A 454,952-nucleotide genomic window follows, 5' to 3' on the forward strand; every position below is an offset into this window, starting at 1 on the left:
TCAACTACGGCATCGACCGCGATGAGATCATCGACATCGCGTTCGAAGGCAAGGGCGGTGCAGTCTCGCCCGCGCTGCTGCTGGTCGACAGCCAGGCCGACCAGATCGCCCCCGACCTGCCGGAGGAGACCCCCGCGAACGCCGACCAGGCGCGCGCGACCGAGATCCTCGAGGCCGCCGGCTGGGAACGGGGTTCGGACGGCTTCTACGCCAAGGACGGCGAGCGGTTGTCGGTGAAGGTGCAGGTGCCGCAGGAATGGACGAGCTACATCACCGCGATCCAGATCGCGCAGCAGCAGCTCGCCGAGGTCGGCATCGACCTGTCCGCCGAACAGCTGCCGGGGAACCAGTACAGCGAGAACCGCTTCACGGGTGACTTCCAGTTCACGATGGACGGGGTCTACCAGGGACCGGCTCCGGATCCGTACTACGTCTACAACACCTACCTCACGAGTGCGGGGACCGCGGACGTCGGGGAGACGGCCAACAGCAACTACTCGCGCTTCAGCGACCCGGAGGTCGACGAACTGGTCGAGAAGGCCCGCGTCTCCCTCGACGACGCAGAGAAGACCGCCATCTACGCACGGATCCAGACCATCGCCGCTTCTGCGATGCCCTACATCCCCGTGCTCGTCGTCCCGACGGTGACCTATTACCGCACAGAAGACGCCGTCGGGTGGCCCGAGGAGGGCAACCTGTACGCGTTCCCCGCATCCTGGTCGGTCTGGAACATGGGCGTCGTGGCGGCGAACCTGACTCCGGCGCAATGAGGTACTACCTTCGCAAGCTCGCGTTCTACCTCGTCGCCTTCTGGGCGGCGCTGACGCTGAACTTCTTCCTCCCCCGTCTCATGCCCGGCAACCCTGTCGACAATCTGTTGTTGAAGCTGTCGCAGAAGGGGCCCGTGAGTCCGGAGACGCGTCAGAGTGTGGAACTGATGCTCGGGCAGGACCCGTCGCAGAGCCTGTGGAGCGCGTACGTCGGTTACATCGGGCAGGTCTTCTCCGGTGACTTCGGTCCGTCCCTGGCGTACTTCCCGACGCCTGTGGCGGATGTCATCGGGCAGGCCCTGCCCTGGACCATCGCCCTGGTGGGGGTGTCGACGCTGCTGTCGTTCGTCTTCGGCATCATCCTCGGCACCCTCGCAGGGTGGAAGCGGGGGTCGTGGCTCGACTCCTTCATCCCCGTGACCACGATGTTCCAGGCGATCCCGTACTTCTGGCTGGCCATCATCCTGCTGTTCTTCCTGGCCGCCACCTGGCGGGTGTTCCCCACCTTTGGGGGCTACGACATCTACGCGACCCAGCCGGAGCTGTCGTGGACCTTCGTCTCGAGCGCGGTGTACTACGCGATCCTCCCCGCGTTGACGATCATCATCTCGTCCATCGGCGGGTGGATCCTCGGCATGCGCAACATGATGGTCGCGACGCTCTCGGAGGATTACATCGTCACGGCGGAGGCGAAGGGGCTGTCACCCGTCCGCATCCGTCAGAGCTACGCAGCCCGGAACGCCATGCTGCCGTCGGTGGCGGGATTCGCACTGTCGCTCGGCTTCGTGGTGTCGGGGTCGATCGTCACCGAGCAGGTGTTCTCGTACCCCGGCATCGGCTATGCGCTGCTGCAGGCGACGCAGAACAACGACTACTCCCTCATGCAGGGGCTCTTCCTCGTCATCACTCTCGCCGTCCTGGGCGCCAACCTCCTGGTCGACCTCTTCTACGGGCTGATCGACCCGCGCACCCGCTCGGCGCGCTGACCCTCGGAATCACCATGACCTCCAACGCCGTTACCGCCGACCTGGCACTCGAAGCCCCGCCCGACCGCAGTCCGGGAGGCGGCGGTCTTCGGGCCCTGCTCCCGCGCCGCCCCGGAAAGCTCCTCGTCGGCCTGTCCATCAGCGCCGTGATCGTCGTCTTCGCCGTGGTCGGGCCCCTGCTCGCCGACGACCCGCTGCGCATCCGTGACATCGGCTTCACCCCACCGGGGGCGGAGTTCTGGCTGGGGACCAATCAAAAAGGCCAGGACATCTTCGCCCAGGTCGCGCTGGCGACCGGGAACTCCCTCATCGTCGGAGTGCTCGTCGGTCTCCTGACCCTGCTGCTGTCCGCGCTGTTCGGCATCGTCGGCACGTTCCTGGGCGGCGTCGTCGACGAGGCGTTCTCCCTGCTGTCGAACATCATGCTCGTCATCCCCGGGCTGCCCCTCCTGATGATCCTGGCGGGATACATCGAGGAGCGCGGCATCCTCGTCATCGCGATCGTCCTCGCCATCACCGGCTGGGCCGGGTCGGCGCGGGTGCTGCGCGCCATCACGCTCAGTGTGCGCAGCCGCGACTACGTCGCCGCCTCCCGCGTGAGCGGTGAGCGCACGTGGCGCATCGTCGCCGTCGAGATCCTGCCGAATCTCCTTCCGATCCTCGCGTCGCAGTTCATCTTCGGCGTCATCGCCGCGATCCTCGCCGAGGCGGGGCTGTCCTACCTGGGCCTCGGAGTGGTCGACGACTACACCCTCGGGCGCATCCTCAATGAGGCCCAGATGGGAGGAGCGCTGCGCGCCGGGGCGTGGTGGTGGTTCATCCCGCCGGGGCTGATCATCGCCGCGCTGGGTGCGGCGCTGTCGCTCATCAACTTCGCCCTCGACGAGGTCGTCAACCCGAAGCTGCGTGTGCAGCCGGTGCACAAGACCGGACGCACTCGCACGCGCCGTCAGGCGGTGAGCGTCTCGTGAGCGCCCCCGTCCTGAAGATCCAGGGGCTGTCCGTCGACTACGCGGTCGAGCCGCGGGTGCACGCCCTCGCCGACGTCGACCTGGAACTCCATCGCGGAGAGGTCCTCGGGATCGCGGGGGAGTCGGGGTGCGGCAAGTCGACCCTCGCCTATGCGGTGACCCGCCTGCTCAAGCCTCCCGCGGAGGTCGTCTCCGGAGAGGTGCACTTCCTCGCCGACGGGGAGGACGTGCGGATCGATCAGCTCGAGGGCGAAGCCCTCCGTCGCTTCCGCTGGGACCGCATCTCCATGGTGTTCCAGGGGGCGATGAACGCCCTCAACCCGGTGCTGAGCATCGGAGCGCAACTGGGGGATGTGTTCACCACCCATCGTCCGGGCATGAAGGATGCCGAGCGCCGAGCTGCGTGCGCGCGACTCCTCGAGAAGGTGGGCGTGCCGGCCGATCGACTCACGGTCTATCCGCATCAGCTGTCGGGCGGGATGCGTCAGCGCGTCATGATCGCCATGGCCCTCGCGCTCGATCCGCCCGTCATGATCATGGACGAGCCGACGACGGCGCTCGACGTCGTCGTGCAGCGGGAGATCCTCGATGAGATCCTGCGGCTTCGTGACGAGTTCGGGTTCGCGGTGATCTTCATCACCCACGACCTGCCGCTGCTGCTGGAGATCAGCGACCGCATCGCCGTCATGAGGGAGGGCCGCATCACCGAGCTCGCGCCCACTCGACGGCTCTACGAAGCACCTGAACACCCCTACACCCGCGAGCTCCTGCGCTCGTTCCCGAGTCTCACCGGCGATCAGGGCGGGTTCGTGCGCACCGGTGCGGTGCGTGTCGTCGAGGAGGAACGATGACCGAACTGGACGTGCGGAACGTCACGAAGATCTACCACTCGGTGGGCCGAGCGCGCGCGGTGACGGCGGTGTCGGATGTCGACCTCACCCTCACGGCGGGGCGGACCGTCGCCCTCGTGGGCGAGTCGGGCAGCGGCAAGTCCACGATCGCGAAGATGCTGCTCCAGCTGGAACGGCCGACCTCTGGCGAGATCCTCCTCGACGGCGAGCCGATCGCGCGGCACGGGCGCGGGCTGGACCGGTACCGCGCGGCCGTGCAGATGGTGTTCCAGGACCCGTTCGCATCCCTCAATCCGTTCCACACCGTCGGTCACCACCTCGCTCGGCCGTTGCTCGTGTCGGGCCGGGCGCGCGGCGCGCGCGATACCGAGCACCGGGTCGCGGAGCTGCTCAGCCGCGTCCGACTGGATCCCGCGCTCGCCTCCCGTCGTCCGCACGAACTCTCAGGTGGTCAGCGACAGCGGGTCGCGATCGCTCGGGCGCTGGCACCCGAGCCGCGGGTGCTGATCGCCGACGAGCCGGTCTCGATGCTCGACGTGTCGATCCGACTGGGGGTCCTCAACCTCCTCGCGGACCTGCAGCGCGAACGCGACCTGGCGGTGCTCTACATCACCCACGATCTCGCCACGGCACGCCACTTCAGCGACGAGATCCTCGTCATGTACCGCGGTGAGATCGTCGAACGGGGGCGGAGCGATCAGGTGATCCTCCACCCGACGCACCCGTACACCCAGAGGCTCGCGGCCGCGGCGCCCGACCCGCGCCGCCGGTTCGCGGCTCAGCAGGGAACCGGCACCGCCTCGTGAACGTCGATATGCCCTACGACGCCCTCCGTGCCTACGAGTACCCCGGTGCGGAACCCGTGGACTTCGACGCCTTCTGGCAGACCTCGCTCGACGAGGCGGCGCAGCATCCGCTCGACCTGCGGGTCGAGCCGGTCTCGACGGAGTTCCCCGTGCTGTCCGTGTGGGACGTGACCTTCAGCGGGTTCGGCGGACATCCCATCAAGGCATGGCTGAAACGTCCCGTCGCGGCATCCGGTGATCTGCCGCTCGTCGTGGAGTACGTCGGGTACGGCAGCGGACGCGGCGACGTCCTCGACAACACCTTCTGGGCGCTGGCCGGCTTCGCCCACCTGGTGATGGACGTGCGGGGGCAGGGCGCGAACGGGATGCCCGGAGACACCCCCGATCCCGTGGGCAGTGGCCCGGCGTTCCCGGGTTCGATGACCCGCGGCATCCTCGACCCGCACGACTACTACTACCGGCGGGTCTACATCGATGCCGCGCGGGCCGTGGATGCGGCACGCCGCCTCCCGGGTGTCGACCCGACCCGCGTCGCCGTGGCCGGCGGCTCCCAGGGCGGCGCGCAGGCGCTGGCGGCAGCCGGTCTGTGCCGGGATCTCGCGGGGGTCGTCGCCTTCGTCCCGTTCCTCAGCGCCTTCGAGCGTGCCCTCGAGATCACCGACGTGCACCCGTACGCCGAGATCTCGCGCTACCTTCGCGTGCGGCGGGGCGACGTCGCGCAGGTGCATCGGACCCTCGCCTACGTGGACACGGTCCACCATGCGCGTCGCGCGACCGCGCCCGCTCTGTACAGCACGGCGCTCGCCGACTCCACGTGCCCACCCTCGACCGTGTTCGCATCGTTCCGGGCGTACGGGGGCGACAAGCGGATCGAGGTCTGGCCGTACAACGGTCACGAGGGCGGCGGCTACGACGATCTGCGCCTTGCGGCTCGCTTCCTCGCCCCGCTGCTGCGAGGCGAGCCCGTCGACGCGGGAGGTTCCGCAGAGGTCGTGCTCCGACGCGAACCACTCGAGGCGGCAGACTGAGATCCGACGGACCCATGCACGAACAGGAGGCCATCGGTGGCGAAGAGCAGCTCTAGCACGCGCGGACGGGTGCTGGATCTGATCCGGGCGCAGGGTCCGGTGAGCCGGATCGAGCTCGCGGAGCTGACAGCACTGACGCCGGCGGCGATGACCGGCATCGTCCGAGACCTCCTCGCCGCTGATCTCGTCACGGAGGTCGGCGCGGGAGCACCCACCGGCGGCAAGCGGCGGATGCTGCTGCAGCCCAACCCCACGGCGCAGTTCGCCGTGGGGATCGAGCTCGGCTTCGTGCGCGTCCATTGCGTCCTCGTCGATCTGCTCGGCCGCCCGATCTCGTCGGTCGAACTCCCCGGCGCGGGTGAGGCGGACCCCGAGTCGGTGGTGGAGCGGGTCGCGGCGGCCTTCGCCGACCTCGTCGCGGACGCCGGGGTCGACGCCGCGCGGCTGGTGGGGATCGGGCTCGTCGCCCCCGGGCCGATCGACCTCTCGCACGGCCGTGCGGTGCAGCTGCCGACCCATCAGCAGTGGCAGGAGTACCCGTTGCGCGACCGCCTCGCGGAGCTCACCGGCCTCCCGGTCTGGTTGGGGAACGATGCCAACGCTGCGGCGGTCGGCGAGCACTGGACGGGTGCCGCCGGATCGGCCCGTGCGTTCGCCACCGTGCACATGGGAGTGGGGATCGGTGCCGGCCTGATGGTCGGAGGCGAGCTGATCCTCGGCGCGAGTTCGAACGCGGGCGAGATCGGTCACATGTCCGTCGACGCCGATGGCCCACGCTGCCACTGCGGCGCACGGGGATGCGTCGAGCTGATCGCCGCCCCCTTCACCGTCGAGCGGCTGTACCGCATCGCGACCGGCGAGGCGGTGGACTCCGCCGAGATCGGTGCTCGTGCTCTCGCGGGCGAGGGTGACGCGCTCGTCATCATGGAGGCCGCGGCGGATGCGGTCGCGACGGCGCTCGTCAGCCTCGCGAACGTCCTCGACCTCGATCTCGTCGTCTTCACGGGTCCGGGTTTCGGGCCCGCCTTGGAGCTGTTCCGTCATCGCGCCGCGCACCACCTCGACCGGGCCTTCCTGTCGCGGCGTTCCCACGAGGTCGACGTCCGCGTTTCCGCGCACGCCGCCGATGCCGCCGCCCTCGGCGCGGCGTCCCTCGTTCTCAAACAGACACTGACGGCATAGGAGGCTCCGATGAGCACTCTCGGTACGATCGTCGCGACGTGCGGCGGGTGGTCACCTGCGGCATGGGGCGACGTGGAGCTCAGTCCGGTACAGCGGTACGCCATCGACCTCGCGGGTGTGGCGGGGCGACGTCCCCGGGTCGCCTTCGTCAACACGGCGTCGGGCGACCAGCGCGGTGATGAGGGCCGTGAACTCGCCGCGGCGGCCGCCGCGGGAGTGGATGCGGTCCACGTGCGCCTCTTCGGACGCAACCAGCCCGATCTCGACGAAGTCATCGGGGGATGCGACGTGGTGTGGGTGGGCGGAGGAAGCGTGACGAATCTCCTGGCGGTGTGGCACGCACACGGGCTGGATCGCGTGCTGCGCGGCGCGTGGCAGCGGGGTGTCGTGCTGGCCGGTACCTCCGCGGGGGCCATCTGCTGGCACGTCGGCGGTCCGACGACGTCGACGGGCGGGTTGACCGTGGAAACCAGCGGTCTCGGCCTGATCCCAGGTTCGGTCGGAGTGCATTACGACTCGCAGCCCGGGCGGCGCCCCGCGCTCCACGCGGCGGTCGCGGGGGGCGTGCTCCCCGACGGTTTCGGCCTCGATGAGGGTGCCGCCGTCGTGTATCGCGGCACCGAGCCTGTCGAGTACCTCAGCGAGAATCCCGCGGGAGCGGTCTACCGCGTGCGCCGGTCGCGCGAGCGCGCCACCGAAGAACGCCTGCCGACGCGCCTGCTCGTCTGACCGCTGCGCATGCGTGTCAGGCGGATGCCGCCCACGCTCGGATCTCTGCGATGAGAGCGGCCTTTCGCGCGGCATCCGCGAACGACGCCTCGATCGAGTTCTCGGCGAGCTGCGCCAGTTCGGTCGTGTCGAAGCCGAGCGAGGCGACGGCGGCGTAGTTGTCGCCGATGTACCCCCCGAAGTACGAGGGGTCGTCGGAGTTGATCGTGACGACGACGCCCGCCTCGACGAGGCGGCGCAGCGGATGCGCGGCGAGGTCGGGCACGGCCCGCAGCCGCACGTTCGACAGAGGGCACACGGTGAGCGGCACCCGGTGTTCGGCGAGGTGCGCGATCAGGTCGGGGTCGTCCACAGCTCGGATGCCGTGGTCGACCCGCTCGACCTCGAGCTCCCGCAGCGCCTCCCAGACGTACGCCGCGGGACCCTCCTCACCGGCGTGGGCGACGCGATGCAGCCCGAGCTCGGCGGCACGGCGGAACACGCCTTCGAAGAGCGACGGCGGGTAGCCGACCTCCGCCGAGTCCAGACCGATGCCGAGGATCTCGTGCGCACGGGGCGCGATCTCGTCGAGGAGCGCCTCTGCGGAGGCGACCGGCTGGTCACGGACGATGCAGACGATGAGTCCGCCGGTCATGTCGAAGTGGTCGGCTGCCGTCCGGAGACCGGCCAGCAGCCCGTCGATGACGACGTCGACCGGGACGCCGTTCGCGGCGTGGACCTGCGGGTCGAAGAACATCTCGACGTGCCGCACGCCCTCGGCCGCTGCCCGCTCGAGGTAGGCCACGGCGAGCTCCTCGAAATCCCGAGCGGTGCGCAGTGCGGTCATGCAGGAGTAGTAGAGGTCGAGGAACGACTGCAGGTCCGTGAAGTCGTAGCGGGCGCGGAGGTCGTCGATGTCGGCGAACGGCAGCAGGACGCCGTTGCGCCGCGCGAGGGAGAACGCGAGCTCCGGCTCGAGCGTCCCCTCGATGTGCAGGTGCAACTCGGCCTTCGGGAGGGTGCGCAGATCCGTCACGGGGAGCCATCGTACGCACCCTCCCGGATCGGCCGGGTGGGCGAGGTGCCGGATCAGGCGACGCGCGGCTCGTCCTGCTCGTCGGACTCGTCCTCGATGTGGACGTCGTGGATCTCGACGTTGACCTCGACGACTTCGAGCCCGGTGAGACGGTGCACGGAGCCGGCGACCGAGCTGCGGACCCCGTCGGCGACACGGCCGATCGGAGCCGGGTACTCCACGACGACCTTGAGGTCGATCGCCGCCTGCGTCTCGCCGACTTCGACCTTGACGCCCTGCGTCAGGTCGGTCGCGTTGATCGCGTCGCGGATCGCGCCGAGGGCGCGAGCGCCGCCGCCGCCCAGCGCGTAGACGCCGGTCACTTCGCGCGCGGAGATGCCGGCGACCTTGGCGACCACGCCGTCGGCGATCGTGATGGTGCCCGCGGTGGTCGGGGCGTCCGTCCCGCGTGCCCCGGGTGCACGGTCGACGCGAGCGGCAGGAGCCGCAGCGGACGGGGTGGTGGTCTTCTGGTCCTCGGCCATGTCACTGTCCTTCTCTGTGTCTGTGGGGGCGGGATGTTCCGCCGCTGTACATGAGAGGGATCCCGACCGGAAGTCGTCACAAAAAAGTGCGACATCCGCCACGATGGAGCCACGCAGTCGACGCGCTGGAGGAACACATGTCCTACGCCCCGCCCCCGCCGCCCTCCCCGTACGGCCGACCGACGCCCCCCGCTGCCGGTCCCGGCCAGCCGCCCCTCGAGTGGCCCCATTACGGGGCGACGTTCACCCAGGCGTTCGTGCGGTACTGGAAGAAGTACGCCACCTTCACCGGCCGCGCGAGTCTCAGCGAGTTCTGGTGGATGCGACTCGCGTACCTGCTCATCGTGATCGTGCTCGTCGTGATCATGATCGGCGGGGCACTCGTCGGTGTCTCGTACGACCCGATGACCGGGGAGAGCCAGCCGGGCCCGCTGATCGCGGTCGGCGGCATCCTCCTGGTCCTCTTCATCATCGCGACGATCATCCCGGATGCCGCTCTCACCTGGCGCCGGCTGCACGACGCGAACCTGCCTGGGCCGCTCTTCTTCCTCTCGTTCCTCCCGGGTGTCGGCGGCATCGTCCTCCTCGTGTTGACGCTGCTGCCGACCAATCCCGCCGGCCGTCGCTTCGGCTGAGGCACCGGTCGACGCCCGGCCCGCGCCGGTACGATGGGGGCATGACGATCACGGCCCGCTACCGCCTCGAGCGGGCGCTGCCGTCGGCGATCGGGATCCGCACCCTCACCGCTCCGCAGCACCCGGGCACGAACGGATGGGTGAGCGAGTGGGGCACCAACGCGCACGGTGAGATCGCCGGCTGCCCGCCGTCGGGGTTCTGACCCGCACCGCTTGTCGGTGCGCCCTTCAGCGACCCTCGATCACCGACGCGGAAAGCGATCCGTCATGTCCACTTCCCCCTCCTCCCGCACCGCCCCCCATGAGATCTGGCGCGGAATCCGGCAGACCGTGCAGACCGACACGTTCGGCGGCATCCTGCTGCTCGCCGCGACCGTCGCGGCCCTCGTCCTCGCCAACTCGCCCGCCGCGGCCTGGTACACCGGCCTGCGCGAGGCGTCCTTCGGGCCCGAGGCGCTCCACCTCCACCTGACCGTCGCGCACTGGGCGGCCGACGGACTGCTCGCGATCTTCTTCTTCGTCGTCGGGCTCGAACTGAAGGAGGAGATCGTCGCGGGGCGGCTGCGCTCGCCGCGCATCGCTGCGGTCCCCGTGATCGGCGCGCTCGGGGGTGTCATCGTCCCGGCACTCATCTTCACCGCGTTCACGGTGGCGGTGCCGGGCGACGCGGTGCGGGGATGGGCCATCCCGACGGCGACGGACATCGCCTTCGCGATCGCGGTCTTCGCCGTCGTCGCGAAGGGGCTGCCGCCCGCGCTGCGTGTCTTCCTGCTCACCCTCGCCGTCGTCGACGACCTGTTCGCCATCACGATCATCGCGACGGTCTACACCGACGACCTGCAGCCCGTGTGGCTCGCTGCAGCGATCATCCCGCTCGTCCTGTTCGGGCTGGCGGTGCGTCGCGGCATCCGGCACTGGTGGGTGCTGATGCCGCTCGCGATCGTCACGTGGGGGCTGGTCCACGCGTCGGGCGTGCACGCGACGATCGCCGGTGTGCTGCTGGCCTTCACGGTTCCCGCGACGGTGACGCCGCGCGCCCGGGTGCAGGTGGGGACGGATGCCGACGGCGCCCCGATCCACGATGCGTTCACCGCGCACTTCGCGGACCGCTTCGGTCCTATCTCCACGCTCGTCGCCATCCCCGTGTTCGCGTTCTTCTCCGCGGGGGTCACGGTCGGCGGCTGGGACGGCCTGGTCTCGGCGTTCGCAGACCCGGTGACCCTCGGCATCCTCGTCGGGCTCGTGCTGGGCAAGCCGATCGGCATCCTCCTCGCGGTGTTCCTCCTCACCCGGATCCCCTCGGTGCGGCGGACGTTCGAGCTGCGGTGGGGCGACATGCTGGGCGTGGGTCTTCTCGCCGGTATCGGGTTCACCGTCGCTCTGCTCGTGGGGGAACTGTCCTACGGCGTGGGCTCCCTCGAGGACGATCACGCGAAGATCGGCATCCTCACCGGATCGGTGATCGCCGCGATCGTCGGCGGAGCGGTGCTCGCCTGGCGCGCGCGACGTGTGCGGCAGACTGAGACGACATCCCCGTCCGGAGGAGCCCTGTGAGCCGCGCGCAGCCGACACCCGCGATGTATCAGCGGAACGCCCTCGCGCCGAGCCTGCTGGCCGCGGCGGTCCTTTTCGTCGCGCCGGCGCTGCTCGAGAGCGACTGGTTCCTCACCGTCCGGTTCGTCGCCACGATCTTCGCGCTCATCATCGGATGGTTCGCGGTGCAGGCGCGGCACTGGTGGTGGGTGCCGATCATGCTCGCTGTCGCGGTGATCTGGAACCCGATCTTCCCCTTCGCGTTCGCGGGTGCGATCTGGAGCGCCGCCCAGGTCGCGGCCGCGTTCGTCTTCCTCGCCGCCGGCGCGACGATCAAGATCCGGCGCCAGACGTGACTCAGCGGAGGTCGAGCGCGACCTGCGGGTGGGCGGCGAAGACGTCGAGCACCCGGTCGAAGTAGGTCGCGCCGGTCCCCGCGCGAAGGTCGTCGAGCTGATGCTGGATGGTCTCGGACCGGAACGTGCCCGGCTGCGCCAGCTTCCTCCGCAGCCATCGTTCGGTCTCGGCGAGGCCGAGGGTGCTCCGACTGCGCGACGCATCTCGCCAGACCACCTGTGCGGCGTCATCGTGCGCGAGCGACCCGTAGCCGCCGTACAGCAGGTCGTCCAGCGCGTCGAGGCTGGCGCCCAGCTGCCAGTCCTCCCCGGCCATGAAGACACGGTTCAGTTCGGCGTAGAGATCGGGGATGCCCCGGATGCGGCTTCCCTCGATGACGTAGTCAGCCACGCGGGTCAGGGCACCTTGTGGCCCGCGGCCGAGATGAGGCCGTACCACTCGGCGCGGGTGAGGGGGATGTCGGAACCGGCCGCGGCATCCGTCACCCGCTGCGGGTTCGTCGTGCCGAGCACGACCTGCATGTGCGCGGGATGCCGGGTGATCCAGGCCGTGGCGATCGCGAGCGGCGTCACGTCGTATTTCGTCGCGAGGCGGTTGAGAAGGGTGTTCAGCTCGGGCAGTTCGGGGGCGTCGAAGATGACCCCGTCGAAGAACCCCTTCTGGAACGGCGACCAGGCCTGCAGCGTGATGCCGTTGATGCGTGCATAGTCGACGAGCCCGCCGCCGTCCCGCGTGATGGAGTCGTCCTCGCCGGCCATGTTCGATGCGAGACCCTGGGCGACGATGGTCGAGTGCGTGATCGACAGCTGCACCTGATTCGCGACGATCGGCTGGGTCACGGCCGTCTTCAGCAGATCGATCTGCCGAGGCGTGTGGTTCGATACGCCGAAGGCGCGGACCTTCCCGGAAGACTCGAGGTGGTCGAAGGCGCGGGCGACCTCCTCGGGCTCGACGAGCGCGTCGGGGCGGTGGAGCAGGAGGATGTCGATCCGATCGGTGCCGAGCGCCTGCAGCGACTCTTCAGCCGAGGCGACGATGTGCTCGTACGAGTGGTCGAAGTGCCACTCGTCCGGCACGATGCCCGTCTTGGTCTGGAGCGTGATCTCGTCGCGTTCAGCCGGGCTGAGGCGCAGCGCCTCGGCGAAGCGGCGTTCGCAGCCATGGCGCGAGCTGCCGTACAGGTCGGCGTGGTCGAAGAAGTCGACACCGGCCGCGCGGCAGGCGTCGTAGAGCTCCCGGATCGCGGCATCCGACATCTCCTCGATCCGCATCATCCCGGCGACGATGTTCGGGACCGTGCGGTCGGTGGGTCCGAGGGGGACGAGGCGCATCATCGTGCTCCGTTTCTCCGCCGAGGCGGCGGGGTCGACTCCCCAGCATGGTCGACGGAGGCCCGCGCGTCGAGCAGGGTGCGCGCGAGCACAGTGGACCCGGCGACCGCGGCGGGCATCGTGATGACGGCGCCCAGAGGGATCAGGAAGCAGAGCTGGGTCGCGACACCGAAGCCCAGCACCCGCGCGCGCTGACCGCGACGCAGGTCGCGGCGGGCCGCGGCGTCCAGTCCTCGCGCGGCGAGGGCGCGGGAGGTGAGCTCGTCCGCGAGGAGCCAGCCGGTGAGGGAGGCGCCGACGATCGCGCCGAGGGCGGTGCCCACGACGGGGATCAGCCCGACGAGACCCGCGACGACCGCCGCGAGGAGCCCTCGGAGGATGAGTCCGATGCTGTCTCCGATCGACCGCCAGAACCCGTAGTCGGATTCCGGGGGAGCGTCGCCGAGGTGCCCCTCGACCGATCGCCAGATGCGTTCGTAGAACGGGTCGCCGACCAGCAGGGTGAGCGCGGTGAACGACACGACGGCGAGCACGATCGCGCCGCCGACGAGTGCCGCGCCCACACCGAACCGCACGAGCGAGGCGAAGAACTCCGACCACGTGTCGGCGAAATGCGTGAGCGCGGTCACGATGTCGCCCACGAAGACGATCAGGGTGACGATTCCCGCCAGGAGCACGATGCCGACGATCGCGGCCGGAATCAGCCCCAGTGCCATCGCACGGGGCAGTCGACCCCAGAACGCGAAGCCGCGACCGAGATCTCCGACCCCTCGGAAGAAGGAGGCGACCGGATGGCGCGCGGGCGGGGAAGTCGTCATGCCCCCATCCTGCCGTGCACAGGCCATGACGGGACCTGTGGCGCGAGCACCGTTTATCGACATAGAGTGATCGACAATCGATAGATGGGGTGCGCATGTTCGCTCTCGGCAAGGCGGGCGCCGGTTTCCTGTTCACGGTGATCGTCATCCTGCAGATCTGGGTCGTACCTGACCTCATCAACGGCGTGGTGCAGGTGATGCCGGAGGTCTCCGGGCTGCGGGACGCGGGGGCGGTGCTCCTCGCCATCCTGCTCCTCTGTGGGCAGCTCGCCCTGGTCTGCGTGTGGCGGCTGCTGACGCGCGCTGATCACGGGCGCATCTTCGAGGACGGAGCGATCCGCTGGGTCGACGCGATGATCGGGTGCGTCGCCGCGGCGATGCTCGTCGTGATCGTCGGGTGCGGGATTCTCGTCGGCGCGGGTGCCGGGAATCGGTTCGTCGTGTGGATGACGTTCCTCGCTCTCATCCTCGGTGTCGGCGTCGCGCTCCTCGTCGGGGCGCTGCGTGAGGTGCTGCGGAACGCGGTGAACCTGCAGGACCAGGTCGGCGCAGGCGGGTGATCGGTTCCTCATGCACGTCGCGCCCGGTCGCACCAGGGGTTGCTTCGCGCGCGGGGTTTCGGTTGGAGTGGTGCGATGACAAACGACACCACGGCTGCACCCGCCCAGGAGAAGCCCGGGCTGAAGCGCGCGGTCGGTACGTGGCTGCTCTTCGCCTTCATCGTCGGTGACACCCTCGGTGCAGGGATCTACACGCTCGTCGGCACGATGGCGACCGACGTGGGCGGCGTCATCTGGCTGCCCTTGCTCATCGCGCTCGTCGTCGCGCTGCTCACGGCCGGGACGTACGCGGAGCTGATCACCAAGTACCCCCACGCCGGCGGCGCGGCGCGTTACGTCGACAAGGCCTTCGGCATCCCGTTCCTGTCGTTCCTCGTCGGATTCCTCATGATGGCCTCGGGGATCACGACCGCCGCCGCCCTGGCCAACGCGTTCGCGGGCGACTACTTCGCGTCGCTCGTCGCCATCCCGCCGGTTCAGGTCGCCATCGCGTTCATCGCCGTGCTGACCCTCATCAACCTGCGGGGTGTGAGGGAGTCGCTCGCGACCAATATGGTCGCCTCGATGATCGAGGTGTCGGGTCTCGTGATCGTCATCGTGATCGCCGCCATCGTCTTCGGCAGCGGCGGCGGAGAGCCGTCCCGCGTCTTCGAGTTCGCCCCCGATGTCGCTCCTCTGCAGGGCGCATTCGCGGCATCCATCGTCGCGTTCTTCTCGTTCCTCGGTTTCGAAGCGGCTGCGAACATGGCCGAAGAGGTCAAGAACCCGTCGCGGTCGTATCCGCGGGCGCTGTTCGGGGCCATCATCACCGCCGCCGTCGTGTACCTGCTGATCGCGATCGGCGCCGTCATCGTCGTCGAGCCGTCGCAGCTGGCGACGTCGACCGGCCCGCTCCTCGAGGTGGTCACGGCCAGCGGCCTCGCGGTGCCGGGGTGGCTGTTCAGCCTCATCGCCCTCGTCGCGATCGCCAACGGCGCGCTGCTGTTCATGGTGATGGCGAGCCGCGTCGCCTATGGGCTGGCGGAATCGGGTCTCATGCCCCACGCCTTCGGCAAGGTCCTGCCCAAGCGGCGGACGCCGTGGGTCTCGATCCTCGTCGTCGCCGGCGCGACGATGCTCCTCACGGTGGTCGGCGACATCTCGACGCTCGCCGAGACGACGGTGCTCCTGCTTCTGCTCGTCTTCCTCACCGCGAACGTGAGTGTGCTCGTGTTGAAGAAGGACAAGGTCGAGCACGCGCACTTCTCGGTGCCGCGCGTCGTCCCGATCCTCGCCATCGTCGCGAGCATCGTGCTGCTCACGCAGCAGACCGGCCTGGTCTGGCTCGCGACCGCCGGCTATGTCATCGTCGGAGCGATCCTCTTCTTCGTGGCGCGATTCAGCCGTCGCCGGGGTGACCGCAAGATCGCCGAACGGACAGGCGCGATCCCGACGGTCCGGGGCCGCGAGTAGGCGTCACCGCGTCGAGGCGACGTGGGCGGTCGACGCTCGTGGGATGAGCGTCGGCATCGCCACTCGCATCGACGCGCCCGCATCCGCAGCGAGCAGCATCTCGACGGCGGTCGTCGCGATCTGATCGAACGGTGTCCGCACCGAGGTGAGTGGCACCGGGAGCTGGGCCACCAGCGGGATGTCGTTGTACCCCACGAGTGAGAGGTCCCGACCCGGGACCAGACCGCGGTTCTGCGCCACGGTGAGGATGCCGAGGGCGAGGTTGTCGTTGGCCGCGAAGACGGCCGTGGGTCGATCGGGGCCGTCGAGCAACCGGTGTCCGGCGTCGATGCCGTGGTCGAGCCCGTAACCGACGGCGAGGATGCGCTCCTCGGGGAGCTCGATACCGGCCTCGGCCGCGGCGCGCTCGGCACCGGCGCGGCGGTCGCGCCCGCTCGAGGTGAACCACGGGCCGGTGACGACACCGATGTCGTGGTGCCCCAGGTCGATGAGGTGTCGCATCGCCAGGTACCCGCCCGTCTCGTCGTCTCCCAACGACGAAGGGCTCACGCGATCGGTACGGAGTGCGAGCACGTGCGGGACGTTCCGCTCGCGCAGCGACGCCGGCAGTCCGTCGTCGATGCGGGCGGTCGCCAGCACGACGCCGTCCACCCCGCGGTCGAGGAGCGTCTCGGTCGCGCGGCGCTCCTCGTCGGGGTCATCGCCGCAGGTCGCGACGACCGCGAAGTGGCCTCGCTGGCGTGCGGCCCGCTCGACCGCCTCGAACATGAGCGCCATGACGGCATCCGTCAGCCGCGGCACGAGGACGCCGATCGTGCCGGTCGCTCCGCGGCGCAGATTCGATGCGAAGACGTTGCGCCGGTAGCCGAGGTCGTCGGCCACCGCACGAACGCGCTGCGCCGTCGCCGACTTCGACGGCGGCGTGCGTTCGTCGAGGATGCGGCTCACCGTCGAGATGCTCACGCCCGACGCCTCGGCCACGTCGCGCAAGGTCACGGGGCCGGCGGTGCCGCCCGGTTTCGAGGTGATCGCCATTGCTCCCCCTTGACACGATCTCTGTCCGTCAGCATACTTGCAATCGTTACTGCAAACGTTCCCGCCAACGTTTTCACTCGGCGGGTCTCAACGAAGAGAAGGAGCCAACCATGGTCCTCGACCTCCGTGGTCTCAACCCCGCACCCGTCACCCCCTTCACCGAGGACGGCGCCGTCGACTACGCCGCCATCCAGCGACTCGGCTCCTGGCTCGGTTCGATCGACGGCGTGAAGAGCCTCGTCGTCCTCGGCCACGCCGGTGAGGGAACGTTCCTCACCGAGGCCGAGCAGCTCGACGTCATCCGCGCCTTCCGCGACTCCGTCGACGACAAGCTGCCGATCATCGCCGGCATCACCAAGGAGGGCAACCTCACCGCCGCCCTCGAGGCCAAGGCCGCCGCGGATGCCGGGGCCCGGGGCGCACTCGTCTACCCGTCGCACGGCTGGCTCCGCTTCGGCTTCCAGCCAGGAGCCCCGCAGACCCGCTACCGCGCGATCTGGGAGGAATCGGGGCTCGAGGAGATCCTGTTCCAGTACCCCGACAACACGAAGGCCAGTTACGACCTCGACACGCAGCTGGAGATCGCGGGTCAGGAGGGCGTGAACCACACGAAGAACGGCGTCCGCAACATGCGCCGCTGGTACACCGAGATCCCGGCGCTGCGCGCGGCCTACCCCGAACTGCAGGTGCTCTCCTGCCACGACGAGTACCTGCTGCCGACGATGTTCGACGTCGACGGTCTGCTCGTCGGCTACGGCAACATCGCCCCCGAGCTCCTCGTCGACCTCATCGCCGCCGGCAAGGCCAAGGACTACGCCGCCGCGCACGCCATCCACGAACGCCTGCTGCCCGTCACCAAGGCGGTGTACCACCGCGGCTCGCACATGGAGGGCACGGTCGCTCTCAAGTGGGGGCTGGTGAACCGCGGCATCCTCGACCACGCGACGGTCCGCGAGCCGCTGCTCCCGCTCGAGCCCGGAGCGGATGCCGAGATCGCCGCCGCGTTCGCCTCCGCCGACCTCGGCAAGGTCGGCGTCTCCGTGTGACCCGGCTTCGGGGACCGGCCGCACGCCGGTCCCCGAAGGCATGGACGGCACCGCACCCGTCGATCTACCCTGCAGTGCGGCTCTTCAGTCAACGACGACTCGGCGGCAGGACCGCCCTCCCGAAGGAGCTCCCATGAGCATCGACCGCTCGCGCACCACTCGACCCCCCGCGACCCCCGGCACCGGACACGGTCGCATCTCGACCGAGACGGTGCGGACCATCGTCGAATCCAGCCACACCCGGCGTACGTTCTGGCGCCAGCTCGCCCTCATCGGCCCGGCCTTCGTCGCCGGCGCGTGGCAGTTCGGACCCGGCAACCTGACCACCGCCATGAACGCCGGTGCGGGCTACGGGTACACCCTCATCTGGGTGATCATCGTCTCGACGATCCTCATGATCTTCCTCACCGACATGAGCGTGCGTCTCGGCATCCGAACCCCTGTCTCCCTCATCGCGTCGGTCAAAGAGCGGCTCGGCGGCTGGGTCGGCGTCGTCGCCGGCTTCGGCGTCTTCCTCATCACGCTGTGCTTCTCCGTCGGCAACGCCGTCGGCTCCGGAGTCGGTCTGTCGATGCTCATCCCCGGCACGTCGCCCGTCATGTGGACGATCATCTGCACCGTGGCGGTCGCGTCGATCCTGTTCCTGAAGGGGATCTACCGCATCGTCGAGAAGATCCTCATCGCCATCGTCGCCCTGATGGCGGTCTGCTTCATCGTCTCGGCGTTCGCCGCGAACCCCGACTGGGCCGCGGCCGGCGCGGGCCTCATCCCCGTCGTCCCCGACAACGCCTGGCTGCTGATCATCGGCCTGGTCGGCACGAACTTCTCGATCAACGCGGCCTTCTACACCTCCTACGGCACGAAGGCACGGGCGCGCACGAAGGAGGACTACCGCGACATCACCATCGTCGACACGATCCCCGGCATCGTGGCCCCCGGCATCATGACGGCCCTCGTCATCGTGGTCGCTGCGGCGGTCCTGAACGCGACGGGCACCGACGCGCCCGGCGCCTTCGGCGGGCTTGCTCGCATCTTCGAGCCGATCGCGGGCCCGGTCGGGGCGTGGATCTTCGCACTCGGCTTCTTCGGTGCGGCGTTCTCGTCGATGATCCCGAACTGCGTCGCGGGCGGCACGATGCTCTCCGACGCACTCGGCAAGGGGGCTTCGGCCGAGACGAAGACCGCGCGGCTCGGCAGCGGCTTCATCCTGATCTTCGGCGTCGCGATCACCCTGATCTTCTCCGGCTCGTCGCCGGTCGAGCTGATCATCCTCGCGCAAGCCCTCACCGTGCTCTTCGCGCCGATCCTGGCGGTGCTGATCATCGTGATGTCGAACGACAAGCGCCTCATGGGGCCGCTGCGCAACACCTGGTGGCAGAACGTGATGGGGCTCATCGGCCTGGTGTCGGTCATCGCGCTCTCCGTGCGTCTCGTGGTCAGCCTGATCGGTTCCTGACCCACCAACAGTGAAGGCCGCGACCCGCGCGGGTCGCGGCCTTCACTGGCGTCACTCGGCTTCGACGACCTTCACCGCGTCGATGAAGCCCGTGTTGTCACCGTCCACGGTCGTCGCCACGAACGAGATCGTGTGCTCGCCCGCGTCGAGCGTCACGGCATCCGTCTGGTGGAACTCGTAGGAGCCGCCCGCCGGAGCGTAGTGACCGAGCAGTTCGTCGTCGATGAAGACATCGAACTCCTGCAGCCCGCCGAAGTCGGCGCGGTTGGCCGTGTAGAAGGTCAACGCGAAGGTGCCCTGCGGGAACACGACGGTCTGGTCGATGCGGCTCCCCAGCCCGGAGTCGGTCTTCAGATAGGCGGTGCGCTCACCCTCGGGCGCGTCCTCCGCGGGGTTGAAGACACTGTTGTTGTGCTGGATGCCGGCACGTGCGCTGAACGTCCATCCGTTCACCATCGGTCCGTTCGCCGTTCCGCCCGTGGCGGGACTCTCGAACCCCGCGTTGAAGATCGTGACGATCGGCTCTTCTGCCGGGATCTCGGGGTTGACGAAGCACCGGTTGTCGCCACCCGGGTTCGGGTTGGCTCCGAACGACGCGGCCGTGCACTCGACGCCATCAGTGAAGGTGCCGTACTCGAACAGTCCGTCGGAGCCGAATGCCACGCTCGCCTCGCCGGCGAAGGCGCAGGTCCCGCCGTCCTCGTACTGGCAGAACTCGTACCCGTCGGGGGCGTTCTGCACGTCGAGCACCTTGTAGAGCCGCGACGTGATGCCCGAGTCCTCCAGGCCCGGTGCGACGGCGATCGCCCTCAGATAGGTCGTCTGGAGCGGCTCGAGGAAGATCTGCCCGGTGTAGAGCGTCGAGTCAGCGGTGGGCTCACTGCCGTCGGTCGTGTAGCGGATCTCCGCGCCCGGTGTGCCGGACGTGATCGTGACCGCCTCGACCGACGGATACAGGCCGGGCTCGAGGCTGAACACCGGCGCGTCGACCACACCCGCCTTCGGAGCAGGCGTCACGGTGATCTGCGCGACGCCGTAGTCACCGCTGCGCGTCGTCGCGCGGACGGCGACGGTGCGCTCACTGGTCACGTCGGGCGAGGTGAAGACGCCGCGCTTGTCGACGGTGCCGTTGCCCTTGCCGACGACCGACCAGGTGACCTTGCCCTTGCCGTCGATGATGTCGGACGAGAGCGCGACCTTCGATCCGCCCGAGATCGTCGACTCCGTCGGCGTGACGGCGACCTGGGTGGCGGCCGGTTCGGTCGTGTAGATCACGAAGCCGTGCTGGTCGTTCACGTCGCGGTCGGTGAAGGCCGACTTCTGCGCGTGCAGCGTGCCGCTGGATGCGGGCAGGATCGCGTTCGCTTCGGGCTGCGCAAGGGAGTCGTCGAAGGCGATGCGCGTGAACTTATCGTTCACGCGGCCGCCCTCGAAGCGCACCGTGACGTCCTTGGCTTCGCCGCCCTTCGACTCGACCAGCACGGTGAGTTCACCGTCGGCGTCGCGGAACGCGGCCGCACGGATGTCGTCGTGCGACACCGTCGTGGCCAGCACGGTGCTGTGATCCGGGATGTAGCGCATGAGGAGCCCGGCTTCGTAGAAGGCCGCCGTCGGCTCGAGGCCGAGCACGAGGGAGTCCCACATGTTGAACGCGCCGTTGGTGTCGCCCGCGGGGTCGTGCGTCATCACGCCGTTGAGCTGCCACACGAGGTTCGAGTGGACGCCGTTGTTGGCGCTCCCGATGATGTAGTTCGCGTACCCGGTCTCCCAGACGCTCGTGCCGGGGTTCGTCCATCCCATCTCGGACAGATTCAGCGGGGCGTCGCCGATCGAGCTGCGACGCTGGTCGATCGCGTCGCCGAGGAAGTCGTACGACTCGCCGTAGAGGTGGAAGGAGTACTGGTCGAAGACGTCCGCGGCGTTGTCGGCCATGTACTGCGTCCAGTCGGGTGCGTTCACCTCTTCGGGGCCCCAGATCTGCACCTGGTCACGAAGTCCGTCCTCGACGAGCTGCTCGTGGACCTTCCGCGCCATCTCGGCGTAGTAGGCCTTCTGATCGGCCGGTCCCTCGAAGTCCCAGCTCCCGTTGGGCTCGTTGTAGAACGTCAGGTAGTCGATGTTGTCGTAGCCGCGGCTGTTGACGAGTTCATCGAGCAGGGCTGAGGCCGACCGTCCATAGGCATCGAGGTCGGCCGGGGCGCTCTCATAGGGCTTCTGCACGCCGGGGTAGAGGAACCAGTCATGGACGCGCTCGCCGACCTTCCACCCGAAGTTGAGCAGGACTTCCGTCCCGGCCTGCTCGAAGGCGTCGAGGTACCGGTACACGGCCTTCATCTCAGGGCTCTCGAAGTCGTACTGTCCCTTCTCGAGCTCCATCCAGTCGATCTGGAACCAGAGGCGTGCCACCTTCGGCTGCAGGGTGAGGATGCGCTCGACATCGACCTCCCAGTCGGCGTCGTCGTAGCCCAGGGAGGTGGTTCCCTCCATGAGACTCCACGGCATGACGTTGGCGCCGATGCCGAGGTAGTCCTCCTGGACGACGTCATCGAGGTCGACCGTCACCGTCCGCTGCGCGTCGGGGTCCGCGGCTGCCGCCGGGAGGGAGGGGAGGAGTGTGGCCGCGGACAGCGCTGCTGCTGCTGCGATCGCAGGCCCGATTCGTCGTTGCACGGGGGTGCCTTCCTATCTTCATCGATAGAACGCGGTGCGGCTGGTTCGGGAGTGTCGTCGGCGACACCAGGTAGTTGCACTACGCACTTTCCTTGTCCGAGTACGCTAACCGACGACTTTCCGGGGTTCAAGAGCCCTGGGAAAGGTAGTGTAGGTAGTACAACTACCCATGCGGGGACTCACAGGGCGGCGAGGGCGCGGCGTGACAGCTCTTCGATCCGTGTGAACTCGCCGGCCTCGAGGGCATCCGACGGCACCATCCATGAACCGCTGACGGCGAAGACCGCCGCGTGCGCGAGGTAGTCGCTCGCGTTGGCGGGGGAGACCCCGCCCGAGGGCATGAAGCACGCGTCGGGAAAGGGGCCGGCGAAGGCGCGGATCGCGTCGAGCCCGCCGATCTGCTTCGCGGGGAAGAGCTTGAGGTGCCGGAGCCCACGTCCGAGGGCCTGCTGGATCTCGGTGGCCGTCGCGACACCCGGCACGAGGGGAATCCCTCGCGCCAGGCAGCGCTCCAGCACGCGCGGATCGAAACCGGGCGAGACGGCGAATCGAGCCCCCGCGTCCGCGACGTCGTCGACCTGCTCGGGGCTCAGAACCGTGCCCGCCCCCACGACGATGTCCTGGCGGTCCCGCAGCGCGTCGATCGCATCGAGGCCCGCGGCCGTCCGCAGCGTGATCTCGGCGCATCGGATGCCGCCGGCGACGAGCGCGTCAGCCAGAGGGTGCGCCGATGCGGCGTCCTGCAGGACGACGACCGGGACGATGCGGGCGCCGCCGACCGGCGAGTCCATCAGGCGTCCTGGGAGGTGGGGGCGACCACGATCTCGCGATGGCTGATGTGCTGCGGCAGCCGGTAGGCGCCGAGGATCGCGTCGGCGATGTCCTCGGGGCGGAGTCCACCCCCGATGCTGTCCTTGTACTCGAGGTAGCCCTCGAGGACGGCGCCGTCGTCGGTGTTCGACAACAGCGCGGTGTTGACCATGCCGGGCGCGACCAGCAGCACGCGCACACCATGCGCGGCGTTCTCGCGCCGCATCCCCTCGGTCATGGCGTGGACGGCGTACTTCGTGCCGTTGTAGACCGTGTGGTCGGAGTACAGCTGCTTGCCTGCGATCGAGCCGATGTTGACGATCGTGCCGTGGCGGCGGTCCTGCATGCCGGGGAGCACGAGTCGGCTGTTGTTCACCAGCGCGACGCAGTTCACCTCGAACTGCTCGCGCACGAGCGCGGGGTCGGCTTCCGCGACCGGCGAGAGCGCCATCAGCCCGGCATTGTTCACCAGCAGATCGACGGGGCCGAATCGTTCCTCGGCGCGCGCGATCGCCTCGGCCACGGCCGTCGTATCCGTCACGTCCACGGCTGCGAGCTCGGCATCGGGCAGCCCCAGCGCCCGCATCGGCTCCAGGCGCCGGGCGATGAGCAGCAGAGGGTGGCCGGCGGCGGAGAAGGCGCGCGCCGTGGCGGCTCCGATACCGGAACTGGCGCCGGTGATGACGACGAGTGGGCGATCGGTCATGGGGAAACCTCCTGAGGGGCGAGCGCTGCGCTCACCGCATCGAATCGAGCCCGGGCCGCATCGTAGGACTCGGAATGCGTGGGGGTGATGGTCTCGAGGGCGCCGTGCGCGGCATCCGCTCGCGAGAAGTCCGCCCAGATGCCCGCGCCGACGAACGCGATCGTCGCTGCGCCGAGGGTCGCGGCCTGCTGGTCGACGGTGGAGCGCTGCAGCGCGGAGCCGAGGACGTCGGCGTAGATGCCGTTCCACAGGTCGGATCGCGCGCCGCCGCCCGAGACGAGGAGAGGCTCGGTCGAGCCGCTCAGCTCTCGGATGTGGCGCAGGCTGCGGTCGAGCGAGAAGGCGATGCCCTCGAGACATGCGCGGACGAGGTCGGCCGTACCGGTGCTCAGATGCAGGCCCGACAGGATGCCGCGCGCCGCGCTGCCTCCTTCGAGCGGAGTCCCGCCCGCGAGGGTCGGGACGAACGTGACGCCGCGGGCGCCGGCGGGGGATGCCGCAGCGGAGGCGATCACGTCAGCCGGATCCGCATCGGCCGCGATCAGTCGTCGCAGCCAGTCGAAGCTCGTGCCGCTGCTGAAGGTGGACAGCGCGCTGACGAACATCCCGGGAACAGCGTGGGCGAAGACGTATGGACGAGTGGCCTCGTCGAGGACCGGCCGCGAAGACGTGACCGTGATCCAGCTCGACGATCCGAGGGCGGCGTAGATGCGGCCCTCGGCCGTGCCGCGGGAGCCGAGCGCCATGGCGGCGTTGTCGACCGCCCCGGCGAAGACGGGGATGCCGGCGGGGAGGTTCAGGGCTGTCGCCGCATCGGCCGTCAGCGTCCCGACGCGATCGTGGGAGCGGACGATCGGGGCGAAGAGACCCCTGTCGAGACCCGCGGCGGCGAGGATGTCGTCGGCGTAGTCGGCCGCGCGCAGATCGTAGGCACCCGTACCGGACGCCATGGAGTGGTCGGTGGCGAGCTCACCGGTGAGTCGGAGATTCACCCAGTCCTTCGACCCGACCAGCCGCGCCGTGCGCGCCCATCGATCGGGATCCTCCGCCCGCAGCGTCGCTGCCTTGAAGATCGGGTACAGCGGTGCGCCGAAGCCGTTGCCCGTTCGGCGGTACCACTCGCCTTCCTCGAGATGGGCGAACACATGCTCGGTCAGGCCACGGGCGTCCGACCAGATCGGGGTCGTGTCGCTCAGGGGTTCGCCCCGGGGATCGAGGGCGATGACGCCGAGGCTCTGGCCCGACAGGGCGAGCCCCGCGATACGCGTCGCCGCACCAGGGACCCGGCCGAGGAGCGCGCGCGTCGAGGAGACGACGGCATCCCACCAGTCGGCGGGGCGCTGCTCATTGCGATCCGGCGATGGGTGCAGCGTCGGGTAGGGCATGACGACCTCGGCCACCTGTTGGGCGTCGGCATCCCACAGCGACGCCTTGCACCCCCCGGTGCCGAGGTCGTAGGCGAGGACGAGCTCGGTCATGGATCAGCGCGCCGAACGCGCCAGCCGGCCGAGGCGGTCGAACGAGGGGCCGGAGGTCGGGATGTCGATGTGGAACACCTCGGCGATGACCTGGGTCCACCCGTGCAGGAAGTAGATCCAGCCGTCCTCGATGTGCAACGCACGGGCCTCCTCCTGCGCCCGTGCCTGGTCGAGGAAGACGAGGTCGCCGCGGTAGTTGAGGTCCCATGCCACGCCGTGGCCCGGGAAGCGTGCCGCGTCCGTGAGGGGGGATCCGGGTGCGTCCTTGCCGAGCCCGGTCGCGTTGACGACGAGCGAGCCGGCCGCGAGGTCAGCCAGCACACGGTCGTTGTCGGCGGGCGTCGGTGTGAGGACGTACTCGAATGACGTATCGGTGTCGAGCTGCCGGTGGATCCCGCGGATGTGGTCGAGACGTTTCTCGGACCGATTCGTCACGACGATGCGCCGCGGTCGATCCGCGCCGCTCTCTCGTCGCGACAGGTACCAGCTGATGGCGATCGTCGATCCGCCGGCCCCCATGCACAGCGCATCCGCGCCACCGGCCCAGTGGCCGGCCGGAACGAACGCGTCCAGCGCCAGACCGCTCGAGATCGGATCCTTCGCGTGGCACACGAGGAGTCCGTCGCGCTTGGAGATGCAGCTCGTCTCGCCCATGAGGCGGGCGAACGGATCGATCTCGTCGAAGAGGTCGGCGCACGCCGTGTAGAGATCGATCTTGTGCGTCGTCACGAGGGCACCGAGGCTGAGCGGGTCGGCGGCGATGAACTCCACGACGCGTCGGTAATCCGCCGCCGGGGCATGCAGCGGCAGGTCGATGCCCTGCAGGACCGCGTCCGTGAGACCGAACTCCTCCGCCCAGCGCGGGAAGACCTGCTGGATCGAGGACCGGCCGGTCGTGACGCCGATGAAGTAGAGGGTCGGCGTCACCGCGGGGCGGAGGTCGGCCGAGGTCATGGTCTGGACGATCGTCATGCGTAGCTCCGGGATGCCGCGACGGCCGCGACGGCGGCGGTGGCGTTCATGCCGAACCGGGTGACGCCCAGCTCGGCCATGGTCGTGATGGTCTCGATGTCGCGGATGCCGCCCGCGGCCTTGAGCGCGGCGCGCCCGGCGGCCTGCTCCGCGATGACGCGGATGTGCTCGACCGTGGTAGGGATGCCGGACCAGCCCGTGCCCGTCTTGATCCAGGGCACGCCCGCTGCGATCGCGGCATCCACTCCGCGGCGGATCGTCGACTCGTCGAGGTGCCCGACCTCGAGGATCGCGCGGAGCGGCACTTCGCCGGCCACGATGTCGACCACCCGGCTGAGCTCATCGGTCACCGTGGCGGTGTCGCCGGAGCGCAGACGCCCGATCGAGACGACGACGTCCAGTTCTTGGGCCCCCAGGCCGAGCAGCTCGCGCGCCTCGGCCGCCTTCGTCGCCGGGGTCGCGCCCCCGCTGGGAAAGGAGACCGGCGAACCGGCGAGGACACTGCTCCCGGACAGGAGTTCCCGCAGCACGGGGAGCCAGGTGGGCAGGACGTGCGCGCTGACGAAACCGCCGTCGACGGCGCGGCGCGCGAGCTCCTCGACGTCGCGCCGCGTGTGCTGCGCCTGCACGCAGCTGATGTCGATGTGTGCGGCGAGGTCGGCGAGGACCGCGGATGCGTCAGACACGGTATCCCCCATGATCCGGGTTGAGGCGGGTCGTCCAGCCGTCGCCGTCGGCGACGATCAGCTGCTTCATTCCCCCTGCGCGTTCGATGATGCCGTAGTCCTGACCGGCTTCGGTCGCGTAGGCGAAGACGGTGACGAGCAGGTCGTCGCCGACGTTCACGCTGCGGTGGACCCAGCCGCCGGGCACATGCACGGCGACGCCGGGGGAGATGGGGATGGCTCGGGCCTCGCCGTCGACGCTCTCCAGGAGCATCACGCCGCTGCCGGAGACGCCGTAGTAGAGCTCCGCGAACTCGGCCTGCGCGTGCAGGTGGCCGCGGGTCATCGCGAACTCCTCGCCGATCCGTCCGGGACGGAGCACGCTGAGTCCGATCGTGAGGGCGCCTCGCCCGCTTTCGGGGGTGCTGCTGTCGACCCAGTACACCGGGCTGCCGTCATCGTCTCGGATCGCCGAGGCGAAGGCGTCCGAGTCCCGGTAGAGCCCGTCGAGATCGGGCAGGCGCTTCTCATACCGTTCGGCGGTGCCCGTGAGGCTGCCGGCGAGCGGATCGACGGTGAGGGCGGCCGGTTCGGCCGGTCGTGCAGCGGCGCACATGTCACGTCCATTCGTTTCCGATCCGGGTCTCGGATCGGTAGTAATACTACGCAGAGGCGGCCGAAAGCCGCAATCGACACCCCCAAGATGCGTCTGAGCGCGTCTTTGCGGTAGTTGTGCTACGTGAGACGGCTTGCTCCGGGACCGCGGCGGCGGATGCGCGTCAGATCCGCCAGGTGAGCCAGGTCGCCGGGTTGGTCCCGAGCACCGCAGCGATGAGCTCGGGCCCGCCCGCTGCGCGGACCCGAGGGACGAATCTGTCGCCCAGGTAGGCGAGCCCCGGCATTCCGCCGTAGGCGACGTACCGGCTGCGTCGCGCGACATCGCCGCCGAGCAGGATCCGCGTCGCGCCGCCGCGACGGGCGGTCTCGACGAGGCAGTCCACGAGTGCCGAGTCCGGCCACTCACGGGAGCGCGCCGGACCGTCGTACCCCAGGTAGGAGCCTCGCGCCGCGAGTTCGGCGTGCAGGCCCGGATCGGGATTGCGGTCGATGTGCGCGAGCGCGACCCGGTCGGCGCCCACTCCCGCCTCGTCGAGCGCGTCGAGCGCTTCATGCGCAGCGGAGCCGTGCTCCAGGTGCACCATCACGGGTGCCCCGGTCGCGCGGTGCGCCGACCCCACCGCCTCGATCGCCCGCCGCGCGGCCGCGTCGATGCGCCAGTACCCCAGGCCGACCTTGAGCACCCCCGCGCGGGGCCGACCAGCGGCCTCGGGCGTCGCGGCATCCAGTCCCTCCTCCGCACCGTCGCGCAGGTCCCGCAGGAAGGCGCGCGCGAGGACATCGACGTCCGCCGTGAGGAGGGGATCGTCCGACGCATAGTGCTCGCGGCGGTGCACCCCGGTGGTCATGACGACGGACACGCCCGACTCCTCCGCGATGCGGCGGATGGCATCGGGCCGCCGGCCGAGGCCGAGGGGTGTCGCGTCGACCATCGCCGTGAACCCGGACCTCCGCAGGAGGACCGCTTCGCGGAGGGAGGCCGCCTCGTCGTCCAGATCGTCGCCGGGAAGGAGGGGGGAGCGCTGGAAGAGATGCTCGTGGTAGTCGACCGGGCCCAGAGCGGCGGGTTCCACATCACCCGTCACGGTCCGGACGATGCCGGCAGGCGCAGCGGTTTCGATCACGCCGACACCGGATGCCGGGGGGCGCGCCCCTCGAGGACCGCGCGCAGGTCCGCCGTCGCCATACCGCCCATGCCGTCCACGCCCTCGCGCGTCTGCGCGCCGAGGTGCGGGGTGATGATGACGCGGTCGGCGAGGTCGTCAGCGAGCAGCGGCGACGCGAGGTCTCCGTGATTCTCCGTCGCGAGTGTGTCCGCGGCGTAGGCGACGACGCGGCCCGAGCGGATCGCGTCGGCGAGGGCGGGCTCGTCGACGAGGTCGGCGCGGGCCGTGTTGACGAGGATGACGGGTCGGTCGGAGGCGGCGAGCCAGTCGCGGTCGACGACCGTCCGGCCACCGGGCGCGTGGAGCGTGACGACGTCGCACGTCACCGCGAGCTCGGCTGCGTCGCAGCGCACGACGCGATCGAAGACGGGGTCGTCCTCGGGCACCCACGGATCCGCGCCGCGGACCGCACAGCCGAAGCCGTCGAGACGTTCGATCACGAGGCGTCCGATCCGCCCGAGCCCGAGCACCCCGACCGTCAGAGCCGACAGCTCGCGCGTCGACCAGCCCGACCAGTCGCCGCGGCGCACCCGTCGATCGGCGGCGGGGATCCCCCGCAGCGCGCTGAGCAGCAGGGCGAGGGCGTGCTCGGCGACGGCGGCCGAGTTGGCCCCCGGGGTGTTCGTGACGATCACACCGCGAGCACCCGCTGCCGCGACGTCGACGTTGTCCACCCCCACGCCGTAGCGCGACACCACGCGGAGCCTCGGGGCGAGATCCAGATGCCGGCCCGTCACCGGTCCGGTGCCGGCGATCCACCCGTCGACGGCCGGCAGGATGCGGGAGAGCTCCTCCAGGTCGTGCGAGGGGTCGGCGCGGACGATCTCGTAGCCCGCCGCGGTCAGTTCGCCCACCACGTCCCGGCCGCCGCCGCCGAAGGACCGGGAGGTGACGAGCACCCGACCGGTCACGACGGCGACTCCTCCGTGGTCGGGGATCCGCCCGAACGCATGGTGGCCAGCTCGCTCTTCATGCGGCGGATGGCCTCGGTGTGCTCCGGGCTCCGCCGCAGGGCGACGCCGGTGGCGAGGATGTCGATCACCACGAGGCCGGCGAGGCGGCTCGTGGACGGCGTGTAGACGTCGGTGTCCTCGAACGTGCGCGCGATGAGGGGAACCGTGGCGATGTCGGACAGGGGGCTCTGTCTGCCCGTGATCGAGATCACCGCAGCGCCGGCCTTGCGGGCCGCTTCGGCGACGATGAGCGTCTGCTCGGTGTGACCGGTGTTCGAGATCGCGACCGTGACCGACCGCGGGCCGCTCATCGTCGCCGCGATGAACTGCTGGTGGAAGTCCTCGGGCGACTGGCAGGGGACCCCGAAGAGCGGGAACTTCTGCTGTGCGTCCTGCGCGATGATCCCGCTCGCGCCGAATCCCACGAAGAGGATGTCGGATGCGTCGAGGAGGAGGGAGATGGCCTGCTCGACGGATGCGGCGGCGAGGGTGCGCCGGGCGCGGTCGAGGCTCGAGATGGTGTGGTCGAAGATCTTCTCGGCGAGGTCGGCGCTGGAGTCGTCCGTCGTGATGGACGAATGCGTGACCGGCAGCCCGAGGGCGAGGGTCTGGGCGAGTTGGATGCGGAAGTCCTGGAAGCCCTCGCAGCCGACGGACGCGCAGAAGCGCATGACGGTCGGCTCGCTGACCTCTGCCGCTTCGGCGAGGCCCGCCATCGTGAACTGCACTGCGCCGACGGGGTTGTCGAGGACGATCGCGGCGACCCGCTGTTCCGATCGACGAAGGCTCGGAAGTTGTCGGGTGATGCGTTCGAGGAGGGTGTCGGTGGAATCCTCCGACGGAGCGGCGGTGCTCTGTCCGGTGTCCGTGGTCACGGGTTTCCCCTTCCATGTAGTATCGCTACAAACCATAGCGCACCACCCGGGAAAGGCCCCTGATGTACCGCGAACGGCTCGAACTGGACGGCAAGGTCGCCGTCGTCACCGGCGGATCCCGAGGCATCGGGCTCGCCTGCGTTACGGCGTTGCGGGAGTTCGGCGCCACCGTCGTCATCGCGGACCTGCTCGACGAGCTCGGCACGGAAGCCGCGGCATCCTTCCCCGATCGCGTCGAGTACACGCACCTCGACGTGACCGACGCCGATGACGTCACCGCCGTCTTCGCGGACGTCGCGGCACGGCACGGACGCCTCGACATCCTCGTCACCTCCGCAGGGATCGCGAACCACCAGGCATCCGCCGACATCACCCGCGAGGCGTGGGACCGCGTCCTCGCCGTCAACGCGACGGGCACATTCTGGTGCGCGCGCGAGGCGGCGCGACACATGACGTCCGGCGGTTCCGTCGTGGCGATCGGATCGATGTCGGGCGAGCTCGCGAACGCACCGCAGCGGCAGGCGGCCTACAACGCCTCCAAGGGTGCGGTGCACCTCGCCGTGAGATCCCTCGCTGTCGAGTACGTCGAGGCCGGCATCCGCGTGAACGCGGTCGCGCCCGGTTACGTCGGCACCGACCTCACCCGCGAGGGAGTGCCCGACGACTGGTGGGACGACTGGCTCCGGCGAACCCCGATGCAGCGGGTGGGGACCCCCGAGGAGATCGCGTCGCTCGTCGCCTTCCTCGCCTCCGACGCAGCGTCCTACATGACCGGATCCGTGGTGCTCATCGACGGCGGCTACTCCACCTGGTGACGGAAGCGGTGCGTGCCGGCCCCGACGCCGACCCGCCCCGTCCCCAGCTCGACCTCGGCCGTGACGCCCACCGGGACCTCGCACGTCAATTCGACGACACCGTCCTCATCGCGTCGCCAGCGTGCGGACAACATCCCGTACGGGGTGCGGACGGCGGCGTCGGCGCTCTGCAGGGACGTGTCGAGCAGACCCGGTGACACGAGCGCTCGCCGCCATCCCGGGCTCAGAGGTCGAAGGCCGGCGACGTCGCCGTAGAGCCAGTCGTCCAGCGTGCCGAGGAAATAGTGACCGCGCGAGCGCGACTCCGGCTTCCAGTGCTCCCACAGCGAGGTCGCGCCCTGCGTCACCCAGTACCCCCACCCGGGGTAGGTCGTCTGCAGCGCGACCGCGAGGGCGACCTCGCCGTGACCGTGACGGGTGAGTACCGGCAGCAGGTGCGGGGTGGCGAGGGCTCCGGTCCACAGGTGATGGTCCCGCTCGACGACGTCCTCCGCGAGCCGCGCGGCGGCGCGGGCGCGGGCGGCCGGCGGCAGGAGGTCGTACGCCAACGCGAGCACCGCATGAGCCTGGCGGTAGCCGTCGTCGCCCTGCCCGCGGACCTCGGCCGCCCCGTCGTCCCAGAAGGCGTCGACGAAGGCCGCGCGACTGACGGATGCCGCGGCTCGCCACTCCTCCGCATCCTCACCCAGCGTCCCGGCGATGCGCGCCGCGGTGTCGCACATCGCGACCAGGAAGGCGGTGGCCGCGATGCGGGAGTCCTCGGGCGGGTTGCCGCCCCCGGCATCGGTGTCGGGTGCGACCCAGTCGCCGAGCGTCGTCGTCGCGATGCCGCCCGGGCAGCGGTCGAGTTCGAAGCGGAGGTAGTCCCGGGCGTCGGGCCAGATCGACCGCAGGACCTCGGTGTCGCCCGTCTGCATGTGGATCTCCCAGGGGACGAGCAGCAGCGCGGCGTGCCACGTCGGAGCCGGGGACCAGTCCATGGACCAGCCGCCGTGCGGTGCGATGACCTGCGGCGCACCGCGGCCGTGACGGGACTGCGCGATGTCGTCCGACCACTTCGCGAGCAGCGCGTGGGTGTCGAGATTCTGCAGCATCATCCGGGCGCCCACCATCCCGTCCCCGGTCCATCCGTTCTTCTCGTACTTCGGGGTGTCGGTCGGGATGCCGTGGAGATTGTTGAGGATCGTGCGGACCGTCAGCTCGTGGACCGTGTCCAGCAGCGGCTCCGAGCTCGAGAACCGTCCCGTGCGCGGCGCCTCCGTATGGACGACGGCCGCGCGCAGCCGCGGGAGGCGTGCGGCGCGCACCTCCACGTACCGGAAGCCGTGCCAGGTGAATCGCGGATGCCAGTGCACCGGCCCATCCGCGAGCGTCACCCTGTCCGTCTGGAACCGCCCGTCGAAATAGCCTTTCTCGTCGACGCAGTTCGGCGCGCCGTCCGCCTGCAGCGTCTCGCCGAATCGGAGCTCGATCGTCTCGCCGCCCCCACCGTCGGCTTCGACCTCCACCCACCCGGCGATGACGCGCTCGAAGGCGACGACCCATCGACCCGGCGACAGCTGCGTGACCTCGGTCGGGTCCAGCCGCTCGGCGACCACGATGGGTGGTTGGCGCTGCGGTTCGGGAACGCCGCGGGGCCCCGCGGCGATGCGGACGCGCGACCAGCCCGTGTCGTCGAACGCGGCGTCCGCGCTCCCGGCGACGACGAGTCTCGCGTCGAAGTCCTCGCCCGCATAGAGGTCATCGCTGCGGGTCGGGCCGTCCGTCACCCGCCAGCTCTCGTCGCTGCCGATCACCTGCATCCCGCGCTCCGTGCGCACCGCGACGAGCAGCCGGACGCAGGGGTCGTCGTGCCACGGTGCCCGCTCCCAGTTCCAGGTGTTGCGTCCGCGCATCCCGTAGAAGCCGCGGCCGAGTTCGGCGGTCAGGACGTGGCGACCGGGCGTGAGCCGCGACGTGACATCCGTGACCGTGTACTGGCTCACGATGTCGTAGTCCGTGAAGCCGGGACCGAGGACGGATCCGTCGAGCGGGTCCCCGTCGAGCTCGACCACGGCGAGACCGCCGGCTGCGACGACGGCATACGCCTCGAGCACGGGCGCGTCGACGTCGAAGACGCCGCGGACGATCGGCGCCGCGGCGGACGGATGCGGGGCGCCGACCCACTGCGTGCCGTGCCACCGCCCGTCGACGACACCCGTGACGAAGGTGCCCGATCCGGTGGTCTCGCCGTCGGAGGTGCGCACGTCCACGCGCCAGGAGTAGCGCCGGAGCGACTCGAGAGGTGAGCCGCCGTAGGCGATGTCGACGCAGGTGTCGTCGTCCGCCGAGGTGGCCCAGACGACAGCGCCCGACCCGTCGGCGACGGAGATCCGCCAGCCCTGCTGCGTCGCCCCCGGGCCGGCGCCGGTGACCTGCCAGCCGAACCGCGGGCGTGCCCCGACGCCGACGGGATCATGGCGATGGTCGACCGTCAGAGCGGTGAGTCCGATCACGCGAGCGCTCGCAGAGCGCGCAACTCGGGTGCGTCGCCGTACGCGTCGTCGAGGGCGGCATCGAGGTCGGGATGGGCGGCGAGGAACGTCGCGATCGGCTGCGGGCGGTCCTGCGGTCGGGTGCCCTTCTGGTTGATCTCACCGAGCAGGCTCCACCGGCGATCCCCGCTCCCGCCCGGCTCGGTCTCGGTCCCTGTGTAGGCGGTGTAGTCGAAGACCCGCACCCCTTCCTCATCCTCGAGGACCCCCAGCCGGTAGTCGGCCGTCATGAACCAGGTCACCGTCTCGCCTGCCCGGGAAGCCTGCACGCCGCTCCCGGACTGCTGCAGCAGATAGGCGAGGCCCTCGTTGTCGCGATGCCGCGACCGCCACTCCTCACCGAACTCGCCGATCGTGGGGATGCGCATGTCCGGCCAGCGATCCCGGAGTCCGCTGATCCACCCCGTCCATGCGTCGAGCATGTGCGGGTCCACTGCGAGTCCTCGTGCGACCTCGCTGATCTCGTAGTTCACGGTGAGCCATCCGAGGCCGTTGCGCTCGACGTTCCGCGCATCGAAGTGCGCTTCGCTGGTCGCTTCCAGCTCCCGCAGTGCCTCGGCGCGGGGCAGCCGGTGCAGCGTCTCGATCGGGCCGAGACCGAGGCGGGAGTTGTGATCGGGCGACATCCCGGCCGCGCGCGCAGCGACCAGGTCGACCGTCCACCCGTCCAGCTGCACGGCGTCGATGCGCTCGTCTCCCCGTCCGGGAACCAGGAAGTGGGACCGGGACGGATAGTAGGGGTACGCGATCGACCCGTCGCCGTCTTGCAGGTCGATGTCGAACTGGCTCCAGATGTTCCCCTGGACGGTCCGCATCCCGCGTTCCCGGGCAGCAGCGATGTTGGCGGCGGCGAGGAAGCCGGCCACGAGCGAGCGGGGATCGCGTCCGAAGTGGTCCGAGATGAGATCGGCGGCATCGAGGATATCCCGGCTGACCTCGTCACGGGATCCGTAGAGATTGGCGAAGAAGCCGCCGGGAACGAACGCGACGTCGTCGCCGTGGTCCCGCGTGATGCGGGCGAGCGTCGTGCGGATGTCCCGGTAGCGCGGCGAGTCATCGGTCAGCGCGCCCCACGACAGCGCCCACGTGATCCTCGCGTCGGGGACGGCCGACCGGACGGCGTCCGAGAAGCGCTCGACGAGTGCCGCGGAGTGGAGCTCCGTCTCGTCTTCCCAGAGGGAGCGGGTGCGGGTCGCTTCGATCTGGTGACGGCGGATGACGGTGTTGAGCGTCAGGCGACGCCCGATCGGCTGGGAGGATTCCATGACCAGACACCCTAACGAGATTCGACGGTGCAGAAGTAGTACCACTAGCCAAAATGGGCACAAACGGATCACGTTCTGATAAAAATCCCGCAAAACGTGGATCAATGTGTAGTATCGCTACCAACACCTCAGCGTCACACGGATACCCGACCGTGACCATCAATGAAGACAGGGAGTGGCCATGAAGAAGTGGCTCAAGGGGGCGACACTCGCCGGAGTCGCCATGGCGACAGTCGGAACTCTGGCGGGATGCGCGGGCTCGGCGGGCGGTACGTCCGACGGCCCCGTCGAGATCAGTTTCATGATGTGGGGCGACGGTGGTGACACCCAGACCGCCTATGAAGACGTCATCGATGCCTTCGAGGAGGCGAACGACGGCATCACGGTCAACGCCGAGTTCTTCAACACCAACGACTACGACAACCTGCTGAAGACGCGCCTGTCCGGTGGGGCGGGCCCGGACGTCTACGGCTTCGACCTCGGCAACATCGAGAGCTTCGTCGCGGACGGATTCGCTGCCGACCTCTCCGAGGGAGGCGAGAGCTATCTCTCGAAGCTGACCCCGGAGGCGCGCGAGGACTCCGAACGCGAGGGCGGCACGTACAACCTGCCCATCTCGCTCTCGGGCAACGGCATCATCTACAACAAGGCGCTCTTCGACAAGGCAGGCGTCACCGACGAGCCGACCACGTATTCCGAGCTGAAGGATGCCGCCAAGAAGCTGTCCGACGCCGGCATCGTCCCGTTCGCCATGAGTGCTCAGGACAACTGGTGGCCTCAGTTCATCGTCTACTACCCGCTCGCGGAGCACGGTGCGAACGAAGAGCTCGGGGCCGAGATGGCCGCCGGCGAGACCACCTTCTCGGACAGCGACGCGTGGCGGGACTCTCTCGACATCGTTCGTGAACTGACGCCGTACTACATGCCGAACCCCGTCGGGACGAGCCAGACCGCCGCGCAGTCGGCGTTCCTCGCCGGCGATGCGGCCATGTTCCCGGCCACCTGGATCCTCTCCGACGCGCGGGCAGCCGACCTCGATGTGGACTACATGAACTTCCCGACCACCGACACGGAGTCCGACGCGCTGTGGGGCACGTACCAGGTGCGGTTCGGCCTGAACCCCAACAACGGTGACGCGAAGCTCGCCGCGGGTCAGAAGTTCCTCGACTTCTTCATGCAGGACGACGTCTATTCAGAGTTCCTCGCCAAGGTGAAGCTCTTCCCGACGACCGAGGGTGTGCAGATCGGCGAGGATGTGGACCCGCTGTTCCCCGACATGCAGGCCTCCTGGGAGGGGAAGCAGTTCGTCGCCGCCTTCTCGCCGACCGATCCGAGCATCCAGGACGCCCTGCTGGTGGGGCTCCAGGACATCATCAGCGGGTCGAAGTCGACCGATGACGTGCTCGCCGACCTCGACACCGCCCTCGAGCAGTACGTGGCCAACAACAACTGACCCCGGGAATGCCCGGCCGCTCCCCGAGCGGCCGGGCATTCGCCTGTCCAATGGGCACGTTTCGGTAGTTCAGCTACCGGATACGTGCCCATTTCGGCGTCGAGCGAGGATGCGGCGCACGAAAACGCGAGATCTGTGTAGTATGGCTACACCACGACCCGAGGAAGCACGTGATGACCATCCACACGATCGAGGCCGATCGGCTCCGCGTCCGCTTTGATCCGCGTACCGGCGGCCTCGTCGCTATAGATGATGGCAGGCTCGGTGCCTGGCTGGAAGGGACGCTCGCGGGTTCCCTGTTCGTCGTGGAGATCCCCCGCGGCGGCGACCGCACGGTGGTCGTGCAGACCACGGATCAGACGCTGTCGTCCGCCCATCAGGAGGAGCCCGCCGCGATCGAGTTGCGCTGGGATGAGCCGGTGTCCTCCACCGGTGAGCGCCTGGACGGCCGGATCGTCGTGCGCGCTGCAGTGACGTCCGGTCGGCTGTCGTTGTCGATGGAGCTCTCGCTCGCCGAGGGCGGTGTCGAGGCGGTCCGATTCCCGTCCATCCGCGGGCTCCGGGGCCCCGGCGAGCTCGAGTTGCGCGGTGTCGACTACTCGACCGGCACGCGGGTGTCGTTGCTGCCGACCTTCGACAGCAACGCCCCGTACTGGGGCACGATCTTCCCCGACTACGCCAGCGGCAACCTCCGTCCGGAACTGGTCGGAAACCCGACATCCCCCTTCATCGCGGTGACCGCAGAGCAGGGTGGGCTCACGATCATGCCGGCCGAGCCCTCGCTGGATTTCATCGGCTGGCGAGCATCGCTCGAGCCGGGGTACGACGACAGCCTGGCCCGCACAGCACCGGGCGACGGGGCGGTGACGATCGACGCGATCCACTTCCCGGTCGAGGGACGGGACACCGTCGTGCTCCCCACCATGGTGATCGCACCCTACGAGGGGTCGTGGACGGCCTCGTTGGACGTCCCCCGCGAGAACCAGCGCCCGACGCGACGCAGCGCGGCCGCCTGGCTGCAGGAGCCGCGCTCTTGGCTGCAGGTGCAGCTCATGTCGACCGAGGGCGAACCGCGTTACGACTTCGACGACCTGGTCGACATCATCGAGGAGTGCGCCCGGGCGGGCATCCGCGCCGTGCAGATCGTCGGCTGGAACGAGGGGGGTCAAGACGGCAGGGTTCCCTGGCACGTGCCCGCGGAGAAGCTCGGCGGCCTCGACGGGCTGCTGCGCGCGCTGCAGCGGGCGAAGGAGCTCGACGTCGCCACGGTGCTGTATGTCAAGTACGTCTGGGTCGAGAAGCCCGGGCCGCACTGGGACGACCTCGCCGCCTGGGTGTCGCGGGATCCGAACGGCCAGCCGTACGCACAGCCCGGACCGGTGTACCACACCGCCCGGAAGCGGTACGGCATCAGCACCCCTTGGTACGTTCCGCTCTGCTTCGGCGTCGCGGAACTGCGGCGTCGGATCGCCGACGAGGTCGCGCTGATGGCGGAGTGGGGCGCCGACGGTGTCCTCGCCGACGAGTCGCTGTACCACGGACGTGCGCTGCTGTGCTTCGCGGACGACCACGGCCACGAGCCGGGCGTCAGTGCGTTCACCTGGGATGCGGAGTGGATCGCCGACATCCGCTCCCGACTCGGCGACCGGGCGGACACCTTCGTCATCGCTGCCGAAGGTGCCTACGACGCGCAGTTCGAGGACTACGACGTGTCGTACTTCCGCAGCGCCTCGGCGCAGCATCGCCCGGTCGGCAGGATGCTGCGGCCAGACGCTCGGATCGTGACGGCGCTGACCGGATTCGACGACCGCAGCATGGTCGCCCAGAGCGTGCTCTACGGCTACGGGATGAGTCTCGAGCCCTACAACTTCAAGGGCCGTCCGGCCGACATGCCGCTGACGGTCGCACGGGCCGTGGCTGCCGACGGCCTGCGGGCGCGGCTCGCCGATTGGCTGTGGAACGGGCACCTCGTCGTCGACGGTCGCGCGCAGCTGCGCGTGGTCGAAGGGGCCGCGGACCTCGTCAGCCACACCGAGTGGCGGGATGCCGACGACTCCGCGCGCGTCGTCGTCGTCGGCAACGTGGGTGCCCACCCGGTCGACGTCATCCTGTCCGGACTGCACCGGGACTGCGCCGCGCTGGATCTGCGCGGAACGCCCACCCGACTCCACGAGGGACGCGTGACCGTCCCCGCTCACGACGCGGTCGTCGTGGCGCCGTCGCCTCTGATTGGAACACCATGAGCAGCACACGCGTCGAGGACCCCCGCGTCCTCGCCCTCGACGAGCCCGAGACGACCAGGGCGCTTCGCGCCCGCCGCCCGCTGTCGCAGCGGCTGTGGACCGGGCGGAGCTCGACCGGCAAGTTCTGGATCGCGGTGTCCCCGGCGCTGATCCTGTACCTCGTCTTCACCGTCTACCCGATGGGTCAGGTCGTCGTCGCGAGCTTCACGGACGCACGCGGGTTCAACCGTGCCTGGGAGGTCGTCGGGCTCGACAACTTCGTCCGCATTTTCTCGGGTGATCCGGTTCTGATGGAGGCGGTCGGCAACACCGCCATCTACGCGTTCTTCAAGATCGTCGTGCAGACGATCCTCGCGTTCCTCATCGCAGTGCTGCTTCACCGACAGCTCATGCTCGGCAACATCTACCGCGCCATCTTCTTCGCTCCGATGGTGATCTCGCCGGTCGCGATCGTGTTCACGTGGAGCTTCATGTACGACCCCACGTCCGGGACGTTCAACACGCTGTTGCGCAGCGTCGGGCTCGGCGGGCTCGCGCAGGACTGGCTCGGCAACTACGACCTCGCCCTCTACAGCGTCATCCTCGTCGACCTCTGGAGCGGGCTCGGCTTCAACATCGTGATCTTCCTGGCCGGATTGTCGACCATCCCGAGCGAGATCCTCGAGGCCGCCCGCGTCGACGGGGCTCGCGGATGGAAGTCCCTCCGGTACATCACGCTCCCGTTGATGATCCCCTCGATCGGCCTCGTCCTGGTGCTCTCCATCAACGGTGCGCTCCGTGCCTTCGACACCGTCTATCTCATGACCCGAGGCGGTCCCGGCAACTCGACCCAGCTCTACATGACGCAGGTCTTCCAAGAGGGCATGGTCAACAACAACTTCGGGTACGCCTCAGCGATGGCGGTGCTGGTGATCATCGTCCTGATCGCCATCGCCGCCGCGCAGAACAGACTCAACAACCGCGTCGCCGCCGAGGAGGGCAACCGATGAGCACCAGGACCGCGACGCGTCTGCTTCGGCGGGTGCCGGTGAACGTCCTTCTCATCGCGCTGAGCGTGATGATGATCTACCCGATCGTGATCATCGTGATCACGGCCTTCAAGCCGAACCTCGAGGTGCTGACGAACCCGACCGGGCTTCCCATCAACCCGACCTTTGACAATTTCGTCACCTCCTGGCGCGAGGCGGATTTCACGAACCTGTTCGCGAACTCGATCCTGCTGACCCTGGCGAGCATGACGGTCGCGACGTTCGTGGCGGCCTTGGCGTCGTACGCTATCGTGCGGCACGCGACCCGTGTGGGCTCCGGCGTCTACCTCCTGCTGGCCGCGGGCATCTTCCTGCCGATGCAGCTCGCGCTCGTCCCCCAGTTCCGTGTCGTGCGCGACCTCGGACTCATCAACAACTACGTCGGCGTCATCCTGCTGTACATCGCGGGCGCCCTGCCGTTCGGCGTGTTCCTCATGGCGGCGTTCATGCGCCAGGTCCCGAAGGAGATCGTCGAGGCCGCCACGATCGACGGGGCGGGGTACTTCCAGCTGTTCTGGCGAATCTTCCTGCCGCTGTCCAGGCCCGCCGTCGCGACCTTCTGGGTGCTGCAGGGCGTCGGTATCTGGAACGACTATCTCGTGCCTCAGCTCCTGCTGACCGATCCGGGCAAGCGCACACTGACCACCGGCGTGCTCTACTTCAAGGCGCAGTACCTCGCGGACTGGGGCAACATCATGGCGGCCGTGCTGATCATGAGTCTCCCGATCCTCCTGCTGTTCGTGTTCGCTCAGCGGTACTTCGTGAGCGGGCTCTACGCCGGTGCCGTGAAGTGAGCGACGCGTCCCTCGATGAGGTCGAACGCCGGCGGTGGCGTCAGTCGCCGCTCTGGGGGGACCGGTGGGTCGAGGCGCACGCCGCGCTGACCTCGCACCCCGCGACGGCCGTCGAGCTCGGGGCATCCGCCGTACCCGAGGCGGCGGACGAGGTCCTGTCGCTCGACGGCGAATGGCTGATGGCCGGAGCATCGCCGGGGCGGGAGTTCTCGATCGACCGGTGGGCGGGTGATCGATCGAATGCCGCGCAGCGTCGGCCGGTGTCGTGGCATCGCGAGGACACGGACCGATCGTCCTGGGTGCGCGCCACGGTGCCGGGTACGGTCCAGTCCGCCCTCGTCGACGCAGGCGTCACCCCCGATCCGTTGACCGACGACCACACCTTCAGCGAGCTCACCGCGCACGGCGAACCCTCCGAGTGGCCGTGGTTCTTCCGGCGTACCCGCATCGAGCAGCAGGAGTGGTGGTACGCGCGCCGCTTCGAGGCTCCGGCGCACTGGCTCGGCCGCCGCGTGAGACTCAGCTTCGACGGGATCGACTACGCGGCATCCGTCTACGTCAACGGTCAGCCCGTCGCGCGCCACACCGGCATGTTCGGCGGACCGGATGTCGAGGTGGGCGCGCTTCTGCGCCCGGGCGACACGAACGAGGTGGTCGTCCGTATCGACCCGCCGCCGCGCGACTGGCACGGGGTCATGAAGCCGTCGCCCGGGTGGGGCTGGCACTACGGGCACCTCATCTCGATGGGGATCTGGCGCGGCGTCACCCTGACGCCGGTGCCCGACATCGAGCTGACGGACCTCGCGGTCACGGTGCACGACGCGTCGGAGGATGTGGCGCGGCTGCGGATCAGCTGGGACGCGGTCAACCCGACGGCCGAGCGCGCGGCCCGCTCCGCGCGACTGGTCGTGCGGGATCCCGGAGGCCGCTCGCTCCACACCCTCGATGCGTCCTTCGAGGCGCCCGCCGGTGTTAGCCGACATCACATCGAGATGACGGTCGACCGGCCACAGCTGTGGTGGCCCTTCGGGTACGGCGCGCAGCCCCTCTACCGCGCCGAGGTCGGCGACGGCGACGGCGACACGACTCTGCAGACGAGCTTCGGCATCCGCACCGTACGGATGGCGGCGCTGCCCCGGCGGCACGGCCCGGACACCTACGACTGGCAGTTCGTCGTCAACGGGCGGCCGGTGTTCCTCAAGGGGGCGAACTGGTGCTGGACGGATCCGATGGCCCGCCGAGGGTTCGAGGTGGACCGCCACATCCTGGACCTCGTCGTCCGCGCGAACCTGCAGATGCTGCGCGCGTGGGGCGGAGGCACGGTCGAGAGCGACGAGTTCTACGAGGAGTGCGATCGTCGCGGCATCCTGGTGCTGCAGGAGTTCCCCCTGACCTTCGGACTGGATGCCACCGGCGCCGACCTCGCGACCATCGACGAGCAGGCTTCTCGCATCGTCCGGCGGCTCCGCAACCACCCCTCGTTGATCATGTGGGGCGGAGGGAACGAGAACCCGGCGACCTCGACGTCGGACGACCTCCTCACCGTCATCGGCAAGCGCGTGACGCAGTACGACCCGTCCCGGCCCTTCCACCGGACGGACCCCTGGGGCGGCAGTGAGCACTTCTACGGCGTCTATCACGAGGGCATGCCGATCGAGGCGTACGCAGATCTCCTGCCGGCCGTCTTCGGCGAGTACGGCCTGTCGAGTCAGTGCTCTCTGGAGAGCATGGGTCGGTTCCTCGATCCGACTCTGCTCGAGCAGTGGCCGCCGCACCCGCACGGTGCTCTCCTGCAGCACCAGTCGCAGTTCTCGCTGTTCGACCTGTTCAAGCAGGCGCGCTATGCCGCCTACGGGCCGATCACCGACTGGCGGACCTTCATCGAGTACTCGCAGATCGCGCAGGGGGATGCGCTGCGGTTCGCGTCCGAGCGCATCCGCGCGCACAGCGGCGCCGAGACGGCCGGCTACTGGTTCTACAAGGTCGGGGAGGCGTTCCCTGGTGCGTCCTGGGCTGTGATCGACTACTACGGCGTGCCGAAGCTCTCCTACTACCGCGCGAAGCAGTTCAGCGCGCCTCGGTCCGCCTTCGCCGTCTACGACCGCACGGAGTGGGCGGCCGACGACGTCTTCGAGGCCGGCGTCCACGTCGCGAACGACACGCCTGTCGCGCTGCAGGCGGCGCGAGTGCGGGCGACGCTCTTCGATGCGCAGTGGAGCGTGCTTTTCGATCAGGAGCGGACCGTCGACGTCGAACCCGACGGGCGGCTCGACGTGTTCCGCCTGACCGCCCCCCTGACGGACGCCCGACTGTCGCCGCTGATCCTGGCGATCGAGCTGCGCGGAGCCGACGGCGGCCTCATCTCGTCACAGTGGTACCCGTTCAACCACCAGCCGAAGGACGAGGCGCTGCGCGCGCTCGAGTCGCGTCCTCTCGACGAACTGGCCGAGACACCCATAGCCGAGCTGTTGGAGCCCTACGGGCGACTGTCGTCGCCGCTCTCCTCTCAGCCTCGAACGGTGCTCCGTGCCCGCGTGGAAGCCGACGCGATCGTGATCGAGAATGCGGGTGAGCATCCCGCTCCGGTGGTCCTGATCGATGGCTTCCCCCACGACGTCGGCGACGTGCTCGAGGACAACGCGTTCGGGCTGCGCGCCGGGGAGAGCCGGCGAGTGGCGTACGTCGCATCCTCGGCGCTCCGGATCCGGGTGCGGGCATGGAACGCGGATGAGGTCGAAGCCGGCTGACGACGCCCGTCCCGCGCCTAGGCTGGCACGCATGAGCGACGACGCCGGCCTGAACTGGTCCCGCAACATCCGCTACTCGGCAGAGCGCACGGTCGCTCCGACGACGGTCGACGAGCTGCGCGAGGTGGTCGCGGCATCCGGATCCGTGAAAGCCCTGGGTTCGCGTCACTCCTTCACCCGCATCGCCGACACCGCCGGCACGCTCGTCTCGACCGCCGAGCTCGACCTGCCGATCCAGGTGGATGCCGCGCAGCGCCGTGTGCGCGTCGGCGGCGGCGTCCGGTACGGCGAACTCGCGCAGGAGCTCGACCGGCAGGGCTGGGCGCTCGCGAACCTCGCGTCGCTGCCGCACATCTCCGTCGCGGGCGCGGTGAGCACGGGCACGCACGGGTCCGGCGTGGCGAACCGCTCGCTCGCGGCGGCGGTCACGGGGCTGGAACTCGTCACCTCGACCGGTGACCTCGTCCGGTTGAGCGAGACCGACGAGACGTTCTACGGCGCGGTCGTGGGACTCGGTGCGCTCGGCATCGTGACGACGATCGAGCTCGCGATCGAGCCGACCTTCGAGGTCGCTCAGACGGTCTACGAGAACGTGCCGGTCGAGGCGGTCCGCGAGGCGTTCGATGTCATCGCCGCCTCGGCCTACAGCGTGTCGTTCTTCACCACCTTCCGCGAGGACATGTACGTCGACCAGGTGTGGCGCAAGGAGCGGACGGATGCCGCGGCCACACCGATCCCCGCCGCGCTGCGCGATCGCGAGGCGGCCGGAGCGCGGCATCCGCTCCCCGGCGTGTCCGCCGCGTCGTGCACGGTGCAGGGCGGCAAGCCGGGACGGTGGCTCGACCGGCTGCCGCACTTCCGCCTCGAGTTCACGCCGTCGAACGGCGAGGAGCTGCAGTCCGAGTTCCTGCTGCCGATCGCGGACGCCGTCGCCGCCTTCGACGCGGTGCGCGAGCTCGCCGACCGGCTGAAGCCCGTGCTGCAGGTGTGCGAGGTGCGCACGATCGCCGGCGACGAGCTGTGGCTCTCCCCGAGCACGGGCCGGGACTCGGTCGCGTTCCACTTCACCTGGACAGCCGACGAGGCGGGCGTCGCCGAGGTGCTCCCCGAGCTCGAGGCGGCGCTCGCGCCCTTCGACGCCCGCCCGCACTGGGGCAAGGTCTTCACGCCGCGTGATCCCGCCGAGCGCTACCCGCGATGGTCGGACTTCGTCGCCCTGCAGCGCTCGCTCGACCCGCGCGGAGCCTTCGTCAACGACTACATGTGCGCGCTCGGGCTCTGACGCGTCACGCCGGATCGGTCTCGATCTCGCCGTTCGCGATGGCATCCGCGTAGGTGCGGATGTCGGGGCCGGGCTCCCAGTCGATGAACTTGTCCTTCAGTGCCCCCGTGAGGGCGGCGTAGGCGTCGTCCGAGGACATCTCGTCCCCGGAGCCGGCGAGGTCGACCACGGCCTCCCGCAGCACCCGATCGGCATCGTCGAGGATCTTGCCGCGGGCTTCGTCGTTCCAGCGGATCTCTGAGCTCTTCATGCCGCGAGGCTAACCCCGTGAGCGGATGCCGCATCGCGGCTTGCTTTCTCGACCTCGATGCGCTTGGCCCCGTACCTCATCCCCGCGGCGCTGGCAACGGCATCCCGCCCCTTCGCCGGAGCACGAAGGATGGTGGCAGCGGCTGAGGCCCGCCTCATACGGGTCCCCCGCCCGGTCGGGCTCCCGCGGAGGAGCAGGTCGTGAGCAGCAGCACATCCCGAGGCGTCGCCGTCGTCACCGGCGGGAGCGCCGGACTCGGCCGGGCGATCGTCCGCGAGCTCGCCTCCCGTGGCTGGGATGTCGCCGTCCTCGCCCGCGGCTTCGAGGGAGTGGATGCCGCGGCCACCGAGGTCCGCGCCAAGGGCCGCCGCGCGCACGGCATCACGGTCGACGTCGCCGACCACGCCGCTCTCGAGATCGCCGCGGCAGAGGTCGAGGCGGAGCTCGGCGAGATCGACCTGTGGGTCAACAACGTCATGTCCGGCTCGATCGCGCCGTTCCTCGACACCACCCCCGAGGACTACGAGCGCGCGACGCAGGTCACGTACCTCGGCACCGTCAACGGCACACGATCGGCTCTCCGGCGCATGCGGGAGCGCGACCGCGGTCACATCATCCAGATCGGCTCGGCGCTCGCGCACCGCGGCATCCCTCTGCAGGCGGCGTACTGCGGGTCGAAGCATGCGATCCACGGCTTCACCGACTCCGTCGTCTCGGAGCTCACGCACGAGGGCAGTGCCGTCGCCGTGTCGATCGTGGACATGCCGGCTCTCAACACGACGCAGTTCGGGTGGGTGAAGTCGCCGTTCTCGAAGCACCCGCAGCCGGTACCGCCCATCTACCAGCCCGAGGTGGGTGCCCGCGCGGTCGCCGATGTCGCCGACAAGCCGCGCCGCCGGACCTGGGTGGGGGAGTCCACCGTCGGCCTGGTCCTCGGCACCCGCGTCGCCGGGCGCTTCATGGACTGGTACCTCGCGAAGAACGCGTGGGAGGGGCAGTTCGCCGACGACAAGGGGCCGTCGACCACTCCGCCGAACCTCTACGAGCCCGTCGGGGGCGATCACGGAGCGCACGGCGCGTTCGACGACCGGGCCCGGGGCGAGAGCCTGCAGACCCGAGCACTGCGGCACCGGCGCGGGCTGTACTCGGCGGCATCCGTCGCGGGAGCGGCGGCGCTCGCCGGGGTCGTGAAGCTCCTGCGTCGCTGACGTCCGAACCGCGGGCCGGCCGCGGGTAGCATCCCATCTCGTGCCCGCCTACTTCGAACGCCTCGCTTCTGAAGGTACGAACGCGACCCGGTTCCAGCCCACCTCGTTCACCGGCGGCGCGTGGAACGTGACCGAGCAGCACGTCGCCCCGCCGATCGGCCTGCTCGCCCACGCGATCGAGGTCGATCACGCCGCACGCAGTCCACAGCCCATGCAGCTGTCGCGTCTGTCCGTCGACATCCTCGGGGTCATCCCGATCGACGAGGTCGAGGTCACCTGTCGCGTGCTGCGCCCCGGGCGCAGCATCGAGCTCGTCGAGGCGACACTCGCGCAGGGCGGCCGACCGGCGCTCAGCGCGCGGGCCTGGCTCATGCACACCCGTGACACCGAGGCGCTCGCCGGATCCGTCCACCCCGCGATGCCGCCGAGGGATGCGGTCCAGCGCGTCGACCCGTCGTCGGCGTGGCCCGGCGAGTTCATCGCGACCGTCGGAGAGGTGCGCCGGCGGCAGCAGGAAGCCGGTCGCGCGCAGACGTGGATCCTGCCCGCCGTGCCCCTGCTCGACGGTGAGCCGGTCTCGACGACGGCCCGTCTGGTGTCGCTCATCGACATCGCCAACGGGGTGACCCCCCGCGTCGACCCGCGCGAGGTCGCCTTCCCCAATCTCGACCTCACGCTCCACCTCGTCCGGACCCCCGAGGACGGCTGGATCGGGTTCGACACGACCGTCACCTTCGGGGCGACGGGGCTCGGCATGACGCAGACGATCCTGCACGACGAGCGAGGCGTCCTCGGCTCGGTCGTTCAGTCCCTCACCGTGAGGCCGCACCGATGACCGCGCCTCTGAGCGGAAAGACGGCACTCGTCACCGGTGTCTCGCGCCGGCGCGGGATCGGGTACGCCGTCGCCGTGCGCCTCGCGCAGCTGGGCGCGAGCGTGTTCATCCAGCACTGGCGCCCGCACGACCTCGACCGGCCGTGGGGCGGCGACGATCTCGACGCGGTGCGCACCGGCATCCGCTCGGCTCTCGTCGGTGACGCGCGCGTCGGCGACGCCGAGGCGGATCTGACGGATGCCGCGGCGATCCCGGGTCTCATCGCCGACGCCGCTGCTCTCACCGGACGCCTCGACATCCTCGTCTGCAACCACGCGAAGAGCGGCGATGACGGCAGCATCCTCGACATGACCGCCGACCGGCTCGACGCGTTCTGGGACACCAACACGCGCTCGACGCTCCTGCTGACGGCGGAGTTCGCCCGGCGACTCGCGCCCCCGCAGTCCGGGCAGCGCCGCCCCGGCGATGCGGTCGAGGGTGCGAAGCCGTACGCCGAGCCCACCGGGCGCGTCTTCTGGATGACGTCCGGGCAGGGGCACGGCGCGATGCGAGGCGAGGTCGCGTATGCGACGAGCAAGGCCGCGCTGGCCGGGGTCACCCGCACGGTCGCGGCCGACCTCCTCGATCTCGGCATCGTCCTCAACACGATCAACCCCGGGCCCGTGAACACCGGGTACATGGACCCCGACAGCGCCGACCGCGACACGTCGGGACTCGACGAGTGGCTGCGGACGACCGCGTTCGGCCGCGTCGGCGTGCCCGCCGACCCCGCCGCTCTCATCGGGTGGCTCTCGACCGCCGAGGGCGCCTGGATCGTCGGCCAGGTGCTCACCAGCGACGGCGGTTTCAGCCTCTAGCGGTGTCGTGCATTCGTGCACGCGACTCTGGTGTCGACACGCCCGATGTGGTCAGATCGCCTCATGGAAGCGGGGTCGCCGGCGCGCGCGGTGCTGTGGGGCGCCGCCGCGCTGCTCCTCGCGACGGTCGTCCTCGCCCCGGTCATCGGTGTCGGGCGATGCCTCGACTCGTTCGATCCGGAGAAGTCGTTCTGCGAGTCGTACACGCAGTCGCTCGCAGGCTTCCCGGTGACCGTCTGGCCATGGGCTGTCGTCGCCGCGATCATCGTGGTGGTGACGACGGTCGCCGCCGTCGCCCGTCACCGCCACGCATCCGCCTAGAGTCTCCTCAGCACCCGTCGCCGCCGACGGGCACGTCGAAGGGGACGCACGCATGACAACGGATGCCGCAGACGCGATCGTCGTCGGGGCGGGACTGGCCGGGCTGGTCGCCGCCGCCGAGCTCCTGGACGCCGGCAAGCGCGTGCTGATCGTCGAGCAGGAGCCCGAGACGAGCCTCGGCGGGCAGGCGTGGTGGTCGTTCGGCGGGTTGTTCCTGGTCGATTCGCCCGAGCAGCGCCGGCTCGGCGTGAAGGACTCGCTCGAACTCGCGCGGCAGGACTGGTTCGGCTCCGCCGGCTTCGACCGCCCCGAGGATCGCTGGCCGCGAGCGTGGGCCGAGGCGTACCTCGAGTTCGCTGCGGGGGAGAAGCGCGCGTGGCTGCGGGAGCGCGGCATCCGCTTCTTCCCCGTCGTGGGGTGGGCCGAGCGCGGCGGCGACCGCGCCACGGCGCACGGCAACTCGGTGCCGCGATTCCACATCACGTGGGGCACCGGGCCGGGTGTGCTGGATCCGTTCGTCCGCCGCGTGCTCGAGGGGGTCGCGTCGGGCCGCGCCCGCATCGCGTTCCGCCACCGCGTCGACCGCCTCGAGGTCGAGGGAGGCGCGGTCGTCGGGGTCAGCGGCGCCGTGCTCGCCCCCGACGCGGCCGAGCGCGGCGCGCCGAGCAACCGCGACGAGACGGGCGGGTTCTCGTTCCGTGCAGGCGCCGTCCTCGTCTCGAGCGGCGGGATCGGCGGCAATCACGACCTCGTCCGCGCGCAGTGGCCGGCCCGCATGGGACGCGCGCCCGAGACGATGCTCTCGGGCGTCCCCGCCCACGTCGACGGACGGATGCTGGGCGTCGCCGAGTCCACCGGCGCGCACCTCATCAACGGCGACCGCATGTGGCACTACGTCGAGGGCATCCAGAACCACACTCCCGTGTGGCCGCGCCACGGCATCCGGATCCTCCCCGGTCCCTCGTCGCTGTGGCTGGATGCCACCGGTCACCGCCTCCCCACCCCGCTGTTCCCCGGGTTCGACACGATCGGCACGCTCGAGCACATCGTCGCCACGGGGCACGGCCACAGCTGGTTCGTGCTCAACCAGGCGATCCTCAAGAAGGAGTTCGCCCTCTCCGGGAGCGAGCAGAACCCCGACCTCACCGGCAAGGACCTGAAGCTCCTCGCGGGGCGGCTGAAGGGCGGTCGGGCCACGCCTCCGGTGGAGGCGTTCACGGAGCGCGGCGCGGACTTCATCGTCGCCGACACCGTGCCGCAGCTGCTCGAGCGGATGCGGGCGGCATCCGCTCTGCTCGACATCGACCGCGTGCGAATCGAGCTCGAGGCACGCGACCGCGAGATGACGAACCCGTTCACGAAGGACGCCCAGGTGACGGCCGTGCGTCAGGCGCGACGCTACCGGGGCGACAAGCTGCTGCGCGTCGCGACGCCGGGACCGATCGCCGACCCGAAGGCGGGACCGCTGATCGCGGTGAAGCTGCACGTCATCACACGCAAGAGTCTCGGCGGCATCGAGACCGACCTGTCGGGCCGTGCGCTGGCCGCAGGGGGCGAACCGATCGCAGGGCTGTACGCCGCCGGCGAGGCGAGCGGATTCGGCGGCGGTGGGGTGCACGGCTACCGCGCACTCGAGGGCACCTTCCTCGGCGGCTGCATCTTCTCGGGACGCGCGGCGGGTCGGGCGATGGCCGCCGCCGTCTGAGCGAGGTCGTTACGCGATGACGCCGGTCGCCCGGGGGAGCGCGACGGGCGACGTCACCACGCGCGTCGCCGCGTGCAGCTGGTCGAGGGCGCCACGGGTGAGTGAGCGCACGGCGCTGAGGGTCTCGCCGGTCAATGCGGCGATCTCGGTCTGGCTGTACCCGCCGAAGTAGGCGAGCGCGATGACGCGCTGCTGCTCGATGCTCATGTCGCCGAGCCGCTCGCGCGAGACGGCCTCGGCCTGCGCGTCGGACCGGCGCCGGAGCGCGATGGCGTGGCGGTGGGTGAGCAGCAGGACCCAGGCCCGCGGATGCCGCGCCTCGGCCTGCGCGGCGTGCTCCCACACGTGGACGTACACCTGTTGGAGCACGCGCTGCGCCGGCTGCTCGCTGCGCAGGATGTGCGTCGCGAGCGTGTAGGCGGACGCGCAGGTCGCGTCGTACAGCTGCGCGAAGGCTTCCGCGTCGCCGAGCGCCGTCCGGGCCAGCAGGCCCGACAGGTCGGCGTCCGTGAGCGGAGCGGGAGCGGTCATGGCTTCATGGTGCGCCCCGAGGACCGTTCGTTCGAGCTATTGCCGCGGAAGAGAGATGGTGCTAGCCGAATTCCAGTCATCTGAATGGACAAAAGCGCGGGAGGAATATCCTGTCCGCGGACCGGTCGGCGACGCGCGCACTGAGCGGATGCCGCATCCGCAACGTTTCGTCAACCCGTGCCGATGACGCTCCCGGCGGTGGAAAGGTGGACCCATGACCGTTCCCACTCTCACACTCAACGACGGACACACCATCCCCCAGCTGGGCTTCGGCGTCTTCCAGGTCGACCCGGCCGAGGCCGAGCGCATCGTCAGCGTCGCCCTCGAAGCCGGCTACCGCCACATCGACACGGCTGCCGTGTACGGCAACGAAGAGGGCGTCGGCCGTGCCATCGCCTCCTCCGGCGTCCCCCGCGACGAGCTCTTCATCACCACGAAGCTGTGGAACTCCGAGCAGGGTCGCGACACCTCGCGACCGGCGATCGAGGCGAGCCTCGAGAAGCTCGGGCTCGACCATGTCGACCTCTACCTGATCCACTGGCCGCGCCCCGACAAGGACCGCTACGTCGAGACGTGGCAGGAGCTCGAGAAGTTCCGGTCCGAAGGCCTGACGCGTTCGATCGGTGTCTCGAACTTCCACCAGCCGCACCTGCAGCGCCTCTTCGACGAGACCGAGACGGTTCCGGCGGTCAACCAGATCGAGCTGCACCCCGCCTTCGCGCAGCGCGAGCTCCGAGAGTTCCAGGAGCCGAAGGGCATTCACACCGAATCGTGGGGCCCGCTCGGACAGGGCAAGTACGACCTGTTCGGCGAGAAGGCCGTGGCGGATGCCGCCGAGGCCCACGGCGTGAGCCCCGCTCAGGTCGTCATCCGGTGGCACCTGCAGGAGGGCCTCATCGTCTTCCCGAAGTCGTCGACGCCCGAGCGCATCCGCTCGAACTTCGATGTCTTCGGCTTCGAGCTGACCTCGGCCGAGGTCGACGCCATCAACGCGCTCGACCGCGGCCAGCGCGTCGGAGCCGACCCCGACACCGCCACGTTCTGATCCATCCACCGAGAAGGGGCGCCGAGAGATCGGCGCCCCTTTTTCGCGGACCCCCCTTACGCCTCCCAGGGAGCGCTCGGTACAATCGAGGGACCTCGAATCGATTCGAACTCCCCGAAAGCCCTCATGGCCACCTTCCTCACCACGGGCCGCCCTTGGCGTGTCATCCTGCTGTTCACCCTGCCGCTCATGATCGGCAACGTGGTGCAGCAGCTGTACCACTTCGCCGACACGATCGTCGTCGGTCGGTTGCTGGGCGTCGACGCGCTCGCCGCCGTGGGGGCGACGGGAAGTCTCCTGTTCCTGCTGCTCGGATTCGCGTGGGGATTGACCTCCGGGTTCGCCATCCCGACTGCGCAGGCCTATGGGGCGATGGATGCCGCAGGGGTCCGTCGCTCCGTCGCGACCGGCGCATTCCTGAGCGGCATCACGACGGTGATCCTCACCGTCGGCGCACCGCTCATCGCCGAGCCTGCGCTCGTGGCCCTGCAGACCCCGCCCGAGCTGCTCGCGGATGCGACGGTCTTCACGCAGGTGAGCTTCCTCGGTGCCGGCGCGCTGATGTTCTTCAACTTCCTGTCCGCCGTCATCCGCGCCATCGGCGACTCGCGGACGCCTCTCATCTTCCTGATCGTCGCGTGCGCACTGAACGTCGTGCTCGTGATCGCGGCCATCGCGTGGCTCGGCCTCGGTGTCGCCGGCGCGGCTCTGGCGACCGTCGTCGCGCAGGCCGTCTCGGTGCTCCTGTGCCTCGAGTTCGTGCGGCGCCGCATCCCTGAGCTGCACCTGAAGCGGGAGGACTGGCGCATCACACGCGCCGACATCGGGGCGCACCTGCGGCTCGGCCTGCCGATGGGCTTCCAGGCGTCGATCATCGCGATCGGCGCGTTGACCGTGCAGGTCGCGCTCAACACGCTCGGTGGCGAGGCGATCGCCGCCTACACCGCGGCTTCGCGTGTCGACGGGCTGGCTGTCGCCCTGCTGCAGTCGATGTCGCTGGCGGTCTCGATGTACGTCGCCCAGAACTACGGCGCCGGCCGCCCCGACCGCATCCGACGTGGCGTCGTCCAGGCGACGTGGATCGCCGTCGGAGCGGCGGTGGCCCTCGGCATCCTGCTCATCTCCCTCGGCGGCCCGATCGTCCGCATCTTCGTGGGCGACGGGGCCGACGGCGTCGTGCACCTCGCGGTCTCGATGCTCATCATCAACGGGTTCAGTTACACCGCGCTCGGCGTCCTGTTCGTCACGCGGGGTGCGCTGCAGGGGCTCGGCAACGCCGTGATCCCGACGGTGACCGGTGTCGTGGAGCTGGTCGCGCGGGCGGCGGCGGCGATCCTGCTGGGAGCCCTGTTCGGGTTCATCGGCGTGGCGTGGTCGAACCCGCTGGCGTGGATCTCGGCCGCTGTCATCCTCATCCCCGCCTACATCCGGGCACACCGGACGCTGGCGTCGATGCCGATGGCGCCGATGACCATCACGCCGACGACGCCGATAGCGGTCATCGGACCGGTCGACGGCTCGATGACGGTCGAGACGGTCGTGACGCAGCCGGTGCCGCTCCCGCAGCCGACGTCTCGGATGCGGCGCGCCCTGCGTCGTCGCCCGGGCACGCCTCGGCGGCTGGCGCGCAGGCGCTGACCCGCCTCAGACCGTCGCCCCGTCGTCGAGACGGGCGCGAGCCCGGTCGTGGCGACGGCCGATCTCGACGAGTCCCGTCGCCGCACCGAGGCCCATGGCGGGTGTGTCCACGTAGATCGACTCCGCCGCGGCGACGCGGTAGGTCTCGTGCCACACCCCGATCGCGCCGGGGTGCGAGCGGGCGAGTCGGTTGAAGCGTGTCCACGCCGGGCGGTGGGCCTGCTCGGGAGCCGACGCGTAGGCGTAGAGCTTGTCGATCGACGACCAGTACTGGACGAGGTACGGTCCGCGTCGACCGAGGAGCATGGTCGAGCCGAGCAGACCCGACTCGGGGTCGCCGAGCAGTTCGGCCATCATGCGGGGCATGGCAGCGGACACCGGCATCCACAGATCGGGCCGCCACCACTTCCGGATCGTCATGCCGAGGTGGAAGACGACGAGCTCGCCCTCGTGCGTGTGGGTCATACGGGTCATGGCGATCCTCTCGATAGCGACACTATCCAGAATGGATAGCATTACTATCGAAGTCAAGGGGGAATCGATGCGGATCTCGGAGCTCTCCGCCGAGACGGGCGTCCCGGTGGCGACGATCAAGTACTACCTGCGCGAGAAGCTGCTGCCCGAAGGTGAGCGGACATCGGCGACGCAGGCCGTCTACGGCCGGACGCACGTCGAGCGGTTGCGGTTGATCCGTGCCCTCGTCGACTCCGGGGTCGGCATCGCCTCGGCACGTCAGGTGATCGGGGCGCTCGACGATCCCCCCGAGGATCCGGGTCACCTCCTCGGCGTCGCGCACGCGGCGGTCTCGCCTCCCGCGGACGAGGATCTCGACCTGACCGCCGCGCGGAACCTGATCCGGCGGTGGGGGTGGGAGCCGGAGGCGTGTGCGCCGCAGCAGGTCGCCGGCGTCGCCCGCGCCCTCGACAGCATCGAGCGGGGCGGCTTCGCGGTCCCCGAGGCCACCATGGACGCCTACCTCGCCGGCATCCGTCGGATGGTCGAGGCCGAGATCGACGCGATCCCGACCACGTCCGCGGAGGATGCCGTGCGCTACGTCGTGCTCGGGACGGTGCTCGTGGAACCCCTGCTGCTCGCGCTCCGCCGGGTCGCGGAGGAGCTCGTGTCGAGCGGGCGCTTCGGCGGGGGCGACACCTGAGCGGAGCCTGCGGGGTGCACAATCGTGGGGTGACCACCGTCTTCCCCGCCCTGACCGAGACGCCCGATCCGCAGTTCGTCATGGTGGGCGACGGATACCGCATCGCCACCTACGAGTGGGGACCGGCGGACGCCCCGACGGTCATCCTCGTGCACGGTTTCGCGTCGAGCGCGCGCGACAACTGGGTGAACACGGGCTGGGTGCGCGACCTGCTGCGGGCCGGATACCGGGTGCTCGCGGTCGACCAGCGCGGACACGGCGCGAGCGACAAGCCGCACGATTCGCACGCCTACGCCCTGCGCACCATGGTCACCGACCTCGAGGCCGTCCTCGACACCTACCTGGTCGACGAGGCGCTGTACGTCGGCTATTCCCTCGGCGCCCGGGTCGGCTGGGAGGTCGCCCGCGACCTGGAACCCCGCATCCCTCGCGTCGTCCTCGGCGGCGTCCCCGACGGGGTGCCGCTCGGACGGCTCGACCTCGATCAGGTGCAGGCGTACCTCGACGAGGGCGAGCCGGTGACGGATGCCGTGACCCACAACTACATCACCCTCACCGAGCGCGTCCCCGGCAACGACCTGCGGGCGCTCCTCGCGATCGCGCGCGGCATGCGGGCGACGGGCACCGTCGACCCCGACCCCGGCACGGCGCCCGGGCAGCCGGTGCTGTTCGCGACCGGCACGAAGGACGGCATCATCGAGGGCTCGAAGTCCCTCGCCGCCGCGACGCCCCAGGGCCGGTTCATCGAGATCCCCGACCGGCACCACTTCAACGCACCCGGCTCCCGCGTCTTCCGCGAAGCCGCTCTCGCCTTCCTGGCCGAGTAGGCGCGCCGCGCGGACTACGCTCGCGCCATGACCGACCTTCCGTCCTGGGGCGTCGCGGCGGACTCACCGACGGCGGAGCACTATCGGATCTTCGGCGCGCGCGAAGCCGCCGGGTCCTCGGCCACGTACGAGGAGTGGGCGCTCGGGGTCGCCGACGACCCCGAGATGCTCACCCTGATCGACGAGCTGCCGCGAGCCAAGCGGCAGGCGAACCTGGTCTTCGCGGCCATGCGCGTCGCCGGCGTGCCGATCGCGCCGTGGCGAAATGCCCGTCGCATCGCCGTCGACCGGTGGCCGGACATCCGCGACATCGCCCTCACCCACGCCACCCAGACGAACGAGGCCGCCCGCTGCGCCGTCCTGCTTCCCCAGCTGGCCCGCCTCCCCGGACCGCTCGCTCTGCTCGAGGTCGGCGCGTCCGCCGGGCTCTGCCTGCATCCCGATCGATACGCGTACCGCTACACCGCGGACGACGGAACCGTCACCAGCCTCGACCCACCGACCCCGACCGACGTCGTCATCGACTGCCGCATCGAGAACACGGCGCCTCCGACACATCTTCCCGAGGTGGTCTGGCGCGGCGGCATCGACCTGAACCCGCTCGACCCCGCCGACCCCGACACCCTCGCCTGGCTCGACGCCCTCGTGTGGCCCGAGCACGACGACCGGCGTGCCCGCCTCGCGGCCGCCGCGCGCATCGCGGCATCCGATCCCGCGCCGATCCGCGGCGGCGACCTGAATGACCTGATCACGGATGCCGCGGCATCCGCTCCCCGCGACGCAACGCTCGTCGTCTTCCACACCGCCGTCCTGGCATACCTGACCCCTGACGACCGAGAGCGGTTCCGGCGCACGATGGCCGAGACGGATGCGGTCTGGCTCTCGAACGAGGGGCTCGGCGTCTTCCCGGAATTCGAGCGGCTCGTGCCGTCAGGAGAGCGGCATCGATTCATCCTCACCGTCGACGGCGAACCCGTCGCCCTCACCCACCCGCACGGCCGAAGCTACCGCGCGCTCTGACCTCTCCGGCTGGCAGGATCAGGTCATGACCGACGTCGCGACTCTCGTGCTGTTGCGCCGCGTCCGCGACCGCATGGACCGCGACTACGCGGAGCCGCTCGATGTCGAATCGCTCGCCCGCGACGTCCACATGTCCGCCGGCCACCTGAGCCGGCAGTTCCGGCTCGCCTACGGTGAATCGCCCTACTCCTACCTGATGACGCGCCGGATCGAGCGTGCGATGGCACTGCTCCGGCGAGGCGATCTGAGCGTCACCGAGGTGTGCTTCGCCGTCGGTTCCCAGTCGCTCGGCACCTTCAGCACCCGCTTCGCCGAGCTCGTCGGCGCCCCTCCCAGCGTGTACCGCGAGCGGGGCGCCGAGCTGAGGCCAGGCATGCTGCCGTGCATCGCGAAGCAGGTCACGCGACCGGTCAGGAATAGAGAAGCGACCGCCGCAGCACCCTCCTAACCTGGCGTCATGACGATCACCATCCACTCGAGCTTCCTGCCCCACACGGATGCCGAAGAGTCGCTCGCGTTCTACCGTGACGCTCTCGGGTTCGAGGTCCGTCTCGATGTCGGCTACGAGAACATGCGCTGGATCACCGTCGGGCCGGTGGACCAGCCGGACACGGCGATCGTGCTGCACCCCGTCGGTGTCGGCCGCGACGTGACCGACGCCGAACGCCGGACACTCGAGGAGCTCCTCGCGAAGGGTTCCGTCTTCGGGATCAACCTGGCGACCGACGACCTCGATGCGACGTTCGCGCAGCTCGAGGCTGCGGGCGCCGACATCGTGCAGGAGCCGATCGAGCAGGATTACGGCGTGCGCGACTGCGCCGTCCGTGACCCCGCCGGCAACCTGCTCCGCATCCAGCAGTCCTGAGACTCAGTCATACAGACCGAAAGGGAACGACCATGGCAGGAAAGACCAGCGAGGGCGCCGGCTTCACCGACGCCGAGAAGGCCGCGATGAAGCAGCGGGCCGAGGAGCTGAAGGCGATGAAGGGGCTCAAGGGCCTCGCGAAGATCGAGAAGGAGAACCAGGCCTGCCTCGACGCGATCGACGCGCTCGAGGGCACCGACCGCGTCGTCGCCGAACGCCTGCACGTCATCGTGCTCGAAGAGGCCCCGCACCTGAACCCGAAGACGTTCTACGGCTTCCCCGCATACGCCAAGGACGGCAAGGTCGTGGTCTTCTGGCAGCCGGCGTCCAAGTTCAAGACCCGCTACGGCACGGTCAGCTTCGACGAGACCGCGCAGCTCGATGACGGCGTCATGTGGCCGGTCTCGTTCGCGGTGATCGAGATGACGGATGCCGTGGAGCAGCGCATCCGCGACCTGGTCAGAGCTGCGGCACCGCGAGACTGACGATCCGGTCGTCGCCCTCTGCGGGTGACCCGCGCCCGTCCGTGTTGTTCGTGAGGACGAACAGCGTGCCGTCGGGACCGACCGTCACGTCACGGAGTCGGCCGTACTCGCCGGTGAGCTCGGTGGACGTCGACGGGTCCGCCACGGGAACCGCACGGAGCACGCGGCCGCGCAGGTTCGCGATGACGATCGTGTCGTTCACGATGGCGATGCCGCTGGGGCTGGCGGCATCCGTCGGCCACGTCTGCACCGGGTCGATGAAGCCGTCCGCCTCGCCGCCGGTGCCCTCGACGTAGGGCCACCCGTAGTTGCCGCCGGGCTCGATGACGTTCAGCTCGTCGCGGTAGTTGCGGCCGAATTCGCTCGCGAACATCGTCCCGTCCTCCGCCCACGCGAAGCCCTGCACGTTGCGGTGACCGAGACTGTAGACGGGGGAGTCGGGGTCCGGGTTGTCGGAGGGGACCGAGCCGTTCGGCGCGATCCGCAGGATCTTGCCTGCGAGCGAATCGGGATCCTGCGAGGCGGGCTCGTCGCTCGTGTCGCCGTTCGCGATGTAGAGCATGCCGTCGGAGCCGAACGCGATGCGACCGCCGTTGTGGTGGGTGCCCGCCGGCATCCCGTCGATGACGGTCTCGGGCTCACCGAGCCGGAACGCGCCGGGTGAGCCCGAGATCGCGTAGCGCTGCACGCGGTTGCCGTCGCGGGCCGTCGAGTAGACGAAGAGGTCGTCGCCGTCGATCGCGAGGCCGAGGAGCCCTCCCTCGTCGCTGTGGACCACTCCCGCCACGGTGCCGACCTCGCGCGTCGTGCCGTCCGACGCGACCTCGAGGATGCGGGCGGTGTCGCGCTCGCTCACGAACACGGTCTGGTCGCGCACCGCCATCGACCAGGGTGCATCGAGACCGGACGCCACGGTGCGCGGCGTCACCGGCGGCGGTGTCGGGGTGGGGGTCGGTGTCGGGGTGGGGGTCGGCGTCGGGACGGAGCTGACCGACGGGGTCGGTGACTCGGCCGTCGGCTGCTCGGGCGCAGCGCATCCCGCGAGCGTCAGGGCCGCGGCGAGACCGAGCCCGGCGGTCGAGGCGGCGGAGCGTCGGCGCGAGGACATGCGCTCAGTCAACCGCATCCTGCCGCTCCGGAGGCCGGAACCGGGTGGACGACCTAAACTGGGGGCATCCCGTCCCCTTCCTGAGAGACCGCCTGTGCCTGACGCCGCCCCCCGTGCCTTCGAGGTGCGCCACCTGCAGATGGGGCGCGCCCTGTTCGCGGCGATCGCGGCGGTCATGATCACCTTCTCGGGCGACCACTCGGCGCAGGTCGGCGGCGCGGTCTTCAGCGGCTTCGCCGTCGCGACCGGGCTGATCCTGCTGCTGTCCGCATGGCTCGTGTTCCGGACGGGCGAGCGGTCGCAGGCGCTGCTCCTCGGCATCCTCACCCTCGTCGCCGGCATGATCGCGACCCTCCCCGCGGCGCGCACGGTGGACGGGTTCTTCACGGTCGTCCTCGTCTGGGCGCTCGTCGCTGGTGCGGCCGAGCTCGTGACCGGCATCATCGGCCGGCGACGCGACACCCCCGCGGCCGGCGAGTCGGTCTTCGTGGGCGCGCTCACGATCGTCCTGGGGCTGGCGCTGCTGTTCGTCCCGCGCGGCTACACGCTCGACTACTACATCGACCAGGCGCAGCAGTCCTTCACGTTGACCGGGATCACGATCGGTGTGGGTGTGTTCGGCGGCTACGCCGCGATCGTCGCGGTCTACCTCGGGATCGCCGCGTTCTCTCCTCGTCCTGCTGCGGTCCCCGCAGTGGAGACGGCCGACACGGATGCCGCTGGAGGCCGCACATGACCGACAAGAACCCCACCCGCCGTGACCTGATGCGTCCGGTTCAGCTGCTCGGTTTCGCCCTGCTGGCGGCGGTGTTCGCCGGCATCGTCACGCTGGTCTCGATGGGTGTGCTGCAGGATCAGCGCCCGAACAGCGACGTCGACCAGCACCTGCGGGCCTGGGGCGTCGCCGCGATCGTCGCCGGCGTGACCTTCATCGCGACGCTCGTGATCATGGCGCTCTCACTGCTGGTCGTCGACCCGGCTCAGGTCGGCAAGCAGGTCGACCGCGGTCTGCTCCTCGACCCCGAGGACAGCGGCGAGCCGGGTTCCGCCGAGGGCGAGACCGGTCGCGGCCGCACACCGCCCTCCCCGCACTGACCCGCGGTCCGGCGGCGGCTCAGCGCAGCAGGTCGACGAGTCGGTCGGCCAGACCCGCGTACGTCGCAGGGGTGAGCGCGAGCAGACGCTGCTTCGCGGCATCGCCGATGTCGAGGCCGTTCACGAACTCGGCGAGTTCGGGCGCGCCGACGCGGCGGCCTCGCGTGAGGTCCTTGAGCAGCGCGTACGGGTCGGTGATCTGCGACCGACCGGCCACGATCTCGGCGCGCACGACCGTCTGGATCGCCTCCGCGAGGACCTCCCAGTTCGCGTCGAGGTCGGCCAGCAGGACGTCACGCGAGAGCGAGATCTCGGTCAGCCCGCGCTGCAGGTTGTCCAGCGCGAGCAGCGAGTGACCGAAGGCGACGCCGATGTTGCGCTGCGTGGTCGAATCCGTGAGGTCGCGCTGCATCCGCGACGTGACGAGGGTCTGCGCGAGGGTGCCGAACAGCCCGCCCGAGATCTCGAGGTTGGCCTCGGCGTTCTCGAAGCGGATCGGGTTGATCTTGTGCGGCATCGTCGACGAACCGGTCGCCCCCGCGACGGGGATCTGGGCGAAGAAGCCCATCGAGATGTAGGTCCACACGTCGGTGGCGAGGTTGTGGAGGATGCCGCCGGCGTGCCGCACCCGGTCGTACAGCTCGACCTGCCAGTCGTGCGACTCGATCTGCGTGGTCAGCTCGTTGAAGCCGATCCCGAGACCCTCGATGAAGCCGCGCGAGAGCGCGGGCCAGTCGGTGTCGGGCTCCGCGGCCAGGTGCGCCGACCAAGTGCCGGTCGCGCCCGAGAACTTCGCGAGGTACTCGCCGCCTGCGATCTGGTCGGCGACGCGCTGCAGGCGCCAGGCGAAGACGGCGAGCTCCTTGCCCATGGTCGAGGGCGTCGCGGGCTGTCCGTGCGTGCGCGAGAGCATGACGGCATCCCGGTGCTCCTCAGCCAGCGCCGTCAGTGAGGCGATGACCGCACGCAGCTTCGGCAGCCAGACCCGCTCGACGGCGCGCTGGACGGTGAGGGCGTAGGAAGCAGAGTTGATGTCCTCGCTCGTGCAGGCGAAGTGGGTGAGCTCGGCGATCGCGTCGAGTCCGAGCGACGACAGCCGGTCGCGGACGAGGTACTCGATCGCTTTGACGTCGTGACGGGTGACCGCTTCCTTCTCGGCGAGCCAGGCGATGTCGTCGTCGCCGAAGTCCCGGTAGAGGCCGCGCAGCGAGTCCTTCTGCTCATCGCTGAGCGCCGACGACCCGAACAGGCCGCGGTCGGTCAGCGTGATGATCCACTCGACCTCGACCTCGACGCGAGCCCGGTTGAGACCCGCCTCCGAGAGGTACTCGGCGAGGGGGGCGACCGCCGCGGCGTAGCGACCGTCGAGCGGGCTGAGGGACATCGAGGGCAGGGAGGACACGCGACTCCGTTCGGTGGGGGTGCGCTCACCGGCGAAGCGCGGGTTCGAGCTGCCGGAACAGCGCCCGGCTCGCGCTCTCGATCATACCGAGCACCTCGTCGAACATGGCGGGGCCCCCGTAGTAGGGGTCGGGGACGTCGAGCGCTCCGTCCGCCCGAGCATCGAAGCTGAGCAGGAGGGCGAGCTTGTCGACGTCGGCGGGGCTGCGCGCCCACTCCGACAGGATCCGTTCATGCGATCTGTCGAGGGCGATCACGAGGTCGTTGCGATCGAAATCGTCGCGCGTGAACTGTCGTGCGCGATGCCGGGTACCGTCGAAGCCGCGGCGTGCGAGGGCCTCGAGGGTGCGGCTGTCGGCCCGCTCGCCGACGTGCCATTCCCCGGTCCCGGCACTGCTCGAGGCGACCCGCTCGCCGAGGCCGGCCTGATCGGCGAACCATCGGAACACGACGTCCGCCATGGGGGAACGGCAGATGTTGCCCGTGCAGACGAACAGCACGCGGAAGACATCGTCGGGCTCGGGCACCCCTCCATTGTGCTGATCGAGAGGGCTCCTGCACAGAGCGCATCCACAGTGCGGCATCCACCGTGCGTCTGCGACGCCCCCTGGAGAGAGCATGCCGCGGCCAGGGTCGACCTATGTCGGATGTCCTCGCGCCCTTTCCGTACCTGTGGGGTGCTCCGCTGCCGGAGCGCCTCGCCGCCCTCGATGACGCCCTCGCCCTGCTCCGACAGGCGGACGAGCAGGTGGTCCGACTCCTCGGGGATGTGCGCCGGGTCGCCCATCTCGTCGACTGGCGTGCCGAGGCCGCCGATGCGTTCCGGGAGGCGGCCGCCGCCTGGGAAGGGGACGTCGCCCGCCTGTCGGCATCGATCCAGACGGCGATCGACGACACGCGCCGCGACCGGAGTTGGGTGGAGGCGACGGGCTGATGGGCGAGATCGAGATCCGCGGCGGTCGTGTCGTCGCCGTCGACACCGAGACTCTCCGTCACGCCGCCGCGCAGGCGGCGCTGTCCGTCGCCGACGCGGACGGCCTACGGGCGACGCTGGCACACGCTGAGCAGCTCGCGCGCGCCGCGGTGATCGGCGGGGGTGCGCCGCACCTCGCCGCCGCCGCCGGTGCGGTCGTCGCCTCGGGCACCCGCCTCACGACGGCGCTCCGCGACGCCGCCACCGCGTATGAGCTCGTCGAACTCCGGGCCCACGCCGCACTGGCGGGGGGAGGCGATGAGCACGACCGCCGAGACGCCGTGCTCATCACCCGGCGGGCGGAGGCTCTCGAGGCATCCTCGCCCGCGGCTGCAGCGGTCGCGCGGCAGGTGATCGCCGACGCCCCCGACCCGTTCACGACGATCGCCGGAGAGCTGTGGTGGGCGACCCTGGCCGCCGGGCTCGCACCGACCGTGCGGGGCACCCTCCGACGCGGGGAGTCGGAGATCCGCGCGTGGGGGAGGGGCGCGCCGGCGGAGAGCAGTCGGCTGGTCGGCGCTCCGGTCCGCCCGATCGTCGTGCCGGTGAGGTCTCAGAGGGGCACGGCGCCCGCCACAGTGGCCGACGTGGCCCGACGTGTGCCGGGTGACGGGCCCGGCAGCATCCGGGTCGAGCGCTACACGATGCCGGACGGGGGTCGACGGTTCGCGCTGTACCTCTCCGGCACGCGGTTCGGGAGGGATGCCGGGACGTTCGGTCTGTCGTCCACCCTTCCGCTCTACGCGGGGATGACGTCGTCGTCCTACGAGGCCAGTCGCATCGCGCTGCAGCAGGCGGGAGCGGAACCCGGCGACTCCGTCGTGGTCAGCGGTCATTCGCAGGGCGCGATGATCGCAAGCCGGATCGCCCTGGAGGACGAATACGACGTTCCGCTGATCGTGGGTTTCGGCAACCCGGTGCAGGCCGACGTGGGCGCTGACACCCTCCAGGTCGATCTGCGCCACCGCGATGACCCGGTGCCGCTTCTCGCAGCGGGCGGCCACGACACCGAGATCGGCGCGCCGGGCAGCATGATCGTCGAGCGCACGATCGACCCGGTGCCGTGGCTGAACTCCCACCAGATGGACCAGTACACCGCGACATCCGAGATGCTCGACACGTCGACCGACCCCCGGATGGACGGAGTACGCGAGCGGCTGGAGGAGTTCGCGCAGGCGGAGTCCGTGGAGGTGTTCCTCTACGCGACCGCCGAAGGGGTCAGCGCTTCGTCTGCGGACGGAGGATGATCCCGAAGAGGAAGTTGATGATCGAGATGATGAGGGCGGCGACGACGCCGAGCCAGAAAGACTCGACCGACAGACCCCAGCCCCACCACTCGGTGAACCATCCGGTCAGCCAGAAGAGGAATCCGTTGATGACCAGCGAGATCAGACCCAGCGTCAGGATGTAGAGCGGGAACGCGAGGATCTTGAGGACCGTGCCGATCACGGTGTTGACGATCGCGAAGACGGCCGCGACGGCGAGGAGCGAAAGCACGAGCTGCAGGGTCTCGCCGGGGGCGAACGGCGTCACCTCGACGCGCAGCGGCTCGATGAGCGTGACGACCCAGATCGCGAAGGCGTTGATCACGACGCGGACGATGAAACGCATGTCCGCAGTCTGGCACGCGCGAGCACAGCCGGGCCAGGAGCGGGGCGGCGCGCCCGCTCGTAGACTCATCGCGTGACCGACATCCCCGTCCGGGTTCGTCCCGAGATCGCCGCCCTCCCCTCGTACACGCAGGGCAAGCAGGCCGGCGCCGCCGCGTACAAGCTCTCCAGCAACGAGAACCCGTTCGACCCGCTCCCCGGTGTCGTGTCGGCGGTGCGCGACGCGGTCGCGTTCAACCGGTACCCCGACGCGCTCGCCGGTCGGCTGCGCGCTCGGCTCGCCGAGCGGTTCGGCGTCACTGACGACCGCATCCACATCGCCGCCGGGTCGGTCTCGATCCTCTACCAGCTCGCCCAGGCCGCGGCGTCCGTCGGCGACGAGATCGTGCTGCCGTGGCGCTCCTTCGAGGCGTACCCGGGCATCGTGACGGTCACCGGCGCCACCCCCGTGATGGTGCCCCTGACGGATGCCGCCGCGAACGACCTCCCCGCCCTCGCCGCCGCCGTCACCGACCGCACGCGGGCCGTCTTCGTCTGCACGCCGAACAACCCGACCGGCGCGGTCGTGACGCAGGCCGACTTCGACGCGTTCGTCGCCGCCGTCCCGAAGGACGTGCTGATCGTCCTCGACGAGGCGTACGTCGAGTTCGTAACGGATGCCGCCGCCGTCAAGGGCGAGCGCGTGATCGCCGCCGGGCACGACAACGTCGTGATCCTGCGCACCTTCTCGAAGGCGTACGGGCTCGCGGGCCTGCGGATCGGCTACGCCGTCGGACATCCCCGCATCCTCGACGCCGCCCGCAGCGCCGGCATCCCGCTGTCGGTCACGGCGCAGGCCGAGGCCGCCGCGCTGGCGAGCCTGGACGCCGAGGACGAACTGCGCGAACGCGTGTCCGTCGTCGCCCAGCGCCGCGACCTGCTCGTGGACCGCCTGCGCGAGATCGGATGGGACGTCCCGACCGCGCAGGGCAACTTCGTCTGGCTTCCGACCGGTGACCGCTCGCTCGAGGTCGCGGCGGCGTTCGAGGCCGCCGACCTCGTCGTCCGGCCTTTCGCCGGAGACGGCGTGCGGGTCTCGGTGGGCGAGGAGGAGTCGCTCGACCGCGTCGTCGAGGTCGCGGCATCCGTTCGTCCCTGACGACGAACGACGCGTCCCCGGTGCCCTGCGCGGGCGTTCCGGGGACGCGTCGTGTCGGTTGCGGAGCTGCCGGGCGACGAACGGCGTCCCGCGAGGCGGCTCAGCTCTTCGCGTGCTCCTTCGCCTTCTTCACGAAGAGCGTCTCGGTCTGCTCGAGCTCCATGCCCTTCGTCTCGGGCACCCGCCAGGCGACGTAGACGAACGACAGCGCCGCGAAGAGCGCGTACATGCCGTAGGTGAGGGGCAGCGACCAGCTCGACATCGCCGGGAACGACACCGTGATGAGGAAGTTCGCGATCCACTGGGCGCCGGCGGCGACACCCAGGGCCTTGCCGCGGATGCGGCTGGGGAAGATCTCGCCGAGCAGCACCCACACGAGCGGGCCCCACGAGGCGCCGAAGCCGACGACGAACAGGTTCGCCGCGACCAACGCGATCGGGCCCCAGGCGCCCGGCAGCGAGACCTCGCCGTCGACGGTCACGGCGAACGCGAAGGCGATCGCCATGGCGGCGAGCGACAGCGTCATGAGCACCGACCCGGTCAGCAGGATCGGCTTGCGACCGACGCGGTCGACGAGCCAGATCGCGATGAGGGTGACGACGACGTTCGTGACCGAGGTGATCACGCTGATGAGCAGCGAGTTGCTCTCGTCGAATCCGACCGCCTTCCAGAGGGTGGTCGAGTAGTAGAAGATCACGTTGATGCCGACGAACTGCTGGAACGTCGACAGGATGATGCCGACCCAGACGATGCCCTGGAGGCCGAGCACGGGACCCCGCAGCGAGGCGCCCTTGGTCTTTCGGTCCTCGTCGATGGCGTTGCGGATCTCGTTGACGGACTTGTCGAGGTCGGCTGCGGGCACGAGCCGGGCGAAGATCTCACGGGCCTCGTCGTTACGCCCCTTCGCGAGGAGGTAGCGCGGGGACTCGGGCATGGTGAAGGCGAGGATGCCGTAGACGGCGGCCGGGACGATGCCGACGAGGAACATCCAGCGCCAGGCCTCGAGTCCGAGCCACAGCTGCTCCGAGGCGCCGCCGGCCGAGTTCGCCAGGACGGCGTCGGAGAGGAGAGCGGCGAAGATGCCGAGTGTGATCGCGAGCTGCTGCAGCGAGGCGAGGCTGCCGCGGATCTGCCGCGGCGCGATCTCGGCGATGTAGGCGGGGGCGACGACCGAGGCGATGCCGATGCCGATGCCGCCGATGACGCGCCAGACGATGAGGTCGGGGACGCTGAAGGTGAGGCCGGATCCGATCGACGACACGAGGAACATGACGGCGCCGAGCATCATCGTCTTCAGGCGTCCCCAGCGGTCGGAGAGACCGCCCGCGAGCACCGCGCCGACGGCGCAGCCGAGCAGGGCGACGGCGACGACGAAGCCGGTGAGGACGCTGTTCAGGTCGAAATTCGACTCGATCGAGTCGACGGCGCCGTTGATGACCGACGAGTCGAAGCCGAAGAGGAAACCGCCGACCGCGGCTGCCACCGACAGACCGATGGCGCGTCGCCCGTACGGGCTTTTCAACGAGAAGGCGTCGGCAGGGATCGTCCCGGTAGTGCTCATGAGGTTCGAGGGTACGCCGGTGCCCGCGGGTCGCGCCCGCCCTTGCGCGCGCGACGAAATCCGATACGGCTGACGCTCAGGCCTCGGTGAAGCCCAGCTTCTCCGCACCGCGCGCGATCCACGGATGCCGCGAGAAGGCATCCCACACGAGGGTCGACCCGAGCGCCGCGGCGCCGAGCAGCGCCGTCGCTCCCTTGTTCAGGCCGTAGCGGGGAGGCGCGTACCAGGGCTCAGCGCCCTCGAGGTTGACGCCGTCGGTCGCGCCCCACTCGTTCCACGCGCCCGGGTGCTCGTCGCGGAGAACGCGGAGCGCGGGGGTGACCTCCTCGGGCGCGAGCGGCAGCGCGCCGAAGAGCGAGACCGGCGGGATCGTGCCGTCGTTCCGCGGCTCGTGCGCCGCGGGTCGCGCACCGTTCACGACGTATCCGCCGGGACCGAGCCCGGCGGCCGGACCCCACAGGCCCGCGGCGAAGGTGCGCCACGTGCCGGACTGGTCGGCACACCACGCCTTCGAGGCCAGCGACGCCTCGCGCGAGTTCGCCCACCAGTCCCGCCCGTCCTTGTCGCGCACCCGCTGGAACGGATAGAACGCGAGCGGGAAGTGGTACGTGAACAGCGTCCCGCCCGGCTCGTAGACGCACTCGTGTCCGCCGTACGATCCGACGGGCTTGTCGAACCCGTCCCACAGCGCCTGTGCGTGCCGGCGACTGACCCCCGGGTGTCCCGCGGCGAGCAGGTACATCGTCAGCTGCTCCGCGGTCATGCTCCATGCGCTCACGAACCCGGAGGCGTCCGCGCCCTCGGCATAGTCGTCCTCAGCCGAGCCGACCCACGCCATCCGCAGCACGGTGCGCCCGTCCGGCCCGGTCGCCGACAGCCAGTTCCAGTCGATCCGCGCCAGCATCCGATCCACCGCCGCCGACACCTCGGCGTCGTCGAAGAAGGATGCCGCGACCACCGCACCGCACAGGGCGAGCGTCGTGTCGATCGTGGAGTACTCCGATCGTCCCTGCCGCTCGCCGGTAGCGGCGTCGACGAAGTGCGCGAGGAAGCCGTTCTTCTGCGGCACCGTGTGCTCGAGGGTCCGCATCGTCCCGCGCACGCGCTCGAGGACCTCGTCGCGGTCGAGGACGCCGCGCTCGACGCCCACGCACCACGCGGCGAGCGCGAACCCGGTCGCCGCGACGGTGGCGACGTCCGGGAGGTCGTCGCGGTCGAGCACGAGTCCGCATCCCGGCCCCGACGGCGTCGAGAACCGCCAGAGCCAGCGGATCGAGGCATCCACCTCCGTCTCGGTGAGTTCGCGGATGTCGGCGGGCAGGGTCTCCACGGCGGAGAGCGTCATGCGGCGGACCTCTTCTCGAAGGGGTTGGGGATCGCGTCGAGCAGCTGGCGCGTGTAGGCGGCCTGCGGGTTCTCGATCACCTGCTCGGCGGGTCCGGACTCGATGAGCTCGCCGTCCTTGAGGACGAGCGCATGGTTCGCGAGGCTCTTCGCCGAGAGCAGGTCGTGGGTGATGTACAGCATCCCCACGCCGTGGTCGGCGACGAGGGACTGCAGCACCTCGAGGATCTCGGCCCGGATCGACACGTCGAGGCTCGCGATCGGCTCGTCGGCGATGACCAGCCGCGGTTCGGCCGCGAGCGCGCGGGCGATGACGACGCGCTGCCGCTGTCCGCCCGAGAGCTCGTGCGGGAGGCGCCCGATGAAGCGGCCCGCCGGTGTGAGGCCGACGGTCTCGAGCAGGCTCGCGGAGCGTTCGATCGCCTCACGACGGCCGACGTGCAGGAAGTTCACGAGCGGCCGCGCCAGGGAGTATCCGACGGTGAGCGTCGGGTTGAGGGCGGCGTACGGGTCCTGGAAGACGTACTGGACATTGCGGCGGTACTCCCGCGCGATCTTCCCGCGGAGGGACGCGATGTCGTGCATCTGCCCGTCGCCCTTGGCCGAATACCGCACCGACCCCGACGTGGGGACGTCGATGCGGGTGAGGATCCGCGCGATCGTCGACTTGCCCGAGCCGGACTGGCCCACGAGCGCGGTGACCTCCCCCTCGCGCAGCGTGAAGGACACGTCCTTGACGGCGTCGACGTACTCGGTCTTCAGCCCCTGCCGCTTCGCGAAGCGGCGGCCGAGGTCCGCGATTTCCAGCACCGTGCGTCCCTGGACGGGCGCCTCCTCCGACACCTCGTCGGGCTCCTCCAGTTCGGCGCCCGTGTAGCCGGGCACGTCCTCGCCGAGGAGTTCGGCGTACGAGCCGACGAGGTGGATGGAGTACGGATGCCGCGGGCCGGGCCTAACGGCATCCGTCGCCGCGATGTCCTCGACGATCTCCCCTTCGTACATGACCGCGACGCGGTCCGAGAAGTCGAGCAGCGTGCCCATGTCGTGCGTGATGAGCACGGCGCCGAAGCGCTCGCGCTCCTGTAGCTCGCGGATCTTGTCGAGGATCGACTTCTGCACGACGACGTCGAGGCCGGTCGTCGGCTCGTCGAACAGCACGAGCTGTGGCTGGAGGGCGAGCGCGAGGGCGAGGTTGACGCGCTGGCGCATGCCACCCGACAGTTCGTGCGGATACATCCCGAGGAAACGGGTGTCGACGCTGACGAGGTCGAACAGCTCCTCGCACCGCTCGCGGATCTTCTCGTCGCTCAGGTCGGTGTGCTCGTGCATCACGTCCTCGAACATGCGGCGGACCCGGACCACCGGATTCAGCGAGTTCATGCTCGACTGGAAGACCGTCGACACGTACGACCAGCGGTACGGGCGCAGGTCGTCGCCCGACAGGTCGGTGACGTCCTGGTCGCCCCAGCGGATCGTGCCGCCGGTGATGCGACCGGGGCTGCGCAGCAGCTTCAGCACCGCCTGCGCGAAGGTCGTCTTGCCCGAGCCCGACTCGCCGGCGAGGCCGACGAACTCACCCGGCGCGACCTGGAGCGACGCGTTCTTGACCGCGTCGACGGCGGCACCGACCTTGGGGCGGTACTGCACCGACAGGTTCTCGACCGAGAGAACGGATGCCGCGGTGGTCATCACTTCTCCTCCTCTTCGCGTAGGTGCGGGTTGCTCAGCATGTCGACGCCGAAGTTCACGAACGTCAGCGACGTCATGAGGAGCGCGAGCATGACGCCGGGGGCGACGAGCCAGACCCACAGGCCCTGCACGAGGGCGCCGTTGGCGTTGGCCTGAGCGAGCATCTGTCCCCAGCTCACGGTGTTCGGGTCGCCGAAGCCCATGAACGACAAGCCGGCTTCGGCGGCGATGGCTGCGGTGGCCGCCCCGATGAACCCCGAGACGATCAGGGACGACATGTTCGGCATGATCTCGCGGAACACGATGCGCAGCATCCCGTCTCCGCCGAAGCGGGCGGCGGTCACGTAGTCGCGGTTGCGCATCGAGATGATGAGCGATCGCATCTCGCGCGAGGCGCCGGCCCAGCTCGTGATGGCCACGACGAAGACGAGCAGCGCGAGCCCGCGCGTCTCGCTGTAGGCGACGATCACCATCATCAGCGGGAGGACCGGGATGACGAGGGCCAGGTTCGTCGCGAACGAGAGCACGTCGTCCAGCGCGCTGCCCTCGCGGTACCCGGCGAGCAGGCCGACGACGATCGCGATCGCGATCGTGGCGAGCCCGCCCAGCACGCCGATCGCGAATGACAGCCGCGTCCCGTGCACGAGCTGCGTCCCGATGTCGTAGCCGAGGGTGTTGGTGCCCATCCAGTGCGCCCAGCTCGGGTCCTGCGACGGGGCGAAGGACGCATCGGTCGGGCTGTACGGGGTCAGCACGTCGGCGAGGATCGCCATGAGCGCGAACACCGCCAGCATGACGATGCCCACACGGGCCTTCCGGCTCGACCAGATGACCTGGTACCAGCGCGGCGGCCGGACGACGGCGACGACCTCTTTGGTCGAGGCGTCCGCTTCGGTGACGCGCCGCCGGAACGTCCGCACCGGCTCGGTGCGGTCGGGCAGCACGCCGCCCGCCGGCTGCGGCATCGCGGCCGGCTGGGGGAGGGGGGTTTCTTCAGGAGCCATGTTCGTCACCCGGCTTTCAGACCGACGCCCGGCGGGCGCGCGGGTCGATGAGCGGATAGATGAGGTCGACGATGAAGTTCGCCGTCAGGACGATGACGATCGTCGCGAGCAGGATCGCCTGCATGAGCGGGAAGTCGCGGTTGCTGGTCGCCTCGCCCATGAGCCGGCCCATGCCGGGGTAGTCGAAGACGGTCTCGATGAGGATCGACCCGCCCATGAGCACACCGAGCGAGAGAGCGAAGCCCGTGATCACCGGCAGCAGCGCGTTGCGCGCGGCGTAGCCGAGGGCGAGGGTGCGCTCCTTCAGCCCGGCCGCCGATGCGAGGCGGATGTAGTCCTCGCCCAGCACCTGAACCATCGTGTTGCGCATCGAGAGGATGAATCCGATCGGTGCCGTGACCATGAGCGTCAGAGCCGGCAGGAAGCCGTGGGCGACGACGTCGGCGATGTGCTCGGGGGTTCCGGGATCGGTGTAGCCGTACCCGCCCGTCGCGGGGAACCAGCCCAGTGTGTAGGCGAAGAGGAACACGATGATCAGGGCGATCCACACCGACTGCAGGTTGCCGACGAAGGTGGACCCAACCGAGATCGTGGCGTCGAACCGGCTGTTGCGGCGCCACGCCGCAATAGCGCCGAGCAGGGTCCCGACGAAGAACGACAGGATCTGCGTCAGCCCGACGAGCACCAGTGTCCACGGCAGCGCCTTGCCGAGCACTTCGATCACCGGCGCCGGGAAGTACGTGAACGAGATGCCCAGGTCACCCGCGGCGAGCTGCTGCAGGTACTGCCAGTACGCCACGAACACGTTGTCGTCGCCGTAGCCGAGCATCGTCTTGATCGCGGCCACCTGCGCCGGGTCGACCTCGCCGCGACCGGTGAGCTGGGTCACCATAATCTCGGCGGGATCCCCCGGCTGCAGCCGCGGGATGATGAAGTTCAGCGTGATCGCCGCCCACAGGGTGAGCAGGAAGTAGCCCGTCTTCCGCGCGTAGTACACCATCGGTCAGTCCTCCCCCGAGGAGTCCGATGCCGCGGCGTCCCCCGGCGGGCGCAGCTCGGTCGCGATGCGGATGAGCTGATCGACGGGGTAGGGGTTCTCCTCGCTGGGCCAGCCGACCGCGTTCTCGGTGCGGTAGATCAGGCGGTTCGGTGCGTACTGCAGTGCGATGTAGGGGAACTCCGTCATGAAGACGTCGATGACCTCGCCCTCGATCTCCTTCGCGCGGGCAGCGTCCGTCGTGTTCGCCCACTCGTCGATGAGCGCGTCCATCTCGGGGTCCGAGTAGCGCGCGCGGTTGAGGAGCAGCTCCTTGTCCTTCGAGATCTGCGACGACTGCAGTCGCGCACCGAGGTCCCTCGAGCGCTGGCATCCGCCGCCGACGAAGTCGACGACCATGTCGAAGTCCCCGGAGCGCTGCATCCCGTCGACCGCGTTCGGGTCGGTGGTGATCATCTTGATCTGCACACCGACGTCCTTCGCGTTGCGCACGATCACGTCGGCCATCGCGATGATGTCCATCCAGCCCGCCTGCACGCTGAAGACGAACGAGAGCGGCTCGCCCTGCTCATCGACGCGCCAGCCGTCGGCGCCCCGCTCGTATCCGGCCGCGTCGAGCAGTTCGTTGGCCTTGTCGGGGTCGTACGGGATGTACGCCTTGTCGCCCTGCCACTTCTCGGGGATGTCCTGCTCCTGGAAGGGCAGCAGAAGCATGGTCTGGCTCGCGGGCTCCATGATCCCGAAGGTCGCGCGCTCGGTGATCGCCTGGCGATCGATCGCGTACGCCAGACCCTCGCGGAACTTCGGGTCGTTCAGCACGGGGCGCTCGTTGTTGATGGCCAGCACGGTGGTCGCGTCCGGCGGGTAGAAGAAGTGCGCGTCCTCCGGGTCGGGTGCGACGACCGAACGGTTCGGGTTCGGGATGTCGCCGCGGTAGAGGTCGAGCGCACCGCCGCGCAGCTTCAGTGCGCCGGAGTTGGCGTCGTACTGCCCCTCCATCGAGAGCTGCTGGATCTTCACCTCGTCGGCGTTCCAGTAGTCCGGGTTGCGCTCGAGGACGAGCCGCCGACCGTTGTAGTCCTTCGGCACGAACGGCCCGGTCGCCACACCGACGGTGTCCACGAAGAGGGTCGGGTCGCCCTGCTCGGCGTAGATGTGCTCGGGCAGGATCTTCATCGTCGAGAGGATGCCGTCGGTCTTCGGCACGGCCGCGCCGGCGAACTGGATCTCGACCGTGTGGTCGTCCAGCGCGGTGACGCTCTCCGCCGGGGCGCCGAAGTACTCGCCCCACAGACCCGCGCGATCGGCGGCGGGGAACTCCTTGCCGACCATGAACGTGTAGACGACGTCATCAGCCGTGAACGGCTCGCCGTCGCTCCACTGCACGCCCTCGCGGAGTGTCAGGACCATGCGGTCGGGTGTCGGCCACTCGTAGGAGGTGGCGAGCCAGGGGATCGCCTCGCAGGTGAACCGGTCGCGGATCATGAGTGGCTCGAACAGCCACGTCTGCACCGTCGCGTTCGGGGAGAGCCAGTTGTAGTTCAGGATGCCCTGCACGGAGCCGGACGCCTCGGACGGCATCCGGATCTCCGCGATCATGCCCTCTGCCGCCGGCGGCGCCGGCTCGAGCCCGATGTTCGCGCAGGCGGACGTCGCCAACAGCGCGGACACCAGGGCGGCGCTCGCCGCGGCTCTTGTGCGCTTTCTCATCGGAACCTCCTCGTTCCTCGGGTGTGGGGCGCCGCGCGCCCGGGTCTCAGTCGGCGGTCGCCTCGGGATCGGCGGCGCATCCGCACGACTCGCGGATCACGAGTCGTGTCGCCAGCACCGTGCGTGCGTCGAGGGTCTCGCCCAGGGCGCCCGCCGCGGCACGGGCGCCGAGCTCGGCGACCGGCTGGTGGACGGTGGTCAGGCGGGGGGAGGCGATCTCGGCGAGAGACTGGTCGTCGAACCCGGTGATCGCGACGTCCTGCGGGATCCGGTGACCGAGCCCGGGGAGGGTCGCCAGCAGCCCGATGGCGAGCTCGTCGTTCGCGCACACGAGGGCGTCAGGGAGACCGGTCTCGTGCACCTGGCGGGCGGCGAGGGCGCCGCTGCGGACGTCGAGTCCGTACCGCAGCGGCTCGCCCGCCTCGCCGAGACCTGCCGAGCGCAGCGCATCCAGGAAGCCGGCGTACCGCAGGGTCGTGTCGGGCGAGCCGGCGGGCTCGCCGACGAACGAGAGCCGTCGGTGACCGTGCACCTCGATGAGGTGGCGGGTCAGTTCGGCAGCGGCGGCGCGCCCGTCGGTCAGGACGGCGGGGGCGTCCTCGCTCTCACCGGCGACGACCACGACGCGGCCGACGGTGGCGAGTCGGGCGATCTCGGCATCCGGCACCGTCCCGCCCGCGACGATGAGGCCGTCGGTGCGTTCTGCCAGCTGACGCACGGATGCCACGGCGTCGGGGCGCAGGTGCGTTCCGAGCACGTTGATCGCGACACCGCGCTCGACCGCGACCGACTCCGCGCCCTCGATGAGGGCGGCGAAGTAGGGGCCACCGAGGCCCGGGAGCACGATGCCCAGGGTGTTCGTGCGCCGGTACGAGAGGGCTCGGCCCAGCGAGGAGGGGGTGTACCCGAGACGGTCGATCGCCTCGCGGACGCGTTCCTTCGTCGCCCCGGCGACACGGGGGTCGTCGTGGGTCACCCGCGACACCGTCGCCACCGAGACGCCGGCCGCGCGAGCGATGTCGCGAATGGTGGGCCGGGGGCTGCCGCCGGGCGAGCGGGTGTGGGATCGGCGGGTGCGCGCGTCCGAGTCCGTCATGTCCCTCCGTCACCTCCTCGTGAGATCGGGTCCGGCGATGTAACCGGATACATCGAGCGACTGTAGCGCTGGTAACCGGTTACATCAACCCCTCATCCCCGCAGAATGGAGGGATGAGCACGCTGATCGTCTCTGCCCACCCCGACCCGGCGTCCTTCACCCATCGCGTTGTCGAACGTCTCCGCGCGGCGCTCCCGCCCGGCGAGGTCGAGGTCGCCGATCTCGCGGCGGAGGACTTCGACCCACGTTTCACCCTCGCCGATCGGCACTCCTACCTCGTCGCCGGGGACTACCCGACGGACGTCGCCGCAGAGATGGCTCGCATCGACCGAGCGGACCACCTCGTGCTGGTCTTCCCGGTGTTCTGGTGGTCGATGCCCGCACTGCTGAAGGGGTGGATCGACCGGGTGTTCGCGAACGGGTGGGCGTTCGGTGTCGGCGAGGGTGGCGGCATCCGACCCGGTCTGGGTCGGCTCACCGCCCACCTGGTCCCCGTCGCGGGGTCGGACGCCGCCCTCTACGAGCGGCGCGGATACGACCGCTCGTTCGAGACGCAGATCGGGACGGGGATCCTGGACTACTGCGGCGTGGGCCGCGGGCTCACGGAATTCCTGTACGACGCGGATGCCGGCGCGGCAGCTGACGACCTCGACCGGGTCGTCGCGAGAGTCGCTGCCGCGACCCGCGTCTGAGGTCGCGGGAAGATCCCCGGGTCGGAGCCGCGGGGGGAGTCGGCTCGACGACCCGAGGCTCCCGGACGTCTCACCGTGACAGGGGAGACGCGATCCCGCGCGGACAACCCGGGGCTGGGTTGCGGGCGACGATACGCCCGGCGACGACGAAAGGGAAGACCGACAGCAAGACCCGGCTGGAGGGGGTCTCCCCCGAACCCCAGCCGGGTCATTGTGTGCTGCAGTGGGGCCCGCACGCGGAACGCCGTTGTCCCCCAGTGACCGATCCGAGTGCGGGTCTCAACCAGCTCCCCAAGTGATGGTCCTACAGCACCTCAGAATGTACCGACGCAGGACGAACGACTTGTCCCCCTTTCGGGGGACAAGTCGTCTGTGATACAACTTTTCGCCGTCTCATGAGGACAGTCGCCGGAACGCCTCACCCAGCCACCGGTCGTATGCCGCCCACGGCTCGCCGATCCGTGTCCGGAGGCCGTCGATGTGGGTCGCGAGGAGACCGGTCAGGGTGAACCATTCGCCGCCCTCCCGCAGGTCGGCGAACTGCTGGTGGCGCTCCCGCTCGAGGCGACGGTCGCCGGGCTCGAACGCGAGCAGTTCGTCGTGCATGATCGCCGCCAGGCGCCGGCGGGGGCTGGCGGATGTGCCGATCTTCACCCGGTCCCGGTAGCGCAGGTAATAGACGACGTCGATGCGGGGCGGTGGGATGTCCGCGTCAGGAGCGTCGCCGAGACGCCACCCGCATCGTGCGCAGAACCAGGTGTCGTCGTGACGCTCGCCGACCTCGCCGCCGCAGACGCGGCAGCGCGAGGGGAGTGGATCGGGCACGGGCCCATCCTGACGGCGTCCACCGACACTGCGGGTGCGCAGAGGCGTCGATGTCGGGCCGGGCCTGGATGTAACCGGATACATCGAGTACAGTCCCCGAGGTAACCGGTTACATGGGCTGCAACGACGCAGAGAGGAACGAGGCATGTCGTCATCGCCACTCGCCGATCGCCTGGATCGTATCGTCCTGTATCAGGCCTATCCGCAGAGCTTCGCGGATGCCGATGGCGACGGCGTCGGTGACCTCGACGGGCTGGCGGGTCGGCTCGACCACCTCTCCTGGCTCGGCGTCGACGCCGTGTGGATCAACCCGTGCTTCGTCTCCCCGATGCGCGACGCGGGGTACGACGTCGCCGACTTCGACCACGTCGATCCGCGGTACGGCGGTGACGCCGCCCTCGACCGACTCGTCGCCGAGGCGGACCGTCGCGGCATCGCGGTGCTCCTCGACCTGGTCGCCGGGCACACCTCCGACCAGCACCCCTGGTTCCAGGCCGCCGTCGCCGCCGACGGCGACCACCGTTACGTCTTCTCCGATCGCCCAGCCGAGGATTTCGAACCTGTGCCCGGTCCGCGCGGCGGCTTCTACAAGCCGAACTTCTTCGCCTTCCAGCCCGCGCTGAATTTCGGCTACGCGCGCGCCGCCGCGGATGAGCCGTGGCGGCAGCGCGTCGACGCCGACGGGCCTCGGCAGAACCGCGACGCGCTCGTCGACATCATCCGTCGCTGGTACGACCGTGGGGTGCAGGGCTTCCGCGTCGACATGGCCGCCTCGCTCGTCAAGGACGATCCGGGACACGTCGAGACCGCGAAGCTCTGGGACGAGATCCGATCCCGGCTCGACGCGAGCCACCCCGGACGGGTGCTCATCTCGGAGTGGGGCGATCCCGCGCGGGCGATCCCGGCCGGATTCCACAGCGACTTCTTCCTCCAGTTCGGGGGCGACAGCGACGGCTGGCCGCTCAAGTCCCTCTTCAACGACAACGCCGGCACGGTCCACGAGGCGTGGGATCAGACGGAGGTCTGGGCCGGAGCCGAGGGGACCGGGGACGCCGCCGACTTCGTCTCGGCGTGGCGGGAGGCTGCGGACGCGATCGCCCGCGACGGTCGCGGCGGGGTGGTCGGGCTCCCGACCGCGAACCACGACTTCACCCGGCTGGTCAGCGGTCCGCGTGACGCCGAACAGGCGCGCGCCGCGCTGATGCTCGTACTCACCTGGCCGGCGATGCCCTCCGTCTACTACGGCGACGAGATCGGCATGCGGTACGTCCCCGGCCTCGCGTCGCACGAGGGATCGTCGCTCGGGCCGCGGTACGAGCGCGCCGGCTCGCGCACACCCATGCAGTGGGGCGAGCTGGGCGACGGCATCCACCCCTCGCGGTACCTCCCCGAGGACCCGGACCCGGACCGCCCGACGGTCGCCGACCAGCGCGACGATCCTCACTCGCTGCTCACCTTCGTCCGCGAGGCCATCGCGCTGCGACGCGGCGATCCGCGGCTCTCGGCGCACGCTCCCGTCGAGGTGCGCACGACGACCTACCCCTTCACCTACGTCCGCGGCGGCTCGCTGCTCGTGGCAGTGAACCCTTCGCGCACTCCGCGCACGGTTCCGGATGCCGCGGGTCGGATCTGCCACGGATACGCCGCGCGCCTGGACGGCGACACCCTCCATCTCGACGCGTTCGGCTGTGCCGTCGTCGAGCTCGACCAGAACCCGGCCGCGGCACCCGCGGCATCCGATGAAAGGAACCCCGCATGACGACGCACACCGGACCCACGACCTCCGCGCCCGAGGGCTTCCTCTGGGGCGCAGCCACGGCCGCCCACCAGATCGAGGGCGGCAACGTCAACACCGCGCACTGGGAGTTCGAGCACGCGCCCGACACGACGGTCGAGGAGCCCTCGGGCGACGCGTGCGACTCGTACCACCGCTTCCCCGAGGACATCCGGCTCCTCGCCGAGTCGGGTCTCGACACCTACCGCTTCTCGATCGAGTGGGCGCGGATCGAGCCTGAGAAGGGCATCGTCTCGCGCGCGCAGCTCGACCATTACCGCCGCATGATCGACACGTGCCGGGATGCCGGCATCACGCCGTTCGTGACCCTCCACCACTTCACCGTGCCGCGTTGGCAGGGCCACGACGGCGGCTGGTACGCCGACGACGTCGTCGACCGGTTCCGCCGCTACACCGAGACGGCGACCCGCATCCTCGACGACGTCGAGTTCGTGGTGACGATCAACGAGCCGAACATGATGGTCAACCAGACCGAGGCGAAGATCGACACCGAGCAGGGCGTCAACTTCCCCGGACCCTCGCCGCACGTCGCGCAGGTCATCGCGCAGGCCCACCACGCCTCCCGCGAGGTGCTGTCGGGTCTCGGGCACGTGAAGAGCGGCTGGTCCGTCGCGAACCAGGTGTACCAGGCGGTTCCCGGATACGAGAAGGAGCGCGACGAGTGGGGCTACTGGCGCGAGGACTACTACCTCGAGCAGGCCCGCGACGACGACTTCATCGGAGTGCAGTCCTACCTCCGCACGATCATCGGGCCCGACGGGCCGGTGCCGTTCGCCGACGACGTCGAGCGCACGTTGACCGGCTGGGAGTACTACCCCGAGGCCCTCGGACACGCGCTCCGCCACACCCACGAGGTGACGGGCGGCATCCCGATGATCGTCACCGAGAACGGCATGGCGACGGCCGACGACAGTCGACGCATCGACTACACGACCGGCGCGCTCGAGGGTCTGTCGGCCGCCCTGCGCGACGGTCTGGACGTGCGCGGCTACCTGCACTGGTCGCTGCTCGACAACTACGAGTGGGGCTCCTACCGTCCGACGTTCGGTCTGATCCACGTCGACCACGAGACCTTCGCCCGCACGCCGAAGCCGAGCCTCGCGTGGCTGGGCGACCTCGCGAAGCGCGGGGTGATTCCCGCCGCCTGACCCGTCGGGCGGTCGCTGCACTCGGTCGGCTCGCGCGATCGCCGACGGGCTGGGAGGATCGTCGGATGTCCGAGAGCCTCTCCTCCGCCGCCTTACCGCTCGATCGCGCCGCCGCGGACGGGATGTGGGCCGACTACCGCGCCGCCCATCCGGCAGCCGCTGCCGCGGGGTCCGAGTACACCGTCGAGCACTTCGGTGACAGCCCGCGGCTCGCCGACCAGCTGCTCGACGCCGTGCTGAACGGTCCGAAACGCGCGACCGCCGAACTCGTCGCCGAGTTCACCACCCGCGGCGATGAGCTGCCGCGGATCGGGGGTCACTGGATCGCCTGTGACGGCACCGGCGCGCCGCGGATCATCATCCGCAGCACCGAGCTGAGGGTCGGCCCCTTCACGAGCGTCGACGCGGCGTTCGCCTTCGACGAGGGCGAGGACGACCGCACCCTGGAGAGCTGGCAGCGCGAGCATCGCAGGTACTTCACCCGAGTGGCCGCGGCTCGGGGTACGCAGTGGTCCGAGGAGGACGAGATCGTCTTCGAGCGCTTCGCCGTGGTGTGGCCGCCCGAGCACGCCGACTGACCGCGGGCTTGTCCCGAAGGGACGGCGAATCGCGGCATCCGTTGTCGACCTCATGCAGAACGGCTCATGCGTCGGGGTCTAGCGTGGGAGGGTGACCCCCTCGTTCGAGGCTCCGGCCGAAGCATCCGACGTCGTCCGCGTCCTCGCCGCCGACGGTTCGTACGCCCCTTCCGACGCGGCTGAGCGCTACCTGCCGCTGATCGATCAGCTCACCGACACCGAGCTCGAGACGTTCTACCGCGACATGGTCGTGGTGCGCGCCTTCGACCGCCAGGCGACCAACCTGCAGCGTCAGGGGCAGCTCGCGCTGTGGCCGCCGTCCCTCGGACAGGAGGCCGCGCAGGTCGGATCGGTGCGAGCGACCCGCGCCCACGACCACGTGTTCCCCTCGTACCGTGAGCACGTCGTCGTCACGACGCGCGGGGTCGACCCGATCGACATCATCCGCCTGATGCGCGGTCTCACGCACGGCGGATGGAACCCGGCCGAGCACCAGAACACGCACATCTACACGCTCGTCCTCGGCGCGCAGACCTTGCACGCGACCGGCCTCGGCATGGGTCTCGTCTTCGACGGCCGCACGGGCACCGGCGACCCCGAGAAGGACGAGGCGGTCATCGTCTACTACGGCGACGGCGCCTCGAGCCAGGGCGATGTGCACGAGGCGATGGTCTTCGCCGCGAGCTATCAGACGCCGCAGGTCTTCTTCCTGCAGAACAACCACTGGGCGATCTCGGTGCCCGTCTCCACCCAGTCCCGGGTGCCGCTCGCCCGCCGCGGCGACGGCTACGGCATCCCCGCCGTCCGTGTCGACGGCAACGATGTCCTCGCCAGCTACGCGGTCAGCAAGGTCGCGCTCGACGAGGCGCGTGCCGGCGGCGGACCGCGCGCCGTCGAGGCGCTGACCTACCGGATGGGCGCTCACACGACCAGCGACGACCCGACGAAGTACCGCACGAGCGACGAGGAGCAGTCGTGGATGCGGCGCGACCCGATCGCGCGCATGCGGGCGTTCCTGCAGAACCGTGGTGCCTCGGCATCCTTCTTCGACGAGGTGGATGCTGCTGCCGCCGCATATGCCGACGACGTGCGCGTGCGCACCAACGCGCTCGGCGACATCCCCGCCGGTGTCATGTTCGACCACGTCTACGGCGAGGTCCACCCGCTCGTGCAGGAGCAGCAGCGCTGGCTCGCCGAGTACGAGGCATCCTTCGAGGAGGGGAACGCGTGAGCGACATCCAGACCCTGCCCTTCGCGAAGGCGCTCAACGCGGGCCTGCGCGCCGCGATGACCGCCGACGACCACGTACTGCTCATGGGCGAGGACATCGGCCCCCTCGGCGGCGTCTTCCGCGTCACCGAAGGTCTGCACGCCGAGTTCGGACCGCAGCGCGTGCTCGACACGCCGCTGGCCGAGTCGGGGATCGTCGGCACCGCGATCGGCCTCGCGATGGCCGGGTTCCGTCCCGTCATCGAGATCCAGTTCGACGGCTTCGTCTTCCCCGCCTTCGACCAGATCACGACCCAGCTCGCCAAGCTCACGAACCGTCACGAGGGCCACGCGAACTTCCCCCTCGTCATCCGCATCCCCTACGGCGGGCACATCGGCGCGGTCGAACACCACCAGGAGAGCCCCGAGGCGTACTTCGCCCACACCCCCGGCCTGCGGGTCGTGTCGCCGTCGACACCGAACGACGCGTACTGGATGATCCAGGACGCGATCGCCTCGCCCGACCCGGTCATCTTCCTCGAGCCGAAGGCGAAGTACTGGATGAAGGGCGAGGTGGATGTCGCGGAGCGGGCGCTCCCGCTCCACGCCTCGCGCGTCGTCCGCCGCGGCACCGACATCACCCTCGTCGGTCACGGCGCGATGGTGACGACGCTGCTGCAGGCGGCCGCCCTCGCCGAGGGCGAGGGCACGTCGTGCGAGGTCATCGACGTCCGTTCGCTCTCGCCGATCGACTACGAGCCGATCCTCGAGTCGGTGCGTCGAACCGGCCGCATGGTCTACGCGCAGGAGGCGCCCGGCAACGTGTCCGTCGGCTCCGAGGTGGCCGCGACCGTCATGGAGAAGGCCTTCTACGCCCTCGAGGCCCCGGTCCTCCGGGTGTCGGGCTTCGACGTGCCCTTCCCGCCCGCCAAGCTCGAGGGCCAGTACCTCCCCGACGCCGACCGCATCCTCGAGGCCGTCGACCGCGCCCTCGCCTACTGACCCCTCCGACGATGCCCCCCTACCCGCGACCCCCACACGTCCGCGAGACTGCACGTGTGCATCGAGACTGCGGCGTCAGCCCGCTGTCTCGGCGCGCGTCTGCAGTCTCGCGGGGATGGAGATGACATGAGCACGCAGACCTTCCACCTGCCGGACGTCGGCGAAGGACTCACCGAGGCCGAGATCGTGCAGTGGCGCGTCGCGCCGGGCGACGCGGTCGACGTGAACGACGTCCTCGTCGAGATCGAGACCGCCAAGTCCCTCGTCGAACTGCCGTCGCCGTTCAGCGGCACGGTGGGCGACATCCTCGCCGCCGAGGGCACGACGGTCGAGGTCGGCGCCGCGATCATCACGATCGCCGGTGGCGAGGGACAGCCGGATGCCGACATCGGCCGCTCCGAGCACGGCGAGAAGCCCGCCGAAGAGCCCGGCGGTTCGGTGCTCGTCGGCTACGGCACGGGCGGCGAGGTGAAATCCCGCCGACGCAAGCCGGCCGAGAAGCCGGTGACGACGGCGATCGGCGTCGTCGCGAAGCCCCCGATCCGCAAGCTCGCGCGCGATCTGGGCGTCGACCTGTCGGATGTGACGCCCAGCGGCGCGGCCGGCGAGGTGACCCGCGAGGACGTCGTCCGTCACGCCGAGCAGGCCTCCGTCTTCCGCAACATCGCGACCCCGGAGCTGCCCGAGGAGCGCGAGCTCTCGATCCCCGTCGCGGCACCCGCGGCATCCGTCCCCGCCCCGGCCGCCCCTCCGTCGGACGCCCGCGAAGAGGCGATCACCGTCAAGGGCGTGCGCAAGGCGACCGCCAACGCGATGACCTCGAGCGCGTACACGGCGCCGCACGTGTCGGTGTGGACCGACGTCGATGCGACCCGCACGATGGAGCTCGTCAAGCGGCTGAAGGCGTCGCCCGACTTCGCCGATGTGAAGATCTCGCCGCTGCTGATCTTCTCGCGCGCCGTCATCTGGGCGCTGCGCCGCACGCCCATGATCAACGCCGCGTGGGTCGAGACCGAGAACGGCGCCGAGATCCGCGTGCGTCACTACGTCAATCTCGGCATCGCCGCGGCGACGCCGCGCGGTCTGCTCGTCCCCAACATCAAGGACGCGCAGGACCTCAACATGCGCGGGCTCGCGAGGGCGCTCGAGAAGCTGACTGTCACGGCACGCGACGGCAAGACGACGCCCGCCGACCAGCAGGGCGGCACGTTCACGATCACGAACATCGGTGTCTTCGGGATGGATGCCGGGACCCCGATCATCAATCCGGGGGAGTCCGGCATCATCGCCATGGGCACGATCCGGCAGAAGCCGTGGGTCGTCGACGGCGAGGTGCGCCCCCGCTTCGTGACGACGGTGTCGGGCTCGTTCGACCACCGCGTCATCGACGGCGACGGCATCAGCCGCTTCATCGCCGACGTCGCCTCGGTGCTCGAGGAGCCGGCGCTGCTGCTCGACTGACGCGGCGGCGCGCCCCGTCGTTGACGGAACCACGGCGGACGCGGTAGGCATCTCCCATGGCGGTCATCAATCGCGGGTTCGGCGGTCGGCGAGGTACGAGCGATCCCCGGCTCCCCCCGGGTCAGACGCTCGTCGACGACTGGCCCGTCCTCACGGCCGGCCCCACCCCCGACATCCCTACCGACGAGTGGTCGTTCACGATCACGACCGAGACGGGTGCTCAGCATCGCTGGGACTGGGGCACCCTCCACGACCTGGGGGTGGAGGACGTGGTCACCGACATCCACTGCGTCACCCACTGGTCACGCCTCGGGATGCCGTGGCGCGGTGTCTCGGTGGATCGGCTCTTCGAGGAGGTCGAGACCTCCTACGACTTCGTGATGGTGCGCACCCACGACGGGTACACCACCAACGTGCCCCTCGACGATCTGCTCGAAGGACAGGCGTGGATCGCGACGGAGGCGGACGGCGAGCCCCTGACCGCCGAGCACGGCGGTCCGGCGCGACTGCTCGTCCCGCACCTCTACTTCTGGAAGAGCGCGAAGTGGGTCGCCGAGATGCGGATGATGCCCACCGACGAACCGGGGTTCTGGGAGCAGAACGGCTACCACCTGCGCGGCGATCCGTGGCGCGAGGAACGCTACTGGTGACGGAGCGGTTCCGCGCGGGATGGCACGTAGGTCGCGTGGTCTCCCGCCGCCGCGAGACCGCCTCCGCGGTCCGTCTCGAGATCGAGGTCCCCACCTGGCCGGGGAACCACGCGGGCTCCCATCTCGACATCCGCCTGACCGCACCCGACGGGTATCAGGCGTCGCGGTCCTACTCGATCGCGTCGTCGGGCCGGAGCACCCGGGTCGTCCTCGCAGTCGACGAGGTGCCCTCGGGCGAGGTCTCGCCCTACCTGGTCCACGACCTCGTCGAGGGCGACGAGCTGGAGGTGCACGGGCCGCTGGGGCGCTATTTCGTCTGGATCCCGGACGACCCGGACCCCGCGCCGGTGCAGCTCATCGCGGGCGGCTCCGGTGTGGTCCCCCTGTTCGCGATGGCCGCCGCACGGGAACTCGACCCGCAGGGACCGGACTTCCGACTGCTCTACTCGGTCCGGACTCCCGACGACGTCTTCTTCGCCGATGAGATCGCCGCACTGACCAGGACGGGCGTCGACATCGTGCACACGCGTCGAGCGCCCGCCGCAGCGGCGCATCCTCCCGGGCGGCTGACCGCGGAGGCCCTCTCCGCGTCGATCTTCTCCGCAGCGGCGACGCCGAGGATCTATGTCTGCGGACCGACCCCGTTCGTCGAGGCGGTCGCCGGCTGGCTCTCGCAGCTCGGCCACGACCCCGTCCGCATACGCACCGAACGCTTCGGAGGGAACGGATGACGCACCTCGACGGGAACGCTCTCGCCGGCACCTTCGCCGACGCCCTCGGTTCCGAGTTCATCGACGCACTCGGACAGTGCGCGGGATGCCGACATCGCGCCGTCCTCGCGAGAGCCCACGCCTACGTGACCGAAATGGGCGCCGTTGCCCGCTGCGAGGAGTGCAACGGGGTCCTCGCGGTCATCATGCAGACGGAGACGGAGGTGCTCGTCAACCTGTCCGGGCTGGCGAACATGTCGATCGCCCGCGGTGAGTGAGCCCGGTCAGTCCGCGGCTTGGGTCGCCTTGCCGTGGAACCAGCCGCCGAGGGCGTCCGCCGACTCGCGGGTCGAGGCGTCGCCGTCCGCAGCCTGGAGGGCGTCGACGGCGCCGTCTGATCCGTCGCCGGGCGCCGTCGGCTCATAGCCCATCGACCACGCCGCGTACTTGCGCTCGCTCGTCTGCTCCTCGAGCAGCACACGCACGTCGGTGTGGCGCGGATCGCGGCCGATGCGTTCGAGGAGCGCGCGGACGGAGGCATCCGGTCCTTCGAGGATCTGGATGAAATCGAGGTCACGGTAGACCAGCATCCCCGTGATGCCGTCGCGCGCGTTGTTCGCGCGGCTCTCGGTGAGCAGCTCGACGAGGCGATCGTGGTCGAACGGCTCGACGGCACGGCTCGCGTAGACGATGAAGGTCAGCTGGTCGGTCATGCTCGAGCTCTCCGGGGCGGTGACGGGTAGGCGGATGCGGTGCCGCCGGGTCCGATGACAGTAACACCCGGTGAGGGCTGGATCCGCCTCTTGCGCAAGCCCTTGCTGATGCGCCAAGGGGTGCGGAGACTCCCGACATGAGCGATGACGAACAGCAGCAGATCCAGAAGGACTTCGACGATGCCGTGAACATGACCGCGGCGGAGATCGAGAAATGGCTCGACACCGACGAGTCGAAGAGCGTGGGGCAGAAGTCGGGCGGTGGCGAGTCGACTGGTCACGCCTCGGGCCGGCGCATCGTGACGATCCTCCGGAAGAAGAAGGACGACCGCACAGACGCGGACTACGCGCACATGAAGAAGGTGCACGGATACATCGCCCGCCACTCCAAGCAGCGTCCGAAGGGAAATGTCGAGGACACCGACTGGCGTTACTCGCTCATGAACTGGGGTCACGACCCGCTCAAGTGACGACGATTTGAGAACGATTATCAACACCGCGTAGACTGCGGGACATGACCTCTCGTGTGCCCGCACTGCTCGCCCTCTCCGCCGGATCGGTCCTCGTCCTCGCGGGGTGCGCGACGTCGGCGGCACCGGCGGCGGGTGAGAGCGACCGCCTCACCGTCGTCGCATCCACCAACGTCTACGGCTCGCTCGCGGCGGCGGTCGGCGGCGACGACGTCGAAGTGACCTCGATCATCGACTCGCTGTCCCAGGACCCGCACTCCTACGAGGCCTCGGCCCGCGATCAGCTCACCGTGTCGCAGGCCGACCTCGTCATCGAGAACGGCGGCGGGTACGACGCGTTCCTGGACGGGTTGATCGAGGCGACCGGCACGAAGGCGCCCGTGATCACCGCCGTCGAGTACTCGCACGACTACCCCGGCAACGAGGGTCACTCCGACGAGGCGCACGCCGAGGATGACCATGCCGAGGGAGAGGGGCACGACCACGCCGAGGACGACGACCACGCGGGTCACGATCACATCGAGGGCTTCAACGAGCACGTCTGGTACGACCTGCACACGATGGAGCACGTCGTCGAGGACATCGCCCATGAACTGGGTGAACTGGATGCCGCGAAGGCCGACACCTTCGAGGCGAACGCGAAGACGCTCATCGACGGTATCGCCGGTCTGGAAGGCTCCCTCGAGGCGATCAAGACCGACCACGCGGGTGAGAAGGTGTTCGTGACCGAGCCCGTTCCGCTGTACCTCGCGGCAGCGGCCGGCCTCGAGAACGCGACTCCGGAGGCCTTCAGCGAGGCCGTCGAAGAGGGGCAGGATGTCCCGCCGGCGACCATGCTCGAGGCCACGGACATCCTCGACTCGGGCGAGGTGCGCACCGTCATCGTCAACGCGCAGACCGGCGGCGCCGAGACCACCGAGGTCGAGAACCTCGCGGCGAAGAACGACATCCCCGTGCTGGAGTTCACCGAGCTGCTGCCCGAGGGGCTGACCTACGTCGAGTGGATGCAGCAGAACATCGACGAGCTGGCCGGTAGCCTGACTCGGTGACCCGGCCCCATGACATCCCCCTCCGCATCCGGGGCGCCGCGCTCCGCCGCGGCGGGCGGGAGCTCTGGAGCGGCCTCGACCTCGACGTCCAACCCGGCGAGCTGATCGCCGTACTCGGACCGAGCGGCTCGGGCAAGACGACTCTGCTTCGCGCGATCCTCGGGCTCGAGGACCTCAGCGAGGGAACCGTCGAGGTCGACGGCACACGCGTCCACCGCGCCGGCAACCGGGGGATCGGCTACCTGCCGCAGACCCGTCCGCTTCCGCGCGACACGGCGCTGCGCGGTCGCGATCTCGTCGCCCTCGGCGTCAACGGCCATCGCTTCGGCCCGCCGATCCCGCGCCGCAGAGATCGGCAGCGGGTGGATCAGCTCCTCGCCGAGGTCGGGGCGACCGAGTTCGCCGACCGTCCCGTCGGCATCCTCTCCGGCGGGGAGCAGCAGCGACTGCGCGTGGGGCAGGCGCTCGCCGACGACCCGCGACTGCTGCTGTGCGACGAGCCCCTGACGAGTCTCGACCTCGCCAACCAGCAGGCCGTCGTCGGGCTCATCGATCGACACCGCCGCGGCGGCGCCGCCGTCCTGCTCGTCACCCACGACATCAACCCGCTGCTGGGCAAGGTCGACCGCATCCTCTACATCGCGAACGGTCGCTTCACGCTCGGGAAGCCGAAGGACGTCCTCACGTCGCCGGTGCTCACCGACCTCTACGGGGCGCCTGTCGTCGTGCTGCGGGCCGGCGACCGCCTGGTCGTCGTCGGCGCGCCCGACGCCGAGGCGTCCCACCACCATCACGAGGACCACGCATGAACTGGGACGACATCTCGGACGCCATGTTCGGCGGTCTGCCGGTGTACGGACAGATCCTCGCGCTCGTCCAGAACTCGGTGTGGGCGGGGGCGGTGCTCGGCCTCGTCGGCGGACTGATCGGCGTCTTCGTCCTGCAGCGCGACATGGCCTTCGCGGTGCACGGCATCAGCGAGCTCTCGTTCGCGGGGGCCGCCGCAGCCCTGCTGATCGGGGCCGACGTGGTCACCGGGTCGATCGTCGGCTCGATGATCGCCGCCGCCCTCATCGGGTGGCTCGGCGCGCGGGCGCGCGACCGCAACTCGATCATCGGGGTGCTCATGCCGTTCGGCCTGGGCCTCGGCATCCTCTTCCTCGCCCTCTACGACGGTCGCAGCGCGAACCGCTTCAGCCTGCTTACCGGCCAGATCGTCTCGGTGCAGTCCGATCAGCTGACCTGGCTGATCGTCATCTCGGCGGTCGTGCTCGTCGCGCTGCTGATGATCTGGCGGCCGCTGCGCTTCGATTCGCTCGACCCGCAGTCCGCGGCCGCGCGCGGCGTCCCGACCGGCCTCATCTCCCTCGCCTTCATGCTGCTGCTCGGCCTCGCCGTAGCGGTCGCGGTGCACATCATCGGTGCGCTCCTCGTCCTCGCGCTCCTCGTGACGCCGGCGGCGGCAGCCTCTCGCATCGCGCATGGGCCCGTCGCGGTGCCGCTGCTCGCCGCCCTCTTCGGTGTGGTCTCGGCTGTCGGCGGCATCCTGCTCGCCGTCGCGGGTACCCTTCCCGTGAGCCCGTACATCACGACGATCTCGTTCCTCATCTATCTCGTCTGCCGCGTCGTCGGCGATCGTCAGGGGCGAGTCCAGCGGATCGATGCCGCCCGCGGCACCCAGGCCGCCGCCAGGACGCGGGCGTAGAATCCGGCCATGGCCCAGCGCAACACCTGGCAGCGCGAGCGCGTGCGCTCGGCGCTGTCCGACGCCCCGGGGTTCGTCAGCGCCCAGGACCTGCACGCCGCACTGCGCGACGAGAACACGGGCATCGGGCTGGCGACCGTCTACCGCGCGCTCGCCACACTCGCCGCCAGCGGCGAGGCCGACCAGCTGCAGTCGCCCGACGGCGAGGCGATCTATCGCGCCTGCGCCAGCACCGGGCACCACCACCACCTCATCTGCCGGGTCTGCGGCAAGGCGGTCGAGATCCAGGCGGACGAGGTCGAGACCTGGGCCAAGCGCATCGCCGCCGCGAACGGGTTCACCGACGCCGAGCACGTGGTCGACATCTTCGGCACCTGCGCGGACTGCGCGCGCCGGGCGGCATCCGAGGACCGTGCGGACTGAGGCCCGCCCCGCGGCCCCGCGTGCGACGTCGACCTCCCGTGCAGGGTCGGCCGGTCGCGGCGCGCTGTGGCTGGGGCTCGGATTCCTCGCCGTCCTCGCACTGATCGGGGTCGCCCTCTGGAGCCCGTCACCCGAGCTTCCGACCCGGGCTCAGGACGGCCTCACCCTCGCGCTCAGCGTGCTCATCGAGTCGCTGCCGTTCGTCGTGCTCGGCGTCATCCTGTCGATCGTCGTGCAGGTGTGGGTCCCGCCGGGCGTGATCGAGCGGTGGATGCCGCGCAATCCCTGGGGCCGGCGGGCCGTGCTGTCGCTGCTGGGCATGCTGATCCCGGTCTGCGAGTGCGGCAACGTCCCCTTCGCCCGCGGTCTCATGATGCGGGGCTTCTCGGTGGCCGAGACGCTGACGTTCCTCGTCGCCGCCCCCATCGTCAACCCGATCGTCATCATCACGACGCACCAGGCCTTCGGGTTCGACGACGGCATCCTCGTTGCCCGGCTGCTCGGCGGCTACCTCATCGCGAACGTGATCGGATGGCTGTACAGCCGGCATCCCGATCAGGACGCCCTCGTCACCGATCGCTTCCGCGACGCGTGCCTCGCGGAGCAGGGCGCGTCGGGTGACAGGGGTCGACGCAGCCTCGCACAATTCGTCGTCGAGCTGCGCGCCGTCATGCCCGCGCTCGTCATCGGGTCGGCGGTCGCGGGGGCCGTGCAGGTCGTCGTTCCGCGCGACGTCCTGCTGTCGATCGGCTCGAACCCGGCACTGTCGATCGCCGCGATGATCCTGCTCGCGATGATCGTGTCGATCTGCTCGAACGTCGACTCGTTCTTCGCGCTGTCGTTCGCCTCGACCTTCACCCCGGGTGCCATCGTCGCGTTCCTGCTGGTGGGACCGCTCGTCGACGTGAAGATGCTGGCGCTCCTGCGCACGACCTTCCGCACCCGCGTGCTCGGTGTGCTCGTGGCGGCCGTCGTCCTCGCGGCCGCCGCGATCGGAGGGGTGGTGAACCTCCTTGCGTGACACGATCTGGTTCCGGATGCTGGGCGTCGGCGCCGTGGCATCCATCTCCGCTCTGACCATCGCGCTCGCGGTCACCGGTCGACTCGCGCTCTACATCAACCCGGAGTCGTCCTGGTTCGCCGTGTCGATGGCGGTGCTCGCCCTCGTCGGTGTCGTCCTGAGTTTCCTGCTGCCGCTCGGTGCGGCCGAGGATCACGGTCACGACCACGGCGACGAGTCGGCGCACGACCATGACCACGAGACGCCCTCTCCGCGGCGGATCGCAGGCACCGTCGCGACGACCGCGGGTGGCGTGCTCGCGCTCGGCGTCGCGGGCACCATGCTCGTCGTCCCGCCGGCGACCCTCTCCGCCGAGCTCGCCGCCTCGCGCGACACCGGCGCCGCGCCCCTGTTCCAGGGCGCCGACACCGTCGCGCTCGCGATCACGGGCGACACCGCGTCGTTCGGCATCGGGGACTGGGCGAGCGTGTTCGCCACGGCGACCGATCCGGAGGTGTTCGACGGCACGGAGATCTCGCTCACCGGCTTCGCCGCGCCCGGCGACGGCGGCTTCGACCTGACCCGCCTCATCATCACGCACTGCGTCATCGACGCTCAGCCGGCGAGCCTGCCGGTCGCGACGGGCGAGATCCCGAGCGACGGCCAGTGGGTCACCGTCACCGGCACCATCCGCGACGTGGACGGGCAGCTGCGGGTGGATGCGGCATCCGTCGAACCGATCGACGAGCCCGAGGACCCGTATGAGTTCTGACGGCCGCCGCGCCCAGCGCCGTCGACGCCTAGCCCGCGGGTTCTCGCTGCGCGTCCTGGCGGTCGTCGCGGTGCTCGGTGTCGTCGCGGTGGCTGCGGGCGTCGTGACCACGCTGCAGGGACCGCGGGTCACCTCGGTGCAGTCCGACGCGGCGGCCGCGGTCTCGTCGGCGGGTTCGCGCCTGATCTTCGAGACCACGCAGTCGCTGCAGCAGGTGGATGCCGCTCAGGTCACCGTGACCCCGGCCGCCGCGTTCACGGTCGACACCTCGGGCCGCAGCGTGGGCCTCCGCTTCACCGATCCGCTCTGGGACGAGACCACGTATTCGATCCGGATCGACGGGCTCGCAGGCGTGGGCGGCGGGCCCACCTCGACGATCGAGGAGTCGTTCACGACGCCGAAGCTGAACGCGTTCGTCCTGCAGCGGGGCGAGGCGGCCGACAAGATCTACCGCGTCGACCTCGCGGGCGACGCGACCGAGGTGTTCGCGTCCGACCACATCGAGGACTTCCGCGCGACGGCGGGTCACCTCGTCGTCTCGACGCTCGAGGACGGGGTCTCGCGCCTCATCGTCACCCGGGCAGACGGCTCGCACCCGCAGGAGCTCGCCCTGCCCGGGGCGGGGATCGTGACCAATCTGCAGAGTGCGGAGCGCGGCAACACGATCGGCTACACCTTCACGGATGCCGACATCTCGGCATCCGGCGGACGCGAGAGCCTCCTGTTCACCGGGTCCACGGCGGACCCGACCGCGAAGCCCGCCGAGATCGCGGTGACCGGCGCGGATCCCCGGGTCGAGGACTGGCGGTTCGTGCCCGGGACCGACAGCATCCTCATGCTCACCTTCGACGGTGCGCTGAGCCTCGTCTCACCGTCAGGCGGCGCTCCCGTCGAGCTCGGGAACGCGATCGGGATCGACGACATCGCCGGGACGACCGCCTACATCGAGCGGGTCGACGGCCCTGCCGTGGTCGATCTGACCACGGCAGACGAGAAGGCGCTCCCCCCGACCTCCGCGAAGCTCGGGCAGACCGGATCGGTGACCGCGCTCGCCGACGGCTCCACGCTGCGCGCCCTGACCCCCTTCGACGGGATGACGCCGCTGGCGACGACGATCACGCGAGTGGATGCCGACGGTGCCGCCACCCCGGTGGCCGAGGTCGCCCCGACCGACGGCCTGCTGCAGACCTGCGTGGCGCCGAGCGGTCGGTACGCAGCCCTCGTCGTGGCGCCCGACGTCGTCGACAACACCTACGACGGGTACACGCTGCCGCTGCCCACGACGCTCGAGACCCGGATCTACACGCTCGACGGCGCGCAGGTCGTGGTGCTGCGCGGGTTCGACGTGTCGTGGTGTCGCAAGGCGCCGTCGCTGTGAGCGGCCTCGTCCCCGCGACGCGCGAGGCGTTGCAGGCCCTCCCGGCCGAGGTGGCCCCGACTCTGCTGGGCGGGGAGCTGCAGGTGACGACGGCGACCGGCGCCGTGACCGTCCGGATCACCGAGGTCGAGGCGTACCACGGCCGGGGGACCGGCGCGTTCGCCGACCCCGGCTCGCATGCCCGAATGGGGCCGACCGCCCGCAATGCGACGATGTGGGGCGAACCCGGTCATCTGTACGTGTACCTGAGCCACGGCATCCACTCGTGCGTCAACGTCGTCTGCGGACCCGAGGGTGTCGCCGGCGGAATCCTGCTGCGCGCGGGCGAGGTCGTCGAGGGTGCGGACGTCGCGCATGTCCGCCGGCCCGCCGCGCGCCTCGCGCGGGACCTCGCCCGCGGGCCCGGCCGGCTCGGCGATGCGGTGGGACTGCGGCATCCGGCGCACGACGGCATGGACGCCGTCACGGGGGCGGACCGGGCCGGTGCACGAGCGCGGCTCTTCCTGCGCGCCGAGCCGCTCGACCAGATCGCGACCGGACCGCGGGTCGGGGTCGCGGGTGTCGCGGGGACGGACGCCTTCCCCTGGCGCTTCTGGATCCCGGGCGACCCGACCGTGTCGGCGTTCCGCTGGGGACGCGGCGCGCGGGAGGCCGCCGGCGGCTGACGGGGCGACCTACGCCGACTGTTTCGCGACGATGGCGTCGAGCAGCGCGCGCACATGCGGGCGCCGCGCCGCGCTGCGCCCCGCGGTGAGCGAGACGGTCCACGGCGGCACGGGGTCCGACAGCGGCACCGTGACGCAGCCCGCGGTGTCGACGACGTCGGGGACGACGGCGACACCGAGGCCTGCCGCGACGTAGCGCGGCACATCGGGCAGTTCGCCGAGCTCGGCCGAGACGCGCCTACTGATGCCGCGGCGCGCGAGCTCGGTCTCGAGCTGCACGCGGTTGCCGTACCCGGGAAGCACATCGACCCAGTCGTCGCCCGCCAGATCGGCAAGGGCGATTGCGCGGTCTGCGGCGCGCTGGTGATCCGGCGGCAGCAGGGCGACGTACGGGTACGCGCCGAGCTCCCAGGCGCTCATCCCGGGCGGGGGAGTGACGGCCGTCAGCGCGAGATCGAGCCGGTCGCGCTGCAGGTCGTCGAGCAGACCGACCGACCCTGTCGGCGATACGCTCAGCCGGATGTCGACGAGCGGATGCGACCGGCGGAAGTCGCCGAGCAGGCCCGGGAGGTCGATGATCCGCAGTCCCGCGAACGTCCCGATGCGGATGCGGCCGCGCAGCCCCGTTCCGGACTCGCCGGCCACGAGGCGCACGGCGGCGAGGTCGTCGAGCACCGTCCGTGCGAGGGGCAGCAGCGTCTCGCCGGCCGGCGTCAGCTGCACCGCCTTCGTCGTGCGGTCGAGCAGCCGCACGCCCAGGTCGCGCTCGAGGCTCTGCAGTCCCGCCGACACCGTGGATTGCGCCGCGAAGAGCCGAGCGGATGCCGCGGTCACACTCCGCTCGTCGGCGACGGTCACGAAGTACTCGAGCAGACGGGTCTCCATTCCGCGATCATAGAGCGCGTCGATGATCACCTTCGAGAAGATTCGTTAGACTCGATGCGACGGTGCGGCGCATCATCGACGCATGACCAGCACGATCGACATCCGTTCCCTCGCGACCCCGCCCCTCACGGCGCAGCGACCCCGCCGGCTGTCGCACCGGACGGGCTTCTGGGTCACCGCCGCGACCTTCTTCGCACTGATGGCGTTCAACACCGTTCCGACCCCGCTGTACGCGGTGTATCAAGAGCGCGACGGCTTCCCGACCTTCCTCATCACCGTGATGTTCGCGGCGTACTCGGTCGGCGTGATGATCTCCCTGTACCTCGCCGGGCACCTCAGCGACCGCATCGGACGCCGACCGCTGATCCTCGCGGCCACCGGGATCGAGATCGTCGCGGCCGTCATGTTCGTGCTGTGGCAGGACACCGCGGGCATCATCGCCTCTCGCCTGGTCGCCGGACTCGGCATCGGCATCCTCACGGCGTCGGCAACCGCCCACCTCGCCGACCTGCGCCGCGCGCACCGACCCGACAGCACCGCGTTCGCGGCGACGGTGGCGGGCATCGCCAACATGGGCGGTCTCGCGGTCGGGCCGCTCATCGGCGGCGCCTTCGCCGAGTTCGCGCCGGCACCGCTCGTCCTGCCGTACGTCGTCTTCCTCATCGCCTTCCTCGGTCTGGGGCTCGCCTATGTGCTCGTGCCCGAGACGGTCGAGCGGCCTGACGAACGATTCCGCTACCGGCCGCAGCGGGTGCGCATCCCGGCCGATGGCCGCCGCGCATACTGGGCCGCGGGCATCGCCGCGTTCGCCGCATTCGCGGTGACAGGTCTGTTCGGCTCTGTCGCGCCGACATTCCTCGCCCGCATCCTGGGGCAGACCGATCGTCTCGTCGCCGGTGCGGTCACGTTCTCGGTCTTCGGAGCGGCGGCGCTCGCGCAGGTCGTGTTCGCACGCTTCGCGATGCGCGATCAGCTGCGCATCGGCGTCGGCGCCATGGTCGCGGGACTGATGCTGCTCGGCGCCGCCGACCTCATCGGGTCGGGTGTGCTCTTCGTCGCCGGCGGTGTCGTCGCCGGGGCCGGCGTCGGCCTGCTCTTCCGCGGCGCACTGGCGATCGCCGGCTCCCTCGCCGATCCGCGCACGCGCAGCGAGATCACCTCGGGCATCTTCCTGCTCGCCTTCGCGGGCATGACCGTCCCTCCGCTCGCGGTGGGCGCGGCGCTGCTCGTCGTTCCGCTGGTCCCGGTGTTCCTCACGTTCGTCGTGCTCGTCCTGGCGCTGACCGCGTGGGCGGGGGCGGTCGTGCTGCGCGAGAGCGCCGCGCGCTGACCCGGTCGCCCGACCGGCGAGGGAACACGCGCACGCGCCTCGCCGTTAGGGAGATGGTGGGATGCCGCATCCCGCCCGACCCCGTGAGGTGATCCCCCATGACCGACGCTCCGATCGACGCCGCCGCCCGGCTCGAGGCCGCCCTCGCGTCTCTCGATCCGTCGTCGCGCGTGCAGGCCGCGATGACGGCGGGGACTCACCCGCGGTCGGAGTACATCCCGGTCCTGGTGGCGCAGTGCCGCACCGAGCCGCAGTTCCTCGTGCGCGAGATGCTCACGTGGGCCCTGACCCGGCACGACGCCGACGAGGTGCTCGACCGCCTGATCGGCGAGCTCGGCTCCCGCGGCGCGCAGGTGCGCGCGCAGGCGCTGCACACGATGTCGAAGATCGGCGGCCCGCGGGTGTGGCCCGCCGTCACGACCGAACTGCTGACGGATGCCGACGACACCGTCGCGCGCACCGCGTGGCGGACCGCGGCGCGGCACGTGCCGGCAGCCGAGGCATCCGCTCTGGCCGATGTGCTGGCGACGCAGTTCGCCCGCGGCGAGGACGACACCCGCCGGAGCCTCAGCGAGGCATTCGCGACGATCGGGGAGCCCGCGCGTCCGCAGGTGGACTGGGCGCTCGCGACCGGCGGTCCGTACACGCGGGCACACGCCGCGGTAACCGCCCGGCTCATGGACGACCCCGAGGTGACGTTCGCCGAGGCCGTCGTCGCGGTGGCCGAATCCGCCTGAGTCAAGGCGACACGCCCGGCCGTGCTAGACTGACTCTTCGTCTGCGCGCACTCCAGCACGCAGTTCGCATCCCACCTCCAGAAGACGGCTCTACAGCCGTGTCCGGGAGTGGGGTGCAGACAAGGGATCTTGGGTGAGGCCGTCCGGCCTCACGGTACTAAGGAGACATCACTATGGCAGCAGTGTGCCAGGTGACTGGAGCAGTTCCCGGCTTCGGTCACAACATCTCGCACTCGCACCGCCGGACGAAGCGCCGCTTCGACCCGAACGTGCAGAAGAAGACCTATTTCGTTCCTTCGCTTGGTCGCAAGATCACGCTGAACGTCTCGGCCAAGGGCATCAAGGTCATCGACGCCCGCGGCATCGAGTCGGTCGTGAAGGACCTCCTCGCGAAGGGTGTGAAGCTCTAATGGCGAAGAAGGCTCAGGACGTCCGTCCGATCATCAAGCTGCGTTCGACCGCCGGCACGGGGTACACCTACGTGACGCGCAAGAACCGCCGCAACAACCCCGACCGCATCGTGCTCAAGAAGTACGACCCGGTGATCCGCAAGCACGTCGAATTCCGAGAGGAGCGCTGATCTCATGGCCAAGAAGAGCAAGATCGCGCGCAACAAGCAGCGTGAGGTCGTCGTCGCTCGCTACGCCGAGAAGCGTGCCGAGCTGAAGAAGACCCTCGTCGACCCGAACGCGACCGACGAGGCCCGCGAGGCCGCCCGCGTCGGCCTGCAGAAGCTCCCCCGCAACGCGTCGCCCGTGCGCCTGCGCAACCGCGACGCCATCGACGGACGCCCCCGCGGCCACCTGTCGAAGTTCGGCATCTCGCGTGTCCGCTTCCGCGAGATGGCGCACCGTGGCGAGCTGCCCGGTGTCACCAAGTCGAGCTGGTAAGCGACAGCATCCGTATGAAGCCCCCGTCCTCGGACGGGGGCTTCGTCGTTTCCGGGGCTACGCTCGAACGGTCGAGGGGAGCACCATGCCGCTGGATCCGTTCTTCCGCGAGCGGCTGCGCACACACCGCCGCTACCTCGCCAAGAAGGCGTGGACCGACCTGACCGCACGGTTCCGCGCCGAGCCCGCGGCATCGGCCGCATCCGGCGCGGCGAAGCCGGCGCAGAAGCCGCTCACGCCGCGCGAACGGCACCGGCGTGCGGCGCTGAACTGGGACCGCATGGAACTGCGCACGGCCGGGATCGCCGGCCCCGACATGGAGACGACCGAGCACACCGTGCCGGTCGAGGGGTACCCGGACGTCCGCATCCGCGTCTACCGCCCTTCCACCGCCGACCGGAACGCACCCGCGTGCCTCGTCATCGGCGGCGGCGCGTTCCGCATCGGCGGCATCGACTATCCGACGGCGGATGCCGCGTGTCGCCGTCGGGCAGATCGCTCCGGTGTCGTGCTCGTCGCCGTCGGGTACTCGCTCGCCCCCGAGCACCGCTACCCGACGCAGATCGAGCAGGTCCACGCGGCGTGGGCGTGGCTCCACACGCACGCGGAGCAGCTCGGCCTCGATCCGGACCGCATCGGCCTGAACGGTGCGTCGGCCGGGGGATGCCTCGCAGCATCCCTCACCCTCCTCAACCGCGACCGCGGAACGCGGCAGGCGACGCTGCAGATCCTCGAGGTGCCGGTCACCGACCTGACCGGCCGGTGGATCGACCTGCGCGCGACGTACGCCCTCGGCATCCCGGCGCTCATCGCGCTGCGCGAACTGCGCTCGGTCGCCCGCACCTACCTCGGCGACCGGTCGCGGGCGCACGAGCAGTACGCGTCGCCCATGCGGGCGGCGTCGCACGCGGGACTCCCGCCCGCCGTCATCCTCACCGCCGAGTACGACCCGCTGCGCCGAGACGGCGCGACATACGCGGCGAAGCTCCGCGACGCCGGGGTCGACGCGAGCGCCACGCGCTACCTGGGCGTGACGCACGACACCCCTCTGTACGTCGGCGCCCTCCCCGCCGCCCGCCGCTGGGAGGACGACGTCGTCGCGGCTCTCCGCCGCATCTGACCCGCCTGGTAGCGTGCCCGACGTGCACCCGCCGATCGAGCCCCACACCTCCGCGATGCTCGAGCGACCCGATGGCGCTCGCCTCCACTACGAGATCTCCGGCTCCGACTCCGGACGCGCAGCTCTCTACCTGCACGGCGGTCCCGGGGGCAGCCTCGGCAAGGGCGGCTACCGTCGCGTGTTCGACCCTGAGCGGTACCGCATCGTCGGCCTCGATCAACGCGGATGCGGCGCCAGCACGCCCTGGGCCATCGACGACCTCGCGAACCTCGACACCAACACCACCCCCGCGCTGATCGCCGACATCGAGGCACTCCGCGAGCACCTCGGGATCGATCGCTGGCTGATCTACGGCGTCTCGTGGGGGTCGACCCTCGCCCTCGCCTACGCGCAGCACCATCCCGAGCGGGTCAGCGAGATCATCCTGCTCGCCATCACCGCGGGTGCGCGCGACGAGATCGAATGGATCAGCGACGGCGTCGGACGCATCTTCCCCGAGGCCCGCGCGAGACTGGGTGAGCTCGTCCCGCCCGGGGAGCGGGTCGTCGACGCCTACGCACGGATGCTGCGCGACCCCGACCCGGCGGTCCGCACCCGCGCCGCCGACGCCTGGGACGACTGGGAGGTGGCGCACATCGGCCTCTCGCCCTGGGCCGGACCCGGCCCCCTGCACGACGACCCGCGCATGCGGGAGAACTTCGCCACCCTGGCGACTCATTACTGGTCCCAGGACTGCTTCCTCGACATCCCGATCCTCGAACGGATGGACCGGCTCGCCGGCATCCCGGGCGTCCTCATCCACGGTCGTCTCGACGTCAGCGGCCCCGCCATCACGCCGTGGCTGCTCCACCGCGCGTGGCCCGGCAGCAGACTTCACATCCTCGAGGAAGAGGGACACGGCGGAACCGCGTCCGCGCAGATCGCCTGCGATGCCGCGGATGAGTTCGCGCGCGGCTGATCTCGGGATGCGATGACGGATGCCGTCCGCACGACGGCGTCGACATGCAACCCCCTCCGCGGAAATCCGCGGAATCACGCCGAATCGGCAACATCAGCCTCAAAAACCCCTCCTGACACGCGACACGCCGGTCGATTACGGCCGAGATGACCGAAGATCCGCGGAATTCCGGGGTTCGTGGGTATATTCGGGACCGGTCGCAACGACCAACCGGCGGAATCCCGTCGGTCCGAGTAACTGAAGACGGCGATCCGCCGTCTGGAGGAGCACCATGGCCATCACCAAGACCGAACTCGTCGCCAGCATCGCCAGCGCCACCGGCGAGAGCCAGGCCACCGTCTCGCGCGTCGTCGACGGCCTGTTCTCGTCCGTCTCCGAGGCTGTCGCCAAGGGCGAGAAGGTCTCGATCCCGGGCTGGATCGCGTTCGAGCAGGTCGAGACCTCGGCTCGCACCGGCCGCAACCCGCAGACGGGTGCCGAGATCAACATCCCCGCCGGCAAGCGCGTTAAGGTCAGCGCCGGCTCGAAGCTCAAGGCTGCCGTCAAGTAAGACGCTGCAGACGAACGAAGGGGGATGCCGCGAGGCATCCCCCTTCGGCGTTCCCCCACCCGCCCGCGCGTAGGCTTGACGGGTGAACCCCCGCGCTCTTCGCCTCGCCGGCCCGGCGATCCTTGCGGGCGCCGGTCTGGTGGCGCTCCTGCTGGGGCTCGCCTACGGAGGCGGGGCCGCTCCGCTCGTCATCGCCGACCCGGGACCCGTTGTGCGCTGGGGCCTTCCGGTGGCGGAACTGGTCGTCAACCTCTCGGCGGCCCTCCTCGTCGGCTCGCTGGTGCTCGCGGTGTTCGCGTTCGCAGCGGGCACGAGGGAGTTCGATCTGGCGCTGGATGCCGCCTCCGCAGGCGCCGCGATCCTCACCGTCTCGGCGGGCACGACCGCCTACCTCACCTTCCTCAAGGTGATCCCGGCGCGGCCGAGCGCGGACGCGGCCTTCGGCGAGCAGCTCGGCCGCTTCCTCGTCGACACCGACCCAGGCCGCGCGTGGCTCATGACCACGGTGGCGGCCGCGGCGCTGACCGTCCTCGCCTTCGCCGTGCGCGGATGGCTCGCGACGCTGCTCGTCACGATCCTGGCGATCGCGGCGATGGTGCCCATGGCGACCGCCGGCCACACCGGCAGTGAGGCCAACCACAACTCGGCTGTGACGTCGCTCTCACTCCACATCGTCGCGGCCGCCGCCTGGCTCGGCGGGCTGTTGCTGATCGTGCTGCTGCGCCCGATGCTGTCGCGCGAGAAGCTCGTCGTCGTGCTGCAGCGCTACTCGAGCATCGCGCTCGCCGCCTTCGTCGTCGTCACCCTCTCCGGCGTCGCTCGCGCCCTCATCGGCCTGGTCACCCCCGCCAACGTCTTCTCGCCCTACGGCGCGCTCGTCATGGTCAAGGTCGGTGCTCTGCTCGCCCTCGGCGTGCTCGGTGCGATCTATCGACGCCGGCTCATCGCCGGCATCCGCGACACCGCCGTCGCCGCCCGGTTCTGGACCCTCGTCGCCGTCGAGGTCGCCTTCATGGGCATCGCCTCGGGCGCCGCGGTCGCGCTCTCGCTCACCCCGCCGCCGGTCGACACCACGATCCCGACCGACGCGACTCCTGCCGAGGTGCTCACCGGCTCGCCGCTGCCTCCCGAGCTCACCCCGCTCCGCTTCCTCACGACGTGGGACGTCGACCTCCTATGGGCCTTCGCCGTCGGCTTCGGCCTCTTCTTCTACCTGGCGGGTGTTCGCCGCCTCCGGGCCCGCGGCGACAAGTGGCCGATCGGTCGCACCGTCCTGTGGGTGACGGGCCTGCTGCTCCTGCTGTACGTGACCTGTGGCCCGGTGAACGCCTACCAGGACTACCTGTTCAGCATGCACATGGTGGGCCACATGCTGCTGTCGATGGCGATCCCGATGTGCCTCGTCTTCGGCGCCCCCGTGACGCTCGCCTCGCGCGCGATCCGCAGGCGTGACGACGGCACCCGCGGCGGTCGGGAGTGGATCCTCTGGGCCGTGCACAGCCCGTACGCGAAGATCATCACGCATCCGCTCGTGGCGGCGGCGCTGTTCATCGTGTCGCTGTGGGCGTTCTACTACACCGACATCTTCCGGTGGACGCTCTACGACCACCTCGGCCACGAGTGGATGGTCCTCCACTTCCTCACGGTGGGGTACCTGTTCGTGCTCTCGCTCGTCGGCATCGATCCCGTGCCCTACCGGCTGCCCCACCCCGGCCGGCTGCTGACCCTCATCGGTGTCATGGCCATGCACGCGTTCTTCGGCATCTCGATCATGATGTCGTCGGGCCTGTTCGTCGCGGAATGGTTCGGCTCGATGGGACGCACGTGGGGTCTCGATCCGCTCGCCGATCAGTACACCGGCGGCGGCATCGCCTGGTCGATCGGCGAGATCCCGACCCTCATCCTCGCGATCGTCGTGGCCGTGCAGTGGAGTCGGTCCGATGAGCGGCGGCAGCGCAGCAGCGATCGCCACGCCGACCGCAGCGGTGACGCCGAGCTCGAGGCCTACAACGCCAAGCTCGCTGAGATCGCGGCGCGCGACGAGCGGAACTCCCGGCGCGAAGCGGCGCGCTGAGCCCGGTCAGTCCGCGGCCGACACCGCGATCGAGGCGGTGCCGTCGGGCAGGATCGTGATCTTGCCCGTCAGGAAGAACGGGACCAGTTCGGTGACGTCGTAGATCGAGCCGTCGAAGATCGACTGGATCTGCACGTCGATCTTCGCGACCGCCTGGGTGCGGGTGATGGCCCAGCCCGCACCGTCGGGTTCGAGGGTGACGACGGGATTCTCCTCCATCGACCAGGTGGGCGGTTCGACGATGCGGTTGCGCACGTAGTAGCCGAACGGACATCCCGTCGGCTGCAGCACCTTCTGCGTCGCGCACTCCGCGAGGAACGCGTCGACCTCGCGCTGCACGACACCGACGAACTCGTCGGTCGGTTCCGCCTGGAACGAGACCGGGATCTCGGCGAGCGGGGTGTCGGAGAGCACCGCGACCCCCGGGCTCGTCGTCGCCGCGGTGTCGACGGTGATCGAGTACAGGCCGGGTGAGAAGGCGAGCATCGGGATCGGCTCGAGCGGATCGGTGTCCTCTCCGCTCGGCGAGACCTGACGCTTGTCGATCTCGAAGCCGTTCACCTCGAACTGCATCGACCCGCGCACGCCGAGTTCGATGACGGCGAGAGGGCTCTGCGCGAACCGCCAGCGGGGGAGGATGCCGTCCTCGTCCTCATCGCGCTCGACCTCGAACGTCGTCTCGCCGGCGTGACCACCCGCTCGGTAGGTGACGGTGACGGCGACGGTGCCGTCGGCATCCGCTTCTTCCGAGACCGGCTCGACCTCGGACAGCGGCGTCAGCGTGCTGCCGCGCAGGAGTGCGGCGCTGGCGTCGGCCGGGAGCCCCGCGGCGGCGAGGTCCTTCGACGTCGCCGAGACGCCGGGCACGAGCAGGGCGTCGGTGGCGCGGCCGTCGGCGAGCAGGTGCAGGTAGTCGAGCACGAATGCGGTCGGACTGTAGAGCTGACGGTAGAGGACGGCGGATGTCGCGCCTACGGCGCCGAGGAAAAGGACGCCGACCACGCCCAGCACGGTCAGATCGAACGCGAGCTTGCGGCGTCGACGGGCGCCGGCGACGGTGGCGGTGCGTGTCGTGGCTGCGGGGGCATCCGGTGCGGGGGCGGGCGCGGCGGCGTCCGTCACCGCGTCATCCCCCGCCTGTTCCACAGGCTCAGTCTAGGAAAGCCCGGCTGGTAGCTAGCATTGTTCCGGTGAGCACGCCGCCCCTGTCTCCCGAACAGGATGCGCTCTTCCGCCTCATCGAGGACACCCGCGAGCACGTGTTCGTCACCGGTCGCGCCGGCACCGGCAAGTCGACCCTGCTGCAGCACCTCGCCTGGAACACGGACAAGCAGATCGCCGTCTGCGCGCCGACGGGCGTCGCGGCACTGAACGTCGAGGGTCAGACGATCCACTCGCTCTTCAAACTTCCGATCGGCCTCATCGCCGACAGCGAGATCGAGCAGACCGACGCGACCCGCAAGATCCTCAACGCGATCGACACTCTCATCATCGACGAGGTGTCGATGGTCAATGCCGACGTGATGGACGCGATCGACCGGTCGCTGCGCCAGGCCCGTCGCCGTCGCGCCGAGGCCTTCGGAGGCGTGCAGGTCGTCATGTTCGGCGACCCGTATCAGCTGTCGCCGGTGCCGCCCCGCGGCGACGAACTCCGCTACATCCAGGACCACTACCGCTCGTTCTGGTTCTTCGACGCCCAGGTGTGGGCAGGTCCCCGAGCGGATGCCGGGGCGATCCGCTCGGACGGGCTGCTCGACCTCGGCCGGGTCGGCGCCCCGCTGCACATCGCCGAACTGCGCGACATCCACCGTCAATCCGACGACGCGTTCAAGACGATGCTCAACGCCGTGCGCCACGGGATCGTGACGGCCGACATCGCGGGTGCGCTCAATGCCGCCGGGGCCCGCAAGCCGCCGGAGCCTGCCGCCGGCGAGGTGCCGATCATCACCCTCGCGACCCGCAACGACATCGTCTCGCGCATCAATCAGCGGCACCTCGACGCGCTGCCGGGGCCCGCCCAGACCGCTCGCGCCGAGATCAGCGGCGACTTCGGACGCGGAGACGCGTACCCCGCCGACCAGGAGCTGCAGCTGAAGGTGGGCGCACAGGTGATGTTCCTGCGCAACGACATCGGCGGGTTCGGTGGCGATGGCCCCCGGTGGGTGAATGGATCGATCGGCACCGTGACGCGGATCGCCGGCGGCACGGTGCGCGTCGAACTCGACGGCGAGGAGCACGACGTCGAACCGACCGTGTGGGAGAAGTTCCGGTACGCCTACGACCCCGGCACCCGCAAGCTCACCCGCGAGATCGTCGCCGAGTACACGCAGTTCCCGCTGCGTCTGGCGTGGGCGGTCACCATCCACAAGTCGCAGGGCAAGACGTACGACCGGGCGATCGTCGACCTGGGCAACGGCGCCTTCGCGCCCGGACAGACGTATGTCGCGCTGTCGCGGCTGACCTCGCTCGAGGGGCTCTACCTGTCGCGACCGCTGCGCCCGGCCGACATCCTCGTCGACCGTGACGTCCGGCGGTTCATGGCCGGCGTCCGGGCGGCGCAGAACGCGGGGTGAGCGGCGGCATCCGTCCGTCGGATCAGGCGACCGACGCCTTCTTCGCGGCGGCGAGATCGACGAACAGCTCCGTGTTGAAGCGGTAGGCGAGCAGGACCTCGTCGATCACGCGCTCGCGCTCGGCGGCATCCCACGGCACCGCGTCGAGCTGCTCGCGGTAGACGTCCTTGAAGGCAGCGGGGTCGGCGATGTCGTCGAAGACGTAGAAGCCGATCCCGTTCGTCTCGAAGCCGAACCGGCGGGACATCACCCGCGCGATGAACTGACCCCCCGACAGGTCGCCGAGGTAGCGCGTGTAGTGGTGCGCCACGAAGCCGCCGGGCCAGGTCGCGCCGACCTCGGCGATGCGCGCGATGTAGCGCGCGGTGGTCGGCAGCGGGGCGATGCGATCGCGCCAGTCCTCGCCGATGAGGAACTCGAGATCCGCCTCGAGCGCGGGCAGGCGGGTCAGCTTGTCGCTGAGGAAGCGGGATGCCACGGGGTCGCCGCTCATGCGGGCGGCCGCCGACTCCAGCGCTTCGTAGATGAACCAGTGCTGCGCGACGAGGGCGACGTAGTCCTCGCGGGAACCCCCGCCTCGCATGAGGTCCGACATGAAGTCGGCCCCCTCGCTCGACGAGTGGGCGCCGGCGGAACGGGCGCGGACGGCGGCGGAGAAGGGAACGGGCTCGGACATGCGCCCGAGCGTACAGTAAGGCTCAGCTAACCTGAAGGTCGAAGCATTCAGGAGTGTGGGCGTGGCTCGACGCCGAGCCGTGCGCAGGCCGCGTCGTAGAGCGCGACGATCTCGCGACGCACCTCGGCACGCTCGGTGATGGTGCCACCGGGCCATGGGATGCGGATGACCTCCTCGCCCCCCTCCGCCGTGACGACGTGCCACTGGCCAGCTTCGCCGTCGAAGGTCGTCATCGTCGCGGCGATGACGTCGGGGATCGGCGAGAACGCCCGGGCGATGAGCACGTTGTCCCCGGTGTGGTCGGAGTTCATGTGCCGGAGAACGGCCTGCAGCACGGAGTCGTCGAAGACGGCGGTCATGCGCACAGCCTAGGAGGGCGCGCCCGGGCGCGACGGCCGCGGTCGGCGGGTGTGCTGTAATCATGGGACGGGAAAAACGGGGGTGATCTGCGCGTGGCAGGACGAGTGTCGAGGCGAGTGGTCGCAGCGGTGACGGCGCTCGGTCTCGCGATCGGTCTCGGCGCGTGCGCACCGGAGCCGGAGCGCATCGACATCGGCGTGGACCAGGTCGACCGGGCGCTTCCGGCGGATCTGACCGATCAGATGCAGGCTCTCACCGAGACGGCGATGACCGCCGTCGGCGCGAGCGGGGCGATCGTCTCGGTCTCGGTGCCCTGGTCGGGTGAATGGGTGGCGGGCGTCGGCACATCGGGCGCGGGCGGACCCGCAGTGGACCCCGCCATGACCTTCAAGGCCGTCAACGTCACGCGCGCGATGACCTGCGACGTGCTCTACGCCCTCGTCGACAAGGGCACCGTCGCCCTCGACGACAGCATCACCGAGTACCTCGACTCGTACCCGGGCGAGAGCGACATCACGCTCGGCGAGCTGTGCGACAGCACGAGCGGTCTGCACGGCTACCTCGGTGCGATCTTCGACCGGGTCCTGGCCACGCCCGAGCGCACCTGGAACCCTCGCGAGCTCATCGCCTACGGTCTCGGTCAGCCGCGCGTGTTCGAGCCCGGTGCGCGTTTCGCGGAGTCGGACACGGGCTATGTGCTGCTCGGCGTCGTGCTCGAGCGCGCCGCGAACACTCCGCTGAACGAGCTCTTCGACGAGTACGTCTTCCAGCCTCTCGGGATGAGCTCGAGCGCCCTGCCGATCGGCGTCGGTGGCGGCGACCGCCTGAAGGGGTCCTACCTCGCGTCCGGCGAGGACGGCAAGGCCGACTGCAGCGCCCCGACCGACATGACCGACCTCACCTCGAGTGTGGGCGCGGCCGCGGCCGGTGCCGTGTCGACCGTCGCAGACCTCTCGACCTACGTCCGCGCGCTGGCCGTCGGCGCCCGCCCCTACGACGTCGAGCAGCGCCTCGCGGACGCGCGCCCGGTCGCCGACTCGCAGCCGACCTGGTTCGCGGCGAAGGGCGGCACGTATCAGGGCGACAGCCTCGTCGGGCAGTACGGCTCCCTTCCGGGCTACATGGTCGCGGCCTTCGCCGATCGTGAGACGGGGGTGTCGGTCGTCGTCGTGCTCAACGACTCCCGTGCCTCGTCCAACGTCGCCCGCCTGCTGGCGTGGCAGCTCGCGGCCCTGGCCTCGAAGGCGCCCGCCGCCGATGGCCGCACGGCTCCCGAGACGGGCCTGCCGTGGACGGTCGAGAGCCTGGGCGAGGAGCTCGCCGGCTACGCCATCTGCGGGGAGTGACCACTCGCAGCGCTCCCACGACCGCCGTCGTCCTGGTGGTCGTGGGCCTGTGCTGCCAGGAGGTCGGTGCCTCTGTCGCGGTCCTCCTGTTCCCGCAAGTCGGTCCGCTCGGCATGGTGATGCTGCGACTGGTGTTCTCGGCGATGATCCTCTGCCTGATCGCGCGTCCGTCCCTCCGCGGACACTCCCGGAGCGCCTGGATCGCGGTCGTGCAGCTCGGTCTCGCGCTCGCCGTCATGAACGGGTTCTTCTACCTCGCGCTCGAACGGCTCGCGCTCGGGGTCACCGTGACGATCGAGATCCTGGGGCCCCTCGCCCTGTCGATCATCGCCAGTCGTCGCGCGTCCGCGTGGCTGTGGGCGGGTCTCGCGCTCGTCGGGGTCCTCGCGCTCGGCGGGGGCGGCTTCGACCGCCTCGATCCCCTGGGTGTCGTCTTCGCCCTCGGTGCGGCGGTCAGCTGGGCGTTCTACATCCTGGCCTCCGCCAAGGTGGGCGCCGCCATCCCGAAACTCGACGGTCTCGCGCTCGCGATGGCGGTCGGCGCCGTCCTCTCGCTGCCTTTCGGGATCGCGGACGCCGGAGGGTCCCTGCTGCGGCTGGATCTGGTCGCGCTCGGCGCCGCCGTCGCGGTCCTGTCGTCGACCATCCCGTACGCGCTGGAACTCATCGCGCTGCGGCGCCTGCCGGCTGCGGCGTTCTCGATCCTCATGGCGCTCGCCCCCGCGACCGCATCGCTTGCGGGTTTCCTGCTGCTCGGTCAGCACCTGTCCGTACTCGAGGTCGCGGGCATCGCGCTCGTGATCATCGCGTCGATCGGCGCTGTCCGCGCCGCGGGCCGTCGCGCACGCGACGTAGCCGAGCCCGTCGGCTGAGCGCGGCGCCCCCGCGAGAGCGTGCGTTGCTGCCGAGCGCGCCGGTTCGCGACTGTGCCGTGGGCGCGCCCTCGGCACGGAGGGGCGCTTTCGCGAGAGGCGCGGACGCGCGGTCGGACCCGTCAGGCGGCGCGGCGGAGGGCTCCCGCGGCAGACAGGTAGCGCTCCACGACGACCTCCGCGACGAGGGCGTCGGGGGCGAGCGGGGCGGTGACCACGTCGGCGCCGGCACGCGCGATGACGTCGGCGAAGAAGCCGGGCGCGAGGACGTAGCTCGCGGCCACGACGCGGGTCGCACCGGCATCCCGCGCCGCGGCGACGGCGGCATCGATCCGGGTGCCGGCGCCCGCCGCGTAGCCCACCGACACAGGGTGCTCGACGCGCTCCCGCAGCAGGTCGGCGATGGCGGCGACGTCGACGGATGCCGCCGGGTCGGTCGATCCGGCCGCTGCGAGCACCACCGCGTCGCCTGCTGCCAGTCCCGCCTCGTGCAGTCGCGCGGCGAGGAGATCGGCGAGAAGCGGATGCGGGCCGAGCGGCGCCGTGGCGGCAGCACGGGCTCCGGCATCCGTCACCGCGCGCGCGATGTCGACCTTCGTGTGGAACCCGGTCGACAGCAGGAGCGGCACCACGACGGCGAGGCGCGGTGCGCTCGCACGGACGACGTCGTCGATCTCGGGCTGCTGCACGTCGACGAAGGCTTCCTCCACCGCCACGTGCGGCAGGAGCAGGCGCACCTTCTCGACGAGAGCGGAGATCGCGGCGCGGCCGGCGTGCGAGCTGGTCCCGTGCGAGCAGGCGATGAGGACGGGCGTCACGGTGTTCCTTCCGGGGCGAGGACGTCGAGACGGTAGCCGCGCTTGACGACGGTGCGGATGAGGGTCGGGATGCCGAGGGCTTCGCGTGTGCGTGCGATGGCCACGTCGACGGCATGGGCGTTGTCCGCGCCCGAGCGGGGCAGGGCGGCGGCGAGTTCGGCCCGGCTGACGACACCGCCACGCGCCGCGAACAGCATCGCCAGGATCGCGGCGGACGTGCGCGACAACGGGATGACGTCGCCGGAGAGGACGGCGGCGCCGCTACGCAGTTCGAGTCGTCCGGCGGGTGTCGCGACCGAGGGTGCGCCCCCGCCACCGAAGTGGGTGACGACGGCGCGGACCAGGGAGCCGAGGCGTCCGCGCTCGGCGACGAGGGGCGCGGCACCGGCGGCGACGAGCGGGCCGGCCGTGATCGGACCGACCGCCGCGAGGAGGACGGTGCCGTCGCCGGTTCGCGCCACGATCGCGTCCAGCACCCCCTCGCGGCGCGCCGTCTCGATCCACTCGGCGGCACCGGGCGCGGAGGTGAACAGGACGGCATCGACCTCGCCCTGCGCCGTCTGGACGACCGACCGGGCCACCGCTGCGGCGTCGGGCGGCGGACCCCAGCGATAGACGGTGAGGCTGACGACATCGGCACCTGCCGCGGTGAAGAGCTCATCGAGACCGTCCGCGCCCGAGCCGTGGTGCTGCACGGCCACTCGGCGCCCCTCGACTCCTTCGGCGAGCAGGAAGGCGCCGAGCTCCTCCGAGGTCTCGGACTCGGCGACCCAGTCCGCGGTCAGCCCCGCCTGCTGGATCGCGCCGCGGGCCTTCGGGCCACGGGCGACGATCTGCGCATCGTCCAAAGCGGCATGGAGGTCACCCTGCAGGCCCGCCTCGTCGGCCGCCTCCATCCATCCGCGGAACCCGACTCCGGTCGTCGCGACGACGACGTCCGGCGGGCTGTCGATGAGCGCCTGCGTCGCCGCGATGAGAGCTTCGTCGTCGATGTGCGACACGATCGTCAGGGCCGGGGCGTGGCGGACGGTCGCTCCGTGCCGCTCCAGTGCCGACGCGAGCTCGGCCGACCGACGATCGACGGCGATGACGATCGTGCAGCCGCCGAGCGCGGCGGAGAGGGCGGGACGGGGCGCGGTCACCGGGCGGGGTCACCTCCGCCCGTCGAGACCGCGGCGGCGTCCGGAAGGAGCAGGCCCGCGGCGGCGACGTCGCCGATCACGATGACGGCCGGATTGCTCACGCCGGCAGCCGCGGCATCCGTCACCGCGGATGCCAGTGTCGTGCGGGTGGTCCGCTGGGTGGGGGTGTGACCCCGCTCGACGATCGCGACGGGTCGATGTGCGGGAGCGCCGGCGGCGATGGCTGCGGCGACCAGCTTCGGCAGCGCGGCGACCCCCATCAGCACGACGGTGGTGACGGTGTCGTCGGCGAGGGCGGCGCGGGTCGCGGCCGACACCGGACCCTGGCCCATCGTGACGTGCAGCCCCGCAGCGGTGCCGCGGTGGGTGACGGGGATGCCGGCCGCTTGCGGCACCGAGACGACGCTCGTCAGCCCGGGCACCACCTCGACGGGGACTCCCGCCGCGAGGCACGCGGCGACCTCCTCGCCGCCGCGACCGTAGACGAACGGGTCGCCGCCCTTGAGTCGGACGACCCGTCTGCCGGCCTTCGCCTGTGCGACGAGGATCGCGTTGATCTCCTCCTGCGGCACGGGGTGGTGGCCGGGAGCCTTGCCGACGTCGATGATCTCGACGTCGGGGTCGAGTTCCGCCAGCACGTCGGTCGGTCCGAGCCGATCGGCGACCACCACGTCGGCCTCGGCGAGCAGGCGGCGCCCGCGCACCGTCATGAGGTCGGCCGGCCCGGGGCCTCCGCCCACCAGGTCGACCCGCCCCGCCGCCCTGCGGCGGCGGCGCAGCGGCAGCATCCCGTCGCGCAGCGCCGCCGCGATCGCGTCGCGCAGACGTGCGGAACGGCGCGGGTCGACCCCGGCATCGGAGGCGACTGCGACGAGCACATCGCCCGAGCGGGTCTCGGCGGTCAGGCGTGCCGATCCGTGCGCGCCGTCGGAGGCGTTCACGCAGAAGACGCGGACCGCCTCGCACCACGACGCGACCGCCGCGTCGACCGATGCGTCGCCCGTCGCCGCGTGGACGAGCCAGGCATCCGCCACATCGTCCGCGCGGACGGGACGGGCGACCCAGGTCACGCGTGCCGCGTCGACGAGGTCGCGCAGCCGGTCGCCGAGCGCCGGGGCGACGACCGTCACGAGCGCGCCCTCGTTCAGGAAGCGCTCGACGCGTCGTCCCGCGACCGCACCGCCGCCGACGAAGACGACACGGCGCCCGGTGAGGGAGAGCCCCAGCATCGTGGTCATCGCTGCTCCTCGCGGACGTAGACGACCCCGCCCTCGACGGCGGCGGGCCACACCCGCAGGGTCTTCGGGTCCTTGCCCTGCGTCTCGAGGCAGACGCCCGTGCGCAGGTCGAAGACCTGCTTGAACATCGGCGACGCGACGGTCGGAACCTCGCCTCGGGTGCCGACGATCCCTCGCGAGATCACGTTCGCCCCGCTGTACGGGTCGAGGTTCTGCACCGCGTGCACGCGTCCGGCGTGCGTCACGAACAGGGCGATCTGGTCGTCGCCGAGCAGCGCGGCACGTCCGCGTTCGACCTCGAGGTCGGCGACCGCGCAGATCGCCGTCCAGCCGATCGGCACCGCGGCATCCGTCTCGTGCGCGATCATCGTCATCGCCGCACCTCCAGGGTGGTCCCGGCGATGAGGACGCGCCCGTCGCCGCGCTCCTCGGCCGTCGCGGGACGTGCCTGGCCCCGTTCCACCGTGTAGGCGAGCGACGGGTCGGGAGTCGTGGGTGCGTTGACGAACGAGGCGAAGCGGCGGAGCTTCTCGGGGTCCTCGAGGGTCGCTTTCCACTCGTCTTCGTAGTTGTCGAGGTGGCGGGCCATCGCGGCATCGAGGTCGGCGCAGATCCCCAGCGAGTCGTCGAAGATCACGCGGCGCAGCTCGTCGATCCCGCCCTCGAGATCCTCGAACCAGGGCGCCGTGCGCTGCAGGCGGTCGGCGGTGAACACGTAGTACATGAGGAACCGGTCGATCGCCTGCAAGAGCCCTGCGTCGTCGAGTCCTTCCGCCAGGAGCACCGCGTGGCGCGGCGTGAAGCCGCCGTTGCCGCCGACGTACATGTTCCAGCCCGCCTCGGTCGCGATGACGCCGACGTCCTTGCCGCGCGCCTCGGCGCACTCGCGGGCGCAGCCCGAGACGCCGAGCTTGATCTTGTGCGGCGACCGCAGGCCGCGGTAGCGCAGCTCGAGCTGCACCGCCATGCCGACCGAATCCTGCACGCCGTAGCGGCACCAGGTCGAGCCGACGCAGGACTTCACGGTCCGCAGCGATTTGCCGTAGGCGTGGCCCGACTCGAATCCCGCGTCGACGAGGCGCTTCCAGATCTCCGGCAGCTGCTCGAGGCGTGCGCCGAACATGTCGATGCGCTGTCCGCCGGTGATCTTCGTGTAGAGCCCGAAGTCCTGGGCGACCTGACCGATCACGAGCAGTCCTTCGGGTGTGATCTCACCGCCCGGGATGCGGGGGACGACGGAGTAGCTGCCGTCCTTCTGCATGTTCGCCATGACGTGGTCGTTCGTGTCCTGCAGCGTCGCGTTCTCGCCGTCGAGCACGTGCCGGCCGGTGAGGGTGGACAGGATGCTGGCGAGAACGGGCTTGCAGATGTCACAGCCGCGGCCGGTGCCGAACCGCTCGATGACGGCGCTGAAGGTCGACAGCCCCGACACGCGCACCGCGTCGAAGAGCTGCCGCCGCGACATCGGGAAGTGCTCGCACAGCGCGGTGCTGAGCGCGGCGCCGGTCTTCGCGAGCTCGCTGCCGAGCAGCTTGGTGATCATGCCGACGCACGATCCGCAGGCCGCGCCCGCCTTCGTGCAGGCCTTGATGGCCTTCACGTCCGTGCAGCCCTCGTCGTGGACGGCCGAGCGGATGCCGCCGGCCGTGACGCTGTTGCAGGAGCACACGAGCGCCTCGTCCGGCAGGTCACCCGTCGGAGCGGCGACACCGTCCTGCGGCATCAGGTAGGCGACGGGGTCGCCGCCGAGGCCGCCGCCCACGAGGGGGCGGAGCGACCCGTAGGCCGAGGCATCGCCGACCAGGATGCCGCCGAGCAGGGTCTTCGCGTCGTCCGAGACGACGAGTTTCTTGTAGACGCCCGCGATCGGATCGGCGTAGACGACGTCCAGCGCCCCCGGAGTCTCGGCGAAGGCGTCTCCGAAGCTCGCGACGTCGACCCCCGAGAGCTTGAGCTTGGTCGAGACATCGAAGCCGCTGAAGGATGCCTCGAAGCCCAGCAGCCGCGCCGCGGCCACCTCGGCCATCGCGTACCCCGGCGCGACGAGGCCGACGCATTGACCATCGAAACTTGCGACCTCGCCGATCGCCATGACGGCCGGATCCGAGGTGTCGCAGCCGGAGTCGATGACGACGCCGCCGCGCGGATCGACGACCAGTCCCGCGGCGCGGGCGAGCTCGTCGCGCGGTCGAACGCCGACGGTGAAGACGACGACGTCGGTCCGCTCCCACGATCCGTCACGGAACTCGAGGCCCATGACCTGCCCGCTTCGGTCGGCGTCGAGGCGCGTCGTGAGCGCCGACGTCTTCACGGCGATCCCGCGCGCCTCTATGAGCCGGCGGAGCGCGTCGCCCGCGGGGAGGTCGAGCTGCGCCGACATGAGGCGGTCCGAGGACTGCACGACCGTGCAGTCGACGTCGAGGCCCTGCAGGGCGCCCGCCGCCTCGAGGCCCAGCAGCCCGCCGCCGATGACGGTGCCGACCAGGCGCCGGCCGAGCTCGGCCGACCGTCGCTGCACGAAACGCTCGAGCGCCTCGACGTCGTCGAGTGTGCGGTAGACGAAGCAGCCGTCGTGGTCGTACCCGTCCACCGCGAGCCGGGCGGCATACGAGCCGGTCGCGAGGACGAGCCGGTCGTAGCCGATGCGCTCGCCGCGGTCGGTGACGACGTCGGACCGGCCGCGATCGATCCGGGTGACGCTGACACCGCGCACGAACCGCACGCGCTCGTCGCCGAGGGGCGCCGCGTCCAGTTCCAGGTCGTCGGCGGATGCGCCCGCGAAGAAGGACGTGAGGCCGACCCGGTCGTACGGATGCCGCGGCTCCTCGCCGATCACGGTGATCCGCCACGGTTCATCGGTGCGGCTGAGGAGGCTCTCGACGAAGCGATGGGCGACCATCCCGGCCCCGACCACGACGACGTGCGGCGAGGTGGGGCGGGTGGAGCTCATGTCGCGACCGTATGCGGGCGAGGTTGCCTGCGCGGTCTCGTCGTGTTGCGGTCTCTTTACGATGCGGGCCACGTCGATCACCGGGTGGGGACGGAGGCGTCCGCGGCGACGGCGCGGGCAGCGGCCGCCTCGCGGCGGGAGGCACGGACTCGACGGGGAGCGGCGGGGCGCCCGTAGGTGACGTACAGCGGGATGCCGACGAAGAGCAGGCCGCCGACGAGGTTGCCGATGACCGTCGGGATCTCGTTCCAGATCAGGTAGTCGCCGATCGTGAAGTCGCCGCCGAGGAGCAGGCCCGAGGGGAACAGGAACATGTTCACGATGGAGTGCTCGAAACCCATGAAGAAGAACAGCATGATCGGCATCCACATCGCGACGATCTTGCCGATGACGTCCTTCGACACCATCGCGAGGACGACACCGGTCGCGACCATCGCGTTGCAGAGGACCGCCCGGACGAAGAGAGTGAGCATGCCGTTCGCCCCGTGCTCGGCGTAGCCGACCGTGCGGCCCTCGCCGATGTGGCCGATCGCCTGGCCGACCTCGTTGGGCGGCGTCGAGAAGCCGTTCGTGAAGACGATCGCCATGAGGACGGCGATCGAGAAGGCGCCGATGAAGTTACCGAGGAAGACCAGACCCCAGTTGCGGAGGATGCCGCCGAGTGTGACCCCGGGTCGCTTGTCGAGCCAAGCGAGCGGTGCGAGGACGAAGACGCCGGTCAGCAGGTCGTAGCCGAGCAGGTAGAGCATGACGAAGCCGATCGGGAACAGCACGGCGCCGAGCAGCGGCATGCCGGTGGTGACGCTGACCGTCACGGCGAAGGCCGCCGCGAGGGTGAGCAGCGCGCCGCCCATGATCGACCGGACGAGGGTGTCGCGGGTGGAGAGCATGACCTTCGACGCACCGGCGTCGATCACGGTCTGGACGAGCTCGGTGGGCTTGACGTACGTCATCGCATATCCCTTTCAGTCGTGGAGCCGGGTGTGAGGCTCGACGCTAAAGGGCCGGTGTTTCCCCCGATCGCACCGGGATCGACCGCTTTGGTTACCTCTTCCTCTCTTCGGCGGAAGGGACGATGTGAGAACGGATGCCGCCGCTCAGTCGCCGGCGGACTCCTCGTGTCCCACGGAGCGGGCTTCGAGGTAGGCGCAGAGCTCCGCCGCGACGGAGAGTTCGACGGCCATGCCGTGCAGCTGGTGGCTGTTGAGGACCGTGGTGTCGGGCTGCGGCTCGAAGGTGACGCGCCAGGCAGCCGCACCGACCTCGACCGGCTCCATGGAGATCGTGACGGTGGCGTTCTCGAGCGGCACGATGACCAGTCCCGTGTCGGATCCGTCCGAACCGTCCTGCACGATGACCTTGATGAGCTCGCCCGCGCCGCGAGCCGCGTGGAACTCGTCGACCCAGCGCTCGAGGGTCTCTTTGCTTCGGAACGGCATGGGCTTCCCCTCTCGCGGTTGCGGGAGAGTAGCGGATCCGGGGACACGTGGCTACTGGCGGCTGTCCGCCCGCTCCCATCACCTATTCTCGATGACGTGGCCGTATTTCGGCGCGACCAGCGGGGAGTGAATGTGGCGGACGGCGAGGACAAGGCCGGCTACTGGTATGACGAGGCCCCCGGCGAGCGGGATCGTGCACGTCGTGTCCTGGAGGCCCTGCGCACCTATCGTGCCGCCGAGGCCGCCATGCGTCGCCGCACCCGCGACTCGATGGCGATGGGTGAGAACGAGCTTCTCGCGCTTCGCTACCTTCTGCGTCAGCCCGACCACTCCGCCCGTCCCGCCGAGCTCGTGAAGTACCTCGGGGTCACGTCGGCGTCGATCACGACGATGCTCGACCGGCTCGAGAAGACCGGACGCGTCCAGCGGATCGCGAACCCGACCGATCGGCGCAGCATCTTCGTGCGGGCGACGCCGCACGCGAACGAAGAGGTCCGCGAGACCCTCGGGCGCATGCACGGGCTCATGTACGACGTGGCCGTCAAGATGAGTCCCGAGGAGCAGGAGCACGTCGTCGCTTTCCTGCAGCAGATGACCGATGCCGTCGACGGTGTCGAGCCGGTCGCCGTGCAGGCCTGACCGCGGCATCCGCTGTACTCGTCGGGGAGCGGGAACGCAAGCATTCCCAGGATTCTGTTCCCGCGTCACATAGTGGAGGCATGAGATGCATCACGTACGCCGGCGAGACCGTGGTCACGACCGATGACGTCGCGGAGGCTCTCGTCACGTTGACGGCCGCCGTCGCCGAACTCGGCCGGGCCGATGCCGTCACGATCCCGATCGTGTTCGAGAAGAACGGGGAGATCGGCGAGGCATCCCTCGTCATCGGCGTCGGCAACGACGTGCTCTCGGTCGCAACGGACTGGGATCGTCCCGAGCCGGACTTCTCGTTCGCCGCCGCTCAACTGCGCCGGCACCCGCACTTCCCCCGCGAAGACGCCGGCTCGGGGGACAGCGTGTACGACGAGGGGCCGGAGGCCTACTGGGACCCCGATCTCGACGGATTCGGCCGCGCCTGACGCGAGCGTTCAGTCCTCGACGCCCGGCGGGGGTGTGCCGAGCGACTCGACCGCCTCGAAGAACGCGTCGGGGACGTCAGCGTCGATGAGGGGACCGAGGGCGTCGAGCCGCGCGGTCGAGGTGATGCCCACGACGGTCGCATCGACGAGCGGGCTGCGCAGCGAGAAGTGGAGCGCGGCAGCGGCGAGGTCGACACCGTGCAGGTCGGCGAGGTCGCGGACCCTCTCGACGTGGGCGGCGAAGTCGGCGGGCATCGGCCGATAGCCGAACGAGCCGTCGCCGTTGGCGAGCGTGCCGCCCCCGAACGGCGCCGCGTTGAGCACGGTCATGCCCAGCGCATGAGCGGCCTCGAAGAGGGGTTCGGCGGTGCGGGTCACGAGCGTGTAGCGGTTGTGGGACAGGACGACGTCGAAGGCGCCGGTGTCGACGTACTCGCGGACCTGCGCAAGGGTACCCGAGGCGATGCCGATCGCGCCGATGACACCCTGGTCGCGCAGGTCGATCAGGGCCGGAACGGCGCCGCCCGGACCCATGGCCTCGGCGACGGTCAGACCGTAAGGGTCGTGCAGTTGATAGAGCGGAAGGCTGTCGAGTCCGAGCCGACTCAGCGACTCGTCGAGCGAACGCTTCACCCGCTCGCCGTCGAACGCGTCGGTCTCCGGGTCGCTGTCGGCCTTCGAGTAGATCCGCGTGTGGCCGGGCAGCCCGCCGGCGCGGCGGACGGCGTCGCCGAGGGCCTGCTCGCTGCGCCCGCCGGCGTAGTTGTTGCTCGTGTCGACATAGCCGAGCCGAGAGCTGATTAGGGCATCCGCCAGGTCGTCGGCGCCGGGCCGCTCACCCAGGCGCGAGGCGCCGAGGATGACGGGTGTGGGGGACAGGGTCTTCATCGGGGCCTCCCGGCGTCGGTGCGCGGTCTCGTCTTCGACGATACCCATCGCCGGGGACGAGACCGCGTCGCGTCAGTGCGCGGAGTAGCCGCCGTCGACGAGGTGGTAGCTGCCGGAGATGAAGGATGCCGCGTCGCTCAGCAGGAAGAGCGTGAGCGCCGCCACCTCGGCATCCGTTCCCAGGCGACCCGCCGCGTGCTCCTTCTCCAGCGCCGCGAGGGCATCTCCGGAGAGGCTCGCGCGCACGAGGGGCGTGTCGATGAAGCCGGGACCGACCGCGTTCGTGCGGACGCCCTGCGCGGTGTACTCGAGCGCGGCGACCTTCGTCAGCCCGACGAGGGCGTGCTTGCTGGCCACGTAAGCCGCGTTCTGGGCGATGCCGACCGAGCCGAGGACCGACGCCATGTTGACGACGGCCCCGCCGCCGGCAGCGACGATGGCGGGCAGCTGGAACTTCAGCCCATAGAAGACGCCGTCGAGATCCACCGCGCGCACGCGATCCCAGGCTTCGACGTCGTAGTCGCCGATGCTCTGCGGCGGGGCGCCGATGCCGGCGTTGTTCACGGCGAGGTGGAGACCACCGTAGGTCTCCTGGGCGAAGTGCACGGCCGCCTCGGCGTCCTGCCACTTCGCGGTGTTCTGCACGAAAGCGGATGCCGCGCCCCCGGCATCCGTGATCTGCCGCACGACCGCCTCGGCGGCCTCCTGCTTGATGTCCGTCACGACCACCGACGCGCCTTCTGCGGCGAGCTCCCGGGCGATCGCCGCGCCGATGCCGCTGCCTGCTCCCGTGACGAGAGCGGTCTTCCCATCGAACCGAGCCATGGATTCCTCCTTCGCGCGCGTCACCGTGACCTTCGCGGCGAGAGGTGCGCCTCTTGATGCAACGACCTCCGCGTGAGGACATTCCGCATCGCGACGCGCGTAGCGTGTGAATGGACGGATGCCTCGACCCGCGGCATCCGTCTGTCGAGCAGCAAGGAGAATCCATGCCCACCGTCGCCGCGTACGCCGCCCCCTCCGCGACCGATCCGCTCGTCCGCACGACGATCGAGCGCCGCGAGACCGGGCCGCGTGACATCCTCATCGCGATCCGCTACGCCGGGATCTGCCATTCGGACATCCACACCGTCCGGGGCGACTGGGGTCCGATCACGTATCCGCAGGTCGTGGGTCACGAGATCGCGGGCGACGTCGTCGAGGTCGGGAGCGAGGTGACCGATTTCGCGGTCGGTGACAGGGTCGGTGTCGGCTGCATGGTGAACTCGTGCCGCGAGTGCGAGAACTGCCGCGCCGGCATGGAGAACTACTGCCTGGAGGGCAACACGCAGACGTACGCCTCGGTCGACCGGGACGGTACGATCACGCAGGGCGGCTACTCGACGCACGTCGTCGTCGACCAGGACTTCGTGCTCCGCATCCCCGAGGGTCTCCCCTACGAGTCGGTCGCACCGCTGCTGTGCGCCGGCATCACCACGTACTCGCCGCTCGCGCACTGGAAGGTCGGGCCCGGCTCGAAGGTCGCCGTCGTCGGCATGGGCGGGCTCGGGCACCTGGGTGTGAAGCTCGCGGCCGCGTTGGGCGCCGAGGTGACGGTCCTCTCGCAGACCCTGTCGAAGCAGGAGGACGGCCTCCGGTTCGGCGCCGCTCACTACTTCGCCACGGGCGACGACGCCACCTTCCGCACCCTGGCCAACACGTTCGACCTCATCCTCAACACGGTGAGTGCGCCGCTGAAGCTTGATTCCTACCTGCGGATGCTGCGCCTGGACGGCACCATGGTGAACGTCGGTGCTCCGCCCGAGCCGCTGCCGCTGCGCGTGTTCACCCTGTTCGGCAACCGTCGGTCGTTCGCCGGATCGAGCATCGGGTCGATCGCCGAGACGCAGGAGATGCTCGACTTCTGCGCCGAGCACGGCATCGTCCCCGAGACCGAGCTGATCGGCGTCGACGAGGTCAACGAAGCCTACGAGCGGGTGCTGAATTCGGACGTGCGGTACCGCTTCGTCATCGACATCGAGACGCTGAAGGACTGAGTCCGGAAACTCCCGGTATCAGGTCACCTGAGGGTGTTACGCTCGCGCTAGTGCGCGACCTCCCCCGCCGGGTCTACCGGTACCGTCGCCCACGGAGAGACGGAGACATGCCGTACCGCAGTCGCGCCACCCTGCAGCAGTGGCTCGAGGATTTCGTGTCCGCGCGCGAGGACGGCGACCTGATCAAGGTCGTCATCCAGGACGACTCGTGGGGGGACGACGGTGGGCTGGTCGTCGTGCCCTTGCGGAACGCGTCGACGACCGTCTACGTGCGTCCGCCGATGGGCGAGGATCCACGCTGGCGCGTGGTGTTCGAGCCGCAGCTCGACGAGGTCGCCCTCACCGCCGAGGAGACGGCCGCTCTCGTGGCGGAGCTCGGGACCGCCGCCGAGCTCTGCGGGTACCTCGAGGTGCGGTCGGTCGCGCACAACGAGGCGACCCCGACGGCCTGAGGGGACCATGCGTCCGACCCGGGTCAGATGGTGGATGTCGGCCAGCTGGCGGCGGCGATCGGGTCGACCTCCGCGGCAGGGTCCGGTTCGGGGACGATCCGCAACCCGGTGGGGGAGTTCGCCGACGACATCAGCGCCTCGACCCACGCCGGGTTGATCGTCGTCCGCGCACGGGTGTCGAACCGGAAGTCGATGTCGGCAGCCGAGTGCACCCACTTCGATTCGCGCCCGCCGCCGAGGCTCACGTCGTGACTCCACGTGAAGATGAACGGCTCACCCCGGCGCAGCTTCGTGACGATCACCAGTTCGAGGTGAGCGATCACCCGATCCTCGAGTTTCACTGATGCGTTGCCGATCGTTATGCGTCCCACCTCGGCAGGCTCGGCGACACGGTGCCCCGCGCAGCAGGGGGTTGACTTCGTCTCACATCAGCCGCGCTTCTACGCATCGTCGACGTGCATGCCGCTCATCCGATCCCATTCGAGCGACTTGAACTGCAGGAACAGGCAGAGGTCGCTGGCGACAGCCACCTCCGCCGCGATCGCCGCCAACTTCATCGGCGACAGGGTCAGATCGCCCGGGCGGGAGGTGAGCGTCGTCTCCCACCGCGTGTTGTCGAGGCTGGCGGGCTGCATGTAGACCTCTGCGCCGCCATTGCCGAGATCGACGACGACCAATCCTGTGTCACGACCCTCCGAGCCGTCCTGAACAGCGACCTTGATCGTCACCCCGTGCGCCGCGCTCTCTGCGAGGAACTCCCTCACCCATGCTTCCAGAAGGGCCTTCGACCGCGCGGGCACCGGTGCAGGACGTTCTTCCACGAGTGCATCATGCCATTCGGGGGAGCCGTTCGGTCATTCCCATTCCCACGGCGTGGCCGGCATCGGCTCCCAGCTCGCGGCCGTCTGCTGCGTGGCGATACTCACCGTGCTGATCGAGGTGATGAGCAGCCGCACGTCGACGGCTTCCGGTGTCTGAAAGGTGACGAACTCCGCTCCGGATCTGGCAGCCGCGGCGACACTCCTCGCCAATTCGTCCACATCGGTGTCGTCCGCGAGCCGGAAGACGGCGCCGTCGACGGCGATCGTCGTCTGGGGCTTCTCCGGCTCGGTCACCCCGGCGACGATACCCTCATTTCGCTAGACGCCCTAGCGAAACTATCGCTGAAGCATTCTTCCTGCCGTCGGGAATCGCGGCGAGGGCGGCGGACCTTCAACTTCTGGCGTAAGACGCGGTAACGGCTCGTCACGGAACGTCCCGCACCGGACGGGCCGGTGCCCCGCGGGTTAGGAATGTGTCTCAGCCACACACCCACAGCTCGCACGAAGGAACGCCGCACCATGTCCGACCAGCCCCAGCACCCACAGAACGACCTCCGAACGGCGGTCGCCGGAGAGAAGAAGCGCACTCGCGTCGTGCTCTCCGTCGCCATCGGAGTGGTCGCCGTCGCCGCCATCGTGGGCGGCGTCGTGTTCGCCACCACCGCGTTCCGCGCTCCGGCTGCCGGCGCAGCCGGTGAGCCCGCAGCTGCGGCGGAGCCCATCAGCGTCAAGATGGCCGTGTCCGAGGACAGCCCGTTCCAGGACACGATCAAGGAGGTCGCGGCCGAGAAGGGCCTCGACATCGAATGGGTCAACGTGCAGGACTGGGTGCTTCCGAACACCGAGCTCGCGGCCGGTACGGTCGACGCCAACGCCTTCCAGCACATCCTCTACCTGAGCGCGTTCAACGCCGAGAACAACGAGGACCTGACTCCTGTCTTCTCCACCCTCATCACGCAGTGGGGCATCTTCTCGGCCTCCCTGGACGCGGTCGAGGACGTGCCCGACGGCGCGAAGATCGCCATTCCGGACGACCCGTCCAACGGCGGTCGCGCGCTGAACATCCTCGAAGCAGCGGGCCTGATCGAGCTCTCGGACGACAAGGGCGACTTCCCCTCGACCGACGACGTGACCGGGAACCCGAAGAACCTCCAGTTCGTGGAGATCGCCGCCACGTCGATCGCGCAGCAGTTCGACGACCCGAGCCTTGCGGCGGTGGTCGTGGGCACCTCGTACTTCGACCCCAGCCAGGGCATCACGACCGATGACGCACTGTTCCTCGACGACTCGCTCTCCGAGCAGAACCTCCCCTACGTGAACGTAATTGCCACCCGCGACGACAACAAGGACGACCCGGCGTGGGCGATCCTCAAGGAGGTCTACGCGGACGACCGCGTCGCCGAGGCGAATGTGGCGGAGAACGCCGATACGACGGTCCTGGTCGACGTACCCGTCGAGAAGCTCCGCGCGAAGCTGGCCGATCTCGAGGAGCAGGCAGGCTCCGAATAGGCCTGCCGCCCGCGACATCCCTCTCGGGGTCGTGGTGGACACTCGTCCGCCACGACCCCCTTCGACCGGAGAAGAGCACCCATGAGCACCGCCATATCGTTCGAGAACGTCTCCAAGTCCTTCACGGTGAAGGGCCGCACCTTCACCGCCCTGAACGACGTCAGCCTGACTGTGGAGAAGGGCGAGATCTTCGGCATCGTCGGATTCTCCGGCGCCGGCAAGTCCACCCTTCTGCGTACCGTCAATGCGCTCGAGCGACCCACCAGCGGCCGCGTCGTCGTCGACGGGCGGGAGATCTCCGCCCTGCAGGGCAAGGCGCTGTACGCCGCGCGCCAGAGCATCGGCATGGTGTTCCAGCAGTTCAACCTGCTGGAATCGCGGAACGTCTACAAGAACATCGCCTACCCCTTGCGGCTCGCGGGCCTCTCCGCGGACGAGACGCTGGACCGCGTCGAGGAGCTCCTGCGCTTCGTCGGGCTCACGGACAAAGCGCTGTCCTACCCGTCGCAGCTCTCCGGCGGACAGAAGCAGCGCGTCGGCATCGCCCGTGCTCTCGCCACCCGTCCCGACGTCCTCATCTCCGACGAGGCGACCAGTGCCCTGGACCCCCAGACCACCGGTGAGGTCCTCGACCTCCTCCGCAGAGTCAACGAGGAGTACGGCGTCACGATCCTGCTCGTGACCCACGAGATCGACGTGATCCGCGAGATCGCCGACAAGGTGGCCGTCATGGAGGACGGTGAGGTCGTGGAGCACGGCAGCGTCTACGACGTCTTCTCCGCGCCGCAGCATCCGACGACTCGACGATTCGTCTCATCCGTCCTGCACCACATCCCGTCGCCCGACGCGCTCGAGAAGATCCGCGCCGTCCACCACGGCCGACTCGTGCAGCTGGACGTCGAGGACCGGGACACCAATCATCCTTTCCTTTCCCAGGTGGCCCGCGACCACGGCGTCGACTTCAACGTCGTCTTCGGAGGCGTCGACGAGCTGCAAGGGCGCCTGTTCGGCAGTCTGACCGTCGAGCTGATCGGCGCCGATGAGGCGGTGGATGCCGCGATCGTCGGACTGCGGCGGACCACTTCCGTCACCGCGCTCGACGCACGCGTACCGGAGGTGTCTCATGCGTGACTTCGACCCCGATGCCTTCTTCCCGCGGCTGTGGAATGCCATCGGCGAGACCGGCCTCATGGTGACTGTCGCCTTCGCCGGCGCTGCCGTCATCGGAGTCCTGTTGGGACTCCTGCTCTATGCGAGCCGTCCGGGCAATCTGCTGCAGAACCGGTTCGTCTTCGGTGTGCTCAACTTCGTGATCAACGTCGTCCGTCCGATCCCGTTCCTCATCGTCGCCATCGCGGTCATCCCGCTCACGCGCGTCATCTTCGGAACGGGGCTGGGTCCGCTGCCGCAGACGATCCCGCTCATCATCGTGGCGTGCGTCGCCATCGCCCGCGTCTCGGAGTCGAACCTGGTCGCGGTCAGCCCCGGGTCGATCGAGGCCGGCGCGGCGATGGGGGCGAGCCCTGCGCGCGTGCTGTTCTCCATCGTCGTGCCGGAGGCGCTCGGCCCTCTGACGCTGGGACTGACCTACATCCTCGTCGCGCTCGTCGACGCGACGGCGGTGGCAGGCGTCCTCGGGGGAGGCGGGCTCGGGTCGCTCGCGATGAACTACGGGTACCAGCGCTTCGACTGGATCTCCGTGGCGATCGTCGTCCTCGTCCTCATCGCCCTCGTCCAGGCGGCGCAAATTCTCGGCAATGCGGTGGCTCGGAAGGTGATGCACCGATGACCCTGGACTTCGACGAGTTCGTGGCCCGCGTCGCCCCTGACGCCGCACGCCGGGAGCGCGAGCGCTGTCTGCTGACGGCAGAACTCGCCGAGCTGCGCGAGATCGGCTTCGGCGCGTGGAGGGTGCCGGAGGCCTTCGGCGGGTCGCCCCTGCGCCTCGAGGAGCTGTTCGCCCGCCTCATCCGTCTCGCCAGCGCCGACGCGAGTCTGGGCCATGTCTGGCGCGGTCACATCGCCTTCGTGGAGTCGCTTCGACAGCAGCCTGCGGCCGTCGCGGCACCGTGGTTCGCGCGTGTCCTCGCGGGCGACTTCGTCGGCAACGCCCAGTCGGAGCGTCACGACACCGCTCGGCTCGAAACCCGCATCGACCGGTCCGCTGGATCGCCCGTCCTGTCGGGCACGAAGTACTACACGACCGGCAGCATCTATGCCGACTGGATCCATCTGGCGGCGCTGGACGGCGACGAGCGGGTCGCCGTCACGGTGTCGGCGCACCACGACGGAGTGCGCTCGACCGATGATTGGGACGGTTTCGGTCAGGTGCTCACCGGCAGCGGCACCACCGTCTTCGACCGGGTACCGGTCGGCGAGGACGGCATCGTTCCGCCCTCCGGTGATCCCGCCGGTGCGCGGTGGCATCACCTCGGGTCGGTTCTCCAGCTGGCGCTCATCGCCGTCATCGCAGGAATCGCGCAGCGCGCTCTCGACGACACCGTCGCCTTCGTGACGCCGCGCCGTCGCACCTTCGGGTTCGCCGGCGAGACCCTGCCCCGGGAGGATCCGCTGGTCCAGCTCGTGGTGGGCGAACTCAGCGTCGCCGCAGCGACCGCGCGACGACTGGTGCTGTCGGTCGCCGCCGACCTCGAGGACGCCTCGGAGTCGCGCGCCAGCGTCGAGCGCATGCGCGACATCCACTTCGACGTGTTCCGACTGCAAGAGCTCGTCCCTCGGCTCGTGCTGGATGCGACGACCCGGCTGTTCGAGGTCGGCGGAGCCTCGGCGGTGGGCAACGCCTACGCCCTTGATCGGCACTGGCGCAACGTCCGCACGATCGCGTCCCACAACCCGGTCATCCAGCGGACCCGTGCGCTCGGGCAGTTCGCTCTGACCGGCGACCTCCCCGACTGGCGGGCGCCCGCCGCGGACCGCTCGGAGGCATCCCGATGACCCTTCCCTCGATCACGCTCGGCGATGGGCTCATCGTTCCTGCCCAGGGCTTCGGGACGATGTCGCTCACACACGCCTACGGGCCGGCGGATGAACAGGAGTCGATCGCCACCCTTCACGCCGCCATCGACGCAGGAGCATCCCTCATCGACACCGCCGACATCTACGGCAGCGGCGCGAACGAAGAACTGGTCGGACGTGTGGTCCGTGCCCGGCGGGACGAAGTCGTCCTCGCGTCGAAGTTCGGGTTCCTTGCCGACCCGGATGCCGACGGTCTGCGGGTCCGCGGAGACAAGCCCTACGTCCGTGCGGCCGCGCGCCGGAGCCTCCGGAGGCTCGGTGTGGAACGCATCGACCTGTACTACTACCACCGGGTCGACCCCCGGGTGCCGATCGAGGACACCGTGGGCGCGATGGCAGAGCTCGTCGATGACGGACTGATCGGCCACATCGGCCTGAGTGAGGCGACGGCTGCGGAGCTCGCGCGTGCTCACACCGTGCACCCCATCGCGGCCGTGCAGAGTGAATGGTCGATCTGGAGCCGGGATGTCGAGGATCACGTCATCCCTACGGCGGTGGACAGGGGAGTGGGCTTCGTGGCGTACTCGCCGCTCGGGCGAGGTTTCCTGACCGGGGCCGTCAGCGCGGATGCCCCGCCGGATCCGACCGACAGTCGTCGCAACTTCCCGCGGTTCGACGCGGAACGTCTCCGCTCGAACGAGGTGATCGCTGATGCGGTGCGTCGACTCGCGGACGACGAGGGAGTGAGCCCCGCCCGGCTTGCATTGGCCTGGCTCTACGACCGGGCGGATGCGCTCGGTGTGGCGCTCGCGGCGATTCCCGGCACGCGTCGCGCCGACCGGGTCCGGGAGAACATCTCCGCGCTCGGGTACCGCCCGTCCACCGACACGGTCGTAGAGCTCGATCGCCTCGCGGCGCTGGTGCAAGGGGATCGGGCGCGCGATCCGCTCACGATCTCGCAGGGGCGCGAGCGGACCGCTGGCGCATGAGTCGCACCAGCGATGCCGTCCGGAGGTTCAGCGCCGTCTTCGACGAGGTGGGCCGGGAGGCCGTCACCCGCGAACGCGACCGGCGGCTTCCGCACGCCGAGGTGTCAGCGCTGCGCGAGGCCGGCTTCACGAAAGTGACGCTTCCCGAGGAGTACGGCGGTGGAGGTGAGCCGCCGTCCGTTCTCTTCGAGCTCCTCGCCGAGCTCGCCCGTCGGGACCCGAACCTCGCGCAGCTGTTCCGTTCGCACTTCTCCTTCGTCGATCGCACCGTCCTCGCGGCGCCGTCACCGCAGCGCACCCGCCGCCTCGAACTGATCTCGTCGGGCGCGATCGTCGGCAACGCCAGTCATGAACGGTCGGCCGCGAAGGTGGGGACTCTGGCCACGACGCTCAGCGACTCGCCGGACGGACTCGTGCTGGACGGCACGAAGTACTACAGCACCGGCACCCTGTTCGCGGACCTCGTCTCCGTCGCCGCCCAAGATGACGACGGGGCTCTCGTGTCGGCTCTGGTCCCCACGAACGCCGCGGGCGTCGAGGTCATCGACGATTGGACAGGCTTCGGTCAGCGCATGACCGGCAGCGGTACGACGGTCTTCCGTGCTGTCACGGTGACGGAGGATGCCGTCTCGCGCCGACTCTCGGGCGGACCGTCACACGGCGGAGCCTTCGTGCAACTGGTCCTGCTCGCGACGGTCGCGGGCATCGGTCGGGCGATCGTCGACGACGCCGTCCAGTTCGTGCAGACCCGCACCCGGACCTTCAGCCACGGCTCGGCGGCCACGGCCCGCGAAGACCCGATCGTGCAGGAAACCGTCGGCAGACTGTCCGCTCTCGCATTCGCCGCCGACTCGGCGCTCGCCGCCGCCGCCGCGGGCCTGGACGAGTCGACGACGGCGCAGCGGAGCGGGGTCTCGGGGGAGCCGCTCCGTGCGATCATCGAGCCTGTGGAGGCATCCACCACTCGTGCACAGCTCGTCGTCCTTCCGTCGGTCCTCGAAGCCGCCACCCTCCTCTTCGAGGTGGGTGGCGCGAGCGCGGTCGATACGCGGCTCGCCCTCGACAGGCACTGGCGCAATGCCCGAACGATCGCGTCCCACAATCCCGCGCCCTTCAAAGCCCGAGCCCTCGGCGATCTGCTCCTCAACGACGTTCCCGTCCCGGGATGGTGGAGCACAGGTGAGGCGTGACGACGACCCCGAAAGGCATCGAATGACCGAGCCCAAGAAGCTCATCCTGAACCTGTTCGAGATGAACACGGTGAGCCACATCACCCATGGACTGTGGACCTTGCCGGGCAACAATCGGCATCGTTTCAACGACATCTCCTACTGGCTCGAGCTGGCCCAGATCCTCGAGCACGGCGGGTTCGACGGCATCTTCCTGGCTGACGTCGTCGGTGCGTACGACGTCTTCCGCGGTGGCCCGGAGACGGCCATCCGCGAAGGGCTGCAGATCCCGTCGAACGACCCGCTCCTCGTCATCCCCGCCATGGCCGCGGTCACCGAGCGGCTCGGCTTCGGAGTCACGTTCTCGACGAGCTACGAGCCGCCGTTCGCCTTCGCACGTCGCATGTCGACCCTCGATCACCTCACCAACGGGCGCGTCGGGTGGAACATCGTCACGTCCTACCTCCCGAACGCGGCGCGCAACTTCGGCCTCGCCGAGGAGATCCCGCACGACCGTCGCTACGCCATCGCCGACGAGTTCCTCGACGTCGTGTACAAGCTCTGGGAGGGCTCGTGGGATGACGGCGCGGTCATCGCCGACGCGGCGGGGAAGACATACACCGATCCCTCGAAGGTCCGCTACATCGACCATGTCGGCGAGAACTTCCGTGTCGCCGGTCCCCACCTCAGTCAGCCTTCCCCGCAGCGCACACCCGTCCTCTACCAGGCCACGGGGTCGCCGGCCGGGATCGCATTCGCCGGTCGCCACGCTGAGCTGGTCTTCACCGGGGGAAGGACGACCGCGGACTTCGTCCAGAACGCCGAGCGGATGACGGATGCCGCCGCGCGTCACGGGCGCACGGCGGACGACCTCAAGTTCATCGTTCAGGCGGGTGTCGTCGTGGGACGCACGGAGGAGGAGGCGTCGGGCAAGTGGCGCACCTATCGCGAGCAGACCAGCCTCGACGGCATCCTCGCCCACTCCGGATTCCCCTTCGATCCGACGGTGTTCCCCAGGGAGACCCTCGTTCGTGACGCCCTCGCGCAGGCCGGGATCCCCGAGAAGGCGGTACCGACCGCCGCCCCCGACACCACGATCGGTCAGCTCATCGACGGGATCGCCGGTGGACGGGAAGGCCGGTTCTTCGTCGCCGGGACGCCGCGCGTCGTCGCCGACGAGATCGAACGGTGGCTGGACGAGGACGGCATCGACGGGATCAACCTGCGCCAGTACCACTCCTTCGACACGGCTCGCGACTTCGCCGAGCTCGTCGTCCCCGAGCTGCGCGCGCGGGGGCGGTTGCTCGAGGGCGGACCGACGCTGCGGGAGCGGCTGTTCGGTCGGGGACCACGGCTGCCCGAGAATCACATCGCCACGCGCTATCGCGGTGGGGCGAACCTGACCGTCCCGGTGCCGCCTCTCTTCGGCTGAGAAAGCGCGCGAAGACCTCGGTCGGCCGCGCGTGTGAATGAATGTGACGAACCTCTACCTCGTGTTTCACACGCCCGTTCCGGGTCAGCGCGACGCCTGGACGATGGGGGGATGTCGCACCTGGTCACTGTCGAGGAACTCGCCACCGAGCTGGCCTCCGGTGCGCCCCCGCGTCTGCTGGACGTGCGGTGGCGTCTGAACGAGCCCGAGGGTCGTCCGGCGTACTTGAGCAGCCACATCCCTGGCGCCGTGTACGTGGATCTCGAGCGCGAGCTCTCGCGACTCGGACACCCGGAGGAGGGCCGCTACCCGCTCCCGGACACCGCGCAGCTCGAGCAGACGGCACGTCGCTGGGGTCTCAACGACGGTGACCGCGTGGTCGTCTACGACGACAACGACGGAGTGGCAGCCGCGCGTGCGTGGTGGCTTCTCCGAGGTCACGGAGTGCTCGTCCGGCTCCTCGACGGCGGTTTTCCGGCATGGCTGTACTCGGGGAATCGCCTCGCACGCGGTGATCACAGCTCGGCTCCGGGGGGTGTGAGCCTGGGTGCGTCGCACCTCCACACCGTCTCGATCGACGAGGTCGCGAGCGCCGACCGGCCGGGATCGCTCGTCGACGTCCGCGCGCCGCAGCAGTATCGAGGTCAGGTCAGCGGCCTCGAGGCCGACGCCGGTCACATTCCGGGTGCCATCAACATCCCCACAGTGACCCACATCGACTCGCGCGGGCGCCTCCTGCCACCGGACCGCATCCGTGAGACCCTGAGGTCCCACGGTCTGGAGCCGGGTGTCCCCGTCACTGTCTACTGCAACAACGGGATCGCTTCTGCCCATTCGGCGCTCGCGTTCGAGTCGGCGGGCTATCGGCCGCAGCTCTATCCCGGCGGGTGGAGCCAGTGGAGCAGGTCACCGGGGCGTCCGATCGCCATCGGGCGAACCCCCGCCGACGTCATCGTGGCGGCGTGACCGCGGAAGCCGTGGTCTGACCGGGACGGAGACGCGAAACCTCCCGCCGTCAAGGGGCTCCGCACGCCTCTCACGCCGCTGTCAGGGTCCGAGCCTGTCGTGTTCGGAACTGCTGAGGAGCGCTCATGTCACACATCGCTGTCAAGGCCGCTGCGTCAGCTGGTGCGGGAGCGGCGATGTCCGTCATTCCCCTCTCCGCGGGAGCGCCTGAGCTCGCTCCGCTGATCGGATGGGCGGTGGCGGCCACCAGCTTCCTCGTCTGGTCGTGGACGGCCGCGTGGCCGGCCGGGCCCTGACCGCTCCGCGCACGGAACGGACCGCCCCTCGCGACGGTCCGTTCCGTGCGTCGGACCGTCGGATAGCAGAGAGGCGATCGGGGAGGTAGGGCACACGCAGGATCTCGGGCTCTGCGTACGGTCGATGTATGCACCGCGAACGGGAATGGGCTGACTCGGCGATGTGGTGGCACGTGTATCCGCTGGGGTTCACGGGCGCACCGATCCGCGAGCGCAGGGGGGAGCAGGCGACAGCGCATCGCCTCACCCGCATCGAGGCATGGCTCGACCACGTCGTGGAGCTCGGGCTCAATGGAGTCGTCCTCGGGCCCATCTTCGCCAGCAGCACCCACGGATACGACACCATCGACTACTTCCGCATCGACCCGCGGCTGGGTGACGACGCCGACGTCGATCGGCTTCTCGCCGCGGCACACGAGCGCGGCATCCGCGTGGTGCTCGACGGTGTCTTCAACCACGTCGGCCGTGAGCACCCTGCGTTCCACGAAGCGCTCACGACCGGCTCGTCTGACCTGTTCCGTGTCGGCGCGAACGGTTCGGTGGAAGTCTTCGAGGGGCACGAGGCCCTCGTCACGCTGGACCACTCGTCCGACGCGGTCGTCGCCCTCGTCGTCGACGTGATGGATCACTGGCTCGAGCGCGGCATCGATGGCTGGCGCTTGGACGCCGCCTACAGCGTGCCGAGGGCGTTCTGGGCGCGGGTGCTTCCTGCCGTCCGTGAGCGGCATCCGCATGCCTGGTTCCTCGGCGAGGTCATCCACGGCGACTATGCGCACATCGTGACCGAGTCGACGATGGATACGGTGACGCAGTACGAGTTGTGGCAGGGCATCTGGCACGGCATCGCGGACGACAACCTCTTCGAACTGCAGCACGCGATAGGCCGGAACAACGACCTTCTCGCCGGTTTCGTGCCGTACACCTTCGTCGGTAACCACGACGTCACCCGCATCGCCTCAGCCGTGGGGCCCGGTTTTGTGCCCCACGCTCTCGCGGTGCTCTTCACCGTCGCGGGCACGCCGGCTGTCTACGCAGGAGACGAGTACGGCGCGACGGGGATCAAGGAGGCGCGACTGGGCGGTGACGACGCCGTGCGACCCGAGATGCCCGAGGCGCCGACGCCACGCGAGCAGCTCGATCCGGCTACGGAGCGGATGCTGTCTCTCACACAACGGCTCATCGCACTCCGGCGGCGCCATCCATGGCTCACCCGCGCGCACACCGATACCGTCCACATCGCGAACGGCACGATCGTGCTGAGAACCGCCACATCGGCGGAGGCGATCGTGACCGCGTTGAACATCACCGACGAGGACGTGATCCTCCCGGCGGCGGATGCGTCCGCGGTGCTCGCCGGGGAGGGCGCCGCACTGCATGGCGCGACTCTCTCGCTGTCTCCGCGCGGGTGGGCCGTCCTCGGCAGGTGACCTTCACGCTCCTGCCCGGGTCTCGGCTCGAGCCGCCGCCCTGCGCGGTGAGCCGGGTGCGGTCGTCAGATCACGTCCATCGTGGTGACCGAAGCCTGCCCGTCCTCGGGCGGTTCCGACACCAGGTACAGCCCCGTCGTCCCGTTCGCGAGCTGGGCGAGCTTCTCCAGCCACATCCGATTTATGTGTGGTGCGCGGCTGCCGAAGTACTTGAAGTCGAGGTCCGCGGCGGGGTGGATCCACACCGCCCGCCGACCATCGCCGACGCTCGGGTCCTCCCGCCAGGTGAAGAAGAACGACTCTCCTCGCCTCAGCTTGTTGCCCATGACGATCTGAAGATGGGCGAGCGGCCGGTCCTCGACATCAACCCGAACGTGACTGTTGAAGCTGAAACGACCCATCTTCGGCCTCCGGCCCTGAGCGCGACAGGGCGAACACACCGCCGAACGATGTTGTGGATCCAGCTTGTCAACGTCTCCTCATAGACGGTCGACCTGCACACAGCGCCGGCCGAGGGGGTTGTGGATGAGCAACGCGTGTGCATTCCCGTTCGTCCGGTGGTCTGCTCCTGATTCGCGGTACCGCCGTGGCCCAGACGGACACCTGCGCGGGCAGCTTTCACCTCTATCGGGCGGCCCCCTTCGCCACATCGACGATCTGCGCGCGCCCGACGACGACCGCCGCGAGGATCATGAGAATCGCGCCGAGCCAGTACGGGGCGGAGGGCGCCACGGCGGCGTACAGAACGCCGGCGAGCAGTGGCGCGACCGTGCTCATCGCAGCGGTGAGCGACTGCGTGGCGCCACCGAGCCAGCCCTGCTCGTCGTCCCCGACCGCATTCGACATGGCTCCGTCCATCGCGGCCTGCGACGCGCCCTGACCGGCGGCGAGCAGCAGCGCTCCCATCACGAAGATCCACGGTTGGGCGACAAGGGAAGCAACTACTGCCAGTGCCACCAGGCCGAACATCTGCGCAGCGATCCCGCTGATGATCACTGCGCGCTCGCCGAGTCGCGGCAGGAGAACGCCGAGCAGGGCGCCCTGGATGACGATGTCGAGGATGCCGACGGCCGCGATGAGCAGGCCGATGGCCGTCGGACCCCAATGGATGGCGTCGAAGGCGAGCACGCTGAAGTTGTTCACGAAGAATCCGAAGGGCAGGGCGAGCACACCGAAACCGATCAGCAGACCGCGCAGTTCCGGACGGCGGAAAGCGTCGCGGAACACCGCGAAGGGGTGCAGATCGCGGAGGGCGATCGCGGTGATCCGGTTCGCGGGTCGCAGGCTCTCGGGAAGCAAGGAGAAGGCGAGGACGGCGATGACCAGGGAGATGGCGGCGGTGACGAGGACCGGCAGGTGGACGTCGATACCTGCGAGGAGACCACCCACAGCAGGACCGACCATGGTCCCGATGCCCGAGAGGGCGCCGAGGATCCCGAAGCGCCGTGCGCGTCTCTCCGGCGGGGTGATATCGGCGAGATAGGCGAAGAGAGCCGGAAGGTCGCCCGCGGTCGCGCCCTGGATCATCCGCGCCAGCAGGAGAAGCCAGATCGACCCGCCGACGCCGAACAATGTCATGCCGGCCGCCGCGCCGAAGGCAGCCACGATGATCACCGGGCGGCGTCCGAATCGGTCCGACAGGCGCCCGAGGAGTGGAGCGGCCAGAAAAGCGCAGAGCCCGTTGACGGCTTCGAGCACTCCCACCCACATGGCGAGGTCGCTTTCGTTCGACACGTGGTCGAGCACCACGAACGGGAGGACGGGGAGAACCACCGTCATGCCGGCGGTGGTGAGCATCGTGAGGGCGATGAGCATCGCCCACGCCCGACGGCTGTCGTCAGCGGCGGTGGCCCGCTCGACACCATGGAAAACTGAGGTCATACCGACACTGTACCGATACCACTTTCGGTGTCAATACAGATATGGATCGGTTTCGGTAGGGTGGGTCCATGGAGAACCCGCCCCTCGGTCGTCGCGAGCGGAAGAAAGCTGCGACGCGGAAGAACATCTCCGATGTGGCGACCCGGATGTTCCTCGAGCGCGGCTTCGACGCGGTGAGCGTCCGAGAAGTCGCGGAGGCCGCCGACGTGTCGCCGACGACTGTTTTCGCTCACTTCCCCCAGAAGGAGGCACTCGTCTTCGACGAGGACGATGAGCAACGCGCGCGGCTCGTGGCGGCAGTTCGCGAGCGGCTTCCCGGGGTATCCATCCATCGCGCCCTCTATGACTTCTACGCGGAGGAGATCCGGGTCAACGCGTCAGAGCATGGCGATGGCGTCGCCCGGCGATTCATGCAGTTCCTCAACGACACCCCCGCGCTTCGCGACTACGGGGCGCGGATGTGGCTGCGTCACGAAGTGTCCCTGGCGGACGCGATCGCTGGCGAGCTGGGCATGTCTGCTCCCGATCACGAGGTGCGCGTGTACGCACGCTTCGTCCTTCAGATACAGATCCTGGTGAGCCAGAGTGAGGACGCCCGCGCGGTGCTCGACGCGGGGTTCGGACTGCTCGAGCCCGGATGGACGGCTGTCGAAGCGTCGGCTTCGTGAGCGGTGGCCGATGACCACGCTGGACGAGCGACAAGTGGAGGGGCTGACGGGAATCGAACCCGCGCTGTCTGCTTGGGAAGCAGAAGTTCTGCCATTGAACTACAGCCCCGTGCGCCCGGAGGCACCCGGCAAGCCTAGCAAGACCGGGAGCCTTCCGTTCGACGGCGCGGGTGCTCAGTCCGTCGACGGAGGCGGGTTGCCCGGTCCCTGCGGGGGAGCGGGCGGCTGCCCGGGGTGCGGTGGCTGGCCGCCGGGGTACCCGCCGCCCGGGTAGGGCGGTCCGGGCCGCGGGGCGAAGGTCATGCCGCTCTCCTGCATCGCCCGCAGCATCCCGTTCTTCACCGCCGTCCGCTGGATGAGGTAACCCACCCAGATCAGGAGGGCCAAGAAGCCCACGTACAGCACGATCATGAGGATGACCAGGCCGACACCGAGTCCTGCGAATTCCCCGTATCTGTTCATGCCCCGCACCCTATCGGCGCCGTCCGCGTCAGTCACGCACGGCGAGCGATGAGATCGCCACGAGCACGCCCAGGACCGCGACGAGACCCGCCAGCGCGAGCCACCCGCCCGCCGTCCAGGCCACGGCCCCGACGGTGCCGAGCACGCTCGACCCCACGTAGTAGGCGACGCTGTAGAGCGCGACCGCGTGCTGCCGACCCGATCCGCCTGCCCGCGCCGTCGCCGCGTTGGCGGTCGCGTGAGCGAGGAACATCCCGGCCGTGATGAGCAGGATGCCGCCGACGATGACCGGCACAGGCGGCGCGATCGTGACCGCGGCGCCGACGGCCATCAGCACGCCCCCGGCGACGAGCGGCATCCGCGTGCCCCACCGGTGGACGAGGGCGCCCGACAGGCGCGAGGTCACCGTGCCCGACAGGTAGGTCAGGAACACGAGCGAGACCGCCGTCGCGCTGAGGAAGTACGGCGCCGCCTCGAGTCGGAAGCCGATCGCGTTGAATACGGCGACCATCGCCCCGACGACCATCGCCCCGATCCCGTAGAGCGGGAGCGCCCGCACATTGATCGCCTGACGCAGCAGCGTCCGCAGGCTCGTCCGCAGCGGTATGCCACGGTGGGGGGCGGTCGGGGGCAGCAGTATCGCGAAGAGGATCGTGAGCGCTGCAGCGAGCACGCCCAGCAGCTCGAGCGACAGACGCCAGCCGACGAGCTCACCGAAGGGAGCCGCCACGAGTCGTCCCGCGAGACCGCCGACGCTCGTCGCCGCCACGTACGCTCCCGCGGCGACCCCGGCGCGGTGCGGGCCGGCGGCTTCGTGCAGATACGCGATCGCGAGGGCGGGGATGCCGCCGAGCGCCGCCCCGAGCAGGAACCGGCCCGCGAGCAGCCCGGCGAACCCCGGCAGCAGCGGCGACGTCACCGCGATGGCGGCCGCAGCCACCGCCGCAACCTGCAGCATCCGTCGACGGCCGAAGCGGTCGGCGGCGAGCGCCCACGGCACGATCGCGAGCGCGAGCCCCAGCGTGGCGGAGGACACGACCCACGACGCGTCCGCGGCCGTCAGACCGTAGGTCTCGGCGATTCCGGTCAGCAGGCCCTGCGGGGCGTAGAGCACCCCGAACGTCGCGATCCCCGTCGTCCACATCGCCGTGCCCAGCCTGCGGGGTGCGGCGGTCGCGGTCGGGATGTCGAGGGTCGTCACTCACTCAACGGTAGGCATCCTTCTCATTCACTTCCAATACCGATACAGGTGCAGCGATAACATCAGCGCATGGATTCGGACCGCCTCCTCGCGCTGCTCCCGCATCTGCCTCTGCTCGACGCCCTCGGACGCGACGAGCACGTCACCCGCGCGGCGCAGGCCTTGGGCGTTGCGCAGCCGAGCGTGAGCCGCGCGCTCCGTCACCTCGAGGCTGAGCTCGGCGTCGCACTCGTCGCCCCCGAGGGCCGCGGCATCCGGCTCACTGCGGCAGCCAGGCGCATGCTGCCCGGCGTCCGGGTCGCGCTCCGCGCGGCGCAGGATGCGATCGACTCGCTCGACGAGGCGCGCGCCACCGTGTCGCTCGCCTTCCAGAACTCACTCGGCGAGAATCTGGTGCCCCGACTCGTGCGGCGCCTCCGCGAAAAACGCCCCGACATCCGCATCCGGCTCTGGCAGGGCGCGCGCGACGGGTGTCTCGCCGAGCTCGCCTCGGGGCGCACCGACCTCGCCATCGTCTCGGGGGCGGCCGCCGGTGGTAACGCATCCGTACACCTCTACGACGAGCCGCTCGTCGCCGTCGTGCCGGCCGGTCACCGCCTCGCGAGCGCCCGGCGGGTCACGCTCGCCGACGTCGTCGCCGAGACCCACGTCACCCTCAAGCCGGGCTACGGACTGCGCCGCACGCTGGAGCAGCTCTTCGCGGCCGAGGACGCCGAGCTGCGGATCGCGTTCGAGGGCGACGACCTGCGCACCCTGCATGGCCTCGTCGCGGCGGGCCTCGGCATCGCGGTGGGACCGGAGCTGCCGCATCCGCTCGACGGCTGCGTCCAGCGCCCGATCGACGACCCGCGCGCCGTCCGCGACATGGGCGCCGTCTTCCATCCGGCGACCCGTCCGCCGGCCGTCGACGACGTGCTGCAGGTGCTCATCGAGATCTCGCGCGCATGAGCGCACCGCCCGCGGCGGCACAATCGAAGGAGCGGATGCGACGGAGGACAGAGTGCGCGCGATGATCATGGACCGGATCGCCGGCCCCCTCACCGTGACCGAGGTGCCCGACCCGGTCGCCCCCGCCGGCGGTGCGGTCATCGAGGTGCACGCCACGGGCCTGTGCCGCAGCGACTGGCACGCGTGGGTCGGCCACGACGACATCTCGCTGCCGCACGTGCCCGGCCACGAGTTCGCGGGCGTGGTCGCGTCCGTCGGGCCCGGCGTCGACCGGTGGAACGTCGGCGACCGCGTGACAGTCCCCTTCGTCTGCGGATGCGGCCGGTGCGAATGGTGCCTCGCCGGCGACGCCCAGGTGTGCCCGAACCAGCAGCAGCCGGGCTTCACCCACTGGGGGTCGTTCGCCGAGCGCGTCGCGATCCACGCCGCCGACCGCAACCTCGTCACCGTGCCGGAGCAGATCTCCCTCGAGTCCGCCGCGGCGCTCGGATGCCGCTTCGCCACCGCCTACCGTGCCCTCACCGCCCGGGCGCACCTGCGCGCGGAGCAGTGGGTCGTCATCGTCGGCGCCGGTGGTGTCGGCCTGAGTGCCGTCATGATCGCGACCGCCCTCGGCGCGCGCGTCATCGCCGTCGACCGGTCCGCCGGCGCGCTCGAGGTGGCCCGCACGCTCGGCGCCGAGCATGTCGTCCTCGCGGACGGGGCCGACGTCCCCGCCGCGGTCCACGGCCTCACCGGAGGCGGCGCGCACGTGTCGATCGACGCGGTCGGCAGCGAGCAGACCTGCGCGGACGCCGTCCTCAGCCTGCGGCGCCGGGGGCGGCACGTCCAGATCGGGCTGCTGCCCTCGGCATCCGGTCTCTCCGCAGTGCCCATGGCGCGCGCTATCGCGTGGGAGCTCGACCTGCTCGGCAGCCACGGGATGGCGGCCGAGGACTACGCCGGGATGCTGGAGCTCATCACGCGCGGTGCGCTGAGCCCCCAGGAACTCATCGGACGCACGGTCTCGCTCGCGGAGGCGGCCGCGATGCTGCCCGACATGGACTCCGCATCGCCGGCCGGGATGACGATCATCGATCCGCGACGCTGACGGACGCCGGCAGGAGCAGCGCGTCGAGCGCGACGCGCATCGCTGCGACGGGGTCGGTGTCATCGGCGAGCCAGCGCACCTGGATGCCCTCCCACACCCCGATGACGAGGTCGGCGAGCATCGTGGCATCCGTCGTCGTCGTCAGTCTGCCGAGGGACCGGTCGTGCTCGATCGCGGCAGCGTACTCGGGGATGACGTCGGCGTACCGCGCCCGCAGCCACTCGTGCGCCTCGTGGTCGACGTGCGTGGCTTCGGCCTGCACCACCGTGAACATGCGCACCAGCTCGCGCCGGCGGAGGTTGCGCTCGACGATCGCGAGCACCGTCGGGATGAAGCCGTCACGTGCGGCGCGCTTGGAGAAGTCGGTGTCGGCGGCGTCCTCCTGCGACAGGACCGCCGCCAGCAGGGACACCTTCGTCGGGAAGTGGTGCATGACCGTGGTGAGGCTGAGATCGAGCTGCTTCGCGATCTGGCGGAGCGACCCGCCGCGGTAGCCGTGCGTGCCGAAGACGGCCGTCGCGCTCGCGATGATCTCGCTGCGCCGTGCGGCGGACTTCGCGTAGGGGCCCCGGGCGGGCGCTTCGGTCATGAGGGCAGTGTAGATCGATCGAAACCGTGCAGATGCACGTTTTTGGGACTAACGTGGTCGCGTGCAGAACTACTGCTGGGTGAAGGACGGCTCGCAGGAGCCCGGGACGATGCGCTACGGCGCCGATTACAACCCGGAGCAGTGGCCGCGCGAGGTGTGGGACGACGACGTGCGGCTGATGCGCGAGGCGGGGGTCAACATCGTCTCGCTCGGGATCTTCTCGTGGGGTCTGCTCGAACCGCGCCCCGGCGAGTACGACTTCTCGTGGCTCGACGAGATCATCGACCTGCTGCACGCGAACGGCATCGACGTGGACCTCGCCACCGCGACCGCGTCACCGCCGTCCTGGATGGCGCGGCGGCACCCCGAGATCCTGCCTCAGACCGTCGACGGCACGATCCTGTGGCCCGGCGCGCGCCAGCACTGGCGGCCCACCTCGCCGATCTTCCGCGAGTACGCGCTGCGTCTCGTGCGCGCGCTCGCCGAGCGCTACGGCGATCACCCGGCCGTCGTCGCGTGGCACATCTCCAACGAGCTCGGCTGCCACAATCTCTACGACTACAGCGACGACGCGGCGCGCGCGTTCCGTGTCTGGCTCGAAGCGCGCTACGGCACGGTCGAGGCGCTCAACGACGCGTGGGGGACCGCTTTCTGGTCGCAGCACTACGAGGAGTGGGACGAGATCCTGCCGCCACGGTCGGCGCCGACGATCCGCAACCCCGGGCAGCAGCTCGACTTCGAACGCTTCTCGTCGGATGCCGTCCGCGAGCACCTGCGAGCCGAGGCGGCCGTGCTCGCCGAGGTGACCCCCGGCATCCCGCGGACGACGAACTTCATGGTCGCGCAGAACGTGCGCGACATCGACTATCCGTCCTGGGTGGGGGACGTCGACTTCGTCTCGAACGACCACTACCTGCGTCCGGGCGAGCTCGGCCGCGACGACCTGTCCTTCTGGGCGAACCTCACCGGCAACATCGCGGGCGGTCTGCCCTGGTTCCTCATGGAGCATGCGACGAGCGCCGTGAACTGGCGAGAGGTCAACCCGCCCAAGCGCGAGGGCGAACTCCTGCGCGACGCCCTGACCCACGTCGGGCACGGCGCCGACGCGGTCTGCTACTTCCAGTGGCGGCAGTCGCGGGCGGGCGGCGAGCGGTACCACTCGGGCATGGTGCCGCACGCGGGTGAGAACAGCCGGGTGTTCCGCGACGTGGTCGCGCTCGGCGGAGCGCTGCGGGATCTGTCGCCGGTGCACGGCTCACGGCGCGAGCGAGCGCGCGTCGCGATCGTCTTCGATTACGAGTCGTGGTGGGTCAGCGGGCGCGACGCCCACCCGACCGACGCGCTCGCCTACGACGCCGAGGCGCTCGCCTGGTACCGGGCGCTGCTCGACCTCGGCGTCCGCGCCGACGTGATCCCCGTCGATTCGGCGTTCGACGGATACGAGGTGCTCATCGCGCCGATGCTGCACGCGATGCCGGACGACCTGCGTGCCCGCCTGACGTCCTACACGGATGCCGGTGGCCACCTCGTGACGACGTACTTCTCGGGCATCGTCGACGGCAACGACCGCGTCTGGCTCGGCGGATACCCCGGCGCCCTGCGCGACCTGCTCGGCGTCGTCGTCGAGGAGTTCGTGCCCCTGCTGCCCGGCGAGCGGGTCGTGTTCGCCTCGGGCGCCGCAGCGACGGCGTGGACCGAGCGGATCGTCCACGTCGCGGACGACGTCGAGGTGCTCGACACCTACGCCGACGGCGACCTCGCGGGCGCTCCCGCCGTGACGCGTCGTCGCCTGGCCGGGGGCGGCTCGGCGACGTACGTCTCGGCCGACATCGGTCGCGACGGCGTGCGCTCGGTGCTCATGGGGCTCGGACTCGATGCACTGGCCGGCGACCCGCGGTCCGCCGACGGTCGGCTCGACGTCATCGAGCGCGGCGACGCGGACGCGCGATTCGTCTTCCTCTCGAACCGCACCGACGTGGCGGTGGAGTCGCCGACGGTCGGCGGCGTGCTCGTCGGCGAGGCCGCGGCATCCGGTGTCGTCGTGCCGCCGCGGGGCGTGGTGGTGGTGCGCGTCGCGCGGTGACCCGCGGCGCGCCAGTAGGCTGGCCGCGTGCTGCTCAGCGACCGCGACATCCGACTCGAGATCGACGGAGGCCGCATCGGCCTCGACCCCTGGGATCCGGCGATGGTCCAGCCCTCGAGTGTCGACGTTCGGCTCGATCGCTACTTCCGGCTGTTCGACAACCACAAGTACCCGTTCATCGACCCGGCCGAGGATCAGCCTGAGCTGACGCGGCTGATCGAGGTGGCCGCCGACGAGCCGTTCATCCTGCACCCCGGCGAGTTCGCGCTCGGCGCGACGTTCGAGCAGATCACGCTGCCCGACGATGTCGCCGCACGGCTGGAGGGCAAGAGCTCGCTGGGTCGCCTCGGACTCATCACGCACTCCACGGCCGGGTTCATCGACCCCGGCTTCTCGGGGCACGTCACGCTCGAGCTGGCGAACGTCGCGACCCTGCCGATCAAGCTGTGGCCGGGGATGAAGATCGGGCAGTTCTGCTTCTTCCGCCTGAGCTCGCCGGCCGAGAACCCGTACGGCACCGGCCCCTACAAAAACCGGTACCAGGGGCAGCGGGGGCCGACGGCATCCCGCTCATTCCAGAACTTCCACCGCACCGACGTCGGGACGACCGACGCCGGTGCGAAGGGGAACTGACCGGGCTCAGTCCTGCTGCGCCTGCGCGTAGCCGCGGCTGAAGCCCCGCTCGTACGCCTCGGCGACCGCCGGATGCGGGGCGAAGCCGGTGCGCTCGCCGCAGCCGTGGCCGTGGTGGCCGTGCCGCTCGTGGTGTCCGAAGCGGCCGGGCTCGCCGTGGGCGAATCCGGGGTGCGGGAACCGGCCGCCGAAGCCCGGACCGAAGCCGCGACCGAAACGGCGACCGAACGGGCCGCGCGGGCCGCGGTGCTCCCGACCGGGACGAGGCGGCATCGGCTGGGACTCGTCCCAGCCGAGTTCTCGGGCGATCGCGTCGAGCGAGCGGACCATCGCGTCGAGGTCGTCCTGCGGGACGGCGGCGGTGATCCGGTCCTGCACGCCGGCGACGACCTCGTCGCGACGAGCGGATGCCTCGGGCCCGGCCTCGTCCAGCTGTCGGCGCACCTCGCGGGCGAGCAGACGGTGGACGAGCTTGAGGCGGAAGCCGAGGGGCAGGGTGTGGTTGTCATGTGGGGTGTTCATGGGGTGTCCTTCCGGGACGTCGTGTCACCGGCGGGCTTTCCGCGATGACCATTGCATGTCAATGTGCAAGTACATGCAGTGTGACATGCATGCGTGACGCATGTCAAGTGACATGTATGCCTCAGCGGGCGGTATCGTCGGAGGGTGACCGATCCGACCGGAGACCTCGACGCGCTCCTCGCGGCGTTCGCGCAGATGCGCCCCCGCGGCGGTCCACACCGGGCGCACGGTCCGCACGGCCGAGGCCCGCACGAGGGGCCTCCGCCCTGGATGCGCGGCGGACCGGGCTTCGGTCCGGGCATGCGGATGGCGGGCGCGCCCGCCCGCATCCGCCTCCTCGACGCCCTCGTCCACGCGGAGCACCCGCTGTCGGTGAGCGAGATCGCCGACGCCATCGGTGTCGACCAGCCGCGCGCCTCGCGACTGGTCCAGCAGGCGGTCGAGATGGGGTTGGCCGCTCGGGAGGCGGATCCCGACGACGCCCGCCGCACCCGCATCGCACTGACATCCGAGGGCCGGCGCCGCGCGGGGGACTTCCGCGGTGAGCGGCGCGAGCGGCTGACCCGCGCGCTCGCCGACTTCACCAACGACGAGCGCGCAGAGCTCGTCCGCCTGCTCGGCAAGCTCGCGGCATCCTGGCCCCGCGACTGACCCGGTAACCCGGAGACCGGCGCCGGCGCAAGAAGGTGAGCGGATGCCGGGGCCTCAGTAACCTGGCGGGATGTCCGACAGCGCCCCTGTGTCAGAGACCGCCACGACCGCGACGGGAGTGCGGGCGAAGCCGAGCATCTGGGTGATCGCCCCCGCGGCGATCGTCGCGGTCGTCTTCAGCGCCTTCGCCATCGCGTTCCCCGCGCAGGCGGAGGCGTTCTTCGGGACGATCCAGGGCGCCATCATCGACACCTTCAGCTGGTACTACGTCCTCATCACGGCGTTCTTCGTCGCCTTCTGCCTCTTTCTCGGGTTCAGCCGCTTCGGCGACATCCGTCTGGGCAAGGACGACGACAAGCCCGAGTTCTCGACCGGGGCCTGGTTCTCCCTCCTGTTCGCCGCGGGGATGGGCATCGGACTCGTCTTCTACGGGGTGAGCGAGCCGCTCAGCCACTTCGTCGACCCGAAGCCGGGTGTCGAGGGCACCCCCGCGCAGCTCGCGCAGTCGGCGCTGACCCAGACGTACCTCCACTGGGGTGTGCAGGCCTGGGCCGTCTACGTCGTGGTGGGCATCGCGCTCGCCTACGCCATCCACCGCCGCGGGCGCCCGCTGTCGATCCGCTGGGCGCTGGAGCCCATCCTCGGTCGCCGTGTGCGGGGCGGATGGGGCAACGCGATCGATGCGATCGCCCTCGTCGGCACGCTGTTCGGTGTCGCCACGAGCCTCGGCCTCGGGGTGCTCCAGATCAGTTCCGGTCTCGACAGCGCAGGCATCATCGCCAACCCCAGCCTGCTCGTGCAGGTCATCATCATCGCGGTCATCACGACCGCGGTGCTTTTCTCGGTGCTGTCGGGGGTGACCAAGGGCATGAAGTGGCTGTCGTCGCTCAACCTGATCCTCGCCGGATTGCTCCTGCTGTTCGTCCTGTTCACGAACGACACGTTCTACCTGCTCCGCGAGTGGGTGCAGTCCATCGGCTCGTATCTGCAGGATTTCGTCGGCCTGAGCTTCAGCGTCAGCGCGTTCCAGGGCGCCGAAGGGCAGGCCTGGCAGGCGACCTGGACCTCGTTCTACTGGGGCTGGTGGATCTCGTGGGCGCCGTTCGTGGGAATCTTCATCGCGCGGGTGAGCCGCGGTCGCACGGTCCGGGAGTTCGTGATGGGGGTGCTCATCGTGCCCACCCTCGTCGGCGTGCTCTGGTTCGCGGTGCTCGGCGGCTCGGCCATCAAGCTCGAACTCGACCAGCCGGGGACGATGACCCAGGGCGATGGCTCTGTCAACGTCGAGGGCGCCCTCTTCCAGCTGTTCGAGAGCCTCCCGGCGCCGCTCCTGCTGACCGTCGGAGCGCTCATCCTCATCGCGCTCTTCTTCGTCACCTCGGCGGACTCGGGCGCCCTCGTCATGGGCATGATCGCCACCGGCGGCGACCCCGAGCCCAGCAAGCCGGTGCGCACCCTGTTCACCCTCATCACCGCCCTGCTGGCCATCGCCCTCCTCATCGCGGGCGGCCTCACCGCCCTGCAGACGGCGGCGATCATCATCGCCTTGCCGTTCAGCGTCGTCATGCTGCTCATCTGCTGGGCGACGGTCGTCGCGTTCCAGCGCGAGAGGCGCATCTACGAGAAGGCCGAGCGCGCCCAGCTGCTGGAGCACGTCGGCGAGCACTACGGACTCGAGGTCGAGTCCGAGAACGAGCGCGGCATCCGCATCCCGTGGATCCGGAAGCGGGGCGACTGAGCCCCGCCCCCGGACTCAGACGGTCTCGAACAGCAGCGCGAACGACGCGTCGCGCGCGGGCAGTCGGTACCGCGGCAGGACGCCCGGACCGCAGGTCGCCGTCCCCACCCCGGACTGTGCGATGTCGATCGAGACGTGCGTCGCGGTCGACTCGGGCAGCAGCGACGCGTGCGAGGTCGAGCTGAGCGTCGTGCGGTCCCACGGTGACACCGTGAGGGCGACGCCGGCGTCCAGCGCCTCGCCGCCGACAACGCTCACCCGCACGGCACCCTGCGTGGTGCGGATGACAGCCGTGCGCACACCGCGTCGCGACCCGCTCTCCTGCGGGCGGACGTGGGGTGTCACGAGATCGTCGGCGCCCGCTTCGAACCAGCCGAAGTGCACGCCGGAGTCGGTGTCGGGGTAGCTGGGTCCGGGACCGAGGCCCGCGAAGTCCATGCCGAGCGGCGCGCCGGCGAGGGCGACGTCGACGCCCAGGCGCGCCCAGTCGACGGTCCACGAGAACGGCGCCTTCTCGATCCACGAGTTGTCCCACGAGCCGATGCTGCGCAGGTCCAGCTCGAGCAGCAGCCCTTCGGGCACACGCGACCAGCGCCAGAGCGCATCGACGCCGCTGTCGAACGACGGCGCGCCGACGCGGGTGTCGACGGTCAGGGCCGCGGCATCCGCGTCGATGCCGCGCACCCGGGTCTGCATCCGGTCGATCCGCGCCAGCGCCCAGCGCTCCGCCATGGGCGGGAGAGTCGGCTCGTCCCAGCCGGGGAACAGGTCGTTGTCGGTCGGCGCGCGCCAGATCCCGATGCCGGGGCCCTCGACGACGTCGAGGGAGCCGAGGCGCAGCGGCCGGCCACGCCGGTCGAACTCGTCGGCGCGCGGAGAGGTGCCGGGGCCGACCCGCGGGACGCCGGCCGCAACGTGCTGACCGGTCGCGACGACGTGTCCGGCGGGGGCCCACTCGGTCTCGTCGCGGAGGCGGGCGGCGACGGTCAGCACATCGGCGACGCGCGACCCGGACACCGACCGGGCCTCGACGGGCAGTGCGACCTCGCCGCGCTCTCGCGGTCCGACGGCCGGGACCGCCAGCTCGCCCTGGGCCACGACCTCTCCGTCGAGCTCGCGCCGCCAGGTGAAGGCCAGGCGGTCGGTGTCGACGTGGTCGTAGCGGTTCTGCAGCCGGATGCGGCGACGGTCGGCATCCACCCCGATCACGACGGGCGCGATGATCGCGGCGTAGTCGACGAGCCCCGGACGGGGTTCGCGGTCGGCGCTGATGAGTCCGTCGATGACGAAGTTGTGGTCGTGCACCGACTCGCCGAAGTCCCCGCCGTAGCGGAACGCGCGTCGGCCATGCTCGTCCTCGATCGCGATCGCGTGCTCCACCCACTCCCAGATGAAGCCGCCGGCCAGCCTCGGGAACCGTTCGTACAGGTCCCAGTACTCCTTCACCCCGCCGGGGCTGTTGCCCATCGCGTGACCGAACTCGCAGTGCACGAACGGCAGCGAGCGGCGGCGGAGCTCGGCGGCGCCGATGTCGGCGGGCGGGATCGCCTCGGCCTCCTCGCCGATCTCGCGGACCTCGTCGTGCGACGCGTACATCCGCGAATACACGTCGGTGTCGCGGCTCGAGCGGTCGCCCTCGTAGTGGAGGAGGCGGGTCGTGTCGTTCTCGCGCACCCACCGCGCCATCGCCCGGATGTTGCAGCCGGCGCCGGACTCGTTGCCGAGCGACCACATGATGACGCTGGGGTGGGTGCGGTCGCGCGTGACGGTGCGGCGGATGCGGTCGACGAAGGATGCCTCCCACGCCGGGTCGTCGCTCGGGTTGCCGCGCCACGAGACGTACTCGTACTCGTGAGTCTCGAGGTCGCACTCGTCGATGACGTAGAGGCCGAGCTCGTCGGTCAGGTCGAGGAACTCCGGATGCGGCGGGTAGTGCGAGGTGCGCACGGCGTTGATGTTGTGCTGCTTCATCAGCACGAGGTCGCGTCGGGCGAGCTCGGTGGTGTGCACGCGGCCGCGTTCGGGGTCGTGCTCGTGGCGGTTCACCCCGCGCAGCATGATCGGTCGTCCGTTGAGCGTCAGCACGCCGCCCTCGGCGCGGACGCGGCGGAAGCCGACACGCACCGACACGGTCTCGGATGCCGTGCGGAGGGTCGCGTCGTAGAGGCGCGGCGTCTCGGCGGACCAGGGCTCGACGGCCCCCGCGTCGACGGTGCTGCGGCCCGCCGCGACATCCGTGCGGATCCCCAGCTCGGGAATCTCGAGCACAGCGTCGGCGGACGTCGTCACCTCGACCGTGCCGTGCCCGGTCTCGTGGTCGAAGTCGCCGGTCAGGACGGCGTCGTCGATGCCGCCGGCGGGGCGGGCGAGCAGGGCGACGCTGCGGAAGACACCCGGCAGCCACCACATGTCCTGGTTCTCGAGGTACGTGCCGTCCGAGAACTGGGCCACGCGCACCGCGACGACGTCGCCCTCGCCGGTGAGCGCGTCGGTGACGTCGAACTCGTGCGTGAGCCGACTGCCGCGGGTCGAGCCCAGGCGGTTGCCGTTGACGAACACGTCGGCGGCGGACTCGATGCCGTCGAAGCGCAGGACGACGCGGCCCCCGGCATCCGTCACCCGTCGGATCGCGTCGTCGACGTCGATGCGGCGCACGTAGTCACCGACCGGGTTCTCATCGGGCGGGTAAGGCGGGTCGATGGGGAACGGGAACTGCACGTTCGAGTAGGCAGGGGTGCCGAACCCGCTCATGTTCCAGTGCGACGGGACGCTGATCTCGTCCCAGCCGTCGGTCGCGCCGGACGTCCAGTCGTCCTGCGGGGCCAGGGCGGGGGAGGGCGACAGGCGGAACCGCCAGGGTCCGTCGAGCGACTGCGTGGGCGCGTCGGAGCGCAGGCGCGTGCGCGGCGCGAGCGAGCCCTCGCCGGGGCCGATGCGGGCGACGTCGAACGTCGTCACGGGGCGACCTCGGCGGACAGCGATGCGGGGCTCAGTCGCGACGCGGCGGCTGCGTCGAGGACGAGGGTGACGCGGTCGTGCCGCTGGAGGAAGGATGCCGGCAGGTCGACCGTCTGCGGGCCCTCGACGGCGCGGGCGACGGCGTCGGCCTTCGACTCGCCCCACGCGATGAGGACGATCTCGCGGGCATCGAGGATGGTTCCGATCCCCTGCGTGAGGGCGTGGGTGGGGACCTGGCCGGCGTCGCCGTCGAAGAAGCGGCTGTTGTCCGCGACCGTGCGCGGTGCCAGCTCGACGACACGCGTGCGCGAGTCAGGAGCGGAGCCCGGCTCGTTGAAGCCGATGTGGCCGTTGGCCCCGATGCCGAGGATCTGCAGATGCACCCCGCCGGCTTCGGCGATCGCCGCCTCATAGCGCGCGGCGGCCTCGGCGGGGTCGGCGGCGGCGCCCTCGGGGACGTGCACACGCGAGGGGTCGAGGCGCAGGGGCTCCGTGACCTCGCGCGCGATCACGGAGTGGTAGCTCTCGGGGTGGTCCACCGGCAGTCCGACGTACTCGTCGAGCGCGAATGCCGCGGCGCGCGACAGGTCGAGGCCGTTCTGCACACGCGCGGTGAGGGCGCGGTACAGCGGCTGCGGGCTCGACCCGGTCGCGACGCCGAGGACGGGGGCGGGCCGGTCGGCGGTCGAGGTGGCGACGATCGCCGCAGCGATCTCGCCGGCGCCGGCGGCATCGGGGGAGAGCAGGATCCTCACGAGAGCACCTTTCGGGGGGAGAGCTGGTCGCGGCGGGCGGCCGCAAGGGCGAGGGCGCCGACGACGGGTGGTTCGTCGAGCACATGCAGGCGGAGCGCACCGTCTCGGGTCCTCAGCTCGGTGCGCAGGAGGTCGGCGAGCAGCGGTTGCGCCGTCATGACGCCGCCCGCCGCGATGACGTCTGAGCCACGCGCCCCGCGACGACGCACGGCGACGACCGCCTCGGCGAGGTGGACCGCCGAGGCGGCGATGACCTCGCGGGCGATCGTCGAGCCGTCCGCGACGGCCGCGAACACCTGCGGCGCGAAGTTGCCCCAGGACGCCTCGCTCGCTCCGGCCTGGAAGCGCAGCGCGAGGTCGACGTGGTCGACCGCCTCGAACGCGGCGAGGAATCGAGCCCCGAGCGGGTCGGTCATCGCCGCCGCTCCGCGCTGGTCGACGGCGCGCAGCAGACCGACGGCCGCGCGCCGCGAGATGCCGGGTGCGCTCGCATCGTCCGCGATGAGCCAGCCGTAGCCGTCTGCGGTCACCGGCGCGCCGTCGGCGTCGAAGCCGACGATCACCGATCCGGTGCCGGCGATGACGCACACGGCGGACTCGAGTCCCATCGCCGGGGCGAGGAGGACGCCGTCGTTCAGCATCTCGACGTGCCCCGGCATCCGTTCCCCGAGCAGGGCCGTCGCCTGCAGGCTCTGCCGCGTGCTGTCGATGCCGTGTGCGCCGACGATCGTCACCTCGGGGACGGCGCCGACCGTGTCGAGGACGAGCCGCGCGAGCCGATCGAAGTTCGCGAGGTCGTCGAAGATCGCGCCGTCGCGCCAGAGCTCGCTCGGCACGATGCGATCGACGGTCTCGCCGGCGACGCGTGCGCGCAGGTGCGTCTTCGTCCCCCCGACGTCGACACCCACGAGCGTTCCGGTGGTCTCGGTGAGGTCAGGCAAGGTACACCGCCCCTTTCACGTGGTCGATGATGAGCTGCCCGATGCCGACGAGGGCGGCGTCCTCGCCGAGCGCCCCGACGACCAGGGCGGGCGGCCGGGGGATGCGTCCGTCGAGGCGCCGGGTGACACCGTCCACGAGCAGATCGGTGCGCCGCGGCAGACGGCCCGCAAGGATCACCACGCGGCAGTCGAGGATCACCGACAGGGCGGCGACGGACATCGCGATGTGATCGAGCAGTCGCTCGGCCCGCTCGCCGCCGGCGGCGCTCTCGTCGTCGAGGACGGCCATGGTGGATGCCTCGCCGCGGGCGGCCCCGAGGCTGAGGACAAGCGTCTCGAGGTCGCCGCCGGCCGCCCGGGGTACGGCGAAGGCCTGCGGATCGGTGATGAGGTAGCCGATCTCGCCGGCTGCGGCGCCCGCACCGCGGACGAGGCGATCGCCCGAGACGATCCCCGCACCGACGCCGATCCCGAAGACGAGGGCGGCGAGGTCGCCGGTGCCCTGCCCGGCGCCGCGGGTCCATTCGCCGATCGTCACGGCGTTCGCGTCGTTCTCGACCACGACCGGGAGTCCCGTGCGCGCCTGGAGCAGATCGCGGGCGGCGAGCCCGTTCCACTCGAGCTCGACCGAATCGCTCACGGAGCCGTCGGCCCCGACGACGCCGGGGACGGACAGGCCGACCCCCTGGGCGGGGCTGCCGAGGTCCGCGGCGGCGCGGACGAGGCGCTCGGCGAGCATGCCGACCCCCTCGAGGCGGGAGGAGGCCGTGAGATGCCCGTCGGCATCCTGCAGCGACCGGACATCGGTGTGCCGGATCTCACCGTTCAGGTCGATGAGCGCCCCGCGCGCGACGGCGGAGGTGACGTCGACCGCGACGACCGTGCGCGCCTCGCCGAGGTGCCGGTAGCGGTGGGTCGGGCGACCGATGCCGCCGTTGTCGCGCTCGACGCCGAGGAGGCCCTCGTCGACCATGCGGGCGCAGAGGCGGTGCACGGTCGCCGACGCGAGTCCGGTGGCCGCGACGAGCTCGGCGCGGCCCAGGGGGCCGGCCGCGAGGGCGTCGAGGATCGCGGTGCGGTTGATGCGGGTGACGTCGGCGTTGGTCGCCGTGCCCCTGCTCGCCGCTGCCCGATCGCCGCTCACGGATTCCCTTCCCCGCCTTTTCGTCTTACTCTGAGATAAAAGCAGACGGATGCCGGGGGCGCAAGGCCGGCCGCGGCACCGTCTATCGTCGGAACGGTGCCCTCGCCGGCGCGCATCCCGCGCGCGAGGGCCGATGCCCGTCGCGGCCCCGCATCCCCCCGCTGCGGCATCCGGCCGTCACCGGCCGAGAGGAAACCCCATGACCGAGCACGTGCTGTGGTACCGCCGTCCCGCCGAGACCTGGAACGAGGCGCTGCCTCTGGGCAACGGAGCTCTCGGCGCGATGTGCTTCGGCGGCGTCGCCGACGCCCTGCTGCGCCTGAACGATGAGACCGCGTGGTCGGGCAGTCCGGCCAGTGAGCTCGCGGCGCCGCTCGTCACAGCGGAACAGGCCCGAGACGCGCTCGCTGCCGCCCGCGAGGCCGTCGCGGACGGCAGGGAGGACGAGGCGGACGTGCTCGTGCGCCGCCTGCAGCACCGTCACGCCCAGTCGTTCCTGCCGTTCGCCGATCTGCGCCTGCGCATCGACGGGGCGGATGCCGCCGAGCTCACCGGGTACCGGCGAGAACTCGATCTGGCCACCGCGACGCACTCGGCCGACGGCGGCCTCGACGGCAACCGCGTGCATCACCGCACGTGGATCAGCGCGCCCCATCAGGTGCTCGTCCACGAGCTCGAGAGCGATGACCCGATCGACGTGCGCGTCGAGCTCGAGACCCCCCTGCGCGAACTCGGACGCGTCGAGAACGACGCCGCCACGACGCTGCTCGTCCAGGTCCCGTCGGATGTGACGCCGCCGCACGACGAGGTCGACCAGCCGATCGTCTACGACGAGGATGCGCCCTCGGTCCGCGGAGCGCTGCACCTGCGGATCCTCACCGATGGCACCCTCGTCCGCGGCGGTCGGGTCCTGCGCGCTACGCGGGTGACCATCGTCCTCGCGACCGCGACGACCTTCACCGGGATGGGACGGATGCCCGAGGGCACCGAGCGCGCCGCGGCGCGACGTGCGACCGAGCTCGTGAACGCGGCCCTCTCGGACGGTCTCGACGAGGTGCGCACCGCGCAGCTGCGCGACCACGCCCGCCTCTACGACCGTGCTGAGCTGACGCTCGCGCCCGCGCCCGAGGCGGATGACCTCGACACCGCCGAACGGCTCCGGGCGCTGGGCGAGGGCGGCGCCGTCGACGTGGCGCGCGACCCCGGCATGGCGGCGCTGCTGTTCCACTACGGCCGGTACCTGCTCGTCTGCTCCTCGAGGCCGGGTGGCCTGCCGGCGACGCTGCAGGGCATCTGGAACCAGGACGTCCGCCCCGAGTGGAGCTCGAACTACACGACGAACATCAACGTCGAGATGAACTACTGGGCGGCGCACACGACCAACCTCAGCGAGACGGAGGAGCCGCTCCTCGGGCTGCTCGACGCGCTGGCCGACAGCGGCGGGGAGACCGCGCGCCGGCTGTACGACGCCCCCGGCTGGGTCGCGCACCACAACACGGATGCCTGGGGTTACACCCAGCCCGTCGGCGACGGCCGGCACGACGCCGCGTGGGCCTTCTGGCCGATGGCGGGTCTCTGGCTCGGCCTGCACCTCGCCGAGCGCGAGGCGTTCGGTGTGACCGACCGCGCGGAGCGCCTGCGCGCGTTCCGGCTGCTGCGGGGAGCGACGGCCTTCGCCCTCGCCTGGACGACGGTGTCGGAGGAGGGCCTGCGCGGCACTGCGCTGTCGACCTCGCCCGAGAACGTCTTCCGCACCGCGAGCGGCGGCTCGGCGGCCGTCTCGGAGTCGGCGACTCTCGACGTCGTCCTGCTGCGCGCCCACCTCGACTCCTTCGTCCGTGCCGCGCATCTCGTGGGCCAGGAGGACGATCCGCTCGTCGCCCAGGCGATCGAGGCCCGCGCACAGCTCCCCGAGATCCCCGTCGTGGACGGGACGATCGCCGAATGGCCGGGCGGGCGCGAGGCGGTCGACCCGCGCCACCGTCACCTCTCGCCCCTCGTGTTCGTCTACCCCGGGACCGAGCCGCTGACGGACGAGCTCGCGGCCGCGGCATCCCGCTTCCTCGACCTGCGCGAGGACGAGTCCACCGGCTGGTCGCTCGCATGGAAGATCGCCCTCCGCGCCCGGCTCGGCCAGCCCGAACGCGTCGCCGCGCTGCTCGAGCTGGTCTTCCGCGACATGTCCGTTGATCGCGGTGACCAGTCCGGCGGTCTGTACGACAACATGCTCGCCGCGCACCCGCCCTTCCAGATCGACGGCAACCTCGGCTACACGGCGGGGCTCGCCGAGTGCCTGCTCCAGTCGCACGGCGACACGATCGACCTGCTCCCGGCGCTGCCCGCGGCTCTCGGCGGCGGCTCGGTGCGGGGCCTCGTCGCGCGCCCCGGCATCGAGATCGACCTCGCCTGGGACGCCGACGGCGTCGTCACCTCCGCGCGGGCGAGGGCCCGCTCGACGGATGCCGAGGGGGCCCGCACGTTCCGCAGCGGCGACCAGCGGATCGAGGCCGTGGTCGGCTCGACGTGGAGCGTGCTCATCGGGGAGTGATCGGCATCCCCAGTCCCCGTTCGGGAATGCCCACGGTGTCGTGGCGTTTCCTCGACACATGACACACGTAGGAATCATCGGCGCAGGAAACATCGGCTCGGCCATCGCACGGGTGCTGGTCGCGCAGGGCCATCAGGTCGCGATCGCCAACTCTCGCGGCCCTGAGACCCTCGCGGAACTCGTGGCCGAGTTCGGCGAGAACGCGCAGGCGATGACCGCCGCGGAGGCCGCCGCCTTCGGCGAGTGGGTCGTCGTGACGGTGCCGCTGAAGGCGATCGACGACCTGCCCGTGGCGGAGCTCGCCGGGAAGATCGTCGTCGACACGAACAACTACTACTGGGAGCGCGACGGGCACATCGCCGAGCTCGACGAGAAGAAGACCACGACGTCGCGCATGCTGCAGGAGCGTCTGCCGCAGTCGACCGTCGTCAAGGGCTTCAACCACATCCCGGCCGCCGACATCGCCACGACAGGCGCGCCGGCCGGCTCGCCGAACCGCCGCGCCCTCGCCACCGCGAGCGAATCGCAGGACGGCGTGACCTTCATCACCCGGCTCTACGACGACTTCGGCTTCGACACCGTCAACGTCGGCGGGCTGGACGAGAGCTGGCGCGTCGAGCGCGACCAGCCGGCCTACGTCGTGCGGCAGAACGCCGACGAGCTGCGCGAGAACCTCGCTCGCGCCGAGCGCTGACCCCCGGCATCCGCTCGCGAGCCGACGCGAACGGCGCTCATCCGCTGCGGATGGATGCCGAATGCGTCGGCTCGCGGTCGTTCAGCGCAGGTGAGCGGGGCGGGGCAGCTTGACGAAGAGCATGAGGACGAGTCCGAGCACCAGGACGATCGCGATGCCCAGGATGCCCCAGTAGGTCGCCCCGAAGGCGGCGATGAAGAGCGTCCACATCGCGGGGGCGAGGAAGCTCACGACGCGGCCCGTCGTCGCGTACAGCCCGAACACCTCGCCCTGCATGTGCTCGGGCGTGACCCGTGCGAGGAGCGACCGGGTCGATGCCTGGGCGGGGCCGACGAAGGCGCACAGGAGCAGCCCGAGGATCCAGAACGGCAGCTTGCCGGCGTCGTGCAGCAGGAACACGGCCAGGGCGGTGACGACGAGGCCGCTGAGCGAGACCAGGATGATCGCGCGGGCGCCGTACCGGTCGTCGAGGCGTCCGGCGACGACGGTCGAGATCCCGGCGACCAGGTTGGCGGCTATGCCGAAGAGGATCACCTCGTTCGGCGAGAACCCGAAGGCGACGGCGGCGAGGACACCGCCGAAGGCGAAGACGCCGCCGAGGCCGTCGCGGTAGACGGCGCTCGCCAGAAGGAACCATGCCGTGGGGCGGTGCGAGCGGAACAGGTCCCTGATGGAACGGAAGAACTCGCGGAACCACGCCGTGAACCCGAGCGGAGGCGTGCCGGCGGGGGCAGGAGGTTCCGGAACGTTGCGGAACAGCGGGATCGCGAAGGCGACCGTCCACACGGCGCAGCCGACCGCGATGAGGCGGTAGGCGAGCCCGTTCGACGTGTCCAGCCCGAACCACTCGGCCGCGTTCAGCACGACGACCGCGACGAGGGCGAGGATGCCGCCGATGTAGCCGAGTCCCCAGCCGAGCCCCGACACCTTGCCGACCGTCCGCGGCGTCGAGACGCTCACCAGCAGTGCGTTGTAGTTCACGCCGGCGATCTCGGACGCGACGGCTCCGAGGGAGACGAGGATCGCGCCGACCCAGAAGAACGACGGTTCGGCGAACACGAAGAAGAGGCCGAACTGCAGGAGCGCGAGGACGGCGGTCGCGATCAGCAACCAGCGCTTCTTGCGGCCCTTGCGGTCGGCGACCTGCCCGAGGATGGGCGCCAGCAGCAGGATCGCGAGCCCCGCGAGGGTCGAGACGAGGCCATATCCGCTCGAGAGCTCGGCGAGGGCGGACTCCTTGATCGGGTCGTCATCGGCGAGCCGGGCGACGTCCTCGGGCAGGAACGTGTCGGACACGAGGTACAGCGACACGAAGACGAAGGTCAGGATGACCGAGTTGAAGGGCTGCGTCGCCCAGTCCCACATCGCCCACGACACGACGCTCTTCCGGGCGACGGGGCGCTCCTTGAGGTCCTGGAACATCACGGGCAGAGCGCCGCTGTCGGCGGTGGCGGGGATTTCGGGCGTCCCGCCGGTGGAACGCGTCATGAGGCGCACACTACCCCGCGCACCGGTCCTCCTGGTGACGCGGACGTCACCCGGCGGTTCCCCACCACTCAGCCGGCCGCGGCCTGCACCAGGACCGTGCTCGCTACGCCGAGGGGCGCCAGCCGGTAGCCGAATCCGCGGACGGTCTCGATGCACTGCGGCGCACGCGGGTCGTCGGCGAGCTTGCGGCGCAGGTTCATGATGTGGACCTCGACGGCGTGCCGATCATGAGCGGTGATGTGGTGACCACTCTGGCCCTGGCTCTCACGCAGCATGAGCGCGAGCGACGACTTGCTGAACACCTGATCCTTGGCCCGCAGGAACGTGTGGAGCAGATCGAACTCGGAGCGCGTCAGCTCGCACTCGACGCCGGCGATGTCCACTCGTCGTGACCCCGGGAACAGGCGCAGAGCACCGTGCTCGATGACGGTCGGGTCGGACAGCACAGCCGTCGTCGGAAGGAGGGAGCGGGAGCGCCGCATCAACGCGTCGATTCGCGCTCGGAGCGCGTAGGGCCCGTACGGCTTGACGACGTAGTCGTCCGCGCCGGAGCGGAAGGCTTCGACTGCCGCCGACTCGGAATCGTCGTCGGCGAGGACGAGGACGAAGCCGTCGGAGAACTCGCGCAGCCGGCGTACGGTCTCGAAGCCGTCGATGCCGGGGAGGTCGGTGCATACGACGACCAGATTGGGTCGCTGACGCTGGGCGACGACGATCCCGCTGTAGCCGTCGCCAGACTCCTGCGTGACGAAACCCTGCTGACGCAGCGTGGTGACGAGTGCATTCCGGAGGGAGGCATCGGGATCGATCACGAGGGCGGTCCGTGCGTGGGGGTCCGACAACGGATGAGCGGCAATGGGTCGCATGCGGGAGTGTCTTTCGGCGCTGGGGGGCGAACGTCGATCGCCGGCTTCGCCGACGACGCACTCTATGAACATGAGTAGATTCTCATTTTTCTCAGACGACTCATAACTCCCACCAGCCCCGCCGGTAACGACTTCCTCAGCTTTTGCTCAAGTCGAGCAGTTCTTGCTCAGATTGGTGGGCCCGGAGGGCGGTGATCGCGGGGGCCGACCTAACGTTGAGGAGTCGTCCGGAGGTGGATCGTGAGGGGAATTGCGCAGACTCTGGTCCTGACCGGAGCCGTCCGGGCCTCGGAACTGGGTGATCTGCTCGCGACCCATGGCGAGACGGACGAGTTCATGCGCCAGCTGGTCGATCGCGGGCTGGTCACCTCCCGCCAGCTCGGGGAGGCGGTCGCGCGCCACACCGGCCACCGATTCCTGGACATCGGCGCAGCTCAGCTCGACCCGGCCGTGGTCGCGCTGCTCCCGGGAACCCTCAGTCGCAAGTATCGGGTCCTTCCGGTGGAACGGACCGGCGACCGCGTCGTCCTTGCGATGGTCAACCCGACGGACATCATCGCGCTCGACGACGTCGCGACGCTGACCGATCTCCGCGTCGAGCCCGTGGTCGTGGCCGAAGACGCCCTGCACTCCGCCTTCCAGCGGTACGTCCGCTCGGACGAGGAACTGTCCGACCTCTCGGCGACCCTCGAGGAGACCGCCGCGACGCACGCCGCCGCGACGGAGGACATCGAGGATCAGGACAGCGACGCGCCGATCGTCCGGTTCGTCAACCTCCTGATCACGCAGGCCATCGACGACCGGGCGAGCGACATCCATGTCGAGCCCGGCGAAGCCCACCTCACCGTCCGGTACCGCATCGACGGCGTCCTGCACGAGATGCAGCGCGCGGACCGGAACATCCAGGACGGTGTGATCTCGCGACTGAAGATCATGGCGGCCATCGACATCGCCGAGCGTCGCCGCCCCCAGGACGGTCGGCTGTCGGTCACCCACAGCGGACGCAAGATCGACCTCCGGGTCGCCACCCTCCCGACGGTGTGGGGCGAGAAGATCGTCATGCGGATCCTCGACAACACCGGCGTCAGTCTGTCGCTCGCCGATCTGCGGATGGGCCGCGCGAACCTCCACAGGTTCCGCAGCGCGATCACCCGGCCCCACGGCATGGTGCTCGTGACCGGCCCCACCGGCTCCGGCAAGTCCACGACGCTGTACACGGCGCTGCGCGAGGTCTCGAACCCCGCTGTCAACGTGATCACCGTCGAGGACCCGGTCGAGTACCGCATCCCCGGCATCAACCAAGTGCAGGTCAATGCGAAAGCGGGCCTCACCTTCCAGGCGGCGCTGCGCAGCATCCTCAGGTCCGACCCCGACATCGTGCTGGTCGGCGAGATCCGCGACACCGAGACCGCGATCATCTCGATCGAGGCGGCGCTCACCGGCCACCTCGTGCTCTCGACGCTGCACACCAACGACGCGCCGGGAGCGGTCGCCCGCCTCACCGAGATCGGCGCGGAGCCCTACCTCGTCGCGACGGCGCTGTCGGCGGTCGTCGCGCAGCGGCTCGCGCGTCGCCTGTGCGCATCGTGCCGCCAGCCCTACCGAGAGGACTCGGCCGTCCTCGCCCGTCTGGGCGTACCGCACGACCCCGCCGACCCGCCGGTGCTCCACCGGGCCGCCGGGTGCCCGGCGTGTTCGGGCACGGGGTATCGGGGGCGCGTCGGCGTGCACGAGGTCATGGCGATGACGGACGAGATGGAGGCGCTCGTCGTCACGCAGGCCGCGGGGTCCGACATGCGCGAGCTCGCGCTGGCGCAGGGCATGACGACGCTGCGAGAGGACGGGTGGGCGAAGGTGCTCGAAGGATTGACGACGATCGAGGAGGTTCTGCGTGTCACAGTCTGAACTGAGGCTACGAGGCGGCGCGCCGTCGACCGGAGCGGATGCCGTGGCCGGCGGGAGCCTGCTCGACGGCATCCTCCGCGCGACCGCCGCGGCCGGGGCGTCCGACACGCACTTCTCGGCCGACGCTCCGGCGCTGCAACGCCTGGACGGGGATCTCACGTCCGTCCGCGGCTTCACCGACGCCATCCCGGCGGCTGTGCTCCTGGACGAGCTGCTCGCCACGATGGGTCCGTCGCACCGCGAGGACTACCGGGCCACCGGCGAGGTCGACCTGTCGTACACCGTCCCGGGCGTCGGGCGCTTCCGCGTGAACGTCTTCCGGCAGCTCGGGCAGGTGGCGGCGGCCTTCCGCCTCATCGCTTCGCGGGCGTTCAGCCTCGACGAGCTCGGCGCTCCCGCTGTGGCGCGCGACCTGGCACTCCGGCCACGAGGCCTGGTCCTCGTGACGGGTCCGACCGGGTCGGGGAAGTCCACGACGCTCACGGCCATGATCGACGTCATCAACTCTACGAAGCCCGATCACATCGTGACCGTCGAGGATCCGATCGAGTTCGTGCACACCAGTCGTCGTTCGCTGGTCCACCAGCGAGAGGTCGGCTCCGACACCCGGTCCTTCGCCGAGGCGCTGCGGCGCGTCCTGCGACAGGACCCCGATGTCATCCTCATCGGCGAGCTCCGGGACCCCGAATCGATCTCGACGGCGCTGACGGCCGCCGAGACGGGCCACCTCGTCCTGTCGACCCTTCACACGCAGGGCGCGGCGAAGAGCATCAACCGCATCGTCGACGCCTTCCCCGCCCATCAGCAGAATCAGGTGCGCAGCCAACTCGGGGACACGCTCCAGGGTGTCATCAGCCAGACCCTGCTTCCCAAGGCTCAGGGCGGAGGGCGGGTGATCGCGACCGAAGTGCTCGTGTCGACACCCGCCGTCGCCAACCTCATCCGGGAGAACCAGATCTCGCAGCTGTACAACGCCATGCAGGCCGGCGAGGGGCACGGGATGCACACGCTCGACCAGTCGCTGAAGCGACTCGTCGAAGAGGGAGAGGTCGCGGCATCCGTCGCACGCCACTACCTCACCGACGCGCATGCGCTCGACGACGTGCGCGTCCGACCTCGCGACTACGACGCCGAAGCGTGGCTCGCCGCCGCCTCCCCGAGCGCAGCGCGCCCGGCAGAGGACGACTGGGGGATGTGACGTGCCCCTCGAGGAGTATCAGTGGCGCGCGGTGAGCGCCGCCGGCGGCGAGGCCAAAGGCGCGCTCGAAGCGGCGAGCCAGAGTGCCGTCATCGCGAAGCTGAAGGCGCAGGGGCTGACGCCCCTCAGCGTCGTGCCGCTGTCGAAGACCGGGCTGAACCGCGAGATCTCGCTACCCGGGTTCGAGCGTCGCGTCGCGACGAAGGACTTGGCCGTCTTCGCCAAGCAGTTCGCCGGCCTCATCCACGCCGGCCTGCCGCTCATGCGCGCCCTGTCGATCATCGCCGACCAGACGGAGAACAAGCGGCTCGCCTCGGCTCTGGTCGCCGTGCAGAGCGACATCGAGTCCGGACGGTCGTTCTCGGCGGCGCTCGCCGCGCAGCCCGCGGTCTTCCCGCCCCTGCTGGTCAGCCTCGTCAGCGTCGGAGAGACCGGCGGATTCCTCGCGGAGTCGCTCGACGCGATCGCCCGTTCTTATCGCTCCGACGTCGATCTGCAGCAGAAGATCAAGTCCGCGATGACCTATCCGCTCATCGTCCTCGTCATCGCCGTCATCGGGGTCATCGCGATGATCACCTTCGTCGTGCCCATCTTCGAGGGCATGTTCGCCAGCATGGGCGGCGAGCTCCCGGTGCCGACGCAGATCCTCGTCGTGCTCTCTCGGAACATGGCCTGGATCCTCCCCGTGCTGATCGTCCTGTCCATCGCCGGGGCTGTCGGATCTCAGCGGGTCAAGAACACCGATCGGTTCCGCGGCATCGTCGACCCTTTCCTGCTCCGGATGCCGGTGTTCGGCTCCCTGGTGACGAAGATCGCCGTCGCCCGCTTCGCGCGGAACCTCTCGATGATGCTGAAGGCCGGCGTACCGCTCATGCAGGCGCTCGATCTCGTCGGGAGGGCGGCGAACAACAAAGCCGTCGAAGACGCGCTGCAGAGCGTGCGCGAGTCCATCCGACTCGGGCGGTCGTTCTCGGCGCCGCTCGCCAAGGCGGCGGTCTTCCCGCCTCTTGTCGCGCAGATGGTCTCGGTGGGCGAGGAGTCGGGATCGCTGCCCGACATGCTCGAGAGCATCGCGGACTTCTACGAGACCGAGGTCAACGCGGCCTCCGAACAGCTGACCAGCATGATCGAGCCGATCATGATGACGATCCTCGGCCTGCTGATCGGCGGCATGGTCGTCGCGCTCTACATGCCGATGTTCACCATGTACGACCAGCTGGGCGCCCAGTAGTCAGGGACTCGAGAACGCGAGCACCGTCGCCGTCAGCGTCACGCCGTCCTCCGTTGCCTGCGTCACGCTCGCCTGCGTGACGGCGACGGCGCGGGGCCCTGCCCGGAGGGCGTCGAGCACGCGGGTCGCGGCGTCGACGTCGGCCGCCTCGATCACGACGGTGACCGCGATCTGGATGGGAGCGGACGGGTCCGATGCGGCCCCGGCTGCCGTCGCCTCCGGCGTCTCTGCCGCCGTCTGCCCGCCCGGCTCGGCACCGCCCGCCTCCGCGGGGGCGTCAGCTGCGCTCGCCGCCCCGGCCGGATCCGTCGCCTCCTCGGACCGGATCGCGAAGGGCTCCGCCGTCGCCGGCGTGAGGGTGGTGACACGGCCCCCGTGCGCCTCCGCCGCGCTGAGGGCCAGGTAGAGGACGTCGTCGAGATGGGGCGCCGCGGGTATCGCCGCCCGCAGACCCTCGACATCCGCATCGAGCGCCGCCATGTCGGCCGACTGGGAGCGGAGCGTGTCGAGGAGGATCTCCTGCGTGCGGTTCTGCTGCGCCACGTCGTCGGCGGCGGAGGCCGTCGTTCCCGCCGCCGACAGCAGGGGCAGTGCGCACACGACTATTCCCAGGACGAGCACGGCGACGGCCGCGGCGGCGCCGATCAGGTTCACGAGCTGCTTGGTCATCGCGCGGCCTCCTCGTCGTAGTCGCCCGAATACACCGTCTGATCGAGGTCCACGCGGATGGAGTAGGTGAAGAGGTCCTCCGCCGAGGTCAGCGCCTCCACGTCGGCGGCCCGCATCCCGGTCGACGACCGGACGTCACGGGTCACCTGCACGAAGTCGATGGGGGCGGGGCTCGTGAAGGTGATCGTGCCCGAGACGCCCGTCGCCGTCGCCGGGTCGCCGTCCGGGACGGGAGCGGGTCCGGCGTCGAGGCTGTAGCCGGTGATGCTGACGCCGGGGGGCAGTCGGTCGGCGACGAGCTCGACGACACGACGCCACTCGAGGTCGCCCGCCATGGCGTCCCGCCGCATCCCCTGCAGCGCGGTGCGGTCGGCGAGGGCCTCGCTGACGTCGGAGAGCTCCGCGATGCCGCTGAGCAGAGCGGCGGTGCGGGACTGCTCGGTCGCCAGTCGGAGGTCCGCGGTCATCTTGTAGGCGAAGGCTCCGGCGATGGCCAGCACGGCGACGCCCGTGCACGCGAGGCCGACGAGCAACCAGAGGCGTGCGCGGGCGAGGGTGTCGCGCCGTCGTATCTCGGAGGGGGGAAGGAGGTCGACGCGAGGCAGTGACCCGACCCGGAGGCTGGGGGTGCGCGAGGCGAAAAGGGTCACCGGATGCCTCCCAGGAGCAGCGACGCCGTGCCGGCCATCCGCGTGGCGAGCTCGGGTGCGAGGGCGAAGGTCCGCGAGGTCGCGATGAGGTCGGTCGCGACGACGGGTGCGACCGGCGTCTCGGTGACGCGGGCCACGGCGTCGACCAGGCGCTCGTGGTCGGCGTGGAGTCCGGCGATCCAGGCACGGTCGATGGGCACGGCGTCGGGGCGGTCGCGGTAGAAGTTCACGGTCCCCCGAAGGCGGCCCACCAGCTCGATGAGCGCCGCCTGGACGTCCGGGTCGAGTGCTCGCGGTCCGACGGCAGCGGCCCGCCTCGTCCGGCGCAGCGCGGGTTCGGCGTCGGGAGTCGGGGGTCCGTGGGGGGTGTCCGCGTCGGGGTCCCCGGCGGGCACGATGTCGAGGGGCACCACGCGGACGAACCTGGGCACCCCGTCCGTCGCCACCACGATGTGGGTCGTGTGCTCGCCGATCCCGAGGAACAGCCCGGTCTCGCCCGGCGCCCCGAGAGCCGCCAGGGCGCGGGCGTAGCCGAAGGCGAGGAGGTCGATCGACGTCGCGCGCAGCTTGGCGTGCGCGAGCGCGCCCACGAGCTCCTCCATGTGCTCCGCGACCGCTGCGACGAGCAGGCCGTGGACGCCCTCTGCATCCTGCCGCGTCGGCACGAAATCCAGTACGGCCTGATCGACGGGGACGGGCAGACGGTCCTGGACCTCGAACGGCAGCGCCTGCCGGATGTGATCGGGATTGCTCAGCTGGGTGGAGTGCTCCCGCACGAGGATGCGGCGATTGCCGACACCGAGCACCACCTCGCGGCTCGAGATGCGGGCATCCGCCCACAGGCGCTGGAGTGCCACGGCCACGGCGTCCCGATCGAGGATCTCGGAGTCCTTCGCCGCGCCGGGCGGCAGCGCCACTTCGCCGGCGGTGATGATCACCGGCGCACGGCCGATCGTCGTCTCGACGGCGCGGACACCCGCCTCCGTGATCTCCAGCGCCACCTGCGTCTTCGCCATCATGCTCCTCCGTACAGCGAGCTGTAGGCCGTGCTCAGGGTGTCCCCGGCGAAGACCCCGATCCACGCGCCGACGACGATCCACGGTCCGAAGGCGATCGCGGTCCGCCGACCGGCGCGCCCGCGGGCCATCAGGGCGATGCCGACGGTTCCACCGACGACGAACGCGGCGAATGCGCCGACGAGCAGTGGTCCCCAGCCGAGCCAGCCGAGCATGAGGCCGACGACCGCGGCGAGGCGGACGTCTCCGCCTCCCATTCCGTCCGGACGGATGAACCTCAGCGCGGCGTAGAACCCCCACAGCGAGACCGCGCCGAGGCCCGCTCTCAGCAGGGCTCCCCAGTCGGCTCCCGCGAGGCACGCCGCGAGGAGGAGTATCGCGCCGACGAGCAGTGCCGGTCCCGTCACGGCGTGAGGCAGCCGCCGGGTGTCCAGGTCGATGAGCGTCAGGACGATGCCGCACGCGGCGAACCACAGGAACGCGGCGAGCACGAGCAGTCGGGCGGGCAGGGGTGCCGGCGCCGCGGCTGTCGTCGCCGACCACCACAGGGCGACCGCGGCGAACGCGAGGCCGGTCGTCAGTTCGACCAGCGGATAGCGCACCGAGATGGTGCCGCCGCACGAGGCGCAGCGGGCGCGCAGCAGCATCCACGACAGCACCGGGACGTTCTGCCACCACAGCACCCGCGCTCCGCAGCCCGGGCAGCGGCTCGGGCGCAGCAGGGAGTGGCCGGCGGGGAGCCGGTACGCGACGACGTTGAGGAACGACCCGACGACGAGGCCCAGGACGCCGATGGATGCGACGAACGGCACGAGAAGGTAGAGCGGCGTCATCGTGCCCCCACGTCCCGCCGTGAGACGACGGTGCCGAGCGCGTAGTCCCCGGTCTCCACGACGACGGGCGTCCCGCCGTACCCGCCGTCGGGAGGGGCCATGCCCGGCAGGCCCATGAGCTCGCCCTTGATGGTGATCTGCCCGCCCGAGTTGAAGCCGTTCGTGTACAGCGACCCGAGCAGCACGCCGCCGCCCGAGACCGACAGCCGGCAGGGGGTGTAGACCAGTGAGCGGACGCCCTCGAGGTTGGCGCCGTTGGTGTCGAAGTTGGTCGCCGTCGCCCCGAGCGGGCACGAGGGCTTGCCGTCGGCCACCGTGTCCTCGGTGACGAAGAACACCTTCGGCGCGGCGCCCGCGGCGGATCGCATCGTCAGGCCGGTGGTGTTGAACTTCTTGGCGAGGAGCACGACGTTCGACGCTTTGATCGTCGGCGCGGGGCTGCCCCCGGCGTTCGAGGTCAACTGACTGCAGGCACGGCCGTCCACGACGACCGTGCCGGTGTAGTTGGCGAGGTCCTTCCATCCCTGGTTGGCGAAGGTGCCGTTGTTCTCGTTGAAGTAGCGGCACGAATCCGTCGACATCGTCGAGACGTCACGGAGGGTGATGACGGCAGCGCCCGGCCAGTCGGATGCCCGGTAGACGTAGTCGAACCAGCCGGGCAGGCCCGGAGCTGGGACGGGGCTGATCGAATCGCTCTTCACGACACCGCCGTCGATGCGGCCGCCGTTGATCGACGGCGAGTGCGCCGTCGGCAGCGTGACGCGGCCCTCGATCACGCGGTCGTTGACGGTCACCTCCCCTCGCGCGGTCGCGTCGGCGCGGAACGGCGCGCCGCTCCACAGGAGGTCCAGGGCGCCGTTGACCCGCACGCTCGAGCGCGGGCCTCCCGCCCGCCCCACCGTGCTGTTGATCTTGGACGTCCCGGTGCCGGCCGCCAGGATGTCGCCCAGCACCGTGGTCGCTCCGCCGTTGAAGGTGACGTTGCCCGCGGCGTAGAGGTCGCCCGTGATGTTGCAGCCGTCCGACGACGTGACATCGCCGCCGACGATGAGGTTGCCCGGGATCGTGAGCCGGCAGCCGAATGGTCCTTTCACCGACACGATCTGCGGCTCGTTGCCGCCGTGGGCGAGCAGGGTGACCTGCCCCATGGTCGAGCCCTCGTAGAGCACCAGACCGACGGGCGTGAGCGACGGATCGACGACCTCGGTCGTCTCGGGGACGAGGCTGTACACGGTGCGGACGGTCGCGGACGAACCGTCCGCCGTGCCGATGGCGGTGAGGGTGACCGAGCTCCGGGTCTCGTCGCAGACGACGGTCGCGGTGTAGGACGCGCCGCCGCCGCTGCCGGGGATGTCGCCCGGAGGCACCTCGGTCGCGCAGACCTCGTCCGCTTTGGCCGCTGCGACGGCGGCCGCCATGCCGGCGTCTGCGGCCGACTGGGCCTGCAGACTGCCGCGGACGCCGACGGCCGTGGCCGTCGTGTTGACGACCGCGGCGGACAGCGTCACCACGATGAGGCCGAGCACGAGCGCGACGATGATCACCGTGATGAGGGCTGCGCCGTCGTCGTCGGCCCGCGTGCGGCTCACCAGCATCGCGCGGTCCCCTCGTGGCGGGCACGGACGACGGCCGAACCCGCGACGGATGCCGAGTCGCCGGAACTCAGGCGAGGTTGCTGCGACGTCGACACGGCCAGATTCCACGACGCGCGACCCGCGGCGACGGTGAAGTAGGCCGCTCCCGGAGCCGCAGGTCTCACGCTCTCGGCGAGCGCGCCCCACGCTGCGGTCGGCTGCGGCGGCGACGCGGCGGCCGACAGAGGAGCGTAGGAGCGGGTGCGGAGCTCGAAGAGACCGTCCGCGCCGGAGCGGCGGCCACCGGCATCCGTTGTCTCGAGGTCGGTGACCGCCCAGGCGCGGCACGTCCAACCCGACTCGCCCGTGGCCACGAGGGCGCGCAGCACCGCACCGCCCGCAGCGGGCGATTCGACCGTGACCGAGGCGGCGGTGCGGAGGCTGGTGGTCAGCGAGGTGCTGATCGCCTGCACCCGCCCGGTGGCGAGGTCGCGGTCACGGGTCGCCGCGGTCGCCTGAAGCGTGGTGGCCAGGATGGTCGCGACGAGTGCGAGCAGGACCGACCCGACGAAGACGGCGATCATCAGCTCGACGAGCGTCATGCCCGCGTCGTCCTCCGCCGGCTCGCCCGTCACGGGGCGGTCACCACGATCTTGGTCGCCATCGTGACGAGGGCGGCGGCGGGGTCGGATGCCGCAGGGTCCCGCACGTCGACGGTGACGGTGAGGGCGGCGGGGTAGGCGGTCGGGCAGCTCGCCGCCGAGGAGCGGGCGACGAGGCCGGTGTCGGCGGGATCGACGGTCGTCGTCGCCGCCGCGCGGACGGCGGCGCAGGAGTTGGCGGCCTCGTCGGGGAACCGGGCCCGCATCGCGGCCAGTTCGGACGAGGCGAACGCGTTCGCGGCGACGCGGTCGCGGTTGCCGGCGCTCAGCGTGGTCGCCTGCACGGCGAGAGGGAGGATTGCCATCGCGATCACGGCGAACAGCAGCATCGCGACGACCACCTCGACGAGGCCGAAGCCCTCGTCGGAGTCGGGGGTGCGCGTGCCGGTCATGGGTGACCTTCGGGGGAGGAGAAGGCGGAGGCCGGGCCGACGCTGGGGGACGTCGACCCGGCCGGGGGTGGTTCGGTCAGCAGCCGGGGCCGGCCGAAGCTGTGTCAGTAGTTCCAGCGCGGGTGGCGGTCACGCAGAAGTCACCGACGGATGAGCCCGTGGTGGCGAACGTGAACTCCCCATCGTTTCCGAGACTCGTGAGCGCCGAGTTCGCGGCCGTAACGGTGTCGCCCTGAGCGACATCAGACGCAACCTGAGACGCGGCGTTTCCCGCAACCGACTCGAGCGCGCTGGTTTCAGCCTGATCCTGCAATCCGAGGAATACGGGCACGGCGATCGCAGCGAGGATGCCGAGGATGACGACGACGACGATGAGCTCGATGAGCGAGAAGCCGGACTCGCCGGTCTCCTCCTTGCGACGCTTCAGGGCGTCCAGGTAGTTCTTCATGCTTTCTCCGATGCGGTGGGGGCCGACGCGGGTGCGGGGGAGCGCATCCGCCAGGGAATCCACTGTCGCGAGGCCACCTCAGATCGCCATTACTGCGGCGGTCAGCGCTTCCTCAGCCTTTGCTCAGGTCGCGGCGGGTCACCGGAGAGTCGGGGTCAGCCGCCCGTCGGGAGATCCCAAACGACCGGGGTGACGGTGCCGTCGCGCCAGTCGCGGCGCAGGATGCTGTACGCGACGGATGCCACGAGCCGCCCGTCGTCCACGGGCCAGCCTTCGCGGTAGTAGGCCTCCTGGACCCACCCGCACCGGAGGAACACGCGCCGCATCGCGATGTTGTCCTCCCGCGTCTGCCCTTCGAACCTGTTGACCTCGGGCATCGTCGTGAACACATGGTCGCTCGCGGCGCGCAGCACCTCCGCGGCCAGCCCGCGCCCGCGATGCGCGGTGTCGAGGCGCAGGTCGAACAGAGGTGCATCGTCACTCAGGTCCTCGAGGCGGAAGAAGCCGAGGCGGCCGTGCTCGTCGGAGTCGATCCAGAACGACGCGTGGTCCTCGTCCGCGTACGCGCCGTCGTCGATCGCCCGTGCGATCTGCTCCGCCGTGGGATTCGTCCGCACGTGGAACGGAAAGGACTGCGAGCTCATGAAGGCGATGAGCTCGTCGCGGTCGGAGCCCGTGGGGTCGAGGGGTGTGAAGCGGATCGACATCCGTCCACGCTAACCGGCATCCAGCCTGCAAACTTGATATGGGTGGACTCAAGTTGCTTTGACACCGGGAGACCGTCGGAGTAGCCTTGAGTCATCGCGGCTCAGGTTGTGGCCAGGGCCGCGGAGAGACTTCAGATCTACGCAACGCCACACGAAGGAGAATCACATGGCACGTGCAGTGGGAATCGACCTCGGAACGACCAACTCGGTCGTCGCCGTCCTCGAAGGTGGCGAGCCGAAGGTCATCGCCAACGCCGAGGGTCTGCGCACGACCCCCTCGGTCGTCGCATTCACGAAGGATGGCGAGGTGCTCGTCGGTGAGACCGCCAAGCGCCAGGCCGTCACGAACGTCGACCGCACCCTGACCTCCGTCAAGCGCCACATGGGCACCGACTGGAAGACCCAGGCGATCGACGGCAAGAACTACACGCCGCAGGAGATCTCGGCGCGCATCCTCCAGAAGCTGAAGCGCGACGCCGAGCAGTACCTGGGCGACACGGTGACGGATGCCGTCATCACCGTCCCCGCCTACTTCAACGACGCCGAGCGGCAGGCCACCAAGGAGGCCGGTGAGATCGCGGGCCTCAACGTGCTCCGCATCATCAACGAGCCCACCGCCGCTGCGCTCGCCTACGGTCTCGACAAGGGCAAGGAGGACGAGCTCATCCTCGTCTTCGACCTCGGTGGTGGAACCTTCGACGTCTCCCTCCTCGAGGTGGGCAAGGATGACGACTTCTCGACCATCCAGGTGCGGGCCACCGCCGGTGACAACCGCCTCGGTGGTGACGACTGGGACCAGCGCATCGTCGACTACCTGATCAAGCAGTTCAAGGACACCAGCGGCGTCGACGTCTCGAACGACAAGATCGCCCTGCAGCGTCTGAAGGAGGCTGCGGAGCAGGCGAAGAAGGAGCTCTCCAGCTCGCAGTCGACCTCGATCAACCTGCCCTACCTCTCGCTGACCGACTCCGGCCCCGTGTCGCTGTCCGAGACGCTGAGCCGCGCCAAGTTCGAGGACCTCACCAAGGACCTGCTCGACCGCACCAAGAAGCCGTTCGAGGACGTCATCCGCGAGGCCGGCATCAAGGTCGCCGACATCGACCACGTCGTGCTCGTCGGTGGATCGACGCGTATGCCCGCCGTGAGCGAGCTCGTGAAGAAGGAAGCCGGCAAGGAGCCCAACAAGGGCGTCAACCCGGACGAGGTCGTCGCCGTCGGCGCCGCCCTGCAGGCCGGTGTCCTCAAGGGTGAGCGCAAGGACGTGCTGCTCATCGACGTCACCCCGCTGAGCCTCGGTATCGAGACCAAGGGCGGCATCATGACGAAGCTCATCGAGCGCAACACGGCGATCCCGACCAAGCGCAGCGAGACCTTCACGACCGCCGACGACAACCAGCCGTCGGTCGCCATCCAGGTCTTCCAGGGCGAGCGCGACTTCACCCGCGACAACAAGCCGCTCGGGACGTTCGAGCTCACCGGCATCGCGCCGGCACCCCGCGGCATCCCGCAGATCGAGGTCACCTTCGACATCGACGCGAACGGCATCGTGCACGTGTCCGCCAAGGACAAGGGCACGGGCAAGGAGCAGTCGATGACGATCACCGGCGGCTCGTCGCTGCCGAAGGACGACATCGAGCGCATGGTCCGCGAGGCCGAGGAGCACGCGGCCGAGGACAAGAAGCGCCGCGAGGCCGCCGAGGTCCGCAACCAGGCCGAGACGCTCTCGTACTCGATCGAGAAGCTGCTGAGCGAGAACGCCGACAAGCTGCCCGAGGACGTCAAGACCGAGGTCCAGGGCGACGTCGACGCACTCAAGACCGCGCTCGCCGGCGACGACGACGACGCGGTCAAGAACGCGTACGACAAGCTCAACTCGTCGCAGACCAAGATCGGCGAGGCGATCTACGCCGCGAGCCAGGCCGAGGCCGCGCAGGCCCCGACCGACGCGCCGGCCGGCGAGCAGGCGGCATCCGATGAGGACGTCGTGGACGCTGAGGTCGTCGACGACGAGGACGAGAAGAAGTAAGCATGGCGGACAAGGACTTCGACAAGCCGGACGACGGCGACGAGGTCGCGGACTCCGGGGCTGCCGACCAGGCGGCCCCGGAGGGCGCCGCCGAGGGTCCCGACACGCAGCCCGAGCAGTTGACGGTCGACGACATCCTCGGGGCCGCCCAGTCCGACGAGGCCGCCGTCGCCGATGCTCCCGCCGACGAGCACGACCTCGTGCTCGACCTCAAGCGCGTCCAGGCCGAATACGCCAATTACCGCCGCCGCACCGAGGAGCAGCGCGAGGTGGAGATCGCGCGCGCCAAGGGCTCGGTCGCCAAGGGGATGCTGCCGGTCCTCGACGACCTCGACCGCGCCGAGAAGCACGGTGACCTCCAGGAGGGGACTCCGCTCGCCGCGATCGCCGACAAGATCCGCGCCGTCGTCGCCCGTCTGGGCGTGGAGCGCTACGGAGCAGCCGGTGAGGCCTTCGACCCCCAGCAGCACGAGGCGATCTTCCAGGCGCCGACCCCCGGCACCACCGAGGCGACGATCCTCGAGGTCGTCGAGGTCGGCTACCGCCTGGGAGACCTCGAGCTGCGTCCTGCCAAGGTCGTCGTCGCCGTCCCGGCCGAGTAAGGGAAGGGAGGGGCAATGGCCAGTCAGGACTGGTTCGACAAGGACTTCTACAAGGTCCTCGGTGTGTCGAAGGACGTCTCGGATGCCGAGTTGAAGAAGACGTACCGCAAGCTGGCGCGCACCTACCACCCCGACTCGAATGCGGGGGATGCCGCGGCCGAGGCGAAGTTCAAGGAGATCAGCGAGGCGTACTCGGTGCTCAGCGACAAGGAGCAGCGCGCCGAGTACGACCAGCTGCGCGCCATGGGCTCGGGAGCACGCTTCCAGCCCGGCGCCAGCGGCGGCGGGTTCGAGGACGTCTTCAGCCGGTTCTCGACCGGCGGCGGTCAGCAGGCCGACTTCGACGACCTGTTCGCGATGTTCGGTCAGCAGGGCGGCGGCCGGTTCGGCTCGGGCCGCTTCGGGCAGTCCAGCGGTGGGTTCCGCGGTTTCGGCGGCCCGCAGCGCGGTTCGGACGTGACCGCCCGCACGACGCTGGACTTCACGACCGCCGTGAAGGGCGACACGATCACCCTGCAGGGTGAGGACGGCAAGCCGATCAAGGTCAAGATCCCCGCGGGGGTCTCGGACGGCCAGAAGATCAAGCTCCGCGGTCGTGGCCGCCCCTCGCCGGACGGCGGGGAGGCCGGTGACATCGTGCTGACGGTCGGCGTGCGCCCGCATCCGGTCTTCACGCGCGAAGGACTGAACCTCCGCATCCACGTCCCCGTCACGTTCACCGAGGCGGCCCTCGGCGCGACGATCGAGGTGCCCACGCTCGGTGGCGATGTCGTCAAGCTGCGCGTCGCTCCCGGGACCCCGTCGGGGCGCGTGCTGCGCGTCAAGGGGCGCGGAGTGCAGACCACGAAGGGCACCGGCGACCTCCTCGCCGAGGTGCAGGTCGCGGTTCCCACGCACCTCGACGGACCGGCGCGCGAGGCGTTGGAACGCTTCCACGAGCTGGAACCCAAGGAGAATCCCCGCGCCGATCTGATGGCCAAGGCGCGCGAGTGAGGTGAGAGGCATGGCGAACGAGCAGGTCGACGAAGAAGCGCCGATCCTCGCGATCGCGGTGGCTGCCGAACTCGCCGGCATGCACCCGCAGACGCTGCGCCAGTACGACCGGCTGGGACTCGTGGTACCGGCGCGCACCCGGGGCGGGTCGCGCCGGTACTCCCTCCGGCACGTCGCGCAGCTGCGCGAGGTGGCGCAGATGTCGGCCGACGGCGTGAGCCTGCCCGCCATCTCACGCATCATCGAGCTGGAGAACGAGGTGCGGATGCTGCGCCGCGAGGTGACGGGGCTGCAGGCGCGCCTGCGCGACGAGGTCGCCGCCCGCCGGGGCGCCCGGGTCTTCGCAGCGGGCGCGACCGGCTCGGTCGTCACGCTCCGCCAGGGCACCCGCGTGCGCCGCGCGACGGACGTCGTGCTGTGGCGCCCGCATCCGCCCCCGTCCGACGACTGACGTCGGGTCGGCGACCGCCGGCGGATGCCGGGGGTCAGGCGGGGTCGATGCGCAGGGTGCCGGGGCCCTCGCCGACCGTCAGGTCGTCGACCAGGCGCAGGGAGCGGGCCAAGGCGTCGACGGCGGGGATGACGGTGCCGAACCGCTCGCGGTCGGAGACGACCGCGGTCAGCGTGACCAGGTGCGTGCCGGTGTCCCAGGTGTAGGACGCGAACGGCGTCTGCCGGGGGTTCGGCGGCAGCGGCATCTCGAGCTTCTCGCCCACGCCGAGCGGCGAGCCCGTGAACGTGACGGTGTCGTCGTACTCGATCGGCATGCTCGCGCGCATCGTGCGCAGCTGCGGCGTGAGCTCCTGGACCTGGGCCATCGCGACGAGGAGCTCCGGGTCCTCCTTCCACACCCAGGCGAGCAGTCGTCCGTCGGCTCGGCGCATCAGCGCGGGGATCGCCTGGCTCATCGCCCACGCGGCGACCCTGCTGCCGGGCTGCTCGCGCCCGAAGGCGGCGTTGGCCTGGGCGAGCAGCATCCCGATCGCCTTCTTGCGGGCGCGTCGTCCACGGAACCCGAAGGACCCGGTGATCGGGACCCATCGCGCCGGGTCCGCCTGGGCAGAGATTCGCGTCATGCCGACCAGCGTAGGTTGCTATCATCCGCCTATGCTGCGCGTCCCCCACGCTCGCGGCGCCGTCGCAGTGGTCGTCGCGATCGCGCTCGCCCTCGCCCTCCCCGTCTCCCCCGCCTCCGCCGCGGCCGTCGTGCCCGCCAAGCCCGGGCTGGTGAATTACGTCGGAGCCTCGACGACGTCACTGACTGTCGACTGGGCGGACATCCCGGGCGCCACGAGCTACTACGTCTACGCGAACACCAGTCACGACCTGGTCACCCGGCCCGCCCAGCCGATCAACCAGAAGGTCACGTCCTCGAAGGCGACCGTGACCGGACTGAAGCCAGGGGTGGCCTACTTCATCCAGGTCCGCGGCGTCTCGTCGGCCGGGATGGGTCCGCGCTCGTCCCCCGTCGCGCACGAGACGATCACGGCGCAGGCGAGCCTGCCGTCGACGTGGCCGAGCTACCACGCGGTGAGCTGGAACGTCTGCTCCAACGTCTGCTCGGGCTTCTCGTCGCGCAAGACCGTCATCGACAAGAGGATCGCGGAGCTCGCCCCGGACATCGTCGGACTCCAAGAGGCGTCGAAGTACACCGCCGCGCCGTCGGGCTACCGCTTCGCCTACAACGGGCAGAACGACATCCTCATCCGCAACGGCCGCTTCACCCCCGTCGCGGCGAAGTCCGGCGGCGCGACCTCCGGCGCAGCGGTCTTCGCGTCGACCTACGCACCCGCCGGCAAGGGGATGTCGTGGGCCGCCGTCCGCCACAGTTCGGGTGCCTACCTGCTCGTCGTGGACACGCACCTCGTGGTCGGCACCTCGGCATCCCTCGTCCGTCAGCGCGAGTACGAGGCCGGCAAGCTGGCGGATGCGATCTCGGCGACGCTCACGAAGCTCAACAAGACCCACCGGTCGCTCACCGACTGGACGAAGGCGCCGGTCATCGTCATGGGCGATTTCAACACGCACAAGTCCCGCACGGGCGACAAGACCATGACGATCCTCGAGCAGCGCGGATGGCACGACGCGTACGACCAGGCGCGCGTGCTCAGCCTGCAGCACTACAACACCGCGAACCCGTCCATGTCGCTCACCCCGTTCGTCAGCGTCACGTGGGGCGACCACATCGACAAGGTGCTCGTCCGGCCGTCGCGGTCGGTCGTGTTCCGGTGGGCGAACGCGGGCAAGACGGCGAACGGCAAGTGGATCGGGCCCCTCGGGTCGGACCACCACCCGCTCTCGGTGCGCCTCGGTCTGCGCTGACCCGGGGCGAGGCGCGCCGGGACCCCGGCGGGTGACTGCCCGGTCCCGGGCTAGAATCGAGCCCCGGCGCCCCCGCATCCCTGCGCCCCACCGGCGGGAAGAGACAGTCCCGCCATCGACGCACAGATTGGCCCGTACCCCGTGACCATGACGCCCCCGGACGATCCCGCTTCTGCGCGCGGACCCCTCACCATCGCGATCGCCGCCGACACGTTCGCGCCCGACGTCAACGGCGGCGCACGCTTCACCGAGCGCCTCGCGGCCGGGCTGGCGGAGCGCGGTCACGACGTGCACGTCGTGACGCCGAGCGTCGGCCACCGCAACCACGGCGTGTTCACCGAGGACATCGAGGGGCAGTCGCTCACCGTCCACCGTCTGCCCGGCTGGCGCTACCGGCCCCACGACTGGCTGCGCTTCGTGCTGCCGTGGCGCGGCAAGCACTACGCGCGGCAGATCCTCGACACGGTGGACGTCGACGTTGTGCACAGCCAGTCGCACATCGTCATCGGTCGTGCGCTGACACGCATCGCGAACCAGCGCGGCATCCCGGTCGTGGCGACGAACCACATCATGGCCGACAACATCCTCGACTTCACGCTGCTGCCGAAGTTCCTCTACGACATCTTCCTCAAGATCGCGTGGGCCGACGCGGAGCGCACCTTCAAGATGTCGCGCGCGGTCACGACCCCGACGCGCAAGGCCGCGGAGTTCCTCGAGAGCACGATCGACATCCAGGGTGTCATCCCGATCAGCTGCGGCATCCGCAAGAGCAACTACACACCGGACCTCGCGCCGCGTGAGAAGCGCCGGCGCGTCCTGTTCGTCGGACGCCTCACGACCGAGAAGCACGTCGAGGTCACCCTCGAGGCGATCGCGAAGCTGCCCGACCTCGACATCGAGTTCGAGATCGTCGGGGGCGGCGACCAGCGCAAGAACCTCGGACAGGTCACGCAGCGCCTCGGCCTCGAGGACAGGGTCACGTTCCGCGGACGGGTGTCGGAGGACGAGCTGCGCGCGGCGTACACCCGTGCCGACGTCTTCGTCATCGCCTCCGTCGCCGAGCTGCAGTCGATCGCGACGATGGAGGCGATGGCCTCCGGCCTTCCCGTCGTCGCGGCGAACGCCGTCGCCCTGCCGCACCTCGTGCACGACGGCGAGAACGGCTACCTCTTCGAGCCCGGGAACGTCGAGGAGCTCGCGGCGAAGATCCGCACCGTGCTGACCGCCGATCAGGCCGAGTACTCGCGCATGCAGCGGGCGTCGCTCGACCGCGTCGACATGCACGACATCGAGCGCACCCTCGACACGTTCGAGAAGCTCTACCGCGGTGAGCCGCTCGACGCCTGACATGCGGCTGTTCTTCGACGCGCGCTACATCCGCACCGACTTCCACGACGGCATCAGTCGCTACTCCGCGGAGCTCGCGCAGGCGGTGTGGGATGCCGCATCCGCCCACCGCACCGAGGTCACCTACCTCATCCACGACGAGCGCCAGCGCGCGTTCCTGCCGGAGGGTGCCGTCACGCTGACGATCCACTCGCCGACGTCGGCCAAGGAACCGCTCGCCGCGCTGCTGCTGAACCGCCATCGACCGGACGTGCTGTTCTCGCCGATGCAGACGATCGGGTCCGCGGGACGGCGGTTCCGCCTGATCCTGACGCTCCACGACACGATCTACTACCGGCACCGCACACCGCCGCGCGCATTGCCCTGGTACGTCCGGCTCGGATGGCGGCTGTTCCACCTGTCGTACTGGCCGCAGCGTTGGACCCTCAACGCCGCAGACCTCGTCGCGACGGTGAGTGAGACGAGCGCACGCCAGTTCGCGCGGGTGCGGCTGACGAAGCGACCGGTCGTGGTGATCCCGAACGCGCCGCAACGGCTCGCCGGACTCCTGCCCGAGGGGACGGCGGTGGGCGCGGGTCCGGTGCGGAACCTCGTCTACATGGGGTCGTTCATGCCGTACAAGAACGTCGAGACGCTCGTGACGGCGATGCGTCAGCTGCCCGAGCACACGCTGCATCTGCTCTCGCGCATCGCGCCCGAGCGTCGTGCCGAGCTGACCGCCCTCGCGGACGGGGCGTCGGTCGTGTTCCACAACGGGGTGACGGATGCCGCCTACGCGGCGGTCCTCGCCGATGACGCCGCCCTCGTCACGACGAGCCTCGACGAGGGCTACGGTCTGCCGGTCGCCGAGGCGCTGGAACTCGGGGTGCCCGCGGTCGTGACGGACATGGAGATCTTCCGCGAGGTGGCGGGCGACGGTGCGCTGTACGTCGATCCCCTCGATCCGGATGCGGTGGCGAGGGCTGTGCGATCGCTCGACGAGCCCGGCGTGCGCGAGCGGCTCATCGAGGCGGGGACCGCCCACATCCGCACGTTCGACTGGGGTCGGTCGGCGCACATCCTGCTCGCGGCCGCGCGCGACCTCGTCACGCGCTGATCAGATCGGGCCTCCGGCGTTGTGGCGACCGTCGACGTAGACCGCGGTCCCCTTCGCGAGGCGCGCCTGCGACTCGGCTTCGCGCCGCGCGGCCGCGCCCGGTCCCTCGGCGTCGATGACAGCGCGGTCGCGTCGTGAGCGACGCGCCGCCACGAACAGGCTCGTGGCGATGACGGCGGCGACAGCGACGGCGAATCCGATCTCCATGGCCGGATCCTAACCGACCCGGGGTCAGTAGAGGGCGGAGCCGATCGTGGATGAGGCGAAGCTCAGCACGGTGCCGACGATCTGCGCGGCGGCGAGGCCGATCGCGATCCCGCCCAGGAGGCGGTTGCCGACGTTCCGTCGCGCGGCGAGGATGCCGAGGACGAGCGCGACGGCCGCGACCAGGCAGGTGAACAGCGCGAAGGCGGCGTTGGCGACACCGGCGAGGGTGTAGTTCGACGACGTGTAGAGCGAGATCGAGATCGCGGGCCACAGCCCGCCGAGGAGGATCGGCACAGCGCCGACGATGACGGCCGCGACGGCGAGGCCCCGAGCAGGCGCCGGCGGTGCCGTGCGGTAGGGCTGCTGCGGATAGGGCGGTTGCGACGGCGGGATGGGGACGCTCATGGGGATCCTCTCGCGAGGACCCGAGTCTAGGGGAGCCGGGGAGCCCGGGGGCAGGTCGGCTGGCGACGGTAGCCGTCGACGGCGACGAGGCGGATCGCGCCGATGACGGCGGCCACGATGACGAACAGGAGGGCGATGAGGAGGAGTGCGGCGGTCATGGCAGAAACGCTATGATTGGCGGTATCCTGCCACGAGTGGCCGTGGAGACATCGGTCGCAGGAATCCTGCCAACGCCTGTCCCGGAGGTCCGTCGTGATCCGCACCGTCGCCTGCATCGTTCAGCCGGGCTTCGCGCCCTTCGAGTTCGGGCTCGCCTGCGAGGCCTTCGGGCTCGACCGCAGCGACGACGGCATCCCGAACTTCGACTTCCGGATCGTGACCCCCGCACCCGGGGCCGTGCCGAGCAACCTGGCGTTCTCGATCAACGTCGACCAGAACCTCGCGTTCGCCGATGAGGCGGACGTCGTGGTCGTGACCCCCATCCCGCGCGAGGCGTGGGCGAGCGTCGACGAGCGAGTGCTCGATGTCATCCGGCGTGCGGTGGACCGCGGCGCGTGGGTGCTGACGGTGTGCAGCGGGGCGTTCGCGGTCGCGGCATCCGGCGTGCTCTCGGGGCGCCGCGCGACGACGCACTGGCGATACGCCGAGACGATGGCCCGCATGTACCCCGACATCGAGGTCGACCCGAACGTGCTCTACGTCCAGACGGATCGCATCATCACGAGCGCCGGGACCGCTGCCGGTCTCGACGCGTGCCTGCACCTGCTGCGCATCGAGCTCGGCGCCGAGGCGGCGAACACCATTGCACGCCGCATGGTCGTGCCCCCGCAGCGCGACGGCGGGCAGGCGCAGTTCATCGCAGCGCCCCTGCCGGTGTCGACGTCGCTCTCGCTCACGCCGGTGACCGATTGGATGCTGCAGAACCTGAGGCTCGATCTGTCGGTCGATCAGCTGGCGGCCAAGGCGCACATGTCGCCGCGGACCTTCGCGCGCCGCTTCAAGGCCGACTACGGCACGACACCGGGCGCATGGCTGGGACGGCAGCGGATCCTGCACGCACAGCGGCTGCTGGAGCAGACCGATCTCGGGCTCGATGCGATCGCCTACGAATGCGGGTTCGGATCCGCAGCCGTGCTGCGCCAGAACTTCGCGCGGGTGCTGGGGACGACGCCGACGGCCTATCGCGCCCGATTCGCCTGCGCAACGGAACTCGTCGGCGCCGGTGAGATGGCGTCGTGATAAACTTGAGTCAGATAGGCTCAAGTTTGAAGCGACTTCCAGGAGCAGATGATGAACGCACAACCGGCCCCCGGGCAGGGTGAGCAGGGCAGCGCCCTCGAACAGTTCGGCATCAACCTCACCGACCGCGCCCGGCAGGGCAAGCTCGACCCCGTCATCGGTCGGGACGGCGAGATCCGCCGGGTCAGTCAGGTGCTCACGCGGCGTACGAAGAACAACCCCGTCCTCATCGGTGATCCGGGCGTCGGCAAGACCGCCGTCGTCGAAGGCCTCGCGCAGCGGATCGTCGCCGGCGACGTCGCCGAATCGCTCAAGGGCAAGGAGCTCATCGCGCTCGACATCTCCGCTCTGGTCGCCGGGGCGATGTACCGCGGCCAGTTCGAGGAGCGCTTGAAGAGCGTCCTGAAGGAGATCACCGAATCCGAGGGCCGCGTCATCACCTTCATCGACGAGCTGCACACCCTCATGGGCGCCGGCGGCGGCGAGGGGTCGGTCGCGGCATCCAACATGCTCAAGCCCATGCTCGCGCGCGGCGAGCTGCGCTTGATCGGCGCGACGACCCTCGACGAGTACCGCGAGTTCATCGAGAAGGACGCCGCGCTGGAGCGACGCTTCCAGCAGGTGTACGTCGGCGAGCCGAGCGTCGAGGACACGATCGCGATCCTCCGCGGTCTCAAGGAGCGCTACGAGGCGCACCACAAGGTCGCCATCTCGGATGGCGCGCTCGTGGCCGCTGCCGCGCTCTCGAACCGGTACATCCCGGCGCGGCAGCTGCCCGACAAGGCGATCGACCTGATCGACGAGGCGGCGTCGCGGCTGCGGATGGAGATCGACTCCGCGCCACTCGAGATCGACGAGCTGCGGCGGCACGCCGACCGGCTGAAGCTCGAGGAACTCGCGCTGAAGAAGGAGAAGGACGACGCCTCGAAGGAGCGTCTCGCGGCGCTGCGGGATCAGCTCGTCAAGGTGCAGCAGGAGCTCGACGACCTGCAGGCGCGGTGGGAGCGCGAGCGCGCGTCTCTGAACGCTGTCGGCGATTACAAGACGCGGCTGGACGCGCTCCGCGTCGAGGCCGAGCGCGCACAGCGCGAGGGCGATCTCGAAAGGGCGTCACGGCTGCTCTATGCCGAGATCCCGGCGCTCGAGCGCAAGCTGGCCGAGGCCGAGAAGGCCGAGGGTGCCGTCGGCGACGGCGCCGAGCGGATGGTGGGCGACCGGGTGACCGAGGAGGACATCGCGGAGGTCATCGCGGCGTGGACCGGCATCCCGGTCGGAAAGCTGCTGCAGAGCGAGAGCGCTCGGCTCGTGCACCTGGAGTCGGAGCTCGGCAAGCGCCTCATCGGGCAGAAGCCGGCCGTGAAGACGGTGTCGGATGCGGTGCGCCGTTCCCGCGCGGGCATCAGCGACCCGAACCGGCCGACGGGGTCGTTCCTGTTCCTGGGGCCGACGGGTGTCGGCAAGACCGAGCTCGCAAAGGCCCTGGCGGAGTTCCTGTTCGACGACGAGCGCGCGATGGTGCGCATCGACATGAGCGAGTACGGCGAGAAGCACGCCGTGGCGCGGCTGGTCGGTGCCCCTCCGGGGTACGTCGGGTATGAGCAGGGCGGTCAGCTGACCGAGGCGGTGCGGCGCCGGCCGTACTCCGTCGTGCTGCTCGACGAGGTCGAGAAGGCCCACCCCGAGGTGTTCGATGTGCTGCTGCAGGTGCTCGACGACGGTCGGCTGACCGACGGTCAGGGCCGCACGGTGGACTTCACGAACACGATCCTCGTGCTGACGAGCAACATCGGCTCGCCCGTGCTGATCGACCCGACGCTGACCGACGAGACCAAGCGCGAGCAGGTCATGACGATGGTGCGGCAGGTGTTCCGCCCGGAGTTCCTGAACCGTCTCGACGACGTCGTCATGTTCTCGCCGCTGACCGAGTCCGATCTCGCGCAGATCGTCGAGCTCGCGGTGTATGCGCTGCAGCGTCGTCTGCGAGAGCGTCGCCTGACGCTCGCGGTGACGCCGGACGCGCGGGCCTGGCTCGCGGAGCGGGGATACGACCCGCTGTTCGGCGCGCGGCCGCTGCGGCGGCTCATCCAGTCGGAGATCCAGGACCGGCTGGCGATGGCGCTGCTGTCCGGTGGCGTGCACAATGGCGACGTCGTGCGCGTGGATGTGGCGGTCGACGGGTCGCAGCTCGTGCTGACGAGCAGCGGGCCGTCGCCGGCGGACCCGACCGACGACGACGTGATCGACGCGGAGCTGCTCGACGGATGACCTCGCTCGGTGCGGGGGTGCTGCTGCGTGAGCCGGCGGTGGCGGATGCCGCCGCCCTCGCAGAGGCGTACCGCCGCAACCGCGAGCGCCTCGCGCCCTGGGAGCCGGTGCGCGCCGAGTCGTTCTTCACCGAAGCGGGGCAGCGAGCCGAGCTCGAGGCGGTGCTGCGGGATCGGACCGCCGGGGTCGCGGCGCCGTTCCTGCTCGTGGCGGGGGAGCGCGTCGTCGGGCGGGTGAACCTGTCCGGCATCGTGCGGGGCGCCGCGCAGAGCGCCAACCTCGGGTACTGGATCGACGCGGAGTTCGCCGGCCGCGGCGTCATGACGGCGGCGGTGGATGCGGTGGTGCGCGCCGCCGCAGGCGAGTGGGGTCTGCATCGGGTGCAGGCCGGCACGCTGCTGCACAACGCGCCGTCGCAGGCGGTGCTGCGCCGGTGCGGGTTCACCGAGATCGGCGTCGCCCCGCGGTACCTGAAGATCGCCGGACGCTGGCAGGATCACCTGCTGTTCCAGCGGATCCTCGAGGACTGAGGCGGGCGCGGGCTGTCAGCCATGCGGCATCCGGCCGACCCGCGGCGTGAAAGGATCGAGCATGCGAACCGCCCGGGCCCTGTGGGGTGCCACCCACCCCGGTCCCTCGATCGTGGTCACGGTCCTCTCGCTCGCGCTCGGCCTCGCGGCGGGACTCGAGCCGTGGCGCCTCGTGATCCTCGTCGTCGCGGTGTTCGCCGGTCAGATCTCGGTCGGGCTGTCCAACGACGCGATCGACCTGTTCCGCGACGCGACGGTCGGCCGGTCGGACAAGCCCCTCGTCCGCGGCGACACCCGCCTCCGCACCGCCTGGATCGCGGCGTTCGTGTCGCTGGCCGTCGCCATCGTCCTGTCCGCCGTCCTCGGATGGGGGATGCTGCTGGCGCACGTCGTCGCGCTCGTCTCGGCGTGGGGCTACAACGCCGGGCTGAAGGCGACGCCCGCCTCTCTCCTCCCGTTCCTCGTCAGCTTCGGCATCTTCCCCTCTCTCGCCACCCTCTCGGCCGCCGATCCGCAGCCGGCCGCGGTCTGGGCCACCCTCGCGGGCGCCGTCCTCGGTGCCGCCGTCCACCTCACCAACGTCCTGCCCGACCTCGACGACGACCACCGCACGGGCGTCCGCGGCCTGCCGCACCGGATCGGGGCCGCGGCATCCGTCCTCCTCGCGGTCGTCGCCATCGTGGCTGCGGCGATCGCGGTTTTCGTCGGCAGCCTCGCCGACGGCGCGCCGGTCGCCGCGATGATCCCGTTCGCCGTCGGCGTCGCGCTCATCGCCGCCGCGGTCGTGGTCCGGATGCGGCGGCGCGGGCCGGACCGCGTGGGATTCCGGCTCGTGATGGCCGCTGCGCTCGTCCTCGCGGTGCAGCTCGTCACGGCATCCGCTCTGTCCTGACTCGCGCTCGCGTCACCGTCCCGCTCGGTCGAGTCCCATCGCGTAGGCGTTCGGCACGAGCGCGCCGGTCGCGGCGAGCACTGACCCGAGCACTCGCGAGCGCGCGGCGTGCACCGCTCCGGAGACCGGACGGCCGAGCGCCATGTTCACTGCCGCCAGCCGGCCGGCGATCCGCGCCGACCTCAGCCGGTCGCCCTCCCACTCGGCGAGGTCGGCGTCGGGCGCCGATCCGAGCCGGATCCACGCGGCAAGGAGTGGTGCGAGGGTCGCGGCATCCAGCAGCCCGAGGTTCATGCCCTGACCGCCGATCGGACTGATCTCGTGAGCGGCGTCCCCGATCACGAAGAGTCGGTCGCGGCGCATCGCGCGTCCCAGCACGCGCCGGACGCCGAACGCGGTCGCCTCACCCACCGCGTCGGCCGCCGCCGCCTCACCGCGCTCCTGCAGTGCACGCACCAGCCTGGCCGTCCGCGTCTCGACACTGCCACCGGCGTCCCACGCGACGAAACGCCGCTGTCCGCCCGGCAACGGGAACGACTCCAGGACTCCGCCGGGAGCGAGGTGCACGAGGGCGGTCTCGGCGTCCTCGCGCGGTGGGACGGCGGCATCCGTCATCAGATACCGATCCGCGTATGCCGTCCGCCGCAGCGCTGCCGGGCGATACACGAGATCCCTGGCGCCGACCCCGCCGGCGACGACGACGATCGGCGCGCGGCGCTCTCCGTGATCCGTCTCGACGCGCATCCCGCCCCGCTCCGGCCGCACGCCTGTGACCGTCACCGCGCGCTCGGGCTCGGGACCGTCGCCCCGCAGCGCGCGCTCGGTCTCCGCCTGCGGGAGGGTCGCGACATACGGATGCCGTGCGTCCAGTCGCCCGAAGTCGACCACGCCGATCGTGCGCCCGTCGCTGCGGGCCTCGCCGCGTCGCACCCGCACGGCTGCGCTCAGGATGCGATCGGTCGCCCCGCCCGCCTCCAACGCGGCGAGCACCAGGGCGTGCAATCCGATCGCCCGGGACCCGCCACCCGCCGTCGGGCGTCGCTCGAGGACGTCGACCTCGACGCCGAACCGCGTCAGCTCGGCGGCGAGCAGCGTGCCCACCGGGCCCGCGCCGACGACGAGGACCTCAGCCATCGCCGTCCGCCACGGCGAGCAGCCGGAACGGCGCCGGTGACGCCACGCGCCAGGGGTCGCCCAGCGCCGACGCGAGCTCGTCGGCTCGGTAGCTGCGTCGGATCGAGCGCAGACCGTCCGTCCGCAAGAACGTGCCGCGCTCGAGCGCCATGACGCCTATGCCGTACAACGCATACGCCATCGCGCTGCGCTCGATGTCGGCGTGCAGGACCGTTCCCGTGGCGACCGCGCGCGTGTCCGCCGCGAACCCGACGAGCTCGTCGTCGGTCAGATGGTGCAGGACATGATTCGACAGCACGAGATCGAACCGCTCTCCGGCCGCGCGGAGACCCGCGGCATCCGTCGCAGCGAACGACACCCGCGCGCTCTCGCGCTGGCGCGCCACCTCGAGCGCCCGCGGGTCGGGGTCGATCCCGAGCCACTGCACGTCGAGCCCGTCCCGCTCCGCCCACCCCGCCAGGCGGGCCAGGACGTCGCCGCCTCCGCTGCCGACGTCGAGCACGCGGGCAGGACGCCCCAGCTGCTGCAGTCGGGGACGGATGCCGCGTCGCCACACCCGGCCCCATCCGCCGATCGCGCGGTTCACGAGGTCGAACCGACGCAGGGTCTCGGCGAGCAGGACGGGGTCGCAGTCGGGGTCGTCCATCAGCTCGAGCAGCGCGGTGTCGCGCACGGCGAGGGTCATGCCGGCCCCCGCCGGAACGTCAGCCGCGCCGCTTCCAGCGTGAGGCCCGGACCGAAGGCCAGTGTCGCCACGCGGTCGCCGTCGTCGAGACCCGACGCGAGGAGGGAGCCGAGGATGAAGAGGATCGTCGCGCTCGACATGTTCCCGTAGTCGCGCAGCACGTCGCGCGAGACGGTCAGCGCGTCGGCCGACAGCCCGAGCCCTGCTTCGACCCGGTCGAGCACGCTCCGCCCACCGGGGTGCACCGCCCAGGTGTCGACGCTCTCGTCCCCCAGGAACGACTCGACCGCCGCGCGGATCTCACGCCCGATGATGCGCGGCACCTCCGCCGACAGGATCATCTCGAACCCGGTGTCGCCGATCGTCCAGGCCATGTCCTTCTCGCCGTCGTCGGTCAGCACGGTCGCGAAGCCGTCCAGCTCGAACGAGCTGCCGCGCGCCCGCGACGGATCGGCGCTCACGACGGCGGCGGCCGCGCCGTCGGCGAAGACGGAGGCGGCGACGATCTCGTCGTGGTCGGCGGGTGTCCGGACGTGCAACGAGCACAGCTCGGCGCACACGACGAGCACGACGGCCGCGGGGTCCGCCGCGCACGTCTGCGCCGCGGTGCGCAGCGCCGGTACCGCTGCCGCGCACCCCATGAACCCGAGGTGGGCGCGCGCGACCGTGGTGGGGAGGTCGAGGTCGCGCACGAGCCGGTAGTCCGGTCCGGGCGCGAACATGCCCGTGCACGAGACGGTGATGACGTGCGTCACCTCGGCGGCGTCGACGGATGCCGCAGCGAGCGCCTTCCGCGCGGCCTCGGCGAACAGGGGCGGAGCGAGCCGGATGTAGGCGTCGTTGCGCGCGCCGGTCGACGGAGCCAGCAGCGCGCCCGCATCGGTGACCGTCGGCATCCGCTCATCGCCCTCCGGTGCGGAGGCCGCGGCCGCGGCGGCTGCCAGGTCGCTCAGGACGGTGTGGCGGGTGTCGATCGCCGACGCGTCGAACGCGGCGCCGATGAGACGGCGGGTCAACCGGTCGGCGCCGGGCTGAGCGGCGAACAGATCGCGCACCTGGTCCTGTCGCAGACGGGCCTCGGGCACGGCGGTGCCGATCGACAGGATGCGGGTGGTCATGCCTCACCGTAACCGCCGGACGGACATGGGGGGCCGAGGGTTGACCATCCCGGTCGTGTCTGAGCGGCGCACGGGCGTGCGGGCGGGTGCTCCGCGCTCAGCGTTCTGCGACCCAGACCTCGACCCCGGCGTTCGTGAGGGTGAAGTTGATGACGGTGCCGGAGCGGTACGAGGTGCGCGCGGCATCCGGACTCTGCTCGCTGACCACCGTGGTCACGGTGACCGGGAACGGCGCGGCGCCGCACGTGGACAGGGATTCGTCCGCCGACTCCTGCGGGCTCACGATGCTCATGCACTCGGCGTTCGGCCGGTCGGGGCTCGTCGCCGTGAAGGCGAACACCGAGTAGCCGCGGAAGTCAGCGTACCGGCGCCCGGCCGAGGCGTTCGCCTGCGCGCCTCCGCCGTCGATGACGGCGAGTGTCGTGACCCGCTCGGCGCCGGGGTAGCGCGTCTTCTCCTCGGGAACCGCCCGCGTGATCGCGACCGTCGCCGCGATAAGCACCACCGCCGCGACCGTGGCTCCGACGAGGAGCACCCACCGCGGCGCTCGCCGAGGCGGCTCGACCGGAAGCGCCGTCGCCACCTCGGAATCCTCGACGGTCGCATCCTCGACGGGGAGCGCAGGGTCGTCGACGACCTGTTCCATCGTCGCGCCCCGCAGGGCACGCTCCTCGAGCTCGCGCAGGCGCGCCAGCGCGGCGGTGTCGCCCGCGATGTCGGGGGTGCGCCCGTAGGCGCGCTCGCGCAGTCGGGCGAGCTCGGCGGCCTCGTCGTCGTCCATCGGGATCACTCAACCAACAAACGGAGGGATGCGGGCCGAATCGACGTCCGCCGCGCCGGATCAGTCGTCGACGAGCAGCGACTCGGCGATCGGGCGACGCTCCCGGGGGGCGTCCTCTCGGGCGCGCAGCTCTTCCGATGCCGCGTCGGGGTCGCCCAACGGGCCGACCGCCATGACGGTCAGCGCGCGCTGGTCGCCGCCGAGCCCGAACGACTCCGCGATGCGGTCCGCGTGGAAGCCGCCCATCTGGTGCGTCCCGAGGCCGTCGGCGTGCGCCTGCACGGTGAAGTGCGCGGCGGCCTGACCGACATCGTAGGCGGCCCAGCGCAGCGCCTTCCCGTCCTGCTCGGTGGTCGCGACGAAGACGACGAGCGCCGCGGCGTCCGCCGCCCAGGAGCGGTTGAACCCCATGAGGCTGTCGACGACGGCAGTGTGGGATGCCGACCCCCGCCGCGCCACGATGAACCGCCACGGCTGCGTGTTCGACGCCGACGGCGACCACCGCGCGGCCTCGAGGGCGGACTGCAGTGCCTCCTCGTCGATCGGCGCGGACGCGTCGAAGATGCGCGTGCTCCAGCGCTCGGTGAGCACGTCGAGGATGGGGGCGTCGGTGGCGGCGGTGCGGCTCGGCATCCCTCTATTCCACCACCGCCCGCACCGGGTCGGCGTCGCCCGCGTCAGGAGGTCGGCCAGTCCACCGGCCCGGACGTGCCGGCCGCGTAGTCGTCGAGCGGTACGCGGCCGTCCCGCCACGCGTCGATCACGGGCTGCACGATGTGCCAGCAGTCGACGGCCGCGTCGCCGCGCACCGAGAGCATCGCGTCGCCGTCGAGGATGCCCGAGAGCACCTCGGCATACGCCTTCAGCGCTCCCGCGCCGAGGTGGGCTTCGAGCGTCGCCCGCTCGAGCTCGAGGGGGTCCGCCTCGCCGTTGACGTTGAGCTCGAGCGAGATCGAGTCGGGGCCGAGCGAGAAGCAGAGCACCGTGGGTCCGGGGTCGCCGGTGAACCCGCGGGGGAGGTGGCGCACCGGATGGAAGCGCACCTCGACCTTCGCCTCGGCGTGCCCCAGGGCCTTGCCCGAGCGCAAATTGATCGGCACTCCCTGCCACCGCGCGTTGCGCACCTCGACCGTCATCTCGGCGAGCGTCTCGGTCTCGCGCGCCGGGTCGACTCCGGGCTCATCGACGTAGGACGGGAACTCGCGACCGTCGACCGAGCCCGCGGTGTATCGCGCCCGTCGCGATGAGGCGACCGGGTCGTCTCCCCACACCGCCGTCGCACGCAGAGCGGCGCCGGTCGCGTCGCGGAGATCGCGTTCGTCGAGGGATGCCGGGGGCTCCATCGTCACGAACGCCATCACCTGGAGCAGGTGGCTCTGGATCATGTCGGTGAGCGCCCCCGCTTTGTCGTAGTAGCCGGCGCGGCCCTCGAGCCCCAGCGGCTCGTCGAACTGCACGAGGATCGAGGCGATGTGATCGGCCGACCACGCCGGTTCGATGAGGCGGTTCGCGAAACGCACGCCGAGCAGGTTGAGGACGGTCGACCGGCCGAGAAAGTGGTCGACGCGGAACACCTGTCCCTCGGGGACGAGGTCGGCGAGGGTCGCGTTGAGTCGTTCGGCGCTCGCGGCATCCGACCCGAACGGCTTCTCGAGCGCGAGGATCGTGCCCTCGGGGATCGTGACCGACCGCAGTGCCTCGCACGCCTTCGCGGCGACGGCGGGAGGGACGGCGAAATACAGTGCGGGGCGACCCTCGGCCGCATCCAGCAGCTCCTGCAGCTGCGCGGTGTCGGTGATGTCCGCCTGCGTGTAGGTCGTGTCGGAGAGGCGGTCGAACGCGGACTCGGAATCGGTCGTCGCGAACGCCTTCCGGACGGTCTCGCGCCACGCGTCGTCGGTCCACTCCTCGACGCCCGCACCCGCGAGGCGGACGCTGCGGTCGGGCTCGCGCGCGAGCAGCTGCCCGAGCGCCGGCAGGAGCAGGCGCGAGGTCAGGTCGCCCGAGGCGCCGAGGATGAGCAGGGTCGTGTCCGCCGTCATGCGCGTCACCCTAGCCCGAGGATGGATGCCGATCCGAGGCGGGAGCTATCTCTTGCCCCAGCCCGACGGCGGGGCCACAATGACGACGATGCCTGCCCCGATCGAGTCCTATGCCCTGCTCAGCAACTGTCGGACGGCGGCGCTGGTGTCGGATGCCGGGAGCATCGACTGGCTCTGCCTGCCTCGGTACGACGCGGCGTCGATCTTCGGTGCGTTGCTCGGTGACGAGGATCACGGCCGGTGGAGCGTTCGACCCACGGACCCCGACGCGACCGCGACGCGGCGGTACGACGGCGACACCTTCGTGCTCGTCACCACGTGGAAGACGTCGACCGGCGTCGCCGAGGTGATCGAGTTCATGCCCATGGACGAGGACGCCGTGGTGCGCCGGGTCGTCGGGGTCGAGGGCTCCGTCGGCTTCGAGAGTGAGCTGCGCCTGCGCTTCGACTACGCGCGGGCCCTGCCGTGGGTGCGTCAGATCGGTGACGACGACGCCGCTGCGGTGCTCCTTGCGGTCGCCGGCCCCGACGCCGTCGTCGTCCGCGGGCCGCGACTGCGCCCCGACGGGACGACGCACCGGGGAGTGTTCACGGTCGCGGCGGGTGCGACGGTCGACTCGGTGCTCGCGTGGGACCGGTCGTACCACCCCCATCCGGTCGCCCGGGACGTCGATGCCGTGCTGGCACGCACGCGCGGCTGGTGGACCGACTGGGCGTCTGGGGTCGAGGGGCACGGCCGGTGGGCGGAGCACGTGATGCGCTCGATGCTCGTGCTGCGCGCCCTCACGCATCCCGACACCGGCGGGATCGTCGCGGCCGCGACGACCTCGCTCCCCGAGGACCCCGGCGGGTCGCGCAACTGGGACTACCGCTTCGTGTGGCTTCGCGACGCCGCACTCACACTCGAGGCCTATCTGGCCCACGGGTACACCCGCGCGGCCGAACGCTGGCGCGGATGGCTGCTGCGCGCGGTCGCCGGGGACCCCGCCGACGTGCAGATCATGTACGGCCTCGGTGGCGAGCGCGACCTGCCCGAACGCGAGCTGATGAGCCTGCCCGGGTACGACGGCTCCGCCCCCGTCCGCATCGGCAACGGCGCGGTGGACCAGTATCAGGGCGACGTGATCGGCGAGGTGCTCGTCGCTCTCGAGGCGGCGCGCCTGGCGGGCGTCGCCGAGACGCCGTCGTCCTGGTCGCTGCAGCGGGCGTTGCTCGCGCAGGTGGTGGAGTGGGTCGACCGTCCCGATCACGGCATCTGGGAGATGCGCGGCGACCTGCACCACTTCACCCATTCGCGGGCCATGGTGTGGGCCGCGCTCGATCGCGGCGTCCGGGCGGTCCGCGAGCAGGGCCTCGACGGCGACGCGGACACCTGGGCACGGCTGCGCGACCGCGTCCGCGCCGAGATCGACAGCACCGGAGTGGATGCCGCGGACGGCCACTTCACGCAGCACGACACCACCGACGAGGTCGACGCCTCCCTGCTGCTCCTGCCGCTCGTCGGGTTCTGCGCGGCCGACGACCCGCACATGCTCGCGACCGTCGCCCGGATCGAGCGCGACCTGCTCCGCGACGGCTTCGTCATGCGCTACCGGACCGACGCCGGCACCGACGGGCTGCCGGGCGACGAGCACCCCTTCCTCGCGTGCTCGTTCTGGCTCGTCGAGCAGTACGCGGCGACCGGGCGCCTCGACGACGCGACGCGTCTCATGGACCGGCTGTGCGCTGTCGCCAACGACGTCGGCCTGCTCTCGGAGGAGTACGACCCCGCCACCGGGCGTCACATCGGCAACACCCCTCAGGCGCTCTCGCATCTCGCCCTCGTCGGTGCCGCCGACGCGCTCGCCGGGCACGTCGGACGAGCCGCGCACCGGACCTAGTCACCTCGTCAAGTGCCCTGCACCGAGTGGGTGCCCGGGGTAACGTCGTGGACGACGCCGCCGACCCGGGCGGAGGAGGAGACGATGACGGACGCACCCGAGCCGCTCGTCGGCGACACGCTGGCGGAGCGATACCGACTGACCGCGCAGGTCGGTCAGGGCGGCATGGCGCGCGTCTTCCGCGCCGATGACACCGCACTCGGACGCACCGTCGCCGTCAAGGTGCTGCGACCCGGCGTCGAAGGAGCCGCGGGCATGCCCGAGCGGGCGCGGAGCGAAGTGACGCTGCTCGCCTCGCTGAACCACCCCTCCCTCGTCACGCTCTTCGACGCCCACCTGACCGGCTCGCCCGAGTACCTCGTGATGGAGTTCGTCGACGGGCCGACGCTGAGCGCCCGCATCGCCGAGGGGCCGATGCCCCCGGCCGAGGTCGCCGCGCTCGCTGCGGAACTGGCCGAGGCTCTTCACATCGTCCACGCCTCGGGCGTCGTGCACCGCGACATGAAGCCCTCGAACGTGCTGCTCGCCCCGCCGCACCTCCCCGGCGGGCGGTCGCGGGCCAAGCTCGCCGACTTCGGCATCGCGCTGCTCCTCGACAGCGCTCGGCTGACGACGCCCGGCACGATCATCGGCACGGCCGCGTACCTCGCGCCCGAGCAGGTCCAGGGCGGCGACCCGGCGCCTCCGGCCGACATCTACGCACTCGGGCTCGTGCTGCTCGAAGCGCTGACCGGCGAGCGCGCCTACCCGCACACCGACGGGGTGGGCGCGGCGCTCGCGCGCCTGACGACGCCGCCCGCCATCCCCGACGCGCTCGGCCCGGGATGGACGTCCCTCCTGTCGCGGATGACCGCCACGACGCCGCAGGAACGGCCGACCGCGCTGGAGGTCGTCGAGGCGGCCGAGCGACTGCGCACCGCCCCGGTCGACGGCGCCCCGCCGCTCCCGCCGGTGCGTGCGGCGGTGGCCGCGGGCATCCCGATCATCGCCGCCGGCGATCCGGAGGTGACGCGAGCCGACACACCGGTGGAGGACGACGCCCCGACACTGCTCGAGCCCGCGGCCGCCCGCGCGGACGGTGACGCCCCGACGCGCCGCTATCCGACCGCGGCGACGGTCGCCTTCGCCTCGGCGGCGCCGGCATCCGCCCAGGAAGAGCGTCCTCGACGGTCGCGGCGTCCGCTCGTCATCGGGCTGGCGGTCGCCGCGGTCGCGCTCATCGCCGGTGCCAGCATCTGGGCCGCGTCGCTCGTCGGCGGGCAGCAGTCGGGCACGACCGATCCCGCGCAGACCGAGCCGACGCCGGCGAGCACCGTTCAGGTGAGTCCGACCGAGCAGGCACCGACCCCCACCCCTACGGTCACGACTGTCGACGACCCGGTCACGGACGACCCGGTCACGGACGACACGCCCGCGGACGACAAGGGACCCGGCAAGCAGGACAAGCCCGAGAAGCCGGGCAAGCCCGACAAGCCGGGCAAGGGGAACTCAGGAAAGAACTGAACCGCCCCGCCGCGTATGCGGACGGAGCGGTTCAGCGGATGCTGCGGCTCAGCGCGACAGGGCCTCGCGCAGCTTGACGCGCGCCCCCATGCGCAGGAGCGAGTTCTCGTAGATCTTCGCGCCCACCAGGATCGCCCCGACGCACGCGGCGAGCATCACCACGAGGGCCAGCAGCGGCTCCCACCACTGCGCCTCGCCGACGAAGATGCGCACCGGCATCCCGACCGGGGCCGAGAACGGCACGTACGACATGATCGTCAGCACGACGGGGTTGTCGTTGAAGAAGATCACGAGGAAGTACGGCGCCATCACGATGTAGGTCAGCGGCGTGATCGAGGGGCCGATGTCCTCCTGCCGCGAGACCATCGCCCCTGCCGCCGCGAACAGTGCGGCCAGCAGCACGAAGCCGAACAGGAAGAACACCGCGAACCACGCGATCGGGCCGCCGAGCCCCGCGATCAGGAAGTCCTGACCCGTCACCGTGAGTCCGATGATCGCGACCGCGGCGATCCCGACGATCTGCCCCATCGCGAGCACGGTGTTGCCGAGCACCTTCCCCGCCAGGAGAGCGCGGGTCGGGATCGCCGAGATCAGCAGCTCGACCACGCGGGTCTGCTTCTCCTCGACGACGCTCGTGGCGATCGTCGTCCCGAAGGTGAGGGCCGCGGCGAAGAACACACCGCCGAAGGCGATGGCGATGATGTAGCGAAGGAAGCCGTCGGTGCCCGCCGGCTCCAGGATCTCGACCTCGGGCGCGATGCTGAGCTGCTGCAGCAGGCTGTTCGACACCTGCTCGTCGAAGACGACCGTGTACCCGAGCGGCTCGGCGCCACCGGGGACGACGGCCGCGTCGACCGTGCCGTCGCGGACGAGGTCGCGCGCCTCGTCGGCGGTCGCGGCATCCGTCACATCGAAGGCGTCGGGATCGGCGATGACGGACGCGGTGTCGGCGGTCACCGCGATCGGGGTGCGGTTGTCGCTCTGCGCAGTGAAGCCCGCCCACAGGACGGCGGCGAGCACGATGACGAACATGACGACGGTGGAGATGATGAACGACTTCGAGCGCAGCTTCGAGCCGATCTCGCGCTCGGTGACGAGCCAGACGCTCTGGCCGAAGGACGGTGACGTGTTCACTGGATGACCTCCGTGAAGATCTGGGCGAGGGTGGGGCGACGGGGGGCGAAGCTCGTGACGGCGCCGGCCGCGACCGCGCGCTGCAGAACCCGCTGCACGGTCTCGTCCGAGTCGGCTTCGAACACCGCGTACCCGCCGTCGAAGTCGACGACTTCGATGCCGGGCTCGTCGCGGAGCCAGCCCGCGTCGGTCGCGGAGACGAGCTCGAAGCGCCGCGAGGCGTGCTCGGCGCGCAGACCCTCGCGGGTGCCGGCGGCGCGGATCGTGCCCCCGGCGATGATGACGAGGTCGTCGCACAGCCGCTCGACGACGTCGAGCTGATGCGACGAGAAGAGCACCGACACACCGCGGGCCGCGCGGACCTGCAGGACGTCGGCGACGACGTCGACCGCGAGCGGGTCGAGTCCGGAGAACGGTTCGTCGAGGATCAGCACCTCCGGGTCGTGCACGAGGGCCGCCGCGATCTGCGCGCGCTGCTGATTGCCGAGCGACAGCGTCTCGACGTTGTCCTCGAGGCGTTCACCGAGCCCGAGTTCCTCGAGCAGAGCCGTCGCGCGGGTCGTGGCATCCGCCTTCGAGAACCCGTGCAGCCGCGCGAGGTAGACGATGTGCTCGAGCACCTTCATCTTCGGATACAGGCCTCGCTCCTCGGGCATGTAGCCGAAGCGACGGCGGTCGGCGGTCGTGACGGGCGCGCCGTTCAGCGTGACCTCGCCGCTGTCGCGACCGAGCACGCCGAGCATGATGCGCATCGTGGTGGTCTTGCCGGCACCGTTCCCGCCGACGAACCCGGTCAGGCGGCCGGGCGCGACGTCGAACGCGACGTCGTCGAGCACCCGCCGCGAGCCGTAGCTCTTGGTGATCCCGCGTAGCTGCAGCATCCGTTCCTCCTGTGATCCATGCGCCACCGGCGGTGGCACGTGTCCCACGTTAGGAAGATCGGATGCCGCAGACCTCCCCCGGGCGGGTGATCCCGCAGGCCCACCGCAAGGGGGACCGTGACGTCAGATTGCATTCACAGGAATAGGAACCCCGGACGGCTCGTTGACTCACACGGTGCCGAACGGCATCCGTTTCGACTTTTTCTGGAGGACCCATGACGAACCGCACCATCGGCTACATCGTCGGCAGCATCTCGTCGACGTCGATCAACCGCCGCCTCGCCAAGGCGCTCGAGCGTCTCGCTCCCGAAGGCACCACGTTGGTCGAGATCCCGATCAAGGACCTGCCGTTCTACTCGGTCGACCACGACGCGGACTTCCCGCAGGCGGCCGTCGACTTCAAGCAGGCGATCGCGGACGTCGATGGCGTCATCATCGTGACCCCCGAGTACAGCCGCTCGATCCCCGGCGTGCTGAAGAACGCGCTGGACTGGGCCGCTCGTCCCTATGGTCACAACGCCTTCAACCTCAAGCCCACCGCCGTGATCGGCACGTCGGGCAGCGGTATCGGCACCGCCGCCGCCCAGCAGCACCTGAAGGCCATCCTCAGCCACTTCAACGCCCCGACGCTCGGACAGCCCGAAGGCTACGTGCAGAGCACGCCCGGCCTGTTCGGCGAGGACGGCGAGGTCACGAGCGACGAGACCGCGGGCTTCCTCACCGGCTACCTGGAGGCCTTCGGCGACCTCATCGACCGCTACGCGAAGGTGCCCGCGGGCGTCTGACCCGCGCTTCGACGGGAACGGCCCCGCCCCGACTCGGGCGGGGCCGTTTCGCGTCTGCGCGTCAGGCCAGGCCGTGCCGATAGGCCCAGACCACGGCGGCCACGCGATCGCGGGCGCCGAGCTTCTGGAGCACGTTCGACACGTGGGTCTTGACCGTCGCCTCGCCGATGAAGAGGTGCTGCGCGATCTCGCCGTTGCTCATCGCCCGCGCGAGCAGACGCAGCACTTCGGCCTCGCGCTCGGTGAGCTCGACCGGCAGGGCGGGCGCGGCATCCGTCTCACGGGGGAGCGGCTCCCTCTCCGTCTGCGCGAACCGCTCGATCACGCGGCGGGTGACGGACGGCGCGAGCAGCGCGTCGCCGGAGTGGGCGACCCGCACGGCGTTCGTGAGCTCCTCGGGCCCGGCGTTCTTGAGCAGGAACCCGCTCGCGCCCGCGGACAGCGCCTGGAAGAGATAGTCGTCGCGGTCGAAGGTCGTCACGATGACGACGGATGCCGGGGTCCCCGCATCCGCCACGATCTGCCGCGTCGCCTCGAGTCCGTCCATCCCGGGCATCTGCACGTCCATGCAGATCACATCCGGGCGCAACTCGCGGGCTGCGACCACCGCGGCATCGCCGTCGCCCGCCTCACCCACGACCTCGATGTCGCCCGCGGCCTCGAGGATCATGCGGAACCCCGCCCGCATCACGGCGTGATCGTCGACCAGCAGCACGCGGATCATGCGGGCACCGCCTGCGTCAGCGGCACGCGTGCGCGCACGAGGAAGCCGCCGCGGTCGCGCGCGCGTGCCTCGAGCGTTCCTCCGGAGGATGCGGCCCGTTCGCGCATGCCGACGAGCCCGAGGCCGGCCCGTCCCGAGATCGGTGCGCGGCCCGTGTTCGAGACCTCGAGCTCGACCGCGTCGTCGGCGTAGCGCAGGCGCACGTCCGCGGTCGCGCCGGGGCCGCCGTGGCGCCGAGCGTTGGTCAGCGCCTCCTGCGCGATGCGGTACAGGTTCACCTGCACGAGATTCGACGTCGGCGTCGCCGCGCCCACGACCGACAGCGTCGTCGGCAGGCCGTTCTCGTTCGCGTGCGCGACGAGGGCGGGCAGGGCATCGAGGCGCAGCGTCGACCCGCCGAGCGCGTCGGCGTCAGGGGCGTCGGTGTCGGGCGTGCGGAGCGTCTCGAGCAGCTGCCGCAGTTCGGTCAGGGCCTCCCGGGCGGAGGACTCGATACCGGTCAGGGCGGTGCGAGCGGCATCCGGGTTCTGCTCGAACACCGTGCGCGCCGCGCCCGCCTGCACCCCCATCGCCGACACGTGGTGGGCGACGACGTCGTGCAGCTCGCGCGCGATGCGCACCCGGTCGAGGGCGACCGCCTGTGCGGCCGTGCGCTCGCGCTCGACCTCGAGTTCCGCGGTGCGCTCCTCGAGGGCGGCGCGCTCCATCGCCCCGGTGTAGGCGCGCTCGCCGAAGAGGTAGGCGCCCCCGAAGAAGGCGACGTTCACGAGGAACTGGATGAGCGCGAACGCCGCGAACGGCGAGAAGGGGCCCTCCTGCGAGAATCCGTCATCGGATGCCGCCGACTGGAACATCGTGACCAGCAACCACACGAACATCGCGACGATGAGCAGGATCCGCACGAGCGCTGCGCGCCGGCGGTCGGCGACCCAGGCCCCGACCGTGTACATCGCGATGAAGAGCGCGACGTTGCCGACGTACACCTCGGGGATGCCCGCCGACATCCCGACGAAGAAGGCCACCGAGACGCCGATGAGCACCGTGTTCGGAAACCGGCGCCGGAGCGCGAGGGGCGCGGTGATCGCGACGGCGTAGAGCAGCGCCCAGTGCAGAGCCGGCGGGTTGCCCCCGTAGATGTTCGAGACCGTGCCGAGCGCGGTGCTGATCAGGCCGGCGACCAGCATCCCGGCGGCGAGCCAGGCGTCGTGACGCCGTTCGGTCGCGGTGACGGCGCGGCGGAGCGTCGAATCGGGCATGCTCCCCACGCTAGAGGGGCGGATGCGGCGCGGCATCCGTCGTGCGGGGGAGACCGACGACCGTTCGCCGCGTCGTCAGAAGATCATCGGACGGTCGTCGTCCTCGTCCTCGCCCCCGAGCTCGAGGTCGACGACGACGGGGACGTGGTCGCTCGGGATCTCGCCCTTGCGCTCGTCGCGGTGGATGGAGGCCCCGACCACTCCGTCGGCGAAGGCCGCCGAGCCCAGGATGAAGTCGATGCGCAGCCCCTCGTTGCGCGGGAAGCGCAGCTGCTTGTAGTCCCAGTAGGTGTAGCCCGTCGGGACGAGCGGACGGACCGTGTCGGTCAGACCCGCGTCGAGCAGGGACTGGAACGCGGCGCGCTCCTCGGGGGAGACGTGTGTCGTCACTCCCTCGACCACCGTCGGGTCGCCGTTGTCGGCATCCGTCGGAGCGATGTTGAAGTCGCCCACGAGCGCCAGCGGCAGGTCGGGCTGCGCGGCGAGCGAAGACTGGGCGTAGGCGCGGAGCGCCTCGAGCCAGTGCAGCTTGTACTGGAAGTGGGGGTCGTCGAGGCCGCGGCCGTTGGGGACGTAGAGGCTCCAGACCTTGACCCCGTCGATCGTCGCGCCCAGTGCCCGCGCCTCCTGCGGGGCATCCGGGCCCTCGTGTCCCTTCAGGAACCCGGGCATGTCGGGGAAGGCGTACTCGACCTCGGTGAGGGGCTCTCGGCTCGCGATCGCGACGCCGTTCCACTGGTTCAGACCGTGCGCCTCGACGTGGTACCCGGCCTCTTCGAACGCCTCATAGGGGAACTGCTCGGGCTTGCACTTGATCTCCTGCATCGCGAGCACGTCGATGTTCTCGCGTACGGCGAAGTCGACGGTGCGCACGACGCGCGCGCGGATCGAGTTGACGTTCCAGGTGGCAAGCCGCATGGTTCCCAGCCTAGATCGGGCGTCGGACGCCGCCGGTCGTAGACTCGGTGCCGTGACCGTCGCCTCCACGCCCGAACTCGAAGCCGACCGCCAGCGCCTCATCTCGCTCATCCAGGAGGAGGCCGTCTTCCACGGCGACTTCACCCTGTCGAGCGGCAAGAAGGCGTCGTACTACGTCGACATGCGCAAGCTGACGCTCGACCACCGTGCGGCCCCCGCGATCGGACGCATCATGCTCGACCTCATCCGCGACGTCGACGGCATCGTCGCCGTCGGCGGACTCACCCTCGGCGCCGACCCGATCGCCAACGCCGTCATGCATGAGTCGGCGCGCACCGACGCCCCGCTCGACGCGTTCGTCGTCCGCAAGGAGCCCAAGGACCACGGCCGCGGCCGCCAGGTCGAGGGAGCGGATGTCGCGGGCAAGCGCGTGATCGTCGTCGAGGACACCTCGACCACCGGACAGTCGGCGCTGAAGGCCGTCGAGGCGCTGCGCCGCGAGGGTGCGGAGCCGGTCGCCGTCGCCGTCATCGTCGACCGCAAGACCGGCGCTCAGGCCGCGGTCGAGGCCGAGGGTCTCACCTGGCTCGCCGCGATCGACCTCGACGATCTGGGACTGGCGCCGCAGTAGTCACCCGAGCGGGCGGCTCACTTGGGCTCGAGGTCGTCCCACGGCTTGCGGTCGCGCCGGTCGTCGCCGCGCCGCCGGAAGGCGCGGACGATGATGATCACGAGCGAGGTCAGCATCGTCAGCCCGACGACGCTGTACAGCAGGTTCTGCTCGAGGTCGTTCATGCGTCCACTCTTGCACGACAGGTCCCGTGGGGGCTCGCGCAAGAGGATGTCGCTCACAGACGCCCGCGCGTAGGGTCGAGGATGTGGCGCGCGATGACTGGGACCCGGACGATCTGCCCGATCTGAGCGGCCGTCGCTACCTCGTCACCGGGTCGAACACGGGCGTCGGATTCTTCTGCTGCCTGCAGCTCGCCGCCGCCGGCGCTCACGTCGTCATGACGGCCCGTAACCCCTCTCGGCTGTCCCGTGCCCGGGCCGCGGTCCTCGCCCAGGTGCCGGATGCCGACCTCGAGACCCTCGCCCTCGACACGAGCAATCTCGGCTCGGTCCGTGCCGCGGCCGCGACCGTCCGCGGACGAGTCGGACTGCATGGTGCCCTCTTCAACGCGGGCATCGTCCATCCCCCGAAGGAGCGCGAGGTGACCCGTGACGGGCACGAGCTCGTCATCGCCACGAACGCCCTCGGGCACTACGCGCTCGCCGGGGCGCTGCTGCCCGCGCTCGCCGCCGCGCGCGGTCGCATGGTGTGGCTCGGATCTGTCGCGACGACGCTCTTCCCATGGGATCCCATCGACCCGGAGCTCGTCCACGACTACACGCCGTGGCGGGCGTACGTGCAGTCCAAGGTGGCGACCGCCGCACTCGGGTTCGAAGCGGACCGTCGGCTGCGCGCGGCATCCGTCCCCGTCCAGAGCCTCGTCGCGCACCCCGGCTACTCGCTCGGCGGACGAACCCGGAGGATCGCGGGCGTCAGCGCACCGTCCCGCCGTAAGCGTCTGCTCGGCGGGCTGCAGGCGGCGGTCGCGCAGTCGAAGGAGCGCGGCGCGTGGGCTCCCGTGCGGGCGCTCGTCGACCCGGATGCGGACGGCGGCCAGTACTGGGGTCCGGCGCGCACCTACACCGGGGCGCCGGTGCGCCAGCGCGGGCCGCGCATCGCGATCGATCCCGACGTCGGAGCCCGCATGTGGCACTACGCCGAGCACGCGACGCGCACCGAGTGGCCGTATCTGAAGGGCCGCCGGCTGCGCCTGCGCTGAGCCGCGTCGCCGGTGCGGCCGTGCTTGCTCTGCCGGGCTCGGGGCGGTAGGGATGGCACATGGCTGACACGGCGCGGGCGAGGCCCGAGGTGCGCGAGGTCCTCGACGAGGCGCGCGCCATCATCGGGGACCGCGCCGTGCGTGAGATCGCGATGTTCGGGGCCGTCGCGCTCATGGTCGACGACTCCATGGCCGTCGCGGTCTTCACGGGCGAGTCACTGCTCGTACGGGTGCGCGATGACGAGGATGCCGCGCTGCTGGCAGAACCCGATGCGTCACGCGCGCACATGGGCGAGCGGTCCATGGGGCTGAGCTGGCTGCGGATCGCGCTCGACGCCGAGCACTCCCGCCTGGAGTTCTGGGTCCGGGCGGCGCTGCGGCGCCCCGGCAAGAGCGCGAACTGACCTCAGGCGGTCAGCCAGACCGCCTGAGCCGCGGCGGGCGGCAGTTCGATCGTCGCACCGCCGTCGAGCTGCACGGCATCCCGGCCCGTGATCTTCACGGTGTGGCCGACGTCGATGCGGAGCTCCTCGAGCGAGCGCAGCAGTGCGGGGTCGCGGTCCGAGACGCGCAGCACCCGCCCGGTGTGCCCGATCGTCGCCTCGGCGAGGAGGACGAACGGCTCCCGTTCGACGCTGCCGTCCGGACCGGGGATGGCGTCGCCGTGCGGGTCGAAGCGCGGGTGGCCGAGGCGGGCGTCGATGCCGGCGAGGAGGCGGTCGCTGATCGTGTGCTCGAGCACCTCGGCCTCGTCGTGCACCTCGTCCCACGCGTAGCCGAACTCGCGCACCAGCCACGTCTCGATGAGGCGGTGCCGGCGGATCACCGCGGTCGCGCGGGAGGTCCCGGCATCCGTCAGCGAGATCGGGCCGTAGGGACGGTGCGACACGAGGCCCTGCGCGGCGAGCTTCTTGATCATCTCCGTGACGGATGACGGCGCGAGTCCGAGTTCGGCGGCGAGCACGGAGGGGGTCACGGGATCGGTCTGCCACTCGGTGTGGTGGTAGATCGTCTTCAGGTAGTCGTCGACCGTGGACGCGGAGGCGGGCACGGTCCTCAGGCTATCCGCCGGAAAGGGTCAGCCCGAGCAGCAGACCATTGAGCGTCACGAGGAAGATCGAGGCGAGGATGCCGGCGATCGTCGTCCACACGCGGTTCCGGTAGCTGCCGAGCAGGTCGCGCTTCGCGGTGAGCGCGACGAGCGGGATGAGGGCGAACGGGATGCCGAAGCTCAGGATGACCTGGCTGAGGATCAGCGCGAACGTCGGGTCGACGCCGAGGGCCAGCACCGCGAGCGCCGGCACCAGTGTCACGAGGCGGCGCGCGAGGAGGGGGATGCGCACGCGCAGCAGTCCGTGCATGATCTCGGCGCCGGCGTACGCGCCGACGGCGCTGCTGGCGAGTCCGCTCGCGAGCAAGCCGACGGCGAACAGGGTCGCGACGACCGGCCCGATGCCGTTCTGCAGGGCCGCGTAGGCGCCCTCGAGACTGTCGGTGCCGGGCACGCCGGAGAGGTTCGCCGCCGCCAGCAGCAGGATGCAGAGGTTCACCGAGCCGGCGATCGCGAGGGCGATCGTGACGTCCCAGCGCGTGGCGCGCAGCACCCGGCGGGTGTCGATGGACGCGTCGGCGGCCGCGGCATCCGTCTTGGTGCGGTCCTCGGTGGGCCGGAACCGGTCGCGGGCGAGCGAGCTGTGCGCGTAGATCGCGTGCGGCATGATCGTTGCGCCGAGGATGGATGCCGCCAGCAGCACCGAGTCCGTGCCGTCGAAGCGGGGGATCAGTCCTTCCACGACGCCGGTGGCCTCGGGTGGTCCGACGAAGACGCCGTAGGTGAAGCCGAGGGCGATGATCGCCATCAGGCCGATGATGACGAACTCGAAGCTGCGCGCGCCGCGACGCGACTGGATGAGCAGGAGCGCGATCGAGACCGCGCCGGTGATGAGGCCGCCCCACACGAGCGGGACGCCGAACAGCAGCCAGAGGGCGACGGCGCCGCCGATGATCTCGGCGACGTCGGTCGCCATGGCGACGAGCTCGGCCTGCAGCCAGTAGGCGCGGCGCGCGGTGTTGCTGCGGATGCGGGTGCCGAGCACCTCGGGCAGGCTCTGCCCGGTGACGATGCCGAGCTTGGCCGAGAGGTATTGGATCAGCCAGGCCATGACGTTGCCGAGAACGACGACCCAGACGAGCAGGTAGCCGTAGCGAGCGCCGGCGGTCATGTTGCTCGCGACGTTGCCGGGGTCCAGGTACGCGACGCCCGCGACGAGCGCTGGTCCCAGCAGCCACGCCGCGCGGGTGCGTGCACGTGCGGGGGTCGGGGCGACGGCGGTTTTCGGCATACCGAAAACGCTAGCAGGATCTTTCGGCGTACCGAAAGATTGACGACCTCGTGAGGGTCGCCGTCCGGACTAGCCTGGACCGGTGCCCGATCCGACCGACGCCGCCGACGCGGAGCCGCAGCTCCCGGTGGGCGTCGGGCCCTGGCCGGGCGGTCCGGACGCCTGGCCAGACGATCCGCGCTACGACCGCGACCTCCTCGAGCACGGCGATCGCCGCAACGTGATCGACCGATATCGCTACTGGACGATGACGGCGATCGTGGCGGACCTCGACGAGAAGCGGCATCCGTTCCACGTCGCGATCGAGAACTGGCAGCACGACATGAACATCGGCTCGATCGTCCGCAGCGCGAACGCGTTCGGCGCGGCCGAGGTGCACATCATCGGCAAACGGCGCTGGAACCGGCGCGGCGCGATGGTGACCGACCGGTACCAGCACGTCCGTCACCACGAGGACGTCGCGGCTTTCGCCGCATGGGCGGATGCCGCCGGGCTCCCGATCCTCGCCATCGACAACGTCGACGGGTCGGAGCCGGTCGACCGTGCGGACCTGCCGGAGCGCTGCGTGCTGCTGTTCGGGCAGGAGGGTCCCGGGCTGTCGCCCGAGGCGCTGGCCGCGGCATCCGGCGTCGTGGAGATCACCCAGTACGGGTCGACCCGGTCGATCAACGCCTCGGCCGCGGCGGCGGTCGTCATGTACGAGTGGTGCCGCCGCTACGCCTGATACTCGGCCGGGTCGGTCCTCGATCGTGAGGTCGACGGTGTAGGTGGCGTCGGTTCGACCGACGACCAGCAGGGCGGATCCGGGTCGTGCATCCGTCGGGAGGCTGGGGGGCGGGGGGTGACGTCACACCGCGACGGTCAGCCACTCGGCGCGGCGCACCCGCCAGCCGAGCGTCGCGAGGCGCGCGAGCATGTAGACGCCGAAGAAGCACGCGGCGAGCCAGGCGAGCCCGCCCGCCCCGGCCGGGTGTACGGCGATGAGGATGAGCAGCACCGGCAGGTACGGCACGAGGTTGAGGCCGCCGGCGATCGCGAGATACTTCGCGTCGCCGGCCCCCATGAGCACACCGTCGAGGACGAAGACGACACCGCAGATCGGCTGGGCGATCGCGAGCACGAGGAGCGCCGGCTGGATCAGTGCGGCCAGTTCCGGATCGCCGGTGAAGGCGAGTCCGATCACCCCCGACAGACCCGCGATGAGGGCGCCGACGATGACGCCGAACCAGGCGCCCCACGCGACCGTCCGGCCGAGCACGCGCCGCACGAACAGTTCGTCCCCGGCGCCGAGACCGCGTCCGATCAGGGCCTGTGCGGCGATCGCGAGCGCGTCGAGGGCGAACGCCGCCGTCGAGAAGATCGTGAACGCGACCTGCCACCCGGCGAGCTCGTCGGTGCCGAGTCCCGTGGCGACGCCGACGGTCGCGAGCAGCGCGGCGCGGAGGGAGACCGTCCGCAGGAACAGCCACCCGCCCGACCGTGCCGATCCGCGCACGCCCTCGCGCTGGGGCAGGACGGATGCCGAGTGCCGCCGCGCGAGCCGTCCGATCATGACGGCGTAGGCGGCGACCATGCCCCACTGCGCGGCGACCGTGCCGGCGGCGGAACCGGCGATGCCCCACCCGAACCCGTAGATGAACAGCCAGTTCAACAGGGCGTTCGCACCGAAGCCGAGGCCCGCGATCCACAGCGGGGTGACCGTGTCCTGCATGCCGCGGAGAAGTCCAGTCGCGGCGAAGACGATGAGCATGGCGGGCAAGCCCCACATCGACAGCGCGAGGTAGGTGACGGCCTGCTCGGCCACCTCTCTGCTGGGCCCGAAGAGGTCGACGAGCCAGGGCGTCGCGAGTGTGCCGGCCAGGGCGAGGAGTGCGCCGAGGCCGAGCGCCAGCCACAAGCCGTCGATGCCCACGCTGACCGCGCTCTTGCTGTCGCCGGCGCCGAACCGGCGGGCCACGGCGGGGGTGGTCGAATAAGCCAGGAAGATCATGAGGCCGACGATCGTCTGCAGCACGGCGCTCGCGATCCCGAGCCCCGCGAGCGGCACGACGCCGAGGTGGCCGATGAGTGCGGCATCCACGATCAAGAACATCGGCTCGGCCACCAGCGCGCCCAGCGCGGGCACGGCCAGGCGCAGGATCTCGCGGTTCAAGGTCTGCGCGGCCATGGTTTTCAGCCTAGGGGCGGGCGGCGACAGAGCCGCTGCGCCGTGTGCACTGGCGCGGGTCGCGGCGGCTCAGCCGCCGCGCGGCTCGTACCGGCGGGGTCTGTGAGTGCGGGCGACGAGGTCGCGGAGCGCCTCGAGAGAGCCGGTCACGAGGCCGGCGGCCCGAGCCTGCACGAGGATGTTCCCGAGCGCTGTCGCCTCGACCGGCCCGGCCAGCACGGGAACCCCCGCACGGTCGGCGGTGCGTTGGCACAGCAACTCGTTGAGCGCCCCGCCGCCGACCACATGGATCACCCGCACATCGACCCCGCCGACGCGTCCGGCCTCGTGCGCCACGTCGGCGAACGCCTGCGCGAGCGACTCGATGATGCTGCGGGTGATCTCGGCGCGGCTATGCGGAGCGGCGACGCCGTGCTCGGCGCACCAGGCGGCGATGCGGGCGGGCATGTCGCCCGGGGGGAGGAAGCGGGGGTCGTCGACGTCGAACACCGAGACCGGCCCCGTCACCGAGGCCGCGGCGTCGAGCAGGTCGCCGAGGTCGATCGTCTCGCCCTCGCGCTGCCAGCCGCGGACCGTCTCGCTGAGGATCCACAGCCCCATGACGTTGCGCAGCAGGCGGATGCGGCCGTCCACACCGCCCTCGTTCGTGAACTTCGCCTCGCGCGCCGCATCGGTCAGCACGGGGCGCGGGGCCTCGACCCCGACTAGACCCCACGTGCCGCAGGAGATGTAGGCCGCATCGCCGGAGGACATCGGCACCGCGACGACGGCGGATGCCGTGTCGTGCGACCCGACGGCAGTGACCGAGGCCTGGGTGCCCAGGGTCGCGGCGACATGCGCCGACAGCTCGCCGATCGTCTCGCCGGGGGAGACCAGCGGCGCGAGGAGGCTCGGCGACAGGCCCAGCGCGGCGATCAGATCGGCATCCCACTCGCCCGTGTCGGCGCGGAGGAGCCCCGTCGTCGACGCGTTCGTGCGCTCCGTGCGCGCCTGTCCCGTGAGCCAGAACCCGATGAGGTCGGGGATGAGCAGGGCGTGATCGGCGAGGTCGAGGAGGTCGCGGTCTTCGGCGGCGAGCTGGTAGAGCGTGTTGAACGGCAGGAACTGCAGACCGTTCCGGGCGAACAGGGCCGCGTGCGGGTGGCTCGCGTGGACCGCCTCGACACCCCGCACGGTCCGCTCGTCGCGGTAGTGGAAGGGCTCGCCGAGCAGGCGGGCCTTCGCGACGAGGCCGTAGTCGACGGCCCACGAGTCCACGCCGATGCTGGTGACGCCCGCGTCGCCGCGCAGGGCTTCGCGCAACCCGTCCAGAACCGATCCGTACAGACCGAGCAGGTTCCAGTGCAGCCCGTCGGGCAGGCGAACCGGATCGTTGGCGAAGCGCGCCACCGTCGTCGTCTCGAGCGTGTCGGCGCCGACGCGGCCGACGATGACGCGACCGCTCGTGGCCCCCAGGTCGACGGCGGCGATCGCTGCCGCGCGGCTCACGAACCCAGCGCCGCGAGGCGCGCGGCGAAGCGGGCGAGGGTGAGGGATGCGGCATCCCCCTCCTCCGGACGGTTCAGGTGGCCGTGCCCGGTGCCCGGCTCGATGACGTGCTCGACCTCGCGGCCGGCGGCGGCCAGCGTGCGGGCGAAGTGCTCGCTCGAGACGCGCAGCTCGTCGATGTCGCCCGCGACGATGAGCGTCGGCGGGAACTCGGCGAGCTCGTCCGCCGTCGCGAGGCCCGGGACTGCCGCCGTGGGCGCGCCCACGATGGATCCGCCGAGATAGTTCTCGTACATGCCGAGCACGACCGCAGGGCCGAACCGGTCCGCGTCCGGGTCCGCATCGAGCGCCGCACGCAGCGCGGCGTCGGGCGACGGCTGCTCGGCGAGGAGCGTCGGGTACGCGAGCAGCACGAGCGCCGGGAGTGCCCGGTCGTTCGCGATGAGACGCAGCACGGCGCCGGTCGCGATGTTCGCTCCTGCGCTGGCCCCGCCGATCGCGAGTCGCGCGGGGTCCACCCCGAGGGTGGCCGCCTCGGCGTGGAGCCAGTCCCACACCGCGAGCGTGTCGTCGGATGCCGCGGGGAACCCCGCGCGCTCGCGCCCGGGCTCGGCGAGAGGGGGCTCCCACCCGTCCGGCAGGGGCGCGAGGCGGTAGTCGACGGAGATGACCGTGGTCCCGGCATCCGCCAACGTCCGTGCGACATGGTCGGCCTCGGGCATGTCGATGTCGCCGGCGGCGAACCCGCCGCCGTGCAGCCAGACGAGTCCGGGGGTCGGCCGCTCGAGGACGCGCGCGGGGTAGACGCGGACGAGTCCGCCGGCCGCTCCGTAGGGGGGAGGGGTGTCGCTCATCGGTCGATCATGCACCCCAGCCGGCCTGCGTGCCGCCGACGCGCTCGTCGGCGATCCTCTGCAGGTGACCGGATGCCGCGTAGGCGGCCATCGGGTCGGCGGGGAGGCCGCGCGACTCGCGCCACTGGGCGAGCGCGGGGCGCACGTCGGTGTAGAAGGCGTCCATGAGGATGCCGTTGGCACCGAGGACGTCGTTGGCCTGCTGCGCCGCATCGAGCGCCGAGCGGTCGACGAGCAGCGCGCGGGCCGTCATCTCCTGCACGTTGAGGACCGAGCGGATCTGGCCGGGGATCTTGTCCTCGATGTTGTGGCACTGGTCGAGCATGAACGCGACGTCGGGGTTGTTCAGTCCGCCGCCGCGCACGACCTCGACGAGGATGCGGAACAGCTGGAACGGGTCGGCGGCGCCCACGATGAGGTCGTCGTCGGCGTAGAAGCGCGAGTTGAAGTCGAACGAGCCGAGCTTGCCGAGCCGCAGCAGCTGCATCACGATGAACTCGATGTTCGTTCCGGGTGCGTGGTGACCCGTGTCGAGGCAGACCATCGCCTTGTCGCCGAGGGCGGCCACCTGCGCGTAGGACGTCCCCCAGTCGGGAACGTCGGTGTGGTAGAACGACGGCTCGAAGAACTTGTACTCGAGCACGAGGCGCTGCTCCTCGCCCAGGCGGGCGTAGATCTGCTGCAGCGAGTCCTGCAGGCGGTCCTGGCGGCCGCGCATGTCGTTCTGGCCGGGGTAGTTCGACCCTTCGGCGAGCCAGATCTTGAGGTCGCGCGAGCCCGTCTCGTGCATGATGTCGATGCACTCGAGGTGGTGGTCGATGGCCTTGCGGCGGATGCGCTCGTCGTGGTGGGTGAGCGCCCCGAACTTGTAGTCCTCGTCCTGGAAGGTGTTCGAGTTGATCGTGCCGAGCTGCACGCCGAGATCCTCGGCGTGACGGCGCAGCGCCGCGTAGTCGTCGACCTTGTCCCATGGGATGTGCAGCGCGACGCTCGGGGCCAGCGCGGTGTAGCGGTTGACCTCGGCGGCATCCGCGATCTTCTCGAAGGGGTCGCGCGGGGTGCCCGCCGTCGCGAAGACGCGGAAGCGCGTGCCGGAGTTGCCGAACGCCCAGCTGGGCAGCTCGATGCCCTGGCCTTCGAGCTGGGTGAGGATCTCGGGGGAGAGCGTGGTCATGACGGGTCGCTTTCTGAAGGGGCGTCGGCGGCGGCCGCCGACTGGTCGTGCAGGTTGAAGACTTCGACGAGAGGGGTCGCCGCCTGATCGGGGCGGCCCTCGAGGCCGACGAAGAAGCGGCTCATCTCGGCCTCCCATCGGGCGGCGATGGGCGAGGCTGCAAGGTAGGCCTGGGCGGCCGTGTCGTCGTCGACCTCGTAGTAGCCGAAGAGCCGGCCGCCGTCGCCGAGGAAGAGGGAGTAGTTGCGTCGCCCGGCGGCGGCGATCTCGGCGAGCATCTCGGGCCAGACCGGAGAGTGGCGGGCGACGTACTCGTCGATGAGCGCAGGGTCGATCTGCAACTGGAAGGCGACGCGGGGCATGTCACTCCTTCGTGAGCGCGGGTCGTTGATCGGGGAATCGTTCTATGAAACGATTCAAGAATCAGAACAGTAACGTGGGTGCGAAGCATCCGTCAAGGCAGGTCACGTGGCAGTCAGTGTGAAGGACGTCGCTCGCACCGCGGGCGTCTCGGTGGGGACCGTTTCGAACGTCCTCAACCGGCCTGCGAAGGTCGCCCCGGCGACCGTCGAACGCGTGCACGCCGCCATCTCGGCGCTCGGGTTCGTCCGCAACGACGCCGCCCGCCAGCTGCGCGCCGGTCGTAGCCGCACCATCGGCCTCGTCGTGCTCGACTCGGCCAACCCCTTCTTCGCCGAGGTCGCGCGGGGGGCCGAGGAGCGGGCCGCCGAGCACGGCGTGATCGTGCTGTTCGGCAGCAGCGGGCAGGATGCCGCCCGCGAGAACACCTATCTCGACCTCTTCCGGGAGCAGCGGGTCAACGGCGTGCTGCTCACCCCGATCGCCCTCGACGACACCCGGGCCGCGATTCTCGAGACCGCCGGGGTGCCCGTCGTGCTTCTCGACGCCGAGGCCGACGGCGACCTGCCCTCCGTGGCCGTCGACGATGTCGAAGGCGGCTACCTGGCCGTGCAGCACCTGTTGCAGCAGGGGCGCCGACGCATCCTGTTCGCCGGGGGACCGGCATCCGTCCGCCAGGTGGCGGACCGCCTCGAGGGCGCGAAGCGCGCGCTCGCCGAGGTGCCCGGGACCACGCTCGAGGTCGCCTCGACAGACGAGCTCACCGTCCTCGCGGGCCGGCTCGTCGGTGAGCAGCTCGCCCATCGCGACGCGACCGACCGGCCCGACGGCGTGTTCTGCGCCAACGACCTGGTCGCGGTCGGGGTCCTGCAGGGTGCCGGCATCCTCGGATCCCTCCGCGTTCCGGAGGACCTGGCCCTGATCGGCTACGACGACATCGCCTTCGCGCAGTCCACGGTCGTACCGCTCAGCTCGATCCGGCAGCCCGCGCGGGAGATCGGCGCCGCCGCCGTCGACGCGCTGTTCGCCGCACTGGAGGACCCGGATGCCGCGCCGCAGCGCATCCGCTTCCGTCCCGAGCTCGTCGTCCGCGCCTCGACCGGGGGCTGACCGACCCGGCACCCGAGCGCGCCTCGGGCGTGAACGGGTGAGGTGGCCACATCATGTGCTCCGGACGACAACACCCGCTGTGAACGCGCCACAACGTGTGTCCTCGTCGAGAGCACATGATGTGGGCGGGAGGGCCGGCACGCCGCCGGCTCAGGTGAGGAGGGCGCGCTCGGCCCAGCCGCGCCAGCGCGGGCGGAAGAGGTAAAGACACGCGAGGCGCAGGCGGGTCGAGGCGCGGTAGGCGGCCATGCGCTCGGGGTCGGCGCCGACGGCGTACGCGGTCCGGTCGATCCAGGCGCGGGCGACATCGGCCCGGGCGGGCGTCCAGAGACCCTGCTCGGCACGCAGATCGACGTGCTCCTGCAGGTTCGCGAGGTCGAGCTCGGGCTCGGCGGCGCTGACGGTGTCGACGTCGAGAAGACCCAGTCGATCGCCGTCCCACAGCAGCTGCTTGTCGTGCAGGTCCCGGTGAGCCAGCGCAAGACGCGACGACGGATGCCGCAGCAGCCGCGCCTGCACCGCATCGGCCCTCCGGCGGATGGCGTCGCCGCCGGCGGGCAACGCGCGTGCGGCGTGCCCCGCCCACTCCCCGACGACCGCGACTTCGGCAGCGGCGTCGTGCGGGGTCGCGGCGGCCGCATCCGTGCCGGCGAGGGCGATCCAGGCGTCGTGCCAGGCGGCCCACGGGGCGTGCGGATCGCCGTGGTCGCTCGCGCCCCACGCGTGGAGCGTCGACCCCGGCAGCGCCGAGAACCGCACGACGCCGCGGCCCTCGGCGTCGGTGTCGCGCTCGAGCGCGGGCACCGCGAAGGCCGTGCCGAAGGGCGCCGCGCGCTCGGCCGCGGCGATCACGGCGGCCGCCTTCTTCGGGCGGACGATCTTCAGGTACGCCGTGCCGTCGGGAGCGCGGACGACGGCGCGCTTGCCGGGCCGGTGCGAGACCACGTCGCCGGTGATCCCGTGGAGCCCCGGAAGGGCGGGGTCCTCGCCGGCGGGAGCGACGGCGAGGCGTCCCGACGACCACCACGCTCCGCGCACGCGGTCGCCCGCGCGGAGCTCGACGGGCACGGGCCCCTCGGCGACCGGCCACGCCCGCGACACCGTCCACTCCAGCCCGCGATGACGGACGCGCTCCGGCAGACCGATCATCGGACCGCCTCCTCGGCGACGTCGACGGCGGCGTGGAGACCCTCGAGCCAATCGGGTCGGCCGCTGCGGAACGGTTCGACCGCCCGCTGCAGGGCCGCTGTCGCCGTCCATCGCGCCACGGCGCGCTCGTCGACCGGAACCTCGTAGCCCGAGCGGAGGGCATCGGTCAGGGTGCGCCCGGCCAGCAGCTCGCCGGCGGCGAAGGATCCGAGGTCCCGCTCGGGCTCGCCCCATCCGGCGCGGTCGAAGTCGATGAGGCGCACATCATCACGGTCGCGCAGCACCTGGTCAGCGGTGAAGTCGCCGTGGACGAGCGCACGTCGGTCGCCCGAGGGCAGTGCGCGGATGCGTCCAGCGACCGCGGTCGCGCGGGTCCCGGCATCCGCGTCGAGCAGGCGGATCGCGGCCACCGCCGTCGCCAGGTCACCCTCGGCGGAGGACGCGGAGGGCGCATCGCCCGCGCTTGCGGCGTGGACCGCCGCGAGCGCGCGGCCTGCGGCGGCGGCCGCGGGCGGCGAGGGCGATACGGCGAGATCGCCCGACCCCCACCACGGGGTGCGCTGCACACCGGCATGCACCTGATGCGCGGGCAGCACGGCGAGCCCGGCGGCGGCGAGGCGCTGCGTGAGGGCGGGGCGCCCGGCATCCGTCGCCGCGACCTTCACCACGTCGTCCCCGGCGCGCAGCACGACGCGGCGGTGCGGGTTGTAGCGCAGCACGGTCGCGTCGTCGCCCAGCACACGACGGGCACGGCGCAGGGTCTTCGCGAGCACGCGGTCGGCGGTGAGCGGACCGGCGACACCGCCCGGCACCTGGGTCAGCCGCGCGCCCGTGGCGGCGGCGCGATCGTGCAGCTTGGCGATCTTGGCGACGTCGACATAGGCGGCGACCCAGCCGTGCTCGCCCCGGGAGACCACTCCGAGCACGATGCTCGTCGCCGGCTTGTACCGCACTCGGGTGATCCGCACGTCGCGTCCGAGCACCTCCGAGAGCCGCGTCGCGTCGAGCAGGACGTCGAGCGCGAGGGCCGGATCGCGCAGCATCGTCGTGGCGCTCACGAGGCGACCTCCTCGGCCCGCATCGCCGTCCGCGCGGTGCGGAACCACTGCGACAGGCGCGTACCCGGATCGGCGAGAAGGGCGGCCGGATCTCCGTCCTCGACGATGCGGCCGTCCTCGAGCCACAGCACACGGTCGGCGCCCGTGACGGCGGCGGGGTCGTGGGTGATCGTGAGGGTCGTCCGGCCCGCGGTGAGCTCGTCGAGCGAGCGCTGCACGGCGTGCTTGGACTCGGGGTCGAGGCCCGTCGTCGCCTCGTCGAGGATCACGATCGGGGCATCGCGCAGCAGTGCACGGGCGATGGCGACGCGCTGCCGCTGCCCGCCCGAGAGCGTGTTGCCGCGTCCGCCCAGAACGGTGTCGTAGCCGTCGGGCAGGGCGGCGATGAACTCGTGCGCCCGAGCCCGGCGCGCGGCGGCCTCGACCTCGGCGTCGGTCGCGCCGAGGCGGCCGTGCCGGATGTTCTCGCGCACCGTCGTGGCGAACAGCACCGTCTCCTGCAGCACGACCGATACGGCACCGCGGACGCTGTCGAGCGTCGCCGCGCGCAGGTCGACGCCGTCGATCGTGACGCGACCCCACGCGGGGTCCATCGAGCGGCCCACGAGTGCGGCGAGCGTCGACTTGCCTGCGCCCGAGGGACCCAGCAGGCACACCGACTCGCCCGCGCGCAGGTCGATCGACAGTCCCCGGAACAGCGGCGTCCCGCGCCCGTCGGCGAGCGTCACGTTCTCGAACGACACGGCGCCGGCGTGCGGGCGGAGCGGTACGGCATCGGGGGATTCGACGACCTCGACGGGCGTCTCGAGCAGGTCGGCGACGCGCTCACCGGATGCCGCGGCCCGGGCGATGCGCCCGGTGTACTTCGCGAGGTCCTTGAGCGGGCGCATCGCGAGCTTGAGGTACGCGGTGAACACGACCAGGTCACCGGGCGACATGCGGTTCTCGAGCACCTGCCACCCGCCGCCGACGAGGACGAGCGCGAGGGCGAGACCCACGATGACGTCCGTGCGACGCTCGAGCGCGGCGGCGAGGCGTCGCGCCTTGACGCCCTCGCGCAGAGCGACGGCGTTGCCTCGGGCGAACACGCTGCCGCGCTCGCGCTCGAGACCGAAGGCCTGCACGACGCGGATCGCGTCGAGCGTCTCGGCCGCCGACTCCGCGAGGCGGCCCTCGCCCTTGCGGGTGGTCCGCGACGCGGCGGTGATCGCCGTGCCCGACCGGCGCGAGAGCAGCCAGTAGGCCAGAGCGGATGCCGCGACCACCACCGTCAGCATCGGGTCGAGCCACATCATGACGGCCGCCAGGGTCACGAGCGTGATGACGTTGCCGATCAGCGGCAGGCCGGCGCTCACCGCGACCTCCTGGAGCCGCCCGACGTCGCCGACGAGCCGCTGCACGATGTCACCCGACGGCGCCGTCGCATGGAAGCGGATCGACAGTGCCTGCAGGTGGTCGAAGACCCGAGCCCGCAGGGCCGTCGCGACACGCGAGCCGACGAGGGCGAACGCGATCGTGCTCAGGTACGAGCTCAGCGCGCGCAGGCAGACGATCACGAGCAGTGCGACGCCGCACCCGACGAGCAGGTCGACGGTGGCCGGAGGGATGCCGGTCGTCGCCGCCCCCGTCGCGCCCAGGCTCACCGCGAGGGAGTCGACGACGAGTTTGAGGGGCCAGGGCTCGAGGACGCGGAACGCGACCTCGAGGAGGAGGACGAGGAGCCCGGCGATCAGGAGCAGCGCATGCGGACGCAGCAGCGGCCGGACGATCGCGAGGGTCCGATGGATCGGTCCGGCGGCCCGGGTCTCGGCCCGGGCGACACGGGCCGCTGCGCGGTCGGGGCGGGCGGTGCGGAAGCGGCTCATGCGGGGACCTCCTCACGGGGGGTGCGGTCGGGGAGCGCGGTCAGGATGCGGTCGAGGACACGGGTCCAGTCGTGGTGGGCGACGGCATCCGCTCGTCCTTCGGCGCCGAGGCGGCCGGTGAGGCCTCGGTCGTCGACGAGGCGGGCCAGCGCCGCGGCCAGGGCGTCGGCTGAGCCCGGCTCGACCAGCAGACCGGTGCGGCCGTGGTCGATGATCGCCGGCACTTGGCCGATGGCCGAGGCGACGACGGCGAGCCCGGCCGCCAGGTATTCGTAGACCTTGAGCGGCGAGAAGTAGCCGGCTCCGGGCGGGTACGGCGCGACGCCGACGTCGAGCGCTGCGAGCGCGGCGGGCACGTCGGCGGGGCGGAGTGCGCCCGTGGAGTGGACGGCGACGCCGCGCTCCGCGGCGCGGGCCAGCAGGGCGGGTCCCTCGGGTCCGTCGCCGACGAGGGTCAGCGTCGCGCGGTCATCGAGGGAGGCGACCGCATCGATGAGCACCTCGACGCCGTGCCAGGGCTTCAGGGTCCCGACGAAACCGATGCGCAGCGGGCCGTCGGTGCCGCGGTCACGGGGACGGATGCGGGCGGTGTTGACGCCGTTGGGGACGACCAGGGGGGAGCACCCTCCGTGCGCTGCGGCCCACGCCGCGACCGGCTCGGACACGCACGCGACGACATCGGCGGTCGCCAGGGCGTCGTGCGCTGCGGCGACGGCTCCGGTCTCGTCGACGAGGTCGCGGTGCTGCTTCTGCTCCTCGATGAGGGGTGCGTTCACCTCGAGCACGAACGCGGCGCCCGTCGCGCCGGCGACGACCGCACCGACGCGGCTGAACAGCGAGAACCGCTCGTAGACGAGGTCGCAGCCGTCCGTCACGATGCGGGCGGCGAGCTGCCGGGACGCCTCGGCGACCGACCGCTCGCGCTCTGCGGGCTCACCCTTGCCGACGGCGATCTCGACGACCGGGACGTCGCCGAGGTCGCCCGGGACGTGGTCGCCGCGACGTGTGCAGTAGAGGGTGACCTCGTCGCCGCGGGCGCGGAAGGCGCGGACGATCTCCTGCACGTGCACCGACGCGCCCTTCGTGCCGAACACCGGGATGCCCGGGTCGACGCAGACATAGGCGATGCGCATCACGCCACCTCCGCGAGCACGCGGCGACCCGCAGTGAGCGCGGCGAGCTCCGACGCCTGCCGCCGCGAGTCGAAACGCTCCTCCACGAGGCGACGGGCACGGGAGGCGAGGCCCGCGGCATCCGTCGTCCCGTCCGCGAAGCCGCGGAGCGCGGCGACGAGGTCGTCGACCGAGCCGGCGCGGCAGAGGACCCCGGTGTCGCCGTCGCGGACGATCTCGGGAATCCCGGTGACGTCGGTCGAGATGCAGGGGATGCCGGTGGCCATCGCCTCGAGCAGGACCGTGGGCAGACCGTCGGCGTTGCCGTCGTCCGAGACGACGCACGGCGCGACGAAGACGTCGGACTCGCCGAGCAGCCGCGCGACGTCGTGCTGGGGGAGCGGACCGAGCAGGCGGACCCGGTCACCGACGCCCGCGCACTCGATGCGGGCGGCGAGATCGCCGGCGAGTTCGCCCGTTCCGGCGATCTCGGCCGAGACGTCGACACCGGCGTCACGCAGGCGCACGACCGCGTCGACGAGGACGTCGAACCCCTTCTTCGCGACGAGCCGGCCCACCGCCGCGATGCGGAGCGGACCGCGACGCACAGGGCGGGGGCGGAAGCGGAACCGGTCGAGTTCGAGCCCGTTGTAGAGGCGGTGCACATCGCCCGTCGCGGGGAGCGTCTTGCGCAGGAAGGCGAGGTTGTAGTCGCTGACCGTGACGGTGAACGCCGCGTCCTGGAGCTTCTGTGCGAGGGCTGCGCGGTCGACGCTCTCGTGGAACAGGTCCTTCGCGTGTGCCGTGAACGAGTAGGGGATGCCGGTGAGCCGCGACGCGAGCCGTGCCACGGTCGTCGCGACCGAGCCGAAGTGCGCGTGCAGGTGGGTGATCCGCTCGCGACGGGCCGCGGCGGCGAGCAGCACCGCCTGCACGGCGTCGTCGACCTCGGCGGCGAGGAGATCGCCGAGGTGGGCGGCGATCGCGTCGGCCAGTGCCGGGTCGGCCGCGGCATCCCGCAGGACGGACCAGAGCGCGGACGGCTTCGTCGGGCGTCCCAGGTGGAACACCGGAGCCTGCACCCGGGCCAACTCGGGGTGGAAGCGGGTGTCGTCGGTGGGGCGCAGGGCGAAGACGGCGAGGTCCTCGCCGAGCGCCTCGCGGGCGAGGATCTCGGTGACGACGAACGTCTCGGAGAACCGTGGGTAGACCTTGACGACGTAACCGATGCGCGGTGCGGTCTCAGACGGCATGCTCCATCAGCTCCTTCCGGGTGCGGGCCGCGGCGACGAGCTCGGCGGCGTGGTCGGCGACGGTCGCGAGACCGTCGAGATCGATTCCGGCCCGCGCGACGCGGGAGCCGACGGCGCGGGCGAAGAAGGCCGACAGCGCCTCGGGGGTGGCATCCGCCGACGAGAGGGTCTCGACCGCGCCGAGCGAGGCGAGCGCCGCGGCCCGCAGCGGCTGCTCGACGCGACGGTTGTCGCGAGGCACGATCAGCGCGGGGGTCGACGTGCTCATGATCTCGGCGACCGCGTTGTACCCGCCCATGCTGACGACCGCGTCCGCGCGGCGGATGAGGGCCAGCGCGTCGGGCACTGATCGGGTCACGGTCGTCAGAGGCCCCGCCGCAGCGCGGATCGCTCGGCGGTCCTCGGCGGGCATCTCGGGCCCGGTGACGATGACGTGACGGATGCCGGCGGGCACGGTGGCCCGCGCTGCCGCCGTCGCGATCGCGCCGCCGTCCGAGCCGCCGCCGACGGTGGTCAGCACGAACGGCTCCTCGGCGACGGGGTGGCCGCGGCCGGGGCGACCGTGGCTGAGGTATCCGGTGTGGCGGACGAGGGGGACGAGGCCCGCCGGGATCTCGCCGGTGCGGGTGAGGTCGTGGACACCGGGGTCGCCGTACACCCAGATCTCGTCGAAGGACCGGCGCACGGCATCCGCTCCACCGATCGCAGCCCATTCGGCGTGCGTCGCGGACGGCTCGTCCAGGACGTCCCGCAGGCCGAGGACGGTCGTGCACGACGGGCGGTGGTGGCGGAGCCAGTGCAGCGTCGGTGCGAGTTCCTGCTCGACACCGAAGGCGTGCCGGTCGACGACGAACAGGTCGGGGCGGAAGGCGGCCATCGCCGCGTGCACGCTGCCACCGCGGATGCCGGTGACCCGCTGGAGTCCCGCGGTGAGGTGCTGCGAGGAGTAGCCGCCGGGGCCGGTCGTGATGCTGGGAAGGATGAGCCAATCCCACCCGGGCGGGGTGGGGAAGGTCGTCGCGGCGGACTGTCCGCTGATGAGCAGGCCGGTCACCTCGTCGCCCAGCAGCGCGGGGAGGCGTTCGCTGAGTGCGTGGGCGATGGCCAGGTTGCGGCGGACGTGGCCGAGGCCGACGGAGTCGTGCGAGTAGAGCGCGATACGGATCACCATGGTGAAGCCTCCGGGGCCGAGGGGTGGACGTCGATGTGTCCACCGTGCCGACGGCCGCTAAGCCGGATGTGAGCCGTGTGTGAGAGCCCACTTATGTCGGGTGTGTTTCATGCGGCATCCGCCCCTCGCGAGAGTGCGCGCTCGAGCCGAACGGCGCGCGCAGCCCGGCCACATCATGTGCTCCGGACGAGAACACACGTCGTGGAGGGCTCACATCGTGTGGTCTCGTCGCGAGCACATGATGTGGACGTAGGAGGGGATGCCGGGACGCAGCGCCCGTTGACACGATTCAACCCCGCACGTAGGCTCGCGGTGCGACTGGGGAAAGCGCATTCCATCACGAGTTCGAAGGTGAACAGCATGAGAAGACCCGTCCGCACGTCCGTCGTCGCCGCGCTCGCCGCAGCGGCACTGCTGGTCCCGGCTCAGGCCGCGATCGCCCACCCGGGTCACGGTCCGGGAAAACCGAAGCCCGGTGCGTCGCCACAGCTCGAGACGCTCGACCGCGGCCTCGTCGCCCTCCCCGGCGAGGACGGGATCCACCTCACGTGGCGCCTGTTCCGCAGCGAGGCGACGGGAGCGACCGAGACCGGCCTCACCGGCACCGACTTCGTCGTGAAGCGCGACGGAAGGCGCATCGCGACCGTTACCGACTCGACGACCTACGTCGACCCGGACGGCACCGACCGGTCGCGCTACACCGTCTCGCCGCTGCAGGGGAAGCGCGAGGGCAAGCCGTCCGAGAAGGTGGCGGTGCAGGGTTCGCCCTTCCTCGACATCCCGCTCACGAAGCCCGCGGACGGCATCACGCCCGCCGGCGAGGCGTACACCTACTCGGCGAACGACGTCTCGGTAGGCGACGTGGACGGCGACGGAGCGTATGAGTACGTCGTCAAGTGGGACCCGTCGAACTCGAAGGACGTCTCGCAGGTCGGCTACACCGGCCCGGTCTACATCGACACCTACGAGCTCGACGGCACGCTGCTGAACCGCATCGACCTCGGTGTGAACATCCGCGCCGGAGCGCACTACACGCAGTTCCTCGTCTACGACTTCGACGGCGACGGCAAAGCCGAGATCATGATGAAGACGGCCCCGGGAACCAAGAGCACGGAGTACAAGAAGGGCAAGGCGAAGAAGTCCGCGTTCGTGACGATGCCGAAAGCCGACCGCAAGGCCGGCTACTCGCACAGCGACGACTACCGGCTGAGCGCCGAGGGCTACGCCGCCCACCTCGCCGACGTGTTCCAGGGCTGGTCGGAGCGCGACGAGGTCGTGTCGGGCCAGTGGCCCGCCACGATCGAGGAGGCGCTCGGCACCGAGCCGACGCACGACTACCCGCTGTCGCGCGCCGACGCCGAAGAGCTCGTCGACTACTTCATCGACGTCTACGCCCCGTCGCGCTCGGCTCGGAACGTCCTGCGGAACTTCGAGGGCTTCATCGTCGACGGTCCGGAGTACCTCACGGTGTTCGAGGGCAAGACCGGCAAGGAGCTTGAGACCGTCCGCTACGAGCCGAGCCGCGGCGACGACGGCCTGCTGTGGGGCGACTACGCCATGTCGCGCATCGAGCCGGGCAACCGCGTCGACCGCTTCCTCTCGGGAGTGGCCTACCTCGACGGGCAGCATCCGTCAGCGGTGTTCGCGCGGGGCTACTACACGCGCTCGACCGTCGCGACCTACGACTGGAACGGCAAGCACCTCACGAAGCGCTGGTTCGTCGACAGCGGCCATGTCCCGATGACCAACCCGTTCAACGACGGCCCGCACGGCCGCGACGGCACCGACCCCGAGTACGGCACGCTCACGACGCAGGGCTTCCACAGCCTGAGCGCGTCGGACGTCGACGGCGACGGCAAGCAGGAGATCGTCTACGGCTCGGCGACGCTCGACGACGACGGCAGCCTGCTCTACTCGTCCTTCGACACGATGCCCGAGGGCAGCGCGACGCCGGGTGAGAACGTGCGGCTCGGTCACGGCGACGCGATGCACGTCGGCGACTTCGACCCGAACCGTCCCGGCAAGGAGATCTTCACGGTCCACGAGGGCGGCGCGTACGCCCCGTACGGGACGGCGATGCGGAATGCCGCGACGGGCGAGGTGCTCTTCGGCGCCTACTCCGGCCGCGACACCGGCCGTGGGATGGTCGGCGACGTCCGCTCCGACATCCCGGGCATAGAGGTGTGGTCGAGTATGCCCGCAGGGACGGATGCCTCGGGCCTCCTCTCCGCCGAGGGTGACATCCTGCAGCCCACCAACCCCGGCACGAACATGTCGATCCGGTGGGCCGGTGACCTCACGACGCAGATCGTGAACGGGGCGCAGACCGTGACCCCGACGATCGACGACTGGACGCGCGGGACGCTGCTCACGGCATCCGGCACCCTCACGAACAACGGCACGAAGGGCAATCCGTCACTCGTCGCCGATGTCCTGGGGGACTGGCGCGAGGAGCTGCTCGTGCGGACGGCCGACTCGTCGGCGCTGCGCATCTACGTGTCGACCGAGCCGACCGAGCACAAGCTCTACACGCTCATGCACGACCCGCAGTACCGGGTCGAGATCGCGCGTCAGCAGACGACGTACAACCAGCCCGCGTACACGGACTTCTACCTGGCGTCCGACATGTCCTTCGCGGACGTGCCGCTGCGCTGACCGGTGGACTGAGAAGGGGCGGATGCCGGTGGCATCCGCCCCTTCGTCGTGCAGTGCATGGAGGCGAGCGGGTGTCCACCTGTTGCGTGCATGCGGACGCGCGCGGGCGGGCGGGCGGGCGGGTGTCCACATCATGTGTTGCGGACCACCACACACGATCCGTGCAGTCCAGGACGGGTGTTCTCGTCCTGAGCACATGATGTGGACACCGGGGAGCCGGGCGGCGCACTCGCGTCAGTCGGCCTTGCGGCGGCGCGCGCTCGCGGAGCGCGGCGGGGCGGCGCGCATGTGGTCGCGGACCCGCCCGAGGACGTCGGCGAGCATGCGGGCCTCGCCGGCGGCGAGAGGGGAGAGGAAGTAGCCCCGGAGGATCTCGAGGTGCCCGGGAAAGACCGTCGCGAGCAGCTCTCGACCGGCATCCGTGATCGTCACCGTCACGCTCCGCTCGTCGTCGACCGACGGGGTTCGGGCGACGAGGCCGCGCGATTCCAGGAGCTGTGCCTGGTAGGTCAGACCGCTCCGGCTGTACACGACTCCGTCGGCGAGGTCCGTCATGCGCGCGCTGCCGTCGGGTGAACCGCCCAGGGTCGCCAGGACGTGGAACTGCACGTAGCTGAGGCCACCGGCATCCTTCAGCTGCCGTTCGACGGTGTGCCGCAGGAGGTTGCCCACCTCGGTCACGGCGAAGTACGCCGCCAGGTCGGCATCGCTGATCTCGCTCATGCCTCGACGATACCAATGTTTCGAGTTCGAATCACTTGCTTCGAAATCGAAACAACGCTACGGTCGTGTCATTGCTTCAGATTCGAAGCACATTGAGAAAGGGAAGATCATGAAGACGATGCGATTCTTCGAGACCGGCGACCCGTCCGTGCTGACATTCGACGACGTCGAGGCGCCGGCACCGGCGGCTGACCAGGTGCTGCTGCGCGTGGCGGGGGCGGGGGTCAACCCCGCCGACAACGGCATCCGGTTCGGCCGGTTGCCGATCCCGATCACCCTGCCGCACACTCCGGGATACGACGTGTCCGGAACCGTGGTCTCGCTCGGCGACGGTGTCACCGGTCTCGCTGTCGGCGACGCCGTGGTCGGGTTCCTGCCGATGACCGAGGACGGCGCAGCGGCGGAGTACGTCGTCGCCCCCGCCGAGGCGCTGGTGCCGGCTCCGACCTCCGTCGCGTTGACGGATGCCGCCGGCCTCCCCTCCGTGGCTCTCACCGCGTGGCAGGCCCTGTTCGAGTACGCCGACCTGAAGGCGGGCCAGCGCATCGTGATCACGGGTGCCGGGGGTGTCGTCGGCCTGCACGCCGTGCGCCTCGCGAAGCGTGCCGGTGCCGAGGTGATCGCGACGGCGAGTCCGCGCACCCGCTCCGCTGTGACGGATGCCGGGGCCGACCGCGTGATCGATCACACAGCGGCATCCGCGGCATCCGTGATCGACGAACCGGTCGACGTCGTGCTCAATCTCGCCCCGATCGGCGCGGAGGAGTTCGTCGCGCTCGCCGCGCGGGTCCGCGACGGCGGTGTGGTGGTCTCGACGACCGCGTGGATGCAGACGCCGTCTGATGAGACACGCGGCGTCCGGGGGCTGACGGTGTTCGTCCGCAGCGACCGGGATCAGCTCGCCGAGCTCGTCCGCCTGGTCGACGCCGGCGAGCTGCGCGTCGAGATCGCCGAGCGCGTTCCGCTCGCCGAGCTGCCCGAGGTCCACGCCCGCCTCGAGGCAGGGCAGGTGCACGGGAAGATCGTCGTCACGCCGGGTGCGTGAGTCGGCACGAATCGGCCTGCGTGATCGTCAGCTTTCGCGCACGAGCGCGGTCATCTCCCGCTGCCAGTCCCGCAGCTGCCACATCGGGTGGTGCGGGGCGGCGTTCGAGCAGAGGACGACGCCCCAGATGCCGCGGTCCAGGGCCGTGCGGATGCCGTGTTCGGCCAGTTCGCGACCGGTCTCGGATTCCTCGAACCCGCCGTGCAGCGGGGTGTATCCGACCCATCCCTCGCCGACGATCGCCGGCACGCCGTGCCACCGCGCCCACTCGGCGATCGCGATGACGCGGGACTCGATCTCGCGTCGCATCACCTCGGCGTAGCGCGGATACTCGGCGGCGAGCCACGCGTCCCACGCAGCGGCATCCACCCAGTCGTAGCCGTAGATCATCTGGTCGGTGACGACCGTGGCGCGCAGCTTCCACTCCGCCGGGCGGCCGTAGTCCTCGGGGGTCGGGGCGTCGGCGCGCAGCAGGGCGCGCAGCTCGGCGTTCGGGAAGTCGTCGCTTCCCTCCGAACGGATGTCGACGCGCTGCTGCAGGGCGTCGAGCACGCCGTAGCTGTACACGTGGAACTGCGCAGCTCCCAGCCCGTCCGGCACCCGGTGCATGGCCAGGTGCGGCGGCTTGCCGTAGCTGGCGGTGACGAGCAGATCGGGATGCCGCGCTCGCAGCCGCTGGACCTCCGCCGCCCCGCCATCGCGAAGCGCGGGGAGGATCGAGAAGTCCACCTCGTTGTGCAGCTCCACGAGAGCGATGAGGTCGCGGAATCCGCGTTCGTCGATCCACGCCAGCATCCGGTCCCACGCGGCGCCGAGAACGGCGTACCGGCGGTCGAGCGGCACGGCGTCGATCGCCTCGAACCACCGAGGGGAGCGCGCGAACGCGGGTGACTGCTGGTACTCCCAGCTCGCGAGGATCAGTACGATCCCGTGACGCCGCGCGGCGGCGAACAGCGCCTCGAGGTGTGCATACAGGTCGAGCACGTAGCCGCCGGGGGTGTCGTACCAGCGCGTGCGCTGACCGTAGTAGCCGTCGGATGTCGCCGGTCCGAGCCCCTCGATCCCGAGATCCCGGGCGAGCTCGTCGAGGCCCAGCCCGCCGAACAGCAGCAGCGGCGCGGCGCAGATGCGGATCGCGTTGTAGCCGAGCGCGGCCGCGTCGGCGCAGGCGGCATCCAGGTCGGCGAAGACGTCGGCCTCGCCCGCGCGGGTGTACCAGGAGAAGTCCCAGAGGGTGATGGCGAGGCGGTCGGGCAGGTGTGCGGGCACCGGGCCGGTCGGTCCGTGAGGTTCCTCGGCGACGGTGCCCGAGCCCAGGTAGCGGTCGGTCATGCGTCCATCCTCTCGAGGGAGAGCGCGCGCCCGTCTGCGGCGAGCGTGCGCAGTCGGCCGGCGAGGGCGCGTCGACGTTCGGCCGTGTCGAGATCGAACACGAGCAGTTCCGGCAGCGACGTGGCGAAGTAGTCGACGTCGTCGGGCGCGGCCTCGATGCGGGCGGCGCGGGCGTCGAGGTCGTCCCAGACGGCGGTCGAGGCCGCCGTCTCGCCGAGCCGCGCGTGCGCGACACCGATCCAGAACGTCGCCTCGTCGGCGGGCCGCGGCGCGACCGCGAGCGGCGTCGTCTCGCGCGCCCGCTCCCATGCGGATCGGGCGGCCGCCTCGTCTCCGGCGAGCCGGTGAGCGTCGCCGAGCGCGACGTAGCGCTCTGCCTGGGGGGCCGCGGGATGCCGCCCTTCTCCGAGGTTCGCGGGGGCGTCGATCCCCTCGGTCAACAGGGCGATGGCGGCATCCGTTCGTCCGTCGGCGCAGGCGCGGCGTGCGAGCAGGCACGCGGCGCGGTCGTATGCCGCGATCACGACGCCCTCGCCGCCTTCGAAGGGGCGGAACGTCCGCGTCGTGAGGGTCCGCCAGGCGTCGTCGAGCCTGCCCGAGTCGAGCAGCAGTCCGATGTGGGTGACCGCGAGGTCGTCCCGCGCGTCGAGCGCGGCGGAATGGCGTTCGAGCAGCGCGAGGCGGGTGGCGGCATCCGTCCCCGTCAGCTGGGCGAGGAGGTCGCGCTCCAGTACGAGCCGAGCGTCGGCACGACGAGCGAGTGCATCCTCGTAGAGCTCCACGGCGTCGCCGGGACGGCCGCCCGCTCGGACGGTCGCGAGGGCGAGATTGCGCAGGACCACGGGATCCGCGCCGCCGAGGTCCCGCGCCCGCCGCAGCATCGCCCGGGCATCCGCGTCCCGCCCGGCGTCGAGAAGCCAGGCGCCGAGCATCCCGGCCGCGGCGGCCGACCCGGCGGCAGCCCCCGCGACGAGCGCATCGTGCTGGTCGAGCCCGGCGGGGAAGGCGCCGTCGAGGCTCAGGGTGTCAGCCGCTGCGCGCTCCGCCGCGGCGAGGTCGGTCACGCCCGCGGCATCCGCCCACGCGGCGCGGACGGCTCGACGGATCGGCTCGATGCTGCCGAACCCGGCGGTTCCGACCGCGGCGGTGCCGGTCGCCGCGAGCGCGGCGTCGAACTCGCCGTAACGCGCGAACTCGGCACCCGCATCCAGCGCCGCGCGCGGATCGGAGGGCGTCTCACCCCCGGCGAGGAATGTCGTGATGGGGTCGAGCGGATCGGCGGCGACGAGCGCCTGCAGCAACGCCGCGGCCTCATCCTCGCGCCCGAGTCGGCGCAGAGCGAGCACCGTGAGTCGACGTGCCTCGGGGATCCCCGGGGCGGCGTCCGCGAGGCGGATCGCGTCCGCCGGTCGCCCGTCGCCCAGCGCGAGCCGAGCGCGGGCGAGGGATGCCGGGGCCGCCCATGCCGCGTTCCACGCCGCGCGTGCGAAGCGCCGATCGGCCTCCGCGCGCTCGCCGAGACGCTCCAGCGCGAGGCCGAGGAGGTAGTGCGCCTCACCGTCACGCGGGTTGAGGTTGCGGCCGGTCTCTCGCGCGACGGCGGCGTCGAGGTGGTCGCGCGCCGCCTCGTAGTCCGCCCGCGACAGGTGCCACGATCCGCGCATCGTGTGTGCGCGCGCGTCGCCCGGATCGCGCCGCAGCGCCTCTTCGAGGTAGGGAAGGGGTGACCGGGTGGGATGCCGGTACTGCAGCAGATGCGTCGCGGTGAGCAGCAGCTCGTCGATGCCCGTGATGCGCGCGGGCGGCTCGGGCGCCGTGGCGACCCAGGGTTCGCCCGCGTGGGCGTCGCGGCGGACCCAGCGCACGAGCTCCGTCTGACCGGCGGACACCGCGATCGCCCGCGCGGTGCCGGCGATCTCGAGCACCGCTGGGGCCGCCGGCCCGACGGCGACGTCGATGCTCTCGCGTCCACCTCCCTCGAGATCCACCTCGACGCGAGCCGTTCGGTGCGCGCGCGTGGCGAGGACGCCGATGCGCGACCTGGAGCCGTCGCACGTGACCGAGACCGCGGCATCCGTCGTCGCCTGCCGCACCGGCCCGATGGTGTGGATCGGGTACCAGTGCTGGGTGAACGTCTTCGTCTCGCCCGGCAGGAGCCACGCGAAGTCGGGCTGGTTGTCGGTGTAGACGCCGGCCATGAGTTCGACGTACGGGCCGTCGGTGTCGGTGAGCTGGTCGTCCCAGGCGCGGCCGATGGGACCGTCTCCCCAGGTCCATTGCTTCTTGCCCGGTGAGATCGCCGGGTCCGCCCAGTGCACGAACCCGGCGTCGGCGGTGTGATCGTAGCCGCCGAAGAAGCCGTCCTCGGTGTCGGTGATCATGTACGAGGTCGGCACCGGGATGTTGCTGTAGACGTCGATGCGGTCGGCGTCGGGGTGCTCGGCGGCGAGCGCCGGGTAGTCGACGCCGTAGTAGGGCCGGTCCGCGCGGGGGAACGCGGTGATCGCACGTCGGGCGTGGTCGGCGACGTAGCGGACGTCGTCGGGGAAGAACGACTGGTAATGGTCGTGCGACCGGGCGGCGACGTTCGCCCACCACAGGAAGGTCTGCGGGACATCGACGCGATTGTGCAGGCGCACGTCGAGCTCGATGAGCGATGACCCCGGGCGGAGCCGGACGCCGTGGACGCCTCGCATCCGCTGCAGCGGGTCGAGGTCGCTGTGCCAGACGACCGCCGCACCGTCGTCCTCGCGCTCGATACGGCTGTCGACCGGGAGGAAGGTCGCCGGTCGGTGATGCTGCGGCCAGTTGAACTCCACGCCGCCCGAGATCCAGGGTCCTGCGAGACCGACGAGCGCGGGCTTGACGACGTTGTTCCGGTAGAAGAAGTCGTAACCGGCGACCTTGTCGTACCCGATGTGGATCCGGCCCCCGAGCTCAGGCAAGAGCATGAGGCGGACGTAGGCGTTCTCGAGGTGGATCGCCTGCCACGTGCGAGGCCGCTTCTCGTGCGAGATCGACTCGATCATGGGGAGCGGATAGACCCGCCCGCTCGAGCCCTGGTAGACCCGTCGGTCGAGGAACGCCGGGTAGGGATCGGGGTCACCGGGCTCGTACGTGTCGATCACGACGTCTTCGCTCCAGCACGCGACGCCGCCGGCCTCGAGGAGCTCTCGCTGGTCGGCGGGGGCGTCGGGCAGGCGGATGCGGCTGGGCGCGTCGTCGGTCACGGTGCGAATCTACGGGGCCGACGCGGCGCGACCCATGGCCGATCACGGCTCGAGCATGGATGATCCGATGATGGCGTGCGCCATGATGGGGGCATGGAGCGCGCGGACGGTTTCGAGCATCAGCGTCTCAGTGTCGTGCCGCGCCCGCTGGTCGAGGCGGCACTGACCCGGCCGGTGACCCGACGCATCGTCGTGACCGACGCCGGGTACTTCCCGCGCGCGGTGGATCATGGTCGTCACCGTCCGGCAGGGGCGCCCGAGACGATCGTGATCGTCTGCGTCGCGGGATCGGGTTGGGTCGAGACGCACGGGCAGCGGATGCGGGTGGGCACGGCCACGGCCATCGTGCTGCCCGGCGGCATCCCGCATTCGTACGGTGCCGACGCGGAGGATCCCTGGACGATCTGGTGGTGCCACGTCCGCGGCACCGACGTCGGCGACCTGCTGGAGGTGGCCGGGGTGACACCGGAGAAGGTGACCCTCTCGCTCCGCGGTGTGGAGCGGGTCACCGCGCTGTTGGATGAGATCTCGACGTCGCTCGCGCGCGACACCACGCCGGCGAGGCTCATCGCGGCATCCGGAATGGTCTGGCGGCTGTTCACCCAGCTCGCCGTCGATCGCCTTCTCCCCGAGCACGGCACCCCTCTCGAGCGCGCCCTGCGCTACCTCGAGGAGCGCGTCGACGGGAACGTCCATGTCGGGGAACTCGCCGCGATGGTCGGCGTCTCGCCGTCACACCTCGCCGCCCTCTTCCGCGACGCGACCGGCGGCGGCGTCATCGCACACCATCTCGCACTGAAGATGGCGCGCGCCCGCCACCTGCTCGACACGACCGACCTGCCGGTCGGCGAGGTCGGTCGCCGGGTGGGAATCGACGACCCGTTCTATTTCTCGAGGCGTTTCCGCATCACGCACGGCGTCGCACCGACGGCGTATCGCGACCAGCGGAAGGGGTGAGCGGGTCAGCCCTTCGTGGCGCCGGCGGTGAGATCAGCCCGCCAGAAGCGCTGGAGGGCGATCATGAGCCCGACCAGGATGACCGCCGACACCGCCGACCCCATGACGACGAGGGAGTAGAAGGCAGGGTCTCGCTGCGTCTGCGAGTTCCACAGCGTGAGGCCGAGGGTCACGGGGAACGTCTTCGTGTCGTTGAGCATGACCAGCGGCAACAGGTAGTTGTTCCAGATCGTGACGAACTGGAACAGGAAGATCGTCACCAACGCCGGCGCCATCATCCGGGTCGCGATCGTGCCGAAGATGCGCAGGTCCCCGGCGCCGTCGAGGCGGGCGGCCTCGATGATCTCATCGGGCACGCTGGCGTTCGCGTGGATGCGCGCCAGGTACACGCCGAACGGGCTCACCATGCTCGGTAGCAGGACCGCCCAGTACGAGCCGGTGAGGCCCACGGTGTTCAACAGGAAGTACAGCGGCAGGGCGATGACGGTGGCAGGAACCAGGACGCCGCCGAGGATGACCGAGAAGAGGGCCTCCTTGCCGCGGAAGCGGTACTTGGCGATCGCATACCCGGCCGCAGCCGACAGGATCATCGCCACGAGCGCGCCGACCCCCGAGTACAGGATGCTGTTGCCGACCCAGCGGGTGAACACGCCTCCGCTCTGCGTGAAGAGAGACGTGAGGTTGTCCCAGGCACGCGGGGAGTCGCTGAACCACAGACCGAACGAGCCGAAAAGGTCGCCCGGGGACTTGGTCGCGGCCACCACGACCCAGACGAGCGGGAGCAGGAAGTAGATCCCGGCGACGGCGAGCACGACGTTGACCGCCAGAGTGCTCGGGACGCCGGTGCGCTGTGCGGGTGCGCGGTTCACCATGCGCGGGACCCCTTCCGGTTGACGAGTCGGAGGAATCCGAACGAGAAGACGAACCCGAGGGCGGCGACCAGAACCGCCATGGCGGCTGCGAGGTTCGGGTTGCCCTGGGCGAACGCCTGGTTGTAGGCGGCGAGATTCGGCGTGAAGGTCGTGCTGATGGCTGAGGTGAGCGGCTGCAGGACCAGGGGCTCGACGAACAGCTGGAGGGTGCCGATGATCGTGAAGACGGTGACGAGGACGATCGAGGGACGCACGAGCGGCAGCTTGATGTGCCACGTCGTCGACCAGGTCGAGGCGCCGTCTACCCGCGCGGCCTCGTAGAGCTCGGAGGGGATCGCTTCGAGCGCGGCCATCAGGATCACCATGTTGTAGCCGGCGAACCCCCACAGTGCGATGTTCGCGATCGCGAACAGGACTCCCGCACTCGTCAGCGGGTTCACGTCAATGCCTGCGCCGCTGAGCACCTGGAGAACGGGGCTCGTCGCGGGGATGTAGAGGAAGCCCCACAGGAGGGTGGCGATCACCCCCGGCACCCCGTAGGGCGCGAAGTAGAGAACGCGGAAGAAGCGCGGGAATCGAGCCTTGCCCGAGTCGAGCAGAAGGGCGAGGCCCAATGCCGTGGCAACCATCAGCGGGACCTCGATCGCGGCGAACGCGACCAGTCTCCCCACGCTCTCGATGAACGCGGGGTCGGCGAGAGCGCGCGCGTAGTTGTCGAACAGGACGAACGTCGTCTCGGGGCGTCCGAGACCCAGCCCCGAACTCTTCGTCGCGAACATGCTCTGCACGATCGCGTAGACGATCGGGGCGACGAAGAAGAGCGTGAACATCACCACGAACGGCAGCAGGAGCACCCATTTCGCGGGGTGGCGCATGCGGCGGGGGGAGGGGGCAGTGCTCACTCAGAGGCTCCGGTCGATGTCGAGAGGGATGAGGGTGGGAGGGCGCCTCGCGCCCTCCCACCGGTGGGTCACTGGACGTTGATGCCACGCTCCGTCAGCGCGGACACCACGTCCTCCTGCGTCTGGCGGTAGGCGTCGACGAGGGGCGTGCCGTTCTCCACGGCGGCCGACACGTTGTCGCTGAGTGAGGCGAACAGGGTCGAGGACAGCGGCGGCCACTTCCACGAGGTGTCGACGGCGGCATCCGATTCTGCGAACAGGTCCCAGATGTCCTGCCCGCCGTAGAAGTCGAACACCTCCGGGTCGTCCTGGAGGGACGCGATGGCGCTGGTGTCGGCCACGGCCGGCCAGCCGGCACCGATGCTCGTCAGGATCGACACCGACTCCGGATCGGAGTTGAGCCACACCGCGAACTCGGTCGCTTCGGCCGGGTGGTCCGTGCCGCGGAGGACGACGCTCGCCGAGCCGCCTGCCCACGTCGCCGACACGTTCTGGCCGGCCTCCCACTGCGGAACCGCGCTGACCGCCCAGGATCCCGCCGTCTCGGGCGCGGTACCGCGCACGATCGCGTCGGCCCACGAACCGGAGATCCAGCTCAGGATGTTCCCGTTCTGGATGTCGGCGTTCCATTCGTTCGACATGTCGGCGACGACCTTGACGAGGTCCTCGTCGACGAGCTTCTGCCAGTACTCGGCGACCTTGAGGGTCTCCGCGCCGTCGATGTCGACGGTCCAGGCATCGCCTTCGGTGCCGAACCAGTTCGCGCCGCCCTGCTGCGCGAGGCCGATCATCCACGGGGCCTGGTTGAACGCGAACGCGGCGATGTACCGGTCCGGGTCCGAGGCGCGGATCACCTTCGCGGCCTCGTAGTACTCGTCCCACGTGGTGGGCGCCTCGAGTCCGAGCTCCTCGAAGATGTCGGCACGGTAGAACTGTCCGAGCGGACCCGATGCCTGCGGGATCGAATACACCGCACCGTCGAAGACGCCGGTCTCCCACTGCCACGGCACGAAGAGGTCCGCGGAGTCCGCCGCGTACTCGGTGATGTCCTCCAGGCTGTCGTTGATGAGGAAGTCGGGGATGGAGTCGTAGCCGACCTGTGCGACATCCGCCGCGTTCCCGGCCTGCACCGCCGAGAGCATCGTGGCGTAACCGCCGTCAGGACCTGCGGTGATCGTCTCGAGGGTGACCTGGATGTCGTCGTGCGAGGCGTTGAACGCGTCGACGGCCCGATCGATGTTCGGCACCCAGGATTGGAAGGTGATCTTGACGGGCTCGCCGTCGGCAGGGGATTCGCCACCGCCACCGGAGCACCCGGCGAGGGTCACGGCGGCAGCGGTGATCGCGGCCAAGGCCACGAGGGGCCGACGGAGTCGGACAGTGAGGGTCATGATGCTCCTTTGCATGGAACGAGGCGAGGACTCGTACCGCCGATGCCTCAGGTGGCGGTATGCGGGTGGATCGCGCCGTGTCGCTCTGCTCGGGCATGGACGGCTCGTCGCGGTGCGGACTGAGGCTATTCGCCCCGGCGGCACCCGCGGCATGGCGGATGCGGCGGCAAGCCTGGACGATCCGATGGCGCGGCGTCAGTCGTCGCCCTCGTCGTCCATCTCGTACTGCCTCCACCGGCGCCGGCTGACGGGTGTGTTCGCCGCCGCCAGGATCACGACCGACGAGATGAGCAGGATGCCCGTCGGCACGCGCGCTCTGGCGAAGGGATGACGTCGCGCAGACGCATCGGCGGCCGCCGGCCGCCGGTCACTCGAACTCGAAGGGCACGTCCACCGGCGGCTCCCAGACGAGCGGCGCGGTCTGCGTGGCGATGTTCACCGTGCTGATCGAGGTGACGAGCACCCGGACGTCACCGGCATCCCGGGTGCGAAAGGTCACGAAGGCGGCTCCGGTCCGCGCAGCGGCGAGGATGTCGTCGGCGAGTCGATCGATGTCCGTCCGTTCCGCGAGCCGGAAGACGGCGCCGTCGATGGCGATCGTCGTGGTGGGTGTGTCTGCGGTGTCCATCATGTCGCCTTGCTGTGTATCGGTCATCGCCCTGAGGCGAACGTGATCGTGGCTTTGAGACCGCGCTCGGTCGCGCGCTGGAGGTCCACTGCTGCGTCGTTCCGGCGCAGGAGCTCTCGAGCGATGCCGAGACCGAGCCCGGTTCCGGGTGTGCTCATCCGCGCGGCGTCCGGGGCGCGGAAGAATCTGTCGAATGCGTGAGCCAGGGCGTGATCGTCCATGCCGGGCCCGGTGTCCTCGATGTGCAGGAGGGCTCGCTCGTCCGCGCGCTCTGCGCTCACCGTGATCCTCCCGCCGTGGGGGGTGAAGTTCGTCGCGTTGCTGAGCAGGTTCGCGACGGCTCGGTGTGCATCGTCGTCGCGGCATGCCACCGTGATGCGGGGAACGGAGACCTGCACGTCGAGTCCCTTCCGGTCGATGAGCGGACCGAGGGTCGAGAGCACGTCGCTCACAACATCGGCCAGGTCGACGCTCGGCCGGTCATGGGTGATCGGCTCCTGCGCCTCCCCGAAGGTGAGGAGGTCCTCGATGATGCCGAGGAGGCGCTTGGCGTTGCGGTCGACCACCCTCAGCCAGCCTCGCTCCCGGTCGCCGATGGCCGAGGCGCCGAGGAGGAGTTCGAGATATCCCACGATGCTCGTGACCGGCGTTCTCAGCTCGTGGCTGGTCGTCGACACGAAGTCCTCCCGCTGGCGGTCGAGGTCGGCCTGCGCGGCGAGCGCGTCTGCTCTCGCGCGCTCGGCGCCGACGAGAGCCTGCTGTGCCCGGACGATGGACGTGACGTCCATGATCTGCACCGCGAAGGTGTGTTCGTGGTCGCTCATCGGGTTGGCTGCCACGGTGAGGACGCGGTCGTCCACCTCTACCGTGGCCGGCTGCCCCGTCTCGAGTGCATCGGCAGCACTGTCCGCGACGGCGCCTGCCCAGAAGCCGGTGTCACCGAGCTCCGCTCCCAACAGGTCGCGAGCGGCGGTGTTGCGCCACAGCACCGCGTATCCGCCCGGCGACGGCCGCGCGGTGGCGAGTCCGACCTGGGCATCGATGATGCCGCCGGAGAGCAGGCGCGTCGACACGCTGAGGCTGCGGGTCGTCTCACGAAGTTGGTGTTGGGCGCTCGCGAGGACGACGGCGAAGCCCGCGAAGGTGACGAGGAAGGCCTCCGCGAGCGCTGCTCCGGTGAGGACGTCGATTCGGGGCGCCGAGAACGGTCCGCCACCGTTGAGGGTGAGGAGCAGGATGGCGATGGAGGCGACCAGTTGCTGCACGACGACGACCCGCAGGGGGAATCGGAAAGCAGCCCACGCCAGCAAGGGGTACGGCAGGAACGCCAGGGGGAGGGTCGCTCCCGGTGCGAAGACGATTCCGATCGTCACGGCGAGGATCAGCGTCTGGACGGAGATCTCGATCGGCGCGAGGCGGCGCAGGGGTGAATGCGGCAGGATGCCGAGAGGGGCGATGATCAGAACCGCCGCCGCATGGGAGGCGGACACGAAGATGATCGTCCGTCCGAAGTCGCCGATGCCGAGGGTGCTGACGGTGATCGCAGCCAGTGACCCCGCCGTGACCGCGCCGGCCCCCGCGGCGGCGGCGAACCGGACCGCGTCGCTGAGCCCGCGCAGCCTCATCCGCCGGCGGAAGGCGCCGCAGACCCACAGGACGACGAGGACTTCGGCGGCATTTGCGAGACCGAAGGCCACTGTGACGAGAAGGGGGCGCCCGCCCACTGCATTGGCGAGGATCGTGACGCCCAGAACCATCAGGATCGACGCAACGGCGGATCGAGGCGACGCCAGCAGGCCCACCAAGACGGAGACGCCGGCGGCCGGCCACCAGATGGCGACGGGGCTCCCCGGCGGCGCAAAGAAGATGCCGCCCAGCGCCAGCGCGAAGATGGAGACGGCGCTTACCATCCACGCCCACCAGGGGAAACCCCGTCCCCGCCGGGCGGGAGCCGTGGGAGTAAAGAGGCTGGTGAGCGCCTCGTCGCCGAACATATTCAAGAAGGTACTAAATAGTACCGTTCTCGTCCAGAAGGGATTCCTATGCGCCGCATCCTCCTCATCGAAGACGACCCGGATGTCGCGGCCCTCGTGGACGTCAGCCTCGAGGCCGCCGGCTTGGAGTTCACGACCGTTGCGGACGGCGACAGTGGTCTTCGTGCGGCCCTCGAGAGTCAGCCGGACCTGATCATCCTCGACTGGATGCTGCCCGGATTGAGCGGGCTGGATATCTGTCTGGCTGTCCGGTCGGATCCTCGGCTCGATGCGACTCCGATCCTCATGTTGACCGCGAAGGCGCGGCCCGCCGACGTCGAACGTGCGCGGCAGGCGGGGGCGGACGACTACCTCTTCAAGCCGTTCTCCCCGAAAGAACTCGCTTCGCGCGTGCAGGCGCTGCTGCGCGATCCGAACGCTGCGCCCGCCTGATTTAGAGAAAGGTACTAAAAAGTACCGTTTGCGGTGTAGGGTCATCCTCGGAAGCAGTCGAGAATGGACGCAGCCTCCTGCGATGCCCCCACATCGCGGCACATGGCCCGACGCTCAGCTTCGGCTTCGAGCGCCGTCTCGATCTCGGCAGCTTTCAACGGTCGCGTGTACGCGGCCGACGACGTGTGAAATAAGGAGTCTCATGGCCCCAGACATCGCTCGTCGCGGGGAGCCGGCCGCTGCAACCCCCCATCGCGGCGGCTGGCTCCCCGTCCGTCCGCCCGAGAGGCTGCGGGACGCCGCAGATCGCCTGTTCACGGCCCAGGGCATCCGGGCCGTCAGCATCGATGCGCTCGCGTCGGCGGCCAACGTTCCCAAATCGGGCTTCTACCGGCACTTCACCAGCAAGGACGACCTCGTCCTCGACTACCTGACGCGCGCGTCCACCCGGTTCCGTGAATCCCTCGTCACGATCGAAGCCGGCCACTCGGCTGCCGCGGCGCGACTGACCGCGCTCCTCGACACCGCTCCGGACAATGCGATCATGCTGAACGCGATCGCCGAGTACCGCGGCTCTCACCCGGACATGACTCTGCTGCTCTCCCGGCATCGCCAGTGGATCCGGCAGTGGATCCACAATCAGGTGGTCGATCACGCGCCGGACGAGGCATCATTCGTCGCTCTTGAGCTCGCGGCGATCTTCGATGCGTTCACCCTCGAGGCGGGCGACGGTGTCGAAGCAGAACAGGTGCGCCGCGTCTTCGACGCCGTCGTGGACCGGACGGTGGGGCGGGGCGAGCCGTGAGCGACTCGATCCCGCTCTGAAGCGGGGTGGTTCCTGGCGGATGCCGCGGCATGCCTGGACGATCCGACGGCCTCGCCTGTGGCGCGACGCCCCCGCTTCTAGGCTCGAACTTATTCCCCGCCCCGTTGGAGTCCCGATGACGCGCGTCCACGCCCTCACCGTCCGTCCGCCCGTCCCGGCTGAGCCCGCGGACGTCCGACCGTCGGCGGGTGAGGACTCCGGCGTCGACGTCACCGCGCAGTCGGTGCGCCGCGACGGCGCTCCGGTGTTCCCGATCTCGGGCGAGATCCACTATTCCCGCATCCCTCGCGAGGCGTGGATGCCGGTGCTCACCGCCGCCCGCGCCGGCGGCCTGACCCACGTGTCGACCTACGTCCTCTGGAACCACCACGAGCCGGAGCGCGGACGGCCGGACTTCACCGGCGGACTCGACGTGCGCGCCTTCCTCGAGGCGGCGCGCGAGGTCGAGCTCGGGCTCATCCTGCGGATCGGCCCGTACGCCCACGCCGAGGCGCGGCACGGCGGGCTGCCCGACTGGCTCGCCGACTCGGGACTTCCTCTCCGCACGAACGATGCGGCCTATCTCGCCGAGGTCGAGCGGTGGTACACCGAGCTCGCCGAGCAGGTGCGCGGCATCCCTTTCTTCTCGATCCAGGTCGACAACGAGCTGTACGACGGGGCCGAACATCTCACCCGGCTGCGCGAGATGGCGGAGGGGCTGGGCCTCCGCGCGCCCATGTGGACCGCGACCGGCTGGGGCGGCGCGCAGCTGCCCGCGGGCTTCCTGCCGGTCTACGGCGGATACCCCGAATCGTTCTGGGTCGACGCCGACGTCGAGCCCGACCTGCGCAGTCACGCCAACTTCTACCCGTCGCCGCGCCGCGACGACGATTCGATCGGCGCGGATCACCGGGCCGGCGAGCCCGTGGCCGAGGCGGTGCGGCCGCCGCATCCGTTCACGACCTGCGAGCTGGGCGCCGGCATGACCTCGGCGTACCACCGGCGGCTCGACGTGCCCGCGGGCGACGTCGCCGCTGTCGCACTGGCCAAGCTCGCGTCCGGCAGCGTGTGGCAGGGCTACTACATGTACGCCGACGGCCGGAACCCGCGGCCAGGGCTGCAGGAATCCCACGTCGCGGGCGGACCGAACGACTTCCCCGACATCGCCTACGACTTCGGGGCGCCCCTGCAGATCGACGGCGCTCCGCGGGCGAGCTGGGCGGCGCTCCGCCGGCAGCACCTGATGCTCGCGCGCTGGGGATCGGCCCTCGCCGCCATGCCGGCATCCTTCCCCGACGGTGCCGCCGATTCGCCCGATCTGACGCGACTGCGCTGGTCCGTCCGGTCGGACGGGCACCGAGGATTCGTGTTCGTCGTGAACCGGCACCCGGGCGTCGACCTGCCGCGGCACGAGGGCGTGCGGTTCGAGGTCGGCGGGACCGTCTTCCCGGAGGTGGACATCCCGAGCGGTGCGGTGTTCGCGTGGCCGTTCGAGATGCGGCTCGGTGAGGCGACCGTGCACTGGGTCACCGCTCAACCGGTGACCGAGGTGACGTTGCGGGGAGCGCCGCTGCTCGTCGCGGCGGCGACCGACGGCATCCCGCCGCAGCTCTCGGCCGACGCGGACGTCGCGGAGGTCGCCGCGGACCGCGGGCGGATGTGGGAGCTGTCCCGCGACGGCGGTGTCGTCGCTCGGGTGCTCGTGCTCGATGAGGCGGATGCCGATGCGGTCGCGGTGGTCGATGCGCGAATCGTGTGGGCGCCGGGCGGTGTCGTCGCCACGGACGGCGAGGTGATGTTCGCGGGGGATGCTGCGGTGGCACCCCGCGTGGGGGTGCTGGGTGAGGACGGCTGGTCGGCGGTCGACGTCGCGCCCGGGGAGGCGTCCGAGGTGAAGGTCACGCTCGAACGGCCCGCCGGAGCTCCGCCGGTCGGTGCCGAGCAGGGCGGTCGCGCGTCGATCCCGACGGAGTGGGATGCCGCGGCGGTCGTGACGATCGCCCTCGAGCCCGGCGACGACCGCACCCTGCGTCTGGAGTGGACCGGAAATGCCGCCCGCGCCTGGGCCGGCGGCATGCTCGTCTTCGATGCGCTGTGGACCGGGCGTCCCTGGCGCATCCCGGCCGACGCGCGCGGCGACGCGACCGAGCTGCGGATCGAGATCCTGCCCGCGCCTCCGGCGGGGAGCGTGCGGTTCCCGGGCGCCGCGCCCGTCGGAGCCGGGATCACGCGTGCGGAGTTCGAGCCGCGCGCGAGTGTGCGCATCTGACGCGCGGGCGCACTCGGCAGAGAGTAGCGCTCTCGGGCCTCGGGCCCACCGCTGCGTCTCGTGCTCACCTCTGCGTCGCCCGCCCGATAGCGTGACGACATGGACTTCTCGGCCCTCACCGATCCGGTGGATCGCGCGGTGGTGAAGGCCTTCAACAAAAAGCACGTGCCGCGGTGGTCGGTCGGACGCGGGACGCCGGCCCTGACGGCCGCCTGGATCCTGTTGCTGCTCGCGACCTTGGTGGCGGTGATCTTCGTCCCCGCCCTCATCCTCGGCCACCTCGGCATGTGGACATGGCCGGAGCCATGGGAGGTCCTGCTCCTCGCGCTCGTGATCATGGTGGTTCCGGTGACGTGGCGTTATGTGAACACCGCCTGGGACCCGCGGGTGGAGTCGCCCTACCGCGTCGCGGAGTTCACGAAGGCGAACGGGCTCATCTACGCGGGCCGCGAGTACGAGCCGCGGTATCCCGGCATCCTCTTCACGAAGTGGAGATCCACGGCGGCCGATCCGACGATCCACCTCCCGGGCGACCGCTTCGTGGAGATCGGGAACTACTCCGGACGCGGATACGTCGCCATCAAGCTCGACGCCCCACTGCCGCACATCGTGCTCGACGGCCTCGCCGAGCGCGGTGTGGTCGGCGGCCGTGAATCGATGTACGTCCCCGACCCCGACCAGCGATTGCGTCTGGAGGGCGAGTTCGATCGGCACTTCGCCCTGTACTGTCCGTCAGGCTACGAGAAGGACGCGCTGTACCTGTTCGCGCCCGACATCATGGCCCGCTTCATCGACACCGCGGCGCGGCTGGATGCCGAGATCGTCGACGACTGGCTGTTCCTGTACGCGAAGGGGCCGCTCGTCACCATCGACCCCGACACGTGGACCTGGTTGCTGGTCACGGTCCGCGCCCTCAGCAGGAAAGTCGATCAGTGGGCGCGATGGCGCGACGACACTCTGCGGGGATCTGCGGAGCAGACGACCTCGGAGATCCTCACCCCGCCGCCCGGCGTCGGTGATGACGGCCGCCGACTGCGGCAGGTGACCTCGCCGCGAACAGCCGTCACTCTGGTTTTGGGCTTCTGCTACCTGGTCGTGGCGCCCGTCCTGATCCTCGTCTTCGCCTTCCGGTAGCGAGGACGCCGCCGATCACCGCCCCGCGACCACCGCGTTGTCGATCGCGTCGAGGTCGACGCCGCGGCGCGAGACGGCGTTCGTCAGCAGCACCCAGGCGAGACCGGCGCTCGGGTGCACCCAGAACTCGGTGCCGGCCCAGCCGCCGTGCCCGTAGACGTCCCGGTCGATGAGCCCGGGCGCGCGCGTGCGGAGGTTCCAGGTGAAGCCCCAATCCTGTCCGCTCTCGGCGGGGTAGGGCTCGAGCCGCGGGATGTCGCCCGTCAGCGAGCGTCGCATCATCGCGAGCGTCGCCGGCTGCAGGATTCCGCCGGTCGCCCCGCCCTCGACGCGCAGCAACTCGGATCCCAGCCGCAGCAGGTCCTCCGCCCGCCCGACCATGCCCGCGCCCGGATGCCGGATCGCGGCGAACCGGGCCATGTCGACACCCGAGCGGGCCGCGTCCACCACCTCGACCGAGCCCGCGTGGTCGAGGCTGAGCCCGTCGGCTCCGATCTCGCCGGCCCACTGACCGACAGCATCCGCCCAATCCTGTCCGGTCGCGTGCTCGACGAGTGCGGCGATGCCCTCGAACGCGAGCGACGAGTACCGCGACGCGCTTCCCGCGACGAAGTCCCGTCCGCGCGTGACGAGCTCGGTCCGCAGCGGCGTCAGGGGGTCGAGCGGCGGCTCGGCGATGCCGGCGGTGTGCGACACGAGGTGGCGCAGCCGCACCACGTCTTCGCGCGCCGAGCCGAATTCCGGCACGGCCGCGGTCAGCGGCGTCTCGGTCGTCAGCAGACCGCGCTCGATCACTCGAGCCGCCGCTATCCCGAGCAGCGGCTTCGTGATCGAGAAGAGCGGGTACCGAGCGGATGCCGCGGCTCCGTACCCCTCGAGGGCGACCGTGCCGTCGGCCGTAGCCACGCCGAGCACGGCCGACGGCAGCCGGCCCGCCTCGACGTGCCCGCGGACGAGGTCGAACGCGGCGCTCACGCGGTCGGCACCTGCAGCACGCCGTTGCGACGGTGCGGCAGTTGCGCCAGAGACGCGTCGCGGAGCGGCTCGGGCAGCAGCGCGTCGGGGGCGTCCTGGAAGGTGACCGGGCGCAGGAAGCGGCGGATAGCGGTGGCCCCGACCGAGGTGTGCAGCGACGTCGTCGCGGGCCACGGACCGCCGTGCTGCTGCGACCACGTCACGGCGACGCCGGTCGGCCAGCCGGCGAACAGCACGCGCCCGGCGCGCAGCTGCAACAGCTCGAGCACCTCGGCGACGTCCTCGCCCGCCTCGCTGTGCAGGGTCGCCGTGAGGCTTCCCGGCACGGCGCGCAGCGCGCGCAGCAGCTCGGCCTCGTCGCCGTAGCGGACGAGCAGGGTCACGGGGCCGAAGACCTCGGCGATCAGGGTCTCGGCGCGTTCGGCGACTGATGCGGCATCCGTCGTCAGGACGACCGGCCGGGCGCCGTCGGGCGTTTCGGCACCGTGCGCGAGCACCTCGACCGACGGGTCGGCCTCGAGGTCGCGGATGCCGTCGGGGAACGCGGTCGTGATGCGGTCCGTCAGCAGCGGCCCACCGGCCGCACCGGCGACGGCGTCGGCCACGAGCTGCTCGACACCGCCGCCCTGCGGGATGAAGACGACGCCCGGCTTGGTGCAGAACTGTCCGGCGCCGAGAGTGAACGAGCCGACGAGACCCGTCGCGAGCGCCGCGCCGCGCGCGGCAGCAGCACCCGTCGTGACCACGACCGGGTTGACGCTGCCGAGCTCGCCGTAGAAGGGTATCGGGTCCGGCCGCCCGCTCGCGAGGTCGAACAGCGCGCGGCCGCCCGAGAGCGAGCCCGTGAACCCGGCGGCCTGGATGACCGGGTGCTGCACGAGCGCGTTGCCCGCCTCGCGGCCCTCGATGAGCGCGAGCGACCCGTCGGGTGCGCCGACGGCCGCGAGCGCCTCGATCGCGATGGCGGCGGTGCGCTCCGAGAGTTCGGGGTGGCCGGAGTGCGCCTTCACGATGACGGGGTTGCCCGCAGCCCACGCCGAGGCGGTGTCGCCGCCGCAGACCGAGAACGCGAAGGGGAAGTTCGAGGCCGAGAACACCGCGACCGGGCCGACGCCGACCAGCAGGCGACGCAGCTCCGGGCGGGGCGGGGTCGCCGCGGCATCCGCGTGGTCGACCGTCAGCTCGAGGTACGAGCCCTCGCGGACGACCGAGGCGAACAGACGAAGCTGACCGGTCGTGCGACCGACCTCGCCGCGCAGGCGCACGGCGCCCAGTCGGGTCTCGCGGTCGGCGATCGCGACGAGTTCGTCGGCGTGCGCGTCGAGCGCGTCGGCGACCGCCGTCAGCCAGCGGGCGCGGTCGTCGGCCGACGACGTGCGCCAGATCGGCGCGGCCGCCGCGGCGGCATCGGTGAGACGGGTGAGCTCTTCGGGTGACGTGGTCATCACGGTCCTTCCGGGTGGGTGAAGCGCAGCCCGAGGCCCTCGTGGGGCACCTCGGTCAGGGTTCCGTCGACGATCGCGACGGGGGAGGGGCCCTCGAGCGCACCGAGCGCGCCGAATGCGGCGTCCTCGATGTCCTCGACGAGGACCTCCTGCGGCAGGACCAGCGCGAGCTGGCCCGACAGTTCGGGCAACAGGTGGGGGTGGAGGTCGGCGCCCGCGGTGACGGCGTCGCCCGCGATCTCGAGGAACGGGGTGATCCCGCCGACACGCACGATGTTGGGCTGCACGACCTGCGCGGCGCCCGAGCGGATGAAATCGTCGAAGCGGTAGCGGGTGTGCACGTTCTCGCCGAGGGCGATCGGGACGGCCGATCCGCTCCGCAGCCGCCGGGCCAGTTCGATGTGGCCTGCGAGATCGTCGGCGCGCAGTGGCTCCTCGACCCAGGCGATGCCGTACGCCGCGAGCGCCTCGACGGCGGTGGTCGCGCGGTCGAGGTCCCACCGCTGGTTCGCGTCGACCATGAGGGCGCGGTCCGGTCCCACGACCTCGCGCACCGCGGCGACGCGTTCCACGTCACGGGCGAGATCGGGGCTGCCGACCTTCATCTTCGCGGCACCGAATCCTGCGTCCACCCAGCGCCGGGCCTGCGCGAGCAGGTCGTCGAGCTCGTAGTGCAGGTTGATGCCGCTGCCGTACGACCGCACCGACTCGCGGCGGCGACCGATCGTCGTTGAGACGGAGGCGCCGGCCGATCGGGCCGCGGCATCCCACAGCGCGAGGTCGAGACCCGCGATCGCGATCGTCGTCAGACCGCCGCCGCCCGCCTCGTGCAGGTGGCGCCACAGCTCAGGCCAGAGCTCCGCCGGCGCGGCCGAGCGGCCGACGGCGAAGGCCGGGATGTCGTGCTGCAGCAGCGCGAGCACCGCCTCCGCGCCGATCTGCGGGGTCCACGAGAAGCCCCACCCCTCAGTGCCGTCGGAGCGCACCACGTGGGTCGCGACGACGCCGACCGAGGTGACGTCCGCCGCCCACGGGCGCGTCAGCGGCACCCGGGTCAGCCGGGCGTCGAAGGAGGCGATCGTGGTCACAGCAGCGCGCGACCCGCCGCGAGGATCTCGGCCAGGCGGGCCTCCTGCGCCGGCGTCGGGTCGACCAGCGGCGCGCGGACGGATCCGACCGGAAGGCCCTCGAGGCGAAGCCCCGCCTTGATGAGCGAGACGCCGAAGCCGGGGGTCTCGTCACGGAGCGCGACGAGCGGCGCGTAGAAGCCGTCGAGGATCGCCAGCCGTCGTGCCTCGTCGCCGTCGACGTACGCGCGGTAGTAGGCATTGGCGACGTCGGGGATCATCGCGAAGGCCGCCGACGAGTACAGCGGCACGCCGATGCCGCGGTACGCGCCCTGCGTCAGCTCGGCGGTCAGCAGACCGTTGAAGAACGCGAAGTCGTCGCGCCCGGCATCCGCCACGGCACGGACGATCAGCTGCGTCGCGCCGATGTCGCCGACGCCGTCCTTGAAGCCGACGACCTTCGGGTTCGCGGCGAGCGTGCGGATCGAGTCCGCGGTGAACGCTGCGGAGCCGCGGTGGTAGACGACGACGGGCAGATCGGATGCCGCAGCGATCGCCTCGACGTAGGAGATGAGTCCGCGCTGCGGGGCGCCCACGAGGTACGGCGGCAGCACGAGCAGGGCGTCGGCGCCGGCATCCGCGGCGGAGCGCGCGACCTCGATCGCGTGGCCGAGGGGACCGCCGGCTCCGGCGACGACGGGGACGCGGCCGGCGACGGCCTCGACCGCCGTCCGGACCACGAGGGCCGACTCGGCGGCGGACAGGGCGTGGAACTCGCCCGTGCCGCACGCGGGGAAGACACCGCCGGCACCGGCATCCACCCCTGCGGTGACGTGCTGGGTCAGGAGGTCGGTCTCGACGCGGTCCGCGGAGTCGAACGGGGTGACGGGGAAGAAGAGGATGCCGTCGAAGTTCATACCGGCACGTCCTTTCGATCGATGGCGGCGTGCGGGAGCGGGATCGTGAGGGCGTCGCGCCAGGAGTGCTGCGGACGCCAGCCCAGCACCCGCGCCGCCTTGGCGTTCGAGAACGCGGGCGAGGTGCCCGTCAGCGCCCGGGCGAGGTCTTCGGTGCCGGGCACGAAGCGCGGCAGGAGGTCCGCCAGGGGCGCGTCGGCGAGGGCGTCGTCGGCGCCGACGAAGAAGAGCTCCGCGTTCGGGATGTCGGGGAGCGCGGTCAGCAGCAGATCGGTGAACGACGCCACGTCGCGCGCGTCGACGTAGTTGAACAGCGCCGGCGCCGACAGCGCCGGATCAGCGATGCGCTCGGCGACCGTGTGGCCCTGCTGAGTCGGGGCGCCCGCCCATTCCTCCGGGGCGATGACGTAGCAGGGGCGGAACGTCGCGTAGCGGACGTCGTCGCCCGTGCGCCGGTGCAGCATCGTCACGGTCTGCTCGATCATGAGCTTCGACAGCGCGTACGCGTTCCAGGGCCGCGGCGTCGAGGTCTCGTCGAGCGGCAGGGACTCGGGCAGCCAGCCGGACGGGTTGCCGTAGCCGAGGACGGTCGGGCTGGATGCCGCCACGATCCGTCGGATGCCGGCATCCACCGCTCCGCCGAGGACGGAGACGGCGAGCCCGGTGTTGGTGCGCATGATGACGTCTTCGGGTGCACTGAAGGGCACGGCGATCGCCGCGAGGTGGACGATCGAGTCCGCCATGGCCCCGGCGAGCACGTCGCGGGTCGCGGCGGCGTCGAGGAGGTCGATCGAGATCTGCTCGACCCCGTCGATGCGCAGGTCGTCGGAGGGCGCGCGGTCGAGGGAGACGACCTCGTGCCCGCGGGCGGCGAGCCCGGCGACGAGGTTGCGTCCGAGCCGGCCGGAACCGCCGGTGACGACGACGCGGCTCATCGCACGTCCCTGCTCGTCGGCTCGCGCAGGATGGCGACACCCAGGTCGGCGACCTGCACGGGCATGCCGGTCTCGAGCGAGCGGTTGCCGGCGATGCCGACCGCGATCGAGCGCACGCCGTCGGTCCAGTCCGCGGGGCGACCCAGCGGGTCGTCCACCGGGCCGGCGAAGACGTCGGCGAGAAGGAGGGCGTCGCCGCCGCCGTGGGCGGACTCGCCTGAGACGATCGGAACCTCGACGGCCTCCTCCCAGTGACGCTGCACGAGCAGGCGCTCACCCATGGGTCGCAGGCTCGAGTGAGCGGCATCCTGCACAGCACTCGGATCGACGACCGGGTGCAGGCCGTCGCCGACGAGGACGGCGCCCCGCTCGACGACCTCGAGCTCGGCGCGCCCCTCAGTGCCGTTGACCGCGACGCGGTAGCCCTCCCACGGGGCGTGCGCGTTCAGCGAGTACGACAGGGTCGCGCCGTCCGAGTAGTCGACGACGAGGGCGAGGTTGTCCTCGATCGTGATGCCCGGGCCGAACACGTCGCGGTCGCGGACGTAGCCGTCGTGCTGCTCGGCGTCGAGGTACAGCGCTCGCAGGCGGTCGTCGCCGCGCAGGTCGAGCTCGAACGGGTCGCGGTCGCCGTCGTGCGTGCCGCGCTCCGGACGGTCGCCGAGGCCGCGGGCGGCGGCGTTCTCGGCGCCGTAGAAGCGGAGCGCTCCCGAGGCGAACACGCGGCGAGGGCGCTGGGCGATCCACCAGTTGACGAGGTCGAAGTGGTGGCTCGACTTGTGGACGAGGAGCCCGCCGGAGTGCTCCTTCTCGCGGTGCCAGCGGCGGAAGTAGTCGGCCCCGTGCTGGGTGTCGAGCATCCAGGAGAAATCGATCGAGGTGACGCGGCCGATCCGGCCCTCGGCGATGACCTGGCGGAGGGCGGTGTTGCGGGGCGCGTAGCGGTAGTTGAACGTGAGGACGACCGTGCGGCCGGTCCGCTCGGCGGCGGCCTCGATGGCGGCGGCGCTGGCCGCGTCGACGGTGAGGGGCTTCTCGACGACGACGTCGGCCCCGGCATCCATCGATCGGACGATGAGCTCGGCGTGCAGGTCGTCGCGGGCGGTCACGATGACCCGCTCGATGCGCTCGGTGCGGATCATCTCCTCGAGCTGGTCGGGCTGCCAGGTGGTGGGCGCGGCGAGGCCGTGGCCCGCGAGGCGGTCGACGTAGAACTGCGCGCGGGTCGGGTTCGGCTCGCAGATCGCGACGAGTTCGGCGCGGTCGCGGTAGTCGTCGGCGATGGCGTCCACGTACATCTGCGCGCGGTGGCCTGCGCCGACGAGGGCGTACCGGGTGGTCATGGCTCTCCTTCGTGCCGGACTCCTCCGAGCCGCGAAACCGGCCCAGGAAACGTTTTCTCGACGGTAGCACGGATACAGCCGGGACCGCGAGGAGGGATCTCGGCGCCGGTCAGGGAGCGGGCGGAGCGGTCGTGCCGCGGAGGATGACCTCCGGCACGACGGTGTGCGTCGCCTCGGGAGACTCACCCTGCAGGAGGGCGCGGAGGGCGCGCCAGGCGAGGGCGCCGAGTTCCGCCGTCGGGACGGCGGCCGTCGTCAGGGCGGGGGAGGTGTAGCGCGCGAAGGGGATGTCGTCGAACCCCGCGATCGACAGGTCGCCGGGGACGCTCAGTCCGCGCTCGGTCGCGGCGCTCAGCAGGCCCATCGCAGACAGATCGTTGAAGGCGAGCACGCCGGTGGCGCCGGTCTCGAGCACGGCGTCGAGCGAGTCCGCGCCCGCGGCGAAGTCGACACCCGCGGGGATCTCGACGATCTCGCAGCCGTCGAGCGTCGCGCGGGCGTCGTCGAGGGCGGCGAGGCGCTGCGCGTTGGAGGCGCTGCGCTTGGCGCCGGCGAGATAGGCGATGCGGCGGTGCCCGAGTCGGTACAGGTGGTCGATGACCTCGCGCAGCGGCGTGCGGTAATCGGCGGCGACACTCGGAGCGTCGCCGGCGCGATTGACGAGCACGACGGGGGCGACTTCGGCGAGCACCTCGGCGAGGGCGGCATCCGACATACGCGGCGCGCAGAGCACGAGGCCGTCGGACCGGCGACGGGACTCGAGGGCCAGCAGGCGTTCCTGCTCCTCGTGCTCGTCGGAGTCGGCGACGAGCACGTGATAGCCGTCGGCGACGGCGGCGCGGCTGAGGCCGCGGAGCATGCCCTGGAAGGTCGGGTTGGAGAGGTCGGGCACGACGACGGAGATCGTCTGCGTCTTGCCGAGGACGAGGCTGCGGGCGAGGGGGTTGGCGGAGTAGCCGAGCTCGGTGGCCGAGGCGCGGACCCGCTCGGCGAGGGCGGGGTCGACGGTCGCGTTGCCGTTCATGACCCGTGAGACGGTCGCCAGTGAGACGCCGGCGTGCTTGGCGACGTCGGTGATCGTCGTCTGCTTGGCCCCTGCCATCGGCTCCCCCTCGCGCCTTCCGGCGTGCGCGTCGCGCCTGTCGGTGTGGCCATACTATGCGAGGAAACGTTTTATGACGGGAGACGACGATGTCCGGATCTGCTGCCGACCGCGCCGCGAAGCAGGAGCGGCTGGAGGCGGTGCGGCGGGATGCCGGCGGTCACCCGCTCGTGCTCTCGTCCCACGAGGCGCTCGCCTGGTATCTCGAGGGTGCACGTACGCACGTCTCTCTGGCAGGCCCGCCCGTCCTCGCGGTGCGGGTCGACGACGGCGGTGACACGCTGTTCGTGGGCGCGAACGAAGCCGACCGGCTCATCGCCGAGGAGCTGCTGCCGGAGGATGCCGAGCGAGTCGTGCGCGTGCCGTGGCATCGATCCGTGGTCGAGGCGGCGGGGGCGGGGCTCGTCGAGGCCGAGGTCGCTCCCGCGTTGCGCGCCGCGCGGGCGTCGCTGCTGCCCGCCGAGGCGGATCGTTATCGCGCTCTCGGGCGCGAGACGGCAGAGGTGCTGACGGCGGTCGCCCGCGAGTTGAACGCGTCGTCGACCGAGCGGTCGGCCGCGGCCGCGCTCGCCTCGGGTCTGGCTGCACGGGGGATCGATCCGCTCGTGATCCTGGTCGCGGGGGAGGAGCGGCTGCCCCACCGGCACCCGCTCCCCGCGGACGGTGTGCTCGGAAGCCGCGCGATGCTCGTGGTCTGCGGCCGGCGTCACGGGCTCATCGCCAACGCCACGCGGTGGGTGGGGGAGGCGGGAGCCGACGACGACAGGATCCTCGCGGTCGAGGCGGCGTTCCTCGCCGCGACCCGACCGGGTGCTCGGCTGAACGACGTCTTCGCCGCCGGGACGGCCGGGTATGCGGCATCCGGCTTCGACGCGGACGAGTGGACGAAGCACCACCAGGGCGGGCCGACCGGGTACGCCGGCCGCGACCCCCGCGCGACGACGCTGACGACGGATGCCGTGGTGTCGTCGCACGCCTTCGCCTGGAACCCGAGCGCGCCCGGCGCGAAGGTCGAGGACACGGTCCTCGTGACGGAGTCGGGCATCGAGGTGCTGACGGTCGACCCGGCATGGCCGACCGTGGAGTTCGCCGGGCTGCAGCGGCCGATGGCGCGCGCGTTCGGGTGAGGCGGCGCCCGCGGCGAGTGCAGCGGATTCGGAGACATGCGTCGATTTCGGGTGTGACTCGGATCGGGTGACGGTGGAGCCAGCGGCCGCCCTTGCGGGGTGAGAGGACTCTCATCTTCGGGGTGTGCATAACGGGTGTTCTCGGCCCGTTTTCCGGCCGTGGATGTCGGTGGCGGGTGGCAGAGTGCAGGTATGACGGATGCGGCGGAAACCCCCGGTGGCGAGGACTATCTCGCTACCCTGGCGGGCATCGTCGCGGAGGCCGGCGGGCTGGCGCGTGAGCTTGCCGCGGTCCAGATCCGAGAGCTCCGAATGCTCGCCGCGGCGGGGCGGTTGGCGGAAGCGCAGACCGCGCAGCGCAACGCGCGCGTGCAGGTGCACGACATGGCCCTTAGGTCGATCGCGGCGGAAGTCGGCGGGGTGATGCGGGTCACCGACCGGACCGTGCAACGCCGCATCGGGGAGGCGCGGACGCTGATCGAAGGGTTCCCCGCGACCGTCGAGGCGTGGGAGCAGGGACGCATCGTGCGTGGTCATGCGACCGCCATCGTGGAAGCCGGGATGAGCCTCCCCGCCGAGCTGTGGGTGGAGTTCGAGGCAACTGCGATCACCCGGTGCGAGCGGGACACTCCGAACCGTGTCCGTGCTGAGTTGGAGATCATCGCCCATCGGATGCATCCGCGCTCGTTCGCCGAGCGGCACGAGGAGGCGGCCGCGGGCCGCTGTGTGCGGCTCGTCCCCGGGCGGGACGGGATGTCGGATGTGATCGCGACCCTGCCGACGGTGATCGCCGAGGGGATCCACGACCGGTTGACGCAGCAGGCGCGAGCGATCATCGACACCCGCGACGAGCGCGTTGCCGCGCACGCCGGCCCGGGCGACGACACCGCCAGCGTGATCGCGTCCGACACCCGGTCGACGGATCAGGTACGTGCGGACGTGTTCGCGGACCTGCTCCTCGCCGGCACCCCGGCGTTGGACGACACGCGTGACACCACCGCAGGGCCCCTCGGCGCGATCCGCGCACGCGTGCAGATCCTCGTCCCGGCCGCGACACTCACGGGAGACGACGACGGACCCTGCCATCTCGCGGGCCGCTCCCCGATCGACCCGGCGTCCGCGCGCTGCCTCGCGGGCGGCACCGGGGTCTGGGAGCGCCTTTTTCACGATTCGACCACCGGGGTTACCGCCGCGACCGACTCGTACCGGGTGCCGTCGGGTATGCGACGGTTCCTCCAGGCCCGCGACCAGCACTGCCGGTTCCCCGGATGCCGCACCGCCGCGATCCGCTGCGAGATCGATCACACCCACGATCACGCCCTCGGCGGGAAGACAGAGCTCGGGAACCTCGCGCACCTGTGTCAACGGCACCACTCGATGAAGCAGTTCACCGCCTGGAGAGTCCGACAACTCAAGGGTGGCGTCCTCGAATGGACTTCACCCCTGGGCAGAACGTATCGCCAAGACGCACCCACCCCGGCCGTCGCGTTCACTCCTGCCGCACCACCAGCACCGCACGCGGGACCCGCACCGTTCTGAGCGCTCGTCTCCACCCGGCCGATCACCATGGCAGTCGATACCTTCCGAGGGTCGATCGATCCCTGCGCCCTCCGTGCCCGCCCAGCCGCGACGCGGGCGCGGCTCTCCACCTCACTCTCGAAATGCCCGCGCCGAGCCGACCTGCCCGCGAACGAGCAACCAGCCCCCGCGCTACAGCGCGCGTGCCACGACGATCATCACGCGCGACGTTCCGTCGAAGGGCGCGCCGTCCCACTCGCCGGTGACGCGGTCCACCGAGAAACCCGCTGCTGCCAGATCAGACGTGATCTCGGCTCGGTCGCGGAACACGAGCGACTGCTCCTCGATGACCGTTTCGCCCGTCGCGAAGCGGTTGTGAGCGCGGAACCGCACGATGCGCTCGTCGACCACCTCGACATCCATCCATTCGGTCAGCGTCCCATGCGGAGTTTCTCGGTGCGAAGGCGCCGCCGACCACGACTCCCACTCGCGGAACGCGGGATTGCGGCTCTCGAACGACAGCGTCCCGCCCGGCCGCATCCGCGCACGCAGGTCGTGGAGGGTGCGCGCCCACTCAGCGTCGGGGAGGTGCTGCACCACATTGCCGGTCATCAGGACGAGATCGAACGGCCCCGACGGCGCCATGCGGCTGTCGCCCAGGACCCACTCGACGTCGTCCCCGCCGTCGCGGCGGCGCGCGAATTCGAGCATCGCGCGAGAGGGATCGACCCCCACCACCCGCCGTCCGTCGCGCGCCAAGGTGACGGTCAGCATCCCGGTCCCGCATCCGAGATCGAGGACGCTTCGCGCCCCGCACTCGTCGGCCAGCGAACGGTAGAAGTCGTGATCCGGACCGTCGGGGTTGTCGACGTCATAGAGGCCGACGATTCGGGGGTCGTAATCCGTCACGTCCTCAGCGTAGGCAGCCCGCCTCACGCCGTGAGCGTCGACCCCTTCGCCGGCTGATCCCCGTCGCGCCGCTCGATCGCACGCAGGCTCGCCGCGATGAAGCGCGCGATGCGCCGCGCACCTTCGAGCCGGAAGTGCGTGTCGTCGACCAGCCCTTCCGGCCACGCGGCAGTCTCGCCGGGCGCGTAGTGCGACAACAGACGAGCGGATGCCGCGTCCCCGAGATCCTCGTAGAGCCAGGTCGTGAACGCGGTCAGGTCGATGAGGTCGACCCCCTCCGCAGCGGCCAGATCGCGGACCGCGTTCGGGTAATCGCCATGCGTCGGCGTGACGCGATCCCCGTCGAACCAGCGCCGCTCGCACGACGTGCACAGCACCGGCCGTGCGCCGTGCTCCCGCACCTCGCCCACCATCTGTCGCAGCCGCTCGGTGTATCCGCCGCGAGAGCCGAGGAGATCGGGCTGCTTCTGATCGTTGTGTCCGAATTGGATCACCACGATGTCGCCCTCCACGACCCCCTCGAGCAGCCGGGCCCACACGCCGCTCGCGAGGAACGACTCGGTCGTCGCCCCGCCGAACGCGTGGTTCCGCACCGGACCCGCGACGAACTCGTCGAGGCACTCGCCCCAGCCCGCCATCGGCTCCTCGCCGGCCTTCATCGGCGCGACGGTCGAGTCCCCGGCCAGGTGATAGGTCATCCGCATCCTTCCGATGATCCCGGACATGGCGATGCGGCGGCCGGGACATCCCGACCGCCGCATCCGTCTGTCAGCTCGCGGCCAGCGCCGTGTCGACCTGCGAGACGAGCTCCTTGGCGGCATCCGCCGGAGTCGTCTTGCCGAACGTGACGTCGTCGAGCAGCTTCGTGATGATCGGGCCGAGCTGCGAGGTCGGCAGCGCGATCGGGTTCTGCGGCGTGCCACCGGCCTGCGACAGTCGGTCGATGAAGGCCACCTGCTCCTTCTCCGACTCGGTCAGGTCGGGGGTGATCGCCTCGAGCACCGTCGGGTCGGCGGGGATGCCGAGGGTCAGCTTGTTGAGCGGGCCCGCCTCTTCGCTGTTCAGCAGGAAGTCGATCAGCATGGCGGCTTCCTTGGGGTGCTTGGACTTCGAGTACACCGCGTACTGCACGGTCGGCTGGATGACGAGACCCACCTTGCCTGCGCTGTCCCCGGGGACGTTGAGGATCTTCAGCTCCTGGCCCGATGCGCCCGCGTAGATGCCGATGAAGTTCAACGGCGCGAACGTCATGCCGATCTTGCCCTGGCCCATGAGGCTCTGCTCGAGCGATGCCGAGGCGTCCTCCGCCGCGGTCGAGGCGTCGGGCGACCCGCCCGAGTCCTGCAGGTCCTTCGAGAACTCGAAGAACTCCTGCGCCGTCGCCTCACTCACGCCGAACTTCCCGTCGGCCGTGTAGAGGTCCTCGCCGTTCTGGCGCGCGAACGCCATGAGCGACTGGTCGTTCGAGATCGCGGACGACCCGTAGACGCCGTCGCCGGCCTTGTCGGAGATCTCCTTGGCGATCTCGATGTAGTCGTCCCACGTCCAGGACGTGTCATCGGGGAGCTCGACACCCGCGGCCTCGAAGACGGCCGGGTTGACGATGATGCCGCGCGAGCCGACACCCGTCGGCAGAGCGTAGAGCTTGCCGTCGATGATGCCCGCGTCGAGCGAACCGGCCTGGAACTTCTCCTGGTCGACGTCGGCGCTGATGTCGGCGATCGCGTTCTTGCTCACGTAGAGCGGCAGTGCGTCGTATGTGATCTGCAGCGCGTCGGGCGCGCCGCCGCCGGCGACCTGCGTGGCGAGCTTGTCGTAGTAGCCGTTGTACTCGCTCGGTTCGCCCTCGACGGTGATGTTCGGGTGCGCCTTCTCGAACAGCGCGATCTGCTCGTCCTTGATGGCGTTCAGCTCATCACTGCCCCACCAGGCGAAGCGGAGCGTGATCTTCTCGTCGCCGTTCCCGGCTCCGGATCCACCGCCGCAACCGGTCAGTGTGACGGCCAGCGCCACGCCGGCGGCGGCGATGGCGAGGAGGCGTCGATTCTTCATGGGGTTCCTCTCAGACGGTGCGGCGGCGGAAGGCGCGCAGCAGGACAGGGGTGATCCGAGCGGAGCGGAGGGTCGATCGGTGGGCGGCCGTGCGGTCGTGTCGGGTCGGGCCGGTGGTGATCGTGGTCATGCCGCTCCTTCGCGGATCAAACGTTTTCTCAGCGGCGAGAAAACGCTTACTGACGGACGGTAGCGTCGTCCCCGCAGGGTTGTCAACGACCGTTGTGTCTCGCTTGGGTCACGCCGTGAGAGTGTCCGCGAAGAAGGCCCGCGCCTCCTCCTGCATCCCGACGCTCGACACGTGACCTTCGTCGAAGAACGTTCCGCGGTACCCGGGCGTGCCCGCGAGCGCCGCGTCGGCATCTCGCATCCCCTCAAGAGGGAACAGCGGATCGCGCTCGCCGTACTGGACGAGCAGCTCCCGCGGCGCAGCGGACGCCGCGATCTCCGGCAGGTCGCCGGCGGTACGGATGCCGGGGCTGTTCAGCAGCCACGAGTGGGTGTCGAGCTCCGCAGGGACGATCGACGCGAAGGTCGCCATCATGCAGGTGACGACGGTCGCGCGGACGCGATCGTCGAGGGCGCGCAGGAGGACGGCGCGCCCGCCGCCGCCCGAGAGTCCGAAGGTGCCCAGACGGGTGGCATCCACTCCGTCGACGGAGGCGAGCACGTCGAGCGCGGCGAGATCGTCGGTCGCGACGGCGCCGGCGAGCGATGTGCCCAGCATCCCCGCCGCCTTCGCCAGCGAGTCCTCGTGCAGCGAGGCGACGGCATCGAACCGCTCCGCCTCGGTCGGGACGATGCCCTCTTCGCGCCACAGCGCCTCGCGCGCGGCGATGAGGCCGGCCAGGCGCGGCGTCGGATGCGAGAGGTCGAACGCCCGGCTGCCCCACGAGAACGCGTCGTGCGCGAGCACCACGAAGCCGTCGCGCGCGAGGTCGTTCGCCGGGGAGCGGCCGCCATAGACGCTCGCGCGCAGAATCGCGGCGGACGGGTGCGCCTCGGCATCCGTGTCGACGAGCTGCTCGCCGCCGACGGAGCGGATGCCTCCGTGGCAGTGGAGCCCGAGCAGGCCGGGCAGCGGGCGTCCGTCGTCGTCCGGTCGCAGCAGCCAGGCGCGGGTGCGCGGCCCGTAGGGCAGTTGCCAGGTGAGCTCGCGACCGTGGATGCCGTCCGCCCGCCACTCCCGCTCGATCCGCAGATCGGTCGCTGCCGTCCGCCGCACACCGAGGGCGCGGGCGAGGGCGGATCGCAGTCCGGGGCCGTCGGTCGCGGTCGGTTCGTGCGCGAGGAAGGCCGGCCATTCGGGGTATCCGGCGATCGGTCCGAGGCTCGCGGACGACTCGTCGGTGCGGGCGGAATCGGCCATGGCGGCTCCTCATCGTCGTCGATCGCTTGTGCGTTCCGCTCGATAGTGTATCGTCACAGAAAGCGCTTTCTGAGCGTGGATACGGCGGTCGCAGACGACCGTCGGAAGTGTCGAGGAGGACCCGGATGAGCGCGATCAGCGAGCTGTCCCAGCTGCGCCGCGGCGGTGGAAAACGTGGACAGCGCGAGCGACCGAAGGACACGAAGGCGGCGCTCGTCTTCCTGGCACCGTGGCTGCTCGGCCTCATCCTCGTGACCGTTCTGCCGATCCTGGCGTCCCTCTACCTCTCGTTCACGAAGTACGACCTGTTCAACGCCCCCGAGTGGATCGGGCTCGACAACTACGTGCGCATGGCGCAGGACCCGCGCCTCGCGGCATCCCTCGGTGTCACCTTCGTCTACGTCCTCGTCGGCGTCCCCCTCGCGATGGCCGCCGCGCTCGGTGTCGCGCTCCTGCTCGACAAGGGACTGCGCGGGCTCGCGTTCTACCGCTCGATGTTCTATCTGCCGTCGCTGCTCGGCTCGTCGGTCGCCGTCGCGATCCTGTGGAAGCAGATCTTCGGTGTCGACGGCATCGTCAACCAGTTCCTGGCGATCTTCGGCATCGAGGGTCCCGGCTGGATCTCGAATCCCGACACCGCGCTGTCGACCATCATCCTGCTGAGCGTCTGGGGCTTCGGAGCCCCGATGGTGATCTTCCTCGCCGGCCTCCGGCAGATCCCGGTCATGTACTACGAGGCGGCATCCGTCGACGGCGCCGGTCCCGTGCGGCAGTTCTTCTCGATCACGCTGCCGCTGCTCAGCCCCATCGTCTTCTTCAACCTCGTGCTGTCGATGATCGGTGCGTTCCAGGCGTTCACGCAGGCGTTCATCATCTCGGGCGGATCGGGCGGCCCGTCCGACTCGACGCTCTTCTACACGCTGTACCTCTACCAGAAGGGGTTCACGGCCTTCGACATGGGCTACGCCTCGGCGATGGCCTGGCTGCTCGTCGCCATCATCGCGGGCTTCACCGCCGTGAACTTCGCTCTCTCCAAGCTGTGGGTGTTCTATGACGACTGAACTGATCACGACCCGCGACCGGCGCTTCGCCCAGGAGCGGCAACGCATCCGTCGCCGGCAGTCAGCCGCGCTCGGCGGCCGCTCGAAGGTGAGCGTCGTCGCCCGGCACATCTTCCTCATCGCGACGTCGGCGCTCATGCTCTACCCGCTGCTGTGGATGGTCGTCAGCTCGCTGCGACCCAACGACGAGATCTTCCGCCTGCCCGGCCTCTGGCCGCTCTCGTTCGAGATCTCGAACTACACCGAGGGCTGGAACGCCCTGTCGCCGTCGTTCGGCACATACCTCTGGAACTCGATCGTCGTGGTCGCCGGCTCGATCGTCGGCAACCTCATCTCGTGCTCGATGGCGGCCTACGCGTTCGCGCGACTGAACTTCCACTTCAAGCGCACGATGTTCGCGATCATGCTCGTCACGATCATGCTGCCCGTGCACATCGTGATCGTGCCGCAGTACATCATGTTCAGCCAGCTCGGCCTGGTGAACACGTTCTGGCCGCTCATCCTCCCGAAGGCCCTCGCGACCGACGCGTTCTTCATCTTCCTGATGGTGCAGTTCATCCGCGGCATCCCCCGCGACCTCGACGAGGCGGCGCGCATCGACGGCGCGGGGCACGCCCGCATCTTCCTGCAGATCCTGCTGCCGATGATGACCCCGGCCCTCGCGACGACGGCGATCTTCACCTTCGTGTGGGTGTGGAACGACTTCTTCGGCGCCCTCATCTACCTGAACAACCCCGACCTGTTCACCGTGCCCCTGGCACTCCGCCAGTTCATGTCGGCCCAGGGTGCGTCGAATTTCGGCGGCATGTTCGCGATGTCCGTCGTGTCCCTCGTCCCGGTGTTCCTCGCGTTCCTGTTCGGTCAGCGCTTCCTCATCCGCGGCATCGCCACGACCGGAATCAAGTAAGACGCCGCACGGGAAGGCTGCGGCCCCCGCATCCCTCGCGTGTCCACATCATGTGCTCGGCACGAGAGCATACGTTCCGGCCCGTTCGGAACGTATGCGCTCGATCGGTGCACATGATGTGGCCCTCATGGTCGCGCGACCGCGACCGCGCGACCGCGACCGCGCGAGAGCGACCGCGACCGCGCGACCGCGACCGCGCGAGAGCGACCGCGACCGCGCGACCGCGACCGCGCCGCCGCGCGTCAATTCAGACGCAGGGCGGCGACGACCTCGGCGTCCGGCAGGCGGCCGTCGGCGACGAGCAGGCGGTAGGAGCGTGACACGGGGATGCCGGGGGTGAGGGTGACCGCGCGGTCCCAGGCGAGGGCGGCCCCGATCCCGGGGTACCCCGCGACGCGCACGAACCACGGATCAGCGGCTGAGGCCTCGTCGAGCGGAGCCATCGCGACCGTTGCGGCGCCCTCGGCGAACTCGGCCGACCAGGCGAGCCAGGGTGCGACGGTGCCGTGCACCGCGTCCTCTCCGCGCGCCGACGCGGTGCGCACGTCGACGTCCGTCGCGGCCGGCAGGCGCCACGAGAGTCCGCCGTAGCCACCGCCGACCCGGCCGTTGCTGCCCGGGCCGCCGAGGTGGAGCGTGCCCGCCCGCGTGGTGAGCTCGAACGTCAGGTCGACGGTGGTCGCGCCGGAGCCGGCCTCGGCGACGGTCATCCGCCGGCATTCGGTGAGCATGTGCGCGCCGTCGCGACCGATCCAGGCGAACTCGGCTTCGAGAGCGGATGCCGACCCCTCCACGCGCGTCGCGACGATCCGCCCGTGGTCGTCCCGCCAGACGTAGTCGCGGCCGGGCGTGTAGGTGCGTCCGCCCCAGAAGTTCACGCCCGAGACGTCCTGCAGCGTGACGCTGATGCCCAGGTGCCAGTCGTGATCGGCGGGATGCGTGTCCGAGACGACGACACCGGCGGGCGTCCTGACGGGGTGCAGGTAGGGCCGCGGGCTCGAGGAGCGGGTCGCGTCGGCGCCGTCGACGAGGACGGCGACCGGATGCGGCGCGTCGTCCGACGCGGAGAGGTCGGCCAGCACGGCGGGCTCGGTCTTCGCCGCCCAGGGCAGATGCAGCTCGGCGAACGTGGCCTCCGCGTCGACCGCTCGTTCGACCGCGTCGCGGACGCCGGCCAGCACGATCCGCGGGGAGGGGCCGCTCTCGTTCCAGCTGACGTGCGCCGCATCGATCTCGACGGGGTCGGTGTCGGCGACGGCATCCATCACCCGGACGAACGCCCCGGTCTCGTGCAGGGGAGCGAGCAGAGGCGTGCCGTGGTCGCGGTGGTCGAGCAGGTTCTCGACGAGGTCGATGCGGCCGAACTCGATGCGGCGGTCGGCCGTCTCGACGACATCCTCGGTGTAGAAGAACTTCGCCGACCCGCGGGTGCCGCGGATGAGGACGTAAGGGTCCTCGTCCTGCTCGGCGCACAGCGTGAGCGCGGAGGTGACGCGGATGCCGCGGCCGGTCGACAGGCGGATGACGCTCGTGTCGTCGCCCTCGATGGCGTTGGCGCGGTAGAGGTCTGCGGTGACCTGGTTCACGTCGAACGCGGACGTCGACTGCGCGACGGCGAGGGCGGTGGCCGTCGCGTGGGCGAGCGGGTTCGCGACGACGCCGTCGAGGACGGGGAACCCGTCGAGGATGCGGTGGCCCGCCCAGCGGCTGCGCGACCAGTACGCCTGGTCGCGGCACCAGAGGCCGACGGCGCCGATCGCCTGAATCGGTCCGAGATCGAACTCGTCGGCGATGAGGGCGGGGATCGCGAGGGATCCGAGGCTCTGGAATCCGACCTGGATGCGCGAGCCGGATGCCGCGGCGGCATCGGCGAGGACGGCGAAGTCGGCGGACGACAGGACCGGCGGCTTCTCAAGGTACAGATCGATACCGCGCGCGACGACGAGGCCGGCGAGAGCGGCGTGTGTGTGCAGCGGCGTCGCCACGATGACGACGTCGACGTCGACGACGGCGTCGAGGGCATCCGCCAGCGACGCGAACGCCTGCGTGCCGTAGGGCAGGTTCTCGGGCGGTACGGGGGTCGGGTCGGCGACGGCGACGAGGTCGACGCGCTCGCCGAGGCGGCGCAGGTTCTCGAGGTGGACGGTGCCGAAGCCCTGGGCTCCGGCGAGGACGATGCGGGTTCGTCGGGGGACAGTCACGGGGACTCCTTCGTCGGCTCCTTCGAGTATGCCAGCAAGCGCTTTCCCTGAGTCGTTCCGCGGCGAAATCCGCGGTCTTCAGCCGATGAGGAGTCGGCCGAGCGCGATGCCGAGCAGCCCCGCTGCGACAGCGGCCACCAGCATCCCGATCGCGTTCGCTGCGCCGAGCGCGTACCGGCGCTCCTGCACGAGGCGGACCGTCTCGAAGCTCGCGGTGCTGAAGGTGGTGAATCCGCCGCACAGGCCGGTGCCGATGACGAGTCGCCACGCGTCGTCGACGACCCCGGCCAGCGCGAGCTCGGTCACGAAGCCGAGCACGAGCGAGCCCGCAACGTTGATGAGGAGCGTGCCGACCGGCAGCGCCGTGCGCACACGCGCCTTCACGGCGCCGTCGACCGCGAGACGCAGGGCCGCGCCGACGCCCCCCGCGAGCGACAGGACGAGGAACAGCCCCGGTGTCACCGGGTCACCGCCCTGCGGTGCCGGGCCGCGGCGAGCGCGATGCCTGCCACGGTCGCGAGCGCGCCGACGATGACGGTGCCGACCGCGTACAGGATGCCGGCCGCCGGATCGCCGCCCCTCAGCAGCATCCCGCTGTCGACGGCGAGCGCGCTGTACGTCGTGAACCCGCCCGCGAATCCCGTGCCGAGCAGCAGGCGCAGCGCACGGCGGCGACCGAGGTCGGGCCCGCGTCGGGCGAGGGTCTCGAGGAGTGCGCCGAGGAAGAGCGCGCCGACGATGTTGATCGCGAAGATGGCGACGGGGATGCCGCCGACCGAGGGGATCGCGAGCGACAGCCCCTCGCGCGCCGCCGTGCCGACCGTGCCGCCGATGAGCACGAGGAGGATCGACGTCCACGACAGGTGCACCGGCCGCGCGTCCTCGGCGATGTCGCCGTCGATCGGGAGTTCGCCGTGCGGGTCGTGCGCGGGGGCGGGCGTGGTCATCGCGTCCACGATAGACCCGAGGACTCGAATCGGAGCCCAGGGGGTTCCGACCCCGAAGCGCCGCCCGTACGATGGATCCCATGACGCGGAAAACGCTTTCCGATCTGGCCAACCTCATCGACGGAGCCCGGCCGGCACGGTCGGTGATGCGCCTGCTCGCCCGCCGGCCGGGGCGCATGGTCGTGGCCGTCCTGGCCTTCGCGGCGAAGGAGATCCCGCTGTGGTTCCTCCCGGTGATCACGGCCGCCGTCATCGACATCGTCGCGGGGCGCGGCCAGGTCTCCGAAGTCATCTGGTGGTTCGTCGTGGCCGCCGTCCTGCTCCTGCAGAACTACCCGAACCACATCCTCTACACGCGCAGCTTCATGACCGTCGTCCGCGACACCGGCGCCGATCTCCGCAACGCCCTCGCCGAACGGCTGCAGACCCTGTCGATCGGCTACCACACGCGCATCAGCTCCTCGATCGTGCAGACCAAGGTGGTCCGCGACGTCGAGAACGTCGAGCTCATGCTGCAGCAGGTGACGCATCCGCTCCTCTCCGCGACCATGGTCATGATCGGTGCCGTCACGATGACCGCGATCGCCGTCCCGCAGTTCCTGCCGGTCTACGCCCTCGCCGTGCCGATCGCCATCGGCATCCGCTATGCCATGCGCCAGCGCTCCCACGCCCGCAACGCGGTGTTCCGGCGCGAGGTCGAGACGTTGTCGGCGCGCGTGGGCGAGATGGCCTCGCTCATCCCCGTCACGCGTGCGCACGGGCTCGAGCAGACCGCCGTCACGCGAGTCGCGACGGGCGCGGACGGCGTGCGTCGAGCCGGCCTGCACCTGGACATGCTCAACGGCCACGTCGCGTCCGTGTCGTGGGTCGCGATGCAGCTGCTCGGGGTGGGGTGCCTCGTGCTCGCCGCGATCTTCTCGCTCACCGGCCTCCTGCCGATCACCCCGGGTGAGGTCGTCCTCCTGTCGACGTATTTCACGCTGCTGACGCAGGGCCTCACGCAGCTGCTCATGCTGATCCCGGTCGGCGCCCGCGGTCTCGAGTCGGTGCGTTCGATCGCAGAGGTCCTGCAGGAGCCCGACCTGGAGCAGAACGCCGGCAAGCGCCGGGTCGACGCGGTCGTCGGTGAGCTCACCCTCGCGCACGTGTCGCATCGCTATCCCGGCGCGCACGAGGACGCGGTGCACGCCGTCGACCTCCGCATCGCCGCCGGGGCGACCGTTGCCTTCGTGGGATCATCCGGTTCGGGCAAGTCGACGATGCTGAACCTCATCCTCGGCTTCCTCCGGCCGACCGCGGGCAGCATCCTCGTCGACGGGCAGGACATGCAGGAGCTCGACCTGCGCACCGTCCGCCGGTTCGTCTCGGTCGTTCCGCAGGAGTCCGTCCTGTTCGAGGGGACGATCCGCGAGAACGTCGCCTACGGGCTCGGCGACGTCGACGATCAGCGCATCGAGCGCGCGCTCCGCGACGCGAACGCGTGGAGCTTCGTCCAGGATCAACCGCAGGGCTGGGACACCGTCGTCGGCGAGCGCGGCGCCCGGCTGTCGGGTGGTCAGCGACAGCGGCTCGCGATCGCTCGCGCGCTCATCCGCGATCCGCGCATCCTGCTGCTCGATGAGGCCACCAGCGCACTCGACCCCGAGTCGGAAGAGCTCGTGAAGGATGCCCTCGGTCGCCTCATGACGGGACGCACCACCCTGGTCGTCGCCCACCGCCTGTCGACCGTGCGGCAGGCCGACGTCATCGTCGTGCTGGAACGGGGCGAGATCGTCGAGCGCGGCTCGCACGACGAGCTCCTCGAACGCGGCGGTCGCTACGCGCAGCTGCACCTGACCCAGGCGGGTCTCGCGTGAGGGAGGTCTACCGGGATCCGGTCTACGACGGGGCGACCGATCCGCTCGTCGTGATCGACGACGCCGGTCGTTGGTGGATGTTCTACACTCAGCGCCGCGCGACGCACCCCGACCCCGGCGCCGGTGTCGCCTGGGTGCACGGCAGCCGCATCGGCGTCGCACGTTCGACCGACGGCATCCGCTGGTCGTACGCCGGAACCCTCGAGCCGACCACCGACGGGCTGGGCATGGATGCCGAGGGCCCGCCCCCGAGCACGGATCGCACCCATTGGGCGCCCGAGGTCGCGCACGACGGCATCGGCTGGCGGATGTACCTCACCGAGATCGACGGGGTTCCCGACCAGTGGCCGGGGTACGCCCGTCACATCGTCGAGTACCGATCCGCTGACCTCGCCCGCTGGCATCGGATAGGCCCGATCAGCCTCGACAGCGACCGCGTCATCGATGCTGCGGTCGCGCGGACTCCCGACGGCCGGTGGCGGCTCTGGTACAAGGACGAGGCCGCCGATTCGGTGACGAAGGTCGCGGTCTCCGCCGACCTCGCTACGTGGCGGTCGGAGGGCACCGCGATCGGTGGTCGGCCCCACGAGGGGCCGACGGTGTTCGAGCTCGACGGCTCCTGGTGGATGATCGTCGACGAGTGGCGCGGCATGGGGGTGTACCGCTCGACCGATGCCGTCGCTTGGCAGCGGCAGGGTGGGGCGGATGCCGTCATTCTCGGCGCGGGGGCCGTGCCGGGCTCGGGCTTCGGCCATCACGGGGCGCCGGTCCGCGAGAACGGCAGGATGTGGTTCTACTTCTTCACGCACCCGGGGGTCCCCGACGAGCGGCGCAGCGTCGTCCTCCGGGCGGAGCTCGTGGTGCGCGACGGGGAATTGTTCGTCATCTAGTCCGGCAGACGGTCCCCGATCCGTACGCCGGACCGCTGACGGGTAGCCTGGGACCGGTCACAGCATTGCTCTTGAAAAACGTTTCAACCCCGACTACAGTGCAAGGCAAGCGCTTTCCCGCGGACTCAGGTCCGCCGCACCAGGAATGCCAGATCACGGACCATGACGTCCACCAGCACTCGCAACACGGACGTTCGAGAGAGGACAAAGATGTTCATCAGCAAACGCGCGCTCGCCGCCGTCGCCCTCGCGACCGGCTCGGCCATCGCCCTCGCAGGCTGCGCCGGTTCGCCGGAACCCGCAGGCACCTACGACCCCGACGAGAAGGTCTCGATCGATCTCGCGTTCTGGGGCAACGACGTCCGCGCCGATCTGTACAACAAGGCGATCGAGGCGTTCAACGAGAAGTACCCCAACATCACGGTCAACACGAGCTTCCTCGCCTTCCCCGAGTTCTGGGAGAAGCGGCAGACCGAAGCGGCGGGCAAGAACCTCCCCGACGTCATGCAGTTCGACTACTCCTACCTGCGTCAGTACTCCGAGAACGGTCTCCTTCTCGACCTCGACCCGTACCTGGGCGGCATCATCGAGACAGATCCTCTGCCGCAGAACATCCTCGACATCGGCGTCGTGAACGACACGACGTACGGCATCGCGACATCCACGAACGCGTGGGGCCTGTTCACCAACCCCGTCCTGCTCGAGCAGGCCGGCGTCGACGAGTTCGCCGGTGGTTCCTGGGACGACTACACCGCCTGGATGAGCGAGATCACCAACGCCAGCGGTGGCGAGTTCTGGGGCGGCAGCGACTACACCGGCCGCATCCAGAACTTCGAGCTGCAGCTGCGCTCGGAGGGAGGCGAGCTCTTCACCGAGGAGGGCGAGCCCGGCTTCGACGAGGCACGGCTGAAGGCGTTCTGGGAAGAGGGTCAGTCGATCCGCGACGGCATCGGCGTCCCGCAGCAGACCGTCGAGGAGGCCCTCCCGCTGGGCGGGTTCGACACGGCGCTGACCGCGAGCGAGCTCACCTGGGACAACTTCGGCGCCGGCTACCTCGGCAACCTCGGCGCGGACTACACCGAGCTCGGTCTCGTCGCTCCGCCGGTCACGGAGGAGGGCGCGAAGGATCTGTACCTCAAGCCTTCGATGCTGCACTCGATCGCCGCGAACACCGATGAGCCCGAGGCGGCTGCGACGCTCGTGAACTTCCTCGTCAACTCGCCCGAGTCGGGCGAGATCTTCGGAACCAACCGAGGCCTCCCCGCCTCCGAGACGGCCCTCGCCGCCGCGGAGCTCGACCCGCTCAGCCAGCAGGTCAAGGACTACGAGGCGTCCATCGCCGACCGTCTCGGCGACGCCCCTCCCGTTCCGATCGTGGGGTATGGCACCCTCGAGGAGAAGTTCCGTCAGCTCGGAGTGGAGCTGAACTTCGGCACCACGACCGTCGATGACGCCGTCTCGCAGTTCTTCACCGAGATGGACGTCGTCCTCAACCAGTGACCGACCGGGGTCCGGATGCCGCGGCATCCGGACCCCGCATCGTCCGACCGTCCCGATACCTGGAGCAGCCCGTGAGCACCACCGCGACGAGGGTCATCGTCACCGGCGAGAAGCGACGTCGCACCCTCGCGAACAGCCGCCGACCCGAGGACCTCGACCGTCCCACCCAGCGTTCGCGCGCCCGACGCGAGACTCTCGCCGGCTACGGCTTCTTGATCCCGTGGCTCGTCGGATTCTTCGGACTGACGATCCTGCCGATGGCGTACTCGCTCTACCTGTCGTTCACGCGATACAACATCTTCCAGCCGCCGCGCTGGATCGGATTCGACAACTACGTCCGGCTGTTCACGAATGACCCGCAGTTCATCCAGTCCGCGCAGATCACGCTGGTCTACGTCCTGGTCGGCACGCCGATCACCCTGCTCGCTGCCCTGCTCGTGGCGATGCTGCTGAACTTTCGCGACAAGGGTGCCGGATTCTTCCGTTCCGCTTTCTACGCTCCCTCGCTCATCGGCGGATCGGTCTCGGTCGCGATCGTCTGGCGGGCGATGTTCGGCTCCGACGGCCCCGTCGACTCATCGCTGTCGTTCCTCGGTATCGACCTCGGCGGCTGGATCGGCAACCCGAGCCTCGTCCTCCCCGCGATGATCATCCTGTCGATCTGGCAGTTCGGCGCGACGATGGTCATCTTCCTGGCCGGACTGAAGCAGATCCCCAAGGAGCTGTACGAGGCCGCGGAGATGGACGGCGCCGGTGCCTGGCACCGGTTCCGCGCCGTGACGCTGCCGATGCTGTCGCCGGTCATCTTCTTCAACCTGCTGCTCGGTCTGATCGGGGCGTTCCAGGTGTTCGCGTCGGCATACATCATCTCCAACGGCTCGGGCGGCCCCGCGGGCATGACGAACTTCGTCACGCTCTATCTCTACAAGCGCGGCTTCGCCGACGGTCAGATGGGCTACGCGGCCGCCATCGCGTGGGTCCTGCTCGTCGTCGTCGCGATCATCGCCTTCATCCTCTTCCGCACCCAGCGTTCCTGGGTGCACTACGCCGGAGACAACCGATGAGCACCTCCAACGTCACCACGACCTCCGGCGCGGCATCGACGCCCGTCTTCGCCGCGCAGCAGGTCATCGCGAACCCGCCGCGTCGCCGCGTGAAGCGCAAGACGTGGCAGACGGTCATTTGGCTCGTCGTGCTCGTCGCGCTGACGGCTCTCGTCCTCTACCCGCTCGTCTGGCTGGCGGTCTCGACGCTCAAGCCGAACTCGGAGTTCGGGCAGAATTCGGGACTCATCCCGAACTCACCGTCGTTCGACAACTACACGAAGGTCTTCGAGGGCATCGCGGGTGTGCCGCTGCTCCAGTTCTTCTGGAACTCGCTCATCCTCGCCGTCGCGGCGGTCGTCGGCACGGTTCTCTCCAGCGCCCTGGCCGCCTACGCGTTCGCCCGCATCCAGTTCAAGGGGCTCGGCATCCTGTTCGCGGCGATGATCGGCACGCTGCTGCTGCCGTTCCACGTCGTGATCATCCCCCAGTACATCCTGTTCAACAACCTGGGGCTCGTCGACACGTTCTGGCCGCTGATCCTGCCGAAGTTCCTCGCCACCGAGGCGTTCTTCGTCTTCCTCCTCGTCCAGTTCATGCGGCAGATGCCGAGGGACATGGATGAGGCGGCGCGCATCGACGGCGCCGGCCACGTCCGCATCTTCTGGGCGATCATCCTGCCGCTGGTCAAGCCCGCGCTGATCACGTGCGCGATCTTCGCGTTCATCTGGTCGTGGAACGACTTCCTCGGGCCGCTGCTGTACCTCACGAGCCCCGAGAACTACCCGCTGCCGATCGCGCTGCGCCTCTACAACGACCAGTCCTCGACGAGCGACTTCGGTGCGACCGTGACGGCCTCGTTCCTCGCACTGGTCCCAGTGCTGCTGTTCTTCCTCGTGTTCCAGCGCTTCCTCGTCGACGGCGTCGCGACCCAGGGTCTCAAGGGCTGATCACCGTGGCGGGGATTCGTGCAGAGCGGCGCGCCGAGCGCGCGGCGGTGCGCGCCGACCGCTCGGGGAGCGGCCCCGTCCTCGAGGAGCGTCCTGCGGCGACGTTCCCCGGTGCCGCGGCGAAGTTCGCGCTGTTCGGCGAGGTGCTCCTGGTCGGACTGCTCGTCCTGCTCGTGGGCGCGCTCGTCGTGACCCTCCCGGTGGCCTTGGCCGCCGGCATCCGTCACCTCGGTCGGTTCGTCGCGGCGGAGGACTCCCGACTCGGCCTGTTCTGGCGCGACGTGCGCGCCGGGATCACGGGCGGGAGCCTCGTCGGGCTGGTCTCCGTCGTGATCGCCGCCGTTCTGGCTGTCGACATCCTGCTCGCCCGCACCGGCATGCTCCCGGGCGGGGTCGTGGTCGAGGCCGTCGGATGGGCGGGACTCGCCGGCCTGTCCGTCGCCCTGCTCGTCGCCGCGGGCGCCTGGGCCCCCGCGTCCGGCTGGCGAGAAGCGGTCCGGAGCGTCCCGGTGATCGTCCGGGATGACGTGCGGGGGCTCGCCTTCTACGTCGCGGCCGTCGCGTTGGCCGTCATCCTGACGTGGATGCTGCCGCCGCTGCTGCCCGCTGCCTTGGGGTGCGCGGTGCTCGCCGTCGTCGCGGTGCCGCACCGGCGCCGCTGACTCAGCGCAGGCGGCGGACCGTGACGGTCGCTCGGCCGGGTGTCGTGCCGGTCAGATAGAGACGGGGTCCGCCGAGTGCATCGGTGCCGCCCAGGTAGTCGTAATCCTCGCCGGGAAGGTATCCCGCGGCCGCGGACGCTCCCGTACCCGGCCCGACCTCGATCGCGTCCGCCCCGACGCGGTACCGCGCGGATCCCGAGGCGAGGACGACGGTGTCGCCAGCGGTAGGGGTGACCCCCTCGAAGGCGCCGCCCGCGCGGAACGCGAACTCGAGGTTCCACGCGCAGATCGGACCGTCCGTCTCGATCGTCAGCCGGGCGCCGTCCTCGGTCGGGGCGATCTCGATCCGGGTGTCGAGCGGCACCTCGTGCCGCGGGCGCTCGTCGAACGACATCGCGGCGGAGAAGCGCCCCTCGTCGACGACGCGGTAGTCCCCGTCCGGGCGGCGGCGCGCGGCATCCAGCGGCCCGAAGTACGCAGGCGACAGGTGCTCCTCGAGCACGATCCGGTCGTCGGCGATCGTCATCCGGTCGGCGCGGAACGGTCCCAACCCGAAGAAGTGACGTGACAGGCGCACGGACTCGAGCACGGCGTCGCCTGCGAACATGCGGAGGAACGTGGGGTTGCTCGCCAGCCCCGACCGGATGCGCCGGGCGACGGCGTAGTCGGACCCGCCGAAGACGGTCAGCGTGCGGTCGGGTGTGCGGTCGACGACGAGCCCGGACACCGGCCATGCGTGTCGCGCCCGCGTGGGGGGCGCGACCGAGGAGGGCAGCGGCTCGCGCAGCGCCGGGTGCAGCAGCATGTCGGCGAGCGCGGTCTGCGGATCGATGACCGGAGCGGATGCCGCGACCCGTGCCGCCCACGCGAAATCTTCGCGCCCCGTCTCGAGGGCGAGCCGGCGGTAGTGCAGCGCGTATGGCGCGAGCGGGAAGGCCGGCTCGCGCTGATCCTGCCGCCGGGAATGCACGGTCTCGACCGACCCGTCGGGGTGGATCAGTCCGAGCGTCGCCTCGAGATTCCGCGCGACGACCTCGCGGAGCTCGGGGAGGTCGAGGACGTCGGCGATGACGAGCAGCGAGGGGTTCGAGACGTACACGGCGTAGTTGGCGCTGCGCTCGGAGTACAGGCCGTCGGCGTCGATGTCGACGCCCTCGGCCAGCCACTCCCGGGCACGCGCTTCGAGCCGTTCGTCCGGACGGTGCCGATGCAGTCGGACGAGGGCGGCGCTGAGCTCCCACCGGTGGTTCGGGGTGTGGACGCCGCCCGCGAGCATCGCGGGAGCCGCTCGATCGGCGATGCCGCCGAGGATCTCGGCGACCCGGTCGAGTCGGGTATCGCCCGAGCGGCGCGCGAGCTCGAGGATGTCGCCGAGGTCGTTGATCGTGAAGCCCGTGTCGGGCGGCGATTCGACGTTGTCGCCGCCGAGGAACAGGCCCGTCGGCGACTGCAGGTCGTGCAGAACCCGCGCGTACGTCTCGGCGAGCCCAACCACGGCGGGGGAGCCGGCGAACGCCGATGCCGGCTCGAGGAAGACCGCCACGAGCAGTTTCGCGCGGCGCATCGATTCGCGGTGCGGGCCGAGCCCGGCACCGGACACGTCCGTCGACGCCTGCAGGAGCGACGCCGTCTCGGCATCCGCCGCGGCGATCACATCGGCGACGAACGTGTCGGTCTGGTCGGGGGTCATGACATCTCCGGTCGGTGCAGGCGGGCGCGCAGGGTGACGACCTCGAAGGCGCGCAGATCGAGATTCACGATGGTCTCGTCCTCGAGTCGCGCCGCCTCCGCACGGCCGCGCCCAGGGGTCTCGACGAGGTCGCACACCTCGAGCGACGCGACGGGCAGATCGAACCGGAGGATGCCGCCGGTGCGGGCTCCCCGCTGCTCGAACACCCGCACGATGAGGTCGCCGCTGCCGTCGGCGGCGAGCTTGACGGCCGAGACGACCAGACCCGCCACGGTGCTCGTGACGAGCGGGGGGACGGCCTCGGCGCCGGTGACCGCGCGCAGGGGGGAGCCGACGAGCGAGCCCCAGCGGGCGGCATCCGTCGTCGTCTCGGCGGGCGCGAAGACCGAGGTGAACTCGTGCACGCCCTGATCGGCGTCGGGGTCGGGGAACATCGGGGCGCGCAGCAGCGACTGGCGCACCGTCGTGACGGTGCCGTGCTCGTCGGTCGTCCGCGTCGCGTCGTGGCCGTACACCCCGTCGTTGACGATCGCGGCGCCGGTTCCCGGCTCGCCGACGTGGACCCAGCGATGGGCGCAGACCTCGTAACGCGCCTCGTCCCACGAGGTGTTGGTGTGGAGCGGACGCCGGACGTGACCGAATTGGGTCTCGTAGGCGGCATCCGGCGCATGCACCGCGACGGGGAAAGCGATCTTGAGCAGCCGGTGCCGCTCGTGCCACTCGACACGGGTGCGGATCCGGACGGCGCCGCCCTCGGGGTGGATGTCGATCCACTGCTCGGCGGTGCCGTTGGGCAGGGGGTGCGCGACATGCACGACACCCTCGTCCGTCAGGGTCGCCGTGCCGCCGTCGACGTCGGTGGTCGACAGCCGGTAGGCGGCGTCGAGCTCCCACGCATCCCACTTCGACGGGGCGTCCACGTGCAGCTGCAGCAGACCGCCGCGCCGACCGGCGGGGATCAGCTCCCGGCCGGTCGCGAGCTCGCGCACGCTGCGCAGCGTTCCGTCGGGTCCGACGAGGACGTCGACCACGTCCGAGCGCAGCCGGAAGCCGCCGTCGACCGCCTCGGCGGAAACGACGGCGGGCTGCGGTGCCGGTCCCGCAGCGCCTGCCGCGGTCCCGCCCACGGTGACGGCGGCGGGGTTGAGCACGAGGCGCGTGGAACCGTCGCCCACGAGGGCGGCGACGGCATCCGCGATGATGCGCTCGAGCCGCTCCGTGGTCTCGGCGTGCGAGCGCTCGGCCTCGCGATGCACCCACGCGATCGCGCTGCCCGGGAGGATGTCGTGGAACTGCAGCAGCAGCACCTCGCGCCAGAGCTCGTCGAGCTCGGCGGAGGGGTACGGGAGGCCGCGGCGCAGGGTGGCCGCCGCACTCCAGTGCTCCGCCTCGACGAGGAGCGCCTCGTTGCGACGGTTGCCCCGCTTCGTACGCATCTGAGACGTGTAGATGCCGCGGTGGAACTGCAGGTACATCTCGCCCGACCAGACGGGCGGGTCCACCGGCTCGGCGGCCGCCTCGAGGAAGAACTCGCGCGGTGTGCCGAACGAGACGGTGGGCGAGCCCTCCAGGTCCGCCTGGAGGCGCGCGTCGGTCATCATCTCCCGCGTCGGCCCGCCGCCGCCGTCGCCGAAGCCGAAGGGCATCAGCGACCGGCTGCTGCCCGCGTGGTCGGCGAAGTTGCGGACGCTGCGGGCCAGCTCGGTCGGACGCATGTCGCCGCTGTAGGTGTTGTTCGGCGGGAAGTGCGTGAAGATCCGGGAGCCGTCGAGACCCTCCCACACGAAGGAGTGATGCGGCATCGTGTCGACGTCGTTCCAGCACATCTTCTGCGTGAAGAACCACTCCAGCCCGGCGCCGCGCAGCAGCTGCGGGAGCCCGGCGGGGAAGCCGAAGGAGTCCGGCAGCCAGCCGACGTCGCTGCGGGCGCCGAAGTGCTCCTCGAAGAAACGGGTGCCGGCGAGCAGCTGACGAGCGAGCGACTCGCCCGACGGCATGTTGACGTCGGACTCGACCCACATGTTGCCGACCGGGATGAACCGTCCCTCGGCGACGCGGGCTTTCACGCGCTCGAACAGCTCGGGGTCGCTGCGACGTACCCACTCGAAGTGCTGCGCCGACGAGCTGACGAAGACGGCGTCGGGGTCGGCGTCCATGAGCTCGAGCACGTTGGCGAACGTGCGGGTGACCTTGCGCACCGTCTCGCGGCTCGGCCAGAGCCACGCCGAGTCGATGTGCGCGTGCCCCGTGGCCGTGATGCGATGAGCGGATGCCGCAGCCGGCGCCGCGAGCAGGGGAGCGAGGATGCCGCGGGCGGCGGCCGCGCCCGCCGTCGGGGCGTCGGGATCGACCGCGTAGAGCGCGCGCTCGAGACCGTCGAGGATGCGCGCCCGGCGCGGGTCGGAGTCGGTGAGCTCCCGGGCGAGACCGGCGAGGACGATGACCTCGCGGCGGAGGCGCTCGACGGTCTCGTCGACGAGGCGCACCTCCATGCGACCGAGGCGGTACAGCGGCTCGGGCCCGGCGGTTGCGGGGTCGCCGAGGGGCGTCGGGGCGAAGGCGAGAGGGCTCTTGAAGTCGTCGCCACCCGAGAGATCGGGGTTGGCGGCGGCCTCGACCGTGAATGCGAGGCGCTCGCCGGGAGCGCTCGTGACGGGCACGTGGTGGTTGCGGGGCTCCAGACCCTTCACGACGACGCCGCCGTGGGTGCGGACGAGGCCTTCGCACTGGAAGCCCGGCTTGGCCTGCGAGAAGCCGAGATCGAGTGACAGCTCGATGCGTCCGTCCCGAGCGGCCCACTCCGCAGGGACCTCGCCCTCGACCCTGAACCACGTCGTGCCCCAGGCGCGGCCCCAGCGGTGTGCGGTCTCGACGGGGGTGAAGATGGCGTCCCGCTGCATCCGTTCGACGGACACGGGCTCGCCTGGCAGGTCCCCGCGGTCGGGGACCTGCCAGGCCGACACCGCGAGGGGACGGCGGTCAGCGACGACCGCTTCATCGAGGTATTCCCCGATGAAGCGGTCGACGCGTTCCAGGACGAGGTGATCCCGCGAGGGCATCAGTCCTTCAGTCCCGCGTTGATGTTCGACGAGATCACGTACTTCTGGAACACCAGGTAGAGAGCGACCAGCGGGAGCATCGACAGGACGGATGCCGACAGGAGGATCGTCCACTCGATGTTCTCGGCTCCCACCAGCGCACGCAGGGCGATCTGCAGCGTGAATTGGTCGGGGTCGCCGAGGATGATGAGCGGGAAGATGTAGTCGTTCCAGCGCCACTGGAAGGACATGATGCCGAGCGTCAGAGCGATCGGACGCGCGAGCGGCAGCATGATGCGGAAGAAGATGCCGTACTCGCTGGCGCCGTCGATGCGCGCTGCCTGCATGAGCTCGTCCGGGACGGTGAGGAAGAACTGCCGGAACATGAACACACCGGTCGGGGTGACGATCGAGGGGATGATCACACCGGCGAGCTGGTTGTAGAGCCCGAGGTCGCGGACGACGGTGAACATCGGGTTCAGGATGACCTCGCCCGGGAGCATCGTCATCGAGAGGATGAACAGCCCCAGCACGCTCAGCCACGGGTTCTTGTACTTCGCGAGCGCGTAGCCGGTCGTGGCGCAGAGGAACACGGTGAGCACCGTCGACACCGTGGCGACGATCGCGGTGTTGACGAAGTATCGCGCGAAGTCGATGCGGTCGAGCGCGGCGGAGTACCCGTCGAGCGTCCACTCCTTCGGGAAGAAGGAGAGCGGGTAGCTGAACAGCTCGCTTCCGGGCTTGAACGAGGACAGCAGGAACCACGCCAGCGGGAACAGCATGAGCAGGGCCAGCACCCACAGGAGGGTCGTGGGCACCACCGCGCGACGGCGCAGGTTCTTGGCCCGCCGGCGTCGCTCGTAGCGCTGGGTCTGCTTCTCGTCGGGCACCGTGACGGCGTAGGTGGTCACCATGTGTTGCTCCTCCGGCTGATGCGCAGCTGGATGAGCGCGATGATCATGAGGATCACCAGCAGGATCATCGACGCCGCACTGGCGTAGCCGATCTCGGATCGGGCGAAGCCGGTCTCGTAGATGTATTGGACGATCAGTCGGTTCTGTGTGCCGGGGCCGCCGCCGTTGAGCGACTGGATGAGCGCGAACTCCTTCATGTGCCCGAGCGTGGACAGCAGGACCACGAGCACGGAGGTCGGCGCGATGGACGGCAGGGTGATGTGCACGAAGCGCTGCCAGCCGTTCGCCCCGTCGAGCTCCGCGGCCTCGTAGTAGGACTGCGGCACGTTGTTGAGCGCGGCGACGAACAGGAGCATGTTGAAGGCGGCGCCTCCCCAGGACGAGGCGACGATCACGACCAGGAGCGACAGGTCGGCGCTGGACGACCAGGGCAGGCGCTCGCCGCCGAGCGTGCTGATGATGAAGTTGACGAACCCGAAGTTCTCGCCGAACATCCACCGCCAGATCACACCGGTGACGATGGGCGAGACGAGCCAGGGCAGGAAGAAGATGATGCGTGCGGCGGTCTTGCCGCGGGCGTGGGTCGCGTTGATCGCGACGGCCATCGCGAGCGAGAGCGCGTAGCTCAGCGGGACCGAGAAGAGCGCGAAGACGAAGGTGCGCCCGAGAGCCCCGTAGAAGTCCGGGTCGCCGAGGAGCTCGCTGTAGTTGTCGAGGCCGACGAAGGTGAAGTCGCCCCAGCCTCGGTAGTCCGTGAGCGAGTACGACAGCCCGAGGACGCCGGGCCAGAGGAAGAACAGGGCGAACAGCGCGGCCGTGACGATGGTGAACAGGAACGGCGCCATCCGGTACCGGCCGAAGACACGCTTGCGGCGGGGGCGGAGGGGCGCGCCGGGCGCCCCCGCCGTGGGGGCGGAGGCGTCCGGCGTGATGGTTGCAGTCATGCTGTTTTCCCTTGGGGGGGATCAGTTCATCTGATCGGTGGAGATCGTGTTGATGTTCTCGACGGTCTGCTCGAGCGTCTGCTCGCCGTTGAGGTACTTCACCGTCTCATCCTTCAGCGGCTCGCTGTCGATGGCGATGCCCGTGTAGCTGTTCTTCAGGGCGTCGACGGTCTGGCGCGCCGCGATCTCGGGCGACTCGGCGATCTCACCGTTGTACATGTCGAAGGCGTACGCGTCGTCCTTGTACTCGATGTCGAGGCCCTCGAGGGCGGGCAGGCAGCCCGAGATCTCGCAGTACTCGGTGTAGTTCTCCGGCTGGTACATCCACTTCACGAAGTCGAGCGTCTCCTGCTCGACGCCCGTGCCGTCGTAGGCGACGATCCAGCTGGCGGCACCGTAGTTCGTCGACCGGACGGGCTGCTGCGGAAGCGGCACGGAGACCCACTCGAAGTCCTTGATGTTGGCCTGGAAGTCGGCGATCTGCCAGACGCCCGACATGTAGCCGGCCACGCGGCCGCTCTTGAAGGTGGCGCTGGGGTCGTCGCCGGCGGCCCAGACGGCCTTCGGCAGGAAGCCGTCGTCGTTCAGCTTCTTGAAGTACTCGAGCGCCTCCGCACCCTCGTCGTCCAGCGCCCAGGTGCCGTCGGACTGCTCGGTGACGCCCTGGCTGCCGAACTCGAAGAGGAATGCGCGGAGGCGGTGCGCGGAGCCGTCGATGACGCCGCCGAACTCGGCATCCGTCTTGTCGACGACCTCGGAGGCCTTCTCGACGTACTCGTCCCACGTCCACTGCTGGTCGAGCGAGGTCGGGTACTCGACGCCCGCCTCGTCCCAGAGGGTCTTGTTGAGGAACATGCCGACTCCGGTGAGGGTGGTCGGAAGCGCCTTGACCTTGCCGTCCTCGGGGTCCTCGACACGCAGGGCGGGGATGACCTGCGCCTCTTCGGCGATGTCGGTGAGGTCGAGCATGCGGGCGGTCCACGCCGGGTCGGCGTCGGGCGCCGCGGCGAGCGCAGGGAGGTCGTTGGCCTGCGACGCGGTGCGGAGGCGGGTGCGGAGGTCGTCGCCGGGAACCTCGACGACCTTGACCTTGACGCCGGTCTCCTCCTCGTACTTCTTCGCGAGCATGGCGTAGCCGCCACCCTGCGCGGCGTCGCCCGACTGGACGAACTCGAGGGTGACGTCCTCGCCGTCACCGCTGCCGCCGCCGTTCGACGACGAGCAGCCGGCGAGCACGAGAGCGCCCACCGCTGCGGCGATGACTGTGGCGGTACGGATGGTGCGGGAACTCTTCACTGCTTCTCCTTCGCATGCGCTCGTCGGTGAGCGCGGGGTGAGTCATGAGCGGGTCAACCGGGCATTTGTCGGCATGTCATGACAAGGGGTGCTCATAAGGTAACCCCGAGAGTGTTTCGCGGCAAGCGCTTACCTGTGTCGGATATGTAACGTCTTAGCGACAACCCCCTCCATCCTCTCCCGAGAGGTGCCGCCGCACCGCATCCGAGCGTCCTTGCGCAAACGACGACCCGATGACACACTGAGGGGAAAGCGCTTACCCGCATTCGGGCGGGCCCACGCCGCGCGGAGAACCAGACGAAGGACCACACCGTGTCAGAGACGACCATCACCGCACCCGCCCCGGCGGCTGCTCCCGCCGCCCCCGCCGTCCGCGAGATCGGCATCATCATGAACGGCGTCTCGGGCCGCATGGGGTATCGCCAGCACCTCGTGCGCTCGATCCTCGCCATCCGCGAGCAGGGCGGCATCGAACTGCCCGACGGGTCGAAGGTCACGGTGAAGCCGCTTCTCGTGGGCCGCAGCGAGGCGAAGCTCGCCGAGCTCGCCGCCAAGCACGGCATCGAGGACTACACGACCGACCTCGACGCCGCCCTCGCCGACCCGCGCTGGGAGATCTACGCCGACTTCCTCGTCACGAAGGCGCGCGCCACGGCGCTGCGCAAGGCCATCGCCGCCGGCAAGACCATCTACACCGAGAAGCCGACCGCCGAGTCCCTCGAAGAAGCACTCGAGCTCGCGAAGCTCGCCGCCGAGGCGGGTGTCAAGACGGGCGTCGTGCACGACAAGCTCTACCTGCCCGGCCTGCAGAAGCTGAAGCGCCTCATCGACTCCGGCTTCTTCGGCCGCATCCTCTCCGTCCGCGGCGAGTTCGGCTACTGGGTCTTCGAGGGCGACTGGCAGCCCGCGCAGCGCCCCTCGTGGAACTACCGGGCCGAGGACGGCGGCGGCATCATCGTCGACATGTTCCCGCACTGGAACTACGTCCTCGAGAACCTCTTCGGCAAGGTCGACTCGGTCTACGCCCAGGCTGCGGTGCACATCGCCGACCGCTGGGACGAGAAGGGCGAGCACTACACCGCGACGGCCGAGGACGCCGCCTACGGCGTGTTCGAGCTCGAGGGCGGCGTCGTCGCACAGATCAACTCGTCGTGGACCGTGCGCGTCAACCGCGACGAGCTCGTCGAGTTCCACGTCGACGGCACGCACGGCTCCGCCGTGGTCGGCCTGTTCGGTGCCAAGATCCAGCCGCGCAACGCGACGCCGAAGCCGGTGTGGAACCCCGACCTGGAGGACACGCACGACTACGACGCCGACTGGCAGGCCGTGCCGACCAACGACGTCTTCCTGAACGGCTTCCGTCAGCAGTGGGAGGAGTTCCTCGTCTCGTACGTCGAGGGCACCGACTACGAGTTCGACCTCCTCGCCGGCGCCCGCGGCGTGCAGCTCGCCGAGGCGGGCCTGCGCTCCAGCCGCGAGGGTCGCAAGATCGAGCTCGACGCGCTGTCGCTGGACTGATCGATGACCGATCTCACCCTGCTCTCGGGCGACGGCGCCCTCCGCCGCGTCCCGCTCGTCGACACGTCGGGGTACACGCGTCCCGAGGGGCCGCTGCGCAGCCGCGTCGCCTACGCGGCCGCCCACGTCGTTCCGAAGACGCACGCGGACAACACCCCCGGCCAGCCGGCCGACATCGACTGGGACGCGACCCTCGACTTCCGGCGCAACGTCTACTCGTGGGGTCTCGGCGTCGCCGACGCCATGGACACCGCCCAGCGGAACATGGGGCTGGATGCCGCGGCCACCCGCGAGCTGATCTCGCGCTCCGCCGAGGTCGCACGGGAGGAAGGCGGATCCGTCGCCGTCGGCGTGAACACCGATCACATCGACGAGGAGCGGATCACGCTCGACGAGGTCATCTCGGCGTACCTCGAGCAGCTGCACTTCACCGAGGAGCAGGGGGCGGGCCCGGTGCTCATGGCCTCGCGTCACCTCGCCCGCGTCGCGGAGAGCGCCGACGACTACCGCCGCGTCTACGACGCCGTGCTCTCGCGCGCGGCCGGCCCCGTCGTGCTGCACTGGCTGGGCACCGCGTTCGATCCGCAGCTGGCCGGCTACTTCGGCGCGGCCGACTGGCAGACCGCATCCGCCGTCCTGCTCGAGGTCATTGAGGCGAACGTCGACAAGGTCGCCGGGGTGAAGATGAGCCTGCTCGACGCGGCCTCCGAAGTCTCGGTGCGCGAGCGCCTGCCCGAGTCCGTCCGCATGTTCACGGGCGACGACTTCAACTACGTCGGCCTCATCGGCGGCGCCGACGTGCCGGACGCCCCGCAGCCGCCCCGGGATCCGGCATCCGCTCGGCAGCACTCGGACGCCCTGCTCGGTGCGTTCGCCGCGCTGACGCCGGTCGCGTCGGCCGCGATCCAGGCTCTCGATGCGAACGACCCGGCGCGCTATCTCGAGGTGCTCGGGCCCACGGAGGCGCTCTCGCGACAGATCTTCGCCGCGCCGACCTTCTATTACAAGACGGGCGTCGCCTTCCTCGCCTGGCTGAACGGTCACCAGCCCGCGTTCCAGATGGTCGGCGGTCTGCACTCCGCGCGCAGCCTTCCGCACCTGTCTCGGATCGTCGAGCTCGCGAACGAGGCGAAGGCGTTCGAACGTCCCGAGCTGGCCGCCCAGCGGTGGAACGGGATGCTGCGACTGAACGGTCTCGACGCGTGAGCGCTGTCGACCCGCGCCTGTCGATCAACCAGGGCACGATCAAGCACGCCGACCTCGCCACCGCGCTGCGTGTGACGGTCGAGGCGGGTGTGCAGTCCATCGGGCTCTGGCGCGAGCCGGTGCAGGAGGTCGGACTCGCGACGGCCGCGTCGATGCTGACCGATTCGGGCCTGCGGTTCTCGACGCACTGCCGATCGGGCTTCTTCACGATGCCCGAGGGGCCCGCGCGACGCGCGTCGATCGACGACAACCTGGTCGCCATCGACGAGGCCGCGACGCTCGCCGCCGCTGGCGCACCCGGCTCGGAGGCCGTGCTCGTGCTCGTGGCCGGCGGGCTTCCGGAAGGGTCCCGCGACCTCGTCGGCGCCCGCGAGCGGGTGCGCGACGCGCTCGGCGAGCTGGCGCCGCACGCCGCCGAGGCCGGGGTCACCCTCGCGATCGAGCCGCTGCATCCGATGTACGCGACCGACCGGTGCGTCGTCTCGACGCTCGGACAGGCGCTCGATCTGGCGGCGGACTTCGACCCGTCAGTCGTGGGTGTCGCCGTCGACACGTTCCACATCTTCTGGGATCCGGATGTCCTCGACTCGATCGCGCGCGCCGGCCGCGAGGGCCGGATCGCGACGTACCAGGTGTGCGACTGGAAGACCCCGCTCCCGGCGGACGTCCTGCTGGGCCGCCACTACCCCGGCGACGGCGTCATCGATCTGGCGGGCCTCACCCGTGCGGTCATCGACACCGGATACCGGGGCGACGTCGAGGTCGAGATCTTCAATGCGGACGTGTGGGCGACCGAGCCGCTCGAGGCGGTCCGACGGACGGCCGAGGGGTTCGCGGCATCCGTGTCGCCGTACCTCGGCGGTCGATGACGGGTCGCGACGGGCACGCCGACGGCCGCCCGTAGACTTCGCACCATGACGGACCGAACCTTGCGTCGACCGGGCCCTTCGGGCGCGGTGACCCTCGACGACGTCGCGCGCGAGGCGGGCGTCTCGCTCGCGACCGCATCACGCGCTCTCAACGGCTCGACGCGCAAGGTCGCGGACTCCTACCGCGTGCGCGTTGAGGCGGCCGCGGCACGTCTCGGCTACACCGCCAATCTCTCGGCGCAGGCCACCGCGCGCGGGACCTCGGCGATCATCGCGCTGCTCGTGGCCGACATCGCCGACCCCTATTTCGGGCTCATCGCCTCGGGTGTCGCCCGGGGAGCGGATGAGGCGGGCCTCGTCGTCACGGTCGCGATCACCGAACGCGACCCGGAACGCGAGGTGCGCCTCGTCCGCGCACTGCGCGGCCAGCGACCGCGCGGGCTCATCCTCGCCGCGTCGCGCACGTCGGCCGGCCCGACCCCCGAGCTGACCCGGGAACTGGACCTGCTCGGCGCGATGGGCGGTCAGGTCGTCGCCCTCGGGCCCGGCGCGGGAGGCGTCCGCTCGCTCGTGCTCGACAACCGCGCGGGAGCCGAGGCGCTCGGACGGGCGCTCGTCGACCGCGGCTACCGACGGGCGGTCGTCCTCGCCGCCGAGGAGGGGACCGCGACGAGCGACACCCGACTCGACGGCTTCCGCGACGGATTCACGGGCGGCGGGGGAGAGGAGCCCCGCGTCTATCGCGGCGGTTTCACCCGAGAAGCCGGGTACGAGACGATGACCCGCGCACTCGAGGACGGCGTCGAGGCCGGCACGGTCGTGTTCGGCATCAGCGACGTCGTGGCCATCGGCGCCCTCACGGCGATCCGCGCGGCGGGACGCACCGCGGGTGCCGACATCGCCCTGGCGGGCTTCGACGACATCCCCACGGGTCGCGACGTGACGCCCGCGCTCACCACCGTGCACGTTCCGCTCGAAGAGGTCGGATACCAGGCGTTCCGCGCAGCGATCGACGCCGAGTGGGAGCCGCATCCCGACGACCTCCGGCTCGACGTCCTGCTGCGCGAGAGCACCCCGCCGCGCGCATGAGTGTCGTCGTCGCCCTCGACAGTCTCAAGGGTTCGCTGCCTGCCGCCGCGGCATCCGTCGCGTTCGCGGCGGGATGGCGCGAGATCGACGCGGCGTCCGACGTCGTCCTGCGACCGATGGCGGACGGCGGCGAGGGGACGCTCGACGCCTTCGCTGCGGCCGTCCCGGGAGCGGAGCGCCGGCCGGTGCGGGTGCGCGGCCCTCGCGGCTCCCTCGTCGACGCCGCCTGGCTGCTCCTGCCCGACGGGACGGGTGTCGTCGAGCTCGCGTCGACGAGCGGCATCGAGCTCCTCGGGGAGGACCGGCTGCCGTGGGACGCCGACACGACCGGCTTCGGTCAGACCATCGCCGCGGCGCTGGACGCGGGCGTCGACCGCCTCGTCCTCGGCATCGGGTCGTCCGCCTCGACCGACGGCGGGAGCGGGATGCTGCGCGCCCTCGGTGCGCGCATGGTCGACGCCGATGGGCGCGACGTCCCCGCCGGTGCGCGCGGGCTGGCCGCCGTCTCGGCCATCGACTTCTCGCACCTGCGCACCCCGCCGCCCGGTGGCGTGACGGTGCTCAGCGACGTGACGAACCCGCTCACGGGACCCGCCGGTGCGGCCGCCGTGTTCGGTCCGCAGAAGGGCCTGACGGCCGCTGACGTCAAAGTGGTCGACGGCGTTCTCGAGCGTTACGCCGCCCGCATCGCCCGACGTGTCCCCGCCGCCGATCCGCTCCTTCCGGGTGCAGGAGCAGCGGGTGGGACCGGCTTCGCGCTCGCCGCCTGGGGCGCTGAGCTGGTGCCGGGCGCGCAGCGGATCGCCGACCTCGTCGATCTGGCGGGGGCGGTGGCCGCGGCCTCCCTCGTCGTCACGGGGGAGGGGTCGTTCGACGGACAGTCCGCCGCAGGCAAGGTCCCCGGCTTCGTGCACGGACTCGCCGCCGCCCACGGTGTGCCCGTCGCCGTCGTCGCGGGTCGCATCGGAACGGATGCCGACACGTCCGGCTTCGTAGGCGCGATCTCGCTGACGGAGCTCGCGGGCAGCGCGGCCGCGTCGATGGCCGATCCGGCACGCTGGCTGACGGAGGCCGGACGCCTGCTGGCGGCACGGAGCACCTGACCGGAGGTCGTCCATGGCAGCCGACACGCGACCGGAACGACGGGCATGGTCCCGCGAGGACTGGGTCGCGTACGCCGACCGGCTGCTGGATGCCGCGCAGAGACACGCGTCGGCGGGTGGAGGTCGCATCCACTTCCCGGGTGCCGAAGGCGGCTACGGCCACGACATCGACGGCCTCGAGGGGTTCGCCCGCACGCTGCTGCTCGCCGGCTTCCGGATCGCGGGTGCGCGGGGTGAGGGCGTCGACGAGCTGCTCGATTTCGTGAGGAGGGGTGTCGCCGCCGGCGTCGATCCGGAGGCGCCCGACCGCTGGGTGCGCCCCGACGAGCACGGGCAGGCGAAGGTCGAAGCGGCATCCATCGCGCTCGTCCTGGACCTCACCCGGCCCTGGGTGTGGGACACGCTCGGCGCCGTCACGCAGCAGCGGGCGATCGCCTGGTTCGCGTCGGTCGTGGGCGACGACGGCTACCCCCGCAACAACTGGGTGTGGTTCCGGGTCGTCGTGCAGACCTTCTTGCGATCGGTGGGCGGACCGTGGTCACCGGACGACATCGCGGCCGATCTCGCTTGCCACGACTCCTTCGTCCGCGAGGACGGCTGGCTCTCCGACGGCGACGACCGCTCGTACGACCACTACGTCGGGTGGGCGCTGCACACCTACCCGATCCTGTGGTCGCGGATGTCGGGGGCCGCGGACCTCGCCGCCGGCAGGACGGCCGGCGACATCGCCCGCCTCGACCGCTTCCTCGACGATGCGCTCGCTCTCGTCGGTGCCGACGGCTCGCCGCTCATCCAGGGGCGCAGCCTCATCTACCGCTTCGCGGCGGCCGCCGTCTTCTGGGTCGGGGTCATCGCGGAGGTGCCTTCCCACACGCCCGGCAGGCTGCGGCACGCCGCTGAGACCGTCGTCCGCCACTTCGCCGACCGAGGCGTCCCTGGTGTAGACGGCGTGCTGACGATGGGCTGGCACGGCCCGTGGCGCACAATGGCGCAGTCCTACTCGGGGCCCGGTTCGCCGTACTGGGCGGTCAAGGGGCTCATGGGTCTGATGCTGCCCGCCGACCATCCGGTGTGGACCGCCGATCCGCGGCCGCTGCCCGTCGCGGCGAGCGACGTCCTCCGTGCGATGGCGTCGCCGGGGTGGGTCGTCTCTGCCACCCGCGATGACGGGATCGTCCGCGTCGTCAACCACGGCACCGACCACGCACAGCCGGGCACCGTGTCGACCGACTCGCCGCTGTACACCCGCATCGGATACTCGACAGCGACCGCCCCGCTGCTCGACGTCCGGGCGTGGGCGGAGCCGCTCGAGCAGTCGGTCGTGCTGCGGGCACCCGACGGGCGGGTCACGCACCGCGCCGGGATGCTCCTGCGGGGCGTCCGGGTCGACGGCGTTCCGGGCGAGGAGGTGGGCGTGGCCTCGGCGGTCTGGGAGGCCCACTGGATCACGGCCGACTTCGCGACCCGCAATCACGGTCCGGGATTCGCGGGCACCTCCCGCCGTGCCGGGCGTCTGCGGGTGGACTCGCTCGTGCGGCGCGGCCTCGAGGTCCGCCTCGTCCGCGTCGAGGAACTCGCCACCGGCGTCGCCCCGGAGGACGTACGCCTGCGCGTCGGCGGCTGGGCCGTGGCCGGTGACGATCCCGCGGCGCGGATCGGTGCGGCCGAGGCCGCCGCCGTCGCCGGTGCGCTGCGCAGCGGCATCCGCTCGCTCTCAGGAGGCACAGCGGAGGTGGTGACGCGGGCGGATGCCGGGCCGCTCGGCGCGCGCAGCGCGGTGCCCGTCGTCGACCTCGACGTGGCCGTCGGAGAGGTGGCGGCCGTCGTGGTGGACCTCCGGGGCGCGGGCCTGCCCGTCCGAACCGGGGTGTCCCTCCGATGCGTCGACGACGCGGTGGACGTCGTCTGGCCGGACGGCACCCGCACGCGGACGTCGCTCGCGCCCCCCGCAGGGGACTCATAGCATTCGTCCAGCTTCGTCACAACCCCGGGATATCGGGACGCACCCCTCTCTACAGTCGGCGACGACGCTTCGAGCGCAATCCGTTCGGGGCGTCGCACCGAATGTCATGCAGCACCACTTGTCTGCAGGGCCCGCGGCATCCGCCGCATCACACGGAGGGACAATCCCATGACCAGCTCACCCAACCGCCTCGTCGCCGTCATCTTCGGCGCCGTCTACATCCTCGTCGGGCTGCTCGGCTTCGCCGTCACGGGTGGCGTGGACTTCCTCGCCACCGATGGCGAGCTGCTGCTCGGCATCTTCATGGTCAACCCGCTGCACAACGTGGCGCACCTCCTCATCGGTGCAGCGCTGCTCATCGGCGGTCTGTCGAACGTCCGCGCCGCGAAGGGCGTCAACATTGTCGTCGGTGCCGCGTACCTGCTGCTCGGTGTCGTCGGCTTCTTCCTCGTGGGGACCGCCGCGAACATCCTGGCGCTGAACACGGCCGACCACTTCCTGCACCTGGCCAGCGCTCTCGTCCTGCTCGGCGTCGGCATCGCCGCCGACAAGCAGGTCTCGGCTCGCGCGGCCGTCTGATGTCGCCGTCCGTCCTGGTCCGTTCCTGGCCCGCGCTCGCCGCGTGGGGCGCGGGACTGCTTCACCTCGGACTGGGTGCGGGCGCGATCGTGAAGGGCGCCGATGCTGCAGACCGCGGCATCGGCGTCCTTCTCGCCAGCATCGGGGCCGGCACCGTCGCGTGGGGCGTCGTCGCGCTCCTGCGCGGGCGCGTGGTCGCTCCGCGCGCAGGAGTCGGAGTCTCGCTCGCGGGTCTCGTCGCGGTGACCGTGCTGCTGGTGGTCGGTCCGCCGCAGACCAGCATCTATCCCGTCGTCGTCTCCGCGGGGCTGGGCCTCGCGGTCGGCGTCGTGTCAGCGGTCACGCTCCGGCGGGCAGAGCGTTCGCGCTCGTCGCGCGCGGCCGCTCGCACCGCCGCCCGCACGAGCGTCGGCGGCCTGATCGTCGGGGCGTTCCTGCTGGCAGGCCTGGTGACCCCGGCACTCGCCGCGACACCCATCGGCAGCGATGCGCCCGGCGCCGAGGTCAACGAGGTCTTCATGCCCGGACACGGCGGGCACTGACGCCAGCCCTGGCGTCAGCGGATGCAACGGATCCGCCGCGACTCGCCGGTACGCGAGCGGATGCAGCGGCGTGTCATCCGGCATCCATTGCATCGAGTGGCACCCGCCACCCGGGCGGCCGCACGCCGCCCCGCATCCCCCCGCGTCGGCGGATGCAACGGATCCGCCGCGACTCGCCGGTACCCGAGCGGATGCCGCGGCGCGCCGTCCGGCATCCGTTGCATCGCGTGACACCCGCCACGTCCCGAACACGACGACGCCCCGACATCCTCGAGGATGCCGGGGCGTTCCGTGCGCGCCTTACAGTCCGCGCGCGAGGCGGTAGTACGCCTGGTTCCAGCGGAGCTCCTTCTGGAACCCGCGCACGGTCGTGTCCTCGTCGATGACGAGCAGCTCGGTGCCGGCGATCTCCGCGAAGTCGCGGAAGACCTCGATGCCGACGGCGGTCGTCATGACGGTGTGGTGCGCGGCGCCGGCCGCGAGCCAGCAGGATGCCGAGGTCGCGAAGTCGGGCGACGGCTTCCACACGGCGCGGCCGACCGGCAGCTTCGGCAGATCGGGGGCGTCGACGTTCTCGACGACGTTCGCGACGAGGCGGAACCGGTCGCGCATGTCGCTCATCGCGACCACGAGGGCGGGACCCGCGTCCGCCGTGAAGACCAGGCGCACGGGGTCGGCCTTGCCGCCGATGCCGAGCTCGTGCACCTCGAGGCGCGGCTTCGACGTCGTGAGCGACGGCGAGACCTCCAGCATGTGCGCGCCGAGGATCCTCTCGTTGCCGGGCACGAGGTCGTAGGTGTAGTCCTCCATGAGGCTCGCGCCGCCGGACAGGCCGGAACCCATGACGTTCGCGACGCGCACGAGGATCGCGGTCTTCCAGTCGCCCTCGGCGCCGAAGCCGTAGCCCTCGGCCATCAGGCGCTGCACGGCGAGGCCGGGCAGCTGCGTCAGTGCGCCCAGGTCCTCGAACGACGTCGTGAACGCTCCGAAGCCCCCCGCCTCGAGGAACGAGCGCAGCCCGATCTCGATCGCGGCGCCGTCGCGCAGCGACTGGTGCCGCTCGGCTCCCGGCAGCAGCTCGTCGGCGACGTCGTACGAGGCGACGTACTCCTCGACGAGGGCGTCGATCTGCGCCTCGGACGCCTGGGCCACGGCATCCGCCAGCTCGTTCACGCTCCACGTGTTGACCTGCACGCCGAACTGCAGCTCGGCCTCGGTCTTGTCGCCCTCGGTGACGGCGACGTAGCGCATGTTGTCACCGAAACGGGCGAGCTTGAGAGTCTTGACGGCCTGCCAGCCCGCGGCGGCGCGCTCCCAGTCCTCGATCTGCTGCACGACGACGGGGTTCGAGACGTGCCCGACGACAGTCTTGCGCGGCACGCCGAGGCGCGTCTGGATGTACCCGAACTCGCGGTCGCCGTGCGCGGCCTGGTTGAGGTTCATGAAGTCGAAATCGATGTCGTTCCACGGCAGCTCGACGTTCGCCTGCGTGTGCAGGTGCAGCAGCGGCTTGCGCAGCGCGTCGAGGCCCGAGATCCACATCTTCGCGGGGCTGAAGGTGTGCATCCACGCGATGACGCCGATGACCGAGTCGTCGGCGTTCGCGTCGAGGGCGAGCCGCTTGATCGACTCCGAGTCCTTGAGGACCGGCTTCCACTCGACCTTCACCGGCAGACCGGCGAGTCCCTCGGCGACGGCCTGCGACTGCTCCGCGACCTGGCGCAGCGTCTCCTCGCCGTAGAGGTTCTGGCTGCCGGTGACGAACCAGACGGTGTACTGCTCGAGGCTGGTGGAGAGGGTCATGCTGTTCCTTCGTTCGATGAGCGGATGCCGCGCAGCGGCAGTGCGGTGACGGCGGCGGCCTCGGCGGCGAGACCGGCGCGGTAGCGGGTGAGGTACTCGGCGAATCCGGCGACGTCCGCCGGATCCGGGTCGGCGGTGACGGATGCCGCACCGGCGAACACGTGGTCGTCCAGGTAGGTGGCGAGGTCGGTCCCGCGCTGCGCCGCGGTGAACGCGGCGAGCACGGCCATGCCCCACGCGCCGCCCTCGGCCGCGGTGTCGCCGACCGTGACGGGAGCGTCGAGCGCCCCGGCGAGGAACCGCTGCGCGACGCCGGCGGTGCGGAAGACCCCGCCGTGCGCGAACATCTGGTCCAGCCCGACACCCTCCTCGGCGAGGGTCTGCATGCCGATCGCGAGCGTCGCGAACACGCCGTAGACCTGCGCGCGCATGACGTTCGCGAGCGAGAAGTCCGCGTCCGGGGTGCGCACCACGAGCGGGCGACCCTCGGCGAGCCCGGCGATCGGCTCGCCGCTCAGGTGGTTGTAAGCGAGGACACCACCGGCATCCGCGGCGCCCTTGAGGGCCTCGCGCAGGAGCGTCTCGAAGACGGCATCCGTCGTCAGCGACTGACCGGATGCCGCGGCGAACCGCGCGAACAGAGACACGAACGACGCCAGCTCGCTCGCGCCGTTGTTGCAGTGCACCATCGCGACGGGGTCGCCGGCGGGGGTCGTGACGAGGTCGATCTCGGTGTGGACCCGCTCCAGCGGGCGTTCGAGGACGACCATCGCGAAGATGCTCGTCCCGGCGCTGACGTTGCCGGTGCGCGGCGAGACCGCGTTGGTCGCGACCATGCCGGTGCCCGCGTCGCCCTCGGCGGGAGCCGCGACGGCACCCGGGCGAAGTGTTCCGGTCGGGTCGAGCAGGGCGGCGCCCTCCGCCGTGAGAGTCCCGGCATCCGCTCCCGCGGGGAGCACCTCGGGGAGCAGGTCCGTGAGGCTGCGACCGGCGAGGAAGGCGGCGGCGTGCGCGTCGTATGCGGCGACGCGCTCGCGGTCGTACCGGCCGTCGATGCCGATCGGGAACATGCCCGACGCGTCGCCGACGCCCAGAGCGAAGCGGCCGGTGAGCTTCTCGTGCACCCAGCCGGCGAGGGTGTTGATCTTGGCGATCAACGCGACGTGCGCCTCGTCGTCCAGGACGGCCTGGTGGAGGTGCGCGATCGACCAGCGCAGCGGGATGTTGACGCCGAGCAGGTCGGTCAGCTCGGCCGCGGCGGCGCCCGTCGAGGTGTTGCGCCAGGTGCGGAACGGGACGAGGAGGTTCCCGTCCGCGTCGAATGCGAGGTAGCCGTGCATCATCGCCGAGACGCCGATGCCCGCGAGGCCGGTGAGCTCGGCGCCCTGACGGCGGACGTCGGTCACGAGGTCGGCGTAGGCCGCCTGCAGACCTGACCAGATCGCGTCCTCGGCGTAGGTCCACACGCCGTCCTCGAGCGCGTTCTCCCACTCATGGCTGCCGACGGCGAGCACCGTGGTGGGATCGGTGGCGTCGACGAGGCAGGCCTTGATGCGGGTCGAGCCGAGCTCGATGCCCAGCGCTGCGGCGCCGGTGGTGATGACGGAGGCCGCGCTCATCGGCGGTCGTCCGAGCTCTGGCCGTACACGTTCTGGTAGCGGTTGTAGAGGGCGTCGATCTTGTCCTGCGGGATGGGGATCAGCTCGCCGCCCTGGCGGGCGAAGTGCACCGTGCGGGCGGCGTCCTCGCACATGACGGCGGCCTTGACGGCATCCTTCGCGCTCACACCGATCGTGAACGGGCCGTGGTTCTGCATGAGCACGGCGCGGGAGCGGTGCCCGCGCAGGGTCTCGACGATGCCGCGGCCGATCGAGTCGTCGCCGATGATCGCGAACGGTCCGACCGGGATCGGGCCGCCGAACTCGTCGGCCATCCCGGTGATGACGCAGGGGATCTCCTCGCCGCGCGCGGCCCACGCGACCGCGTAGGGGGAGTGGGTGTGCACGACGCCGCCGACGTCGGGCATGTTCCGGTAGACGTAGGCGTGCGCAGCGGTGTCGCTCGAGGGCGAGCGGTCGCTGCCCGGGCTGCCGGGCACCACGTTGCCGTCGAGGTCGCAGAGGATCATGTTCTCGGGTGCGAGGTCGTCGTACGAGACGCCGGACGGCTTGATGACGAAGAGGTCGGCGCCGGGAACGCGACCCGAGACGTTGCCCCCGGTCCAGATGACGAGGCCGTAGCGGACGAGTTCGGCGTGGAGGGCGGCCACGTCCGCGCGGACGGCGGCGATCGCCTCATCGAGATCGGTCATGCGCTCGATGTTATCGGTAACATCTCGCCTTCGCCAGGTCGGAACACCACTGCGCTCCGACCTGGCCTGCCCTAGCTCCTCGAGAATCGCGAGCTCGACGCATCGCAGCATCCATCCGGCGCCCGGCGACGGTGAATCTGCGGAGCCGGCGCACCCCCGCTTCTCACCCGCGCGGCGCGGCGGTCGACGCACGGGCGACGAGCACCGGGTCGGCGACCTCGCCCGGCGCCGGCAGGCCCAGCGCCTCGGCGACGACGCGGCGGGCTTCACCGGCCGTGTCGACGCGCACTGTGGTGAGCGCGGGTGTGTAGAAGGCGGCATCCGCGTTGTCGTCGAACCCGGTGACCGAGACGTCCTCGGGCACGCGCAGCCCCGCTGCGACGAGGCCCGCGATGAGCCCCAGTGCCATCTGGTCGTTGGCTGCGGCGACCGCCGTCGGGCCGTCCGAACGTCGGACGGCCGCAGCCACCTCGCGCGCGACCGCGGCTCCCGCGGCCGCGCTCCAGTCCCCCCGCCAGACCGTGGCGGGACGGATGCCGGCGGCCGCCGCCGCTGCCGAGGCACCCTCGTCGCGGGCCGTCGCCTCGAGCCAGTCCGCCGGTCCGGCGAGCAGGGCGATGCGGCGGTGCCCGAGGGCGAGGAGGTGCTCTATCGCGAGCGCGGCGCCCGCCCGCTGACGCTCGGCGCCCGCGCCGGTGTGCAGCGCGGCGATCGGCGTCTCGCCGGCCACCTGCCGCAGCGCGGGCAGCGTCGCCGTGTGCGCCGCGACGACGATCAGCGCATCGACCCCCTGTGACAGCAGTCGCTGGGCGGCATCGGTGACGGATGCCGGGTCCGCGGCATCCGCGTAGGCCGTCGCCAACCAGCGGTCGGCCTCACGGGCGGCCGCGTCGAGCGCGGCGATGCCGGCGCCGGGGCCCCACAGGGTCGCGTCGGAGGCGACGACGCCGACGGTGCGGGTCGTCGAGGTGCCGAGGGCGCGCGCGGCGTTGTTGATGCGGTAGCCGAGCTCGGCCATCGCGGCCTCGACGCGAGCGCGGGTCTCGGGCCGCAGGTTCGGGCTGTCGTTGATGACGCGCGAGACCGTCTGCGTCGACACCCCCGCGCGCGCGGCGACGTCGCGCACGCCGGCGCGTGTCGTCCCGGCCCGTCCCATGGCGCTCACTGTAGCGGTCGCCATCTCACGCCGATGCGCCCCCTGTCGAGCGTCCGGACGCATCTCGCACCCGCGGTTACCGTGGAAGATCCACCCCGACGCACGGAGGAGGGACCGGATGCGGCTGCTGCAGCGCCTTGCGCTCGGACGCCTCTACGCGCGCCTGCCCGAGTGGGTGCGGCTGGTCGTCGCCGCGGCGGCCGTCGTGCTGGGCGTGGTCATCGTCATCCGGCCGACGACCGCCCTCGGCGTGCTCGCGTGGCTGATCGGCGGCGGCATGGTCCTCACGGGGGTCATCGAGCTGACGGGGCGCGACACCGAGGCCGCGCGTCCCCGCTGGCGGACGCTGACCGGTGGCGCGTGGCTGATCGGCGGGCTCATCGTCCTGCTGACCCCTGGCCTGACCGTGCGCGTCGTGGCGACCCTCGTCGGCGTCCTGCTGCTCGTGGCGGGTGCGCTCGGGGTGATCGCCGTGTTCGCGAAGGGGCGCTCGATCGACGCGCGTATCGCGGATGCCGCCTTCTCGGTGTCCGGCGTGATCTTCGGCGTCCTCGCACTGTTCTGGCCCGACATCACACTGCTCGTCGTCGCGGTCGTCTTCGGCGCGCGGCTCATCATGAGCGGTGTCGTCGATCTGTGGACGCGGGTGCGTCGCCGCCGCGACACCGAGCGGGAGCGTCGCCACCAGCCGCAGCGCCTGCGCCGATGGGGACGGACGGTCACCGCGCTGGTCTCGGTGGCGCTCGCCGTCACGACCGCGCTCGTCACTGTGCCTCTCCGCGAGGGGTCCACCGTCGTCGACGACTTCTACGCCGCGCCCCGAGACATGCCGGGGGAGCCCGGGCGCCTCATCCGGGCGGAGCCGTTCACCAACGGCATCCCGGTGTCGGCGACGGCGTGGCGCATCCTCTACACGACAACGGGCGTCGACGGCGAGGTGCGCGTCGCGAGCGGTGTCGTGGCTGTGCCGAAGGAGGGCGACGGCCAGTGGCCGATCATCGACTGGAACCACGGCACGACGGGGTACTCGGAGCACTGCGCGCCCTCGCTGCAGCCGCGCGGACTCTGGTCGGGAGCGCTCTACAACCTGCCGACGATCATCCGGCAGGGGTGGGCGGTCGTCGCGACGGACTACATCGGGCTGGGCACGGTGGGGCCGCATCCGTATCTCATCGGCCCGCCGAGCGCGACGGCGTCGCTCGACGCCGTGCGCGCCGCCCGCGAGCTGCAGGATGCCGACCTCGGCACCCGCACGGTGATCTGGGGTCACTCGCAGGGCGGCGGTGCCGCGCTGTGGGCCGGTGCCATGGCGCGCGAGTACGCGCCCGAGCTCTACGTGCAGGGGGTCGCGGCGCTCGCACCGGCCAGCGACCCGCCTGCGCTCGTCCAGAACATCTCGAGTGTGACCGGTGGCAGTATCTTCGCGTCGTACGCCTTCGCCTCGTTCTCGTCGATCTACGACGACGTCTCGTACGACGACTATGTCCGACCCGGTGCCGACACCGTGCTGCGACAGATGTCCGAGCGGTGTCTGTCCGACCCGGCGATCGTCGTGTCCGTCGCGGCGGCGCTCGGGATGAGCGGCGACCCCCGTCTTTTCTCGACGCCGCCGGCCACCGGTCCCCTCGGCATCCATCTGCGGGCCAACGCGGCGCCGCTGCGGCAGAACGCGCCGCTGCTCGTCGCACACGGCGGGGCCGACAGCGTCATCCCGGTGACGACGCAGACGGCGTACGTCGAGAGGATGTGCATGGCCGGTCAGATCGTCGACTACCGGATCTACGACGGGTATGAGCACGCGGCGGTCGTCGAGCGTCCGTCGCCGCTCCTCGAGGAGCTCATCGACTGGACGGCCGCGCGCTTCGCGGGTGAGCCGGCACCCGAGGAATGCTCGACCACCCGGGAATGAGACGGTGGTCGGAGTGCGCCCATAGGGTGGACGCATGACCGAGAACACGCTTCCCTCCGGCATCCAGCTCGATGAGCTGAGCGCCGACATCCGGCCTCAGGACGACCTGTTCCGCCACGTCAACGGCGCGTGGCTGGAGCGCACCGAGATCCCCGAGGACAAGGCGCGCTGGGGGTCGTTCCACCTCATCGCCGAGCAGGCCGAGAAGGACGTCAAGACGATCATCGAGGAGTCGACGGATGCCGAGCCCGGCACCGAGACCCGCAAGATCGGCGACCTGTACGCGAGCTTCATGGACACCGCCGCGATCGAGGCGAAGGGCGCCGAGGCGATCGCTCCGCAGCTGACGTACGTCGACCAGGTCACCGGCATCCCGAGCCTGCTGCAGACCTCCGGAACCCTGGAGCGCGAGGGCGTCGCCGGCGTGTTCAGCACCTACATCGAGCCGGACCCCGGCAACCCGCAGCGGTACGTCCTCTTCCTCGTGCAGGGCGGCCTCTCGCTGCCCGACGAGAGCTACTACCGCCTCGACAACTTCGAGAAGACCCGTGCGGCCTTCCGCGCGTACGTCGCGACGGTCTTCGGTCTCGCCGGTGTCGCCGACGCCGAGGCGCAGGCGGACCGCGTGCTCGCTCTCGAGACCGAGATCGCCTCGCACCACTGGGACAACGTCCGCAGCCGTGACGCCGTCGCGACCTACAACCTGATGAGCTGGGATGCCGCGGTGCAGCTCACCGGCGTCGACCTGGCGCCCTGGCGCGACGCCGTCGCCCCCGGCAAGGCGGGCGTCATCGACGAGGTCGACGTCAACCAGCCGAGCTTCTTCGAAGGACTCGGCACCCTGCTGGTCGAGGACCGGCTCGAGGACTGGAAGGCGTGGCTGCGCCTGCAGGTCATCCGCGCGTCGGCGCCGTTCCTGTCGCAGGCGTTCGTCGACGCGAACTTCGCGTTCTACGGCACCGAGATGACCGGTGTGCCCGTCAACCGCGAACGCTGGAAGCGCGGTGTCTCGCTCGTCGAGGCCGCCCTCGGCGAGGCGGTGGGCAAGGTCTACGTCGAGCGTCACTTCCCGCCGCGCGCGAAGGAGGAGATGGACGTCCTCGTCGACAACCTCATCGAGGCGTACCGGCAGTCGATCTCGTCGCTCGAGTGGATGACGCCCGCCACGCGCGAGCGCGCGCTCGAGAAGCTCGAGGCGTTCACGCCGAAGGTGGGCTACCCGGTGAAGTGGAAGGACTACTCGGATCTCGAGATCGAGGCATCCGACCTCATCGGCAACGTGCGCCGCTCGAACGCGTGGCAGCACGACCAGCAGCTGGCGAAGCTCGGCGCTCCCATCGACCGTGACGAGTGGTTCATGACGCCGCAGACGGTCAACGCGTACTACAACCCGCTGATGAACGAGATCGTCTTCCCCGCCGCGATCCTGCAGCACCCGTTCTTCGACATGGAGCGCGATCCGGCCGCGAACTACGGCGGCATCGGTGCGGTCATCGGCCACGAGATCGGTCACGGCTTCGACGACCAGGGGAGCGCCTTCGACGGCACCGGTGCGCTCAACGACTGGTGGACGGACGAGGACCGCGCGTCCTTCACGGAGCGCACCAAGACGCTCATCGAGCAGTACAACGCGCTTGTACCGCAGGGGCTGTCGTCCGATCACACGGTCAACGGGGCGCTGACGATCGGCGAGAACATCGGCGACCTCGGCGGTCTCGGCATCGCGATCAAGGCGTACCGGCTGCACCTGCAGGCCACCGGATCGACGGACGCCGACGGTCCCGTCATCGACGGGCTCACCGGCATCCAGCGTCTGCTGCTGAGCTGGGGCCAGATCTGGCAGCAGAAGGGGCGGGATGCCGAGACGATCCGTCTGCTGACGATCGACCCGCACTCGCCGAACGAGTTCCGCTGCAACCAGATCGTCCGCAACATCGACGAGTTCTACGCCGCGTTCGACGTGACCCCGTCGGACGAGCTCTGGCTCGACGAGGACAAGCGCGTCACCATCTGGTGACCGTCATGCGCGGCGCGCCGGTCGTCAGCATCGAGCTGGAGTTCGATGCCGCGACCGAGCGCGCCGTGCGCACGGAGTGGCAGGCGCTCGCCGACGCCGGGCTGTCGAGCCTCGCCGCGCACACCTCGCCGTCGAACGCGCCGCACGTGACGCTGCTGGTGCGGGAGGCCGTGACGCTGGCCTCGGTGCCGCTGCCTGCGGCGTTCCCGATGACGCTCGGTGCCGTGGTGCTCTTCGGCGCGGGGGAGCGGCGGGTGCTCGCACGATCGGTCGTACCGTCGCCGGACCTGCTCGCGCTGCACGCCGCCGTGCACGAGGCCGCCGGCCCCGGTGAGGACGCTCCGTACACCGCGCCGGGCGAATGGATGCCGCACGTCACCCTCGCGCGTCGGCTCAAGGTCTCGGACCTGGAGCAGGCGCTGCCGCTACTCGGTGAGCCGATCACCGGGACGGCGCGGGGGCTGCGGCGGTGGGATGCGGCATCCGCGACCGTCACCGAGCTGGGGGTGTTCGGGGGCTGATCCCGGATCGGACTGAGCACGATCTCCGGTCGCATCGCATCGTGTCGATCGAGGGCGCCGACGGTGACGAACTCGGTCAGCCAGGGCTCGAGGAGGGCACTACAGCGGTATGGCATCGGCGCGGGCTCCTCGATACAGGGGTTTCCGCGCCGATCGTCACGACCGGTGAGTACAACACCGTTTCGCTGGTTGGCAAGGCCTCACCGTTCGCGCCGGCGGGGTGGTTACATTCTTCCCGCGACGCGAGTGGAGCAGCATGGACAGCAGCAATCGGTCCGGCCGGGTTGCCGGCGACGAGGTTCGGCGAGTCCTTGATCTGTTGCAGAAGTACCGTGTCGCGGAGCGGGACATGCAGGCTCGTGCGAGGCGGTTGCTGTCGGTGAGTGAGAACGAGCTCGCCGCGATGCGTTTCCTGCTTCGTCAGCCCGATCGCGCGGCTCGCCCGCAGGACCTGCTTCGTCATCTGGCCATTTCTTCGGCGGCTGTGACGACGATGATCGACAAGTTGGAGAGTGCCGGCCGTGTGAAGCGTCGGACGGTCGAGGGGGATCGCCGTGCGGTCGCGATCGTCGCGACGACTCTCGCTGAGGAGGAATTGCGCGGGGTGCTCGGGGACGCGGACACGCTGATGGAAGCCGCCGCTAGCGGGTTCACCCCGTCGGAGCTGCGCCAGGTGGAGACGTTCCTGATTGCGGTGACGAAGACCGTCGACGGCATCGCTGCGTGAGCCGCGCCGTTTCATGACGGCGGTCTGCGTCAGTCCGTGGCGGAGGCCGAGGATTCGGGTGTGGCCTCGGGTTCGTAGTGTCCCAGCGACCTCTCTTGAAGGTAGGCGCACAGTTCCGCGGCGATCTGCAGCTCGTGTGTGAGGCCATTGAGTTCGAAGCTCGTCAGTTCGAGCGTCTGCTCGGCGGGTTCGATGAAGACGTGCCAGCTCAGCTCCTCGCCGACGGCGCGAGGTTCGATCCACACGGAGTTCGGTGCAGCCATCAGCGGAATGAGGACGAGGCCGGTGTCCTCCCCGCCGGAGCCGTCCTGGACGGCGACACGGATCTCTTCACCGCCGCTTCGCGCGTCGATGAACTCCGCTACCCAGTGTTCGAGCGTTTCCTTGCTGTGGAAGACCATGCGCCTTGTCTTTCTCGTGCTGACCCCAGTGAAGGCGCGTGCGCCCGTACTGATTATGAATGGCTCAGTATGCGAAAGCGGAACGCGCTTATGGTCTCTCCATGGGACGCATCATGGTGGAGCAGATCATCACCGCCGACGGATTCGTGCAGGACGCGGAAGGCGGGATGAAGTTCATGAGCGCCGCTCCGATCGACAGCACCGATTCCGACCAGATCCGGCTCCTCGAGCAGACCGGCGCGATCGTCCTCGGGCGGAAGACGTACGAGATGTTCGCTGGCTACTGGCCGACGGTCGACCCGGCCGACGAACCCGTTGCAACACTGATCAACTTCCTTCCCAAGCATGTCGTGAGCAACACGATCGACGTCGCCCCGTGGGGTCCGCATCGCGAAGCGACCGTCGAGCCGGGGGACCCCGTGGCCACTCTCACTCGACTACGGGCCGATGTCGACGGAAACGTACTGGTGTGGGGCAGTCTGCAGCTCACGGACGCGCTTTTCCACGCGGGGCTCGTCGACGTGCTGCGACTTCGCCAGATCCCGAGCCTCATCGGGGACGGTCGCGGTCCGACCCCTCGCGACCTCGATCAGGCCGTCGTCCACCAGGTGGGTCTTCACGCCGGATCCAACTGGGTCACCACCGAGTACGAGGTCACACCCCATCCCGCACCCGACGTTCGTTGACGGTCGACGGACCCGACGCGCGCTGGATCGTCGAGCTGCAGCAGCCCGTCGCCTGACCGGCCGCTCCGGGAACGTGTCGCGCCGCTTCCGCGCCGCGAGGAGGTCGCATCGCGTTCCCGGAACAGCCTGCGCTCGCGGTCAGGCCTTCACCGGGTTCCAGCCCGGCTCATCGCCCAGCCCCGTCAGCACGCGCGCGGTGATCGACCGCAGCTGCTTCTGCTGCGCGGGGGTGAGCCGGTCGAGCACGATCCGGTGGACCAGGTCGACGTGACCGGGACCCGCCGCACGCCGCGCCTCGGCGCCGGCTGCGGTGAGGATCGCGAGGGTGTAGCGACCGTCCGCGGGGTCCATCTCACGGCGCAGATATCCGCGCGATTCGAGGCGGGTCGCCGCGCGGGACAGGCGCGACAGTGAGCTGTGCGCGTAACCGGCGAGCGTGCTCATCCGCAGGCGGCCGTCGTCGGCGCGGGAGAGCGCGAAGAGGATGCCGTACTCGAAGTGCGTGAGCCCGGCATCCCGCTGCAACTGGGCGTCGAGTGCAGCAGGGAGCCACTCCAAGAGCGTCGCCAGCGACGACCAGGTCTCGAGGTCGTCGGAAGAGAAATCATCGCGCTCGGGCACGCTCCGATCATAAGTCATGACTTGCTCAGTCAAGTCATCCGAGATACCGTCACTTGCTCAGTCAAGTGAAAGGCCTTCACCATGGACCTCCAACTCCGCGGAAAGCGCGCGTTCGTCACCGGTTCGACCCAGGGCATCGGTTTCGCCATTGCCCATGCCCTCGCCGCCGAGGGCGCGGCCGTTCTCCTCAACGGTCGCGATGCCGCCCGGACGCACGCAGCAGCCGACCGACTGCGCGCACTCGTCCTCGGGGCCGACATCGACGTCGCCCCCGGTGACGTCACCGACCCGGGGGCGTTCGCCGACCTCCCCGAGATCGACATCCTCGTCCACAACGCCGGCGCGTTCGGTCTGAACGAGTTCGCCGGCACGGATGACGCCGAGTGGCAGCGATACCTCGACGTGAACCTCATGGCGGGTGCCCGGCTTTCGCGGCGCGTCCTGGCCGGGATGCGCGAGCGACGGTGGGGCCGCATCATGTTCATCGCGAGCGAGTCCGGCGTGAACGTCCCCGCCGACATGATCCCGTACGGCGTCTCGAAGGCCGCAACGATCGCCCTCGGCAACGGTCTCGCCAAGCTCACGCGCGGGACCGAGGTCACGGTCAACACGGTGCTCGGCGGCCCGACCTACTCGGACGGCGTCGCGTCGGTCGTCGAGTCGATCGCGGCCGCCCAGGGCGTGCCGGCGGATGCCGTCGCGGCATCCGTCATCGGTCAGAACAGGACCACGCTGCTGGAGCGCTTCATCCGCCCGGAGGAGATCGCGGCGCTCGTGGCCTTCCTCGCGAGCCCTCGCGCCTCGGCGATCAACGGCGCGGCTCTCCGCGCCGACGGCGGGGTGCTGACCGGGATGCTCTGACGCCCGCCTCAGAAGACGATCGTGTGGTTCCCGTGCCGGATGACGCGGTCCTCGGCGTGCCAGCGCACCGCGCGAGAGAGCACCTGACGCTCCACGTCGGCGCCGCGGCGGACGAGCTCGGCAGTCGTGTCGGCGTGGGTGACGCGGATCGTGTCCTGCTCGATGATCGGACCCTCGTCGAGGTCGCCGGTGACGTAATGGCTCGTTGCACCGATGAGCTTCACGCCGCGCTCCTTCGCCTTGCGGTACGGCTCGGCGCCGATGAAGGCCGGGAGGAACGAATGGTGGATGTTGATGACCGGCACCGCGAGCTCCTCGAGGAACTCGGGCGAGAGGATCTGCATGTACCGCGCCAGGACGACGAAGTCGACGTTGCCCTTCAGCAGCTCGAGGATCTTCGCCTCGGACGCCGACTTGTCGGGGCCGGGCGTCGACGGCACGTGGAAGAAAGGCACCCCGAACGAACGGACGTCCTCCGCCGACGATGTGTGGTTCGAGATGACCATCGGGATGCTGGTGGGCAGCTCGCCGCGACGGTTGCGCCACAGCAGGTCGAGCAGGCAGTGGTCCTGCTTCGACGACAGGATCGCCATGCGTTTGGGCACCGACTGGTCCGTCAGCGACCACTCCAGCTCGAAGGGGGCGAGGGTCTCGGCGATCTCCGCCTCGATCGCGGGGCGCTGCGCACCGAAGCCGGGTCGGTGGAACACGACGCGCTGGAAGTACGCGCCGCCGCGGGGGTCGTCGGAGTACTGGTCGAACTGCACGATGTTCCCGTCGATCCGTGTGATCATCGCCGAGACGGCGGCGATGATCCCCGGAGTGTCCTTGCCGTGCACGATGAGGCAGGCGTGGTCGGCGTGGAGCTGCGGGGCGGGCGACGTCATCCCTCGATTCTGCCCTGTGACGACGGATGCCGCGGACCGCGGCACGAGCGCATACCTCGTTCGCGGGCCGGCGCAAGTCGTGGCGAGGACGGATGCCGGTTGAAAGGCTCGCGGAATGGCAGAACACGAGCTCGACCCGCATGACGCCCACCACGCGGAGTTCTGGGGTGAGCCGCGAGAGGGGTATGGCGTCGTCGTCGGAAACTGCCAAGCCGAGTCGGTCCGACTCGTCCTCGACTCGGATGAGGTGCCTCTCGTGCGCGTCCCTCCCGTGTACCTGCTGGATGCGGCGGCGACCCGCCGCCTGCACGACCTCCTCTCCGGAGCATCGATGCTCATCGCGCAGCCGGTGAAGGACGACTACCACGGCCTCCCGCTCGGGACCCGCCAGCTGGCGGCATCCCTCCCGCGGTCGAGTCGAGCGGTCACCTTCCCGATCGTCCGGTTCACCGGGCTGTACCCGTTCCAGGCGGCGCTGCACGTCCCGGGGGTGGAGGAGACGCCGCCGATCGTCGCGTATCACGACGTCCGCACGCTCGCCGAGGCCGCCGGTGCGCCGGTGCGCTCACAACTCGACCGTGACGCGGTGCACGCGGAGGCCGACGCGTCGCTCGCCGAGCTCCGGCGTCGCGAGGCGTCGCTCGACGTCGCGATCTCGGACGTGTTCGCCGACCCGGAGTTCGATCTGGTGCGCACCGTCAACCACCCCGGCAACACAGTTCTCCTCGCCCTCGGCGACCGGATCCTGCGCGCCCTCGGCCGTTCCGGCGAGGCGACCGATCCGGGTCGTCCCCTCTTGAACTCCGTCCACGCGCCTCGCGAGGACTGGGTGATCGACGCGTGGGACCTGGGCGCCGAACCCGACTCCGACTGGACCGTCGACGGGCGTCGGGTCGCACCTGCCGAGGTCCGCGAGGCGCACCTGGAGTGGTACCGCCGGCATCCGCAGTTCGTGCGCGGCGCCCTCGAGCGGCTGCGGCCCACGCTCGAGCGCTGGCGCCGCTGACGGGCGTAGCGTGGCGGCATGACCGACGCGCTCGACATCCGCGAACTGCACACGATCGACGAGATGGTCGCCGCCAGCGGCGTGTTCGAGGCGGTCTGGGGTTCGCCCGACGGGGGGATGCCGCCGAACCTGCTGCGCGCGCTGGAGCACTCCGGCAACTACGTCGTCGGGGTGTACGACGGTGGCCGTATGGTCGCCGCGTCGGCCGCGTTCTTCGGGCCTCCGGCATCCCGCAGCATGCACTCGCACGTCACGGGTGTCCTCCCTGACGCACAGGCGCAAGGCATCGGGCGGGCGCTGAAGGCGCATCAGCGGGAGTGGGCCTTCGGCCGCGATGTCGGCACGATCACCTGGACCTTCGACCCGCTCATCGCGCGCAACGCCCACTTCAACCTCGCGGTCCTCGGCGCCCGGGTCACCGACTACCTCGTCGACCACTACGGCGACATGGGCGACGCGATCAACAGCGGCGACGAGAGCGACCGGCTCCATGTCGCCTGGCACCTCGCCTCCCCCGTGCCGACGCCGGCACCCGGGGACGTCGTCGGGACCGTCGCGATCCCGACCGACATCGAGACCCTGCGTCGGACCGATCCGGATGCCGCGGCCCGGGCACGTCACGAGGTGCGGGATGCGTTCCGGGCGCAGCTCGACGCGGGGCTCGTGGTCGGCGGCTTCCGCACTGGCGAGGGCTACCTGTTCGTCCCCCGCGTACCCTGAGCCCATGCCGCCCGCTCAGCCCGCCGCATCCGTCCGCCTCGACGAGATGGAGCTGCGGGTGCTGCACCTCCCGCTCGTCTCACCGTTCACGACATCTTTCGGCACCGAGACCGTGCGCGAGGTCATCCTCGTCCGCGCGCGCACCGAGACGGGGGAAGGCTGGGGTGAGATCGTCACCCAGAACGCGCCCCTCTACTCGAGCGAGTACACGCACGGTGCGTGGGATGTCGCCACTCGATGGCTCGGGCCGGCTCTGCTCGGCCGCCGCGACCTCGCTCCCGAGGATGTGGCCCCGACGCTCGAGCCCTTCGTCGGTCACCGGATGGCGAAGGCGGGTCTCGAGCTCGCCGTCGTCGACGCGGCACTCCGAGCCGAGGGGCGATCGTTCGCCTCGTACCTCGGTGCGGCGGCGGCCACGATCCCATCGGGGGTGAGCGTCGGCATCCAACCCGACCCGACGGCGCTGGTCGAGACCGTCCGCGGCTACCTCGACGAGGGCTACGTGCGCATCAAGATCAAGATCAAGCCCGGTCGCGACATCGCTGAGACGGATGCCGTGCGTTCCGCCTTCCCCGACATCCCCCTGCAGGTCGACGCGAACTCCGCCTACACGCTCGCCGATGCGGACACGCTCGCGCAGCTCGACCGCTTCGGCCTCCTGCTCATCGAGCAGCCGCTGCAGGAGGACGACATCGTCGACCACGCCGCGCTCGCCCAGCACCTGAAGACCCCGATCTGCCTCGACGAGTCGATCACGTCGGCGAAGGCCGCCCGCGACGCGCTCGCCCTCGGTGCCACGACGGTCATCAACGTGAAGGCCGGTCGGGTCGGCGGCTACCTCGAGGCGCTCCGCATCGCCGACCTGTGCGAGGCGGCGGGGATCCCGGTGTGGTGCGGCGGCATGCTCGAGACCGGTATCGGGCGCGCGGCCAACGCGGCGCTCGCCGCGCACCCCGCGTTCACCCTGCCAGGCGACGTCTCGGCATCCGCTCGGTTCTACCGGGACGACATCGTGACCGAGCCCGCGGTCCTCGAAGACGGGCACGTCCGCGTCCCGACCGGCCCGGGGCTCGGAGTCGAGGTCGACGAGGCGGCGCTCGAGCGGTTCACGGTCGCGCGCGAGACGCTGCGGCGCTGAGCGCGCTCAGGCCGGCGTCACCAGACGATGCCGCCGCCGACGGAGATGCCGCCCCACGTGAGCAGGACGAAGATGCCGGCGAAGACGACGGGGGCGATGCCCTTTCCGCTTCGCGCGAGTCCCTTCAGGAGCGCGATCACGACGAGGACAGCGGCGACGATGGAGAGCCCGCCGCCGAGGAAGAGGCCGATGAACAGCGGGATCGGCATGAGGATGAGACCGAGCAGACCGACCCAGAAGGCGGCCCAGGCGGTCGGGTTCGAGCGGCGTTCGGTGGCATAGGTCATGCGACCATCCTCGCGGGGCGAGCGCGATGCCGCGATGGGGCTGTCCGGAACCGTGCGACGTGCTAGTGCGCCAGCAGATCGGCGTGGGGGGACCTGCCGAGATACATCGCGACCGCGTCGCGGCTCTTGGTGAGGCAGGCGAGCCGATCGTCGAGCGCCTGCAGCTCCGCGGCGAGCTCCTCGGCCAGGGCTCGCGTGCACGACGGCGGCTGCGTCGCCCGGCAGTCCGCCTCGAGGTCGAGCACGACCTTGACCATGCGGGTGGACAGTCCCGCCTGGATCAGACCGCGCACCCGCTGGGCCCGCTCGACGGCGTCGTCGTCTACTCGCGGTAGCCGTTGCCGGCGCGCGCCGAGGTGAGCAGCCCCTGCTCCTCGTAGTACCGGAGCATGCGCTGAGGGATGCCGGTGCGCGCCGTCACCTCGCCGATCTTCATCGTGTCCCCGATCCCCGCTTGACCTTCACATTGATGTGAGACTCTACGCTCGAGGCATGAGCACGTCCACCGCTTCCGTCCCCACCACGGCGACCTCCGCGCCGCGGTTCCCGCTCGGAGCGCTGCTGCTGCTCAGCCTCGCCGTCTTCGTGACCGTCACGGCCGAGTCGCTGCCCGCAGGTCTCCTGCCCGAGATGGTCGAGGGTCTGCAGACCGACCCGCTCGGCGTGGGCTTGCTCATCTCGGTGTGGGCGCTGACGGTCATCGTCACGAGCATCCCGCTCGCCCGACTCACCGCACGGTTCGACCGGCGCCTCGTGGCCGCCGGTGCACTCGCCGCCTTCGCGGTCGCGAACGCGTCGACCGCACTCGCGCCGACGTATGAGGTCGCCGTCGCGACCCGCGTCGCCGCCGGCGTCGCCCACGGCCTCTTCTGGGCGATCGTCATCGTCTATGCGACCTCGCTCCTCGCCCCGTCGCACCTCGGACGTGGACTCGCCCTCGTGACCGCCGGCGGAACCGTCGCCACCCTCGCGGGCCTGCCGGCCGGCGCCCTCATCGCGCAGCTGCTCTCGTGGCGCTGGTCGTTCGGCGTGCTCGCGATCGTCGCCTTCGCGCTCGCCGCCGCGATCGCGGTCCGGCTGCCGCGCCGCACTCCCGAGCCCGCCCTGCCGCGGGCCGAGCGTCCCGCGGGGACGGATGCCTCGCTCGTGCCGATCGCGCTCTTCGCAGCGGCGGCACTGGTCTTCGCGCTCGCGCAGTTCGCGACGTTCACCTACGTGCGTCCCCTGCTCGAGGTGTCGGCCGGCGCCCCCGAGGCTCAGGTCCCGGTGCTCCTGTTCGGCTACGGGGCGGCGGGGCTCGTCGGTGTCGTCGCAGCCGGGCCGCTCGCCGACCGGTGGCCGCGCGGTTCGCTCGTCGTCGCCCTCGCGAGCCTGGTGGTGGCCTTCGGCATCCTGAGCTTCGCGGCCGACACCCCGCTCATGTACGTCGCCCTCGTGGTGTGGGGCCTCACGATCGGCGCCTACTTCCCGCTGCAGCAGTCCATGCTCATGCGCATCGCGACAGATCGCACCCGCACGCTCGCCAGCGCAGGGACGGTCGTCACCTTCAACGTCGGCATCGCCGCGGGCCCGTGGCTCGGCGACCTCGTCGGCGGCGCCGCGCACCCGGCCGGCGCCACCACTCTCTCGGCCGGCGCCGTCCTCATCGCCCTCGCGCTCGTCATCGCCGCCCTCCTCACCGGCCGCCGCCGCCCCTGAGCCCCGCCCGCGTCAGCGGATGCGATGGATCCGCCGCGACACACCGTCGTGGGAACGGATGCCGCGGCGCGGCGCCCGGCATCCGTTGCATCGCGTGACGCCCGACGCGCCGGGGTGGCTGCGTCAGCCGATGCGATGGATCAGCCGCGACACACCGTCGTGCAAGCGGATGCCGCGGCGCGGCGCCCGGCATCCGTCGCATCGCGTGACGCCCCGCTCAACCCCCGGCGTCAGCGCGGCAGCGACGGGTGCGCCTCGTGCGGGTCGCGGCGCTGCGGGATGAACAGGGCGACGCCGAGTGCGATGACGGCGGCCCCGAGGCCGAGGGCGAACGAGACCTGGAACGCCGCAGGCGTCGGCACCGCGACGCCGCCCTGCATCGTCGACAGCCCGGCGAGCACCGCGCCGACGACCGCCGCGGCGATCGAGGTGCCGAGCGAGCGGAACAGCGCGTTGAGCCCGTTCGAGGCGCCGGTCTCGCTCTGCGGCACCGAGCGCATGATGAGCATCGGCATCCCCGCGTAGCCGAAGCCGATCCCCACGCCGATGAGGAGGTTGGCGACGAGGATGTGCCACACCTCCGACGCCCACAGCAACGAGTAGCCGTACGCGACGATGAGGGCGCTCGCGCCCATGATCAGCAGCACGCGCGGGCCGATCGTGCGAGCGAGGCGCCCCGAGAACGGTGAGAGCACCATCATCACGAGCCCCGCGGGCATGACGATGAGGCTGGCCTGGAAGAGGGTGAGTCCGAACCCGCCGACGGATGTCGGCAGCTCGAGCATCTGCGGATACGACACGTTCGAGCCGAACAGCGAGAAGCCCATCGCCACCGAGGCGAGGTTCGTGAGCAGGACGGCCGGCCGGGCTGCGACCCGCAGGTCGAGGAGCGGTTCGCGGATGCGGAGTTCGAACCAGCCCCACAGCAGCAGCACGACGAGCCCCCCGAGCCCGAGAGCGAGGGTCGCGGGCGAGGTCCAGCCCCATTCGTTGCCGCGTGACACGGCGAGCAGCACCCCGGTGAGACCGACCGCGAGCCCGGCAGCACCGGCGAAGTCGAAGCGGCCCGCCGTGCGCAGCACGCTCGGCGGCACGACGAGGACGACGAGGATGAACACGACGGCGCCGAGTCCTGCCGCCATCCAGAACAGGACGTGCCAGTCGCTCGTCTCGGTGATGATGGCGCTGACCGGCATGCCGACCGCGCCGCCGACACCCAGGGTCGCCGACATGAGGGCGATCGCGGCATCCACCCGGTCCTCGTGAAGGACATCGCGCATGATCGAGATCCCGAGCGGCACGACACCCGTCACGGCTCCCTGAAGCGCACGGCCGACGATGACGCCGCCGATCCCCGGCGACAGTGCCGCGATCACCGACCCGACGATCAGCAGCCCCAGGAGCACGAGGACGATGCGGCGTTTGCCGTACATGTCGCCCAGCCGCCCCGCGATCGGGGTGAAGACGGCTGCCGCGAGCAGCGTCGCCGTCACGACCCAGGCGGTGTCCTCGCGACTCGCGTTCAGCAGCTCGGGCAGCTTCGACTGGATCGGCACCACGAGGGTGAACATGAACGACGACGCGAGCCCCGCGATCGCCAAGACGGCGACGATCCCGCCCTGTCGTGGCATCCGGGTGAGTCTGCGTCTGTCGTCCGGAGCCATCCCTCCAGGCTATCCGCGGCCGGCGACGTCGGTCGCCGTCAGCCCGCGTCGCGCCAGGCGTCGGACTCCATGTGCGAGCCCGCCTGCGGACCCATCTGCAGCATCCCGCCGTCGACGACCCACGTCGCACCGGTCACGTAGGACGATGCGGGCGAGGCGAGGAAGGCGATGACGTCGGCGATCTCCTCGGGCTTGCCCGGACGGGGGATCGGGATGCCGGGGCGGTGAGTGTTCTCCGCGTCCTCGGCGTCCATGTCGTTGATGGGTGTCGCGATCTCACCGGGCGCGACCGAGTTGACCGTGATGCCCTTCGCGCCGAGCTCCTGCGCCATCGTCTTCACGAGCCCCTCGAGGCCGTGCTTCGAGGCGACGTAGGCCGCAGAACCGACCCGGGGCTGCGAGCCGTGGACGCTCGTGACCGCGATGATCCGGCCCTCTTGACCGGCCTCCGCCATGAGGGTCGCGGCCGTGTGCATCCCGACGAACGCCCCGTCGAGGTTCAGACCGACGACCTTTCGCCAGCCCTCGACGTCCATCTCGAGGAAGGGGCCGCCCGTCCCGCCGCCGGCGTTGTTCACGAAGACGTCGAGTCCGCCCAGCTCCTCCGCCAGACCGCGCACGATGCCGGGGACCGCGTCCAGGTCGGTCGCATCGAACTGGGCGACGACCGCCTTCCGGCCACGACGGCGGACCTCGTCGGCGGTCTCGTTCGCGCCGTCTTCGTCGGAGTGCCAGGTGACCCCGACGTCCATCCCCGCGTCGGCGAGGGCGAGGGCGGTCGCCCGGCCGATGCCGGAGTCGGAGGCGGTCACGATGGCGCGGCGAGGAGTGAAGGTCATGCCGCGACGCTACGGACCGCGACGGTGACAGGGGGCGGGGTTGACAGCGCTGCGCAGCCGCCCTAACTCCTCGGATTCCGTCGCTCCGCCGTGCGTGCTCGGCGCTACGGGGACCCGAGTCAGCCGGAACGGAGGGGTTGCGGCAGAACGCGAACCGGCCACCCGTCGACGGGTGGCCGGCTTCGTGCGGTGGGTGTCAGACGGCGTCCGGGGACGGCGCGTCGCCGGCTGCCGGCGCAGTCGGCTCAGCCGTCGGCACGGTCGGTCCGGCAGCGCGGCGGCGCAGGGGAGCGGCGTCCTGCTCGTTCGGCAGACCCTACTCGTTCTGCAGACCCTGCTCGTTCTGCAGACCCTGGGCGATGCCACGACCGGTGGCCTGGCCCTGGATGATGCCGCGCAGGTCGATGCCGGTCGCTGCCTGGACCGCGTCGAAGGTGGCGCGCATGCTCGATGCGCTCTCGCCGGCGATGTGGCTCGACGCGCCTTCGCCGCCGAGGACCGTGATCGAGCCGACCTTGTCGAAGCCGCGGGCGAACTCGGTCATGAGCGGCACCAGCGCCTCGATCGCACGCTGCGCGAGCAGAGCCTCCTGGTTCTGCGCGATGGCCGCGGCCTCCGCCTTGATCGCCTCGGCGCGCGCCTCGCCCTCGAGGCGGATCGCGTCGGCCTCGGCCTGGGCGCGCAGGCGCGTCGCCTCGGCCTCCTGCGCCGCGATCTGCGCGCGGGCCTCGGCCGCCTTGACCTGGGTGTACGCGTCGGCGTCCGCGGAACGCTGACGTTCGTAGAGCGACGCGTCGGCGACCTTCTTGACGTCGGCATCGAGCTGCGCCTGCCGGTTCTCGGCCTGCTGCAGGAGGACGGCCTGCTCGCGCTCGGCGCGGGCGAGGGCCTCGGCCTGCTCGGCCTCGGCGCGGGCACGGCCGACCTCGGCCGACGCCTGGGCGGTGTTGCGGTCGTACGCGGTCTGCTCGACGAGGTTCGCCTCGTCCGTGGCGATCTGCCGCGCCTTCACCTCGCGGGCCGCGTTGATGCGGGCGACCTCGGCCTCGCGACGGACGCGCTCGACCTCGGTCGCGCCGAGGGCGTCGATGTAGCCGTTCTTGTCGGTGACGCCCTGGATCTGGAACGAGTCGAGGATGAGGCCCTGGGCGAGCAGGTCGCTCTTGATGCCCTCGGCGATCTGGTCCGACAGCTTCTGCCGGTCCTTCATGAGCTGCTCGACGGTCAGTGTCGCGACGACACCGCGGAGCGCACCCTCGAGCTGCTCGGTGGTGAACTGCTCGATCGCGCCGTCCTGCGAGAGGAAGCGCTCGGCCGCGCGACGGACGAACTCGGGGTCGGAGCCGATCTTGACGAGAGCGACACCGCTGACGTTCACGGTGACGCCGTTGGATGCCTGAGCCGTCGGCTCCATCTTTATCTGGCGCGCGCGCAGCGAGATCATCTCGGCGCGCTGGGTGAGCGGGTTGACCAGGGCGCCGCCGCCGGTGATCACCGAGATGCGGGACGAGTCACCCGCCGCGTTCTTCTGGTTGCGGCCGACGATGACGAGCGCCTGGTCGGCCTTGGCGACCTTGTACCAGGCTCGCAGCACCACCATGAAGATGATGATGAAGACGATGACGGCGACGACGATGATGCCGCCGACGACGACCGCCCCTCCGGCGATGAGTGCGTCCATGTGTGGAATCCCCCTGAGTCTCGATGTCCTTCGTGCGGCCCCGCGAAGGCGCCCACTTCGAACGTATCGGTTAGTCCAGCCGCGTGACGAGGTTCGCCGCGTTCCGACGTCTGCCCGTACGCTGACGCCATGACGACCCCGCCGCCTCCGCCTCCCGCGCAGCCCTACCCGTACGCTCCGCCGATGCGCCCCGAGGACGAGAAGACCTGGGCGTCGCTCACCCACGTCAGCGGCATCCTCTTCGCGTTCCTCGGTCCGCTGATCGTCTACCTGGTCCTGCGCGATCGCGGACCCTTCATCCGGGCCCACAGCGCCGCGGCCCTGAACTTCCAGCTCACGATCCTGATCATCGCGCTCGTCTCCATCCCGCTGGCGTTCATCGGCATCGGATTCCTCCTGCTGTTCGCGGCCGGCATCTTCGCCCTGGTGATCGAGATCGTGGCGGCCGTGAAGGCCAGCCAGGGGCAGTGGTACACACCGCCCCTCAGCATCCGCTTCGTCTCCTGACCCCCGTCGTCGGCCGGAACCGGCGCGGATAGACTGGAGGATGCCGTGTCTCGCGGCATCCGCGCTGTCGCGCACCCCCCTCACGACGACCATTGGAGCCACCGTGGCCGAGCAGTCCCGTCTCGACAAAGTCATCGCCCTCGCACGTCACCGCGGGTTCGTCTTCCAGGCGGGCGAGATCTACGGCGGGTCGCGGTCGGCGTGGGACTACGGTCCCCTCGGCACGGAGCTGAAGGAGAACATCCGGCAGCAGTGGTGGCAGACCTTCGTCCGCGGTCGCGGCGACATGGTCGGGCTCGACTCGTCGATCATCCTCCCCAAGCGCGTGTGGGAGGCCTCGGGTCACGTCGCGACCTTCACGGACCCGCTCGTCGAGTGCCTGCAATGCCACAAGCGCTTCCGCGAGGACACGCTCATCGAGGACTTCGAGGCGCGCAAGGGGCGCAAGGCCGAGAACGGCCTGGGCGATGTGCCCTGCCCCAACTGCGGCACGAAGGGGCAGTACACCGAGCCCAAGTCGTTCTCGGGTCTCGTGAAGACCTACCTCGGTGTTGTCGACGATGAGAGCGGCCTGTACTTCCTGCGTCCCGAGACGGCGCAGGGCATCTTCGTGAACTTCTCCAACGTGCTCACCGCGAGCCGCAAGAAGCCGCCGTTCGGCATCGGCCAGGTCGGCAAGGCGTTCCGCAACGAGATCACTCCCGGCAACTTCATCTTCCGCACGCGCGAGTTCGAGCAGATGGAGATCGAGTTCTTCACCCCGCCCGCCGAGGCGGGCGAGTGGTTCGACCACTGGGTGCAGGCCTGCTGGAACTGGTTCATCGACCTCGGCATCGACCCCGAGAACATGCGTCAGTTCGACGTGCCCGAAGAGGACCGCGCGCACTACTCCGCCGGCACGATCGACGTGGAGTACCGCTTCGGGTTCGCCGGCAAGGAGTGGGGCGAGCTCATGGGTGTCGCCAACCGCACCGACTACGACCTCTCGAGCCACATCGAGGCGTCGGGGCAGAAGCTCACCTACTTCGACCAGGCATCCGGGGAGACCTACGTCCCCTACGTCATCGAGCCGTCGTTCGGTCTGACGCGCGCCATGATGGCGTTCCTCGTCGACGCGTACCGCGAGGAGGAGGTGCCGAACGCGAAGGGCGGCACCGACACGCGCACGGTGCTCGGCCTCGACCCGCGCCTCGCACCGGTGAAGGTCGCGGTGCTGCCGCTGAGCCGCAACGAGCGCCTGTCGCCGCTGGCCCGCAAGGTCGCCGACGATCTGCGCGCGAACGGCTGGAACGTCGACTTCGACGACGCCGGCGCGATCGGTCGTCGCTACCGCCGGCAGGACGAGATCGGCACGCCGTTCTGCGTCACCGTCGACTTCGACTCGCTGGACGACGACGCCGTGACCGTCCGCGACCGCGACTCGATGGCTCAGGAGCGCATCGCGCTCGCCGAGCTGCACGCCTACCTCGCCCCGCGCCTGCGCGGCGCCTGACCCCGCGGCGGCTCAGCCTTTCGCGGCCTTCGCCGCCGCCTTCGCGGCGCGCTTGTGCTCGCGGACCTTCGCGAGCGACTCGGGGGAGACGATGTCGGCGACGGAGCGGAACGAGCCCTCTTCGCCGTAGGCGCCGGCAGCCTCGCGCCAGCCCGCGCCGGTGAAGCCGTACTGCTTGCCGAGCAGTGCGAGGAAGATGCGCGCCTTCTGGTCGCCAAACCCGGGCAGGGCCTTGAGGCGCCTCAGCACCGTCGCGCCGTCGGGGTCGCCCTCGGTCCACAGCGCCGACGCGTCGCCACCCCACTCGTCGACGAGCGCCTGGCACAGCGACTGGACTCGACCGGCCATCGAACCGGGGAACCGGTGCACGGCGGGGGTCTCGCTGAACGCGGCAGCGAACTCCTCGGGGTCGGCGGCGGCGATCCCGGCGGCATCGAGTCCGCCGGTGCGCTCACGGATCTTCAGCGGCCCGGCGAAGGCGGTCTCCATGGCGATCTGCTGGTCGAGCAGCATTCCGATGAGGAGCGCGAGGGGTTCGTCGGTGAGGAGCGCGTCGGCTGCCTCGTCGCCGGTGATGTGGAGAGCCATAGGCCTATGTTCGCACTCCGCGCCGCCGCGGGGTGGGGGAGGATGGACACCATGGATCCCTCGGCCGCACCCGATCTGATCTCTCAGGCGCGCCACGCTCGTGTCGCCGTGGTGGGCGGGGGTGTCGCGGGTCTTGTCGCCGCGCTCGAGTGCGCGAAGCTCGGCATCCGGGTCACCCTCTTCGAGGCCGCCGACCGGCTCGGCGGGATCGTGGCCTCCGCCGAACTCGACGGCCATCGGATCGACGTCGCCGCCGACGGTTTCCGGGTGGCTCCCGGCGCCCTGAACGAGCTCATCGACGAGCTCGGACTGACCGACGCCGTCGTCACGGCACGCGAGGCGGAGACATGGGTGGCGGGCGGCCACGGGGTCGCGCCCCTCCCCGACGCGTCGATCCTCGGCATCCCCGCCAATCCTTTCGACGCGCGGGTCCGGCGCATCATCGGCTGGTCCGGCGCCTGGCGCGCCTACATCGACCGCCTGCGTCCGCCGCTGACGATCGGTGCGCAGCGCAACCTCGCCGCGCTCGTTGAGAGCCGGATGGGGTCGCGCGTGCTCGAGCGGATGGTCGCGCCGCTGACCTTCGGCATTCATGGCGTCCCGCCCGAGCAGGTCGACGTCGACCGGGCCGCCCGCGGGCTGAATGCCGCCCTCACGCGCACCGGATCGCTGTCGGGTGCGGTGGCGCAGCAGTTGCCGGATGGGGATGCCGGTCCATCCCGGGCCACCCTCGACGGCGGCATGTCCGTGTTCATCGACGCGCTCGGGCAGCGCCTCAGCGAGCTCGAGGTCGACATCCGCACCGAGACGGAGGTCACGAGTGTGGAGCGGACGGCGGCGGGCTGGTCGCTCACGACCGTGGCCGAGGACGGTCTCGACGTCGACGCGGTGATCGTCGCGACGCCGGAGCGCCCTGCGCGCCGGCTGCTCGTACCGCACCTGCCCGGTCTTGAGGGGGGCATGCTCTCACCCGACGATGTCGACGTCGTCACCCTCGTACTCGACGCGCCCGCGCTCGATGCCCGACCGCGCGGACACGCCGTCTACGCGGTGCCCGGCACCGCCCCCGCGATCGCGGTCGTCCACGCGACCGCGACGTGGCCGCGCACAGAGGGCGACCCGCACGTCGTGCGGGTCACGACGGCGGCGAGCGATCTCCGCGACGGTGATGCGATCGCGGTGTCCACCGGAGCGGCCGCGCAACTTCTCGGGGTCGATCTCGGCACGGTACGCGGCACGCATCGCGCGCGCTGGCCGCGGTCGCTGCCCTCGTCGGCGCTGTCGCCCGAGCGTGACGAGCTCCGCCGAGCCGCTCGTCGGGACGACCGGCTCGGCGTCGTCGGCGCGTGGATCGACGGTACGGGGATCACTCGGGTCGTGGCTGATGCGAAAGACGAGGCGGAGCGCATCCGCTCGGCCCTGCTGTGGCACGCAGACGGCACCTCTGCACCGACCTGAGCCGGCTGTCAAGGGTGGATGCCGCGAACGGAATGCGCCGTTACTCTGGGGTCTCGGCATCACATCGCCACGAACGTGAGGAATCGCCATGAAGGGCAAGATCGGAATCGTCGTCGGACTCACCGCCGGCTACGTCCTCGGGGCCCGCGCGGGCCGTCAGCGCTACGAGCAGATCAAGGACGCCTACCTGCGGGTCTACAACACCCCGGCCGTGCAGAAGCAGGTCGACAAGGTGAGCGAATTCGGCAAGTCGGCGGCGTTCGCCCTGCCGAGCGTGCTCTGGAGCAGTGCCGTGAAGATCACCCGCGCCGCGACCACGAAGGGCACCCCGGGTGACAAGCTCGATGCCGCCCTCGACGCGTCGAAGGACGCCGCCGACGACGTGAAGGATGCCGCCGAGACGACCGCCGACGCCGTGTCGGGCTCGAGCACCTCGGAGAGTTCGACCGGGTCGGGAACCGCGAAGCGTTCGACCTCCACCAAGAAGAGTTCGTCCGCCTCATGAGCACGCCCCGCGGATTCCGCGATCGGGGTGACGACAGCCTCCTCGGTCTGGTCGGTGAGCTTCCCGAGCTCGTCAAGAACCTCATCGTCGCCGAGATCAACGCCGCGAAGGCGTGGGCGACACGGACCGGGAAGGATGCCGGCGTCGTCGGCCTCTGGTTCGTCCTGGCCCTGTTCGTGCTGTTCTGGACCCTGCCCGCGATCGGTGCGTTCACCGTCATCGGGTTGTCCTCGTGGATGGCGCCCTGGCTTGCAGCACTGATCCTCGTCGTGCTCGGCCTGCTGCTGGTCGTCGTCTTCGCCCTGCTGGGCATGCTGCGCATCAAGCGGATGAAGAACCGAGAGAACCCCGCGAAGGCCCTGTCGACCGACGCCCGAATCGTGAAGGAAGTGGCCGATGAGTTCTGACGTCCCCCGCACTGCCGTCCCCCTCGGCATCTCGGACCCCGTCGAACGCGCTCGGGCGGAGCTGAAGGCTGCGCTCGCCGCCATCGAGGAGAAGGCCAACGTGCCCAAGCGGGCGGCGCGGGCCACCCGCCGCGCGCAGGTGTCGGCTCGCGAGTTCGCGGACCGCAACCCGACCGGAGCCGTTGTCGCGGCCGTCGGTGCCGCCGCCGCCATCGGGCTCGTCGTCTGGGGTGCCGTCCGGCTCTACACGCGCTGACCGACGCGAGGCACACCGGCGGACGAGTCACCGCTGGCGACCCGGGGTATGCTCGGAACAGGCAGCGGCGAAGGCGCAGATGCTGCCGACGACAGGGTCCCGAACGTTCGCACGTCGTGCATCGTTCCGCTGAGCGTCGGCCGTCTCGCTCTGGGGCGGCCACCGCCTATACGAGAGTCGAACCATGAACACACCTGCTGCGGCAGCACCGAAACCCCTCAAGGGGTGGCGTGTGCTCGTGCCTCGTGGGGGTCCGTGGGGCGACAGCGTGGCTGCCGCTCTGCGCACACAGGGGGCGACGCCGGTCATCGCACCGCTCATCAACTTCGCGCCGTCCGAGGACCCGACCGACCTCGAGTCGGCGCTCCAGGACCTCGCCGCGGGGGCTTTCGACTGGGTGACCCTCACGAGCTCGACGACCGTCGACGTGCTCCACGCCTACCGGGCGGTCATTCCCCCCAGCACACGAGTCGCCGCCGTGGGTGAGACCACCGCGGCCGCTCTGGGCGCGGTGGGCTACCGCGTCGACCTCGTCCCAGACGACGACAACTCCGCCGCCGGGATGGCCGCGCAGCTCATCGCACTCGAGCCGGAGCCGATGCGGGTCCTCACCCTCCGGAGCGAGCTCGCGAAGCCGGTGCTGACGCGTCTGCTCAACGAGGCGGGGCACGACGTCCGCAGCGTCGTCGCCTACCGGACCGTCGGCGTGCCCGTCACCGAGAAGGTCGCCACCGACGTCCGCTCCGGGCGCATCAACGCCATCCTCGTCACCAGTGGATCCGTCGCCGAGCAGGTCTACGAGCAGTTCCCCGACATCCCCTCCGGCACCGTGATCGCCGCCATCGGCCCGCGGACGGCGAAGGACGCCCGACGTGCCGGACTGGGCGTCAGCGTGATCGCGAAGGAGCAGACGGTCGCGGGCCTGATCGCCGCGGTGGCCCAGTTCCCCCTGCCGCACGCGATCGACGAGTTCGCCCCTCCGACCGGTTCTTTTCCCCGCATCCAGGGCTGACGTCCGTGGTCGAGACCGGATCGTTGCGCGGGCGGCATCCGTCGCGCATGACGTGTTTGGCAGACTGATCCCATGGTGACGCTGCTGCTCGATTCGTCGCGACTGGAGGTCGCCCTCTCGGCCACCGAGCGCGCCCTGTCGTTCCGCAAGGAGGCTGTCCGCGTGGAGCGGACGCACATCGCGAAGGTGCAGCTCGTCGACGATCCGTGGACGTGGCTGCGCGGCGTTCCGACACCCGGCACCGTCATCCCGCGGACCGTCGCGATGGGGCGGTGGCGTTCCGCCGGCGGCGACGATTTCGTCCTCGTCCGGCGGCGGCGACCGTCGGTCGTGATCGACCTCGAGGGGGACCCCGAGTTCCAGCGGCTCGTCATCACGACGCGTCACGGCCTGGCGCTCGTCCAAGCGCTGCGTCTCGAAGCCGAGGATGAGCCCGTCGACGTCGTCGAGCTCGTGACGACCGAGATCCCGGTGCAGCGGCCGGATGCCGAGACCGCCGCACCTTCGCGGGCGCCGCGCCGGCGGGCGCCGCGACCCGCGCAGGCCTGACGGCGCACGGCTCGCGCCGAGGATCGGGCCGGTAACGTTGCCGGGGTGAGTGAACCCGCGGCATCCCGTCTGCTCGTCCGTGCGGAGGGGAGCGTCGGACGCATCACGCTCAACCGGCCCGGGGCGATCAACGCCGTCGACCACGGAATGATCCGTGGGATCGCCGAGGCGCTCGACGCGTGGGAGCATCACCCGGACATCCGTCTCGTGCTGCTCGACGGTGCCGGTGGCCGTGGGTTCTGTGCCGGCGGCGACGTGCGGGCGCTGCGCGAGCAGATCCTCGCGGGCGACGCCGAGGCCGCGATGGCCTTCTTCCGCGACGAGTACGCGCTGAACGCGAGGATCGCCGAGTACCCGAAGCAGGTCGTCGCCTTCGCCGACGGCGTCACGATGGGCGGCGGCATCGGGCTGGCGGGCCACGCCGCCGTGCGGATCGTCACCGAACGATCGCGCCTCGCCATGCCCGAGACCCGCATCGGCTTCACCCCTGACGTGGGCGGCTCGTGGCTGCTCGCCCACGCCCCCGGCCGCCTGGGCGAGTACCTCGCTCTCACCGGCGGGACGATGGATGCCGCCGACGCGATCCACGCCGGATTCGCCGACCACTTCGTGCCCGCCGACCGCCTCGACGACGTGCGCCACGCGCTCGTGACGCGGGCCGACCCCGACACGCCCACCGAGATCGCGATGCTCTTCGACGAGACTCCCGAACCGTCCCGCCTCGCGGCGTCGCAGGACTGGATCGACGACGCGTTCGCCGCCGACACCGTCGCGGGCATCATCGCGCGTCTGCGCGACCGGCCCGAACCGGATGCCGCGGCCACCGCCGACCTGCTCGAGACCCAGGCCCCGACGGCGCTCACGGTCACGCTCGCCGCCGTGCGTTCGGCGCGGACCCTGCCGGGGCTGCGCGCCGCGCTGGCGCAGGAGTACGCGCTCGTCGAGTGGTTCGGACGGACCCAGCCCGATCTCGTCGAGGGCATCCGCGCTCAACTCGTCGACAAGGACCGCACGCCGCGCTGGCAGCCCGGCCGTCTCGAAGACGTCCCCGCCGATCTTGCCCACACGGCGCTCGCGTTCCGCCCGAGCGCCCCACTCTGGAGCTGACGTGTTCGACAGCCCTCTGTCCGCCTCCGCATACGAGGTCCTCGGCGTGGCCGCGGACGCGAGCGAGGACGACCTCCGCAAGGCGTACCGCCTGCGTCTGCGTCAGACGCACCCCGACACCGGCGGGGACGCCGCGCAGTTCGTGCAGGTGCAGCGCGCCTGGGAGCTCGTCGGGACGGCCGACGCGCGGTCCGCCTACGACCGGGGGCACGGGTTCGGGCAGGCGGTGTCCTACGGCCCCGACACGCAGGCCCCGATGTGGCGTCCTCAGACGCGGCAGGCCGACACCCGCCCGCGCGCCCGGTCGTTCGGCCAGCCGGGCGGCTGGCGCCGCGAGCGCTACCTCGATCTCATCCGCGAGTGGGCCGGCCGCGGCGTCGACCTCGCGGACCCGTACGACCCCGCTCTGGTCCGCAGCGCCCCGCACGAGGTGCGGCGCCTGCTCGCCGACGCGCTCGCCGAGGAGGCGACGGCACGGATCGTCGCCGAGCTCGGCATGGGCTACACCGTCTGGCACGACGTCGCCGCGGATCGGCGGGACCCCGACGTGAAGCTCGATCACATCGTGCTGGGCCCGAGCGGGCTCTACGCCGTGCTGTCCGAGGACTTCGGCGCGCCGGTGCGCAGCCGGCGCGGCGAGCTGGAGGGCGACACCGTCGTGGGGGCACCGGTCGCACAGCTCGTGCTCGCGGCGCGTGCGCTCGGCCGCGCGGCGAAGGTGCGCTTCAGCGCGGCTCTCGTCGTGCTGCCGGACGACGACGTCGCGACCGCAGTGGAGGAGCTCGGAAAGGTGAAGGGGCTGCCCGTCGCCGTCGTCGCCCGGAGCGTCCTTGCGACCGTGCTGCGCCGCGGTGTCAGCGGCGCCCGCGACATCGGCGGCAACGAGCTCTTCGACGTGCGGACGCGGCTGCAGCAGACGGTCCGCTTCGCTTGAGTCTCAGTCGCCTGCGCCGACGAGCTCCATCGGGTGGGTGAGTCGCCACCACGGGTCGGGTCCGTCGAGTGCCGTCGTCACGCTCACCGGCACGTCGACCTCGTCTGCGGGGCCGGCGAGGGTGATCGTTCCGGCATCCGCTCCGGCTGCGGCATCCGCGTCGATGTCGAAGGCGGGTTCAGCCGTGGCCGTCGCGCCGTTCCACAGATGAAGCTCGGCGTCCTCGTCGGTGACGACCGTGGTCGTCGCACCCCAGGCCGTGGTGACCTCGCCGACGACGGTCCCCGCCGGAAGGGTCGTCGTGACGGATGCCTCCTGAGCGACGGCGTCGAGCAGGGCCTCGGTCTCGTCGACGCGAGCTGCATCGGTCGGTGCCTCGGCGACGGACGCGAACAGCGTCGTGGGGCCGCCGCCCAGGTCCAGCGACCGTGCGGCGACGAGGTTGTAGGAGCCTGCGTAGCTGCCGGTCTTCAGGCCGATCACGCCGTCGGTGCCGAGGAGGGCGTTCGTGTTCTCGAACTCGCCGGCGCCGGGGAGCTCCGCGGACTCCGTGGCGACGATCTCCGCGATGACGGGGTTCGCCATGGCCTTCTCCGCGAGGGCGACCATGGCCGCCGGCGTCGCGACGTTGCCGCGGTCGTAGCCCGAGGCATCCGTCACCGTGATCCCGTCGAGCTCGTTCTCGACGAGCCACGCGTTCGCGGCGGTGACGTAGTCCTGGACGGATCCGAAGGCATCGGTGGCGAGGCGGTCGGCGTAGTTGCTGGCCGACGCGATGAGCATGCCCTGAAGTATCTGGTACTCGGTCAGCGACCCGTCGTCGGGGACGTTGAGGGCGGACTGGTTCTGCGCGACGTATCGCCAGTACTCCTGGCGATCGGCGTAGGTGAACTCGTAAGCGGGTCCCTGCTCGCCTGCGGCGAGGGGCGCCTGATCCAGGATCACGAGCGCGGTCACCAGCTTGGTCGTGCTGGCCATCTGCGCGGGTGTCGTGGACGAGGCCGCGGGAGCGAATCCGGCGACGCCCACGGCGGACTCGGCGTCGGTCGGCCACGCGATCGCGGACGGCGCGCCGGTCAGGGCGGCGGCATCGGTCGCGCTCGCCGCAGGGGTCACGTTGTTGAGCGGCCAGAGCAGCATCGCGGTCGTGTAGGCCGTCGCGACCGCGAGGACGGCGAGGGCGGGGATGCCGAAGAACGCCAGGGGGATGCCGCGACGCCGGCCCGCGGGGGGCAGCAGGTCGTAGGAGGCCGGCCGCGGCTGGGCGGCGCTCACCGGACGCCCCTCGTCATCGACCCAGCCGAGCGCCGTGTGGTCGGCGGAGGGGGAGGCAGGCTTCGCGTCGCGCCGTCGCCGGCGGATTCGGGGATCAGCGTCGTCCACGGTCACCGGACCACGGTAGCGCGGTCTGCCTGTGGCTATACTCGACGCACAACCACGGGAGTCCGGTGAGCCGGGCTGAGAGGAAGCGATCCACGCTTCGACCGTCGAACCTGATCCGGATCATGCCGGCGCAGGGAGGAGAGAGAAATGCACGCTGTCGCGTCCACATCCGAGACCCGCACCACCTCATCGCCGGGCCGCTTCCGCTGGCGGGTCATCGACATCGTCGTGGCCTCCGTCCTCGGCGTCGCATCGGGTCTCATCTTCCTGTTGTGGAACATCGGCTACCTCGGCCCGAAGACACTCCTCGAGCCGCTCCTGCCCGGTCTGCAGGGCCTGCTCGACGGACCGTGGCTGTTCGCCGGGGTCCTCGGCGCCCTGATCATCCGCAAGCCCGGTGCCGCCGTCTACACCGAGACCCTGGCGGCCGTCGTGTCGGCCCTCGTGGGGAACAGCTGGGGCGGCTTCCTGACCATCGAGGCGGGACTCGTGCAGGGACTCGGTGCGGAGTTGATCGTGCTCCTCTTCCTCTACCGGCGGTTCACCCTGCCCGTCGCGGTCCTCGCCGGTGCGGGCGCGGCGCTCGCCGGCGGCATCAACAACCTCATCCTCTGGTACGCGGGCGCGGACGTCGCCTTCACGGGTGTCTACCTCGTCTCCACCGTTCTCTCGGGGGCCGTCATCGCAGGCGCGCTCTCGTGGTTCCTGGCTCGCGGGCTCGCCGCCACGGGTGCGCTCGACCGATTCGCCATCGGACGCGAAGCGCGCAGTCGTGTCTGACGCATGACCCGTCCCGCACGCGTCGACGTCCGAGGGTGGGGGTGGCGCCACGCGTCACGGAACGCCTGGGCCGTGCGCGGGGTCGACCTGACGATCGCGCCGGGGGAGCGCGTGCTCCTCCTCGGCGCGTCCGGTGCCGGCAAGTCCACGCTGCTCCATGGTCTCGCGGGGGTCCTCGGCGGCGCCGACGAGGGCGAGATGGAGGGGGACATCCTCCTCGACGGAGGCCGCGCCGCAGCGCAGCGCGGCCGAGCCGGTCTCGTTCTGCAGGATCCGGACTCGCAGGTCATCCTCGCCCGCGTCGGTGACGACGTCGCGTTCGGCTGCGAGAACCTCGGTGTGCCGCGAGAGCAGATCTGGCCGCGGGTCGAAGCGGCACTGACGGCGGTCGGTCTCGACATCCCGCGGGACCGCCCGACGAAGGCGCTCTCGGGTGGCCAGAAACAGCGACTCGCGCTCGCGGGTGTCGTCGCGATGCAGCCGGGACTGGTGCTGCTCGACGAGCCGACCGCGAACCTCGACCCGGACGGCGTCGCCGAGGTCCGCGACGCGGTCGCGGCGATGCTGCAGACACATCCCGCGACCCTCGTCGTGGTCGAGCACCGCGTCGACGTCTGGTTGCCGCTCGTGGACCGGGTCATCGTGCTGGGTGGTGCCGATGCGCCGGGAGTGATCGCCGACGGCACCCCCGAGCAGGTGCTGGGATCGCTCGGCGAAAGCCTTGCGAAGGCGGGCGTGTGGGTGCCGGGGCATCCGCCCGCCGCGCCCGCCCCGCCCGTCGCCGCACCGGGCGAGACACTGCTGACCGCGCGCGGTCTGTCGGTCCAGCGGGTCGCCGGCCACCCCGTCGCGACCGGCATCGACCTGGACGTGCGGGCGGGCGAGGTCCTCGCGGTGACGGGGCCCAACGGCGCCGGCAAGTCGACGCTCGGGCTCACCCTGGCCGGGCTCCTGCCCCCGGCGGCGGGCGAGGTCGTGGCGACGAGCGCCCTTGCGGACGGCATCGGACCGCATCCGATCCGCTGGTCGTCCCGCGAGCTCCTCACCCGCATCGGGACGGTCTTCCAGGATCCCGAGCACCAGTTCCTCGCGCGCACGGTGCGTGACGAACTGGAGATCGGCCCGACCGCGCTCGGGCTCGCCGAGCCGGAGGTGGCGGCGATCGTCGACGGCCTCCTGGAGCGGATGCGGCTGACGCGGCTCGCCGGGGCGAACCCCTACACGCTCTCGGGCGGAGAGAAGCGCCGCCTCACGGTCGCGTCCATGCTGGCGACAGCGCCGCGGGTGCTCGTCCTCGATGAACCGACCTTCGGGCAGGACGCGACGACGTGGTCCAGCCTGATCGCGTTCCTCGCCGAGCTCCGCGATGCGGGGTCGGCGGTCGTCGTCATCACCCACGATCTCCACGCGGTCGACGCACTCCATGCGCGCGAGGTCCGTCTGGGGGTCGAGCAGTGACGCTCCTCGACGGGCAGGCCAGGACCGGCGTCGTCGCCCGCATCAATCCGGTCGCGAAGCTGGCGGCGAGCGGTCTCGTCGCGGTCCCGCTGGTGTTCACCCTCGACTGGGTGTCGGCGGCGGTGGCGCTCCTCCTCGAGTGCCTCTTGATCCCGTTCGCCGGTTTGCGCTGGGCGGAGTTCTGGCGGCGGACCTGGCCCGTCTGGATCGCAGCGCCGCTGACGGCGGTCACGATCGCCTTGTACGGCGAAGCCGACGGGCGCGTCTACGTCGAATGGCTGCTCATCCGCGTCAGCGACGGCTCGCTCGAACTGGCTGCGGCGACGCTCCTCCGCGTGCTCGCCGTCGCGCTGCCCTCGGTCGTCCTGTTCATCACCGTCGACCCGACCGATCTCGCCGACGGTCTGGCGCAGATCGTCCGGCTGCCGGCGCGGTTCGTCCTCGGCGCGCTCGCCGGCCTGCGGATGATCGGTCTGTTCATCGACGACTGGCGCTCTCTCGAGCTCGCCCGTCGTGCGCGCGGGGTGGCCGACCGCGGGCGGCTGCGGCGGTTCGCGGGGATGGCCTTCGCGCTGCTCGTGCTGTCGATCCGACGCGGGTCCAAGCTCGCGACGGCGATGGAGGCCCGGGGGTTCGGAGCCCCCGGTCCTCGAACCTGGGCGCGCACATCGACGTTCGGGGGTCGCGAGTGGGGGCTGATCGCGATCGGCGCGGGCATAGCCGGAGCGGCGGTCGTCGCCGCCGTCGCGGCCGGCACCTGGAACTTCATCCTCGGCCCGTCCTGATCCGCCCGATGGTGCGACGTCGGCACGATCGGTGGTGCGGGTGTCGAGTCGCCGCCGTTTCCGGGTGGCTCCCGCACCCCGGGTCGTGCATCCGTCCCGGGGTGACGCTCAGAACCGGTAGGCGAAGCACACCGAGCGCGGCATCGTCTCGATGTAGGGCGCGTAGACCGGGATGCGGGTGAACCCGAGCGACTCGTACAGCGCGATGGACTCCGGCTGGGGGATGCCGGTCTGCAGGATGACCCGATCGGCGCCGCCCGCGCGTGCCCGGTCGAGAGCCGCCGTCATCAACGCCCGAGCCAGTCCGCGACCCCGCGCCGCCGCGGTGACGACGAGGCGTTTGATCTCCCATTCGGCGCCGAGTCGGCGGAGGATGACGTGCCCGGTGGGGATGCCGTCCTCGTCCACCGTGACGAGGGTCGCGACGATCTCCTCCGGGTGCATGGCGAGCGCCCGCGAGCGGGCGACCTTGCGCTCGGCCGGTTCGTCGCCGTGGAACCCGTCGTAGCGGGCGCCGAGGTCGGCATCCAACTCGTCGCGCAGGGCCGCTGCGCGCGGGTCGTCCCACGCGACCTCGAGGATGCGGGACCCGGTGCTCGTCCGTTCGCTCACCGGACGAGCCTATGCGTCCGCGAGCCCGTCGAGGCGGCGGACGAGGCGCGCGGGCGCGGTCCGGCGGTACGAGGCGTCGAGCAGCTCGGCGAGTTCGGTCTCGTCGGTTGCGGCGAGGTCGATTCCCAGCCACCCGGAGGGTCCGAGGTAGGCCGGCGACCAGAACCGCGGGTCTTGGCGCAGCGCCGGCTCGTCGTCCCGATCCGGCAGGATCATCACCGCCGCGTCGTGGCGCTCGAAGTCGCCGGGACTCCGTCGTACCGAGCCGCTGAAGTACGCGAACACCTTCGTCGTGAAGAACGCGGGCCGGCCGTGACTCACCTTCTCGTGTGCGTCGGGCAGTGCGAGGGCGTGACGCCGGATGAGGGCGAGCAGGGGATCGTCGTCGTGGAACATCTGCGGGTGCGCGGGCATCGCTCCATCCTGGCCCTGCCCGAGGCGGGGCGCACCTGGTAGCGTCCGCCGCATGACCGTCGCCGTTCCCCCGCGCCTGCGGTGGAGTGGTGCTGGCGCCGTCCTCGCCGTCGCCGTCCTCCAGGTGGTCGCCGTCGTCGTCACCGGGGCGTCGTGGTTTCTGCGAACCGTCTTCGCCGGCGGCGCGTGCGCACCCGACTGCGACTGGGCGGCGGCGGATGCCGCGGGCGTGCTCTTCGTCGCGGCGGTCCTCGCAAGCGTCGCCGTCACGGCGGCCGCGGCGGTCCTCGCGGGGCGAACGGGGCGCGACCTCGCCTGGGTCCCGCTGTTCTCGACCTCTCTGGTGGTCGCGGGCTATCTCGCGGCCGCTGCGCTCTTCGACGGCGCGATGCGGTGATCGGTCAGGTCGCGTTCCACAGGCTCCGGTAGTACGCCATCCGCTCCTCATCGGGTTCGACCCCGTAGGCCTCGAGCAGCAGACCGTCCCAGCCCGGCCCGTAGTTCCAGCCCGTGCTCATCGCAGCGACGGCGATGTCTCCCCAACGGTCGCCGAGGCCCAGCTGCCCGAGGTCGACGTGTCCGCTCCAGCGTCCGTCGTCGCCGATGAGGGTGTTCGGCGCGCAGGCGTCGCCGTGGCAGACGACGAGGTGCTCGATCGGGGGCGGCTCGCGCAGAAGGCCGGGCAGGACCACACCTCGCGCGGCGGCATTCGCGACCCGCGACGGTACGGTCCAGTCGAAGGGGCAGGATGCCACGGGCAGGCTCTCGTGCAGGGCCCGCAAGCCCTCGCCGATCGCCCGAACCGCCGTCTCGGGACGCGCCACCCACTCGGGGTCGACGGCGGAAGATCCCGCGATCGCGCGGGTCACGAGCCACTCCGTTTCGCCGTCGTCGCCCTGTTCGACCACCGTCGGCACGCGCAGGTAGGGGGCCGCCCAGGCCATCCGCTCCGCCTCATCCGCCATCGAGGTCTCGAGATGGACCGGACCGATCTTGATGAATCGGTCGTCGTCGGTGCGGAATGTCCGCCCGCCGAGCGTGTTCTGCCACACCGGCACGAGTGCCGCACCCCGCGCGAGGCGACGCACGATCGGGGGGACGGGCGCGTCGGCGAGGGGGATGGACATCCCCCCATCCTGTCGCCGGCTGCCGCGGACGGCTACCCTGGAGGCATCCTGCGGTCGTGGCACCCAGTCGCGCGTAGAGTGAAACTCGATCCCGTTCGAAGGAGAGCGCATGGACATCGCCGGAGCATCCGCCCTCATCACCGGGGGTGCCAGCGGGCTGGGCCTCGGGACCGCCCGCCGTCTGGCCGCGCAGGGCGCCCATGTCGTCATCGTCGACCTGCCGTCGTCCTCCGGCGCCGACGTCGCGGCGGAGCTCGACGGCACCTTCGCACCCGCCGATGTGACGGATGCCGCACAGGTCGAGGCCGCGGCGGCCGCGGCATCCGCCGTCGCACCACTGCGGATCGCGGTCAACTGCGCCGGCATCGCGCCACCCGCGAAGGTCCTCTCCCGTGACGGGTCGCCCAACCCGATCGCCGACTTCGAGCGCATCGTCCGGATCAACCTCATCGGCACCTACACCGTGATCGCCCACGCGGCGGCGGCGATGGCGGCGACCGAGCCCACGGCGTCCGGCGATCGGGGTGTCATCGTCAACACGGCGTCGGTCGCCGCGTTCGACGGTCAGATCGGTCAGCCCGCGTACTCCGCGAGCAAGGGCGGCGTGCACGCCATGACGCTGCCGATCGCCCGCGAACTGGCGCGGTCGGCGATCCGCGTGTGCACGATCGCCCCCGGCATCATGGAGACCCCCATGCTCGCGGGGCTCCCCGAGGCGGCGCAGGAGTCGCTCGGCCAGCAGGTGCCCTACCCCGCGCGGCTCGGCAAACCTGACGAGTACGCCGCCCTCGTGCAGCACATCGTCGAGAACGGCTACCTAAACGGTGAGACGATCCGCCTCGACGGCTCGATCCGCATGGCCCCGAAGTGAGTGGAGACCGATGAGCGACACGATCCTGCTGCGCCGCGAGGGCGCGCTCGCGCGGCTGACCTTCAACCGCCCGGCGTCCCTCAACGCCATGGACTTCGAGATGGGCACGCGCTGGCGCGACCTCGCGCACGAGGTGACGAGCGACCCCACGGTCGGGGCGATCGTGCTGGATGCCGCGGGCCCGGCGTTCTGCGCCGGCGGCGATGTCGTGCAGATGGCGACCTCCGGGGGTGACGGCGGGGCCATCACCGAGATGGCCGGGGTGATCCACGACGGCATCCGCACCTTCGTGGAGTCGTCGATCCCGATGGTCGCGGCGGTGCAGGGTGCGGTCGCCGGCGGTGGGCTGGGACTGATGCTGACGGCGGACCACATCGTCGCCTCGCCGCGCGCCGTGTTCGTCAGCAAGTACGCCAACATCGGCCTGACGCCCGACCTCGGCGTCTCGACGCTGCTGCCCGCCGCGATCGGGGAGCGGCGGGCGCTGCAGCTGCTGCTGACCGACACGACGATCGACGCGCCCACCGCACTCGAGTGGGGGCTCGTCACCGAGGTCGTCGAGCAGCCCGGTGCCCGTGCAGAGCAGGTCGCCCGGGCCTGGCTCGACGGCGCGACCGGCGCGTTCGGAGAGGCCAAGCGCCTCGTCCGCACCGGTGCCGGCCGCTCGTTCGCCGAGAACCTCGACGACGAGGCGCGCACGATCGGCGCCGCCTTCGACACCGACGACTCGAGGACCCGTGTCGCCGCCTTCGCTGCGGCATCCCGGTCCCGTCGATCCTGATCCTCCTGGAGAACCCATGACCCTCGCCGGCAAGACCATCCTCATGTCGGGCGGCAGCCGCGGCATCGGCCTCGCGATCGCCCTGCGCGCCGCCCGCGACGGCGCGAACATCGCGCTGCTCGCGAAGACCGACACCCCGCATCCCAAGCTCGAAGGGACGGTGCACTCGGCGGCCGATCAGATTCGCGCGGCCGGTGGCCAGGCGTTGCCGATCGTGGGCGACGTCCGCGACGACGGCGACATCACCGAGGCCGTCATGAAGACGCAGGGCGAGTTCGGCGGCATCGACATCGTCGTCAACAACGCGTCGGTCATCGACCTGTCGGGTTCGCTCGAGCTCGCGGCGAAGAAGTACGACCTCATGCAGGACGTCAATGTGCGCGGCACCTTCATGCTGTCGCGGGCAGCGCTGCCGATCCTGAAGGACGCCGAGAACCCCCACATCCTCTCCCTGTCGCCCCCGCTCAACATCTCGCCGAAGTGGCTCGGCGCGCACACCGGCTACACCCTCGCGAAGTACGGCATGACGATGGCGACGCTCGGGCTTGCCGCGGAGTTCGCGAAGGACGGCGTCGCCGCCAACACGCTGTGGCCGCAGACGACGATCGCCACGGCGGCGGTGCAGTTCGCCCTCGGCGGCGACCGCATGATGAAGGTCAGCCGCACGCCGGAGATCTACGCCGACGCCGCCTACGAGGTGCTTTGCCGGCCGTCGCGCGAGGTCACCGGGCACACGCTCATCGTCGAAGACGTGCTGCGCGATGCCGGCGTCACCGACTTCTCGCGCTATGCCGCGACACCCGGCACCCCCGACACCGAGCTGTTCCCCGACATCTTCCTCGACTGACCCGCTCGCGGATGCAATGGATTCGGGCCGACACGCCGCGCGAGCACGAGCGGATGCTGGGGTGTCGCGCACGATCCATTGCATCCGCGCACGCGGCCCCGCGCACGCAGCGCGGCGCGCGTCAGACGAGCCCGAGCTTCACGAAGGCGTTCCACACGCCATCGTCGAGGACGTCGGTCGTGACGTTGCCCGCCCGCTCCTTCAGAGCCGGGTCGGCGTTGCCCATGGCGACGGGGGAGCCGACGACGTCGAACATCTCGGCATCGTTCCAGCTGTCGCCGATGCCGATCGCGTCGGCGGCATCCAGCCCGAGGATGTCGAGCACCCGGAGGATCGCTGATCCCTTCGTCGTCCCGCGCAGGCCGATCTCGCCGTTGGAGCCGCCAGGGAGGGGGATGCTGCCGGGGATGACGTGGAACCGCTCGCCGAGGTCGGCCTGGGCCTTGTCGACGCTGTCGGAGCGCTTGCTGATGAACGTCGTCTTCGCGATCGCGTCCAGGTCCGCCTCGTGCACAGGACGGTAGGTGACGATGGGCTTCGGCTCGACGACGTCGGTCTGCCCGAGGCGGCGGGCGTCCTCGAGGTGGCGCTTGCGGCGCTCGGCGAAGTACTCGTCGAGCATGGCGCCCACACCCTCGCTCGCGTAGACCGCCTCGTCGGACTGCAGGAAGTAGTCGATGTCCTCCGCCTCGAAGTAGGAGATGAGCCGGTCGGTGTCCTCGCGCGGCATCGGGTCGGCGAAGAGCCGCTCGTCGCCGCGGACGGCGTAGGCGCCGCCGTTCGTGATCGCGCCGTCGTAGCCGATCTCGCGGACCTTGGGGTGGATGTCGCCTGCCGCGCGGCCCGTGCAGAGGTACACGAGGTGGCCGTTCTCGCGCGCCGTCCGGATGGCGGTGATCGTCGAGTCGGCGATGGCCGTCCCGTGCTCGAGGATGGTTCCGTCCACGTCCAGGAAAGCGATGCGCGTCATGCGTCCATTCTTCCGGATGCGGACGGACGCGCGCTCCGCGGGAGGGTCAGAGCCGCTTGCGCAGGAAGACCTGCTCGGTGCCGTCGTCCCCCGGGACCCGCTCGCTCTCCTCGTACCCCTCGCGCTCGTACAGGCGCAGGTTCGCCTCGCTGAGAGAGCCGGTGAACAGCTCCGCCGTCGTGGCGCCGGCCTCGCGGCCGCGCTCCTCGACCGCCGACAGCAGTGCCGTGCCGAGACCCGAGCCCTGCTGGTCGGGGGCGATCGCGATGCGGCCGATGAGCAGCAGGTCGCCGTCCACACGGGCGCGCACGCAGCCGACCATGCGCTCGCCGTCGAGGGCGACGCATCCGAGGTTCTCCTCGAGCTCGCCGCGCACCTCGTCCAGGGTCTGCGTGAGCGGCGGCATGTCGACGGCGTCGTAGATGAGCGCCTCCTGCACGAAGGCCGCCCGCTGCAGGGTGAGCACCTCGCCCGCGTCGTCGACGGAGATGGGGCGGATGCGGGCGGTGCTCATTCGTTCAGCGTAATCCGCGCGCGGGTGGCGGCGGCCGCCCGCCTAGAGTGACCGCATGCCCGATGTGCGCTCCGCGATCGCCGCCCGTCCCCTCGTGCTCGACGGCGGACTCGGCACGATGCTCGAAGCCCGCGGCCACGACCTCAGCGGCGTGCTGTGGTCGGCCGGTGTGCTCATCGACGCCCCGGGCGACGTGCGCGACGTGCACGCCGCCTTCGTCGACGCCGGCGCCGACATCGTGACGACGGCGTCGTACCAGCTGGGCTACGACAATCTGGCGGAGGCGGGGAAGGATGCCGCCGAGGTCGACGCCCTGCTCGGGGCCTCGGTGCGACTCGCGCGCGAGGCGACCGACGGTCGTGCGTGGGTCGCCGCATCCGTCGGTCCGTTCGGCGCCGTGCGCGCGGACGGGAGCGAGTACACCGGTGCCTACGGCATGTCGGTGGGCGAACTGGCCGAGTGGCATCGGCGACGGTTGCACGTGCTCTCCGAGGCCGGGCCCGATCTGCTCGCGGTCGAGACGATCGCCTCGCCCGCCGAGGCCGAGGCGGTGGCGATCGCGCTCGAGGGCGTCGGGATCCCGGCGTGGGTCTCGCTCTCGGGTTCCAGCACCGCGTTCGCGGACGACGGCGCGCTCGCAGCAGGGCTCGCGACGGCCGCGTCGCCCGCCGAGGTGGTCGCCGTCGGCGCGAACTGCTGCCCGCCGCGCGAGATCGCCCGTGTTCTGACCGCCATGCCGAGCGCGACGTCCGCCGTCGTCTATCCGAACAGCGGTGAAGTCTGGGACGCCGTCTCGCGCTCGTGGCACGGCGACGCGACGGCGACCTTCGCGGACGTCGACGCGTGGCTGGATGCCGGAGCGCGGCTCATCGGCGGATGCTGCCGCACGACGCCCAAGGACATCGCCGGGCTCGCGCGACGCCTGAAGGACTGATCGGGGCCGGTGCGGCCGCGGGTTCGGGTCACCGCGGCCGCACCGGTCGCCTCAACGCGTGAGCGACGCGCCGTTGGTGCGGATGACCTCCGCGTACCAGTCGAACGACTTCTTCTTGTAGCGCTCGAGCGATCCGGTGCCGTCGTCGTTCCGGTCGACGTAGATGAACCCGTACCGCTTGCTCAGCTGCGCGCTCGAGGCGCTGACGACGTCGATGCAGCCCCACGAGGTGTAGCCGAGGACGGTGGCGCCGTCCTCGATCGCCTCGCCGACCTGGACGAGGTGATCGTTGAGGTAGGCGATCCTGTAGTCGTCGAGGACGGTCTTCACGCCGTCGACCTCGACGAGCTGGTCCTTCGCGCCCAGACCGTTCTCGACGACGAACAGCGGCTTCTGCCAGCGGTCCCAGAACTGGTTGATCACCAGTCGGAGGCCGACGGGATCGATCTGCCAGCCCCACTCGCTCGCTTCGAGCGTGGGGTTCGGAACGCCGCCCATGATGTTTCCCTCACCCGTGACCTTCTTGGCGGGGTCGGCGGTCGCGGCGACCGACATGTAGTAGCTGAACGAGACGAAGTCGACCGTGTTGGTGAGGTCCTCGCGGTCCTCGTCGGTGATCTCGAGCTCGATGCCCTTCTCTCGCAGGGTGCGAAGGAAGTAGCCCGGGTACTCGCCGCGGGTGTGGACGTCGCCGTAGACGAGGTTCGAGTGGTCGAACTGCAGCACCTCGAGGGCGTCGGCGGGCGAGGGGCTCAGCGGGTACACCGGCATGGACAGCACCATGCAGCCGATCTGCGCGCTCGGCGCGACCTCGCGGGCGATGTGAGTGGCCCGGGCGGAGGCGACCAGCTCGTGGTGCATCGCCTGGTACAGCGCCTGCTCGCCGAGTTCGTCCTTCGGTGTGTTGATGCCGCCCGACATGAAGGGCGCGTGCAGCAGCGAGTTGATCTCGTTGAACGTGAGCCAGTACTTCACGCGCGCGCCGTATCGCTCGAAGAGCGTCCGGGCGTAGCGCTCGTAGAAGCCGATGAGGCGGCGATCGGTCCAGCCGTCGTAGGTCTCGGCGAGGTGGAGCGGTGTCTCGTAGTGCGAGATCGTCACGAGCGGTTCGATGCCGTGCTTCTCGAGTTCGTCGAGCACCCGGTCGTAGAAGGCGAGGCCCTCCTCATTGGGCTCGGCGTCGTCACCGTTCGGGAAGATCCGGCTCCAGGCGATCGAGAACCGGTAGACGCCGAAGCCCATCTCGGCGAACAGCGCGATGTCCTCGGCGTAGCGGTGGTAGAAGTCGATCGCCTCGAGCTTGAGGTTGTCGGGGGTGGGCGCGGCCGTGCGCGGACCGAAGATGCCGCGCGGCATGACGTCCTGGACCGAGAGTCCCTTCCCGCCCTGGTCGTATCCACCCTCGATCTGGTTCGCGGCGGTCGCGCCGCCCCAGAGGAAGCTGTCGGGGAAGGAGGTGGTGCTCATGTGTCTCTCGTTTCGTATCGGGGGTTCGGAGTGTTCAAGAGGAAGCGGATGCCGGGTGTCGCCGCGCGGAGCGGGCGACACCCGGCATCCGCTGGGAATCAGGCCGAGACGGCCGCGGACTCGACCGAGACGGCCGTGAAGAGCGGCTCGCCGTGCGCGATGGGGCCGGACGCCCGACCGGTGATCGCCGGGTAGAGCTCGCCGTTGGTCACGACGATCGGGGTGGTCAGGTCGTACCCGGCCCGCTCGATGGCGTCGCCGTCGAACTCGACGAGGAGATCGCCGGCCTTCACCTGCTGCCCCGTCGTGACCTTGACATCGAAGTGGGTGCCGCCGAGCTTGACCGTGTCGATGCCGATGTGGATGAGCACCTCGGCGCCGTCGGCGTGCCGCAGGCCGATCGCGTGGCCGGTCGGGAACGCGGCGGCGATCGTCGCGTCGAACGGTGCGTACAGGGCGCCGCTGCGGGGGAGGATCGCGACACCGTCGCCGAGGGCGCCTTCGGCGAACGCGGCATCGGGGGTCTCGGACAGCGGCACGACCGTGCCGTCGAGGGGGCTGAGGACCTCGAGGTCGGTGGCGGCCGGCGCAGCCGCTGGGGCGGCTTCCTCGGTCGGCTCGACGAAGCCGATGAGGACCGTCAGCAGGAACGGCACGGCGATCGCGACGAGGAGTCCGATGCCGAGGAACACCATGTTCCCGTTGCCGAGCAGGGCCGGGAGAGCGAGACCGGAGGGGACTACGAATGCGGTCGCGAACACCCCGCCGATCGCGATGATCGCGCCGCCGATCGCGCCGCCGACGATGCCGAACGCGAAGGGGCGCTTGAGCGGCAGGTTGATGCCGTAGATCGCGGGCTCGGTGATGCCGGCGAGGAAGCCGGACAGCGTCGCGGGGGCGGCGAGCGACTTGAGGTTCTTGTTGCGCGCACGCACCCAGACACCGGCCACGGCAGCGGCCTGCGCGAGCACGGCGGCGAAGACGGGCCCGACGAGCGAGATCTGACCGGTCGTCTGGAACTCGAGGGTGAACAGCGGAACGAGACCCCAGTGCAGGCCGAAGATGACGAAGACCTGCCACAGCCCACCCATGATGGCGCCGCCCGCCCACGGGGCGTTCTCGAAGACCCAGCCGATGCCCTTGCCGAGTCCGCCGCCGACGAGGTCGGAGATCGGACCGATCACGACGAAGATGAGCGGAACGGCGATGAGCACGACGATCATCGGGGTCATGAAGCGCTTCACGGCCCCGGGGAGCACGCGGTAGAGGACCTTCTCAGCGTGGCTCTGCAGCCAGACGATCACGATGATCGGGATGACGCTCGAGACGTAGCTGACCATCGTGAAGGGGATGCCGAAGAAGGTGAGCCCCGGCTGACCGACGAGTCCCGCCATCGTGGGGTAGACGAGGGCGCCGGCGATCGCCAGCGACGTCCACTCGTTTGCCTTGAAGTAGCGCGCGGCGGTGATCGACAGGGCGATCGGCAGGAAGTTGATGAACGCGTCGGACAGCGCGTTGAGGACGGCGTAGGTCGTCGTGTCGGTGGCGATCCACCCGAATGTGACCGCTGCGGCGAGGAACGCCTTGAGCAGACCAGTGCCGGCGAGGGCCCACAAGACGGGGGTGAAGATGGCCGAGATCATCGAGATGAAACGGTTGAACAGGTTGCCCTTGGGGGCATCCGAGGTCGCTCCGTCGGCCGATGCGGCACCGAGCTTCGAGATCCTGCCGATCTCGGCGAAGACGTCGGGGACGTCGTTGCCGATGACCACCTGGTACTGCCCGCCGGCCTGGGCCACGGTCACGACACCGGGGGTCGCCTTCACGGCGGCGGTGTCGGCTTTCGACTCGTCCTTCAGCACGAAGCGCAGGCGGGTGGCGCAGTGCACGAGCGAACTGACGTTCTCTTCTCCGCCGACGCCCTTCAGGACGCCGGCCGCGGTCTTCGAGTAGTCCATCGGGACACGCTCTTTCTTGCCGCATCGGCGCGGCATTCTCGGGTGGATCACGCGCCGGGCCCGTTTCCGGGCAACAAAAAAACCTGAACTCGTTCACCGCTCGTGAGAGCGATGTGAGTTCAGGTTTTGCCTGCTGCCGCAGTAACAATCCGTCGCGTCGCAGGTCTGCATCGGCCTGCGATCCGAGACATTAGCATGCATCCGAATAGGACGCCAGTGTCATCCTCCCGGAGCGGAAGCCGGCGGTGCCCCGACCTGTGACGCGAGCCGCTCGACGTGCACGATGACGTACAGGAGCTCCTCGTCGGTGAGCTCGGACTCGGTCGCGGCTTTGACGTACGCCTTCACCTCCTGTGCGATGGCGAACGAGCGCGGGTAGCTGTGCTTGGCGAACTCGAAGAACGAGCTGTCGGCGCTGCGAAGCATCGACCTCGACACGAGGCGCTGCAGGAGGAACTGGATGTGGAGCACGAACCGGGCGTAGTCGGGGCTCTCGACGTCGAGTTTCACGCCGAGCCCGTTCTCGACCGTCAGGACGACGTGCTGGACGCGGCGAAAGAGCAGTGCGGCGGTGCCGTTGGGTTCGTCCCGGGTCGCGTTCAGCACGTGCATCGTGAGGAAGACGGCCTCCTCGGCGGGCAGCTCGGTCTCGAGGGCGGCCGAGATCGACTCGGCCATCGTCTTCGCCGCGGCGAACTCGGCGGGGTGCAGCACGCGCAGCTCGGGCATGTTCGCGGCGGGGATCCGGATCCCCTTCTCCAGGCGCTCGAGCACGAACTGCACGTGGTCGATGACGGCGATCGTGAGGCGGCGTCCGAGGTGATGGCCGAGCGAGCGCTCCGCGTGGTCGACGGCGCGCGAGACGGCCTCGACGATGGCGTAGGGGGTGTCGGTCAGCATCCGCCGTTCGCGCTCGCCGTCCTCGCCCGTCTCGAGGATGAAGGTCTTCTCGACTTTCGCGGGGTCGATCGTGTCGGTGGGCCTCAGCTGGAATCCGAGCCCGCGGCCCATCAGCACGCGCTCGCGGCCCTGCTCGTCGAGTGAGATGACGACGTTGTTGTTGAGCACCTTGTGCACGACCGTGCCGCGCCGCTGCGGAGCCCCTTCCGTCATGGCGACGAGTCTAGAGCCGCCCGGCATCCGCCCAGCCCGCCATCGACAGCAGGGCGAGTCAGTCGGCTCGTTGACGCAGGCTCTCGATGCGGTCCATCTGGTGCAACGACTTCTCGCCGAGGCGGGCGGCAAGAGCCGGTACAAGTGATTCGACGAGCGCGAACGCGGGCGTGAGGCTGTCGAGGAAACTCGCCTCGACGTCGAGAGGGAGCACGATGTCGGCGATCCGGGCGACCGGTGAGAGCCACGCATCGGTCACGAGGATGACGGACGCTCCGCGCTCACGCGCCCGCTCAGCCAGGCGCATCGAGCGGGGCTCGTAGCGGCGGAAGTCGAACAGCACGACGATGTCACGACGCCGGAGGTCGAGGACGGTCCCGACATCGGACTGGTCGGGATCGGCGAGGTGGAGAACCCGGGGGCGCACGTGCCGCAGCTGCAGCTGCAGGTATCTCGCCGCGAGCTGGGAGAGCGTGCCACCTGCCGTCATGACGGTTCGCGCCGTGTCGGACAGGAGGGTGAGGACGCGATCGATCTCGTTCGCGGGCACCGACGACATGACGGTCCGGACGAGTTCCGCGCGATGCTCGAGTTCGCGGTCGAGCGCCGTGTCGGGCCGGAGGGTGCGAGCGCGGGCGACGGGACTGTTCGCGGTGCGCGATACCTCGGTGCGGACGCGTTCGCCGAGGTCCGTGAAGCCGGCGAACCCGATGCGTCGGCAGAACCGCACGACGCTGGCTGCTGACACTTCGGCACGCGCCGCCAGCTCGCTTGCGGTTCCGAGTGCACCGCGAGGGAGGTCGGCCAGGAGGATGTGCGCGATGCGACGGTCGGTGGTCGACATGCGCGGCATCGCGTCGTGGATCAACTCGACCACGGAGACCTGCTCATCGGAGGGTGCGGGCACGGCGGAAGGTTCGGGCACACCCCGAACGTAGCGTGCATCGATAAACGAGATGTGAAATGCATGTTACAGATTGCGCCTCGGGTTGGACATGTGAATCGTTCGTGTCAGCTTGGATGTGGCGGCCCCGAACCCGTCGCTCCCCCGATCCGAGAGTTCCTCCCTATGCTCACGACCCTGCGCGCGGACGTCAGTGACGGTCCCGCCCTCGCTATCCACGGCGGCGCTGGAGCCCGACCCTCCCTGCTCGTCGATGATGAGAAGGCCGAGTACCACGCCGCGCTCGCGAAGGCGGTGCGAGCAGGCAAAGTCGTGCTGGACGCCGGTGGCGCTGCCCTCGACGCCGTCTGCGCGGCCGTGCTCGTCCTCGAGGACTCGCCCTTGTTCAACGCGGCGCACGGCGCCGCGTTGAACGCCGACGGATACGCCGAGCTCGACGCGGCTGTCATGGTGGGTGCCGGCGACGCCGGTGGCGTCGCCGGCGTGCGGGCCGTTCGCAACCCCGTGCTGGCGGCGCGTGCGGTGATGGAGCAGACCTCGCACGTGCTTCTCGTCGACCCTTCGCTGTCGATGGTCGAGGCGTGGGGGCTCGACCTTGTCCCGCCCGAGTACTTCATCACCCCCGCCCGTGTCGCCCAGCTCGAGAAGCTGCGTGCGAAGGAGCTCACCGGTCCGCGTCACGGCACGGTCGGCGCTGTCGCCCGTGATGCGTCCGGGGCGCTCGCTGCGGCGACCTCGACCGGCGGCACAGCCAACCAGCTGCCCGGACGGGTCGGGGACAGCCCGATCATCGGCGCCGGCACCTGGGCCGCGAACGACACGGTCGCGATCTCATGCACCGGCGTCGGTGAGGAGTTCATGCGCCAGGCGCTCGCGCACTCCGTGCACGCCCACCTGAAACACACCGACGCGACGCTCGGTGACGCCGTCCACGCTGCCATGGCTGATCTCGGTGACGCCGACGGCCGCGGCGGGCTCATCGCCGTCGACGCGCGCGGCGGCATCCACCTGACCTACAACACGGAGGGCATGTTCTCCGGCTGGCTCGACCGAGGAGAGATCCACACGCATGTCTGACACCACCATCACCCACGCCGTCGTCACCGGCGGTGCCGGCGGCATCGGCATCGGCATCGCGACCGTGCTCGCCCGGGCCGGCGCGGCCGTCACGCTCGTCGACTACCGCGCGGACGCACTGCGCGACGCGGCCGGGCAGATCGCGGCATCCGTCGCAGGCGCCACCGTCGGCCACATCGTCGCCGACCTCACGAGCGAGACCGACCCCGGTGCCGCGATCGACACCGCGTGGGAGCGCACCGGCCCGGTCGACCTCGTCGTCAACGGAGCGGGCATCTACCCCTCTACGCCGCTGCTCGAGCTCACCGCGAAGGTGTGGGACGCGATCCAAGACGTCAACGTCCGCTCCGCCGTCCTCACGACCGTCGCGTTCGCGAAGCGCGCGAAGGCCGAAGGTCGCATCGGCAGCGTTGTGAACATCACCTCCGGTGCCGCGCTCCGTGCCCGTACGGCGGCGGCGCCGTACTCCACCTCGAAGGCCGCCCTCGAGATGTGGACGAAGGCGTCGGCGCTCGAGCTCGGCCCCCTCGGCATCCGCGTCAACGCGGTGTCGCCCGGCTTCGTTGCGGTGCAAAGCCCGGTGAACCCGTATGAGGAGAAGTACCGTCAGGGCGCCGACCAGAACCCGCTCGGCCGCGACGGCACGCCTGAAGACATCGGCGAAGCCGTGCTCTGGGTCGCCTCCAACGCGGCCAACTGGGTGACCGGGACGATCATCCGCGTGGACGGTGGCTCCAGCACCGGCAACGCCGGCCTGCCCCGCTCGTGGCCGGTCATGTCGCTCGGTATCCACGGAGAGGTCTCCACGACGGATGCCTGAGCTCGGCTACGCGACGGGAGGCGACGCGGCGACCGCCCCCACAGTCCCGCTCGACGCCGCCGGTGAGGCGCGCGCACGCGCGCTCCTCGCCGGTCCCGTCGCGTCGCTGCATGAGCACCCCGTCCGCCTGCCCGAGCCGCTCACCGCGGACACGTGGGCGGCCCACATGCGGGGTGCGGTCGACGTGCTCGCGGGCGACGAGCTCGCGGCATCCGCCCTCGACCTCGTCGTCGCGACCTGCTTCTCGCAGCCCGACCCGGCGTTCGTCGCCTCGTGGGCCGCATCGATGTCTGGGCAGATCGCCGCGCAGTCCGGCCTCCGCCCGGTGCGCACCCGGACCGACCTCGACGGCCCCGGAGTCGGCGTCGCGCTCGGGCTCGAAGACCTCGGCACGGTCCGAACGCTCGGCGACCTCGACGAATTGCAGCGCCTCGGGATCGTCATGGCGGGCGTCGCCTACAACCACGGCTCGCCGCTCGGCTGCGGGCTGGCTCAGCACGACACCGGACTCACCAACTTCGGGCACGAGGCGATCGCCCGCATGAACGCCCTCGGCATGGTCGTCGACGTGTCGCACGCCGGTGACCGCACCTCGCTCGAGGCGATCGAGGCGTCCACCGCCCCGGTCGCGATCAACCACGCCGGCGCGCAGTCGCTGTGGGGGTCGACCCGGATGGTCCCCGACAGGGTGATCCGCGCCGCCGCCGAGCGGGGCGGGGTCATCGGCATCGAGGCGGCGCCCGGTTCGACCCGGACCGACGCGAATGCCGCGGGCCACACCGTCCACGATGTCGTGCGCCACATCGAGTACTGCGCCGAGTCGTTCGGCGTCGACGCGGTCGCCCTCGGCGGCGACACGTTCTACGGCGACCACGTCGGGCTGTACCGTGCCCTCGACTCGCGCGGCAGCGAGCCGCCCGCCGGTGCCGTGCCGTTCGATCTCGAGCCGGTCGCGGGCGCCGACAATCCGTCAGAGCTGCCCGTGCAGGTCTGCCGTGCGCTCATCACCCGAGGCTGGGCCGACGTCGACATCGCCGCCGTGCTCGGCGGTAATGCCCGCCGCCTGCTCACCGCCGTCCTCCCGGAGCGTGCCGCATGACCACCTTCGACGCCGTCGCGCTCCGCCGCGACCTGCACGCCGACCCCGAGATCGGACTGCGCCTCCCGCGCACCGTCCGCCGCGTGCGCACGGCGCTGGCGCCCCTCGGGCTCGAGATCCTCGACTCGCGCGAGACCAGCTCCTTCATCGCGGTCATCCGCGGCGCCACCACCTCCGAGGGCGCTCGCCGTGCCGTGCTGCTGCGCGCCGACATGGACGCGCTGCCCGTCGTCGAGGCGTCCGGTGAACCTTTCGCCAGCGCGACCGAGGCGATGCACGCCTGCGGCCACGACCTCCACACCGCAGCCCTGGTCGGCGCCGCCCATGCGCTCGCCGCCCGCCGCGCTGACCTCGCGGGCGATGTCGCACTGCTGTTCCAGGCCGGCGAAGAAGCCCTCGACGGTGCCCGCCTGCTCGTCGAGGAGGGGCTGCTCGACCTCGTCGGTGCCGAGTGGGTCGCCGGCTTCGCCCTGCACGTGCTCTCGGACCGTCCCCGAGGTGAGATCCGCTCGCGGGCCGGTGCCGTCACCGGCAGTGGCACGTCCGTGCACGCGGTGTTCCGCGGCGTCGGAGGACACGGCGCCACGCCGCACCTCGCCGTCGACCCGATCCCTGCGCTGGTGGGTGCGCTCGGCCACATCCCGGTGGCGCTCAGTCGTGGCATCGACGCGCACGAGGCCGTCGTCTTCACGCCTGGGTACGTCCACGCCGGCACGCGCCGCAACGTCATCCCCGAGAGCGCCGAGTTCGACGCCACCCTGCGCACGTTCGACCCCACAGTGCGCGAGCGTGCGGTCGCGATCATCGAGCGCGTCTGCGAGGGCCTTGCGGCGGCACACGGCGCAGCCGTAGACATCGCGATCACGCAGGGCTACCCATCGGTGATCGTGGATGCCGCCGAGCACCGGTTCGCGAGCGCTGTCGCCGCGGATGTCTTCGGCGCGGATCTCGTCGGCGACGCACCCCGACCCGCCGCGATGACCGAGGACTTCTCCCGTATCGCGGCGCTCATGCCCTCGTGGTTCGCCTTCCTCGGTGCCCGTCCCGACGGCGTGGCCGACCCCGCAGCCAACCACGCCGCGACCGCCCGCTTCGACGACGCCGTCCTCGGCGACGCGATCGAGCTCGAGACTCGCTGGGCGATCGGGCGCTTGCGCCGTGCCGTCGAGCGCCCGCGCGCGGCAACCGACCCGAACACCTCTCTGGAGACCCGATGAGCACCATCCGCACGACCCGCCCGTTCACCGTCGTCGGCGGTGGCGCGATCGGCGGCAGCCTCGCGGTCGCCCTGCTCGAGGCGGGCCGTCCGGTGCAGATCATCGACGCGGATGCTGCGCACGTCACCGCGATCCGCGAGCGCGGCTTGCGCGTCACCGGGGCCGCGGGCGACCGCGTCGGGTGGGTGCCCGCGTTCGGGCTCGACGATGCGCCGGCCGAATTAGGTGCGGTACTGCTCGCCGTCAAGGGGCAGGCGACCGGCGCGGCGATGGCGTGGATCGCGCCGCGGCTGGCTGAGGACGGCTTCGTCGTGTCGATGCAGAACGGTCTCAACGAGAGCGAGATCGCCGAGGCCATAGGCGCCGAGCGCACCGTTGCGGCCTTCGTCGATCTGTTCGCCGACGTGGTGGAGCCGGGCGTCGTGAAGGACGGCGGCCCCGGTGCGATGTCGCTCGGGGAGTGCGCCGGCGTGCCTGGCAGCCCCCGCGTGCGCGACCTCGCCCACGCGCTGAGGGGGATCGGCGAGCCGGTCATCTCCGACAACGTGCAGGGCTACCTGTGGGCGAAGCTCGCGTTCGGTTCATGGTCGTCGGTGACGGCGCTCGCCGACGCCGAGATGTGGGACCTCGTCGACCGCTACCGCGACACTATGCGCCTGCTGGCAGGCGAAGTGAGCGCTGTCGCGCTCGCCGAGGGCATCCGTCTCGAGGACTTCGACGCCTACCGGGCGATGGCGTTCGCGCCGACGGGCACGCGGGCCGAGCAGGACGCCGTCTTCGACGACGTCGTCGCGTGGCTGCAGACGCAACCGAAGACCCGCTCGGGCGTCTGGCGCGACATCGCCGTGCGTCGCCGCGCCACCGAAGTGCCGTCGCACTTCCTGCCCGTGATTGCCGCAGCCGAGCGTCACGGCATCGAGGTGCCCGCGCTCCGTACGCTGCTGGAGCTCATCGGCCGGATCGAGCGCGACGAGATCGGTCACGACGAGGCGCATATCGCGTCGTTCGTGCCGAACGAGACCGAGTAGTGACCACCGCGTCATACATCGGAAACGAATCTTGGGTAGACATAAGACATGCAGATTGTAAACAACCAGTCAATCGGGACTCTCCCCGAGGCGGAGAGCGCGCGCGTCAAGCGCATGCACATCCCCGCCCGTGCAGCCGTCCTCGGCAGCACGGTGCGCGAGGCCGACCGTGAGCTGAAGCTCAACGGCGGCGGCGACGGTCTGCTCGACACCACGCACTTCGACACAGTCCGCTTCCCCGCTCCCGACTGGGCCGCTGGTGTCATGGCCGAGGTGATGGCCGACGGCGCCACCGCGTACACGCCCTACCGCGGTGCCCCCGACGTCATCGCGAGCGTCGCCGAGACCCTCACCGGCTTCATGGGCGTGCCCGTCACCCCCGAGAACATCGCGTTCACCCCCGGCACGCAGGGCGGGCTCTTCGCGACGCTCTCCGCCATCGTGAACCCCGGCGACGTCGTCATGCTCGCCGATCCCGAGTACCTCTTCACCGAGCGCATGCTCGAGTTCGTCGGTGCCACCGTCGTGCGCATCCCGATCGATGTGGATGCCGCCGAACCGACGCTCGACCTCGCCGCGATCGAGGCGGCGCTGCCGCAGCAGCCGACGCTCCTCGTGTTCTCGCACCCGAACAACCCGAGCGGCGCGATCTTCCCGCGCGCATCGCTCGAGAAGATCGCCGCGCTGTCCGTCGAGCACGGCTTCCGCATCCTCGCCGACGAGCTGTACTCGCGCCTGGTCTATTCGGGAGCCGAGTTCACCCACATGCGCACGCTCCCCGGTATGGCCGAGCGCTGCGTCACGATGCTCGGCCCGAGCAAGACGGAATCGCTCTCGGGCTTCCGCCTCGGCGTCGTCGTCGGCCCCGAGGACGTGATGGCCGCGGTCGAGCAGACCCTCGCAGTGACCGCCCTGCGCGCTCCCGCCTACGCGCAGCGCCTCCTCGCGCATTGGATCGCAGACGACGCGGACTTCGTCGCCCAGCGCATCACCGAGCTCGCCGCCCTCCGCGAGATGACGGTCACCGCGCTCCGCCGGGTGCCAGGCCTCCGGGTGACCCCGCATGAAGGCACCGCGTATCTCTACTGCGACGTGAGCGCGCTCGGCGCCACGGATGTCGAGGTCGCCCACGTTCTCCAGGTCGAGGCAGGTGTCGTCGTCTCGCCCGGCTACCAGTTCGGGCCCAGCGGCATCGGACGCTTCCGTGTCTGCTACGCCCGCGACGAGGCCGAGTGGGCGGCCGCGCTCGAGCGCATGGTCACCGCCCTCACCGCACTCGGCGCACGGAACACCGCGGAGGCAGCCCATGCGTGAGCCGATCTCGACGACCGACGCGCCCGATCCGGCCGGGTCGTACAGCGCGGGCATCCGTGCGGGGGAATTCGTCTTCCTCGCCGGGCAGACGCCGCGACGCCCGGACGGCGTGCGCCTGCTCGACCAGCCCTTCGAGGTGCAGGCCCGTCAGGCACTCGACAACCTGGCGGCCGTCGCGCATGCCGCGGGCGGCAGCCTCGCCGACGCCGTCAAGGTCAGCGTCTTCGTCCGCCCGGGCATCGACGTGAAGGCCTTCGACGCGATCTACCGCGACTACGTCTCCGCGCCGTACCCCGCGCGGACCCTCACCGTCTCAGACCTCGCGATCGGCGAGGTCGAAGTCGATGCGATCCTCCATCTCCCCGTCAGCCGGGCGGGAGCCGATCGCCCCTGATCGGACGCCGTGCGCGCGCGCGGACCGGCACCGAGCACCACCCGACCTCCCGATATCTCTCACCGTAGGAGCACTCATCCCATGAAAACCAGGATCCTGGTCACGGGCGTCGCCCTCGCAGCCATGCTCGGCCTCGCCGCGTGCGCCCCGACCGCCACCTCCGGCGACTCGGCGGAGCCCGCGCAGGGCGGCACGCTCGAATACGCCATCAACGCCCAGCCCGGCACCGGCGGCCTCGACCCCATCCTCGCGTCCAACCAGGCCAGCGCTGTCTTCCAGGCCCAGATCTACGAAGGCCTGCTGACCCGCGACGAGAGCGGCGAGATCCAGCCGTCGCTCGCCACGGACTACGAGATCGTCGACGAGCTGACCTACGACTTCACGATCCGCGAGGGTGTGAAGTTCAGCGACGGCACCGATCTCACCGTCGACGACGTCGTGTTCAGCTTCAACACCTGGAACGCGTCCACAAGCTCGCGCAAGGCCCTCATCCGCGGTCTCGCGACTGTCGAGGCGACCGATGAGTCGACCGTCCGTTTCACGTTCACCGAGCCCAACGGTTCGTTCCTGAACGGCACCGCAGGCAACAACGTCTTCTACGTCTTCAGCCGGGCCTGGTACGAGTCGACCTCCGAAGAGGATCGTCAGAGGTCGGCCCTCGGCACCGGCCCGTTCGCGCTCTCGGAGTGGAACGACGGCGTGAACCTCACGCTCGACCGCAACGAGCACTACTGGGGCGAGGACCAGCCCGTCGTCGACGCGATCAACTTCCAGATCGTCCCCGACGAGTCCGCTCGCCTCGCGCTCGTCCAGCAGGGCTCGGTCGACATCGCCTCGTTCACGGATGCCGCTGTCGCCCAGCAGGCCGAGGACGCCGGCTACACCATCGGTGACGCCGCCTATACGCGCAAGCTCTCGGTCTACCTGAACCCGGCCGAGGACTCCCCGCTCGCGGACGTCCGCATCCGCCAGGCCCTGTCGCTGTCGCTCGACCGCGAGCAGATCGTCGAACTCGCCACCGGCGGCTTCGGCGCCGTCTCGCTGCACGTCGCGGCGGGCGACCCGGCAGCCCCGGAGATCGACCAGAGCACGCCGATGTACACGCGTGACCTCGATGCTGCGAAGGCTCTCCTCGAGGACGCGGGTTACGACGGCGAGCCGATCGAGCTCTCGTACCCGAGCGATTACACCACCGACGACATCCCCGTCTTCGAGGTCCTGCAGCAGCAGGCCGCCGACGCGGGCATCAACGTCGAGCTGGTCGCGACCCCGTGGGCCGATATCTCGCGCATCTTCACCTACGGCGAGAGCTGGACCGACATGGTCGCCATCTGGAACCGCTGGAACCCCGACATGGGCGGCTACTTCACGCAGCTGCTCGTCGACGACCAGGCGATGGCGTACTTCGACGGTCTACCAGACGCCGACCGTGCCCGTGAGCTGTACGCCGAGCTGATGAGCGAGACCGACCCGGCCGCACGCCAGGAACTCTCGGACGAGCTCAACTACGAAGTCGCGGAGCAGGTCCTCGTCCTGATCCCGGCGGCCAAGGCCGAGGCCATCGAGGTCTGGGACGACACCGCCGTCGGCGGCTACGAGTCCGACCCGTACACCTGGCGCATGCACCTGAAGGACGCGTTCCTCAAGTGATCACGCCGCCACCCGGGCGCCGCGTTCCCGCGTGATCGCGGCGCCCGGGCGGCATCCGTCCGCAGCCCGGCGGACCACCCGAACAATCCCCACCCACAGACAGGAGTCACCGTGCTGAAGTACCTCGCACGCCGTGTCGGCGAAGCGGCGCTCGTGCTCGTCGTGCTGTCGATCCTCGTCTTCCTCATGGTCCGGATCATGCCCGGCGACCCCGCCGCGGCCTTCATGGACCCCGGCAACCCCGACCCGTCAGTGCGCGAGCGCATCCACGAGCAGCTCGGGCTCAACGAGCCCTGGGTGACCCAGTACTTCACCTGGCTCGGCGGCATCCTCACGGGTGACTTCGGCCGCTCGCTGACCCAGCCCTACACGGTCGCCGAGCAGCTCGCCCTCCGGCTGCCGGTCAGCCTCGAACTCGGCATCCTCGCCACGCTCATGGGTGTCACGCTCGGCATCCCCCTCGGCATCGCCGCGGCTCGTCGCCGCGGTCGCATCTTCGACCAGGTGAGCCGCGCGCTCACTTTCTTCCTCATCTCGGCGCCGCCGTTCTTGCTCGGCACCGTGCTCCTGCTGCTCAACTCGCGGACACTGAAGCTGCGCCTGCTCGGCTTCGTCGAGTTCTCCGAGGACCCGCTCCAGCACCTCCTGAAGCTCCTGCTGCCGGCTCTGCTGCTCAGCCTCGGCACACTGGCACTCGTCGCCCGATACACACGAGGGATGCTGCTGGACACCTTCGGGTCCGACTACATCCGCACCGCGCGCGCCAAAGGGGTCAGCCCCGACCGCATCGTGCGGCGACACGCGCTCCGGAATGCGCTCGCGCCCGTCGTCACCATCGTCGGCGTTCAGCTCGCGACGCTCGTCGGCGGCACGATCATCATGGAGAACGTCTTCGCCCTCCCCGGGATGGGATCGATGCTCATCCAGGCCGTCAACACGAGCGACTACACCACGATCCAGGCGTGCGTGCTCATCATCGGTGCGATGTACGTCGGCATCAGCCTCGTGGTCGACCTTCTCTACCCGCTCATCGACCCCCGAATCCGGATGGTGCGCGCATGACCCTCACCGACCCCGCCCGCCTCGCCGGTCGAACCCACCGGCGCGCCCGGCTCGCCCCCGAGCTGATCGTCGGCCTGTCGATCCTCGGTGCGATCGCGCTCGCCTCGCTCGTGGTGACCGTGTTCCCGACCTACTCCGTGGGCGGCATCAGCGACGCGCCGTTCGCCCCGCCCGGCGGCGACCACCTGCTCGGCACCGACAACCTCGGGCGCGACACGTTCACCCGCCTGTTCGTCGCCGCCGGTACGAGTCTCATGATCGCCGCCGCCGCCACCGGAATCTCGATGGTGCTGGGCACGACGCTCGGCATGGTCGCCGCCTATCGCGGCGGCATCGCGGACGCGATCATCATGCGCGCCTGCGACGTGGTCATGACCATCCCCGCGATCCTCATGGCGCTGCTCGTCCGCGTCATCATCGGTCCTGGCGTCGTCCCGCTCATCATCGCCATGGCGATCATCTACACGCCGACCTTCACGAAGATCATGCGTGCGCCGGTGCTCGCCATGCGGAACCGCGACTTCGTCGTGGCCGCGCAGCTCTCCGGCATCCCGGGCCCGCTCATCGCGCTGCGCCACCTGCTCCCGAACGCGACTACGCCGCTCATGGTCCAGGCCGCAGTCACCGCCAGCGAGGCGGTACTGCTCGAAGCCGGTCTGAGTTACCTGGGGCAGGGCGTTCAGCCGCCGAACCCTTCGGTCGGCATGATGATCAGCGAGTTCCAGAAGTACGCGCAAGAGGCGCCGCTGCTGATCCTCCTCCCCGGCCTCGTCATCATCCTCATGGCGGCCGGATGGAACCTCGTCGCCGACGGTCTGCAAGCGACCTTCGCCCCGCGCGGCGACGGCAGCTACGCCTTCCTCGCGCCGATCTCGCTCGCGTCGCGGTTCGCGTCACTCGTCGTGCCCGCCCGCCGCACGTACAAGGAGATCCGATGACAACCGCACCGGTCCTGCACCTCCGCGACCTGACGATCGACTACGGCCGCGGCCCGGCCGTCCGGGGCGTGTCGATCGACGTCGCCCCCGGCGAGATCGTCGGCGTCATCGGCGAGTCCGGCTCCGGCAAGTCCACGATCGCGATGGCCTCGCTGGGACTCCTCCCGGAGACCGCCAGCGTCACCGCCGAGTCGTTCACCGTCGCCGGCCACGACGCGGTGTCCCTCGATGAACGCGGCTGGCGGAAGATCCGCGGTGCCGACGCCTCAATGATCTTCCAGGAGCCGATGACGGCGCTCAGTCCGTCGATGACGGTCGGTGCGCAGCTCGTCGAGGCGCTCACCGTCCACGCGCCGGCGGCCGCGAGAGACGCCCATGTCCGCGCCCTCGAACTGCTCGAGCTCGTGCGCCTGCCGCAGCCCCGCACCCGGCTGGGGCAGTACCCGTTCCAGCTCTCGGGCGGGCAGCGTCAGCGCGTCATGATCGCCATGGCGATGGCGGCTTCGCCCAAGCTGCTCATCGCCGACGAGCCGACGACGGCCCTCGACGTCACCGTGCAGGCGCAGATCCTCGATCTGCTCGTCGAGCTGCGCGATCGCACCGGCATGGGCGTGTTGCTCATCTCGCACGACCTCGGCGTCATCGGGCGCCTCTGCGACCGCGTGAACGTCATGTACCGGGGTCAGATCGTCGAGCACGGCGTGACCGCGCAGGTGCTCACCGCCCCGCGGCATCCGTACACCCAGGCCCTCTTGGACAGCGTCCTCACCGGGCAGCAGGAGCCGCGCACGCGACTGCGCACGATCGACGGCGATTTCGTCGACGCGGACGGGATGCCGCTCGTGTCGGCGGACCGCATCGAGATCGTCGAACCGGCGGCATTCCCCGAGCCCGTCCGCGTGCCGCGCGCCGACGACGTGATCTTGCGATTCGACGACGTCACGAAGGTCTACCGCACGCGCCGCGAGGACATCCACGCCCTGGCGGGCGTCTCACTGCAGGTTCGCCGCGGCGAGACTTTCGGCGTCGTGGGCGAGTCGGGCTCGGGCAAGTCGACGCTGTCGCGCCTCGGCACGCTGATCGAGCGGCCGACGACCGGAGCCGTCGTCTTCGACGGTGTGGATGTGACCCGTGCGAAGGGCCGCGCGATCCGCGACTTCCGCGCGAAGATCCAGGTCGTCTTTCAAGACCCGAACGACTCGCTCGACCCCCGCTACACGGTCGGTCGTTCGGTCGCGGAGCCGCTGCACAATCTGCGACTCTCACGCGACGAGGCCCGAGCCAAGGTCGCCACCGCGCTCGAGGATGTCGGTCTTCCCGAGGATGCCGCGACCCGTCGCCCGCACGAGTTCTCGGGTGGCCAGCGCCAGCGCATCGCGATCGCACGTGCCATGGTCACCGACCCCGAGTTCGTCGTGCTCGACGAGGCGACGAGCGCGCTCGACGTTTCGGTGCAGGCGCAGATCCTGAACCTGCTCACCGAGATCCAGAACCGCACCGGCGTGACCTACCTGTTCATCTCGCACAACCTCGCGGTGGTCCGCCACCTCGCGCAGCGCATGGCCGTCATGCGCGCCGGTGAGCTCGTCGAGGTCGGGGAGTCCGACCGCATCTTCTCCGACCCGCAGGACGAGTACACGCAGCGACTGCTCGCGTCGATCCCGCAGCTCGCCTCGAAGGGAACCGCATGACCGAGGACCTCACCGTCGTCATCGCCTCGCCGCTCGAGGCCGAGTACGTCGCGCGTATCGCCGCTGTCCCGGGCGTCCGCGTGCTGCACGACCCGGCGCTCATCCCGTCGCCCACGTATGTCGCCGATCACAAGGGCGTCCACCCGGCGCTCGACGACGAGCAGCTCGCGCGCTGGCGCGGCATGCTCGCCGAGGCCGACGTGCTCTGGGACTTCGACTGGCAGGACGCGAATCATCTCGCCGACCATGCGCCGAAGCTGCGCTGGGTGCAGGCGACGAGCTCCGGCGTCGGGCAGGTGCTGGTGCGCTTCGGCATCACGGAGACGCCCGCCTATACCATCACGACCGCAGCCGGCGTGCACGCCGTGCCGCTCGCGGAGTTCGCGCTCACCGGCATCCTGCACGTCGTGAAAGGCCTGCCGATGCTGCGCCGTTTACAGGCGGAGCGCACGTGGCAGCGGTACACGACTCGGCAGGTGCAGGGCTTGCACACCGTCGTCGTGGGCCTCGGCACCGTCGGGCGCGAGTCCGTGCGGCTGCTCGCCGCTGCCGGCCTCGAGGTCACTGCGGTCGGCCGCGACGGGCGCTCGTACGACGTCCCCGGCGCGACGCGCGTCATCGGGATGTCGCAGCTCGACGAGCTGCTGCCGGCCACCGACGCGCTCGTCTTGTGCTGCCCGCTCACCGACGAGACGCGCGGACTGATGGACGAGCATCGTTTCGGTCTGCTCCAGCACGGCGCCGCGCTCGTGAACATCGCCCGCGGCGGTGTCGTCGACGAACCCGCCATGCTCGCCGCACTCGAGTCGGGCCGTCTCGGCGGCGCGGCGCTCGACGTGTTCGCGGCCGAGCCGCTGCCGACGGACTCGCCCCTCTGGGCGCGAGACGACGTGCTCGTCTCGCCGCACTCCGCGTCGACTGTCGACCAGGAGAACGGCCGCATCCTCGAGATCTTCCTCGACAACCTCGAGCGGTTCCGCTCGGGGCGCGAGATGCGCAACGTGTACGACCCCGCCCGCGGCTACTGAAGGACCCGATGACCGTCTCGCTCGCCTCACGCTTCCCTACCTGGTCGGCCCTCGAGATCGCCGCGGCCGTCGCCGCGGGCGAGGTCTCGGCGACCGACGTGCTCACCGAGACGCGTCGTCGCGTCGAAGCCGACACCGTCACGAACGCGTGGGTCTGCTTCGCGTGGGATGCCGCGGCCGAGCACGCCGCCGACATCGACCGTCGCGTGGCCGCGGGGCTCCGGGTCGGTGCGCTCGCGGGCGTCCCGTTCGGAGTCAAGGACACGCAGGACCTCGCCGGGCTCCCCACGCGTTGGGGCTCGCTACTGAAGGCCGATGCCGTGCCTGCGGCATCCGACGATCCCTACATCTCCCGGTTGCGGGCGGCCGACGCCGTCGCGATCGGCAAGACGACGACGCCGGAATTCGCGAGCGGGCTGCTCTGCGAGAGCCGCGCGACGGGGACGACCCGCAACCCCTGGAACCCCGAGCTCACGCCCGGCGGATCGAGCGGCGGGTCGGCCGCGGCGGTCGCCGCGGGGCACGTCCCGTTCGCGACGGGGTCGGACGGTGGCGGGTCGATCCGTATCCCGGCCGGCATCACTGGCCTCGTCGGCCATAAGACGACCTTCGGGCTCGTCCCCGAGCTCGACCGTGCCGTGTCCGAGACCTCGACCGTCGGCGTACTGACCTGGGACGTCGCCGACACGGTCGCGATTCTCGACGTCATGGCGGGACCGCTGCGCGGTGACGCGCACTCCGCGGCCGTCGCTGCACCGCCCGTGGTCTCGCGCATCGACGATGTCGACCTGAACGGTCTCCGCATCGCCTACGTCCCAGAGCTCGACCGCGCGGGCGCGACCGATGAGGTGCGGGCCGCGTGCCGCGACGCGGTCGACGCCCTGCGCGCGCAGTTCGGCCTGCGCGACGTCGAGGGTGTCGTCGAGTTGGATGCCGGTGCGAATGAGGTCTTCGTCGCCGCGGGCAGCGTCGACCCGTGGTCGCTGAACGACTTCGGCGACCTGGAGCAGACGATGCCGCTTTTCTCCGACTACTTCGCGACGCGACTCGAGCGCACCGGTGCGGTGACCATCCAGCAGCTCGGGCTCGCGCTGCAGCACCGCCGCCGTCTCCGCCGCAAGATCCACGCGTGGTTCGACGAGGTGGATCTCATCATCATGCCGACGCTCTCGACCGCCGACATCCCGGCCGAAGGCCCGCCGCCGGAGGTGGTGCCGGGCCAGGAGTACCAAGGCGTCGCCGCAGTTGCGCCGCTCACCCGCATCGCCAACCTGGGTGGCGTTCCCGCGACGAGCGTGCCTGTCGGCGTGGGCGCCGGCGGGGGACCGATCGGCCTGCAGATCCTCGCCGGTCCGGGCCGCGACGACCTGGCGCTCGCCGCCGCTCGAGCCATCGAGGCGCAGGGCCGGGTGCCTGTGGCATCCCGCCCCTACAACCGCTGAGCAGCGAGCGCGCCCCGAGGGAACGGTCTGCGCGTACCTGCGGGCGCCAGATGTTCTCTCGCGAGCGGATGCCGCGCCACCGGGCGCCGGCGTCAGCGGGCGACGAGCTTGCCGGCGCGCAGCACGCCGCGCACACGGCCGAGTGCAGTGATGTCGCGAGTCGGGTTGCCGTCGATGAGGACCAGGTCGGCGGGCGCGCCGGCGCGTACGCGGCCGTGGCCGGTCATGCCGAAGTGCTCGGCGGTCGCCGACGTCGCGCTGCGGAAGGCCGCGGCGGCGCCGGGGCCGCACTCCGCGATGCAGGCGATCTCGGTCGCGAGGGAGTCGAACGGCGACCGGTGCCAGCCCGCGTCGGTGCCGGCCGCGTAGCGGACGCCGGCGGCGGCGAGCTTCGCGAACTGCGACATCCCGTTGTCGAAGCGTCGCTGCCAGGCGTCGACCGTCGCGGCATCCGCGCCGAGCGCGATCTGGTGGTCGCGCATGTACAGCCGCACCGACAGAGTGGGCGTGACGACGACACCAGCTTCGGCCATGGCGTCCGCGAGCTCGGCGTCGAAGGCGCTCCCGCCGGCACCGTCGGTCGCGAAGCCGGCGTGCTCGATGTGGTCGGCCCCGGCGCGGACGGCGCGCCGCATCCCCTCCGCGCTCAGGCAGTGCATCGTCACCTTCACGCCTCGAGCATGTGCCGCGCCCACGATCGAAGCGAGCTCCGCTTCGGAGTACGAAGGCTCCCACGGGATCGTCCCAGGGGTCCCGCCGCCTGTCGCCATGACCTTGATCCAGTCGGCGCCGGCGTCGATCTGCAGGTCGACGCGGTCCCGCACACCCGCTTCGCCGTCGGCGACGCCGCCGAAGAACCAGCCGTGCCCCGCGGTCGTCGTGATGGGTGGGCCCGCAAGGAGGAGATGGGGGAGGGATGCCGCGTCGCCCGCGCGCCGTGCAGCGAAGCCGGTGTCGGTCTTCGAGCCGACGTCGCGGACGGTCGTGATGCCGCCACGCAGCGCGACGCGCGCATTCGCGAGCGTGGTCTCCACCAGTTCGTCGTCGGACGGCTTCGCGATGTTCGCCATCATCTCGCCGTCGGCGCGGAGGTTCAGGTGCACGTGCGCGTCGATGAGTCCGGGAACGAGTGTCGCGTCGCGATGATCGAGCACAGTTGCGTCCTCCGGTGCGTCATGACCGGGGACGATGGCGGTGACGGTGCCGTTGTCGACGAAGACGGCCGACGGGCCGGAGGTGCCGTCTTCGGGATCGACGACGGCACCGACGAGCAGAGCGAGGGTCATCCGGATGTCCCGTCCGCAGCATCCGTCATCGTCGCGCGCAGTCGGTCGTATGCGCCTTGCACGTGCGTCGTGATCATCTCGCGTGCGATGGCCGCATCCCGGCGTCGGATGACTTCGACGAGATCGCGGTGCTCGGTGAGTGAGATCGCGAGGTAGTCGTGATTGGCGTTGGCCCGGGTGAGGAGGAAGAGCAGCATCTGTGAACGGATGGTGTGCCACGCGGTGGTGAGGCGCTCGTGTCGCGCGGCGGCATAGATGGCGTCGTGAAAGCGGATGTCCATCTGGCTGAGTTGATGGAGGTCACCGTTCGCGATCGCGGCTTCCATCTCGACGGTGACGGCGTGCATCGCCTTCAGATCCTCCTCGGTGGCGAGCTCGGTCGCGCGTTCGATCGCGAACGCCTCCAGCGTCGTTCGCAGGCTTGTGAGCTCGGCGATGTCGTCGATGCCGAGGCGGACGACGGAAGCACCGCGATGCAGCTCTATGGTGACCAGACCCTCGTTCCGGAGTTGCATGAGCGCTTCTCGTACCGGTCCGCGGCTCACGTCGAGTTGATGCGCGATCTCCACCTCGCCGAGCCGATCGCCGACGGCGAAGACGCCATCGAAGATTGCTTGACGAATGCTCGAGGTGACCTCGTCCGCGAGTCCGGTCCGTTTCGCCGGACGGATGCCTTCGATACTGCCGCTCATATTGCCCCCGGATCGTATGATTGTCGACAACTTGCAATTTAACAGGTGGCGGTCCGTGGAGCCGCCCGGCATCCGCCCAGCCCGCCGCCGGTAGCCTGGAAGGCATGACCGAGTCCACTCCCGCGCGCCCCGAGGGCATGTCCGCCGTGCGCACGACGACGGCCAAGCAGGTCCGTCCCGCGACCGAGGGGTGGACGCAGGCGAAGGATGCCGAGGGTCGCCCGCTCCTGCAGTTCGCGAGCCCCAAGCGCGGCAAGCCGCCCGTGCACCTCGCAGACCTCGATCACGATGCGCGCGTCGAGAAGCTGAAGGAGCTCGGGATGCCGGGGTTCCGCGCCGCTCAGCTCGAGAAGCACTACTTCCAGCACTACACCTCCGACCCCCTCCACATGACCGACCTTCCGGCGGCGAGCCGCGAAGAGCTCGTCGGCGGTCTGCTGCCGAACCTCATGACCGAGGTGCGCCGCCTCGAGACCGACGGCGGCGACACGATCAAATTCCTGTGGCGCCTGCACGACGGCGCGCTCGTCGAGTCCGTGCTCATGCGGTACACCGGGCGCATCACGCTGTGCGTGTCGAGCCAGGCCGGGTGCGGCATGAACTGCCCGTTCTGCGCCACCGGGCAGGCGGGCCTGACGCGCAACATGTCGGCGGCCGAGATCGTCGACCAGGTCGTCCGCGCCAACCGCCTCATCGCCGACGGAGGCCTCGGTGACCCCCGCAAGGTCGGGCACAAGGACGAGCGCGTCACCAACATCGTCTTCATGGGCATGGGTGAGCCTCTCGCCAACTACGCCCGCGTCATGCAGGCCGTCCGCACGATGGTCGACAAGAAGCACGGCCTCGGGATGAGCGCGCGCGGCATCACGGTCTCGACCGTCGGCCTCGTGCCCGCGATCCGCAAGCTGAGCGCGGAAGAGATCCCGGTCACGTTCGCGCTGTCGCTGCATGCCCCCGACGACCACCTGCGCGACGAGCTCATCCCGGTCAACTCCCGCTGGAAGGTCGATGAGGCCCTCGACGCCGCCCGCGAGTACTTCGACAAGACCGGCCGTCGCGTCTCGATCGAGTACGCCCTCATCAAGGACATGAACGACCACGCCTGGCGCGCCGATCTCCTCGCCGAGAAGCTCAACGCCCGCGGCCGCGGCTGGGTGCACGTGAATCCCATCCCGCTCAACCCGACGCCCGGCTCGATCTGGACGTCGTCCGACGTCGACGTGCAGAACGAGTTCGTCCGGCGCCTCAACGATGCGGGCATCCCGACGACACTCCGCGACACGCGCGGCAAGGAGATCGACGGGGCCTGCGGTCAGCTCGTCGCGACCGAGGAGGACCAGGCCGCGGCAGCATCGGTCTGACCGGGTCAGGCCTGGCTTACCCGTCTGGTTCGAGGGGTGATTCCGCCGGCGGCGTAACCCTGTCAAGGGCTGCGGAGTCGACCGCGGCGCGAGAGTAGCGTCGGATCCATGGTCAACTATCGATTCCTGGGCAACAGCGGCCTGAAGATCACCGAACTCACCTACGGCAACTGGCTCACCCACGGCTCGCAGGTCGAGAACGACGCGGCGATCGCGACGGTTCACAAGGCCCTCGATCTCGGCATCACCTCGTTCGACACTGCGGATGCGTACGCGAACACCGCCGCCGAGTCCGTCCTCGCCGAAGCGCTGGGAGGTCAGCGCCGCGAGTCACTCGAGATCTTCACGAAGGTCTACTGGCCGACCGGTCCCAAGGGGCCGAACGACCACGGTCTGTCCCGCAAGCACCTGCTCGAGGGCATCAACGGCTCGCTGAAGCGCCTGGGCACTGACTACGTCGACCTCTATCAGGCGCACCGCTACGACTACGAGACCCCGCTCGAAGAGACGATGCAGGCGTTCGCCGACATCGTCCGTCAGGGCAAGGCGCTCTACATCGGTGTCAGCGAGTGGACCGCGGAGCAGCTGCGGGCCGGCCACGCGCTCGCGAAGGAGCTCGGCTTCCAGCTGATCTCGAACCAGCCGCAGTACTCCGCGCTGTGGCGGGTCATCGAGGGCAAGGTCGTCCCCACCTCCGAGGAGCTCGGCATCTCGCAGATCGTCTGGTCGCCGCTCGCGCAGGGCGTCCTGACGGGCAAGTACCAGCCCGGTCAGCCGGCGCCCGAGGGTTCGCGCGCGACGGATGAGAAGGGCGGGTCCGACATGATCAAGCGCTTCATGAAGGATGAGACCCTCACCGCGGTGCAGAAGCTGCAGCCGATCGCCGAGGGGGCGGGCATCACGATGCCGCAGCTCGCCCTCGCGTGGGTGCTGCACAACCCGAACATCGCCGCCGCCATCATCGGGGCGTCGCGTCCCGAGCAGCTCGAGGACACCGTGAAGGCGTCGGGTATCGAGCTCGACGACGACACGTACGCGGCGATCAACGACGCGCTCGCGCCCGCCGCGGTGACCGACCCGGAGGAGACGTACTCCGTCTCGCCGAAGTCCCGTCTGATCTGACGAGCGCCGCACGTCCGTGGCCTCGCACAGCGCCGGCATCCTGCTCTACCGTCTCGACGGTCAGGGCAGGGTGTCGGCGTTCGTCGCTCACATGGGCGGACCGTACTGGGCGAGCAAGGACGAGGGTGCCTGGTCGATCCCCAAGGGGGAGCTCGAGGACGGCGAGGATGCGCTGGATGCCGCGAAACGGGAGTTCCGCGAAGAGCTCGGTGTCCCCGCGCCCGACGCCGATTACGCCGAACTCGGCACGTTCTCGTACTCATCGGGCAAGCGCGTGACGGTGTTCGTCGCGGACGGTGCCGGCTTCGACGCCGAAGAGTTCACCTTCGGCGAGTTCGAGATGGAGTGGCCGCCGCGCTCAGGCAAGAGCGACGCATTCCCCGAGGTCGACCGTGCCGAGTGGATGCCGCTGGCCCGGGCGCGCGAACGGGTCGTGAAGGGGCAGCAGCCCGCGTTCGACCGGTTGGCGGAACTGCTGTCTCAGGCTCGCTGAGTCAGCGCTTCTTCTTCGGCGCTTCGGACACGTCGAGCTTCTCGTGCAAGCCTCCGAGCGATGACCACGCCGATTCCTTGCCGGATGCCGCGTGTTCCGCCCCGCGCACCGCGCGCTCGTCGGCCCACTCGTTGAGGATGTGGCCGCGGTGCCCTCGGACGTGCTCGAGGACGACGTCGGGGAGGCCCGCCGCGCGTCGCGCGTCGCGCGCGGAGATGAGCTTCTCGAGGAGGTCGACGTTCTTGGTGGGCGCGCCGGTCGAGGTCTTCCAGCCGCGACGGCGGTGGCCGTCCATCCATTTCTCGTAGGTGTCGATGGCGTACTTCGAGTCGGCCTGCACGACGAGGTCACGCACGTCGGTGTGGTCCTCGATCGCCTTCAGCAGTCCCATCAGCTCGCCCACGTTGTTCGTCCCCTGGATGATCGAGCCTGCGGCCCAGTGGCCGTCCTCACCGACCCACGCCCAGCCCGTCGGTCCGGGATTGCCCTTGCAGGCGCCGTCGGTGGCCACGACATAGCGGGAGGATTCGGTCACCCGACAACGCTACCCGCGCGCGGCGCGGCGGCCGCGCGCGGGAGGGTGTCACGGGCGCAGCAGAACCTTGCCGACGCGGCCGGCGGTCAGGCTCGCCCGGGCGGCGTCGCGCGCCTGCTCGAGGGGGAACGTGGCCGACACCGGGAGGGTGAGGACACCGGAGGAAAGGTGCTGAGCGAGCTCGCCGAAGAGTCGGCCCCGCTTGGCGGCATCCATCTCGGTGCTCACCTTGCTGCCCCAGAATCCCTTGATCGTGATGTGGCGGAAGATGACAGGGCCCGAGGTGAGCTGCATGACGGGGGCGTCCATCGCGCCGAAGACGACGAGCGTCGCGTTCTCTCCGAGGAGCGAGAGGACGTGGCCGCTCGACTCGCCGCCCACCGAGTCGACGCCGGCGATGATGGAGGCGCCACCGGTGATCTCGGCGACCTCGTCCTGCCAGTCGTCGGTGTCGACGGCGACGACGCGATCGATGCCCTGCTCGGCGAGTTCGGCGACGGCGGCGCTCCGACGGACGAGGCCGACGACGTTGAGCCCGCGTGCGCGGCCGATCTGGGCGACCATGCGCCCGACCGCGCCGTTGGCGGCGTTCTGGACGAGCCAGTCACCGGGCTTCAGATCGAGGAAGTCGATGAGGCTGATGGCGCTGAACGGCATCGACACGAGCTGGGCCGCCTGCTCGTCGGGGAGGTCCTCGGGAACCGGGATGAGGGTCGCGGCGCGGGCGATGAACTGCTCGGCCCACACGCCGAAAGTGCCGCCGGTGGCCACGCGCTGCCCGACCTGAAGATTCTCGACGCCCTCGCCGAGCTCTTCGACGACACCGACAGCCTCGGTGCCGGAGCGGGCAGGAAGCTCGGGCTTGTAGCCGTAGGTCCCGCGGACCGTCCACAGGTCGTGGTTGTGGATCGGTGAGGCGAGCAGTCGCACGCGAACCTCTCCCGAATCCGGCGTCGGGTCGGGGGTCTCGGTGATCTCGAGGACGTCGGCCGGTTCGCCGAAGACGGGGTGGGTGACTGCGCGCATGTTTCCTCCAGGCGTCATTTTGTAACGATCGGTCTAATATAGTACGGACGGCCGAGAGGAGCATCCATGGGGCGCACGGCGACATTCGATCGCGGGGACGTCGTCCGCGCCGCGCGCGACGTGTTCTGGTCGCGCGGCTACGCGGAGGCGGGCATCGGCGAGCTCGAGGAGGCCACGGGGCTCAATCGCTCGAGCCTGTACCACGCGTTCGGCAGCAAGAAGGGCCTCTTCGAGGCGGTAGTCGCGGCCTACCTCGAGGAGATCGTCCGTAGGCGCCTCGCACCGCTGCAGCGATCGGATGCCGCGGCCACGGCGCTCGCCGACTACGTCGCCGAGATGCGCGAGGCCATCGCCGGCGGATCACCGCGTGCACGGTCGGGCTGTCTGCTGATCAACGCCGCCTGCGGCCCCCTCGTGGACGACGAGCCGGAGCTGCGAGCGATCGTCACTCGCTATGCGGACGAGCTTCGGGAGGGCGTCGCCCGCGGAGTGGCCGCGGCTCGGCCCGGCCTGTCCGAGGCAGCCCGGGCGCCGCTCGCCGAGGCCGTCGCGTCTCTGGTCATCGCCGCGTTGGCGATCGCCCGGACCGATCCGGACGCCGCGGTCCGCAGTCTCGATGCGGTCGCCCCGCTCGTCGCGGGCTGGGGAGCCTGACTCCGCCACTCGGCCGTACGCGAAGGCAATGTGTACATTGATCGCTTGGTAGGAGGAGACTAGTCCAAGGTTCTCAGGCGGTGCATACAATGGCGAAGTGAGCCCCGGGAACCGCGCCAGCGACCGGGCCTACGCGACCCTCCTCGACGAGATCCAGTCGGGCACACTCGCCCCGGGAACCGTCATCAGCGAGACGGAGCAGGCGGCCCGCCTCGGCGTCAGTCGCACACCACTGCGCGAGGCGCTCGCGCGACTTGCGGCGCACAGCCTCGTCACACAGGTCTCGCCGCGGGTCACCGTCGTCAGTGGCGTCGAGGCCGACGACATCCGCGCTCTCTTCGACGTGCGCCGCGCGCTCGAGGAGACGGCGGCGCGGCTCGCTGCCCGCACGCCCGACCGCTCGGCATTCGCGGCCCTCGCCGCAGCCTTCGCCGACATCCAGGCGGCGGGCGGTCCCGCCGGGGACGCCGACGGGTACTACGCCCTCATCGCCCGCTTCGACGCCGAACTCGACGCCGCAGTCCGCAACGACTACCTCACGTCTGCGCTGCACACCGTCCGCACGCACCTCGTCCGGGTGCGCCGACTCGCGCGCGACAATCCGGAACGGCTCACCGCCTCGGTCGCCGAGCACCGCCTCATCGCGAGCGCGATCGTCGCCGGCGACGGCGACCTGGCGGCCCACGCCACGCACGTCCATCTGCACAACGCGCTCGCCTCGATCCTCGACTCCCTGTCCGCCATCCCGGAGGAAACGCCATGACCGTCACCCACCACGTCCGTGTGTACCGCAGCGACGAGCCGCTGCCCCGCGAGGAGCAGCTCGCCTACAAGATCGCGCAGGTCGCGGTCGACCCCGTGGCCGTCGAGGACGACGTCGTCGACATGATCGTGAACCGCATCATCGACAACGCGGCGGTGGCCGCCGCATCCCTCACCCGCCGCCCCGTCAGCTCCGCACGCACCCAGGCGCTCTCGCACCCCGTCTCGACCGGCGGGCACGGCGGCACGGTGTTCGGCGTCCCGAACGAGACCCGCACCAGCCCCGAGTGGGCGGCGTGGGCGAACGGCGTCGCCGTCCGTGAGCTCGACTACCACGACACGTTCCTGGCGGCGGAGTACTCGCACCCGGGCGACAACATCCCCGCGATCCTCGCCGTCGCCCAGCACGTCGGGGCCGACGGCGCCGCGCTCGTCCGAGGGCTCGCGACCGGCTACGAGGTCCAGGTCGACCTCGTCCGCGCCATCAGCCTGCACAAACACAAGATCGACCACGTCGCCCACCTCGGCCCGTCGGCCGCCGCGGGGATCGGAACGCTGCTGGGGCTGGACGTCGACACGATCTATCAGGCCGTCGGGCAGGCGCTCCACACCACGACCGCGACGCGTCAGTCGCGCAAGGGCGAGATCTCGACGTGGAAGGCGCACGCGCCGGCCTTCGCCGGGAAGATGGCCGTCGAGGCGGTCGACCGTGCGATGCGCGGCGAGACCTCGCCGTCCCCGATCTACGAGGGCGAGGACGGCGTCATCGCGTGGCTCCTCGACGGCAAGGACGCCGCGTACGAGGTTCCGCTCCCCGCTGCGGGGGAGCCGAAGCGGGGCATCCTCGACACATACACCAAGGAGCACTCGGCCGAGTATCAGGCGCAGGCGTGGATCGACCTCGCCCGCAAGCTCGGCACCCAGCGGCCCGAGCTGCGGGACCCGGCGAACGTCGCGCAGATCGTCCTGCACACGAGCCACCACACGCACTACGTGATCGGCTCGGGCGCCGGGGATCCGCAGAAGTACGACCCGACGGCGTCCCGCGAGACCCTCGACCACTCGATCCCGTACATCTTCGCCGTCGCGTTGCAGGACGGCGGCTGGCACCACGTCGACTCGTACACGCCCGAGCGCGCCGGCCGCCCCGACACGGTGGCCCTGTGGCACAAGGTGACGACCGCTGAGGATGCCGAGTGGACGCGGCGCTATCACTCCGAGGATCCCGACGAGAAGGCGTTCGGCGGGCGTGTGGAGATCACGCTCACCGACGGGTCGACGGTCATCGACGAGATCGCCGTGGCCGACGCGCACCCGCTGGGGGCGAGGCCGTTCGCGCGGGGGGACTACATCCGCAAATTCCGCCTCCTGGCCGAGCCGGTGCTCGAGGCCGCCGAGATCGAGCGGTTCCTCGCACTTGTGCAGCGCCTGCCCGAACTCACCGCGGACGAAGTCCGTCAGCTGGACTTCGTGGCCGCGCCCGGCGTCCTCGCGGCCGCCCCCGCCCCGAAGGGACTTTTCTGATGGAGAGCGTGGTCGGCCGCGCGTTCGGCATCCAGTCCCTGCTCTCGGGAGCCGATCGTCGTCCGGCCGCGGAAACCCGCGATTCCGGGACGCACGGTGAGATGCGGCATCCGTCGGGACTGAATTCGGAACGCGGTCGCATCGAGAGAGGGACCCGCTGATGCTGTACGCACAGATCCCGGCGCACGAGAAGCGCCGCCTGTTCCGCGAGCGGCTCGCCTCGGGGGAGCTGCTGCGATTCCCCGGAGCGTTCAACCCGCTGTCGGCCCGCCTCATCGAGCGGAAGGGGTTCGAGGGCGTCTACATCTCGGGCGCCGTCCTGTCCGCCGATCTCGGGCTCCCCGACATCGGGCTGACGACGCTGACCGAGGTCGCGGCGCGCGGTCAGCAGATCGCCCGCACGACCGAGCTGCCCGCGATCATCGACGCCGACACCGGCTTCGGCGAGCCGATGAACGTCGCCCGTACGATCCAGACGCTCGAGGACGCCGGCATCGCCGGGGCCCACATCGAGGACCAGGTGAACCCCAAGCGGTGCGGCCACCTCGACGGAAAGGCGGTCGTCGATGAGGGCACAGCGCTCAAGCGGATCCGCGCCGCCGTCGACGCGCGTCGCGAACCGAACTTCCTCGTGATCGCGCGCACCGACATCCGTGCGGTCGAGGGACTGGATGCCGCGACCGACCGTGCTCGCAAGCTGGTGGACGCCGGCGCCGACGCGATCTTCCCCGAGGCGATGCGCACGCTCGAGGAGTTCGCGGCCGTGCGCGCCGCCGTCGACGTGCCGATCCTCGCCAACATGACCGAGTTCGGCAAGAGCGACCTGTTCACGGTCGACCAGCTGCGGGACGTCGGGGTGAACATCGTCATCTGGCCGGTGTCGCTGCTGCGGATGGCGATGGGCGCCGCCGAGCGTGCGCTCGATACGCTGATCGACGAAGGGCACCTCACGTCGCGTCTCGATGAGATGCAGCACCGCGCCGATCTTTACGACCTCATCGACTACGAGTCGTACAACCACTTCGACACGAACGTCTTCACCTTCCGGATCGACCGATGACGGTCGAGGAAAAGGAGCGAGCATGACCGACCCCGACATCAAGAAGGGTCTCGCGGGCGTCTACGCCGACACGACCTCGATCAGCAAGGTCAACCCCGAGACGAACTCGCTGCTCTATCGCGGGTACCCCGTCCAGGAACTCGCCGCGACGCGGTCCTTCGAGGCCGTCGCCTACCTGCTGTGGCACGGCGAACTTCCGACCGATGATCAGCTCGCGGAACTCCACGCGGTGGAGCGGGCGAACCGCGCACTCCCCGAGGACGTGCGGTCCTTCATCGACGCCATGCCCGTCTCGGCCCATCCGATGGACGAGGCCCGCACCGTCGTCAGCCTGCTCGGAGCATTCGAGACGGCCGGGATCGACAACGTGCTCGACGCCGCGGGGACACCGGCAGAGAATCTGGACCGCAGCATCCGTCTGTTCGCGATCCTTCCCGCTGTCGTCGCCTATGGGCAGCGTCGTCGTCGCGGTCAGGACCTCGTCGAACCGCGCGAAGAGCTCGGCTACGCCGCGAACTTCCTGTGGATGACCTTCGGCGAGGATCCGGACGAGGTCGTCGTCGACGCGTTCAACCGCTCGATGATCCTCTACGCGGAGCACTCGTTCAACGCCTCGACCTTCACGGCCCGCGTGATCGCCTCGACGCTCAGCGATCTGTACTCGTCGGTCGTCGGCGCGGTCGGCGCCCTCAAGGGACCGCTGCACGGCGGTGCGAACGAGGCCGTCATGCACATCTTCGACGAGATCGGCGCGGCCGACGCGGTCGTCCCGTGGCTCGACGAAGCGCTCGCCGCCAAGCGGAAGATCATGGGGTTCGGCCACCGCGTCTACAAGCGCGGCGACTCCCGCGTGCCCACGATGAAGGCCGCGCTCGACGCGCTCGTCGCCCACTACGACCGCCCGGATGTCGCCGAGCTGTACGAGACGCTGGAGTCCGAGTTCGTCTCACGCAAGGGCATCTACCCGAACCTCGACTACCCCTCCGGTCCCGCCTACAGCCTGATCGGCTTCGACACGCTCACCTTCACGCCGCTGTTCATCGCGGCGCGGATCACCGGGTGGACGGCGCACATCATGGAGCAGCAGGCATCCAACGCCCTCATCCGGCCCCTGTCCGCTTACGACGGTGCCGACGAGCGCCACGTCGACGGGTACGTTCCGGATGCCGCCGAGGTCGAGGCGCTGGAGCGGCCGGAGGAAGCGGCGGGCTGATCGTCCCCACGGCGGACGCCCGGACGTGGTATCCAGGAGTCCTGTGTGACCGGGGTCGAGCCCATTTCTCCCCGGCGCGTGACCCTGGGGGGAATCCATGACCGTACGTCCTGCGCGGACGCGGGGGGCGGCGCGCATCGCGCTTGCCGCCGCCGTGACCGCCGTCCTCATCGGCTCGCTGACCGCGGCGCCGGCTAACGCCGTCTCCAAGGACCCGGGGCTGTTCTGCGATCTGCCCGGGCAGCGTCTCGCGATCTCGCCGATCAGCGGTTTGAAGGACGGCGAGAAGATCACCTGGCGCTCTACGACGAAGGGCACGACGCCCACGACCTTCACCGGTGAGTACGTCGGCAAGCTCGACAACGGGCTCGGAACGGACGCGAACGGCAAGCCCCGCGACCTGCTGCTCGTGAAGCTCGACGGTGACGTCGTCAACGGCACTGACGGATCGCTTGCCGCAGGAGTGTGGGCGGGCGCCTCTGGGTCACCGGTCTACGACGCGAACGGCGCCCTCATCGGTGCCGTCTCGTACGGGTTCAGCGCGCTCCCCGACAATGTCGCCGGTGTGACCCCCGCAGCGTACATGAAGACGCTCGGCACCCTGCCGACGACGAAGAAGCTCAGCGCCTCCCAGACGCAGACGGTCGAGCGCCTCGCCGACGCGGCGCCGTCGGCGCGCCGCAGCGCCCCCGCCAGCAGCACCCTGAACCGGTTCGAACCGGTCCGCGTGACGATCGGCGCCTCCGCCGCCCAGCTCGACGAGGAGACGGACGCGCTCGCCGATCGCGTGACGGGGTTCCGCGGGGTCACCGCGACCGGCCGTGCCGTCCCCGGCGGAGAGAGGCGGGCATCCGACTACTCGATCGTCGCGGGCGGCAACATCGCCGTCTCCTACGGGTACGGCGCGGTGACCGAGGCGAGTGTCGGCACGGTCACCGCCGTCTGCGGCAACGAGGTGTTCGCGTACGGCCACCCCAACATGGGCAACTCGAAGCTCGTCGCCAACATCCACGGGGCGTCCGCCGCGCGCATCGTGCCCGACCTGATGGGGTCGTACAAGCTGATCAGCGCCATCGGCAAGGTGAAGGGGAAGCTCGTCGACGACCGGCTCGCGGGAGTCCGCGGTGTGCTCGGTGCGGGTGCGACGACGATCCCGGTTCGGACGTCGAGCGCCGTCGGCGACATCCGCACCGCGGTGACCACCCACGTCTCCGAGCCCGGTTTCATCGCCGCTGCCGCGTACGCGCAGCTCGCTGCGGAAGCCGTCCGCATGCTCGACAATGAGCAGGCCGGGTCTGCTCGCATCGAGTGGACCATCCAGTATCGACGGGCCGACGGCGCGACAGCGACCTTGAAGAACACCAACCGGTACGCCAGCCTGGCTGAACTGCCCTACCTGGTGGGCGATGATGTCGCCAACGACGTCGCTTCGCTTCAGGGGAATCCGTTCGAGGATGTCCGCATCCTGTCCGTCAACGTCCTGAGTCGATTCGAGGCTGACTATCGTGCCGCGTCCTTCAGTGGCGTGCAGATCCTCAGGAGCGGCAAGTGGGTGAACGTCGCTCCGACCGGTGTCGTCTCCAACGTCGAGCGCGGCAAGTCCTACTCATTCCGCGCGGTCCTCAAGCCCGCCCCCGGCGCGACGAGGGTGACCGAGTACGGCACGTTCACTGTCAGGGTGCCCAAGGATGTACGCACGGCCTACCAGTTCGAGCTGTTCGCTCCGGACCCGGACGACTACTTCGAGCGACCGCAGCCGCGGAGTTTCGCCCAGCTCGTGTCCCAGCTCGACGCGAATTACCGCTCTGACGTCATCACGCGGCAGACGGCTTACACCGCCATGTCGGGAAAGCGGAAGACGAGTCAATCGACGATCGTCACGCCCACCCTGCTCGTCGCTGACGAAGCCTCCGCCTTCGTCAGACTGGAAGTCTCCGCCAAGCGCTGACCAGTCAGACCGGTCGTCGCCCTGTCCGGGCGGCGGCCGGTCTGCGAGCATGAGGGGATGACGGATACCTCATCCGAGCGCATCGCCATCGTCGCCGGTGCTCGCACCCCCGTCGGACGTTTCGACGGTGCGTTCCGCGACACCCCCGCGCACGAACTCGGCGCGCAGGCGGTGACGGCGGCACTGGGCCGATCAGGCGTCGACCCGGCGCGTGTCGGCGAGGTCGTGGTCGGCACGATCGGCCAGGTGGCAGGTGATGCCTACATTGCCCGTCGCATCGCGCTGGCGGCGGGTCTCGCCGACGACACTCCGGCGTTCACGGTGAACCGGCTGTGCGGATCGGGCCTGCAGTCCATCTGGTCGGCGGCGCAGGAATTGCGCTGGGGTGGCATCGACGTCGCCGTGGCGGGTGGCGCCGAGAACATGACGCGGATGCCGTTCTACGACATGGACGCCCGGTCCGGGGCGACCCTCGGTCACCGCCGACTGCTCGACGGCACCCTCGCCATGCTCACCGACCCGTTCAGCGGGAAGCACATGGGGACGACGGCCGAGACGGTCGCGGAGCGATTCGGGGTCACCCGCGGGGAGCAGGATGCCTACGCCCTCGAATCGCAGCGACGTGCATCGACGGATGCCGCCCGCTCGGCGTTCGCGGAGGAGATCGCGCCGACGACGACCACGGGCCGTCGGCCGGTCGAGGTGACGGTCGACGAGCATCCCCGACCCGACACGACCCTCGAAGCGTTGGCCCGTCTGCGTCCTGCGTTCACTCCGGGCGGGACCGTCACCGCCGGGAACGCCTCGGGCATCAACGACGGCGCCGCGGCGACCGTGCTGATGCGCGAGTCCGACGTCCGGGCAGAGGGCCTCACCGCCCTCGCGACGATCGAGGCCGTGACGACCGCTGCGCTCGACCCCGCGATCATGGGGTACGCCCCCACGCTCGCCCTCAAGAAGCTGTTCGCGCAGACAGGCCTCACGCCCGCCGACGTCGCGACGGTCGAGCTCAACGAGGCGTTCGCGTCGCAGGTCATCGCTGTCATACGCGACACCGGGCTCGACCCGCAACGGACGAACCCGTACGGCGGCGCGATCGCACTGGGTCACCCCGTCGGAGCGACCGGGACGATCCTGACGGTTCGCGCCGCGTTGACCCTGCAGCGGACGGGGGCGGAGTACGCGATCGTCACGATGTGCATCGGCGGCGGCCAGGCGCTCGCCGCGCTGCTGCGTCGCTGGGACGGCTGAGCACGGCGAGCGCCTGACCGGGGTCAGGTCCGCTGGCGGCGCCGGCGCACGAGCACCGCGCCCAGCACGAGCAGGATGCCCGCGCCGCCGAGGAGCGTCACAAGCGGCCCGGCGTCCCCGCCCGTGCTCGCGAGGCTCCCGGCCAGGACGACCGTGATCGGAACGCGGATGTCATCCTCGCCATCGGTGCTCAACACGAGGGTGTGCGCGCCGGTCGCGAAGTCGCCCGGGATCGTGACCGTGAACGCCGTGCGGCCGTCGGCATCCGCGGCGGGAATCCCGTCGATCACGAGCGGCCCGCTGGACAGCGTCGCGCTGACCTGCTGGCCCGGTGTGAGGCCCGACAGTTCCACGCGGAACGAGTCGCCCTGCTCGATGGTCGTCGCGCTCAGCGTGACGGTCGCCCAGGGGGCGGTCTCCCCGGGCTCTGTCGGCTCACCGGGCTCGGTCGGCTCACCGGGCTCGACCGGCTCACCGGGCTCGGTCGGCTCGGTGACCTTGACCGCGCGACCGAGCGGGGCCGGGTCGACGATGTCACGCGAGGCGAAGTAGTCGACCGTGGCGGCGAGGTCGATCTGACCCGTGTCGGTTCGCGTGGTGCCCTCGGCGAAGGCCGAGAAGCCGTCTCCACCAGCCGCGAGGAACGAGTTCGTGACGACCGTGAAGACGTCGTCCGGCTGGATCTCCTCGCCCCGGTATGTCATCGATGTGACCTCACCCGCGCGTCCGACGGTCTCCCCCGGCAGCGGCGCGACCTCGGTGTACTCGTACGAGAAGCCGTCCGAGACGCCGAGGTGCAGCTTCGGGCGCTCACCCTCCGCCTTCCACTGCTGCTCGAGGATGGCCTTCAGCTGCGCACCCGTCAGCGGCACCGTCACGAGCGTGTTCGCGAACGGCTGCACGTCGGCGGCCTCGCGGTAGCTGACGACACCGTCCTCGCCGTACAGCAGGTCGGCACGCAGACCACCCGGGTTCATGAGGGCGATCTGCGCGGGCGTGCCGCTGTAGTCGTCGTTCGACGTCGCCCACAGGTACACGTCGGCGACCCAGTTGCCGAGCGTCGACTCCACGCCGCGGTCGGAGCCTTCGGTACCCCCGCGCAGGATGTCGTCGCTGATGCGACCGACCTCCTTCGACCCCTCCTCGTCGGCGAATGCCGTCGCGTCGGCGACGATCTCGGCGACCTCGGGATCGGCGGTGTAGCCGCCGTCGGCGAGGACCTCGGTCGCGCCGGTGATCGACAGGAGCTCCTTGCTGGACCGGTCGACCTCGAGAGCGAGGCGGCCCATCGCCGTGCCGTACTGCGCGGCCTGGATCACCGGTCGCGTCTCGCCCTCCGGTCCGGCGACCTCACACGCGTAGGTCTGGTGCGTGTGGGCGGACACGATCGCGTCGATCTCGCCGGATGCGCCGCGGACCAGCTTGCCGAAGTCCGACGGGTCGGATGCCACGACGTCGCAGTCGTTCGACGTCGCCGTCCCCGAATGGGTCAGCAGCACCGTCACGTCGGCGAGGTCCTCGTCGGCGATCCGGCCGGCGACGCGGTTCGCGGCCTCGAGCTGGTCGCCGAACTCGATGTCGGCGATGCCGTCGGGGCTGACCATCGTGGCGGTGTCCGTCGTGACCGTCCCGATGAAGGCCACGCGCACGCCGTCGACGGTCTTCACCGTGTACTCGCGGAGTGCCGGCGTCGTCGTGCCCTTCTCGTAGACGTTCGCTCCGAGGGCGAGCTCGTCGCTGCCGTACCGAGGGATGACGCGGCCGGTGAGGTCGGCGAAGCCGCGGTCGAACTCGTGGTTGCCGACCGCGGAGACATCGAGTCCCGCCGCGACCAGAGCGTCGATCGTGGGCACGTCGTCCTGGATGAACGACGTGAATGTCGAGGCGCCGATGTTGTCGCCCGCGGAGACGAACAGCGTGTTCGGGTTCTCCGCCTCGGCGGCGTCGACCGCGCCGGCGAGGACGGCGGCGCCGACCTCGCTGCCGTTCGCCTCGATGCGACCGTGGAAGTCGTTGATCGTGAGGATGTCGATGTCGATCGGGTCGAGAGCGTCCTCGATCGCGAACAGCGTCGTCGTGCCCGACACCTCGTTGCCGACGGCGAGCATCGGGATGCCGGTGGGCGAGGCGTCGGCAGGGATGAACGCGATGCTCTCGGGTCCCAGATCGCCCGCGGTCGCGAGGTCCCCGCCGTCGTCGACCGACTGCGAGAAGTCGCGGTTGTTGATGTAGGTGACGAAGTCAGGGGTGGTCGGTTCGGTGATGTCGTAGGCGGCGATCCCGCCGACACGTTCGAAGCCGATGAACGCGTACATGCGCCCGCTCAGCTCGCCGACGACGACGCTCTCGGGCTCGGGGCCCTTGTCATCGCTGCGCCCTTCGAGGTTCGACTCGGAGTGGTTCGAGTTGAAGAACTCCGGCGCCGCGGCGGCAGTGACCTCCTCGAAGCCAGAGCCAGAATCCCAGACGAGCTCGCCGTCCGTGGTCCAGATGGCGAACGATCGCCCGCCGAAGGAGTACAGCTCTTCGTAGCAGTCGCGTGCCTCGTCGAGGCCGTTCTCGATCGTGACGTTGAGACGGCCCAGGTCGGCGTCGCCGAGGAACGCGGCGGCCGGGCTGTCGTCGCAGACGGGGGACAGACCGTCGTCCCCGAGGTCCTTCACCCGGGCGGCTTCGACGTAGTCGCCCCATTCGCGGGCGTCGCCCTCGTTCGCCGTCACCAGGTACGTGGTGCCACTCGCGGTGTAGGAGTCGATCGCGTCGGGCTGGTAGATGCCCTTGAGTCCTTCGTATGTGCGGAGCTCGATGGCGTCGTCGCGATCGCTCGGATCGAGTGCGTTCTCGGGGAGGCCGTGGTCCTTGAACCCGAGGGCGTGAATGTCGGTGACGGCCGCCGAGGCGAGGTCGACGACGGCGATCGCGTTCGCCTCCTGCAGGGTGACGTAGGCGGTGCCGCCGTCGACGGTGATGTACTCGGGTTCGAGATTGCGGCTGACAGGCAAGTCGGCCTCCGGGGTGGGGCCGAACACGCGCACGTCGGGGTCGAGCGCGCCCTCAGCCTCGAAGGCGTGGAAGTCCGCGATGCGGACGGCGCTCTGCGCGGGGGCGACCTTGCCGGCGGGAAGAGCGACGACGCCGACGGATCCCTCGGGGTCGCTGCTGAAGTCGTCGGCGGGTTCGCCCTCGTTGGCGACGACGGCGTAGGCGCCGTCGGTCGAGATGGTGACCATGTCGGGCAGGGAGCCGACCTGGACGGTGCCGAGCACGGCGGTGTCGGCGGTGGGGGCATCCGCATCGAAGAACACGAGGTGACCCGGCGCGGTCTTGTCGGTCGCCTCGATGGCGACGACACCCAGCCCGTCCTCACGGATCGCGACGGAGTTCGCCACGCCGTCCGAGGCGATCGAGAACAGCTTGGTGGGCGCGGCAGGGTCGGCGGCGTCGAGGACGTCGACAACACCCGCCTGCGCGTTCACGACGAACAGGCGATCCCCGTGGGCCGCGACGATCTCGGCGGCGGAGGAGTCGAAGCTGCCGGTCTCGAAAGAGCCGACCGGGGTGAGGGTCAGGGCGGCGCCCTCGGCGGAGGTGGTGACGGGGTCGGGCACGACGGCGGCGCTCGCCGAGGTGGCGGCGGTGACGGCGATGGTGCAGGTGAGGGCGGTGATGGTGCCGAGCGCGAAGGCGCGTCGGGCGGTGCTGCGGAAGGCGTGCGAAGGCATCGGATTCCTCGGTGTCGGGGTGCTGCGCAAGGTGCGCCCCACCGTCTTATCGGCGGTGGGTGTCCGGGGCGTGTCGCCCGGTGACCGGAGGGTGAACGGAGCGTGTCGGGCGGGGGAGGCATCCGTCTGCGAGCATGTCGGCATGACGGATTACGAAACCATCGTCACCGAGACGCGCGGGCGCGTCGGGTGGATCACGCTCAACCGGCCCGAGGCGCTGAACGCCCTGAATGCGCAGGTCATGCACGATGTGGTGGATGCCGCGGAGGCCTACGACGCGGATGCCGGGATCGGCGCCATCGTCGTGACCGGCAATGAGCGGGCGTTCGCGGCGGGTGCGGACATCAAGGAGATGGAGGCTCTCACCGGGAGCGAGATGCTGCTCGCAAACCACTTCGGGAAGTGGTCGAGGTTCGCGGCGGTGCGGACGCCGACCATCGCCGCGGTGGCGGGTTATGCGCTCGGCGGAGGGTGCGAGTTGGCGATGATGTGCGACATCATCCTCGCGGCCGACTCCGCACGGTTCGGGCAGCCGGAGATCAACCTCGGTGTCATCCCGGGCCTCGGTGGCACGCAGCGTCTCGTGCGGGCGATCGGATCGTTCAAGGCGGCGGAGCTGGTGCTGACGGGTCGCCAGATCACGGCGGAGGAAGCCGACCGGGCGGGGCTCGTGTCTCGCGTGGTCGCCGCGGCTGACCTGCGCGAGGAGGCGCAGCGGATGGCGGAGACGATCGCGTCCAAGCCGCTGCCGGCGCTGTACGCGGCAACGGCGGCGCTGGATGTCGCCCTGGAGTCGACGCTCGCGGAGGGGTTGCGGTTCGAGCGGCAGGCGTTCGCGGGCCTGTTCGACACCGCCGACCAGAAGGAGGGCATGGCGGCCTTCCGGGAGAAGCGGGCGCCGGAGTTCGGGCACCGGTGAGCGCGGTGCGACTGGTGCGTTCGGACGGCCTCGCCGCGGCGCCGTACGCGTATGCGTCGCGAGTCGAATCGGGAACGGAGCTGATTTTCCTCGCGGGGGCGTGTCCGCTCGCGGATGACGGGTCGACGGTCGCCGTCGGTGATGTGGCGGGTCAAGCGCGACGGTGCGTCGCGAACATGCTCGTCGCGTTGGATGCCGCCGGTGCGGACCTGGAGGACGTCGCCTCGACGCGGATCCTCGTCGCTTCGTCGGAGCGTCGGGATCTCGTGGCGGCCTGGGACGTCGTGAGCACTGCGTTCGGAGAGCACGATGTGCCGAGCACGCTGATGGGTGTCACCGTCCTGGGCTATGAGGACCAGTTGGTGGAAGTCGAGGTCGTCGCGGCGGTGCGTCGTGGGTGATCGGCGGGTTCTGGTGGTCGATCACGAGCCGCCGAGCCGGCCGCCGTTGCAGGTGGTCGTGGGCGAGCGGGTGCAGGACCGCCAGGGTCGCTAGATAGTCCTCCGCGACGTCCTCCCCGCGCGCCGGCGGACGCGCGTCTGCCGCGTCGTTCTCCACAGCCCTCATCTGCTCGGTCCGGCGTCGGTACCGTCGTGCGGCATGACTCCGCTTCCTCTTCCGATCCGTCTCACGATCTTCGTGATCGTCGGCGCGGAGGCGGGCTTCATCGCCTCCCTTCAGGCCGCGAAGACCTGGCTGTCCGTCGGGTTCTCCCTCCAGGTGATGATCATCGGCGGACCCATCGGCGTGCTGATGGGCGTCGGCCTCTCCGCGGCGATCTTCGTTGCGGTCCACGCCATCCTCGGAGGGCCACGTGCTCGGAGCCGCACCGCCGCAGCTGGTGCCATCCTGCTGGCGGTTCTGGTGTCCGCGGGGTCCTGGCGCGTCCCGCATGTCGACGAGTGGGACCTGCCGCTGCAGCTGTCCCTCGCGTTCCTCGGTCTCCTCGGTTCGTCCATCGAAGTCGCCTTCACCCGGGCGGAAAGCAGGCGTGCGGACGTGCGGCATCCGCCTCGGGCCCGACCGTAGACTCGAGAGCGATGCCGAGGAGGAGTCAATGAAGATCGTCGTCCTGCTGAAAGAAGTGCCGGACACCTGGGGTGATCGCACGCTCGACCTCGAGACCGGGCTCGCGGCGCGCGACGCCTCCGAGCGCGTCCTGGATGAGATCGGGGAGCGTGCCCTCGAGGCTGCTCTCACCTACTCCGAGGCCCACGAGGGCACCGAGGTCGTCGTCATGACGATGGCGTCCGATGCGGCTGCCGCCTCCCTTCGCAAGGGACTCGCGATGGGCGCCCACTCCGCGGTGCAGATCACCGACGACGCGCTGCGCGGCGCCGACCTCGGTGTCACGGCCCGTGTCCTCGCCGCGGCGCTGCGCCGCACGGGGTTCGACCTCGTCATCACCGGCAACCTCTCCACCGACGGTGCCGGCGGGGTCCTCCCCGCGATGATCGCCGAGCACCTCGGTGTCCCGCAGGCGACAGCGCTCTCAGCCGTCGAGATCGGCGGGGATGCCGTGAGCGGCACACGCGCCACCGACTTCGGCACCGCCTCGGTGACCGCACCGCTCCCGGCCGTCATCTCCATCACCGAAGCGCTCCCCGACGCCCGCTTCGCGAACTTCAAGGGGATCATGGCGGCGAAGAAGAAGCCCTTCGAGACGCTCTCGCTCGCCGATCTCGATGTCGACGTGGACCCGGCATCCGCTCCCCAGTCGATCATGACGGCGGTCACGCAGAAGCCGCCCCGCCAGGCGGGCACGAAGATCGTCGACGAGGGGGATGCCGGTGAGAAGCTCGCCGCGTTCCTCATCGAGAACCGGCTGGCATGAGGACCGAGGAGAACATCGTGACCGACTTCGCCCCCGACGCCATCCTCGTCTGGCTGGACGTGACCCCCGCCGGTGAGCTCGCGGCCTCGGCCGCCGGACTCCTCGGCGCCGCCGCATCGATCGGCACCCCCGTCGCCGTCATCGTCGCCGACGAATCCCGCCACGCCGACCTCGCAGCGGCGGCGGGTGCCCTCGGCGCGCCGACCGTCCTCACGGCGGGCCTGGGTGGTGCCGACACCGCGCTGACCGTGCCCGTCGTCGATGCGGTGGCTGCGGCATCCGCCCTCGTGCAGCCCGACGCCGTCCTCGTCTCGAACTCGATCGAAGGACGGGATGTCGCGGGTCGGCTCGCGGCGCGCACCTCGGCAGCGCTCTGCGCCGACGTCGTCGGCGTCTCGCGCGACGACGAGGGTGTGCTCGCGCATCACTCCGTCTACGGAGGTGCCTACAACGTCACCGCTGCCGCGACCTACGGCCCGCTCGTCGTGGCCGTGCGCCAGGGAGCGATCGACGCGCGCGCGATCGCCGTCGACGCCCCCGCCGTCGTACCCCTCGAGGTCACCGCGTCGGGTGCTCCCGCCGCCACCATCACCGCGTTCGATGAGGCGGTCGCGGCGTCGAGCCGACCGGAACTCCGCGGAGCGGCCAAGGTCGTCTCGGGCGGACGAGGCCTCGGCTCCGCTGACCAGTTTGCCCTCGTCGAGCAGCTCGCCGATGTACTCGGCGCGGCCGTGGGAGCTTCGCGGACCGCGGTCGACGCGGGCTACGTGCCCTACTCGTACCAGGTCGGACAGACCGGAGTCTCGGTGTCGCCGCAGCTGTATGTCGCTCTCGGCATCTCGGGAGCGATCCAGCACAAGGCGGGCATGCAGACGGCGAAGACGATCGTCGCGGTGAACAAAGATGGAGACGCACCGATCTTCGACATCGCCGACTTCGGTGTCGTCGGGGACCTGTTCACCGTCGTGCCGCAGCTGATCGCGGCGCTCGAGGCGGGGAAGAAGTAGGAGCGGATGGCGACATACGCGCGTTCCGTGCGTCGGGGACTCCCGCGCGCCTCCGGCGGCGACCCCTGGCCACCTGCGGGGGCGGCTTCGGTCGCCGACGCAGCCGCGGCACCGGTCGCCGACGAGGCCGCGGAGACTCCGACCGCCGACGTGGTGACGCCGCGCACCGAGCCCGCCGCGACACCGTCGGCCGAGTCCGCGACGCCCGCTCCCGCCTCGACGACGGCGGGGGATGCCGTGGCCTCGCACCCCGCCTCCACCCCCGCGCCCGCGACACGACGCGGACTGCCGCGAACCCCCGGCGGCGAGCCCTGGCCCCCCGCATCCACCGGTCCGGCGCGGGCCGAGAGCGCGGCGTCGGCGGAGCATCGCCCGGACCCGGAGGTGGCGACCCCGGCGGCGGCATCAGTGCCCCAGTCCGCCGACCCGGGGGCACCGACCCGCGTCAGCGCGCCCGTCGCCGCATCCATCCCCCCGACCGGCGCGGTCCGCCGAGGCCTTCCGCGCGCCGCCGGCGGAGACGCCTGGCCCCCCGCCGAGACCACGCCCGCCCCGCGTGCCGCGCCCCCTCTTCGCGAGACTGCACGTGTCGGCCCAGACGACGATCTCGCGCCGCAGTCTCGGGGTGGGAGTGCAGTCTCGGCGTCCTCGGAGCCCGAGCCCACGCCCGCGTCGGCGCCCGCCACCCCGGCCCCGGCGGCGACCGCCGCCACTCCGGAGGCCTCGCGGCCACCGCTGGCCGAGCGTCCGCTCGCTCACGCCGGTGTCGCTCGTCGCCCGGCGCCTCGCCCCGAGCCTGCACGCATCGGCCCGTTCACGAAGCTCCAATGGGCAGGCGTCGTGGTCCTGGGTGGCGGCGCCCTGCTCTACGCCGCCGCGATGGCGGTGCTCGCCGTGCGCTGGATCCTCAGTCTCGACCCGCTGCAGGACTTCCTCGCGACCTACCCCGGCGAGTACCACCTGCCCGAGGGGGCGCCCGTGGGCTTCCCCGCCTGGTTGAACTGGTCGCACTTCCTCAACGCGTTCTTCATGGTGCTGATCATCCGGACCGGACTGCAGGTCCGGTCCGAGAAGCGCCCGGCCGCGATGTGGATCTCGAAGAAGGACCGCAAGCGCCGCATGAGCCTCACGCTCTGGCTGCACCAGGCCCTCGACATCCTGTGGCTCGCCAACGGCCTGATCTTCGTGGTCCTGCTCTTCGTGAGCGGACAGTGGGTGCGGGTGATCCCGACCTCCTGGGAGGTGTTCCCGAACGCGCTGTCAGCCGCCCTGCAGTACGTGTCGCTGGACTGGCCGACCGAGAACGGCTGGGTGAACTACAACGCGCTTCAGCAGCTCGCCTACTTCACGACCATCTTCATCGCCGCTCCCGTCGCCGCGATCACCGGCTACCGGATGAGTGCGATGTGGCCGAAGCAGGCGGCGAGGCTCAACCAGCTGTACCCCGTCGAGTGGGCCCGCAAGCTGCACTTCCCGACGATGCTCTTCTTCGTGGCCTTCATCGTCGTCCACGTCGCCCTCGTGCTGTCGACCGGGGCGCTCCGCAACCTAAACCACATGTACGCGGCGCAGGGATCGACCGACCCCGACGCCTACGCCGACAACTGGACCGGGTTCTGGCTCTTCACCCTGTCCACCGCGGTGATCGTCGCCGCGTACGTCGCGATGCGTCCTCTCGTCGTTGCTCCCGTCGCCCGCCTGTTCGGCGAGGTCAAGAGCCGCTAGGAAAAGTCCGACGGCGCGGCATCCGAAACGGGATGCCGCGCCGTCGAGTCTCGCGCTCGTGCGTCAGCGCACGAAGCGGACTTCCGTCAGCGTTTCGCCGAGGAAGGGTTCGGTGTGGCTCGCCCCGTCGAGGGTGAACCCGTTGCGGGTGTAGAACCGGTGCGCGCGGGGGTTGTCCTCGGCGACCCACAGGTACAGCTCGGTCTCGTCCTCCGGGACGACCGCATCGAACAGGCGCTGGCCGATGCCGGTGCCGTGCCATGCGTCGAGCAGGTAGATGAAGTAGAGCTCCCGGGTGCGCGGAGCGTCGCGGTCACGCGCCGGACCGGACCCGGCGAAGCCCACGATCTCGCCGTTCACGAGAGCGGCGACCATGCGGAAGTCGGGCCCCTGCTGCGCCCAGTGGGTCCACAGCTCGGCGAGGCGGCGGGCGGACACCTTCTCGAGCGCGGCCTTGCTGATGAGGTGGTCGTAGGTCTCGTGCCAGCACGTCGCGTGCACGCGACCGAGCGCCTCGGCATCCACATCGCGAACGGGACGGACGACGGTGTCGGTCTGCAGTTCGGGGTCCATGGCGAGACTCTACGCACGGGCCGTCGGATCGTGAAATCGACAGGGGAGGGCCTGCTCCGGCCGCGCCGCGACTGTCGGAGTGCGACAACGGATGCCGCACTGTGCGCGTGACCATGACTAGGCTCGCCGCTCGTGAACGTATGGTGGCGGACCCTTCTGACTCTGATGCGCGCGCGGGTCCTGTACCGCCGCCGCGGCCCCCTCCCGCCCGACACCGTGGGCCGGATCCGACTGCGGACCCTGCCGACCGACATCGATCTGCTCGGACACATGAACAACGGCCGATACGCCTCGCTGTTCGACCTCGGGCGCTTCGACCTCCTCACCCGGACCGGCATCTGGCAGACGATGAACGAGCGCGGCTGGTACGGCGTGGTCGCCAGTGAGACGGTGACGTTCCGGAAGTCCTTGCAGCTGTGGCAGCGGTTCACCGTCGAGACCCGCATCATCGGTCACGACGACAAGTCGGTCTTCCAGATGCACCGCGCGGTCGTGAAGGGCGAGGTCTACGCCGAGATGGTCCTGCGCGTCCGCTTCCTGCGCAAGACCGGCGGCATCGTGCCGCTCGAGGAGCTGTTCGACGCCCTTCACCGGCCCGACACCCTGCCCGAGATCCCGCAGTGGATCCACGACTGGGCTGCCGCATCCGCCCTTCCCTCGACCCGCGCCGAGGCACCCAGCATCTGGCCCTAGCGTGTCCCGCCCCGGCGGCCGGAGGCGCGCATAGGCTGAGCGTCATGTCGGACAGCTCTGTCGCGCCACAAGCGCCCTCCTCCGACCTCGCCGAGCGGGCCATCGCCCTCGCGGAGCGCTGGGTCGCCGAATCCGCCGAGGTCACCGTCGACCCGTCGGCCGAGCGTCTTGCGGGGGTGTTGAAAGACCCGAACGGCCTGCCGTTCACCCTCGGCTTCGTCGACGGCGTGATGCGGCCGGAATCGCTCACGGCCGCCGCCACCAACCTGCAGCGCGTCGCACCGCTCGCCCCGGCGTTCCTGCCGTGGTACTTGCGTGCGGCCGTCCGCACCGGCGGCGTCGTCGCGCCCGTGCTCCCGAGCCCGGTCGTCCCCATCGCCCGGCGCGTCCTGCGGGAGATGGTGGGCCATCTCATCGTCGACGCCCGACCCGACAAGCTCGGACCCGCGCTGCAGACACTCCGCGAATCGGGTGCCCGGCTCAACCTCAACCTGCTCGGCGAAGCGGTGCTCGGTGAGGCCGAAGCCCTCCGGCGGCTGGAGGGCATTCACGAACTCGTCCGTCGCGACGACGTCGATTACGTCTCGGTCAAGGTCTCCGCGATCGCGAGTCACCTCTCGATGTGGGCGTTCGACGAGATCGTCGACCGAGTCGTCGAACGACTGCGGCCGCTGTACCTGTCGGCGGCGGAGGACGGCACCTTCCTCAACCTCGACATGGAGGAGTACCGCGACCTCGACCTGACGATGGCCGTCTTCATGCGGGTTCTCGACGACCCGCGGCTCAAGAACCTCGAGGCCGGCATCGTCCTCCAGGCCTACCTGCCCGACGCGCTTCCGGCGCTGCAGACCCTGACCGCGTGGGCGCGCGACCGGGTGGCGGCCGGCGGCGCCCGCATCAAGATCCGTCTCGTCAAGGGCGCCAACCTCGCGATGGAGCACGTCGACGCGGTCATGCACGACTGGGCCGCCGCGCCGTACGACACCAAGCTCGACACCGACGCGAACTACGTGCGCTGTCTCGAGGAGGCACTGCGCCCCGAGAACACCGAGGCCGTGCGGATCGGAGTCGCCGGCCACAACCTCTTCCACATCGCCTACGCCTGGCTGCTGGCGGGCGAGCGCGGAGTGCAGCGCGACGTCGAAGTCGAGATGCTGCTCGGCATGGCGCAGGGACAGGTGCAGGCGGTCGCCCGCGAAGTGGGTCACGTCCTGCTCTACGTGCCCGTCGTCCGTCCCGACGAGTTCGACGTCGCCATCAGCTACCTCGTGCGCCGCCTCGAAGAGAACGCGTCGAGCGAGAATTTCCTCTCCGCCGCGTTCGATCTCGCGTACGACCGGGCCATGTTCGTGCGGGAACGCGACCGGTTCGCCGCTTCCGTCGCGCGCGCAGCGGATCGCTCCCTCCTGTCCGGGCCGCGTCGCCGCCAGGACAGGACGGCAGCCGAGGTCGAGGCGAGCGCGGTGACGACGGATGCCGCCTCGCTGCACACCGCGCAGCCCCCCGTCTCGGACGACACCGCCCTCACGCAGGTCGTCCTCGGGATCGCGGCGAAGGACGCGCGCCCGGACGAGACGCAGCCGGCGGATCTGCCGCGGCGCTTCGGCGGTGACGCGTTCGTCGAGACCGCCGTGTTCTCGCCGCGCGAGAGCGTCGCTGCCACCGGCGCCCCCGGCTTCCACAACACCGCCGACACCGACCCCGCGCTGCCCGCGAACCGCGCGTGGGCCCGCGAGATCCTCGGCCGCGTCGCTTCGTCGACGGCGGGGGATGCCGCGATCGCGGCGGCCCGTATCAGCACCGAGCCCGAGCTCGACGCCGTGCTCGCCCGGGTCGGAGCCGCCGCCGATGCGTGGGGGTCGCTGCCCGCTGCCGACCGCGCCGACGTCCTTCTGCGGGCGGCGGGCGCGCTCGAGCGGCGCCGGGGCGAACTCATCGAGGTCGCGGCATCCGAGACGGGCAAGACGCTCGCCGAGGCGGACGTCGAGGTGAGCGAGGCGGTCGACTTCGCGCGCTACTACGCCGCGACCGCCCGCGAGCTCGACCGCGTGAGCGGTGCCGTCTTCGTGCCCGACCGCGTGACTGTCGTCACCCCGCCGTGGAACTTCCCGGTCGCGATCCCCGCCGGTGGAGCGCTCGCGGCCCTCGCCGCAGGGTCGGGGGTCGTCTTCAAGCCCGCACCGCAGGCGCGACGGTGCGCCGCGGTCGTCGCCGAGGCGATCTGGGAAGGGCTCGACGGCGCAGGTGTCGACCGCGACATCCTCTCCCTCGTCGACCTCGACGAAGGCGGCCTCGGCAAGCAGCTCATCACGCACCCCACCGTGGACCGTGTGGTCCTCACGGGGTCGTTCGAAACGGCAGCACTGTTCCGTTCGTGGCGTCCGGACCTCGCGATGCAGGCCGAGACCAGCGGCAAGAACGCGATGATCGTCATGCCCTCGGCCGACCTCGACCTCGCGGCATCCGATCTCGTCCGTTCGGCGTTCGGCCACGCGGGGCAGAAGTGCTCCGCCGCATCCCTCGCCATCCTGGTCGGTCCCGTCGCCCGCTCGCAGCGGTTCTCACGGCAGTTGATGGATGCTGCGACCTCGCTGCGCGTGGGAGCGCCCGAGGATCCGCTGACCGAGGTCGGCCCGCTCGTCGAGTCGCCGTCCGGCAAGCTCGCCTGGGCGCTGACGACCCTCGATGAGGACGAGCGATGGCTCGTCGAGCCCAGGGAGTTGCCGCACCAGCGCTACGGCGGCCGGCTGTGGACCCCCGGCATCCGCACCGGGGTGAAGCCCGGCTCGCGGATGCACCTCGAGGAATTCTTCGGTCCCGTCCTGGGGGTCATGCACGCGCGGTCGCTCGAGCATGCGATCGAGCTGCAGAACGCCGTGGACTACGGCCTCACCGCAGGGCTGTACACGCAGAACCCCGACGACCTCGCGCTGTGGCTCGACCGCGTCGAGGCGGGCAACCTCTACGTCAATCGCGGCACGACCGGGGCCATCGTGCAGCGGCAGCCGTTCGGCGGCTGGAAGCGGTCCTCCGTCGGTGGCGGGGCGAAGGCGGGCGGGCCGAACCACCTCATCGGGCTCGGATCCTGGCGGCCCACGTCGGGGGCAGCTGCATCGTCGACCCTCCACCTGAAGGGGCTCGACTCCGGGATCGCGGACGTCATCGAGGCGGCTCAGCCCGCGCTCGGATACGAGGCCTTCGAGTGGCTGCGCCGCGCCGCGCTGTCGGACGCCGTCGCGTGGGACCGCACGTTCGGCAGGGTCGTGGACGTCTCGCACCTGGGGGTCGAGCGGAACCTGTTCCGTTACCGTCCGGCGAGTGTCGAGATCCGATCGACGACGGATGCCGCGCCGCAGGCGCTCGTGCGCGCGATCATCGCCGCCGTCCGCGCTCGGTCGACGTTCACGGTGAGCACGCCGGCGGGCCTTCCCGCCTCGGTACGGCAGGCGCTCGGCGCCCTCGAGGTGCCGGTGTTCGTCGAGTCGGACGAGGACTGGGTCGCGCGGATGTCGGCGCCGCGCACCGAGGACGTGCCGGCGCGTGCCGACCGCGTGCGGCTGGTCGGGCCCCCTTCGCGGGCACGCGAGGTGCGCACCGCGCTCACCGCGGCGATCTCGGGCGACCCTGACCTCGCCGTCTACGCCGACGAGGTGACACAGGCGGGTCGGATCGAGCTCCTGCCGTTCCTGCGCGAACAGTCCATCACCATCACGGCGCATCGCTTCGGCAACCCCGATCCTTGGAGCGAATCGATCATCTGACCGCGCAGTGGAGCGGTCGATGCCGAGCGTATTTATCCATCCGGCGAAGAAAACAACTTATCTTTCTAGCGCGAAGGTGCCGGCGGTTGGTCTAATTGCTGAGCGTGCTTCTGGGGAGCGCGCAAGAGAACACTTCGGGGGGAGTGTCGCCCCGGATCGAGGACGTGCGTCCTCGGCCCGGGGCATCTCGCTGTCCGGAGCCGGTCAGGCGTACCGGGGCAGGCGGAGCGGGGCGTCCGGGTCGGCGTCGTCCCGGGGGATCATGAAGGCGTTCACGAGTGCTCGCACCGTGAGACCGAGCAGCGTCCATTCGCCCTCGGGCGCACCGTCCCGTCCCGACAACCGATAGGTCGGGTGCGGGATGCGCTCGAGTGAACGGATCGCGAAGCCCTCGGCCATCGCCGCCATCGCCTCGGCGAAGTCCTCGATCGTCAGTCCGTCGCGCACCCGCATGCCGTACGCGTCGATGACGTGCTGATACAGCTCCGTGAAGGCCTCGATGGACTCGCGGTGGCGGTCATGGCTGGCATCGGTAAGTTCGGGCCACGAATCGGCCGCCGTCCGGAGCGCGAGCGCCACCCGGAACGACTGGGCCTCGAGCAGGTCGGTCGGATCTTCGGTGGACAGCTCGGCGGCTCGCATGTGCTGCAGGGCCGCCTGCCGGATGATCTCCTCGCCGGACGCCCCCTCGCCGATCAGCTCCTCGACCTGGGCCCGCATCGCGTCGGCGGGGCCGGCCACCCGCATCCGCATCATGGCGACGGCGAGCTCGCGGTGATAGTCGGCCTGGTCGCTCCAGAGTCGGTACGCCGCCCCGGTCGTGAGTCCCGCGCGACGGAGGACGTCCTGCAGTCGGATGTGCTGGACGCCTGCGCTGACCCCACGCTCGAGGAGCATCTGCATGCCGGTGCGCAGCAGGAGGGTCTTCGTCTGTTCACCCGTGCGTCTGGCCATGCTCTGCATCCTGTCATTCATCGGCATCGTCCTGCGGCGCCTGTCCACCGTCATCCAGAGGGATCGACCTGGCATGATGGATGCCGGCGTGCCCGATTCGTCGGCTTCTGCAAGCTCCGTCGGGCCTCTGGACAGCGTCCGCCGCCCCGGGGACGAGGAGCGAGAATGACGACGCAGAACGACACGGCGCCCACGCGGATCGCTCAGCGCCGCCGCTACCTGATGTGCCGACCGGACTACTTCACGGTGTCGTACAGCATCAATCCGTGGATGGAGCCGGCGAACCCCACCGACACGGCGAAGGCCGTGCGTCAGTGGCAGACGCTGTACGACGCGTACATCGCCCTCGGACACGAGGTGCAACTCATCGAGCCCGTGCCCGGGCTGCCCGACATGGTCTACACCGCGAACGGCGGATTCATCGTGGACGGGCGGGCGCTGGGCGTCCGCTTCCGTGTCGACGAGCGTCGCGGCGAGGAGCGGCCGTTCATGGACTGGTTCGCCGCTCACGGCTTCGAGGTCGTCGAGCCCGTCGAGGTGCAGGAGGGTGAAGGCGATTTCCTCCTGGTCGGCGACACGATCCTCGCGGGCACCGGATTCCGGTCGGTCGGGGACAGCCACCGCGAGCTCGGCGAGGTCTTCGGGCGCGAGGTGGTGTCCCTCCGCCTCGTCGATCCGCGGTTCTACCACCTGGACACGGCCATCACCGTCCTGGATCCGGTCGAAGGCCCCGCTGGGGTCGAGCGGGCGAACATCGCCTATCTGCCGTCCGCCTTCGACGAGGCGTCGCAGCGGGTGCTGGCCGAGCGCTACCCCGACGCCATCCACGTGTCGGATGCCGACGGTGCCGTGTTCGGGCTGAACGCGGCCAGCGACGGGCTCCATGTCTTCGTCTCGCCCCGGGCGGCCGGCTTCGCCGCGCAGCTCGAGGAGCGCGGCTACGTCCCCGTGCCCATCGACCTGTCCGAGCTGCTGCTCGGCGGCGGTGGCATCAAGTGCTGCACGCTCGAACTGCGCGGAGGTGCGCGATGACCGATGTCCGTCCCCAGGCTCCGTCAGCGGATCTGATCGCCGCCGAAGAGGCGCACGTGGCGCACAACTATCATCCGCTTCCCGTGGTGGTCGCCGAGGGCGAGGGATCGTGGGTGACCGACGTCGAGGGGCGCCGCTACCTCGACCTGCTGTCGGCGTACTCGGCCCTGAACTTCGGGCACCGGCATCCGGCCCTCATCGCTGCGGCGACCGAGCAGCTGGGGCGCCTGACCCTCACCAGCCGCGCGTTCCACAACGACCGGCTCGGAGCCTTCGCCGACGCGCTCGCCGGGTTGGCCGGCAAGGACATGGTCCTCCCGATGAACACGGGTGCGGAAGCGGTCGAGACGGGGATCAAGCTCGCGCGGGCGTGGGCGTACCGCGTGAAGGGGGTGCCCGAGGGCGCCGCGAAGATCGTCGTCGCGGCCGGCAACTTCCACGGCCGGACGACGACGATCGTAGGCTTCAGCGACGACCCGCAGGCCCGCGACGGGTTCGGCCCGTTCGCCCCCGGTTTCGAGATCGTGCCGTACGGGGATGCCGCGGCTTTGACTGCCGCGATCGACGAGAGCACCGCCGCGGTGCTGATCGAGCCCATCCAGGGCGAGGCAGGCGTCGTCATCCCGCCGGACGGCTACCTCCGTGCCGTCCGGGAGGCCTGCACGGCGGCGAACGTGCTGTTCATCGCGGACGAGATCCAATCCGGCCTCGGGCGGGTCGGGACGACGTTCGCGTGCGAGCGGGAAGGGGTCGTGCCCGATCTGTACCTGCTCGGCAAGGCGCTCGGCGGCGGCATCCTGCCGGTGTCGGCCGTCGTCGGGGATCGTGAGGTGCTCGGCGTCATCCACCCGGGCGAGCACGGCTCGACCTTCGGCGGCAACCCGCTCGCAGCGGCCGTGGGACTCGCGGTCGTCGAGCTGCTCGAGTCGGGCGACCTTCAGCGGCGAGCGCTGTCGCTCGGCGACCACCTGCGCTCGCGGCTCGAACCCCTGATCGGGGTCGGAGTCACGGCGATCCGGGTGGCGGGCCTCTGGGCCGGCGTCGACATCGACCCGGCGGTCGGCACCGGCCGGGAGGTCGCTGAGCGCCTGCTCGCGCGGGGCGTCCTGGTCAAGGACACGCACGGCCAGACCATCCGGATGGCACCGCCCCTCGTCATCCGCGCCACCGAGATCGACTGGGCCGTCGAGCAGTTGCGCCTGGCACTGCGGGACTGACCCGCGGGGCGAAACACTCCGGCAACACCGCCCGGATTAGGCTCATCGCATGGGTGACTTGTTCGACGGATACGGCTCCACGCTGGCGCCGCGCAAGACGCCCTCCGGCGTCCCCGCGTTCGACGAGATGTTCGCGGCGGTGGCGCATCCGGGCGAGGCTGCGCAGTCCCGCGGGACGTACCGCGAGCTGTACCAGGCGCTCGCGCAGATGACGCAGGAGGAGCTGCGCGGACGCACCGAATCGCTGGCGAGCTCCTACCTCGCGCAGGGTGTCACATTCGACTTCGCGGGCGAGGAACGACCCTTCCCGCTCGACGCCGTCCCCCGCGTGATCGCCTACGACGAGTGGTCGCGCATCGAGAAGGGCGTCCAGCAGCGCGTCCGTGCGCTCGAGGCGTTCCTCGACGACGCGTACGGCCACCAGCACGTCGTCCGCGACGGGGTGCTGCCGGCCAAGCTGATCGCGTCGTCGCAGTACTTCTACCGGCAGGCCGCCGGCATCCGCTCGGCCAACGGCGTCCGCATCCAGGTGGCCGGCATCGACCTCATCCGCGACGAGCACGGCGAGATGCGCGTCCTCGAGGACAACGTCCGCGTGCCCTCGGGCGTGAGCTACGTCATCTCCAACCGGCGCGTGATGGCGCAGACCCTCCCGGAGCTCTTCGTCTCGATGCGGGTCCGGCCCGTCGGCGATTACCCGAACAAGCTGCTGCAGGCGCTGCGCAACTCCGCGCCTCCGGGGGTCGACGACCCGAACGTGGTCGTCCTCACCCCCGGCGTCTACAACTCCGCCTACTTCGAGCACACGCTGCTCGCGCGACTCATGGGTGTCGAGCTCGTCGAAGGTCGCGACCTCGTCTGTCAGGGCGGCAAGGTCTTCATGCGCACGACGCGCGGTCCCCGTCGGGTCGACGTCATCTACCGCCGCGTCGACGACGACTTCCTCGACCCGCTGCAGTTCCGTGCCGACTCGATGCTCGGCGCTCCCGGGCTCATGCTGGCCGCGCGCCTCGGCAACGTCACGATCGCCAACGCGGTCGGCAACGGGGTCGCCGACGACAAGCTGCTCTACACGTACGTCCCCGACCTCATCCGGTACTACCTCGCCGAGGAGCCCATCCTCAAGAACGTCGACACGTGGCGACTCGAGGACCCGGGGGCCCTCGAGGAGGTGCTCGACCGGCTCGACGAACTCGTCGTCAAGCCGGTCGACGGCTCGGGCGGCAAGGGCCTCGTCGTCGGTCCCGACGCGAGCCCCGTCGAGCTCGACGCACTGCGCACCAAGCTCCTCGCCGACCCGCGCGGCTGGATCGCGCAGCCCGTCGTGATGCTGTCGACCATCCCGACCCTGGTGGACGACGGGATGCGGCCGCGCCACGCAGACCTGCGTCCCTTCGCCGTCAACAACGGGGACGAGGTGTGGGTGCTGCCCGGCGGCCTCACGCGCGTGGCCCTTCCGGAGGGGCAGCTCGTCGTCAACTCCAGCCAGGGCGGCGGCTCGAAGGACACCTGGATCGTCGGCGGCGACGCGCCGAACCGCGGCGAGTACGGGCAGTCGACCTCGCTCGCCGGGCTCGTCGCCGAGCAGGCCACGGCGACCTCCGCGATCCCGATCATCTACGACGCACAGGACGAGCCGACCCACTCGCCGCAGGACCGGCCGCGCACCACGGCCGAGCAGCAGGAACAGCAGCAGCAGGGGCGCGACACGGCGGGAGGCGAGGGCGCATGCTGAGCCGCATCGCCGAGAGTCTGTTCTGGATCGGACGCTACATCGAACGGTCGGACGGCACCGCCCGCATCCTCGACGTCCACCTGCAGCTCCTGCTCGAGGACCCCTGGATCGACGAGGACACCGCCTGCCGGTCGCTCATGGGCGTCATGGGCACCACGCCGCCCGCCGGCGCCGAGGTCGTCACCCGCGGCGACGTGCTCACGCACCTCGCCGTCGACCGCACCAACCCGTCCTCCATCGCCTACTCCCTCCAGGCGGCGCGCGAGAACGCCCGTCGCGCGCGCGAGATCGTCTCGACGGAGCTGTGGGAGACCCTCAACACCACGTACTCGCGGATGCCGCGCCGCCTCAACGACGAGAAGACCCACGAGTTCTTCCAGTGGGTCCGGGAGCGCGCCGCCCTCGCCGTCGGTGTGACGGACAACTCCACGAGCCACGACGAGTCCTGGCAGTTCTTCACCCTCGGGCGCGCGATCGAGCGGACCGACATGACGGCGCGGATGCTGGCGACGAGGTCCCTGACCGAGGCATCCGGTCCGTCCTGGACCACCATCCTGCGTTCGTGCGGCGCCTACGAGGCCTACCTGCGCACCTACCGGGGGATGCCGAGCTCTCAGAACGCGGCGGAGTTCCTCCTGCTCGACCGGCTGTTCCCTCGGTCGATCATCCACTCGATCCGCACCGCCGAGCAGTGCATGAGCGCGATCGACCCCGTCGCCGACCGGGTGGGGCACTCGAACTCCGTGCTGCGGGCACTCGGACGCATCCGCAACGAACTCGAGTACCGCCCCATCGAAGAGGTGCTCGCCGAGCTCCCCGCGCACATGCAGAGCGTGCAGTCGGTCACCCGCGAGGCGTCCGAGGCCATCCGGGCGCGCTTCTTCCCCACCCAGGCCGAACCCAGCTGGATCGGAGAGACCTCATGAAGCGGCTGCGCATCGAGCACACGACGGGCTTCGACTACCCGGGCGAGGTCGGAGCGTCGTACAACGAGGCGCGGATGCTGCCGACGACCAGCGACAGCCAGTTCGTCCTCAGCGCGCAGCTCGACATCGATCCCTCGACGAACGTGAACTACTACGTCGACTACTTCGGCACCCGGGTCGCGGCCTTCGACGTGCTCGCGAAGCACTCCGCGCTGCACATCACCGCGCGCTCGCTCGTGGAGGTGCGGGCACGGCCTTTGACCCACCCCGACGTGTCGTGGGAGGCGCTCTCGCGGGACGCGCAGCGGTCGATCGGCACGGTCGAGATGCTGTCGCAGACCCGGCGGACCGACCCTCATCCCGAGGTCGCCGCCCTCGCCTCGGGCATCGCCGCGCAGCACGACAATCCCTCGCTCGCCGCCCTCGCGATCGCGACGGCGGTCGGCGAGGCCGTCGAGTACGTGCCCGGGGCGACCGAGGTCCAGTCGACCGGCGCCGAGGCGTGGGTCGAGCGCAAGGGCGTCTGCCAGGACATGGCCCACATCGCCCTCGGTGCGCTGCGCTCGGTCGGCATCCCCGCGCGGTACGTCTCGGGCTACCTGCACCCGAATCCCACCGCCGAGGTGGGTGTGCCGGTCGTGGGTGAATCGCACGCGTGGATCGAGTGGTACGCCGGGTCGTGGCACGGCTTCGACCCGACCAACGACGCCGAGATCGGCGACCGGCACGTGACGGTGGGGCGTGGCCGCGACTACAACGACGTTCCGCCGCTGCGGGGCGTCTACGCGGGCCCGTTCAAGAGCCGGCTCGAGGTCCAGGTCCTCATCACGCGCGAGGCCTGACGTCCGGAGCGCGGATCAGGCCGGGGAGTCGTCGGGGTCGAGCGTCTTGAGGGTGTCCTCTTCGACGGCGTTGTCGGCGTCGAGCTGCTGCTCTGTCGTCTCGTCGCCGCCGGTGGGGTCGTCCTGCTCGGGAGTGGAGGATGCATCGCTCATGGCCGCGACGGTACGCGCGGCGAGCGGCGGCATCCGACCCCTTGACATCACCGCGCACCGGGGTGGTGGGGGAGTCGGGGCCCGGACTTCCCCCGAAGCCACCGGGCCCCGAGCCGACGAGTCGAAGCCTGACCCGTCGGTTCCCCCACACGTCAATCTATGGGGCCGCCGCCGGGTGCAACGGCGTGCCCCGGAGGTCGTCGGGGGCGTCCGTACCGGGAAGTGCCTGGCTGTGCCGGGCCAAGAGGGGCGGGCGCCGCTGAGTGCACAGGTCGGATCGCCGTGGGGCTTTCATCCGAATGAGTGACTGATTCGAGGCCGCCGCACCGGACGGCCACGCGCGGCGTCGATCCGTGACAGGCTCGATGGGCCTACGAACCCGGAAAGCAGCCCTCCGATGACCCTCTCGACGCGCCACGATCCGTCTGCGCCAGCCTCGGTGCGGGCGCCTCTCCTCCTGCTCGGGACGACGCGGGCATCGCTCGTGTTCGTCATCACCGTCTTCGTCGCGACGGTCATCCAGGTGCTCGCGACCCCCACCATCGCGCTGTGGGAAGCCCCCGACCTGGAATGGCCGCTGCCGACGTCCATACCGGTGACCTACGGCCTCCTGATCGCCGGGTGCGCTCTGCAGGCGGCATCGCTGACGATGTTCTCGCGTCGGCCGGGCACGACCGTCACGGTCGTCGTCGCCCTGCATCTCGCGCTCGCGGCGGGTCTCGGCGTGCCGACGTGGGTCGTGGGGATGCACATCGTCATCGCCGGTGCGCTCTTCCTCGTCGCCACCCGCGTCTCGACGGCACGCGTGGCCGCGTTGTGCTCAGCCGTCGTGGTCGTGGAGTCGGCGGTGCTGCTCTGGTTCGCGCTCGGCTCGGGCGAATCGGTCACGGTCGGGATCGGCTGGGTCGCCGCGCACGTCGTCTCCCTCGCCGCGCCTGCCGTCGCGGGCACGGCCCTGGGCGTCTGGTGGGCGACGAAGACCCGCCGGATGCAGCAGGCGCGCGAGGAGGCGGAGCTCGCGACCCAGGAGCACGCGGAGCGTGTGGCCGCGGCGCAGGAGCGGGAGCGGGCTCGCATCGCGCAGGAACTGCACGACGTCGCCGGGCAGCACCTCGCCGGGCTCATCACCCTGACCGACGCCGCCCTGAGTGTCGCGCCGACCCGTGCGGACGAGGCGCTCGCGCTGCTCCAGGACGTCCGCGACGAGGGCCGGTTCGCTGCCGCGGGTCTGGCCGGGGCGCTTGCCGATCTGCGTGCGGGCGGTGTGGCCCCGTCCGGCACGACGCGGGACGTGCGCAGACTCGCCGAGCTCGTCGAGTTCTGGCGCGAACGGGGTGCGAGCGTCGAGGCCACGGTCCGCGGTGACGTCGACTCGCTGCCCGCCGTGGTCTCGACCACCGCTTTCCGGTGCGTGCAGGAGGCCCTGACGAACGCGGCCAAGCATGCTCCTCGGGCTCCCGTCCGCATCGAGATCATCCGCGACACGAGGCGCCTCAGCGGGACGGTCGCGAACGCGGCGCCGGGTGCCCTCGAGCAGCGGCGTGCGGTCGGCCTGGGATGGGGTCTGAGCGGCATGCGCGAGCGCGTCGAGATCCTCGGCGGGACGTTCACGGCCGGAGCGGATGCCGGCGGTGGCTGGACGCTCGGATTCGAGATCCCCGTCGCCTCGACCGGGACGGAGCGACCGTGAGCGAGGTCAGGACTCCCATCCGAGTGCTCATCGCGGACGACAACCGGTCGGTCCGCAAGGGGCTGCGCCTCCAGTTGGAGGCGGCCGGCGGCATCCGTGTCGTCGGGGAGGTCGCGAACGGCGTGGATGCGGTGCGAGTGGCGCGCACCGAGGCGGTGGACGTCGTGCTGATGGACATGCAGATGCCCGGTCTGAACGGCGCGGATGCGACACGGGAGCTGCTGCAGGACGGCGGCCCTGCTCCGGCGGTGATCGTGATGACGAGCTTCGCCGTAGACGGGTACATCACGGACGCGATCGACGCCGGCGCCGTCGGGTACCTGTTGAAGAGCTACGACGCGGACCAGCTCGTCGGCGCCGTCTTCGCCGCCGCGCGCGGTGAAGCCGTCGTGTCCACTCGCGCGATCACCCCGGTGCTGCGCGAGTTCGTCCGCCGCCGCGGACCGAAGCCCGACCTCGACGTGCTCGGGTCCCTCAGCCCCGCGGAGCGGCGGGTCGTCGCGATGCTCGCGTCGGGGGTCACCGCGAACGAGGCGATCGCGGCCGCGCTGCACGTCTCGGTCCACACCGTCCGGACGCAGCTCCAGTCGGCGCTGCGCAAGACCGGCCTCGCGGACCGGACGCAGCTCGCGCTCTGGGGTGCCCGCCACCGCCTCGACGAGGAGGCGGCCCGCCCCGTCTCGTGACCGGTGGGCCGCCTCAGACGGCGCGGAACGACCCCGGGTCGAGGTGCACGCGGCGGGGCTGCCCGTCAGCGTCGATCGTGACGGATCGCGCACGGCGGTCGAGGTTCGCGGCGAGGATCGTGGTCTTCGACCCGCGCCGGCCGAGCGCCCACACGAGTCCGTCCGGGCTCTCCCCCCACAGCAGCTCGCCGCCCGTCTCGGCGGCCAGCGCGCGGACGGCCGCCGCGACCGGCAGGTCGCCGCCGTCGGACGAGCGGATGCCGCGGGGCCCCCACTCCTCGAAGTAGGCGAGCGATGCGACCCCGGGCACGGCGAGGGCCGCGGCGCTCGCGACGGTCCAGGCGGCGAGTTCGGGCGCGCTCTGCCGCTCGTCGGGGGCTCCGGTCAGGTGCGCTCCGTACCCCTCGGACAGGTCGGTCGCAGGCGAGGTCGGTGCGGGTCGCGTCGCGACGTTGTTGAACCGCGGCCGCAGCGAGACCGGGCCGAAGTGCACGGGCAGAGAACCCGCCGACGCGACGGTCTGCAACGCGATGAGCCGCTGAATCGCGACCGACTCGACGAGCTGCTCGGTGCCGGTCGCGTGGAACAGCGGGGTGACGGTCGTCGCCACGCCGTCGAGGTCGGTCGGCAGGCGGTGGCGCTCCCGATTCAGTTCGGTGAAGTGCGACCGGGAGCCGCCGATCACCGGCGCTGTCACACCGACACGGTCGAGCGCGGCGCGCAGCGCGGCGATGGTCGCGGCATCCGACACGTGGGCCGCGGCACCGGATGCGGCGAAGGCGCCCACCCGTCGAACGTCGAGCCCTCGCAGGGCGGCGGCTGCGGCATCACGTTCTGCGGTGTGCTCGATCCCGACGAACCGGACGTCCACGGGCGCGCCCGACGTCGTCGCGCGGGCGAGGGCAGCCCGCCAGGACGGTGCGCGCAGGTCGAGCTCGACGAGCACGCCGTCTGCGAGGGGCTCGACCACTGGGGCGGGATCGGGTGCCGTCGCCGCCCCGAGGACGATCTCGGGGAACGCACCCCCGGGTCGGAGGGTGATGGTGTCGGATGCCGGCGGTGCGGGCGCGAGCTCGCCGGCGACGGACACCGTGACGGACTGCCGCACCCGCTCGCCCCTGCTCATGCGGTACGGGAACGGCAGGTCGAGCGGACGGCTGTAGGTCTTGAACGAGGCGTCCGTCCAGTTGCGCTGGTCCTCCATCTCGAACACGTCGCCCTCGAAGGCGAGGTCGAGCGTCGCGCCGTCGATCGGCCAGGTCAGGCCCATGATGTCGCGCACCGGCTGGTGCGGACTGATCTTGCGAGGGAACACACCTCGTGTGAGGGCGCCGTTCGGATGCCGCACCTCGACCGTCGTCCCGGCGAGGGTGGGCGGGTGCAGGACGACGAGACCGGTCCGGTTCGTCGCGAACTCCGCCGCCGATTCCAGGTCGAGCAGGACGCGCAGCTGCGACGGACGCGCCTCGACCCGCACGACGCCCGCGAACGCGGATCCGAGGCCGACCGAGCGCACGTGCAGCATCAGGGACTCGTCGCGCGCGTGCACCCGGTCCACGACGAGGTCCGCCGTCTCCCAGTCGGCATCGCGGACGACGGCGCGGATGCTGCGCAGCACCACCCGGCCGTCGACGGCGATGTCGGCGAACTCGTCCCCGCGCAGCTCGAGCGACCAGCGGCCGCTGCGCCACTGCATCCCCTCGGTCCACCAGGTCATGACGGGTCCCGCGTCAGAGCGAGGTCATTCCGCCGTCGACCTGGAAGGTCGCCCCGGTCGCGAACGAGCCGTCGTCGCTCGCGAGGTAGACCATGATCCCGGCGACGTCGTCCGGCGTCCCGGCGCGCCCGATCGGGATGCGGCCGACGATCGCGGCACGCGACGCGGGGTCCTCGCTGATCGCCGAGACGAGCGGCGTCTCGGTGTAGGCGGGCTGCACCGTGTTCACCCGAATGCCGCGGTCGGCGTAGGCGGCGGCGACGGTGCGCGACAGTCCGTGCACACCGGCCTTGGAGGCGCTGTAAGCGGTGAAGTCCTTGCCCTCGCCGTTGACGGCCGTCGGGCTGCCGGTCAGGATGATCGATCCGCCGCCGAGGGTGAGCATCGTGCGCACGGCGTACTTCACGGTGAGGAACGCTCCGGTCAGGTTGACGTCGATCGTGCGGCGCCAGACCTCGAGGTCGAGGTCGGCGGCGGGGGCGTCCTGTCCGAAGAGTTGGATGCCGGCGTTGGCCACCACCACGTTCGGTGCCCACCCGGCATCCGTCGCCGCGGCGAAGCCGGCTTGGACCGATCCCTCATCGGAGATGTCCATCGTCACCGCCATGGCGGCGTCGCCGATGCGGGCTGCGGCGGCCTGCGCGCCCTCGCCGTTGCGATCGGCGAGGATCACGCGGGCGCCTTCGCGGGCGAAGCGTTCGGCGACGGCCGCCCCGATGCCGAGCGCGGCTCCGGTGACGAGCGCGGTCTTGCCGGCGAGTCGTGTCATGTCGGTCATCTCCGGATCAGCGCTCGATGTGGTCGAGGTGCAGCATGCGCGCGAGGTTCTTGTCGAGCTCGTCGTCGCGGAAGATCTTCTTCCAGTCCTCCTTGATGATGCTCTCGCGACCGTAGTCCATCGCGATCAGGCACGCGTCGCTGAACGGGTTGTCGCCGCGCAGGCCGTTCGCGAGCGCCACCTGGGTGTGCCCGTAGAGGATGCTGCGGGCCGCCGCCTCGGGCACGCCCATCGTGTGGATCGCCTCGTGCAACGCCTCGTTGAGGAGCGACCCGATCATGCAGGCGACCGTCTCGACCAGGGTCGGCTCGAGCTGGGCGAGCTGCTTCACGGTGACGAAGTGGACGTCGATGACCGGGGCGTAGATCGCACGCACCGTCTCCTCGACGATGCGGGCGTGCTCCCGGTCCTCGGAATCGACGGCGGCGATCGCGTCCTGGGGCGCGGCGATGCCGCCGAAGGTGTCGGCCCACTCCTCCTTCGTCGTGCGCTCGAGGAACACCGACGGGTGGCACGGGTGCGCGACCGCCTGGACGACGTCCTCGCGGGTGGTCAGCAGCCCCGCGTAAGCCGCGGCAGGGTCGAGTGTGAGAACGATGGCGCCGGGCTTCAGCTGGGGGACCAGTTCGGCCGTCACCGCGCCGAGGGCGAGGTCCGGCACGGCGAGCACGACGATGTCGGCGTCCGCGACCGCGACGGCGGCATCGGTCAGCTCGCGCCCAGCGGCGATCGTCCGCTCCCGTCCGGCGGGCGAGTTCTCGACGTACCGGACGACGTGGTCGGTCTTCACGAGGTTGTCGGACACGCGCATGCCCATCTTCCCTCCGGCGCCGATGACGGCGATGGTGTGGCTCATTCGAAGCTCCTCAGGTGGCTCAGGGTGGCGCGGGTCCAGTCCCGCTCGGTGCGGACGGTGGTCTCGGGGTCGCCCTGCCAGGGCAGCCAGTGCTCGACGATCTCGTTGATCCCCCGCTCGCGAGGGCGGACGGTGTCGAGGAGGTGGTGGTAGTCGTGGAGGCCTTCGCCCATCCGGGCGCCGGAGTAGCTGAAGCCGACCCACCCCGGCTGTCGAGCGAAGGCGAAGTCCTTCGCGTGCACGTTCACGACCACCTCGGCGGCCTCCTCGACGCAGTGGCGCGGCGGCTCCAGCCGGGCGACGACGTTGGCGGGGTCCAGGCAGATCCCGACGTTCGGGCTCTCCGCCTGGTGCACCAGTCGGACGAGGTCGGCCGTCGCGATCTGCTCGTACGTCTCGAGGGCGAGAGTCACGCCCGCCGCCTCGAAGGCGGGGAGGACGCCGCCCAGCAGCGCGCCCGCCTCGGCGAGCGACGGTCGGGAGTCGGGCGCGAACACCATGCTCCGCACCAGGCGGGCGCCGAAGATGTCGGCCAGCGAGAGGAACCGCTGCAGATGCGCGGTCTCGATGCCCTTCGTGCCGAGCTCGATCGTGAGGCCCAGCTCGCGGGCGGCGCGGGCGGCATCCGCGATCTCACGGTCGGTCATCTCGGTCAGCGGTGCGTAGTCGCAGATCTGGAAGAGGCCGACACCGAGCTCGCGCGTCGCCTCGAACGCGCCGATGAGGCTGAGCGGTTCGGGGACGCGATCGGAGTGCTGCCAGACGAAGGCGTAGGTGCCGAGCCCGATCACGGCGCGCTCCGGGCGAGGGCGTACGCCTCGTCGAGCACGTCGCCGAACGCCGCCGGGTCGTGGGCGAAACGACCGAGGAAGAGGCCGTCCACCGCACGGCCGAGCCCGGTCAGCAGGCCCGGTCCGGCCGAGCCGCCGTAGATGACGCGCGAGCCGGCCCGCTTCGGGTCCGCGGCGAGGACGTCGCGGAGGGCACCGGTGACGGCCGAGATGTGGTCGATCGGCGCAGGCGAGGGGGCGCCGATGGCCCAGACGGGTTCGTAGGCGACGACGACCGGACCCGCGGGAGCGCCCGCCAGGCTGCGTCCCAGCTGGGCGACGGTCGCCGAGGCGGCACCGTCGGCATCCGCTCGTTCATCCTCGCCGAGGCAGAGCACGGGGGTCACCCCGTGCCGGAGCGCGGCGGCGGACTTGGCGGCGACGTCGGCGTCGGACTCGCCGAAGAGCCGGCGGCGTTCGGCATGACCGATCTCGGCGTACGTCGCGCCGGACTCGGCGACCTCAGACGCGGTCACCTCACCCGTGTACGCACCGGGCTCGAACGCCGAGACGTCCTGCACGCCGAGGCGCACGCGGGTGCCGGCGAAGGCGCCCGCGGCGTCCTCGAGCTGAAGGTATGTGGGGATGACGAACGCCTCGACGGCGCCGGAGCGCACGCCGTCGTGCGCGCGCAGCACCGCGGCCGCGCCCGCGAACCAGATGCGCGCCTGGCGGCGACCGAAGTACGCCTTCAGACTCACCCCCACCAGGGCCGGCTGCATCAGCAGGATCCTGTGGTCTCGTACTCGTCGATGACGGCCACCTTCGATGCCGACGCCGACGACGGGTCGAAGCGGTAGGTCAGCCATTCGCGCACGAGACGGCGGGCGAGCTCGATGCCGACGACGCGCTGACCCATCGTCAGGACCTGGGCGTCGTTGGAGAGCACGCCGCGCTCGACGGAGAACGAGTCGTGCGCGGTCACGGCACGGATGCCGGCGACCTTGTTCGCGGCGATCGCGACGCCGAGGCCGGTGCCGCAGATCAGCAGGGCCCGGTCGGCCTCGCCGCGGGCGACGCGCTCGGCCGCTTCGATCGCGACCCTCGGGTACGCGGTGTGGCCGTCGGCGTCCACTCCGACGTCGAGCACCGAGACCACGCCGTCGTTCTGCTCGAGGTCGCGCTTCAGGATCTCCTTGTAGTCGTAACCGGCGTCGTCGCTGCCGATGACGAGGCGCAGGGGTGCGGTCATGTCAGATCCTCTCGGGGGAGTCGGGCGTCGCCGTCCGGCTGATGACGGGGGCCGCGGCGAGGGTGTCGCCGACGGCGGTGACGATCAGGGCGAAGGAGTGCGCGCCGGCATCGACGGTGCCGACGGCGTGCTCACCGTGCGTGCGGGCGCGGCCCTTGCGGGGGAGCAGGTCCGCGGTTGCGGCCGCTGCGGTGGTCGCTGCGGCGGCAGCGGTGCGCCAAGCATCCGCCAGGCGGGTACCCGCCGTCACCTCGCGCGTCAGTGTCTCGGTGAACGGGAGCAGTGCGTCGACCATGGTCTTGTCGCCGACCTCCGCTTTGCCGTGCGCGACGACGGCGCCGACCCCGGCGGCGACCCCGTCGGCGATGCGTGTCGCGTCGGGGCGCCCGGCATCGCCGAGGCGGTTCGCGAGCTCGGTGAGGAGGAGGCCCCAGAGCGCGCCCGAGGTGCCCCCCGCCCGGTCAGACCACGCGTCGGCCGCGCGGGTGAGCGTCGTCGCCGCGCCGGCGCCCGCCGCGGCGGCCTGTCGTGCGGCGCGGACGGCCGCGCGCGAGCCGCGCTGCATCCCGATCCCGTGGTCGCCGTCGCCCGCGACGGCGTCGATCCGGCCGAGGTCGTCGACGTTCTCGTCGATCGTCGTCGCAACGGTGTCCAGTGCGGCCACGACGGTAGAGGCGAGCAGGAGGGATGCCGCATCCCCGGCGACCTCATCGGCGGCGACGGACGCGTCGGCGTGCGCGGCATCCCGTCGCTCGGCCTTCGGGACGGCACCGCGACGGTACGCGGGGGTGTCCACTGGGGTCTCCCACAGCTCGGCGAGCTCGTCGTCGAGCCAGAACAGGGTCAGGGAGGTTCCCGCCATGTCGAAGCTGGTGCAGTACTCGCCCACGTGGGGGTCGACGATCTCGAGCCCGGCGCCTTCGAGGAGTGCGGCGACGCGGCGGTAGACGACGAAGAGCTCTTCGTACTTCAGCGAGCCGAGTCCGTTGAGCAGCGGCACGATCCGGCCGTCGGCACCGTCGGGCCGCTCATCCAGCAGCCGCTCGACGAGCATCTCGGCGAGGCCGTCGGCAGTGGGGATGTCGGTCTCGTCGATGCCGGGTTCGCCGTGGATGCCGAGACCGACCGCCATGCGTCCGTCGGGTACCGAGAAGAGCGGCGCCTGGGCTCCGGGCAGCGTGCACCCCGTGAAGGCGACGCCGAAGGAGCGGGTGCGCTCATTCGCGAGCCGGGCGACCCGGGCGACGTCGGTGAGAGGGTACCCGGCAGCGGCCGCGGCGGCCGCCGTGCGGAAGACGGTCAGGTCGCCCGCTATCCCGCGCCGGCGCGCGCGCTCGCCGGGTCCGGCGCTGGCGATGTCGTCGGTCACGACGACGGTCTCGCAGCCGATGCCTTCTGCGCGCAGGCGTTCTTGCGCGGCGTCGAAGTTGAGCACGTCACCGGCGTAGTTGCCGTAGCTCAGCAGCACCCCGCCGCCGGTGTGGGCTGCGCGCGCGACAGCATGGACCTGTTGCGTCGACGGCGAGGCGAAGAGGTTCCCCATCGCCGCGCCGTGGGCGAGGCCCGGTCCGACGAGTCCCCCGAAAGCGGGGTAGTGCCCGGATCCGCCGCCGATCACTACGGCGACCTGACCCTCCGGCACGCGGGTGCTCCGGACGACGCCGCCGGTGATGCGCTCGACGTAGCGACCGTTCGCGGCGACGAAGCCATCGATCATCTCGTCGGCGAAGTCGGCCGGGTCGTTCCACAGGCGCGTCATCGCGTGCTGCTCCTCGGGTCAGTGTGTCCTGCTCGACATTGTGCACAACCGGTTGACCAATTGCAAGCGCACCGCACTCGCCTCCTCCCGTATGTTGGGGCCGTGCCCGCTTACCCTTCCGACCGTTCCGCCGAGATAACAGCGGCCCTCGGCGCGCTCCCCTCGGGAACCCCTGTCTCGGAGGTCGCCCGCCGCCTGATGGACCTCTTCACGAGCGGCGAGATCGAGCCCGGGACGCGCCTGCCGCCCGAGCGGCAGCTCTCGCTCACCCTGGGTGTCGGCCGGTCCGCGGTGCGCGAAGCGCTCGCCGCGCTCGAGATCCTCGGGATCGTCGACGTGCGCCCGGGGTCGGGCACCTACCTGCGCGGAACGGCGAGCGACCTGCTGCCGCAGACACTGCGCTGGGGGCTGTTGATCGGACAGCGGAGCACCGACGACCTGCTCGACGTCCGCTCGGGCCTGGAGATCTACTGCGCCCGTCTCGCCGCCTCGCGCGCCGACGTCGGCGATATCGCCCGGCTGGCGGACTCCCTCACCCGCATGCGCTCGGCCGAGACCGACCTGACGGCTTTCGCCCGAGCGGATGCCGCGTTCCACGACGCGCTCGCCCGCGCAGCCGGCAATGACGCCCTCATCGACCTGCTGCATGTCGTGCGCTCGCTCCTCCAGGTCTATGCCGACCGCGCGGTGCACGACGCCGAGGCCGCGCGCCTCGCGATCGCCGAGCACGACGCCGTGTTCCGGGCGGTCGAAGCGAGGGACGAGGATGTCGCGGCATCCGCGATGGCCGTCCACATGACGACGGCGGCCGCACGCCTGGCCGGGGCATCGCGCGACTGAATGTCACCGTTGCAAAACCACTGAACGTTATTTAGTCTTTCGACGTCGGGGCCGAACCGTGCCTCGCCCGCCACGACGACGTCGCAGGAGACCGCAGTGTCCGCATCCCTTTCCACCGCCCCCGACGGCACGCGCTACCGCGACCTGAACCGGAACGGCGTGATGGACCCCTACGAGGATCCGCGCCTCCCGATCGCGGAGCGTGTCGCCGACCTCGTGTCGCGGCTCTCGCTCGAAGAGAAGGCGGGGCTCATGATCCAGACGATCGTCCCGACGACGACCGACGGCGAGGTCGACGGGCCGTCGACGATGCCGGGACGGGCCTCGGCGCGCGAGTTCATCGAGGGAATGCACGTCACTCACCTCAACATCCATCAGATCCCGGATCCGCGGGCGATGGCCCGCTGGGTGAACGGGCTGCAGCACGTGGCCGCGGCGTCGGGCCACGGCATCCCGGTCACGATCTCGACCGACCCGCGTCACTCGTTCACCGAGAACGTCGGCGCCTCGTTCACGGCCGGGCACCTCTCGGCCTGGCCCGAGCCCCTCGGACTCGGTGCGCTCGCCGACCCGGGCTTCGTGCGGGAGTTCGCCGACATCGCACGGCGCGAGTACCTGGCCGTCGGCATCCGCTCGGCCCTGCACCCGATGCTCGACGTCGCCACCGAGCCGCGGTGGCCGCGTCAGTACGGCACGTTCGGACAGGATGCCGAGCTCGTCGGGCGCCTCGGGGTCGCCTACGTCGACGGCTTCGAGGGCGACCGGCTGACGGCGGCGAGCGTCGCGTGCATGGCCAAGCACTTCCCCGGCGGAGGCCCCGAGAAGGATGGCGAGGACCCGCACTTCCCGTACGGCACCGACCAGGTGTACCCCGGCGGCATGTTCGAGTACCACCTCGAGCCGTTCCGCCGCGTGATCGACCGCGGTGTCTCGGCGATCATGCCCTCCTACGGGATCCCGCGCGGTGTCGTGCTCGACGGCGAGCCGGTCGAGGAGGTCGCCTTCGGCTTCAACCACCAGATCATCACCGGGCTGCTGCGCGAGAAGCTGGGCTTCACCGGCGTCGTCTGCACCGACTGGGGACTCATCACCGAGTCGCGCCTCATGGGCAAGGTGCTGCCGCCGCGGTCGTGGGGTGTCGAGCACCTCAGCGAGATCGAGCGGGTGCGGAAGGCCCTCGACGCGGGTGTCGACCAGTTCGGCGGCGAGGACGACCCGGCGCTCGTGATCGAGCTCGTGCGCTCGGGAGCCGTCCCGGAGTCGCGTCTGGACGTGTCCGTCGCGCGGCTGCTGACCGTCAAGTTCGAGCTCGGCCTGTTCGACGACCCGTTCGTCGACGAGGATGCCGCGGGCGAGATCGTCGGCAGTGCTGAGTTCCGCGCGGCCGGGGACCGGGCCCAGTCCCGCTCGGCCGTGATCCTGCCCGGTGGGGCGGGGGACGCGGCATCCGTCCTGCCGCTGCGGCCCGGGACGGCGGTGCACGCGCCCGAGATCTCGGACGATGCGATCCGCTCAGCGGGGCTGGTGCCGGCGGCGGATGCCGAGGGTGCCGACGTGAGTGTCTTGCGGCTGCAGCCGCCCTTCGACCCGCGCGACGAGTACATGCTCGAGGCGCACTTCCACGCGGGGTCGCTCGCGTTCGACCAGAGCGTCGTCACACGCGTCGTGGACGTCGCCGAGACGGCCCCGACCGTCGTGGCGATCCACCTCGAGCGCCCCGCGCTGCTCGCCCCGGTGGCGGAGCACGCCCACGCCGTCGTCGCGACGTTCGGTGCGTCGGAAGAGGCCCTGCTCGACGTGCTCACCGGTCGGGTGCGCGCCGAGGGTCGGCTGCCGTTCGAGATCCCGCGCGACGAGGCAGCAGTCCTCGCCGGCCGGTCGGATGTCCCCGGCGGTACCGCCGACCCGGTGTACGAGGCGGGCACCCCTTCCCTCGTGGTGACAACGGATGCGTGAGCGGCGCAATTCGGCGCAGGGGCGCGAGAGCCGCGAGCTGATCCTGCAGACGGCGCTCGAGGTCATCGGGCGGCGTGGCTACGGTTCGACCTCGTTGCGCGACATCGCCGCCGAGGTCGGGATGACGCAGGCCGGCATGCTCCACCACTTCGGCACGAAGGAGAGCCTGCTCGTCGAGGTGCTCCGAGAACGCGACGCCGCGACGCGTGAAGCGCTCGCCGAGCAGGACGGCGACGAGCCGCCGTCGGTGCGCGTCGCGCGGCGCAATGCCGAGACCCCCTCGCTCGTTCACCTGTATGCGAGTCTGCAGGCGGCGGCATCCGCTCCGGACCATCCCGCGCATGCCTTCTTCGAGGAGCGTCAGCGGAGCGTGCACGCGGTCGTCGCGGCCGACATCCGGTCACGACAGGATGCCGGCGAGATGCCCCCCGGCATCGACGCCGACACGGCTGCGACGGTGCTCCTCGCCCTCTCGGACGGTCTGCAGCTGCAGCAGGGCGTCGATCCCTCGATCGACATCGCGGCTGTCCTCGCGTGGACGTGGGAGCGGCTCGCCGGCGCGTACTGAGCCGAGCTGAGTCAGGCGGGCCGGGTACCGGGCGTCGGAGTCTCGGACACTTCCGTCCACACTTCCGTCATCTCCTCGATCAGTCCGTCCCGGACGTTGATGAAGGTCGCGCAAGCGAACTCGGTGATGCCGCGGTCGTCCTGGGCGGTCACGACGGATCGACATGCCGCCCGCACCTGGTCTCCGAGAATGTCCTCGACACGCAGACCGTCGAAACCCGGGTAGGCGGCGTTGAGCTCGATCCATGAAGCTCGATCGAAGCTCTCCTCGGTGTGAACGTACCGGCAGGTGAAGGTCGGGTGCAGGTAGCGCTCCAGGTCCTCCCAGCGGTGCTCGTCGAGCGCCGACATCAGTTCCGAGAGAAGCGACACAGCCTGCATCATCGAATCGTAGGGGCACGCGCTTCTGTCCAGAACTCCCGTCGATGTTGCGCGGGCTCGGCCGGGAGCCCGAAGGCCATGTCTACTCCACCCGCGTCACCCGGATCGCCATGAACTGACGACCCGGCAGCTCGACGCGCACCTGACCGCGGTACGTCCCCGGCAGCTCGTCGATCGTGGTGTTCCAGGTGTCGATGACCTCGACGCGCCAGTCGCCCTCGTCGAGGATGACGTTGCGGAACCGCGGCCGGTTGAACCCGAAGTAGGCGACCTTGAGGCGTCCGGCGACGCCGCCCCAGGGAACATCCCAGTCGCTCGGCAGCGGATCCCACACCCCGTCCGGTGCCTGCGACTGCAGGTGCTCGAGGAAGCCGATCCGCGAGGGGGACGAGCCGTGGAGCGCGCCGCCCTTCGACCACCACAGCACCTCGTCGTCGTCGCCGACGGATGCCGCGCCCCCGAGGGCCGACGGGTAGTAGGTCTCGCCGTGGCCGACGTAGCCGCCGCGGACGGCGCCCTCCCAGAACCGGCGAACCATCTCCTCGCCGGTGATGTTGCCCCAGCCCTGGTCGATGTCGCCCTCGTAGGCGCACTCGTCGATGACGACGGGCTTTCCCCACTCCTCGCGCCACTGATCGGTGTTCTCCGCGGTGCGGTAGACGTCGACCCGCTGGATGCTGACGTGGGTGATCCACGGCTTCGCGTAGTCGTATACGGGTCGGCAGTTGTGGATCGAGTTGAGGTGACCGAAGGCATCCTCTTCGCCGACGATCGCCGCGAGACGCTCCCAGTCGTCGAGGTCCTTCGACCACAGCAGGTCGTACTCGTTCGCCATCGACCACCACACGTTCGCGAAGCCCGACATCCGCCGCACGACGTAGCGCACGTACCGCTCGTCGACGGCGGGGCCGAGGTCGGCGAATCCCCAGCGGTCGTAGGCGTGGAAGAGGATGAGGTCGGCCTGGATGCCGAGGGCCGCCAACTCGCCGATCCGCTGCTCCAGTCGCCGGAAGTGCGCCGGGTCGAACCGGGTGTGGTCGAAACCGTCGGCAAGGCTGCCGACGAAGGGGAAGTCGGCCGGCTCGTTCGCGTTGTAGAGGTACGACTTCGGGAAGACGCACATGCGGAGCTTCGCGAACGGAGCCTCGGCGAGCGTCTCGAGGGTCTTCTCCTGCAGTTCCTCCGGCTGATGGGTCCAGGCGTATGCCGTCGTGCCGATCGGGCGGTGCCGCGTGCCGTCGGCGTGCCGGAAGTGGAACCCGTCGACCCGCACGGGACCGCGCGAGCCGTCGCGTGCGCCGATGACTTCGACCGACCCGGTGATGCCATCGAGTGACCGCGCGGTGGACCGCGTCTCGAAGGTCCAGGTGCCGACGGTGTCGGCCAATGCGCGGACGACGTAGACGCCGTCGCCGTCGTAGAAGCCGCCGACCCGGATCTCGTCATCGCCGCGGCGGAAGAGCGCGTCGAGCTCGACGTCGACGAACGGGTTGCCGTGCGACGGCCCGGCCAAGCGCAGCTCGAGCGGGTCCCACAGCGGTGTCGGCTCCGGAAGCGTCAGGGTCGCCGACGCCCGCGCGACGTCGTCGCCCTCGTACGCGGGGTCGGGGGCGATCGCCGGCGCGTACGGCGGGCGCCCGGCGCCGGACCCCACGGCGGCGAGCGCGGCGAAGAACTGCTCGCGCACCTCGAGGTCCTCGAGGGCGGGGACGATGGCGACGAGCTGCCCGAGGCGGCCGCCGCGGAACTGCGTCGCCATGGGCGAGGCGGCCACGCCCGGCAGGTACCGCTCGAGGATCGCGCGGGCGTCGGGATCGTCGAGGGCCTCGCCGAAGGTGCTGGCGCGGTCGAACATGGTGTCTCCTCGGAGGGTCAGGCGGATGCCGTCGCCCGCCGGATCGCGTCGTCCACGGACGCGAGCAGGTCGGGCGGGGTGAACATGAGCGCGGTCGTGACGGGACGCCCCGCGCCCCAACGGGTCTCGGAGCGGATCGCCTGCGCACGATCCGTATCGACTGCCGCGATCGTGTCGATGAGCGCGGCGTACGCGCGCGGGTCGTCGATGACGTCGGCGAGCGACGCGTGCAGGCCGTCGAGCGGTGGACGTGCCGGGGTCGCCGGTGCGGGGAAGCGCCACTCGTGGCTGCCCGAACCCACCTCGTCCGGGGCGCCGGGGATGACGACCTCGGCGCGCGTGTTGGCGGGCACGATCGCGCTCACGACGATCTCGTCACCGTCCCGGCGCCACGAGACCGCCGCCTCGCCGTACGGGGTGAGGTGGCGCGCAGAAGCGGACGACAGGCTGTCGAGCGGCTGCGGCGCGATCCGCAGCCGCCGGTATCCGGGCGCGGCGGGCGCGAGCCCGGCGACCGTCCGGTGCAGCCAGTCGGCGACGGCGCCGAGCGCATAGTGATTGAACGAGGTCATCTCGCCCGGGTTGACGCTGCCGTCCGGCAGCAGCGAATCCCACCGCTCCCAGACGGTCGTCGCCCCCTGGGTCACGGGGTACAGCCACGAGGGGCACTCGGTCTGCGTGAGCAGGCGTTCGGCCGCGTCGAGATGACCTCCGCGGGTGAGGGCGTCGGCGACGAGGGGCGTGCCGACGAAGCCGGTCCCGATCCGGTATCCGCCCTCGCGCACGAGGCTTGCGAGGCGGTCGGCGAGCGCCGCGCGCACGACGCCATCGGTCACGAGGTCGAACTCCAGCGCAAGCGCGTACGCGGTGGGAGCGTCGCTCATCATGCGCCCGGCGGGCGTGACGTACTCGTCGACGAACGCACGTCTGCTGCGCTCGGCGAGGGTGCCGTAGTGCGCGGCATCCGTCTCCAGTCCGAGCAGGTTCGCTGCGTCGGCGACCTGACGCAGCGACCGCGCGTAGTACGCCGAGGCGACGATGTCGCTGTCGACCTTCGCCTGTCCCGGCTTGTCGGGCGGCGCCGACGGGTCGAGCCAGTCACCCAGCTGCATGCGGCCCGCCCAGAGCCCGCCTTCGCCGGCGTCGCGCCCCACGGCGTCCACCCACGCGCGCATGCTCTCGTACTGTGCCGCGAGGACGTCGCGGTCGCCGAAGCGCTCGTGCAGCACCGTCGGCACGACGGTCGCCGCGTCTCCCCAGGCGGCCGGGGAGGCGCCGCCTCCGGTGAATCCGCCGAGGGCGGACGGCACGACCACGGGCACCGATCCGTCGTTCCGGGCCTGCTCGTGCGCGAGGTCGCGCAGCCAGGAGGTGAGGAAGCCGGCGCTGTCGTAGAGGAAGGATGCCGTCGGCGCGAACACCTGCAGGTCGCCCGTCCAGCCGAGGCGCTCATCCCGCTGGGGGCAGTCGGTCGGGATCGAGAGGAAGTTGCCGCGCATGCCCCACACGACGTTGTCGTGCAGCCGGTCGATGAGCGGATCGGATGCCGCGAACCACCCGGTCCGCGTCATGTCGGTGTGCAGGACGACGGCCTCGACGTCGGCCGGGTCGACCTCGGCGCCCGTGATCTGCGCGTACCGGAAGCCGTAGAAGCTGAAGCGCGACTCGAGCACGTCGTCACCCCCGGAGAGCTCGAAGGTGGCGGTCGCCGCGGCGTTGCGCAGAGGGCGGAGCGCGAGCTCGCCGTCCTCGAGCACTTCGGCGTGACGGATCGTCACCGTCGCGCCGGCCTCGCCGCGCACCCGCACCCGCAGCCGTCCGACGAGGTTCTGTCCGACGTCGAGGATCGTTGCCCCCGAGGGGGTTGCGATCGTGTCGACGATGGGGAGCGTCTCGATCCTCCGCACGGGCGGCGCGATGCGTCCCTCGGGAACGGGGACATCCTCGTAACCGGGCTTCGCAGCGGCGCCCACACGGACGGGGGAGAACCCCGCGACCTCGCGACCCAGGTCCTGGTGCTCGCCGGCGTAGATGCCGCTGTCGACGATCGGTCCGTCGGCGGCCGCCTCCCACCCCTCGCCGGTGGCCGCCACGGTCGTCGTCGTGCCGTCGTCGAACGTCACCCGAAGCTGTGCCAGGAACGAGGGCTGCGTTCCGTAGAGCCGGTCGGTGAAGGCGAAGAAGCCGTACTTCTCGGTGTACCAGGCGCCGGCCAGCGTCGCCGACAGGACGTTCTCGCCCTCGTGGAGCAGTGCGGTGACATCGACGGTCTCGTGCACGAGCCGGTCGCGGTACGCCGTCCACCCCGGTGCGAGGACGTCGTCCGACACGGCGGCGCCGTTCACCTCGGGTTCCGCGACACCCAGCGCCGTCCAGAACAGCAGTGCGCGGGTCACCGGTCGTCCCAGCCGGAAGCGGGTGCGGACCACCGTCGGCTGGGCTTCGCGGCCCGGATCGGCCAGCCCGACCGGCTGCGCCACCCATTCGCCGGGGTCGAGGAAGCCGGCGGCGATGGTGAGTGGCTCCGACCAGGTCGTCCACGTGCCGGATGCCGCCTGTGCGCGCACGCGCACGTCGCGCTGCTCGCCGGCGGCGAGCGGAGCGAACGGCCACGAGACCAGCGCACTGTCCTCACCCGCGAGCTCGATCGTGTCGGCGCCGTCGTCGACTTCGGCCACGACCTGTACCCAGTCGGGCTCGCCGGTGTCGACGGTCCAGCTCAGCCGAGGGGTGGGCGTCGCGACGAACGCGGTGTCGTCGCGCAACTCGGCGCGGAACGTGGCGATGCGGGATGCAGGGATCACAGGGTCTCCGGTCCGGTCAGGGGAGGATGCGGCCGAGGTCGGCTGCCAGGGCGACGGCACGCGGGTCGGCGCCACCCGGCCAGGGCCCGCGGGCGATGGTCCACGCGAAGGCGACGCCGGTGTCCGGGTCGACGCACGCAAGGGCTCCCGCCGCACCGTCGTGGCCGAACGAGCGCGGACCGCCGAAGGCGAGCTGCTGCGACGGCTTCTGGAAGACGATCGCATGGGCACGGTCGTGCTGGTGCAGCACCTCGTCGTAGCCGCGGATCTGCTGCTGCCCGATCTGCGACACGGTGCCGGCGCTCAGGAACGGCTCGGTTCCGTCGACGCCGGTGACCGCCGAGGCGAAGAGCCGGGCGAGGCCGCGTGCGCTGCCGGTGCCGCTGCCGCCCGGGTGACCGTAGCGCCAGCTCCGGGGCGAGTTGCCCAGGTCGACGTCACCGCTCAGGGAGCCGAACACGAGCGGGCCGAGCGCTGAGTACTCGCGGACCAGGGTGTCCGACACCGGGCGGATCATCGGGAGGACGTCTGCGCGCCGGTCTTCCAGCTCTGCGGGCAGGCCGAGGTGGAAGTCGATGCCGTGCGGCGCGCGGATCTCCTGCTCGTAGAACTCGTGAAGGGTCCGGCCGGTGACGCGGTATACGAGCTCATCGCCGAGGTTGCCGATCGTGATGGCGTGATAGCCGAAGGCGCTCCCCGGGTGCCAGAACGGCGTCGAGTCCGCCAGACGTGCCGCTGCCGCGTGATGGTCGAGCAGCTCGTCCCACGTGAGATTCGTGTCGGCCTGCGGCAGTCCGGCCTGGTGCGAGAGCAGCTGGCGGACGGTGACGGCGCCCTTGCCCTTCGCGGCGAACTCGGGCCAGTACGTCGACACGCGCTCATCGAGGTCCAGCTCGCCACGCTCGACGAGCAGGCCCACCGACAGGCCGATCGTGTTCTTCGTCACCGAGTACGGCACCATCACCGAGTCGCGTCCGAGATGCGGGCCTCCCCAGGCATCGAGGACGAGCTCACCGCGGTGATACGCCGCGACCTGGAACGACAGGTCGGGGTCCGCCTGCAACCAGCCGTCGAGACGGTCGGCGACTCCCGCGAGCCGGTCGTCGACCGTGCCCTCGAGCAGGCTCAACGGCTCGCCTCCCACTCGAGCTCGAGCGGCAGGTCCACGACCGACGCTCCCGCACGCAGCGTGAACGCGCCGGGTTCGACGACCCAGCCGTCCGCCCAGTGCGCGAAGCGGCGTGGTGGCAGCGAGACGGACGCCGTCGCGGCGGCCCCGGCATCCGCTCGGACGACGGCGTGACCGACGAGCCACCGCACCGGACGGTCGACGGACGAGTCGGCGCGCTCGGCGTAGACCTGCACGACGTGCTTGCCGGCGCGGGCGCCGGTGTTGCGGACGGTCACTTCGAGGGTGTCGCCCTCACGGCTGGCGGACTCCCAGTCCCAGGTCGTGTACCCGAGGCCGTGTCCGAAGGCGTAGGCGGGCTCGGCGCCCGAGCGCAGCCACGCGCGGTATCCGATGTGGATGCCCTCGGTGTACCGGAGGACGCCGTCGTCGGGCGTGACCTGCGTGACCGGCACGTCGGCGAGCGATGCGGGCCAGGTGGTGGGGAGGCGGCCACCGGGCTCGGCGGCACCCGTGAGGATGTCGGCGACGGCGTGGCCGAACTCCTGGCCGCCGAAGTAGCCCTGGAGGATGGCGGCGACGTCGTCCGCCCAGGGGAGGACGACGGGGGAGCCCGCGTTCACCACGACGACCACCGGTGTGCCGGTCGCGGCGACAGCGCGAACGAGGTCGTCCTGACGGCCCGGCAGATCCAGGTCGGTGCGGTCGTACCCCTCGGACTCGACTTTCGCGTTGGTGCCGACGACGACCACGGCGATCTCGGCGGCGGTCGCCGCCTCGACGGCGCGCGCGATGAGCTCGGCGGGGTCGGTGCGCTCGGGCGCGATTCCGACGGTGGCCGACATCGCGCCGGACAGTGCACCCATGTCGGCGCGGTCGAACTCGACTCGCACGTCGATCGGGGTCCCCTCGTGCACCGCGACGGTGGCGGTGACAGAGGGCGGGTTGAGGAAGGCGGCGCCGAGGTCCGTGCCCTCGATCACGGGGGAGTCGTTCAGCAGCAGTTCGCCGTTCACCAGCAGGCGACCCGGGTTCGCGCCGGCGAATCCGAGCTCGACATCGCCGGTGGACTCCGGGGTGTACCGGGTCTCGAACACGACCGTTCTACTCGCGGCGATCGGAGCGTCGCCGCCGAACCAGACCAGGGCGCTCGAGCGCCGGTCCTCGGTGAACAGGACGTCGCCGTCGTCGCCGAGGAAGGTGACCCGCAGGCCGGGCCCGCCCGTGGCCGGGTTCGTCATGCGCGCGAGGTCGAGCTCGGCGACGCCCTCCTGGACGACGGCGCCGATCTCGTAGGCGACCTCGGCCCCCGGAAGCGCTTCGCGGATGCCGTCGAGCGGCGATACGGTGCGCTCGGGAAGGACGGTGGCTGAGCCGCCGCCCTGCGTCCGCGCCTCGCGCGCGTTCTGGCCGATCACCGCGACACGTCGGAGGGCGCCGGCATCCAGCGGCAGCACACCCTCGTTGCGCAGGAGGACGGATCCCTCGACGGCGGCCTCGCGGACGAAGGCGACACCGTCGACCGCGGCCGGCTCGACCGCGTCGTGGCCGGCGAGTGCGCCGACACGCTCGGCGAGCAGCAGCATCCGCAGCACCTTGCGGTCGAGATCGGCCTCGTCGAGCCGGCCGTCGCGCACGGCGTCGGCGAGGTCCGCCCATGCCGGAGCCGGCCCCGGCATGGCGAGGTCCTGCGCGGCGGGGACGGCGTCGAGCGAGCGCACGGCCGTCCAGTCGCTGATGACGACGCCGTCGAAGCCCCATTCGCTGTTCAGTGGCCTCTCGAGGAGGTCGTTCTCGGTCATCGTGACGCCGTCGACGGAGTTGTAGGAGCTCATGATGCTCCACGTGCCCGCCGCAACGGTGCGCTCGAAGGGCGCCAGGTAGAGCTCGCGCAGCGTGCGCTCGTCGACCTGGACGTCCACGGTGAAGCGATCGGTCTCGGAGTCGTTCGCGACGTAGTGCTTGGGGGTGGCGGCCACACCGTTGTCCTGCAGGCCGCGCACGTAGGCGGCGCCCAGGCCGGCGGACAGCTCGGGGTCCTCCGAGAAGCACTCGAAGTGGCGGCCGCCGAGGGGCGACCGGTGCAGATTGATGGTCGGGCCGAGGACGACGTCGACACCCTTGCGGCGGGCCTCCGCGGCGGCAGCGGCGCCGTACCGGTGCGCGAGGTCGACGTCCCAGGATGCCGCGAGTGCCGACCCCGAGGGCATGTTGAGCGACGGATCGCGCTCGTCCCAGCGGGGGCCGCGAACGCCGGCGGGACCGTCCGAGAGGGTCATCGCGCGCAGGCCGATCTCGGGCAGCGGCACCGTCGTCCAGAAGTCCGCGCCCTGGACGAGGGCCGCCTTCTGCTCGAGCGTCAGCTTCTCGAGGAGGGGGCGGAGGTGGTCGGTGGACGCGGTCGACGTCGTCGTGTCAGTCACGGTGCTTCCTTGCAATCGAAGAGGAGGTGGGGGATGCCGGCGCGCGAGCGTCTGCGCGCCGGCATCCGATCAAGCGGCGCCGGCGACGGACGAGCCGGCTTCCGACGCGAGGAACGCCTTGCGTGCGGCGCGGCGCTCCTCCTGCTTGTCAGGGTCGGGCACGGGTGCTGCCATGAACAGCCGCTGCGTGTAGGGATGCTCCGGCTCGGAAGTCACCCGGTCCCCGTCGCCGTACTCGACGATCTCGCCGCGGTACATGACCGCGACGCGATGGCTCACGTGGCGGACGACGGCGAGGTCGTGGGTCACGAAGAGGTAGGCCACACCGGTGCGCTCCTGGATCTCGATGAAGAGGTCCAGCACCCTCGCTTGCGTCGACAGGTCGAGTGCCGAGACCGGCTCGTCGCACACGATGAGCCGCGGCTCCAGGGCGAGCGCCCGTGCGATGGCGACCCGCTGGCGCTGGCCGCCCGAGAACTCGCGGGGGAGCCGGCTCCGGGCATCCGTCGGCAGGCCCACCTGGTCGAGCAGGTCGCGCACCCGGGTGCGGGCGGTGGTCTTCGCCACCCCCGCCGCGGTCAGCGGCTCGGTCAGGATCTCCTCGATCGTCATCGACGGGTTGAGGGACGAGTACGGGTCCTGGAACACCACCTGGATCTCGGAGGTCAGCGACCGGCGCTGCCGCCGTGACAGGTGCGAGATGTCCCGCCCGGCGTACGTGATCGTCCCGCCGGTGACGGGCGCGAGCCCCAGGGCGGCGCGGCCGAGGGTCGTCTTGCCGGACCCGGACTCGCCGACGAGGCCGACGGTCTCGCCGGGCAGGATGTCGAGCGAGACCCCCTTCAGGGCGCGGAACGGTTCGGCGCGAAATCCCTTGCCGGGGTATTCGACGACGAGGTCCTTCACCTCGAGCAGCGGAGCGGTCATGCCCGTGCTCCCTTCGTGGCCAGCGGCGCACGGGCGGGACCCTCGTCGAGGATCGCGTCCAGGAGCGCCTGGGTGTACGGGTGGCGGGCGTGGTGGAAGATGCTGCGCACCGGACCCTGCTCGACGAACAGGCCGTTCTGCATGACCGTGACGCGGTCGCAGAGGTCGGCGACGACGCCGAAGTTGTGCGTCACGAGCAGCATGGCCATGTTGCGCTCGGCCTGCAGGTCGCGCAGCAGGTCGAGGACTTCGGCCTGCACGGTCACGTCGAGGGCGGTCGTCGGCTCGTCGGCGACGATCAGGTCGGGGTCGGTCGACACGGCGCCGGCGATCAGCACACGCTGCGCCATGCCGCCCGAGACCTCGAAGGGGTACGCGTCGAACGTGCGCTTGGGCTGCGGGATGCCGACCCGGGCGAGCAGGTCCAGCGAGCGCTCCGTGGCGTCCTTCTTGGAGAGTCCGAGATGCTTGCGCAGCGGTTCGACGAGCTGGCTGCCGATCGTGAACGACGGGTCGAGGTTGCTCATCGGCTCCTGCGGGATGTAGCCGATGCGCTTGCCGCGGATGCCCGCGTACGTGCGCTCGGACGCATCCGCCAGCTCGGTGCCTTCGTAGAGGATCGAGCCGCCCGTGACGTGCCCGCCGCGGGGGAGGAGGCCGAGGACTGCGAAGGCGGTCTGGGTCTTGCCCGAGCCGGACTCGCCGATGAGGCCGTGCACCTCGCCCTTGCGGATGTCGAGCGAGACACCGTGGACGACCTCGATGTGCGATCCGTCGGGCTGGTCGTAGCCGACCCGCAGATCGCGGACCTCGAGCACCTTCTCGGTGGCCTTGCTGCGGGCGTCCTCGGCGTGGCGGATGACGCCCTCGTTCTCGATGACGGGCAGTTCGTCGGGGTCCTCGATGGGCTCGCCGCCGCTGAGCGAGACGGACGTCGTGACCGCGGCGATCGAGCCGGTCGCTGTCGAGACGGCGCGGCGGCGCTTGCGGCGGACCGAGACGGTGCGCTCGAGTTCGTCACGCATGACATTGGCGAGCAGTGTGAGGGCGATGCAGGTGAGGGCGATCGCCAGTGAAGGCCAGATGAGCAGCAGCGGCGTCCGGGCGATGTTCTTGAAGCCGTCGTTGAGCATCGACCCCCAGGTGGGGACCTTGACGTCGCCGAGGCCCAGGAACTCGAGCCCGGACTGGATCGCGAGGGCGATGCCGGCGATGATCGCCGCCTGGATGATGATCGGTGCCCTCACGACCGAGAGGACGTGCCGTCCGATGATGCGGGTGTCGCTGAGTCCCGACACCCGCGCTGCATCGACGTACAGTTCGCCGCGCACCGCTGTCACGGCGGCGTAGACCAGTCGGAAGAAAGAAGGGGCGAGCAGGAGGCCGAAGATGAACATCGAGATCCAGACCGACGGGCCGAGGACGGCCCTCGCGGCGAGCAGGATCACGATGCCGGGAAGAGCCATGTTGAGCTCGGTGACCCACGTCGCGACGGCGTTGAACCACCCCTGGTAGTAGCCGGCGATGAGGCCGCTGATCACGCCGATGACGATGGCCACGACCACCGCGAGCAGGGCGGCGAGGACGCTCGTCTGTGTGGCGGCGAGCAGGCGCGACCACACGTCACGACCGCTGCTGTCGGTGCCGAGCAGGTTCTCGCCACCCGGGGCGGCGAGGACGTTCCGGATGTCGGCGTAGTTCGGGTCGAGCGGTGCGATCGCCGTGCCGATGACGGCGATGACGGCGATGAGCAGGAGGAAGAGGGCGGCACCGACCCCGACCGGGCGCTTGAGCAGGCGTCGCGCGAGATGCATGCGCACCGGCGCGGCGTTCGACGGGGCGAGGGGCAGGGCGGGGTTGGCGGGGGAGCCCATCGTGTCGGTCATGAGAGCCTCACCTTCGGGTTCAGAGCGGCCTGGGCGAGGTCGATCAGGAGATTGACGATGACGACGAGGATGGCGAACGCGATCACGAGTCCCATCACCACCGGGATGTCGCCCAGGACGGTCGAGCGGACGCTCAGCTGACCCATCCCGGGGATGGAGAAGATCTGCTCGACGACGACGGCGCCGCCGAGGAGACCGACGAACTGCAGGGCGAGGACGGCGAGCGCCGGCCCGCCCGCGTTTCGCAGCACGTGTTTGTAGATGACGGAACCCTCGCTGAGGCCCCGGGCGCGGAGGGTCCGGACGTAGTCGCGCGACGTCGCATCGATCACGGATCCGCGCACCTGCACGGCGACCGAGGCGATGGCGCCGATCGAGAGCGCGATGATCGGCAGCGTCACCGAGGCGAGCCACCCGCTGAAGGATGTCGCGATCGGGACGTATCCCGTCGCCTTAAACCAGTGGAGGTTCACGGCGAAGACGAGCACGAGGATCAGAGCGATGAGGAAGCCGGGCACGGCGAAGCCGATGAGCGAGAGGATCTGGACCGTCCCGTCGATGGCGCCGCCGCGTCGGGCGGCGAGGACGCCGAGGACGATGGCGATGACCGCTGAGATGAGCGTCGCGCCGATCACAAGAGAGAGCGTCACCGCGAGGCGGTTCGTGACGCTGACGCTGACCAGTTCGCCGGTGAACCAGCTGCGCCCGAGGTTCCCCGAGACGGCCGACATCAGCCAGTCGGTGTACTGCGTGAGGAGGGGACGGTTGAGGCCGAGCTCCTCAGTCTTCTTCGCAACGGTCTCGGCCGTGGCGTTCTCGCCGAGGATCCGGCGGGCGATGTCGCCGCCACCCGCATAGAGCAGGAGGAAGGCGACCGCGGAAATGACCGCGACGAGGACGACGCCGGACACGACGCGTCGGATGATGAATGACAGCATGATGACCTTCCCGGGATGGTCGGCAGGTGGCGACGCGGACGCCGCCACCTGCCGGATCGATCAGTTCTTCGGCGAGAAGTCGAAGATCGACGGGTAGGCGTTGGTCGGCCAGAACTCGAGGTTCGTGTTCGCGTCCGTCGCGAACGTGCCCTGCACCCGGAAGAACGGTGCGAACCAGGCCTGGTCGACGATGTACTTGTTCAGCTCCTTGACGGCGGTGGTCGCCTCGTCCTCGGTGCCGTTCTGGATCGTCGAGATGTAGCCGTCGACGGTGTCGTCCTGGTACTTGAACGGGTTGAACGTGGCGTTCGGCGCGATCATGAAGTTGATGAGCTGCCAGTCGGGGTTTTGCTCCAGTGCCATCCACGTCGCCGGGTACTTCGGCGCGAGCATGTCGGTGATGAAGTTGCCCGTGCCGGGGTCGGTGTAGTTCACCGTGATCCCGATGTCCGCGAGCTGCTGAGCGACGAGGTCGAACGTGGTCTGGAAGGCCGGCGTCGACATCATGTTCAGCGTGAACCCGTTCGGGTAGCCCGCCTCGGAGAGCAGCGCCTTGGCGGCATCCGGGTCGTACGCGTAGGTGCTGTCGAGCGACTCGTCGTACGCCTCGGACGTGGCGGGGAAGACCTGCTCGGTCACGGTGCCGTAGCCGCTCTGCAGCGACTGCAGCAGCGCTTCGCGGTCGAAGGCCATGTTGATCGCCTGGCGCACCTTGACGTCGGCGAGCTCGGGCGCCATCGTGCCGGCACGGTCGAGCAGGAGCAGGCCCTGGAAGTCGAGCTCGTTCGACTCGATCGTCCAGCCGGCGCCCTCGACCTCGGCGATGGTGTTGTTGTCGGCGATCTTCGCGCCGTTCGCCTCGCCCGCCTTGATGGCGTTGAGGGTAGCGGTCACGTCCTCCATCACGTTGATGGTGAGGTTCTCGTACTTGACGGCGTCCTTGTTCCAGTAGTCGGGGTTCGCCGTGTAGTTGTACGTGGTGCCGGTGACACTCGACGCGCTGTCGAGGATGTACGGGCCAGAGCCGACCGGTGTGGTCGCGGAGTTCTCGTCGTCGAAGCTCGAGGGAGCCTGGACGAGGCCGGGAGCGATCGACAGGAGGTTCTCGAGCGACGGGTCCGGAGCGTCCTGCGTGATCGTGACGGTCGTCGCGTCGACGGCGGCGAACTCCTTGCCGGCGAGCGTGGCCGCCTGCGGCGAGGTACCGTCGCGGAAGCGCTCGAGGCTGCCGACGACTGCATCCGCGTCGACAGCGGTGCCGTCGGTGAACTTCGCGTCATCGCGGAGCGTGAGCGTGAGGACGGTCCTGTCGTCGTTGTACGACCACTCGGTCGCGAGGTTGGGCTGGATCTCGCCCGAGGAGTTCTTGCGCAGCAGCGTGTCGAAGACCGCCTCGAAGAACTCGCTGCGGTTTCCCCACTCGGCGCCGGCGCCGATGTCGTAGCTCGTCGGAGCGGCGATCGAGATGAGGGTCAGGCGGTCAGCCTTCCCACCCTCCCCGCTGGAGTTCGTCGTCTCTCCACCACCGGCGCATCCGGTCAGTGCGAGTGCTGCGACGACGGCGACGGCTGCTGTGGCCTTCCATCGGAACATCTTTGTCCTCATTTCGGGTGGCGATACCCCTGCGGATCGCTCTGCCGACGGACGCTAGCAGCAAATCCGAACGAGGACTAGGTTTTCAAAATAAAAATCTAGTCATCGCTAGGTTTTCGTTATAAAGCCGTGCAGACTGGGCCGCGACGGCCGCCAACGGGGGAGGCCGAGAGAATGACGATGATGACGAACACGGACACCACCGCGTCGACGCAGGGGCGCCGCCGGGGCACCTACGCCAAGACCGAGGCGACGCGCCAAGCCATCCTCGACGCCGCACTGGAGGTCTTCTCCGGCTCCGGCTACCGGGCGGGCTCCCTGCGTGAGATCGCACTTCGCGTCGGCATGAGCGAGGCCGGGCTGCTGCACCACTTCCGCAACAAGAGTGCGCTCCTCGAGGCGGTGCTGGAGGAGCGCGACGAGCGCGCGCGGGCGGTCGTGCCGACGAACTCGGAGGACGGCGCCTCCGTTCTGCGGGGCCTCGTGGAGCTGGCCGCGATCAACAGCTCGATCCCCGGCGTCGTCGAGCTGTTCGCCACCCTGTCGGCTGAGGCGACGGCGCCCGATCACCCGGCGCACGCGTACTTCGTCCGGCGCTACGACTTCACACGATCGACGATCGAGCGGGCCCTCACCGGGCTCGAAGCTCAGGGCAGATTGCGTCACGGTATGACTCCCCACCGCGGCGCGGTGACCATCATCGCCCTGATGGACGGCTTGCAGGTGCAGTGGCTGCTCGACCGCTCGGTCGTCGACATGGCAGAGGAGCTGCGAGCTCTCCTGAGGACCTTCGCCGACATCGATTGGGGTGCCGAATCCACTCCGGAGGCGGTCGTCGAGGTGTCGGCATGACCCGCACGGCGTTGCGCGACGGCTGGACCGCCGGTCCCAAACTCGGTCCTTTCGAGTCTCCCGCCGAGGGTCACGGACCCGTGACGGTCGTCCTTCCCCACGACGCGTTGCGTGATCTGCCGCGCTCGGCCGACGAGGTACAGGGCGTCCACTCCGGCTACACCCCGGGAGGGGCGTTCGAGTACGCCCGCGAGCTGGATGTTCCCGAATCGTGGCGTGGTAGGACTGTCCGGCTCGAGTTCGAGGGGGTCTACCGCGACGCGGTGGTGTTCCTGAACGGGGAGGTCGTCACCCATGAGGCGAACGGCTACGCCGGCTTCACCGCCGAGCTGGATCCGTACCTCCGGTTCGGCGAGACCAACCGGCTGACCGTCGAAGCGCGCGCCCACCGCGACAGCCGGTGGTACAGCGGCGCGGGGATCTATCGCCCTGTCCACCTGGTCGTCGCCGATCCTGTCCACATCCCGACCCATGGTGTGGTCGTCACGACGCCCGACGTCGACGACGAGCGTGCCGTCGTCGAGGTCGCGGTCACCGTGCGCAATGCCGCGCGCCACACGCGTGAGACGCGTGCCGACTGGACGATCGTCGGTCCGGACGGTGCGCCGGTCGCCTCCGGCACCTCCCCCGTCACCGTTCTGCCCGGGACGGATGCCGTGGCCCGCGCGCGTCTCCTCGTCACCGCGCCGCACCGCTGGCACCCCGATCATCCGCACCTGTACACGGCGCGGACGACGGTGACGGATGCCGCCGGCGCGGTGCTCGACGAGGAGTCGACGACTTTCGGCATCCGCACCCTGCAGGTGGACCCCGTGCGGGGTCTGCGCATCAACGGGCAGCCCGTGAAGCTGCGCGGCGCGTGCGTGCATCACGACAACGGCGTGCTCGGTGCGGCGACCTTCGACGACGCCGAGGATCGACGGGTCCGCCTGCTGAGGGAGGCCGGGTTCAACGCGCTGCGCAGTGCACACAACCCGATGAGCCGCGCGATGCTCGACGCGTGCGACCGGTACGGCGTGCTCGTCATGGACGAGCTGGCCGACGCGTGGACACGGGCGAAGGCGCCCTTCGACGCCACGATCACGTTCCCGGAGCGGTGGGAGCGCGACATCCGCTCGCTGGTCGAGAAGGACCGCAACCACCCGAGCGTGATCATGTACTCCATCGGGAATGAGATCCTCGAGCTCGGCACCCCGATCGGGTCGACGTGGAGTCGCCGGCTCGCCGAGGCCGTGCGCGCCGCGGATCCGACGCGGTTCGTGACGAACGGGATCAACGGGATCATCGCCAACCTGCCGCGCATGGCCGAGGCCCGAGAGCAGGTCGAGGACGCCAACACGATGATGGCGAACATGGGCGACCAGATGGGGCTCATGAACGCATCGCCGCTCGTGAGCGCCTCCGTCGAGGAGTCGGCCGCGGTGCTCGACGTCGTCGGGTTCAACTACGCCGACTCCCGGTACCGGCAGGATGCCGTCGACCACCCGAACCGGGTCATCGTCGGTTCCGAGACCTTCCCGGCGCGCATCGATGTGATGTGGGGGCTCGTCGAGGAGCTGCCGCATGTGATCGGTGACTTCACCTGGACGGGCTGGGACTACCTCGGCGAGGCCGGCATCGGCCGCGTCGACTACACCGACGAGCCCGGCTACGTCGACACCGGCACCGCCGGCCCCTATCCGTACCGGCTCGCCGAATCGGGCGACCTGGACATCACCGGGTACCGGCGGACGATCTCGTACTACCGCGAGATCGTATTCGGACGGCGAACCGTCCCGTACATCGCCGTCCATCGCCCGCAGCACCATGGCCGGCCGACCGGGACGACGCCGTGGTCGTGGACCGACACCGTGTCCACATGGAGCTGGGATGCCGCACCCGGTGCGCCCGTGACCGTCGACGTCTACGCGGCTGCCGACGAGGTCGAACTGCTCCTCGACGGCGAGAGCCTCGGGACCCGGCCGGTGGGCGCCGAGAAGGCGTTCGTCGCGCGCTTCGAGACCGCGTTCCGCCCCGGCGAGCTCGTCGCCGTCGCGCGGCGCGACGGCCACGAGACCGGTCGCCACGTCCTGCGCACGGCCGGCACCCCTCGCCTGCAGGCGCACGCCGAACGCGACGGGGTCGCGGTCGGCGGGCTCGCGTTCGTCGCGATCACCCTCGCGGACGACGACGGCATCGCCGTCGCCGACCGCGACGTGCGTGTCGAGGTCTCTGTCTCGGGTCCGGGGGCACTGGCTGGTCTGGGCTCGGGCCGCGCCCGCACGGAGGAGACTTTCGGCGACGACGCCTACACGACCTACGACGGCAGACTGCTCGCCGTCGTCCGTGTCGACGGTCCCGGCGAGATCGTCGTCACCGCGTCCGCGGCGGGGTACGCCGAGGCGAACGCGACCGTCGTCGGCGGCTGAGCCGGCCCCCGGCATCCCGGTCCCTCACGGGTCGCCACCTGTCGCTCGAGCGCGTGAGCCGCGGCACATCCCGTTCCCGGAGCCGCCTCAGCTGCGCCGCGTCTCGCCCTCGGGCAGCCGGATCGGCGTCGTCGCCGCGACCTCGTCGCTGAACTCCTCGGGCGCCACCACGCTGATCGGGCGGGTCTCGTCGATCGTCATCGCGAAGCGGCGCGTCTCGTGGCGGTGCAGGCGTCCCGAGAACAGCAGCCACCCGCCGCCGACACAGAACGCGATGAGGGCCGCCGCGGCGCCGAGCAGGATCGCGGCGCGCGGACCGAACGCATCGGCCACCCAGCCGACGATCGGCGCGCCGAAGGGCGTGCCACCCATGAGGATCGCCATGTACAGCGCGAGCACGCGTCCCCGCAGAGCCGGCTCGGTCGTCGTCTGCACGTAGCCGTTTGCGGTCGTGAGGGTCGTGACGGTCGAGAAGCCGATGAGCATCAGGGTCGCGGCGTAGGCGATGTAGACCGGCATCGCGGCCGAGAGCACGGAGGCGATCGCGAACAGCCCCAGTCCGAGGATCACGAGCCGCAGCCGGGCGCGGTCGCGGCGGGCTGCGAGCAGGGCGCCCGCGAGCGACCCGATCGCGAGGATCGAGCTCAGCACACCGTAGCCGTCTGCGTTCTGGCCGAATTCGAGCGCCATGGTCGAGGCGAGGATGGGGAAGTTCATCCCGAACGCGCCGAGCAGGAACACCATGATGAAGGTGACGACGAGGTCGGGGCGGCTGCCCACGTAGCGCAGCCCGTCGGCCATCCGTGCGGCGCTGCGCAGCTTCGGCCGCGGCACGAGTTCGGCGGGCCGGATGAGGATGAGCGCGACCAGCATCGCCAGGAACGTCAGTGCGTTGACGAGGAACACCCATCCCGTCCCGACGGCGACGATCACGAGGCCGGCGACGGCGGGGCCGATCATGCGGGCCGTGTTGAAGGAAGCCGCGTTCAGTGCGACCGCGTTCGAGGCGTTCTCGCGCGCGACGAGGTCGGAGACGAACGCCTGCCGGGTCGGGTTGTCGAAGGCTGCGACGACGCCGAGCGCGAACGCGAAGGCGTACATCGTCCACAGATCCATGGCGCCGAGCAGCAGCAGCACGCCGATCGTGAGCCCGAGGACCATGAGCGAGCCCTGGGTGAAGAAGAGCAGCTTGCGCCGGTCGAACCGGTCGGCCACGAGCCCGGTCACGCCGACGAGCAGCAGGGGAGGCGCGAACTGCAGCGCCATCGTCACGCCCATCGCGGTGGCGTCGTTGTCGGTCAGCTGTGTCAGGACGACCCAGCTGAGGGCGGTCGCCTGCATCCACGCGCCGACGTTCGAGACGAGTGCGCCGATGAACCACACGCGGTAGTTGAAGACGGAGAAGGAGCGGAACATCGCGGAACTCATCGCTCGGCCACCTCCTGCATGATCGCGGCGGCCTCGGCGAGGGTCGCGCGCTGGGTGGCGGTGAGAGCTTCGAAGGCGTGCTCGAGCCAGGAATCGCGTCGGCGGACCGTCTCCACGACGACCTCGCGCCCGCTCTCGGTCAGGTCGATGACCACCTTGCGCCGATCGTTCTCGTCGGGGGTGCGGCTCAGGTAGCCGAGCTCTTCCAGGCAGTTGACCGTGCGGTTCATCGAGGGGGCGGAGACCCGCTCCCTCTCCGCGAGTTCGCCGAGCGTGTGCGGGCCGTGCACCTTCAGCGCCGCGAGCACCGCGAACTGGCCGTCGCTCATCGTGTCGACGGCCCGCTGCGACCGCAGTCGCCGCGCGAGCCGGAAGGTGGCCATCCGGAAGTCGGATGCCGCGTGAGCGAGGTCTCGGGGCTGGTCGCCGGTCGCGTCGCTCATGTTTCTTTAGCATAGCTCATTAGCCTGGCTAACGGCTCGGAGCGTTATGCCTGTGCGGCTCTAGGATTCGAGCCATGCCCGAGTTCATCGATGCACACGGCATCGCGATCGTCTACGACGTGCACCCCGCCGAGGGGACCCCCCGCGGCGTTGTCCAGCTTCTCCATGGGGTCGGCGAGCACGCCGGACGCTACGGCGACCTCATCTCCGCTCTCACTGCCGACGGCTTCACGGTCTACGCCGACGACCACCGCGGACACGGCCGTACCGGCATGCGGCAGCACGGTGGCGACGCGACCCGCCTCGGCCGACTCGGCCCCGGCGGACTGCGCGCCGCGATCGCGGCCTGCCGACAGTTCACCGAGCTGATCCGCGGGCGCCATCCCGATCTGCCGCTGGTCCTCCTCGGCCACTCCTGGGGGTCGTTCCTCGCGCAGAAGCTCGTGAACGCCGACCCGCGCGCCTACGACGCCGTGGTGCTCTCCGGGTCGTCGCTGCTCTGGCCGGGCGCCCTCAACGCCGCGCCGCTGAACAAGCGGTGGGCAGGGGCCGACGCGACGGGCGTCGAGTGGCTCTCGACGGATGCCGCGGTCGGCCGCGCCTTCCTCGACGACCCGCTGACGACCATGACTCCGCTGCCTACGCTGTTCGGGCCTGCCGACACGGTGCGGCTGATCGGCAAGCCGAAGCGCGACCTCGGCGTGGACGTCCCCGTCCTCCTGATGGTCGGGAGGGACGATCCGGTGGGCGGTCCGCGCAGTGTCCACCGACTCGCCGACGCCTACCGCACCCGGTCGAGACTGACGGATGTGACGACCCTCGTCTACCCCGACGCGCGCCACGAGATCTTCAACGAGCACTGCGCAGCCGAGGTGCGCGCGGATCTGCTCGCGTGGCTCGATGCGCGCATCGCACGACGCGACGCGGCATCCGTCCCCGGTGACGCGACCACGCCCGCTGCGGACACGGGAGAATAGGGGCATGCACGGCGAGTACAAGGTTCCTGGCGGCAAGCTGGTCGTGGTCGACCTCGAGGTGGCCGACGGCCGCATCGCGGACTTCCACCTGGCGGGTGATTTCTTCCTCGAGCCCGACGACGCCCTCGCCGACATCGACGCGGCCGTCACCGGGCTTCCGGCCGAGGCCGATGTCGCGACGATCGCCGCCGCGGTACGCGGTGCGCTCCCCGAGGGCGCGCAGCTGCTCGGCTTCACGCCCGAGTCGGTCGCGACCGCCGTCCGCCGTGCGCTCATCGTGGCGCCGGGCTGGAACGAGTTCGAGTGGGAGATCGTCCACGAGAAGGCGGTGTCGCCGGCGATGAACCTCGCTCTCGACGAGGTGCTCACGACGCGGGTGGGCGACGGCCGCCGGACGCCGACCCTCCGCATCTGGGAGTGGAACGAGTCCGCCGTCGTCATCGGCTCGTTCCAGTCGCTGCGCAACGAAGTCGACCCCGAGGGGGCCGCGAAGCACGGCTTCCAGGTCGTCCGCCGCATCTCCGGCGGCGGCGCGATGCTCATGGCCGCGGGGTCGATCGTCACGTACTCGCTCTACGTCCCGGCATCCCTCGTCGCGGGTCTCACCTTCGCGGACTCCTACGCGTTCCTCGACGACTGGGTGCTGCACGCGCTGCGCTCCCTCGGGATCGACGCCACATACCAGCCGCTCAACGACATCGCGTCGTCGAAGGGCAAGATCGGCGGCGCCGCGCAGAAGCGCCTCGCCAACGGGGGAGTGCTCCACCACGCGACCCTCAGCTACGACATGGACGGCCAGGTGCTGACCGAGGTGCTGCGCATCGGCCGCGAGAAACTCTCGGACAAGGGGACGGCGTCGGCGGCGAAGCGCGTCGACCCGCTCCGCAGCCAGACGGGTCTGCCGCGCGCCGAGATCATCGAGCGCTTCAAGGAGACCTTCACGTCGCTGTACGGCGCGAAGCCGGGCTCGATCTCCGAGGAGGAGTACGCCGAGGCCGAGGCGCTCGTCGAGTCGAAGTTCTCGACGGACGCCTGGCTGCGCCGCGTCCCGTGACCGTCGAGATCCACCTCGGCGACAACCTCGAGGTCGCCCGGCGCCTGCCGGACTCCTCGTTCACGCTCGTCTATCTCGACCCGCCGTTCAACACCGGCCGCACGCAGGAGCGTGCGATCGAGTCCGCGCTCCGCATCCAGTCCGCAGCGGAGGACCCCGCGCCCACATCCGCGGATTCCCGGGAGACCGCAGCCGACGCATCCTCGGAGGGGTTGAGGGCGGAACGCCTCGTCCCCGACCCCGATGCCCCGCGGCCGCCGACGGGCCCGGTCAAGGGCGGCTTCCGGGGCACCTCCTACGCCCGCACGCGCGGCGCGCTGAAGCTCTACGACGACCGCTTCGACGACTACTGGGGCTTCCTCGAGCCGCGGCTGCGCGAGGCGTGGCGACTGCTCACGGGCGACGGCACGCTCTACCTGCACCTCGACTACCGCGAGGCGCACTACGCGAAGGTCATGCTCGACGCCGTGTTCGGCCGCGACTGCTTCCTCAACGAACTCATCTGGGCGTACGACTACGGCGCGAAGTCCCGCAAGCGCTGGCCGAGCAAGCACGACACGATTCTCGTGTACGTGAAGGACCCGTCGGCCTACTTCTTCGACTCGGATGCCGTGGACCGGGAGCCCTACATGGCGCCGGGGCTCGTGACCCCCGAGAAGGCGGCGCGCGGCAAACTGCCGACGGATGTCTGGTGGCACACGATCGTCCCCACGTCCGGACGGGAGAAGACCGGCTACCCGACGCAGAAGCCCGAGGGCATCCTGCGACGTATCGTGCAGGCGTCCAGCCGTCCCGGCGACCGCGTCCTGGACCTCTTCGCCGGCTCCGGGACCACCGGCGCCGTGGCCGACGCTCTCGGGCGCGACGCGGTCCTCGTCGACCACAGTGCCGACGCGCTCGCGGTCATGCGGGCGCGCATGCCCGAGGCCGTCGTCGTCGGCTGACGCTCCGCATCCACCACCGGATCGAGAAACGGCGTCCGGATGACACGCGAGCGTGTCGGATCCGGACGCCGTCTCTCGAGGAGGGCTCAGCTGCGCAGGAAGTCCAGCAGTGCCTCGTTCACCTCAGCGCCGTGCGTCCAGAGGAGGCCGTGCGGCGCGCCGTCGATCTCGACGTAGGTCGCCTCGGGGAGGAGCTCACGGAACTTCCGCGCGGTGGCGTCGATCGGGAGGATGTTGTCCGCGGTGCCGTGAAGGATGAGCGCCGGCACGGTCACAGCCGGGATGTCGGCGCGGAAGTCCGTCGCCCAGGTCAGCGGCGCGGCGGCGATGGCGGCGTTGCCGGCCTGGTTGGCGACGGCGACCGACGCGTCGAGCGCCTCCTGCGAGACGCGGTTCCCGAGGTAGTCGTCGAGGTTGTAGAAGTCCTTGAAGAACCCGGTCAGGAACGCGTAGCGGTCCTCGGCGACAGCAGCCGCCGTGCCGTCGAAGAACGCCTGGTCGCCGGCGCCGTCGGGGTTCTCGTCGGTCTTGAGAAGCCAGGGCTCGAGCGAGCCGAGGAAAGCGACCTTCGCGATGCGGTCCGCGCCGTAGCGCGACAGGTACCGGGCGATCTCTCCCGTGCCCATCGAGAACCCGACGAGGACGGCATCGGTCAGCTCCAGCTCTTCGATGAGGGCGTGCAGGTCGGCGGCGAACGTGTCGTAGTCCGAACCCGACGCGGTCTTGGTCGACGCCCCGAATCCGCGCCGGTCGTACGCGATGACGCGGTAGCCGGCCTCGAGCAGCGCGGCCTGCTGCTTGCCCCATGACTCGCCGTTCAGAGGGAATCCGTGGATCAGCACGACGGGCTGGCCCGACCCCTGGTCCGTGTAGAAGATGTCGACGTCGACCGAGTTCTCGGTCCCTACGGTGATGTACGCCACGACGGCGCTCCTTCCCGCCGGAACGGTCGTCCGGCGACATCCCGACGTTATGTTTCCCCGTGCGGGCGCGACCAGCGCTTGACGGATCCTTCGCCCGCTGTTCATGGAACGACGCCGGTACCGTTGCCTCATGGCGGCGATCGACCTCAACGCGGACCTCGGTGAGACCGTCGACGGCGTCCCGACCGCCGACGACGAGGCGATGTTCGCCGTGGTCTCGAGTGCGTCCGTCGCGTGCGGCGGCCACGCCGGCGACGTCCCGTCGATGACGGACGCCGTCCGCCGCGCGGCCGAGCAGGGTGTCGCGGTCGGGGCGCACCCCTCTTTCGTCGACCGTGCCGGGTTCGGGCGGGTGGCGCTCGCCGTCCCGCCGGCGATCCTCCGCACCCAGGTGCGGGACCAGATCGCCGCCCTGGTGGGGGTCGGTGCCGACCTGCGCTATGTCAAACCACACGGGGCGCTCTACCACGCGGTCTCCGCCGAACCCGGGGCGGCGGGCGCCGTCGCGGCCGCCGTCGCGGACGTCGCCGCGGACCTCGGGCGCACGCTGCCGATGCTCGGGATGCCGGGGGCGATCACCCAGGCCGCCGCGAGCCGCGGCATCCCGTTCTTCGTCGAAGCCTTCCTCGACCGCGGCTACCTGGCCTCCGGCTCCCTCGTACCGCGCACCGAGCAGGGCGCGCTCCTGCACGACGCCGAGGTCGTCGCCGCCCGCGCCGTGACGCTCGCGACGGGCGGCGGTGTGGTCGCGATCGACGGCTCGAGCATCGAGGTCGACGCAGCATCCCTCTGCCTGCATGGGGACACCCCCGGTTCGGTCGCGATGGCGCGTGCCGTGCGGGCGGCGCTCGACGCGGCGGGGGTCGAGGTGCGCGCGCCGTGGTGATCCGCCCCTTCGGTGACAGCGCGCTGCTCGCCGAGGTCGACGGGCTCGCCGACGTGCTCGAGGTCCACGACGCCCTGGTGCGCTCCCGACCCCGCGGCGTCCTGGATCTCGTCCCGGCCGCCCGCACGGTGCTGGTCCACCTCGACTCGGCCGTCCTCCCGCTCGCCGCCGCACGCGCGTGGATGGAAGGCGTGGATGCGGCGGGCCGCCCGGCGCGGGACACGGCGACGGACGAGGTCGAGATCCCCGTCGTCTACGACGGCCCGGACCTCGATGAGACGGCAGCCGCCCTCGGGGTGGCGCGCGAAGAGCTCATCGCCCGGCACCTCGCCGCGCGCTGGACCGTCGCCTTCACGGGCTTCGCTCCGGGATTCGGGTACCTCGTGAGCGAGGACTGGCGGTTCGACGTCCCCCGCCGGGCGACACCCCGCACGCGGGTGCCGCGGGGCGCCGTCGCGCTGGCGGGGGAGTTCGCCGGCGCCTACCCGCGCGAGACCCCGGGCGGCTGGCAACTCATCGGCACGACCGGCGCGCCGCTGTTCGACCCGCACGCCGAGCGACCCGCGCTGCTGCGCCCCGGGACCCGCGTGCGCTTCCGGCTCGTGGACGCCGTCCACCCCGGGGTCACCCCGCCCCGCGCCGCCCCGGTCGGCCGGCCGGCGGCGATGGTCCTGGACCCGGGTCCGCTCGCGACGGTGCAGGATGCCGGTCGTCCCGGCGCGCTCGCCGAGGGTGTGTCGCTCTCGGGCGCCGCCGACCGCCGGGCCCTGGCCGCGGCGAACCGGCTCGTCGGCAATGCGCCGGCCGCCGCCGCCGTCGAGGTCACCCTGGGCGGATTCCGCGCGACGGCCCTCCGCGACGTGTGGATCGCGGTCACCGGAGCCTGGGGGAGCGTCCACGTGGCGGGTCGCGAGGTCGACCCCTACCGGCCGGTGCTCTGGCCCGCCGGTGCAGAACTCGCGCTCGGCGCGTTCCGCGCCGGCGTCCGCGCCGTGCTCGCCGTCCGCGGCGGACTCGCGGGCCGCGGGGTGCTCGGGTCGATCGCCGCCGACACCCTCTCCGGTCTCGGTCCCCGGCCGTTGCGCACGGGTGACGAGATCGCGACGGCGGATGCCGCGCGGCATCCGGTCCCACCCGTCGACCTGTGGCCGTGGACCCCGCCGCCCGACGTCCTGGACGTCCCCGTGGCCGCGGGTCCGCGTGCGGACTGGTTCCTGCCGGCGGCGCGACGTGCGTTCCTCGAGACGGGATGGGTCGTGGGAGCCCGCGCGGACCGCGTCGGCATCCGGCTCGACGGACCCCCGCTCGAACGGACACCGGATGCCGTCGGCCGGGAGCTCCCGAGCGAGGGCATGCTGCCGGGCGCCGTCCAGGTGCCGCCCGACGGTCTGCCGGTGATCCTCGGACCCGACGGACCGGTGACGGGCGGATACCCCGTGATCGGTGTCGTGACGGCGGCCGGGCGCGCGGCGCTGGCGCAGGCGCGCCCTGGATCGCATCTCCGACTGCGGAGCGCAAGCCCTCGGCTGTGATCGTCGCCGGCGCGTAGGGTCGGCCCCATGTTCTTCCGTCGCGCCTCCGCCGCCCTCGCGCTCGTCGCCGCACTGAGCGGAGCGTCGATGCTGGGACTGAGCGGCTGCACGCCCGAGTCCGCACCGCCCGCCGAGTCGGAGTCGGTCGCGCCGCCGGAGACGGATGCCGTGGAATTCGCCCCCGCGACCGGGACCGAGGTCGCGACCGACGAGTACACCTTCCGTCTGCCCGAGGGGTGGGGATTCCCCGACGGCGCGCCGGACGGGTTCGATCCGACGACCTTCGCCGCCGACCTCACCGACGGGGACGACTACCCCGACAACGTCAACATCCTCGTCTCGCCCGGTGGTGAGGTGACCTCGGACCAGGTCGAGGAGAGCGGGATCGCCGAGCTCGAGGGCGCCGGAGCGACCGACGCGCGGGCGCTCGATCGGGTGACCGCCGCAGGGTCGGAGTCGGCGCACCTGACCGCGACCGTGTCGACGGGCGAGGTCCCCTACGTCATCGACCAGTACTACCTCGTCGATGCGGGGCAGACCTACATCGTCACGTTCTCGTCGAGTGTCGAGGTGTCGCAGGAGGACCGCGACGCGCTCGCGCTGTCGGTCCTCGTGACCTGGCAGTGGACGTGAGTGCTGCGGCGCAGGGAGCCTGACCGCCTGGGTTATACCGCAGCATCCGAAAGTCGTCAACGATCCGACTGGACACGGCGCGTCGTGCGTCCTATAGTGGGTAGTTGCGCTCCCCTCTACTTGCCCTCATATGGTGGTCGGCTTGTGCCTGCGCCCCCGACGGTCCCCGTCGGCGCGCGCCGCAGGTGTCGGATGCGGGAGTACTCCACCTGACGACAAGGAAAACCAGCCCTCCCGGGCTCACGGAGGTAATTCCCTTGGCTGCTGCGCGCAACGCAACTTCCACCACCACCACCAAGAACGGCCGCGGGGCATCCCGCCTCTCGTTCGCCAAGATCTCCGACACGCTGACGGTCCCCGACCTTCTCGCGCTGCAGACTGAGTCGTTCGACTGGCTCGTCGGCAACGAGGCATGGAAGGCGCGTGTCGCCGAGGCGCAGGCCGCCGGCCGCACCGATGTGCCCGAGATCAGCGGCCTCGAGGAGATCTTCGAGGAGATCTCGCCGATCGAGGACCTGGGCGAGACGATGCAGCTCTCGTTCACGAACCCCTACCTCGAGCCCGAGAAGTACTCCATCGAGGAGTGCAAGGAGCGCGGCAAGACCTACGCCGCCCCGCTCTACGTCGAGGCCGAGTTCATGAACCACCTCACGGGTGAGATCAAGACGCAGACGGTCTTCATGGGCGACTTCCCGCTCCAGACCGCCAAGGGCACGTTCATCATCAACGGCACCGAGCGCGTCGTCGTCTCGCAGCTCGTGCGCTCGCCCGGTGTCTACTTCGACAAGACGCCCGACAAGACCTCCGACAAGGACATCGTCTCGGCGCGCGTCATCCCCAGCCGTGGTGCGTGGCTCGAGTTCGAGATCGACAAGCGCGACCAGGTGGGCGTGCGCATCGACCGCAAGCGCAAGCAGTCCGTCACCGTCTTCCTCAAGGCCCTCGGCCTGTCGAGCGAGGACATCATGCAGGAGTTCGCGGGCTTCAGCTCGATCGAGGAGACCCTCGAGAAGGACACGATCCTCACCAAGGAGGACGCGCTCCGCGACATCTACCGCAAGCTCCGTCCGGGCGAGCAGGTCGCCGCCGAGGCCGCCCGCGCGCTGCTGGACAACTTCTACTTCAACCCGAAGCGCTACGACCTGGCCAAGGTGGGTCGCTACAAGATCAACCAGAAGCTCGGCATCGACAAGCCGCTCAGCGACTCGGTCCTGACCGTCGAGGACATCGTCGCGACGATCAAGTACCTCGTCCGCCTGCACCGTGGCGACGTCAGCTACGACGGCGTCCGCAGCGGCAAGGCCGCCGAGATCCGCCTGGACGTCGATGACATCGACAACTTCGGCAACCGTCGCATCCGTGCCGTCGGCGAGCTCATCCAGAACCAGGTCCGCACCGGTCTGTCCCGCATGGAGCGCGTCGTCCGCGAGCGCATGACCACTCAGGACATCGAGGCGATCACGCCGCAGACCCTGATCAACGTCCGCCCCGTCGTGGCCGCGATCAAGGAGTTCTTCGGAACGTCGCAGCTGTCGCAGTTCATGGACCAGAACAACCCGCTCGCGGGTCTGACCCACAAGCGTCGCCTCTCGGCGCTCGGCCCCGGTGGTCTCTCGCGTGAGCGTGCCGGCGTCGAGGTCCGCGACGTCCACCCCTCGCACTACGGCCGCATGTGCCCGATCGAGACGCCGGAAGGCCCGAACATCGGTCTCATCGGTTCGCTCGCCTCGTTCGCGCGCATCAACGCGTTCGGCTTCATCGAGACGCCGTACCGCCGCGTCGTGGGCAACAAGGTCACCGACCAGATCGACTACCTGACGGCCGCGGAAGAGGCCGACTACGTCGTCGCACAGGCCGGTGTCGAGCTCAACGCCGACGGCACGTTCGTCAACGACCGCATCCTCGCCCGCCGCGGTCAGGGTGGCGAGGTCGACCTGTTCCCGGTCGACGAGATCGGCTACATGGATGTCTCGCCGCGCCAGATGGTGTCGGTCGCGACCTCGCTCATCCCCTTCCTCGAGCACGACGACGCGAACCGCGCCCTCATGGGTGCGAACATGCAGCGTCAGGCCGTCCCGCTGCTGCGCAGCGAGTCGCCGATCGTCGGTACCGGTATGGAGGGCTACGCCGCCATCGACGCGGGTGACGTCATCACCGCCGAGAAGGCCGGTGTCGTCTCCGAGGTCTCGGCCGACGTCGTCACCGTGCAGCTCGACGAGGGTGGCACGCAGGACTACTTCCTGCGTAAGTTCGACCGCTCCAACCAGGGCACCTCGTACAACCAGCGTGTCGTGGTCTCGGCCGGCGACCGCGTCGAGGTCGGCGAGGTCATCGCGGACGGCCCCGCCACCGAGGACGGCGAGCTCGCGCTCGGCAAGAACCTCCTCGTCGCGTTCATGACATGGGAGGGTCACAACTTCGAGGACGCCATCATCCTCAGCCAGGAGCTCGTCAAGAACGACACCCTCTCCTCGATCCACATCGAGGAGTACGAGGTCGACGCGCGCGACACCAAGCTCGGCAAGGAGGAGATCACCCGTGACCTCCCGAACGTCAGCCCCGACCTGCTGAAGGACCTCGACGAGCGCGGCATCATCCGCATCGGTGCCGAGGTGCGCCCCGGCGACATCCTCGTCGGCAAGGTCACGCCCAAGGGTGAGACCGAGCTGTCGGCCGAGGAGCGTCTGCTCCGCGCGATCTTCAACGAGAAGAGCCGCGAAGTCCGTGACACCTCGCTGAAGGTGCCCCACGGCGAGCAGGGCACGATCATCGCCGTCAAGGAGTTCAACGCCGAGGACGGCGACGACGAGCTCGGCTCGGGTGTCAACCGCCGTGTCGTGGTCTACATCGCCCAGAAGCGCAAGATCACCGCGGGTGACAAGCTCGCCGGCCGTCACGGCAACAAGGGTGTCATCGCGAAGATCCTGCCCGTCGAGGACATGCCCTTCCTCGCCGACGGCACCCCGGTCGACGTCGTGCTGAACCCGCTCGGCATCCCCGGTCGAATGAACTTCGGTCAGGTCCTCGAGACCCACCTCGGCTGGGTCGCGAAGCAGGGCTGGAAGGTCGAAGGGTCGCCGGAGTGGGCTGCGAAGCTCCCCGAGCAGGCTCGCGAGGCCGCTCCCGGCACGAAGGTCGCCACCCCGGTGTTCGACGGCGCGTTCGAGGAGGAGATCGCAGGTCTGCTCGACTCCACGAACCTGACCCGTGACGGAGAGCGTCTCATCGACAGCTCCGGCAAGGCGAAGCTGTTCGACGGCCGTTCCGGTGAGCCCTTCCCGGCTCCGATCTCGGTCGGCTACATGTACATCCTGAAGCTGCACCACCTTGTCGACGACAAGATCCACGCACGCTCGACGGGTCCCTACTCGATGATCACCCAGCAGCCGCTCGGCGGTAAGGCCCAGTTCGGTGGCCAGCGCTTCGGTGAGATGGAGGTCTGGGCGCTCGAGGCCTACGGCGCCGCCTACGCGCTGCAGGAGCTGCTGACGATCAAGTCCGACGACATCGTGGGCCGCGTCAAGGTCTACGAAGCCATCGTCAAGGGCGAGAACATCCAGGAGCCCGGCATCCCGGAGTCGTTCAAGGTCCTCATGAAGGAGATGCAGTCCCTCTGCCTGAACGTCGAGGTCCTCTCGGCCGACGGCACCGAGGTCAACCTGCGTGACAGTGACGACGAGGCCTTCCGCGCAGCGGAGGAGCTCGGCATCAACATCTCCACCCGGTTCGAGTCGACGTCGATCGACGAGATCTGACCCGCACCGGCAACGAACAGAATTCCGACACAGGAGAATCAGTGCTCGAGTCACACACCTTCGATCAGCTTCGTATCGGTCTCGCCACCGCCGACGACATCCGTCGTTGGTCCTTCGGCGAGGTCAAGAAGCCTGAGACCATCAACTACCGCACCCTGAAGCCCGAGAAGGACGGCCTCTTCGGAGAGCAGATCTTCGGACCGTCCCGCGACTGGGAGTGCGCTTGCGGCAAGTACAAGCGCGTCCGCTTCAAGGGCATCGTCTGCGAGCGCTGCGGCGTGGAGGTCACCAAGTCCTCCGTCCGCCGTGAGCGCATGGGCCACATCGAGCTCGCCGCCCCCGTCACCCACATCTGGTACTTCAAGGGCGTCCCCTCGCGCCTCGGCTACCTGCTGGACATGGCGCCGAAGGACCTCGAGAAGGTCATCTACTTCGCCGCCTACATGGTGATCTCGGTCGACGAGGACGCACGCCACCGCGACCTTCCGACCCACGAGGCGAACCTCCGTCTCGAGATCAAGAACATCGCCGACCGTCGTGACGCCCGCGTCGCCGACCGCCTGCAGAAGCTGGAAGACGAGCTCGCCGCCCTCGAGGCGGAGGGAGCCAAGGCCGACCAGAAGAAGAAGGCCAAGGACGCCGCCGAGAAGGAGATGGCCACCATCCGCAAGCGCGGCGACGAGCAGGTCGCCAAGCTCGAGCGGATGTGGGACGAGTTCCGCAACCTCGAGGTCGGTCAGCTCAAGCAGGAAGACGACATCTTCCAGGAGCTGCAGGACCGCTTCGGCCAGTACTTCGAGGCCTACATGGGCGCCGAGTCGATCAAGCGTCGTCTCGAGGCGTTCGACCTGGCCGCCGAGGCGGATTCGCTGCACCTGCAGATCTCCGAGGGCAAGGGCCAGCGCAAGATCCGTGCGATCAAGCGCCTCAAGGTCGTCAACTCGTTCCTGTCGACGGGCATGAGCCCGGCGTCGATGGTCCTGGACGTCGTCCCGGTCATCCCGCCGGAGCTGCGCCCGATGGTCCAGCTCGACGGTGGCCGTTTCGCCACCTCCGACCTGAACGACCTGTACCGTCGCGTGATCAACCGCAACAACCGTCTCCGTCGACTGATCGACCTCGGTGCCCCCGAGATCATCGTCAACAACGAGAAGCGGATGCTGCAGGAGGCCGTCGACGCCCTGTTCGACAACGGCCGCCGCGGTCGTCCCGTTACCGGTACCGGCAACCGCGCCCTGAAGTCCCTCAGCGACATGCTGAAGGGTAAGCAGGGTCGCTTCCGCCAGAACCTGCTCGGCAAGCGCGTCGACTACTCGGGCCGTTCGGTCATCATCGTCGGCCCGCAGCTGAAGCTGCACCAGTGCGGTCTGCCCAAGCAGATGGCCCTGGAGCTCTTCAAGCCGTTCGTGATCAAGCGCCTCATCGACCTCGGTCACTCGCAGAACATCAAGGCCGCCAAGCGCGCCGTCGAGCGCACCCGTCCCGAGGTCTGGGACGTGCTCGAGGAGATCATCCGCGAGCGCCCCGTGCTGCTGAACCGTGCGCCCACGCTGCACCGTCTCGGCATCCAGGCGTTCGAGCCGCAGCTCGTCGAGGGCAAGGCCATCCAGCTCCACCCGCTCGTCTGCGCCGCCTTCAACGCGGACTTCGACGGTGACCAGATGGCCGTGCACCTGCCGCTCTCGGTCGAGGCTCAGGCCGAGGCCCGCGTGCTGATGCTCGCCTCGAACAACATCCTCAAGCCGTCGGACGGCCGCCCGGTGACCCTGCCTTCGCAGGACATGATCATCGGTCTGCACCACCTGACGACGATCAAGGAGGGTGCTGCCGGTGAGGGTCGCGTGTTCGGCTCCGTCGGCGAGGCGATCCTGGCTAAGGACGAGGGCACCCTCGACCTGCAGGCCAAGGTCCGCATCCGCGTCCCCGGCCTGACGTTCCTCGAGGGCGAAGCCCCCGAGGGCTACGAGCGCCACGGCCTCGTGGACGCCTCGCTGGGTCAGGCGATCTTCAACGACACGCTCCCCAAGGGCTACCCGTTCGTCCGCGAGCAGGCCGACAAGGGCAAGCTGTCGCAGATCGTCAACAAGCTGGCCGAGGAGTACCCGAAGACCGAGGTCGCGGCATCCCTCGACCGGATCAAGGACGCCGGCTTCTACTGGGCCACCCGTTCGGGTGTGACCGTCGCCCTCAGCGACGTCCTCACGCCGCCGAACAAGAAGGAGATCGTCGCCGCCTACGAGAAGCAGGCCGCGAAGGTCCAGGGTCAGTTCGAGAAGGGTCTCACCACCGACGCCGAGCGTCGTCAGGAGCTCATCAAGATCTGGACCGAGGCGACCGACGAGGTCCAGAAGGCGATGCGGGACAACTTCCCGTCCGACAACACCATCAACCGCATGGTGAGCTCGGGTGCCCGTGGTAACTGGCTGCAGATCCGCAACATCGCGGGTATGCGAGGCCTGGTGAACAACCCCAAGGGTGAGATCATCCCCCGTCCGATCATCTCCTCGTACCGCGAGGGTCTGTCGGTGGCGGAGTACTTCATCGCGACGCACGGTGCCCGTAAGGGTCTGGCCGACACGGCCCTCCGTACGGCCGACTCGGGTTACCTCACGCGTCGTCTCGTGGACGTCTCGCAGGATGTCATCATCCGTGAAGAGGACTGCGGCACGACCAAGGGCCTCGAGTTCACGATCGCCGCTCCCGGCGCCGACGGCACGCTCGTGCGTGACGCCAACGTCGAGAACTCGGTGTTCGCCCGCACCCTCGCCGCCGACGTCGTCGACGCGCAGGGCACCGTCCTGGCCGAGGCCGGCGACGACGTGGGTGACGTTCTCATCGACAAGCTGGTCGCTGGTGGCATCGAGAGCATCAAGGTGCGCTCGGTCCTGACGTGTGACTCGGCCGTCGGTGTGTGCGCCAAGTGCTACGGCCGTTCGCTGGCCAGCGGCAAGCTCGTCGACATCGGTGAGGCCGTCGGCATCATCGCCGCCCAGTCGATCGGTGAGCCCGGTACCCAGCTGACGATGCGTACGTTCCACACCGGTGGTTCGGCATCGGCGGACGACATCACCCAGGGTCTGCCCCGTGTCCAGGAGCTGTTCGAGGCTCGTACCCCCAAGGGTGCGTCCCCGATCGCCGAGGCCGACGGTGTCATCAAGATCGATGAGACCGAGAAGGCCAAGAAGGTCATCCTGACCCCGGACAACGGCGACGAGCCGCACGTCTACCCGGTCCTCAAGCGCGCCACCCTCCTCGTCGAGGACGGCCAGCGTGTCGTGGTCGGTCAGCCGCTGCAGGTCGGAACGCTCGACCCCAAGGAGGTCATGCGCGTGCAGGGTGCCCGCGAGGTGCAGAAGTACCTCGTCGGCGGCGTGCAGGGCGTGTACCGCTCGCAGGGTGTGCCGATCCACGACAAGCACATCGAGGTCATCGTGCGCCAGATGCTGCGCAAGGTCACGGTCGTCGACCACGGCGAGACGGACCTGCTGCCCGGTGAGCTGGTGGACTTCAAGCGCTACCAGCAGATGAACCGCGAGGCCGTCGCGGCGGGCAAGCGTCCCGCCTCGGGTCGCCCCGAGCTGATGGGTATCACGAAGGCGTCGCTCGCGACGGAGTCGTGGCTGTCGGCCGCATCGTTCCAGGAGACCACCCGCGTCCTCACGCAGGCGGCCATGGAGGGCAAGAGCGACCCGCTCGTCGGCCTCAAGGAGAACGTCATCATCGGAAAGCTCATCCCCGCCGGCACCGGCCTTGCGAAGTACCGCAACGTCGTGGTCGAGGCGACGGAGGAGGCCAAGAGCGAGCGGTACCCCAACCGCATCTTCGCCTCGGACGGCGCGTACAGCGACGCCGACCTGAGCTACGTCGACTTCGACAGCTTCTCGACCGACGACTTCACCCCCGGCAGCTATAACTGATCGAGGTGTGATCGTCTGACCGAAGGCCCCCGGGATCCCCCGGGGGCCTTCGGCGTCGTATCCGCGGGGCAGGGAGCCGGAGGCCGCTACCCTGGGACGCATGGCACGGGTGGGAGGGCGCAACGCCGGCTTCGCGTGGTTCGTCGGCGTGGTGAGCGCGGCGATCGTCGTGACGCTGCTGGTCCTCGCCGTGCCGATGTTCCCGGCTGCGTCGCGGTGGATCGCCGCGGCGGCCGGTGTGCCGCAACCCACGGCATCCGCTGCTCCGACTTCGGCACCTCTCGGCTGTCGCGACCTCTACAACGAGGCGGCGTGGGCGGGTCTGCGCTGGACGGAGGGTGCCGAGATGGTCGCCTCGACGGATGCGCCGGTGTCGACGGCCTCGGACCTCGTCGCCGCCCTCGAGCCGCAGGTGATCGTCACCTGCACCTGGACCTCTGGGCGAGGAGAGATCTCCACGACGGTCGCGACGGTGCCTCCGGATGCCGGGGCCATCGCGACGGCTGCGCTCCCGCCGCTCGGATTCGAGTGCGGTCCCGAGGGTGACCGGGTCCGCTGCTCCCGCACCGACGGCGACCTTCTCGAGACGATCGAGGCCGGCGGCGGCCGGTGGGTCTCGACGTCGCAGCAGGCGTGGCACCCGACCCGTTACGCGGACGGCGTCGCCTCCGCCGTCTGGTCCCGCGCAGGCTGAGAGCTCAGCCCCAGATCGACTGGACGATCGCCGCCGTGTAACCCTGGGGCGCGAGGTTCGAGTACTGCGTGTCGATGGCGACGCCGTCGCGCCAGTAGACGGTGCGTCCCACCGGGAGTCCCAATTCGTCCGTGCTGCTCTTCTCGCAGCGCAGCCCCTCGTCCGGCTCGTAGCAGGTGTAGCCGCTCTCGACCCCGAGCAGGTAGAGCGCGTCCCGTGCCTCGCGTTCGGGGGAGTAGCCCACCACGGTGACCAGGCTGGTCCGGCTCGAACCGGGGTCGGCCCAGACGCACACGCGGCTGCTGTCGGGACGGATACCGCCGCCCATGCCCGCAGCGTTGAGCGGGATCCCCTGCAGGGTGTCGAGGATGTCAGGGGTCAGAATGCTGTCGCAGTCCTTCGGCAGCGGAGTGGTCGACCTCGACGGCCCGAACGGGAACTCCGCGATCGAGACCGGGGTGACGGTGGGGGTGGGTGTTCCGGATGCCGCGTCGGTCGGCGCGGGCGGGAGGGTGTCGGGCTCCGGTGCGCATGCAGCCATACCGCACGCGAGGGCGACCCCGGCGACTGCGCCCACGAGCGCGCGGCGGGTCCGGTGCCGTCGGCTCGTCATGCGTCCACGATACGTCGGGTGGCGCACGCGACGTCGAGACACGTCGGGGCGCCTCCCGGACACGCGTGGGCGCCGAGGATACGCTCGCTGGAGCGGTGGCGCACGCCCCGCGTGAGGAGTGACACCGCCATGAGCGACCCCCAGTTCGGCGAGCGGAACGAACAGACGCGCGAGCCTGCCTACGGTGAGCCTGTCGAGGAGCCCACGGCCGGCAGCGAGCCCCGTGACGTCGACCACGTGGTGGGCAGCGCCAACGACAGCCTCGCCGAGGCGGAGGCCGCCTCGCGCACCACCGACGACCGCCCGCGCGGCGACATCGACTTCACCGCGAGCGATCGCGGGTCGGATCTCTCGATCGACTACGGCAAGTACGGCGAGCCCGACGCGCCCGTCACGGCGTCCGCCGCGGGCGGCGAGCCGCTGTATCGCCCGGCCGCGACGGAGTCCGCCCCCGAGTCCTCGGCCACAGCCGACACGGAGGTCGTCGACGCGCCCGCTCACCAGGATGAGACGCCGGAGCCCGCCGCGGCTCCCGCCGCCACGGCTGCAGCTCCCGCCGTTGCCACGGCCGCGTACACGCACACCGACCAGACCCCGACGACCGTCACCTCCAGTGAGCCCGCCGCGGCCGCCGCGCCGACCGCTGTCTACTCCCAGCAGCCGATCTTCGTGCAGGCTCCCGAAGCCCCGCGTCCGCGTGGCAACCGTGGAGCGGCCGGCGCCATCGGTCTCGTCGCCGCCGTCGTCTTCGCCGTCCTCTACCTGGCCGCGACGCTCGGACTGGCCGCCCTCAGCGAGCCGATCGCGGTGGCGGAGCTGGGGCAGCGGACCCTCGACATCCTCACCACGTGGGCGTTCTGGGTGCCGGTCGCCGTGTTCTTCCTCGGCTTCTGGATCCTCGGTGCCTTCATCAACCGCGGTCGCTGGGGTCTGTGGGTGGTCTTCGGACTCCTCGTCGGTGCCGCGGCATACGGTGGACACCTCCTCGGCCAGCTGTTCCAGGCCCCGTTCTGGTCGATCGCCCCCTCGCAGGCCGGGCAGATCGTGAGCGAGCAGCTGCTCGCCCCGCTCGCGGTCATCGCCTTCGTCCTGGGGCGCGAGATCACGGTGTGGTTCGGTGCCTGGGTGGCCCGCCGAGGCCGCCGTGTGACCGAGCTGAACGACGAGGCGCAGCGCGAGTACGAGCGGACCCTCGAGGCCGGCCCTCAGCTGCACCAGTACTGACGGTCCCGCGCGACCGATGTCGCCGTCCGAGGGCGTCGCCCCGCCGATCGCCGCGTTCTTCGCGACGATCGGCTTCGCGGCGCTCGCGATCTGCGGGTTCGGTTTCACGAGCCTGCTGACCGACACCGACGTGCTGGCGGAGCCGGCACTGGGGCAGGGCGCCGGCATCGCGGCCATGCTGCTGTCCGCCGTCGTCTTCGCCGTGACGGTCTACGGTGCGATCCGCCGGGCGCGCTACCTCGGGGCCGTCTGGGTCATGGTCGCGACGGTCGCCGCCTACCTCCTGGGGGTCGTGCTGGGCGGCGTCCTCACCGGCGCCGACCCGGCGCTCGCGGTGGGATCGGCGGGCGATGTCGCGCTCTCCTGGTACGCGTTCGTGCTCGCGGTGACGGCCGCAGCGGCGGCGTGGGCGGGGATCGCGCTCGGTCGCACCCGCGCGAGCCGACCCGAGTGGCCGTGGGAGCGCGAGGACGAGGACGGCTGACGCGGCGGCATCCGGTACCTCCGAAATGCCCCGATCGGCGGGGATCTCCGCGACAATGGAGCCGTGGAGCGCTCGCTCGAGACGCAGGTGAGCCAGGCCGTCGACGCCTGGTTGCGCTGGCTGCCGCGCTGGGAGCCCGCGACGCACCGCGGACGGGTCGCCCCCTGCCGGCGCTGCCTCGGTTCGCCCGTGCTCTCCGCTGCCGGGCTCGGCTCCGACGTCCCGCACGGCGTGCAGCACGGCCTCTCGACACGGATCAAGACGATCGTCGACAATGCCGTCGCCCACTACACGGCGCGCAACCTCCCGATGCTGCAGACGGAGCTCGACCAGCAGGCCGATCGCAATCGCTCGCGGACCTATCGCCCCGCCGAGGGGCTCGAACCCGAGTTCGACGGGCTCCCGATGGACCCCGACCCGGTCCCGGGCGCCCCCTTCCTGTTCACGATCGCCGGGATGGCGGATGAAGCGGATGCCGAGGTGCCCGCTCTTCCGCCCCTCACCGAGGATGCGAAGGCGGCTCTGCGACAGGAGGTGCGTCTTGCGGACGAGTACGCGAGCATGGTCGGCCGCGAGGTGTGCACGATCCTGCTGCGACACCGGCTGCGAATCCAGACCGCGGTCGCACAGTACGTGGAACCGCAGATCGCCGCGCTCCTCGACGAGTTGACCCGATCGCTCGACGCCCCCTTCGACCAGGGTGACGGGCTGCCCGGGGTGTGACGCGTCGTCATCCCACCGGGAGCCGCCGGGCGTGCTCGCTTAGGGTGGGGGGATGATCACGGGTGTCGACAGCGGCGCGGGTGTCGTCCTCGGACTCCTCGCCGTCATCCTCGGTGTCGCGGTCTACGTCTGGGTCGCGCTGGCGCTGTCCGCCGCGTTCCGGAAGATGGGCGAAGAGCCGTGGCGGGCGTGGGTCCCTTTCCTCAACATCGCCATCCTGCTCCGCTGGGGCGGCTTCTCGATGTGGCTCGTCCTCCTCGCGCTGATCCCGGGGCCGGGCACGGTCGCGGTGTGGGTACTCCTCATCCTGACGGTGCACCGGATCAATCCGGGCTTCGGCTACGGCGGGGGGATGACGGTCGTGGGCGCCCTGCTCTTCCCGGTGTGGGCCACGATCGTCGGCTTCGGACCGGCGGACTGGCGCGGCGCTCGGCCCGCGCACCTGCGCATCGACCCGACGGCGCGCCCCGCGTCGCCGCCGTACGCCCCGTTCGGGTCCCTCGCGCCGGACTTCGGGGCGCCGCTCCCGCCACCGCCCCTCCCGGGGGTGGAGCCGACGGCGACGGACGACTCCGCGTCCCGGAACGCACCGGCACCGGCGGCGTCCGTCGCACCGCAGCCGTGGGCGCCGGAGCCCGCTGCGGCCGGGGCCACCGGGGAGCCGGCCGCCACCCCCGTGGCGTCGACGCGCGCCGAGGAGCAGCCCGATCCGACCGCGCCCACGCCGACGCTGCGTTCCACGTCGGGCTGGGGCGCCCCGCGGGACGCAGCCGACCCCTCGTCGCAGGTGCCCTTCCCGCCCCACGCCGCGCCGTACGACGTCAGCCCGCCGATCGCCGCCGCGCCGGGCATCATCTCCTCCGTCCCGGGCCGGGAGGAGGCGCCCGTCACCCGACTGCGCCCACCCGCCGTCGGCGCCGAGCGCGACGAGAAGGACGTCTTCCCCGAGCTGACCGGCGAGGTGTCGGCGGTGCCCGGCTCGCCCGCGGCGGGCGCCCCCGTCTCCGCGACGTCGTCGGTCTCTGCGCAGGAAAGGGAGAACCGCGAGGCGGCGGCAGCGTCATGGGACGAGGATCTCGAGCGCACGGTCGTCGTGCGCCGCGGTCACGCCCGGTGGGAGCTCGTGCTCCCCGACGGCAGCAGCGCGTCGCTCTCGTCGGACGTCGTCATCCTGGGGCGGAACCCGGTCGCCGACCGTGCACGGCCGGGCGCCCAGCTGCTCGCCATCGCCGACCCGACCCGCACCGTGTCGAAGACGCACGCGCGACTCGAGCGGCGGGGCGAGACCTGGCGCATCACCGACCTGGGCTCGACCAACGGCATCCTGCTGCCGAACGCGCTCGGCGCGGACGTCGAGGTCGAGCAGGGGGGCGAGGCGGAGGTCGCCGAGCGATTCCTCCTCGGCGACGCGGCACTCCGATTGCAGCGGACGGAGGCCGGTTCCTGACCGGTCCGGTCGCGCACCTGAGCAGTCGCGGTGAAGTCCGCCCTCGTTTGACCCACCTTCGTCATCCCGCGTATTATTGATCGGGTGTGCGCACACGCGCGCCATGCGACGTGCCCCGGCACGGGACAGGCGAGGCGAGCGCACCAGGGACAGGGCCTGCGAACAGGCCACCCCCACGGCATATCCATCACTCCCGTTCGTCGCGGTCGCGGCGTGCCGATGGATCTGTGGTGAAACCACGAACGCTGTCACCGTGCAGCACCTGTGCGAGGCGAGAGCCGCGCGCAGATCGACAAGGAGAGAACGTGCCAACCATTCAGCAGTTGGTTCGCAAGGGTCGCTCGCCCAAGGTCTCGAAGACCAAGGCGCCCGCCCTGAAGGCGAACCCGCAGCAGGCGGGTGTCTGCACCCGCGTGTACACGACCACGCCCAAGAAGCCGAACTCGGCCATGCGCAAGGTCGCCCGTGTGAAGCTCCGCAACGGGACCGAGGTCACCGCCTACATCCCCGGTGAGGGCCACAACCTGCAGGAGCACTCGCTGGTGCTCGTCCGCGGCGGTCGTGTGAAGGACCTCCCCGGTGTGCGTTACAAGATCGTCCGTGGCGCCCTGGACACCCAGGCCGTCAAGAACCGTAAGCAGGCTCGCAGCCGCTACGGCGCGAAGAAGGGTTGAGTTAGATGCCTCGCAAGGGACCCGCACCCCGCCGCGTCGTCGTCAACGACCCGGTCTACGGTGCTCCGATCGTCACCCAGCTGGTGAACAAGATCCTCGTCGACGGCAAGAAGTCGATCGCCGAGGCCATCGTCTACAACGCCCTCAAGGGCGTCGAGGCGAAGAACGGCCAGGACGCCGTCGCGACGCTCAAGAAGGCGCTCGACAACGTCCGCCCCACCCTCGAGGTCAAGAGCCGCCGCGTCGGTGGCTCGACCTACCAGGTTCCCGTCGAGGTCAAGCCGCACCGCGCGAACACGCTCGCGCTGCGCTGGCTCGTCTCGTACGCGAAGGGTCGCCGTGAGAAGACCATGACCGAGCGCCTCCAGAACGAGATCCTGGATGCCTCGAACGGCCTCGGTGCCGCGGTGAAGCGCCGCGAGGACACCCACAAGATGGCCGAGTCGAACCGCGCCTTCGCGCACTACCGCTGGTAATCAGCACCTCGGCGACCGGCCGGGTCACCCCCGGCCGGTCGCCCCGCGACATCCGTCACTACACGTAAGGACACCCCGTGGCACAAGAAGTGCTCACCGACCTCAACAAGGTCCGCAACATCGGCATCATGGCGCACATCGATGCCGGCAAGACGACGACGACCGAGCGCATCCTCTTCTACACGGGTGTCAACCACAAGCTGGGCGAAACCCACGACGGCGCCTCGACCACCGACTGGATGGAGCAGGAGAAGGAGCGCGGCATCACGATCACGTCCGCCGCCGTGACCTGCTTCTGGAACAAGAACCAGATCAACATCATCGACACCCCCGGGCACGTCGACTTCACGGTCGAGGTGGAGCGCTCGCTCCGCGTGCTCGACGGCGCGGTCGCCGTCTTCGACGGCAAGGAGGGCGTCGAGCCCCAGTCCGAGACCGTGTGGCGTCAGGCGGACAAGTACGACGTCCCCCGCATCTGCTTCGTCAACAAGATGGACAAGCTGGGCGCCGACTTCTACTTCACCGTCGACACCATCGTGAAGCGCCTGGGCGCGAAGCCGCTCGTGCTGCAGCTGCCCATCGGCGCCGAGAACGACTTCGTCGGCGTCATCGACCTCGTCGAGATGCGCGCACTGGTCTGGCCCGGCGACGCCAAGGGTGACGTGACCATGGGCGCCAAGTACGAGGTCCAGGAGATCCCCGCCGACCTCAAGGACCGCGCCGAGGAGTACCGTCAGCAGCTGCTGGAGACCGTCGCCGAGAGCGACGAGGAGCTCCTCGAGAAGTTCTTCGGCGGTGAGGAGCTCACGATCGCCGAGATCAAGGGCGCCATCCGCAAGATGACCGTCGCCGGCGAGCTCTACCCGGTGCTCTGCGGCTCCGCGTTCAAGAACCGCGGTGTCCAGCCCATGCTCGACGCGGTCGTCGACTACCTGCCGTCGCCCCTCGACGTGCCCGCCATCGAGGCGCACGACCCGAAGGACGAGGAGAAGGTCATCGAGCGTCACCCCGACGCCAACGACCCCTTCGCCGCGCTCGCGTTCAAGGTCGCGGTGCACCCGTTCTTCGGTCGCCTCACCTACATCCGCGTCTACTCGGGTCAGCTCGACTCGGGTGCGCAGGTCATCAACTCGACTAAGGGCAAGAAGGAGCGCATCGGGAAGATCTTCCAGATGCACGCCAACAAGGAGAACCCGGTCGACGCGGTCACCGCGGGCAACATCTACGCGGTCATCGGCCTGAAGGACACCACCACCGGTGACACCCTGGCCGACCCGAACGAGCCCGTCGTCCTCGAGTCGATGACCTTCCCCGAGCCCGTCATCGAGGTCGCCATCGAGCCGAAGACGAAGGCCGACCAGGAGAAGCTGGGTGTCGCCATCCAGAAGCTCGCCGAAGAGGACCCGACGTTCCGCACCGAGCTCAACCCCGAGACGGGTCAGACCGTCATCAAGGGCATGGGCGAGCTGCACCTCGACATCCTCGTCGACCGCATGAAGCGCGAGTTCCGCGTCGAGGCGAACGTCGGCAAGCCGCAGGTCGCGTACCGCGAGACGATCAAGAAGACCGTCGAGCGCTACGACTACACGCACAAGAAGCAGACCGGTGGTTCGGGTCAGTTCGCGAAGATCCAGTTCGCGCTCGAGCCCCTCGAGGTCACGGCCGACAAGACGTACGAGTTCGAGAACAAGGTCACCGGTGGCCGCATCCCGCGCGAGTACATCGAGCCGACCAACCAGGGCTTCCAGGACGCCATGCAGGTCGGTGTGCTCGCCGGCTTCCCCATGGTGGGCGTGAAGGCGATCCTCATGGACGGTGCCTCGCACGACGTCGACTCGTCCGAGATGGCGTTCAAGATCGCGGGCTCCATGGGCTTCAAGGAGGCTGTCCGCAAGGCCAGCCCCGTGCTGCTCGAGCCGCTGATGGCCGTCGAGGTCCGTACTCCTGAGGAGTACATGGGCGACGTCATCGGCGACCTGAACTCGCGTCGTGGCCAGATCCAGTCGATGGAGGACGGTGCGGGTATCAAGATCGTCCGCGCCCTCGTCCCCCTGTCGGAGATGTTCGGCTACATCGGTGACCTGCGCTCGAAGACCTCGGGCCGCGCGGTCTACGCGATGGAGTTCGACAGCTACTCCGAGGTCCCCCGCGCGGTGGCCGACGAGATCGTCCAGAAGACCAAGGGCGAGTAACACTCGTTCTTCGGATGCCGGGGGCCCGGCCCTCGGCATCCGCCCAAACTGAATATCGTCACGTCAACTACACTGACAACATCCCCGTAGAAACCCGGTCGCAATCCAGCGCCCGGATGACTACACGACAGTCCTGAGGAGGACCCAGTGGCCAAGGCCAAGTTCGAGCGGACCAAGCCGCACGTCAACATCGGAACGATCGGTCACGTCGACCACGGCAAGACCACGCTCACCGCTGCCATCTCGAAGGTGCTCGCCGACAAGTTCCCGTCGGCCACCAACGTGCAGCGTGACTTCGCGTCGATCGACTCGGCTCCCGAAGAGCGTCAGCGTGGTATCACGATCAACATCTCGCACGTCGAGTACGAGACCCCGAAGCGTCACTACGCACACGTCGACGCCCCGGGTCACGCTGACTACATCAAGAACATGATCACCGGTGCTGCCCAGATGGACGGCGCCATCCTCGTGGTCGCCGCCACCGACGGCCCGATGGCTCAGACGCGTGAGCACGTGCTGCTCGCCAAGCAGGTCGGCGTTCCGTACCTGATGGTCGCGCTGAACAAGTCCGACATGGTTGACGACGAGGAGATCCTGGAGCTCGTCGAGCTCGAGGTCCGCGAGCTGCTGTCGAGCCAGGGCTTCCCCGGCGACGACGCTCCGGTCGTCCGCGTCTCGGGCCTCAAGGCTCTCGAGGGCGACGAGCAGTGGGTCCAGTCGATCCTCGACCTGATGGACGCCGCTGACGAGTCGATCCCCGACCCGGTCCGCGACAAGGACAAGCCCTTCCTCATGCCGATCGAGGACGTCTTCACGATCACCGGTCGTGGCACGGTCGTCACCGGTCGCGCCGAGCGTGGCACCCTCGCCATCAACTCCGAGGTCGAGATCGTCGGCATCCGCCCGACGCAGAAGACCACGGTCACGGGTATCGAGATGTTCCACAAGCAGCTCGACGAGGCCTGGGCCGGCGAGAACTGTGGTCTGCTCCTCCGTGGTCTCAAGCGCGACGACGTCGAGCGTGGCCAGGTCGTCGTGAAGCCGGGTTCGGTTACGCCGCACACCAACTTCGAGGGCACTGCCTACATCCTCTCGAAGGAGGAGGGTGGCCGTCACAACCCCTTCTACACGAACTACCGCCCGCAGTTCTACTTCCGTACCACGGACGTCACCGGCGTCATCACGCTGCCCGAGGGCACCGAGATGGTCATGCCCGGTGACACCACGGACATGACGGTGGAGCTCATCCAGCCCATCGCCATGGAGGACGGCCTCGGCTTCGCGATCCGTGAGGGTGGCCGCACCGTCGGTGCCGGTACCGTCACCAAGATCCTCAAGTAAGTCCTTCGGACTCACCGACAGGGGTCGGGCCTTCGGGCCCGGCCCCTTCGTCGTTCCGCAAGGGGGTGCGGTCGGGGCAGGGCGGTCCTAAACTGACCGCGCCGCGGCCGCCGCGGTCCGAGACGGAAGGAATCCCATGGGAATCGACGACGTGGTCAACAAGGGCAAGCAGTTCCTCGAGCAGCACAAGGAGGAGATCGACCGCAACCTGAAGTCGGACAAGGCCGAGGACGTGAGTGACAAGGTCCTCGACGCCGCCGCCGAGTTCGTGAAGAAGGTCGCCCCGGACTCGGTCGACGCGAAGGTCGACGAGGTCCGCGACAACGTGGATCGGCGCATCGGGAACGAGTGACACCGGCGAGGGTCGGATGCAGGTCGCATCCGGCCCTCTGCTGTGCCCGGCCGGTGGTGGCGCGTCTGACAGAATGATCGTCGGACGGTGAGGATCGGATGACGCAGGTGAAGCGGGTCGCATCGTGAGCGGCATCCTCGTCCACGAGTGGCTCTCGCCCCGGGGTGGTTCCGAGAACGTCTTCGCCGTGCTGGGCGACGTGTTCTCCGACGCGGAGCGCTGGTGCTTGTGGAACGAGAGCGGGGGACGGTTCGACGGCGTCGAGGAGACCGTGCTCGCGCGCACCCCGCTCAAGGGTCGCAAGGCCGCTGCGCTTCCGCTCATGCCGTTCGCGTGGCGGATGCTGCCGGAGCGGGACGCGGACTGGGTCCTGTCCAGCAGCCACCTGTTCGCGCATCACGCGCGCTTCGGCGGGCCCGCGGGCGATGCGCCGAAGCTCGTGTACACGCACACCCCCGCACGGTACATCTGGGCGCCCGAGCTCGACGGACGGGGTCAGGGGGTCGCCGCACGGGCGGCATCGGCGCTGCTGAAGCCGCTGGACCGCCGGCGGGCGGCCGAGCCCGTCGCCATCGCTGCGAACAGCGCCTTCATCGCGGAGCGCGTCGGGTGGGCATGGGACCGTGAATCCACGGTCATCCATCCGCCGATCGACGTGGCGCGCTTCGCCGAGGCGGTCGCGACGGACCAGACGCACGCGGTGATCACGACACTGCCGGACGACTTCCTGCTGGGCGTCTCGCGGTTCGTGCCGTACAAGCGGCTCGAGCTGGTGATCGATGCCGGCATCGCGTCGGGCCTGCCGGTCGTCCTCGCCGGCGGCGGGGCCGACGAGGCGCGGCTGCGCGCGTACGCAGATGACCGCGGCCACCCCGTCACGATCGTGCGCGATCCGTCGTCGACGCTGCTCGCCGCGCTGTACCGTGCTGCCGTCGCGCTCGTGTTTCCCGCGGTCGAGGACTTCGGCATCATGCCCGTCGAGGCGATGGCGACGGGGACACCCGTCGTCGGAAACGCCGTCGGCGGAGTGGCCGAGAGCGTCGTCGACGGTGTGACCGGGGCGCTGGTGCGCGAGTGGACGGCGCCGGAGCTCGCGGCCGCCGTGGAGCGCGCTGCCGCCGCCGACCCTTCCGCGTGCGTGCGGCGCGCCTACGAATTCGACCGATCCGTCTTCGAGGCGGAGATCGCCGCGTGGGTCGCACGGGAGACCCGATGAGCCGCCTGCTCGTCGATGACCGGTACCGCGGCGCGCACGGGATCGGGCGGTACGCCCGGGAGGTGCTCGGTCGCCTTGAGCTGCCGTGGCGGGGTCTGTCTCTCACCGGCACGCCCTACGCGCCCTTCGATGCGTTCCGGAGTCTGCCCGGGCTCGGCGAGGCCGACGTCGTCTATTCGCCCGGGTATGGCGCGCTGCTGCGCGCGCCACGGCAGGTGCTCACGGTGCACGACCTCATCCAGCTGCAGACGGACTGGCCGGGGCGGGCGAAGTTCTTCGCCTACTACAACGGGCCGGTGCGCCGGGTGGTGCGCCGGGCGGGGATCGTCCTCACCGTGTCCGAGACGTCGGCCGAGGCGATCCGAGCCTGGCTGCGGGACGACACCGTGCGTGTCGTCAACGCGGGCAACGGCTGTTCGGCGGTGTTCACGCCCGAGGGGGCGAGCGAAGCGGCATCCGATCGCTATGTCCTCTTCGTGGGGAACACTCGGGCGCACAAGAATCTCGGTGTTGTGCTGCGCGGCGTCGCCGTGGCTCCGGGCGTGCGTCTGCGCACCGTCGTTCCCGAGGGCGAGGCGGACGAGGTGCGGGGTCTGGCCGCGGCGGCAGGGATCTCCTCGCGGGTCGACGTCCTCACGGGGGTGGACGACGAGCGCCTCGCCGAGTTGTACCGCGGTGCGGCGGCGACCGTGATGCCGTCGCTCCTGGAGGGGTTCGGCCTGCCCGCGCTCGAATCTGTGGCGAGCGGAACGCCCGTGATCCACTGGGGCGGATGCCGCGCCGTCGCCGAGATCGTGGCGGGGCGCGGCTGGTCCCTCGGGGATGCGCACGACGCGCAGGAGTGGGCGGTTGCGATGGTCGAGGCGATCGAGTCGCCCCGGACGGTTTCCGCCCCCGCCGGTGTCTACGACTGGGACCGGACGGCGCGCATCGTGGGCGCGACCCTCTCGGAGGCGCTGGGCTGACGTCCGCTCAGTCGGCGAGTCCGGTGAGGAAGGTCGCGAGCTCGCCGGCTTTCGCCGCCCAGGTGTGGTTCTCGGCCGCGCGTCGACCAGCCAGGTTGGGGGAGGGACGCCGCAGCGCCGACGTCAACGCGGCATCTGCCCTCTCGGGCGAGTCGTAGGTGTGGATGCCGGCTTCCGTGTCGGCGCGGATGCCGGGGGTCGCCCGGGAGACGACGGCGAGGCCCGCCGCGAGGTACTCGTACAGCTTCATCGGACTGCGGCCCTCGTTGGAGGGATCGTCCGAGAGGGGGAGGAGGCCGACGCGGGCGCCGTGCAGGAGCCGGGGGAGGTCTGCGTACGGCACCGGCCCGACGAGTTCGACGTTGTCCGGCAGCGCGGTGTGCGGTGCGGCGTGTGGGCCGGCGACGGTGAAGCGGATGTCCGGGTGCGCGGTCGCCCACGTCCGCACCTGCTGCCAGTCGAAGCGGGCATCGAGGGCCCCGACGTACACGCACACGGTGGGGCGCGTCTCGGCATCCGTCGTCGCGTCCGTGAAGGCATCGAGGTCGACGCCGTTCTCGATGACGAGCGAGGGGAGGGTGAGGTGGCCGAGGTCGCGCAGGACGGCTCCGGAGGTCGCGACGACGGCATCCGCCGAGGCGAGGATGCCTTCCTGCAGTGCGCGTTTGAGGCCGTCCGGGTAGAGGTCGGTGGGTCGATAGACGAGGGTGTCGCTCAGGCCGCGGACGGTGTCGTCCCACAGCAGCGGCTGATCGATGAGGACCGCGTCGAATCGTGCCTCGATCCCGGCGCGGGTGAGTGCCCGCGCGACGCGGAAGGCCCCCCAGGGGCGGGGGAGGACCGTGCGGGGGACGATGTGCGTGACCCCGTCGTCGTCGCGGAACGGATGCCGGGGGACGCTGTCGACGACCGTCTTCGGCACGCGCCCGGTGATCCGGTGCGCGACGGAGATCGGAGTGGACAGGTGCACGACCTCGGCGCCGAGGCGGGCGAGTTCGCGGGCGTAGTGGTGGCTGCCGACGCGGAAGGCGCCGAAGAGGTGCGTGTGCGAGAGGAAGAGGACGCGTGCGCCGGTCACGCCCGCACCTTCCGGATCGCGGCGCGGATCTCGCCCTCGATCGCCGCGAGTTCGGCGGCGGCGCCGGCGACCTTCTCGGTGACCTCGTCGGCGCGGTCGATCTGCCGCTGCATCCGTTCCTGCATGTCGGCCGCGGTCAGCATCGCCGCGTCGGCGGTGAGATCGGTGAGTCCGATGGTGGCGAAGGCCGCGGTGATCTTGTGGGTCGGGGAGGGGACGAGCTCGAGCGGAGCGGCTCCCGAAAGGGCGGCGAGGACCAGGACGTGCATGCGGTCGCTGATCACCAGGCGCGCGTCGTCGTAGCGCTCGCGCAGACGGGCTTCGTGGGTGACGGGGTCGGTGTCTCCCCACGGCTCGAACGTGCCGACGAGGGCGTCGGCGAGCTCGCGGGCGCGGGTCTCGTCCTCACGGACCTGTACGACGGTGCGGATGCGGAGCCCCTCGGATGCGGCGAACGCGCGCACGGCGTCGCACCAGTCCTCGTTCGGCATCGGCCGCGTCCCGCGCAGGCTGACGACGAGGTCGCGGCGATCCTCCCGGGGGGTACCGGGCCGGATGCCGGCGGCGAAACCGATGTCGGGCACGACGCGGCTTCCGCCGGCGAGGGCCGCACTCGCGGCATCCCGCCACAGGGCGAACTGAGACAGTCGGGCTGCCAGCGAGTGGAGGGCCGTGGCGGGTTGGGTGGGCGCGCGGATGCCGCGCGGCGGCCGGACGACCACGCCGCCCTTCAGCCGCACCAGGACGGTCTCGGCGAGGAAGACGAACTCGCGGAGCACGTTGCCGCGGTCCAGCGGGATCTCGCCTGATTCGAAGACGAGAACCGGATGCCGCGGCGCGGTCGCAATCAGCCAGAGCCACTTCGCGATGCTCCGCTTGGAGCGGAGCACGCGGGTGCCGGAGGGGAGGCCGAGCTGGCGGAGCCAGGTGTCCGGAGCCTCACCCACGTAGACGACGAGCTCGTCGGAGGTGTCGGTCGCCCACCGGACCGCTTCGCGCCGGATGAGCGCATCGCCGATGTTGCCGGCGGGGCCTGTGGCGGAGATCAGGGTGCGGGTGGTGCGTGCGCGCGTGTTGCGAGATGCCACTCGCTGAGCCTAGTTGCCAGAGGCGTTGCAACTCGCGGCTGCTGCAAGGAGATTAGACTGCAACCCTTCGGCGAAGGTGCCCTGCGAAGTGAACCTTCGAGGCAATCGCCTGAACCGGCAGACGTCGAGAGGACCTCATGACCACCGACCAGCGGCACGAATCGGCCGACTTCGAGGGGATGCCGAATGAGGCGGGGTTTCAGACTGAGCTCAGTGAGTTGCGGGCGATCACTGTCTCCCTTGTCGACCACGTCGAGGACTTGAGGGCGCACGTTGAGTCCCTGACGGCCGAGCTTCGCGAGGCTCGTCGGCACACGGACGAGGCTGAAAGTCTCATGAGGCGGCGAGTCGTGCGCGAAGTCGGGCGCGCCAGGCGAGAGATTGCACGCGTGGAGACAGCTGTGGCGGGTGTCGGTCGTCAGGGCCGGAAGCTTGGCCCTGAGCTCTTGACGGATCTGCAAGCGCTCGCACAGCTTATGACCCGTTACCAACCGAGCGCGCCGTTACCCATTGTCTCCGGGTGGGCGGTGAGCCCCGCTGGGCTCATCTACCTGACGACGGCGATCGAGGAAGGGGACCTTCAGCTCGCCGTCGAATGTGGAAGCGGCACGTCGACGTTGTGGATGGCGTATGCAATGCGGCAGAAGGGGAGCGGGCGAGTGATCGCTCTCGAGCATCTCCCGCAGTTCGCGGAGAAGACCTACAACGACCTGCGTGCACACGGATTGGAAGACTGGGCAGAAGTGCTCACTGTTCCGCTCGCCGACACGTCCACGCCCCGCGGCACCGCATCTTGGTACGACATCGACGCGTCCGCCTTGCCGGGTTCCATCGATCTGCTCCTCGTTGACGGACCTCCGGCCACCACCGGACCGCACGCGCGGTACCCGGCGCTGTCCGTTCTAGCTCCATCGCTGGCGCTGAACTGTCTAATCGTCGCCGACGACACGAACCGTTCTGACGAGAAGGAGATGATCGAGTTCTGGATGTCCGAACACCCTGACCTCGCCGAGTTGCCGTCGCCCGGGCGCGGTCTCCGCGTGATGAAGCGGTCCAGCAAGCGGGCGCGCTGACGCGTACGGGTCGAGCAGTCAGCCAGTCAGCGATGTATCGCGCCGTGTAACTCGGCGGAAGATGGTCTCGTACTGATTCCGGATAGTCGAGAGGTCGCGCCCAGCGAGGTTCGGAGATGGCGTGCGGCTGACCTGCCGCGAGGCCGCGAGCGCGGAATCGACGTCCCGCGCGGTGATGGCGCTCTCGCTGAGGTGCAGCCAGCCCTCACCCACAGAGGCCGACAGCGCGTTGAGGCTCGGGGAGCGGACGGTAAGCACGGGGCGGTCCATCGAGAGCGCAAAAAAAACCATCTGAAGATCTTCGAGCGTCTCGAGACGCGGAAGCACCACGAGTTCTGCAGTGGTGATCTCCTGTACGAGCGCCGCGTCAGACAATCGCTCCAGTCGTGCCGAGACACGCGTCGGTCGCTCCGCGACGGCGGACGTGATGGCATTGGACAGATTCTTTGTTGCGGCGCCAGCAAGCCTCAGCGTCACGTCGGCGTCAGTGACCCGACTGATTCCGAGCAGGCCTTTCGCCGCGAGGGGGAGATAGCCGTGGGCGAGGCAGGCGACACGACCAGAAATCTTCGTCCGCCGCGGGTACCCTACAAATCGGTCCCCGAAATGCGCGTGAGGTACGACGGCAGTCCTCTTGGGGTTGGGAGAGTTCACAGACGCATCGAAAACGATGAAAGCATCCGTGGCTTTGTCCAAGATTCGACGGGCGATGCGTGTCATCCGCCCCTCCTCCGACTTGCTTTCGTTCCAGAGCGTCTGAACGAGCGAGATCTTGTTCCGTCGAAGGTTGCGCACAAAGATCGAGGAGGCGAGCACCCGCTGATACGGGGCTGCGCCTTTCGTTCCGAGGAGCATGTCGAGATGCGGCTCGGCGACGTGTACCACGTCGACGTCGAAGGATGTGAGGACCCCCTGGGAGTACCGGTAGTCCAAGTCCGAGTCTTCACCCACGACCTGGTCTATGTACCGAAGAATGGGTGCCGGTGGGCGGTGAGTCGCATGCACTCGAAGAGTGGATTGAGCCTCGGCAGGTCGATTAGGAGCGAGCACCGCTTCATACTACGTTGGTCGCGATGAGCGGGTCAGCACTACGAGACGTCTTCATCCACCCCTCGGGCCAGGATGACAACTTGGGCGACTCTGCTCTTCGGGCTGGCCTGTTGGAGGCCCTGCGTGAATCAACCGTGCGTATGCATGTGTTCCTCGACGGTCAGACTTCAGACTACGTGGCGGGGCTCCCGTTGAACACTTCCGCCAGGTTCTACTCCTCGCGAAGGCTGTGGCTCGCGGAGGCGATGAAGGTCGAGCGCCCGGTGTATCTGGTGAATGCAGGCGAGATCAATCCGCGGCGCGATCTCCCGTTTCCTCATCCAGCCCGCGCAGCGGAGCTGCACCGCGTGCTGGAGCGCGACGGCATGATCATCGCTGCCGGGCTGGGCCTGAAGGATCCTTCCATCGCGAATGACATCACGTTCGACCACGCTCTGAGGAACGCGGCAGTGATGTCATGGCGGGATCGCGGATCTCAGGAGGCCGCCGGCTTCGGCGGATCCGCGCCGGACTGGGCCTTTTCACTCGGTCCTGATCCCCGAGATTGGCTCGGGACGACAGATCGAGATGCGATCGCCGTTACGTTGCGGTTCGATCGTCCCTGGCCGGACTCCACTTGGCTTCGAGGAGTTCGGGCGTTTGCCGACTCCGCTCGAGCGCGAGTGGTCACCCTTGCGCAGGTCGCTCGGGACGCCCCGCGAGCCGTCGCGCTCGCTGAGGCGTTGGGGGGCGAATACAGCGTGCCCCCCAGTATGCAACACGACGCGCTCGACCGGCACGTCCGTTCCATCTACCGCCAGTCTGTGGCAGTTGTCAGTGATCGAGCGCATGCGTTGATCATGGGGGCCACGGAAGGTGCGTACCCCATCGGTTCCGCCAGTGATCCGCAAAAGATCATCCGAATCCTTAACATCGCCGGTGTGGGTGCGCTCACAGGCGATCACGCCAGCTTCCAGGACCGGGCTGAGATGCTGCACTCGGTTCTCCCGACTCTGAAGGAAGCGATGGACTCCGCTCGAGCAGAGGTGCACGCGCTGGGGTCCGCGGTGCGACGCGCGATATCGCTTGGGGAGGATCCAGTATTCGCGGCAGCCGAGGCCGACACCGAGGGTGGTCTGGCGACTGTGTCAGGCGGCTGAAGCAGACACCCGCTCCGCGGTCACGAACGTCCTCATGAACGACGGCTAAGGGCCTCCCTCCTGGGAGGCCCTTAGCCCTTTCAACGAAGTCGCATTAATCGAATTTTCGCGCGGTGCGCGATGGGCCGCATCCCGGGGAAAAGCTGGAGCAGCATTCGACCGAACGGAGTAGCTGCACGCCATGCGCGGTGAGTCAGCGCACTTCCCTTTGGTGCTCCGACGAGGGAGCTTCTCGACGCCGACGCGCTCTTCTGCCTCCCGCGGGACGCAGAGCGTTTTCGTGCTGCAGGTGACGAGGCTCGCGGACCAGCGTTGCGCTCCGCGTAAAAGATTGTCAGATCCAAGAGGGTCCGCGCGTCATCCAATGTGGGTTCGGGTGAGAACGCGGCGGGCAACGAGTTTCCGATCGCTGAGCTGTACAGATGCGCAAAGTCATATGACATCGCCCGGTCGGCGGCCTCGATGGACGAGCGAGACAGCGAACTGTACATGTCGGGGTTGTCCGCGACATCTGCAATTGCAACGGCAAGGGCGGCGGAGTCGCCTTGCGGAGCAGTGATGATCCCGGCGTTCTCTTGGACGAGCGTCAGCCACGGAAGCTCGTACATGAAGACGGGCAAACCGCGGGCCTGGGCCTCAGCGATCGTCAGCTGATAGCCCTCGATGATGCTGGTTGTGAGGAACGCATCCGCCGAGTCGATCTCGTTGATGAGATCCATTCCGCGTCGTTCGCCCACGGCCTCGACATACTCGGACAGGCGGCGACGCTCCACCGCGGAGTTGAATTTAGCCGCGGTCCATTCGCCCCAATCGGGACCTATCACGCGCAAGGTGAAGGCGACTCCGAGCGACTTCAATTGTGCAGCCACCTCAATGAGTTGGGTGACCTGCTTCGTCTGCTCATCGAGCCTCCCCCACCACACCAATTTCAAAGGTGTTGTCGGGGGTGGCTTCGGGCGCGATGTCCCGGCAGACTCCAACAGCAGTGGTGAAGGGGGATTTGGGACGTACGCAACGTCGTCGAGCCCGCGAAGCTTCCAAAAGGCGACGTCAAGAGGCGACAACGTCACCGTGAGTTCCAAAAGCGGGAGATTCTTCGTCAGGTGTTCGATGAGGCCACTCTGATCCAGAATCGGTCGAGCGGCGAAGTTGTGCAGCCATCCGATGGTCGATATTCCCATCAGCCGGGCCACGAGGGCATACTCTGGCCAGTCCCTGCTGTAGAGGACCTGGTGGTCGATGATGACGTCGATTTCTCTGGACGCGCATATGTCCGCCCACTCGCGAAGTCGGTTAGGCAAGCCCTTGGCCGCCATCTCTATGAACGACACGCCCTCTGGAACGACCGAGGTGTCGCTGCCGTATCTTCTTGCCACGATGGTGACCTCATGCCCGGCCGCGGCCAGGACTTGAGCTTGGGTGAGGAGCACACCTGAGACGCCGCCGGTGGTGAGGGTGCGCGTCGTCAGCATGATGTGCTTTCGCGGCTCAGTACTGAGGGGAATGCGGGTGCCGGCCGTTTTCAGGACCTCGACGTTGTCGGGATAGAACCGCACGGATGCGGCCACGACATCCAAGGGCGTGGCCCGCGTGTAGAGGTGTCCGATCACCTCGGCTAGCAGATCCGGGCGGGTGTGTCTGATCAAGTAGAAGCAGACGTATCCGATGATCGAGTCACGAACAGACTCGAAGGCGTCCAGCAGAGCCGCGGGGTCTGCTGAATCGCGCGCGATGCTACGAACCGCTGGGGCGATGCTGTCGATGGACCGGATCGCCTCGGCATAGAAAACCGCTTGTTCGAGATCTTCAACGACCTGGCCGCTCCCGCCGCGGCCATAGAAGTAGCGATAAAGCTGGTCGTCCATCGACACGTATCGTTCGGACAGAGCTGCCACGAGGAAGAGGAGCGGCAGGTCGTTGACGCGCGGCAAAACCAGATCCTGAGGGAGAAGACCATATGCCTGTCGCAGAGTGGACGTCGTGAACAGGTAGCGCCACAGTTGGCCTTGAGCCGGCTGATCGATGGGAAAGAGACCTTCTAGCAGCTCCGGTCCGTCAAGTCGACGATGCTTTGGCTTCAACCGGTTCTGATACCCGCCGACGATGCCGCCGGCGTTGCTGACGACCTCGATCGCAAAGCCGACAAGGTCGGCACCGCTGTCCGACTGGAGCGCGAGAGCCCGTTCGGCCGCGTGCGGAAGCAGCTCATCGTCGCCATCGAGGAAGAGCACGTGCGCGGCCGCCGCCGCGAGGATTCCGGAACGTCGGGCTTGAAACGCGGAGCTGTTGCTCTCGTGGGTGATCAGGCGAACGCGGGCGTCACGTTCGCGATATGACGTGATGACGTCGACAGTGCCGTCGGTGGACGCATCGTCTACGCAGATCACCTCGATCTCCTCGAGAGTCTGACCAAGGCAACTCTCGAGCGCTCCCGCGATGGTCGCCTCGTCGTTGTGGACGGGGATCACGATCGAGACGCGGGGGATGGTGGGCATGCATGCTCCTAGATTCGACGAAGGTGCGCGGCGTCCATGTCGCAGGTGGCGCTGAGTGAGCCTTTTTCATCCTAGGGCGAGGGCCGTGACCTCACCGCCGAAGGGGGAGGGCTACGAGGTCGCGCGTTATCATCAGTACAGATGTGCGCTCGCGGGAGGGTCCCACGATGTAAGTGGCGGTCAGAGAAGGAGCCAATCAGTGGAGGAGGCGCGCCGCGATGATCAGCTGGCTGGTCTCACGTTGGTTGGGCAGCGACCTCCTCTTGGTGCCTACCTGCGTGACGCGTGGCGGCGTCGCTCATTCGCACTCACGCTTGCCTCGGACCGCCTTGTGGGGGGGCTGCTGCCGAACCGCCTAGGGGTTCTCTGGATCGTCATCAAGCCGCTTTCGCTGGCTCTCATCTACGGAACGATCTTCCATTTCGTCATCTCGGGAGCCGCGCGCCCCGCAGATTTCGTTCCATTCCTCATCGTCGGTGTCTTCATCTTCGAGTTCTTCACCGGCACCTTCGGAGCTGGATCGAAGTCCATCACCGGCAATGCCAAGCTCGTTCAGAGCATCGGCTTCCCCCGGATCCTGCTTCCCGTCTCGGTGGTAATCGAGCACGCGATGAGGATCATTCCGGTCATTGTCCTCTTGGGTATCCTGCTCGTTGTTCTCGGTGTGCGGCCCAGTTGGAGCTGGCTGTTGTTGGCACCGATCCTGCTCATGATGGCTGTCTTCAACTTTGGGTTGGCCCTGATCGTCGCGCGGTTGTCTGTACACGCGAGGGACGTTCAACAGGTCATTCCGATCATCAATCGAGTGCTGTTCTACGTCAGCGGAATCTTCTTCAACGTGGACGGCGCTTTGGCTGATGCTCCCGTGCTGCTCACGATCGCGCACCTCGTGCCGACATACGATTTCATCTCGCTCTCGAGAACGGTGCTGCTGGAGTCGCACACCGCGCCGTTCCTCGCATTTGCCGCGGCGCCCGTGTGGACGTTGGTGGTGCTGGTGTTTGGTGTGATTTTCTTCTGGCGCGCCGAGGCGAGGTACGGGCTCAGTGAGTGACGTTCAGGTCGACGACGGATCCCCGATGCTCTGGCCTCGGACCACTCCACGACCGATGATCGTCGCGGAGAACGCTCACGTGACGTACCGCGTGTTCGCCTCCGGTAAACGTGTCGGCGGCCATGACAAGCTGCTCAGCCTCAGTGCGGTGCGAGGCGGACGCGGGCTCAAGTCCGTGCACGCACTGAGGGGCGTGAGTTTCACCGCGAACGAGGGCGAGACGATCGGGGTCGTCGGTCACAATGGTTCAGGAAAGTCGACGCTCTTCAAGGCGATGAGCGGTCTCATCCCGACCTCGAGCGGGGCCATATGGGCTCGCGACCGACCTGTTCTGCTTGGCGTTAATGCGGCGCTGGTCCCGGAGCTCTCTGGCGAGGACAACATCAAACTCGGACTCCTGGCCATGGGATTCAGTAAGGCGGAGTCCGCCGCGCGCGTCGACGAGATCGCGGATTTCGCGGAACTCAACGAGTTCATTCACCACCCGATGCGTACGTATTCGTCGGGAATGGGTGCCCGTCTCCGGTTTGCCATCGCCTCGGCGCGGGCGCACTCCATCCTTCTCATCGACGAGGCACTCGCCGTCGGCGATCGCAAGTTCCGAGCGAAGAGCGAGCAACGTATCCGCAGCCTCCGCGACAGTGCGGGGCTCGTGATGATCGTGAGCCACTCGGTGGGATCGCTGCGGGACTCGTGCGAACGAGTCTTGTGGGTGCACAAAGGCGAACTGCGGGCCGACGGTCCCGCGGGCGCCGTCATCAACGACTACGTGAAATGGACGAAGGATCCGAAGAGCGTCGCAGTCGGCGCGTCGTACGCGCAGAAGCCCACAACACCGGATGAGTTGCAGGCGGAGAGTGCCCCCGGCAATCGGAAGCGACGTGTCGCGCCGACGGACGCGCCCCCTGCGGGCATAGAGGAGCTCTTCACAAGCCTCTCTGAACCATCAGGCGAAGCGACGTCCTCGCTCCCCGCTGAGAGTGCTCGCACCATCGCGCGCCGTGAGCGCTTTCGTCAGAATATTCGAGCGCGCCGACGGAGGCGGATCACTGCCGTCGTGGCGACCGTGGTCACGTTGCTCTTCGCGATTGCGGCGGGTGCTGCGATCGCCCTCCTCGCAGACGCGTCCCAGTCGGAGGGGGCGGCCGCTCCTGGAGCAGCACCAGCTGTCGTCGCATACCGCTCGCCTACCATCGACTCCTTTGTCGCGGCGGAGTCGGAGATCTCCTGTGGGGACGCGAAGGCAGGCAGGGTTGTTCTCTCATGGCGAGTCACAGGAGGGGCGGCGGTCGCCCTTGCGTCGGGGCCGGAAGTGGATGCCTTGGAGACGCCCACGCTCATGTCGCTCCCCGCTGCGATCGATGGTTACGAGCTGGGATACCCCTGCGCAGAAGAGTCGCAGGCTTACACTCTGACGGCTGAGGGCGAGGACGGGGAACGGACGAGCTCCTCCGTCGTTGTCAAGCGGGCGCCACTCGATGCCAACCGTGGGATCGATCCCGAGACCGTTGTTCCGGGCACACCGGAGCCTGGGGCCACTCCGGATTCGAGGGCCGATCAGACCCGCGCTCCCCGGGAGACCATGGAGTCAGACCTATCGGGCCCGGCGCCGTCGCCGGACCCCAAGCCCTCCACCGGCCCGGTCCTGGCGCCGTCACCCGAACCGAGCGCAAACCCGATCCCCGAACCTGTCCCGACGCAGGTACTGGTACCGACAGAGCTGCCGACCGAAATGCCCCTACCTGAATCGACGTCCGCAGGTTAGACATTGGCGGGTGCTAACGTCCGATACCCGCTCGCACCTTTAGTCGATGCGCGAGCGGGCGGAGCGCGGGAAGAAGGCGAATCGCGCGGCGGCCGAGCGGTGAGATGATCCGCCATACTGTTTCGGCCCGGCGGGCCAGCGCACCGGCGTCACCCGAGCGCGCGGAGGCTGCCCTGCTGGCCTCCGCGTAGAACCGCAGGAGGCCGAGCAGTAGCTCGGCGTCCGCGATCGTCGGCTCGGGAGAGAATTCGGGCATGGGCGTACCCGTCACTAGTTTGCGGTACAGGTCGGAGAAGTCGATCGAGCGAGCTCGCTCGGCGGCCTTGAGAGAGGCCCGCGAAAGCGCTGCGTAGCCCTCTGCATCCTTCGCAACACGGTGTACCGACTCCGCCAGCGTGGGCGCGTCGCCCTGAGGCGCTGAGACGATGCCGTCGTTGCCCTGAACCAAGGTCAACCAGGGCAACTCGTACATAAAGACGGGCAAGCCCTTAGATTGGGCCTCCGCGATGGTCAATTGGTAGCCCTCGATGATGCTCGTGGAAATGAACGCATCCGCCTCATCGATGGCGGACTGCAGGGCCGATCCGTGACGCGGGCCGATGGCGTGCACCTGATCCGCCAGGCCTTTCCGTCGTGCGGCTGCGTTCACTTTTGCGGCAGTGAGGTCCCCCCAGTCAGGCCCGATGATCGTCAGAGTGAAGCCGGGAAGGCGGCGCTTCAGGTGCGCAGCGACTTCGAGCAGTTCGCTGATGCGTTTTGTTCTCTCTTCGAGTCGCCCCCACCAGATCAGTTTCAGGTCGGGAGACTTGATCGATCTTCCGGTCATTGGGGCGGAGGCGTCCGCGAGCATCGCTGATGGCGGGTTGGGGAGATAGGAAGCGTGGGCGATTCCCCGGAGTTTCAGGTACGCGACATCAAGCGGAGACAGCGCGACGATGTGGGCGACGACATCGGCCTTCTTCTCGATCGCGCCCAACCGCCCATCGCCGTCGAGTAAAGGGCGAGCGACGAAATTGTGAAGCCATCCGACGGTGGCGCCGCCGCAGGCTCGAGTCATGGCAGCGAACTCCGGCCAGTCGCGGGTGTAGAGCATCTGATGATCGACGACCACGTCGACGGAGTATCGGTGGCAGAGCTCCCGCCACGACGTCAACCGGGCGACGAGGTCCCCTGCGGGGAGCTCTATGAACTCGACGCCAGTCGGCACCATTGCGGTATCACTCCCGCCGTTTCGAGCAACCACTGTGACTCGGTACCCGGCTTTCGTGAGAAGCCGGGCCTGGGTGGCCAGGACCGCGCTCACGCCTCCCGTGCGAAGGGTGGATGTCGCGAGCAGGATGCTCCGCACCTCTCTCGCACTGATTGGAACATGAGAAACGTGGGCTGCTAGTCGCGAAAGGGATCCGGGCGAGAACTCTCCTGCAGCTTCCAGCAGTTCCTGGTCGGTGACCCTTCCTCGGAGATGGTCGATCGCCGCATCCGCCACGTCGGGGCGTGGACGTTCGATGAGTTGTTGACAGACGTAGCCGACGATCCACAGACGTGCGGCGGCGTAGGCACTGGTGATTGCGCCCGGATCGGTGGAGCCGTTCGAAATGAAGTTAATGGCGTCGCGGATGCTGTCGATCGAATCGATCGACCCTGCGTAGAAGCGTGCGCGCTCGATCGAGTCGACCTCATGCCCGCTGCCGCCGCGCCCGAGGTGATAGCGGTACAGCTTGTCGTTGATGGGCACCAGCCGCTCAGAGAGGGCCGCGACGACCAGCAGGAGTGGGAGGTCATTGACCCTAGAGAGCTTTAGGCCGTCAGAGATGTGCATGTAGGCCCGTCGGAGGAGATCAGCGCTGAACAGGTACCGCCAAAGCTGGCCCCTCGCCGGCACAGCCGGGGGAAACAGCCCACGGATGATGTCGCTGCCCTCGAGGACGTTTTGCAGGGGCCTCAGTCGCTTCTCGAAGCTGCCTCCCGTATTTCCGTGTCGATCGACAACGGTCACACCGAACTGCACGATGTCCGCCCTCTCGGACCGCATGGCGGTTGAGGACCGCTCGGCTGCTCGTGGGTCGATTTCGTCGTCTCCATCGAGGAACAGAACAGCGTCGCCACGTGCCTCGAACACACCGCTGCGCCGCGCCTGCAGGGCCGACCGATTTTCCTCGTGACGGATGAGGCGGATGCGACCATCCTTCCGCCGCATCCGCTCGATGACGGCGACCGTGCCGTCGTCGGACGCGTCGTCGACGCAGACGACCTCGATCTCCCGGAGGGTCTGGGCCAGGCAGGATGCGAGGGCCGCCTCGATGGTGCCCTCGTCGTTGTGTACGGGGACGACGATGGAGACGAGAGGCGCAGGTGACATCGCACAGATCATACGGCCCGGCATCCGCGGTCGATTCTGCGCTCGCAGGCTGGTCTGTGATGATGGACGCTCACTTCCCACACCCTCGGAGGGCATCGCCATGCAGATACGCCGGCGAACCATCTACATCGGCGCGGCCATCGTTCTCGTCGGCGCGATCAGCGGGACAGCGGTCGCTCTGACGACCAGTGGGTCGTCGGTACCGCCCGCAGCGCGGCCCGCTCCGTCGGTGTCGGCGTCGACGCCGACGCCGACGCCCACCGTCTCGCCCGAACCGACTCCGGTCTCAGCGCCGCTCTCGGTTCCTGCCGTAGGTCAGCTGGCCTCGTGGAAGCAGGCGCCCAAGACGAAGGTCGCCCGTGTCATCCCCCAGGTGGGACAGGCTGCGGACGGATCGGTCGCCGCCTACATCGATGCCCCTGTCATCGACGGTGAGACCGCGGCACTCGCCGTCGACGCCGCAGTCGTCGCCGGCGCTTCCTACGAGTTCTCCGCGCAGGTGCGGTCGCTGTCGCCTCTCCCTGAAGCGGTGGAGGCCGCCCTCGATGTGGGCGGCCAGCGGATCTCGCTCCCGGATCTGAGCGCGGCATGGTCGACGGTGTCCGGCACGTTCGTCGCGCCGAAGGACGCGAAGGTCGCTCAGATCCGCGTCATCCTTGATGGGCCGGTCGCGGGACTGGGCATCGACGACGTCTCCCTCATGGGCGCCGATGGCAAGAATGTGGTCCCCAACCCGTCTTTCGAGAAGGTCGAGGGCAAGGACACCATCGTCAACCGCTCCCTCATCCTGCCCGCCTCGAACCCGATGCTCGCGGTCCGCGCGCCAGCGGGGGACGTGTCGTGGACGGCAACGGATGCCGGTGGCAACGTCGCAGCGAAGGGCACGGTGAAGGCATCGAACGCACTGGAGGCGGTCCCGCTGACGGGACTGGCGGAGGGTTATTACAGCGTCGCGCTCAAGACGGGCGCGGGGACCGTGAAGACGTTGCTCGGCGTCATCGACTACGAAGGCACGACGATCGCTGCGGACCCCCGTTTCGGAGTCGGGCTGCACGTCGAGAACAGCCTTTACGCCGATGCCGCCGACCTGACAGCCTCGCTGGGCCTCGGCTCGGCACGCAACGACGTGCTGTGGCGCTTCAACGAGACCACCAAGGGCTCATACGACTGGGCCGACCACTACGTGAACGGTTTCGATCGACTCCACGCCCACGGCGTCCACCTCCTTGGCATCGTCAACTACGGCAATGAGCTCTACGGCAACGGCAAAGTGCCCACGAGCAAGGCGGCGATCGCTGCCTACGGTGACTACGCCGCAGCGATCGCGGACCGATTCGATCTCGTGGGCCTGGAGGTCTTCAACGAGTTCAACCACACGCGATTCAACAAGACGGCCTGCGGAACGAAGCCGTCGTGCTACGTGCCGCTTCTCGAATCGGTCCACAGTGCCGTCGACGACGTCGATCCGGACCTCCCGATCATCGCCGGATCGACGGCGCGCTACGACGCCCCGTGGTTCGACGGACTATGGAGCGCCGGCGGTATGAAGTACGCAGACGCGATGAGCTTCCACCCTTACGAGGTCACGAGCGATCCTGAATCGCTCGCCGACGTCATCGCCGAGGCGAACCGCAGTATGAAGGAGAACGGCAAGACGACCCGGCCGGTCTGGATCACCGAGCTCGGCAGCTCCTCGAAGACCGGTGGACGGAGCGTCTCGGCTCAGGCCGATTACCTCGTCCGAACCTCCATCACGGCGCTCGCGAGTGGGGCGGAGAAGTTCTTCTGGTATGACCTGATCAACGATGACCCGGACCCGGCCAAGCACGAAGGCAATTTCGGCATGTACTACCAGAAGGCGTCCGGCGTGGCCGCCTTCCAGCCGAAGCCCGTCGGGTACGCGCAGGCTCTCGTGATCGCCCGCCTCGGTGGCCGGAGCCTCGCCTCCGACGAGACGGCGGAGGGTGTCCACTCCATTCGGTTCGGCGATGAGGAGGACGCCGTTCGTGTCGTCTGGGCGCCGAAGGGCGAGGCGGAGATGTCCGTCCGCAGCGACGTCGCTGTGACGGTGACGACGATGAACGGCGCCGCGAAGACCATCGAGCCCGTCGACGGCGTGGCGACGATCCCGGTGACCGTTCGTCCGCAGTTCGTCGAGAGTGCCGTAGGGGCCGCCACACCGAGTCCCACACCGACGGTCTCCCAGACACCCGCTGGTTAGGATGTGACCCATGCCTCCCGAGACCCGACGGGCCGCCCGTGAAGCGGCCGAGCGGGCCGCGACCGGACGTTCCGCCGCGCCCGACGACTCCGATGACGCGACCCCGAGGACCTCGCGCGGTCGCATCGTCGGACGCGTGATCCTGATCGTCGTCATCCTCCTCCTCGCTCTCGCGGTATGGCTGGTGATCAAGGTCGTGATCGCGAAGAACGGTCTCGAGTCGGCTCAGGCGGCCGTCAGCTCCATCCAGGACGGCGGCAGCGTCTCCGATGCGATCCCGCAGCTGTCCTCGGGGGCTGCGGATGCCGCTGGTGCTGCGGCTGACCCGGTGTGGCGCATGGCGGAGCTCATCCCGGGCGCGGGTGACAATCTTCGCGGCGTTCGCCTGGCGGCCGAGACCCTCGACGTGTTCGCGAACGACGTCGGCGGTCCGGTGTTCGAGATGCAGGAGGACGGCCAGGGCAAGATCCTCGCCCGCGCGCTGCCCCTGATCGAGGCCGCCGCCCCGGAGATCTCGAAGCTGAGCTCCGAGCTGAAGGATGTCGCGGCATCCGACGCCCTCATCGGTCCCGTCCGTTCGGGCGTCGATCAGGTCTCCGACGTCGCCGGAGCCGCAGGACCGATGTTCACGCTTCTGCCGAAGCTCCTCGGCGCGGACGAGAAGCAGAACTACCTCCTGGTTTTCCAGAACAACGCCGAGGCGCTGCCGCTCGGCGGCAGCTCTGCGTCGCAGACGCTCATCACGGCCGACAAGGGCGACCTCGAGATCGCGGGGCAGGCCAGCAGCGCCTCATTCGTCGAGGGCGAGGCCCTCGATCTCGACATCTCGGAGTCTGCCAAGGCCCTCTACGGCAGCAGGTACGGCAGCTACATCAACCTGGCTCCGTCCCAGCCGGACTGGCCGGGAGTTGCCGAGATGGTGAAAGCCTTCTGGAACCGTGACATCGACGACACGCACATCGACGGCGTGATCTCGGTGGATCCGATCGCGCTTCAGCGCATCCTCCTCGCCACCGGCCCCATCGAGCTCGACGGGAAGACGCTCGACAACACGAACGCCGTCAAGACGCTGCTCAGCGACGTCTACCGGTGGTGGGACCCCTACACCGACCCGGATCTGAAGTCGGACGCCTTCTTCGCCGGCGTCGCGAGTGCGGTCTTCGAGAAGATCGCCGGCGGCGACTTCAACATCAAGGACATGTTCTGGGCCATCGGCGAGAGCATCGACGCCGGAAGCATCCTGGCCTGGAGTGAGGACCCGGACACCCAGAAGATGATCTCGGCGTCGGGTCGACTGTCCGGCATCCTGCCCACCGACAATGCTGAGGAGACCGTGAACGGCGTGTTCTTCCGCAACGTGTCGGCGTCGAAGATCGACTACTACACGAAGACTGCAGTCGAATCCACGATGTCCTGCGCCGATGGCGTCACGACCCTGACCACGACCGCGACGGTCTCGCTCGACATCAGCCAGGCGGACGCCGAGGAGCTCCCGCGGTATGTCCAGAGCCGCAGCCAGCGCGCCGCGTACTTCGGGACCCAGGTCTACATGTACGCGCCGCCGGGAATGGAGCTCGCCTCCGCCGAGACCACCGGCGGTGCTTCCGCGTTCCGCACGGGCAACGTGGACCTCGGACGCGTCGTCGAGCCCTTCCAGGCGCGGCTTCGGCCCGATGGCAGCTTCAGCGTGACCGCGACGTTCACCGGGACCGGGGACTTCGGTCCGCTGTCGCTGTGGACGACGCCCATGATCAATGAGACGAAGACGACCGTCACCGATGCCTGCCATTGATCCAACGCCTGGCCGAATGTGCCCGGTTTGGTAGCATCCTGGGGAATCTGCAGCACACGTCGTCGAAGGCGCGACTTCCCGCGCTGAGGGGCGCGACCCAGCTGCAACGTCGACAGGAAGGCTGACCTCCGTGATCCGATCCGCGCTGCGGCCGCTGTCGGCTCGGTCGACGGCAGCCTCCGCGGAGTCGGCTGAGGCGGGCGCGTGCTGAGGCGGACGGCTGCGACTCGGCCAGCACCGCGCGTCCGTCGCTCGGATCGACGGGTCAATCGCGCGCCCGTTGTCGTCCCGGCCCGTCGCTCCTCGCGGGACTGGCCGGCACGATTCGCCGGGCGCCTCGTCTACAGCGACATCCTCGTCGTCGCGGTCGTCCTCATCGGCTTCTTCACCCTGGTTCTGCCCGATGAGCGGCGCGACGTCACCTGGGACGGCGGGCCACGCATCCCCTATGTCGCGGCGCTGATCCTCCTCGGCCTCGTCTGGCTCATCGCGCTGGGTGTCTTCGAGACGCGCGATCGCAACATCGTCGGCGCGGGTGAGCAGGAGTACCGCCGGATCGTCAACGCGACGGTTGCCGTGTTCGCGCTGTTCGTCGCGGTCGCCTTTTTCCTGCGCATCGAGGTGTCGCGCAGCCTCTTCCTCGTCGCCATGCCGGTGGGTCTGGTCGCGCTGATCTTCAGCCGGTGGCTCTGGCGCCTGTGGCTTCGCGGCCAGCAGCGTCGCTCGAAGTACGTCTACCGTGCCCTTGTGCTGGGCGAGCCGGCGAAGGTCGGCTCCATCATCCGCGCCATCCGCCGAGCTGAGGCGTCCGGCTTCGACATCGTGGGTGTCGTGACAGACGTCCGTGGCCGTCAGGCCATCAGCGACGTCCCGGTCGTCGGTGGATTCGCCTACGCGGTCGAGGCGATGGACGCCACCGACGCCGACACCATCATCATCGCCGGCGCCGACGAGGTGCACCCCGAGATGATGCGTCAGCTCGGCTGGGACGTGGCGGACCGCAACGGCAACCTCGTCGTCGCACCCGCGCTGACCGACGTGGCGGGTCCCCGCATCCACTCCCGCCCCGCGGCCGGCTTGCCGCTCGTGCACGTCGAGTTCCCCCGGCTCGACGGCGTACGCCGGTTCGTGAAGCGCACGTTCGATCTGTTCGGCTCCCTCGTGCTCATCGTGGTGTTCTCGCCGGTGATGCTGGCCACCGCGATCGCCATCCGCGTCGAGACGCCCGGCCGCGTGATCTACCGTCAGCCGCGGGTCGGGCTCGGCGGAGACGAGTTCGGCATGCTGAAGTTCCGCTCGATGGTGGCGGATGCCGACGACCAGCTCGCGAGCCTGCTCGATCTGCAGGGGACCAGCGACAGCCCGCTCTTCAAGGTGGCCGACGACCCGCGCATCACGAAGGTCGGGCGGGTCATCCGCAAGCACTCGATCGACGAGCTGCCACAGCTGTTCAACGTCCTCGTGGGGACCATGAGCCTCGTCGGCCCGCGGCCCCAGCGCGCGGCGGAGGTGGCCCTCTACGACGACGCCGCCCACCGTCGGCTGCGTGTGAAGCCGGGGATGAGCGGGCTGTGGCAGGTGAGTGGGCGCTCCACATTGTCGTGGGAGGACGCCCTGCGTCTCGACCTCTACTACGTCGAGAACTGGTCGTTCATGCAGGACGTCCAGATCCTGTTCCGCACTCTGAGCGCCGTCGTGGCCCCCGGCCGCACGGCCCACTGAGGCCGACGGGGGAGCGTACTCCCGAGCGCGACACGCCCGGGTTTGCGACACGCCCGAACGGCACGTAGACTGTACAGGTTCCACATTCCTGCGCTGTGCGCGGGATCACTGCCAGGGCAGTGCATAGGCCGAAAGCCTAGGCCGCGGGCAGCAGAACATCACATCCCCACACCCCGATCCGGAAACGGATCCGCACGCGTGCGTGCGAGGGGGAGCGGATGCCGCAGGTCTCCTGCGGACTGACATCAGAACAGCGGTGACGGATTCCTCGCCTTCGGGCGGGGAGAAGTGCCCGGCGCGCAAGCGCCCCGTGCGTCCAATGCCCCCGAGGTACGACGCGAGAAAGAGAGTGAGCAGACAATGGCGGGACAGAAGATCCGCATTCGCCTGAAGTCGTATGACCACGAGGTCATCGACTCGTCGGCACGCAAAATCGTCGACACCGTGACCCGTGCGGGCGCGACGGTCGTGGGCCCCGTGCCCCTTCCGACCGAGAAGAACGTGATCGCAGTCATCCGTTCGCCCCACAAGTACAAGGACAGCCGCGAGCACTTCGAGATGCGCACCCACAAGCGCCTCATCGACATCATCGACCCGACGCCCAAGGCCGTCGACTCGCTGATGCGTCTCGACCTCCCGGCCGACGTCAACATCGAGATCAAGCTCTGAGGTCGATCATCATGGCTGACATCAACTCCAAGGTTTCCAAGGGCCTGCTGGGCACCAAGCTCGGCATGACCCAGGTCTGGGACGAGAACGGCAAGGTCGTTCCCGTCACCGTCATCGAAGTCGCCCCCAACGTGGTGACCCAGGTGCGCACGCCCGAGCGCGACGGCTACAACGCCGTGCAGATCGCTTACGGCCAGATCGACCCCCGCAAGGTCAACAAGCCCCAGACGGCTCACTTCGAGGCCGCTGGTGTGACCCCGCGTCGCCACCTCACCGAGGTGCGGACGGCGGATGCCGCTGACTACTCACTCGGTCAGGAGCTCACCGTCGACGCGACCTTCGAGGCCGGCCAGCTGGTCGACGTCGTCGGCACCAGCAAGGGCAAGGGCACCGCGGGTGTCATGAAGCGCCACAACTTCAAGGGCGTCTC

The 454,952-nt window shown here is 70.3% G+C and carries 426 protein-coding genes, 1 tRNA gene and 1 riboswitch (2 of these 428 cut by a window edge); of the genes, 242 read left to right on the forward strand and 185 right to left on the reverse strand.

Annotated features, from left to right (window positions below; genetic code table 11):
- The 8 genes in view from AB0259_RS10640 to AB0259_RS10675 are tightly spaced (at most 36 nt apart) and all read left to right on the forward strand, a layout consistent with a single transcriptional unit that may run on beyond the window.
- On the forward strand, positions 1 to 770 hold the final stretch of the coding sequence (locus tag AB0259_RS10640) for an ABC transporter substrate-binding protein (protein ID WP_366221780.1). It extends 919 nt beyond the left edge of the window; the window shows 770 of its 1,689 coding nt (coding positions 920-1,689); the start codon falls outside the window, past its left edge; its stop codon occupies positions 768 to 770.
- Entirely contained in the window at positions 767 to 1,756 is a 990-nt protein-coding gene (locus AB0259_RS10645) for an ABC transporter permease (RefSeq protein ID WP_366221778.1), read from the forward strand. Before AB0259_RS10640 ends, AB0259_RS10645 begins: the two co-directional genes overlap by 4 nt.
- 14 nt (positions 1,757 to 1,770) lie before the next feature.
- Complete coding sequence (locus AB0259_RS10650; protein WP_251577220.1) at positions 1,771 to 2,727, forward strand: ABC transporter permease; 957 nt, start codon at positions 1,771 to 1,773, stop codon at positions 2,725 to 2,727.
- A complete protein-coding gene (locus AB0259_RS10655; RefSeq protein WP_366221775.1) occupies positions 2,724 to 3,578 on the forward strand; it encodes an ABC transporter ATP-binding protein in 855 nt (284 codons plus the stop codon). The genes AB0259_RS10650 and AB0259_RS10655 overlap by 4 nt, the downstream gene beginning before the upstream one ends.
- Positions 3,575 to 4,384: an ATP-binding cassette domain-containing protein gene (locus AB0259_RS10660; protein WP_366221773.1), complete on the forward strand. Its 810-nt coding sequence runs from the start codon at positions 3,575 to 3,577 to the stop codon at positions 4,382 to 4,384. The genes AB0259_RS10655 and AB0259_RS10660 overlap by 4 nt, the downstream gene beginning before the upstream one ends.
- On the forward strand, positions 4,381 to 5,412 hold the full coding sequence (locus AB0259_RS10665; protein ID WP_366235822.1) for an acetylxylan esterase: 1,032 nt from the start codon (positions 4,381 to 4,383) through the stop codon (positions 5,410 to 5,412). Before AB0259_RS10660 ends, AB0259_RS10665 begins: the two co-directional genes overlap by 4 nt.
- Before the next feature lie 36 nt (positions 5,413 to 5,448).
- A complete protein-coding gene (locus AB0259_RS10670; protein WP_366235823.1) occupies positions 5,449 to 6,594 on the forward strand; it encodes an ROK family transcriptional regulator in 1,146 nt (381 codons plus the stop codon).
- Between the two features lie 9 nt (positions 6,595 to 6,603).
- A complete protein-coding gene (locus tag AB0259_RS10675) occupies positions 6,604 to 7,323 on the forward strand; it encodes a peptidase E (RefSeq protein ID WP_366221769.1) in 720 nt (239 codons plus the stop codon).
- 16 nt (positions 7,324 to 7,339) lie between these two features.
- Here the strand turns inward: AB0259_RS10675 and AB0259_RS10680 are convergent, their stop codons facing one another.
- Positions 7,340 to 8,338, reverse strand: coding sequence for an adenosine deaminase (locus tag AB0259_RS10680; RefSeq protein ID WP_366221767.1), 999 nt, complete (start codon positions 8,336 to 8,338; stop codon positions 7,340 to 7,342).
- Positions 8,339 to 8,391: 53 nt separating this feature from the next.
- Positions 8,392 to 8,862 carry an Asp23/Gls24 family envelope stress response protein gene (locus AB0259_RS10685; protein WP_366221765.1) on the reverse strand — a complete coding sequence of 157 codons (471 nt, stop codon included), beginning with the start codon at positions 8,860 to 8,862 and terminating at the stop codon, positions 8,392 to 8,394.
- Positions 8,863 to 8,999: 137 nt separating this feature from the next.
- Here AB0259_RS10685 and AB0259_RS10690 point away from each other — a divergent pair, with 137 nt between their 5' ends.
- The 4 genes from AB0259_RS10690 (at position 9,000) to AB0259_RS10705 (ending at position 11,386) form a co-directional block, all read left to right on the forward strand.
- Positions 9,000 to 9,497 (forward strand): DUF805 domain-containing protein, encoded by a 498-nt coding sequence (locus AB0259_RS10690; RefSeq protein ID WP_251577205.1) that lies wholly within the window; start codon positions 9,000 to 9,002, stop codon positions 9,495 to 9,497.
- Positions 9,498 to 9,538: 41 nt separating this feature from the next.
- Entirely contained in the window at positions 9,539 to 9,700 is a 162-nt protein-coding gene (locus AB0259_RS10695) for a hypothetical protein (RefSeq protein WP_251577203.1), read from the forward strand.
- A gap of 64 nt (positions 9,701 to 9,764) precedes the next feature.
- Positions 9,765 to 11,051: a Na+/H+ antiporter NhaA gene (nhaA, locus tag AB0259_RS10700; protein WP_366221763.1), complete on the forward strand. Its 1,287-nt coding sequence runs from the start codon at positions 9,765 to 9,767 to the stop codon at positions 11,049 to 11,051.
- Positions 11,048 to 11,386: a DUF6804 family protein gene (locus AB0259_RS10705; RefSeq protein WP_366221761.1), complete on the forward strand. Its 339-nt coding sequence runs from the start codon at positions 11,048 to 11,050 to the stop codon at positions 11,384 to 11,386. Before nhaA ends, AB0259_RS10705 begins: the two co-directional genes overlap by 4 nt.
- Position 11,387: 1 nt before the next feature.
- Here AB0259_RS10705 and AB0259_RS10710 read toward each other — a convergent pair whose 3' ends face one another.
- From AB0259_RS10710 to AB0259_RS10720, 3 genes are read right to left on the reverse strand one after another with little or no spacing between them, the layout of a single operon-like run.
- On the reverse strand, positions 11,388 to 11,777 hold the full coding sequence (locus tag AB0259_RS10710) for a ribonuclease inhibitor (protein WP_366221759.1): 390 nt from the start codon (positions 11,775 to 11,777) through the stop codon (positions 11,388 to 11,390).
- Positions 11,778 to 11,782: 5 nt separating this feature from the next.
- Positions 11,783 to 12,718, reverse strand: coding sequence for an aldo/keto reductase family oxidoreductase (locus AB0259_RS10715; protein ID WP_251578948.1), 936 nt, complete (start codon positions 12,716 to 12,718; stop codon positions 11,783 to 11,785).
- Entirely contained in the window at positions 12,718 to 13,536 is an 819-nt protein-coding gene (locus tag AB0259_RS10720) for an EI24 domain-containing protein (RefSeq protein WP_251577195.1), read from the reverse strand. Before AB0259_RS10720 ends, AB0259_RS10715 begins: the two co-directional genes overlap by 1 nt.
- A gap of 95 nt (positions 13,537 to 13,631) precedes the next feature.
- Here AB0259_RS10720 and AB0259_RS10725 point away from each other — a divergent pair, with 95 nt between their 5' ends.
- Positions 13,632 to 14,096, forward strand: coding sequence for a DUF2975 domain-containing protein (locus AB0259_RS10725; protein WP_251577194.1), 465 nt, complete (start codon positions 13,632 to 13,634; stop codon positions 14,094 to 14,096).
- A 75-nt stretch (positions 14,097 to 14,171) separates the two neighbouring features.
- Positions 14,172 to 15,548 carry an APC family permease gene (locus AB0259_RS10730; protein ID WP_366221757.1) on the forward strand — a complete coding sequence of 459 codons (1,377 nt, stop codon included), beginning with the start codon at positions 14,172 to 14,174 and terminating at the stop codon, positions 15,546 to 15,548.
- A 3-nt stretch (positions 15,549 to 15,551) separates the two neighbouring features.
- Here AB0259_RS10730 and AB0259_RS10735 read toward each other — a convergent pair whose 3' ends face one another.
- Positions 15,552 to 16,583, reverse strand: coding sequence for a LacI family DNA-binding transcriptional regulator (locus tag AB0259_RS10735; protein WP_366221756.1), 1,032 nt, complete (start codon positions 16,581 to 16,583; stop codon positions 15,552 to 15,554).
- Between the two features lie 110 nt (positions 16,584 to 16,693).
- Between AB0259_RS10735 and AB0259_RS10740 the strand changes: the two genes are divergently transcribed.
- Entirely contained in the window at positions 16,694 to 17,629 is a 936-nt protein-coding gene (locus AB0259_RS10740) for a dihydrodipicolinate synthase family protein (protein WP_251577188.1), read from the forward strand.
- A 133-nt stretch (positions 17,630 to 17,762) separates the two neighbouring features.
- Positions 17,763 to 19,085, forward strand: a complete 1,323-nt coding sequence (locus AB0259_RS10745) for an Nramp family divalent metal transporter (RefSeq protein WP_366221755.1) — start codon at positions 17,763 to 17,765, stop codon at positions 19,083 to 19,085.
- A gap of 51 nt (positions 19,086 to 19,136) precedes the next feature.
- Here the strand turns inward: AB0259_RS10745 and AB0259_RS10750 are convergent, their stop codons facing one another.
- From AB0259_RS10750 to AB0259_RS10795, 10 genes are all read right to left on the reverse strand, one after another.
- Positions 19,137 to 21,755 (reverse strand): chitobiase/beta-hexosaminidase C-terminal domain-containing protein, encoded by a 2,619-nt coding sequence (locus AB0259_RS10750; RefSeq protein ID WP_251577184.1) that lies wholly within the window; start codon positions 21,753 to 21,755, stop codon positions 19,137 to 19,139.
- A gap of 179 nt (positions 21,756 to 21,934) precedes the next feature.
- On the reverse strand, positions 21,935 to 22,546 hold the full coding sequence (gene eda, locus AB0259_RS10755) for a bifunctional 4-hydroxy-2-oxoglutarate aldolase/2-dehydro-3-deoxy-phosphogluconate aldolase (protein ID WP_366221754.1): 612 nt from the start codon (positions 22,544 to 22,546) through the stop codon (positions 21,935 to 21,937).
- Entirely contained in the window at positions 22,546 to 23,271 is a 726-nt protein-coding gene (locus AB0259_RS10760) for an SDR family oxidoreductase (RefSeq protein ID WP_366221752.1), read from the reverse strand. Before AB0259_RS10760 ends, eda begins: the two co-directional genes overlap by 1 nt.
- Positions 23,268 to 24,749 (reverse strand): FGGY family carbohydrate kinase, encoded by a 1,482-nt coding sequence (locus AB0259_RS10765; protein ID WP_366221751.1) that lies wholly within the window; start codon positions 24,747 to 24,749, stop codon positions 23,268 to 23,270. Before AB0259_RS10765 ends, AB0259_RS10760 begins: the two co-directional genes overlap by 4 nt.
- 3 nt (positions 24,750 to 24,752) lie before the next feature.
- A complete protein-coding gene (locus AB0259_RS10770; protein ID WP_366221750.1) occupies positions 24,753 to 25,721 on the reverse strand; it encodes a shikimate dehydrogenase in 969 nt (322 codons plus the stop codon).
- Complete coding sequence (gene deoC, locus AB0259_RS10775; RefSeq protein ID WP_366221749.1) at positions 25,718 to 26,407, reverse strand: deoxyribose-phosphate aldolase; 690 nt, start codon at positions 26,405 to 26,407, stop codon at positions 25,718 to 25,720. The genes AB0259_RS10770 and deoC overlap by 4 nt, the downstream gene beginning before the upstream one ends.
- Positions 26,400 to 27,002, reverse strand: a complete 603-nt coding sequence (locus tag AB0259_RS10780; protein ID WP_366221747.1) for a glucose-6-phosphate isomerase family protein — start codon at positions 27,000 to 27,002, stop codon at positions 26,400 to 26,402. The genes deoC and AB0259_RS10780 overlap by 8 nt, the downstream gene beginning before the upstream one ends.
- Before the next feature lie 163 nt (positions 27,003 to 27,165).
- Complete coding sequence (locus tag AB0259_RS10785; protein WP_366221746.1) at positions 27,166 to 28,128, reverse strand: aryldialkylphosphatase; 963 nt, start codon at positions 28,126 to 28,128, stop codon at positions 27,166 to 27,168.
- Positions 28,125 to 29,081 (reverse strand): NAD(P)-dependent oxidoreductase, encoded by a 957-nt coding sequence (locus AB0259_RS10790; protein ID WP_366221744.1) that lies wholly within the window; start codon positions 29,079 to 29,081, stop codon positions 28,125 to 28,127. The genes AB0259_RS10785 and AB0259_RS10790 overlap by 4 nt, the downstream gene beginning before the upstream one ends.
- A complete protein-coding gene (locus AB0259_RS10795; RefSeq protein ID WP_251577166.1) occupies positions 29,078 to 29,998 on the reverse strand; it encodes an SIS domain-containing protein in 921 nt (306 codons plus the stop codon). Before AB0259_RS10795 ends, AB0259_RS10790 begins: the two co-directional genes overlap by 4 nt.
- Positions 29,999 to 30,060: 62 nt before the next feature.
- Between AB0259_RS10795 and AB0259_RS10800 the strand changes: the two genes are divergently transcribed.
- Complete coding sequence (locus AB0259_RS10800; RefSeq protein WP_366221743.1) at positions 30,061 to 30,813, forward strand: SDR family oxidoreductase; 753 nt, start codon at positions 30,061 to 30,063, stop codon at positions 30,811 to 30,813.
- On the opposite strand, the gene AB0259_RS10805 is transcribed toward AB0259_RS10800, so the two are convergent.
- Positions 30,798 to 33,308 carry a family 78 glycoside hydrolase catalytic domain gene (locus AB0259_RS10805; RefSeq protein WP_366221741.1) on the reverse strand — a complete coding sequence of 837 codons (2,511 nt, stop codon included), beginning with the start codon at positions 33,306 to 33,308 and terminating at the stop codon, positions 30,798 to 30,800. The genes AB0259_RS10800 and AB0259_RS10805 overlap by 16 nt on opposite strands.
- Positions 33,305 to 34,612 (reverse strand): DUF3863 domain-containing protein, encoded by a 1,308-nt coding sequence (locus tag AB0259_RS10810; protein ID WP_251577161.1) that lies wholly within the window; start codon positions 34,610 to 34,612, stop codon positions 33,305 to 33,307. The genes AB0259_RS10805 and AB0259_RS10810 overlap by 4 nt, the downstream gene beginning before the upstream one ends.
- A gap of 181 nt (positions 34,613 to 34,793) precedes the next feature.
- Here AB0259_RS10810 and AB0259_RS10815 point away from each other — a divergent pair, with 181 nt between their 5' ends.
- From AB0259_RS10815 to AB0259_RS10840, 6 genes are all read left to right on the forward strand, one after another.
- Positions 34,794 to 36,065, forward strand: a complete 1,272-nt coding sequence (locus AB0259_RS10815; protein ID WP_251577159.1) for an ABC transporter substrate-binding protein — start codon at positions 34,794 to 34,796, stop codon at positions 36,063 to 36,065.
- A gap of 173 nt (positions 36,066 to 36,238) precedes the next feature.
- Positions 36,239 to 38,308, forward strand: coding sequence for a DUF6259 domain-containing protein (locus AB0259_RS10820; RefSeq protein ID WP_366221739.1), 2,070 nt, complete (start codon positions 36,239 to 36,241; stop codon positions 38,306 to 38,308).
- Positions 38,305 to 39,297, forward strand: a complete 993-nt coding sequence (locus tag AB0259_RS10825) for a sugar ABC transporter permease (protein WP_251577156.1) — start codon at positions 38,305 to 38,307, stop codon at positions 39,295 to 39,297. Before AB0259_RS10820 ends, AB0259_RS10825 begins: the two co-directional genes overlap by 4 nt.
- A complete protein-coding gene (locus AB0259_RS10830) occupies positions 39,294 to 40,130 on the forward strand; it encodes a carbohydrate ABC transporter permease (RefSeq protein ID WP_251577154.1) in 837 nt (278 codons plus the stop codon). The genes AB0259_RS10825 and AB0259_RS10830 overlap by 4 nt, the downstream gene beginning before the upstream one ends.
- Entirely contained in the window at positions 40,127 to 42,877 is a 2,751-nt protein-coding gene (locus AB0259_RS10835) for a glycoside hydrolase family 2 TIM barrel-domain containing protein (protein ID WP_366221737.1), read from the forward strand. The genes AB0259_RS10830 and AB0259_RS10835 overlap by 4 nt, the downstream gene beginning before the upstream one ends.
- Positions 42,878 to 42,908: 31 nt before the next feature.
- On the forward strand, positions 42,909 to 44,159 hold the full coding sequence (locus AB0259_RS10840; RefSeq protein ID WP_366221735.1) for an FAD-binding protein: 1,251 nt from the start codon (positions 42,909 to 42,911) through the stop codon (positions 44,157 to 44,159).
- Positions 44,160 to 44,163: 4 nt separating this feature from the next.
- Here the strand turns inward: AB0259_RS10840 and AB0259_RS10845 are convergent, their stop codons facing one another.
- Positions 44,164 to 44,409, reverse strand: a complete 246-nt coding sequence (locus AB0259_RS10845; protein WP_251577148.1) for a hypothetical protein — start codon at positions 44,407 to 44,409, stop codon at positions 44,164 to 44,166.
- 200 nt (positions 44,410 to 44,609) lie between these two features.
- Between AB0259_RS10845 and AB0259_RS10850 the strand changes: the two genes are divergently transcribed.
- From AB0259_RS10850 to AB0259_RS10870, 5 genes are all read left to right on the forward strand, one after another.
- Positions 44,610 to 45,617, forward strand: coding sequence for an SDR family oxidoreductase (locus tag AB0259_RS10850; protein ID WP_251577146.1), 1,008 nt, complete (start codon positions 44,610 to 44,612; stop codon positions 45,615 to 45,617).
- A gap of 40 nt (positions 45,618 to 45,657) precedes the next feature.
- Entirely contained in the window at positions 45,658 to 46,452 is a 795-nt protein-coding gene (locus AB0259_RS10855) for a thioesterase family protein (protein ID WP_366221732.1), read from the forward strand.
- Positions 46,449 to 47,309, forward strand: coding sequence for an SDR family oxidoreductase (locus tag AB0259_RS10860; protein WP_366221730.1), 861 nt, complete (start codon positions 46,449 to 46,451; stop codon positions 47,307 to 47,309). The genes AB0259_RS10855 and AB0259_RS10860 overlap by 4 nt, the downstream gene beginning before the upstream one ends.
- A 63-nt stretch (positions 47,310 to 47,372) precedes the next feature.
- On the forward strand, positions 47,373 to 47,630 hold the full coding sequence (locus AB0259_RS10865; protein ID WP_366221728.1) for a hypothetical protein: 258 nt from the start codon (positions 47,373 to 47,375) through the stop codon (positions 47,628 to 47,630).
- A 52-nt stretch (positions 47,631 to 47,682) separates the two neighbouring features.
- On the forward strand, positions 47,683 to 49,335 hold the full coding sequence (locus tag AB0259_RS10870) for an FAD-binding dehydrogenase (RefSeq protein WP_366221726.1): 1,653 nt from the start codon (positions 47,683 to 47,685) through the stop codon (positions 49,333 to 49,335).
- Positions 49,336 to 49,344: 9 nt separating this feature from the next.
- On the opposite strand, the gene AB0259_RS10875 is transcribed toward AB0259_RS10870, so the two are convergent.
- A complete protein-coding gene (locus tag AB0259_RS10875) occupies positions 49,345 to 49,866 on the reverse strand; it encodes a sigma factor-like helix-turn-helix DNA-binding protein (RefSeq protein ID WP_366221724.1) in 522 nt (173 codons plus the stop codon).
- 214 nt (positions 49,867 to 50,080) lie between these two features.
- On the opposite strand from AB0259_RS10875, the gene AB0259_RS10880 reads away from it, so the two are divergent.
- Entirely contained in the window at positions 50,081 to 50,911 is an 831-nt protein-coding gene (locus tag AB0259_RS10880; RefSeq protein WP_366221722.1) for an aldo/keto reductase, read from the forward strand.
- 126 nt (positions 50,912 to 51,037) lie between these two features.
- Positions 51,038 to 52,549: an MATE family efflux transporter gene (locus AB0259_RS10885; RefSeq protein WP_366221720.1), complete on the forward strand. Its 1,512-nt coding sequence runs from the start codon at positions 51,038 to 51,040 to the stop codon at positions 52,547 to 52,549.
- Between the two features lie 6 nt (positions 52,550 to 52,555).
- Here AB0259_RS10885 and AB0259_RS10890 read toward each other — a convergent pair whose 3' ends face one another.
- Complete coding sequence (locus AB0259_RS10890) at positions 52,556 to 53,023, reverse strand: DUF4188 domain-containing protein (protein ID WP_251577130.1); 468 nt, start codon at positions 53,021 to 53,023, stop codon at positions 52,556 to 52,558.
- Between the two features lie 31 nt (positions 53,024 to 53,054).
- Between AB0259_RS10890 and AB0259_RS10895 the strand changes: the two genes are divergently transcribed.
- The 6 genes from AB0259_RS10895 to AB0259_RS10920 are packed head-to-tail and all read left to right on the forward strand — an operon-like array spanning position 53,055 to position 56,902.
- Positions 53,055 to 53,705: a MerR family transcriptional regulator gene (locus AB0259_RS10895; protein ID WP_366235824.1), complete on the forward strand. Its 651-nt coding sequence runs from the start codon at positions 53,055 to 53,057 to the stop codon at positions 53,703 to 53,705.
- 29 nt (positions 53,706 to 53,734) lie between these two features.
- Positions 53,735 to 54,532 carry an alpha/beta hydrolase gene (locus AB0259_RS10900; protein ID WP_366221718.1) on the forward strand — a complete coding sequence of 266 codons (798 nt, stop codon included), beginning with the start codon at positions 53,735 to 53,737 and terminating at the stop codon, positions 54,530 to 54,532.
- A gap of 27 nt (positions 54,533 to 54,559) precedes the next feature.
- Positions 54,560 to 55,552 carry a DUF2332 domain-containing protein gene (locus AB0259_RS10905; RefSeq protein WP_366221717.1) on the forward strand — a complete coding sequence of 331 codons (993 nt, stop codon included), beginning with the start codon at positions 54,560 to 54,562 and terminating at the stop codon, positions 55,550 to 55,552.
- A 25-nt stretch (positions 55,553 to 55,577) separates the two neighbouring features.
- Positions 55,578 to 56,000 carry a helix-turn-helix transcriptional regulator gene (locus tag AB0259_RS10910; protein WP_366221716.1) on the forward strand — a complete coding sequence of 141 codons (423 nt, stop codon included), beginning with the start codon at positions 55,578 to 55,580 and terminating at the stop codon, positions 55,998 to 56,000.
- A 9-nt stretch (positions 56,001 to 56,009) separates the two neighbouring features.
- Positions 56,010 to 56,417 carry a VOC family protein gene (locus AB0259_RS10915; protein ID WP_366221715.1) on the forward strand — a complete coding sequence of 136 codons (408 nt, stop codon included), beginning with the start codon at positions 56,010 to 56,012 and terminating at the stop codon, positions 56,415 to 56,417.
- A 32-nt stretch (positions 56,418 to 56,449) separates the two neighbouring features.
- Positions 56,450 to 56,902 carry a hypothetical protein gene (locus AB0259_RS10920; RefSeq protein WP_366221714.1) on the forward strand — a complete coding sequence of 151 codons (453 nt, stop codon included), beginning with the start codon at positions 56,450 to 56,452 and terminating at the stop codon, positions 56,900 to 56,902.
- Here the strand turns inward: AB0259_RS10920 and AB0259_RS10925 are convergent.
- Positions 56,877 to 58,010, reverse strand: coding sequence for a PQQ-dependent sugar dehydrogenase (locus AB0259_RS10925; RefSeq protein ID WP_366221713.1), 1,134 nt, complete (start codon positions 58,008 to 58,010; stop codon positions 56,877 to 56,879). The genes AB0259_RS10920 and AB0259_RS10925 overlap by 26 nt on opposite strands.
- A gap of 94 nt (positions 58,011 to 58,104) precedes the next feature.
- On the opposite strand from AB0259_RS10925, the gene AB0259_RS10930 reads away from it, so the two are divergent.
- Together AB0259_RS10930 and AB0259_RS10935 are read left to right on the forward strand one after the other, a co-directional pair.
- Positions 58,105 to 58,746 carry an acyl-CoA synthetase gene (locus AB0259_RS10930; RefSeq protein WP_366221712.1) on the forward strand — a complete coding sequence of 214 codons (642 nt, stop codon included), beginning with the start codon at positions 58,105 to 58,107 and terminating at the stop codon, positions 58,744 to 58,746.
- Positions 58,743 to 59,105 carry a hypothetical protein gene (locus AB0259_RS10935; RefSeq protein ID WP_251577112.1) on the forward strand — a complete coding sequence of 121 codons (363 nt, stop codon included), beginning with the start codon at positions 58,743 to 58,745 and terminating at the stop codon, positions 59,103 to 59,105. The genes AB0259_RS10930 and AB0259_RS10935 overlap by 4 nt, the downstream gene beginning before the upstream one ends.
- Before the next feature lie 19 nt (positions 59,106 to 59,124).
- On the opposite strand, the gene purB is transcribed toward AB0259_RS10935, so the two are convergent.
- Both purB and AB0259_RS10945 read right to left on the reverse strand, forming a co-directional pair.
- Positions 59,125 to 60,507: an adenylosuccinate lyase gene (purB, locus tag AB0259_RS10940; protein ID WP_366221711.1), complete on the reverse strand. Its 1,383-nt coding sequence runs from the start codon at positions 60,505 to 60,507 to the stop codon at positions 59,125 to 59,127.
- Positions 60,508 to 60,532: 25 nt separating this feature from the next.
- On the reverse strand, positions 60,533 to 61,006 hold the full coding sequence (locus AB0259_RS10945) for a low molecular weight protein-tyrosine-phosphatase (protein ID WP_308222234.1): 474 nt from the start codon (positions 61,004 to 61,006) through the stop codon (positions 60,533 to 60,535).
- Between the two features lie 140 nt (positions 61,007 to 61,146).
- On the opposite strand from AB0259_RS10945, the gene AB0259_RS10950 reads away from it, so the two are divergent.
- Positions 61,147 to 61,440: a hypothetical protein gene (locus tag AB0259_RS10950; RefSeq protein ID WP_366221710.1), complete on the forward strand. Its 294-nt coding sequence runs from the start codon at positions 61,147 to 61,149 to the stop codon at positions 61,438 to 61,440.
- Positions 61,440 to 62,726: a hypothetical protein gene (locus AB0259_RS10955; RefSeq protein WP_366221709.1), complete on the forward strand. Its 1,287-nt coding sequence runs from the start codon at positions 61,440 to 61,442 to the stop codon at positions 62,724 to 62,726. The genes AB0259_RS10950 and AB0259_RS10955 overlap by 1 nt, the downstream gene beginning before the upstream one ends.
- Here AB0259_RS10955 and AB0259_RS10960 read toward each other — a convergent pair.
- The gene (locus AB0259_RS10960) at positions 62,698 to 63,090 is read right to left on the reverse strand and encodes a phage holin family protein (protein ID WP_366221708.1); all 393 of its coding nucleotides are present in this window, start codon (positions 63,088 to 63,090) and stop codon (positions 62,698 to 62,700) included. The genes AB0259_RS10955 and AB0259_RS10960 overlap by 29 nt on opposite strands.
- 72 nt (positions 63,091 to 63,162) lie before the next feature.
- On the opposite strand from AB0259_RS10960, the gene AB0259_RS10965 reads away from it, so the two are divergent.
- On the forward strand, positions 63,163 to 64,227 hold the full coding sequence (locus tag AB0259_RS10965; RefSeq protein ID WP_366221707.1) for a histidinol-phosphate transaminase: 1,065 nt from the start codon (positions 63,163 to 63,165) through the stop codon (positions 64,225 to 64,227).
- A gap of 100 nt (positions 64,228 to 64,327) precedes the next feature.
- Here AB0259_RS10965 and AB0259_RS10970 read toward each other — a convergent pair whose 3' ends face one another.
- The 7 genes from AB0259_RS10970 to AB0259_RS11000 all read right to left on the reverse strand — a co-directional run bounded on the left by AB0259_RS10970 (position 64,328) and on the right by AB0259_RS11000 (position 73,628).
- Entirely contained in the window at positions 64,328 to 65,788 is a 1,461-nt protein-coding gene (locus AB0259_RS10970) for a sugar porter family MFS transporter (protein WP_251577101.1), read from the reverse strand.
- 76 nt (positions 65,789 to 65,864) lie between these two features.
- Entirely contained in the window at positions 65,865 to 67,133 is a 1,269-nt protein-coding gene (locus AB0259_RS10975; RefSeq protein WP_251577099.1) for a glucoamylase family protein, read from the reverse strand.
- Positions 67,130 to 68,821, reverse strand: coding sequence for an ABC transporter ATP-binding protein (locus AB0259_RS10980; protein WP_366221706.1), 1,692 nt, complete (start codon positions 68,819 to 68,821; stop codon positions 67,130 to 67,132). Before AB0259_RS10980 ends, AB0259_RS10975 begins: the two co-directional genes overlap by 4 nt.
- Complete coding sequence (locus AB0259_RS10985) at positions 68,821 to 69,825, reverse strand: ABC transporter permease (protein WP_366221705.1); 1,005 nt, start codon at positions 69,823 to 69,825, stop codon at positions 68,821 to 68,823. Before AB0259_RS10985 ends, AB0259_RS10980 begins: the two co-directional genes overlap by 1 nt.
- A gap of 16 nt (positions 69,826 to 69,841) precedes the next feature.
- Positions 69,842 to 70,825 carry an ABC transporter permease gene (locus AB0259_RS10990; RefSeq protein WP_251577093.1) on the reverse strand — a complete coding sequence of 328 codons (984 nt, stop codon included), beginning with the start codon at positions 70,823 to 70,825 and terminating at the stop codon, positions 69,842 to 69,844.
- Between the two features lie 3 nt (positions 70,826 to 70,828).
- Positions 70,829 to 72,532 (reverse strand): ABC transporter substrate-binding protein, encoded by a 1,704-nt coding sequence (locus AB0259_RS10995; protein WP_366221704.1) that lies wholly within the window; start codon positions 72,530 to 72,532, stop codon positions 70,829 to 70,831.
- A 46-nt stretch (positions 72,533 to 72,578) separates the two neighbouring features.
- Positions 72,579 to 73,628: a LacI family DNA-binding transcriptional regulator gene (locus AB0259_RS11000; RefSeq protein WP_366221703.1), complete on the reverse strand. Its 1,050-nt coding sequence runs from the start codon at positions 73,626 to 73,628 to the stop codon at positions 72,579 to 72,581.
- A gap of 113 nt (positions 73,629 to 73,741) precedes the next feature.
- Here AB0259_RS11000 and AB0259_RS11005 point away from each other — a divergent pair, with 113 nt between their 5' ends.
- A complete protein-coding gene (locus AB0259_RS11005) occupies positions 73,742 to 74,320 on the forward strand; it encodes an NAD(P)H-dependent oxidoreductase (RefSeq protein ID WP_366221702.1) in 579 nt (192 codons plus the stop codon).
- 393 nt (positions 74,321 to 74,713) lie between these two features.
- Here AB0259_RS11005 and AB0259_RS11010 read toward each other — a convergent pair whose 3' ends face one another.
- Positions 74,714 to 75,145: a GIY-YIG nuclease family protein gene (locus tag AB0259_RS11010; RefSeq protein WP_251577086.1), complete on the reverse strand. Its 432-nt coding sequence runs from the start codon at positions 75,143 to 75,145 to the stop codon at positions 74,714 to 74,716.
- 145 nt (positions 75,146 to 75,290) lie between these two features.
- Between AB0259_RS11010 and AB0259_RS11015 the strand changes: the two genes are divergently transcribed.
- The 9 genes from AB0259_RS11015 (at position 75,291) to AB0259_RS11055 (ending at position 83,976) form a co-directional block, all read left to right on the forward strand.
- Positions 75,291 to 76,904, forward strand: a complete 1,614-nt coding sequence (locus tag AB0259_RS11015) for an alpha-amylase family glycosyl hydrolase (protein WP_366221701.1) — start codon at positions 75,291 to 75,293, stop codon at positions 76,902 to 76,904.
- Complete coding sequence (locus AB0259_RS11020) at positions 76,901 to 78,088, forward strand: family 1 glycosylhydrolase (RefSeq protein WP_366221700.1); 1,188 nt, start codon at positions 76,901 to 76,903, stop codon at positions 78,086 to 78,088. Before AB0259_RS11015 ends, AB0259_RS11020 begins: the two co-directional genes overlap by 4 nt.
- 65 nt (positions 78,089 to 78,153) lie before the next feature.
- The gene (locus AB0259_RS11025) at positions 78,154 to 78,666 is read left to right on the forward strand and encodes an ASCH domain-containing protein (RefSeq protein WP_366221699.1); all 513 of its coding nucleotides are present in this window, start codon (positions 78,154 to 78,156) and stop codon (positions 78,664 to 78,666) included.
- A gap of 91 nt (positions 78,667 to 78,757) precedes the next feature.
- Positions 78,758 to 79,897, forward strand: coding sequence for a thiamine pyrophosphate-dependent dehydrogenase E1 component subunit alpha (locus AB0259_RS11030; RefSeq protein WP_251577078.1), 1,140 nt, complete (start codon positions 78,758 to 78,760; stop codon positions 79,895 to 79,897).
- Positions 79,894 to 80,877, forward strand: a complete 984-nt coding sequence (locus AB0259_RS11035) for an alpha-ketoacid dehydrogenase subunit beta (RefSeq protein ID WP_308222225.1) — start codon at positions 79,894 to 79,896, stop codon at positions 80,875 to 80,877. Before AB0259_RS11030 ends, AB0259_RS11035 begins: the two co-directional genes overlap by 4 nt.
- 126 nt (positions 80,878 to 81,003) lie before the next feature.
- A complete protein-coding gene (locus AB0259_RS11040) occupies positions 81,004 to 82,338 on the forward strand; it encodes a dihydrolipoamide acetyltransferase family protein (RefSeq protein WP_366221698.1) in 1,335 nt (444 codons plus the stop codon).
- Positions 82,339 to 82,394: 56 nt separating this feature from the next.
- Positions 82,395 to 82,988, forward strand: coding sequence for a molybdopterin-dependent oxidoreductase (locus AB0259_RS11045; RefSeq protein ID WP_251583526.1), 594 nt, complete (start codon positions 82,395 to 82,397; stop codon positions 82,986 to 82,988).
- Positions 82,985 to 83,719, forward strand: coding sequence for an FAD-binding oxidoreductase (locus tag AB0259_RS11050; RefSeq protein ID WP_251583525.1), 735 nt, complete (start codon positions 82,985 to 82,987; stop codon positions 83,717 to 83,719). The genes AB0259_RS11045 and AB0259_RS11050 overlap by 4 nt, the downstream gene beginning before the upstream one ends.
- Positions 83,716 to 83,976: a DUF6510 family protein gene (locus tag AB0259_RS11055; protein WP_366221696.1), complete on the forward strand. Its 261-nt coding sequence runs from the start codon at positions 83,716 to 83,718 to the stop codon at positions 83,974 to 83,976. Before AB0259_RS11050 ends, AB0259_RS11055 begins: the two co-directional genes overlap by 4 nt.
- 6 nt (positions 83,977 to 83,982) lie before the next feature.
- On the opposite strand, the gene AB0259_RS11060 is transcribed toward AB0259_RS11055, so the two are convergent.
- A complete protein-coding gene (locus AB0259_RS11060) occupies positions 83,983 to 84,411 on the reverse strand; it encodes a BLUF domain-containing protein (protein ID WP_366221694.1) in 429 nt (142 codons plus the stop codon).
- A gap of 137 nt (positions 84,412 to 84,548) precedes the next feature.
- On the opposite strand from AB0259_RS11060, the gene AB0259_RS11065 reads away from it, so the two are divergent.
- Genes AB0259_RS11065 through AB0259_RS11105 form a run of 9 tightly spaced genes read left to right on the forward strand, consistent with a single transcriptional unit; the run spans position 84,549 to position 91,873 of the window.
- Positions 84,549 to 84,881 (forward strand): DUF3140 domain-containing protein, encoded by a 333-nt coding sequence (locus AB0259_RS11065; RefSeq protein WP_366221693.1) that lies wholly within the window; start codon positions 84,549 to 84,551, stop codon positions 84,879 to 84,881.
- A gap of 44 nt (positions 84,882 to 84,925) precedes the next feature.
- Positions 84,926 to 85,930 (forward strand): zinc ABC transporter substrate-binding protein, encoded by a 1,005-nt coding sequence (locus tag AB0259_RS11070; protein WP_366221692.1) that lies wholly within the window; start codon positions 84,926 to 84,928, stop codon positions 85,928 to 85,930.
- Positions 85,927 to 86,739 (forward strand): metal ABC transporter ATP-binding protein, encoded by an 813-nt coding sequence (locus tag AB0259_RS11075; protein WP_366221690.1) that lies wholly within the window; start codon positions 85,927 to 85,929, stop codon positions 86,737 to 86,739. The genes AB0259_RS11070 and AB0259_RS11075 overlap by 4 nt, the downstream gene beginning before the upstream one ends.
- Positions 86,736 to 87,635 (forward strand): metal ABC transporter permease, encoded by a 900-nt coding sequence (locus tag AB0259_RS11080; RefSeq protein WP_251583511.1) that lies wholly within the window; start codon positions 86,736 to 86,738, stop codon positions 87,633 to 87,635. The genes AB0259_RS11075 and AB0259_RS11080 overlap by 4 nt, the downstream gene beginning before the upstream one ends.
- Positions 87,636 to 87,644: 9 nt before the next feature.
- On the forward strand, positions 87,645 to 88,058 hold the full coding sequence (locus tag AB0259_RS11085) for a transcriptional repressor (RefSeq protein ID WP_366221689.1): 414 nt from the start codon (positions 87,645 to 87,647) through the stop codon (positions 88,056 to 88,058).
- Complete coding sequence (locus AB0259_RS11090) at positions 88,048 to 89,079, forward strand: permease (RefSeq protein ID WP_366221687.1); 1,032 nt, start codon at positions 88,048 to 88,050, stop codon at positions 89,077 to 89,079. Before AB0259_RS11085 ends, AB0259_RS11090 begins: the two co-directional genes overlap by 11 nt.
- 4 nt (positions 89,080 to 89,083) lie before the next feature.
- Positions 89,084 to 89,830: a TIGR03943 family protein gene (locus tag AB0259_RS11095; protein WP_366222700.1), complete on the forward strand. Its 747-nt coding sequence runs from the start codon at positions 89,084 to 89,086 to the stop codon at positions 89,828 to 89,830.
- On the forward strand, positions 89,820 to 91,208 hold the full coding sequence (locus AB0259_RS11100) for a hypothetical protein (RefSeq protein WP_366221684.1): 1,389 nt from the start codon (positions 89,820 to 89,822) through the stop codon (positions 91,206 to 91,208). The genes AB0259_RS11095 and AB0259_RS11100 overlap by 11 nt, the downstream gene beginning before the upstream one ends.
- Complete coding sequence (locus tag AB0259_RS11105) at positions 91,205 to 91,873, forward strand: DNA-3-methyladenine glycosylase (protein WP_366221683.1); 669 nt, start codon at positions 91,205 to 91,207, stop codon at positions 91,871 to 91,873. The genes AB0259_RS11100 and AB0259_RS11105 overlap by 4 nt, the downstream gene beginning before the upstream one ends.
- A 9-nt stretch (positions 91,874 to 91,882) precedes the next feature.
- Here AB0259_RS11105 and AB0259_RS11110 read toward each other — a convergent pair whose 3' ends face one another.
- Positions 91,883 to 92,758 (reverse strand): LysR family transcriptional regulator, encoded by an 876-nt coding sequence (locus AB0259_RS11110; RefSeq protein WP_251583502.1) that lies wholly within the window; start codon positions 92,756 to 92,758, stop codon positions 91,883 to 91,885.
- Between the two features lie 82 nt (positions 92,759 to 92,840).
- Between AB0259_RS11110 and AB0259_RS11115 the strand changes: the two genes are divergently transcribed.
- The 9 genes from AB0259_RS11115 (at position 92,841) to AB0259_RS11155 (ending at position 100,417) form a co-directional block, all read left to right on the forward strand.
- Positions 92,841 to 94,088, forward strand: a complete 1,248-nt coding sequence (locus AB0259_RS11115) for an MFS transporter (RefSeq protein ID WP_366221682.1) — start codon at positions 92,841 to 92,843, stop codon at positions 94,086 to 94,088.
- A gap of 98 nt (positions 94,089 to 94,186) precedes the next feature.
- Positions 94,187 to 94,825 carry a HEAT repeat domain-containing protein gene (locus AB0259_RS11120; protein WP_251583498.1) on the forward strand — a complete coding sequence of 213 codons (639 nt, stop codon included), beginning with the start codon at positions 94,187 to 94,189 and terminating at the stop codon, positions 94,823 to 94,825.
- Positions 94,826 to 94,998: 173 nt separating this feature from the next.
- Positions 94,999 to 95,235 (forward strand): 50S ribosomal protein L28, encoded by a 237-nt coding sequence (gene rpmB / locus AB0259_RS11125; RefSeq protein WP_018187658.1) that lies wholly within the window; start codon positions 94,999 to 95,001, stop codon positions 95,233 to 95,235.
- Complete coding sequence (rpmG, locus tag AB0259_RS11130) at positions 95,235 to 95,405, forward strand: 50S ribosomal protein L33 (RefSeq protein ID WP_005051772.1); 171 nt, start codon at positions 95,235 to 95,237, stop codon at positions 95,403 to 95,405. Before rpmB ends, rpmG begins: the two co-directional genes overlap by 1 nt.
- Positions 95,406 to 95,409: 4 nt before the next feature.
- On the forward strand, positions 95,410 to 95,715 hold the full coding sequence (gene rpsN, locus AB0259_RS11135; RefSeq protein WP_064002676.1) for a 30S ribosomal protein S14: 306 nt from the start codon (positions 95,410 to 95,412) through the stop codon (positions 95,713 to 95,715).
- 85 nt (positions 95,716 to 95,800) lie between these two features.
- Entirely contained in the window at positions 95,801 to 96,835 is a 1,035-nt protein-coding gene (locus AB0259_RS11140; protein ID WP_366221681.1) for an alpha/beta hydrolase, read from the forward strand.
- 22 nt (positions 96,836 to 96,857) lie between these two features.
- Complete coding sequence (locus AB0259_RS11145; RefSeq protein WP_366221680.1) at positions 96,858 to 97,793, forward strand: alpha/beta fold hydrolase; 936 nt, start codon at positions 96,858 to 96,860, stop codon at positions 97,791 to 97,793.
- Between the two features lie 271 nt (positions 97,794 to 98,064).
- Positions 98,065 to 98,343, forward strand: a complete 279-nt coding sequence (locus tag AB0259_RS11150; protein ID WP_064002669.1) for an HU family DNA-binding protein — start codon at positions 98,065 to 98,067, stop codon at positions 98,341 to 98,343.
- A gap of 82 nt (positions 98,344 to 98,425) precedes the next feature.
- A complete protein-coding gene (locus AB0259_RS11155) occupies positions 98,426 to 100,417 on the forward strand; it encodes a cytochrome c oxidase assembly protein (RefSeq protein ID WP_366221679.1) in 1,992 nt (663 codons plus the stop codon).
- Between the two features lie 6 nt (positions 100,418 to 100,423).
- Here AB0259_RS11155 and AB0259_RS11160 read toward each other — a convergent pair whose 3' ends face one another.
- On the reverse strand, positions 100,424 to 101,563 hold the full coding sequence (locus AB0259_RS11160; protein ID WP_366221678.1) for a hypothetical protein: 1,140 nt from the start codon (positions 101,561 to 101,563) through the stop codon (positions 100,424 to 100,426).
- Between the two features lie 44 nt (positions 101,564 to 101,607).
- Here AB0259_RS11160 and AB0259_RS11165 point away from each other — a divergent pair, with 44 nt between their 5' ends.
- Entirely contained in the window at positions 101,608 to 102,990 is a 1,383-nt protein-coding gene (locus AB0259_RS11165; RefSeq protein ID WP_251583488.1) for an AAA family ATPase, read from the forward strand.
- A 22-nt stretch (positions 102,991 to 103,012) separates the two neighbouring features.
- Here AB0259_RS11165 and AB0259_RS11170 read toward each other — a convergent pair whose 3' ends face one another.
- The gene (locus AB0259_RS11170; RefSeq protein ID WP_366221676.1) at positions 103,013 to 103,666 is read right to left on the reverse strand and encodes a biliverdin-producing heme oxygenase; all 654 of its coding nucleotides are present in this window, start codon (positions 103,664 to 103,666) and stop codon (positions 103,013 to 103,015) included.
- A 47-nt stretch (positions 103,667 to 103,713) separates the two neighbouring features.
- Entirely contained in the window at positions 103,714 to 104,025 is a 312-nt protein-coding gene (locus AB0259_RS11175) for a DUF2470 domain-containing protein (RefSeq protein ID WP_366221675.1), read from the reverse strand.
- A 93-nt stretch (positions 104,026 to 104,118) separates the two neighbouring features.
- Between AB0259_RS11175 and AB0259_RS11180 the strand changes: the two genes are divergently transcribed.
- Together AB0259_RS11180 and AB0259_RS11185 are read left to right on the forward strand one after the other, a co-directional pair.
- Positions 104,119 to 105,372 (forward strand): serine hydrolase domain-containing protein, encoded by a 1,254-nt coding sequence (locus tag AB0259_RS11180; RefSeq protein WP_366221673.1) that lies wholly within the window; start codon positions 104,119 to 104,121, stop codon positions 105,370 to 105,372.
- Positions 105,369 to 106,244: an EamA family transporter gene (locus AB0259_RS11185; protein WP_366221671.1), complete on the forward strand. Its 876-nt coding sequence runs from the start codon at positions 105,369 to 105,371 to the stop codon at positions 106,242 to 106,244. Before AB0259_RS11180 ends, AB0259_RS11185 begins: the two co-directional genes overlap by 4 nt.
- A 122-nt stretch (positions 106,245 to 106,366) precedes the next feature.
- On the opposite strand, the gene AB0259_RS11190 is transcribed toward AB0259_RS11185, so the two are convergent.
- The 7 genes from AB0259_RS11190 to AB0259_RS11220 form a co-directional block, all read right to left on the reverse strand.
- Complete coding sequence (locus AB0259_RS11190) at positions 106,367 to 107,062, reverse strand: CbiX/SirB N-terminal domain-containing protein (RefSeq protein WP_251583478.1); 696 nt, start codon at positions 107,060 to 107,062, stop codon at positions 106,367 to 106,369.
- Complete coding sequence (locus AB0259_RS11195; RefSeq protein WP_366221669.1) at positions 107,059 to 108,204, reverse strand: uroporphyrinogen-III synthase; 1,146 nt, start codon at positions 108,202 to 108,204, stop codon at positions 107,059 to 107,061. The genes AB0259_RS11190 and AB0259_RS11195 overlap by 4 nt, the downstream gene beginning before the upstream one ends.
- On the reverse strand, positions 108,201 to 109,442 hold the full coding sequence (gene cobA / locus AB0259_RS11200; protein ID WP_251583472.1) for a uroporphyrinogen-III C-methyltransferase: 1,242 nt from the start codon (positions 109,440 to 109,442) through the stop codon (positions 108,201 to 108,203). Before cobA ends, AB0259_RS11195 begins: the two co-directional genes overlap by 4 nt.
- Positions 109,439 to 109,816 (reverse strand): nitrite reductase small subunit NirD, encoded by a 378-nt coding sequence (gene nirD / locus AB0259_RS11205; RefSeq protein WP_366221666.1) that lies wholly within the window; start codon positions 109,814 to 109,816, stop codon positions 109,439 to 109,441. The genes cobA and nirD overlap by 4 nt, the downstream gene beginning before the upstream one ends.
- Complete coding sequence (gene nirB / locus AB0259_RS11210; protein ID WP_366221664.1) at positions 109,813 to 112,392, reverse strand: nitrite reductase large subunit NirB; 2,580 nt, start codon at positions 112,390 to 112,392, stop codon at positions 109,813 to 109,815. The genes nirD and nirB overlap by 4 nt, the downstream gene beginning before the upstream one ends.
- Positions 112,393 to 112,469: 77 nt before the next feature.
- Positions 112,470 to 113,345, reverse strand: a complete 876-nt coding sequence (locus AB0259_RS11215) for a formate/nitrite transporter family protein (RefSeq protein WP_251583469.1) — start codon at positions 113,343 to 113,345, stop codon at positions 112,470 to 112,472.
- A gap of 144 nt (positions 113,346 to 113,489) precedes the next feature.
- Positions 113,490 to 113,831: a hypothetical protein gene (locus tag AB0259_RS11220; protein ID WP_366221662.1), complete on the reverse strand. Its 342-nt coding sequence runs from the start codon at positions 113,829 to 113,831 to the stop codon at positions 113,490 to 113,492.
- 96 nt (positions 113,832 to 113,927) lie between these two features.
- Between AB0259_RS11220 and AB0259_RS11225 the strand changes: the two genes are divergently transcribed.
- Both AB0259_RS11225 and AB0259_RS11230 read left to right on the forward strand, forming a co-directional pair.
- The gene (locus AB0259_RS11225) at positions 113,928 to 114,470 is read left to right on the forward strand and encodes a MarR family transcriptional regulator (protein WP_251583467.1); all 543 of its coding nucleotides are present in this window, start codon (positions 113,928 to 113,930) and stop codon (positions 114,468 to 114,470) included.
- A gap of 80 nt (positions 114,471 to 114,550) precedes the next feature.
- Positions 114,551 to 114,910 (forward strand): hypothetical protein, encoded by a 360-nt coding sequence (locus AB0259_RS11230; RefSeq protein WP_251583465.1) that lies wholly within the window; start codon positions 114,551 to 114,553, stop codon positions 114,908 to 114,910.
- Between the two features lie 9 nt (positions 114,911 to 114,919).
- On the opposite strand, the gene AB0259_RS11235 is transcribed toward AB0259_RS11230, so the two are convergent.
- Entirely contained in the window at positions 114,920 to 115,798 is an 879-nt protein-coding gene (locus tag AB0259_RS11235) for an aldo/keto reductase (RefSeq protein WP_366221659.1), read from the reverse strand.
- A 72-nt stretch (positions 115,799 to 115,870) separates the two neighbouring features.
- Entirely contained in the window at positions 115,871 to 116,623 is a 753-nt protein-coding gene (locus AB0259_RS11240) for an SDR family NAD(P)-dependent oxidoreductase (protein ID WP_251583456.1), read from the reverse strand.
- Positions 116,624 to 116,787: 164 nt separating this feature from the next.
- Here AB0259_RS11240 and AB0259_RS11245 point away from each other — a divergent pair, with 164 nt between their 5' ends.
- Complete coding sequence (locus AB0259_RS11245) at positions 116,788 to 117,834, forward strand: NAD(P)-dependent alcohol dehydrogenase (protein ID WP_366221656.1); 1,047 nt, start codon at positions 116,788 to 116,790, stop codon at positions 117,832 to 117,834.
- Between the two features lie 107 nt (positions 117,835 to 117,941).
- On the forward strand, positions 117,942 to 118,286 hold the full coding sequence (locus tag AB0259_RS11250; protein WP_366221654.1) for a hypothetical protein: 345 nt from the start codon (positions 117,942 to 117,944) through the stop codon (positions 118,284 to 118,286).
- 23 nt (positions 118,287 to 118,309) lie between these two features.
- Here the strand turns inward: AB0259_RS11250 and AB0259_RS11255 are convergent, their stop codons facing one another.
- The 3 genes from AB0259_RS11255 to AB0259_RS11265 all read right to left on the reverse strand — a co-directional run bounded on the left by AB0259_RS11255 (position 118,310) and on the right by AB0259_RS11265 (position 119,401).
- Positions 118,310 to 118,657, reverse strand: coding sequence for a hypothetical protein (locus tag AB0259_RS11255; protein ID WP_251583450.1), 348 nt, complete (start codon positions 118,655 to 118,657; stop codon positions 118,310 to 118,312).
- Between the two features lie 69 nt (positions 118,658 to 118,726).
- Positions 118,727 to 119,107 carry a hypothetical protein gene (locus AB0259_RS11260; RefSeq protein ID WP_251583448.1) on the reverse strand — a complete coding sequence of 127 codons (381 nt, stop codon included), beginning with the start codon at positions 119,105 to 119,107 and terminating at the stop codon, positions 118,727 to 118,729.
- A 33-nt stretch (positions 119,108 to 119,140) separates the two neighbouring features.
- Positions 119,141 to 119,401 (reverse strand): hypothetical protein, encoded by a 261-nt coding sequence (locus AB0259_RS11265; protein ID WP_251583442.1) that lies wholly within the window; start codon positions 119,399 to 119,401, stop codon positions 119,141 to 119,143.
- A gap of 225 nt (positions 119,402 to 119,626) precedes the next feature.
- Between AB0259_RS11265 and AB0259_RS11270 the strand changes: the two genes are divergently transcribed.
- The 10 genes from AB0259_RS11270 (at position 119,627) to AB0259_RS11315 (ending at position 129,871) form a co-directional block, all read left to right on the forward strand.
- The gene (locus tag AB0259_RS11270; RefSeq protein ID WP_366221651.1) at positions 119,627 to 120,616 is read left to right on the forward strand and encodes a MetQ/NlpA family ABC transporter substrate-binding protein; all 990 of its coding nucleotides are present in this window, start codon (positions 119,627 to 119,629) and stop codon (positions 120,614 to 120,616) included.
- Positions 120,617 to 120,697: 81 nt separating this feature from the next.
- Entirely contained in the window at positions 120,698 to 121,747 is a 1,050-nt protein-coding gene (locus AB0259_RS11275) for an ATP-binding cassette domain-containing protein (protein WP_366221649.1), read from the forward strand.
- A complete protein-coding gene (locus tag AB0259_RS11280; RefSeq protein WP_366221647.1) occupies positions 121,740 to 122,405 on the forward strand; it encodes an ABC transporter permease subunit in 666 nt (221 codons plus the stop codon). Before AB0259_RS11275 ends, AB0259_RS11280 begins: the two co-directional genes overlap by 8 nt.
- Positions 122,402 to 123,571: an acyl-CoA dehydrogenase family protein gene (locus AB0259_RS11285; protein ID WP_366221645.1), complete on the forward strand. Its 1,170-nt coding sequence runs from the start codon at positions 122,402 to 122,404 to the stop codon at positions 123,569 to 123,571. The genes AB0259_RS11280 and AB0259_RS11285 overlap by 4 nt, the downstream gene beginning before the upstream one ends.
- Positions 123,568 to 124,581, forward strand: a complete 1,014-nt coding sequence (locus AB0259_RS11290) for an aldo/keto reductase (protein WP_366221643.1) — start codon at positions 123,568 to 123,570, stop codon at positions 124,579 to 124,581. The genes AB0259_RS11285 and AB0259_RS11290 overlap by 4 nt, the downstream gene beginning before the upstream one ends.
- Entirely contained in the window at positions 124,578 to 125,771 is a 1,194-nt protein-coding gene (locus tag AB0259_RS11295; RefSeq protein ID WP_366221641.1) for an acyl-CoA dehydrogenase family protein, read from the forward strand. The genes AB0259_RS11290 and AB0259_RS11295 overlap by 4 nt, the downstream gene beginning before the upstream one ends.
- A 22-nt stretch (positions 125,772 to 125,793) precedes the next feature.
- Positions 125,794 to 127,182: an NtaA/DmoA family FMN-dependent monooxygenase gene (locus AB0259_RS11300; protein WP_366221639.1), complete on the forward strand. Its 1,389-nt coding sequence runs from the start codon at positions 125,794 to 125,796 to the stop codon at positions 127,180 to 127,182.
- A 111-nt stretch (positions 127,183 to 127,293) separates the two neighbouring features.
- Positions 127,294 to 128,148 carry a sulfurtransferase gene (locus AB0259_RS11305; protein ID WP_366221637.1) on the forward strand — a complete coding sequence of 285 codons (855 nt, stop codon included), beginning with the start codon at positions 127,294 to 127,296 and terminating at the stop codon, positions 128,146 to 128,148.
- Positions 128,149 to 128,273: 125 nt separating this feature from the next.
- On the forward strand, positions 128,274 to 128,444 hold the full coding sequence (locus AB0259_RS11310) for a hypothetical protein (RefSeq protein ID WP_366221635.1): 171 nt from the start codon (positions 128,274 to 128,276) through the stop codon (positions 128,442 to 128,444).
- Positions 128,445 to 128,572: 128 nt separating this feature from the next.
- Positions 128,573 to 129,871, forward strand: a complete 1,299-nt coding sequence (locus AB0259_RS11315; protein ID WP_366221633.1) for an alpha-amylase family glycosyl hydrolase — start codon at positions 128,573 to 128,575, stop codon at positions 129,869 to 129,871.
- A gap of 65 nt (positions 129,872 to 129,936) precedes the next feature.
- On the opposite strand, the gene AB0259_RS11320 is transcribed toward AB0259_RS11315, so the two are convergent.
- A complete protein-coding gene (locus tag AB0259_RS11320; RefSeq protein ID WP_366221631.1) occupies positions 129,937 to 130,272 on the reverse strand; it encodes an ATP-dependent DNA ligase in 336 nt (111 codons plus the stop codon).
- A gap of 223 nt (positions 130,273 to 130,495) precedes the next feature.
- Positions 130,496 to 131,752: an MFS transporter gene (locus AB0259_RS11325; RefSeq protein ID WP_366221629.1), complete on the reverse strand. Its 1,257-nt coding sequence runs from the start codon at positions 131,750 to 131,752 to the stop codon at positions 130,496 to 130,498.
- Positions 131,753 to 131,820: 68 nt separating this feature from the next.
- On the opposite strand from AB0259_RS11325, the gene AB0259_RS11330 reads away from it, so the two are divergent.
- Complete coding sequence (locus AB0259_RS11330; protein ID WP_366221627.1) at positions 131,821 to 132,420, forward strand: TetR family transcriptional regulator; 600 nt, start codon at positions 131,821 to 131,823, stop codon at positions 132,418 to 132,420.
- A 35-nt stretch (positions 132,421 to 132,455) separates the two neighbouring features.
- On the opposite strand, the gene AB0259_RS11335 is transcribed toward AB0259_RS11330, so the two are convergent.
- The 3 genes from AB0259_RS11335 to AB0259_RS11345 all read right to left on the reverse strand — a co-directional run bounded on the left by AB0259_RS11335 (position 132,456) and on the right by AB0259_RS11345 (position 134,083).
- A tRNA-Gly gene (locus tag AB0259_RS11335) sits at positions 132,456 to 132,529 on the reverse strand.
- Between the two features lie 65 nt (positions 132,530 to 132,594).
- Entirely contained in the window at positions 132,595 to 132,882 is a 288-nt protein-coding gene (locus AB0259_RS11340) for a hypothetical protein (protein WP_251583406.1), read from the reverse strand.
- Positions 132,883 to 132,910: 28 nt separating this feature from the next.
- Positions 132,911 to 134,083, reverse strand: a complete 1,173-nt coding sequence (locus AB0259_RS11345) for an MFS transporter (protein ID WP_366221625.1) — start codon at positions 134,081 to 134,083, stop codon at positions 132,911 to 132,913.
- Positions 134,084 to 134,152: 69 nt separating this feature from the next.
- Between AB0259_RS11345 and AB0259_RS11350 the strand changes: the two genes are divergently transcribed.
- Both AB0259_RS11350 and AB0259_RS11355 read left to right on the forward strand, forming a co-directional pair.
- Positions 134,153 to 135,031, forward strand: a complete 879-nt coding sequence (locus AB0259_RS11350; protein WP_366221623.1) for a LysR family transcriptional regulator — start codon at positions 134,153 to 134,155, stop codon at positions 135,029 to 135,031.
- 52 nt (positions 135,032 to 135,083) lie between these two features.
- Entirely contained in the window at positions 135,084 to 136,121 is a 1,038-nt protein-coding gene (locus AB0259_RS11355; RefSeq protein WP_366221622.1) for a zinc-dependent alcohol dehydrogenase family protein, read from the forward strand.
- On the opposite strand, the gene AB0259_RS11360 is transcribed toward AB0259_RS11355, so the two are convergent.
- Positions 136,102 to 136,710, reverse strand: coding sequence for a TetR/AcrR family transcriptional regulator (locus AB0259_RS11360; RefSeq protein WP_366221620.1), 609 nt, complete (start codon positions 136,708 to 136,710; stop codon positions 136,102 to 136,104). The two genes, AB0259_RS11355 and AB0259_RS11360, sit on opposite strands and share 20 nt — an antisense overlap.
- 61 nt (positions 136,711 to 136,771) lie before the next feature.
- Here AB0259_RS11360 and AB0259_RS11365 point away from each other — a divergent pair, with 61 nt between their 5' ends.
- Both AB0259_RS11365 and dcd read left to right on the forward strand, forming a co-directional pair.
- Positions 136,772 to 138,793 carry a beta-galactosidase gene (locus tag AB0259_RS11365; protein WP_366221619.1) on the forward strand — a complete coding sequence of 674 codons (2,022 nt, stop codon included), beginning with the start codon at positions 136,772 to 136,774 and terminating at the stop codon, positions 138,791 to 138,793.
- A gap of 27 nt (positions 138,794 to 138,820) precedes the next feature.
- The gene (gene dcd / locus AB0259_RS11370; RefSeq protein WP_366221618.1) at positions 138,821 to 139,426 is read left to right on the forward strand and encodes a dCTP deaminase; all 606 of its coding nucleotides are present in this window, start codon (positions 138,821 to 138,823) and stop codon (positions 139,424 to 139,426) included.
- Between the two features lie 6 nt (positions 139,427 to 139,432).
- Here dcd and AB0259_RS11375 read toward each other — a convergent pair whose 3' ends face one another.
- On the reverse strand, positions 139,433 to 139,948 hold the full coding sequence (locus AB0259_RS11375; protein ID WP_366221617.1) for a hypothetical protein: 516 nt from the start codon (positions 139,946 to 139,948) through the stop codon (positions 139,433 to 139,435).
- A gap of 144 nt (positions 139,949 to 140,092) precedes the next feature.
- Between AB0259_RS11375 and AB0259_RS11380 the strand changes: the two genes are divergently transcribed.
- The gene (locus tag AB0259_RS11380; protein WP_366221616.1) at positions 140,093 to 140,599 is read left to right on the forward strand and encodes a MarR family winged helix-turn-helix transcriptional regulator; all 507 of its coding nucleotides are present in this window, start codon (positions 140,093 to 140,095) and stop codon (positions 140,597 to 140,599) included.
- A gap of 70 nt (positions 140,600 to 140,669) precedes the next feature.
- The gene (locus tag AB0259_RS11385) at positions 140,670 to 142,337 is read left to right on the forward strand and encodes a BCCT family transporter (protein WP_366221614.1); all 1,668 of its coding nucleotides are present in this window, start codon (positions 140,670 to 140,672) and stop codon (positions 142,335 to 142,337) included.
- 15 nt (positions 142,338 to 142,352) lie between these two features.
- Here the strand turns inward: AB0259_RS11385 and AB0259_RS11390 are convergent, their stop codons facing one another.
- The 4 genes from AB0259_RS11390 to AB0259_RS11405 are packed head-to-tail and all read right to left on the reverse strand — an operon-like array spanning position 142,353 to position 148,135.
- Positions 142,353 to 145,295 carry a glycoside hydrolase family 2 TIM barrel-domain containing protein gene (locus AB0259_RS11390; protein WP_366221612.1) on the reverse strand — a complete coding sequence of 981 codons (2,943 nt, stop codon included), beginning with the start codon at positions 145,293 to 145,295 and terminating at the stop codon, positions 142,353 to 142,355.
- Positions 145,292 to 146,050, reverse strand: coding sequence for a glucosamine-6-phosphate deaminase (gene nagB, locus AB0259_RS11395; protein WP_366221611.1), 759 nt, complete (start codon positions 146,048 to 146,050; stop codon positions 145,292 to 145,294). Before nagB ends, AB0259_RS11390 begins: the two co-directional genes overlap by 4 nt.
- The gene (locus tag AB0259_RS11400) at positions 146,047 to 146,991 is read right to left on the reverse strand and encodes a BadF/BadG/BcrA/BcrD ATPase family protein (protein ID WP_366221609.1); all 945 of its coding nucleotides are present in this window, start codon (positions 146,989 to 146,991) and stop codon (positions 146,047 to 146,049) included. Before AB0259_RS11400 ends, nagB begins: the two co-directional genes overlap by 4 nt.
- Complete coding sequence (locus tag AB0259_RS11405; protein ID WP_366221607.1) at positions 146,984 to 148,135, reverse strand: ROK family transcriptional regulator; 1,152 nt, start codon at positions 148,133 to 148,135, stop codon at positions 146,984 to 146,986. The genes AB0259_RS11400 and AB0259_RS11405 overlap by 8 nt, the downstream gene beginning before the upstream one ends.
- 199 nt (positions 148,136 to 148,334) lie before the next feature.
- Here AB0259_RS11405 and AB0259_RS11410 point away from each other — a divergent pair, with 199 nt between their 5' ends.
- Positions 148,335 to 150,683: a glycoside hydrolase family 95 protein gene (locus AB0259_RS11410; RefSeq protein WP_366221605.1), complete on the forward strand. Its 2,349-nt coding sequence runs from the start codon at positions 148,335 to 148,337 to the stop codon at positions 150,681 to 150,683.
- Positions 150,684 to 150,741: 58 nt separating this feature from the next.
- Positions 150,742 to 151,377: an NAD(P)-binding domain-containing protein gene (locus AB0259_RS11415; RefSeq protein ID WP_366221603.1), complete on the forward strand. Its 636-nt coding sequence runs from the start codon at positions 150,742 to 150,744 to the stop codon at positions 151,375 to 151,377.
- An 81-nt stretch (positions 151,378 to 151,458) separates the two neighbouring features.
- On the opposite strand, the gene AB0259_RS11420 is transcribed toward AB0259_RS11415, so the two are convergent.
- Positions 151,459 to 152,865 (reverse strand): MFS transporter, encoded by a 1,407-nt coding sequence (locus AB0259_RS11420; RefSeq protein ID WP_366221602.1) that lies wholly within the window; start codon positions 152,863 to 152,865, stop codon positions 151,459 to 151,461.
- A gap of 68 nt (positions 152,866 to 152,933) precedes the next feature.
- Positions 152,934 to 153,731, reverse strand: coding sequence for a response regulator transcription factor (locus tag AB0259_RS11425; RefSeq protein ID WP_366221600.1), 798 nt, complete (start codon positions 153,729 to 153,731; stop codon positions 152,934 to 152,936).
- 240 nt (positions 153,732 to 153,971) lie between these two features.
- On the opposite strand from AB0259_RS11425, the gene AB0259_RS11430 reads away from it, so the two are divergent.
- The 3 genes from AB0259_RS11430 to AB0259_RS11440 are packed head-to-tail and all read left to right on the forward strand — an operon-like array spanning position 153,972 to position 158,065.
- A complete protein-coding gene (locus tag AB0259_RS11430) occupies positions 153,972 to 155,636 on the forward strand; it encodes an ATPase, T2SS/T4P/T4SS family (RefSeq protein WP_366221598.1) in 1,665 nt (554 codons plus the stop codon).
- Positions 155,623 to 156,834: a type IV pilus twitching motility protein PilT gene (locus AB0259_RS11435; protein WP_366221596.1), complete on the forward strand. Its 1,212-nt coding sequence runs from the start codon at positions 155,623 to 155,625 to the stop codon at positions 156,832 to 156,834. Before AB0259_RS11430 ends, AB0259_RS11435 begins: the two co-directional genes overlap by 14 nt.
- A 1-nt stretch (position 156,835) precedes the next feature.
- On the forward strand, positions 156,836 to 158,065 hold the full coding sequence (locus AB0259_RS11440) for a type II secretion system F family protein (RefSeq protein WP_366221594.1): 1,230 nt from the start codon (positions 156,836 to 156,838) through the stop codon (positions 158,063 to 158,065).
- On the opposite strand, the gene AB0259_RS11445 is transcribed toward AB0259_RS11440, so the two are convergent.
- The 9 genes from AB0259_RS11445 to AB0259_RS11485 form a co-directional block, all read right to left on the reverse strand.
- Entirely contained in the window at positions 158,066 to 158,734 is a 669-nt protein-coding gene (locus AB0259_RS11445) for a hypothetical protein (RefSeq protein WP_366221593.1), read from the reverse strand.
- Positions 158,731 to 159,384 (reverse strand): hypothetical protein, encoded by a 654-nt coding sequence (locus tag AB0259_RS11450; protein WP_366221592.1) that lies wholly within the window; start codon positions 159,382 to 159,384, stop codon positions 158,731 to 158,733. Before AB0259_RS11450 ends, AB0259_RS11445 begins: the two co-directional genes overlap by 4 nt.
- The gene (gene pilM / locus AB0259_RS11455; protein ID WP_366221590.1) at positions 159,381 to 160,400 is read right to left on the reverse strand and encodes a pilus assembly protein PilM; all 1,020 of its coding nucleotides are present in this window, start codon (positions 160,398 to 160,400) and stop codon (positions 159,381 to 159,383) included. Before pilM ends, AB0259_RS11450 begins: the two co-directional genes overlap by 4 nt.
- Positions 160,400 to 161,233 carry a prepilin peptidase gene (locus tag AB0259_RS11460; RefSeq protein ID WP_366221589.1) on the reverse strand — a complete coding sequence of 278 codons (834 nt, stop codon included), beginning with the start codon at positions 161,231 to 161,233 and terminating at the stop codon, positions 160,400 to 160,402. Before AB0259_RS11460 ends, pilM begins: the two co-directional genes overlap by 1 nt.
- A complete protein-coding gene (locus tag AB0259_RS11465) occupies positions 161,230 to 162,822 on the reverse strand; it encodes a hypothetical protein (RefSeq protein WP_366235827.1) in 1,593 nt (530 codons plus the stop codon). Before AB0259_RS11465 ends, AB0259_RS11460 begins: the two co-directional genes overlap by 4 nt.
- Positions 162,819 to 163,442: a prepilin-type N-terminal cleavage/methylation domain-containing protein gene (locus AB0259_RS11470; protein WP_366221587.1), complete on the reverse strand. Its 624-nt coding sequence runs from the start codon at positions 163,440 to 163,442 to the stop codon at positions 162,819 to 162,821. Before AB0259_RS11470 ends, AB0259_RS11465 begins: the two co-directional genes overlap by 4 nt.
- Complete coding sequence (locus AB0259_RS11475; protein ID WP_251583360.1) at positions 163,439 to 163,861, reverse strand: prepilin-type N-terminal cleavage/methylation domain-containing protein; 423 nt, start codon at positions 163,859 to 163,861, stop codon at positions 163,439 to 163,441. The genes AB0259_RS11470 and AB0259_RS11475 overlap by 4 nt, the downstream gene beginning before the upstream one ends.
- Before the next feature lie 76 nt (positions 163,862 to 163,937).
- A complete protein-coding gene (locus AB0259_RS11480) occupies positions 163,938 to 164,309 on the reverse strand; it encodes a prepilin-type N-terminal cleavage/methylation domain-containing protein (RefSeq protein ID WP_366221584.1) in 372 nt (123 codons plus the stop codon).
- A gap of 155 nt (positions 164,310 to 164,464) precedes the next feature.
- Positions 164,465 to 165,016 carry a GNAT family protein gene (locus AB0259_RS11485; RefSeq protein ID WP_366221582.1) on the reverse strand — a complete coding sequence of 184 codons (552 nt, stop codon included), beginning with the start codon at positions 165,014 to 165,016 and terminating at the stop codon, positions 164,465 to 164,467.
- A 166-nt stretch (positions 165,017 to 165,182) separates the two neighbouring features.
- Here AB0259_RS11485 and dnaK point away from each other — a divergent pair, with 166 nt between their 5' ends.
- The 4 genes from dnaK to AB0259_RS11505 are packed head-to-tail and all read left to right on the forward strand — an operon-like array spanning position 165,183 to position 169,088.
- A complete protein-coding gene (dnaK, locus tag AB0259_RS11490) occupies positions 165,183 to 167,042 on the forward strand; it encodes a molecular chaperone DnaK (RefSeq protein ID WP_251583356.1) in 1,860 nt (619 codons plus the stop codon).
- Positions 167,043 to 167,044: 2 nt separating this feature from the next.
- Complete coding sequence (locus tag AB0259_RS11495) at positions 167,045 to 167,644, forward strand: nucleotide exchange factor GrpE (RefSeq protein WP_366221580.1); 600 nt, start codon at positions 167,045 to 167,047, stop codon at positions 167,642 to 167,644.
- A gap of 15 nt (positions 167,645 to 167,659) precedes the next feature.
- Positions 167,660 to 168,637: a DnaJ C-terminal domain-containing protein gene (locus AB0259_RS11500; protein WP_251583339.1), complete on the forward strand. Its 978-nt coding sequence runs from the start codon at positions 167,660 to 167,662 to the stop codon at positions 168,635 to 168,637.
- A 10-nt stretch (positions 168,638 to 168,647) separates the two neighbouring features.
- Positions 168,648 to 169,088 carry a MerR family transcriptional regulator gene (locus AB0259_RS11505; RefSeq protein ID WP_366221578.1) on the forward strand — a complete coding sequence of 147 codons (441 nt, stop codon included), beginning with the start codon at positions 168,648 to 168,650 and terminating at the stop codon, positions 169,086 to 169,088.
- A gap of 34 nt (positions 169,089 to 169,122) precedes the next feature.
- Here the strand turns inward: AB0259_RS11505 and AB0259_RS11510 are convergent, their stop codons facing one another.
- Entirely contained in the window at positions 169,123 to 169,713 is a 591-nt protein-coding gene (locus tag AB0259_RS11510; RefSeq protein ID WP_251583329.1) for a hypothetical protein, read from the reverse strand.
- Positions 169,714 to 169,744: 31 nt separating this feature from the next.
- Between AB0259_RS11510 and AB0259_RS11515 the strand changes: the two genes are divergently transcribed.
- From AB0259_RS11515 to AB0259_RS11525, 3 genes are all read left to right on the forward strand, one after another.
- Entirely contained in the window at positions 169,745 to 170,959 is a 1,215-nt protein-coding gene (locus AB0259_RS11515) for an endonuclease/exonuclease/phosphatase family protein (protein ID WP_366221576.1), read from the forward strand.
- Between the two features lie 147 nt (positions 170,960 to 171,106).
- Positions 171,107 to 172,306: a glycosyltransferase gene (locus tag AB0259_RS11520; protein ID WP_251583325.1), complete on the forward strand. Its 1,200-nt coding sequence runs from the start codon at positions 171,107 to 171,109 to the stop codon at positions 172,304 to 172,306.
- A gap of 1 nt (position 172,307) precedes the next feature.
- Complete coding sequence (locus AB0259_RS11525; RefSeq protein WP_366222698.1) at positions 172,308 to 173,402, forward strand: glycosyltransferase family 1 protein; 1,095 nt, start codon at positions 172,308 to 172,310, stop codon at positions 173,400 to 173,402.
- Here AB0259_RS11525 and AB0259_RS11530 read toward each other — a convergent pair whose 3' ends face one another.
- Genes AB0259_RS11530 through AB0259_RS11540 form a run of 3 tightly spaced genes read right to left on the reverse strand, consistent with a single transcriptional unit; the run spans position 173,403 to position 174,172 of the window.
- Positions 173,403 to 173,609, reverse strand: coding sequence for a hypothetical protein (locus AB0259_RS11530; protein WP_366221574.1), 207 nt, complete (start codon positions 173,607 to 173,609; stop codon positions 173,403 to 173,405).
- Positions 173,610 to 173,633: 24 nt separating this feature from the next.
- On the reverse strand, positions 173,634 to 174,014 hold the full coding sequence (locus tag AB0259_RS11535; RefSeq protein WP_366221572.1) for a hypothetical protein: 381 nt from the start codon (positions 174,012 to 174,014) through the stop codon (positions 173,634 to 173,636).
- A gap of 26 nt (positions 174,015 to 174,040) precedes the next feature.
- On the reverse strand, positions 174,041 to 174,172 hold the full coding sequence (locus AB0259_RS11540) for a hypothetical protein (RefSeq protein WP_285876468.1): 132 nt from the start codon (positions 174,170 to 174,172) through the stop codon (positions 174,041 to 174,043).
- A gap of 97 nt (positions 174,173 to 174,269) precedes the next feature.
- Here AB0259_RS11540 and AB0259_RS11545 point away from each other — a divergent pair, with 97 nt between their 5' ends.
- The 4 genes from AB0259_RS11545 to AB0259_RS11560 all read left to right on the forward strand — a co-directional run bounded on the left by AB0259_RS11545 (position 174,270) and on the right by AB0259_RS11560 (position 178,940).
- Positions 174,270 to 175,253, forward strand: a complete 984-nt coding sequence (locus tag AB0259_RS11545) for a helix-turn-helix domain-containing protein (protein ID WP_366222696.1) — start codon at positions 174,270 to 174,272, stop codon at positions 175,251 to 175,253.
- A gap of 48 nt (positions 175,254 to 175,301) precedes the next feature.
- Complete coding sequence (locus AB0259_RS11550) at positions 175,302 to 177,518, forward strand: AAA family ATPase (protein ID WP_366221571.1); 2,217 nt, start codon at positions 175,302 to 175,304, stop codon at positions 177,516 to 177,518.
- On the forward strand, positions 177,515 to 178,048 hold the full coding sequence (locus AB0259_RS11555; RefSeq protein WP_366221570.1) for a GNAT family N-acetyltransferase: 534 nt from the start codon (positions 177,515 to 177,517) through the stop codon (positions 178,046 to 178,048). Before AB0259_RS11550 ends, AB0259_RS11555 begins: the two co-directional genes overlap by 4 nt.
- Positions 178,049 to 178,109: 61 nt before the next feature.
- Entirely contained in the window at positions 178,110 to 178,940 is an 831-nt protein-coding gene (locus AB0259_RS11560) for a UbiA family prenyltransferase (RefSeq protein WP_366221569.1), read from the forward strand.
- Positions 178,941 to 178,952: 12 nt separating this feature from the next.
- On the opposite strand, the gene AB0259_RS11565 is transcribed toward AB0259_RS11560, so the two are convergent.
- The 6 genes from AB0259_RS11565 to AB0259_RS11590 form a co-directional block, all read right to left on the reverse strand.
- Positions 178,953 to 180,074, reverse strand: a complete 1,122-nt coding sequence (locus tag AB0259_RS11565) for an NAD(P)/FAD-dependent oxidoreductase (RefSeq protein WP_366221567.1) — start codon at positions 180,072 to 180,074, stop codon at positions 178,953 to 178,955.
- Positions 180,067 to 180,759, reverse strand: a complete 693-nt coding sequence (locus AB0259_RS11570; RefSeq protein ID WP_366221565.1) for a methyltransferase domain-containing protein — start codon at positions 180,757 to 180,759, stop codon at positions 180,067 to 180,069. Before AB0259_RS11570 ends, AB0259_RS11565 begins: the two co-directional genes overlap by 8 nt.
- Positions 180,756 to 181,877 (reverse strand): type III polyketide synthase, encoded by a 1,122-nt coding sequence (locus AB0259_RS11575; protein WP_366221563.1) that lies wholly within the window; start codon positions 181,875 to 181,877, stop codon positions 180,756 to 180,758. Before AB0259_RS11575 ends, AB0259_RS11570 begins: the two co-directional genes overlap by 4 nt.
- 97 nt (positions 181,878 to 181,974) lie before the next feature.
- The gene (locus tag AB0259_RS11580; protein ID WP_366221559.1) at positions 181,975 to 182,658 is read right to left on the reverse strand and encodes a hypothetical protein; all 684 of its coding nucleotides are present in this window, start codon (positions 182,656 to 182,658) and stop codon (positions 181,975 to 181,977) included.
- A gap of 60 nt (positions 182,659 to 182,718) precedes the next feature.
- Positions 182,719 to 183,291, reverse strand: a complete 573-nt coding sequence (locus AB0259_RS11585; protein WP_366221558.1) for a nitroreductase family protein — start codon at positions 183,289 to 183,291, stop codon at positions 182,719 to 182,721.
- 44 nt (positions 183,292 to 183,335) lie between these two features.
- Positions 183,336 to 184,700, reverse strand: a complete 1,365-nt coding sequence (locus AB0259_RS11590; RefSeq protein ID WP_366221556.1) for a glucose-6-phosphate dehydrogenase — start codon at positions 184,698 to 184,700, stop codon at positions 183,336 to 183,338.
- Positions 184,701 to 184,779: 79 nt separating this feature from the next.
- Between AB0259_RS11590 and AB0259_RS11595 the strand changes: the two genes are divergently transcribed.
- Positions 184,780 to 186,579 carry a glycoside hydrolase family 15 protein gene (locus AB0259_RS11595; protein WP_366221554.1) on the forward strand — a complete coding sequence of 600 codons (1,800 nt, stop codon included), beginning with the start codon at positions 184,780 to 184,782 and terminating at the stop codon, positions 186,577 to 186,579.
- An 84-nt stretch (positions 186,580 to 186,663) separates the two neighbouring features.
- Complete coding sequence (locus tag AB0259_RS11600) at positions 186,664 to 188,082, forward strand: serine/threonine-protein kinase (RefSeq protein WP_366221552.1); 1,419 nt, start codon at positions 186,664 to 186,666, stop codon at positions 188,080 to 188,082.
- A gap of 48 nt (positions 188,083 to 188,130) precedes the next feature.
- On the opposite strand, the gene AB0259_RS11605 is transcribed toward AB0259_RS11600, so the two are convergent.
- Positions 188,131 to 189,216: an ABC transporter permease gene (locus tag AB0259_RS11605; protein WP_251583304.1), complete on the reverse strand. Its 1,086-nt coding sequence runs from the start codon at positions 189,214 to 189,216 to the stop codon at positions 188,131 to 188,133.
- The gene (locus tag AB0259_RS11610; protein WP_251583302.1) at positions 189,213 to 190,097 is read right to left on the reverse strand and encodes an ATP-binding cassette domain-containing protein; all 885 of its coding nucleotides are present in this window, start codon (positions 190,095 to 190,097) and stop codon (positions 189,213 to 189,215) included. The genes AB0259_RS11605 and AB0259_RS11610 overlap by 4 nt, the downstream gene beginning before the upstream one ends.
- Before the next feature lie 215 nt (positions 190,098 to 190,312).
- Between AB0259_RS11610 and AB0259_RS11615 the strand changes: the two genes are divergently transcribed.
- Complete coding sequence (locus AB0259_RS11615) at positions 190,313 to 190,882, forward strand: NADPH-dependent FMN reductase (RefSeq protein WP_251583299.1); 570 nt, start codon at positions 190,313 to 190,315, stop codon at positions 190,880 to 190,882.
- A gap of 61 nt (positions 190,883 to 190,943) precedes the next feature.
- Here the strand turns inward: AB0259_RS11615 and AB0259_RS11620 are convergent, their stop codons facing one another.
- The 3 genes from AB0259_RS11620 to AB0259_RS11630 all read right to left on the reverse strand — a co-directional run bounded on the left by AB0259_RS11620 (position 190,944) and on the right by AB0259_RS11630 (position 193,780).
- Complete coding sequence (locus AB0259_RS11620; protein WP_251583297.1) at positions 190,944 to 191,606, reverse strand: response regulator transcription factor; 663 nt, start codon at positions 191,604 to 191,606, stop codon at positions 190,944 to 190,946.
- Positions 191,603 to 192,862, reverse strand: a complete 1,260-nt coding sequence (locus tag AB0259_RS11625; RefSeq protein WP_366221549.1) for a sensor histidine kinase — start codon at positions 192,860 to 192,862, stop codon at positions 191,603 to 191,605. The genes AB0259_RS11620 and AB0259_RS11625 overlap by 4 nt, the downstream gene beginning before the upstream one ends.
- 75 nt (positions 192,863 to 192,937) lie before the next feature.
- Positions 192,938 to 193,780: an exodeoxyribonuclease III gene (locus AB0259_RS11630; protein ID WP_251583293.1), complete on the reverse strand. Its 843-nt coding sequence runs from the start codon at positions 193,778 to 193,780 to the stop codon at positions 192,938 to 192,940.
- A 52-nt stretch (positions 193,781 to 193,832) separates the two neighbouring features.
- Here AB0259_RS11630 and pyrE point away from each other — a divergent pair, with 52 nt between their 5' ends.
- A complete protein-coding gene (gene pyrE, locus AB0259_RS11635; protein ID WP_251583284.1) occupies positions 193,833 to 194,411 on the forward strand; it encodes an orotate phosphoribosyltransferase in 579 nt (192 codons plus the stop codon).
- 17 nt (positions 194,412 to 194,428) lie between these two features.
- Here pyrE and AB0259_RS11640 read toward each other — a convergent pair whose 3' ends face one another.
- Positions 194,429 to 194,575 (reverse strand): hypothetical protein, encoded by a 147-nt coding sequence (locus tag AB0259_RS11640; protein ID WP_251583282.1) that lies wholly within the window; start codon positions 194,573 to 194,575, stop codon positions 194,429 to 194,431.
- Positions 194,576 to 194,658: 83 nt separating this feature from the next.
- On the opposite strand from AB0259_RS11640, the gene AB0259_RS11645 reads away from it, so the two are divergent.
- Together AB0259_RS11645 and AB0259_RS11650 are read left to right on the forward strand one after the other, a co-directional pair.
- Entirely contained in the window at positions 194,659 to 195,612 is a 954-nt protein-coding gene (locus tag AB0259_RS11645; protein WP_366221546.1) for an SDR family NAD(P)-dependent oxidoreductase, read from the forward strand.
- A gap of 59 nt (positions 195,613 to 195,671) precedes the next feature.
- Positions 195,672 to 196,016 (forward strand): TfoX/Sxy family protein, encoded by a 345-nt coding sequence (locus AB0259_RS11650; protein WP_366221545.1) that lies wholly within the window; start codon positions 195,672 to 195,674, stop codon positions 196,014 to 196,016.
- Between the two features lie 2 nt (positions 196,017 to 196,018).
- Here the strand turns inward: AB0259_RS11650 and AB0259_RS11655 are convergent, their stop codons facing one another.
- Both AB0259_RS11655 and AB0259_RS11660 read right to left on the reverse strand, forming a co-directional pair.
- On the reverse strand, positions 196,019 to 196,663 hold the full coding sequence (locus AB0259_RS11655) for a metal-dependent transcriptional regulator (RefSeq protein ID WP_366221543.1): 645 nt from the start codon (positions 196,661 to 196,663) through the stop codon (positions 196,019 to 196,021).
- Positions 196,664 to 196,673: 10 nt separating this feature from the next.
- Positions 196,674 to 197,954 carry an Nramp family divalent metal transporter gene (locus AB0259_RS11660; protein WP_366221542.1) on the reverse strand — a complete coding sequence of 427 codons (1,281 nt, stop codon included), beginning with the start codon at positions 197,952 to 197,954 and terminating at the stop codon, positions 196,674 to 196,676.
- Positions 197,955 to 198,036: 82 nt separating this feature from the next.
- Between AB0259_RS11660 and AB0259_RS11665 the strand changes: the two genes are divergently transcribed.
- Positions 198,037 to 198,678, forward strand: a complete 642-nt coding sequence (locus tag AB0259_RS11665) for an RNA methyltransferase (protein WP_366221540.1) — start codon at positions 198,037 to 198,039, stop codon at positions 198,676 to 198,678.
- Between the two features lie 123 nt (positions 198,679 to 198,801).
- Here AB0259_RS11665 and AB0259_RS11670 read toward each other — a convergent pair whose 3' ends face one another.
- The 5 genes from AB0259_RS11670 to AB0259_RS11690 form a co-directional block, all read right to left on the reverse strand.
- Positions 198,802 to 200,121: an MATE family efflux transporter gene (locus AB0259_RS11670; protein ID WP_366221538.1), complete on the reverse strand. Its 1,320-nt coding sequence runs from the start codon at positions 200,119 to 200,121 to the stop codon at positions 198,802 to 198,804.
- Positions 200,122 to 200,190: 69 nt separating this feature from the next.
- Positions 200,191 to 201,609, reverse strand: a complete 1,419-nt coding sequence (locus tag AB0259_RS11675; protein ID WP_366221536.1) for a rhamnulokinase family protein — start codon at positions 201,607 to 201,609, stop codon at positions 200,191 to 200,193.
- On the reverse strand, positions 201,606 to 202,463 hold the full coding sequence (locus tag AB0259_RS11680) for an alpha/beta hydrolase fold domain-containing protein (protein ID WP_366221532.1): 858 nt from the start codon (positions 202,461 to 202,463) through the stop codon (positions 201,606 to 201,608). The genes AB0259_RS11675 and AB0259_RS11680 overlap by 4 nt, the downstream gene beginning before the upstream one ends.
- Positions 202,464 to 202,470: 7 nt before the next feature.
- Complete coding sequence (rhaI, locus tag AB0259_RS11685; RefSeq protein ID WP_366221530.1) at positions 202,471 to 203,637, reverse strand: L-rhamnose isomerase; 1,167 nt, start codon at positions 203,635 to 203,637, stop codon at positions 202,471 to 202,473.
- On the reverse strand, positions 203,634 to 203,999 hold the full coding sequence (locus AB0259_RS11690; protein WP_251583255.1) for an L-rhamnose mutarotase: 366 nt from the start codon (positions 203,997 to 203,999) through the stop codon (positions 203,634 to 203,636). The genes rhaI and AB0259_RS11690 overlap by 4 nt, the downstream gene beginning before the upstream one ends.
- Positions 204,000 to 204,105: 106 nt before the next feature.
- Between AB0259_RS11690 and AB0259_RS11695 the strand changes: the two genes are divergently transcribed.
- Positions 204,106 to 205,107, forward strand: a complete 1,002-nt coding sequence (locus AB0259_RS11695) for a LacI family DNA-binding transcriptional regulator (RefSeq protein WP_366221528.1) — start codon at positions 204,106 to 204,108, stop codon at positions 205,105 to 205,107.
- A 150-nt stretch (positions 205,108 to 205,257) separates the two neighbouring features.
- Here the strand turns inward: AB0259_RS11695 and AB0259_RS11700 are convergent, their stop codons facing one another.
- Genes AB0259_RS11700 through AB0259_RS11725 form a run of 6 tightly spaced genes read right to left on the reverse strand, consistent with a single transcriptional unit; the run spans position 205,258 to position 212,715 of the window.
- On the reverse strand, positions 205,258 to 206,256 hold the full coding sequence (locus tag AB0259_RS11700; RefSeq protein WP_366221526.1) for a hypothetical protein: 999 nt from the start codon (positions 206,254 to 206,256) through the stop codon (positions 205,258 to 205,260).
- On the reverse strand, positions 206,253 to 207,314 hold the full coding sequence (locus AB0259_RS11705; protein WP_366221524.1) for a phosphotransferase: 1,062 nt from the start codon (positions 207,312 to 207,314) through the stop codon (positions 206,253 to 206,255). The genes AB0259_RS11700 and AB0259_RS11705 overlap by 4 nt, the downstream gene beginning before the upstream one ends.
- Positions 207,311 to 209,179 (reverse strand): ABC transporter ATP-binding protein, encoded by a 1,869-nt coding sequence (locus AB0259_RS11710; protein WP_366221522.1) that lies wholly within the window; start codon positions 209,177 to 209,179, stop codon positions 207,311 to 207,313. The genes AB0259_RS11705 and AB0259_RS11710 overlap by 4 nt, the downstream gene beginning before the upstream one ends.
- A complete protein-coding gene (locus AB0259_RS11715; protein WP_366221520.1) occupies positions 209,176 to 210,312 on the reverse strand; it encodes a glycosyltransferase family 4 protein in 1,137 nt (378 codons plus the stop codon). Before AB0259_RS11715 ends, AB0259_RS11710 begins: the two co-directional genes overlap by 4 nt.
- A complete protein-coding gene (locus AB0259_RS11720; RefSeq protein WP_366221518.1) occupies positions 210,312 to 211,544 on the reverse strand; it encodes a glycosyltransferase in 1,233 nt (410 codons plus the stop codon). The genes AB0259_RS11715 and AB0259_RS11720 overlap by 1 nt, the downstream gene beginning before the upstream one ends.
- The gene (locus AB0259_RS11725) at positions 211,534 to 212,715 is read right to left on the reverse strand and encodes a glycosyltransferase (RefSeq protein ID WP_366221516.1); all 1,182 of its coding nucleotides are present in this window, start codon (positions 212,713 to 212,715) and stop codon (positions 211,534 to 211,536) included. Before AB0259_RS11725 ends, AB0259_RS11720 begins: the two co-directional genes overlap by 11 nt.
- A 351-nt stretch (positions 212,716 to 213,066) precedes the next feature.
- On the opposite strand from AB0259_RS11725, the gene AB0259_RS11730 reads away from it, so the two are divergent.
- Positions 213,067 to 215,370, forward strand: coding sequence for a rhamnogalacturonan lyase (locus AB0259_RS11730; RefSeq protein WP_366221514.1), 2,304 nt, complete (start codon positions 213,067 to 213,069; stop codon positions 215,368 to 215,370).
- Positions 215,371 to 215,604: 234 nt separating this feature from the next.
- On the opposite strand, the gene AB0259_RS11735 is transcribed toward AB0259_RS11730, so the two are convergent.
- A complete protein-coding gene (locus tag AB0259_RS11735; protein ID WP_366221512.1) occupies positions 215,605 to 216,093 on the reverse strand; it encodes a MarR family transcriptional regulator in 489 nt (162 codons plus the stop codon).
- A 109-nt stretch (positions 216,094 to 216,202) separates the two neighbouring features.
- Here AB0259_RS11735 and AB0259_RS11740 point away from each other — a divergent pair, with 109 nt between their 5' ends.
- Positions 216,203 to 217,138 carry an NADP-dependent oxidoreductase gene (locus AB0259_RS11740; protein WP_366221510.1) on the forward strand — a complete coding sequence of 312 codons (936 nt, stop codon included), beginning with the start codon at positions 216,203 to 216,205 and terminating at the stop codon, positions 217,136 to 217,138.
- Positions 217,139 to 217,165: 27 nt separating this feature from the next.
- Here the strand turns inward: AB0259_RS11740 and AB0259_RS11745 are convergent, their stop codons facing one another.
- Together AB0259_RS11745 and AB0259_RS11750 are read right to left on the reverse strand one after the other, a co-directional pair.
- Positions 217,166 to 218,470, reverse strand: coding sequence for a cellulase-like family protein (locus AB0259_RS11745; protein ID WP_366221508.1), 1,305 nt, complete (start codon positions 218,468 to 218,470; stop codon positions 217,166 to 217,168).
- Positions 218,467 to 221,700, reverse strand: coding sequence for a DUF5107 domain-containing protein (locus tag AB0259_RS11750; protein ID WP_366221506.1), 3,234 nt, complete (start codon positions 221,698 to 221,700; stop codon positions 218,467 to 218,469). The genes AB0259_RS11745 and AB0259_RS11750 overlap by 4 nt, the downstream gene beginning before the upstream one ends.
- Before the next feature lie 93 nt (positions 221,701 to 221,793).
- Between AB0259_RS11750 and AB0259_RS11755 the strand changes: the two genes are divergently transcribed.
- Positions 221,794 to 222,657, forward strand: a complete 864-nt coding sequence (locus tag AB0259_RS11755; protein WP_251581300.1) for a helix-turn-helix domain-containing protein — start codon at positions 221,794 to 221,796, stop codon at positions 222,655 to 222,657.
- Positions 222,658 to 222,662: 5 nt separating this feature from the next.
- Here the strand turns inward: AB0259_RS11755 and AB0259_RS11760 are convergent, their stop codons facing one another.
- The 5 genes from AB0259_RS11760 to AB0259_RS11780 form a co-directional block, all read right to left on the reverse strand.
- Entirely contained in the window at positions 222,663 to 223,529 is an 867-nt protein-coding gene (locus tag AB0259_RS11760; protein ID WP_251581302.1) for a carbohydrate ABC transporter permease, read from the reverse strand.
- On the reverse strand, positions 223,523 to 224,431 hold the full coding sequence (locus AB0259_RS11765) for a sugar ABC transporter permease (RefSeq protein WP_251581305.1): 909 nt from the start codon (positions 224,429 to 224,431) through the stop codon (positions 223,523 to 223,525). Before AB0259_RS11765 ends, AB0259_RS11760 begins: the two co-directional genes overlap by 7 nt.
- A gap of 68 nt (positions 224,432 to 224,499) precedes the next feature.
- Complete coding sequence (locus AB0259_RS11770; RefSeq protein WP_366221502.1) at positions 224,500 to 225,822, reverse strand: extracellular solute-binding protein; 1,323 nt, start codon at positions 225,820 to 225,822, stop codon at positions 224,500 to 224,502.
- Positions 225,823 to 226,189: 367 nt separating this feature from the next.
- Positions 226,190 to 226,450, reverse strand: a complete 261-nt coding sequence (locus tag AB0259_RS11775; RefSeq protein WP_366235830.1) for a hypothetical protein — start codon at positions 226,448 to 226,450, stop codon at positions 226,190 to 226,192.
- 23 nt (positions 226,451 to 226,473) lie between these two features.
- On the reverse strand, positions 226,474 to 228,360 hold the full coding sequence (locus tag AB0259_RS11780) for an ATP-binding protein (RefSeq protein WP_366221500.1): 1,887 nt from the start codon (positions 228,358 to 228,360) through the stop codon (positions 226,474 to 226,476).
- A gap of 132 nt (positions 228,361 to 228,492) precedes the next feature.
- On the opposite strand from AB0259_RS11780, the gene AB0259_RS11785 reads away from it, so the two are divergent.
- From AB0259_RS11785 to AB0259_RS11800, 4 genes are all read left to right on the forward strand, one after another.
- Entirely contained in the window at positions 228,493 to 228,876 is a 384-nt protein-coding gene (locus AB0259_RS11785) for a response regulator (protein ID WP_366221498.1), read from the forward strand.
- A 202-nt stretch (positions 228,877 to 229,078) separates the two neighbouring features.
- The gene (locus AB0259_RS11790; protein WP_251581322.1) at positions 229,079 to 229,681 is read left to right on the forward strand and encodes a TetR/AcrR family transcriptional regulator; all 603 of its coding nucleotides are present in this window, start codon (positions 229,079 to 229,081) and stop codon (positions 229,679 to 229,681) included.
- 136 nt (positions 229,682 to 229,817) lie between these two features.
- Positions 229,818 to 231,950, forward strand: a complete 2,133-nt coding sequence (locus AB0259_RS11795; RefSeq protein WP_366221496.1) for a beta-galactosidase — start codon at positions 229,818 to 229,820, stop codon at positions 231,948 to 231,950.
- Between the two features lie 99 nt (positions 231,951 to 232,049).
- Entirely contained in the window at positions 232,050 to 233,084 is a 1,035-nt protein-coding gene (locus AB0259_RS11800; RefSeq protein WP_366221494.1) for a hypothetical protein, read from the forward strand.
- 15 nt (positions 233,085 to 233,099) lie between these two features.
- Here the strand turns inward: AB0259_RS11800 and AB0259_RS11805 are convergent, their stop codons facing one another.
- The 7 genes from AB0259_RS11805 to AB0259_RS11835 all read right to left on the reverse strand — a co-directional run bounded on the left by AB0259_RS11805 (position 233,100) and on the right by AB0259_RS11835 (position 240,868).
- Positions 233,100 to 234,059, reverse strand: coding sequence for a serine hydrolase domain-containing protein (locus tag AB0259_RS11805; protein ID WP_366221492.1), 960 nt, complete (start codon positions 234,057 to 234,059; stop codon positions 233,100 to 233,102).
- A complete protein-coding gene (locus AB0259_RS11810) occupies positions 234,056 to 235,504 on the reverse strand; it encodes an aldehyde dehydrogenase (NADP(+)) (protein ID WP_366221490.1) in 1,449 nt (482 codons plus the stop codon). Before AB0259_RS11810 ends, AB0259_RS11805 begins: the two co-directional genes overlap by 4 nt.
- On the reverse strand, positions 235,504 to 236,592 hold the full coding sequence (locus AB0259_RS11815; protein ID WP_366221488.1) for a mandelate racemase/muconate lactonizing enzyme family protein: 1,089 nt from the start codon (positions 236,590 to 236,592) through the stop codon (positions 235,504 to 235,506). The genes AB0259_RS11810 and AB0259_RS11815 overlap by 1 nt, the downstream gene beginning before the upstream one ends.
- Positions 236,589 to 237,488 (reverse strand): 5-dehydro-4-deoxyglucarate dehydratase, encoded by a 900-nt coding sequence (locus tag AB0259_RS11820; protein ID WP_366221486.1) that lies wholly within the window; start codon positions 237,486 to 237,488, stop codon positions 236,589 to 236,591. The genes AB0259_RS11815 and AB0259_RS11820 overlap by 4 nt, the downstream gene beginning before the upstream one ends.
- Entirely contained in the window at positions 237,485 to 238,423 is a 939-nt protein-coding gene (locus tag AB0259_RS11825) for an NAD(P)-dependent oxidoreductase (protein WP_366221484.1), read from the reverse strand. The genes AB0259_RS11820 and AB0259_RS11825 overlap by 4 nt, the downstream gene beginning before the upstream one ends.
- Positions 238,420 to 239,766, reverse strand: coding sequence for a Gfo/Idh/MocA family oxidoreductase (locus AB0259_RS11830; protein ID WP_366221482.1), 1,347 nt, complete (start codon positions 239,764 to 239,766; stop codon positions 238,420 to 238,422). The genes AB0259_RS11825 and AB0259_RS11830 overlap by 4 nt, the downstream gene beginning before the upstream one ends.
- A gap of 109 nt (positions 239,767 to 239,875) precedes the next feature.
- Positions 239,876 to 240,868: a LacI family DNA-binding transcriptional regulator gene (locus tag AB0259_RS11835; RefSeq protein ID WP_366221480.1), complete on the reverse strand. Its 993-nt coding sequence runs from the start codon at positions 240,866 to 240,868 to the stop codon at positions 239,876 to 239,878.
- A 170-nt stretch (positions 240,869 to 241,038) separates the two neighbouring features.
- Between AB0259_RS11835 and AB0259_RS11840 the strand changes: the two genes are divergently transcribed.
- Positions 241,039 to 241,995, forward strand: a complete 957-nt coding sequence (locus tag AB0259_RS11840) for a M24 family metallopeptidase (RefSeq protein WP_366222694.1) — start codon at positions 241,039 to 241,041, stop codon at positions 241,993 to 241,995.
- 192 nt (positions 241,996 to 242,187) lie between these two features.
- Positions 242,188 to 243,534: a DUF222 domain-containing protein gene (locus AB0259_RS11845; RefSeq protein ID WP_366221478.1), complete on the forward strand. Its 1,347-nt coding sequence runs from the start codon at positions 242,188 to 242,190 to the stop codon at positions 243,532 to 243,534.
- Between the two features lie 171 nt (positions 243,535 to 243,705).
- On the opposite strand, the gene AB0259_RS11850 is transcribed toward AB0259_RS11845, so the two are convergent.
- The 4 genes from AB0259_RS11850 to AB0259_RS11865 form a co-directional block, all read right to left on the reverse strand.
- Positions 243,706 to 244,422 (reverse strand): class I SAM-dependent methyltransferase, encoded by a 717-nt coding sequence (locus AB0259_RS11850; RefSeq protein WP_366221476.1) that lies wholly within the window; start codon positions 244,420 to 244,422, stop codon positions 243,706 to 243,708.
- 23 nt (positions 244,423 to 244,445) lie between these two features.
- Positions 244,446 to 245,120, reverse strand: coding sequence for a rhamnogalacturonan acetylesterase (locus tag AB0259_RS11855; protein ID WP_366221474.1), 675 nt, complete (start codon positions 245,118 to 245,120; stop codon positions 244,446 to 244,448).
- Positions 245,121 to 245,190: 70 nt separating this feature from the next.
- Positions 245,191 to 246,474: a sugar ABC transporter substrate-binding protein gene (locus tag AB0259_RS11860; RefSeq protein ID WP_366221472.1), complete on the reverse strand. Its 1,284-nt coding sequence runs from the start codon at positions 246,472 to 246,474 to the stop codon at positions 245,191 to 245,193.
- A gap of 238 nt (positions 246,475 to 246,712) precedes the next feature.
- A complete protein-coding gene (locus AB0259_RS11865; protein WP_366221470.1) occupies positions 246,713 to 247,843 on the reverse strand; it encodes an acetylxylan esterase in 1,131 nt (376 codons plus the stop codon).
- A gap of 125 nt (positions 247,844 to 247,968) precedes the next feature.
- Here AB0259_RS11865 and AB0259_RS11870 point away from each other — a divergent pair, with 125 nt between their 5' ends.
- Complete coding sequence (locus AB0259_RS11870) at positions 247,969 to 248,904, forward strand: sugar ABC transporter permease (protein WP_251581360.1); 936 nt, start codon at positions 247,969 to 247,971, stop codon at positions 248,902 to 248,904.
- The gene (locus tag AB0259_RS11875; protein WP_251581362.1) at positions 248,894 to 249,811 is read left to right on the forward strand and encodes a carbohydrate ABC transporter permease; all 918 of its coding nucleotides are present in this window, start codon (positions 248,894 to 248,896) and stop codon (positions 249,809 to 249,811) included. The genes AB0259_RS11870 and AB0259_RS11875 overlap by 11 nt, the downstream gene beginning before the upstream one ends.
- Before the next feature lie 242 nt (positions 249,812 to 250,053).
- Here AB0259_RS11875 and AB0259_RS11880 read toward each other — a convergent pair whose 3' ends face one another.
- The 3 genes from AB0259_RS11880 to AB0259_RS11890 all read right to left on the reverse strand — a co-directional run bounded on the left by AB0259_RS11880 (position 250,054) and on the right by AB0259_RS11890 (position 252,959).
- Positions 250,054 to 252,012, reverse strand: a complete 1,959-nt coding sequence (locus tag AB0259_RS11880; RefSeq protein WP_366221467.1) for a DUF6807 family protein — start codon at positions 252,010 to 252,012, stop codon at positions 250,054 to 250,056.
- 78 nt (positions 252,013 to 252,090) lie between these two features.
- Positions 252,091 to 252,474: a fluoride efflux transporter CrcB gene (gene crcB / locus AB0259_RS11885; RefSeq protein WP_366221465.1), complete on the reverse strand. Its 384-nt coding sequence runs from the start codon at positions 252,472 to 252,474 to the stop codon at positions 252,091 to 252,093.
- Positions 252,471 to 252,959, reverse strand: coding sequence for a CrcB family protein (locus AB0259_RS11890; RefSeq protein ID WP_366221463.1), 489 nt, complete (start codon positions 252,957 to 252,959; stop codon positions 252,471 to 252,473). Before AB0259_RS11890 ends, crcB begins: the two co-directional genes overlap by 4 nt.
- Before the next feature lie 80 nt (positions 252,960 to 253,039).
- On the opposite strand from AB0259_RS11890, the gene AB0259_RS11895 reads away from it, so the two are divergent.
- The 6 genes from AB0259_RS11895 (at position 253,040) to AB0259_RS11920 (ending at position 259,860) form a co-directional block, all read left to right on the forward strand.
- Entirely contained in the window at positions 253,040 to 254,815 is a 1,776-nt protein-coding gene (locus AB0259_RS11895; RefSeq protein ID WP_366221461.1) for an ABC transporter ATP-binding protein, read from the forward strand.
- On the forward strand, positions 254,812 to 255,705 hold the full coding sequence (locus AB0259_RS11900) for a hypothetical protein (protein ID WP_366221459.1): 894 nt from the start codon (positions 254,812 to 254,814) through the stop codon (positions 255,703 to 255,705). The genes AB0259_RS11895 and AB0259_RS11900 overlap by 4 nt, the downstream gene beginning before the upstream one ends.
- Positions 255,706 to 255,915: 210 nt before the next feature.
- On the forward strand, positions 255,916 to 257,205 hold the full coding sequence (locus AB0259_RS11905; protein ID WP_366221457.1) for an extracellular solute-binding protein: 1,290 nt from the start codon (positions 255,916 to 255,918) through the stop codon (positions 257,203 to 257,205).
- A 71-nt stretch (positions 257,206 to 257,276) separates the two neighbouring features.
- Positions 257,277 to 258,269 carry a sugar ABC transporter permease gene (locus tag AB0259_RS11910; protein ID WP_251582077.1) on the forward strand — a complete coding sequence of 331 codons (993 nt, stop codon included), beginning with the start codon at positions 257,277 to 257,279 and terminating at the stop codon, positions 258,267 to 258,269.
- Positions 258,266 to 259,198 (forward strand): carbohydrate ABC transporter permease, encoded by a 933-nt coding sequence (locus AB0259_RS11915; RefSeq protein ID WP_251581390.1) that lies wholly within the window; start codon positions 258,266 to 258,268, stop codon positions 259,196 to 259,198. Before AB0259_RS11910 ends, AB0259_RS11915 begins: the two co-directional genes overlap by 4 nt.
- 5 nt (positions 259,199 to 259,203) lie before the next feature.
- On the forward strand, positions 259,204 to 259,860 hold the full coding sequence (locus tag AB0259_RS11920) for a hypothetical protein (protein WP_366222740.1): 657 nt from the start codon (positions 259,204 to 259,206) through the stop codon (positions 259,858 to 259,860).
- A 1-nt stretch (position 259,861) separates the two neighbouring features.
- Here the strand turns inward: AB0259_RS11920 and AB0259_RS11925 are convergent, their stop codons facing one another.
- Genes AB0259_RS11925 through AB0259_RS11945 form a run of 5 tightly spaced genes read right to left on the reverse strand, consistent with a single transcriptional unit; the run spans position 259,862 to position 267,742 of the window.
- Positions 259,862 to 261,550 (reverse strand): hypothetical protein, encoded by a 1,689-nt coding sequence (locus tag AB0259_RS11925; protein WP_366222741.1) that lies wholly within the window; start codon positions 261,548 to 261,550, stop codon positions 259,862 to 259,864.
- Positions 261,547 to 264,609: a glycoside hydrolase family 38 C-terminal domain-containing protein gene (locus AB0259_RS11930; RefSeq protein ID WP_366222742.1), complete on the reverse strand. Its 3,063-nt coding sequence runs from the start codon at positions 264,607 to 264,609 to the stop codon at positions 261,547 to 261,549. Before AB0259_RS11930 ends, AB0259_RS11925 begins: the two co-directional genes overlap by 4 nt.
- The gene (locus tag AB0259_RS11935) at positions 264,609 to 265,502 is read right to left on the reverse strand and encodes a carbohydrate ABC transporter permease (RefSeq protein ID WP_366222743.1); all 894 of its coding nucleotides are present in this window, start codon (positions 265,500 to 265,502) and stop codon (positions 264,609 to 264,611) included. Before AB0259_RS11935 ends, AB0259_RS11930 begins: the two co-directional genes overlap by 1 nt.
- Positions 265,496 to 266,446, reverse strand: coding sequence for a sugar ABC transporter permease (locus AB0259_RS11940; RefSeq protein ID WP_251581407.1), 951 nt, complete (start codon positions 266,444 to 266,446; stop codon positions 265,496 to 265,498). The genes AB0259_RS11935 and AB0259_RS11940 overlap by 7 nt, the downstream gene beginning before the upstream one ends.
- Positions 266,447 to 266,467: 21 nt before the next feature.
- On the reverse strand, positions 266,468 to 267,742 hold the full coding sequence (locus AB0259_RS11945; RefSeq protein WP_366222745.1) for an extracellular solute-binding protein: 1,275 nt from the start codon (positions 267,740 to 267,742) through the stop codon (positions 266,468 to 266,470).
- Between the two features lie 390 nt (positions 267,743 to 268,132).
- On the opposite strand from AB0259_RS11945, the gene AB0259_RS11950 reads away from it, so the two are divergent.
- The 8 genes from AB0259_RS11950 (at position 268,133) to AB0259_RS11985 (ending at position 276,611) form a co-directional block, all read left to right on the forward strand.
- The gene (locus AB0259_RS11950; protein WP_366222983.1) at positions 268,133 to 269,260 is read left to right on the forward strand and encodes a Gfo/Idh/MocA family oxidoreductase; all 1,128 of its coding nucleotides are present in this window, start codon (positions 268,133 to 268,135) and stop codon (positions 269,258 to 269,260) included.
- A gap of 3 nt (positions 269,261 to 269,263) precedes the next feature.
- On the forward strand, positions 269,264 to 270,466 hold the full coding sequence (locus AB0259_RS11955; RefSeq protein WP_366222746.1) for a dihydrodipicolinate synthase family protein: 1,203 nt from the start codon (positions 269,264 to 269,266) through the stop codon (positions 270,464 to 270,466).
- Entirely contained in the window at positions 270,463 to 271,335 is an 873-nt protein-coding gene (locus tag AB0259_RS11960; RefSeq protein ID WP_366222747.1) for a sugar phosphate isomerase/epimerase family protein, read from the forward strand. Before AB0259_RS11955 ends, AB0259_RS11960 begins: the two co-directional genes overlap by 4 nt.
- A 45-nt stretch (positions 271,336 to 271,380) precedes the next feature.
- Entirely contained in the window at positions 271,381 to 272,424 is a 1,044-nt protein-coding gene (locus tag AB0259_RS11965; protein WP_366222748.1) for a LacI family DNA-binding transcriptional regulator, read from the forward strand.
- Positions 272,421 to 273,527 carry a glycerate kinase gene (locus AB0259_RS11970; RefSeq protein ID WP_366222749.1) on the forward strand — a complete coding sequence of 369 codons (1,107 nt, stop codon included), beginning with the start codon at positions 272,421 to 272,423 and terminating at the stop codon, positions 273,525 to 273,527. The genes AB0259_RS11965 and AB0259_RS11970 overlap by 4 nt, the downstream gene beginning before the upstream one ends.
- 13 nt (positions 273,528 to 273,540) lie before the next feature.
- Complete coding sequence (locus AB0259_RS11975) at positions 273,541 to 275,490, forward strand: DUF2264 domain-containing protein (protein WP_366222751.1); 1,950 nt, start codon at positions 273,541 to 273,543, stop codon at positions 275,488 to 275,490.
- Between the two features lie 168 nt (positions 275,491 to 275,658).
- Positions 275,659 to 276,069: a DUF4383 domain-containing protein gene (locus tag AB0259_RS11980; protein ID WP_251581420.1), complete on the forward strand. Its 411-nt coding sequence runs from the start codon at positions 275,659 to 275,661 to the stop codon at positions 276,067 to 276,069.
- On the forward strand, positions 276,069 to 276,611 hold the full coding sequence (locus AB0259_RS11985) for a hypothetical protein (RefSeq protein WP_251581421.1): 543 nt from the start codon (positions 276,069 to 276,071) through the stop codon (positions 276,609 to 276,611). Before AB0259_RS11980 ends, AB0259_RS11985 begins: the two co-directional genes overlap by 1 nt.
- Before the next feature lie 300 nt (positions 276,612 to 276,911).
- Here the strand turns inward: AB0259_RS11985 and araA are convergent, their stop codons facing one another.
- The 4 genes from araA to AB0259_RS12005 all read right to left on the reverse strand — a co-directional run bounded on the left by araA (position 276,912) and on the right by AB0259_RS12005 (position 281,881).
- Entirely contained in the window at positions 276,912 to 278,414 is a 1,503-nt protein-coding gene (gene araA / locus AB0259_RS11990; protein WP_366222752.1) for an L-arabinose isomerase, read from the reverse strand.
- Entirely contained in the window at positions 278,411 to 280,033 is a 1,623-nt protein-coding gene (locus tag AB0259_RS11995; RefSeq protein WP_366222754.1) for an FGGY-family carbohydrate kinase, read from the reverse strand. Before AB0259_RS11995 ends, araA begins: the two co-directional genes overlap by 4 nt.
- Positions 280,030 to 280,725, reverse strand: coding sequence for an L-ribulose-5-phosphate 4-epimerase (locus AB0259_RS12000; protein ID WP_251581439.1), 696 nt, complete (start codon positions 280,723 to 280,725; stop codon positions 280,030 to 280,032). Before AB0259_RS12000 ends, AB0259_RS11995 begins: the two co-directional genes overlap by 4 nt.
- Before the next feature lie 163 nt (positions 280,726 to 280,888).
- Entirely contained in the window at positions 280,889 to 281,881 is a 993-nt protein-coding gene (locus AB0259_RS12005) for a substrate-binding domain-containing protein (RefSeq protein ID WP_366222756.1), read from the reverse strand.
- A gap of 118 nt (positions 281,882 to 281,999) precedes the next feature.
- On the opposite strand from AB0259_RS12005, the gene AB0259_RS12010 reads away from it, so the two are divergent.
- From AB0259_RS12010 to AB0259_RS12025, 4 genes are all read left to right on the forward strand, one after another.
- Positions 282,000 to 283,790: a lipase family protein gene (locus AB0259_RS12010; RefSeq protein WP_366222758.1), complete on the forward strand. Its 1,791-nt coding sequence runs from the start codon at positions 282,000 to 282,002 to the stop codon at positions 283,788 to 283,790.
- 34 nt (positions 283,791 to 283,824) lie between these two features.
- Positions 283,825 to 285,807: a M13-type metalloendopeptidase gene (locus AB0259_RS12015; RefSeq protein ID WP_366222760.1), complete on the forward strand. Its 1,983-nt coding sequence runs from the start codon at positions 283,825 to 283,827 to the stop codon at positions 285,805 to 285,807.
- A 5-nt stretch (positions 285,808 to 285,812) separates the two neighbouring features.
- Positions 285,813 to 286,328, forward strand: coding sequence for a 2'-5' RNA ligase family protein (locus tag AB0259_RS12020; protein WP_366222762.1), 516 nt, complete (start codon positions 285,813 to 285,815; stop codon positions 286,326 to 286,328).
- A 256-nt stretch (positions 286,329 to 286,584) separates the two neighbouring features.
- Complete coding sequence (locus AB0259_RS12025) at positions 286,585 to 287,055, forward strand: MarR family transcriptional regulator (RefSeq protein WP_366222764.1); 471 nt, start codon at positions 286,585 to 286,587, stop codon at positions 287,053 to 287,055.
- A gap of 29 nt (positions 287,056 to 287,084) precedes the next feature.
- On the opposite strand, the gene AB0259_RS12030 is transcribed toward AB0259_RS12025, so the two are convergent.
- Positions 287,085 to 287,456, reverse strand: coding sequence for a hypothetical protein (locus tag AB0259_RS12030; protein ID WP_366222766.1), 372 nt, complete (start codon positions 287,454 to 287,456; stop codon positions 287,085 to 287,087).
- Between the two features lie 101 nt (positions 287,457 to 287,557).
- Between AB0259_RS12030 and AB0259_RS12035 the strand changes: the two genes are divergently transcribed.
- Positions 287,558 to 288,142 carry a dihydrofolate reductase family protein gene (locus tag AB0259_RS12035; RefSeq protein ID WP_366222768.1) on the forward strand — a complete coding sequence of 195 codons (585 nt, stop codon included), beginning with the start codon at positions 287,558 to 287,560 and terminating at the stop codon, positions 288,140 to 288,142.
- 138 nt (positions 288,143 to 288,280) lie between these two features.
- On the opposite strand, the gene AB0259_RS12040 is transcribed toward AB0259_RS12035, so the two are convergent.
- Positions 288,281 to 288,763, reverse strand: a complete 483-nt coding sequence (locus AB0259_RS12040; RefSeq protein ID WP_366222770.1) for a MarR family transcriptional regulator — start codon at positions 288,761 to 288,763, stop codon at positions 288,281 to 288,283.
- Positions 288,764 to 288,844: 81 nt separating this feature from the next.
- Between AB0259_RS12040 and AB0259_RS12045 the strand changes: the two genes are divergently transcribed.
- On the forward strand, positions 288,845 to 289,624 hold the full coding sequence (locus AB0259_RS12045) for an SDR family NAD(P)-dependent oxidoreductase (RefSeq protein WP_366222772.1): 780 nt from the start codon (positions 288,845 to 288,847) through the stop codon (positions 289,622 to 289,624).
- Positions 289,625 to 289,632: 8 nt separating this feature from the next.
- On the opposite strand, the gene purU is transcribed toward AB0259_RS12045, so the two are convergent.
- Positions 289,633 to 290,511 (reverse strand): formyltetrahydrofolate deformylase, encoded by an 879-nt coding sequence (purU, locus tag AB0259_RS12050; RefSeq protein WP_251581484.1) that lies wholly within the window; start codon positions 290,509 to 290,511, stop codon positions 289,633 to 289,635.
- 115 nt (positions 290,512 to 290,626) lie between these two features.
- Here purU and AB0259_RS12055 point away from each other — a divergent pair, with 115 nt between their 5' ends.
- From AB0259_RS12055 to menC, 3 genes are read left to right on the forward strand one after another with little or no spacing between them, the layout of a single operon-like run.
- Positions 290,627 to 291,517 carry a WcbI family polysaccharide biosynthesis putative acetyltransferase gene (locus AB0259_RS12055; protein ID WP_366222773.1) on the forward strand — a complete coding sequence of 297 codons (891 nt, stop codon included), beginning with the start codon at positions 290,627 to 290,629 and terminating at the stop codon, positions 291,515 to 291,517.
- Positions 291,518 to 291,535: 18 nt separating this feature from the next.
- Positions 291,536 to 292,237 (forward strand): GNAT family N-acetyltransferase, encoded by a 702-nt coding sequence (locus AB0259_RS12060; RefSeq protein WP_366222774.1) that lies wholly within the window; start codon positions 291,536 to 291,538, stop codon positions 292,235 to 292,237.
- A 4-nt stretch (positions 292,238 to 292,241) separates the two neighbouring features.
- Positions 292,242 to 293,375: an o-succinylbenzoate synthase gene (menC, locus tag AB0259_RS12065; RefSeq protein ID WP_366222775.1), complete on the forward strand. Its 1,134-nt coding sequence runs from the start codon at positions 292,242 to 292,244 to the stop codon at positions 293,373 to 293,375.
- A 17-nt stretch (positions 293,376 to 293,392) separates the two neighbouring features.
- Here menC and AB0259_RS12070 read toward each other — a convergent pair whose 3' ends face one another.
- The 3 genes from AB0259_RS12070 to AB0259_RS12080 all read right to left on the reverse strand — a co-directional run bounded on the left by AB0259_RS12070 (position 293,393) and on the right by AB0259_RS12080 (position 294,098).
- On the reverse strand, positions 293,393 to 293,662 hold the full coding sequence (locus AB0259_RS12070; RefSeq protein ID WP_251581505.1) for a hypothetical protein: 270 nt from the start codon (positions 293,660 to 293,662) through the stop codon (positions 293,393 to 293,395).
- Between the two features lie 62 nt (positions 293,663 to 293,724).
- Positions 293,725 to 293,955 carry a hypothetical protein gene (locus tag AB0259_RS12075; protein ID WP_366222778.1) on the reverse strand — a complete coding sequence of 77 codons (231 nt, stop codon included), beginning with the start codon at positions 293,953 to 293,955 and terminating at the stop codon, positions 293,725 to 293,727.
- A gap of 29 nt (positions 293,956 to 293,984) precedes the next feature.
- Positions 293,985 to 294,098 (reverse strand): MerR family DNA-binding transcriptional regulator, encoded by a 114-nt coding sequence (locus AB0259_RS12080; RefSeq protein ID WP_366222779.1) that lies wholly within the window; start codon positions 294,096 to 294,098, stop codon positions 293,985 to 293,987.
- Positions 294,099 to 294,154: 56 nt separating this feature from the next.
- Between AB0259_RS12080 and AB0259_RS12085 the strand changes: the two genes are divergently transcribed.
- Positions 294,155 to 295,360 (forward strand): MFS transporter, encoded by a 1,206-nt coding sequence (locus tag AB0259_RS12085; protein WP_366222781.1) that lies wholly within the window; start codon positions 294,155 to 294,157, stop codon positions 295,358 to 295,360.
- Between the two features lie 230 nt (positions 295,361 to 295,590).
- Here the strand turns inward: AB0259_RS12085 and AB0259_RS12090 are convergent, their stop codons facing one another.
- The 3 genes from AB0259_RS12090 to AB0259_RS12100 all read right to left on the reverse strand — a co-directional run bounded on the left by AB0259_RS12090 (position 295,591) and on the right by AB0259_RS12100 (position 299,544).
- Positions 295,591 to 296,991 carry an MFS transporter gene (locus AB0259_RS12090; protein ID WP_366222783.1) on the reverse strand — a complete coding sequence of 467 codons (1,401 nt, stop codon included), beginning with the start codon at positions 296,989 to 296,991 and terminating at the stop codon, positions 295,591 to 295,593.
- Positions 296,992 to 297,062: 71 nt separating this feature from the next.
- Complete coding sequence (locus AB0259_RS12095) at positions 297,063 to 297,863, reverse strand: SDR family oxidoreductase (protein ID WP_366222785.1); 801 nt, start codon at positions 297,861 to 297,863, stop codon at positions 297,063 to 297,065.
- Between the two features lie 316 nt (positions 297,864 to 298,179).
- The gene (locus AB0259_RS12100; protein WP_366222786.1) at positions 298,180 to 299,544 is read right to left on the reverse strand and encodes an SPFH domain-containing protein; all 1,365 of its coding nucleotides are present in this window, start codon (positions 299,542 to 299,544) and stop codon (positions 298,180 to 298,182) included.
- 129 nt (positions 299,545 to 299,673) lie between these two features.
- Here AB0259_RS12100 and AB0259_RS12105 point away from each other — a divergent pair, with 129 nt between their 5' ends.
- Entirely contained in the window at positions 299,674 to 300,051 is a 378-nt protein-coding gene (locus AB0259_RS12105) for a DUF4870 domain-containing protein (protein WP_366222788.1), read from the forward strand.
- 103 nt (positions 300,052 to 300,154) lie between these two features.
- Positions 300,155 to 301,543, forward strand: coding sequence for a glycine--tRNA ligase (locus AB0259_RS12110; RefSeq protein ID WP_251581519.1), 1,389 nt, complete (start codon positions 300,155 to 300,157; stop codon positions 301,541 to 301,543).
- Positions 301,544 to 301,555: 12 nt separating this feature from the next.
- Here the strand turns inward: AB0259_RS12110 and AB0259_RS12115 are convergent, their stop codons facing one another.
- Entirely contained in the window at positions 301,556 to 302,131 is a 576-nt protein-coding gene (locus AB0259_RS12115; RefSeq protein WP_366222789.1) for an HhH-GPD-type base excision DNA repair protein, read from the reverse strand.
- Positions 302,132 to 302,182: 51 nt separating this feature from the next.
- Here AB0259_RS12115 and AB0259_RS12120 point away from each other — a divergent pair, with 51 nt between their 5' ends.
- From AB0259_RS12120 to AB0259_RS12155, 8 genes are all read left to right on the forward strand, one after another.
- On the forward strand, positions 302,183 to 303,589 hold the full coding sequence (locus tag AB0259_RS12120) for an FAD-dependent oxidoreductase (RefSeq protein WP_366222790.1): 1,407 nt from the start codon (positions 302,183 to 302,185) through the stop codon (positions 303,587 to 303,589).
- An 88-nt stretch (positions 303,590 to 303,677) separates the two neighbouring features.
- Positions 303,678 to 304,094: a hypothetical protein gene (locus tag AB0259_RS12125; RefSeq protein WP_366222792.1), complete on the forward strand. Its 417-nt coding sequence runs from the start codon at positions 303,678 to 303,680 to the stop codon at positions 304,092 to 304,094.
- Positions 304,091 to 304,501, forward strand: coding sequence for a phage holin family protein (locus AB0259_RS12130; RefSeq protein WP_251581534.1), 411 nt, complete (start codon positions 304,091 to 304,093; stop codon positions 304,499 to 304,501). The genes AB0259_RS12125 and AB0259_RS12130 overlap by 4 nt, the downstream gene beginning before the upstream one ends.
- Positions 304,491 to 304,757: a hypothetical protein gene (locus AB0259_RS12135; RefSeq protein ID WP_251581536.1), complete on the forward strand. Its 267-nt coding sequence runs from the start codon at positions 304,491 to 304,493 to the stop codon at positions 304,755 to 304,757. The genes AB0259_RS12130 and AB0259_RS12135 overlap by 11 nt, the downstream gene beginning before the upstream one ends.
- 184 nt (positions 304,758 to 304,941) lie before the next feature.
- Positions 304,942 to 305,769, forward strand: coding sequence for a uroporphyrinogen-III synthase (locus tag AB0259_RS12140; protein WP_251581537.1), 828 nt, complete (start codon positions 304,942 to 304,944; stop codon positions 305,767 to 305,769).
- Positions 305,770 to 305,841: 72 nt separating this feature from the next.
- A complete protein-coding gene (locus tag AB0259_RS12145) occupies positions 305,842 to 306,318 on the forward strand; it encodes a hypothetical protein (RefSeq protein WP_366222794.1) in 477 nt (158 codons plus the stop codon).
- Positions 306,319 to 306,363: 45 nt separating this feature from the next.
- Positions 306,364 to 307,425 (forward strand): enoyl-CoA hydratase/isomerase family protein, encoded by a 1,062-nt coding sequence (locus tag AB0259_RS12150; RefSeq protein ID WP_366222796.1) that lies wholly within the window; start codon positions 306,364 to 306,366, stop codon positions 307,423 to 307,425.
- A 1-nt stretch (position 307,426) separates the two neighbouring features.
- Positions 307,427 to 308,359, forward strand: coding sequence for a DnaJ domain-containing protein (locus AB0259_RS12155; RefSeq protein ID WP_366222798.1), 933 nt, complete (start codon positions 307,427 to 307,429; stop codon positions 308,357 to 308,359).
- Between the two features lie 3 nt (positions 308,360 to 308,362).
- On the opposite strand, the gene AB0259_RS12160 is transcribed toward AB0259_RS12155, so the two are convergent.
- Entirely contained in the window at positions 308,363 to 309,748 is a 1,386-nt protein-coding gene (locus tag AB0259_RS12160) for a hypothetical protein (RefSeq protein ID WP_366222803.1), read from the reverse strand.
- Positions 309,749 to 309,786: 38 nt separating this feature from the next.
- Positions 309,787 to 309,896: riboswitch (TPP riboswitch) on the forward strand.
- Between AB0259_RS12160 and AB0259_RS12165 the strand changes: the two genes are divergently transcribed.
- The 3 genes from AB0259_RS12165 to AB0259_RS12175 all read left to right on the forward strand — a co-directional run bounded on the left by AB0259_RS12165 (position 309,890) and on the right by AB0259_RS12175 (position 312,765).
- Positions 309,890 to 310,522: an ECF transporter S component gene (locus tag AB0259_RS12165; protein WP_251581552.1), complete on the forward strand. Its 633-nt coding sequence runs from the start codon at positions 309,890 to 309,892 to the stop codon at positions 310,520 to 310,522. Its footprint overlaps the riboswitch before it by 7 nt.
- Before the next feature lie 3 nt (positions 310,523 to 310,525).
- Complete coding sequence (locus AB0259_RS12170) at positions 310,526 to 311,980, forward strand: ABC transporter ATP-binding protein (protein ID WP_366222805.1); 1,455 nt, start codon at positions 310,526 to 310,528, stop codon at positions 311,978 to 311,980.
- Entirely contained in the window at positions 311,977 to 312,765 is a 789-nt protein-coding gene (locus AB0259_RS12175) for an energy-coupling factor transporter transmembrane component T (protein WP_366222807.1), read from the forward strand. The genes AB0259_RS12170 and AB0259_RS12175 overlap by 4 nt, the downstream gene beginning before the upstream one ends.
- 108 nt (positions 312,766 to 312,873) lie before the next feature.
- Here the strand turns inward: AB0259_RS12175 and AB0259_RS12180 are convergent, their stop codons facing one another.
- Positions 312,874 to 313,377: a GNAT family N-acetyltransferase gene (locus AB0259_RS12180; protein WP_366222808.1), complete on the reverse strand. Its 504-nt coding sequence runs from the start codon at positions 313,375 to 313,377 to the stop codon at positions 312,874 to 312,876.
- Positions 313,378 to 313,386: 9 nt separating this feature from the next.
- Complete coding sequence (locus AB0259_RS12185) at positions 313,387 to 313,791, reverse strand: MmcQ/YjbR family DNA-binding protein (RefSeq protein ID WP_366222810.1); 405 nt, start codon at positions 313,789 to 313,791, stop codon at positions 313,387 to 313,389.
- Positions 313,792 to 313,843: 52 nt separating this feature from the next.
- Here AB0259_RS12185 and AB0259_RS12190 point away from each other — a divergent pair, with 52 nt between their 5' ends.
- Entirely contained in the window at positions 313,844 to 314,188 is a 345-nt protein-coding gene (locus AB0259_RS12190) for a hypothetical protein (RefSeq protein WP_366222812.1), read from the forward strand.
- 4 nt (positions 314,189 to 314,192) lie between these two features.
- On the opposite strand, the gene AB0259_RS12195 is transcribed toward AB0259_RS12190, so the two are convergent.
- Complete coding sequence (locus AB0259_RS12195; protein ID WP_366222814.1) at positions 314,193 to 314,918, reverse strand: aminoglycoside 3'-phosphotransferase; 726 nt, start codon at positions 314,916 to 314,918, stop codon at positions 314,193 to 314,195.
- A 109-nt stretch (positions 314,919 to 315,027) separates the two neighbouring features.
- Here AB0259_RS12195 and AB0259_RS12200 point away from each other — a divergent pair, with 109 nt between their 5' ends.
- From AB0259_RS12200 to AB0259_RS12210, 3 genes are read left to right on the forward strand one after another with little or no spacing between them, the layout of a single operon-like run.
- Entirely contained in the window at positions 315,028 to 315,789 is a 762-nt protein-coding gene (locus tag AB0259_RS12200) for an SDR family NAD(P)-dependent oxidoreductase (RefSeq protein WP_366222816.1), read from the forward strand.
- 10 nt (positions 315,790 to 315,799) lie between these two features.
- Positions 315,800 to 316,570 (forward strand): enoyl-CoA hydratase/isomerase family protein, encoded by a 771-nt coding sequence (locus AB0259_RS12205; protein ID WP_366222818.1) that lies wholly within the window; start codon positions 315,800 to 315,802, stop codon positions 316,568 to 316,570.
- Positions 316,571 to 316,586: 16 nt separating this feature from the next.
- Positions 316,587 to 317,417: an NAD(P)-dependent oxidoreductase gene (locus AB0259_RS12210; protein WP_366222819.1), complete on the forward strand. Its 831-nt coding sequence runs from the start codon at positions 316,587 to 316,589 to the stop codon at positions 317,415 to 317,417.
- 121 nt (positions 317,418 to 317,538) lie between these two features.
- On the opposite strand, the gene AB0259_RS12215 is transcribed toward AB0259_RS12210, so the two are convergent.
- A complete protein-coding gene (locus AB0259_RS12215) occupies positions 317,539 to 318,387 on the reverse strand; it encodes a Cof-type HAD-IIB family hydrolase (RefSeq protein WP_251581583.1) in 849 nt (282 codons plus the stop codon).
- A gap of 46 nt (positions 318,388 to 318,433) precedes the next feature.
- Positions 318,434 to 318,901, reverse strand: coding sequence for a GNAT family N-acetyltransferase (locus AB0259_RS12220; protein ID WP_251581585.1), 468 nt, complete (start codon positions 318,899 to 318,901; stop codon positions 318,434 to 318,436).
- 55 nt (positions 318,902 to 318,956) lie between these two features.
- Between AB0259_RS12220 and mmuM the strand changes: the two genes are divergently transcribed.
- Positions 318,957 to 319,835 carry a homocysteine S-methyltransferase gene (mmuM, locus tag AB0259_RS12225; RefSeq protein ID WP_366222821.1) on the forward strand — a complete coding sequence of 293 codons (879 nt, stop codon included), beginning with the start codon at positions 318,957 to 318,959 and terminating at the stop codon, positions 319,833 to 319,835.
- A gap of 51 nt (positions 319,836 to 319,886) precedes the next feature.
- Here the strand turns inward: mmuM and AB0259_RS12230 are convergent, their stop codons facing one another.
- The 4 genes from AB0259_RS12230 to AB0259_RS12245 form a co-directional block, all read right to left on the reverse strand.
- Complete coding sequence (locus AB0259_RS12230; protein ID WP_366222823.1) at positions 319,887 to 321,302, reverse strand: glycoside hydrolase family 1 protein; 1,416 nt, start codon at positions 321,300 to 321,302, stop codon at positions 319,887 to 319,889.
- Positions 321,303 to 321,400: 98 nt separating this feature from the next.
- Positions 321,401 to 323,260, reverse strand: a complete 1,860-nt coding sequence (locus AB0259_RS12235) for a beta-glucoside-specific PTS transporter subunit IIABC (protein WP_366222825.1) — start codon at positions 323,258 to 323,260, stop codon at positions 321,401 to 321,403.
- A 219-nt stretch (positions 323,261 to 323,479) separates the two neighbouring features.
- Complete coding sequence (locus AB0259_RS12240) at positions 323,480 to 324,373, reverse strand: PRD domain-containing protein (RefSeq protein WP_366222826.1); 894 nt, start codon at positions 324,371 to 324,373, stop codon at positions 323,480 to 323,482.
- A 58-nt stretch (positions 324,374 to 324,431) separates the two neighbouring features.
- On the reverse strand, positions 324,432 to 325,280 hold the full coding sequence (locus AB0259_RS12245) for a MurR/RpiR family transcriptional regulator (RefSeq protein ID WP_366222827.1): 849 nt from the start codon (positions 325,278 to 325,280) through the stop codon (positions 324,432 to 324,434).
- 162 nt (positions 325,281 to 325,442) lie between these two features.
- Between AB0259_RS12245 and AB0259_RS12250 the strand changes: the two genes are divergently transcribed.
- From AB0259_RS12250 to AB0259_RS12310, 13 genes are all read left to right on the forward strand, one after another.
- Positions 325,443 to 326,354 carry an isoaspartyl peptidase/L-asparaginase gene (locus AB0259_RS12250; protein WP_366222829.1) on the forward strand — a complete coding sequence of 304 codons (912 nt, stop codon included), beginning with the start codon at positions 325,443 to 325,445 and terminating at the stop codon, positions 326,352 to 326,354.
- Complete coding sequence (locus AB0259_RS12255) at positions 326,347 to 327,174, forward strand: SDR family oxidoreductase (protein ID WP_366222831.1); 828 nt, start codon at positions 326,347 to 326,349, stop codon at positions 327,172 to 327,174. The genes AB0259_RS12250 and AB0259_RS12255 overlap by 8 nt, the downstream gene beginning before the upstream one ends.
- Positions 327,167 to 328,273: a membrane dipeptidase gene (locus AB0259_RS12260; RefSeq protein WP_366222832.1), complete on the forward strand. Its 1,107-nt coding sequence runs from the start codon at positions 327,167 to 327,169 to the stop codon at positions 328,271 to 328,273. The genes AB0259_RS12255 and AB0259_RS12260 overlap by 8 nt, the downstream gene beginning before the upstream one ends.
- The gene (locus AB0259_RS12265; protein ID WP_366222833.1) at positions 328,270 to 329,490 is read left to right on the forward strand and encodes a M20 family metallopeptidase; all 1,221 of its coding nucleotides are present in this window, start codon (positions 328,270 to 328,272) and stop codon (positions 329,488 to 329,490) included. Before AB0259_RS12260 ends, AB0259_RS12265 begins: the two co-directional genes overlap by 4 nt.
- Positions 329,487 to 330,518: a 2-dehydropantoate 2-reductase N-terminal domain-containing protein gene (locus AB0259_RS12270; RefSeq protein ID WP_366222834.1), complete on the forward strand. Its 1,032-nt coding sequence runs from the start codon at positions 329,487 to 329,489 to the stop codon at positions 330,516 to 330,518. The genes AB0259_RS12265 and AB0259_RS12270 overlap by 4 nt, the downstream gene beginning before the upstream one ends.
- Positions 330,519 to 330,566: 48 nt before the next feature.
- A complete protein-coding gene (locus tag AB0259_RS12275; protein WP_366222836.1) occupies positions 330,567 to 331,832 on the forward strand; it encodes an aminotransferase class I/II-fold pyridoxal phosphate-dependent enzyme in 1,266 nt (421 codons plus the stop codon).
- Positions 331,825 to 332,226 (forward strand): RidA family protein, encoded by a 402-nt coding sequence (locus AB0259_RS12280; protein WP_366222838.1) that lies wholly within the window; start codon positions 331,825 to 331,827, stop codon positions 332,224 to 332,226. Before AB0259_RS12275 ends, AB0259_RS12280 begins: the two co-directional genes overlap by 8 nt.
- Before the next feature lie 81 nt (positions 332,227 to 332,307).
- On the forward strand, positions 332,308 to 333,876 hold the full coding sequence (locus tag AB0259_RS12285) for an ABC transporter substrate-binding protein (RefSeq protein WP_366222840.1): 1,569 nt from the start codon (positions 332,308 to 332,310) through the stop codon (positions 333,874 to 333,876).
- Between the two features lie 111 nt (positions 333,877 to 333,987).
- The gene (locus AB0259_RS12290; RefSeq protein ID WP_366222842.1) at positions 333,988 to 334,938 is read left to right on the forward strand and encodes an ABC transporter permease; all 951 of its coding nucleotides are present in this window, start codon (positions 333,988 to 333,990) and stop codon (positions 334,936 to 334,938) included.
- Positions 334,935 to 335,876 carry an ABC transporter permease gene (locus tag AB0259_RS12295; protein WP_366222844.1) on the forward strand — a complete coding sequence of 314 codons (942 nt, stop codon included), beginning with the start codon at positions 334,935 to 334,937 and terminating at the stop codon, positions 335,874 to 335,876. The genes AB0259_RS12290 and AB0259_RS12295 overlap by 4 nt, the downstream gene beginning before the upstream one ends.
- Positions 335,873 to 337,567, forward strand: a complete 1,695-nt coding sequence (locus AB0259_RS12300; protein ID WP_366222845.1) for an ABC transporter ATP-binding protein — start codon at positions 335,873 to 335,875, stop codon at positions 337,565 to 337,567. Before AB0259_RS12295 ends, AB0259_RS12300 begins: the two co-directional genes overlap by 4 nt.
- The gene (locus AB0259_RS12305) at positions 337,564 to 338,595 is read left to right on the forward strand and encodes a D-2-hydroxyacid dehydrogenase (RefSeq protein ID WP_366222847.1); all 1,032 of its coding nucleotides are present in this window, start codon (positions 337,564 to 337,566) and stop codon (positions 338,593 to 338,595) included. Before AB0259_RS12300 ends, AB0259_RS12305 begins: the two co-directional genes overlap by 4 nt.
- A gap of 8 nt (positions 338,596 to 338,603) precedes the next feature.
- Positions 338,604 to 340,037: an amidase gene (locus tag AB0259_RS12310; protein ID WP_366222848.1), complete on the forward strand. Its 1,434-nt coding sequence runs from the start codon at positions 338,604 to 338,606 to the stop codon at positions 340,035 to 340,037.
- Positions 340,038 to 340,129: 92 nt separating this feature from the next.
- On the opposite strand, the gene AB0259_RS12315 is transcribed toward AB0259_RS12310, so the two are convergent.
- Both AB0259_RS12315 and AB0259_RS12320 read right to left on the reverse strand, forming a co-directional pair.
- Positions 340,130 to 341,323: an amidohydrolase family protein gene (locus AB0259_RS12315; RefSeq protein WP_366222850.1), complete on the reverse strand. Its 1,194-nt coding sequence runs from the start codon at positions 341,321 to 341,323 to the stop codon at positions 340,130 to 340,132.
- Complete coding sequence (locus tag AB0259_RS12320) at positions 341,320 to 342,015, reverse strand: GntR family transcriptional regulator (RefSeq protein WP_366222852.1); 696 nt, start codon at positions 342,013 to 342,015, stop codon at positions 341,320 to 341,322. The genes AB0259_RS12315 and AB0259_RS12320 overlap by 4 nt, the downstream gene beginning before the upstream one ends.
- 137 nt (positions 342,016 to 342,152) lie before the next feature.
- Between AB0259_RS12320 and rlmN the strand changes: the two genes are divergently transcribed.
- The 3 genes from rlmN (at position 342,153) to AB0259_RS12335 (ending at position 344,991) form a co-directional block, all read left to right on the forward strand.
- Positions 342,153 to 343,376, forward strand: a complete 1,224-nt coding sequence (gene rlmN / locus AB0259_RS12325; RefSeq protein WP_366222984.1) for a 23S rRNA (adenine(2503)-C(2))-methyltransferase RlmN — start codon at positions 342,153 to 342,155, stop codon at positions 343,374 to 343,376.
- A 108-nt stretch (positions 343,377 to 343,484) separates the two neighbouring features.
- The gene (locus tag AB0259_RS12330; RefSeq protein WP_366222854.1) at positions 343,485 to 344,498 is read left to right on the forward strand and encodes an aldo/keto reductase family protein; all 1,014 of its coding nucleotides are present in this window, start codon (positions 343,485 to 343,487) and stop codon (positions 344,496 to 344,498) included.
- A gap of 16 nt (positions 344,499 to 344,514) precedes the next feature.
- The gene (locus tag AB0259_RS12335) at positions 344,515 to 344,991 is read left to right on the forward strand and encodes an NUDIX domain-containing protein (protein ID WP_251581617.1); all 477 of its coding nucleotides are present in this window, start codon (positions 344,515 to 344,517) and stop codon (positions 344,989 to 344,991) included.
- 1 nt (position 344,992) lies between these two features.
- Here the strand turns inward: AB0259_RS12335 and AB0259_RS12340 are convergent, their stop codons facing one another.
- The gene (locus AB0259_RS12340) at positions 344,993 to 345,526 is read right to left on the reverse strand and encodes a ribonuclease H (RefSeq protein ID WP_366222856.1); all 534 of its coding nucleotides are present in this window, start codon (positions 345,524 to 345,526) and stop codon (positions 344,993 to 344,995) included.
- A gap of 48 nt (positions 345,527 to 345,574) precedes the next feature.
- The gene (locus tag AB0259_RS12345) at positions 345,575 to 346,552 is read right to left on the reverse strand and encodes a zinc-binding dehydrogenase (protein WP_366222858.1); all 978 of its coding nucleotides are present in this window, start codon (positions 346,550 to 346,552) and stop codon (positions 345,575 to 345,577) included.
- A 66-nt stretch (positions 346,553 to 346,618) separates the two neighbouring features.
- On the opposite strand from AB0259_RS12345, the gene AB0259_RS12350 reads away from it, so the two are divergent.
- The 7 genes from AB0259_RS12350 to AB0259_RS12380 all read left to right on the forward strand — a co-directional run bounded on the left by AB0259_RS12350 (position 346,619) and on the right by AB0259_RS12380 (position 354,964).
- Positions 346,619 to 347,206 (forward strand): TetR/AcrR family transcriptional regulator, encoded by a 588-nt coding sequence (locus tag AB0259_RS12350; protein WP_366222860.1) that lies wholly within the window; start codon positions 346,619 to 346,621, stop codon positions 347,204 to 347,206.
- 97 nt (positions 347,207 to 347,303) lie between these two features.
- Positions 347,304 to 347,969, forward strand: coding sequence for a GntR family transcriptional regulator (locus AB0259_RS12355; RefSeq protein ID WP_366222861.1), 666 nt, complete (start codon positions 347,304 to 347,306; stop codon positions 347,967 to 347,969).
- A complete protein-coding gene (locus AB0259_RS12360; protein WP_366222862.1) occupies positions 347,966 to 349,492 on the forward strand; it encodes an MmgE/PrpD family protein in 1,527 nt (508 codons plus the stop codon). Before AB0259_RS12355 ends, AB0259_RS12360 begins: the two co-directional genes overlap by 4 nt.
- 160 nt (positions 349,493 to 349,652) lie before the next feature.
- On the forward strand, positions 349,653 to 350,552 hold the full coding sequence (gene prpB, locus AB0259_RS12365) for a methylisocitrate lyase (RefSeq protein ID WP_366222863.1): 900 nt from the start codon (positions 349,653 to 349,655) through the stop codon (positions 350,550 to 350,552).
- Between the two features lie 22 nt (positions 350,553 to 350,574).
- Entirely contained in the window at positions 350,575 to 351,765 is a 1,191-nt protein-coding gene (locus AB0259_RS12370) for a bifunctional 2-methylcitrate synthase/citrate synthase (protein ID WP_366222864.1), read from the forward strand.
- Positions 351,766 to 351,862: 97 nt separating this feature from the next.
- Positions 351,863 to 353,713 (forward strand): hypothetical protein, encoded by a 1,851-nt coding sequence (locus AB0259_RS12375; RefSeq protein WP_366222865.1) that lies wholly within the window; start codon positions 351,863 to 351,865, stop codon positions 353,711 to 353,713.
- 57 nt (positions 353,714 to 353,770) lie between these two features.
- Positions 353,771 to 354,964 carry a thiolase family protein gene (locus tag AB0259_RS12380; protein WP_366222866.1) on the forward strand — a complete coding sequence of 398 codons (1,194 nt, stop codon included), beginning with the start codon at positions 353,771 to 353,773 and terminating at the stop codon, positions 354,962 to 354,964.
- Between the two features lie 23 nt (positions 354,965 to 354,987).
- Here AB0259_RS12380 and AB0259_RS12385 read toward each other — a convergent pair whose 3' ends face one another.
- Positions 354,988 to 358,686 (reverse strand): choice-of-anchor I family protein, encoded by a 3,699-nt coding sequence (locus AB0259_RS12385; protein WP_366222867.1) that lies wholly within the window; start codon positions 358,684 to 358,686, stop codon positions 354,988 to 354,990.
- A gap of 142 nt (positions 358,687 to 358,828) precedes the next feature.
- On the opposite strand from AB0259_RS12385, the gene AB0259_RS12390 reads away from it, so the two are divergent.
- From AB0259_RS12390 to AB0259_RS12415, 6 genes are all read left to right on the forward strand, one after another.
- Positions 358,829 to 359,605, forward strand: a complete 777-nt coding sequence (locus tag AB0259_RS12390) for an enoyl-CoA hydratase-related protein (protein WP_366222868.1) — start codon at positions 358,829 to 358,831, stop codon at positions 359,603 to 359,605.
- Entirely contained in the window at positions 359,602 to 360,006 is a 405-nt protein-coding gene (locus AB0259_RS12395; RefSeq protein ID WP_366222869.1) for a RidA family protein, read from the forward strand. The genes AB0259_RS12390 and AB0259_RS12395 overlap by 4 nt, the downstream gene beginning before the upstream one ends.
- Before the next feature lie 199 nt (positions 360,007 to 360,205).
- The gene (locus tag AB0259_RS12400) at positions 360,206 to 360,634 is read left to right on the forward strand and encodes a hypothetical protein (protein ID WP_366222870.1); all 429 of its coding nucleotides are present in this window, start codon (positions 360,206 to 360,208) and stop codon (positions 360,632 to 360,634) included.
- A 28-nt stretch (positions 360,635 to 360,662) separates the two neighbouring features.
- Positions 360,663 to 361,439, forward strand: a complete 777-nt coding sequence (locus AB0259_RS12405) for an electron transfer flavoprotein subunit beta/FixA family protein (protein WP_366222871.1) — start codon at positions 360,663 to 360,665, stop codon at positions 361,437 to 361,439.
- Positions 361,440 to 361,456: 17 nt separating this feature from the next.
- Positions 361,457 to 362,446 (forward strand): electron transfer flavoprotein subunit alpha/FixB family protein, encoded by a 990-nt coding sequence (locus AB0259_RS12410; protein ID WP_366222872.1) that lies wholly within the window; start codon positions 361,457 to 361,459, stop codon positions 362,444 to 362,446.
- Positions 362,447 to 362,452: 6 nt separating this feature from the next.
- The gene (locus tag AB0259_RS12415; RefSeq protein ID WP_366222873.1) at positions 362,453 to 364,171 is read left to right on the forward strand and encodes a cytochrome b/b6 domain-containing protein; all 1,719 of its coding nucleotides are present in this window, start codon (positions 362,453 to 362,455) and stop codon (positions 364,169 to 364,171) included.
- A 63-nt stretch (positions 364,172 to 364,234) separates the two neighbouring features.
- Here AB0259_RS12415 and AB0259_RS12420 read toward each other — a convergent pair whose 3' ends face one another.
- Positions 364,235 to 364,744, reverse strand: a complete 510-nt coding sequence (locus tag AB0259_RS12420; RefSeq protein WP_366222874.1) for a GNAT family N-acetyltransferase — start codon at positions 364,742 to 364,744, stop codon at positions 364,235 to 364,237.
- A gap of 132 nt (positions 364,745 to 364,876) precedes the next feature.
- On the opposite strand from AB0259_RS12420, the gene AB0259_RS12425 reads away from it, so the two are divergent.
- Together AB0259_RS12425 and AB0259_RS12430 are read left to right on the forward strand one after the other, a co-directional pair.
- Complete coding sequence (locus AB0259_RS12425) at positions 364,877 to 365,437, forward strand: acyl-CoA thioesterase (protein ID WP_366222875.1); 561 nt, start codon at positions 364,877 to 364,879, stop codon at positions 365,435 to 365,437.
- A 44-nt stretch (positions 365,438 to 365,481) separates the two neighbouring features.
- Positions 365,482 to 369,198, forward strand: coding sequence for a bifunctional proline dehydrogenase/L-glutamate gamma-semialdehyde dehydrogenase (locus AB0259_RS12430; RefSeq protein ID WP_366222876.1), 3,717 nt, complete (start codon positions 365,482 to 365,484; stop codon positions 369,196 to 369,198).
- Positions 369,199 to 369,402: 204 nt separating this feature from the next.
- On the opposite strand, the gene AB0259_RS12435 is transcribed toward AB0259_RS12430, so the two are convergent.
- Positions 369,403 to 370,152, reverse strand: coding sequence for a hypothetical protein (locus AB0259_RS12435; protein WP_366222877.1), 750 nt, complete (start codon positions 370,150 to 370,152; stop codon positions 369,403 to 369,405).
- 165 nt (positions 370,153 to 370,317) lie between these two features.
- Here AB0259_RS12435 and ddaH point away from each other — a divergent pair, with 165 nt between their 5' ends.
- Genes ddaH through AB0259_RS12460 form a run of 5 tightly spaced genes read left to right on the forward strand, consistent with a single transcriptional unit; the run spans position 370,318 to position 375,904 of the window.
- A complete protein-coding gene (gene ddaH, locus AB0259_RS12440) occupies positions 370,318 to 371,184 on the forward strand; it encodes a dimethylargininase (protein WP_366222878.1) in 867 nt (288 codons plus the stop codon).
- Complete coding sequence (rocD, locus tag AB0259_RS12445; protein ID WP_366222879.1) at positions 371,181 to 372,401, forward strand: ornithine--oxo-acid transaminase; 1,221 nt, start codon at positions 371,181 to 371,183, stop codon at positions 372,399 to 372,401. Before ddaH ends, rocD begins: the two co-directional genes overlap by 4 nt.
- Positions 372,402 to 372,450: 49 nt before the next feature.
- Positions 372,451 to 374,136, forward strand: a complete 1,686-nt coding sequence (locus AB0259_RS12450) for a circularly permuted type 2 ATP-grasp protein (RefSeq protein WP_366222880.1) — start codon at positions 372,451 to 372,453, stop codon at positions 374,134 to 374,136.
- Positions 374,130 to 375,062, forward strand: coding sequence for an alpha-E domain-containing protein (locus AB0259_RS12455; protein WP_251581664.1), 933 nt, complete (start codon positions 374,130 to 374,132; stop codon positions 375,060 to 375,062). Before AB0259_RS12450 ends, AB0259_RS12455 begins: the two co-directional genes overlap by 7 nt.
- Entirely contained in the window at positions 375,059 to 375,904 is an 846-nt protein-coding gene (locus tag AB0259_RS12460) for a transglutaminase family protein (RefSeq protein WP_366222881.1), read from the forward strand. Before AB0259_RS12455 ends, AB0259_RS12460 begins: the two co-directional genes overlap by 4 nt.
- Before the next feature lie 15 nt (positions 375,905 to 375,919).
- On the opposite strand, the gene AB0259_RS12465 is transcribed toward AB0259_RS12460, so the two are convergent.
- Entirely contained in the window at positions 375,920 to 376,057 is a 138-nt protein-coding gene (locus tag AB0259_RS12465; protein WP_366222882.1) for a hypothetical protein, read from the reverse strand.
- A gap of 397 nt (positions 376,058 to 376,454) precedes the next feature.
- Here AB0259_RS12465 and AB0259_RS12470 point away from each other — a divergent pair, with 397 nt between their 5' ends.
- Together AB0259_RS12470 and AB0259_RS12475 are read left to right on the forward strand one after the other, a co-directional pair.
- Positions 376,455 to 377,747, forward strand: coding sequence for a histidine kinase (locus AB0259_RS12470; protein ID WP_366222883.1), 1,293 nt, complete (start codon positions 376,455 to 376,457; stop codon positions 377,745 to 377,747).
- Positions 377,744 to 378,433, forward strand: a complete 690-nt coding sequence (locus AB0259_RS12475; protein WP_251581672.1) for a response regulator transcription factor — start codon at positions 377,744 to 377,746, stop codon at positions 378,431 to 378,433. Before AB0259_RS12470 ends, AB0259_RS12475 begins: the two co-directional genes overlap by 4 nt.
- Positions 378,434 to 378,446: 13 nt before the next feature.
- Here the strand turns inward: AB0259_RS12475 and AB0259_RS12480 are convergent, their stop codons facing one another.
- The 7 genes from AB0259_RS12480 to AB0259_RS12510 are packed head-to-tail and all read right to left on the reverse strand — an operon-like array spanning position 378,447 to position 385,565.
- Positions 378,447 to 380,150: a hypothetical protein gene (locus AB0259_RS12480; RefSeq protein WP_366222884.1), complete on the reverse strand. Its 1,704-nt coding sequence runs from the start codon at positions 380,148 to 380,150 to the stop codon at positions 378,447 to 378,449.
- Positions 380,151 to 380,163: 13 nt separating this feature from the next.
- Positions 380,164 to 380,919, reverse strand: coding sequence for an SDR family NAD(P)-dependent oxidoreductase (locus AB0259_RS12485; protein WP_366222885.1), 756 nt, complete (start codon positions 380,917 to 380,919; stop codon positions 380,164 to 380,166).
- A 16-nt stretch (positions 380,920 to 380,935) separates the two neighbouring features.
- A complete protein-coding gene (locus tag AB0259_RS12490) occupies positions 380,936 to 381,784 on the reverse strand; it encodes a phosphogluconate dehydrogenase C-terminal domain-containing protein (RefSeq protein ID WP_366222886.1) in 849 nt (282 codons plus the stop codon).
- Positions 381,781 to 382,575, reverse strand: coding sequence for a TIM barrel protein (locus AB0259_RS12495; protein ID WP_366222887.1), 795 nt, complete (start codon positions 382,573 to 382,575; stop codon positions 381,781 to 381,783). Before AB0259_RS12495 ends, AB0259_RS12490 begins: the two co-directional genes overlap by 4 nt.
- Positions 382,572 to 383,336, reverse strand: a complete 765-nt coding sequence (locus AB0259_RS12500) for a triose-phosphate isomerase family protein (RefSeq protein WP_366222888.1) — start codon at positions 383,334 to 383,336, stop codon at positions 382,572 to 382,574. The genes AB0259_RS12495 and AB0259_RS12500 overlap by 4 nt, the downstream gene beginning before the upstream one ends.
- A complete protein-coding gene (locus tag AB0259_RS12505) occupies positions 383,336 to 383,806 on the reverse strand; it encodes a ribose-5-phosphate isomerase (RefSeq protein WP_251581690.1) in 471 nt (156 codons plus the stop codon). Before AB0259_RS12505 ends, AB0259_RS12500 begins: the two co-directional genes overlap by 1 nt.
- Position 383,807: 1 nt before the next feature.
- Positions 383,808 to 385,565, reverse strand: coding sequence for a dihydroxyacetone kinase family protein (locus AB0259_RS12510; RefSeq protein ID WP_366222889.1), 1,758 nt, complete (start codon positions 385,563 to 385,565; stop codon positions 383,808 to 383,810).
- Between the two features lie 102 nt (positions 385,566 to 385,667).
- On the opposite strand from AB0259_RS12510, the gene AB0259_RS12515 reads away from it, so the two are divergent.
- The 3 genes from AB0259_RS12515 (at position 385,668) to AB0259_RS12525 (ending at position 388,929) form a co-directional block, all read left to right on the forward strand.
- Positions 385,668 to 386,405, forward strand: a complete 738-nt coding sequence (locus tag AB0259_RS12515) for a FadR/GntR family transcriptional regulator (RefSeq protein ID WP_251581694.1) — start codon at positions 385,668 to 385,670, stop codon at positions 386,403 to 386,405.
- Between the two features lie 96 nt (positions 386,406 to 386,501).
- On the forward strand, positions 386,502 to 388,361 hold the full coding sequence (locus tag AB0259_RS12520; RefSeq protein ID WP_366222890.1) for a glycoside hydrolase family 3 N-terminal domain-containing protein: 1,860 nt from the start codon (positions 386,502 to 386,504) through the stop codon (positions 388,359 to 388,361).
- Positions 388,354 to 388,929 carry a TetR/AcrR family transcriptional regulator gene (locus AB0259_RS12525; RefSeq protein WP_366222891.1) on the forward strand — a complete coding sequence of 192 codons (576 nt, stop codon included), beginning with the start codon at positions 388,354 to 388,356 and terminating at the stop codon, positions 388,927 to 388,929. Before AB0259_RS12520 ends, AB0259_RS12525 begins: the two co-directional genes overlap by 8 nt.
- Positions 388,930 to 388,940: 11 nt before the next feature.
- On the opposite strand, the gene AB0259_RS12530 is transcribed toward AB0259_RS12525, so the two are convergent.
- The 9 genes from AB0259_RS12530 to AB0259_RS12570 all read right to left on the reverse strand — a co-directional run bounded on the left by AB0259_RS12530 (position 388,941) and on the right by AB0259_RS12570 (position 402,864).
- Entirely contained in the window at positions 388,941 to 389,300 is a 360-nt protein-coding gene (locus AB0259_RS12530) for a hypothetical protein (RefSeq protein ID WP_366222892.1), read from the reverse strand.
- 91 nt (positions 389,301 to 389,391) lie between these two features.
- Entirely contained in the window at positions 389,392 to 391,164 is a 1,773-nt protein-coding gene (locus AB0259_RS12535; protein ID WP_366222893.1) for a DUF5605 domain-containing protein, read from the reverse strand.
- Between the two features lie 17 nt (positions 391,165 to 391,181).
- Complete coding sequence (locus tag AB0259_RS12540; protein WP_366222894.1) at positions 391,182 to 393,968, reverse strand: family 78 glycoside hydrolase catalytic domain; 2,787 nt, start codon at positions 393,966 to 393,968, stop codon at positions 391,182 to 391,184.
- Between the two features lie 16 nt (positions 393,969 to 393,984).
- The gene (locus AB0259_RS12545; RefSeq protein ID WP_366222895.1) at positions 393,985 to 395,097 is read right to left on the reverse strand and encodes a serine hydrolase domain-containing protein; all 1,113 of its coding nucleotides are present in this window, start codon (positions 395,095 to 395,097) and stop codon (positions 393,985 to 393,987) included.
- Positions 395,094 to 397,520, reverse strand: a complete 2,427-nt coding sequence (locus tag AB0259_RS12550) for a glycoside hydrolase family 3 C-terminal domain-containing protein (RefSeq protein WP_366222896.1) — start codon at positions 397,518 to 397,520, stop codon at positions 395,094 to 395,096. The genes AB0259_RS12545 and AB0259_RS12550 overlap by 4 nt, the downstream gene beginning before the upstream one ends.
- Positions 397,521 to 397,589: 69 nt before the next feature.
- Complete coding sequence (locus AB0259_RS12555) at positions 397,590 to 398,447, reverse strand: ATP-binding cassette domain-containing protein (RefSeq protein WP_251581708.1); 858 nt, start codon at positions 398,445 to 398,447, stop codon at positions 397,590 to 397,592.
- Positions 398,444 to 400,333: a dipeptide/oligopeptide/nickel ABC transporter permease/ATP-binding protein gene (locus AB0259_RS12560; protein ID WP_251581709.1), complete on the reverse strand. Its 1,890-nt coding sequence runs from the start codon at positions 400,331 to 400,333 to the stop codon at positions 398,444 to 398,446. The genes AB0259_RS12555 and AB0259_RS12560 overlap by 4 nt, the downstream gene beginning before the upstream one ends.
- Positions 400,330 to 401,271 (reverse strand): ABC transporter permease, encoded by a 942-nt coding sequence (locus AB0259_RS12565; protein WP_366222897.1) that lies wholly within the window; start codon positions 401,269 to 401,271, stop codon positions 400,330 to 400,332. The genes AB0259_RS12560 and AB0259_RS12565 overlap by 4 nt, the downstream gene beginning before the upstream one ends.
- 60 nt (positions 401,272 to 401,331) lie before the next feature.
- Positions 401,332 to 402,864, reverse strand: a complete 1,533-nt coding sequence (locus AB0259_RS12570) for an ABC transporter substrate-binding protein (protein WP_366222898.1) — start codon at positions 402,862 to 402,864, stop codon at positions 401,332 to 401,334.
- Between the two features lie 183 nt (positions 402,865 to 403,047).
- Here AB0259_RS12570 and AB0259_RS12575 point away from each other — a divergent pair, with 183 nt between their 5' ends.
- Both AB0259_RS12575 and AB0259_RS12580 read left to right on the forward strand, forming a co-directional pair.
- Entirely contained in the window at positions 403,048 to 403,716 is a 669-nt protein-coding gene (locus tag AB0259_RS12575) for a TetR/AcrR family transcriptional regulator (RefSeq protein ID WP_366222899.1), read from the forward strand.
- Positions 403,713 to 406,124: a glycoside hydrolase family 2 TIM barrel-domain containing protein gene (locus AB0259_RS12580; protein WP_366222900.1), complete on the forward strand. Its 2,412-nt coding sequence runs from the start codon at positions 403,713 to 403,715 to the stop codon at positions 406,122 to 406,124. The genes AB0259_RS12575 and AB0259_RS12580 overlap by 4 nt, the downstream gene beginning before the upstream one ends.
- Positions 406,125 to 406,211: 87 nt before the next feature.
- On the opposite strand, the gene AB0259_RS12585 is transcribed toward AB0259_RS12580, so the two are convergent.
- A complete protein-coding gene (locus AB0259_RS12585) occupies positions 406,212 to 407,552 on the reverse strand; it encodes an MFS transporter (protein WP_366235833.1) in 1,341 nt (446 codons plus the stop codon).
- Positions 407,549 to 407,995: a MarR family transcriptional regulator gene (locus AB0259_RS12590; RefSeq protein WP_366222901.1), complete on the reverse strand. Its 447-nt coding sequence runs from the start codon at positions 407,993 to 407,995 to the stop codon at positions 407,549 to 407,551. Before AB0259_RS12590 ends, AB0259_RS12585 begins: the two co-directional genes overlap by 4 nt.
- 74 nt (positions 407,996 to 408,069) lie before the next feature.
- On the opposite strand from AB0259_RS12590, the gene AB0259_RS12595 reads away from it, so the two are divergent.
- From AB0259_RS12595 to AB0259_RS12605, 3 genes are read left to right on the forward strand one after another with little or no spacing between them, the layout of a single operon-like run.
- The gene (locus tag AB0259_RS12595) at positions 408,070 to 408,972 is read left to right on the forward strand and encodes an alpha/beta hydrolase (protein WP_366222902.1); all 903 of its coding nucleotides are present in this window, start codon (positions 408,070 to 408,072) and stop codon (positions 408,970 to 408,972) included.
- Between the two features lie 4 nt (positions 408,973 to 408,976).
- The gene (locus tag AB0259_RS12600) at positions 408,977 to 410,026 is read left to right on the forward strand and encodes a biotin/lipoate A/B protein ligase family protein (protein WP_366222903.1); all 1,050 of its coding nucleotides are present in this window, start codon (positions 408,977 to 408,979) and stop codon (positions 410,024 to 410,026) included.
- Positions 410,023 to 410,970, forward strand: coding sequence for a site-specific DNA-methyltransferase (locus AB0259_RS12605; protein ID WP_366222904.1), 948 nt, complete (start codon positions 410,023 to 410,025; stop codon positions 410,968 to 410,970). The genes AB0259_RS12600 and AB0259_RS12605 overlap by 4 nt, the downstream gene beginning before the upstream one ends.
- A gap of 86 nt (positions 410,971 to 411,056) precedes the next feature.
- Here the strand turns inward: AB0259_RS12605 and AB0259_RS12610 are convergent, their stop codons facing one another.
- Positions 411,057 to 411,893 carry an alpha/beta hydrolase gene (locus AB0259_RS12610; RefSeq protein ID WP_366222905.1) on the reverse strand — a complete coding sequence of 279 codons (837 nt, stop codon included), beginning with the start codon at positions 411,891 to 411,893 and terminating at the stop codon, positions 411,057 to 411,059.
- Between the two features lie 130 nt (positions 411,894 to 412,023).
- On the opposite strand from AB0259_RS12610, the gene AB0259_RS12615 reads away from it, so the two are divergent.
- The 6 genes from AB0259_RS12615 (at position 412,024) to AB0259_RS12640 (ending at position 423,310) form a co-directional block, all read left to right on the forward strand.
- Positions 412,024 to 412,779, forward strand: a complete 756-nt coding sequence (locus AB0259_RS12615) for a 5-oxoprolinase subunit PxpA (RefSeq protein ID WP_366222906.1) — start codon at positions 412,024 to 412,026, stop codon at positions 412,777 to 412,779.
- A complete protein-coding gene (locus AB0259_RS12620; RefSeq protein ID WP_366222907.1) occupies positions 412,773 to 414,311 on the forward strand; it encodes a 5-oxoprolinase/urea amidolyase family protein in 1,539 nt (512 codons plus the stop codon). The genes AB0259_RS12615 and AB0259_RS12620 overlap by 7 nt, the downstream gene beginning before the upstream one ends.
- Before the next feature lie 27 nt (positions 414,312 to 414,338).
- Positions 414,339 to 414,944, forward strand: coding sequence for a hypothetical protein (locus AB0259_RS12625; protein ID WP_251581729.1), 606 nt, complete (start codon positions 414,339 to 414,341; stop codon positions 414,942 to 414,944).
- Positions 414,945 to 415,201: 257 nt separating this feature from the next.
- Positions 415,202 to 418,699, forward strand: coding sequence for a DNA-directed RNA polymerase subunit beta (locus AB0259_RS12630; RefSeq protein ID WP_251581738.1), 3,498 nt, complete (start codon positions 415,202 to 415,204; stop codon positions 418,697 to 418,699).
- A 41-nt stretch (positions 418,700 to 418,740) separates the two neighbouring features.
- A complete protein-coding gene (gene rpoC, locus AB0259_RS12635; protein WP_251581746.1) occupies positions 418,741 to 422,616 on the forward strand; it encodes a DNA-directed RNA polymerase subunit beta' in 3,876 nt (1,291 codons plus the stop codon).
- A 100-nt stretch (positions 422,617 to 422,716) separates the two neighbouring features.
- Positions 422,717 to 423,310 carry a hypothetical protein gene (locus AB0259_RS12640; RefSeq protein WP_366222908.1) on the forward strand — a complete coding sequence of 198 codons (594 nt, stop codon included), beginning with the start codon at positions 422,717 to 422,719 and terminating at the stop codon, positions 423,308 to 423,310.
- A gap of 4 nt (positions 423,311 to 423,314) precedes the next feature.
- Here AB0259_RS12640 and AB0259_RS12645 read toward each other — a convergent pair whose 3' ends face one another.
- Positions 423,315 to 423,923 (reverse strand): hypothetical protein, encoded by a 609-nt coding sequence (locus AB0259_RS12645; RefSeq protein WP_366222909.1) that lies wholly within the window; start codon positions 423,921 to 423,923, stop codon positions 423,315 to 423,317.
- Positions 423,924 to 424,052: 129 nt separating this feature from the next.
- On the opposite strand from AB0259_RS12645, the gene AB0259_RS12650 reads away from it, so the two are divergent.
- From AB0259_RS12650 to AB0259_RS12700, 11 genes are all read left to right on the forward strand, one after another.
- The gene (locus AB0259_RS12650; RefSeq protein ID WP_366222910.1) at positions 424,053 to 425,147 is read left to right on the forward strand and encodes an ABC transporter; all 1,095 of its coding nucleotides are present in this window, start codon (positions 424,053 to 424,055) and stop codon (positions 425,145 to 425,147) included.
- Between the two features lie 16 nt (positions 425,148 to 425,163).
- Positions 425,164 to 425,631, forward strand: coding sequence for a hypothetical protein (locus tag AB0259_RS12655; RefSeq protein WP_366222911.1), 468 nt, complete (start codon positions 425,164 to 425,166; stop codon positions 425,629 to 425,631).
- Between the two features lie 63 nt (positions 425,632 to 425,694).
- Positions 425,695 to 426,354 (forward strand): spermidine/putrescine ABC transporter substrate-binding protein, encoded by a 660-nt coding sequence (locus AB0259_RS12660; protein WP_251581756.1) that lies wholly within the window; start codon positions 425,695 to 425,697, stop codon positions 426,352 to 426,354.
- 52 nt (positions 426,355 to 426,406) lie between these two features.
- On the forward strand, positions 426,407 to 427,801 hold the full coding sequence (locus tag AB0259_RS12665; RefSeq protein ID WP_366222912.1) for a DUF5684 domain-containing protein: 1,395 nt from the start codon (positions 426,407 to 426,409) through the stop codon (positions 427,799 to 427,801).
- Positions 427,802 to 428,106: 305 nt separating this feature from the next.
- Entirely contained in the window at positions 428,107 to 428,475 is a 369-nt protein-coding gene (gene rpsL / locus AB0259_RS12670; protein ID WP_018171438.1) for a 30S ribosomal protein S12, read from the forward strand.
- A 5-nt stretch (positions 428,476 to 428,480) separates the two neighbouring features.
- Positions 428,481 to 428,951, forward strand: a complete 471-nt coding sequence (rpsG, locus tag AB0259_RS12675) for a 30S ribosomal protein S7 (RefSeq protein ID WP_018187368.1) — start codon at positions 428,481 to 428,483, stop codon at positions 428,949 to 428,951.
- Between the two features lie 77 nt (positions 428,952 to 429,028).
- Positions 429,029 to 431,143: an elongation factor G gene (gene fusA, locus AB0259_RS12680; protein WP_308210394.1), complete on the forward strand. Its 2,115-nt coding sequence runs from the start codon at positions 429,029 to 429,031 to the stop codon at positions 431,141 to 431,143.
- Positions 431,144 to 431,290: 147 nt separating this feature from the next.
- Positions 431,291 to 432,484, forward strand: a complete 1,194-nt coding sequence (gene tuf, locus AB0259_RS12685) for an elongation factor Tu (protein ID WP_251581760.1) — start codon at positions 431,291 to 431,293, stop codon at positions 432,482 to 432,484.
- A gap of 136 nt (positions 432,485 to 432,620) precedes the next feature.
- Entirely contained in the window at positions 432,621 to 432,836 is a 216-nt protein-coding gene (locus tag AB0259_RS12690; RefSeq protein WP_248170028.1) for an Rv0909 family putative TA system antitoxin, read from the forward strand.
- Positions 432,837 to 432,960: 124 nt separating this feature from the next.
- Positions 432,961 to 434,052: a glycosyltransferase gene (locus AB0259_RS12695; RefSeq protein WP_366222913.1), complete on the forward strand. Its 1,092-nt coding sequence runs from the start codon at positions 432,961 to 432,963 to the stop codon at positions 434,050 to 434,052.
- Positions 434,049 to 435,017, forward strand: a complete 969-nt coding sequence (locus AB0259_RS12700) for a glycosyltransferase family 1 protein (protein ID WP_366222914.1) — start codon at positions 434,049 to 434,051, stop codon at positions 435,015 to 435,017. The genes AB0259_RS12695 and AB0259_RS12700 overlap by 4 nt, the downstream gene beginning before the upstream one ends.
- A gap of 7 nt (positions 435,018 to 435,024) precedes the next feature.
- On the opposite strand, the gene AB0259_RS12705 is transcribed toward AB0259_RS12700, so the two are convergent.
- Positions 435,025 to 436,095, reverse strand: a complete 1,071-nt coding sequence (locus AB0259_RS12705; protein ID WP_366222915.1) for a glycosyltransferase — start codon at positions 436,093 to 436,095, stop codon at positions 435,025 to 435,027.
- On the reverse strand, positions 436,092 to 437,183 hold the full coding sequence (locus AB0259_RS12710; protein WP_366222916.1) for a hypothetical protein: 1,092 nt from the start codon (positions 437,181 to 437,183) through the stop codon (positions 436,092 to 436,094). The genes AB0259_RS12705 and AB0259_RS12710 overlap by 4 nt, the downstream gene beginning before the upstream one ends.
- A 137-nt stretch (positions 437,184 to 437,320) precedes the next feature.
- Between AB0259_RS12710 and AB0259_RS12715 the strand changes: the two genes are divergently transcribed.
- Positions 437,321 to 438,256 (forward strand): class I SAM-dependent methyltransferase, encoded by a 936-nt coding sequence (locus tag AB0259_RS12715; RefSeq protein ID WP_366222917.1) that lies wholly within the window; start codon positions 437,321 to 437,323, stop codon positions 438,254 to 438,256.
- 18 nt (positions 438,257 to 438,274) lie between these two features.
- On the opposite strand, the gene AB0259_RS12720 is transcribed toward AB0259_RS12715, so the two are convergent.
- Positions 438,275 to 439,207, reverse strand: coding sequence for a hypothetical protein (locus AB0259_RS12720; protein ID WP_366222918.1), 933 nt, complete (start codon positions 439,205 to 439,207; stop codon positions 438,275 to 438,277).
- A 179-nt stretch (positions 439,208 to 439,386) separates the two neighbouring features.
- Here AB0259_RS12720 and AB0259_RS12725 point away from each other — a divergent pair, with 179 nt between their 5' ends.
- The gene (locus AB0259_RS12725; RefSeq protein ID WP_366222919.1) at positions 439,387 to 440,445 is read left to right on the forward strand and encodes a hypothetical protein; all 1,059 of its coding nucleotides are present in this window, start codon (positions 439,387 to 439,389) and stop codon (positions 440,443 to 440,445) included.
- A gap of 80 nt (positions 440,446 to 440,525) precedes the next feature.
- Here AB0259_RS12725 and AB0259_RS12730 read toward each other — a convergent pair whose 3' ends face one another.
- Positions 440,526 to 442,940: a glycosyltransferase gene (locus AB0259_RS12730; RefSeq protein ID WP_366222920.1), complete on the reverse strand. Its 2,415-nt coding sequence runs from the start codon at positions 442,938 to 442,940 to the stop codon at positions 440,526 to 440,528.
- Positions 442,941 to 443,139: 199 nt separating this feature from the next.
- Between AB0259_RS12730 and AB0259_RS12735 the strand changes: the two genes are divergently transcribed.
- Positions 443,140 to 443,994 (forward strand): ABC transporter permease, encoded by an 855-nt coding sequence (locus AB0259_RS12735; protein WP_366222921.1) that lies wholly within the window; start codon positions 443,140 to 443,142, stop codon positions 443,992 to 443,994.
- Between the two features lie 55 nt (positions 443,995 to 444,049).
- Positions 444,050 to 445,759, forward strand: coding sequence for an ATP-binding cassette domain-containing protein (locus tag AB0259_RS12740; protein WP_366222922.1), 1,710 nt, complete (start codon positions 444,050 to 444,052; stop codon positions 445,757 to 445,759).
- A 13-nt stretch (positions 445,760 to 445,772) separates the two neighbouring features.
- On the opposite strand, the gene AB0259_RS12745 is transcribed toward AB0259_RS12740, so the two are convergent.
- Positions 445,773 to 448,118, reverse strand: a complete 2,346-nt coding sequence (locus tag AB0259_RS12745) for a glycosyltransferase (RefSeq protein WP_366222923.1) — start codon at positions 448,116 to 448,118, stop codon at positions 445,773 to 445,775.
- Between the two features lie 100 nt (positions 448,119 to 448,218).
- Between AB0259_RS12745 and AB0259_RS12750 the strand changes: the two genes are divergently transcribed.
- The 5 genes from AB0259_RS12750 to rplC all read left to right on the forward strand — a co-directional run.
- A complete protein-coding gene (locus tag AB0259_RS12750) occupies positions 448,219 to 450,339 on the forward strand; it encodes a hypothetical protein (RefSeq protein WP_366222924.1) in 2,121 nt (706 codons plus the stop codon).
- Positions 450,340 to 450,349: 10 nt separating this feature from the next.
- Positions 450,350 to 452,131, forward strand: coding sequence for a DUF4012 domain-containing protein (locus AB0259_RS12755; protein ID WP_366222925.1), 1,782 nt, complete (start codon positions 450,350 to 450,352; stop codon positions 452,129 to 452,131).
- A 204-nt stretch (positions 452,132 to 452,335) separates the two neighbouring features.
- Complete coding sequence (locus tag AB0259_RS12760) at positions 452,336 to 453,853, forward strand: sugar transferase (protein ID WP_366222926.1); 1,518 nt, start codon at positions 452,336 to 452,338, stop codon at positions 453,851 to 453,853.
- A gap of 360 nt (positions 453,854 to 454,213) precedes the next feature.
- The gene (gene rpsJ, locus AB0259_RS12765) at positions 454,214 to 454,522 is read left to right on the forward strand and encodes a 30S ribosomal protein S10 (protein WP_018171443.1); all 309 of its coding nucleotides are present in this window, start codon (positions 454,214 to 454,216) and stop codon (positions 454,520 to 454,522) included.
- A gap of 11 nt (positions 454,523 to 454,533) precedes the next feature.
- A protein-coding gene (gene rplC, locus AB0259_RS12770; RefSeq protein WP_248170017.1) for a 50S ribosomal protein L3 crosses the window boundary here: on the forward strand, positions 454,534 to 454,952 show its 5' portion. Its footprint extends 241 nt past the window's final position; only the first 419 of its 660 coding nucleotides appear in the window; its start codon is at positions 454,534 to 454,536; the stop codon falls past the right edge of the window.

The sequence above is a fragment of the Microbacterium sp. NPDC080005 genome (assembly GCF_040702445.1).
In the GTDB taxonomy this organism is placed as follows: Bacteria; Actinomycetota; Actinomycetes; order Actinomycetales; family Microbacteriaceae; genus Microbacterium; species Microbacterium oleivorans_D.

Coding starts and splice junctions, on each gene's coding strand:
- AB0259_RS11315 (WP_366221633.1), top strand. CDS start 128,573: ATGCACCGCGAACGGGAATGGGCTGACTCGGCGATGTGGTGGCACGTG.
- AB0259_RS10980 (WP_366221706.1), bottom strand. CDS start 68,821: ATGACCACCGCGGCATCCGTTCTCTCGGTCGAGAACCTGTCGGTGCAG.
- AB0259_RS11570 (WP_366221565.1), bottom strand. CDS start 180,759: ATGACCCTCGCCGTGCGCGACACCGCGCTGCTCGAGCTGATGGACGAC.
- AB0259_RS11110 (WP_251583502.1), bottom strand. CDS start 92,758: ATGGAGACCCGTCTGCTCGAGTACTTCGTGACCGTCGCCGACGAGCGG.
- AB0259_RS11425 (WP_366221600.1), bottom strand. CDS start 153,731: ATGCGACCCATTGCCGCTCATCCGTTGTCGGACCCCCACGCACGGACC.
- AB0259_RS11150 (WP_064002669.1), top strand. CDS start 98,065: ATGGCCATCACCAAGACCGAACTCGTCGCCAGCATCGCCAGCGCCACC.
- AB0259_RS12195 (WP_366222814.1), bottom strand. CDS start 314,918: ATGTCCATCCCCCTCGCCGACGCGCCCGTCCCCCCGATCGTGCGTCGC.
- AB0259_RS11810 (WP_366221490.1), bottom strand. CDS start 235,504: ATGACCACGTCACCCGAAGAGCTCACCCGTCTCACCGATGCCGCCGCG.
- AB0259_RS12755 (WP_366222925.1), top strand. CDS start 450,350: ATGCCTCCCGAGACCCGACGGGCCGCCCGTGAAGCGGCCGAGCGGGCC.
- AB0259_RS11385 (WP_366221614.1), top strand. CDS start 140,670: ATGTCCGACAGCGCCCCTGTGTCAGAGACCGCCACGACCGCGACGGGA.
- AB0259_RS11950 (WP_366222983.1), top strand. CDS start 268,133: ATGAACGGCGTCTCGGGCCGCATGGGGTATCGCCAGCACCTCGTGCGC.
- AB0259_RS10760 (WP_366221752.1), bottom strand. CDS start 23,271: ATGACCGATCGCCCACTCGTCGTCATCACCGGCGCCAGTTCCGGTATC.
- AB0259_RS10810 (WP_251577161.1), bottom strand. CDS start 34,612: ATGGAATCCTCCCAGCCGATCGGGCGTCGCCTGACGCTCAACACCGTC.
- AB0259_RS12080 (WP_366222779.1), bottom strand. CDS start 294,098: ATGAAGATCGGCGAGGTGACGGCGCGCACCGGCATCCCTCAGCGCATG.
- AB0259_RS11500 (WP_251583339.1), top strand. CDS start 167,660: ATGGCCAGTCAGGACTGGTTCGACAAGGACTTCTACAAGGTCCTCGGT.
- AB0259_RS11220 (WP_366221662.1), bottom strand. CDS start 113,831: ATGCCGTTCCGAAGCAAAGAGACCCTCGAGCGCTGGGTCGACGAGTTC.
- AB0259_RS12315 (WP_366222850.1), bottom strand. CDS start 341,323: ATGACCCTCGCTCTGCTCGTCGGTGCCGTCGTCGATCCCGAAGACGGC.
- AB0259_RS10895 (WP_366235824.1), top strand. CDS start 53,055: ATGGATAGCATTACTATCGAAGTCAAGGGGGAATCGATGCGGATCTCG.
- rpmG (WP_005051772.1), top strand. CDS start 95,235: ATGGCGAAGAAGGCTCAGGACGTCCGTCCGATCATCAAGCTGCGTTCG.
- AB0259_RS11630 (WP_251583293.1), bottom strand. CDS start 193,780: ATGCGGCTTGCCACCTGGAACGTCAACTCGATCCGCGCGCGCGTCGTG.
- AB0259_RS11835 (WP_366221480.1), bottom strand. CDS start 240,868: ATGGCAGGGGCCAAGCAGACGACGATCACCGACGTCGCCAAGCACGCC.
- AB0259_RS12565 (WP_366222897.1), bottom strand. CDS start 401,271: ATGCTGTCATTCATCATCCGACGCGTCGTGTCCGGCGTCGTCCTCGTC.
- AB0259_RS12255 (WP_366222831.1), top strand. CDS start 326,347: ATGTCTGACACCACCATCACCCACGCCGTCGTCACCGGCGGTGCCGGC.
- AB0259_RS10890 (WP_251577130.1), bottom strand. CDS start 53,023: ATGACCCGTATGACCCACACGCACGAGGGCGAGCTCGTCGTCTTCCAC.
- AB0259_RS12010 (WP_366222758.1), top strand. CDS start 282,000: ATGCGGCTGCTGCAGCGCCTTGCGCTCGGACGCCTCTACGCGCGCCTG.
- AB0259_RS12715 (WP_366222917.1), top strand. CDS start 437,321: ATGACCACCGACCAGCGGCACGAATCGGCCGACTTCGAGGGGATGCCG.
- AB0259_RS11740 (WP_366221510.1), top strand. CDS start 216,203: ATGAAGACGATGCGATTCTTCGAGACCGGCGACCCGTCCGTGCTGACA.
- AB0259_RS12415 (WP_366222873.1), top strand. CDS start 362,453: ATGGCGACATACGCGCGTTCCGTGCGTCGGGGACTCCCGCGCGCCTCC.
- AB0259_RS11485 (WP_366221582.1), bottom strand. CDS start 165,016: ATGTCGATCCGCTTCACACCCCTCGACCCCACGGGCTCCGACCGCGAC.
- AB0259_RS11305 (WP_366221637.1), top strand. CDS start 127,294: ATGTCGCACCTGGTCACTGTCGAGGAACTCGCCACCGAGCTGGCCTCC.
- rhaI (WP_366221530.1), bottom strand. CDS start 203,637: ATGACCACGCTCTCCCCCGAGATCCTCACCCAGCTCGAAGGCCAGGGC.
- AB0259_RS12205 (WP_366222818.1), top strand. CDS start 315,800: ATGAGCGACACGATCCTGCTGCGCCGCGAGGGCGCGCTCGCGCGGCTG.
- AB0259_RS12590 (WP_366222901.1), bottom strand. CDS start 407,995: ATGAGCGACGCGACCGGCGACCAGCCCCGAGACCTCGCTCACGCGGCA.
- AB0259_RS11320 (WP_366221631.1), bottom strand. CDS start 130,272: ATGGGTCGTTTCAGCTTCAACAGTCACGTTCGGGTTGATGTCGAGGAC.
- AB0259_RS12275 (WP_366222836.1), top strand. CDS start 330,567: ATGCAGATTGTAAACAACCAGTCAATCGGGACTCTCCCCGAGGCGGAG.
- AB0259_RS11590 (WP_366221556.1), bottom strand. CDS start 184,700: ATGACGGCGGACACGACCCTGCTCATCCTCGGCGCCTCGGGCGACCTG.
- AB0259_RS10885 (WP_366221720.1), top strand. CDS start 51,038: ATGGCCACCTTCCTCACCACGGGCCGCCCTTGGCGTGTCATCCTGCTG.
- AB0259_RS11540 (WP_285876468.1), bottom strand. CDS start 174,172: ATGACCGCCGCACTCCTCCTCATCGCCCTCCTGTTCGTCATCGTGGCC.
- AB0259_RS11475 (WP_251583360.1), bottom strand. CDS start 163,861: ATGACCGGCACGCGCACCCCCGACTCCGACGAGGGCTTCGGCCTCGTC.
- AB0259_RS11510 (WP_251583329.1), bottom strand. CDS start 169,713: ATGACGCGAATCTCTGCCCAGGCGGACCCGGCGCGATGGGTCCCGATC.
- AB0259_RS11820 (WP_366221486.1), bottom strand. CDS start 237,488: ATGAACTTCGACGGCATCCTCTTCTTCCCCGTCACCCCGTTCGACTCC.
- AB0259_RS12700 (WP_366222914.1), top strand. CDS start 434,049: ATGAGCCGCCTGCTCGTCGATGACCGGTACCGCGGCGCGCACGGGATC.
- AB0259_RS12070 (WP_251581505.1), bottom strand. CDS start 293,662: ATGACCTATGCCACCGAACGCCGCTCGAACCCGACCGCCTGGGCCGCC.
- AB0259_RS12485 (WP_366222885.1), bottom strand. CDS start 380,919: ATGACACGACTCGCCGGCAAGACCGCGCTCGTCACCGGAGCCGCGCTC.
- AB0259_RS10720 (WP_251577195.1), bottom strand. CDS start 13,536: ATGACGACTTCCCCGCCCGCGCGCCATCCGGTCGCCTCCTTCTTCCGA.
- AB0259_RS10905 (WP_366221717.1), top strand. CDS start 54,560: ATGACCGACCTTCCGTCCTGGGGCGTCGCGGCGGACTCACCGACGGCG.
- AB0259_RS11270 (WP_366221651.1), top strand. CDS start 119,627: ATGTCCGACCAGCCCCAGCACCCACAGAACGACCTCCGAACGGCGGTC.
- AB0259_RS12115 (WP_366222789.1), bottom strand. CDS start 302,131: ATGGCTCTCCACATCACCGGCGACGAGGCAGCCGACGCGCTCCTCACC.
- AB0259_RS12000 (WP_251581439.1), bottom strand. CDS start 280,725: ATGACCGATCTCGATGAGGCGATCGCCGCCGTCCGCGCGGACGTGGCC.
- AB0259_RS12750 (WP_366222924.1), top strand. CDS start 448,219: ATGCAGATACGCCGGCGAACCATCTACATCGGCGCGGCCATCGTTCTC.
- AB0259_RS12200 (WP_366222816.1), top strand. CDS start 315,028: ATGGACATCGCCGGAGCATCCGCCCTCATCACCGGGGGTGCCAGCGGG.
- AB0259_RS11495 (WP_366221580.1), top strand. CDS start 167,045: ATGGCGGACAAGGACTTCGACAAGCCGGACGACGGCGACGAGGTCGCG.
- AB0259_RS10745 (WP_366221755.1), top strand. CDS start 17,763: ATGAGCATCGACCGCTCGCGCACCACTCGACCCCCCGCGACCCCCGGC.
- AB0259_RS12470 (WP_366222883.1), top strand. CDS start 376,455: ATGACCCTCTCGACGCGCCACGATCCGTCTGCGCCAGCCTCGGTGCGG.
- AB0259_RS12030 (WP_366222766.1), bottom strand. CDS start 287,456: ATGGTCTTCCACAGCAAGGAAACGCTCGAACACTGGGTAGCGGAGTTC.
- pilM (WP_366221590.1), bottom strand. CDS start 160,400: ATGGCGAAGACGCAGGTGGCGCTGGAGATCACGGAGGCGGGTGTCCGC.
- AB0259_RS11825 (WP_366221484.1), bottom strand. CDS start 238,423: ATGAGCCGCGTCGTCGTCACCGGCGGTTCCGGCCGGCTCGGACGCAAC.
- rpsG (WP_018187368.1), top strand. CDS start 428,481: ATGCCTCGCAAGGGACCCGCACCCCGCCGCGTCGTCGTCAACGACCCG.
- AB0259_RS12135 (WP_251581536.1), top strand. CDS start 304,491: ATGAGTTCTGACGTCCCCCGCACTGCCGTCCCCCTCGGCATCTCGGAC.
- nirB (WP_366221664.1), bottom strand. CDS start 112,392: ATGAGCTCCACCCGCCCCACCTCGCCGCACGTCGTCGTGGTCGGGGCC.
- AB0259_RS11790 (WP_251581322.1), top strand. CDS start 229,079: ATGGCCCCAGACATCGCTCGTCGCGGGGAGCCGGCCGCTGCAACCCCC.
- AB0259_RS11230 (WP_251583465.1), top strand. CDS start 114,551: ATGAGATGCATCACGTACGCCGGCGAGACCGTGGTCACGACCGATGAC.
- AB0259_RS11975 (WP_366222751.1), top strand. CDS start 273,541: ATGGCAGCCGACACGCGACCGGAACGACGGGCATGGTCCCGCGAGGAC.
- AB0259_RS12190 (WP_366222812.1), top strand. CDS start 313,844: ATGACCGTCGCCGTTCCCCCGCGCCTGCGGTGGAGTGGTGCTGGCGCC.
- AB0259_RS12595 (WP_366222902.1), top strand. CDS start 408,070: ATGCCCGAGTTCATCGATGCACACGGCATCGCGATCGTCTACGACGTG.
- AB0259_RS11770 (WP_366221502.1), bottom strand. CDS start 225,822: ATGACCCTCACTGTCCGACTCCGTCGGCCCCTCGTGGCCTTGGCCGCG.
- AB0259_RS11690 (WP_251583255.1), bottom strand. CDS start 203,999: ATGCCCCGCGTCGCCTTCCAGTTGCAGATCGACCCTGCGCTCATCGAC.
- AB0259_RS12165 (WP_251581552.1), top strand. CDS start 309,890: ATGCACGCTGTCGCGTCCACATCCGAGACCCGCACCACCTCATCGCCG.
- AB0259_RS12465 (WP_366222882.1), bottom strand. CDS start 376,057: ATGAGCGATGCATCCTCCACTCCCGAGCAGGACGACCCCACCGGCGGC.
- AB0259_RS12690 (WP_248170028.1), top strand. CDS start 432,621: ATGGGAATCGACGACGTGGTCAACAAGGGCAAGCAGTTCCTCGAGCAG.
- AB0259_RS12330 (WP_366222854.1), top strand. CDS start 343,485: ATGGTCAACTATCGATTCCTGGGCAACAGCGGCCTGAAGATCACCGAA.
- AB0259_RS10950 (WP_366221710.1), top strand. CDS start 61,147: ATGTCGGATGTCCTCGCGCCCTTTCCGTACCTGTGGGGTGCTCCGCTG.
- AB0259_RS10880 (WP_366221722.1), top strand. CDS start 50,081: ATGACCGTTCCCACTCTCACACTCAACGACGGACACACCATCCCCCAG.
- AB0259_RS10865 (WP_366221728.1), top strand. CDS start 47,373: ATGGAAGCGGGGTCGCCGGCGCGCGCGGTGCTGTGGGGCGCCGCCGCG.
- ddaH (WP_366222878.1), top strand. CDS start 370,318: ATGACGACGCAGAACGACACGGCGCCCACGCGGATCGCTCAGCGCCGC.
- AB0259_RS11620 (WP_251583297.1), bottom strand. CDS start 191,606: ATGATCCGCGTGCTGCTGGTCGACGATCACGCCGTGATGCGGGCGGGG.
- AB0259_RS11555 (WP_366221570.1), top strand. CDS start 177,515: ATGACCTCGCTCGGTGCGGGGGTGCTGCTGCGTGAGCCGGCGGTGGCG.
- AB0259_RS11710 (WP_366221522.1), bottom strand. CDS start 209,179: ATGAGCCGCTTCCGCACCGCCCGCCCCGACCGCGCAGCGGCCCGTGTC.
- AB0259_RS11610 (WP_251583302.1), bottom strand. CDS start 190,097: ATGCTGCAGCTACGCGGGATCACCAAGAGCTACGGCTCGCGGCGGGTG.
- AB0259_RS12360 (WP_366222862.1), top strand. CDS start 347,966: ATGACCGTCACCCACCACGTCCGTGTGTACCGCAGCGACGAGCCGCTG.
- AB0259_RS12100 (WP_366222786.1), bottom strand. CDS start 299,544: ATGGACGCACTCATCGCCGGAGGGGCGGTCGTCGTCGGCGGCATCATC.
- AB0259_RS12005 (WP_366222756.1), bottom strand. CDS start 281,881: ATGGGACGGGCCGGGACGACACGCGCCGGCGTGCGCGACGTCGCCGCG.
- AB0259_RS12185 (WP_366222810.1), bottom strand. CDS start 313,791: ATGCCCGCGCACCCGCAGATGTTCCACGACGACGATCCCCTGCTCGCC.
- AB0259_RS12600 (WP_366222903.1), top strand. CDS start 408,977: ATGCACGGCGAGTACAAGGTTCCTGGCGGCAAGCTGGTCGTGGTCGAC.
- AB0259_RS11550 (WP_366221571.1), top strand. CDS start 175,302: ATGATGAACGCACAACCGGCCCCCGGGCAGGGTGAGCAGGGCAGCGCC.
- AB0259_RS12145 (WP_366222794.1), top strand. CDS start 305,842: ATGGTGACGCTGCTGCTCGATTCGTCGCGACTGGAGGTCGCCCTCTCG.
- AB0259_RS12320 (WP_366222852.1), bottom strand. CDS start 342,015: ATGAGCGGCAGTATCGAAGGCATCCGTCCGGCGAAACGGACCGGACTC.
- purU (WP_251581484.1), bottom strand. CDS start 290,511: ATGACGTCGCCCGCCCCGCAGCTCCACGCCGACCACGCCTGCCTCATC.
- AB0259_RS10815 (WP_251577159.1), top strand. CDS start 34,794: ATGAAGAAGTGGCTCAAGGGGGCGACACTCGCCGGAGTCGCCATGGCG.
- AB0259_RS11240 (WP_251583456.1), bottom strand. CDS start 116,623: ATGGCTCGGTTCGATGGGAAGACCGCTCTCGTCACGGGAGCAGGCAGC.
- AB0259_RS10820 (WP_366221739.1), top strand. CDS start 36,239: ATGACCATCCACACGATCGAGGCCGATCGGCTCCGCGTCCGCTTTGAT.
- AB0259_RS11410 (WP_366221605.1), top strand. CDS start 148,335: ATGACCGAGCACGTGCTGTGGTACCGCCGTCCCGCCGAGACCTGGAAC.
- AB0259_RS12300 (WP_366222845.1), top strand. CDS start 335,873: ATGACAACCGCACCGGTCCTGCACCTCCGCGACCTGACGATCGACTAC.
- AB0259_RS12390 (WP_366222868.1), top strand. CDS start 358,829: ATGACGGATTACGAAACCATCGTCACCGAGACGCGCGGGCGCGTCGGG.
- AB0259_RS12060 (WP_366222774.1), top strand. CDS start 291,536: ATGACCGACGCGCTCGACATCCGCGAACTGCACACGATCGACGAGATG.
- AB0259_RS10845 (WP_251577148.1), bottom strand. CDS start 44,409: ATGAAGAGCTCAGAGATCCGCTGGAACGACGAAGCCCGCGGCAAGATC.
- AB0259_RS10730 (WP_366221757.1), top strand. CDS start 14,172: ATGACAAACGACACCACGGCTGCACCCGCCCAGGAGAAGCCCGGGCTG.
- AB0259_RS12285 (WP_366222840.1), top strand. CDS start 332,308: ATGAAAACCAGGATCCTGGTCACGGGCGTCGCCCTCGCAGCCATGCTC.
- AB0259_RS12575 (WP_366222899.1), top strand. CDS start 403,048: ATGACGAACACGGACACCACCGCGTCGACGCAGGGGCGCCGCCGGGGC.
- AB0259_RS10875 (WP_366221724.1), bottom strand. CDS start 49,866: ATGACCGCTCCCGCTCCGCTCACGGACGCCGACCTGTCGGGCCTGCTG.
- AB0259_RS12405 (WP_366222871.1), top strand. CDS start 360,663: ATGAAGATCGTCGTCCTGCTGAAAGAAGTGCCGGACACCTGGGGTGAT.
- AB0259_RS12625 (WP_251581729.1), top strand. CDS start 414,339: ATGTTCTTCCGTCGCGCCTCCGCCGCCCTCGCGCTCGTCGCCGCACTG.
- AB0259_RS11715 (WP_366221520.1), bottom strand. CDS start 210,312: ATGCGCATCGCCTATGTCTGCGTCGACCCGGGCATCCCGGTGTTCGGC.
- AB0259_RS10935 (WP_251577112.1), top strand. CDS start 58,743: ATGACCGACAAGAACCCCACCCGCCGTGACCTGATGCGTCCGGTTCAG.
- AB0259_RS11615 (WP_251583299.1), top strand. CDS start 190,313: ATGACGAACCGCACCATCGGCTACATCGTCGGCAGCATCTCGTCGACG.
- AB0259_RS10970 (WP_251577101.1), bottom strand. CDS start 65,788: ATGAGCACTACCGGGACGATCCCTGCCGACGCCTTCTCGTTGAAAAGC.
- AB0259_RS12455 (WP_251581664.1), top strand. CDS start 374,130: ATGCTGAGCCGCATCGCCGAGAGTCTGTTCTGGATCGGACGCTACATC.
- AB0259_RS11890 (WP_366221463.1), bottom strand. CDS start 252,959: ATGACCACGCCCGCCCCCGCGCACGACCCGCACGGCGAACTCCCGATC.
- AB0259_RS12460 (WP_366222881.1), top strand. CDS start 375,059: ATGAAGCGGCTGCGCATCGAGCACACGACGGGCTTCGACTACCCGGGC.
- AB0259_RS12025 (WP_366222764.1), top strand. CDS start 286,585: ATGGACAGCAGCAATCGGTCCGGCCGGGTTGCCGGCGACGAGGTTCGG.
- AB0259_RS10675 (WP_366221769.1), top strand. CDS start 6,604: ATGAGCACTCTCGGTACGATCGTCGCGACGTGCGGCGGGTGGTCACCT.
- AB0259_RS12380 (WP_366222866.1), top strand. CDS start 353,771: ATGACGGATACCTCATCCGAGCGCATCGCCATCGTCGCCGGTGCTCGC.
- AB0259_RS11755 (WP_251581300.1), top strand. CDS start 221,794: ATGGAGCGCGCGGACGGTTTCGAGCATCAGCGTCTCAGTGTCGTGCCG.
- AB0259_RS11295 (WP_366221641.1), top strand. CDS start 124,578: ATGAGTCGCACCAGCGATGCCGTCCGGAGGTTCAGCGCCGTCTTCGAC.
- AB0259_RS12345 (WP_366222858.1), bottom strand. CDS start 346,552: ATGCGCGCAGTCACCCACCCCGTCTTCGGCGAACCGGCCGACGTCCTC.
- AB0259_RS11350 (WP_366221623.1), top strand. CDS start 134,153: ATGGATTCGGACCGCCTCCTCGCGCTGCTCCCGCATCTGCCTCTGCTC.
- AB0259_RS12585 (WP_366235833.1), bottom strand. CDS start 407,552: ATGAGTTCCGCGATGTTCCGCTCCTTCTCCGTCTTCAACTACCGCGTG.
- AB0259_RS11875 (WP_251581362.1), top strand. CDS start 248,894: ATGACGACTGAACTGATCACGACCCGCGACCGGCGCTTCGCCCAGGAG.
- AB0259_RS11250 (WP_366221654.1), top strand. CDS start 117,942: ATGCCGTACCGCAGTCGCGCCACCCTGCAGCAGTGGCTCGAGGATTTC.
- AB0259_RS11720 (WP_366221518.1), bottom strand. CDS start 211,544: ATGCCGTCTGAGACCGCACCGCGCATCGGTTACGTCGTCAAGGTCTAC.
- AB0259_RS10840 (WP_366221735.1), top strand. CDS start 42,909: ATGAGCGACGACGCCGGCCTGAACTGGTCCCGCAACATCCGCTACTCG.
- AB0259_RS11515 (WP_366221576.1), top strand. CDS start 169,745: ATGCTGCGCGTCCCCCACGCTCGCGGCGCCGTCGCAGTGGTCGTCGCG.
- AB0259_RS12490 (WP_366222886.1), bottom strand. CDS start 381,784: ATGAGCCACACCATCGCCGTCATCGGCGCCGGAGGGAAGATGGGCATG.
- AB0259_RS11445 (WP_366221593.1), bottom strand. CDS start 158,734: ATGACCAAGCAGCTCGTGAACCTGATCGGCGCCGCCGCGGCCGTCGCC.
- AB0259_RS11775 (WP_366235830.1), bottom strand. CDS start 226,450: ATGGACACCGCAGACACACCCACCACGACGATCGCCATCGACGGCGCC.
- AB0259_RS10870 (WP_366221726.1), top strand. CDS start 47,683: ATGACAACGGATGCCGCAGACGCGATCGTCGTCGGGGCGGGACTGGCC.
- AB0259_RS11870 (WP_251581360.1), top strand. CDS start 247,969: ATGAGCGCGATCAGCGAGCTGTCCCAGCTGCGCCGCGGCGGTGGAAAA.
- AB0259_RS12510 (WP_366222889.1), bottom strand. CDS start 385,565: ATGACGCGCCTGTGGAACGACCCGGCCGACTTCGCCGACGAGATGATC.
- AB0259_RS12570 (WP_366222898.1), bottom strand. CDS start 402,864: ATGTTCCGATGGAAGGCCACAGCAGCCGTCGCCGTCGTCGCAGCACTC.
- AB0259_RS11760 (WP_251581302.1), bottom strand. CDS start 223,529: ATGGTGAACCGCGCACCCGCACAGCGCACCGGCGTCCCGAGCACTCTG.
- AB0259_RS12130 (WP_251581534.1), top strand. CDS start 304,091: ATGAGCACGCCCCGCGGATTCCGCGATCGGGGTGACGACAGCCTCCTC.
- AB0259_RS11955 (WP_366222746.1), top strand. CDS start 269,264: ATGACCGATCTCACCCTGCTCTCGGGCGACGGCGCCCTCCGCCGCGTC.
- AB0259_RS12260 (WP_366222832.1), top strand. CDS start 327,167: ATGCCTGAGCTCGGCTACGCGACGGGAGGCGACGCGGCGACCGCCCCC.
- AB0259_RS10825 (WP_251577156.1), top strand. CDS start 38,305: ATGAGCAGCACACGCGTCGAGGACCCCCGCGTCCTCGCCCTCGACGAG.
- AB0259_RS11660 (WP_366221542.1), bottom strand. CDS start 197,954: ATGCCGAAAACCGCCGTCGCCCCGACCCCCGCACGTGCACGCACCCGC.
- AB0259_RS12095 (WP_366222785.1), bottom strand. CDS start 297,863: ATGACCTTCACTCCTCGCCGCGCCATCGTGACCGCCTCCGACTCCGGC.
- AB0259_RS12450 (WP_366222880.1), top strand. CDS start 372,451: ATGGGTGACTTGTTCGACGGATACGGCTCCACGCTGGCGCCGCGCAAG.
- AB0259_RS11005 (WP_366221702.1), top strand. CDS start 73,742: ATGAGCACGCTGATCGTCTCTGCCCACCCCGACCCGGCGTCCTTCACC.
- AB0259_RS11530 (WP_366221574.1), bottom strand. CDS start 173,609: ATGGAGATCGGATTCGCCGTCGCTGTCGCCGCCGTCATCGCCACGAGC.
- AB0259_RS11780 (WP_366221500.1), bottom strand. CDS start 228,360: ATGGTAAGCGCCGTCTCCATCTTCGCGCTGGCGCTGGGCGGCATCTTC.
- AB0259_RS12420 (WP_366222874.1), bottom strand. CDS start 364,744: ATGGACCCCGAACTGCAGACCGACACCGTCGTCCGTCCCGTTCGCGAT.
- AB0259_RS11280 (WP_366221647.1), top strand. CDS start 121,740: ATGCGTGACTTCGACCCCGATGCCTTCTTCCCGCGGCTGTGGAATGCC.
- AB0259_RS11580 (WP_366221559.1), bottom strand. CDS start 182,658: ATGGACGACGACGAGGCCGCCGAGCTCGCCCGACTGCGCGAGCGCGCC.
- AB0259_RS10830 (WP_251577154.1), top strand. CDS start 39,294: ATGAGCACCAGGACCGCGACGCGTCTGCTTCGGCGGGTGCCGGTGAAC.
- AB0259_RS12645 (WP_366222909.1), bottom strand. CDS start 423,923: ATGACGAGCCGACGGCACCGGACCCGCCGCGCGCTCGTGGGCGCAGTC.
- AB0259_RS11085 (WP_366221689.1), top strand. CDS start 87,645: ATGGCCCAGCGCAACACCTGGCAGCGCGAGCGCGTGCGCTCGGCGCTG.
- AB0259_RS11325 (WP_366221629.1), bottom strand. CDS start 131,752: ATGACCTCAGTTTTCCATGGTGTCGAGCGGGCCACCGCCGCTGACGAC.
- AB0259_RS12125 (WP_366222792.1), top strand. CDS start 303,678: ATGAAGGGCAAGATCGGAATCGTCGTCGGACTCACCGCCGGCTACGTC.
- AB0259_RS12350 (WP_366222860.1), top strand. CDS start 346,619: ATGGGGCGCACGGCGACATTCGATCGCGGGGACGTCGTCCGCGCCGCG.
- AB0259_RS12525 (WP_366222891.1), top strand. CDS start 388,354: ATGCGTGAGCGGCGCAATTCGGCGCAGGGGCGCGAGAGCCGCGAGCTG.
- AB0259_RS11575 (WP_366221563.1), bottom strand. CDS start 181,877: ATGACCACCCGCATCCTGTCGATCGGCACCGCCGTGCCCGAGGCCCGT.
- AB0259_RS11000 (WP_366221703.1), bottom strand. CDS start 73,628: ATGACGGACTCGGACGCGCGCACCCGCCGATCCCACACCCGCTCGCCC.
- AB0259_RS11460 (WP_366221589.1), bottom strand. CDS start 161,233: ATGACGCCGCTCTACCTTCTCGTGCCGTTCGTCGCATCCATCGGCGTC.
- AB0259_RS11585 (WP_366221558.1), bottom strand. CDS start 183,291: ATGCCGAGCCGCACCGCCGCCACCGACGCCCCCATCCTCGACGTGCTC.
- AB0259_RS12055 (WP_366222773.1), top strand. CDS start 290,627: ATGGCAGAACACGAGCTCGACCCGCATGACGCCCACCACGCGGAGTTC.
- rpsN (WP_064002676.1), top strand. CDS start 95,410: ATGGCCAAGAAGAGCAAGATCGCGCGCAACAAGCAGCGTGAGGTCGTC.
- AB0259_RS11725 (WP_366221516.1), bottom strand. CDS start 212,715: ATGGTGATCCGTATCGCGCTCTACTCGCACGACTCCGTCGGCCTCGGC.
- AB0259_RS11595 (WP_366221554.1), top strand. CDS start 184,780: ATGACGACGATGCCTGCCCCGATCGAGTCCTATGCCCTGCTCAGCAAC.
- AB0259_RS11700 (WP_366221526.1), bottom strand. CDS start 206,256: ATGATCGGTCTGCCGGAGCGCGTCCGTCATCGCGGGCTGGAGTGGACG.
- AB0259_RS10975 (WP_251577099.1), bottom strand. CDS start 67,133: ATGACGCTCTCCGCCGTGGAGACCCTGCCCGCCGACATCCGCGAACTC.
- AB0259_RS12615 (WP_366222906.1), top strand. CDS start 412,024: ATGGCGGCGATCGACCTCAACGCGGACCTCGGTGAGACCGTCGACGGC.
- AB0259_RS12505 (WP_251581690.1), bottom strand. CDS start 383,806: ATGACCGCACCCCTGCGCCTCGTCATCGGCAGCGACGACGCCGGTTAC.
- AB0259_RS11980 (WP_251581420.1), top strand. CDS start 275,659: ATGACCAGCTCACCCAACCGCCTCGTCGCCGTCATCTTCGGCGCCGTC.
- AB0259_RS11535 (WP_366221572.1), bottom strand. CDS start 174,014: ATGAGCGTCCCCATCCCGCCGTCGCAACCGCCCTATCCGCAGCAGCCC.
- AB0259_RS11175 (WP_366221675.1), bottom strand. CDS start 104,025: ATGACCGCCGTCTTCGACGACTCCGTGCTGCAGGCCGTTCTCCGGCAC.
- AB0259_RS11330 (WP_366221627.1), top strand. CDS start 131,821: ATGGAGAACCCGCCCCTCGGTCGTCGCGAGCGGAAGAAAGCTGCGACG.
- AB0259_RS12535 (WP_366222893.1), bottom strand. CDS start 391,164: ATGTTCGACCGCGCCAGCACCTTCGGCGAGGCCCTCGACGATCCCGAC.
- AB0259_RS12650 (WP_366222910.1), top strand. CDS start 424,053: ATGAGCGACCCCCAGTTCGGCGAGCGGAACGAACAGACGCGCGAGCCT.
- AB0259_RS11290 (WP_366221643.1), top strand. CDS start 123,568: ATGACCCTTCCCTCGATCACGCTCGGCGATGGGCTCATCGTTCCTGCC.
- AB0259_RS12640 (WP_366222908.1), top strand. CDS start 422,717: ATGGCACGGGTGGGAGGGCGCAACGCCGGCTTCGCGTGGTTCGTCGGC.
- AB0259_RS11800 (WP_366221494.1), top strand. CDS start 232,050: ATGGACTTCTCGGCCCTCACCGATCCGGTGGATCGCGCGGTGGTGAAG.
- AB0259_RS11795 (WP_366221496.1), top strand. CDS start 229,818: ATGACGCGCGTCCACGCCCTCACCGTCCGTCCGCCCGTCCCGGCTGAG.
- AB0259_RS11925 (WP_366222741.1), bottom strand. CDS start 261,550: ATGACCCCCGACCAGACCGACACGTTCGTCGCCGATGTGATCGCCGCG.
- AB0259_RS11915 (WP_251581390.1), top strand. CDS start 258,266: ATGAGCACCTCCAACGTCACCACGACCTCCGGCGCGGCATCGACGCCC.
- AB0259_RS12140 (WP_251581537.1), top strand. CDS start 304,942: ATGAACACACCTGCTGCGGCAGCACCGAAACCCCTCAAGGGGTGGCGT.
- nhaA (WP_366221763.1), top strand. CDS start 9,765: ATGTCCACTTCCCCCTCCTCCCGCACCGCCCCCCATGAGATCTGGCGC.
- AB0259_RS11970 (WP_366222749.1), top strand. CDS start 272,421: ATGAGTGTCGTCGTCGCCCTCGACAGTCTCAAGGGTTCGCTGCCTGCC.
- AB0259_RS10740 (WP_251577188.1), top strand. CDS start 16,694: ATGGTCCTCGACCTCCGTGGTCTCAACCCCGCACCCGTCACCCCCTTC.
- rlmN (WP_366222984.1), top strand. CDS start 342,153: ATGTCCGCCGTGCGCACGACGACGGCCAAGCAGGTCCGTCCCGCGACC.
- menC (WP_366222775.1), top strand. CDS start 292,242: ATGCCGCCCGCTCAGCCCGCCGCATCCGTCCGCCTCGACGAGATGGAG.
- AB0259_RS12020 (WP_366222762.1), top strand. CDS start 285,813: ATGCGCGGCGCGCCGGTCGTCAGCATCGAGCTGGAGTTCGATGCCGCG.
- AB0259_RS11015 (WP_366221701.1), top strand. CDS start 75,291: ATGTCGTCATCGCCACTCGCCGATCGCCTGGATCGTATCGTCCTGTAT.
- AB0259_RS12120 (WP_366222790.1), top strand. CDS start 302,183: ATGGATCCCTCGGCCGCACCCGATCTGATCTCTCAGGCGCGCCACGCT.
- AB0259_RS10990 (WP_251577093.1), bottom strand. CDS start 70,825: ATGGTGTACTACGCGCGGAAGACGGGCTACTTCCTGCTCACCCTGTGG.
- AB0259_RS11080 (WP_251583511.1), top strand. CDS start 86,736: ATGAACTGGGACGACATCTCGGACGCCATGTTCGGCGGTCTGCCGGTG.
- AB0259_RS11650 (WP_366221545.1), top strand. CDS start 195,672: ATGGCTGACACGGCGCGGGCGAGGCCCGAGGTGCGCGAGGTCCTCGAC.
- AB0259_RS11560 (WP_366221569.1), top strand. CDS start 178,110: ATGCGAACCGCCCGGGCCCTGTGGGGTGCCACCCACCCCGGTCCCTCG.
- AB0259_RS12230 (WP_366222823.1), bottom strand. CDS start 321,302: ATGAGCACCACCTCCTTCCCCGACAGCTTCCTCTGGGGCGGCGCGACC.
- AB0259_RS10690 (WP_251577205.1), top strand. CDS start 9,000: ATGTCCTACGCCCCGCCCCCGCCGCCCTCCCCGTACGGCCGACCGACG.
- AB0259_RS12385 (WP_366222867.1), bottom strand. CDS start 358,686: ATGCCTTCGCACGCCTTCCGCAGCACCGCCCGACGCGCCTTCGCGCTC.
- AB0259_RS12265 (WP_366222833.1), top strand. CDS start 328,270: ATGACCACCTTCGACGCCGTCGCGCTCCGCCGCGACCTGCACGCCGAC.
- AB0259_RS11120 (WP_251583498.1), top strand. CDS start 94,187: ATGACCGACGCTCCGATCGACGCCGCCGCCCGGCTCGAGGCCGCCCTC.
- AB0259_RS11285 (WP_366221645.1), top strand. CDS start 122,402: ATGACCCTGGACTTCGACGAGTTCGTGGCCCGCGTCGCCCCTGACGCC.
- AB0259_RS10915 (WP_366221715.1), top strand. CDS start 56,010: ATGACGATCACCATCCACTCGAGCTTCCTGCCCCACACGGATGCCGAA.
- AB0259_RS11680 (WP_366221532.1), bottom strand. CDS start 202,463: ATGAGCGACACCCCTCCCCCCTACGGAGCGGCCGGCGGACTCGTCCGC.
- AB0259_RS11985 (WP_251581421.1), top strand. CDS start 276,069: ATGTCGCCGTCCGTCCTGGTCCGTTCCTGGCCCGCGCTCGCCGCGTGG.
- AB0259_RS12240 (WP_366222826.1), bottom strand. CDS start 324,373: ATGACGGAAGGGGCTCCGCAGCGGCGCGGCACGGTCGTGCACAAGGTG.
- AB0259_RS12665 (WP_366222912.1), top strand. CDS start 426,407: ATGATCACGGGTGTCGACAGCGGCGCGGGTGTCGTCCTCGGACTCCTC.
- AB0259_RS10645 (WP_366221778.1), top strand. CDS start 767: ATGAGGTACTACCTTCGCAAGCTCGCGTTCTACCTCGTCGCCTTCTGG.
- AB0259_RS10735 (WP_366221756.1), bottom strand. CDS start 16,583: ATGGCGATCACCTCGAAACCGGGCGGCACCGCCGGCCCCGTGACCTTG.
- AB0259_RS12555 (WP_251581708.1), bottom strand. CDS start 398,447: ATGACCGCTCCGCTGCTCGAGGTGAAGGACCTCGTCGTCGAATACCCC.
- AB0259_RS11060 (WP_366221694.1), bottom strand. CDS start 84,411: ATGACCGACCAGCTGACCTTCATCGTCTACGCGAGCCGTGCCGTCGAG.
- AB0259_RS11995 (WP_366222754.1), bottom strand. CDS start 280,033: ATGAGCGCGGCCTCCGTCATCACCACCGGCGCCGCAGCGCTGGGCATC.
- AB0259_RS11940 (WP_251581407.1), bottom strand. CDS start 266,446: ATGACTGCAACCATCACGCCGGACGCCTCCGCCCCCACGGCGGGGGCG.
- AB0259_RS11565 (WP_366221567.1), bottom strand. CDS start 180,074: ATGGCTGAGGTCCTCGTCGTCGGCGCGGGCCCGGTGGGCACGCTGCTC.
- AB0259_RS12580 (WP_366222900.1), top strand. CDS start 403,713: ATGACCCGCACGGCGTTGCGCGACGGCTGGACCGCCGGTCCCAAACTC.
- AB0259_RS10960 (WP_366221708.1), bottom strand. CDS start 63,090: ATGCGTTTCATCGTCCGCGTCGTGATCAACGCCTTCGCGATCTGGGTC.
- AB0259_RS11140 (WP_366221681.1), top strand. CDS start 95,801: ATGCCGCTGGATCCGTTCTTCCGCGAGCGGCTGCGCACACACCGCCGC.
- AB0259_RS11600 (WP_366221552.1), top strand. CDS start 186,664: ATGACGGACGCACCCGAGCCGCTCGTCGGCGACACGCTGGCGGAGCGA.
- AB0259_RS10925 (WP_366221713.1), bottom strand. CDS start 58,010: ATGTCCTCGCGCCGACGCTCCGCCGCCTCGACCGCCGGGCTCGGTCTC.
- AB0259_RS11235 (WP_366221659.1), bottom strand. CDS start 115,798: ATGAAGACCCTGTCCCCCACACCCGTCATCCTCGGCGCCTCGCGCCTG.
- AB0259_RS12215 (WP_251581583.1), bottom strand. CDS start 318,387: ATGACGCGCATCGCTTTCCTGGACGTGGACGGAACCATCCTCGAGCAC.
- AB0259_RS12105 (WP_366222788.1), top strand. CDS start 299,674: ATGACGACCCCGCCGCCTCCGCCTCCCGCGCAGCCCTACCCGTACGCT.
- AB0259_RS11360 (WP_366221620.1), bottom strand. CDS start 136,710: ATGACCGAAGCGCCCGCCCGGGGCCCCTACGCGAAGTCCGCCGCACGG.
- cobA (WP_251583472.1), bottom strand. CDS start 109,442: ATGACCACGATGCTGGGGCTCTCCCTCACCGGGCGCCGTGTCGTCTTC.
- AB0259_RS11735 (WP_366221512.1), bottom strand. CDS start 216,093: ATGAGCGAGATCAGCGATGCCGACCTGGCGGCGTACTTCGCCGTGACC.
- AB0259_RS11520 (WP_251583325.1), top strand. CDS start 171,107: ATGACGCCCCCGGACGATCCCGCTTCTGCGCGCGGACCCCTCACCATC.
- AB0259_RS12220 (WP_251581585.1), bottom strand. CDS start 318,901: ATGAGCACCGCCCGCATCCGCCCCATCTCCGTCGACGACGCGGGCGAG.
- araA (WP_366222752.1), bottom strand. CDS start 278,414: ATGACCCTCTCCACCAGCCTCGAGCAGTACACCGTCTGGTTCGTCACC.
- AB0259_RS12400 (WP_366222870.1), top strand. CDS start 360,206: ATGACTCCGCTTCCTCTTCCGATCCGTCTCACGATCTTCGTGATCGTC.
- AB0259_RS11965 (WP_366222748.1), top strand. CDS start 271,381: ATGACGGACCGAACCTTGCGTCGACCGGGCCCTTCGGGCGCGGTGACC.
- AB0259_RS12730 (WP_366222920.1), bottom strand. CDS start 442,940: ATGCCCACCATCCCCCGCGTCTCGATCGTGATCCCCGTCCACAACGAC.
- AB0259_RS11505 (WP_366221578.1), top strand. CDS start 168,648: ATGGCGAACGAGCAGGTCGACGAAGAAGCGCCGATCCTCGCGATCGCG.
- AB0259_RS11935 (WP_366222743.1), bottom strand. CDS start 265,502: ATGGTGACCACCTACGCCGTCACGGTGCCCGACGAGAAGCAGACCCAG.
- AB0259_RS10955 (WP_366221709.1), top strand. CDS start 61,440: ATGGGCGAGATCGAGATCCGCGGCGGTCGTGTCGTCGCCGTCGACACC.
- AB0259_RS11025 (WP_366221699.1), top strand. CDS start 78,154: ATGTCCGAGAGCCTCTCCTCCGCCGCCTTACCGCTCGATCGCGCCGCC.
- AB0259_RS11340 (WP_251583406.1), bottom strand. CDS start 132,882: ATGAACAGATACGGGGAATTCGCAGGACTCGGTGTCGGCCTGGTCATC.
- dnaK (WP_251583356.1), top strand. CDS start 165,183: ATGGCACGTGCAGTGGGAATCGACCTCGGAACGACCAACTCGGTCGTC.
- AB0259_RS12250 (WP_366222829.1), top strand. CDS start 325,443: ATGCTCACGACCCTGCGCGCGGACGTCAGTGACGGTCCCGCCCTCGCT.
- AB0259_RS11420 (WP_366221602.1), bottom strand. CDS start 152,865: ATGACGCGTTCCACCGGCGGGACGCCCGAAATCCCCGCCACCGCCGAC.
- AB0259_RS11170 (WP_366221676.1), bottom strand. CDS start 103,666: ATGTCCGAGCCCGTTCCCTTCTCCGCCGCCGTCCGCGCCCGTTCCGCC.
- AB0259_RS11070 (WP_366221692.1), top strand. CDS start 84,926: ATGACCTCTCGTGTGCCCGCACTGCTCGCCCTCTCCGCCGGATCGGTC.
- AB0259_RS11415 (WP_366221603.1), top strand. CDS start 150,742: ATGACACACGTAGGAATCATCGGCGCAGGAAACATCGGCTCGGCCATC.
- eda (WP_366221754.1), bottom strand. CDS start 22,546: ATGGACTCGCCGGTCGGCGGCGCCCGCATCGTCCCGGTCGTCGTCCTG.
- AB0259_RS12560 (WP_251581709.1), bottom strand. CDS start 400,333: ATGACCGACACGATGGGCTCCCCCGCCAACCCCGCCCTGCCCCTCGCC.
- AB0259_RS12375 (WP_366222865.1), top strand. CDS start 351,863: ATGACCGTACGTCCTGCGCGGACGCGGGGGGCGGCGCGCATCGCGCTT.
- AB0259_RS11865 (WP_366221470.1), bottom strand. CDS start 247,843: ATGGCCGATTCCGCCCGCACCGACGAGTCGTCCGCGAGCCTCGGACCG.
- AB0259_RS11100 (WP_366221684.1), top strand. CDS start 89,820: ATGAGTTCTGACGGCCGCCGCGCCCAGCGCCGTCGACGCCTAGCCCGC.
- AB0259_RS11525 (WP_366222698.1), top strand. CDS start 172,308: ATGCGGCTGTTCTTCGACGCGCGCTACATCCGCACCGACTTCCACGAC.
- AB0259_RS12035 (WP_366222768.1), top strand. CDS start 287,558: ATGGGACGCATCATGGTGGAGCAGATCATCACCGCCGACGGATTCGTG.
- AB0259_RS11045 (WP_251583526.1), top strand. CDS start 82,395: ATGGCGGTCATCAATCGCGGGTTCGGCGGTCGGCGAGGTACGAGCGAT.
- AB0259_RS12655 (WP_366222911.1), top strand. CDS start 425,164: ATGTCGCCGTCCGAGGGCGTCGCCCCGCCGATCGCCGCGTTCTTCGCG.
- AB0259_RS11040 (WP_366221698.1), top strand. CDS start 81,004: ATGAGCACGCAGACCTTCCACCTGCCGGACGTCGGCGAAGGACTCACC.
- AB0259_RS10660 (WP_366221773.1), top strand. CDS start 3,575: ATGACCGAACTGGACGTGCGGAACGTCACGAAGATCTACCACTCGGTG.
- AB0259_RS12745 (WP_366222923.1), bottom strand. CDS start 448,118: ATGTCACCTGCGCCTCTCGTCTCCATCGTCGTCCCCGTACACAACGAC.
- nirD (WP_366221666.1), bottom strand. CDS start 109,816: ATGACGATGATCGCGCACGAGACGGATGCCGCGGTGCCGATCGGCTGG.
- AB0259_RS10860 (WP_366221730.1), top strand. CDS start 46,449: ATGACCGCGCCTCTGAGCGGAAAGACGGCACTCGTCACCGGTGTCTCG.
- AB0259_RS11055 (WP_366221696.1), top strand. CDS start 83,716: ATGACGCACCTCGACGGGAACGCTCTCGCCGGCACCTTCGCCGACGCC.
- AB0259_RS10800 (WP_366221743.1), top strand. CDS start 30,061: ATGTACCGCGAACGGCTCGAACTGGACGGCAAGGTCGCCGTCGTCACC.
- AB0259_RS12430 (WP_366222876.1), top strand. CDS start 365,482: ATGTCGGACAGCTCTGTCGCGCCACAAGCGCCCTCCTCCGACCTCGCC.
- AB0259_RS10985 (WP_366221705.1), bottom strand. CDS start 69,825: ATGGCTCCTGAAGAAACCCCCCTCCCCCAGCCGGCCGCGATGCCGCAG.
- AB0259_RS12015 (WP_366222760.1), top strand. CDS start 283,825: ATGACCGAGAACACGCTTCCCTCCGGCATCCAGCTCGATGAGCTGAGC.
- AB0259_RS11895 (WP_366221461.1), top strand. CDS start 253,040: ATGACGCGGAAAACGCTTTCCGATCTGGCCAACCTCATCGACGGAGCC.
- AB0259_RS10685 (WP_366221765.1), bottom strand. CDS start 8,862: ATGGCCGAGGACCAGAAGACCACCACCCCGTCCGCTGCGGCTCCTGCC.
- AB0259_RS10770 (WP_366221750.1), bottom strand. CDS start 25,721: ATGACGATCGTCCAGACCATGACCTCGGCCGACCTCCGCCCCGCGGTG.
- AB0259_RS11640 (WP_251583282.1), bottom strand. CDS start 194,575: ATGAACGACCTCGAGCAGAACCTGCTGTACAGCGTCGTCGGGCTGACG.
- AB0259_RS12310 (WP_366222848.1), top strand. CDS start 338,604: ATGACCGTCTCGCTCGCCTCACGCTTCCCTACCTGGTCGGCCCTCGAG.
- AB0259_RS11625 (WP_366221549.1), bottom strand. CDS start 192,862: ATGCCCGATTCGACGCTCCGCCGCGCCGTCACCGCGACCGAACGGCGT.
- AB0259_RS11310 (WP_366221635.1), top strand. CDS start 128,274: ATGTCACACATCGCTGTCAAGGCCGCTGCGTCAGCTGGTGCGGGAGCG.
- AB0259_RS10910 (WP_366221716.1), top strand. CDS start 55,578: ATGACCGACGTCGCGACTCTCGTGCTGTTGCGCCGCGTCCGCGACCGC.
- AB0259_RS11930 (WP_366222742.1), bottom strand. CDS start 264,609: ATGCCCTCGCGGGATCACCTCGTCCTGGAACGCGTCGACCGCTTCATC.
- AB0259_RS11905 (WP_366221457.1), top strand. CDS start 255,916: ATGTTCATCAGCAAACGCGCGCTCGCCGCCGTCGCCCTCGCGACCGGC.
- AB0259_RS11830 (WP_366221482.1), bottom strand. CDS start 239,766: ATGACCACCCGGTACGCCCTCGTCGGCGCAGGCCACCGCGCGCAGATG.
- AB0259_RS12170 (WP_366222805.1), top strand. CDS start 310,526: ATGACCCGTCCCGCACGCGTCGACGTCCGAGGGTGGGGGTGGCGCCAC.
- rpmB (WP_018187658.1), top strand. CDS start 94,999: ATGGCAGCAGTGTGCCAGGTGACTGGAGCAGTTCCCGGCTTCGGTCAC.
- mmuM (WP_366222821.1), top strand. CDS start 318,957: ATGCCCGATGTGCGCTCCGCGATCGCCGCCCGTCCCCTCGTGCTCGAC.
- AB0259_RS10695 (WP_251577203.1), top strand. CDS start 9,539: ATGACGATCACGGCCCGCTACCGCCTCGAGCGGGCGCTGCCGTCGGCG.
- AB0259_RS11860 (WP_366221472.1), bottom strand. CDS start 246,474: ATGAAGAATCGACGCCTCCTCGCCATCGCCGCCGCCGGCGTGGCGCTG.
- AB0259_RS12090 (WP_366222783.1), bottom strand. CDS start 296,991: ATGCCACGACAGGGCGGGATCGTCGCCGTCTTGGCGATCGCGGGGCTC.
- AB0259_RS12045 (WP_366222772.1), top strand. CDS start 288,845: ATGGACCTCCAACTCCGCGGAAAGCGCGCGTTCGTCACCGGTTCGACC.
- AB0259_RS12370 (WP_366222864.1), top strand. CDS start 350,575: ATGACCGACCCCGACATCAAGAAGGGTCTCGCGGGCGTCTACGCCGAC.
- AB0259_RS11375 (WP_366221617.1), bottom strand. CDS start 139,948: ATGAACACCCCACATGACAACCACACCCTGCCCCTCGGCTTCCGCCTC.
- AB0259_RS10995 (WP_366221704.1), bottom strand. CDS start 72,532: ATGAGAAAGCGCACAAGAGCCGCGGCGAGCGCCGCCCTGGTGTCCGCG.
- AB0259_RS11275 (WP_366221649.1), top strand. CDS start 120,698: ATGAGCACCGCCATATCGTTCGAGAACGTCTCCAAGTCCTTCACGGTG.
- prpB (WP_366222863.1), top strand. CDS start 349,653: ATGCTGTACGCACAGATCCCGGCGCACGAGAAGCGCCGCCTGTTCCGC.
- AB0259_RS10715 (WP_251578948.1), bottom strand. CDS start 12,718: ATGCGCCTCGTCCCCCTCGGACCCACCGACCGCACGGTCCCGAACATC.
- AB0259_RS12480 (WP_366222884.1), bottom strand. CDS start 380,150: ATGACCTGGTGGACCGAGGGGATGCAGTGGCGCAGCGGCCGCTGGTCG.
- AB0259_RS10920 (WP_366221714.1), top strand. CDS start 56,450: ATGGCAGGAAAGACCAGCGAGGGCGCCGGCTTCACCGACGCCGAGAAG.
- AB0259_RS11215 (WP_251583469.1), bottom strand. CDS start 113,345: ATGACGTACGTCAAGCCCACCGAGCTCGTCCAGACCGTGATCGACGCC.
- AB0259_RS11115 (WP_366221682.1), top strand. CDS start 92,841: ATGACCAGCACGATCGACATCCGTTCCCTCGCGACCCCGCCCCTCACG.
- AB0259_RS12085 (WP_366222781.1), top strand. CDS start 294,155: ATGAGCACGTCCACCGCTTCCGTCCCCACCACGGCGACCTCCGCGCCG.
- AB0259_RS10650 (WP_251577220.1), top strand. CDS start 1,771: ATGACCTCCAACGCCGTTACCGCCGACCTGGCACTCGAAGCCCCGCCC.
- AB0259_RS12305 (WP_366222847.1), top strand. CDS start 337,564: ATGACCGAGGACCTCACCGTCGTCATCGCCTCGCCGCTCGAGGCCGAG.
- AB0259_RS12435 (WP_366222877.1), bottom strand. CDS start 370,152: ATGGCCAGACGCACGGGTGAACAGACGAAGACCCTCCTGCTGCGCACC.
- AB0259_RS11745 (WP_366221508.1), bottom strand. CDS start 218,470: ATGACCGACCGCTACCTGGGCTCGGGCACCGTCGCCGAGGAACCTCAC.
- rpsJ (WP_018171443.1), top strand. CDS start 454,214: ATGGCGGGACAGAAGATCCGCATTCGCCTGAAGTCGTATGACCACGAG.
- AB0259_RS10780 (WP_366221747.1), bottom strand. CDS start 27,002: ATGTGCGCCGCTGCACGACCGGCCGAACCGGCCGCCCTCACCGTCGAT.
- AB0259_RS12235 (WP_366222825.1), bottom strand. CDS start 323,260: ATGGACTACTCGAAGACCGCGGCCGGCGTCCTGAAGGGCGTCGGCGGA.
- AB0259_RS10765 (WP_366221751.1), bottom strand. CDS start 24,749: ATGACCGAGCTCGTCCTCGCCTACGACCTCGGCACCGGGGGGTGCAAG.
- AB0259_RS11670 (WP_366221538.1), bottom strand. CDS start 200,121: ATGGCCGCGCAGACCTTGAACCGCGAGATCCTGCGCCTGGCCGTGCCC.
- AB0259_RS11480 (WP_366221584.1), bottom strand. CDS start 164,309: ATGAAGAACTACCTGGACGCCCTGAAGCGTCGCAAGGAGGAGACCGGC.
- AB0259_RS11245 (WP_366221656.1), top strand. CDS start 116,788: ATGCCCACCGTCGCCGCGTACGCCGCCCCCTCCGCGACCGATCCGCTC.
- AB0259_RS11300 (WP_366221639.1), top strand. CDS start 125,794: ATGACCGAGCCCAAGAAGCTCATCCTGAACCTGTTCGAGATGAACACG.
- rocD (WP_366222879.1), top strand. CDS start 371,181: ATGACCGATGTCCGTCCCCAGGCTCCGTCAGCGGATCTGATCGCCGCC.
- AB0259_RS11065 (WP_366221693.1), top strand. CDS start 84,549: ATGAGCGATGACGAACAGCAGCAGATCCAGAAGGACTTCGACGATGCC.
- AB0259_RS12270 (WP_366222834.1), top strand. CDS start 329,487: ATGAGCACCATCCGCACGACCCGCCCGTTCACCGTCGTCGGCGGTGGC.
- AB0259_RS12280 (WP_366222838.1), top strand. CDS start 331,825: ATGCGTGAGCCGATCTCGACGACCGACGCGCCCGATCCGGCCGGGTCG.
- AB0259_RS11855 (WP_366221474.1), bottom strand. CDS start 245,120: ATGACCTATCACCTGGCCGGGGACTCGACCGTCGCGCCGATGAAGGCC.
- AB0259_RS11785 (WP_366221498.1), top strand. CDS start 228,493: ATGCGCCGCATCCTCCTCATCGAAGACGACCCGGATGTCGCGGCCCTC.
- AB0259_RS11845 (WP_366221478.1), top strand. CDS start 242,188: ATGACGGATGCGGCGGAAACCCCCGGTGGCGAGGACTATCTCGCTACC.
- AB0259_RS12740 (WP_366222922.1), top strand. CDS start 444,050: ATGATCGTCGCGGAGAACGCTCACGTGACGTACCGCGTGTTCGCCTCC.
- AB0259_RS12500 (WP_366222888.1), bottom strand. CDS start 383,336: ATGCAGCCGGCCCTGGTGGGGGTGAGTCTGAAGGCGTACTTCGGTCGC.
- AB0259_RS11020 (WP_366221700.1), top strand. CDS start 76,901: ATGACGACGCACACCGGACCCACGACCTCCGCGCCCGAGGGCTTCCTC.
- AB0259_RS12210 (WP_366222819.1), top strand. CDS start 316,587: ATGACCCTCGCCGGCAAGACCATCCTCATGTCGGGCGGCAGCCGCGGC.
- AB0259_RS10725 (WP_251577194.1), top strand. CDS start 13,632: ATGTTCGCTCTCGGCAAGGCGGGCGCCGGTTTCCTGTTCACGGTGATC.
- AB0259_RS12295 (WP_366222844.1), top strand. CDS start 334,935: ATGACCCTCACCGACCCCGCCCGCCTCGCCGGTCGAACCCACCGGCGC.